Here is a 461,373-nt window from a genome sequence, read left to right as displayed (position 1 = left end):
TCACAGTCTCAAAAAGCCCATGGGTGATGTTCCGGCAGGCACTCGTCACAGAGCAGCTCGCCGTTCACCGTCGCTCCGTTCGACAATCCCCGGATCGGATCAGGCTTCTCCCGGTCCGTGGTCCAGCCATGACACTTCGCGCACTGGCCGCAGTTCATCGTCAGCGGATCCAGATAAATCGTGCTGGTTGACTGCCATTCCGCCTTATGCTGATCATCCAGCACAATCTCCTGCTCCGGCAGTTTGCCCCACGCCAGCTTCCAGAACTTCTCTTTTCCCTTGTGGTCGCTGACCTCTTCTTCATCCACTTCAACCAAATAACTGATCTTGTATAGTATCGCTTTTTTCATATAGGCACCTCATCATAAAGTGGTCTTCAGCCCGAACATATATTCTTTTTAAGATTATAACACATCCGGTATTCAAAGGGAAGCATAAAGAATGCGTATGCCACTCTTACTCCGCAAAAAAAGAAAAGCCGGAACTCCTTACTGATCAAGGACTTTCCAGCTTTTTCTTATCCGTTCACACTTTTTACTGAGCAGGGGAAGAGGGGCTCGAACCCCCATTTACGGTTTTGGAGACCGTTGCTCTACCATTGAACTATTCCCCTATGGCTTGTTTCTTTCATGTTTCATCTGAACACTATGAGAGTATAGCATACCTGTTTTTAAATTGCAACAGTTTTTTATAAAAAATACAAAAATTCGAAAGTTTATCCAGAAACGGAGGACTGCCGGCGGCAGTCCCCCGTGTTAAGGCTGAATCTCAAAGCTTATTTATCCAGCTGAAACCTGGAGACATAGTCCTTCAGCAGCTGCGCCTGACTCGACAATTCCTCGCTGGCCGCTGCGCTCTCCTCCGCTGTCGCCGAATTGGTCTGCACCACGGAGGCAATCTGAGTGATGTTCCTGGTAATCTCGGTAATGGAGCGGGACTGTTCCGCCGATGCCTTCGATATCCGGTCGACCGTATCGGTCATCTTCACGGATTCCTGGGCCACGGTTTCCAGTGCCTGGGCCGCCGTGTCCGCGATCCCTGCCCCGTGCTTCACGGATCTGACCGACTTTTCGATCAGCGCCGCAGTGCTCTTCGACGCCTCGGCGCTCTTTCCGGCCAGACTGCGGATCTCCTCCGCTACTACGGCAAAGCCTCTGCCCGCGTCACCGGCCCTTGCCGCTTCCACGGCCGCGTTCAGCGCCAGCAGATTCGTCTGAAACGCGATGTCTTCAATAACCCTGATGATCTCCCCGATCTCTCCGGAATTCTTCCTGATCTCGTCCATGGCCGCAATCAGCTTCTTCATCTGCTGGTTCTGCTCCAGAATCTCACCGCCCAGTTCCTTCGACTTATCGCTGGCCGCCTTCGCATTCCCCGCATTATGATCCACCTGGTTGGAGACCTCATGAATGGCCGCAGCCAGATTCTCGATGGCTCCCGCCTGCTCGGCCGCTCCCAGTGAGAGGGACTGGGCTCCGAAGGATAGCTGTGCTGCCCCTTCAGATACCTGATCGGCACTCTCGTAGATCCGCCCCAGCGTATCATTTAAGGAAGCAGCGATTTCCTCCAGCGCCTCCTTGATCTTCCCGAATTCTCCCTCATAGACACCGTCTACCGTAAGGCGCAGGTTTCCGTCAGAGAGTTCTGCGAGGACCGTTGTCGCATTGGAGATCATGTCCTTGAGAGACTGGATGGTCCCCCTCACACTGGCAGCCAGCAGGCCGATCTCATCGTCGCTGTCGTTCTTCAGATCCACGCTGAAATCTCCCCTGGAAAAGCCTTCCACCTTGACCGCAATGTCGTAAAGCGGAGAAAGAAGTTTCCTTACCAGCCTGATCACTATGACCATAACTGCGATCAGTATGAGAACCGAGATCACCACCATGACCGCGATCAGCTGATTTCTGGGGGCGTTGATCTCCTCCACCGGTATGCTTCCGACTGTGGCCCATCCCGTTGCTTCGCTCTTTGCAAAGATGGAGTAATACTTTTTACCTTCATATGTATAAGTCATGGCGCCGGTATACTGGTTCTGGATACCGTCTATATATTCCTGACTCAGATTATCCACCTCATCCACCGTCCTGTTAATAAGGCTGGCATCGAAGCTGTATACCAGGGACTCATCGCCGGTAACCAGTTCCAGCGTGCCGCCCTTTCCGATTCTGATATCCTGGAGCAGCTGTGAAAAATGGTCCTGGAACACGTCAAATCCAACGTATCCGGTGATACTGCTGTCATCCAGAGAGAGAACCGGGGCCACGACGGAGATAACCATCTTTCCGGTAACCGGATCGAGAAACGGATCCGTCACAACCGGCCCCATCGTCTCCAGAACCTGTTCGTCCCAGTCGATACCGGCCAGATCGGCGGTCCACGCCTCTCCGGTCTGCATCAGATACGTGTCGTTGCCGATTCCGGCCAGCCATACGGCCTGTACTCCGTCAGAAACCATGGTGTCGTAGGCCCGCTCCAGCAGCGTAACCGCCGCCTCTTTCCCCGGCGCCCCGGCAATCTGCTCCGCGGTCGGCGCCTCTTCCAGCAGCCGGCGAAGCTCTTCATTATAGCTTAAAATTCCCACGGCGCTCTTCTTGCCGTTAAAGAACTCATCTACCGTGTCCACCGCATTCTTCGTCTGGCCCTCGGTCACCTGATAGCTCAGGTTGGTAACCGCCAGTGCGGCGATATAGCAGGTAACAAAAATCAGAACTGCCAGCGCCGGGAACAGGATGCTGATCAGGCGCTTATTAATCTTTCCGGATATGGTCGCCCGTTTTTCCTTTCGCCCCGTCTTTTCCGGCGCGTGATTCTTTGCTTTTTCAACATTTTCGATCATTTTGCCCCTCCTTACTGACCATTATAATACTTAAAGGTATAACGGGCAAACGATTTGTAAAAAAGTTCCGGCAATATGCCAGATACGGCCCAGTCCGGTTATCCGATCGCATTTCCGGTATACAGCTGGTAGTACCGGCCCCTTTCCCCGATCAGTTCCTCATGGGTTCCCCGCTCGATAACTCTGCCCTGTTCCAGAACCATGATGCAGTCTGAATTGCGCACGGTAGACAGCCTGTGGGCGATCACAAATGTGGTTCTCCCCCTCATGAGCCGGTCCATGCCTTCCTGCACCAGCGTTTCGGTGCGCGTATCGATGGAGGAGGTGGCCTCGTCGAGAATCAGCACAGGCGGGTCTGCAACCGCGGCCCTGGCAATGGAGAGAAGCTGCCGCTGGCCCTGGCTTAAGTTCGCCCCATCTCCGGTCAGCATGGTATCATAGCCATCCGGAAGGCGTTTAATAAAGCCATGGGCATTGGCCAGCTTCGCGGCCGCGATACACTCCTCATCCGTCGCATCAAGACGTCCGTACCGGATGTTATCGATAACGGTTCCGGTAAATAAATGGGTATCCTGAAGGACCATTCCCATGGACCGCCTTAAATCCGGCTTCTTAATCTTATTGATATTGATGTTGTCATAGCGGATCTTTCCATCCTGAATGTCATAGAACCGGTTGATTAAGTTGGTGATGGTGGTTTTTCCGGCTCCCGTGCTTCCGACAAACGCGATCTTCTGTCCTGGCGTGGCGTAAAGCCTGATGCCATGCAGTACGATCTTGTTGTCGTCGTAGCCAAAATCCACATCGTTGAACGTCACATCGCCTTCCAGTTTTGTATAGGTAACGGTCCCATCCTCCTTGTGGGGGTGCTTCCACGCCCACATGCCGGTTCTCTCCTTTGTTTCCGTGATGCTGCCGTCAGGCGTCATATCCGAGTTGACCAGTTCCACATAGCCGTGATCTTCCTCCGGCTCTTCGTCCAGCATTCGGAAAATACGCTCCGCTCCGGCCATGGCCATGGCGATGCTGTTCATCTGCTGGCTGATCTGGGTCACAGGCTGCGTAAAGTTCTTATTGAGCGTTAAAAATGAAACCAGCGTTCCCAGCGTCAGCCCCCAATAGCCGCCCAGCGCCATGACCGCGCCGACGACCGCACAAAGCACATAGCTGATATTTCCAAGGTTCGCGTTGACAGGCATCATGATGTTCGAAAACTTGTTGGCCAGATTGGCGCTCTCCCGCAGTTCCTCATTGATCCGGCGGAACTGCTCCAGGCTCTTCTCCTCATGGCAGAACACCTTGACCACCTTCTGCCCATCCATCATCTCCTCGATGTAACCGTTGACGTTTCCCAGATCTTTCTGCTGCCGGATAAAATAAGCCGCTGATTTGCCGCCCAGCTTCGATGTGGCAAACAGCATGAGCCCCGTCATGATAAGCGTCACCGCGGTCAGCGGAATGTCCAGCACGATCATGCTGACCAGCGTTGTCACGATGGTGACGGTTGAATTTACCACCTGCGGAATGCTCTGGCTGATCAGCTGTCTTAAGGTATCCACATCATTGGTATAGACAGACATAATGTCGCCGTGTGCATGAGTGTCGAAGTATTTCACAGGCAGTGACTCCATGTGGGTAAACAGCTCCACCCTCAGCTTTTTCATGGTTCCCTGGCTCACATTGACCATAATCCGGTTGTAGGCATAGGCACACACAACGCCCAGCCCGTAGGTGACTGCCAGTGACCCCAGGGCGGCTGCCAGTGATGAAAAATCCGGTGTCCGGGCACTCGTAAGGGGCATAATGTAGTCATCGATCAGGCTCTGCATAAACAGCGTGCCGCGAAGTGTGGCCAGGGCCGCACCCAGAATACAGACTACCACCATAAAAAACGAAAATTTATAATTTTTCAGCATATAGCACAGGATCCGTTTCATGACATGGCACAGCATTTTTGTATCTCTCTTTTGGCCCTTCGTCCCCGTTCTCTCTTCTGTCATACTCTCACACCATCCTTTCCGGTCTCTGCCGCAGTCAAAGGCTGGTCAAAGTCCCCGCCGCCCTTCATCTGCGTCTCATAGATTTCACAGTAAATCTCATTTGTCTTCAACAGATTCTCATGGGTGTCGAATCCGCTGATCCGGCCGTCATCCAGCACCAGAATCCGGTCCGCATCCTGCACACTGGAGATTCTCTGGGCGATCACCAGCTTGGTGGTGCCGGGGATCTTCTGCACGAAGGACTTACGGATCTTCGCGTCCGTAGCGGTATCCACCGCGCTGGTAGAATCGTCCAGAATCAGGATCTTCGGTTTCTTTAACAGCGCCCGCGCTATACAGAGCCTCTGTTTCTGCCCTCCGGAGACGTTATTGCCTCCCTGTTCAATCCAGGTTTCATACTGATCCGGAAATTGTTCGATAAACTCGTCTGCACACGCCTGGCGGCACGCTTCCCTGCATTCATCCCAGGTGGCGTCCTCCCTGCCCCAGCGCAGGTTGTCGAGAATCGTTCCCGAAAACAGGACATTTTTCTGCAGTACGACAGCCACCTGGTCTCTCAGCACTTCCATATCGTAGCAGCGGACATCATTTCCGCCTACGCGGACGACGCCTTTGTCCACATCATAGAGACGGCTGATTAAGTTCACCAGACTGGTTTTTCCGCTTCCGGTACCGCCGATGATACCGATGGTCTCACCCGGCCTGATCTGTAAGTCGATGTCATGAAGTGTCTCTTCCCCGCTTCCGTGCTTATAGGAAAAGCTCACGTGGCTGAAGGAAATACTTCCGTCAGGAATGCTCATAAGGGGATTCTCCGGGTTCGTCAAATCCGCCTTCTCATCCAGCACCTGAGCGATACGCCTTCCGCTGGCCGCACTCATTGTCACCATGACGAAGATCATGGACAGCATCATCAGGGACATCAGAACGCTCATAACGTAGCTGAACATGGAGGTCAGCTCTCCTGTCGTCAGTCCGCCCACGACGATGAACTTCGCGCCGAACCAGGACAGGGAGATGATACAGCCGTAGACCACCAGCATCATCACCGGGTTGTTGAGAGCCAGAAGGCCCTCCGCCTTCACAAACAGGCGGTATAGATTTTCTGCGGCCCTTGTGAATTTGTTATTTTCATGTTCTTCCCTCACAAACGCCTTGACCACGCGGATGGCGGATACATTTTCCTGCACACTGGCGTTTAAGTCGTCGTATTTGCGGAACACTTCGTCAAAGATTTTTGTCGTCCTGGTCATGATCAGCCCCAGCGCAGCCGCCAGAACCACAATGGCCGCCAGGAAAATCAGGCTCAGTCTTACATTGATTAAGAAGCACATGGCCATGCTGCATACCAGCATTAACGGCGCCCTCACCGCAATCCTCAGTATCATCTGGTAAGAGTTCTGTACATTAGTGACGTCGGTCGTCATTCGGGTAACCAGGCCGGCTGTACTGTACTTGTCGATGTTTGAAAATGAAAATCTCTGGATGTTTTCATACATTCCGTCTCTCAAATTACAGGCAAATCCCGACGAGGCCGCTGCCGCATATTTCCCCGCCAGAACACCGGACAGAAGGCTTAAAAATGCCATAATGAGCATCAGCCCTCCGTAGAAATACACCTGGCCGATGTTCCCCTGTTCGATTCCCTTATCTATGATGGAAGCCGTTATAAACGGGATCAGCACCTCCATCAGCACCTCCAGCGCGGTAAACAGCGGAGTCAGCAGCGACTCCTTTTTATACTGTTTCACCTGCTTAAGCAGTGTTTTTATCATAGTTATTCCTCCTTTACACAATCTGTTTTTATGTTTGAAATCATTCTGTTCAAGGTGTATGTAAAGAGCTCCAGTTCTTCCCCGGAGAGCCCGCTGCATAGCCGCTCCATCTGCCGTTTCAGGACACTCTCGATCGTCTTTCTGGCCCTGTACGCCTTCGCAGTCAGGGTGATCCGTTTCTTCCGGTCGTCACCGGAGACCGCCCTCATCTCGATATAACCGCCCTTCTTCAGCCCCTTGAGCATGGAAGAGATCGCGGCTCTGGAAATCCCACATTCCGCGTGGATATCCGTGGCATACGTGGCTTGTTCCCCGCAGGAGAACAGATAATTCAGTACCCAGCCCTGTGACGGAGTAATATCCTCACTCTTCATCTCCTCCCTTCCATACTGGTCCAGGGAAATATTCAACTGTTTCAAAAGCCAGATGATATTACTCTCATACATGCCTTTTCTAACTCCTTTCTGATTATTCGGTCCCTAACTGTTTCATGGTTAACAGACCGGTTACGAATGATTCTACTCGATTTTCCCTTGTAAGTGAATTCAAAAAATGTTATCATTAATAAAATACTTTTATTAATCAGAGGAGGTAAATCCATGAATACCTTTCAACTTTCCTGCTTTCTGGCTGTCGCGGAGACGCTGAGCTTTGCCAGAGCCGCGGAACAGTTAAGCATCACCCAGCCGGCCGTCACGCATCAGATCCACTCCTTGGAGACAGAATTGAATGTGAAGCTCTTCGTGCGCACCACCCGCACGGTGAACCTGACACAGGAAGGCACGCTCTTTTTAAACGACGCCAGGAACATACTCGCCCTGACCATCCGGGCCACAAAACGGTTCGAGAATCCCCTGGAACAGGAAATACAGCTGTTCTCCATCGGCTGCCACAGCTACTCCCACATGTTCCTTCTGGCCGATGTTCTCCGCCTGCTGGCCGCCTCCTGTCCAACGGTGCATCCGGAGCTTCGCGTCGTACCGTTCCGGCAGCTCTACCGTCTTCTGGAGGAGGAAGAGGTGGATACGGTCATCGGATTTCAGGAGCCTGACTCCAGAAAAGTACCCGGATTCTACAAAGAGCTGCGGAAGGTCACCATCTCCTGTGTCTGCTCCCGGGACAATCCCCTGTCTGCCCTGGAAACCGTGACGGTGGCGGATTTAGAAAAGGAAAAACTGGTCTTAAACGATCCGGCCAAGACGCCGGCTGCTGTCGCCCAGTTCCAGGGGCAGCTGATGGGCGGCCGTTCACCTTCTGACTTCTACTTCTGCGAATCCAGTGAAGCCGAGACGGTCCTGGTAAAGGCCGGCTACGGCATCTCTGTACTCCCGGATCTGCTGATTCCCCCGGATCCCTCCCTCATCCGGATTCCCGTAGCCGGGCTGGAGCCGCTCTCCTTCGGGGCGTATTATAAGACGCTTCAGGGAAACGAGATGCTAAAGAGCTTTATCCGCATCATGAAGGAGCACTTTCCATATGCCAGGCGATAGATATCATTGTAAAACACCATTGGAAGTAAGGAATGAAGCGTTACAGTCTGAGATAATTTAAGAATATCCAATTCCTACCAATAAGAGAATTGAGAAATATATAGAGAAATGGAGTGCATAAAAAAACGACCACACAAATCTGTGTGATCGTTAATCTGTACTTTGCTTTAGATATTCAGCCTGTCTACTTGACAGGGGGGTGATGCCGGACAGGCCATACTTTCCCGAATCACGTATCGATCCTGACCATTTCTTTCACGGCTTTGTTCCGGTAAACCAGATCGTTTCTCACCGTAAATCCACGTTTTTCCCAGAATTTATTCCCGGTTTCATTCCGGTCAAATACCACCAGAGCTACCTTGCTGATCCCCTCGTTCTCCAGAGCGTCCATCGCTTTTTGCACCAGAGTGCTTCCTATTCCCCGGTTCCGCTCCTTAGCCGCCACCGCGGTATGATAGACATAGCCTCTGCGTCCGTCGTGTCCGCTTAGGATAACACCGGCTACCTCATCGCCGTTGACAGCGATAAAGCACGTATTGGGATTGCGCATCAGGAATCTGCCGATCCCCGCCTCGGAATCGTCCACATCATTCAGTCCCATCCCGGGAGTGCTCATCCACAGCCTGCGGACGTTTTCATAATCCTCGATTCTCATTTTCCTTATCTGCATGACTTCTCCTGTTCCTCATGAAAGTGCTGATAAATCTGATTTTTCATAACGGTTGTGTCCCTGAATCCCTTTTTTATAATTCCAGCACCGAATCGCCTCATCCAGGGTGCGTCCTTCATTGTCCGCGAAGAAATCCCGGATATACGTATTGTACTCGAACTGCCGGTCGATCGTTGTCTTTCCTTTCTTCTTCTCCTCCATAATCTGGCCGTAAGCATCTATGGCCTCTCCGTAGGTTTTACCGGTGTTGCTTTTCAGCCATTTCTGAAAGGACACGTTAAAGGAAAATCCACTGCCGATGGCTTTTCGAAAAAAGGCCCTGTGCTTTTCACTGCACACGAAATCAGGTTCGATCTTTTTATCCTCGCTGATCTCTCCCACCTCCGGCCTGCTCTTTGTCTTTGCAGAAACCGGGAGCACATCTCCCGTATCGAGGAAACAGGCGATTCTCTCCGTAATCTCGATCTTGCCGCCGGAGACAGGCAGCCCGTTTTCCCGGCAAAATGCCGTCAGCTCTTCCTTCAGATAATAGTAGCTTCTAAAGGTCTTCCCATCCAGGGTTCTGTCCAGCCTGGGCCGCTCACTCATATACCTGCTCCTCCCGCTTCCTCATGGGCAAATTCCAGCTTTTCCACCTGGTATGCTCTGCCTTCGATGGTCATTACCGCCATGGTGATGGGCTGGTGAAACCGTCTCGGACCGCAGCTTCCCGGATTCAGCCAGAGCGTGCCGTCGATGACCCGTTCGTCGTAGCGGTGGGAATGGCCATACACAACCACATCGGCGCCGGATACGCTTTCGTGGGAAGCCCCTTTTTTATTGTGGACCATATAAAATGACACACCCTCCAGAGAGAAGCTCAATTCCTCCGGCAGCCCCTCCGCCCACTCCTTATCGTTATTGCCGCGCACAACATAGAGAGGCGCAAAGGCTTCCAGTTCTTTTATAATAGTTTCTCTGTTTATATCGCCGCCATGTAAAATTACATCGCACGTCTTTAATACGTCTTTTACCTGAAGCCGCAAGAGGCCATGGGTATCTGACAGAATTCCGACTCTCATACCAGCTTTCCTTTCTTTCATTATTATGGTGATTACTGATGCACTCCATTACAGGTTTTACCGCAATGGCAGTACCCACTCTATTTATCACCCTTACAGAAGCGAAATCGCCTCCCGGATATTTTCCACTCCGACCATGCGAATTCCCTCCATCTTCCTCATCTTGTCCAGTGAGGTCTTCGGGAGTATACACGTCTCAAATCCCAGCTTCTTCGCCTCATTCACCCGCTGTTCCGCCATGGGAACAGCGCGCACCTCGCCGGCCAGGCCGACTTCACCGAAGATAATCGTTCTCGGGTTCACAGGCCTGTCCTTTAAGCTGGAGATCACGGCCATGACGATGGCCAGATCCAGGGCCGGCTCATTCATCCGCAGGCCGCCCGCAATATTCACATAGGCGTCATACCGGGAAAGCTCATAGTGGCACCGCTTCTCCAACACCGCCATCAGCACGTTTACCCGGTTATAGTCCGTGCCCGCAGCCGTTCTTCTGGGCATACCGAACAGAGTAGGCGTTATAAGCGCCTGCACCTCTAAAAGCACCGGCCTCGTCCCCTCTAAGGAACAGGCCACCACGGCGCCTGACGCGTCCTCCGGCCGGCCGCTCAGCATGTATTCCGACGGGTTCTTCACCTCTTCCAGCCCGCTTTCCCTCATTTCAAAGACGCCGATCTCGTTGGTGGAGCCGAAACGGTTCTTCACACCGCGGATAATCCGGTAGGAGGCGCTTCTGTCCCCCTCGAAATAAAGCACCGTGTCCACCATGTGTTCCAATACTCTCGGGCCGGCCACCACGCCTTCCTTCGTCACATGACCTACGATGAAAATGGCGATTCCCACACCCTTTGCGATCTGAAGCAGGAGATTCGTGGATTCCCGCACCTGCCCCACGCTGCCGGGAGCCGAGGTCACCTCTTCCCGAAACATGGTCTGAATGGAGTCAATGATCACCACATCCGGCTTCTCCCCGGAGATGGCGCCCTCAATCGTATCGAGATTCGTCTCACAGAGAAATTTCAGTTCCCCTGTCACAGTCCCGATCCGGTTGGCCCTCAGCTTGATCTGCTTTAACGATTCCTCGCCCGAAATATAGAGCACCTTCTGTCCCGACGCGGCCAGATTCCTGCACACCTGCAGGAGCAGAGTAGACTTGCCGATTCCCGGGTCTCCGCCCACCAGAACGAGGGAGCCCCTCACCACGCCGCCGCCCAGCACCCGGTCCAGTTCCTCGTATCCGGTCTGCATGCGGTCCTGTTCATCCAGCGATATCTCCGATAGATAGGAAGGCCTGATCTTTGACAAGCCGCCTTCCCCTGCGCCGCCCTGGCCGTTCCCATAGGAAGCTCCAAGACCTCTCTTCGCCGCCGGTTCCTTCTTCGCCGTCAGCTCTTCCACAAAGGTGTTCCACTGCCTGCATCCGGGACACTGTCCCAGCCATTTGGGCGATTCGTATCCGCATTCTTTGCAGAAAAATGATGTCGCTTTCGCTTTTGCCATGCTGCTCCTTTCCTACTAAAAAAGAGGCTGGTAAACCGCCAGCCTCTTTCTGCCATTCTGATTTTATCTTCTTACGACTTTAACAGACACAGGTTCTTCCTCGTTCAGTTCCACGCTGACAGACAGCTTACCGCTCATGTTGGTCATCATGCTTCCCACTGCCGCGTCGTCCACGAATACCTCATATTCGGTATCATCCTCCAGCTGAATGGTCAGCTGTGCGTCCTTGTCTCCTTCGACGGAAAACTCCACGCCGTTGTTCGAAACGGTAAAATGTTCCACAGCGGTTCCCGGCACGGACTCATAGACAAACATGCCGTTGCGCTCCAGTTTCGTAATCTCATAAAACGTCTTTACTTTATATAAATCACCATCGTGCTCAAAATCCTGTAATTTTGACTTTGTGCTTAACTTGTAATTACCAAAACTGATTGTTCCATCCTGCTCTGTGCGGATTAATTCTTCAATTACCGGCATCTGTACGCCCTCCTAGTATTCTTGTTTACTTATCCTTTTTGCGAAGCGCTCTTTAATGATTTCGCTTGTCATCATTATACACGAAATCAAATCAAATGGCTAGTTCTTTATGAGCTCGGGAACAGAAAATTTTAACTCCGATTCTCCCTGGCTCACCAGAACTTCATCCCCTTCTTTCACCGCTCCATCCAGAATTTCCTCTGCCAGCCTATCCTCAAGACTGCTCTGAATGGTACGTCTTAACGGCCTTGCACCGTATTTTTCATCATATCCCTTGTTAATCAGGAACTCTTTTGCAGCTTCATCCACGGAGAGTGTGATGTTCATCTGTTCCTTCGTCCGCTTCATGATTTCCTTCAGCATAATGGTGACAATGTCCTTCATATGGCCCTTGTTAAGCGGATGGAAGACAATTATCTCATCGATTCGGTTGATAAACTCCGGCTTGAATAAATGCTTTACTTCCTCCATCACACGGTCCTTCATCACCTTGTAGTCCGCCTTCTCATCGGCGACCGCTCCGAAGCCCAGACGTTTCGGGGAAATGATGCTCTCCGCGCCCGCATTCGACGTCATGATAATAACCGTGTTCTTAAAATCGATCTTACGTCCCTGCGCGTCCGTGATATGCCCGTCGTCGAGAACCTGCAGGAGGATGTTGAATACATCCGGATGCGCCTTCTCAATCTCATCGAAAAGAATGACGGAATACGGATTTCTCCGCACCTTTTCGCTGAGCTGGCCGCCCTCGTCGTAGCCCACATAGCCTGGCGGGGAACCGATCATCTTGGAGACGCTGTGCTTCTCCATGTACTCCGACATATCGACGCGGATCAGCGCGTTCTCGGTGCCGAACATGGCCTCCGCCAGTGCCTTGGACAGCTCTGTCTTTCCGACACCGGTAGGCCCTAAGAACAGGAATGAGCCGATGGGACGCTTCGGATCCTTCAGCCCTACCCTGCCGCGGCGGATCGCCTTTGCAACGGCTGTAACCGCCTCCTCCTGGCCGATCACACGCTCGTGGAGAATGGATTCTAAGTTTTTCAGTCTCTGGCTCTCCCCTTCCTCCAGCTTTCTTACGGGAATCTTGGTCCAGCTGGAGACGACATCGGCGATCTCTTCCTCATCGACCACCTGCTTCCTGGTGTCTTTATCCTTCTGCCATTTCTCACGAATTTTATCGATCTTCTCTTTCTTCTTTTCCTGTTTCTTTTTAATGGCGCCCGCCTTCTCATACGCTTCGTCCCGGATAGCGGCTTCCTTCTGATCCTCCAGCTTCTCGATCTCTTTCTCCAGCTCCTTGATCTCGGGCGGCTCCACAAACGCGGTCAGGCGTACCTTGGAAGCTGCCTCATCGATTACGTCGATGGCCTTATCCGGCATGAACCGGTCGTTGATATACCTGGCGGAAAGCTTCACTGCGGCCGTAAGCGCCGCATCGGTGATCGTCACATGGTGGTGCGCCTCATAGCGGCCTCTTAAGCCCTTTAAGATGGCTATGGCCTCCTCCTCCGACGGCTCCTCCACGGTAACCGGCTGGAAACGGCGTTCCAGGGCGGAGTCCTTTTCAATATATTTGCGGTACTCCTCGATAGTGGTGGCGCCTATAAGCTGAAGCTCGCCTCTGGCCAGGGATGGTTTTAAGATATTGGAGGCGTCAATGGCGCCCTCCGCGCCTCCCGCGCCGATGATCGTGTGGATCTCATCGATGAACAGAAGGACTTCTCCGTCCTCCATCACCTCCGCGATCACCTTCTTGATTCGCTCCTCGAACTCACCGCGGTATTTGGATCCGGCCACCATACCGGATAAGTCCAGCGTCAGAACGCGTTTCTCCGCAATGGTTTCCGGCACATTTCCCTCGATAATCATCTGGGCGAGGCCTTCCACCACCGCCGTCTTACCGACTCCCGGCTCACCGATCAGACACGGGTTGTTCTTCGTCCTACGGCTTAAGATCTGAATCAGACGCTTGATCTCCGTCTCGCGTCCGATCACCGGATCCAGCTTTCCCGCCCTGGCAAGCTCCGTCAGATCACGGCTGTAGCTGTCCAGTGTGGGCGTACTGCCCTTTGTCTTGGCTCCCTTTAACAGCTCCTCCTTGTTGGCCGGAGCGTCCTCTCCCATGGCCGCCAGAACGTCAATATAGAGCTTCTGGATGCTGATGCCGATGGTATTGAGCAGCCTGGAAGCCACGCAGTCGTTGTCCCGGATAATGGAAATCAGCAGATGCTCGGTACCGATCAGTCTGGCCTTAAAACGCACCGCCTCTTTGTAGCTGTTCTCCAGCACTCTTCTGGCGCTGGGTGTATAACCGCTCTCCTCCATACGGACCGTCTGGTCCGGAGAGATGAGCTGGCTCACAAGGCTGATCACCTTCTCTTTCTTAACACCGTTCTCGGAAAGCACCCTGGCGGCCACACCGCCGCCTTCCTCCAATAGTCCAATCAGCAGATGCTCGGTTCCCACGTAGCTGTGGCCCAGCTCCTCCGCCGCCTGGACGGCCAGATTAATTGACTCTCTGGCCTTTGCTGTAAATCTGTCTATCATGTCAGTCTGTCCTCCTATTCTAAATCCGGCAATTCCCCACGGATAAATTCCGCCCTCGCAATATCCAGTTCTTCCTTGCTTAACGGCCTGTCGGATATCTTCTGTAAATTCGCCGGCTGCAGGCCGAGCATGAGGCGGTAGATGGAGCACGGCTCCTTCATCACAAGCAGCCCGTCCGCCGCTCCGGCCATGACCTGAGACAAAAATATCATACCGTCTCTGGCCGTAAGCCTCCTGGCATATTTTAACACACCGTAAGATTTATATACCTCGTCCTCCCGTTCCAGGCGCCGCCGCTGGAGGGACATCTTCCTGACGGTCATCTCCTGGTTGGTCAGCTGGATGGCCGCCTTCGTCACCACATCGGCGATCTCCTTTTCACTCTGTCCCAGCGTCTTCTGGTTCGATATCTCATAGAGGGAGCCAAAATTCTCCTCCCCTTCGCCGTACACGCCGCGGACTGCCGTCCCAAACCGGCTCATGTCGGCTATCAAAGCCGGAAACTTCCGCCCCGAGGACAGCATTGGCAGATGCACCACCACCGAGGCCCTCATCCCGGTTCCCACATTCGTCGGAAAAGAAGTCAGGTAGCCGTACCGGTCGTCAAACGCATAAGGAAACCGTTCGTTGATGTAATCATCCAGGGCATCGGCCCGCTCCCATAATTCCTCCAGATGAAGCCCGGAAGAGAGAAGCTGAAGCCGGATGTGATCGTCGCCGTTTAGCAGGATGCTGGTGTCCTCGTCCTCAGACAGTATGATACCCGCCGGGGCTTTCTTCTCCACCGCGGCACGGTTTATGATTCTCCGCTCCCGCAGCGCCGCCCGGTCCAGTTCCTCCAGCTCCTCCAGCATGGCGTATTCGTATTTCCTGCCTTCCACCTCCGAGAGATCCTTCAGCCCGAATTCCAGCCTGCGGACCATCTCCTCGCTCTCCTGTGTCCCCAGCATGGCAGGGAACTTATACTCTTCCCAGTTTCGCACCAGACGAATGCGGCTGCTGATGACACCCGGCCGTTTTTCGTCCGTCTTTTCAAACCATCTAAGCATTCGTCTCATGTCCTTTCTTTAATTCCCTGATCTTGTCACGGCATACCGCCGCGGTCTCATAGTCTTCAAACTGCAGCGCTTCTTTTAACTTCGCATCCAGCTCCATAATCTCCTCTTCATGTTCATAAACGGCATCTCCCGCCGTCTCATCCCCGCTGCCCTTTAAATCCGGCGTTTTATAGGAAATCTTCTGATATTTCGGCCGCTTCCCCGTATGTGCGGTGCTCCCCTGCAGCTGCTTTAAACTCTCTTCCATCAGGGGGCCGAACACACTGTAGCAGTCAGCACATCCGAACTGGCTGTTCTTGATAAATTCATCGTAGCTGGTCTTGCAGGTCGGACAGACCACCTGGTGCAGCTTATCCGGCACCCGGCTGGTATCCTCGATTCCCAGGAGTCCCGACAGCAGCTTGCCCAGCGGAAATTCTCCGTCAAAAATAGCGGAATACGGTCCAAAATCCATTTCTTTTGCACATTGGGCACAGAAATGGTGTTCCTTTTTCACGCCATTTATTACCTCTGTATACTGGATATTCGCTTCGCGAATTCCGCATCTCTCACATAACATAAGTAACCTCCATTCTTCCGGCAATTCCTTGCTGTCTGCTCCCTGCCTGGGGCTGCCGCCGTCTGGTCCGGCTCTGCCGGTTGCCTCCCGGCTCCCTGTGACTTTGCAGGGTATTAGCAGTTCTTAACTCGCAGAATTTTTCGTTCAGGGGAAATGTCCACCTGTCTGAGCGCAGCGAGTTTGGGAATTTTCACTGGTTTTTAGAAAAATTCTGCACGTTTAGAACTGCTTATGCCCGAAACCGGAGCTGGGAGCCGAGAGGCAACCGGCAGAGCCGGACCAGACGGCGGCAGCCCCAGGCAGGGAGCAGACAGCAGCAGCTATTCCTCCTTCTGACCCCTGGAAAACAGCATGAAAATCTCATCCACAAGCTGGTGCACCTCGTCACAGGTAACATTCTTGCAGATCCCGCGGGCCAACACGACGCTTAAATCTCTCCTCATCTCATCGAGGACACGCATCTTATCCACGTCCAGGGCCACGACCGCCCCCTTGCGGCGGTCCAGCTTAACAAAGCCCTCCTGCTTTAAGACAGAGTACGCCTTATTCACCGTGTGCATATTAATTCCTATATTGTCAGCCATCTGGCGCACGGAGGGCAGGGGATCCCCTTCCTTTATCGTTTCCGTGGCAATTCCAATAATGATCTGATTCCGAAGCTGGATATAAATTGCCTCATCACTGTTAAAATCGATTTGCAATATCATATACTCACCATCTTTCGTTATATCTGTTATACACATAATAGCACACAAGAATTGTTTTTTCAATATGTAATATATTTACATCGGACATTCCTTAAAAAGAACCAATGAAAGCTCTACTATTTTAGTCTATCGCCAAATAATACTATATTTTTTAAAAGTGATAAACAGAATGCGTATTGAAACACATTGACATTATGCATTAATGTTGATATAATTCTATATAGTGGAGGTGATACAATGGATTTAACAAAAAGCGAACTGGAAATAATTGAGGTATTATGGAATGCAAAACGTCCATTAACCGGAACAGAAATAGTGCAGCTATCTCCAAAAGATAAATCTTGGAAAGACAGTTCTATTCACATTCTAATCAATAGCCTATTGAAAAAAAATGCTATTAAAGAATCGGGGTTTGTAAAAACCGGAAAAGGCTACGGTCGTACCTTCACAGCTACCGATCGATGTGAAGAATATTACGTAGAATATTTAGCCTCAATTATAAAGAGAACCAGTTTAAAAAAACTATTCGCCGCTCTTTTTGATAATTCAAAAATGTCGGAAGAAAATATTTTCGAATTAGAAGAGTTATTAAAAAAATATAAAGGAGAGGTTAAATAGTACATGGATAAAATTAGTATCAGTTATTATTCTATAGTTAGTGCTATAATTTTTTTTAATATTGGCCTGATTCTAATTTTAATTTTAAGACATAGTCTTTTCTTTCTGGTGAAATATGGTGAATGGTGTTTACTATTACTATTTATATTTTCAGTAATCAGGATATTGTTGCCGCTTGACTCAGTAAATGCAATTGTCATTCATTCAAATAAAATATATCCAGGTATATTAAAAATGTTACATATACCGTTACTAAACAATCAATATAGTTTAGGATATATACTTCTAATCATTTGGATAACAGGAATTATCTTTATGATATTAAAGGACTGTTACCTGTATTTTAATGAGTTTCGATACATAAAAAAAATTTTATTGGTTCATGATGAGCAAGTAGATAGGATATCTAAAGAGATTTATTTTAAAAATGTTGAAATATTTGTAACTCCGAATATTTCTGTGCCAAAAGCTACTGGTATCTTAAAACCATATATCTATCTTCCGCCGCTTTATGTGTCAGACGATGAAATGCGCCTAATAATAAAACACGAAATATGTCATATACGTGGCGGAGATATAGCGATTAAAATTCTTTTTTCTATATTTACAGACATATTTTGGTGGAATCCATTCATGTATATATATCAACATGAGGTGGACAATCTTCTCGAACTTAGATGTGATCATAATATCACTGAAAATATGGACCAAAAGGAGAAGGCAAATTATTTAAGCACCATTTTACATGTAATTAAGCAGTCAAAAAGTTATACGGATAATTATTTGACCCGAAGCGTTATGAATTTTATTAATTATAAGACCGAAGATATTACAAAACAACGATTTCAGGTTATTATGCGAAGAAAAAATTATTGGAGATCAGAAAAGCATTTAGTTATCAATAGTCTTGTATTTGTTTTATTCATAGCTTCCTTTTTTATTATAGTTCAGCCAGCTTATTATCCAGAGAGGAACGAGGCAGATCATATTCTTGAGATTAATACAATAAATTCATTTATTTTGCTATCGAATAATGATTATCTGTTATATATTAACAATGAACCCTATGGATATTTATCTGCTTCTGAATTAGACACATTACCATATTCTGAATTGGAAATTATTAAGGAGGAGTAATTATGAAAAAAGTAAAAGTAACCATGTTAAGCGCTGTAATATGTATGCTACTCATTTTCCCCAGTTGGGCATCAACGTCTAACGTTTTAAAGCAACCAGAGGTGGCGTTGCAAAAAGATGTAACAAAAGCAGAAGTTACAAAATGGTATTATAGAAATATTGATGGTGTGAAAGAAAAAAGATTATGGTCAATTACATATGGCTATTGGAAGACAGAGTGGATGCCTGTTTAAATGTAGTTCCCTCTACATTACTTTGTAGAGGGTATTATTAAAACTATAGATTGATATTATTATCATTCTATAATATTTACCAAACTGCATTTATTAAAATTATAGTGAGGTTGCAAGCGGTTATAATTATATCGAATACTGCAACCCGAAGAAAGGAGGATAAACTAAACTTCATTGTTATTCACTAAAAACTTTAAAGCAAAAGAAAAGGAGAAAAATGAGATTACAAAAATTATTATCAGTATCGCTTGCCGTATTAATGACTATGAGTGCAACACCTGTTATGACTTATGCAAATATAGGAACCACTGCAAATCCATCTATGATGGAAAATGGAATGGACATAACAGTCAGTACCACTTCTGATGGAAAAACAAAAGCATCCTGGGGAAAAGTAACCATGACCAGTTCAAAGAAGAAAGCATCAACAAAAGTGTCAACCTATTCTGGTACTGCATATTTTCTTGCTGCTCAGACAAAAATCCCCGATACAGGAGAAGCTGTAAATGATGATGCTTTTAATGCTGAAAGTGTCAATTCCGGCACTCTCTATAATCCTAATCCAAAAGAAGGAATTAGATGGGAAGGTCTTGGAATAATTCATGATACAGAAACTTCTGGTTCACAGTCAACAACGGTCAAAAAAAGTTATTAATATATAATATTATTAAATATCCATAAATTTAGACATGAGAGTTAGCGAGGATAATCAGCGTTAACTCTCATGCTCGTATAAAGGAGTATATTATAAAAATGAACTTTAAAAATTCAAAATGTCTTATTGTTATTGTTTTAGCGTTTTTTCTTCCTTTATTAGTAAGCTGTAAGCGAAATAATGAAAATAATAATGTTTATATTCATAAATGGGATAATCGTCGATATTCTGATTGGGAAACCAGTGTGGGGATTGATGCGTATAATTCCAATAGTTATAAAAAAATAAATGATAAGTTAAATAAAGCTAATTCATTATTATATATTACTGACCCGGATGAACCAATTACTATAAAATTTAATAATAATGGAAAGGAAAGAGATTTTGTATTAACTATATTTTATGATTATGTACAAATACCTTTTAAAATTACCGCTGATGGGAATTACGATAATATTTATACCTTTGCTTTAGATGACTCCTATGAAATAGAACTCACACTCTTTCTACCTAAAGAAATTGACAGAACAGGCTCTCACAAATTACTTATATCCTTTTCAATTGGCCATAACATTCATGCAGCAGATTTAGAAGAGCTTTCAGACTGGTACGGTATGGGTAGTGTATATGATATTTCATTTGATGGAGAGGCTGATTTCTCAAATAAAAAGATTGTCTATAATAAGCCTTCTCATATTGATGACAGAACCTTTAACATGCTTTTGGTACCTGATGCCGGCGCCGATATTATAAATATTAATATCAATTCATTACCAAAAATGATCGAAGTAAAAAAAGGCAAACCATTCCATTTGACTTATAGACTATCAACTGATAACTCGGAAAAAGTGTTATTTCTAGTAACTATAGGTTTTCAACAGACTCCTGTCGATGGTGTTGAATACAAATTATTTACATTTGATAAAAACAAAACCGCTTATGGTGATATACAATTAATTGCACCTGATGAAGTCGGCTTATATGAAGTAATTGCTTTAAAGATTCTTAATCCTTTTGAAAAAATACAAGTTGGAACTTGGTGCGATGTGAAAACCAGTGTCCGCTTTACTTTAAAAGTAATTGACTAAATTTTATAAATAATTCTTATGAGAAATACAGTCAACTGTCTCAATGCGCATAATTATTTCTCTATGCTGTCATTGCCCCCAAGTGATATATTTCTTTAAAATAGTGAAGAAGCTTTAAATCTGTCATATAACAGATTTAAAGCTCCTTCACTAATCTATACTAAAATTATCTTTACCCAAATTTCATAAAACATTGCCTGTCCATTAGTCATCAAGATCCATAAATTCAAAATCATCTTCGTCTTCTATCTCAGGATACCGCACTGCAGGGTCCGGCCTGGACTGCTGTGGCCTGTCTGGCTGATTGACTTTCGGCTGTGATGCTGCGTTTGATAGTGGTCTGACCGCCTGTCTTGCCGCTGGCTGTGGTCTTCCCGGCTGAGATACATTTGTCTGCGGTCTGCCTTCCTCTCCTGCATTCTGCTGCGGCCTTCCTGCCTGCGCTGCATTGGCCTGCGGCCTGCCTGCCTGTCCTGCATTCGCCTGCGGCCTTCCTGCCTGCCCCGCATTCGCCTGCGGCGTTCTTCCTGTCTGTCCTGCATTGGCCTGCGGCCTTCCTGCCTGCCCCGCATTCGCCTGCGGCGCTCTTCCCGCCTGTGCAGCGTTTGCCTGCGGTCTGCCAGCATGGCTCTCCTGCTGTGGTCTAACAGCCTGTCCTGGCTCCTGCGGCACACGCGGTGCTGCATTCGGCTGTGGCCGGCCCGGTGTCTGTTCTCTTGCGGTTCTCTGCGGTCCGGCTGTGTCCCGCTCTATTTCTTCCGCCAGATGGGCCGACAGCTTCTTCTCCATATCATCGAGGCTGTCTTCCATCTCGAAATCATCATCTTCCGGTTCTTCCTGTGCCTTCAGAGGCACTTCCCCGTCCCCTTCAAACTCATCACGGCTGTAGCGGCGCACACGGCCTGCCTGGCTCTCCGGTTCTGTGAAGAAGCCTTCCGGCTCCTCATCTCTGCCGCGCCGTTCTTCCCGGAAACCTCCGTCAGAACCATTGCCGCCCCGTTTTAAAAGGACGATAATCACGATCAGAAGGATAAATGCCAGCACACCCACACCAATTAAGATATACCGCTGCAGGTTATAATCGCGGACGAGGCTGTTGTAATCCTCTTTCATCTTGTTATAAGAATCCATGGAAACGCCGGAAGCGTAATACCGCTGGATTGTCTTTTCCGTTAAATCATACCGGTAGAAGTTCTTCTCTCCGTTCCAGTTCATCGCATAGAACAGACAGTACTGCGGATCGCCTTCAGACTTCGGTACCCAACCGGTTACACGGATTCCGTCGATATCGATCTGGCGTTCCTCGAAGCCTTCCGGAACCGTTATACCCGCATCAAGCGGCACGATAACAATCGCCTTGGAGCTTGTCTCCACAGAGACGAACTGTGACCAGGAATCTGCTTCTGCGTTATAGATGTAGAAGCCGCCGTTTCCGCCCGCATCCTGGAGATACAGGAGAGTCAGATCTTTTTCGAGACCCTTTCCGGCCATAACTTCCGTTCCCTTATAATCATAGGTGCTCGCTTCAAAGCCTTCCGGCAGTGCTGACTCGTCGAAGGAAGCCGCCACCTTATATTCCGTACCGTTCACCGTCACAGCGGCATCACCAAATTCTGCGGATACGTCCGCTCCGCTGCTTCCGCCCGGTGTCGTCTCACCGCCTTCCGCCTTCGTCACTACGATTGTGTAGTTCTTAACGGTCTGGCCATCCTCTGCCGTAACGTTGACCACGACCTGATTCTCTCCGGCCTTTAAGCCCTTGTCACCCTGAAGCGTCACACTGGCGCCTGCATTAGCCGCCACTGCGTTCACGACTAAATCTGCGGTGCTGCCATCCACGGAAGCCGTGTAGCTATCCACCTCCGGTGAAAATTCCGGAGTCAGCTCGCCTGGTGATATCTTCAGAGACTTGAGCGCGGCATCCTTGGAGGAGGAGGCCGGGGAAGTCACCTTGACAGTGGAACCGCCCTGCTTATCCACCGTTACGATCTGGGAATCCGCATCGTAAATCTCCTGGGACGTCACGGAAATCTGTGTGTTTCCCGCCTTCAGAGCCTTAAACTTCAAAGTAAAGCTAAAGGATTTCTGATCGGCAGCGTCCGTGGTGTCCTGAAGCTTCAACGCTCCGGCTCCCCCGTTCGCGCCGTTGCCGCTTATAAATTCCAGTGCGGCCGAATCGTAGGCCAGCATGACATCCGCCTTGCCCAACGCGGAATCGCTGGTAATCTTCATCGTTACCGTCACTTCGTTGCCCACCATGACCGATGGGTCGGAAAATGCAATTCTTGTATTGGCAGCCCAGGAGACCATCTGTCCGAATGGTCCCATAACTGCCAGCATGCAGACCAGCATAAGGCCGGCCATCAGTCGTTTCAGTTTTATTTTCATAGAAATCTCCTTACTTACGTTTAGTTAGAACCATCCGGAGCGATTGAGATATTGCTTCCGCCTGGTGTTCCCGCACTGCCGCCGGAAGACGGATCCGATACGCCCGGTCCGCTGCTTACGCCAGGGCCTACTTCTCCGCCGCCCGGGCCTGCCGATGAACCGCTGCTTCCGCCGGTGCTTCCTCCGACAGAGGAGGAATACGTCGGTCCGTTATCCTGACGAACCACATGAACCACGTACTCTCTGACACTGCCGTTCTGGGCCGTTACGGCGATCCGCACATCATTGGCGCCGCTCTGCAGCTGGATTGTTCCGGAACCATTCACGGTTGCCTTTCCATCGATGGCACTGGCATTGACAGTAATACTGGAAACGGAAGGATCGACAATTAAGTTGTACTCCAGAGTATCTCTGTTGTAGGTTGGCGTCATAACAAATCCATCCACGCTTAAATTCGACAGCTTGTTATTCGGATTGCCGTCTGTAGTCGGCTGGCTGCACGCGTTATCCGGCATGTTGTTATAGACCGGTATCTTAAACTCCAGCGCAGTCTGCTTCATCTCGTCGTTATATGCCTTCGCATAGACCGCCCCCTCCGAAGCCGCGCCCTGTATATTCGTCATATACTGGTGCTTATAGAGATTATTCCCCTGTACGTTGAATTTCTTCAGATAAAATGTATCCTGTCCAACTTTTACGTAATTATTACCATAATAAAGAGCTCCGCCCAAAATTGATTTTTCAGGGGAATTCCATGGTCTCTCATAGCTGCCTGACTGAGACGCCCACCAGAGCCCTCTCTGTACGGCAGACATACTGCCTGACTGATATGCCTCTATATTAAAGAAATTATAATAGCCTTCATAGCCTGCTTCTGTTCCGGTAATGCTGCCGCCGGTTCCGCTTGAACTCTGTTCCTGGATAATCATAGCTGCCAAAACGTAGGGATTGACTCCCGACTGGGTTCCGGCGTTCATAATAATATCCACATAGTTGGTGCTGCCGCTCGGTGTCACAGCCCCGCTGCTGTTATCTGCCGAAGGACCGGTCAGACTGACGCCCGGACCGTATTCCATGAGCACGCGCGGCGTGTTCGGTGTGATGGAAGCGTGAGGCGATTCCTGGCTGACACCCGGCGTACTGCCCTTGCTGGGAGCGGCGCTCTCGACTGTACCTGAACCGCTGGAACCAGATGAAGATCCTCCTGAACCAGAAGAAGACCCTCCGGTACTTGGAAGATTAACCCCCGGCCCTCCGCCGGAAACACCGGGACCATACGAGGAAGAATCACCGCCGCCCGAACTGCCGCTGCCGCCCGGACTGCTGCTGCCTCCCGGAGACGAGCTCCCGCCGCCTGCCGCGGTACCGGCCAGAAAGGATCCCTTTACCATGGTCTGAAGTCCTTCCACCGTGTGGCTGTTGCTGTCGTATGTATGGGTAAGGAACTGAAAAACATTCGTCTCATCCAGAAAATTTCTCGGATCCATGTAATACTTTACAATATCCTCGGATGCCGCCACCCAGGAGCTTCCGTCAAAGCCGGGCCATGTACTGCTGTCCCAGTTAAATGCGCCATCCGCGATGGATTTCCAGGAAGACATGCTGTTTGTGTGAACCAGGTTGCGTCCCACCTGACTCTCCTCTTTAACAGCCGTGTTCCAGTCCAGGTTCGTATGCTGAGCCCGGAATACCCACTTCGGGTACTGTGCATGAAGCTCACGCAGCCTCACCTTATAGCTCTCCGGGAATCTCTCCGAGTTTAAATACGCCTCAAAATCGGCGTCACTCGTGTAGGAAACCGGGAATTTTAAATAACTCTTTGAAACGTATCCGGTCGTCTCAGTTCCTCCTGAGCCCTTAACCCGGATCTGATACCATAACGCGCCGTCTGAGGCCGTCTTCTCATCTATAACCGTTACTGCCGCCCCGCTGGTCAGCTTCGTAACGATAGAATAGGTCGTACCAGGACCGCTCCTCACATTCAGCGAAGAAGCGTTAACCGTCGCCGACCTCTCCATGTATGCCATACTCTCTATGTGCGGTGAAACGTATCCCACAAGGGAATCAATCACCAGGACACTGGCCAGTAAAGCCGCCATTTTACGAGCTTTTTTATATCTCCTCATCTGTCTCTCCCAACATGTCCTCAGTATTTTTCCAATTATACTAATTTATGTAAATTTAGCATTCAATTTATTATAATGACAAATACTGCCATGTGTCAACCTCAACACGAAAAGTTCACACAATTGGCAGTATTTGTAAGAAAATCTTCAAACTTCCAGCAGACAGAAAATGGTCCCGGAAATATTTCCCGGAACCATCGTTCATTTTTATACTCTTATACCGGATAAGCCTTGCTCCCCTTATCCGCCACAGCAGAATCCACACCGGTCTGCTGAGCCGCTCTGTACTCGAAGAATTCCTTCGCTACAGCCGGGAACAGCGCATAGGACAGTACATCTTCATCCTGCTGCTTCCACTGCGCACACTCTTTCTCGAACTGAGGAAGCTGCGGAGCGATCAAGTCTGCCGGACGGCAGGTGATCGGTGTCTCGTCGCCGATGATCTTCTTCTGAACTTCCGCATTGAACGGTTTTACCGTCTGTCCGAACTCGCCCATAAGGATCTTCTTGGACTCTTTTGTTACCATCTTGTAACGCTCGCCGCTGATCACGTTTAATACGGCCTGCGTACCCACGATCTGAGAAGACGGGGTAACTAACGGCGGCTCGCCGAAGTCTTTTCTTACTCTCGGAACTTCTTCCAGAACCTGTCTGTACTTGTCCTCCTGGCCTGCTTCCTTCAGCTGGCTTACCAGGTTGGAAAGCATACCGCCAGGTACCTGGTACTGTAAGGTCTTGATATTGACGCCAAGAACCTTCGGATTTAAGCGGCCGCTCTTAAGAGCCTCCTCACGGATCGGCTGGAAGTGGTCAGCGATTTCAGCCAGCAGGTTCTGATCAAAGCCTGTGTCATACGGTGTTCCGCGGAAGGTCTCAACCATAACCTCGGTAGCCGGCTGGCTGGTTCCCAGTGCCAGAGGTGACATCGCGGTATCGATGATATCGCAGCCTGCTTCTACTGCCTTTAAGTAGGTCATGGAAGCAACACCTGAGGTGTAGTGGGTATGAAGATCGATCGGAAGCGCGGTGGATTCCTTTAACGCGCGTACCAACTCGTCTGCCTTATAAGGTGTCAGAAGGCCTGCCATATCCTTGATACAGATGGAATCGGCGCCCATGTCCTCGATTCTCTTGGCAATATCTTTCCAGTAATCCAGCGTATAAGCATCGCCCAGAGTGTAGCAAAGTGCAACCTGTGCGTGACCCTTTTCTTTGTTGCAGGCTTTTACAGCTGTCTGTAAGTTACGGATATCATTCAGACAGTCGAAAATACGGATAATATCAATACCGTTTGATAAAGACTTCTGAACGAAGTACTCTACCACGTCGTCAGCGTAATGATTGTAGCCTAAAATGTTCTGTCCACGGAACAGCATCTGCAGCTTCGTGTTCTTGAAGCCGTCTCTCAGCTTGCGAAGTCTGATCCACGGATCTTCCTTTAAGAAACGAAGGCATGAGTCAAATGTGGCGCCGCCCCAGCACTCCACAGCGTAATAGCCGACCTGGTCCATCTTATCGACAATCGGAAGCATCTGCTCGGTTGTCATTCTCGTAGCAAGCAAAGACTGATGAGCGTCACGAAGGACAGTCTCTACAATCTTAACCGGCTTTTTCTCTATTTCTGCCATTATTTTACCTCCTAATAATCTTTATTATTTCACTCCGAAGATAGCCATGAAGGTACCGGCCGCAACTGCTGTACCGATAACGCCTGCCACGTTCGGGCCCATCGCATGCATCAGCAGGAAGTTGGTAGGATCTGCCTCAGCACCGACCTTCTGGGATACACGTGCCGCCATTGGAACTGCGGATACACCGGCAGAACCGATCAGCGGATTTACTTTTCCGTGAGTCAGCGCGCACATCAGCTTTCCGAACAGCACTCCGGCTGCCGTACCAACGATAAATGCTACCAGACCAAGGAATACGATCTTTAATGTGTTCCAGTTCAAGAATGCTTCTGCACTCGTGGTTGCGCCTACGGAAGTTCCCAGCAGGATAACTACGATGTACATCAACGCGTTGCTTGCTGTCTCTGCCAGCTGCTTCACAACGCCGCTCTCTCTGAATAAGTTACCTAACATCAGCATACCAACGAGTGGCGCTGTGGTCGGGAGGATCATACAAACGACAACGGTTACGATGATCGGGAATAAGATTCTCTCAAGCTTGGATACAGGACGTAACTGCTCCATCTTGATCTTACGTTCCTTCTCGGTAGTAAGCAGTTTCATAACCGGTGGCTGGATGATCGGAACGAGGGCCATGTAGGAGTAAGCCGCCACGGCGATCGGTCCCATTAAAGCCGTCTGTCCCAGCTTGCTCGCAAGGAAGATGGAAGTAGGGCCGTCAGCACCACCAATAATGGAGATAGCAGCTGCCGCTTTTCCGTTGAATCCTAAGAGGATCGCCAGGAAATAGGCGCTGTAGATACCAAACTGTGCAGCCGCACCGAGTAAGAAGCTCTTCGGATTGGCAATTAACGGAGCGAAATCCGTCATCGCGCCGACGCCCATAAAGATAAGCGGAGGCAGGATGCTCCATTCGTCCAGTTTAAAGAAGTACTGCAGAAGTCCGCCGCCGGAACCATCTGCACCAATTTCCTTCATAATATCTGGATAGATATTAACAAGCAGCATACCGAATGAAATGGGAATCAACAGTAACGGTTCAAATCCATGTCTGATCGCAAGATATAAGAATACGAACGCGACCAGAATCATGAGCAGATTGCCGCCTGTCAGATTAAAGAATGCTGTTTGATGAAGAAGATTGTTCAATGTGCTAAATATATCCATGTTAATCCCTCCATATGGAATCCGCCTCTATCTGGCGGAAGCTCTGCCTTAGTTTAATGTAGCCAGTGCCTGGCCTGCTTCTACGGGATCGCCGGTTGCTACATTAATGCTTGCAATTGTTCCATCCTGAGGAGCTACGATTTCATTTTCCATCTTCATGGCTTCGAGAATAACGATTACGTCGCCCTTCTTTACCGCCTGTCCAGGATTTGCCTTCACGCCTAAAATCTTGCCTGGCATTGGAGCCGCTACCGTTACGGATCCTGCTGCTCCGGCCGGTGCTGCTGCCTTCGGTGCTGCAGGAGCTGCCTTCGGTGCTGCCGCCGGCGCTGCCTTTGGAGCCGCTGCTGGTGCTGCGCTTCCGGTTCCTTCTTCTACGGTTACGTCATAAACATTACCATTAACTGTAATTGTATAATTCTTCATGATGATAATCCTCCTGATTATTATGCTTTTTTCCATTTCCCTGCCGGTGCACGTCTGATGGAGCGTACGACAAGACCGCTTGGGCTCGTTCCTGTGGATGCTGCAATCGCAGCTGTAATAACTGCTACCAGTTCCAGATCATCGGCCAGGTTCTCTTCCGCTGCCTGGTAAACTGCTGCCGGTGCCGGTTCTGCTACCGCTAATGGTTCCGGATCTTCTTTCTTTCCCTTGTTCTTCATCTTCTCTTCAAAACGGTTAATATATTTGAAGCAGCCGATGAGGAAGCTGATGAAGATCAGGACAATAAATACGGTTCCCATACCCATAACCATATTCATGGCGGCCTGTTCCATGTTTTCGCCTAACGTATACTCCGGAACAAAGGAAACGCTGGTAATCGCACCTTCCCTGTCGGTCGTAATACCGAAGTCCATCTCTCTCTTCTCAAAAACCGCATGAACCGTTGCGCTGTAGCCGCTGTCAATCTCTTCTACCTCAGCCGTGTCCTCTACGGAAATCATGGCGCCAAGGTCATGCTTGACGTTCTTCCAGGAGTCCACACCCTCGGCAAGAGCTTCGCTCTGTTTTGCAGTCTGGCTTCTCACCTCATCCAGCTGATCATCCGGAATGTTCACGTAAGAGCTTAAATATCCGGAAGCCATCTGGCTTAACTGAGCCTGAATGTTGACATCGATCTCTGAGGAAGCGGTGTCAGCCTTACTGCAGGCAGATAATGAAAAGAGACAGGCTGCCATGCAAAGTCCTAATGCTACTCGTTTCATATTCAGTTTCATATACCTGTCACCTCATTCTAGACCGTGCCATGTTTTTTATCCGGACGATCCTCTCTCTTCGTGAATAACATCTCAAATGCAGCAATCACGCGGGCTCTTGTCTCGCTTGCATCGATGATATCATCAACATAGCCTCTCTTTGCAGCGGCCAGTGCACTGGACTGTAAAGTCTGATAGCCTTCCGCCTTCTCATTGATTAAGGACACGCTGTCGTCCGCCTTGCCGATCTCATCCGCATACATGATCTTCGCTGCTTCCTTCGCATCCATCATACCGATGGAAGCGTCCGGCCATGCGTAAACCATATCGGCGCCGATTGACTTGCTGTTCATCGTTAAATAAGCGGTTCCGAACGCCTGTCCGATGACAACCGTTACCTTCGGAACTGTTGCATTGGCAAATGCATACGTCAGCTTAGCCGCCGCTTTGGCGATCTTTCTCTCTGTGCATTTGCTGGCCTTATATCCCTTTACATTGACAAGCGTAAGCACCGGGATATTAAATGCATCGCAGAACTCCACGAATTCCGCAGCCTTGGTGCAGCCCTGAGAGGTTAAAACCGCATCGTACTCAGCAGTCTTTAAGCCGCTCTCATCATAGGATTCTGTGCGGTTGGCAACAGCGCCCACCGTCGTTCCGTTCATACGGATGAATCCGGTTACCATGGAAGGAGCGTAATCCTTCTTCACTTCCATGAAGAAATTATCATCAGAAATCTGTGTCAGCGCGATAGCCGTGTCTCCTACATAGTTTGCAAGGTCGGAGCACACACGGTTTAAATCGTCGTTACACTCGTCGTAGGACATGTCATCTTCGTTATTGGCCGGGAGGATGGTAACCAGGGTTCTGATACCGCTTAAAATCTCCGCCTCATCGCCTGTAAAATCTGCCAGTCCGGTTTCCTTACTCTGGAAATCAGCGGATGCCGTGTCGCATTTGCCGGTATAGTTGCCAGCCAGTGCGTTCGGGGAATTCACAAATAATTTACCGTTCTTGCTCTCCACAAATGTGAAATCAGCCATAGCTGTGGAAACCGCCATACCGCCGCCGCAGGTTCCAAACACTGCGCTGATCTGCGGAATCACACCGGAAGCCATGGTCTGGCTTAAATAAAGCTGGCCAAATCCGTCCAGGGCGTCGGTAGCTTCCTGAAGTCTTAAGCCTGCGCAGTCGATCAGGCCAATGACCGGAGCGCCCGTCTTCATGGCCGCCGCATAAAGATTAACGATTTTTTTTGCATGCATTTCGCCGATGGAACCACCCAATACGGATGCGTCCTGGCTGTACACATACACAAGGCATCCTTCGATGGTACCGTAACCGGTAACAACACCGTCAGCAGGGGTTTCCCTTGATGTCATGTTGAAGTCTGTGTTTCTGGCCGTGATATAGGCGCCGACTTCAACAAAACTGTTCTCATCAAGCAAAGCATTGATTCTGTTGCTTGCTGATGTCTGTGCTGAATTACTCATTTTGCAATCCTCCATTTTGTAATATTTGTACGGGCTCTGTTAAGTAATTAACAAAGATCCGTAGAATAACACCAATTTCTGCCGATTATAATTGTATAATTAATTATGACAAATTTCAAGGTTTTTTTGGAAAAAAAAGAACCGCATTCTATGGATTTTTCATAATCCACGTCATGCAGTCCTAATAACTTGTAAGCATTTTTTCACAATCTTTCTTAACTTCCAGCGAAATACACAAGTTTTCATTGTCTAATTTGTAACTATTGCACACGTCATTCCCGGATATCCATTATGCGAAATGTACCATCCTCTGTCTTTTTATAGCGGATATGGGGATTTTCCTCTCCCATGGTCACGCCATCCGCGTTCGCTTCCAGTGTCGCCGTGTCAACTCCTGCGATCGCCACCATCAAATCGTCCCCGAAAATCAGATCCGGATTCTGTTTTAAGAACTCATTTCTGTCTGCAAAAGTCATCTTCTCTCCATCAGCAGTCTCCAGATTTAAGGGGAACGCGGCCAGATCCGCCAGAGCTTCCATGTCCCTGTCAGCTACCGCTTCCTGGACCAGCTCCGCAAATGCCTCGATATCCTTATCTCCTGCCTCCGATTCTGCCGCGCCGCCGGCCTCTGCTCCCGGACCAGCTGCTGCCCGGACCTCTTTCTCCATATCTTCCGGAGTCGTCTCTTCCTCTTTTTCTATCTCTGCGCGAAACGGCGCAGCCTCATCCTTCGCAGCCTCTGTGGCTATCGCCGCTGTTGTCTCTGTGGCTTTCGCCGCTGTTGTCTCTGCGGTTCCCGCAGCCTGAGACGTGCTTTTCCCTGAACAGCCGCCAGCCGCCAGCACTGTGATGACAGCCAGCAGAACAGCCAGAATCTTTCCTCTTCTCACCATAAGTGCACACTTCCTTTCTGCGCTTCGGGCAAAGTATATACTACGCAGAAGCGGAAGTCAATAGAGTTTCCAAAACTGTAAATGTTAGTCAGTTTTCTGTAAGATTCTTCCCTTATTTATACTCCTTGTGAAGGGTAAATCCACGGCCGCGCACCTCGCTGACCTGGTTGATAATCATAAATGCATTGGAGTCCAGCCCCATGACGAGTTCGTTCAGCTTCGACAGTTCCCGGCCCGATATGACCGTGAGCACCGCATAGGATGCCTTTCTCAAATGGCCTCCCTCGATCAGGAGCAGCGTCGTTCCCCTGTCCATCCGGTTCTGGATCGCCTCGCTGATGATCTCGCACTGCTCGCTGATGATCTTGACCTGCATCTGGTTCTGTCCGATCATCAGCACCTTATCCAGCACCATGGTGTAGAGAAGAACCAGCAGAATTCCGTACAGGATCTTCTCCTTGCCTGCAAACACCATCTGGGTCAGCAGGATCAGGCAGTCGAACACCGACATCGTCATGGAGACCGGAAGGCGGAATTTCTTATTGAGAATCAGCGGCGGTATATCCATGCCTCCGGTCGATGCCCCCGCACGGATCACCATGCCGATTCCCGCGCCAATCAAGAGCCCGGCAAAGACGGTCGCCAGCATCGTATCCCCGGTGATGGGAGAGGAACCAAACAGTCCTTCAAAAACACCGAGTATGAACGGATAGTAAAAGGTACTGATAATTGTCGTAAATGCAAATGCTTTGCCAAGAACCGCCGCACCCGCCACAAACATCACCACATTAAAAACGCCGACGAACGCCGCGATGGGAATCCCGAACTTATACTGGGCCACCAATGCAAGCCCCGTCGTCCCGCCGGTGATGAGGCCGTTTGGAAGGATAAAGAGGGACACGGCCAGGGCGTAGAGCGTATTTCCCGCCAGCACGGTTATTATTTTTTTCATATTCATACAGATCTGTCTTCCTTTCATCGGTAAATAACACCGCCTCACAGTATAGCATAATCCCCGGTTTCTTGAAACCCCCGCCGTTAAGATTTCGTTTCAATTCCTCTCCGTTTTACTTTTTCCGCCGTCCTCCTGTTATACTTTATGATGAAAATTTATACTCAGAAAGGAGCGAACACATGGAGTTATATTTAATTATGGCTGCATTTATCTGCATCCTGTGCATCTTTGCAGGGAGCCTGTCAACCCGCATCGGCGTCCCCTCCCTTCTCCTCTTCATCATTCTGGGCATGATGTTCGGGACAGACGGAATCTTGCGGATTCCCTTTTCCAACTATGGGCTCGCGGAGAGCATCTGTTCCGTAGCCCTGATTTTCATCATGTTTTATGGAGGATTCTGCACCAACTGGGAGGCCGCCAGGCCTGTGGCAAAAAAAGCCGTGCTGCTTTCCAGCGCCGGCGTCATACTTACCGCACTCTTAACCGGTCTTTTCTGCCATTTTATTCTGAAGACTTCCCTGCTGGAAGGACTTTTAATCGGCTCCGTACTCGGATCCACGGATGCCGCCAGCGTATTTTCCATTCTCCGCATGAAAAAGCTTAACCTTGTAGACGGCATGGCGTCCATCCTCGAGGTGGAGAGCGGAAGCAACGATCCCGTCGCTTATATGTTGACTACAATCGTACTGGGCATGATGGCGGGCCACTCTTCCGCCGGCTCCGTCGCCCTCGTCTTCTCGGCGCAGGTACTGTACGGTATCCTGTTCGGTGTGGCGGCCGGCCTGGCCGGATCGAAGCTTTTAAACTCCGAACAGTTTTTTTCCGGGGAAATGCTTCCGATTCTCACCATGGCCCTTGCAGTCTTAACCTATGGTCTCTCGGCCTCAGTCTCCGGCAATGGCTTCTTAAGCGTCTATATCGCCGGCATTATCCTGGGCAACAGCCAGATAAAAGAAAAAGTGGAACTCGTCCACTTTTTTGACGGCATCACCGGAATGATGCAGATTATTCTGTTTTTCCTGCTGGGGCTCCTGTGTTTTCCTTCCAGGATTATTCCCGTACTGATCCCTTCCGTCTGCATTATGGCCTTCATGCTTCTGATCGCGCGGCCTGCTGCTGTCTATATCATACTGCGGCCCTTTAAAGTTCCCTTCCGCCAGCTGCTGCTGATCTCCTGGGCCGGCCTGCGGGGAGCCGCCTCCATCGTCTTTGCCATCACCACGGTCCTGAGTCCGGCCGCCATGGAATATGACATTTTTCATATCGTGTTCTGCGTCTGCCTCCTGTCTGTCGCCATTCAGGGCTCTCTGCTTCCATGGATGGCGAAGAAGCTGGAAGTAATCGGTTCCACCGACGATATCTTCAAGACCTTTAACGATTATCAGGAAGACCAGTCCATCCATCTGACCGAGGTCCGTCTCCCCGAGGGACATCCCTGGATCGGCCATACCTTCCAGGATATCTCCATCCCGGAGGATATGCTGGCCGTCATGGTGCTGCGGGATGGGAAGACGCTGATTCCCAACGGAAGCACGCTCATCACGGCGGATGACACCATCATCCTGAACAGTCCGGCCTATGCGGACAAAAGCGGCATGAAGCTCCGCGAAGTCCGGATCGGCCGGTACCATCCATGGGTGAACAAACCACTGTCTGAGCTTACGCTTCCCGCAGACACCCTGATCTTTCTCATACGCAGGGCCGGCCGCTCCCTCGTTCCGACGGGACAGACCCATGTCCGCGACGGAGATGTCCTGATTCTGAATGCGCAGCCGGTAACGCACACGGCGGCGGCTTCCGTTTTCTTATAAAATACGCTTTCTTATGAAATAAGAAACTTTCGTTTCAGTTCCGCCTGCTTCCGATCATTTATGCCGATCCGTTCATTCAGATAGGCTTCCACGGAACCGCAGGCGGTCTCCATGGCGGAAAACGCATGGCGGATATAATCCTCCGATACCGTCAAAAGCACCTTCACGCACTCTGCAAGCCTCACGTCCTTCGTCTTTTCCCGCACCATATCCGCGGTCTTCACCGCATTTTCCATCACGTAATCATTCGTCCGGATAAAATCCCGGATAATCGTATCCCGGTCTACGGAAAGGGCGGACAGCAGAAGGGCTGTTCCCACACCCACCCGGTCCTTTCCGGCGGTACAGTGCCAGAGCACCGCGCGGTCGTCTGCCTCCAGAAGGATATCGAAAAAGCGGCTGTAATACGCCGCCGCATGTTCATCCATGACGAGATTCTCATACAGCTTATCCACATAGAGCTCCGGATTCCCGCCCAGGGAAGAGGCGTGTTCCAGCATTCCGATTAAAGCATCCTGCTTCGGCTTTCCTTCCTCCTCGTCCTCAAAGGTGATCCCCACCGTCTCCTCATTCAGAATCGGATTGAATATGTTAATGACGCCGTCTATCTCCGGGTCCGGCTTCTGGCTTCTCTCCACGGAGGTTCTGAAATCCACCACCGTCCCCAGACGGCACTCCCCTGCCAGACGCGCTATGTCCGCCGGCGTAGCCTCATAGAGCGCTCCGCTCCGAATCAGCCGTGCCGGTACAATCTGCTTTCCATCCATGGTCCGGATGCCGCCAAGATCTCTCGTATTTGGCAGCCCCTCCAGAGGGATTCTGCCTGTGTAATGTTTTGCCGTTCCGTTTAAATTCTCTTCCATTCTGTACGCCTCTTTCTTTCGTTCATTCTTTCTCAATGCTCATAGTATATCACAATCGCCCCATTCCTAAAAGCCCCCAGCTTGAGTCACCAGGCCTACAGCAGTTTATTTGTAACTGTTCACTCCGCAATGTCATTTACAAATGAAAATGGTGACCGGAAGAGCTGGATCACACGGTCGATGCACCACCGGAAGGTGATTTTCTCCACATCCTCGGTGAGATAGACAGGAAATGTCTTTACGGTCTCTCCCTGCAGGCGGTACGTCACCGTTCCCACGGTCTGCCCCTTCCTAAGCGGCGCCTTTAAGCGGTCCGGAAGCTCCTCGGATACGGTCACTTCCTCGTCCTCTGCCATGAGAAGCTTTAAGCTCTTCTCCTCATCCTTCAGATTTAAATCGGCATGAACCACCACCGGATCGCCCAGGTTTCCGGAAAGGGGGACTCCGTTTTCCACCGGAATTTCAGGTAATGTCTTTTCCTGGTAGACCTCCCGGTACTGATAGTGTTCCTTTCCATACCCGAACAGCTTCCTGGCATCCGACCATTTATACGTCTTGTGAGGCGGCCATCCACAGCCCAGGAGCGCGATGGTAAACTCCCGCTCTCCGTCCTCTAATGCCCCAACATAGGAGTAACCCGCTCCGCCCGTAAATCCGGTCTTGCCGGAGAATACGCCGCTCATCATGGTCAGCAGTGCATTGTGGTTCTGGCAGCTGTAGGACCGTTTCCCCTCCTGATCCGTGAAATAATAGCTCTGTGTCCCCGTAATCTTCAGAAATTCATCCTTCTTCGGTGACGTGCCGATGCAGTAATTCATGATGCGGGCCAAATCTGCAGCGGTCGTGGAGTGCTCCTTCATCTGGCCGTTCTCCTCCTTGCTTGCGTCCAGCCCGTTGGGTGTGATAAAATACGTGTCGCCGCATCCTAAATCCCTGGCCTTCTGATTCATAAGAGCCGCAAACCCCTCCACACTTCCGCCCACATGCTCTGCGATCATCACGGCCGCGTCGTTATGGGATTCCAGCATCAGGCTGTAGAGTAAATCCTCCAGCCGGAAGGTCTGCCCCTTATACACGCCCAAATGAACCTTCGGCTGGGCCGCTGCATTTTGGGACGCCGTCACAGTGTCGGAGAGATTTCCATACTCCAGAGCTATGATGCAGGTCATGATCTTCGTCGTACTCGCCATGGGACGGGCCACCCTCTCATTTTTCCCATACAGGATTCTGCCTGTTTTCGCATCCATCAGAACAGCCGACTGCGCATACAGCCCCAGTTCATCCTTCTGATTTTGTTGTTCCTGCCCGTCCGTCTCCGCCTGTGCCGTAACCCTCCCGCATATTCCCGTGCACAGCACAAGGCACAGAATAAATAGTATGACCTGCTTCATCCTCATACCACCCTGTATGATTTTATTTTATCCTATTCCTTCTATTTTTCATTTATTCCGGTTAAGAGGTCTGTCCTTTAAGTTTCCTCTTTACTTACGAACATATATTCGATATAATAGAAGCAGATCATTTCTTCATTTACACAGGGAGGGAATCTTATGGCACAGAGTCCGCTTGTCTTTCATATTGATGTTAATTCCGCATTTTTAAGCTGGGAGTCTGTCTGCCGGCTGACGGAGGATCCGGAGGCGCTGGATCTCCGCACGATTCCCTCCGTGGTAGGCGGGGATGCCGCTTCCCGTCACGGCATTGTGCTGGCCAAGTCCACACCGGCGAAAAAATATGGCGTCACTACTGGGGAGCCGCTGGTTCAGGCTCTGCGAAAGTGTCCGGGACTGTGTGTCGTCCCCTCGCGGTTCGATGTCTACATTCATTACTCCACTCTCCTGATGAACCTCTTATCCGACTACACTCCTGATATTGAAAAATTCAGCATCGACGAGGCTTTTTTAGACATGAGCTCCACCATACATCTCTTCGGGGATCCGTGGACTACGGCCAATCAGATCCGTGAACGCATCTCCCGGGAGCTGGGTTTTACTGTGAATATCGGGATTGCCCCCAACAAGCTTCTGGCCAAGATGGCCTCCGATTTCAGGAAGCCCGACATGTGCCACACCCTCTTTCTCGATGAGATCCCGGAGAAGATGTGGCCGCTTCCCATCCGGGAGCTGTTTTTCGTGGGCCGCTCCGCCCAGAATAAGCTGGAGGGAATAGGAATCCGCACCATCGGCCAGCTGGCCGCCTGCAATGTGGAGCTGCTGAAACCCATTCTGGGTGAAAAGTATGCCATACAGATTCACGACTATGCCTGCGGCATCGATCCTTCTCCCGTGGCGGAACGCGAGCCCATCAACAAAGGCTACGGCAACAGCACCACGCTGTCCCGCGATGTGGATGATCTCGATACGGCGTTCACCGTGCTCCTGTCCCTCTGTGAGACTGTAGGAGCGCGGCTCCGCGCAGATCACGTGATCTGTGACTGTGTCTGTGTGGAAATCAAGGACTGGGACTTTCACGTCCAATCCCATCAGACGACGCTTAACAGCCCCACGGATTCCACCACGGTGCTTTACGAGAACGCCTGCCGTCTGCTGAAGGAGTTCTGGGACCGCACGCCGCTCCGCTTGATCGGAGTGCGCGCAACGAAGATATCTGACGACGAGTTCAGCCAGATCAGCCTGTTTGAATCGGAGCAGTCCAAGAAGATGAAGGAGATGGAAAAGGCGGTTGACCAGATCCGCAGCAAATTCGGCACTGACATCATCAAACGGGCCAGCTTCTTAAAGAAGGACTCCATCGTCGATCACGCTGCCAGCAAGCAAAAGCATCTCTCCCATTCCGCCTTAAAGGAAGACAATAAGGGTACAAAGATTTGAGCGGGAATACAAATACTTCCCGCTCTTACTGTCATATCATCTCGATTGGCTTAAAGCCCTCTCCAAACACTTCATTCGAATCTGTAATAATGATAAACGCACCCTTATCGATCTCATGGACCTCGCGTCTGATGGGGATTACCTGGCTGTTATTACATGCACACATGACGACCTTCTTCTCATCCAGGGAGTAGGATCCCTGTCCTTCCAGAAACGTACAGCCCCGCCCTGTGGCCTCCTCAATGGCGGCTGCCACCGCTGCCTCGCACGACGTAACGATAAGCATCAGCTTTCCGGCGCCGAGACCGTACATGATCTTGTCGATGACCATGGTGGTCACGATGGAGGAGATCATACCCAGGATCACCGCATCCAGATTGCGGAACACGAAGCCGCCGGCCATGATGACTACGGCATCCACCACCAGAGAGATCTGGCCGATCGTCAGGTGGGGAAACAGCTTCCTGATAGCCATGACCAGGAAGTCCGTGCCGCCTGTGGAACCGCCCCGCAGGTAAACAATCGTAAGTCCCAGTCCCGAAAAGATACCGGTACAGATCGATGCATAGAACGGGTTTCCGTCATAGACAGGAATGATGGGCATTACATAGTCCAGCACAAACGCGAATATCACCATACTCTTCATGGAGCGGAGCAGGAACCGTCTTCCCAGCAGCTTATAGCTGACAAGCAGGATCGGTATGTTGAGAAGGATGCTCACGATACCCATGGGAAGTCCGAATAAGTAGCGCAAAATAAGGGCGATACCGGAGACGCCGACAGGTGCGAACTCCGCGTTCACCGCGAAATTATAGATCCCGATATTGAAAAGGAACGCGCCCGCGATATCGCAGAGCAGGTCGATTCCCAGGTCTTTTACTGTATACTGCTGTCTGATTCCAGTCATTTGATTCTTTCCTCCATTTCATCTCCGTGCAGCTGATACGGCCTGTCTCTAGAGGAAATAATCGTCGATCTCAAACTCCTTTTTCCCTACACGGATCCATTTGATCAGCACGCTGGTCTCTCCGTCTTCCTCCGCGCAGACTCCGCAGCCGTGAACCTCCGTCCTTCCATAGGATTGCTTAAAGATGACTTCTTTATCCATAATTCCGCGTTCTGCTATATTTTCCGCCAGATCGAGGAGCACATCCTCCACATCTTCCTCTACATGATTCTTCTCTAATTCCTGTTCCAGTGCCTCATAAAGCTCTTCGTTCATCATAATCGTATGTCCTTTCTTCTTTTCCATAAGACAATTATACATTTTTAAAATTTCTTGTCAATCTCACCCAGCCATGATAAAATTTATGCCATGAAAACGACTATGACATACCTCATTCAACAACAGGACATACAAAAGACCGTAGAACAGTTTCTGCTGTCAAACGGCTATTCCGCAGCTCTGATCCGCCGGCTGCGCCACACGGAGCAATCCATTTTAAAGAATGGAATCCCTGTCTATACGACGTACCGACTGGACGAGGGCGACTCCCTCACCGTCACACTGCCCGAAGAACACGGTTCAGAAAATATTGTTCCCGTTCCCATGGACCTGGACATCCGGTACGAGGACCGTGACCTTCTCGTCGTCAATAAGGCCGCCGGTGTCCCCATTCATCCGTCCCAGGGAAATCACGATAATACACTGGCTAACGGAATCGCCTGGTATCTGGGGGAGAAGGGAGAGGCCGCTACCTACCGGGCCATTAACCGACTGGACCGAGATACCACCGGCCTGCTGATACTGGCGAGGCACGCACTCAGCGCCTGCATGCTGTCCGAGATGGTCCGTACCCATGCCATACGCAGATGTTATCTGGCTGCGGCCTCCGGTCTGGTTCCCCCGGAAGGCGTGATCGACGCCCCCATCGCCAGGGCCGGCGATTCCACCATCGAGCGCTGTGTGGACTTTGAACGCGGAGATTCTGCCAGAACCCATTACCGCACGCTGTATTACAATCGTGACACCGACTGTTCCTTAGTAGAGCTGCGCCTGGAGACGGGACGAACCCATCAGATCCGGGTTCATATGAAGCATATCGGCCATCCGCTGCCCGGCGATTTTCTCTACAATCCCGACTACCGCCTGATCGGCAGGCAGGCCCTCCATTCGTGGCAGCTGGATTTTATTCATCCCATCAAAAAGGAGCCCCTTCATTTCGAGGCCCCTCTTCCAGAGGATATGCGCCGGCTCTTCGGTCAGGAGACGAATACCGTCCCTCCCATCCAGCGCAGTCCCTTCGGATAATGATTTTTTAAGATTCCACCTGCCAGTTTGGAAAATCCCAGGGACCAGCCGTCCACGGTCATCAGGACCCAGCCCTTCTGTCCGTTTAGATCACAGTTTTTTGCTTCCTCGATCCTCAGCGTTTCCCCCTTCAGATAACGGACAGCCTCCATCCCATCCGCCTTCATGGAGAAACGGCGCACCGCCTCCTCTTCCTTCATGGAGAGCGCCAGGGCGTGGGATGGCTCAAAGCGGTTCTTCTTCATCGTTCCCATATGAAGGCCGGGACGCACCACCTTTAGGCCGGCCAGATCGATCATCTGAGGCGGAAGCAGATACAGCTGGTCCCCGAACAGGATATACTCTTCCCTGTCCAGGTATCGCTCCGGTTCCGTAAACAGCTCCCTGCAGAAGCCTTCATACTCCTTCCACACGGCCTTGTCTTTCAAATACTTCGGCCCCTTTCGTTTCCACGTCCCGTCGTCCTCCCCCGTCTTGCGAAGCACGGCCAGATAGTGGCCTTCCCCCTCCGATAAATGGGGCCATATCCGGTAGGTTCTCCTGAGTGTTTCCATGGACAGGGTTCCCCATTCCGGCCTCCCCGGTGAAAGGCCTTCCCGGGTTCCCATATCCTCGATCTCAAATTCCGGATGATCCGAAAGAAACGTCTCGATGGTCTGCTCGTCCTCCTCCGGGGAAAAGGTACAGGTGGAATAGACCATGCGTCCCCCGGCCTTCAGCATCTGCGCTGCATGATCCAGAATCTGGCGCTGCCTCGCCGCGCACATAACCACGTGATCCGGACTCCACTGGCTGCGGGCTTCCTCGTCCTTACGGAACATGCCTTCGCCTGAGCATGGAGCGTCCACCACGATTTTATCGAAAAACTGAGGGAAGCGCTCTGCCAGCCGTTCCGGCGTCTCATTGGCCACCACCGCGTTCCGGATTCCCATGCGTTCCACGTTCTGCGAGAGGATCTTCGCCCTGGCAGGATGGATCTCATTGCTCAGCAAAAAGCCTTCTCCCAGCAGGTATCCGGCGATCTGAGTCGTCTTGCCGCCCGGTGCCGCGCAGAGGTCCAGCACACAGTCTCCCGGCTTCGGCTCCAAAAGTTCCACCACTGCCATAGCGCTGGGCTCCTGAATGTAATACAGCCCCGCTTCATGGTACGGATGCTTTCCGGGCCGGTCATGCGAATCGTAGTAATAGCCTTCCCTCGCCCACGGAATCTTTGTCAGGTGAAACGGGGCCTTCGCTAAAAACTCCTTCGCCTCCGCCTTTCCGGGATTCAGCCGCAGTCCCTGCACCCGCTCCTTTTCGTAGCTTTCCAGAAACGCCTTATATTCCGTTTCAAGAAGGCCCATCATCTTTTTTTTAAATGCCTCCGGTAGCTCTATCATCACAACTCCTCATTTTTCTCAAGAATTCTTTTCACCAGATTACCAGATTCGGCCTTTTCCGTCAATGTTCCGGAATAATTTTCCTTTATTTTTCCAATTTTTTCGACAAATTACACACTTTGTTTATAAATATTTTCGAACTATATGATAAAAATATATAGGAGACGTTAAAACGATTCTTCAACTAATGAACCTGCGAGGTACGACATGATATTAAACATCACCGCTTACTTTATTATTCCCGTTTACACGTTTCTTTTTGCCTGGGGAACCGATTTATTCAGGCTGAACTTCTCCGTACTGGGCAGTCTGGCCAACCGCAAGAATGCCTTTCTCTTATGGGGAATCATCGTGGGCATCTATTTTTACTATGTGCTGAGAAAAATTATTCATCACCTCCCACGCAACCGGAAGGAGACGGTTACGAGCGTCAGCGCTCTGATCCTGCTGGCCTTCGCGGTCACCACGCCCTATCTTCCCGAAAACAGGCCCTTTCGGGCATTTCTCCACGTGATCTTCGCCTTCAGCGCCTCCGTGCTGCTGCTGGCCTGTCTCTACCTGATCGTGTGGAAGCTCTACTGCATGAACCGGGAAGTATACCGTCCCTACTTCATCTGTCTGAACATCATCACTGTGCTGTCGGCCATGCTCTTGTGTCTGGCCGGAATCGTCAGCAGCGCGCTGGAAATATTCTTTACCGTATCCTGTACTCTGATGCTCATCAGACTGTACCGTCGTGTTACATCATCCAGGGACGGTTACTACAGTCTGAAGCACAAAGTCTAAAAACGCCGCAGACCGCCCGCAGGTACGCCATTTGACTAGTACAGCGTTGCATAAATAACTGAGTAATAGTGCTTGATATCTGCGTCAGGTGTGCGTCTGCGAAGTGACGGCGTAGTGGACCCTACGGCTAGCTTCGCAGACGTGCTCCTGGCGTAGATAGCGAGTGCTATTACTTAGGAATTTATGCAACGCTGTACTAGCTGCCGGCAGAAAAATAGTGCTGTAAAAAGAACATTATCCGCAAAAAACGCGTCCATTCCTTTTACAGCACCGTATCGTGTTCCATGTATTCAATTATAACATAACCTTATACTGGTCAGAACCTTCGCCGTTTACAACGTAGTAAGCAGCATGCTCTTCCGGTTTCACATAAATCTCGATTGTCTCGATGACAGCGCCCTTGTTCATGGACTCATAAGCCTTCTTTGCCGCTTCCAGAACATCTTTTGCAGCGATCTGCTTTCCAGCAAACTCGATGACTACGGAAGACTTTACTTCCTTCCCGGCTGCAGGCTTCTTAGCAACAGCTTTCTTTGGCGCAGCTTCCTTTTTCTCAGGTGCAGCCTTCGGCGCAGCTTCCTTCTTAGCTGGAGCAGCCTTCTTTGGTGCAGCCGCTTTCTTCTCAGCCGCCGGTTTTGCTGCCGGTGCCTTCTTAGCCTCTGACGGAGTTGCTTTCGCCGGCTTCTTTTCTGCCGTCTTGACTTCCGCTGTTTTCGTCTCTACAGCTTTCGTCTCTGCCGTCTTCGTTGCTGCCTTAGTTTCACTCTTAGTATTCATCATAATTCTCCTCCTCAAACAGATTCATCTGTTTCTACTGTTGACGTGTATAAGTTCAGCCTGCCTTCTGATGTTTATATTTTAGCTGAGTGAATTATAAAACGAAAATACCGTTTTGTCAACAAAATGACTCGCATTAACCCTGCTTTTTTACTTATTTATGCAGGATTTTAGAGGAAAATTACATAAATTTTGCATTTTACAGGTATTTTAAAATCTGTGAATAGGCTGCCCTCAGTTCTTCGTAACTGGTCCGGCAGTTGGCTGGGCTGGTCGACGGAAGCCGGATGGAGGCAATCTCCGTCTGGGAAAAGCAGTATCTTTCATACAATTCGTCCGCTTTTGTCCCTGTCGTAAACACGGCCCTTATGTCTGCCCGGGAAAGGATCACGTTCATGTCGTTGGGTACCGGATTTTTAATGGAGCTGTCGTCCGCTCCGCAGATATCGCATCCTGCAAGGACGTCCCACACGGCGATCCGGCGGCGCAGTGCCAGGCTCTTCTTCTCCTCAATCGTCCCAGGCGCCGGCTCCCCTAAAATATCCGCCAGGACCGGCCAGAAACGATTGCGCGGATGACCGTAGTAGAAGCCCTGCTCCCTGGATTTCGGAGACGGCATGGTGCCCAGCATGAGAACTCTGGAGTTTTCGTCGTATACCGGCTGAAAGGTATGAACGACTGTCTCCTCTCTGTTTTTCTTCTGCATCATGGACGGATCACGGAGCTGGCCCCGGACAGCTTCTCGGCGATATCGTACATATTGGTGACATTTCCAACCGCCAGCTTCTCGGAAAGGCCGTAAAAGTTCAGGCATGTGCCGCAGGTAAGGATCTCGACTCCCTGCGCCTCCAGACTCCTTAAATCTTCTACAGACTGCGATCCCTCCGCCGACAGCTTTGCACCACCGTTATAGAGCAGGACCGTATCGGGCAGCACGTCCAGCTGGGTCTGTGCATAGAGAAAGCCCTTCATCAGCTGCCTTCCCAGCTCATCATCCCCGCTTCCCATACAGTCGGAGGAAATCACCACGACCTGGCCCTTCCTCCTGGCATCCGGACTACAGGCTTCCGCCTTCGTGTCTGCTTCTGCGTCCCCATTAGCGGTATTTCCCTCCTTCTGAGGAACTGCCGCTTTCCGTTCCGTAACATCGTAGCTCACCCGGAATTCTTCCTCTGAGAGCTTTTCCGATACTGGCTTCAGTCCAAAATAGCCGCCCAGCTTCATTAAATTCTGTACGGCGATCTCATTGTCCACCAAAACTTCGACGGTTCCCTCCGTCATCTCTTTCAGCACCTCTTTTGCCTTAATCACAGGCTGGGGGCAGGGAAGTCCCTTTGCATCAACGATTTTCTTCATCTTATCTCCTTCCGGGCGGCACTAATACAGCTTTACATTAATTCCGTTAAAAATGCCACATATAACGCCAAAAAAAAGAAGAGCTATTATCCGAAGACAATAGCCCAGCCTCTTTATTCGTTTTCTTCTGTCTCGTCTTCGCCTACCAGTTCATCGTACTCCGCGTCATCCAGCAATTCGTCAAATGCATCGGCTACGATCTCATATTCGTCATCATCTTCGATATTCTCCAGATTCGGCTGTCCATCCTCTGACTCGGAATAACGGTATAAGTAAACCTCCCCCTCTTCCGCCTCAGCACCTTCCATCGGAAGCAGAGCAATGTAATCGCGTTCGCCGGCCGTAAAAATGGTGAGAACCACACACTCGATTTCTGTACCATCGTCCAGAGTCAGTGTGACGGTCATTTCCTCCTGCTCTTCCATGTTCTCCTGGTCTAAATTCGGATCCTGTGCCATGTCGATACCTCTCTTTTTGTAATGTTCTTTTCTATTCTTTTGACGACTATTTCGTCTCTTTCCACTCTATCAGACTATGGTATAAAAATCAAGGGATTTCTACATAATTAATACTCAATTCCCTCTCGAGCCTGGAGCCCCTGATCGTAAGGATGCTTGATCTTTTGGATCTCTGACACGTAATCCGCCAGGGAAATCAGTTCCTCCGACGGCCCGCGCCCGGTCAGCACAACCTCCAGGCCGGAGGGACGTCCGGTTATAAAATCTCTCACCGTCTCTTCCCGCACCAGACCATAATTCATGACTGCCATGATCTCGTCGAGAACCAGCAGATCGTAGGCGCCATCCACCGCTTTCCTAAGCGTCATATCCAGCAGCTCCGTGTAATACACCGCCGCCTCCTTCTTCTGTTCGTCTGTCATACGGAAGAAAAATCCGAAGCTCTTCTCACACGGTGTGACCGAAATTCCAGGTATCATTCCCAGCGCCGCCACCTCACCGGAATGGTCGGTCTTTAAAAACCGGGTAAGCAGTACCTTTCTGCTGCATCCAGCCGCGCGGACGGCCAGTCCGACGGCGGCCGTCGTCTTTCCCTTTCCCTCGCCGCAATAGATGTGTACACACGAATCCATGTTATGCTCCTTTCTACTCCCGTCCCAGATACTCCTTGACAAACCGGGACACCTCCTGTTTCTTACTGTACCGCTCGCTCACGTAATTGACGTGGAGCCGCTCCTTCGCCCTCGTCATGGCGACGTAGAACATGCGGCGTTCCTCTTCCATATCCGCGTCCAGAACCGCCTTGTGGTGCGGTGTAACGCCTTCGTTGGCATCGAGAATGTAAACGATCCGGTACTCCAGCCCCTTGGAGCTGTGCATCGTCATGAGGGAAACGCCCTCCGTCCGCTTCTCCCTGGATCGGGCCTGAAGCTTCAGTTCTCTGGCATACTCCTCCATATGGGCGAACCACGCCTCCACCGTCTGAAATCCCGCGGCGCTCTCCGCCAGCTGGTCCAGAACCTCGAACAGCTCCTCCGGCTTCATACGGCGGTACTCGGCGTACTCTCTGATGTAATCGTCATACCCTACCGCTTTGCGTATGTAATTCACCGCGGCGGCAGGCGCCAGCTGCCTCAGGAATTTCAGATCGTATTCCAGCTGTTCGATCCGCTCCACCATCCAGCCCTTGTCCTGATAAAAGGACTTGACCGCCTCCCAGCTCACCACCGGCAGTTCCAGTGCGTCCCGGCTGATGTACCGGTTCGGGCGGTTGATCACCGAGAGAATGCAGGAGCGGCTTAAATCACCGGCAGCAGCATTTAAATAGGCGATGATATTTTTCGCAATCCAGTGGTCGTAAAGATTCGGCACGGCGTCCTTCATGCAGAAGGGGATATTGTATTCCATCAGCTTCTCGATCAGCAGACGCGGCCCCAGATTCGTCCGGTACAGAACTGCGATATCGGACCAGGCATATCCGGCTCCGGTGTAATCCGTGATCTCGTGGACGATCTCCAGCGTCTCCTCCTGCGGATCCTTCCAGACTCTCGTAACCACAGGTTTTCCCCTGCCCTGCTTCGTGACGATCTCCTTCGGAAAACGCGTTTTATTATGGGCAATCAGCTTACCCGCCGTGTCCACGATGTCCTTCGTACTGCGGAAATTGATATTTAAGAGGACCCGCTCGGCATCGGGATAGTCCTTCTCAAAGCCCAGCATAATCTCCGGCTTCGCGCCGCGGAACCGGTAGATGGACTGATCGTCGTCTCCCACAATAAACAGGTTGTTCTCAGGAGCCGCCAGCATCCGCACGATCTCATACTGAACCCGGTTGATGTCCTGAAACTCATCTACCAGTATGTACTGATACTTCCTCTGCCATGCGCCAAGGATGTCCTTCCTCTCCTTAAACAGATCGTAGCACATGACCAGCATATCATCAAAATCGATTAAATTCGCTCTCCTCAGCCGCTCCTCGTAGCCCGAATACAGCTTCTTGAATATCTCTTCCGAACAGTTCTTCGCATAGTAGTGGTTCAAGTGGATCATTTCCCCTTTTACGGAGCTGATCTCTGACAAAATGGAGCTCACAAACTCCGCCTCATCCTCCACCTCAACATGGTTTGTCTCGATCAGTTCCCTGATGTACTGCATCCGCTGTTCATCACGCACAATGTTGCGCGCGTCATATCTGTATGCAAATTTTAAGATTCGGAAAAATATGGCATGAAATGTGCCGAAACTGACAGATGACGGTCCCCCGCCGCACAGACTCTCATATCGCTCTTTCATCTCCGTGGCCGCCGCCTTCGTAAAGGTGATGACCAGGATACTGGACGGATTTACTCTGCATTCCTCCGTCAAATACTTAATCCGGTGGGTTATGGTAAATGTCTTTCCCGAACCCGGACCGGCCAGCACCAGCATGGGACCCTTATCGTGAGTCACCGCCGCCTTCTGTGCACCTTCAAATATTACTTCTGAACTCATCGGTTTTCCCTTCTCTCAGAGGGAATTAGAGCGCGTCTGAAACGTCTGATCAGACACGCTCAAAACCCTTATATCTTCTCTTTACTGACGGCTCAACAGCTCGATTCCCGTCTGAATCCTAGCAATGGATTCTTCCCTGCCAAGCACTTCCATAATCTCCGTAGCGCCTGCCGGTGTCATCTGCCTGCCGGAAACCGCCGTACGGATCGGCCACATAACAAAGCCGGTCTTATAGCCCTTTTCCGCCACATACGCTGACAGCGCCGCATATAAGGCGTCGTTGCTGAAGTCCTCCTGTGCTTCCAGGATCGGCAGAACTTCTGTGAGAACCGTCAATGCGGTCTCCTTATTCGTCTTCATCTTCTTATGAACGTACATCTCCGGATCGTACTCAGGAAGCGCCTCAAAGAAGTCGATATGGTCTGCAATATCCGGGAAAATCTCGATTCTCGTCTTCACCATGGCGGCGATCTTCTCTAAATCGAGATCCTTCGTGATGACCTTCCTGATATGAGGCTCCGCCATCTCAAAGAACCGGTCAAACTCCATGGCCTTCATATATTCGCCGTTCATCCATTTTAACTTCGTCATATCGAATACGGCCGGAGACTTGCTGATATTATGGTAATCGAATTCCTTTATTAACTCTGCCAGAGAGAAAATCTCACGGTTGTCCACCGGAGACCATCCCAGCAGTGCCACGTAGTTCACTACAGCCTCGGAGATGAAACCCTGCTCGATCAGATCCTCGTAGGACGCATGTCCGCTCCTCTTGCTCAGCTTCTTATGCTCTTCGTTCGTAATCAGCGGGCAGTGCACGTATACCGGAACGTCCCAGCCGAAAGCGGCGTAGAGACGGTTGTACTTCGGTGAGGAGGAAAGGTATTCATTGCCGCGGACCACATGGGTGATTCCCATCAAATGGTCATCGACTACATTGGCAAAATTATACGTTGGGTATCCATCCGACTTAATCAGTACCATATCGTCCAGCTCTGAGTTGTCCACGGTGATGTCACCGTAAATCTCATCGTGGAACGTGGTAGTTCCCTCGGTTGGATTGTTCTGACGGATGACGTAAGGCATGCCGGCTGCCAGATTGGCCTCCACTTCTTCCCTGGATAAGGAGAGGCAATGCTTGTCGTAGGTCATAATCTCCTGGCCTTCCACCGTCTGCTTTAAAGAATCCAGACGCTCCTGCGTACAGAAGCAGTAATACGCCTCGCCCTTTTCCACCAGCAGCTTCGCATACTCCAGATAAATACCGGAAGCCTGACGCTCGCTCTGAACGTAAGGACCCACGCCGCCATCCTTGTCCGGGCCTTCATCATGAACCAGTCCGGTCTCCTCAAGCGTTCTATAGATAATCTCGACAGCACCTTCCACATACCGTTCCTGGTCCGTATCTTCGATACGGAGAAGAAACTCTCCGTCTTCATGCTTTGCAATTAAAAATGCGTACAACGCGGTCCTTAAATTGCCGACATGCATGCGTCCCGTAGGGCTCGGTGCGTATCTCGTTCTTACTTTGCTCATTTTGGCACACTCCTAAATTATTATTTTACGCGTACCCTATTATATAACGAAGTACTGGAAAAAACAATCATTTCATCGAAATTTGGCAGGAAATCACCGGTTCCTCCGCCGTATATGGAACCGGCGGGAATCCGTAATAATCCTAAGAATAATTATGGCTGTGAATAAAAGGATCGCAGTTGTACACAGCTCCTGGTAAGCCGTCCCCAACTTTTTCTTCCCTTACGGAATCGTCGGGAACACAGAGATAATCCCCAGAATAACCGCTGCGATAATAATAATCGCCGCCAGACGCCTATCCTTTAAAATCAGAGGATTCCTCCAGCCGTTTTCACCCTCCTCATCTTCCGAGTCTCCGTCATCGTCCAAATCCCCCTCCGCTTCCGAATCCTCAGCAGCCACATAATCCTCATCGACCTCCGCGTCCTCCTTCATGCTCTCCCACTCCTTCAGATATCCCTGGGCAGCCAAAAGATCGGAGGCGCGCACATAGATCTTTTCCCCGAAAATCGAGTAGCCCATGTAGACCCTCATATATTCGCCGCTTTCCTCATCCATGGAGTACGATGGAATTCCATGATTCTCCAATATTCCCTGCAGCAGCTTCGCTTCTATGTGATCGCTGACCGTCGTCAGCAGCTCCACATCGACACCCTCAGACGCAAATTCCACATTACCTTTTTCCCCCTCCTCTTTTTTGACGAGCGGGGTCTGGCAGTCCGTGCATACCTCTCTTCCATCGAAAAACTCCGCGCCGCAATTGGGACACTTCATCGTCATAGCACATACCTCCCTTTCCGGGCCACTTTCGGCATACAGGCGGCCATTCTTTTCATCCATTATACCATAAAATCCCTGTGTGTAAAAACTGTTTACATTTGTCTCCGCATCGTGTAAAATACTTTATATCCTACTAAACAGATAAGAATAATAGGAAGGAGAACGACACCATGAAAATCTCTACAAAGGGACGGTATGCCCTTCGTATGATGCTGGAATTCGCTCTGCATCCGGGTGAATGTACGAAAATCAACCAGGTGGCCGAACGCCAGCAGATATCAGACAAATACTTGGAACAGATTGTGACGATTTTAAGCCGCGCAGGCTATGTCAAGAGCATGAGAGGCGCCCAGGGCGGCTATTATCTGACGAAGGAGCCTGCCGATTATACGGTTGGCATGATCCTGCGTCTCACCGAGGGCAGCCTTGCCCCTGTAGCGTGTATGGAGGACGAATTAAACCAGTGTGTGCGTTCCGGCCACTGCGCTACCCTAACCGTGTGGAAACAGCTGGATCAGGCGATTAACGGGGTTGTGGACAGCATTACGCTCGCCGATCTGGTGGAAGAACAGAAGAAACTGGATGGTGACAGTCATGATTCATGAATTCTCACGGAGTGAACTCCTTCTGGGAAAGGACTCCATGGAAAAGCTGGCAGGCTCCTGTGTCGCCGTCTTCGGCGTCGGCGGAGTGGGATCCCACTGCATCGAGGCCCTGGCCAGAGGAGGCGTCGGCCGTCTCGTCCTGATCGACAACGACACCGTCTCGATCACCAACATTAACCGGCAGAGCATCGCTTATCACAGCACCGTCGGCATGTACAAGACTCAGGTCATGAAGACGCGGATTCTGGACATGAATCCACAGGCGGAAGTCTTTGCATTTGAGACCTTTGTCCTGCCCGATAACATAGAAAATCTGTTTGAACAGATTCCCTGTAAAGTCAACTACATTATCGATGCCATCGACACCGTCACAGCCAAGCTGGCCCTGGCCCAATACGCCATTGACCACGAAATCCCTTTCATTGCCTCTATGGGAACCGGCAACAAGCTTCACCCGGAACTGTTTGAAATCACGGATTTATCGAAAACCTCGGTCTGTCCGCTCTGCAAAGTCATGCGCCGGGAACTGAAAAAACGGGGCATCACTTCTCTGAAAGTCCTGTACTCCAGGGAAGAACCGCTGAAGCCGCTGGAAACCAGCACAGAAGTCACTTCGAAACGCGCCGTGCCAGGCAGCGTCTCTTTCGTTCCCCCAGTCGCAGGTCTCCTCATCGCAGGGGAAGTGATACGCGGGCTGACAGGGAAGAATTAGATGCAGGACAGTAAATTCTGCTGCAAACAAATATGCAAAACCCAAAAACGGAAGCATTTAAGAGCCGCTCATTATATCCCGGCCTCTCAAACGCTTCCATTTCTTATACATCTTTTATCTACTTTATCTACCCGTGAAGCCTCTGCTCAGCGCCATATCGCCTCTCTAAAACTTTGCAATATACCCCTGAATAAAGATTACCAGTACGATCAGAGGCAGGACAAATGTCACATATCCTCTCACCCATCTCGGGAACTTAATTCCCTTTCCTTCGTTGGCTTCCTTCATAAAATTCTCAAATCCCCAGCCGTATCTTGTGGTACAGAAGGCCAGATAGATGAGACTTCCCAGCGGAAGCAGGTTGTTGCTGATAATGAAGTCCTCTAAATCCAGGACATTGCTGCCTTCGCCGAATGGCATGAAGCCGCTCCACAGATTGAATCCCAGCACACACGGCAGGGAAAGCAAAATCACTGCAGCCGCGTTGCACAGTACGGCCTTTTTGATGGTGCAGCCCGTCAAATCCGTGGCAAATGACACGATATTCTGGAACACGGCGATAACCGTGGATACAGCCGCAAATGACATAAACAGGAAGAACAGCGATCCCACCAGTCTTCCGCCCGCCATATTATTAAATACATTCGGCAGTGTCACAAAGATCAGCTTCGGTCCCTGGCCCGGTTCAATACTGAACGCAAAGCATGCAGGGAAAATGATCAGTCCGGCCATAAAGGCTACGAAGGTATCGAGAATCGTAACGGAAATCGCCTCGCCCATCAGGCTGCGCTCCTTGCCGATATAGCTTCCGAAAATCGCCAGGGCGCCGATTCCCAGACTCAGCGTAAAGAACGCCTGTCCCATGGCTGCGAAGATTACTTCTCCCAGTCCGGCTTCCTGAATCTTTCCGAAGTCAGGCTTTAAATAGAATTCCAGTCCCGGTCCGCTGTTGTCCATCATGACCGAGTGTACCGCCAGAATCACCATCAGAACCAGCAGGCAGACCATCATCACCTTGGTGATCTTTTCCACACCGCCCTGCAGCCCCTTCGCGCAGACCGCGAAGCATCCGATTACCACAAGTATCATAAATACAGCCATCAGAACCGGATTTGCCAGCATTCCCTCGAATTGCGCGCCGACACCGGCAGCATCCAGACCCGTAAAATCACCTTTTGCCATCTTGAAGAAATATAAGATCATCCAACCGGCGACCGTGGTGTAAAACATCATCAGGATGTAATTTCCTGCCATGCCCAGATATTTGGCGTAATGCCACTTCGTTCCTTTTGGCTCCAGCACATCATAGGACAGCGCCACACTTCTCTGGCTTGCCCGTCCCACTGCAAATTCCATGACTACGATCGGAAGACCCAGTATCACTAAGAATACCGCGTAAATTAATACGAATGCCGCGCCGCCGTACTGGCCTACGATGTATGGAAAACGCCATACATTGCCGAGTCCGATTGCGCATCCCGCTGAAATAAGAATAAAGCCCAGCCGGGATGAAAATTTTTCTCTCCCCATACTCTTTCTCTCCTGGTTGTTTAAATTCGATCCGCCGGATCAGCCAAAATAAGCTTCCTTCTGACCAAAACGGCAAAGATTCTGTACCATTATAGCACAGAATCTCTGTTGTGGCTACTTCATATTATACTGTATACGATACCGTTTCTAACGCCTGATGGAAGCCGCCATCCGGTGGTACGTATGGCGCACTCCGCGGATCACCTTTCCATATTCCAGGATATTTTCAGGCAGTGCCATGCCGCCGTATCCGGCGTCTCCCAGGTGATGCATATCCGTTCCCGTCATCTTGCACATCAGCGCAATCTCCCGGATGGTAGCCGGATCTGAGCCCTCCTGGGAGGTTCCTATCGCCGTCAGCGTCAGAGCCCCCAGCTCATGAGCACAGGAGACCAGCCCCCGGATATACTCCATGGTAATTCCCGGGACCGTCCCCGGAGCCGGCATAAGAATCACATCGGCTCCCGCTTCGCGAAACAGCTTCACATCCTCCCGCGTGATGATCTTCTCTCCCGCCTCAGAGAGAATTCCCGCCGCGTGCATCTTTCCGGCCACCAGGACAATGCTGTCACCGAATTCCTTCCGGTAAACCGCCAGCGTCTCCTCGATGGCCCGGTTGGTGACACCGACACCCGGATTCCCTGTCAGGACGATGAAATCGACCCCCATATCGACCGCCTTCCTCGCATTTTCCAGTGTTCCCAGACGGCCTCCCGTGATTCCCCACATGGAGTCCGCCTCCACCGAGCTCTCCACGCCCTGTTCCTTTGGCTCCAGGTTGATGCCCACAGGACGCCCGGTCAGCTCCTTCACCTTCCGGATCAGATCCCCTTTGTCAACAGGCGGAAGACCGTTGATTACAGGGTCATCCACATCAAAGATATTTAACAGAATCACATCGGCGCCCATGGCCGCAGCCAGCTCCGCATTGCTCACATCTCCCAGCATGGGCTGTAAATTTCCGATGGTCTCACAGACCAGCACCCGGCCCTCGCTGGAGGCAATGGATTCCACCAGTTCTTTTCCGTTCATTTTCTCAAAATCCGATGCATTGCAATTTAAAAAACGTTTCACTGCTTTTTCTCCTTTCCCGTTGGAAATGATTGGTTCCCGTGTTTCACCGTATATTTCCCGCTGCTGAAATTCCTTCCGTGAAACAGAAGCGCAACAAACACGATACCGAGGCAGACCATCTGATATCTCATCTCCAGTTGAAGCGCCCCCAGTGCCAGACAGGCGGCAGCGTCCACGAGAAACAGCGCCCCCTTTATATTTAACACTTGATACTATTATAAAGGAAGAATCCCCATAATACAATTATTTTGCATAGCCTGTTTCATATACTGCAACAGCCAGCAACTATTCCTAAAACGAAAAAGAGTCCGGCAAGCCGGACTCTCGCGCCGGAGCGCGGCCGCTTCAGCAGTCATACTTCATTCATGCACTTTATTCCATACGAACTGCCTGATCCAGCTCAATTCCCGCCAATAATACAATCCCAATACCATGGGTATCATTCAGTGTCCATCCAAGCGTATCCCGGTAGTAATCGCCGGAGAAGGAGTAGAAGGAGCCGCGGCAGATTCCATATACATTGCCAAAACGGTCTAGCGCTGTCTGTTTTAAGCCTTCCCACGCCTTCATGGCCGATGCCAGGAGTTTTTTGCCTAAAGCGTCTTTTACCCAGCCAAATCTGACCGCCCGGCTGAAGCCGTATATAAACATGGCGGTACAGGAAGCCTCCTCATAAGATTCCGGGAGCGTCAGCACCTGATGCCACAATCCTCTGCTTCCCTGCAAGGCCACGTATCCCTCGCAAAGGCTTGTAAAGAATTCCAGGATACTGCCTCTGTCTTTATGGTCCTGAGGCAGATATTCCAACAACTCTGATATGGAAAACAGCGCCCATCCATTGCCTCTTCCCCACGGTACCTGTGTGGCCGCTTCCACATGAAAATCGTATACATGGCTCATGATCTTATACTCCGGCATATACAGATATTTCTTAAACATCAGCACCTGATTCGCCGCGTCATCCAGGTACTTTGCGTCTCCGGTCATTTTTGCGTACCGGCATAAAAACGGAATACTCATATAGAGATCATCGACCCACATGGTCGTATGGCCCTCTCCCAGGCGGCAGAAGGCCCCATCTTCCCTGCGGGACTGTCCGCTATGGATATAGCTGCCGATCCGGTCGGCCGTCATTTTGACATTCCTGTCCATTTTGTCTTTGTAAAATTCCAGCATGGCAGAGCCGAAGGAACCACAGGTATCCAGCGAGTCCAGAACCACAAGCTGGTTATTGATCTCCGGGTAACCATACGTCTTTGCATCCCACAGACTGTATTCATGCATGGCAGCACACTCATGGATATGTTTTCTTACATATTCCGTAATGTCCGGCCTGTCTAAAACCCGGGCGGCCTGGGTCAGGCCGTAGAGCGTTACACCTAAAGGATAATTCCAGCGGCCAAAACAGGGATTCTCGAGATAGGGGCGAACCACCGTATGTTCAGCTGCTTTCCAGTAGCATTTCTCAGAATCGCCGAACAAGCCGTAAAAGCCCGGAAGCTTCCAGTCAGGCTTTGCATCAAACAGTCCCAGGTAAAGGCAGGGCCCCTTCACGCCATCTACCCCAGGATTCATGATCTTCAGCTTTGTACGATCTTCATACTCTGCTGAAAACCTGACAGTCCAGCTGCTCTCCTCCGGACAGCGGGAACAGGCCAGCAGATCGTGGTTTCCAGCAGTTACTGTAATGCCACCGGACTCGATCCTTCTTCCATCCAAATAAAATTCTGCGCCGGAACAGGTAAAGACAACCTTCTGTTTTCCCGGCAGATTCTGTCGGATTTTACTCCATATACAGGCCCACCTTCCTGGCCGGCGGCCAAAGACAGCCTCCAGATCACCGGGAGATTCCATTGTCTCATGCGTCTGAGCAGGATACCAGCAAAGCCCTGTATCCGCCTCGTTTCCATTTAGATCAATGTCCGGGACATTGACTTTTGGGCCGTCAAACGGCTGGCTGTATACCAATCCGCCCTGTCCTTCTCTTTCTGCAAAAGGCGTCAGAAACGGAATCCAGCTCCAGACGGACAGCTCCGGTTCTAAATGGCAGCCGAAACCGGAGGTTCGCTTACAGCAGCGAAGCATCAGCGAATTCCAGCCAGCTCCGCAGGGCAATACAACGCAGGTCACCTTCTGCTCATTATTTTCTTCATAAGGAGTGGATTCCCACAGCAGGCTGCCATTAAAATACACCTCTGCCTGACTGTAACACCGTATCAGGAGTGTTCTGTTTTCGGAACCACTGCAGTAAAACTTAGCGGCAATTAATGCATACTGACCCATCAAAGCCTCCGGCAGCTTAGCATTCAAATCCAGATTATAGCTTCCGTCTGCATCAGGAAGAAAGGAATCATCACGAAACGCCCGGAATCGGAAAGAGCCGGCCGGGTTCTGTCCTATGTACCTCCCCGCGACGGTACTCAAAATATCATGAAGCGGCGCATTGCCAGATTTCATACTGATATTGCTGTCAAAATACGTATTAAATGTCTCCATCGCTTTCCCTCTCTCCGAATACTAATAAATTCTCTTTGCAAAAACATCGTGAAGACGCTCTATGGATACCTTCGGTTTTCTGTCCTCCGTTAAAAGCCCGTTTACCTCCTGCATGACATCCGTCAGCTGGGTATAACAGAAGCCGTTGAAATGGCCGCTGCGGATTAAGAATTCCGTAATCGGCTCCAGGATTCCAAGAAACTGTTCCTCATCCTTTACTCTTCCGTAATATCCCCAGGAGCCTTCCGCTCCGTCTCCTTCAAAAGCAATGCCTCCGTACTCGGTTAAGATAACCGGCTGTCCCTGATAGCTGTTTCCTTCTGCAAACAAGCGGCGGGACTCGCAATACGTCTTTAATACGTTCTCCATATCATCATACTTTTTCTCCGTTTGCGGGAAAAGAGCGTAATCGTGAAGGGCACAGATATCCGTGTCACTTACCTGCTCCCAGCCATCATTGGCGCTTACGAGGCGGACCGGGTCCATGGCTTTTAACAGGTACGTCAGCATACGGCAGTAATTCTGCTGCTGTAAATTCCCTCTTATGGATCGGACTCCCCAGCTCTCATTGACCGGGACCCAGGTCACGATACAGGGATGGTTATAGTCACGTTTAACAAATTCCATCAATTCCCTGGAAGAGGCTTCCATCGCATTGTCATTGAATTCGTAGGCGCTCGGCAGCTCGCCCCATACCAGAAGCCCCATCTTATCCGCCCAGTAATAGTATCTGGGATCTTCGATCTTCTGATGTTTTCTGGCGCCGTTAAAGCCCATCGCCTTTGTCAGACGGATATCCTCCTGGATGGCCTCGTCACTTGGCGGCGTCAGTATGGATTCCGGCCAGTAGCCCTGGTCCAGTACCAGACGCTGGTAATAAGGGCTGCCGTTTAAGCTGATGATTCCATTTTCCCATTCAATACTTCTCATTCCGAAGTACGCCGCCACCTCGTCGGCACACCCGTCTTTACCGGTTATTTTCACAATTAAGGTAATCAGATTCGGCTCTTCCGGAGTCCAGAGCAGCTCTCCCCGCCTTATATCATAGTCCGGGAATGCCAGGCTTAACTTGCCGTAGCCATGAAGGCAGGGAATCGTCTGCCTGCATAGAAATACGTTGCCATTCTCCAGATAAGCCGTAACCTCTGCTTCCACCTCTTCATCACAGGAGACAAACACTTCACAGAGAGCCGTCAAATCGCTTAACTGCGGTGTTGCCTTCACTCTTTTTAAATAGCATGCTCCTGCGTACTCCAGCCAGACACTCTGCCAGATACCGGTAACAGGGGTATACCAGCAGCCGAATTTCTCGCCGGTCCATGTCTGTTTTCCTCTCGGTTTGTCACTGTTTGTATCGTCCACGGCCTTTACCGTTACTTCATTGATTCCTTCTTTTACAAGTTCTGTAATATCAAGTTCAAAAGAAGTATAACCGCCTGCATGGCCGCCTGCATAGACACCGTTAATCCATACGGAGGCCTCGGAATCCACTGCGCCAAATTTCAGCAGAAGACGTTTTCCTGTAAGCCTTTCAGCTTCCACAAGGAATTCACGGCGGTACCATACCACATCATGGTCCTCCGTCTCTCCAATGGTGCTCATGGTGGACTGATAGCAGAATGGAACTGTAATACTCCGGTCGAACACCGGCTGATCAAAGGAAAACTGCCAGGTCCCGTTTAAAGGACTCCACTCATTTCTCACAAAATCCGGACGCGGAAATTCCGGGCGCAAAACTGCATTCATCTCTGTACCCACGTTTTTATCTCCTCTTTGCATACATAATTTTTGCTGCTTTTCACTCCGCAGAGCATACGCGCTATCCCTTTAATCCCTCCGTGCTGATACCATTTACCAGATATTTCTGAAAGAATACAAATATAAGGAAAATCGGGATAATAGACAGCGTAGCCATGGCGAACATGGCGCCCCAGTCAGTAATTGAGGTCGGGTCTGCAAACATTTTAAGAGCCATCGTTACCGGATACATGCTCGGCTTGTTTAAATACAGAAGTGACCCCATGAAATCATCCCATTTCCACATGAAGGAGAAGATAGCGCAGGTCACAAGAGCCGGTACGATTAGCGGTATGATAATGCGGATAAAAATATCCAGGTAGCCGCATCCATCAATTTTAGCAGCCTCATCGAGATCCTTTGGAATTCCATATATAAACTGAATAATCAGAAATATAAAGAAAGATCCGCCAAAAAAGCTGGGTACGATCAGGGGCAGGAATGTGCCTACCCAGCCCAATTTGTTGAAAATAATATACTGCGGAATCATAATAACCTGGAATGGAAGCATCATGGTAACTAGCATGCAGATAAACCAGAAATTACGTCCCTTAAACTTCAGTCTTGCAAATCCAAATGCAATAAATGCCGAGGAAAAGACAGCGCCGATGGTTCCCACGGCAGCGATAAAGAAGGAATTTTTAAAGAATGTGGCAAAGCTGATCTTCGCAAATCCGCGCCAGCCGTTTGCATAATTTTCAAAATGGAATTCCTTTGGAATCAGGCTGCTTGCACTGCTGAATATCTCATTGTTTTCTTTCAAGGAGCTCATAACCATCCACAGCAGCGGATAAATCATCGTAAGTCCGCCTAAAATAACCAGAATTGTGGTTATCACCTGTCCGGCGCTGACTTTTTCCTGTGTCCTTACGGAACTGTTATGTTTCATGCGCATCACCCTTCCTTCGATTCATTATAAACCCACCTGGTTGACGACTGAAAGATCAGAGCCGTCAGAATACCAATTACCACGAGCATAAACCAGGCCATGGCGCTGGCGTATCCCATCTCATGAAACTCGAAGGCCCTCTGATACTGGTAAACACAGTAGAAACGGGTTGAATCCCTGGGGCCGCCGCCAGTAATCACGAAGCTCTGTGTAAAGGCCATAAACGCATTAATCGTCTGCTGCACCAGATTAAAGAAGAGAACCGGCGTCAGCATGGGAAGCGTAATGCTTATAAATTGTCTGAACCTGGAGCCGCCGTCTACGGTAGCCGCCTCATAAAGACTGGCCGGAATCTGCTTTAAGCCCGCAAGAAAGATCAGCATGGAAGAACCGAACTGCCATACGGCGAGGATAATCAGGGTCCAGATGGCTGTATCCTTTCTTCCCAGCCACGAGGTGTCGCCCGGCAGCCCCACCAGAGCCATAAGAGCATTTATGACACCGTCGCTGGCAAACAGTCTTCTCCATAAAACGGCTACGGCGATACTTCCGCCCATGATGGAAGGCAGGTAGTAGACCCCTCTCATAAAGCCTGTAAAACGAGTATTTTTTAAGAACAGCATGGCAACAGCCAGTGCCATAATAAGCTTTAGAGGAACCGATACTGCTGCGTAGAAGAATGTGACTCCGAAGGTTTTCCAAACCTTCGGGTCAGCCGTAAACATTCTTATGTAATTTTGGAGTCCAATAAATTTCGGACTTCCCAAAACATCGTATTCTGTAAAAGAAAGATATAAAGAAATCAGAATGGGAACCGCGGAGAATGCCAAAAAACCGATAATAAATGGCATAATAAACAGATATCCCGCTACTGCTTCCCTTCTCACTGCGGAGTTCATCCGCTTTTTATTTTTCATCACTGCGCCACCTCCTGGCCGCCATCACCTTTGCATGAGTCCGAATTATTCTGCCGCACCCTTTTGAAGCAGTTCAGTCGCCTGCTCATAGAAGCTATGAGCCGCTTCTTCCGGAGTAATCTCCTGGTAACGCACTGCATCTGCCAGATCGCTGATCATTTTGCCAATTTCCGCCGATGCAGGAGGGAACGGAGGATCGATTTCCGTAGCTACTTTTGCAACCTCTGCCACATAAGCATTGATTCTTCCAGTGCACTCATCTACTACTCCATTAACAGCTTCTGTCACAACACTGGAGATCGGCACGCCTCTCTCTCCCTTTAATGCTTCTGTGTTAGCCTCTACAGAGTTTGTCAGGAAGTTGATGACATCTGCCGCAATTTCCGGATTCTCAGAGTCTTTCGTCACACTATAAAACTGAGACGGCTTAACGAAGATCGGCTGTGAAACTGCATCTGCTTCTGTCGGGTACATATAAATATCGTACTGTACATCATCTTCGCACTGGGCAATGGTATTGACAATCATGTTGGAGTTAGTCAGCTGGCACCACTCTTTTCCTGCTGCAAAGTTGCTTAACTGATTGGTAGATGATTCTGCCATGACCTCCGGGGAAACATGGAAGCCCTCATCAAGCGTCTCCTTCAGTCTGGTGTAATAACGAAGGGCTACCGTATCATCCGGCATTCCGAGTGCTGTTCCGTCTTTCGTAAACATAGTCTGTCCAAGGGCTCTTGCCATAAACAGCATGGACTGTTCATCGTTGCTTGGAATCGCGATCTGCTGGCCGGTTATTTCATAAATCGTTTTTGCAGCTGCAAAGAACTCTTCATAGGTTGGCTGTTTGGGAAGTGTTACACCAGCTTCTTCCATTACTGCGGTATTAACTAACAGCGCTTTTGCATTGGTTCCTGCTACAATGGCGTAGGTACCTCCATCGATCTCACCACTCTTCATAATACTGTCTGGTACGTTAGTGGTATCAATCACACCGCTTTCAATATATTGATTCAAGTCTACTAACTGCCCTTTTTCCTGATACTGGCTTAAGAATGCATAATCCATTTGAATAATATCCGGAAGATTTCCTCCTGCCGCCTGTGTGGCCAGTTTATCCCAGTAACCATTCCAGTCAGAGAACTCCACTTCAAATTTTACTTCCGGATGCTCTGCTTCATACATCTCAAGAGCCTTAACGGTTCCGTCATTTCTGGTCTGATTTCCCCACCAGCATACACGGATTACGGTCTGTCCCTCCGCTGCTGCCCCTTTCGTTGTTTCAGCATTTCCTGCTGTCGTCCCTTTTGCGGATCCTTCTGCCGCTTTTTCTGAATCCTTAGAACCACACCCTGCCAACATGCCCGCTGCAAGGACACTCATCATAGCAAGTGCTGCTACACGCTTCCAAACTTTCATAATTGTCAACCTCTCTCCTTCATGATTTTGATTTTCATTGCTGGTAAAATCATATCACGCTTTTTCATACATTTTAATCAATTTTCTTTACCAGTTTTGTTCAATTTCATTACCTTTTACACAAACAGCCTGTACTTTCAGCCGAAATCATGCTATATTACAAACCTAACACAGGATATAATCCGGCATTTTATACAGGGGATACTGCTTATGAAGCTTCAACATTTTACATATTCGTTTAACGATCTAAAACTAAAACACAGACTGATACTTATTATTATCGTTGTGGCCGCTACCATTACCGGTTTTACTTTATTTGGGTTCAGTTATGTCATCAACCAGTATAACAAACTTCTGTATGGCCAGACCGCCAACTCGCTTTCCTTCGTCTCTGACGAATTCATGTATCAGCTGGAAAGTATTGAAACAGTCTCCTCCTATATCGCTTACGGTTCCGCCTTTCAGGAAAACCTGGATGTCTGCAGCACCTCCAAATCGTCGCCGCTTCCTGCGCAAAAGGCAAAAAATGAAATTATCGCTATCTTTAACCAGTATTATACGTCTGACATGGTTCATCTAACTACCCTTACACCTAATGGAAAGAATATCTGGTGGGGGAAAACAAGCTATTCTGAATCGGAGGAAGCCACTGGGCGTCTGATGGAGGCATGTGATAATGCCAACGGGCGCCTGGTCTGGCGTCCTTCCGAAAAAGGTGCCCGCCTTCTCTGCGCCCGCAAAATACTAAAGGTAAAAAATTTAAGTTTAAAACCCATGGGATACTTAATTATTGAAATTGACTTACAGGATACGGTACAGGACATCTTAAAGTCCCGCTATTCCAACGGTCAGCATTTTGATTTATTCATCAGCAGCGGTGAACAGCTGATCTATCCGGCCGACAATGAAAGCTATCTCCGTCATTACCAGAAGCTTTTCTCGGATACCCAGCCCTACGCCATTAAAAATATTAACGGCAGGCGCATGTTTATAACCTTTGCAAAACTGCCGGTTGAAAACGGAACGTGGCGAATCTCCCTGGCTGTTCCCTATGATAATATTTTTCATTCTATTAACCGGTTGATTCCTGTGTTCGTGTTTTCTCTGATTCTGTCGATTTCTATTGCTACATTTCTGGCCGGACGCATTGTAAAAAATATTTCCTATCAGTTCAACATGCTGGTGGAAAAAATGGAGCGGATTAAAAAAGAGGGAATTATGAAACCACAGACTGCACTGACGCCATCCACCAACAGTCAGGACGAGATGACCATTTTAAACGCATCCTTTGATCAGATGGTTGTAGAGTTAAAAAAGCTGATTGAGGACAGCTATGTAAACGAACTTCTCATCACCCAGGCAAAGCTTAAGGCACTGGAGCAGCAGGTAAATCCCCATTTTCTCTACAATACCTTAAACAGTATTAACTGGCTGGCTAAGAGAGCGGGGTCAAAAGATATATCCACCATTGCCCAGTCCCTGGGAAGCATGCTTCAGAGCACATTGAATAACCAGGAAAATATGATTTCCATTGAAAAAGAGCTGGAAATCGTATCCTGCTACGTCAAGATCCAGCAGATCCGGTTTGACGACCTGGTAGTAGAAATGAACATCGATCCGTCCGCACTGGAATCAGAGCTTCCAAAGATGACCATCCAGCCTTTGGTGGAGAATGCCATTCTCCATTCTCAGGAGGAACCGCAGGATGAATACGTGATCCGTCTTTCCGTTACGGAGGAAAACAACACGTTCATAAAGGTGCAGGTGGAAAACAGCGGTTCCTTCATCGATAACCGGATTCTGGAGCATCTAAAGGATCAGACGGTGAAACCGAAAGGAAATGGAATCGGCCTCCTGAATATCGATTCCCGCCTCCGCATCCTGTTCGGAGACGATTGCCACTTAAATTTTGATAACAGAAATAATATGGCCATTGTGTCATTTTCAATTCCCAGGAAGGCAGAAGCCTCCTCTTCTGACCTATCATGAAAGGAGTATTACTATGCATAAATTACTAATTGCAGACGACGAAAAACTTATCCGTGAAGCCATTGTGGAATTAATCGACTGGGAGGCCCTGGATATCCAGATTACCGCAAGCTGTAAAAATGGCATGGAAACCCTGGATGCAATCATGGATACGGCGCCGGACATTGTAATGACCGACATCCGCATGCCCGGCTTGGACGGACTGGACTTAATCGAGAAGCTCCAAAGCCTGGATTCTCATATTCAATTCATTATTCTCACCGGATACCCGGAATTCGACTACGCACGCCGCGCAATAAAATACGGTGTTCGTGAATACTTATTAAAGCCCATCAGTGAGGAGGCGATCATAGAGGCTGTAAACCACGTAAAAAAGTCTCTCCCGGTCTACAGTAACCCCGGTATTGCCGATCTTGTATCCCGTCTTTTAGTCTGCCGCCAGGAAGGGAATACAGAACAGGCCCGGCTGCTGTTAGACCACTTTTTTACTCATTTTGCCACACCGGCAGAGCTGCGCCCTGTCGGCCTCAATCTGCTAATGGAGCTTCATACCCAATTCCTGCCGCCTTCCGCCGAAGACCTGTCTCATTTTACGGAACAGATACTGAGCGAACAGAATGTGATGAATTTGAGAGACATTATCAGCAGACAGATTATAAGCCTTCTGTTTACCGACAACAAACAGAAATCAGCTTTTGCGAAAACGTCTCTTGCCGATACAGTGAAGGCTTATGTGTCCGCTCACTTAGACGATGAAAATCTTTCATTAAAATACATTGCTGAAAATCTGCTGTACATCAATGTCAGCTATCTGAGCCGAACCTTTACGAAGCAGTCCGGTGAGAAATTTTCCAATTACATAAACCGAAGCCGCATCGAGAAAGCCCAGAGACTTCTGCGCCAGAGCGGCGCTGATCACATTCACGTCATCGCGGAAGCTGTGGGATTCGGCAGCAATCCACAGTATTTCAGCCAGGTATTTAAAAAATATACAGGCTCTACGCCGTCACAATTTGCAGAAAATAAATAGGCTGCTCCCGCCGTACTTCACCCGACGCCGCGCAAAAGCCCCGAAACCTTTTTCGGTCCGGGGCTCTATCATATCATGTTCCTGTATTATGTTCTTGTATCGTACTCCTATTATATTATTCCACCGTCATATATGTCCCCAGCCCATCAAACTGGCTGCCATAGTTGACTGCCTCCTCATACTGGTTAGACTGCAGCGCCAGATTCACGGTATTGCAGATGCATCTCTGCAATGCTCCAGGCTCCAGAGTTCCCTCCTTCAGCTCCTGACGGATATTGTCATGGTCTGCTTTCACGCCCGGCATTACCATATCATTGCCTGCCCGCATACAGCCCGCAGCCGTGCATACGCCTGCGGTGGATGCTGTGGTGGTGGTCCAGTCTGTCATGATTGCGCCTGCAAAGCCCCACTCGTCTCTGGCGGCCTTTGTGCAGATATCGTAGGAATTTGCTGCATGGACACCGTTGATCTGGTTGTAGGACGTCATAATCGACATGGGCTGTGAATTCTTCACTGCAATTTCAAATCCCTTTAAATAAATCTCGCGCATCGCTCTCTCTGAAAGGACAGAATCAGACCCCATACGGTTATCCTCCTGATTGTTGCAGGCAAAATGCTTGATCGTAGTTCCGCATCCCGGAATTTTCTGAACGCCGAGAGTGATTGCGGACGCCATCATACCGGACAGAAGCGGATCCTCAGAATAGTATTCGAAGTTCCGGCCGCAGAGCGGATTCCGGTGAATATTCATGCCAGGCGCCAGCCACAGCGTCACGTTAAACAGTTCCATCTCACGGCCGATCATCTCCCCAACTTCCTTCAGAAGACTGACATCCCATGTCTGTGCCAGAAGCGTACCGACCGGGATTGCGGTACAGTACTGATAGTAGGTTGTGCCTTCCGCCTCTTCCGGATCGGCAAAGAAGCCGCCCTCAAAGGCCTGGAGGAACCCGCCTTTTTTGATCATACCGTCCACTACCTGATACGTCTTATGGAGCCTTAAACCGGCAGGTCCGTCTGCCAGTACCATGCTGGCCACGTTCCATGGGGAATCTATTGCAGCGGAGGATGTCTCAGCCGCAGCTCCCGGCACCGTAAGTCCTGCGGAGCCAAGGGCGCTTTCCTGGCCTTTTCCAGGATCGCCTGTGGCAAGTGCAATCAGCTGTTCCTCGGATAAGGTGCTCACGATCTCTCCGGCTTTTCCTTCCGTCACGCCTAAGTGTTCCGGATACACGGCCGTTTCTGTCACGATCTGGTCCGCACAGACCGATATGCCAGGAAGCTTTAAGGATTCCGCCAGACTCTTCCACGCTTCCTCTTTTGCCTTCATCTTGCCGGCATCCGGCACCAGTTCCGTTAAGTCTTCTTTTCTCTCACAGATCGTTTCGCACTGCACCATCACGGCGTCCGCGTCGAGACAGATCGTAGCGGATAAGCTGGAGGCTTCCAGGGAACTCCCCACCCAGACGCCATATGTACCCGCCTCCAGGATCCATGCCGCCTTATCTTCATGATAGGAGGCCAGCTGATACAGCGGGAAGGTAATCGTTAAATCCTGGGTCTCGTCAGGAGATAAAAGCGCGGTCTTTCCGAAGCCGGCCAGACGGCGGAACTCTTTTGGCATATCATTCTGCGGACAGGATACGTAGACTTCCACAACTTCCTTTCCGGCATACGTATGTCCGATATTCTTCACGGAAGCCGTAACCGAGATTTTCGGCTGGTCTGTATCCAGACCGGAAGCGCTGATTCCGGTTCCCACAACGGAAAATTCCGTATAGGACAATCCGAAGCCGAAACCGTAGCGAACCGGCACATCGAAGGTATCGAAATAACGGTATCCGACGAAAATTCCCTCTTCGTACTTCTCCGTCTCTATGTTGCCGTTCTTATGGCTGAAGGTCTGGGCATTGGGGTAATCTGCGTAGGTATAAGCCCAGGAATCCGTCATTTTTCCGCTTGGATTTACGGTGCCGGAAATAATATCTGCAAACGCCGAACCGCCTTCCTGACCGGCCTGCATGAACTGCACGATGGATTTTATATTTACAAACTCCTCAGTAAAGGCCAGGTCAATCAGACCTCCCGTATTGATAACGAGAACTACGTTGTCATAGGAAGCAGAAACCTGTGCCAGAAGCGCTTTTTCTTCTTCTGTGATGAAGTAATCCCCTCCCGTATCGTGACGATCAGCATTTTCCCCCGCAATACGGCTGAGCACAAATACCGCGGTATCGGCTCCATCGGCCTTTGCAGCCTCCTCGTCGATCGTATTGCCGCATGGAACGACAAACGGTGTGGTGGAGTACGCCTGGAAAAAGTTGCCGTTATACTGTTTCAGTTTATCCAGGACCGCCTCTTTCCAGGCCTGTCTTGCATCCGCGTAAATGGTCTCATAAGAGGAGAGCCATACATCGCTTGTCACTTCATAGCCTGCGGCCTTTAACCCCTGATAAATGGAAACACAGTCCCGCTCATTGACATCGCCGGAGCCGGTGCCCCCTTTTATGGTCTTGACTGCCCCTGCTCCGTAAAGCCCGATTTTTCCCTTTGCAGCGAGCGGCAGCAGATGGCCGTCATTTTTTAAAAGTACAAATCCTTCGGAAGCCGCTCTGCGGGCGATCTCCCTGTTTTCCTGCTCTCTTTTCGTTACTGCGTCTGATGTGGAACCGGTAAATGTCCTGTTTTTTAACTTCATATCTGACCTCCAAATGATATCTGTCTGTTTTTCTCTATTATGCACGATTGCCTCAACGGCCGCTAGATACTTTTTTAACCTTTTATAGGTTGATATTGATATAATTGCAAACTTTTAGTAGAATAAAAACAGATATTCCTGTCACTATTGATATACAGCAGAGAAAGGAACGCAGGATGGACCACATCATTCACGAAGAAGTTTCCGAGAACATCAATCTGCCGGCGAAACTGGAACTCGTCCATTGTATGCCCATGACCATACCGGCTCACTGGCACGAATACTTAGAGATCCTGTGCCTGATCGATGGGCGGCTGACGGCAGTCATTCAGGCCGAAACGTATCAGCCGGAGCCGGGAAGCCTGCTGGTCATCAATTCCAACGAACTTCATATGACACAGACAGCAGGCCTTACTACCTATGTGCTGCTTCAGATTTCGGCGGAGCAGATGAGGCGCTTTTTCCCCAATTTTGAGGCGCTCCATTTCCAGACACTGATCACGAAAGTGATCCAAAGCCCGGATCAAAAGGAGATGTTCATCCATTTGAACGCCATGGTGAGCGAATACGAAAGACAGACGGACGGCTATCAGCTTCTGGTAACCGCACATCTCTATGAGTTTCTCTATTATCTCTACCGCTGCTGTTCCCATTGGAACGAGTCCGGAAGCGATGACGATTCCAGCCGGGATATGAAGCGGATTGCCGGAATTATGGACTATGTCCGCCGGAATTTCCGCAGGCCGCTGACGCTTAACGATGCCGCCGCTTCCCAGGGCCTAAGCCGGGAGTATTTCTGCCGCCTGTTTAAGAAATATACGGGCCAGACATTTCTGGCATACGTAAATTCTGTGCGCACCATGAATTTTTACGAAGAGCTCCTGAAATCAGATGAAAGCATTACGCAGCTGATGGTACAGAACGGCCTTACGAATTACAAGGTCTTCATGCGGGTTTTTAAGGAAATGTATGGGACAACTCCGCAGAAGATACGGAAATCTGCTGCAAAATCCGCAGCAAAAAATGCCGCAGAATCACTTTTTACTCCGTGATTTGCGGCATTTTATATTTACTGATTTATGATGTATTATGCGATGGTCTCCGCATACTTCCTGATGTTGGAGGCATTGGCGATCTTCTTTACCTGGCCATCGCTCACGACTACCAGGGTAGGCGCCTGCATGATGCCAAGCTGCTCCGCCAGCTCTGCGTTCTCCTCTGCATCCACCACCTCATAATCCACATCCTTTAAGAACTGCTTTGCCATCTTGCAGTTTGGACACGTCTTGGTCGTGAAGAGGTAGGAACCAGCCGGAATCTCTGCGTTGTGAACGGCTTCCTTCACCGTCTCCGTACTCTTGTTTCCCTTCTTCAGTACTGATCCGGTGATGTCGTAGGTGGTACGGTTCTTGTATTCCTGAGTCTTGCCCTCGTTCCAGTTCTGTACCGGTCTGTAGTAGCCGGTGATACGGCTGTAGATCTCAGCGCGCTTTCCGCAGATCGGGCAGACGCTGTGTTCGCCGATGAGATAGCCATGCTCTGCACAGATGGAATACGTCGGTGACAGCGTGTAATACGGAAGCTTGTAGTTCTCCGCAATGGTGCGCACCAGTCTCGCCGCGGCCGCCCAGTCAGGAAGCTTCTCACCCAGGAAGGCATGGAATACGGTTCCCGAGGTGTATAAGGTCTGCAGCTCATCCTGAATATCCAGAGCATCGAATATATCTGCCGTATAATCGACAGGCAGATGAGAGCTGTTGGTATAGTAAGGCGTATCCCCTTCGGCTCCGGCCGTCTTAATATCCGGATATCTCTTCCTGTCATGCTTGGCCAGACGGTAGGTCGTGGACTCCGCCGGTGTGGCCTCCAGATTGTATAAGTCGCCATATTTCTCCTGATAATCAGAAAGGCGCTCTCTCATATGGTTTAATACGTTCTTTGTAAATTCCTGTGTCTGTATACTTGTCATGTCTTCGCCCAGCCATCTGGCATTGAGGCCAACCTCGTTCATGCCGATTAAGCCGATGGTGGAGAAATGGTTTTCAAAGGTTCCCAGATATCTCCTGGTATAAGGGTACAGTCCCTGGTTCAGCAGCTTGGTGATCACTTCCCGCTTCGTCTTTAAGGACCTTGCGGAAACGTCCATCATATGGTCCAAACGGCTGTAGAAATCGGCCTCGTCCTTTGCCAGGTAAGCGATTCTCGGCATATTGATGGTTACGACGCCCACCGATCCGGTACTCTCGCCTGATCCGAAGAACCCGCCCGTCTTCCTGCGCAGCTCCCGGAGATCGAGGCGCAGACGGCAGCACATACTTCTGACATCGCTGGGTTCCATATCGCTGTTTATGTAATTGGAGAAGTAAGGCGTACCGTACTTGGAGGTCATCTCAAACAGCAGTCTGTTGTTCTCAGTATCAGACCAGTCAAAGTCCTTGGTGATGGAATAGGTCGGAATCGGATACTGGAATCCGCGTCCGTTGGCGTCTCCCTCGATCATCGTCTCAATGAAGGCCTTGTTAATCATGTCCATCTCTGTCTTACAGTCTTTGTACTTGAAGTCCGCTTCCTTACCGCCTACAATAGCCGGAAGCTCTGCCATATCGCCCGGCACGGTCCAGTCCAGCGTGATGTTGGAGAACGGCGCCTGAGTACCCCAGCGGCTTGGCGTATTAACGCCGTAGATGAAGGACTCGATGCACTTCTTCACCTCCGGGTAGGTTAAGTTATCTATCTTTACAAAAGGAGCAAGGTAGGTATCGAAAGAGGAAAATGCCTGAGCGCCTGCCCATTCATTCTGCATTATGCCTAAAAAGTTAACCATCTGGTTGCAGAGCACGGATAAATGCTTTGCAGGGGAGGATGTGATCTTGCCCGGAATGCCGCCCAGACCTTCCATGAGAAGCTGCTTTAAGGACCAGCCCGCGCAGTAGCCTGTCAGCATGGACAAATCGTGGATATGGATATCCGCATTCCTGTGGGCATCCGCGATCTCCTGATCGTATATCTCGGACAGCCAGTAGTTTGCCGTAACCGCGCCGGAATTGCTTAAGATCAGGCCGCCTACGGAATAGGTAACGGTCGAGTTTTCCTTGACACGCCAGTCCTCCACCTTCACATAGCTGTTCACCACATCCTTATAATCCAGAATGGTATTCTTCATGTTACGGATTTTTTCTCTTTGTTTTCTGTATAAAATATAGGCCTTTGCCACATCCGTGTAACCGGTCTGCTCCAGGACGTGCTCAACGCTGTCCTGAATCTGCTCAACCGTTACCTGGCCGTCTCTCATCTTTTCCTGAAAGTCCGCCGTAACACGGAGGGACAACAGCTCCAGAATCTCATTGTTAAAATCCTTCTTTGTAGCCTTAAATGCCTTCTTTATCGCTTCCGTTATCTTATTCAGACTGAATTCAGCGACCTCCCCATCTCTTTTCAATACTGATATCATTTATACCTGACTCCTTTCCTTTTACAACCCTGACACCGCCTTAACCGGTGCATTGTTTATTATAGCAGAAGAGAAACAAAAACACAATATCTGGTTTCGCAAAAAAACATTAAAACCATATATTGTGTCTTATTATGTTTTCTTATAAGCTTCGAGTCACTTATTGCAAAACTGCGAACTGTCTGTCAGTATAGCACACCTTACACAGTTTCTCAACCACCAATTCGACCGGTGTGCTCCGCAGCCGTACATTTATGCTTTTTACCATTTTATATCAGGTTTGCATACATCTCTGCAGGCACATAGGCGCTGACAAAAATACCGTCGTCCCGGTACTCTTCCTTCAGAAGCTGGCCGTATTTCCGGATCAGCTGTATCTTTCCGGCATCCTGATAGGGGTATATCCGCTCCAGGAATACTTTCCGGCTCCTCAAAATACTCTCCAGCAGATTCAGGAGCTCGTCCAGTCCCTCCCCGGTCTTTGCCGAAATCTTCACCTGGTAATCGGAAGATAAGTCGCGGGGGATCCTCATCTCACCTGCCGCGTCTATCTTATTAAAGACTGTGATCACTTCCTTGTCGTGAACGCCCAACTCCTTCAGCGTCTCATAGACCACATACATCTGCATATCCATCTGGGGATTGGAACAGTCCACCACATGAAGAATGATGTCCGAGTACTTTGCCTCCTCCAGTGTGCTCTTAAACGCCTCGATCAGATTATGGGGCAGCTTCCGTATAAATCCGACCGTGTCAGTCAGAAGAATCTGCTCCCCGCCGGGAAGCTCTAAGTTTCTCGTCGTCGGATCCAGCGTGGCAAAGAGTTTGTCCTCCGCCAGAATTCCGGCGTCCGTAAGCGTGTTGAGCAGCGTGGACTTTCCCGCGTTGGTGTAACCCACAATGGCTGCCACCGGAGTATGGTTCCTTGTCCGCTGCTGCCTGGCCACGTCCCTGTGGCGCTTCACATCCTCCAGTTCCGCTTTCAGCTGGCCGATCCGGTCGTGAATCAGACGGCGGTCCACCTCCAGCTTCTTCTCGCCGGGACCTCTCGTTCCGATTCCGCCGCCCAGACGGGAGAGCGAATTTCTCAGTCCCACCAGTCTGGCTGCCCGGTACTTCAGCTGGGCCAGCTCCACCTGGATCTTACCTTCCCTGGTCGTCGCCCTGGAAGCGAAAATGTCGAGAATTACCATGGTACGGTCCATCACCTTCGTATCCAGTGCATCCTCCAGATTCCGAAGCTGTGCGGGCGACAGCTCGTCGTCGCAGACAATGCCAGTGGCATTCAGCTCCCAGACGCGCTCCTTCACCTCTTCGATCTTTCCCTTGCCCAGATACGTCCCCGGATGAATCCGTTCCCGGTTCTGGATGATCTTGTCCACCGTGACGGCTCCCGCCGTCTCCACAAGCTCCTCCAGCTCCTCTAAGGAGGCTGCTGCCAGGCTTTCCTCTTCCGTGCTCACGGCCACCAGAATGACCCGCTCTTCGATTTCCTTTAACTCCACTAAATCAGCCATTGATCTCCTAATCCATTACCTTGTCTTTAAAAACTCCAGTTCCCGCGCGGCTTCTTCGTCCGAGCTGTTTCCTGCCACATACTGCTCCATCAGCTCCCGCGCCTTGTCAAAGTCTCCCTTGTACTCGTATGCAACCGCCTGATTGTAGATCAGGTCCGGCACCGAGGCGGCATCCGGCTTTAATAATCCCTGGGCGAAATAGGTAATAGCCGTCTCATAATCCTTTTCCCCGAATTTGCAGAGACCCATCCGGTTGTACAGCTCGGCATTTTCGATTCCTTCCGCCTGGGCGCTCTCATAGAGCGTCATGGCCTCGACAGAGGCTCCCTGGTTCTCAAGCGCTGCTCCGGCCGCGAGAATCGCCTCCGCCCTGCCCGGAGCATTCTTCTCTGTATCCAGTTCGGCCGCACGCTTATAATCGTCCAGCGCCCCGCTTAAGTCTCCTGTCTGCGCTTTGGAGACGCAGCGCATGTTCAAATATTCCGGCCGCTCCTTATCCACCTGGATCAGGATACCGTAGGTATCCGAGGCAGCCTGGTAATCTGCGGCGCGGTATTCCGCCTCCGCACGGTACTTCAGTACGTCGATATCAAATGCGCCCACCAGCGCGTTGGAGGCATTAATCGCCTCGTCGAAAGAAGCGATCGCACTCTCATAATCCCCAGCATTCAGCGCTTCTATTCCCGCATCGCGGTACGTATATTTATTTTCACTCTTTCCGCATCCTACGGTTAAGCTCATGCATACGCCTGCCGTCAGGAGGAGAAGCTTTAATCTGGAGCCCATTTTTACTCTGGAACATGTTTTCATTTTAAATTCTCCATCCGGGGAGGTTACTGCTTTCCGGTACTTCCGTGGCCTCCGCGGTCCTCATGGTCAAGCCTGTCCGTTTCCTCAAATGACAGCTCCGGCTGGTGCTTCATGATGCGGAACTGGCAGATTCTGTCATTGACGTGAATCACCGTGTCACGAAGGGCATAAGCTGGGAAAAACCACTGGTCATTGTCCCCGCAGTACGTCTCATCGATGACTCCCATGCTGTTCGTCTGGATCACACCGTAATTCTTAAACGTGCTGCTTCTCGGCACCACATGGGCCTCATAGCCGGCCGGCAGCTCCATGGCGATTCCAAGCGGAATCAACTGAAACTCTCCCGCCTTCAGTTCAATCTCTTCCGCCGCGCGTAAATCGATCCAGTCGGATTTGCCTCCAATGTAGCATAAACGCTCGATTTTATCTGTAAAATATTTTATTCTGATCTTCTCTGTCACTGTATGTCCTCCTGATTGTGAGCACGGAACGGCTGTCTCTCAGCCGCCTGCGTGCGGTAATTATTCTGTGTTTCCACCGTCCTCACGGGTTACAGCCGCTTCCGCGATCCCATCTCCCAACTCGGTGAGCGGGATTTCCTCCAGAAGCGCCTCATCTTCGGGGAGCAGCTCTCCGCTTCCCTTTAATTCCTCCTCCACCTCCATGCGGATCTCGGCAGCGGTTTCGGGGTCCGGAGTGGGGAGGTTCTGAGTCGAGCCAATTCCGAACCTGCGAAGGAACTCTTCCGTCGTGGCAAACAGTGCTGGGCGGCCCGGAGCGTCGAGGCGGCCCACCTCGTATACCAGGTTGTATTCCACCAGCCTGTTCACCGCGTGATCGGACTTGACGCCGCGGATCTTCTCGATCTCCATCTTCGTGACCGGCTGCTTATAGGCGATGATCGACAGCGTCTCCAGCACCACATCCGTCAGCACCTGTTTTTTCGGGGTGGCAGCCACACGGATGAGATTCTCATAATACTCCGGCCTGGTGCACATCTGGTAGCTGCTCTCCAGTTCGATAATCTGCATCCCCTTCCGTCCGGCTTCATACTGCTTCATGAGCCGTTTTACGACGGATCTTGCCGTCTCCTCGTCCTGTCCGATCGCGGCTGCCAGCTGTCTCACCTCGACGGAATTACCCATGGTAAATAAGACCGCTTCGATCACGGCCTCATACTCCCGCTCTTCATTCGTAATCTCTCTCAGTTCCTCAATCGGCAGCGACTCCTGCGCTTCCCACTTCTTCTTCATCTTTTTTATACCCTTCGATATCTTCCTCTAACTCCGATAAGTCCAGATCCTATTCCTCGCCTTCCGGCTCCAGCGTCTCAATAAACATATCGTCGAATAAATGCTCCTGGGTCAGATGAATCTTACCGATCTTCATCAGCTCCAGAAGCGCAAGAAACGTCACCACGACCTCCGTCTTGTCCGCCTGCCTTTCGAGCATTCGCCGGAAAGAGAATTTGCGGTGCAGCCTGGCATAACCCAGAACCGAGGCGATCTTGTCCTCCAGACTCACCGGTTCTCTCGTAATATTACCGAACCGGCTCCTCACAGGGTCGATCCTGTCCTCTGTCCTTTTCATCACAGACTTGAAAATCTCCTGAAGCTTTGCCAGCGTCAGGCCGTCCAACAGGCCATCCAAGTCCACCGGCGGCTCATACTTTGCCACCTCCGGAGGCACCGTAGGCCCCTTAAAAAGCAGGCGATCCGCGCCGACCTCCTTCTCCTTCAGTTCAAACGCCATGTATTTGTAATACTTATATTCCAGAAGACGCGCCACCAGTTCAGCCCTCGGATCTTCCTCCTCGCCGTCCTCATTCACTTCTCTCGGCAGGAGCATGCGGGATTTGATGTCGATGAGCGTCGCCGCCATCACCAGGAATTCACTGACAATGTTTAAATCCTCGGTCTCCATGTGGCTCACGTAATCGAGATACTGCTCCGTAATCGTCACAATAGGAATGTCATAAATATTCAATTTATTCTTTTCAATCAGATGGAGCAGCAAGTCCAGAGGACCCTCAAAATTCTCCAGCTTATAGGATATTCCCATAGTTTCCTCCCGGCATCAGAAAGTAAGCGCTACCGATTAGTATAACAAATCCATCGGCTTCTGTAAATATTTAACCTGCTCGAGTTTCCGCAGTTCTGTCCACAGAAGCACCATTACTGTTTATACTTATACACAACTTTAAAAAAATGCCCAAAATATAAGGAATCCTATCCCTTTTTGATGTAAAATTAAGCTACCAAACAAAAATCTTACTAAACAAAAAGAAAGGGGATTCCTTATGGCTTATTTTACATCAAATACTTACCAAATGAAACGGGAAATTTTAACTTTTTCAAATAAATTTTCAAGAAAGCTTCCTAAACCGGAACGCAAATTTATTGCTGAAATGAATTATGGTATCCTCGCTTCCAAAAGCTGCCTGCTTACGGATATTGTTGACCAGCTCCATGAAACTTCCAAAAAAATCAACATTGTTGACCGCCTTTCACACCACCTTGCCAAGGGGACTCCCGGGGAAGCTCTGAAAGCTTACCTCACACAGGTTAAAAAATGGTGTCCTGCTCAGCCCGTTATCCATATCGACGACAGTGATGTTGTCAAGCCTGATGGTTACAAATTTGAATCGCTTGGATGGGTACGTGATGGTTCCGAAAGCACTGCCACAAAAAATCTCTATAAAAAGGGCTATCATGTTACCGAAGCCACGGTCCTCACCAACAACAATCATCCGCTTAGTCTCTTTTCCGAGATCCATTCTTCCAGTGAAAAAAACTTTACCTCCATTAACGATGTCACATTCTCCGCTATGGAGCGGGCCAATTCCCTGTTTGGAAAAGCGACTTTTGTCATGGACCGTGGCTATGATGATAACAAGATGTTTCTCAAGCTGGATTCCATGGGACAGGACTATGTCATACGCCTTACTGCCAAACGTAAGCTGCTCTACCATAATAAATGGACTTTTGCAACGGAGCTGCGTAACCGTAGGAAAGGAAAAGTAAAACTCCCTCTATTTTATAAAGGAAAAGAACACGAAGCTTATCTTTCCCATGTGAAGGTACAGATCACCGCCTCCAGAAAGGACATTTATCTGGTGCTGGTTTATGGTATCACAGAGCATCCTATGATGCTTGCCACAAATAAACCAATCCGTTCAAAAGAGGATGTGATCGCTGTAGCAAAGCAATACTTTTCCAGGTGGCGGATCGAAGAATATTTCCGGTGTAAAAAACAGATGTTCCAGTTTGAAAATTTCAGGGTAAGAAAACTCAAAGCCATAAACGCATTAAATTTTTATATTACCTTATGCATGGCATTCCTTGCACAGATCACCATGAAATCAGAGACGAATGCCCTTAAGGTTTCCATTATAAAGACAGCAGATCCGGTGAAAGAAAAAGTGCATTTCTGCTATTATCGGCTGGCAAAAGGGATCTCCGGCATACTGTCGTATGCAAAAGAGGGCGTCAGACTCTGGTTCAGGACAAAACGTCCTGCATACCGTCAACTCAGCCTTAAGCTGACCGCTTAAATAGATAAAAGAATAAATCTCCCAAAGTCCGGTTCCGGCGGGGCTTGTTAAAGTGCCTCTACTCATTATTCTGCCACTCGCCAGCATTTCAAAAAACGGCAGATTGGCACCTTTGATTACTATATTCATTTTTCAATTACAATTTGCGGAAACTCAAGTTAACCTGTTTTTCTCTTTAAATCCACCACCACAAGCTGCGGTTTGTTGTTCAGCCTGATATTTATGGAATGCGTTCCCAGGCCGCGGCTCACGATCATGTACTTCCCGCTCTCCTCAAATGTTCCGGCGCACCACGGCAGAAAGAACTGAAACTGAGGGGTCATGACCCCGCCCAGATACGGAAGGCGTATGGTTCCCCCATGAAAATGGCCGGCCAGAGTCAAATCGGCGCCCCATTTCCGGCAGGAATCGAAAAAGAGGGGCGAATGGCAGAGTAGGATTAAAAACCGCTCCCGTTCAGCCGGTCCCGCCAGCCGTCCAATCTCCTCCGGCCGCAGATGGTCGGGATGGAACTTCTTATAATACCGTTCCGCCAGATCGATTCCGGTGACGGCGATATCATCCCGGAACTCCATAGTCCTGTTGGAAAGGTAACGGACTCCCATTTTCTTTATCTCCCTCACATAGATGTCATACTGCATCCCGAAATTCTTCCGTTCCCGGTTCATCCTTGTCTCATGGTTTCCATTGCCGTAATAGACGGGGCAGCGTTTCGTCAGTTCCCCAATCAGTTCCAGGGATACCCGCAGATCCGCGCTTTCCCTGCTGACCATCATGTCGCCCCCGATCAGGATCACGTCGGGTTTTACCTCATCGACCGCATGGAGCAGGCGTTTATTATGATCTCCAAACTCATGATCATGTAAATCAGAGAGAAACACCATCCGGCAGTCTCTCGTTATCTTTTCAGTCAGAATCTCCGTCCTCTCTACGGACAGCTGCTCCCTCTCATACTGCGAGCGAAGCAAAAGTCCCGCTCCTGCAGCGGCAGACAGCACACCGGCGGCAAGCCACATATCATTCTTCCTCATCTTTCACCAGTCTTCCACTTCATTTTATTTAATATTATTTCATTTTATTTCTTTTGACAGCTTTTGATTTTGTATCATCATACACTGAAAAAGTATGCCGCGTCAAGGCAAAGCATACTTAAGCTTTCGCGTTTATCCGAACGGGCTTTCCTGAATGGGCTTTCCTGAATGGGCTTTCCGTGAAACGAAAAAAGCCGCTGTACCGTTTTGTGGTACAGCAGCCTATTGGGAACCGGATTATGCCAGATGATGCTTCAGTAGCCGAATGCAAAGACAATTGCATGCTTCGCAGTCTCTGTCTGGACCGCGGCCAGACCGTCGTAACCGCCCGCCGCTGGTCAGGCCCTTGATGATAAATCCGGCACTGATAACCGGCAGCACGTTTCCTCCAATCCCAATCAGGAAAAAGCCCAGGGTATTGCCGAATGCTCCGATGATCGCAGAGCTCTGCGGGTATACGAATATGAACTTCTTTTATCGGAAATTCAAAGAAATGTATGGTATGAGCCCGAAGCAGTACAGGGGCCGATAGCCCCCGCATCGTTACCAGATCAAAAAGTCTTTATTCAAAAGGCGGAGAATTCCTTCCACCAAAAAGTAATCTCCATAGATAACAGGCACCTCCCGGTCGGCGGCCCGGTCGTATCTGGCGGAGCCATGGGAGACAATCGAATCCTTTTTGGGGTCCCACTCACAGTACTCATCTGTAACCGCCTTTAAGCAGCGGATAGCCGACTTCACGTACAGATTTTTTTCCAGCGGCTTTACGTGTCCGGCCAGTTCCAAAAGTCCGCACGCGGCGCAGACTCCCGCCGTCGTATCCAGGTAGCGCGGCTCCTCCGGCGCCCGGAAATCGATCAGCGGCACATATCCGTTTATCGCCGCGTTGGCGCAGAAATAGTGAGCCACCCGCTTCGATGCGTCCAAATACGCTGTATTTCCGGTATACCGGTAGGCCAACGCCATGCCATAGACGGCCCATGCCTGCCCCCGGCTCCAGGAGGAACCGCTCTCATAGCCCTGACCGCCCGGATTTCCCAGATATTCTCCGGTCTCCGGGTCAAATTCCACCAGATGGTTGCAGGAGCCATCCGGCCGGATGATGTATTTCAGCGCCATGTCGGTATGGTTCACTGCGATCTGACGGAGTGCGCTGTCATGAAGCTCTCCCGCTGCCCAATAGAGAAGCGGCAGATTCATGAGGCAGTCCACAATTGCGATTCCGGACCGCTCCCCGTTCCACGCCCTTAAGTATCCGGCCTTTGGATTGTAGCGGCCTGCCAGAATTCCCGCCGCGTGAAGGCCTCTCGTTCTGGAAGCCTCGCTGCCGGTCAGCCGGTAGTCGGCCACAGCTGTATGCAGCCAGAGGAAGCCCACATCGTGATCCAGTTTTATATAGGAAGCGAGAGCCTCATCCAGCCGCACCTCGATTCCCTCCGCGGCCTTTCTGTAACATTCCTTTCCTGCCGCATGATACATCTGCCACAGAATTCCGCTGTAGAACCCATTTGTCCAGGCCGCAAGCTCCTTCTTTCCCATATCTTCGTAGACGCCGTTTACAGGAACATAGGGCATCATGGAGCCGAGACGGAGACACTGGGCCTCCAGCTTCCGTTCTAATTTCCACCAGATTTCCTCCGCCCAGATATGGGTCTCACCATCAATCTCCCAGAGCATAACAGTTTCCTCCTCCGATCACAATCTTCCGATCCGTAAATTCTGTTTCCACCAGTGTCCCGATCTCCATTTTTCCTGCCGTAACCGCGAAACGGACTGCCGGTATACAGACATTGGGGAAAATGAGATTCATATTGGGCAGAGCCGTAATGACAACGCCGTCTCCGTCTCCATGTTCGGCTTCGATCCGGCTTTTGCCATGATCATCGGATACCTCCGCAGCTCCTCTTCCCTCCGTCTTTTTCGTCTCTTCCATACAGTTGGGATAGGAAAAACCGCAGTCATAGGCCACGCAGGATATGGTGCTGGTTATCTTATGTCTGCGCTTATGACCGCCTTTCACTGGCAGAAGCCACGTCTCCACTTCGATGCCCTCCACCGGGCTCCATCTGGAATAAACACCGTTCTCCGAAACACGGTATTCCAGACACGCCCTCCGGACGTAGTACATGCCATGCGCGTAAAAAGCCAGCATGCTGTCGGTTCCCGCCTGCTCCAGCTGATGAAAGGAGCGGGATACGCAGAATCCAAATACGGACGAATAGGCAAACTTGGCGTATTTTTCCGCCGCAAACGGATGCTCCATCACCGGATACTGGCCTGCGGTCAGGGCCACAACCTCGTGTTTCCGGTGACACAGCACCATGTCGCATTCCTTCACCGCAAGAACCTCCGAAAGCTTCGGAAGCGGCTCGCTTTCTGCCTTCCAGAACGGATGGCTGTCAGGCAGGGCCAGGCATACGAAGGTCTTAAACGACCAGTAGGGCGAGCCAGGGGCATTGTAGCTCTCCGACATCAGCAGATTCGGATACGTATAACCGACGGTGAGGACACCTCCATTGTCAAAGACCGGCTGCGCCATCCAGTATTCCATGTGGCGTTCCAGAATCCCCTTCATCACCCCCCATGAAATGCACTCCACACCGGCCAGGGCGCAGGCGCTGAAGAACGCTGCCTGCGCGAAGCGGTAGGTTAAGGAACGGCCAAAGGGAAGCGCCTTCCCCTCATCATCAAACCAATAGAGAAAGGTCTCTGCAAATTTCGCCGCCCGGCACTTGAACCGTTCTGCAGTGCCCGGATCGTCCTGTCCCATGAAAGCCGCATAGAGAAGGCAGTAAAAATGAATTCCAAAGGATGTGTAGTAATCCTTTTGCGGCCGTTTTCCATCGGAATACCAGCCATTTCCAATATAAAAGGATTCGTACCGGTCCATGGCATCCTTTACCTGTTCCTCACTCCACTTCCTCCCCACGCTGCGCAGCGCCAGGTTGGTGATCACCTTAAAGTACTGCCAGTTGTTGTCTGCCTGGGAGTACCGGTTGATCTGATACAGCCAGTCCGCCAGACGGTTCTTTTCCTTCTCTTCCAGCGGATCCCACAATTTTTCCGGAACCATCAGGATCCCGTAGCTGATCGCAGCCATTTCAACCATCCGCTGATCCTTGTCGTGTAAATCCCCCCAGTATGCCTCCGACTCCGGGTCCGTGCCCGCAGAGAGGCCTTTCCGGTAAACCGGCAGAAGACTTTCATCCGTGCCTCCGCCGGCCCAGTACGAAACCAGCCCCCACAAAACCCTTGAAAATCCCTCCATGCCGGCGATCTGGCTGCCGTATCCAGCCGCGGCCGCCCCCAGCTCCAGATGGGCGCAGTCTTTGCTGTAGTGTGGTTTGAGCGGTTCTGCCATATTTAACAGCAGTCCCTGATAATACGCCTTGTCTCTCATTTTCTTTCTCCTCCTTCACTCTATAAAAATGGAGGCTGCTGCAAAACGCCGCCATCCGTACCAGCTGCAGAAATTTCTGTTTCTGCCTCCAGTATCGATTACATGCAGTTTTACAACATCCTCCTATAGTACCGTTACACGATCTCTTTAACAGACGTATCTGTTCTGTCTCTCCTGGTCTATTTTGCTTTCAGTTCTTCCAGGATTTCCTGATACTGCTCCACCAGTTCCTTTGCCGCCTCTTCTGGCGTAATGTCCTTGTAGACGACCTCCTGAATCAGATCTTTTCGGATCACTTCCAGCTCTGTATTACCGCTGATCATATTATTGGTATAGGAATCCGGCTCTGATATCTCGACGCCTTTCTTCTGAATTTCACTCACTACGCCCGCGGCAATCAAAATATCATCAGACTGCCTGGTTGGGCAGTAACCGACATCGGTCTTACAGAGAGCAATCGATTCCGGATCATTCATCAGGAAATCCAGGAATTTAGCCGCCTCTTCTTTGTTTGACGAGTTATCGTTGATTGCAAAGCCTCTGTCTCCGCTGTAGGCGACGCCGCTGCATTTTGCATCACTGGTAACAGGCATTGAAATTACATCCAGAGGACTCTCGATGGAAGCAATATACTTAGGCGCGCTTCCGGTATAGTCAACGATCATTCCGATCTTCCCGTTAATCCATTTGTTGTTCTGGTCGGCCTGTCCCGCAAAGGTTGCCGCTTCCCCAAACGGTTCCAGCGTATTGGTCTCATATAATTCCACTACATTTTGAAACGCTTCCGCAGCTTCCGCTTCCGTAAAATTCATGGTATAGGTTGCTTCGTCGATCAGCGGTTTCCCTGTTTTCTGTGCCAGATAAGGCTGTACAAACAACCGGTTCAGCATGTCAGCATCTGCGGTCATCAGATAGGCATCCTCATCCTGCTCATGAACCGATTTCCCTAATTCCTTTATTTCATCCCATGTGTAGTTCTTGCTTAAATCGATTCCATAGGTCTTAGCAAAATCTGTATTTACATAGGTAACGGAGCCTCCTACCGTATAGGGGAACATGTTAGGCTCTCCGTTGTAAGTACCCGCAATCTCCAGAAGGCGGTCCTTCAGCGTACTCAAATCCACCGGCAGCGTCGATAAATCCGCCAGATAGTGTTTCGCCCCCTGAATATCCGGCAGCCATTCCTTACTAAGCTGTATGATATCCGGCGCTGTATTGCTGGAGAGTGTCGTCATGATTTTTTCATAGTACCCATCGTATCCCTGATACTCCGCCTCCACGCTCACGTTGGGATTCATTTTTTCATAGGCCTCGATCACCGCCAGCAGCGCCTGATGCCTGCTGTCACTCCCCCACCAGGAAAAGCGAAGTGTCACGGGTTCTTTGCTGGCTTCTGTGGTTTCCGCTGCCGTACTGTCATTGGCGCCTGCTGCCGCGGTACTGCTTTCCGCCGCCGTCGTATCTGTCTTCTTATCTCCTGCTCCCGATCCGCATCCCATCAAGGACACCGCCGCCATGGAAGCGGCCATCACCAGTGCAGCGCGTTTCATTAACTGTTTCTTCATAAAAATATTTCCTCCTTTATCGTTTTCCCTTTATCTGTATTCTATCACAAATCTATTTTTCCAAGCCCCTTCTCAGATTGCAGATGCCTATCATAAGATTCTATCTTCATATTATAAGCCTATCATTTTATTACTTCACGGGAAAACTCGTCCTGTGAAATAATAGCGTTCTTATCCCTTGATACCTCCGGCTGTGATTCCTTCCACAAAGTATTTCTGTGCGAAGAAATACAGCAGCACCGGCGGAATCAGCGACAGAAAAGACATGGCCAGTATCTGGTTCCACGGTGTAGATGCGCCCTGGCTATCGATCGACATCTTTAAGGCCAGCGACAGCGTATAGTTCTTCACGCTGCTGATATATACCAGATTGTTGAAATAGTCGTTCCATCTCCAGAGCGTCTGAAAAATAATAACGGAGAAAATGGAGGGCTTCATCAGCGGCGCCAGAATTCTCACATATACCATCAGCGGATTGCAGCCGTCCATATAGGCCGATTCGTCCAGCTCTCTCGGGATTCCCCTCAAAAACTGTATCTGCATAAAAATCAGGAACGGATAGCATGCCAGGACCGCCGGAACCCAGAACGGCAGGTAGGTGTCAACCCAGCCAAACTTATTGAACACCACGTACCGCGGGATCATAATAACCGCGTCCGGCAGCATCAGTGTGGAGATCATCAGCATGAACAGCAGCTTCTTCATCGGAAACTTAAATCGCGCAAAGCCGTATGCAACAATCCCGGTAGAAATGGCGGTCAGTGCAACCGTCGGAATAACAAGCTTAAATGTATTTAAATAGAATGTCAAATAGGAAAATTGCCCGCTTCCCTTCCAGCCTTCTCTGTATGCCGAAAAAGAGAAGTGCTCCGGAAGCAGGGTCATCTTTCCAAACAGCTCCTTATTGTCCTTAAATGTGGCGAAAAACAGCCAGAACAGCGGATAAATCATAGCTGCGCCCACAACAATCAGGATCACGTAGGCGATCAGATTATTCTTATTACTTCTCATCAGTCCATTCCTCCATCGTTATAGAATACCCACGCGCTTGACGAGCGGAATACCAGGAGCGTAATCAAAAGGATTGCCACAAACATCACCCAGGAGGATGCGGAAGCATATCCCATTTTCAGATTCTGGAAGGCGTCCTCATATATCTTGACTCCCATCAGGTACGTTCCGTGGTTCGGTCCGCCGTTGGTGATAATGAAGGCGGAGGTGAATTCCTGCAGCGCATGTATGATCTGCATGATCAGGTTAAAGAACACGACGGGTGTCAGCATCGGAAATGTAATATTCCAGAACTGGACCCATTTGTCCGCCCCGTCCACCGAAGCCGCCTCATAAAGCTCTGTCGGAACGTTCTTAAGCCCTGCGAGAAACAGCACCATGGATGAGCCGAACTGCCAGATCACCAGTAGGCTGATGGTTACGAGCGCAATGTCCGGATCTCCCAGCCAGTCGACAGCCGGAATATGTACGGCGCCCAGCATCTTGTTTAACATGCCTTCCTTCATAAACATGAATCTCCAGAGTATGGAGATGGCCACGCTTCCCCCCATGATTGACGGCAGATAGTAAACCGTCCGGAACAGGTTGATCCCCTTCAGACGCATATTTAAGATCATCGCTACGATGAGCGCCATGACGAGCTTCATCGGCACCGACATCAGTGCGTACTTAAAGGTCAGAAAGAACGATTTCAGGAAGTACTTATCTTTCGTAAACAGCCTGATGTAATTGTCAAATCCGACCCATTTTCCTTCCGATAATATGGAGAAATTCGTAAACGAGTAATACAGTGACATGATTAACGGGTAAGCCTGTAAAATAAGGAATCCCAGAAGCCATGGCAGAATGAAGAGCAGCCCCCATCTCCAGTTCTTCGGATACTTTCTCACGGCAGTGCCCCCTGCGGTTTTTGGTTTCAGTGACGACATGATACTTTCCTCCTTTGCTGATTTCCGGTTGTTATTCGCAGCCTGCCGCAAGCCTTTGCTGCCGGGTCTGGCTCCTCTGGTTTACGCTCCGGTTCCTGTGACTTTGCAGGGCATTAGCAGTTCTTAACGCGCAGAATTTTTCGTTCAGGGGAAATGACCACTTGTCTGAGCGAAGCGAGTTTGGGCATTTTCCCTGGTTTTTAGAAAAATACTGCACGTTTAGAACTGCTTATGCCCGAAACCGGAACTGGAACCGGAGCGTAAACCGGAGGAGCCAGACCCGGCAGCGAAGGCTTGCGGCAGGCTGCGAATGGCAACAGTTTCCATTCCCTTCGGAACATAACTCATGGACTGTATTCTATCATGCCCGCTTATTTTTGTGCCCCTGTGCCGATTGTGAACGCCTATCATTTCAATCTATCATTATTTTATCCGCCTATCTCTATTTTAGGGAAAATTGATTTCATGGTTATACCTTTGACTGTGGCAACTTTCCCATGATATACTGGAATCACTTAATTCTGGGGGAGGAAATACCATGTATGAACTACTGATCGTAGATGACGAGGCCAGTTCCCGCGATATCCTCGCGTCCTGTTTTCCGTGGGACGAGCAGGGCTTTCACGTATGCGGGCAGAAAGACAGCGGCCAGGAAGCGCTGGACTATCTAAAGGATCATTCCGTCCACGTAATCCTGACCGACATCAGCATGCCCGGCATGGACGGGATCGAGCTGGCAAAGAGTGTTTCGGAGCTGGAAGGTGCCCGGCCTATGGTCGTCTTTTTAAGCGCCTACGATAACTTTAAATACGCACAGAACGCGATCCGGTACGGCGTCCGGTATTACGTTTTAAAACCGACTAATTTTTCAGAGCTGAAGGATATCTTCGGAACCATCCGACATGAGCTGGATGCCAAATATAATGTAAGCTCTGACGATACCCAGGACTACTCCACCGATGAAATCATCCAGAAGGTCTTAAGCTACTTAAGTCAGAATTACAGGGAGGGCTCCCTGTCCTCACTGGCCGAATCCCTGTATTTAAACCCCTCTTATTTAAGCCAGCTGATCAAACAGAAGACCTCCAAAACCTTTTCCGATCTGCTGGGCGAGGCGCGGATGAAGCAGGCCGCTTTGTTCCTCAAGGATCCTGACACCAAGATCTACAACATCAGCAACATGATCGGCTATGTGAATCCCAACAACTTCGCACGGGCCTTCAAGGCCTACTGGGGCGTCACCCCGACCGAGTACAGAAGCCATGAAAAATAAATCAATCCTTGAAGGTCTGGAACGGAAATACCATTCCACTACAATCCGTTTTTTCATCAGAAGCCTGCTGGTCAACAGTCTTCTGATGCTGATCCCTCTTCTGCTCATCGGCCTGTACAGCATATTCCGGACAACGAATGAGAGTACCAGCGAGGCTGAAAAAAAGGCCTCGGTAATCTTAAACCAGGCCGATGATATTCTGGAGACCTTTTATACCCATGTGGACAACGCATACCTGTTCTTTGCGTCCAATCCCAGGGTGACGCTGCAGTTAAAGAACGCGTTTGATGAGAAATCGCTGTCGCTGGATTCCATCAAGTCCGTCGAGAACATTTCGCTGAACTTTCAGAACCTGATTTACACCGACGGCTATTTGAGGAATATCTATGTCTATTATAAAAATGACTACAGCCGGATCTTCGTGCCCTTAAGCTCAAAGCTCATCTCCTTTCCTCCTGATAAGGAAAAGGACGTCTTAAACTCCTACGGTCACGCAGGCGAAGAGGACGTCTGGATGGAGTTTTCCGATGATCCGCTGCTGTATACAGAATACCGGACTCCCAGCCTGTTGGTCTACCGGAAACTGTACCGCCGAACCACCGATATCCAGAACGGACTGGTCATCTTCAGCTTCAGCGCGGACAAGCTGAAGAGCGAGCTGTCCGGCCTGCTGGAATTTCCGGATCAGAAGCTCTTTCTGATGGATGCCTCCAGCCGCCTGGTCTGGCCTTCAACAGAGGAATTTCCGGAAGACGACCTTCTGGATCTTGCGGCGCAGATGGCCTCCCTTCCGGCCACCTCCCCTGCGGACGCCGTCAACCTGGACTATAAATCGTATACTGCTACGTACCTGCCGTCACCGAGATCCTACGGATTTTCGTATCTTCTGCTGACCCCCAGGAATGAAATCTACCGGACGACCATCAGTCTGACCAGCATGTACATCATCATCACGCTGGCGGCGATCGCGGTAGCCTGCATGATCGCATTTTTCAAGACACGGCACGATTACAAATACCTCGATAAGATTATCAGCGTATTCAGCACACCGGATACCGCAGTCAATCAGATCCGTCAGCCAAAGAAAGGCAGCTCCAGCCCATTTGAATACATCTTGTTCAACGTAATCCGCCTCTTCATCGAGCAGGACTACTTAAAAATGCAGGATTCCGAAAAAGCAGCCAAGCTCCAGCTCTCCAAAATGCAGGCGCTTCAGCACCAGATCAATCCCCACTTCCTGCATAATACGTTAAACAATATTTACTGGGAATCCGTCAAACTGACCGGCTCGGAGAACCGGTGCAGCCAGATGATATCGTATCTTTCCGCGATCATGCGCTACTCGCTCAGTGATCCCCAGGATAACGTAAAGATCCAGGAGGAGATCAACTATTTAAAGAAATACCTTGAAATTATGAAGCTCCGCTACACCGACCGCTTCGATGTCAAGTTTTCCCTCGCGCCGGACTGCTCTATCTACCCGGTCAAAAAAATGATTCTGCAGCCCCTCGTCGAGAACGCGATCTACCATGGAATTAAAGAAAAGAAGGAAAAGGGTCTGATCTCCATCTCCATTCACAGAAAAAAGGACCGTATCTACTTCACCATTTATGACACAGGAAGGGGCATTCCGGCCGATCAGCTGGCTTCGATCAGAGCAGGCCTAAAAGAGACCAGCCGAAACTCCAATCAGCATATCGGACTGGCGAACACCAATTCCCGTCTGGTCTTATCCTACGGTGAAGGCTCCGTTCTGCATATGAACAGCCGCTGTGGAAAGTTTACCGTAATCTGGTTTTCCATACCGGTACCTGACGAAACATAAAAGAAGAAGGCATGCCGCGGTTACCCGCACATGCCTTCTCCTCTATTCCTGAACCTCTTATCCGGCCTCCATCCGCCTGCTACTGAATGGACACCCGTTTAATCTCACTCCTGGACTTAAAAAGCCCTGCCAGCCGTATCACATCGTAATTCACCGGAAGCTTCAGCTGCATGGTCATCACGCAGGAGGACGCCTCTTCTGCCAGCTGTATATTGTCAGATTTGCACGACTCGTTCCGCAGCGTCTGTTCGATGAACCGCAGGATGTCCTCTCCCGGATTCTCACGAAATTCGATCTCCAGCTCTTTGTCTTCCTCGTATCTTCCTGTGAAATACCCTTTTCTTCCGAGAAACAGCTCCACAATCATCACGATCATCGTCGAGACGGCTCCCAGCACATACATTCCTGCGCCCATGGCCATACCGACGCCCACCGTCGCCCAGATTCCGGCTGATGTTGTGATGCCGTTTACATTATTATTTCTAAAAATGATGATTCCCGAACCGATGAAGCCCACCGCCGTCACAATACCCGCGGCCACACGGGATGGGTCGAGCTTAACATAGTCTCCCAGCACGTCGTTAAAACCGTACTTGGAGATGATCATCATCGCGGCCGCAGCGACCGCGATAATCACATGGGTTCTCGTTCCCGCCGTCTTCTTCCTGCTCTGTCTTTCATAACCAATTAGTCCGCCGCATAACGCGGCGGACACCAGCCTCAGCACATAGATAAGCTGTTCCATGACAAATTCGTTCAAATTATCACCTCTGTCCGGATCGTCCTGTATGGCGGATTGTCTTCTACTTCACCCATACGCCGGCCGCGTCCAGCGTATATCCATCCGGAGTCACCGTATTCTTCATCATCGCCCCATCGGCGCCCAGGTAAAACCATTGGCCGTCGGACTCCACCCAGGTACTGGAAGCCATAGCGCCGCCGGACTTGAAGTAATACCACGCGTCGTTGGAATAATGGCGCCAGCCCGTAGCCATGGTCCCGTCGGAATCGAACCAGTAATCAGCACCGTCTATCGTCATCCACTCATTGGCGGCGCGGTTTCCGTCGTTCTTTACAAAGTACCACTTTGCCCCCTCCTGCTGCCACTTTGCAGTCTGGGAGCCTCCGCTCTTCAGCGCAAAACCGTAGTCCAGCAGAGCCGAGGTATCCGTATACTGTGTAGACTTGCTCTTCATGATAACCGCGATCAGACGCACACCGTCCCGCTCCGCACATGTCACCAGCGTGTTGCCCGCCAGTGAAGTATATCCGGTCTTTCCTCCGATAACGCCCTGGTAGTATCTGGCGTCATTGGGATACAGCATCTTGTGGCCCAGGGATATCGTGCGGGCCGCCGCCTTCTGCGTCGCCGGAATCTGGTAGCTTAAGGTCGATGCGATCTTGCTTACCGTACCATTCTGAAATGCCGCCCGTGCGATCAGCGCCATATCATGAGGCGTCGTATAGTGGTTGGAATTGTTGAGGCCGTTCGGATTGACAAAATTCGTGTTCGTACAGCCCAGCTCCTTCGCCCTGGCATTCATCATGTCCGCAAACTTGCTGATACTCCCCGCCGTATGCTCGGCCAGACCGTTGGCCACCTCGTTGGCAGATTTTAAAAGGAGACCGTAGAGACTCTGACGCACCGTCAGCTTGTCCCCTTCCACCAGTCCCAGTGTAACAGCGCCGGACTCCAGATTCGTAACCGCCGTCTTGGAAAATGTAACCGTATCGTCGAGACTGCACTTTTCCGCTACCAGAAGAGCTGTCATCAGCTTCGTGATGCTGGCCGGGTAAAACTTCGTCTCTGCCTCCTTCGAATAAAGCAGGTTTCCCGTGGCCGCATCCATGAGCACCGCGCCCTGAGCCTGGATCTCCGGCTGTTTTAATGTGTTCACCACACTGCCGCCGGTCCCGCTTCCCTGGGTGGCCCCTGGGCCTGCGGAAGTACCCGGCCCTGTCGAGGTTCCCGATCCAGTGGAAGTTCCCGTTCCTGTCGAGGTTCCTGTTCCCGTCGAATTCCCTGTTCCCGTCGAATTCCCTGTTCCCGTCGAAGCTCCCGGGCCGCTCTGGGTATTATTCCCGCCAGGTCCCGCTGTCTCCGGCCCTGAAATTCCGTTATCCGATCCGCCGCTTATGGGCGGGACGATCGGAATATCACCGAAGGCCGGTACCGAAGCCAAAAGGCTTAAGCTGATTGCAATGCTCCATATTCTGTTAAAGCGTTTTACCATGTCTGTTTCTCCCCGTGTCATCCTGTATTCTGTATTATGTACAATAACCTTTATCCTGCATCGGCACACAGTACGGTCCGCTGTTCCGCCTTAGGCCGGACAACTGCCAGGTAAAATCTTATATGCCGATTTTTATCTGTAGTATTTCCTTGTTTCAATCCACGCTCGATAATTTCACAGAGTGCGACTACATCTTATAGATGCGCGGCTTGACTTCATGTCAGCGAGGGATACCGATTTTTCTCTGCCCGCCACTGCCGTTAAGCTTGTTTTTGGCGTTTCATCCCTCCACCTGCAGAGGTGGGGGAATTCTCGCTTGTTTCCTTAAACAGTATAGCACAAAATTGCACGGATACGGATTAAAATTTTCTTACAATAAGAGCGCACGCCCGGCGGAGGCCGGAACCGGATAATCCGGTCCCTGTCTGCGCCAGGCGTGCTCATTTTATGCCTTATCTTTTTTTACTTTCTGCCTTATGGGCGTTTTTCCACATGGCCCAAATCACGCTGGCCACGCAAATAGAAGAAAAGCATCCGCTCACAAGTCCGAATAACAGAGGCAGGGAGAATTCAAAAATGGACTGGATCCCAAAATGCCACGATGCAATCACCAGGATCAGTACGCTGATACACGTCGTCAGCGAGGTGTGCAGCGACCGTCCAAGACTCTGTGATACGCTGGTATCCACCAGCTCGTCGATATTTTTACACTTATGAAGATTCATGTTCTCTCTGATCCGGTCATAGATGACGATCGTATCATTGATGGAGTAACCGATGATGGTCAGCACCACCGCCACAAACGCGTCATTCAGCGGAATCGCAAAGATCAGGAACGCACACAGCACGATCAGCACATCGTGGATCAGCGCGATCACCGCAGATACTCCCGCAGAAAGGCCCGAAAGGATGGAAAACCGGATCCAGACATACACCGTTATCAGTACCGCCGCCAGAACCATGGCGATCACGGCGTTGTGGAGCGTCTTCTGCCCCATATACGGCTGAACCGCATACGTCTCCGACAGGGTCGCCGTAAAGCCATCCTGATAGCCGTTTAAGATCTGCGTCACGTATTCCTGGCTCTCCGGGCTGATGCCTTCCTGCCCTGCAAAGGTCAGAACCATAAACTGTTTTCCAAGGCCATCCTCCTTTGTCAGGCGGACATTTACATTTCTTCCGGTCTCGCCGGATACCTTGGCAGCAACGGCGTCGGAATTCACATCGGCCGCGCCCTCGATCTCATACTTTAACGTCGTTCCGCCCGTAAACTGGGTGTCCAGGCTCACTCCGTTCTTCATAAATCCCAGCACGCCGGCCAGGAGCATACAGATGGAGATGGCAAACCATATGTATTTCCGTTTCATGATCGGATAAATCTTCTGGTTCTTCTTCACCTTATACCACTTCAAATCGTGGAATCTGCCTTCCCGTATGATGGAAAGAAGCACAGTCCTGGAGAACCAAACGCCCACCACCAGGTTGATGATCAGGCCCACAAGCAGCGTATAGCCGAAGCTCAGCATGGTGCCTGAACCGAAGAACATCAGGATTATCGCCACGATAGCGCTCGTCAAGTTTCCATCCAGCACGGAAGAGAATGCCCTCTTGTATCCCCGTTTGACCGCCTCGGTCAGCGAAACGCCGTTTCCAAGCTCCTCACCGATACGCTCGCTGATGATAATGTTGGCATCCACCGCCATACCTATGGTCAGTATGATACCGGCGATACCGGGCAGTGTCAGCGTATACTGCGGGATCGAGATCGCCAGCAGCTGTATGGAGGTCTGAAGAATCAGGCCAAAGCATGCCACCATTCCCGGCAGGCGGTACATGGCGATCATGAAAATACAGATACAGAAGAATGCTACCACACCTGAAAATACCATGATATTCAAGGCATTAGAGCCCAGGCTCGGGCTGATGGTGCTGAAGTTCTTCGTCTCCATGGCGTACGGCAGGGCACCCGCATTGATCTTGTCCGATAAGCTCTTTGCGGACGCATACGACTCCATGCCGTTAATCACGGCGTTGCCGCCCGTAATCTTGTCCTGAACCACCGGATTGGAGATCAGCTCCTCATCCATGTAGATTCCCATGGGTTGGCCTACCAGTTTACCGGTGGCATCGGCAAATTTGTCCGCGCCGTCCTTTGTAAACTGCAGCTCCACCTCATATTTTTTAATTCCGGTCTGGTCCGAATACTCTACGGGCCGGCTGGTGGAGATGTCCCTTCCCTCCAGCATTACAGTGCCGCTCTCATCCCGGAAGGTCAAATTGGCCATGTCGCCCAGTTCCGCGATGGCAGCCTCCGGCTTAAAATCCTTTTCGTCGGATTTCCACGGAAAACGGACGATTACATAACCCTTTTCATTATCCGTTGTCACCTCGCGGTCCGTGATATTCTTATCATCCAGTCTCGTCTCGATTATATTCCTGGCCGCTTCGATCTCATTCGGCGCGGGATTCCGGTCTAAGCCCACTGGCTCGAATACGGCCTCGACGCCGCCCCGGATATCGATTCCAAATCTCATGTTCCCCGCGCCCTTAATGTCTTTTCCAAGGCCGAAGCATGCGGTATAAACCGCAAGGATGACGATTACCGTCAGGATTCCAAGTGTTTTCTTTCCTGGTTTCATAGTGCTCTCCTTTTCGTCTCATCGTAGTCTTCTTATCGACATTCATTATAGACTGTTATGAGAGAAAATGGTGCTAAGAAACCATTAAGATTTTCCCCGGTCCCTCCACCAGCGCTCTTCTTCCAGTTCCTTCCGGATCTCCTGTATGAATAAAAGCAGCACAACGATGGATATGGACCCCATGATCCCCATCAGAATCTTCACTGACACATCACCTCTTTACAATTTCATAATATTTTTTAGAAGTAACCCCATAGATCACCCCGTAAAAGACAGCAAACAGCAGTACCGCCCCGGCCGTGGACACGGCAAACAGCCCGACATTCCGCAGATTCAGCAGTGCCAGCAGCCTTGCGATCATCGGAAATGCGAAACAGATATGGACAGCGGCCGTAACCAGAGGCAGAAAGAACATGGTGAGCACCTGGGAACGGATGGCGCTCTTGATCTCGCGGGCCGACAGCCCCACATTCTGCATAATTTCAAACCGCTTCTTATCCTCGTAGCCCTCGGAAATCTGCTTGTAATAGATAATCAGCACCGTCGCCATCACGAACAGCGTTCCCAGAAACAGTCCGACGAAGAACAGCCCTCCGTACAGAGAGAAAAAGGACCCTCGCTCCATGGCTGCGGATTCGAGGCGGAAGGTCATTCCCAGGCCATTTAACCGTTCCTCCAGATCTTTGTAGAGTCTGGCAGAACCCTCTTTGCCGTCTCCGGCGTCGAAGGCCACATAGTAAACGGGTCTGGATTTCGCCTCCCCGTAGGCCTCAGCCTGCTTTTTCTCCATCTCCTCCAGCTGGGGAAAATCCGGCAGGACGATATGAAGGCTTCCCACAGACCCCATGGCGTCCATACCGTCCTCTACGGTCTGGCCTTTTAAGCCGGCGACATCGTACCGTTTTCCGAAGATGGAAAATGTATCCCGGTCGTAACGCATCCCATCCGCAAGCACCATCACCTGGTCATCACGCAGGCTGACATTTTGCCCTGAAATCCGGTTATAGTCCTCCAGGGTCATGAAGAAGAGATAGTCCAGGCTGTTGTAGTCCGCCAGATTCTCCTCCCTTACCTCGTAGCCGTCTCCCGTATCCACCGCGGCAAAGCTGACATAGCGGTAGCTGACAAGCCCTTTTGCGGTCTCCCCCGCATCCTTTAAGGCACTCTCCACAATCCCGTCGGTCTTCGCGGCCGTGTCGTCGGAATAATCGTACACCGTCACCACGTAATCCCGTTTAAAACGGTTTCTCATCACATCGTCCAGTCCCACATAGAGGGAAACCGTGGAAGAAAGCATAACTAAAACCGCTGTGGACAGAAGGCAGATCACAGACAGACCGGCCGCATTCTGTTTCATCCGGTATATCATACCTGAGACGGAGATGAAGTGGCGCGTCTGATAATAATAGCCTTTATTCTTCTTCAGCAGCTTCAGCAGCGTAACGCTTCCCGCGGTAAACAAGAGGCCGGTACCGGCAATCACGAACAGTACCGCGATGAAGAAGGCAAAAATGATCATCGCTGTCCGCTCCGTCGAGACAGCAATCCAGTACCCCGCTGCCAGAGAAATGACACCCAACACAGTCAGAAGCCACGGCGCCTTCGGCTCCCGCTCCCCCGCCTGCTTTCCCGCCAGCATTTCCACCGGCCTCGCCTTTACGACCTGCCATATATTATAGAAGAGAATCACCAGAAATATGACGCCAAAGAGCTTCACACACGCAAAAGCCGCCTCCGGGACGAAACTGAAATCCCAGGAAATATCCAGTTTCATCAGGCGGTACAGCAGCAGCGCAAAGACCCGGTACAGCAGAAAACCGAGCAGAATCCCGGACACCAGGCTCACCGCCGCCGTAAGCAGCGTCTCGATCGCCATGATCCGGGCCAAATGCTTTTTCCCCATGCCCAGGACCTGAAACAGCCCGAATTCCTGCTTTCTCCGTTTCACCAGAAAGCTGTTGGTGTAAATGAGAAACATTACGGAGAACACGGCCATGACCACGCAGCCAAGCATCAGAATAAATGCCATGGAGCCGCCTCCCCGCATATGGGCAAAGCCCGGATTCACCGTCAGGGAAGAGATAATATAATACATCATCACGGAGCCGATGCAGGTCAGAAGATACGGAACCGTGACGGCTGAATTTTTCTTTAAATTCTGAATGGCCAGCCTTGTGTAAAACAGGTTATTCATCGCGGCCACCTCCCGCCTCTAAGACGGCCAGAGTATCGGAAATCCGCTGATACATCTTCTCCTCCGTCATTTCGCCGCGGTAGAGCTGATGGAACACCTCCCCATCCTTGATAAACAGCACCCGTTTTGCATGGCTGGCCGCCTTGACGCTGTGGGTTACCATCAGGATTGTCTGCCCCTCCCGGTTGATTCCTCCGAACAGATCGAGAAGCTGGTCGGAAGCCCGGGAATCCAGCGCGCCCGTAGGCTCATCCGCCAGAATGATCGCCGGGTCCATCACCAGGGCCCTGGCAACCGCCGCCCTCTGCTTCTGGCCGCCCGAGACCTCATACGGAAATTTCTTCATAAGCTCCTTAATACCCAGTTTTCCCACGATGGGGTCTGCCTTCTGTTTCATTTCCCCGTAGTTCTTCTTTGCCAGAACCATGGGCAGATAGATATTGTCCTCCAGAGAAAACGTATCCAGCAGATTAAAATCCTGAAACACGAAGCCTAAGTGGTCTCTGCGGAACGCGGCCAGCTCTCCCTCCGGAATCGTTTTCATATCTCTTCCGTTTAAGAGGACGGCGCCTCCGGTAGGTTTGTCAAGAGCGGCTAAAATGTTTAATAGTGTGGTTTTCCCCGATCCTGACTCTCCCATGATCGCGACGTATTCTTCCTTTTCCACCGTAAAACTGACTCCGTTCAGTGCATTTATCTGATTTCCTCCGAAACGGGTGGTATAGACCTTTTTTAATTGATTCACTTCAAGCAATGGCATAATGCTGCCTCCTTTCCTATGACAGCAGTATATCAGACGGGAAAGAGCGGCCGCCATCGATGAGGCTTACATTTTTCTGCGTATCCTTACAAAAATGTAAGGGAAGCTTAAAGACTGGGACCGCATTCCGGTGGTATACTGAAATCACAAACAGATCGTTATCCATGCAGCGGAAGGAGGAAAAAGCGTATTTGGAATCCATGGGAATCCATAAGAAATCCCTGTTTCAAAGGATTAAGGGGCTATTTATTTCATAGGCCAGTTTCAGAAGCCTCTCTATTCCGGTATAAATTTCGTCATATCCAGGAGCAGCTTCACTTTCGTCCCCACTCCTGGTTCCGATTCGATCACCATCTCGTGCGCCAGACGGGTCATGACCTTTTTGCACAGATAGAGGCCGATTCCCGTCGATCCCTGACCCGCTCGGCCGTTACAGCCCGTATACCCGTTCTCGAACACCCTGGGGATGTCCTCCGGGGTGATTCCTCTTCCCGTGTCTTCAATCACCAGCGTCCGTATGACTTCCCCCGCCTTACGTCTTGCCGAGCTCCGTTCGGAGGGACTTTCCGTCTCCTGATAGACCGAGATTCTGCCGCTCTCCGTGTACTTTAACGCATTGGACAGAAGCTGTTCTATGACGAACAGAAGCCATTTTTCATCGGTCCGCACCAGACAGGCTGCGGGTCTGTAATCGAGTGCGATCTTTTTCCGGATAAATACCGGAGCATACTTGTGAATGGCTTTTTTGACGATGGCGTCCAGCGAGCATTCCCGGATGACCAGATCGGCGGAAGGGCTGTCCGCCCGCAGGTACTGAAGCACCATTTCCACATACTGTTCGATCTTAAAAAGCTCATTGGACAGCTGGCTGTGGTCCGTTTCTCCGCCAGGGTGTGTTTGAAGAATCAGGTTCATGGCCGCGATGGGGGTCTTTACCTGGTGAACCCACATGGTATAATAGTCCTTCATCTCCGTCCGCTTCTCCTCTTCCTCCCGAGGCAGCCGGTCCCTCTCCTCATAGGAAGAGGCGAGAAGCCTCCGGTACAGAAGCTCCAGCTGATCGGAGGTCTCCTCAAAGGGTTCCGCATAGCCCGTCTTCTGGGCCGCCATTCGCTCTAAGTCCCCGCATTTTTTGCAGTAACGGGAAAAGCTTCGGACGGACAGAAGGAGCCCCGGCACCGCTCCCAGAATCCAGGCGTAGAGTACAGCCTCCACGGGAAGGCGGTACAGCCAGAATACGGCCGCACACAGGATTCCACCGCAGACGCCCGCCGTAATTACCGTACGGTTTCTTTTTAAATAGAGGCCTGTCAGAGACAGCAGCTTCCTTCCCTTCATTTTACCATGTACCCCATGCCTTTCTTCGTGACAATGAAATCCTCAAGGCCAACGCCGTCCAGTTTCTTCCGGAGCCGGTTCACATTGACGGTCAGCGTATTGTCGTCCACATAGCTGTCCGTCTCCCACAGCCTCGTCATCACCTCTTCCCTGGAGACGGTACGCCCCGCCTGTTCCATGAGAAGCTTTAGAATCCGGAATTCATTCTTGGTCAGTTCCACTTTCGTCTCCTGATGAGTCAGAGTGGCGTCATTGATGTTTAAGACTGCTCCGCCGTGTTCGATCAGGTGGTGATCCCCTGCAAAATCATACGTCCGCCTGAGCATAGCCTGGACCTTGGCCGTCATCACATTCAGATCGAAGGGCTTTGCTATAAAATCATCGCCTCCCATGGAAACTGCCATAATAATATTCATGTTGTCGGACGCCGAGGACAGAAAGATCACGGGCACATTGGAAAGCTTTCGAATCTCTCCGCACCAGTAACAGCCATTAAAGTATGGCAGCAGGATGTCCATCAGGACGAGATGCGGTTCGAAGGCCGCAAATTCGGCCAGCACATGCTTCAAATCCTTCACACAGGCCGCCTCATAGCCCCACTCCCGCAGGTGATTCTGCACGGTTCTGCCGATTACCTCATCATCCTCGACAATCAGTATCTTATACATTGGCCGCCTCCTCATTTACTTTCGTTCCCTATTCTACCAGCCAAATCTTAATTTTTTCTTTAAATATTTCAGAAGCTTTGCTAAGGAACTGTTCTGTTTTAAAACCGTATGGATTTTTAATGAAAATGTAAAGAAGTCCGGAACCGGAAGTGGTATACTGAAACTAAGAAGAAAGGGGGTTTTGACCATGATTACCATATTTAACCGCAAAGAGCTGTACTCCGGTTTTTCCATGGTGGAATGCTCCCGTATCGGACGGATTCTGAAAAAGAATAAGATTCCTTATATCATAAAGGAATGCGATTTGAATCCGATCAGACCGGGATTCATTTCCACATCCGCCCCCATGATACAGACAAAGCCCATAAGAGAATACTATTTATACGTAGATAAAAAAGATCACGGGGAAGCCAGCTTTCTGCTCACCTGTGAAGAGGGCTGCGTCTGACCTCCCCATCCCCGGAACGTACTGCATGAATCACGCAGTACCTGATAACGCCTTTCATACAAAAGGCCGGGAAACCAAAGTATGCTTCTTTGGTTTCCCGGCCCTCTCTCTGCCCCCCGGCAGCGGTCTTTTGCCTCGTCATTCCAGCTGTTCGCGGTACTCCTTCTGCATCTCTTCCAGACGGTCCAGCGCCGTATTTAAAATATAGGCGTGGTCGAAAGCCAGCGCTTCCGTGTCATTCACATCAATCGCAGGCAGCAGTTCCGCATGTGTATCCTTCTTCCACATGAGTCCCATGTGGGTATATCCTTCCGTAATCCGGTATCCGATGAAAATATGGCGTTCCTCGTTCTCCACAGTCAGGGCGTATGTCGCACCATCTGCCAGATCCGACAACTTCTTTTTCTTAACCTGAAACCACACGGCTTCCTTCGCATCGTCTCCTGCGACCGGATTCAGTTCGTCCTTCGGCACAACCGCCATACACGATACAGAGATAATCCGCGTCCGCGGGTCACGTTTTACACTGCCCCATGTATAGAGCTGTTCCATGCAGACACCGGTAATCCCGGTCTCCTCCTCCAGCTCTCTGGCCGCGGCTTCCTCCAGCGATTCGTCCATATTCACGAATCCGCCCGGCATAGCCCACTGGCCGATACACGGATGATTCCGTCTGCGGATCAGCAGAAGCTCCGGGTCCTCATCCTCTGCCTCCGGATCGACTGCAAAAATCAGCATATCCACAGTCACCGACGGCCGCTCATAATTTCCGGGCCTGTACTGTGCTAAGAATTCTTTCTCGGTCAGCCCATCTTCATTCTTCAGTTCCATAGGAATTCCTCCTCCCCGGTCCCAGCGGCCCGGCTTTAAAAAATAACAGAATTAAGCGCTCCCAAAACGCCCACACTGGCCAGTCCCATAATGACTCCGGCAAGAAGTACGCCTCCCATAACTGCGAGGATACTGGATTTGAAGTCGATGTCGAGAAGGCTGGCTGCCAGCGTACCGGTCCACGCGCCCGTACCTGGAAGCGGAATTCCTACGAACAGCAGCAGAGCGACAAACAGCCCTTTGCCTGCCTTCGCCTGCAGCTTCTCGCCGCCGTGCTTTCCTTTTTCCAGACACCATGTGAAAAATCCGCCGATCACGGGCTTGTCCGCTCCCCATTCTAAAACCTTTCTGGCAAATAAATAGATGATCGGAACCGGGAGCATGTTTCCGATAATGGCGATGATATACGACTCTAAAAGAGGCAGGCCCATCACCTGGGAATAAGGAATGGCGCCGCGAAGCTCAATGAGCGGTACCATGGAAATAAAAAAAACCATTATATAACTTTGTAACATCCTGATATTCCTTTCCTATAAAAAGTCTGCCATTATACTATACACAAAGATCGGGATCCTTACAACCTTTTTAGAAAAAGATAATAAATTTATGCGGAAAATTAATACGGGAAACCGCTGATTCAGCAGTTCCCCGTAGAGACGTATTTCAGATTTACCGCTTATTTGTAACCCAGTCCCGGCAGGATATTTTTCGGATAATCCAAGAACAGCATATCCGCCTTGTCGTCCAAATAGTGGCGGTTCGGATGGATAATCACCAGCCACCGCCCGGTAAAATATTTCACATAGTTTCCGAATACCTCGGAATCCAGCGTCGTTCCGAGAAGCAGAAGGACCTCTGCCTTCGATATCTCATTGGAGGTCTTCGTCATCAGGCGGCTGTCCACCATCTCACCGAACAGCGATACCTGCGGGCGGATCGGGATATCGCACTTGTCGCAGAGAAGTATCTTTTTCGCATCCCGTACCTGCTCCATGGTGTATTCCCTGCCGCAGTGCGGGCATTTATTCTCATAGATCGTCCCGTGAAGATTCACCACGTTTTTACAGCCGGCCCTCTGAGCCTTTGCATAAATGTTGCTGGTAATAAGACACTGCAGCTTCCCGGCCCGTTCCATCGCTGCCAGTGACGGACCGGAATCCGTGTCCTCCGGCGGATTCTCCAGCATCTCTTTCTTATAGAATTCAAAGAAAAACTCGGGCCGTGTATTATAGAAGGCGCTGGAAAAGATCTCTTCCGCAGAATATCCGTACTTCGTCTCGATATCATAGGCTTTATCGGGATTCTTTACCCCTTTAAAGCCGCCCTCCTCCATCATGCCGGAGCCGCAGATGGCCACCGTGTACCTGCTCTCATCAAGAATTTCCCTCAGTTTTGTAATCTTACCTTCCATAATAAAACCCTCCCTTCAAAGCTTCTTGTACTGCTCTGTTTTATGATAATATTATACTATGAAATAACAGTATTTTCCATGTTATATTCTATTTATTTTCTCTTTTTTCTTCTCACGCTTTATTCGTGCGGCAAATTCCTGTTTTCTATATAATTGCACAGTGTATTCGATCCCTGAAAATGCAAAATGCCGATTCCATGGACTAATTTGATCTTATCCTTGGAAATCGGCATTTTGCATTGGCACTTTTGACCTCTTACATCGGTTTTCTCTTCGTATTCGGTCCCATACCTTCCCGGCGTGAATTATGGGTCTGATTCTGGTTTTCCGTCTTTACCTTCTCGGTAATGCTGTTGAAGGTCTCGTTCGATTTCTTCTGCGCCAGTTTTTCCTGCTGGTCCTTGTCCATTTTTATCACCTCACGGATAGTATGAGCCGGACAGGAGCATTGTACTCATGACCGCAGAAATGGGAGCTTAAACTTTCATAATAAAAATCTTAACATTTCGTTAACCCCCTTGTACTCTCCAAACTGGTGTGATATAATCCACGGAAGTTGGTAATATATATCAATAGTATCAGAATCTGACAACTCACACCTAACAACAGAAGGGGTTGATCTTATATGAAAAATCTGCTTCACAAGTACAGGCACGCATGGGTTTTATGCTACGCTTTCATCTACATTCCCTGGTTCGTTTATTTAGAGAAGACGGTGACGAGCAATTATCACATCATGCACGTCGGGCTCGATGATTATATTCCGTTCAACGAATACTTCATAATTCCTTACATGCTCTGGTTCGCCTATGTGGCGGGCGCAGTCCTTTATCTGTTCTTTACAAATGTTAAAGATTATTACAAGCTTTGTACCATGCTGTTCACCGGAATGACCATCAGCCTTCTGGTATGCACCATATTTCCGAACGGTACGGACTTCCGGCCGGTCATTAACCCGGATAAGAATATCTGCTCCGCCATCGTAGCGTGGCTCTATTCCACTGACACGTGCACCAATGTATTTCCAAGCATTCACGTATATAATTCCGTCTGCGTCCATATCGCAGTCAGCCACAGTGAACGGCTTAAGAAGTATCGGTCCGTACAGATTGGTTCCTTTGTCTTAATGGTTTCCATCTGTCTGGCTACGGTTTTCTTAAAACAGCACTCCGCGTTCGACGGACTGGGAGCGGTCATGATGGCATACGTCATGTTCCAGTTTATCTACACGGACGGTTACGTCACCAGCAGAAAGAAAGTCACGCAGAAAGCTATCAGTTAATACGAAACGGTCACCCGGCGCCAGCCGTTCGGGCCGCCATAACAATCAAGAGCCTCCCGTCGATCCGATCGGCTGGAGGCTCTTTTTCACTTTATATTTCTGCAAATCAGTTGAAACCGAAGAATTTCTGTGTAATCTTGTATCCTGCAATGGAAAACTTACGGCCGCTCTTGCCCGGAAGGTTCGTTCCCTGTCCCAGGAATCCCCATCTCAGCCGGAGATACAGCGTGAGATTCAGCTTGCGCAGATACTGCCACAGCTCCTTCTTCTTCGCCATGTTCTCCTCTGTCCCGGACTTGATCGCCAGTATGGAAGAAACCGTCATCATAATCTCGAGATAGCGCACCATGTAGCGGCGGAGCTTGCGTTTCTTCAGCTTCGTCACGTCGCAGTAGCCAAGCATCAGCTTCGTCACGCGGATCTGCTGGTCGATTCGGCCGATCATGACCTCCTCGTTCACCGACTGGTCTTCTCTTCCGATAAAATACCGGTAAAAATTCACATTTAAGTAGTACATGGTCTTTACATGAGGAAGCGGCTGGTATACGAAAATATTATCCACATAGAATGTATGTTTTGGAAGCTCTAATCCGCATTCCCGCAGAAGTTCCGTGCGGTAAATGACGGAATGCATCAGAATATACTGGCCCAGCATGAAGACCTTCACATCCTCCCAGGTAAACAGCTCGTTCTGCGGAAGCGCCGTCCGGTAGTTCATAACCTTTTTTCGCTTCGCCCCCTGTTTCTCATAGACAAAGTTGCTGATCAGCATGTCCAGCGTCTCCTCACCGCATACAAACCGGCGGAGTGTCGAGAGTATCTCCTGATAGGCCGCCTCATCCACCCAGTCATCACTGTCCACAACTTTATAATAAATGCCCTCGGCATTGCGAAGCCCTGTATTAACTGCCTCACCGTGTCCGCCATTTTCCTGATGGATGGCCCGGCAGATACCCGGATACTTTCTTTCGTATTCATCTGCTATCTCCGCCGTACGGTCCTTCGTGGAGCCGTCGTCGACAATCAGAATCTCCACCTCGTCGCCTCCCGGCAGAAGCGATTCGATGCAGTGCCTCATATAGGCCTCTGAATTATAGCATGGAATTGCAATGGATAATAACTTCACACTTCTTCCTCCTTTATATTCGTCTTACGTTCTATTCTGATCAAACAAAAAACCGAGAGAACAACTGCCAGCGCAAGAGCGGTATAAAACGCATACGCTGACCTTTTCTCCGCCAGAATCCCAAGTCCTGTATTCACAATAACAATCGATGTAACATTTGCTGCAGCATGAAATACCCAGGGAGCGGCCAGCGTCTGAAAACGCTCATAAAGCCATGCCATGACCAGCCCCAAAAGAAATGCATAGACTCCCTGAAGCAGATTGCCATGGTAAAGCCCAAACAGTACGGCCGATATCAGGGCGGCCGGACAGAACGCCATCCGGTCTCTTAACGGAGCGAACATCAGCCCCCGGAATATCATCTCCTCTGCCGCAGGTATCACCAGCCCTGGCCCGAGTATCTGAATCAGAAACGGAGGGGAGTAAAGCGCTTCCCCGACCTCTTTGAAACCGGGAGACCACTCCGGCAGCGGTGTTAAACTAATCATATTATTGACAGATAAACATATTCCAATTCCCAAAAGGATAAGGATGGGAAGGCAGCTCCGAAACCGAAATGGTATGGGCGGCATCACGCCCCGTCTGGCCTGATCGAACTGGTAAGGCCAGTAATAGAGTACCGGAAACGTAACCGCGGCACCCAGCAGAGTGCACATCAGAGCCTGTAACGGCAGAGTCAGCGCGATGACACCCGTCACCAGACTATAAAACACAAGCGGAAGTATCAGGTACAGAACCACCATCAATCTCTAACCTCTCTTTACCTATATTAATATGAACATTATATCATTTCTTAGCAATATATCCAGCCCCAATTTTCTAAATTATTCCTTATCATTTCCTGATTTTTATGTCCGGTTCCCGCCGCAGCGCCGGTATGACAAGGGCCGGCGGGCGCTGTAAACAGTGACGGCAGCCCGGCACACAATCCTGTGAAAATAAGAACTGGTTGCTTTTTCTTTGTCCAGATAATATAATATCCTTATACTTTTTTGATTAAATTACATCGAACTGAGAGGTAACTGATATGGCAAAGAAACGTATTGTTATGGCATTGGGTCACAATGCCCTGGGAACAAATCTTCCGGAACAGAAAGAAGCGGTGACTGAAACGGCGAAAGTAATCGCGGATTTTATCCAGGCCGGATGGCAGGTTGCTTTAACGCACAGCAACGCTCCGCAGGTCGGAATGATTCACACGGCTATGAATGAATTCGGAAAACAGCATGACGGTTATACCTCTGCTCCCATGTCCGTCTGCTCAGCCATGAGCCAGGGATATATCGGATATGATTTACAGAATGGAATCCGCGCAGAACTGGTAAAACGCGGTATCTATAAACCAGTAGCCACCATCCTCACCCAGATGATGGTAGATCCATACGACGACTCCTTCTACACACCCATGAAGCCGGTCGGCCGCTTCATGACGGCCGGGGAGGCAAAGGAAGAGGAAGAAAAGGGAAATTACGTGGAAGAGATTCCCGGAAAGGGATTCCGCAGAGTGATCGCGTCACCAAAGCCGGTTTCTATCGTGGAGATCGACGTGATCAAGGCTGTCATGGATGCGGATCAGATCGTCATCGCCTGCGGCGGCGGCGGAATTCCGGTTATGGAACAGGGCTATAACTTAAAGGGCGCCAGCGCGGTCATTGAAAAAGACAGGGCGGCGGGACTTTTAGCCAAGGAGATCGACGCCGATGTCCTTATGATCTTGACCAGTGTCGACAACGTCACCATTAATTACGGCACGCCGGATGAGCGTCCGATCTCACACATGAGCATCGAAGAGGCTGAGAGCTATATCAATGAAGGACAGTTTGAATTTGCCTCCATGCTGCCGAAGATTGAAGCGTCCGTGGACTTCGTCACACACGGCAAGAGCCGCAGCGCCATCATCACCTCTCTTTCCAAGGCGAAGGCGAGTCTGGCAGGCAAGGCCGGTACGACAATCGAGTAAAAGAAAACCCGTTACATTTATGAAGAAATCCCTCCATCTTTACAGGTGGAGGGATTCATCGTCATAGACCAGAGAATGGAAACAATCGTTTTATTTCAGGAGGCTTTATGAAAGTTGATTATCATATGCATACGCTGTGTTCAGACGGAATCTGCGAAGTGGAAACTGTCGTTGACATGGCGGTAAACTGCGGAATTCTCGCCATGGCGGTCACGGATCATGACACGCTGTCGGGCATCGGCAGGGCCAGGCAGCGCTGCCTGGGCCGTATCCGCTACGTTACCGGCACGGAAATTACGTGTGCGGAACAGCTCTGGGGAAGTCTCCCCACTTCCCAGTCCATCCACCTGCTTGGTTACGGGTTCGATGAGACCGATCCGGTGCTGTGCGCGCTGCTCTCCGCCCGGAAAGAGCGGACGGAAGCCGTCTACCAGGAACTGGAAGAGGCTGTAACCGCGTCAGGATATCCGATTCGTATCCCGGATGTCCCCAGGAGCTGCGGAAATGTCCTTCAGCTTCGAGATGTCATGGCGCACGTCAGGGCAGCTTACCCTGCGGTCAGCGAGGAGGCCGCGGAACTGGTCGATTCCTATGCGAAAGCCCTGACAGAAGCCAATATCACCGTGGAAGACGGCATCGCGGCCATCCACCATGCGGGAGGAAAAGCCGTCTGGGCCCATCCTTATAACTGCTACCGCCATTTTCAGAAACAGTCCCTCCATGCACAGGAGGTGTCCATCATGCTGAAGGAGCTGGCGCTCCTGGGAATCGATGGCATAGAAACCGAATATCCCGCATTTTCCGACTCTGAAAAAAGCTTTTTAAACGGACTCGCCGCAGAATATGGACTGTTTACGACTGCCGGCAGTGATTTTCATGGTTCCGAAAACAGGAACCATATGGGGATGGAGACAGATCAAAACTCCTTTTTATTATAGACCGACACGCTGATGAAGTACGAGAGCACCATCATCACAACAGTTCCCAGAGCTCCCGCGATGATGACGGCAGTCACTGTGCTGTCACTTACAGCAATATCATCCCCATACGCAGACGCAAGCGCTACGATTAAAAAGACTGCCACTCCAATTAAAACGCTGGGAATCATTCTGGCCTTCTCCACACCCAGCCAGTACGTAAGCGGGATGGAGATCGAATTATAAAAGAATGCCAGGGCAACGCCGGTCAGCCAGTTAATCAGCAGCTCAAACAGAAATTCCGGTCCCATTCTCATGCCTTTTATGGCTGTCGCGGCGGCCACAGCCGCCACTGCTATAATCCCAAAGAAAGCAGCAATGCAGACCGAGTACAGATACTTCTCCAGTACCATCTTCCAGCGCGGGATCGGCATAGTCAGAGCATACGTCTCCCACTTTGTCTGCCTGTCGTAGGAAAACAGATTCAGTACATTCATTCCAGCTATCATGATAAACATGGGAATCAGGAACATTCCCGTCTTTTTACCTCCAAGAAAAACAACTGACCACACCACAAGGATAAACAGCATTGACTTTATACTCTGGCGCATGATATACATATCTTTGATTAGTAATCCTGTCATTTTCGATCCCTCCTAACGGAATACAGCATGATTTCCTCGATGTTCGTCCGGTCCACCACAAGCTCCGGATATCTTCTTTTCACAATATCTCTCCCATGAAACAGTGCTTCCACTCCATAAGGATTCCGCCTGACTCCCACGATACGGACACCGGACAGCCCGGCGAACGCTTCTTCCCCGCATCGCAGAATTCCCATATCCTCCAGAAGCTGATCTTTCTCCTCAGAGAACAGGATACTTCCATTGTGGATCATTGTAATATAATCCGCTACCTTGTCGAGGTCACTCGTTATGTGGGAGGCAATCAGTACAGAGTGTTCTCCATCCTCAATAAACTCAAAGAAGAGATCGAGAATCTCATCCCGCGCCACCGGGTCTAACCCGCTGGTCGCCTCATCCAGAATCAAAAGTTTCGGATGATGGCTCAGTGCGGCCGCGATCGCCAGCTTCATGGTCATTCCTCTTGAATATTCCTTAACCTTTTTCTTCTCCGGAAGAGCGAACCTGGAAAGATAGGAGGAAAACAGCTCCTCATCCCAATTTTTATAGATTCTTTTCATAATTCCCGATATCTGAACGGCGTTGAGAAAATCATGGAACTGGCTTTCACTGAAGACCGCGCCGATCTCCTCTTTAATGTCCTGCTCCCGCTCCCTGATATCCATGCCCAGAATCTCGACTTCACCTGCGTCACGTTTCACAATATCCAGCATGGCCTTGATTGTCGTGGATTTTCCGGATCCATTTTCCCCAATCAGCCCCATTATGCTTCCCTTGGGAATATTGAGGCTGATGTTATTTAATGAAAAATCCGGATACTGCTTGCTTAAATTTTGTATTCTGACTGCATATTCCATAGTTATTCCCTCACTCTCCGTCATAGAGCATCTTTAATACATCGCACAGTTCTTCACAGGTAATGCCGCTTCTCCTGGCAATGTCCACGGCCTTCGTCAAATACTCTTCCGCGATCCTTAAGTTTCCTTCCCGTATCACCTCCGTGTTTCTTGCCGCCACGAAGCTGCCTTTTCCGGTTATCGTCTCTATAAACCCTTCCTGCTCCAGATCGTTATACGCCCGCTTCGTCGTAATAACGCTGATCCGCAGATCCTTAGCCAGAGTTCTCATACTGGGCAGGGCGTCCCCCGCCTTCAGATGGCCGCTGATAATCAGATTCTTTATCTGAGATGTGATCTGCTCATATATTGGTTTACCGCTGGAATTGCTGATGATGATATTCACTGCACCGCCTCCAAATCTGTTATCCCTATCCCGCATTCATTGTAATTATTGTATATAGTTTATATATACACTATATCATCCCATCACACATCTGTCAACAGCCATTTCCCGCCGCAGAAATAAAACCTAAAAATGCGAATAGAGACAGACCATTCCCCAATATATTAAACCAAACGGACTCAGGTGATGCTATGGATAAGAAAAAACAACTCTTCCGTCTGGTAAAGGTGCTGCTTTTATTTGCCCTGGCCTTTATGGCCGGCCGATTCGGCGCCATGATGACGGATGGAAAACAGGCGGTAGAAACGGCGGCTGACGGGAACTGGGGCTTAAGCTTCCAGCAGGAGGGTCAGCCCCCAGTAGCCAATGCTACCGCCGATTACCTAAAGAAATTCAACGCATACTATGCAGAAAACACACCAGAAAAAGTGCTCTATTTAACGTTTGATGCAGGCTACGAGAACGGCAACACCCCTGCGATTCTGGACGCGTTAAAGAAGCACAATGCACCGGCCACCTTTTTTGTGGTTGGAAACTACATAGAGACCGCACCGGATCTCGTAAAGCGAATGGTGGCGGAAGGCCATATCGTAGGCAATCACACATACCACCACCCCGATATGTCAAAAATATCATCTAAGGAAGCGTTTGAGAAAGAGCTGGGAGATTTAGAGAAGCTGTTTACTGAGACCACCGGACAGACCATGAAAAAATACTATCGTCCGCCCCAGGGAAAGTATAGCGAAACCAATTTGCAGATGGCAAAAGACATGGGATACAGCACATTTTTCTGGAGCCTCGCCTATGTAGACTGGTACCAGGATAAACAGCCGTCCAAAGAGGAAGCCTTCAAAAAACTTCTGGGACGCATCCACCCCGGTGCCGTCGTCCTCCTTCACAGCACCTCCAGCACCAACGCCCAGATTCTTGATGAACTACTGACAAAATGGGAAGAGATGGGATATACATTTAAATCACTGGATCAGCTTGTGACAGAATAAGAGGCAGAAATCACACAGGCTTAGTGGATGGGGATACGCGGACTTTTGCGCGGGGTATCGAGGAAACGGAAGCGTGGCTCCAGTACACAGCGAAACCTTTCCCTCCCTGCCACCCGCTCTCCCTTTTCCTCAATCCTCCACGCATAAAGTCCGCGTATCTTTACCCACAAATTCCCCTGCTCACTTCCTTCTCCGGCAAATCACAGTAACCGGCTCCGCCGCTCCTAACTGTCTGCTCCTTGCATCCGGCTGGCTCGTTCCTATACTGAATTCATAAACTGACGCATTTTCCACATATTCGCCTTCGGCGTTTACGCACTCATACGTATGGGCTCCCAGATCCAGTTGCACCCGCTTTTCTTCTCCCGGTTCCAGATCTATCCGCCTAAAGCCGCACAGACTCCAGTGCTCTGCCCGGTCCGGCGAATCTACGGGATTGACATAGACTTCGATCACCTCACGCGCACGCCGGTCTCCGGTGTTCCGCGCTGTGACATACGCTTTCTTTCCGTCCACTGCTCCGTCAGACAGCTCCGTCTTCCCATAGGTTAATCCAAAACCAAACGGATACAGCGGCTCTTCCCGGATATAACGGTACGTTCTGCCCTCCATGGAATAATCCTCAAACGCCGGCAGCGCGGATAAATCCTTATAAAAAGTCACAGGAAGTTTTCCCCCCGGAGCGCTCTTGCCGAAGATCAGCCGTGCAAACGCCGTGCCGCCTTCCGCTCCCGGATACCAGGCCTGAATCACCGCTTTGGCCTTTTCCTGGGCCAGCGATAAGTCGATGGCGCTTCCCGTCATATTGCAGACGATCACTGGTTTGTCCTGGGCCAGAAGTTCTTCCATCAGCCTGCGCTGAGAGGCCGGAAGCTCCAATCCCTCTTTGTCCCCGGAGGAATAGCTGTTGCCGGTATCACCCTCCTCGCCCTCCAGCGTTTCGTCCAGCCCGACGCAGAGAATCACCACATCGCTGTGCCTCGCAGCGATTCTCGCCTCTGACAGCCGGTCTCCCGGAAGTCCTAAATGTTCCACCCGGTCCTCAAAGAGATGGCAGCCCTGGGCGTACAGCACCGTGGTTCCCTCCGCCGCTTCATTCTGAATCCCTTCAAGGATCGTCGTGTAGTGGGACGAGGTTCCGTGGTAATTTCCGATCAGCGCGATCCGGCTGTCCGCGTTGGGACCGATCACCGCAATCTTTTTTACAGTATCCGGATTCAGAGGCAGTATTCCGTCGTTCTTCAGTAAGACCATGCTCTTTTCAGCCGCTTCCACAGCCAGCCTTCGGTGCTCTTCACATTCCACTGTCTCATACGGAATTGCATCGTATTCTGTCGTCTCGCCCATGCCCAGCAGGTACCGGGTCGTAAACAGCCTCACAACGGCCTGTTTAATCTCCGCCTCCGTAATCATCCCTTTCTCATACGCTTTTAGTACGTATAAATACGTATTTCCACAATTTAAATCACAACCCTTTGAGACGGCCAGAGCAGCTGATTCCTCTGCATTGTCCGTCACCATGTGGCTCTGGTGGAAGTCACGAATGGCCCAGCAGTCCGATACGAAATGGCCCTCAAAGCCCCATTTCCCACGGAGAATCTCCTCAATCAGCAGTGTGCTGGCACAGCACGGCTCTCCCTCATAGCAGTTGTATGCTCCCATGACGGATTCCACGCCGCCTTCCTGCACACAGGCCTCAAATGCAGGCAGATACGTCTCCCATAAATCCCGTTTCGTTGTGGTGGCGTTAAATTCATGGCGAACCGCCTCCGGCCCGGAATGCACGGCAAAATGCTTTGCACAGGCGGCTGTCTTTAAGTGTTCGCCCTCTCCCTGAAGGCCCTTTACGAAAGCAACGCCAAGGCGGGAAGTCAGATACGGGTCCTCTCCGTAGGTCTCATGGCCTCTGCCCCATCTGGGATCCCGAAAGATATTCACATTCGGAGTCCAGTAGGTCAGTCCCTTATAGATGTCCGTGTCGCCTTCCTTCTGAAATTCATTGTATTTTGCCCTGCCTTCTGTCGATACGACCTCCGCCACACTGCGCATCGTCTCCTCGTCAAACATGGCCGCCAGCCCGATGGCCTGCGGAAACACGGTAGCAGTACCGCCTCTGGCCACGCCGTGCAGTCCCTCGTTCCACCAGTTGTAGGCCGATATCTGCAGCCTCGGTATCGCGGGCGCGTCGTAGCGCATCTGGGAGGCCATCTCCTCCACCGTCATCTGTTCCACCAGTTCCACTGCTTTCTGCCTTGCTTTCTGTCTGTCCATAGGTTCCTCCAAATTATCTTTATTCAAAATTCTTATCCTGGTAAAGCTATACCATATTTTTCTTTTCAAGCCTGCATGGCTGCGGTATAATTGCATCATGATTTCACCGTTTCCAGTGAAAGGAGGACGCAGTATGAGCCGTTTAAACTATACACTGCCGGATGAATACCACGGCAGGGAGTTGGAAGGATACGTGGAAAAAGTAGATTACTACTTAAATTCCAATATCCGCATCTGGCACAATGTCCAGAATGAGGGGTATGCCCTGCACCAGCACAGTGCCATCGAGATTCTTGTTCCGATCGAAAATGGAAACACCATTATCGTCAAGGACGTCACATACTATTTGGAGCCGGGCGACATTCTTTTTATCCCCGGACTCACACTTCATGAGATTATAAAGCCGGACTGGGGCGAGCGCTTCTTTTTTATGTTCAACATGGACCCTTTAACCAGCTTCCACGATTACAGCGCCCTGGAGCCGGTGCTGCTGGACCCCTGCCTTCTGACGAAACGGACGAACACAGGAATCTACGAACATATCTATTCCAGGCTTATGGAGATCAGCAATCTCTATTTTTCTCCCGGCGTCACCTTTCGGGAATACTCGATTTATGCTAATTTAATCGATATTCTGACCACGATCGGCCGGGAACATTACGACACCCTTTTCGCCGGCACAGATAATACCGCCGAGAAGAGTTACGATTATTACCAGAAATTCAACAGCCTGCTGGCCTATATCAACGATCACTATGCTGAACAGCTGACGCTGGAAAAGATGGCCGATTACACGGGATTTTCCAAATATCACTTCACCAGGCTGTTCAAACAGCACACGAACTCAACCTTTTACGATTATTTAAGCCGCAAACGGATCCAGGCGGCCCAGACGCTTCTGACGACCGGCGCCTCGATCACATCCATCGCATTTCAGACGGGATTTAACAACTCGACATCATTTACACGATGCTTTAAAAAGTATACGAATTACAGCCCCAGTGAATACCGCACGAAATTCATCGAGGACGTGCCGGAGAATATTCCGGTCTTCTAGACCGCACTTTTATCGGCCATCTAGTACAGCGCTGCGTAAGTTTCAGTGAATTCTGTGCTTGATATTTGCGTCAGGGGCGCGTCCGCGAAGCGACGCGTAGCGGCCCCTACGTCTAGCTTCGTGGGCGTGGTCCTGGCGTGAATAGCGAGTGCAGAATTCACCGGAACTTATGCAACGCTGTACTAATCACTGCCTTATCCCTTCACGCCGCCCAGGGCGACGCCGGCAATGATGTATTTTGACAGCAGTAAATACACAATGATCAGCGGAAGCACCGTCAGGGCCAGCCCCAGATAGACGGAACCGTATTCCGTCTTGTAGATATCGCCACGGAGAAGGCTTACCATAATCGGCATTGTGTATTTGTCTTTGTTCGTGAGGAGCACCAGCGGTGTGAACAAGTTGTTCCAGCTGGATACAAAGCTGAATATGGCCTGTGTGGCAATCGCCGGTTTCATGATCGGCATGGCGATCTTATTAAAGATATAGAACTCTCCCGCCCCGTCGATCCGGGCCGCCTGCACGATTTCCAGAGACAGCGACGGCAGCATATACTGCCTCATAAAGAACACCATGGCCGGGGAAGCGATCGCGGGCAGAATCAGCATCGACAGCTGATTTGTCATGTGGATCCGGTATACCATCTGGTAAAAACCGATCATCGTCACCTGGGCCGGAATCATCATAACCGCCATGATAAAGCTGAAAAATGGTCTGCGCAGCCGCCAGTCATACACCACCAGCCCGTAGGCAGTCATGGTGGAAAAATACACCGCGCATCCTGTGGAAAATGCCGAGATGATCAGCGAGTTCATAAATCCCACCATCGGGTTGAAGCTCTTGCCCAGCAGTATGGACAGGTTGCGCATCATATAGCCGGAGGGGATCATCGAGATGGCATGCTGCTGGATCTGTGTCGTAGAACGCGTGGCGTTGACGATCATGATCCAGAAAGGAAGGATGCTCAGTATGGCAAGGCAGATGCAGACAACGTAAATAACGATTTTTAACGCGGTCGAAGTACGCTTCTTATATTTCATCAGCTTTTCCTCCCTTCTTTTAACGCTTTTCTGTATTCCCGCTCCTGTCTGCGCATCTGTTTATTCAGAAGCACCTCGTCCTTATCCCGCATCAGGAAAAACAGGACAGCAGAAGCTGCGCAGATGATTACAAACATAATCATGCTTGCCGCGGCGGCGCGGTTGTACATGTAACTGCCGCTGAACGCCTGATTATAGATGAAGACACTGGTGGTAAGCGTGGCATTGTCCGGCCCGCCCATTAAAAACAGCTTAGGAATATCGAACATCTGCAGACCGCCAATTAAACTGGTAACCAGCGTGAACAGCAGAATGGTCTTCAAATTTGGAATGGTAATATAGAAAAATGTCTGAATCCGGTTTGCTCCATCCACCTCTGCGGATTCAAAAAGCTCCGGATTGATTCCCATAACGCCGGAAATCAGAATAATCATCGTATAGCCATACCACATCCAGAACTGGATAAATTCCACCGTTCCGCGGGCCACCGACTTGTCAACCAGAAAGTTGATGGGATCCTTTGAAATTCCCAGGCGCATAAAGATATCATTGACCGGTCCCATCGGATATCCCAGCAGGGCGTTAAACAGGATAGCGATAGTCGCAGCCGTGATGATATTCGGCATGTAGAACAGCACCTTAAACAGCCCTTCCCCCTTAATGTGATACCGCTTGTCGGTAAACCACGCAGTCAGCAGGAGCGCCAGACCAATCTGGGGAACGAAGTTGAACAGCCATATATGGATGGTGTTGCCGAACGCCTTCTTAAATGACGGATTGGAAAGCACTGTTTTAAAGTTCTGAAACGGGTCCTCCAGGAAATTAAAATCCACGGCGCCCATTCCCTTAAAATCCGTAAACCCGATCACCCCGGTAAAGATAATGGGATACAGGGAAAAGATCAGAAATCCAAGTACAAACGGAGCACAGAATATGTAACCCCATTTCGCATATCTCAATCGTTTGCGTTTCATAGTTATAACCTCCCGGTAAAATGGGGGGAGGACAGAAACTGCCGTCCTCCCCTTGCTGATGTTCTGTCTCTGGTACTTACTCCACAATGATATCCAGATTATCGGCTACCTGCTGTTTAAAGTCCGTGATCGCCTGTTCTCTGCTCTTATTACCGGCAGTGTATTCACGCACCTGACCACGCCAGTAGTTGTTGATGGTCTCATCGTACTGGGTTAAGTTTGTACCATTGGCGTACTTGTTGGCCGGAACGAAGACATCAAACATATTCTGACCGCCTAAGAAATCGACGGAGCCGTCCGATTTGCTCATAACCGCACCGGATGCAACCGCATCCTTTGTACCTGCGTCATTCATGGTTCCATTTGCCCACATATACTGCAGACTGTCTTCTGCGTCGTCCAGAGTGATCCAGTCAATGATATCCGCAACCGCGTCTTTCACTTTGGTGTCCTTATTAGCCAGTACCCAGGTGCCGCCCCAGAAGAAGCCGATGGGTGAATCACAGACAGCCCAGTCGCCAAATGTTCCTTCACCAACAGCAGTTCCGCCGCAGTTTGGCGCCATGGTATAGTTAATCAGCCACGCCGGTCCGAAGAAGCCGAGAATCGGTTTTGCGCCTTCTCCCTTCATATCGGCAAACCACGCATCCTGCCAGTCCTGTGTGTCATTGTGATAGCCGTTGTCCTTTAACTTCTTGGATAAATCCAGAAATGCCTCTCTCTTTGGATCGATGTTTAATTTTCCGTCCACAATCCAGCCTTTGTCCGAGCTGTTTTCCACTGCGTGCCAGATATCTCCGTCGCCGGATACAATGCCGTAGCCCTTGCCCTTCAGCTCTTCTGCCGCGTTAAAGAATTGTGTCCAGTCATTGGTGCCTGCGCCAAGCTTTGCACCAATTTCCTTCGGATCATCGGTTCCCCAGGTGTCCTTGGCGATGGAACGGCGATAGATAAACGCTCCGCCGGTTGCCTGGTAGCCCAGCGCCACCACTTTACCGTCAGGATTCGTTCCGATATCGACCGCATACTGTGCGATCTCAGAGGATTTAATCTTACCATCCGCGTCAATTCCCAGATCTTCGTATGGCGCGGCATAACGGCTGGCGTCACCCTGCGTATATTTCAGGACAAATGCGGCTTCCGCACAGTAGATATCCGGCGCATCACTGCCGCCGGATGCCAGTGCCTGATCCAGCGCCGGCTGGTACGCGCCATCAGTAGTCGCAATAATTGTTGTTTTAATCTCATAATCAAAATCCGGATGCATTTCTTTGTACTTTTCAATCATCTTTGGCACTTCGTCGGTAAACGACCAGACATTAATTACTTTGGAACCGGAATCGGAAGAAGCTTCGGTTTTATCCGCTGCTTTTTCTGCCTCCGCACCGGCAGCCTTTTCTGTCGCACCGCCATCGGAAGCAGGCGCTTTTCCACAGCCCGTTAAAGAAGCCGCGATCATACAGCCACACAATAACCCAGCGATCATTTTTTTCATTGTAAATCCTCCTTTGATCATGGTTCGCAGGCTCATTCGCTCTAAGCCTGCAACGTTTTTGATGGATTCATTTTACCATATGTAAAAGGGGATTTTCTCTACATATGTTGCTTTTTACGCAACACAAATTGCGATGTATCTTTGTGTGTTGTGATAAATATTTATTCATTCTATTATTTTTTTTATGTATTTTTACCCGTTTTGTAAAACAATCGTGAAATTAATCCGTGATTATTTTTGTTTTTGTTTATATTTATCTAATTAGCGGCATGCATACATCAGCAATATATGAATGGTTTGTTAGTCATATAATCCGTTTATTACCATAAACCAAAAATGCTGCAGGACCGATCCGCAATGATCTGTTCTGCAGCACTCCTCTTTCTTATTTCTTAAACAGTCTGATTCGATTTCCCCTCCATCGCATGAACCAGCTCCACGACCATTTCATGAGAAGGAACAGGGACTCCGTTTTTGTGACCGGAGCGTACTACCGAACCGCTGATGGCATCTACCTCCGTCTTTCTTCCATCACGAAGATCAGCGTATATGGAGGGATATCCCTGCCTGGCTCCTTCCAACAGACTGCGGAGACCTTCCAGCACCTTCTCCGGTTCGAAAACAATGCCCTCTGCCCGTGCTGTTTCTATCGCCTCTCTTACCAGCCGTTCTACCAGGCTCCATGCATGGGCATTGTCCAATAAATAGCCCTGGGACACCTGTAAAATTCCGGATACAACACTTACAGAAGTGTTCACAAACAGCTTGTCCCAGATCAAGCGTCGGATATCTTCAGATACACTGGTCTCTATACCGCACGCTGACATCTCTTCCCCCAGTGCATATATCGAAGTATTTCTGCCATGTACAAAGCCAATACAGGTAGCTCCTCCGCCTCCGTGGAGAACCGAAGTATTTCCTGTTAAAACGCTGTTATGGCGTGTCGTTCCGATGACCACATGAGATTCGTCCACAAATTCTTTCAGCAGTTCCTCATGCCCACATCCATTCTGAAGTGTAAGAAGAAGTGTATCCGGACCGAACAGTCCACGGTTCTGCTCCAGAACCTCTCTGGATACCAGTGATTTAGTAAAAAGCATAACCACATCGGGTGTCTCCCCCAAGTTTTCCCCCGACACAGCCGCCTGCGGAAAGAAATAATTTTCTACCCCGTCTTTTTCACGAATCAGGACTCCGTTCTTCTTCAAATCATCCGTTTTCTCCGCATGATGTCCATAAATACATACTTCGTTTCTCCTGCTGAGCAGTCCGCCGAACAACAGCCCCATGGCGCCTGCTCCTAACACAGCTATTTTCATACGGCATCTTCCTGCTGCTTTCCCATAGACTTTGATTTGCTCATACAGACCGTTACTGCATTCTGCACCGCGCTGCGCATCCCCCGCTCTTCCAGTTCCATAACCGCGTCAACCGTCGTTCCTCCCGGACTGCATACCATATCCTTCAGCTCTCCCGGATGTTTTCCCGTCTCCAGAACCATCCTGGCGCTGCCCGCCACAGCCTGGGCACAGAAGGTATAAGCCAGCCCTCGCGGCATACCCCCTGCAACCGCGGCATCCGCCATCGCCTCAATAAAAAGATAGACATAGGCGGGTGATGAGCCTGAAATCGCTGTGACAACATCAAACAGGCTCTCCGCCACCTCCTCCGCACGGCCAAAGCTTCGGAACACCGCCAGCACATCTTCCCTCTGGGCCTGGGACACCAGATTATTAGAACAGACAGCCGCCATACCCTCTCCCACCATGGCCGGTGTATTTGGCATAACACGAATAACTGGAATGTCACAATTTAAGCACTTCATCAGGACAGAGAGCGATAAACCGGCTGCAATAGATACGACCACACTTTCACGGCGGACCGTTTCCCTGATCTCTGCAATTACCGCTGGGCAGACATTCGGCTTTACTGCCAGAATCAGAATGTCTGCGAAGGCTGCTGTTTTACAGTTCTCATCGGTTATTCCAATCCCATATTCCGCCTTCAAAGCTTCCAGCCCCCTATGGTTTTTATCCGAAACCAGGATATCTCCTGGCTCTGCAATTCCCGCTTTCAGCATTCCTCCGATGATCGCCCTGCACATATTGCCGCCGCCAATGAATCCAAATTTCCGTTCCATTAGATCCCAACTCCCTTTCCTATGTAATTTACTTAATAGGTCATGTTCGGTGCCGTTACTGCAAAATAATTTTCATAGTTTTCATACAGGGTAACGCTCGCTCCCTCGCCCGCAAGATCGGTCAAAATAGTCTGTAGGGCATCGATATCGACTTTTCCATTGGTCTTTCCGTCCAGGTATTCCATGCAGTACTGAACACCGCCTCTTAAGGACATATTCGTAACAGACAGCGGCCAGCCGGTAAAGTGACCTGTCATGTTCTTCTCCGCCGCTTTTTCCACGATCTGCTTGTTCAGATAATCGTAATCACCCGCGTACTCTTCCGGGATCTCGATTCCCAGAGGATTGGCATAGAATGTAGGGGATGGATCCTTTATAATCAGATAATATCCTTCCTGGCGGTCTGCCAGTGTCTTGATAATTGGCTCTGTCTGAGAGAGGTTCGTTCCATAGAATGCAGTCATCTCACCGTACTCATCCAGCTTTTTCGGCACGTCCTCCAGAACAAACTGCTGTGTTCCTGTTGTACCTGCATCCGATGTCGGATCCGGTGTCGTTACGTCCACGAAGGCAATTCCCAGTTCTTCGCATTTCGCCTTTAAATTGTCATGATACGCCAGTTTCGTCGCAATCGCCAGATGGCGTGGGAAGGAATAGTGCAGAACGGTTTTCACGCCGAGTTCGTTAAGAATTTCCGCGTCCTGAACACCAGCAGTCGAAAAGTCTGTGTTAAATACAACGTCTGCCGCCTGTGCAATCACGTCATTATCGTCCATCGGAAGTCCAGCCCAGATAAATATATCATCGCGGACTTCACGGATCTTCTCAATCGCTGCCGCTGTTCCGCTTACAGACTGGGTAAAGATAATCGCCTTCATATCCGGATCAGATGCCAGGGATAATGCGGTGGAAATGGTTGTCTCCATCTCTGTTGCAAAGTTATCCGGGAACGTCACATGGACAACCGTGTCCGGATATTCTGCAACCAGGTCCTCTGCAACCCGGTACTCCTCTTCCGCCTGGGATACGGTGGTAGTCATAATTCCGATCTTATAACCGGCGTTTTCTGCCGCCTCCACCGTCTTTTCCAGAGTTTCATCCGTTGCCGCCTTCGCGGCCTCTGCCGTAGTTGTCGTCTCCGGTGTTCCGCTGCCTACTGTACTTCCGCATGCAGTCAGACCCAGGATCATTGTAAGTGCCAGTGCAGTTGAAATCACTTTTTTAAACATAATCTTCCTCCTTAATGTTGATTCCTTTTTTATTTTTGTTTTTTATTTATTTTCTTCTTTAGAATGTTTATCTGCAGCCTGTTTCAAACCATACAGCACCAAAGAGATCGTGATAATCGCATAACCTACAAACACTCGGAAATACTCTCCGATCTGTGCGTCGCCAAACAGCTGATTCCCCGCGAGCGGCGAGGTAAAGAACAGGATATGAAACAAAGCTGCTCCCAGAAACACATGGCCAATGCTGGCCTTTTTAATGGATGCACCACCTACCAAAAGAGCGGCAATCGCATACTGCCCAACCTGCTCATGGCTGCTGAATGTATTCATGTTGCCCATATTCTGTAAATAAATCACCTGACCGAGGGCTGCTATAATCGTAGAAAATGTAATAGAGAACAGACGGCAGCGTCCTACATTGATTCCGGAGACAATGGCAACATCCATGTTCTGCCCCGTCGTCCGGATATCCTGTCCGATCTTTGTCCTGGATATAAATGCGGTTAGAAGACAGAGCAGAGCAATGATCATCCCAACAACCATGGGAATCTGTGTTGCTGCACACGCCGATTGGAGAGGCGGAACCAGCCAAACCAGCGCGGCAGATATCGTAAGCACCACCGCAGCTGCCGCAGACTTACGGCTGCCTTTTACAGCTTCCAAAAGAGTCCCCCCGCATCTCTTTTTCTTTCGCAGTACCAAGACTGCAAGCACTGCCACTGCCGTAAGCGCTGCGTATATCAGAGACCAATCCAGCGTTATGCGCCAGATGTGATCCAAATAATTCTTAACATCATCATGAAATGCAATGGTATTTTTAAGGCCCACTCCGTTGGACAGCATCAGTTCCGCATCCTGAAACGGGATCACACGGCCCAGCAGGATCAAAAAAGTCAGATCAAACAAACCAATTGAAAAATAGCCCAGGATAATCCCCGTAATCATCTCCTGGCCAACAGCCCGGTTCATCAGTTTTCCGACTGCCAATCCAAACAGACCGCCCAGAATGCTGGCAATCACCGCTGCGAGGAGCATACCCGGCGCACCGCCGATATTCCAGTGGGTGATCATCACCAGAGCGATCTCCCCCGCCATCGCTCCCACTACAATACTGAAGTTCAGTCCCATTCCACAAAGGACAGGTAAAATCAGTGATAAAATTAAAACCGCATTCCTCGAAATACGGGCCACTGTCTCTTTCACAATATAGCCGAGAGGCTGGCCGGAGCAAAGAATGCTTCCAATACATAAAATGACGAATAGCAGCGTCACGGCATTCCTGCTCAATACATTTCGTACTCTTGCTTTCATCAGATTTTCCTCCCATCGATCTTTGTCAATGCGTAAAGGATAACTCCGTTACAGATAATGACCCTCGCAATTTCAGACAGGCTGCTTCCATCGTCGATGAGCTGCGCCGAGACAACCGGTGCTATCGTCAGAATCGCCTGATAAAGTACAACACCAATGATTACATGCCAGATATTGGCCTTCTTCAGGGTCGCACCTCCGACCAGGATCGCCGCAATAGCCGGAAATGCCATGTTACGAGGTGCAGTATACAGCTGATACATACCGATTCCCTGTGCGTAGATCACAATTCCTATGGCGCCGCAGATTGTGGATAATACGGTACCCATTACCCGCATCCTGTCATTATCGATTCCGATTGACTTTCCGAACATAGGATTCATACCGCTGACTTTCATCATAACTCCGGTTTTGCTCTTCTGAAATGCCCAGAATGCCAAACACCCCAGTCCAAATACAAGGAATAATCCCGTAGGAATCGTGACATTTCCGATCTTAAACGCCAGCAGATTGTTTAATACTTTATCGTAAAACCCATCCAGGGTAATCGTGCTGCGCACTCCATTTCCCATGGCCCATTTAATTCTCGGATCTGTAAAAAACGGAAACAGCATCCATCCCATACACATCAGTGAGACAATGGAAAAATTGATATACGTTCCCACCATCATCTCAGAACCACGCAGCCGGTTTAAGAGCAGACCATATAAGAACCCCACAACCGTTGCAAATACAGACCCCAGTACACATGCCGCGAGAATTCCCTTCATCCCCTGAATTCCCCATTCTACAGAAAGTACGCCGGCCAGCTGGCCGCAGAGAATTCCAAGCGGAAGTGCAAAATTCAAGCCGACACCACACTCTACCATAGGAAGCATGGCTAAAACAAAGAAGCTGTTAAGTCCGATACGGACCAACACATCTGAAACAATGGTTCCACTGTCCAGATGCAGTGTAAATGTAAGCAGAACGAGGACGGCCAGAAATACCATGATAATAAATCTGGAAAAGCCGATTGCCTGATACAGACGCTTAATCTGCTGCATGACTCCCCACCTCCTTCTGTTCCTTTCTGAATCCGTTTTCTTCCTTTTTGGCTCTGCCCTGTTCCTCCATTGCTTCGGCGGAACTGCTCATAAGCAGGCCAAATTTGTATTCTTCATCGTTGGGCTTTAAGATACCGGCCAGTTTTCCCTCGGTGACAATCGCAATGCGGTCGCAGACGGATCGCAGTTCGGCCAGTTCCGAGGAAGTCATAATGATTGTCATATGGCGTTCCCGGTTTAACTGCACCAGATAATTAAGAATCAGCTTCTTCGCCCCGATATCGATTCCTCTCGTCGGCTCTGAGATAAAGAGCACCTCCGGATTCATAGCCAGCGCCTTGGCAATCGATACCTTCTGCTGGTTTCCTCCGCTCAGCCGCTTGCAGGGCTGACTGCTGCTGGTACACCGGATATCGATCTCTTCGATCATCTTTTTTGCATATTCGGCCGCCGCCTTCTTGTTATAAAAGCGCATAAAACCAATGTGTTTCAAATACTCCTGATTCACCCGAAGGGCAGCGATTACTGTATTCATCTCTATGGAGGCGTCCAGATTCAAACCAACGCCTCTCCGGTCCTCCGACACAAACATAATCTTTTTCTTAAGGGTTGACAACGTATCCGCTACAGAAAGAGTCTCTCCACGGTACAGGACCTCGCCCGACGCAGGATACAGTCCCATGATACCATTGGCGATCCCCACCTTCCCATGGCCGGCCAGACCGCCGATTCCCAAGATTTCCCCTTCTCTCACCTCCAGGTCGATTCCTTTTACCAGCTCTCCCGGCATCTCCACATGAAAGTTTTTCATGGACAGAATAACCGGGCTATATAACTCGGACTCCGTTTTTGGCTCCTTCGTCACCAACTCCACCTTTCGTCCAATCATCATCTCTGACAGCTGAATCGCCGTCACGCCCTCCATATCGCACTGACTGACGAGCTCTCCGTTGCGCAGTACGACCGCGGTGTCCGCATATTGTATAGCCTCATCCAGACGGTGACTGATAAAGATAAAAGAGATTCCCTGATCCGCGACTGCGCGCACACAGTCCAGAAACTGTTTAGCCTCCCCTTCCGTCAGCACCGCTGTCGGCTCATCCAGAACGACCAGCTTTATATTTTTTTTATTCAGTTCTCTTGCGATCTCCACAAACTGCTTGTAACCGACGGACACATCCTCTACCGCTACTGTTTCACTCAGCCCCTCGAGTCCGAGAGAGTTAAGCGTCTTCCTTGCATCCGCTCTCATTGAGACCTTATCGACCGTCTCCAGCTTTCTGCTTATAATGTGACTGAACAGATTACCCTTCGTAATCTCCCGATTCAAGCGAATATTCTCCGCTATCTCATACCCATCGATCAGCATAAATTCCTGATGAACCATTCCAATTCCCAGTTCAGAAGCATCCGAGGGTTTCATGATCTTCACCGGCTTCCCTTCGAAGAGGACATCTCCTGAAAAACCGCCGGTAGAGTGGATCACGTCCATTCCGAAAAGTATATTCATAAGTGTCGATTTGCCTGCCCCGTTTTCACCGAGCAGTGCTAATATCTGCCCTTTTTTCAGACGGATACTGACATCCTTAAGTACCCGAACTCCGTAATATTCCTTTCCTATGTGATTCATTTCCAGAAGGTACTCATATCCCACTGCCTCGTCACCCCCATTCTCTCCTGATTATCATCGCAGACCGCTAAACGTATCCTTGTAATATTCCCCGCCCCTCATAACGACGAGAATCTTTTCCTGGTTCTGTAAAATTCTGATGTCCTCCAGAGGATCTCCGTCTACAATAAGAATATCTGCTTCCTTCCCCGTTTCTACAGAATCGGTTATAGAATCAATACCCAGCAGTTCTGCATTCGCACTGGTTGCCGCCCGGATACAGTCCATCGCGGTCATTCCCCAGCGGTTTAAGCACTCCAGTTCTCTCGCCGTCTCCCCGTGATTAATCAGCACACCTCCGCAGTCAGTTCCGATGCCAATCTTAATTCCCATCTCCAGAGCCTTGCGGAACATCTTTTCCTGGTTTACCAGAGCCTTTCTTGAATTCTCAATTGTGGAGCTGCCAAGACCGTACTTTGCGCCATCTGCCATCAGCTGGTAAACGATTGTGGTAGGTACCCAGAATGTTCCATGAGCTTTCATCAACTCCAGAGTCTCTTCATTAATCATCATTCCATGTTCGATGGAAGCCACGCCGTTCTCGATACAGTATTTGGCTGACTTCGCGGTATGGCAGTGAGCCGCTACCTTTTTACCTGAATTTGCGGCTTCCTCACACAGAGCCTCAATCTCCTTTTGGGAAAACTCGTCTCTGGGCTTACCAAGGAAAGGATCATACAAACCGGAGGTAACATAAATCTTAATTAGGTCTGCGCCTGCCGCTACTTCCGTGCGGATCGCTCTCCTGCATTCGGCTTCTCCATCTACACAGTGTCCGGAACCGCCTGCATCCGGTCTGGACCACTGATACTCTGTAGACATGGAAGCATGGCCGCCCGTCTGATTAATCGCCTTTCCTGAAGCGATGATCCTGGGTCCGGGAAGCAGTTTCTGATTGATTACATTCCTGACCGCAATCACGCAGTCACCAATGTCCGCCACATCGCGCACGGTTGTGATACCGGCACGGATCGTCTCCAGCGCATTCCAGTAAGAACGCATCGTGCGGGTTGGAAGATTATACTGAGCAACTTCGTTAATAACATTGTTGGAGGCGGTTGTCTCCAGATGTGTATGCGCATCCATCAGTCCCGGCATCAGCGTACGTCCGCCGCAGTCAACAATCTCTGTGCCCTCCAAAATCTCCACCCCGGACGCAGCCCCCACATTCACAATGGTACTGCCGTCCACCACAACTGTACCATCCGGAATATAACCGCCCCTGCCGTCAATTACTCTTGCATGTGTAAATGCTTTCATAGCCCCTTACCTCGTACTTTCCCGTCTATTTCACAGAGAATATGCAATCGATATCCTTATATTCGATATATATTCCGTCAAAATTATAGTGAATTAAACGAATTTATAGTTTGCAATCGATTTCAGTTTATGCTATGATTATAGTCGTAGCAATCCTACTTTGTCAAGTATTAAAAAAAATTTATATAATGCCTTTACATTTTTTCCTTATTTTGGATATAATCTACAATAGCGGGGGAGTTCTGTAAACTGACGGAGAAGGGATTGGAATTTCCAATGAGATACGATAACTATAAAAAGAGAGAGTGCATCGCCTATGACAATCTATGATATTGCAAAAGAAGCCGGCGTTTCCGCCAGCAGTGTGTCCCGTGTTATCAATAACAAAACAGGGGTTAATCCGGAAGTAAGAAAAAAAGTGCAGAAGCTTTTAAAGAAGTACCACTATACCCCCGACGCCGCAGCCCGAGGCCTGGTCAGCCAGTCTTCCCGCATTATCGGAATTCTGATCGCGGATATCCGTAACATCCATCATACTGATGGGGCTTACTATATTGAGCGCAAGCTGGCCGCCCTTAACTACTGCTGCGTTATCTTAAATACCGGTGACGATGATGAATCGCGCGCCCAGGCAATCTCTATTCTGGAGCAGCGCCGTGTGGAGGGAGCAGTGCTGATCGGCTCCTCCTTTCAGACAGAATCCGTTGCACAAGCCATCAAGCGCCATCTGAGCAAGGTGCCGATCGTCATGATCAATGCCTTCTTAGATGCGCCGAATATTTACGGAGTTCTGTCCGATGAATTGCATGGAGTGGAAGCCTGTGTAAACCTTCTGGCGGAAAAAGGGCGAAAACGCCTGGCATTTGTCCGCGACTGCCATACGCCAAGCTGCGAATTAAAGGTGGAAGGATTTCGCAGAGGCATACGTCTTCTCGACCAGACAGAGCCCTGGATTTACGATTCCCACGGCACCACGGCAGCGGACGGAAAGAGAGCCACTCTGGAAGTTTTAAAGGATCACCCGAATGTGGATGGAATCATTTATTCTGTCGATTTAATCGCTACCGGAGGCATACGGGCGCTGTATGACCTGGGTATTGCTATCCCGGATCAGGTATCCGTCATTGGTGTCGATAACTCCATCTATGGTGAAATCTGCATTCCCACGCTTACGTCACTGGATAACAAAACCTTTGACTCCAGCATTGCCGCCTGCCGGATCTTGATCGACTGCCTGGAAAACCGTACTACGACACGACAGATGATTCTTCCCTCCGCCATCGTCGTCAGGGAATCGACTCCCTGATTCTGCGTTTCAGAAAATTAATTTTAGGGATTGCCTTTCTTGAAAAAATCTGATATAGTGTGATTGCAATCGATTTCACTGTGTAACCCGAAGACTTGTTTTCTGAAAGAAGGTATTCACAATGATTTTTTCGAGTTTAAATTCCACAAATGATTTTTCTCTCTGTCCATCAGCGATCAGACGCGCTGTTGAATATTTAAAAACAACCGACTTTTTCCATATGGAACCGGGAGACTACCCGCTTGAGGGAAATCTCATGTATGTCAAAGTATTTGATCAGACCTCCATTCCGTTTGAAGATACCCGCCCTGAAATACATCACCACTATGCAGATGTACAGTACTGGCCGGAGGGTGAAGATCTTGCAGGCATCACCCCGAATCCGGGTACTTATGCGGTAGCGGAGGCTCACGAGAGCGACGACCTCTATTTCCTGGAGGATATTCAGAACGAAAGCTTTATCCACTGTCTCCCTGGCTGCATTGCCGTCTATTTCCCATGGGATGTTCACCGCCCCAGTGTGGCTTATGAAGGGAAACCCATTACATACCGCAAAGTAGTCGTCAAAGTGCATATGGATTTAATGAAAGACTCGATTTAAATAGTCCGTTGGTTGTTCCAGAAAAGAGGACCCACAGAGGCAAAAGCCTCTCTGCGGGTCCCCTTTAAGTATTTCACTGACAAACATGTATAAATAAACTCTCCCCGCTCGCACCGTCATATTCCGTTCTGCTCAAACCATTCACGGAATTCCAGTGCGTCCTCCAGCGCATGATGCCACCCAAACCGCTTCAAATCCACCCGGTTCTCGTCGTCAACGATTACGCCCTCCGCTTCCAGAAGCTTCTTCTGCGTATCCGGAGTTCGAAAGGAAGCCGCCCCGCTTAGATATCCGGAGGCATTCACCACGCGATGTGCAGGCAGATCCTTTCCCCCCAGGCGGCGGTTCAGTGCATACCCCACCTGCCTCGAATTCCTGGGTTTCCCGCATAACAGGGCGATCTGGCCATAGGTGGCCGCTTTTCCATATGGAATATGATTCATGACGAATCTGACACGCTCATAAAAATCCATAGTACCTCTTCCATCATAAGCCAATCATCTGCTCGATTGCGGCCTGGGGCTTCACGCCCACGGAGGTGGCAACCGCCTTTCCTTCCTTCATCAGAATCAGCGCCGGAATGCTCATAATATGAAACTTCTCAGCCAGCTCCCTCTGCTCTTCCACATTGACCTTTCCCACCTTGATATGGGGATTTTCCTCGGCAATTTTATCTACAACAGGGGAAAGCTTTTTACACGGCCCGCACCATGGCGCCCAAAAATCGAGAAGCACCGGCTTTCCTGAAGTAACGACTTCCTCATGATAATTATTATTTGTGATTGAAAATACAGACATTTTATTTGTACTCCTTTTATTCATTGATTGATGATATAAGAATACACGAAAACGAACTGCTTTACAGTGACTTTGTTACACACGTTATTTGTTCCGGGTGCATACCGATACATTTCCGGCCAGCTACCGCAGACTATCCGCCGCCAACTCCGTGAGCCTCTTCTCATTCAGAAGCTCGATTCCTCCGCGGGTCAGCTTAACCAGGCCATCCGCCTGAAATGCCCTCAGCATCCGGGTGATAACCTCCCTGGCCGTCCCCATGTGGCGGGCGATCTGGTCGTGGGTGATAGAAAGCTTCCGGCTCTCATCAAGCCCGCTCTCCTCCAGCAAAAATGCCGCAAGACGGCTGTCGATCTTCTTGTTCAGCACCTGGTCCATCAGCCACATCACATCGGAAAAACGCGCCGCCATCAGCTCATTGGTAAAATTGGCAACCGCCGCGCTTTTGTCCATCAGATCTCTGTAGACATCGACTGGGATATGAAGAATCTCCGTGACCTGCTCTGCTTCCACGATTACATCGAACAGGATACTCTTCACCATACAGGGCGCTGAAAATATACATAAATCCCGTTCCAGCAGCCGGTACAGTGTCAGTTCCCTGCCCTCATCCGATATGGTATAGACCCGCAGCTGTCCGTCCAGCGTCAGAATCAGCCCGGTGCACTCATCAGATCCGTGGTGAAGCACCTGCCCTTTTTCAAACCGGCGTCTCTGCACGCTTCCAGCCAGTGTCCTCTGCTCTGCTTCCGTCAATTTTTTCCAAAATGGAAGGTATTCTCCCAACTCCATGAACATTCCCTCTTTCTGCTTCCACTATCCATTATATTACCTTTTACCGAAAAATGACCTCGTCGTTGCAGTCGAACAGGCGGAAAAATTCGGAATACTCCATACGGCCCGCCTTTAATTCTTCTGCCAGAAGAAGAAGTGTCACGGAATCTATCGCGCCGCCGCAGAGTCCGGAGCGCATGTGGATATTTTCCAGACGATCTTTAAAGCCTCCGGTAAAGGATCCCGACACAAAAGCAAACCGGTAATCAGTCACGCCTTCATCAAATACTTTCCACCAGCGGTTCGGATTGATCTTCTCGTTCCGCTCCTTATTTTCCTCCAAATAGCGGTACATCTCGTCCGCCTGCTTGATCGGAAGGGAGTATCCTTTTCCATACGCCTTATTGTCGATAATCATGCCGTCTTTTCCATAGTAAATGCAGACATCCGGCTTCCTGGTATCTCCCAGTCTTCCTCCCAGGAAATCCAGTTCCCTGGTGAGAAGCTCCGCCGTCTGAATCTCATAGTCGCGGTCTGATGTGCCATCGAAGCCCAGATCGATTAAAAGCAGATACTCGTGGCTTACATGGGCCAGCCGCTCTCTGACGCTGTCCTTTACGACAGCCATATCGGATTTTACAGAAATCCGGCCCGCATCGTCCGCCGGAATCTCCAGGCCTGCGATATCGTCCATGATCTTATACGTCTTTCCGGTACGCTTCACATTTAAGCCGATGTTCTCAAAACCACGGATATCATCCTTAATGGTCTCCACCGTCTCTTCCAGTCCCATCGTCTCCAGATAGGCCTTCACCTGCTCCGGCGAACGATAATCCTTCAGAAGGTACTGGATAATACGGGTCCTCCGGTTCCTTAAGTAATCCCGGTCTGCCGCCTTCGTTGCCAGCATATCCCACATCACCCGCTTCGGTATCCGGGCAAACTTCGAGACACCTGTTGTATGCTTAAACACGGTTCTCCCCTTTAACGTAAGCCGGTAGGACTGGGGTATGGTTCCCTCATACCGCCTGGTTCCGGCATCCTCTGCCGCCGTCTTCGCCGCCTGTTCCACCCAGCCCATCTGTTTCAGCCAGCTGCAGATGGTTCGGACGTATTTATCACTGGTTCCCTCTGTATCCTGAAGAAGCTTTGCCCTGTCCTCCTCCGCCGTTTCGGAGAGTCCCTGCAGGATCATATGCTGCGGAATCGAGGTAAAACCGGCCTCACCGATAAAGCCCAGTTTGGCTCCTATTTCAAACTTTGTCAGATGGTCGCCCGCTGCCAGCAGCGAAAGCACCCGGCAGACAGGAGGATAGGAAAGAAATGCCGTTGTAAGCGCCTCCTCCTCTTCTTTGCTCCCTGCTTCCGCCTCCGCATAGGAACGTCCCAGATCGGACAATGAACAGGTATCGCCATTTCTGTCATAATTCAAAAAACCGATGCTGACCGCCCAGCGCAGAAATGAATCTGCCGGCCAGTCACTCTGATACTCTTTTCTCTGCCCGGGCAGCACCGCCTGTATGATGCCAGAACACGGAGCATTACTTCTCGTATATCCCTTCGGTGTCCCTTTCCCTTTCAGATGGGCGTACGGCACGATGACCGGATCAGCCTCCAGCTCCTCTATAAATTCCGCTTTGCCATCTTCATCTGAAATGAGCCGGACCAGTTTGTCCTCTATTAACCGTCTGTTGACGGGAGACCCCGGCACAAAGACCGATACCACATTTTTTAAATTCTCCAGCTTATAGGCCTCCTGTACCCAGCCAAATGTTCTGACAGCCACTCGGAACACCTCCTTTTCATCTTTCGTCTGCATTACCCACAACCGAGAGCTCCGCCGCCTTCTCCGCATGAATCAGGGCCGTATCAAACAGCGGCACCTCCGTGTCCCCGTCCTTTACCAGAAGGCCAATCTCTGTACAGCCAAGGATCACTCCCTGGGCGCCCCTCTCTTTTAAATGGGCGATGATCGTTAAATATGCCTCTTTTGATGTCTCAGACAGGATACCCCGGCACAGCTCCTCGTAGATCACCCGGTTCACGGTTTCGATCTCTGCCGCCTCCGGAATGAGCACCTCCACGCCGTACTCTGCCAGTTTTCCCTTATAGAAATCCTGAGTCATGGTATATTTCGTTCCCAACAGTCCCACACGCTCCATGTTCTCTGCCTTCAGCCTCAGAGCGGCCGCCTCCGCAATATGCAGGACGGGAATCTCGATCTTACTCTGAATCTGAGGCGCTACCTTGTGCATGGTATTCGTGCAGATTACGATAAAATCAGCCCCCGCCTTCTGCAGGCTTTTGGCCGCCTCTCCCAGTATTTCTCCGCTTCTCTCCCACTCTCCCGCGGCCTGGCACTCTTCGATCTCCTGAAAATCCACGCTGTAGAGAATGCATCTGGCGGAGTGGAGACCTCCCAGCCTCTCTTTCACCGCCTCATTGATAACCTGATAATAAGTAACCGTGCTTTCCCAACTCATTCCGCCGATCAGGCCGATTGTCTTCATCTCTTCTCTTCCTCCATTTTCTGGCACGACGGACAGTAATAGACCGCCCCGCCCAGATAAGTTTCCTTTACAATCTCTCCGCCGCATGCGGTACAGCCGGAAGCCAATGTATTCTTTGACATCAATGTCTGATAGCCCCCTGGATTTCCAAAGAAATCTTTTTCGGTGTCGCGCCCGCCCTGTTCCGTCATGGTTTGAAGCACCGTCTTTACCTGTTTCCACAGAACGTTCTTTTCACAGTCTGAAAGGCTGGAAACCTTGCGTTTCGGATGAATTCCCGCCTGAAACAGGATATCCTGGAGGCAGCCGTTGCCAAGCCCCGGCATCCGCTGCTCCGTAGCCAGAAACGCCTTGACGCTCATGGCCGGTTTCACAGAAGCCAGCAGTTCGTTAAAGTACCCTTCAACAAATTCCTCCGTCAGCGGCGAAATGCTCTCGATACTCTTTCTGTAGTACTCATTGTCATAATCTCCCGAATGGCACGAAATACTGCCATACATGGCTACTGTAAATGCAATCGCAGACCCATCCGTAAATTCCAGGAGAAGCTGGTATTTCTTCGGACGAACCTCTTCCTTCCGAATAAAACGGGGATTTACTCCGTCATTGAAACACAGCCTGACGCCGCTGTCGAATTCCAGTTCCGAAAAGATACCAAAACCAGCCGCGTCAGTCACCGTATGACCGGCCAGAAATGCCTGATACTCCTCCGGCTCATGGTTAAACCAGCAGAATTTGTGGGGTGAGGAAGGGGGATATACCGCGGATACCGTCTTTCCTCTCACTGTCTCTCTCATCTGTTTTGCCAGGTTTATGGCCTCCGGCAGTTCAATCATCGCGTGTCCTCCATTCTAACGGCCTTAAACCGTTCCTTCAGCAGTCCCTTTATATATTCGGTATCATAAGTCAAAATCTCCTGTTTCTCATCTCTGGTGTTATATGCTTTCAAAATTATGTTCCCATTCTGAAAATCAGAAAACTCGATATCGTCGTAAATATCATACTCCCGATCCATTAGTTCGTGACCATTTATTCCCTCCGGCTCTGTAAAAGGATTCTCAAAGTCGAGAATCATGACATCAAATGGGCAGGCCCAGAAACAGCCTGTCACTGCCAGAAGGCCGGATTTACTGTCATATACTGCATCTGTCCAGATAAAACTCTCCTGAAAATCTTCCTGTTTATCCGGATAGACACATGCCGGTATATAACGGAACACCTCGCCCGTCTCCACACAGAAAATACTGTATCCATATAAATCCTCCCGAAATACCAGATACCGCTTCCCATTCCGGTGGTGAATCAGCCGGCAGAAATCCCCGTCATCATCCAGGTTCCTCCAGCTTAGCAGAACAGTTCCGTCCTCTCCCACAAGATCATGGATCACCGCATGGATATTCCCCTTTAACGTTCCTGTATAATAGCGGGAGCACAAAGACAAACTATCGTCTAAAACCGCTGTTTCCGGTATCCCCTTCTGCTCTTCTCTGTGTTCCTCATTGAATATGGAAGAGAAAGATTCCCGATAGTGAAGATAGGCTTCGCTGTAAGCTACGTTCATCTGCCTCACCTCCTTTTCTGATTGGCTGTCTTGTATTTTTTTTATCTATTTGATTTCTATGTATTTTTATATTCTATCATAAACACGAAATTCGCGAAAGTCCTCATGAAAGGTTTCGATCTGTATCTGTTCCGGCATACATGTCCGCCAAAGCTGAAATGCGTGCTGCATCAAGGCCGCTCCAGATTGACAAGCTTCGTGTAATATTATACACTGTCCATAACATCATGCTTTCTTATCAGACAAATAAAGTCTTAGCAGAACGGATTCAGAAGGGAAGGACAATGGACAAAAACAATATTCCGGTTATTACGTGTATGTGTTCCGGTATGACAATCGGGCTTGCCATCGGTGGTGCGGTTGGCCTGTCACAGGGAAGAGCAGGCATAACAACGTGTTATGGCTTACTATTTGGAATGATTATTGGAGTGATAATAGGAACTGTCATTAAGAAAGTCAAAGAATAGAATAACGCTTGTAATGTCAGTTTGCTTTACTCTGCTTTGTGTCATTTATGGAATTAAATCCAACAATCCTTATGAGATAACTTTAATACCATAAGTATTATTGAATACTTATGGAAGAACCGGAAAAAGCAGCGGCTAATAAATGGATCATTATGCGAGCATGCAGTCAGATCTGTATCTGCTGCCAGCTCCCTTCCAGCGGATATTTTACAGTTGGAAAGATTTATACATTCAAATATATCATAGATGCACAGCAAGTCATGGATGAGGAAGAGAAATGGGTTACTCTGTGCGATCAAGCATTTGATTCTTGTTTTGAAGATATTACGGAAGTGACTACTTCTTTCTGCCCAATGTCTTTTGACAGAACGATATACCATATATATCTGATTTTGGGCGAAGATAGCAAAGCCCCCGTGCCCTCGCCCTCTTTCCTCACTCAAACAACGACATCTGAACCCCCGCCTGTTTATCCTCAAAGGTATGCATATACTCAAACAGCCGATTGCTGCTGCAGACCATTCCCGTATTACGGCATTCTTCTTTTACCAAAGCGAGCAGACGCCTGGTATCCGGCGACGGGATCTCGTAGCTATTTCCATAGGTACGAATATAGCGCTCCTTCATCCCCGGAAAATGCTGATCCAGCTGCGCATAGAAATACTGCCTGTCCCCATCCCGCAGCGTCACGCCGATGCCAAAGAGCATCAGCCCGTATACTGACGCGTCACGGCAGTATGACAGAATGCCGCGTATGTTCTCCTCTGTATCGTTTATAAATGGAAGAATCGGGGACAGCCAGACGATGGTTGGAATCCCCTCCTCCTTAAGAATCCGCAGCACCTCCGCTCTGCATCCGGTTGTGCAGACATTCGGCTCGATGATCCGGCAAAGCGCCTCATCATACGTCGTAAGCGTCATGGAAACCACACACTTCGTCTTCCGGTTGATGCTTTTTAATAAATCCAGATCGCGCAGGATTAAATCCGATTTCGTCTGGATGGACAGGCCAAATCCATAGTAATCGATCAGTTCCAGACTCCGCCTGGTAAGACAGAGCCGCTTTTCCAGATGTAAATAGGGGTCGCTCATAGCGCCTGTTCCGATCATACATTTCTTTCGTTTGCTCTTAAGCGCCTTCTCCAACAGTTCTACAGCGTTGGACTTTACTTCAATATCTTCAAACGCATGATCCATCTGATAACAGATGCTTCTAGCGTCGCAGTAAATGCATCCGTGCGTGCAGCCTCTGTAAAGATTCATGCCGTTCTGTGCAGACAGAATCGACTTTACCTGTTTTTCATGCATACAGGTTCCTCCTAATTTCCATTTCAAAATCAAATATAAACGAACTGTAACTACAATACCACACTATTCACGTCATCTGTATGTCATGTTTATTCATTTCTCCGCTGTCCGCCGGCAATTATTTTTATACAAAAAAACGGCATCAAAGCAGGAAGCTGCAAAGGATATTATATCTCTCTGCTGTGTGTCCTGCTCCGATGCCGTGAGGGTTAAACGCCCCGCAGGCAGAGCCTGCCCCGCTTGATCGGGTACAGTACCTGCCTCACCGCTCTCTGGAGTCAAATACCCCGCAGCAAGCTGCGGGGTATTTGACCCTCGCGGCAGTCGCCGGATGGACATGCCAGCATGTCCGTCCGGCTCGTTGCTCGCGGGAATAAACGGTCGCTGTTCATCCACTCCTCAGCCAATATGGTTTGCCACCTCAAACGCATCCCATATCGCATACATAATATTGGATACCTTCCTTGCGTCTCCCAGCAGATACAGCTCCGGTACGTCAAATTCCAGCTGGCGGTACAGAGAGTCCTCCTCCTGATACCCCACTGCAAGAATTACACTGTCACAGGCGATTTCCCGTTCTTCTCCGCCGCAGGAAGCATGCAGAATTCCGCCCCGATACCCAGTCACTCTGGCGGAGGTTATGGCCTTCACCCCGTGATAGGGAAGCAGGCGTTCCAGCATGTCCTTGTTGGCATGGCACAAGGGGCCGTTGACCGCCATCAGCCGGTCGAGAGCTTCCACGATCGTCACGTTTTTCCCCTGTTCTGCCAGCCAGAGCGCAGTTTCACAGCCGACCAGACCGCCGCCTACGACCACGGTGGTATCTCCGCAGTCCTTTTCCCCGGTCAGGACCTGAGCCGCAGGATATACCCGCTCGTCATCATCCAGGGAAAATACCTTAGGCCTGGAGCCGGTAGCAATGATAACCGCATCATAATTTCCCGCCATAACCATGTCCCGGTCCACACAGGTATGGAAATGTACCGGAACATTGAGGTTCTGAAGCTGAACCTCATACCAGTGCGCCAGTGCGAGATCGTCCTCCTTAAAGTCAGGAGCTCCTCCTGGAATCAGGTTGCCGCCCAGCCTGTCGCCCTTTTCGAACAGCTCCGGCTTATGGCCTCTCACCGCCAGCACTCTGGCGGCCTCACAGCCTGCCGCGCCGCCGCCCACGACCATCACCCGTCTGCTCTTTAGGATGGGTTCATAGGCGGTCACCCGCTCCCTGGCAGCCTGTGGATTCACCGCGCAGTTGATCATGGAAAATTCCTGTACACGGCCCATGCAGCCTTCCTGACAGGAGATACACGGGCGGATCTCTTCCCATTTTCCGGCCCTTAGCTTATTCACATAGTCGGGATCGGCCAGAAGCGGGCGGCCAAGGCTGACGATGTCGCACTCGCCGGCCTCCACAGCCTCGGAGGCCATCTCCGGATTGTCCATACGGCCTGCGCACAGCACCGGGACATCCACAGCCTCTTTCACCATCTTGCAGTACGGACGGAAAAGCCCCTTTTTCTGATACATCGGCGGATGGTTCCACCACCATGCGTCATACGTTCCCACATCGGTGTCCAGTGCATCATAGCCGTACTGCACCAACAGCTTCGCAGTCTCCAGGCCCTCCTCGATATCGCGGCCCTTCTCCTCAAATATTTCTCCCGGCAGAGCGCCTTCCCGCCAGTCCTTAATCATACTCTTTAAGCTGAAACGCAGCACCACGGGAAAATCCTGTCCGCACCGGGACTTGATCTCTTCCACCACTTCCCGGGCGAACCGCAGCCTGTTTTCCAGTGGTCCCCCATACTCGTCCGTCCTCTGGTTGAACATGGAAATGGCAAACTGGTCCAGCAGATAGCCCTCGTGAACCGCATGAATCTCCACGCCGTCAAAACCGCCCCTTTTCGCATGATACGCCCCGTCTCCGAATGACTTTACAATGCTGTGGATCTCCTCCCTCGTAAGCGGCCTGCAGATTTTATCCAGCCACCGGTGCGGAATCGCGGACGGAGCGACCGGCGGAAACTCTCCGAGATTCGTCGGTATTGTCACCCTTCCGAAGCCAGCCGACATCATGAGAAATATCTTGCTTCCGTAGGCATGAACCCGCTCCGTCATCTCCTTCGATGTCCGAATAAAATGAACCGGATTGTACGTGGAATTGGGGCAGTTTGGCATACTCTGGGTCTCAACCTCACAGTCCGAAAAGGTTACACCCGTGATGATCAGACCTGTGCCGCCCTTGGCGCGTTCCGTGTAATAGTCGATTCCCCTCTGATTAAAACCGCCCTCGGCGTCAGCCAGTCCCAGCGGACCCATGGGGGCCAGGGCAAAACGGTTTTTCAATGTGACCGATCCTATTTTGACCGGTGTAAACAGATTCTTGTACTTCATGGCACCCTCCTGTTATTTTTATAACGATATTATACCGTTCCATACAGGGCAGGCGCTATCAACAATTGCTTGATGGATGTCAATACTTTTTTTATTCCTCCGGGAAATCCGCAGACACGCTCCAGTACAGCATTGCGTAAGTTTCGGTGAATTCTGCACACGCTCTAGTTCTGCAGAAAATCCTCCAGCGCCCGGATCACCGAATACCAGCCGTTATTCTCCTTATAAACGCCGTACACTTCCCATCTCAGCCTCTCCCGGAAGGGAATGGCCCTCATATGGTCCATGCGGAAATGCTCCGCGGCAAAATCAGGCACCACCGCAAGCCCCGTCTTCTGCCTGCACAGCTGGTACTGAAAGTTTGCATCTGCGGTTTTGGCAGCAATATGCGGCTTAAATCCCCTGACCTCGCAGGCCTCCAGAAAATCGTGGTACATATGAAAGTACTCGTTCATCAGGATCAGCTTTTCACCACGGACCATATCAATGGTGACCTCTTCCAGATCATAGAAGGGGTGGCCCTCGTAAACCAGAAGACAGACTCTGCATCCGGCCAGACGCCTGTTTTTTACGCCGTCTTCCTTCCACGCTCCAACGACGAAACCGTATTCAATGGTGGAATACTTCAGCCGCTCCTTCACCTCCTGGTTCGAGTACTCACACCATTCCACGGAAATCTCAGGATTCTCATCGATAAATTTCTGAATCACCGGAAAAGAAAGTACGTTAAATACTCCGCAGGCACAGCCAATGCGGAGCAGTCGTTTTTCATTTTTCAGCTGTTGGATACCGTTGCGGATTTCCTCGAACTCCCGAATCAGGATACCTGCCCTCTCATGAAGCAGTTCTGCGCTCTCCGTCGGCCTCACACCCTGTTTCGTTCGTTCAAAGAGCACCGTATCCAGCTCGCTCTCCAGCATCTTAATATTACGGCTCAGGCCCTGAGGCGTGATAAACAGCTTCTGTGCCGCCTGGTTGATGCCGCGTTCCTCATAGACCGCCTCAAAGCTCTTTAAATCCTTGACATTCATACCATTCTCCCGGGAGCCGTAATCCCTATACCCCGTTTCGGGCGCAGATATCCTTCAGGCAGCATTTTTCACAGAATGGCTTTGTCCTGGCTGTACAGACATCTCTGCCATGGAATACGAGGCGGTGACAGAAATCACTGCCCTCCTCCGGCGGAATCAGCTTCCACAAAGCCATCTCCACCTTTTTCGGGTCCTTTAAATCCTCCACCAGTCCCATACGGTTCACCAGACGGATACAGTGGGTATCAGTGACGATGGCCGGTTTGCCGAACACATCGCCCATAATCAGGTTCGCGCTCTTTCTCCCCACTCCGGGAAGCTTTAAGAGTGCATCGAAATCGTCGGGAACTCTGCCGTCATACTGTTCCTTCAGGATCTTCATGCACGCGCTGATATCCTTTGCTTTGCTGTGCCCAAGGCCGCAGGGCTTCACGATCTTTTCGATGTCTTCCACTTCGGCCCCTGCCAGCGCCTCCACGTCCGGATACTCTGCATATAAATCCTGTACAACCACATTTACCCTGGCATCGGTACACTGGGCCGCCAGGCGCACGCTCACAAGGAGCTTCCAGGCCTCATCGTAATCCAGTGTACAACCAACGTCAGGGTATTCTTCTTTTAGGCGCCTGATGATTTCAAGCGCAAGCTTTTCTTTTGTCATAGCCGTCTCCTCCAATCCTGTAATCATATTATCATTGATTGGGGAAGACGGCAAGTGGCAGTGCATCGTTTACAGCATCTGGCTGAACTCAACCTTTTCCCGGTTCGGTCCCAGAATGGTGAAAAAGCGGACACCATTTGCCCAGAAGGGCAGAAACTGGATCTCCTCGTCAAGCATGGGGTATCCCGCTTCTTTGATCTCTGCAAATACTGCTTCAATATCCGTCACATCGAGAGCCACGTGATCCACCGCACCGTTCCTCTCCGCCGCCTGATGGTTCTCATACGTCTCGATCACAAGACTGCCGCATTTCAAAAAAGCAACTCTCTCCCCAGCCGCTTCATTTACCGTTTCAAATGCCGTCTCAAACCCCAGTTCATGGTAAAATGCCACCGTCTTCTCTATATCATTCGTCGGGATGCCAATATGCTGGAGTCCCGTTATGTACTGTGCTGCCATTTTATCTTCCTCTCCCCTGTATCATGATCCACAGCTCCGTCTATTCTTCCGCGTTACGATTCTGCCACATTGATAATCACCTTCATAGTACTCTCCCGGTTCTCATCGATATACCGGTATGCCTCCAGATAGTCCCTGAATGCGAAATGTTTGGAGATCAGCGGCGCCAGCACCACCTTTTTTTCCTTTACCAGACGGATCGCATCGAGATAGTCCTCATTTCGGTACATCATACTGGTATTCAAGTCCAGCTCATGGTCATTTAAGACAGCCAGATCAATCTGGGCGGTTCCCGCAAATACCGCCACCAGGATGATGGTGCTTCCCTTGCGCGCATATTGAATGGCCTGTCCCATCGTAATATTATTGCCCGCGCAGTCGTAGATGACGTCAGCCTTATCCGGCCCGAAATTCTCCACCATGGCCTCGCCGAAATTCTTCGTCTTCGTATTGATGCAGTAATCCGCGCCGCATTCCTTCGCCTTTTCCAGCCTCAAATCGCTGACATCCGTAATCATGACGCTCTCCGCCCCCAGCCCCTTCGCCGTCTGGGCCACCAGAATTCCGATCGGTCCCGCTCCCAGGACTGCGATCTTAGCGCCTTCCACATTTCCGGCACGCTTCACCGCGTGAACCGCCACCGCCAATGGTTCAATCATGGCGCCCTCGTCAAAGCTCATCTCCTCCGGAAGCGGCGTCACCTTGGCCGCGTCGACAGCGAAGTAATCGGATGCCACACCGGTCGTCTGAAATCCCATTACCTTCAGTTCTTCGCAGAGATTGTATTTGCCATGACGGCACGGATAACATTTTCCGCAGACCACCTGCGGCTGGATCGTCACCTTCTGCCCCGCCTTCCATCCTTTTACACCGCTTCCGAGCTTTTCGATCTCCCCCGATACTTCGTGTCCCTGGGTGACCGGATAGCTGGTAAACGGATGCTCGCCATGGTAGACATGGATGTCCGATCCGCACACGCCGATCTTTCTGATCTTAACCAGTACCTGATTCTCTTCCGGCTCCGGAACCGGCACCTCCCGAAACTCAATTTCCCCCGGAGCAGTCATTACCTGCTGCAGCATCATACATGTACCCTCTTTCTACATTTTGGTCTGTGCAATAACATAAATACTTTTATATATCTTTTTATTAAAGTATTTATATTATTGCACAAACCAGGGAAAATGTCAATCCTGTATGTCACCTTAAATCTGCTATTTGTTTATAAACATAATCCGGCTCACCGGACAGAAAGCAGTCCAGACTTACTTCTTCTTTTGCGAGGATACGGATATTCATAGTCTAAACGATTACTTACAGACGCATAAATCCCCTGTGCCATTACCATTTAGTAAAGTCACAGGGGATTTGATTTTCACTTATACAGGATTCGATACTCCGTCCTTTTTCAACAGCCTGTCCGTAAAATGTTTCAATCCACGCTCGATAATTTCACAGAGTGCGACTACATCTTGTAGATGCACGACCTGACTTCATGTCAGTGGGGGATACCGATTTCTCTCCGCCCACCACTGACGTTAAGCTTGTTTTTGGCGTTTCATCCCTCCACCTGTAGAGGTGAGGAAATTCTTGCTTGTTTTGTTAAAGAACTGCACAAAAGGCCCCAGTCCCAAAGCGGATACCAGCGTTCCCAGGCCGACAATTCCGCCTGCCGCGAAGCACACCACCGCACAGAACACGTCACAGGCCATACGGCACCAGAAGTAGGAGATCTTTTTCTGCTTTCTGCACATGATCAGCGCAAGGCTGTCATACGGCGCCACGCCTACATCGGAGGTCTGGTATAAAGAGAGCCCGAAGCTGCAGACCACCACTCCGATGAATACGGTCAATAGCTTCTGCCACAGCACGGAAGGCATTCCAAGGGTCACCTCCCATATTCCGAAAAAGAAGGTAACGATGTATCCCAGAAGCAGCGCGTTCACAGCCGTGCCCAGGCCGATCAGCTGCCGGCCCATGGTAATCTCAGCAATGAAAATCACAAGATTCACCAGGATAAGGAAAAACGCATACTGAATGCCGGTGCAGTCCGACAGGGCCATTACCATGCCGCTGAAGGGGTCGTTGCCCAGTCCTGAAAGTTTGAAAATGCTGATTCCCATTCCCGTAAAAATATTACCGATGATCATGATGACGGCCCGCCTGCGGTCCAGTTTCTTAAAGTAATCTCTTATCATTTTATGAAGGGGTCCTTTCTCCTCAGTTTGCGCGTTTCGCGGCTGTTTTTTCATGCCTGCACCGCCAGAAACTGCGCTCCTGCCCCATCATACCATCCTTTTCCAGAACATGCCATAGCAACCGTAAAAATATATGGCGTTCTCACTCAATTGCCTGGCCGCAGCCGCAGCTTCTTACACAGCCTGCGGAGTCTCATCCTCCAGAATCTTAGAAAGCGCCGTTCCGCTGCTGGTATGGCAGCGTACCACGCGGGTGGCGCCGTCATCGATGCCGTCCAGGGCACATTTTACCATCTTGTGGGAAACCGTATTAGTAAACAGGACCAGCAGGTCCGGACATCCGATCTTCTTATCCATGTTGGTGCTCATCTGGGTAAAGACCTTTGCCTTGCATTTGAATTCCTTGCATATCTTCTTGTACTGGCTCACCATACGGTCGTGGCCGCCGATAATCACTACGCTCATTTATAATACCTCCAGTTCTCTATCGTGCTGTCTGTAATTCACAGCCTGCCGGGTTTTACATCATTACTGTTTCCTCCGGCTCTTCAGTTTATGTAGTTAGTTATGACTAACTACATTTTACCAGCTATTACAACATTTGTCCATAGCCGTTCTTGAGAACATTTCTTAATAGATGGGAAATGGAAAAAAGAGTCACACCGCTTTTCGTGGTATGACTCTTTTAAACCGTTTTCTATTGTTTCTGTTCCAGTAAATTGGTCATGCTTTTCAGACTGACCATGAGCGTCGATGTATTATGAAGCAGCGCGGAAGTAGCCGGCGCCAGGATTCCGTTGACGCCCAGCAGGATCAGGCCCAAATTAAATCCGATCACAAACCGGTAATTTCTGTTTACACGGACCATCAGCGCGTTGCTGATTCGTTTCAGTGTCACCAGCTGATCCAGTGCGTCCTCCGATATGGTGATATCCGCGATTTCCCTGGCGATCTCCGCCCCCTCGCTGATGGCGATTCCCACATCGGCGGCTGATAAGGCGGGGGAATCGTTGATACCGTCACCGACCATGATGACTTTCCTCCCTGCGGCTCTCTCTGCCTCCACGAAACCGGCCTTGTCCTCCGGAAGTACTTCGGAATAATACTCGTCCACGCCCACCTTCTGCGCGATGGACTTTGCAGTCCGGTCACTGTCTCCCGTCATCATAACGATCTTGGAAAGTCCCAGCGCTCTCAGCTGACTGACCACTGAGGCGGCCTCCTCCCGCAGGGGATCGATAATGCAGATCACCGCGGCGAGGCGCCCTCCAACCGCCATGTAGAGATGGGAATACTCCGGCGGAAGGCTCTCGTACTGTTCTCTTCCGTCTTCCGGAATCACGCTCCCCTCATCCTCGAAGACAAAGTGGTGACTGCCGATAATCACCCGTTCCCCTCCGATATAGGAGGCGATTCCATGGGCTACAATATAGTCCACCTTCGAGTGCATTTCCTCGTGGATCAAACCTCTCCGGACGGACTCCTGAATGACCGCGTTCGCCATGGAATGGGGGAAATGTTCCTCCAGGCAGGCTGCAATCCGGAGCATCTCATCCTCGTCCCGCCCCTCGAAGGTCACGACGCCGGCCACCACCGGCCTGGCCTTCGTGAGAGTACCGGTCTTATCAAATACGATGGTATCTGCCTCCGCCACGGACTCCAGATAGACACCGCCTTTGACTGTAACCCGGTAGCTTCCCGCCTCCCGCATGGCGGAAAGCACGGACAGCGGCATGGCCAGCTTCAGCGCACAGGAGAAGTCTACCATCAGGATCGAGATCGCCTTCGTCACATTCCGTGTGAGCAGCCAGGTGAGCACCGTGCCGCCCAGACTCCAGGGAACCAGCGCATCGGCCATGGCGGCCGCCTTTCCTTCCACATTGGATTTCAGCTTCTCGGAGTCCTCAATCATTTTGACAATCCGCTCGAATCTGGTGGATCCGGCCGCCTTCTTCACACAGATGGTGATGCTCCCTTCCTCCACTGCGGATCCCGCGTATACGTATGTATCCGGTTCCTTCTTCACCGGTATGGATTCGCCGGTCATGGAGGCCTGATTTACCATGGCTTCGCCGGTCACGACAATTCCGTCCAGCGGAATCACGCTGCCCACATGTACTGTCACGAGGTCTCCCTCGCGGATTCGGGAGACCGGAACCAGAACCTCCGTACCGTCCACCTTCTGCCATACCTTCTCGATGTTCAGGGACATGCTTCTCGCCAGATCTCCCACCGATTTCTTGTGGGTCCATTCCTCCAAAAGCTCCCCGATCCCCAGCAGAAACATCACGGAACCGGCCGTATTGAAATCCAGTCTTGCGATCGACACCGTGATGGCGGCGGCATCCAGAAACTCAACCGTCAGCTTTCCCTTCAGGAGACAGCGAAGGCCCTTTACGATATAGCAAACGGACTTCACCGCCGTATACACAGCCCGAAACGGCACAGGCAGAAATACCTTTGTAAACGCCCTCACAACGACCCGCTGGATCAGTTTTTCCTTGTATTCCCGGTTCAGCGCCCGGCCGCTGTCCTTCGGAACCAGCTCACAGAGTGACTCGTCCTGAAAGGAAAAACGCCTGATCTCCCCGATGATGACCGACCGCAGGCCGTCCTCATAGAGAATCGCCGCATCCGCGGTCCTCTCATAGACCTTCACCTCCTTCACACCCGGAATGAGGCTCAGGGCACAGCAGAACAGATCCGCCTCTCTCAGAGTCAGCTGACGCCGGTCGAGATGGATCCGAAGCCGACCCTTTATCTCGTGTTTCACTATAAATCTCATGTCTTTGTCTCCTGTCCTGTGTCTCTACAGCTCTTCAAAAAGGAACGCCTGAGGAACATTCCATCAGGCGGTGTCTTCTTTTATTCTGCTGCTGTCTCTTCCGCGGTCTCAGAAACCATCTCTTCGCTCTCGTCTTCAAAGGCTTCATCCGCTCTCTGACGGTTGATCTCCTTCGCCTCAGCCAGAATATCGTCTGCGTTCTCCTGGATCGAAGTGGCAGTTGTCATCACGCAGTCCTTCGCGCGCAGTCCGGCGGCCAGACAGTTGACGTAAAACTTCTTCGCATCTTTACTCGCCAGAATTTTAACGCCTGCTGTACCGAATAAAACACCTCCTGCAAAGATTCCGATTTTTTTCATTTTGAAGCAGTCCAACATTTCTTTATCCTCCTGTTTTTCTTATTTATGCTTGTAACCCGTATAAAAAACCATCGCCAGGCAGAACAGCATTGCCCAGGCCCAAAACCTGTGTTTTTTCATCTTCAGTCACTCCTTATATAAACGTTTTACTAGAAATTTATCCGGTTAGTCAACGCCAACAGACTTTATTGAGAAATTGAGTCATTTACCGGTGTGATCCGGTAAACAGTGTATCCCGCGTCCTTGACAGTCTCCTTCAACACGGTGTCGCTAAGTTCCTGTTTCATGCGGACATCTGCCTCCGCCTCCATTAAATTCACGCGGGCATAGACGCCCTCCAGGGAATTTAATGCATTCTCCACCCGGATCGCGCAGTTGCCGCAGGACATCCCGTCCACCTTCAAAACCCGGCGGTGCGGATAGTGGGTGAGATCCTTATCACTTACCTTTATTTTCTTCACCGCAGCCTCGCCCGAACCTCCGCAGCAGCCGGTGGTCAGCTTCTTTCTGTAGCTTCTTATCGCCAGAACCCCTGCCATGATAAGGGCCAGGCATATAATCGCTGTCGCCATATGTGCTCCTTCCTTTCTTCCAATTTTTTCTATTAGTTATGACTAACTATAGATTAGTACCTGCTAACTGAATTGTCAATAATTTTTTTCATATTCTTATTTTGACCTTTTTCCCCGGCTATGATAAACTATTTGTATCACGCATTCTGATACTTTAACCGCAGGGAGGTAAACGAACATTGAAGATGAACGAATCATCCGAAAACTATCTTGAAACCATACTGATTCTTAGCAATAGAAAGCCGCACGTCCGTTCCATCGATATCGCCAATGAACTGGATTTCTCCAAGCCGAGTGTCAGCGTCGCCATGCGCAACCTCCGCGAAAATGGTTATATTCTGGTGGATCAGGATGGCTATATCACCCTGACAGATTCCGGGAAACAGGTTGCTGAGACCATGTATGAGCGCCATACGATGCTTTCCAACTGGCTGATGTATCTGGGAGTCGATGAAAAAACCGCGGCGGAAGACGCCTGCCGGATCGAGCATGTGGTGAGCGCAAAAAGCTTTCAGGCTATCAAGGATCACGTGACAAAAGGAAATGAATTGTTGGAAAAATAGGAAAACAGGCGGTCCGGGGAGAAACCTTTTCTCTGCAGACCGCCTGTTTTTCTGTTTTTGTTTTGCTTTGCTTTTGCTTTTTATATAGTTTGTATTCTGTTCCGTTTCCTGCTAAAGCCGGCTCATACCTGAATTCGTCTCGCCACATCTTCACCGATCGCAAGGCGCACGTTATCCCGTCCGATGATGATTCCGTCTTTTCCCTGCTGGAAAACACGGATATCGCTTCCCTCTCTGATCCCGTATCCGTTTAGAAATTCCAGAATCTGGGGAGCACCGAACATCCATTTGATCGTATAGTCGTCTCCCGCCTTTGCCTGTGCCAGTGACTGCATAGCTGCACCCCCATTTCCACATCATGCGCTGCGTGCTTTCGTTCTATGCGCTTTGAAACTATCCGCCTCTTCTTACTCCTAGTGTAACCATTTTGGCGTCGGTTAGTCAATGGCAATGCGGGTTAGGCACTTTTAATCTTTTTTATATTTCTTCTCTCCTAAGCCAGCGCCTTGCCCAGTTCCTCGCAGGCACTTTCCGCCTCCGCGTCCGGAGCGTCATTGCAGATCACGCAGTCGCAGGCCAGTACAGCGCCATCCTCCCGGCAGGTCTTCTCCCAGGTTCTCATCCACTCGCCGTCTCCCCATCCGTAGGAGCCGAAGAGCGCAATCTTCTTCCCTCTCAGCTTCGCCTCGCAGCTCAGGAACATCGGCTCAAATTCGTCCTCCTCCAGCTGCTCACTTCCCATGGACGGGCAGCCGAATGCAACTGAATCAAATTCATCCATTTTGTCCGCCCCGAATTCCGCAGCCGTAAACAGCGAGACCTCCGCTCCTGCCGCCTGCGCGCCTTCCACCACTTTTGCCGCCATAGCCTCCGTATTGCCAGTTCCGCTCCAATACACTACTGCTGTTTTACTCATGTCTTAATCCTCTCTTTCTTTTTTTACCAACCACAGTATTTCTGCTCCAGGGCCGGACCGAACACCGGCACAAGGACAGAAATGCCTTTATCTCGCATGGATTTTTTTAGGTTAGTTTCGACTAACTCAAAATAGTATAGCATTGGGATTCCGTAAATACAAGTACCGCTATTTAACAATGTTTCTCACTATCTGAAGGAAGAGAACGGGAGGCAGGGTCCGACAGAGGGCCTCTGCGGCGGCCGTCAGGCTTAAGAATCTCGATTGCCATGTACTTTTCTGTAATATTATGGTATTATTTTATATATTTTCACTGTTTTTTCCCTTACCAAAACACGGTAATAAAAAGCAAAAATACAATCAGGAAGGTTCCATCATATGTTAAACACTATCGAATCCATCAACAATGCCGTGAACAATTTTATCTGGGGCGTCCCAGCCATGGTCTGCATCATCGGCGTGGGCCTCTATCTGAGTATCCGCACCAATTTTCTGCAGATCCGCAAGTTCTCCTATTCGATCCGGGTTACCCTGGGCCGGATGTTCCGCAAGCGCGACGCGTCCGACGGTACCATGACGCCGTTTCAGGCGGTCTGCACCGCTCTGGCTGCTACGGTCGGCACCGGCAATATCGCCGGAGTAGCCGGAGCCATCGCCATCGGTGGCCCTGGCTCCGTATTCTGGATGTGGGTTTCTGCGATTCTGGGTATGTGTACAAAATTTTCCGAGGTAACTCTGGCCGTGCATTTCCGTGAAGTGAATGAGAAGGGCGACTTAGTAGGCGGCCCCATGTACTACATAAAGAACGGTCTCGGGAAAAACTGGCGCTGGCTGGCCACTCTGTTTTCGGCCTTCGGCGTCCTCACCGTGTTCGGAACAGGCAATGCCACTCAGGTAAACACCATCACAACAGCAATCAACTCTGCGCTGCTCAACTACCATTTGATCGATGAGGGCGCTGCGCACACCACCAGTCTTATCATCGGAATCATTCTGGCGGCTCTGGTGGCCCTGGTCCTTCTCGGCGGAATCAAAAGAATCGGAAGCGTGACGGAGAAACTGGTTCCCTTTATGGCGCTGTTCTATATCGTGCTCGCCTTCGGCGTGATTCTTCTTAATATTAACCGGGTTCCCGCCGTATTTTCGTCGATTGTTTACGGGGCATTTAACCCGGCGGCCGTCACAGGCGGCGTGGTCGGAACCTTCTTTATGAGCATGAAGAAAGGTGTCTCCCGCGGCATCTTCTCCAATGAAGCGGGCCTTGGAACGGGATCCATCGCCCACGCCTGCGCCGACACGAAAAAACCGGTAAAACAGGGCTTTTTCGGGATTTTTGAAGTGTTTGCCGACACCATTGTCATCTGTACTCTGACCGCATTTGTCATCCTCTGCAGCGGTGTTCCGGTTCCTTACGGGGAAGCGGCCGGCGCGGAATTAACCATTCTCGGGTTTACTTCCACCTATGGCAGCTGGGTATCCATTTTTACAGCCGTTGCCATGTGCTGTTTCGCATTTTCCACCATCATCGGCTGGGGATTATACGGCGCGAGATGTATCGAGTTCCTATTCTCCTCGCGCATTATCAAAGCGTTCATGATCGTCTACTCTCTGGTCGCAATCCTGGGCGCCACCATGGATTTAGGGATGCTCTGGAGTATCGCCGAAACCTTTAACGGCCTGATGGCAATTCCCAACCTGATCGCGGTGTTCCTGCTGTCCGGCACTGTAGTCAGGCTGGTCAAAGAATACTTTGACGGGGAAGGAAAAGAGTAATCCGCGAATTATAAGAATTTTTATTTGCTTCTTGACATACCTCGAGTTTCTATGTATGATAGGATTACGATACATAGAAACTCGAGGTATTATTTTAGGGAAATATTTCCGGGATGGAGGCAAATATGGACAAAAAATATATGGCCGTAGGCTCTTCCATGCTGATCCTGAAGCTATTGGAACAGCAGGACATGTACGGCTATCAGATCATCAAAGAGCTGGAAATAAGAAGTGAACGCGTTTTCACGCTGAAGGAGGGGACGCTTTATCCCCTGCTGCACGCGCTCGAACAGGATGGGGCGGTGATTTGCGAACAGAGAACCGCGGAAAATGGCCGTGAGCGTAAGTATTACATCATAACCGAAAGCGGCCGGAAGCTTTTACATGATAAGCTGAAGGAATGGGATTCGTTTCAAACGGCGGTGAATCAAGTGATCGGGGGTGTTTTGTTTGGATAAACCATTCCAGAAGAATCACAATCAGCATACGGATTATGAAGAAGCATTTTTAGAGGATGTGGCGGATCAGATCGCCTATAAACCTCTGCGTCCGGCAGTGGTAAGAGAATTAAAGGACCATATCGATGACAGGACGGAAGAATATCTCTCAGAAGGGATAAGTCCCGAAGATGCGGTTAAGAAAGCGGTGGATGCCATGGGGGACGGTGTTGCGATCGGCACCGGGATCAACGCGGTCCGTCACGTCCAGTCCAGACGCCTTCTGATGGTTCTGACCGTGATTCTCCTTCTCATCGGTCTCGCTGCGGAAACCTGTACGGCCGTGATTCCGGAACTGACGTTCCGCGGGCTTCATATCTATCTGACTGGCGCTGTCCTTCTGGTGGTCATGGCGCTGAAAGGATACCCTCTGCTGATCCGGTACCAGAAACGGCTTCTCATTCTGGCGGCAGCCATATTTGCCGCGGAAGCCATATTCCTTTTCATGATCGAATTCGATTGGATAGCGGATGTAATCTGGGACACGGCATACATTATTCCATGGCATATGATTGATTACTATGCGCTTCTGCTGACCGGACCGGTTGTTGTCATCCTTCTCTACCGTATGCGGAAGCAGACACCGAAAGCCATGGCAGCCGCTTTTCTTCTCACTGCCGGGGCAGTCCTTATCCATTACTTTACATACAAAAGCTTTACGCTGGCCGAGACCGTGACTTTCCTCTTCTCCATGATCGGAACCGTGTTGTATATGATCTGCCGGGAGATATTCACCGGAAATAAAAGAAGGCTCCTGATCCAGGCAGCCGCCGGGGGCGTGGTACTCCTTCTTGTTTATGGTATGCTTCCCGGCCAGTCCCGGTATTTTCAGGCATTTGTAAATCCGGAGGCGAGCGCATACGACACCTTAAGCGACTCCTATAACGGGGTTCTGATTCAGGAGCTGCTCTCCAAATCACCGCTGGCCGGCCAGATTTCGCTTACGCCGGAGGAGCTGATGGAGTATGGAACCGGCGAATGGTATTTCAGCTGCGGAGATGCCAGAGAGGCTGCCGCGGAAGGGAAAAAGCCGTTTTCTGAACATCACCGCTCCATCTTCCGCTCCGATCCGTCAGATGTCACTTTATGGAACATTCTGCCCCAGCATTACGCGAACAACTATCTTCTGGCCGTATTCATACTACAGTTCGGCTGGCTGGCCGGATTTCTGTTTCTTGCAGTTATGTCCGCCTTTTACGCGGTCCTCTTCTCCTGCATCCGAAGGATACACGGAGCGCTCGCGGGAGCGGTATCCTTTCACTGCGGCCTGTGCCTGCTGTTTCAGAGCGTGCTCTATATACTTGGGAACTTCGGTTTCCAGTATGGCAGCTTTACTAATCTTCCCATGGTTTCGGAGGGCAGTATCAGCATCCTCGTAAATATGCTGCTGCTGGGATTTATCTTCTCGGCCTACCGGTATGACCGGGTCATCGATGCGCCGGCCTGCGGGCAGCGAAGCAGTGCGGTCTGAATTGCAGTGCGGCCTTAACTGGCCGCCTGCAATTCCAGGCCATAGATAAACATATTCAGGCGGTAGTCTGTATGAGGGCTGAATTCCACCGTCTTCTCTCCCAGCCGCTGCATTCCCCGCTTCTCGTAAAACTGTTAAGTACAGCTGGAATCCGTGAAGAGGTACAGAGTCTTTGCCCCTTCCTGTTCCAGATAATCAAAAATAAACTATAGACTTTTTATTTGAAATGTAGTAGACTGAATCAGGAAGTGCAGATAGAATTATCTGCATTTTTTTCATTTAGCAGATCCACTCTCAGAAAGTGAACATAAAAATATATGATAAAAAAGGACAGCGCAGATTTTTCAGCCGTGAAAACCAATACGCGATTAATGGGTGATGAGAATTTTGCTTATTTTTCGCCCAGCGAGCAGTTGAAAACACTGATCTCTAACTATACCATAACCTTTCCAATCAAAGGTGTCATTTCCGATGACTATACTATCGTGCCGCATGGAAGTGCAACTCTTGTCATTACATATGACGGGGCTGATCTGCGCATCCTGATTTTCGGACCGTCCTCCAAACCATATTTTGTTGGAAAAAATGCGAATGCATGCAGCGTGATATTCATTATCGAATTTCAGCCGGCAGGGCTGTTTGTATTCACCGGAACAAAGCAGAATCAGCTGATGGATACGATCATTTCCTTTGAACAGATCGCGCCCCTACTGGATTCTTCCATAAAAGAAATCTTCTGTAACGCGGGAACCGCGGAAGAACTGCTGACCAGAATCGAGAGTCTGCTGCTTTGCAGCCAATGCAGCCAGTACCCGGCTGAATTCCGTCTGGCCGTGCAGCTGATCATTCAGAGCAACGGTAACATAAGTCTCAAAGAAATAACAGAAAAAACATTTTACAGTGAACGTCATTTAAACAGGCTTTCCAATCACTATTTAGGATTTAACCTGAAACATTTTTCCCGAATCGTGCGTATTAACAAAGCCATTTATCTGCTGCACCATACGAGCCACAGCCTCAATTATATATCTGCCGAATCCGGTTTTTATGATATTTCTCACTTTATCAGGGATTTTAGGGCCGTATGCGGCGTTACGCCTCAGGAATACCGAAGCAACTTGTCTGATTTTTACAGTGCGATCGCAAAGTTTTAGGCTATAATTGAGAAAAAAGAGGAGGTATCCATATGAAATACGGAGGCACATTGCTTATAGTTGATGATATGGAAAAATCAAAATATTTTTACGAAACAATCCTGGAGCAAAAAATCCTCATGGATTTAGGAGAACACGTCTCATTGGAAAATGGCCTCAGCCTGCAAACAAACTACGAAGCAATGATCGGTAAATCACTGAACAGAAAGACAGCAGCAAATAACTTTCAGCTCTATTTTGAAACAGACCGGATCGACGACTGGGAGAGAAAACTGGAGGCCATCGAAGGAGTGGAATTTATCCATCACCCGACGGAATATCCCTGGGGCCAGCGGAGTATGCGGTTTTATGATTTTGATAAATATATAATTGAGGCAGCAGAAAGCATGGAGTGCGTCATCAGGCGTTTTCTCAGCCAGGGATTAGCGGTTGAGGAAGTGTCCAAACGGACTATGTATCCGGTTGAGTTTGTTGAAATGCTGGTGTAATTGGATAAAACTTTACTGATCTGCAATGAAACGGAACGACATTCTGGCTATACCAGCAAAAAACAGCATAGCATGACCTGGCACAGGAAAATGTATTTTTCACACATCAAAACAGGTATCTGAGGAAGCAGTATTTCTTCATCAGATACCTGTTATTATTTACTCCAATACTATCACCGCTTATTAATACAACTTCGCCCCCGCCGGAATCCTATCATCCACCATCAGCAGATTCAGCCCCTCATGTCCGTCTTCCTCATGCACGGCTGAAATCAGCATACCGCAGGAGTCAATTCCCATCATCTTTCTTGGCGGCAGATTCACGATGGCGATGGCTGTCTTACCAATCAGATCCTCCGGCTCGTAGTACTCATGAATTCCGCTTAAAATCGTGCGGTCTGTGCCGCTTCCATCGTTCAGAGTAAACTGGAGAAGCTTCTTGCTCTTCGGCACTGCCACGCAGTCTTTGATCTTCACTGCACGGTAATCAGACTTTGAGAAAGTCTCAAAATCCACCATCTCTTCAAACAGCGGCTCAATCTTCACATTGGAAAAATCAATCTCTACCGCGGATTTCACGTTCTCAGCAGCCGGAGCAGAAGCAGCGGCCGGAGCGGCCTTCTCTGCCTTCCTGCTATTATCAGAACCGCCCAGCGTCTTCATCGTCGGGAACAGCAGAACGTCACGAATTGCATAGGAATCAGTCAGCAGCATAACAAAACGGTCGATGCCGATACCGATGCCGCCTGTAGGAGGCATACCGATCATCAGCGCATTTAAGAAGTCCTCATCCATGGAGTTAGCTTCCTCATCGCCTGCGGCCTTCAACACTTCCTGCGCCTCAAAACGGACTCTCTGGTCAATCGGATCGTTTAACTCAGAGTAAGCGTTAGCCATCTCACGCTTTGTAATAAACAGTTCAAAACGCTCCGTATAGTCAGGATCATCCGGTTTTCTCTTGGTCAGAGGAGAAATCTCCACCGGGTGGTCCATAATAAAGGTCGGCTGTACCAGATTCTCTTCCACAAACTCTTCAAACAGCATGCTTAAGATGTCGCCCTTCTTGTGGCGCGCCTCATACTGGATATGGTACTGGTCTGCCAGCGCCTTTGCTTCTTCATCTGTATGAATCTCCGTAAAGTCAATTCCCTTATATTTCTTCAGCGCGTCTACCATGGTAATGCGCTCAAATGGCTTCGATAAATCGATTTCCACGCCGTCGTACGACACGACTGCGGTTCCCAGAACCTTTAAGGCTACGGAACGGAACAGGTTCTCCACCAGGTCCATCATACCGTGGTAATCCGTATATGCCTGATACAGCTCCATTAAGGTAAATTCCGGATTGTGGCGGGTATCCACGCCCTCGTTGCGGAATACGCGGCCAATCTCATAAACTCTCTCCAGACCGCCTACGATCAGTCTCTTCAGATACAGCTCCAGAGAAATTCTAAGCTTTACATCCTCGTCCAGCGCGTTGTAATGGGTCTCGAACGGTCTCGCAGCAGCACCTCCTGCGTTGGGAACCAGCATCGGAGTCTCCACTTCCATGAAGCCCTGCTCATCTAAATGATCCCGGATTGCTTTGATAATCTGGGAGCGCTTCACAAAGGTGTCACGCACCTCCGGATTCATGACTAAATCCACGTAACGCTGTCTGTAGCGAAGGTCTGTATTGGTCAGGCCATGGAACTTCTCAGGAAGAATCTGAAGGCTCTTGGTCAGCAGAACGACGCTGGTGGCATGGATGGAAATCTCACCGGTCTTCGTGGTAAATGCGGTTCCCTTAATGCCGACAATATCGCCGATATCCATCTTCTTGAAATCCTTATAGGACTCCTCGCCGATGCTGTCTCTGGCTACGTAAGTCTGGATATTTCCCTTTAAATCCTGAACGTTACAGAAGGAAGCCTTTCCCATCACACGCTTGGACATCATACGTCCTGCTACGGAAACTTCCTTTCCTTCCCATTCCTCATAATTTTCCTTAATATCACTGCTGTGTACAGTTACATCATACTTTGTAATCTTAAACGGATCCTTTCCCGCTTCCTGCAGCTCCGCCAGCTTATCGCGGCGCACCTTCAGTAACTGGTTTAAATCCTCTTCCTTAACCTGGTTCTGGTTCTGCTGTTCTGCCACTTATATACACTCCTTTGTGAACTTGACTTTTGGACTTATGACACTCTCTGAATTTCCAGCACCTTGTACTGGATCACACCGGCCTGGGTTTCCACATCTACGACATCGCCGGCTTTTTTGCCCATCAATGCCTGGCCTACCGGTGACTCATTGGAAATCTTGTTCTGAAGGCTGTTCGCCTCTGTGGAACCCACAATCTTGAACTCCATCTCCTCGTCCTCATCCACGTCGTAAACCTTTACCTTACAGCCAATGTTAATCTTATCTAAATCAATCTCGTCTTCTACAACGACTTCAGCGTTCTTAAGCAGCTTCTCAAGCTCCTCGATACGTAGCTCGATATCTCTCTGCTCGTCTTTCGCAGCATCATACTCCGCGTTCTCTGATAAGTCACCCTGCTCCCTGGCTTCCTTAATCTTCTGGGCAACTTCTTTTCGTTTCACTACTTTTAAGTTCTGAAGCTCATCCTCATATCTCTTAAGACCTTCATATGTTAAAATATTTTTCTTATCTGCCATGGTTTTACTTCCTCCTGGTTTAATTCTCGCTCTTTCGCATTCAAAGTATTATATCTTAAACGTCCCGGATTGTCAAGAATTCCGCCTATTTTCCCTCGCAAATACAAGTTCCGGTTTTGGAATCCTGACCGGCCGTAAAATGGTCCTTCCCTTCCCGATCCGGGACATAAAAAATGTGTTTTCTATTCTTATCCATTTCCGATGTATTTTATTCTGCTTTTTTACAAACTCACACTTTATTTTCAATTCTCTTCCAGGATAAACCGCAGATACGTCCTGTCATCAAAGCTGTGAAAACCCGGGGCAATCCCTTTCGGTCCCTTAAAACGGAACATGCACATGGGATCTGTCTCCTTCACCTCCCGGATGACGGATTCGCTCTCCGCAAGATTTCCGAAAAGCTCCGGGTATCCGTCGCTCGCCAGCACCACTTCTTCTCCTGGCCGGACCGGATACACCTGGGTGTGTTCTTCATGGATGGGAAAACCATCCAGCACGTCGTAGGAATACTCCCCGTCACCATTGGCAAACTGGCACTCGCCCACCAGAAGCGGCATGATGTACTCGCGCCCCGTGTCATGCTCCGCCAGCTCCTCAAGCGTCTTTCCGGCTGCCAGCTCCAGCTGGTTGTAAGCCGATCTGGCACCCGCGGTCAGCTCATCCATCACCGTCGTCTTCCTGTAAAGCCTGCCGCCGATCATACACTGGCAATCCCCAAAGCACCAGACCTCCCGGCGCATACGGCTGTATACAATGAGAACAGCCTGAGGCCGCTCCTCCCTCACCCGTTCCAGTACCTCCGGGTTTTCCGCCGCCTGAAATGAGGCTTCCCGCAGCGCGTCATTTAAATAGGAAACAGCGCCTTTTGCATTCATATCCGCAGGAAGCGTTTCCAACGCCTCCAGAAGTACATCTTTGGCGAATCGGCCCCCCGTCTTTTCCCCTGGCCAGACGAGGCTTCCTTTGCTGGTCACCCCATCGATGACCGCATAATAGTTACTGCCTGTATACAGGCCATCCTCGCACAGTTCCTGGTTCGGATGCTTGGCCTGGATCCATGTTTCAATAATCCGCTCTCCCATTCGGAACACTCCTCCTCCCGTCTAATTCCGCGGACAATGAGCCAGCGGCCATGCGAGTATGTCCAGCCGGCGACTTCCGTTTTTTCTCTCCTGCTGCCTCTCTCCACAGCGAAACCGCCCCGCGAACCGCTGCACAGAGAATACGAAATGGCAGGTTTTATCCCTGCCATCGTTGTCGGAAGCATCTGCCTCCGCTAAAGCCATATAATATCAGTTGGTAGTATACCACATAACGGAAATAATGACAATATTGTCTTTTTTCGCTCTCAGCCACACAATTAAAGCGGTTACAATTCACGGCCCCACCGCGGGCCGTGAATTGTAACTTAAAGCGCTCCGTCCCCTTTCATGGCATCATACTGCAAAAGGCCGGCAAAAAATGTGAGCGCCATGCCCTGTCCCCAGCCCTGAATCCATTTACGGGAGATATTGCGGTAGCCTTCCCTGTCCTTCATGACAGCGGTGCCTCCGGAGACATTCATCACGCGGCCATCCTCTGTCACGTTGGCCAGAAGGCCCTGCACCGTTTTGTTGACATATTTTAGATAGAGAGGATTCTTTTTCGCCAGCATCGCCGCGGCAATCCCGGCGGAGGCCGACACTTCCTCGTAGGACTCGTTATCATCCAGCAGCGTGCGCCATAAACCGGAGTCCGTCTGGTACAGCTTCAGAGCCGATAGCTGTTCGTTTAAGCTTCCCGCGATCTCTAAATACTCCGGATATAAATAACACTCCGGGAGAATGTGTGCCACCTGGGACATGGTATACGCCGCCCAGCAATTGGCCCTTCCCCAGTAGAACCCGCTCATATGGTCCTTTGTGATATGATTATAGCCATGGTACCAAAGACCATTCTTCTCATCCTGTAAATACTGGATGTGCCAGTACCACTGTTTCAGCGCATCCGCTGTCAGCTCCGGCCTCTCAAGCATTACTCCGGCCCGCAGCAGAAAAAACGCGGCCATGAAAAGCGTATCCGCCCAGCACTGTTCCGGAAAATCATTGTCAGCCGACACCGTGTGCTGAAGGACATGGTCTCCGAACCGGAGCGCCTCATGTTCCAGATAATTCAGTTTGGCCTCTATGATATCCTTATAGACCTCCTGACCGGTGTGCTGATACAGGGTGAGCAGCACGTGCCCCATGGCGCAGGTGTTAACAGTAAAATCGGGAAGCCCCAGACTGATCAGTTCATCCACCCGCTCCTTCATAAGATCCAGATACTCCTGTTTTCCTGTTGCCTCATACGCCTCCGCGATTCCGTAATACGCGACGCCGCAGGGCCAGTCCCAGGTCATATCCATCCGCATCGTCCGTTCCACGATCCGGTCCATAGTCTGTTCCATACAATTTCTGTCAAATTCCAGTTTTCCCATCTGCCCGTTCCTCCATCTTCAACCGTCGTTTGTGCCTTCTTCTTTCTTCTTTATCCCTTCAGCCCACTGGTACTTATTCCCTCCACCAGATATTTCTGGAAGAAAATAAAGATAATCACTGACGGAAGAATGGATAAGGAAGCCATGGCAAACATCGCGCCGTAATCCGAGGAAGAGCCCGGATCGCAGAACAGCTTTAACGCAAGGCTGACCGGATACTTAATGGACTTATTGACGTAAAGCAGCGCGGAGAGGAAGTCATCCCATCTCCACATAAAGGAGAAGATACCTCCTGTAACGATGGCCGGTGTGATGAGCGGCAAAATGACTCTTCCGAATATCTGCGGGTAGGAGCAGCCGTCTATCTTGGCCGCCTCGTCCAGTTCCTTCGGAATCCCCTCGATGAAGTTCGTCATCAGGTAAACAAAAAATCCCTGAATCGCAAAAAAATACGGCACAATCAGCGGTAAATAGCTTCCCACCCAGCCCAGCTTCTGATACCAGAGGTACTGCGGGATCATTAAAACCTGCGCCGGAAGCATCATGGAGAGAAGCATTGCCGCAAACAGTATTTTCTTTCCCTTGAAATCAAAACGTGCGAACCCGTACGCCACCACCGCGGATGAAATCACGGTTCCTATCGTGGCGACTACGGAGATAAACAGTGAATTTTTGAAGAATACCAGAAATGGAACCTTTGCAAATCCCTTTAATCCATTTATGTAATTATCCAGTGTAAACGGATTGGGAATCAGACTTCCGGCCGTCTGGAAAATGGTTTTGGTCTCCTTAAAGGAACTCATGAACATCCAGATCAGCGGATAGATCATGAGAATGCCAATACCGAAAACGATGACATGGTATACGACATCGCGAATTCTTTTCTTTGCCTTCATAATTAAAGTCCTCCTTCGTATACCCAGAATTTCTTCGTTGCAAACAGGAACAGCGTGATCATTCCGATCATAGCCAGCATAACCCAGGCCAGAGCCGCGCCGTATCCGGTGTTATAGAACTCGAAGGACTGCTGGTACATATACACCGTGTAAAACAGTGTGGAATTCATCGGTTTTCCCTGGGTAATGATGTAGCTCTGCGTAAAAGCCAGGAAACCATTAATCATCTGCATAACCAGGTTAAAGAAGATCGTCGGTGTCAGAAGCGGCAGTGTAATCCGGAAGAATTTGGAGATGCCGTTCGCGCCATCCACATTGGCCGCCTCGTATAACGACTGTGGAATCTGCTTTAACGAGGACAAAAAGATCAGCATGGAAGAACCGAACTGCCACACCGCCAGGATAATCAGCACCCAGATCGCCGTATTCGTGTTGCCCAGCCAGGACATGGTACAGTTGATGCCGACTGCCTGAAGCAGCTTGTTGATCACGCCGTCCGTGGCAAACATACGCTTCCACAAGATAGCGACCGCAACGGAGCCGCCGATGATGGATGGCAGGTAGTAAGCCGCGCGGTAGAATCCGGTCATCTTCGTGCTCTTGAGCAGCAGCATCGCCACGATCAACGCAAATAAAAGACGCAGCGGCACGGACACAAATGCAAAGAAGAAGGTAACCTTAATGGATTTATAGAACGTTTCATCTGCAAACATGGTTTTGAAATTCTGCAGGCCCGTGAAGACAGGCGGAGACAAAATATCATAGCTGCAGAAGGAATAGTACAGTGAAATTCCCATCGGCACTATCATAAACAGCAGGAACCCGATGGTAAACGGCATGGTAAAGATAATTCCCGCCGTGCGCTCATTATTCATTGCTTTTTTCAGCATATTCATAGATCTGCTCCTTTTCCCAATCTTGATTATTTCCCAATCTTGATTATTTCTCAATCTCGATTATTTCCCATTCTCGAAAAAAGGGCGCCCCGTAAGTCAGATTATGCCGAAATAGGGACACCCTCAATATGTTTTCAGTTTACAGCCTGTTATTTGGCCTTTTCTGCCATGATCTTATTTCCCTCGGTATAAAGCTGTTCTGCCGCTTCCTCCGCAGTCAGTTCGCCGTAGCATACCTTTTCACCCAGCTTGTTGATTAAGTCGGATACCTCTGCGCTTCCGTTCGGATACGGAGGGTTGATCTGAGAAGAATTCGGTGTCACCACATCATTGATGAAGCTGATTACCTTCTGATCGCTCTCTGTCAGAGACGGAGCCAGTTCCTCGGCAACCTTGGAAGAGATCGGCACGCCTCTCTCGGCCAGAAGAATCTCGTTGCAGTCCATGGAATTGGTCCAGTAATCGATAATCTTAGCACCGGTAACCGGATCCTTGGAATCCACCGATACGGAGAAGAGCTGGGACGGTTTTAAGAAGTTGGACTTTTTCGGGTCTTTCGACGGCCATGTGGTCAAGTCTAAATTTATGTCCTCCGGAGCTGCGTTGGTAAACGCCGCATACTGGTTTGACCAGCAGAACGCTACCCAAGACATGGTTTCCGGGCTGGAACCGTAGATCAGAGGATCCTGCTCGATGGACCCCGGGGTCAGCTCTGCAAATACGCTCGGTTCAATGTACCAGCCTTCCTTCACGCCCTCCTCATATACTTTGTAAAATGGTACGAATTCGTCTGCGCTGTCCACGCCCAGCTTCCCTTCGTCAAAGAGCACGTGGCCGTCGTAGCCGCGGATCATAGCCTGTAAGATTTCCTGGGAGACGCCGTATGCCATGTTGGTCTTGCATCCGGTCTTTGCGTAGATTTCCTTGCTGACTGCTACGAACTCGTCCAGCGTCATGTTGTCTTTGATTTCCACTCCCGCCTGGTCGGTGATGGTCTTGTTGTAGACCATGGCCGGCGCGTTGATGCCGATTGCGATGGAATACACCTTTCCGTCAACCGATCCGGAATTAATGATGTCCTGGCTGCAATTGTCCACATTCAGGGTGCCATCCTCGATATAAGGCGTCAAATCCACCAGAAGATTGTTGGAAACATACTGATCCAGGTAAGCGTAATCCATCTGGATTACATCGGGAAGCGAATGGCCTGCTGCCGCGGTCGCCAGCTTGTTCCAGTAATCAGACCACTCGGAGAACTGTCCGTCGAATGTCACGCCAGGGTTCAGCTCCGAATACTTATCGAGCGCCGCCTGAGTCCTCTCGTTTCTCGTCTGGTTGCCCCACCAGGCCACCGTCAGGGACGCGTCGCCGGAAGCTGCTGCTGTCGTATTTTCAGCCGCCGCACCTGCGGTTGTCTGGGAATCCGCTCCCGTCGTGCTTCCGCTTTCCGCCGTGCCGCCGCCGCATGCCGCCAGAGATACCGCCGCCATGGAAGCGGCCAGGACTACTGCCAATTTCTTCTTCATTTTCATATCCTCCATCTTTTTCTGAAAACGGTGCTGCTCTTCCGTTTCGTTTGTAAGTTTATTATAAACTGGTTTCCTCTGATACCGGTATAAATAAAACCGACTTCCTTTTAGAAAAAACCGACTTTCCTTTCCGAAATCTTGAGTTTGCAATGCAGTTATTATATACTGTCCATGTACCTTTATAACCATGTTTTTCCACTTGAACCATAAATATCTCATATAGAAAGAAGCAGGATAATTTTCATGAAAAAAAGAACAGAAACAATTAAAATCAGGCTCCTGACCTTGTTTAAAAATCTGTCATTGAAATGGAAGATTTTCTTTATCGTGCTGTTAAATGTAGTCTCTCTCCTGCTGTTTTCCTTCATTGGCTTCAACATACTTTCGAAGACCTATAACGAACTGCTCTACCGTTCCATCGCGGGAAATTTGAGTTTTTCGGCAAATACCATATCGACTAATCTAAAAGATGTGGAACGCCTGTCCTCCATTATTTTATCGACGTCATCCATTCAGACTTCCCTGTCTGCAATCCATGAGTCAGAGGATGCCGTGGTCCGTTCCAATGCCAACCGGAACATCAACACAGCCCTGTCTTCTTATTATGAGACCTTCCGGCAGAATGGAGTCTCTTACATAGTCCTGTACAATGACTCATTTTCCAACACTACCAACTGGGCGGCTTACAATAAGACAGATCCCGGCTTTATTGAAAAAGCCCTGCAAAACGCGGAGGCCGGCGACGGTGCGGTCAGCTGGACTACCGGAGGCGGCAGTACCTCCGGCCTCTTTCTCGGAAGAAATATCAGGAAAATCGAGGCGCTGGATTTCTCCACCATTGGAAGGCTGCTGATCTACGTGGATACCGACAGGCTGATCAATACGATCAACCGTTCCTTCCAGACCTTCGATACCGGCTACTACATTCTGGCAGACGGACCGGACACCATCTACTCCTCGGCCGGCCTCTCCAAAGACCTGGTAACCCAGACGCTCCAACTGGAGGACGACACGTACCAGACCCTTCGGGTGGACAACCACACCTATTTCGCAGTAAGCAGCAATATTCCGTATTACGACTGGCGCTACATCAGCCTGATCCCGTTTGACTCCATCATTCACTCCATCGGACGCTCCGCGAAAATCATTCTGGGCATCATGGTGCTCGGCATTCTGATCGCCCTCGCCTTAACGCAGTGGCTGATTTACTCCATTCTTCGCCATTTCAACGCGCTGATCGTTAAGATGGATGGATTCAGTAAAAATGAGCTCACCCTGGAGCAGTCCGCCTATGATTACAGCGTCCGAAACGATGAGATCGGGCGGCTTCACCAGCGTTTCGACCGGATGGCCACCCGGATCCGGACCCTGGTGGACACGAATTATAAAAATGAACTGCTGCGCAAGGAAGCCCAGATCAAGGCGCTGGAATCCCAGATCAACCCGCATTTCCTCTATAATACGCTGGAATCCATCAACTGGAGGGCAAAGGCATCCAAAAACGCGGAAATATCCATGATGGCGGAGTCTCTCGGAACGCTGCTCCGCTCCACCCTCAGCAATCACGAGTCCCTGGTGGAACTGGACTACGAGCTGGAGCTGGTCCGCGCCTACATCACGATACAGAAAATACGGTTCGAGGACCGTCTGGACTTCGTCTCCCTGGTGGCCGACGATCTGCATCATATCCTGATGCCGCCGCTGACCATACAGCCGCTCATAGAAAATGCCATCCGCTACGGCATGGAAGAGATGACGGAGACCTGTCACGTGGAGCTCCTGGTACGCCACGAGGATGATAAGGTCCTGATCCGGGTAAAAAACAACGGTTCTGTTTTTGAAGAAGACCTTCTCGAAAAATTAAAGAGCCGGGAAAAGCAGCCGGGCGGCTTCGGCATCGGTCTCATGAACATTGACCAGCGCATCCGCCTGCTGTTTGGCGACGCGTACGGTCTTGAGTTAAAAAATGAGGACGACTGCGCAACCGCCGATATCCATATACCATTTCAAGTCAAGGAGAACCAATCATATGCTGAAACTGATCATTGCAGACGATGAACGCATCATCCGGGAGACCATCTCCACAATTATTGACTGGAGCCAGTATGGGATTGAACTGGCCGGTCTCTGTTCCAACGGAATTGAGGCCTACAATATGATTTTAGATGAATCTCCGGACCTGGTTATCACGGATATCCGCATGCCGGGCATGAACGGGCTGGAGCTGATCGGCCGGATATCCGAGACGGATCTGGACACCCAGTTCATCCTTCTCTCCGGCTACGGGGAATTTGAATACGCCAAACAGGCCATGAAATATGGGGTCCGCCACTATCTTTTAAAGCCCTGTAATGAGCAGCAGATCATTGACGCCGTAAAGGAAAGTGTCAGTGACTGCTACGCCAGGCGCCAGGCGCGCCGGATATTGGACTCCCAGTTCAGCCAGGCGGACAGCATCCGCCACAATGTCGTCTCCAGTATCATCAACGACGTCCTCTATCTGGAGAAATCGCTGGATGAGATTATTCCCACCTATGAGCCCTACATGGATTTTTACTTTACGCCCTACCGTCTGTTCTACATTTACTATCTGGAACAGGAGAATCTGGAGGAATTTCTGGGCCTTCTAAACGATTTTGCCCAGAACTGTCTGCCGCAGGTCAGCATCTACGGAATCTATGTGCGAAATACCTTCTTGATCTTCTGTCAGGACATCTCCTTTGACTTCGGCCAGCTGAAGGCGAAGCTGGACCGCGTCAGCTTAGAGGGCCAGCACACCAGCCTGGAGCTTCAAATGGAGACGTATACCGACTTAAAAGGCCTGTTCGGCGTCGTCCTCGAAAAGATCCGCAGATTCAGCACCTTTTACTACGTAAACAATTACCATGCCTTATGCACCTGCAATTATACCGCAATCACCCAGGAGACTGAAAATTACTGCCGCGCCATTGCCGAGGGCAGCGCCTCCGCCATGGAAAGCCTCATGGAACTGATCTCCGATATCATGGACATCCGTTTCCTCAAACAGCTGTCTGGCAGTATGTTCCTGAAAATCACGCTCGGCAACCCGAATATCTCCGGCTCCGGCCTCACGGAGTGGCTGATGCAGGCCGAGGGGGAGAGTGATCTTGACGCGCTGAAGGAATCCGTCTTTCAAAAGCTTACAGATCTTATGGAGGGATGCTCCAGAACGGAAACCGTCAGCAGCATGACCAGGCAGATCTTTACATATATCAGGGAAAATCTGGAGAATCCCAACCTGACGCTGAAATACATTGCTGAGCAGCATTTATATATGAATGTAGACTATGTATCCAGAAAATTTCAGAAGGAGACCGGCATACGCTTTTCCGATTACCTGACCAATGAGCGGATTCAAAAGGCAAAGGAATACATCGAAAACGAGGAGATGGACCGGATCTCGGATATTGCCGAGCGGGTCGGCTTCGGCAACAATCCACAGTATTTTTCCCAGCTCTTCAAGAAGAAAACCGGCATGGCCCCCAGCGCCTACATCACCGGCTTACGCGGACCGGCCGGCCCAGCGGAACCCAGTGCATCCCACTAGCGTATTTGAAAATTCATTTCAGGAGGAACTTTAAGATGCAGTATCATTTTCAGCCATTTTTTCACAATACAGCCGCAGACCATCTCACGGCTGATTCCGACCGGCTTGACATACCGGAGCTGTCAGACGGCTTTGACCCATCACTTCTTTCTTTAGCCAACGGCATTGCAGGGAGTATGATTCCCCACAGCTATATCACAGAACGGGTCCCCTGCGGGCTCTACGCGGTTCATATCGCACTGACCGCCGTTCAGGATGTGGAACAGCTCTTTCTCTTCACCGGAAGGAAACTTCTGCGTGATATCATCACCCTGAAGAAGGGGGACCGGTACGAACGCACCTTTTACCAGTCCATAGCCGGCATCATTCCACGCTACCACGAAGCGTACTATCCGGTTGAAAACCTCTTTGTTACGTTCTGTACCCCGGAGCCCGGCGCTGTCCGGATTGAGGCCTGTTATGCCGAAGCAGCCGATGCGGTTGAGGCAGCCGGTGCAGCTAATGTCTCCGACGGCGTAACGACAGTCTATCTCTGCGGGGATTCCACCGTCACAGACCAGTCCGCGGAAATCCCCTATCTTCCGGGTGCCTGCTACGCCTCCTGGGGCCAGGCACTTCCGGCGTTCTTAGACGGCAGAATAGCCGTAGAAAACCAGGCGCACTGTGGGCTGACGACGGAAACCTTCCGTCAGGAAGGCCACATGGACATCGTGAAGCATTTTCTCCGTCCGGGTGACTTCTGCCTGATCCAGTTCGGCCATAACGACCAGAAGCTTCCCCATCTGCGGGCCGACAGGGAGTATCCTGTCAATCTGCGAAGATACATCAAAGAAGTCCGGGACCTGGGCGGAATTCCCGTGCTGGTGACCTCTCCCGGACGCAACATCTGGAAAGAGGACGGCACCTACCATGAGCTGCTGGCGGAACACGTGCAGGCGGTAAAAGATGTGGCCGTTTCCACGAATACCCCGGTCATCGACCTGCATGAGTTCTCGGTACGCTTCTATGAAAAGACCAGCATGGAACGCTCCTGCGGGTACTTCCATCCGGGTGACTACACACACACCAATGAGTACGGGGCGTGCCTGTTTGCTTCCTGCATTGCAGCCGGACTCGGCCGGATATTTCCCGAAGTATTTCATGTAACCGCCGGTCCCTCCGACTTCACGCCACCGGAAAATCTCTGGGATCTGCTGGACAGCCAGAACAACCGTGCCGACGGTACGGAACAGAAGGAACAGTTTGATGCGATGGAAAAATCAACTGCTGCGCTGTTGAAAGCGTTGGAAGAGGCGGATCAGGCATCATCGGAGGTGTGACAGACGCCGAAGGTGGTTTGACTTTAGCAGTAATGGTAATAGATTTCATAGATTTTATACCTCATAATAGATTTATGGACTAAGTATATTTTACCATAATAAGAAGTAAAAAGTAAACAAATGTTTGAAAAACAAAAAGGAGAAGGAGCTCGCGAAAGAGTCAGGAGGGGCACAATTCCTCTCATGTCTAAAGACACGAGTCTCCATGTGCATTTTATGAATCATATTTCGTTCCATCATGTCCGAATAACTTTTCGTCTGTATACTTAAAACCCAACTGCTCTAACGCGCGTATTCGCTCTGCTGCTGCGGCTATGGCTTTTGCAGCAATTTTATCGCAATGAAAGAGTGTATACGCGGGTTCTATGATCATTTTCAATATTTTTGTAATTTCGTCTGCTCTTTCGTAATCGCTCCGGATATCCAATCTGAGCAGTCCATTGTCCGTAAAACAGTCCGTAGCGTGTATAATAAAAGTCGTCACTGCCGCAATTATCACTGTTAAAAAATGATACGGCAGCTTTGTCAGAATAAACCTTTAACAAATCGGATTTATCCTGCTGACTGGTCATTCTCAAAATATAACTGTCATTCTCAAATACAGGGCAATTTTCATAGACATCGGTCATGACGCGCCTCCCTCAAATTTTCATTATTTTACTTATTCTATCACATTTTAGAGTACGCGGATATGTCTGTAAAATTTTTTCCTTTAACGGAACATTTTTCCGGAAAGTAAAACAGGACATTTCATCATCTGAAATGTCCTGCAAACCGTTCCATCACGAGTGTTTCCAAATCCGCTAATGTTTCCACCGCGTTGATATCATTCCGCAGTTTTGCCGAATGAGGCAGTCCGGCCGTATACCAGGCCATGTGCTTGCGCATCTCCCGGATTCCCAGATACTCTCCTTTGTGTTCCACCGACATCTTCGCATGGCGCAGAACCATGTTCTGCAGTTCCTCCATGGTTGGGGACGGAAGAAGTTCCCCCGTCTCCAGGTAATGGAGCGTTCTCGAGAATATCCACGGGTTGCCCTTTGCCCCTCTCGCAATCATAATTCCATCGCAGCCCGTCTCGTCCAGCAGCGCCTTTGCATCCTCGGGGGCAAAGACGTCTCCATTTCCGATGACCGGTATCTTCACGGCCTCTTTTACCCTGCGAATAATATCCCAGTCTGCGGTCCCGGAATAATACTGTTCCCTCGTCCTGCCGTGAACCGCAACCGCAGCCACGCCGCAGCTCTCGGCCATCCTGGCAAATTCCACCGCGTTCACATCGCTGTCCGTAAAACCCTTGCGGAACTTCACTGTCACAGGCTTTTTTACAGCCTTCACCATGGCGCCAAGAACCGCCTCCGCCAGCTTGGGATTCTTCATCATCGCTGAGCCTTCGCCGTTATTAACGATCTTCGGCACGGGGCATCCCATGTTGACATCGATGATATCAAAAGGCCCCGGCTCGATGAGCTTCGCAATATCCGCCATAATTTCCGGATCGGAACCAAACAGCTGAACCGAAACCGGACGTTCTCTCTCTTCTACCTCCAGGAGCGCCTTCGTATTCCTGTTCTTATAAAGAATCGCCTTCGCGCTCACCATCTCTGTCACCACCATGCCGCAGCCCTGCTCCTTGCACAGAATGCGAAATGGCAGGTCGGTTACCCCTGCCATCGGCGCCAGAATCAGATTATTCTCAAGTGTTACATTACCAATCTTAAGCTTCACGATTCCTCTTCCTCATCAATCTCTTCTCCCAGATAAAAAACCCGGTAATACATCTCCAGGGCCTCCAAAAGATCTCTCTTTTCCGTCTGGTACTGTTTGATCTTCAGCACACTTCCTATTTCGTCAAATAAATAATCTGTCTCCTCAGCCGTCACTAAAAACTCCAGCGTACCATCCTCTTCAAATTCCAGCGTCAGAATTCCGCCCACATCCTCTGTATACAGCACACACATAATCTGAAGCTCCTGCCGTATGTTCTCAGGAAGGTTGGAAAACTGTTCATTAAAATAGTACTTCTGCTCATAGGAATTGGCTCCGCATAATACAATACGATCCTGTTTCTCCTCTATCATAAAAACACCGTTCCTTCTATGGTTATTTCATCCGAACGTAGTATATCACAAGACAGAACGAATGACAATAGCCCCTAAAAATCCGTAGTACACCGCTTCACCAGTCTGCAGGGGACCTGGCTCTTCTGCTCCACAGATTTCTCCTCGCCCCGCAGAACCGCCATCATCTGATCCGTGGTGATGGCGCAGAGCTCTTCTACCTTGTTGTCAATGGAAGAAAGCTCGGGATCACAGCAGATGGAAAGCGCAGAATTATTAAATCCGGTGATGCAGAGTTCCTCCGGAATCTTTAAAAGCTTGGCGTTGGCGTATTTGATCGCACCCACGGCCAGGCCGTCGTCCGTAGCCAGCACGCTGTCAAACTTCAAATCCCGCCGCTCTAAAAGAATGTCTCTCACCGAATGGATCCGGTTCTTTACATACAGCTTTAAGTCCCCCAGCACAGGCAGTCCATGGTCCTTTAAGGCCGCCTCATATCCCGCCAGCTTCTGATTCGCACTGTAAGAATGGGAATCACACAGAAACAGAATCCGTCTTCTTCCCGCCTCAATCATCTGCGAAGCCACGTCATAGGTAGCGCCGTAATCGTCGCTGAAAGCACAATACACATGATCGCCCTTAATGTAACCGTTAATCATAAATACAGGAACCGTCTTCGCCGCATTCCTTACGTAATCCGCCTTCCGGTCGTCTCCGCCCTCGCCGGCATACGTCGATCCCACCAGAATCAGCGCGTCGATCCGCTTATTTAACAGAAGACTCACATACTTTTCCTTATTCTCCTGCCGGGATCCGCTGCAGCAGAGAATACAGTCATACCCGTACTCGTGCAGACGGCCTTCCAGGTGAAATGCCGCCGATGCCATATAGGAATCCGATACATCCGGGCAGATAATCCCGATGGTCTTCATAGAGTCCAGTCCCAGGCCCCGCGCAAACACGTTTGGCGTATAACCGTTCTCCTCCATGATGGCGCGGACCCTCTGTTTTGTCTTCTCGCTGACACGCGGGCTGTCGTTCACCACACGCGATACGGTGGCGATGGACACCCCTGCAAGCTCTGCTATATCGTAAATATTCATTTTGAACCCTCTTTATCCTGACGCACCGACGCTCTGGAACACAGTGCGAAAGCGCTTACACTTTTTCTTACATTATATCTGATCCATTCATGAAAAGCAACCGTATTCTTTTTATTTTCCCTATTGACGAAGTGACAAAAATGGTGTATGGTTTATGTAAGTACTTACATTCTATATCAACTGGAATATTTAAATTGTAACCCTGAAGCCGTGCATCTTCTTATTTTCGTAAAGCACGAAAGTAAGAAGCTCGGGCGTTCCGCCCTATATCAGTTTGTACAGCTGAATCGTTACATGGAATTGCAGAAAGGAAAGAACGATTATGCAGGACTTTATTAAAATTCACTCCGGGGATAATGTAGCTGTAGCCTTAAAGCCGCTGGCCTCCGGCACCACCGTAACTGTGAATGATCAGACGGTCACGCTCGTCTCCGATATCCCTCAGGGACACAAGTTCGCTTTAACCGACATCGCAGAGGGCGCTTCCGTCATGAAATACGGCTGTGCCATCGGAATCGCAAAGGAACCGATTTTAAAAGGAAGCTGGATCCACACGCACAATTTAAAGACCGGGCTGGGCGATCTGCTCACCTACTCCTACGACAAACAGGAAACTGCTCCCACGCCAGCGGAAGAACGCTTCTTTCACGGTTACCGCCGGCCGGACGGAAAAGTCGGCGTCCGCAACGAGATCTGGATCATCCCCACTGTAGGCTGTGTCAATAACGTTGCCCAGGCCATTGAGCGTCAGGCTAAGAGCCTCATAAGCGGAACCGTAGAAGATGTGGCGGCTTTCCCACACCCCTATGGCTGTTCCCAGATGGGTGACGACCAGGAGCATACCAGAACCATTCTGGCCGATTTAATCAATCATCCCAACGCCGGCGGTGTCCTCGTTCTCGGCCTTGGATGCGAAAACAGCAACATCACGGAATTAAAACGCTATATCGGAGAATATGATGAACGCCGTATCAAGTTCCTGGCAGCACAGGAATCTGACGATGAGATCGCCGACTCTCTGGAACTGATCCGCGAACTGGCCGCTTATGCCGGCAGCTTCGAGCGTGAACCGGTCAGCTGCAGCGAACTCATCATTGGCATGAAATGCGGCGGATCCGACGGACTCTCCGGCATCACAGCCAACCCCACAGTCGGTGCATTCTCAGACATGCTGGTGGGCGCGGGCGGAACCACAATACTGACCGAGGTTCCCGAGATGTTCGGGGCGGAGACACTGCTCATGAACCGCTGTATCAATGAAGAGACCTTTGAAAAAACCGTTCATCTGATCAATGACTTCAAAAACTATTTTACCAGCCACAATCAGACCATCTACGAGAACCCGTCTCCCGGCAACAAAAAGGGGGGTATCTCTACCCTGGAGGACAAGTCGCTGGGATGCGTTCAGAAATCCGGCAGCGCTCCGGTCATGGACGTCTTAATGTATGGAGAACCCGTTCACACAAAAGGCTTAAACCTGTTAAGCGCCCCTGGTAATGACCTGGTCGCCTCCACCGCGCTGGCTGCCTCCGGCGCCCACATCGTACTCTTCACCACAGGACGCGGTACACCGTTTGCCTGTCCGGTTCCGACCATGAAGATATCGACCAACACTGCGCTCAGCACAAAGAAGAGCAACTGGATCGATTTTAACTGCGGCAGACTGGTAGAAGACACGGATATGGACACATTAAAGAATGACTTCTTCGATTTTGTCCTGGAGGTTGCTTCCGGAAAGAAAGTTAAGTCAGAAGAAGCAGGCTTCCATGATATGGCCATCTTTAAGCAGGGAGTTACACTATAGAAATCATATAAAGGAGAGTATTTCAAATGGAAAAGTTATGTTATGAGACACTGGAGAAACAGGGCTACGACGGATATTTGTTAAAGGACGCACCGGAACGTGTGCTGCAGTTCGGCGAAGGTAATTTCCTGCGCGCTTTCGTGGACTATTTTATTGATATGATGAACGAAAAGGCAGGATTTCATTCCAAAGTCGTTTTATGCCAGCCCATCGCTCCCGGACTCGCTGATATGATCAATGAGCAGGAAGGCTTATATACTCTGTTTTTACGCGGTTTTGAAAATGGAAAGAAGGTCAATGACAAGCGTGTGATCTCCTGTGTCAGCAGATGTTTAAATCCCTATCAGGATTACGACGCCGTTCTCGCCTGTGCAGAGAATCCGGATTTACGTTTCATCGCCTGCAACACAACGGAAGCCGGCATCACCTACGATCCGGCCTGCAGCTTTACCGATGTGCCGGCGGACAGCTATCCGGGAAAGCTGACTCAGTTCTTATATAAGAGATTCGAAACGTTTGGAAAAGAAGCCGGAAAGGGCTTTGTCATCCTCTCCTGCGAGCTGATCGACAACAACGGAAAAGAATTGGAGAAATGCGTCCTGCAGTATGCAGATCAGTGGAAATTAGGAGAAGAATTCGTCACCTGGATCAAACAGGAGAATATATTCTGCTCCACTTTGGTAGACCGGATCGTAACCGGATATCCGAGAAATGAAGCCGCTTTCATCTGTGAAGAGCTGGGCTACCAGGACAACATTATCGACACCGGAGAAGTCTTCGGATTCTGGGTCATTGAAGGACCTGAGAGTTTAAAAGAAGAGCTTCCATTTGAGAAGGCCGGTCTTCCGGTCCTCATCACCGACGATCACAAGCCATACAAGCAGAGAAAGGTCCGTATCTTAAACGGTGCTCACACCTCCTTCGTCTTAGGCGCATACTTAGCCGGCCAGGATATTGTCCGTGACTGTATGGAAGACGAAGTGATCTGCGGCTTTATGAACAAGACCATTTACGATGAGATCATCCCGACTCTGACGCTTCCAAAGGAAGAGCTTAAGAGCTTCGCCGCTTCTGTTACGGAGCGTTTTAAGAATCCATTTATCGATCACGCGCTGCTCTCCATCTCCTTAAACTCCACCTCCAAGTGGAAAGCACGCGTTATGCCTTCCTTAAAGGGCTATATTGCAAACACCGGCAAGCTTCCGGAATGTATCACCGCTTCCTTTGCATTCTATATCGCGTTCTACCACGGAAAGCAGCTTACCGAAGACGGACTGATTGCAGCGAGACCGGCCGGTAATGAATATACGGTAAAAGATGACCGCCCGATCCTTAAGTTTTTCTACGATCACAGGGAGGACGATGCAAAGACTCTGGTTTACGCAGTCTGCTCCAACGAAGAGTTCTGGGGTGAGGACTTAACCGCCATCGCCGGATTCGAGGACGCCGTCGCCGGTTATGTGGCAGATATCTGGGAAAAGGGTGCTTATGAAGTGATGAAGGGTTGTCTGGGTAAATAGTATTATAACGAAAAAGAAACAGGGCAAATGCACGAATCCCCACGCGATGCATCTGCCCTGCTTTATTATTCCGCTCCCTGGCTTCTATTCTCCTTATTCCGCTCACGTCTCCACACGGATCCAACACCTCCCGGCTTCTCCCTTCTCCATACAGAGAACCACTTCCCAGCCCTCGAAACCACCGTTCAGGAAGAAAATTGGATTTACTTCTTCCGGTTCCCTGTCCAGCTCCAGAACTACGTGTCCGCATTCTCCGCAGATCCGGAATCTATTTTTTCCATTCAGACATTCCAGTCCGCCCTCATGCTTTCCAACCAGAGGGATCACCCAGCGTACCTTTTCCGCACATTCTTCCACGACTGCGCGGATCATAACCCCGTACTCCTCCATGCGATAACAAAATCTGTATGCTCCGTCCCATTCGGAAGATACTACCATATGCGACCGGTCTGTCAGATGTCCCGAGGCCTCAAGACAGACTGCCATTCCGCTCATGGCAGCATCATGTTTAAAGACGGCTCGGTAATCATATGCACTCGATAAATATGGTCCCCCGCAAGTCTCCAGCCTCATCGTCATAGGTCTGTGACCGCTCTTTTTTAAGGAAAGCTGACCATTGGTGGGCTCGATCAGAGCGTACTCGACGGTAGATGAAGCCATAATCATTCCCACATTTCTGTGCCACAGCATGGTCATCGTTCCTCCCGAAGCATGGCCGCCCGGCTTATATTCAATATCGTATGCCGTCACCGTTGCTATAAAACCGCCCCATGCCATCCGGTATGTGTCAATTACCGGCCAATATTTTATTGGAACCAGATGCTCCGACGGAAGCTCCGACGGAGTTACATTCACGGCTCCGGAATCCAGGAGCAGCGCCAAGGCCTTTGCCTTGCAGAATGTATGGTGTACACAGGGCAGTTCCCCGTGTGCATAATAATCGGTGCCTCCATAGAGCATGCCGTCATGGGTACACTGTTTATATAATTGAATATTCCGGTATGAAGCCTCCGAAAATACCGGTTCCTCATCTCCCAGAAGTCCATATGCCAGCTGACAGCCATCGGAAGTCCTGCTGCCCCAATAGCTCCATTTGTAGTTTCTTGTCCCTACCGTATTATCCCAGCCTCCATCCGGGTTCATAAATTCCAGATGCGCCCATAGCATGCGCTTTACCTCAGCACGTACCAGCTCATTTTTCCTGATTGCTCCATAGGCCAGAAGAGAAGCCAGACTCTCTTCCACATTGTAGCCGATGTCCACGGGCCTGCAGCCTTTCGGCGACACAGCGTCCCTCGGTTTCCCCTCTCCAAAAAACAGACCTTCTTTCGCAATATACCGCATACAAAAATCTGCCATCTCATCCGAACGCCTCAGATATTTTTCCCGCTGAAAATACGTCCCGGTAAGCGCCATCGCCTCCGCGCAGGCGGCATGGTAATTGATATTGACATCAAACTGCGGCGTGATCGTCTGAAAGACCCATTCCGCCGTCGTATATAGCCGCGCTTCCCACAGTTCTTTCTCCTGTTCAGAAAGCAGGGAGGCATGAAACTCCAATGCATGGGTCAAAGCAATCACAGAAAAAACGGTGATTCCCGCCCAGTCATTCTGAGCGTCATTATAGTAACTTCCGTCATCACAGAGCAGATTCTCACTCCACTGAAACAGACGTTTAGCAGCGGTTAAATATTTCTCCTCGTTTAATCGGTCTGCCAGAACCATCATCGGATAGATCGCGTCGTGGCATCGCCCATGGATCATCATACAGGATGGGCAGAAAATGCCGCCATCAAGACGTGGATTATTCTCCTCTTTAAACTGAAGTCCGATCAGCCCGTCACACCAGCTTTTTAACAATTCCATGTACTCATTTTCTACATTCATGACTCTGTTCTCTCTCTTAAATCTATGTGATATGTCATCCCATCAAGCTCCATATGAAAACCGGACTTATCCGCGTACAGGCCGCGGACGTCCACGTCGCCTTCCGCCCCACCGGCAATAAAACCGTGGCAAAGTACCGTGTCTCTTCATCGCTGTTTCCCCCTCCGCCCTTCAAACCGTCCTCTTCCTCCCCGCATTTCTCCTCCTGGAAATCCAGAATAAGTGAGGGGCGTTTCTGATCCATCGCTTCTGAAATCCACCCATTGCGTAAAGATGGTTTCATTCTGCCGTCTCCTGCAATGATTAATGAAGGGGCTCCTGGCTCCCAGAAGATAGTTGTTTGACCGGCCGATCTTCCCCTGGAGCGTGTCTGAAAATTGCTTTCTGTCAGATGTGCGGCACATTTTGTGGGAGATTTGCCCCGAATGAGTGCGGTGCAGCGGGCTGCGTTAAGTGAATTCGGGGTAAACCTCCCGCGAAATGGGGCGTGCAGATGGCAGGAATGAATTTTCAGACACGCTCTGGTATAATTAACCTGAAAATGAAGCTCCACCCGGTCCTCTCTCCCGAGCCCATCGACCCGGTCAATCACAGCAAGGAACGGCTGCTCCTCTGAAAAGCCGGTAATCAGAACTCTTTGGTGACGGTATCCTTCAAAAACGTGTTCTGCCGCAATCCGGTACAGCCCGGGATTCCGCCTGTTTTCCAGTAAAAGTCCTGTAATCTTTCCTCTCCCCTGTTCCCCGTAGCTCCACGAAGATCGATATTCAAACGGCTCTTTTCCATTGACAGTCAATGTGGTATGGGAAAATGCCGACTTAAACAGTGCTCTCTCCGGGATTTCATTATAAGTAAAACGCCCCGGATCCGCGATCATATTTCTGCCATACGCCGTAAAGTCGAATCCACCCGGATCCATATGCGAGTGAGAGTTCTGCACCGGAAGGCGGCAGGCAAAAAACAGGCTGACAGCCTCCCTGTTCCAGGCAGTACGAATGCACACCTGTGACAGAGGCTTAAACCATGCCGTCAATGGAAGTCCTGCCTCCCAGCTCTCCTTTTTCCCCTTTCTCATTCTGTTTTCAAACTGCCTCATCAGCTCTTCAAACCGTTCTGGAGCCGGACAATCCCATATGGAAGATAAAAATACCCCGCGCACGGTATCCTGGCCTGCAAGGCGCACAGCCATCTCTACAAGCTCTGTATCGCCAAATACGAACCACCCGTACAGCACACTCTTTATCGGAGCAGCTGTCGCATCCGAATCTCCCCACGGCACTCCTACGCCTGTAGGTCTGCACGTATGAAGCGAATAGATAAGTGCCTGGCGAAGCCCTTCCTCAAATGCTCTGGTAAAGCAGGCGTTTCCATTCTTTTCTTTAACCGCCAGAAGGGAACGCAGCAGCAGCACAAGACACTCATTATGATAGTGAGGGCAGCCTTCCAGCTGCCCCCCGCCCTCTGTATACTGCTTCGCCAGACAGCGTTCCAGCTCTGCCGCGGCCAAAGCACGCCATTCTCCCGCCCCCGGCAGTTCCGGAAATTTACAGGATGCAAATAACAATCCGCACATCTCCATCAGATAGTGATTATGGTCCGCTCCCGGATAGAGACGCGGGCTTACAAACTCCAACACTTCTGCATGTTCCGTTACGGACTGCCGCAGTCCTTTTCTGATCTCTTCCGTCACATAAGGAGTATCTTCCAGACAGTCCCCGATCAGATACCAGGACAGGAACATGCGAAAGCCCGCTTCCAGACTTCGCCAGGGAGCATACTTCGGCTCCCCCGCGTCAAATTTATCAATCAAATCGGCTGTCCGCGATACTGAGGAATATCCCCCCGCACCTCTTACCGGTATAGCAGGCCTTTGGCAGACCTGCACCCAGTTTTTAAACTCTGTCGTCACCTTACTGGCATACCTTCCATCTCCCGTCAGCATAAATGCCTCGATAAGTGTCTTCCAGTGTCCCATCCGGTTTAGGACAAAGACAGCCTCCCTGTCTTTCTGCGGCGTCGGATTCTCCTTCCACATCGGTGGATTCCCGACAAACACGGGACTTCCGCCGCTTCCTGGAAGAATCAGCATCCCCTCCAGCGCCAAATCAGCTTCACGAATTATATTATTTTTCAAATCAGGAATGTGTCGATTAATAAAGGATGCGGTTTCAATCAGACGTTGATTCATGAAGCTTCCCTGCCTTCCTGTATGGCTTTACTCTGCAAGTATCTTTGGTATTTCCTCATTCAGCTGGGCAATTCCGTCGTTGACAGACACTGCCCCTGTCATGATACCGTCATGTACCTCATTTAAAGCAGTATCAATCTGAACGGTCTTTTCATGTACTGGCATCTCTAAGTAAGTGTTTACCGTATGAAGCGCTTCCCAGCTCTGCTCATCCTGCGGAAAGCCATCCATCGCCGCAAGTTTATCAATGACCGCTTCGGTTTTAACGGCCGGGATAGAACCGCTGTCCGCCACAATCTCCGCGCCTTCCGGTCCCGCCATAAATTTGATGAATTCCCATGCCTCTTCCTTATGATCGGACATGGCCGGAACCGCTATTCCTGTGATCGTTGCAATAGTAGATCCCGCTTCCACACCCTCGGAATGAGGCATTTTCGCGATTCTCCAGTTTGGGATCTCCGTAAACTCCCCGCTTTTGATTTTATTGATAAATCCGGAAATCTGCCACGTTCCCATGATATACATAGCCACATTGCCCTGGGCAAATGCAGACGAATGATGAAGTCCCGTCGTCTTGAGTTCCGCATAGTTATGGCATACTCCATCCTCCTGCTGTTTTAACACCATCTCATAATACGGTTTCAGGAAATCGTACGTTCCATCCACCATTGTCTGTTTTCCGTCCGTCAGTCCAAGGCATTCCACACAGGATCTCCATGTATGGTAATGAGTGCCGTAAACCTCTTTTCCTGGCGTGGTATCCGTCACTTTTCTGGCAAGAGCATCATATTCCGCCCAGGTCATATCGTTGGACGGACACTCCGCTCCGGCTTTCTCAAACAGGTCCGGATTATAGTAAAGCACCCAGAAATCACTTCGAAACGGCAGTTCATACAACTTTCCATCGAGTGTCACCTGATCGGTCAGTCCGCCATATCCGGATAAATCAAAGCCATCCCGCTCAATATATCCGGTAAGGGGCTCCAGCACGCCTTTTTTCACCAGTGTGGAATAGCCCGGAACATCCTGGATACACACCATATCGAATTCCGTGTCTTTTCCGGTCAGTTCAATGCTTAAGCTGGTCATGTAATCCGTTCCGCCTGCGCTTCCCAGATCTACCAGTTCAATTTCTATGTTCGGATGGGCGGCCTCATATGCCTCTGCCATCGTCTTATAATAGAAGACGGAGTTTAAATCCCATAAGGCCCATTTTAGAACCGTTTTCCCTTCTCCCTCTGCCTGACCGGATGTATCAGCAGCTGTATCCTCCGCCTGTTTTAAGGATCCTCCCTGATCGCTTTTACCACAGCCTCCAAGTGCCGATGCCGCGAGAATTCCGGCCAATACCAGACTCAATACTCTTTTCTTATACATGATCTCTTCCCCTCCGTATCTTTTTTTCATACCAGCCATTCGCTGTACCTGTATTATATAGCCTTGCCCCCTCCTGTTTGAATGGAAAAACATTCAAAATGTTTCACTTTTTTACTTTCTTGTACTTTCAATCCGGAAAAGATATACTTTTTTCTCAAATAAAGTAATTTTTTTGGATTGTATTCAAATCAGCCTCAAAATGATGTAGAATCAACTTATTATAATAGGAGGAAGGAACCATGCGAAAAAACAGCCTGCTGAAATCTATCCGCGGCAAAATCACATTCTTCACGGCAGCTCTCACCATCACGCTGACCGTACTGGCCGTCACCATCTGCTTTTATGCGTTTCATTCCTATCAGAAAAAGATGATGATCCGTTCCTCGGAATTCAATCTTCAATCCATTGCAGACAACACCTCGGCGGACTTAAACAACATCCTGTCATTCGTAAAATGGTGCTGCTCCAGCAGCGATGTCGCCAAATACATGGATACCATCCACGGCCAGGGAACACTGGGTCAGATATCATCAAAAAATCCCCGGGTGGCGCAGATGGCATTTGATACGTATGACCGGATCTGGGAAGAATATACCCTGCATAATCAATCCAACTACATCCGAAGACTTATCCTGTCCTCGGATAATCCTCTGGCCTATATGCAGATGTTCTACTCTTCTGTTCCCGACCGTGCAGATGCCGCTTCCCTGATTGCCTCTCAGGACTTCTTCATTCCGCTTTACGAAGCATCGTCATTTCAATGGGACGGAATGGTACAGAACCCCTTCAACAGGATCAGTGACGAATTCATCATACCAGTGGTTCGCCCCATTTACAGCGGCGAAAGCAGCCAGACTACCGGCTGGCTCTACGTAGAGATCTCTCCAGAGCTGATCACAAGCCGTCTAAAAGCCTATCCGCTGGAATCGGACAGCCTTCTCTACCTTACCATCGGCGAGAAGAATTACCTCTGTGATAAAGGTACACTGACGGAATCTCCCTTTGAATATCAGCAGGTGTCCGATTTAAAGGGCAGTACCATAAGCACCAGTTCCAAAGCCATGGAAGCCATACTGCCCGGGCTCGGAAAACGCACGATTCTCACCTGTTCTCTGGGAATTCCCGACTTTCAGCTTACAGAAGTCCTGTCTGTCAGGCGGGACCGGGCCCAGCAGACGCTCTATACCTGTATAATCGCTGGAATTCTGTTTGCCGCGCTTTCCTTCGGTGTCGTTCTCATGTACTTTTTAAACCGGACCATCGTAAAGCCGGTTCACCAGCTCCGCCAGAACATGGATTCCATCTCCCGCGGAATTTTTGATAAAAATCCCGATATAGAATGGGAAAACGAGCTGGGAGAAATCGGGAAAGGGATCAACGACTTGTCAGAGAATGTAGTGAACTTAATGAACACCAGGATCAAGCAGGAGCGGCAGAAAAAGGATCTGGAATATCAGATTCTGCAGAGCCAGATCAATCCGCATTTTCTCTATAACACCTTAAACTCCGTCAAATGGATGGCAACCATTCAGGGAGCCACGGGAATTGCAGACATGATGACCGTACTGGCCAGACTGCTGAAGAATGTGTCCAAACGAAGCGAATCCATGATTACGCTTAAGGAAGAACTGGAGCTGGCAGGCGATTACTTTCAGATTCAGCAGTACCGGTACGGCAGCAGCATCTCTATCCGGTACGAGATCGCTTCTGAAGATTTATTCGGCTGCATGGTACACCGTTTTTCTCTTCAGCCACTCATCGAGAACGCCCTCTTCCACGGTCTTGAGCCCAAACGGGCTCCCGGCACTATTACGGTATTCGCATCCTCCGAGGGCTCCGGTGAAACGAAAGTTCTCGTTTTATCCGTCACTGATGACGGCATCGGAATGTCACAGGAGACAATTGAAAAAGTAATGTCCGGTGAGTCTCTGGAAGGCTCAGATTTCTTTAAGCACATCGGAATCAGCAATGTAAATAATCGGATCAAATATGACTTCGGCGCCAGCTACGGAATCACAATCACCAGCGAGCCCGGCGTCTATACCACCATGACGATTCGGATACCCTATATCCATAAGAAGGAAGGAGTGGAAAAACAGGCATGATAAAACTATTAATTGCAGATGATGAGCCGCTCGTTCAGATCGGTATCAAATCCATGCTTGACTGGGAACGACTTGGCATCGAGATCTGCGGCATCGCGGCAAACGGGGAACATGCCCTGGAGCAGATCGAGGAGACTTCCCCCCAGGTTGTCATCACAGATATCCGGATGCCGGTCATGAACGGGCTGGAGCTCATCAAGTTGTGTTCAGAAAAATATGGCCGACTCCCACTTTTTATTGTTCTGACCAGCTATGAGGAATTCGGTCTCGTAAAGGAAGCGATTCATTATGAAGTGATTGAATACCTGGTAAAGCTGGAATTAAGTGCAGACAGCCTGAAAGCCGCCGTGGACAAGGCCGTCAAGCGCCTGGAGGATATCCGCAAAGCGGAAGACCCGCAGGCAGTACTCTTAAACCAGAGTATGTCGGAAAAATTTTTCATGCGGCTTTTATACAATTTATTTGACAGCCGGGAACAGTTCGAACTCCAGGCACGGGATTTGAAATTTCCATTTCAGGATTTTTCCTACCAGGCCGCCTGCTGTGAAATCTGTGAGTCTGACCGCTTCCCATTGACCCGTGAACAGCTGGCCCAGCTCTATTCCGGCTGTCTCCAGATGATCCGTGACGTCCTGACCCGATACTCCAGATGCCATCTCGTGTCTCTGGATCAGAAGCATTTTGCAGTCATCTTCTGCCTGCTTTCGGGCAAAGAGTCGGGCGATCTGACGGCCAGAGCTTTAGGAGATGCCAGTTCCATCGTCCATACTTATTTTAACGCGAACTTAAGAATCGGAGCGGGGACCGCCGTGAACACTCCCTTTGCCGTCAGTGAGTCATATCAGGAAGCGCGCGAAGCCGCTCGAAAAGCTTCCGACAACCAACCGGTCATCAGCTTCTCGTCCTCTTCCGCCAATTCGCTCCAGAGTTCCTTTAATCTGTCCATCTTTAAACGTGATATGATCCGTTCCTTTGAAGAATTTGACACTGATGTTCTCTCCAGGACGCTAAGTTCCATCATCGAACTGTTTGCCTCCCATCCCAACCGCTATCTGCAGGCCATTGACGGCGCCTGCAACATTATGTACCTGGCCATGTCTCTCCTGCCGGAGGGCGAGGTGAATCTCTCAGAGATCTTTGAAGGCTGGAACGGCTCCTACCGTTCCATTTACCGCTGCAGCAGCGTAGAACAGATCACGGTATGGATGGAGACTCTGCGGGATGGGCTCTGTGAAATATTGAAAACGCGCAAGAAGACGTATAAAGATCATATTGTCACCAATGTCAAGCACTACATCAACGACCACATCGAGGAGCGCCTGACCCTGAATGAGGTATCTGACGTGTTCGGAATCAGCCACAATTACTTAAGCGTTCTGTTCAAGAAAAACTGCGGCATTGGTTTTTCTGAATACATCACTCAGATGAAGGTGACCAGAAGCAAAGCCATGCTTCTGGAAGAGAATTTAAAGATCTATGAGGTGGCCGACCGTCTTGGCTTTGAGAGCTCCTGCTACTTCAGCAAGGTCTTTAAAAAGGTAGAAGGCGTGTCTCCACGGGAATTTCTTCAGGAAAAGACGCTGGCCCCGGAACCGGAGCTGTGAAACAGTGAATGCAGTACCAGGCCCGGTATGAATGAACCATCACTGAGTTCATTCATACCGGGCTTTTCTTTTAATCGTCCGTTCAGAGTCCGTCGGTCAATCAAACACCGTCTTCCAATTCTTATCCGCATACGCGTCAAAGCACATCTCAATCTGCTCCTTCGTATTCTTATCCTCGGCCAGCACCGGCAGCTCATCCGGGGAAAACCATCCGCTCCCTACCGTCTCGATGTTTTCCGAAAACTCACCATCCACGATCTCGCATAAGAAGAACACCTTGCAGATACCGTACGGATATGCCGGCGGGTTGTGGAGTCCCTTATCGTGAAGCGCCACCACGCGCACCGGAACTACCGTGAGTCCGGCCTCCTCCAGCGTCTCCTTGACGGCGTTCTCTCCCACCGTCTTATTCACATCCACCCAGCCTCCCGGCATGGAATAGCGTCCGTCCATCTCCTTCACCAGAAGGATCTTCCCATCCTCGATGATGGCGGCTCTCGTATCCAGCTTCGGAGTCTGAAATCCCGTCTCATTGCAGAATAAATCCGTCACCCGCTCCTTCGACAGGCCGGTGTAGGCGCTCATAATCTCTCCCGACAGCTCCCGGATCCGCTCAAACCGCTCCAAGTCAAACCGGTCCTTTGAATAAGTGACGCCCGCCTGAGCGATAAACTGAAGCTCCATGGCCCAGGAAATCCATTTTCTCCCTTCAACCTCTGCGTCCAGCCGCTCCAGAACCGACTGCACGGAGGCCGGATCAGGGAAATAATAATCCGCGTGGATATGCCTCACGCTGACGGCTCCCCACAGAGCCAGACCACAGGCGGTCTTCGCCGCCCTGGCGCATTCCATGTCGTAGATGCTGTCCCCAATGTAAAGCACCTCCTCCGGTCTCGCTCCGGCCTTTCTCATATAACACTCCAGGGGCTCCGCCTCCGGTTTGTGGCACACCGTGTCCTCCTCGCAGACGACCGTATCAAAGTATCCGTCGAGCCCCAGGCGCATAAAATCCCGTTCATACTCCGCCCTGCATCTGCTGGTCACAACGCCCAGTTGAACCCCCTCTGCCCGCAGCCGTTTTAAAAGCAGTTCGATTCCATCAAACACACGGACGAAATCTCTCAGAGCCGCCAGATTTTCCTTCCATTGAAGGAGTATCTCCTCCTCATGACCGGTTTCCAGCCGTTTGAGAGCCGCGGTACCCGTGATTCCAAGACAGAATGAGAGTTCCGAAAGCTCTTTTTCAATCCCTGCATATTCTCTCAGTGTCTTCTGAAATGACTGGAGGATTGCTTTCTCCGTATCCAGAAGCGTACCGTCGACGTCGAATACAATATGGTGATATCTCATTTTCTTATCCTCCTGTGTATAATACTATTTAACCATATTCTGTTCCCCGGGGCAAGAAGAAGTTACGGTACACAGGGGCCGGCGGAGGCTGTGTACCGTGACAGAAGAGACGAAAAATAATAAGGAAAAAAGTATAATTGCATTGTAATATCACACAATTTCCTGTATGATAACAGGATAATGAGCATTTCCAAAGATAAGGGGGAACTACTATGTTAGAGACATTGAAAAAGCGTGTAACAAAAAATCTGATGTGGCGTATCGTCATCTCAGTCATCATTGTCGGTGCCGTCTTCTTTTACAGCGGCAAATCGATTTTGATGTTTGTCAAAGGGCCGGAGCCGATTACGGCAGGCATGGACTATGACGCCGCCAAGGGCACTTATGTGAGCTTCGATGCGCAGTATATTGTTGACGAATATGTACGTCAGACCGAACGCAACACAGACACCAAGAAAGAAACCCTGAAAAATATCAGCTACTTCGTTTATTTTGAGGAGGATGGATACTTTTTCGGAATTGAGCTTCCTTCTTCCAAAGAGGACGAGATGAACCAGTATATCGATGACACGATCAGCTGGCTGAACGGCGAGGTCGATGAGCTCACCAATACCAAATCCGTCAAAGGAACCTGGACAGAGCTCACCGGCAAGCGTCTCCAGTATTATCAGGAACAGATTACCGATGATCTGGGCGAGGAATTCCTTGAAATAGCGCTTCCCTATTATATCGACACAAATAAGGTCGGAGACCGCTCCTTTGTCTCCATCTATATCTGCCTCGCAATCCTGGCTGTAACGATCCTTTGCCTCATCTACACGCTTATCCGGTATTTTACCGGCAGCACTCAGAAAAATATTAAGAAGTATATCGAGGCCAATCCATCCGTATCTATGGAGCACATAGAAGCAGATTTCGCATCAGCCTCCGCCATCTCCAGCAGCATTTGGGTCGGCAGGCGCTGGACCTACCACGTTTCCGGCATCTCCTCCCAGCTTCTGGAGAACAAGGATCTGGTCTGGGGCTATTACTACCACCGCACGGGACGCAACTCCGAAAGCTCCCTGCGCCTGTACGATATCAACAGACGCTTACATACCCTGGCTGCGTCGGAAAAAGAGGCCATGGCCGCATTAAATGTTTATGAACAGCAGCAGCCTCACATGATTCTCGGCTACAAAAAAGAACTTGAAAAGACATTCCAGAAGGATTTCCAGGGCTTCTTGAACCTGCGTTATAACCGTCCTGCGGAAGATTTCCAGACTGCGCCGGATGAACCGTGGAACTATACGAATCCAGAAGAATAATAACAAACCAATGATGACTCGTACGCGCTGCGCACGGGTCATCGTGACAAGAACAGGAGACTGCCATGCATTACGACTGCCTGATTGTAGACGACGAGACAGCAATCGCCAGTTCTACCTCGGAATACTTTAACTTATTTGAGCTGTCATCAGCCTATGTAACCAGCTACGAACAGTGCATTGACTTTTTAAAAGAGAATACGGTCTCCCTTCTTCTGCTGGATATCAATCTGGGAGACCGGTCCGGCTTCGGACTCTGCAAGAAGCTGCGGGAACAGACGGATGTTCCGATTCTGTTTATCAGCGCCCGCACCAGCGACGACGATATTCTGACTGCGTTAAACATCGGCGGTGATGATTACATCACCAAGCCATACACCTTAAGCGTTCTGCTGGCCAAGGTAAAGGCCGTCTTAAAACGGTGTGCACGGACCGTGGAAACCGGTCCCCTGCGGATCGCCGATGTCGAGATCGACCTCTCCGCCCACAAGGTAACCGTAGGCGGAAAACCGGTCAAACTGAAAGAAATGGAATTCCGGCTGCTTGTTTATCTGGCGCAGAATCTTGGACGCGTCGTCACGAAGGAAGAGCTTCTGGAGAACGTCTGGCCGGACCCCTATGTGGGCGAGGGCACCTTATCGGTCCACATCCGCCATCTGCGGGAGAAGATTGAGAAAGACCCCAATCACCCGCTGCTCATCTTAACGGTATGGGGTACGGGATACCGCATGGAGAATGGAGAATGCGATGATTAAGAAAAAATGGACATTACTGTTTCTGGTTTCCTGGCTCCTTTTGGGCGCCGTCTTTCTGTTCCGGCTTTTTTCCTCTCTGGAGATGCCGGCAATCGATATGGTTTCCATCAACCGCATCGAAAAAGAGACGGCCGCCCAGTGGGAACAGGGAACCTTTTTTAAACCGGATTCCTTTCCCTACGATTACACGGTCGCAGACCTCTCGGGAGACATTCTGCTAAAGACCTCTGCCGCCGCCCCTGAAACCATGACCGAGGCGATCCGCAGACACGATACCGTGCTGGATCTCACCATCGGCCAGGCCGTGAAGGGCCATGTGTTCATTGCCACCGGATACGATGCTGCTCTTCTGAAAGCAAAAAAAGAACTGGCCTTTTTCGCCGTTCTTCTTCTGCTGCTGCCGCTGATTCCTATTTTGATCTGTACTGCTTATTTGAACCATGCCGTTTTAAAGCCGTTTCGGCGTATGAAAGATTTCACCCGACACATCGCCATGGGCGATCTGGATTTCCCCCTTCCCATGGACAGAAAGCACGTGTTCGGCGCATTTACCGAAAGCTTTGACATCATGCGGGATCAGTTAAGGGAGGCGAGATTTAAGGAAGCGGAGGCAAACCGGAGCAAGAAAGAGCTGGTTGCTTCGCTGAGCCACGATATCAAGACTCCGGTCGCGTCCATCAAGCTGACCAGCGAGCTTCTGCTGGTCACGGAAAAAGAGGCGCCGGTCAGAGAACGCCTTCAGACCATTTACCAGAAATCCGACCAGATCGACCATCTGATCACCAACATGCTTCAGGCCTCTTTAGACGAGCTGGGGGAACTGACCGTAAACCTGTCGGAGGCGAGCAGCCGTTTAGTCGAAACCATGATCCGGGATGCCGATTACTGCGGCAGAATATCGCCATTTACGCTTCCCGGCTGCATTCTCCTCATCGATCCGTTCCGCTTGGAACAGGTCATCGGCAACATCTTAAATAACGCCTACAAATACGCGGGAAGCGATATAAACGTGGTGTCTGACTTAACAGAAGACGGCCTGCGCGTCGAGTTTATGGATTACGGAAAGGGAGTCCCCGATGAGGAACTCCCCAGCCTTTTTACCAAATTCTTCCGCGGCTCCAACTCGGACAAAAAGGCCGATGGCTCCGGACTCGGACTCTATATCTCCAAAAATCTGATGGAGCGTATGGGCGGCATCATCGAATGCAGGAACCGCAGTGACGGTTTTTCAGTCATTCTCTATCTTCCGCTTCGCCATCCCGGTACCTGACAGTGCGTCAGGACCGGGCCGGCCTCCGTGTTCCGGGAACGCTGTGCAGGGAACTTTGAGACACGCTCTAATCCGCATAACGGATCGTAAACGCGGCTCCCGCTTCGCCCACCAGTACCACTCGGCCGTCCTCCGGGAGATAGAACGGATGGTCCTCACTCAATGTCCACGAACTCGATACACATTTCATGTCGCGGCCGGTATGGTCATACACGTACCATGCGCCGTTCTCCGGTTTTTCGATGATAACCGGACGTTTCTGATTCCTGTCTCCGGTAATGAACCAGACCGCCTCCCCGTCTGCTCCGATGGTCCGCTCACTGTCTGCGTCAGGAAACGCTTCTGCGTCCGCTGCTGCAATATAGCGGTAGCTTCCCGATTCCAGATACTGTTTTCCATTCTCCTCCGTCCGCGTATAATCATTTAAATCGCGGCCCGCCTGCCCCGGAACCTCTGTAAAAAATCTCGCATGCGCCTCATCCGTGACCTCTGCCATACGCAGCTCCAGATTCTCAAAGGAAAGAATTCCCCTCGGTTCGTCAAGCAGCAGAGGCTTCACCATGAACCGTTTCAGCCACGCACTGGAAGTATACTTTTCGCTTAAGAGATAATACTCCTGGCCATCCAGCGCCTTCCAGGCTGATACCGCAGTCTCCGCCGGCGCATTGCCGGTATACCGAGTGCCGACAGGAAGATACGTGGCCACACGGCCAAGGCCAGGGTAGACCTCCATGCTTTCCGCCATCAAATACTCTCTTCCCTTTTTTCCTTCCTGGAAACTCAGTCTGGTTCGCCCGATCCGTCCGCCGCTTCCCTTCGACAGTTCTCCCGAGGCACTGATATAGCTGCCGTCCATAGAGTAGAATCCACCGTCTTCTCCAAGTCGATAGACCTGCTCTCTCCGCCTTCCGCTTCCTTCGGAGGCAACTGTCATCTCCCCTTCGCCGGAGACAGAGAGCTTTAACAGATCGCTGCCGGCGTACCAGCCGGAGCGCTCTGCCATTTCCACAGGCAGCATGGCGTCCGCCTTCTCTCCACGGCTTACACTCTCTTCATCTCCCCGCTCAATTCTTTTGACCTCGTCCAGATACGTCATCACAATCTCCTGAACAGCCAGCTGGTTCAGCGTGCTGGAACCGCCGCTGGTAAGCACGGCACAGGAAATATTCTCTTCCGGAAGCACCGTTAAGCTGCCGTGATAGAAGTTCGTATCGCCGCCCTTAACGAGGGCTTTTATCCCATAGCGGCTGAATGGATACGTTTCCACGCTGTCCCATCCAAGCCCATAGGATAAGGTCGTATCATAGCCGTTCGGGTTGATCTCCTCGTTGTAACGGCTGGTTTCCATGGCAAGCAGCGCTCCGTCGGACAGCAGTCCGGCATTACCTGCTCTGTTTTTCATAAATATTTCCGAGAAGCGGCATAAGTCCATGGCCGTCGCGTAAATACCGCCGCTGCCGATCACGTTGGCATGTTCCGGAGGAAGTTCCTCCCCGGTGCCCTCATCGTATATCTTCGCCAGGCGGCCCGACAGATTGCCGCTCTGAGGCGTCTTGAACTGTGTCAGGCCAAGATTTTCCGAAAATTCCCGGTCGATGTACTCCGTAAAGCTAAGTCCGGTCACCCGCTCCACCAATATTTCCGCCAGTGTAAAGCCATCGTTGCAGTACACCTGGATATCTCCCGGATCGGATTTCAGGCGCTGTTTCTTAAGCCGCGCCAGCAGCATATCATGATTTTCCGTATCGTTGTCTCCCAACAGCATGGCATTATTTAACGTGCTGCCAGGAAGCCCGGAACTGTGATCCAGGAGCATTTCCGGCGTTATCCTGCGATACCGCTCATCCGCCATCTCAAACTCCGGAATGTATGTGATGAGCGGTTTCTTAAGATCAAGCTTCCCCTCATCGGCCAGCCTCATGACCGCAGCCGCGGTCACCACTTTGCTGGTGGAGCCGATCCCGTACATGAGGGGCTCAGCCGCAGCCTGGACTCCCACGCCCTCCGTCCCCGCCGGTACCGTCTCTTTCGCCAGGCAGGCCTCCCGGCCAAAACCGTTCATTCCGGAAAATATTGCCGCAGCCGCCAGAACGGCGGTTACATGGTACCATCTCTTCTTCATCCTCATCATTCCTCCGTCAACAATCCATATACCGTGATGCCTCTGATTTTTCCCGCCAGCACCATAGAAACCGCAAATGCGAATACCACCAGAGCGAAAGCCATAAGAAGAATCAGCCACGGCTCCACTACAAAATTCATCTCCGAAATTCCCAGCTGTTCAAACAAGAGACTGGCCATGCGGTTCACCGACAGGCAGGCCGCAAGGGAACCGGCAAGCGTTCCTCCCACCGATGCAGGCAGAAAACTTATGGCGATCTGTTCCATCAGCTGTCTGTCCGTATAGCCCAGAGCCTTGTAGATGCCGAATTCTCCTCTCCGCCTTGTGAGCATCGACTTGATCACCATATAAAGCACCAGCACCACCAGAAGCACGGTTCCCGTGATGATGAGGGCTGCCATCATGCGTGTGGAATCGGCAATGCTGTCCACATTGGACACAAAGAGCCGTCTGTTGTTTTCAATCCTGTCTATCTCATAATCGTTCGTATCACCGCTTAAGACGACTTCGCCGTCTACCATCAGGGCATACTGGGCGCTGTCCACGCCGTACATGGATATCAGGGCAGCGAGCTTCTCTTCCGCCTTTCTCTTCGCCGCGGCCAGAGCTTCCTGTTTTTTCGTGCCGGTATCCATACTTGTGCCGCTGTCCGTACCGGCATTTGTACCGGCATTTGTACCGGAATCTGTGCTGTTATCTGTATTGCTGTTCATATCCGCTCCCGTATTACCAGGTGACACAGATGGTGAAAGCACTCGGAAGCTCTGCTCCATGGCCCCGATAAACGTATCGATATCCAGCCCCGGCTCTAAGTACACCTGAATGGAATTCTTTTCGTAGTACGGCTCCACTCTTAAAAGTCCTGTCTCATGCATAAAGCAGATGCGGCCGAAGTTATTCATGGTCTGTGTCAGCCCGCAGATCACATATTCAGCGGAAGCTCCGTTTGAAGATACCGTAATGGTATCCCCAATCTTCTTTCCCCAGCTCCTGGCGAGAAGTCCCGTCACCACGATCTCATTATCGTATTCCGGGAAATTCCCTTCATAGACCTCCACCATTTCCAGTTTACCAAAGTCGTCCGACACGTAGCAGCTTAACAGCTCGCCCTCCACGCTCAGGGACTCCATCTCATAGAGGCTCACTTTTCTGACGCCCTCCATGGCGCCGATCTTTTCCGTCAGTTCCTCGTAATTTTCGTGAGGGGCCTTATAGACCATGATATCGCTGATCTCATATCCTGTCATCTTAAGCACCAGCTCGTCGTTAATCCCCATATTCCACCAGGTGATGATGGAAAACGCGCTGGCAAATGCAATGCCGGCGAAAATGATGCCAACCATAAAATACATTTTCCGGCTAAACGCCATGCTCTTTAATCCCAGCACCATGGAGAGAGAGCCCCGCGTCCGTTCCAGCGGAAAATGCTCCTTCTTGAAGCTGTGGGATTTGATGCCGCCCCGCAGCGCCTCCACCGGAACAATTCTGGCTGCTGCCGCGGCGGAACGCCATGCGACCAACACCACTACAGCCATGATAAAGGCCGCGCTCAGGATATCGAAGCCGATATGTCCACCGCTCCTCCAGGTAACGCCCACCGAGCTTGTAATCAGCCCGCCCAGGGCTGCGATGATCCCATAGGAAAGGGCGATTCCCAACACTGTTCCGATCATTCCGATGATGATAAACTCCAGGACCACCGACCACCGGATCTGCCTTCCCGTATACCCCACGGCTCCCAGCGCTCCAATACCTCGCATCTGAGAATCAATATGATTGGAAATCCTGAATTTCATCACTATCACAGCGACAATCACCATCAAAAACGAGAATACAAACAGTACCACGGAAATAATGGTAACCACCATGGTGGTTCCGTTTCTCATGTCGTCGATGGTTATTTCCATAGCCTTCGCATCCATGGAAATCGCTTCAATATTTACATCCGTATTTTTCTTAAAATCCGCGATTAATCCTTTTAAATCAGCCTGATCCTTCACCCGCACCAGGAGCATATATCCGCCGCCCTGCTGTTCGTACAGTTTTTCATACGCCTTCTCCGGCATATAGAAATTCACCATGCTGCTGACCGAAGAGTGAAGCCAGGTGGACTGCGTGAAGCCCGCTATGCGGAAATGGTAATCTTTTTTATTATAATTCAGGATCAGCTCATCCCCCAGTCCATATCCCATGTCCTTCATAAACACCGGAATGCAGACTGCCTCATCCTCCTCCGGCACCTCGGTCTGCTCCGCCACGAAGTAGCCGCCGATCTTCCTGCTGCGGTCCATATTCAGGAAGTTGGCGGAGATAACGCCGCCTTCCGGGAAGGAGGCCATATCCATCATTACAAATTCGTCCGTCTCTGCGGTTTCCACCCTCGGATCCTGCAAGAAGAAGTCGAGATACTCTTCACGGTACTCATTTCCCGTAAACCGGACCATGTAATGCGCTCCGCCCAGCCTGTCATTTTCCGTGTCGTAAAAATGGTTAATTCCCGCCAGCAAAGTGAGTCCCACATTAAAAATAGCCACTGACAGCAGTATGAGAACACCCATGGAAACGGCCACGCCCTTTTTCTTTCTGATATTTGCCATGGCAATCATAAAAACCGGCATCTTACCACCCCATTTCCGTCAAAAACGCATTCAGCTTCTCATGACGCGCCATATCATTGCTGGTATACGTACCCATCCGGCACTCGCCGCAGATCATGCCGTCCTTCAAATAGACCACCCGGTCTGCCCGCCTCGCAGTCTTCACATCGTGAGTGACGACAACAATGCTCTGGCCCTTCTTGTTCACCTCGCTCAGGGTATTTAACACCTGCTCTCCAAACGCCGAATTTAAGGCTCCTGTGGGTTCATCTGCAAATATCACGGCCGGCTCATTGATCAGTGCCCTCACAATGCCTACCCGCTGAGCCTCGCCGCCGGAAAGCTGGGACGGAAACTTTCCCCAGTCCTCTTTCATAATTCCGACTTCGCCCAGCAGCTCCTTTGCCCTGGCTGCAACGGCCTTTTTATCCCTGGACACCAGAAGACCGCAGGCCAGCACATTGTCCAAAACGCTCATATTGTCCAAAAGATGAATCTGCTGAAATACAAACCCGCAGTTTTTCCTGCGGAACACAGCCATATCGCTGATTCCCAGATGGTTAATCTTCACATCTCCGTACATCACCTCTCCCAGCGTCGGCTTATCCATTCCCGACAGCGCATAAAGCAATGTGGACTTACCCGAGCCGGAAGCCCCCATAATCACGGTAAAGTCTCCTTTATAGATACTCAAATCCAGATTTTTAAGCACATGCTGCAGCCTCCCGCCGCTGGAAAAGCTCTTACACAATTTATCTGTCTGAATAACGATTTCTTTCATCGTCTTTCTCCCTTCTTAACCGGTCTCTTTCCTCCGATACCACCATTATAAATGGCCGATGAAAAAAAGTCCTTAGAAAACTGCTGTCAAATTCTTATCAGTTTCTTAACTGAATACCATTTCTGTGGTAAACTGGAGGAAGGCAGGAAAACCCTCCACTATAACACCAGGCTTTTTGGTTATGATATGATTATGATATTAAACCGGAGGCAATTGACATGATAAATACTTACTCAACTTCCGATGTGGCAAAGCTTATCGGAATCCATCCCAACACAGTGCGGCTTTACGAGGACTTGGGGCTGATTACGAGGCCGGAGCGAAAAACCAACGGTTACCGGGTATTCACGGATTACCACCTGATCCAGTTTCGGATCGCGCGTCTGGCCTTTCAGGTTGAAGTCCTTCAGAACGGCCTGCGGAAACAGGCTGCTGCAATCGTAAAGTCGTGTGCATCCGGTGACATTGATAAGGCGCTGCTCCTCTCTGATATCTATCTGACCCAGATCAACGAAGAAAAACAGAATGGGGAGACAGCCATACAGATTGCCGGACAAATCCTTTCCGGGCGTACGCGTATTTCCGACGACCTGCTTCTCACGAGAACACAGGCCGCCCTTTCCCTGCACATCACCGTGGACACGCTGCGCAACTGGGAGCGCAACGGACTGCTGGAGGAAGCGAAATCCCAGAATGGCCGCCGCGTTTACACTTCCCGCGATCTGGAACGGCTGATTATCATCAAATCCCTTCGCTGCGCCAACTACTCTCTTTCCGCCATCCTACGTATGCTGTCTGCGCTGTCCCTCAATCCGGAGGCCAGTATCCGTGATGCCATCGATACGCCGAGGCCGGATGACGACATTCTGACTGCCTGTGACCACCTTCTTACTTCTCTGGAGCAGGCAAGAGAAAACGCGGAACAGATCATTATACTTTTATCAGAACTGAAAAAATCAGAATCAGTCAATCCACACGCAGGAACATACAGGAGCACCGGCGATTTTCCGGCTCCATGTCAGCCGGACAAATAAAGCCACGGAATGACAGGATTTTATTCCGTTTATGCGTTACCATCATTATAGTCACTGCACGTAAGCGTCCAAAAGACAGACGTGAAGTGCTCATAACCAGGAGGCAGGAACAATGGAATGGACAGAAAGTTTAAAACGTTCAATTAATTTTATGGAAAACCATCTTTTGGAGGATATCAGCCCCGACGATGTGGCCGCAGAGGTACATATCTCGTCGTTTTATCTCCAGAAAGGCTTCAGCATCATGACCGGTTACTCCATCGGAGAATATATCCGATACCGCAGGCTGTATCTGGCCGCACTGGATGTCATTGCCGGAGGCACTAAGGTAATTGACCTGGCTTACCGGTACGGATACGACACACCTGAGAGCTTCACAAAGGCATTCAGCCGTTTTCACGGAGTTTCGCCAGCGCAGATGAAGAAAACTTCCAATAAAATCCACACATTTTTGCCTTTAAAAATAACCGTTTCAGTACAAGGAGGAAATGACATGGATTATGCAGTAGAAAAGATGAATGTATTTTCGGTAATCGGCTATGAATACGAGGTTCGTTTTGACGATTCCTATCAGACAATTCCGAAACTTTGGAATCAGTTCTGTGAGCACTTCGACCGCGGAGATAATCCTCCCGAAGTGCAGCAGGCAATTGACATCTGTAAAATCGGAGAATTCGGTATCTGCATAGACGATAATCCCGGCGGAGACACCTTTCACTATCTGATTGTTGGCCATTACAACGGAGGCCCTGTTCCCGAGGGCATGAAGGTATTCGAGATTCCCGCCGCGGAGTGGGCAAAATTCCACTGCACCGGACCGCTTCCCGGCTCCCTGCAGGCAGTCAACACAAAGATTTTCAAGGAATGGCTTCCCGGCAACCCGGACTATGAGTTTTCCATGAATATGAATATCGAATGGTATTCCATGAGCGACTGCAGTCAGCTGGATTATGAAAGTGAAATCTGGATTCCGGTGAAACGTAAATAAGTGCAGCAGAGAAAGGGACGGTCCTGTTAAGGTCCGTCCCTTTCTCTGTTCCATTCGACTCAGTCCGCTGATATCAGTCCCCATCATTCTTGTAAACTATAAGAATATTCTCGTTATTCCTGCGACCTTCATCCCTCAAAGCTCTCTAAGAATTCCCTTGATTCCACTGCATTTTCCGGTGTGCTGTCCTCGATCGTCATCTGAATATACGGTTTTTCCTTCCGCACAAAATCCATGATCGTATCGTATTTCATGATTCCGGTACCCGGAGCACCGGAAACGATTCTATCCTCTTTCACGACGAAATCTTTCATGTGCAGAACCGCGGTATACTCTCCCAAATCCCGAATCGCCTGAGTAAAGACAGACTCATAATCCCTGCTATTTTCCACTGAAAGAAGATTGACCGGATCCAGAATGATCTGGAGATTAGGAGAATTGATCTCCTTCAAAACCCGAAGTGCCTGTTTCGAATCGTAAACAATGTGACTCCAAACCGGTTCGATAGCAAGAATAACGCCAAACTTTTCCGCACACGCCACTATCGGGCGCACATTCGTTATAAATGTCTGAAGCGCCTCTTCCGTATGGCACGCCGGTTCAAAATGGTAATCCGCATTGGGAGCCCCTGTCTCTGTTCCCACCACACTGCATCCTAAAATAGAAGCAAACCGAATATGTGCAAAGTACCGTTCCTGTATCTTCCTTAATTCTTCCGGATCCGGGTGGGCGAGATTCAAATAGCAGCCCAGGACTGCAATGTCCACATCGTACTTTGCAAACATCTTTCTTAAATATGCAGCATACCCGGGTGTCAGCGCTGAATTGGCAACAGAGTGTTCCGTCACCGTCTTTGCAAGCGCCAGATGGCCACAGGTAAATCCCTGTTCATGTGCTCTCATAACTCTCTGTTCCAGTGTTCCTGGTTCAATATCGTGTAATCGAATTCCTATCTGCAACTTCGTTTCCTCCTTATATTCAAAATAATCAATATTGCTCATAATAAACGCATCGCCCCTCTGTCCGGTAATGGTTACATTTTTACAGATCAGCGTATCCACATTCATCACGGTAAATCCCTGTCTGGAGCAGGCCTCCACCCCTTCCATCATAGCTGGAACGCCTTCCCTGGCCTGTTCAGCAAAGGATATCTCCACATTTTCCAGCTCAATCTTACGGATCTTCTGCTCCGGCAGACCGCAGAGGAAAGAAGCCGCCACATGGCAGTCCCATGCTTTAATATCTTTAAAGGACAGGTTTTTAATCTCCGGTGTCCGCTCGTCTACCGGCAAAGCTTCCCTGCACTGCACGTAATCCGTCTTTCCATCCGGATCACAGAAATAGAAGCTGTTGACCACAAATGGAGTCATGACATTCTCCATGATTATATGTTGAAAGGAAATATCAGACAGCACCGAATCCCTTCCCCTTCCGCGCCTGGTTTTCACCCGGAGACCTCTGTCAGTGCACCGGAACAGACAGTCCTTCACCTGCACCGCCTTTACACCGGCTCCGACCTCGCTTCCCACCGTAACCGCACCATGGCCATTTTCCATCAGGCACTGGCGAATCTCAATATTCTCCGAAGGAGTCTTATAGCGGCGCCCCATATAAATTTTCCCTGACTTTATGGCAATGCAGTCATCACCGAGGGAAAAATGCAGCCCCGCAATCTCCACATCTCTGCACGATTCCGGATCCAATCCGTCTGTATTGGGCGAGTCCGCAGGATTCCTAATATCCAGATCCAAAAAACGCAGTCCCTGGCTGAAATACGGATGAAGTACCCAGGTGGGGCTGTTCTTCAGATGAAATCCCTGAAGCGTGATGCTCTTACACCTCTCCAGAAATACCATACGCGGCCGGAAAGCTCCCCGCATTGTTCCCACATCGTTCCACCAGTTCTCAAAGGAAGCCTGGCCGTCCACCAGTCCCTCTCCATAGATTACCACATCTTCCACTTCAATTCCATTGATAATTCCAGCAAACATGGGAAGAGGATTTCCCTCCCACGTCCCTAAGTTATAATCCTCTGTCTCATCGTAGCTTTCAATCATACCTGGAAATCTTGGATATCTGAAGCGGTCGGTATCCGCCGCCAAAACAGCTCCGGCTGCCAGCTCCAGCCTGATATGACTTTTTAAAAACAGACTGGTAATCCGGTATACTCCCTTTGGTATCAGCACGCGTCCATTCTTAGGACATGCCAGAATCGCCGCCTGTATAAATCCGGTATCATCCTGTATCCCGTCTCCCTTTGCTCCGACCTCTTTGACATTGAGAGTCACGAATTCATAATCCGTACGAAAAACGGTTCTCGCCTCTTCCCCATCCCGCTTTAAGCATACCTCATACTCCGTATCCGGCTTTAATCCAAACAGACTGAAAATCACCCGGTTTGTCCTCTTATAAAGGCTCCCGTTTATGTAAACCTCTCCCTCAGTATCAAATTCAAAAATCCGGCCCGCCTCTGTCTCCAATGTCGCTGACCGGGCGGTCATACAAATCACCTTTAGCTCCATGTTCTTCATCCTCGCATATCAACAGACCATTTTTCCCTGTCTTTTTCAAAGACCAGGTACTGTGCCTTCAGCATATTCCCAAGTCCATCTTCCTGTTCCTGCTGCTCTTCGAAGCGTCTCCAGATCCGGAGTCCAGACTCTCCATATTTTTCACGGTTTAATATCCCCATGTTGCACGCCTTTAAAACTGCGTAGCCAGCCCAGGCCCTTCCGTTATTCAGATGCGCTTCCGCACTTTGTACTTCCATGCTTTGTACTTCCACGTTTTGTACTTCCGTGTTTTGAACTACTGCCAACATTCCCTGGCGGATTACCTGCTTAAACAAATCACACAACGCCCTGTAGTATTCATAGATTTCCATCGACATCCGATCAATTGTATCAATCAGTGCGGCAGCCTCCTGACCTGACCACGCCTCTTTTCTCTCAAAATACGCCGCGATCTCTCCATAGTGGGCTTTTTTATTAAATAAAGTATCATACTCCGCATAAAAAGGCATGGCCGTCTCACTTATCACTTCTTCCCCACTCACCAGTCGGTTAAAAACAAGATCTGCCGCATTCCGGTATTCCTGCTTCCCAGTCTGCCTCAGAGCAAACAGATATGCTCCGGCTTCCCTCCCGGAGAGAAGGTTTCCGCCTGCCGGCAGACCGGTCCTGTTGATTCGTTCCAGAACACGATCCCCATATCCGGCTGCGCCCGTTGCCTGGTACATCTGCATCAAACCGGACAACTCATAGATATCTTCCATGATTTTACATCTCCTCATCGTTCATTCCCGCGGTGCATAACAGGGCTCAGCTCATATTCTACGCCCAATTATGTAATCGCTTACATCTCTGTTTCTTTATTTTAATCAGTAAAATAACTACATTTTTAGTTTATCATTATTACCAAATGCTGTCAATGTGTAAGCGCTTACTCACAGGATGAACTTGTAAACTTACAGAATTATGAAAAGCTGCTTTCGTCATTAACTTAAGCTGGGATTTCGGGGTTTTCGTTCCGCCTGGGAGCCGGGGCCGGAGCACTTCCCCCGGTTTCGGCGATTTTTGCAGGACGTCGGCAGCTCTTAGGCCGGAAGGGTGCAAAAACGAGGGGAAAAATCTGACCTCAAAGTCAGATTTTTAGAGGACCTGAATCGGGAAGTCCTTCAGGAGTTCCCGATGAATGTCATCGGTACCCTTGTTTTTGTATCCTTCCGGCCTTAGAGATGCCCCGGCCGAAACCATGAGCCGAAACCGGGGGAAGTGCTCCGGCCCCGGCTCCCAGGCGGAACGAAACCCCCGAAATCTCTCTCAGCCTCATGAAGAACCACACCTCTTAATAATTCTGTAAGTTTACAAGTTTATCCTGGCTTACGCACGAAAATAAATTACAAATACCTTTTGCTGCAAAGATACCCACTGCCGTGCCAGTCTCTTCTATAGTTCAAAAGCAGTCCACAGACAGTGCGTCGTCCCCCATCGCTCCACGCCTGATATTTACGATCTATATGGTCCTCAAACTGCGGATTTGAAAATTGAATCAAGATTCCCTGACAATGTCACATTCATTTTCCTTTTCCCATAGCCGGATCGTCTCGACAGCGGTCCTTGTATACCGGGAAACTTTTTCATATGGCTCTCCGTTTTTCCGCATTTCGATAGCAAGTTCTCTCAGCGTTTCACTTCTGCCTTTTTCAATTCCTCTTTCGATTCCTCTTTCGATTTCTCTTTCGATTCCATCATTTACAAGCATCTGCCCCAATAATGTCATGGAAAATTCCTCCTTTACTTCTTCTAAATCTTTCGAGTCCAAAAACTTCACAGCCAGTGCATAGAGAACTGCCTGCATCTTCACCCCTTCATCCGCCGTAATTTCTGCGGAGGTCTGAAGCAGACGATTTCCTTCTATAAATCGCTCTTTTTCCGGCATATTCCCGGACATCAGCGGCGCCAGCAGTACCGGAATCACATCCTTCCGATCAATGCTCTCTCCCGCCTGCTGCTTATGCTTCAACTGATCATACAACTGATCGGCGTCCCAGTCTTTTAACCGCACAGGAACAACCCGATATGTATAGCCGGTTACCGCCTCATATGCCCGAAAGCGGCGCAGGTCCTTTTCCGTGACCTTGTCACTTTCAAATTCCAGATGGATCCAGGAACGGTCGGAAACAATATAGGTAAAATCCTCGATCATTCCCTTAACTTCCAGATACACCAGTTCCGTGGGCGCAATCCCCTTAACCTCATAGTCGATCCCAAGATATGGAAGCAGCACCTCCCCAAAATACGTGACAGCGGACTTTAGAATCATGTCCTCCAGCGGAAGATTTTCCGGCGGAACAGGTGCATTGCCAACGCCTGATACGCCAGCCATTGAACCACCAGCGCCAGATACTCCAACCATTGAATCATTCTTCCTCTTTTCTTGCATATAGCCTCCAAACCAAGCTATATAAGAACCTATCTCCATTATAACAGCATTAAAACCGACAGACAATAACCCTGCTTTCCATATTATTTTCTATTGAAACTCTATAACACTCTATAACAAATCAGGAAACATCGTCAGAATCGACGCAGGAAAACCAGATGCCGGACGGCACTATGACCCGTGAATACGGAACAGAATTCTGGATATGGTGATAGCTTCTTATGGAAGGCTATTATCTGTTTTCGCAGTACTAATTACTTGTATTTATAGTATATCATGCATTCAATCATCCCGCAAGCCCATTTTCAATCAAAAAGGAGAATCCCCGCCTCCATACACCAAACACCGTGTATCGTCTGCGGGAATTCTCCCAAACCCTTTTACCCGATTCTACTAATCCTACAGTCCGCCGACCGGCAAACCTATGCTCCTCAGATTACCGAACCAGCATTCTGCTGATCTGATACTGATCCTCCGGAATATCCTTGTGCATATTCAGTGCTTCCTGAATATCGAAATCTACGTATTCGCCGTGCTTGTAAGCCACGATGCGGTTGCTTTCGCCCTTGCAGAGAAGCTCAACCGCCTTCGCACCCATAATGGAAGCATAAACTCTGTCCTTGCAGGTAGGCGCGCCGCCACGCTGCATGTGGCCCAGAATCGTTGCTCTCGTCTCAATGCCGGTTGCCGCCTCGATTCTCTTCGCCATGGAAGAAGAATGGCCGATACCCTCCGCGTTGATGATGATATGATGCTTCTTGCCGCGTTTTCTGTTCTCAATAATGCGGTTAATCAGCGCCTGCTCGTCACCGTCGTAACGCTCCGGAAGAAGAATATCCTCCGCTCCGTTGGCGAAGCCGCACCACAGGGCAATGTAACCGGCGTTGCGTCCCATAACCTCAATGATACTGCAGCGCTCATGGGAAGTAGATGTATCACGCACCTTGTCGATGGCCTCCATCGCCGTGTTCACAGCAGTATCAAAACCGATGGTGTAATCGGTACATGCGATATCCAGATCGATGGTTCCCGGAAGTCCTATGGTATTAATTCCAAGTGCGGAAAGCTTTCCCGCTCCGCGGAAGGAACCGTCACCGCCGATTACCACCAGGCCGTCAATCCCATGCTTCTTACAGATATCGGCGCCCTTTTTCTGGCCCTCAGCCGTTGTGAACTCCTGGCATCTGGCTGTATAGAGAATCGTACCGCCACGGTGAATAATGTCCGACACGCTGGTACTCGTCATATCAACAATTTCTTCCTGCAGAAGGCCCGCGTATCCTCTCATGATGCCCTTTACTTCTAATCCTTTATGGATAGCCGTCCTGACAACCGCACGGATTGCCGCATTCATACCCGGTGCGTCACCGCCGCTGGTTAATACGCCGATAGTCTTTACTTGTTTTGCCATAGTAACTTCCTCCTGTTTCTGAACATCTTTTATTGTAAACTGTCTTCGTTCTTACCAAATCATACAAATTGTATTCTAATTCATTTTCCTTATCTTTTCAACTGTTTTTTCTACAACCTTGACATTTTTTTCACCAAGTTTTTCAGCCAAAACAGAGACAAGTTCATTGGAAGCACTTACATTTCTATTGGCCGGTAAAACCTTTTTCGCCCGCTCCTTTTCCAGATAAATGATCACGGTGTCATTTCCTTCCGACTCTTTCAGTTCTGAAAGGATTTCGGCCTCTCTGGCCATGTAAACGTCTTTGTCGGGGAACTTCAGCCACAGCTCCTTTGGAAGGCTCTGGAAGGGGATTACGCGCTCACAGATGACCTTTCCCACCGGATCGTCACCGATGGAAGCGCGGCCCTGGATAAAGACCTTGGCGTCCTCCACAAACAGCTCCCTTTTGCTCTCATAATCCTTTGGAAATACGATTACCTCCACAGATCCGACTAAATCCTCCAGCGTGAGAAACGCCATCAGCTTGTTGTTTCTTGTCGTCTTCACCGTCTTCCCTGTGATCATGCCGCCGATGGTCACATACGTGCCATCCTGGACGCGGGCCGCTTCCGTCTCCTCATCCACTATGAAATCTATGGTAACCGCGGTGATATTATTCCTCCAGGTGGCCTCATAGGCCTCCAGCGGGTGGCCGCTTACGTAGATTCCCAGCGCCTCCTTCTCAAAGGCCAGAAGCTCCTCCTTCGGAAATTCTCCCACATTGGGGAAGGTAATCTGGTACCGTGTCTTCTCTTCCTCGCTGGCAATGTCGAACAGCGTCAGCTGCCCCTCCATGGAGTTCTTCTTCTGCTTGCTCCTCTGATCCAGAAGCTCCGGCGCCACCAGGACCTTCTGCTTCCTGGTTCCGGGAAGGGTATCCAGCGCACCCGACTTGATGAAGTTCTCCAGCGTCCTCTTGTTGACCTCCTTATTGCTCATGCGGTCCACAAAGTCTTCGATGGAGGTGAAAAGCCCGTTGCTCTCCCGCTCTGAGACGATCAGCTCCACGACGGATTTGCCGACGCTCTTGATCGCCGAGAGGCCGTAGCGGATCGCACCTCCGGAAACCGAGAAGCCGCTCTCCCCTTCATTGATATCCGGCGGAAGGATGGATATCCCCATCTGCCGGCAGCTTAAAATGTATTCCGATACCTTGGTCACATTATCCATGACCGAGGTCAGCAGGGCCGCCATATATTCCTGCGGATAGTAGTATTTTAAGAAAGCGGTCTGATAAGAAACCACGGCATAAGCCGCCGCGTGGGACTTATTAAATGCGTACTTTGCAAAATCAATCATCTCATCGTAGATATGATTGGCAATCTTCTCATCGATCCCGTTGGCTATACAGCCCATAACACCCTCTTCCGGATTTCCGTAAACGAAATTCTGGCGTTCCTTTTCCATGACCGACGTCTTCTTTTTCGACATGGCTCTTCGAACCAGGTCACTCCGGCCCATGGTATATCCGGCCAGATCCCGCACGATCTGCATAACCTGTTCCTGGTAGACGATACAGCCATAGGTCGGGCTTAAGATCGGTTCCATCTGAGGGCAGTCATACGTCGCGGACGAGGGATCATTCTTTCCTTTTAAATATTTGGGAATGAAATCCATAGGGCCCGGGCGATAGAGGGAAATACCGGCAATGATGTCCTCAAGGCTCTGAGGCTTTAACTCCTTCATGAAGCTCTTCATCCCCGAACTCTCCAGCTGGAACACGCCGTCATCCTTTCCTGTTCCGATGGATTCCAGCACCGCCTTGTCGTCGTAATCGATATAATCCATATCGAGCGCCACGCCGCGGTTCTTCTCCACAGCCTTCACCGCATTCTGAATAACGGTCAGCGTCCGGAGTCCCAGGAAATCCATCTTTAAAAGCCCCAGTTCCTCCAGCGTGGTCATGGTGAACTGTGTCGTGATCGTACCGTCAGCCGCCTTTGAAAGCGGAACATACTCGTCTACCGAGGTACGGCTGATAACGACTCCTGCCGCATGCATGGAGGTATGCCTTGGCAGGCCTTCAAGACGCATGGACATGTCGATTAAATATTTGACCTCCGGGTCCTCATTATAGGCACTTCTTAAATCCGGGCTCTGTTTTAACGCCTTCTCCAGAGTCATACCCAGATCACCCGGTATCATCTTCGCAATAGCGTCGCATCTGGCATAAGGCATGTCCAGAACACGTCCGACATCGCGCACCACGCCCTTTGCCGCCAGCGTACCGAAGGTGACGATCTGTACAACCTGTTCCTTGCCGTACTTTCTCACCACATAATCGATAACTTCCTGTCGCCGTTCGAAGCAGAAGTCAATATCAATATCGGGCATGGATACTCGCTCAGGATTTAAGAACCGCTCGAACAGCAGGTTATACCGGATGGGATCGATATTGGTGATCCCCAGACAGTATGATACGATGCTGCCAGCCGCAGAACCACGCCCCGGACCCACGATGATGTCCTGGGATCTGGCATAATGGATGAAATCCCATACGATCAGGAAGTAATCCACGTATCCCATGGTATGGATTACGTCCAGCTCATACTCCAGTCTGGCCTTCAGCGTACCGTCGTCGTCAGGGTAATGCTTCGTAAATCCTTCGAAACAGAGCTTGTTTAAATATCCCCAGGAGTCGTAGCCCTCCGGCACATCGTACCGGGGCAGCTTCGTCACGCCGAACTCGATCTCCACGTTGCAGCGCTCGGCGATATCGTGTGTGTTGTCGATCGCTTCGGCAGCATAGGAGAAGAGTTTTCTCATCTCCTCCTCGGTCTTGCAGTAGTACTGGCCGCCCTCATACCTCATGCGGTTTTCATCGGTTACCTTCTTACCGGTCTGAATACACAGAAGGATATCGTGCGGTGTGGCATCCTCCGCAAATGTATAATGAATATCATTGGTCGCAACCAGCTTGATGCCGGTCTCCCTGCTCATGCGCAGCAATCCCTGGTTCACCGTGTGCTGCGCCGGAATTCCATGATCCTGCAGTTCCAGGAAGAAATTCCCTTCCCCAAAAATCTGCTGGTAGCGGAGCGCCGCATTCTTTCCCTGCTCGTACATACCGCGCTCGATATAGCGCTGTACCTCGCCGGCCAGACAGGCGCTGAGAGCGATGATACCCTCATGGTACGTCTCCAGCACTTCATAATCAACACGGGGTTTATAATAAAATCCATCGACGAAGCCCTTGGACACGATCTTCATCAGGTTCTGATAACCCTGGTTGTTCTCGGCCAACAGCACCAGATGATAGTAGCGGTCCTCCCCGTTCGTGGTTTCTCTGTCAAATCTGGAACCGGCCGTCACATATACCTCGCATCCGATGATGGGTTTGATTCCCACCTCTCTGGCCGCCCGGTAGAAATCGATCACGCCGTACATGACGCCATGGTCCGTGATAGCCATGCTGTCCATGCCCAGCTCTTTTGCCCTCGCCGTCAGCTCCTTAATCTTACAGGAGCCGTCTAAAAGGCTGTATTCCGTATGGACGTGTAAATGTGTAAATGCCACGTTTCTAGTCTCCTTTGTTTTATCTCTTATATCTCGTCAAAATTATTTTAACATATCCTATTCGTTTATTATAGCATATTTTTTATTTACGCGCGGGATTTTTCGTTCAGGGGATATATAACCAAAAACAGACATGAATCTCCGCGGCCTTCGCGGAATCATTCATGCCTGTTTCCCTTTTCCAATTTGGAGTGTATAAACACTCTCTAGTTGTTGCTCAAATATTTTTCAATATCGGTAACGGCCTGGTTTTCATCTGCACCATCAGCAGAAATTGTAACCTGCTCTCCGGCTGCAAGACCCAGGGTCATCATACCCATAATGCTCTTTGCATTTACTTTCTTGGACTCGATCTCCACGTAAATACTGCTTTCATACTGGCTGGCTACCTGTACAAGCATGGCTACCGGCCTGGCCTCTAATCCTGATGCAAGTTCGACGGTGACTGTTTTTTTTACCATAATTATCCTCCTCATTCCTGTGAACGGACCCTATTCCATTCTGCTGCGTTCGCTCCTGTCCCGCAGTTGCTCTGCTATATCGCAGAGTTTCCTAAGTCGGTGGTTTACTCCTGATTTTCCAACAGGAGGGTCCAGAGCTTCCCCAAGCTCTTTTAATGTTGCTTCCGGTCTTTCTACCCGCTCGCGAGCAATTTCTTCCAAATTCTCCGGCAGATTTTCCAGGCCTATTGTATCTCTGATATATTCTATATCCTCTATCTGCTTCACAGCAGCTGATACCGTTTTGTTGATGTTGGCGGTTTCACAGTTTACCTGACGGTTTACGCTGTTGCGCATGTCCTTCAGAATTCTGATATTCTCCAGCTCCATCAGTGCTACCGGCGCCTCCATCACGTTTAAAATATCGACGATCTGACTGCCTTCCTTGATGTATACGATATAGTAACGTTTTCTCTTAACAATCTTCGCCTCTAAGTCAAAGGTGGCAATGATTCCCTGAAGCTGCTTCGCCTTCTCCTCTGTTGCACATACGATCTCAAAATGATAGAATTTCTCGGGATCACTTAAGGACCCCGATGCCAGAAACGCCCCGCGGATAAATGCGCGCCTGCAGCATGACTGCTGGATCACCACATTCTGAACCACATTTAAATTTTCCCCCACCTCTCCATGCTCGTCAAGGAGCTTTGCGGCATGAAGCACCCGGAGGGCATCCTCATGCTCCCGGATTGTCACCGTGTATGTACGGTTTTTATTTAAATAGGCGTTCCTTCTAATAGAGACATCAGTAACTATATTAAATGTTTTTTTCAATAATGTAAAGTACTTTCTTGCAACTGCCACATTTTCCGTGTGGATTTTAATGGCATAATGGTCCTCTTCCGAGATTATGATCTTTCCACAAAGGCTGATGATCGCTGCAATTTCGGCAATCTGGCAGTGCCTCGCCGGGCTTAACTGCCTGGAAAGTTCGTCTTTTACTTTGGAGGAAAATGACATGGCAGCTCATTCCTTTTTTCTTTTATTATCCTTATCAATGTCACGGTGCTCGATCTTTAAGCCAAATTCGCCGTGGGCTTTCAGCTTCCCGTAGACCGCCTTCGCGATGGTCACCGAGCGGTGCTTCCCTCCGGTACAGCCAATCGCAATGACCAGCTGGTTCTTTCCCTCCAATACGTAGCCCGGAATCAGAAATTCCAGCATATCGTAAAGTTTATCCAGGAAAATAGCCGCTGTCCCGTTCTGCATCACGTAGTCCCGCACTTCCCTGTCCTCGCCCGTCTTCGGACGCAGTTCGTCCACATAATACGGATTCGGAAGGAATCTGACGTCAAAGACGAGATCTGCATCAGAAGGAATTCCGTATTTGAAGCCAAAGGACAGAATTGTGATGTACAGATTCTTATAGCTCTCATTTGCCATAAAGATCTTTTCCAGCTCTGCCTTCAGTTCCTTTGTCAGCAGCTTGCTGGTATCTATGATATAATCCGCCTCTTCCTTTAAAAATGCCAGTTTGAGGCGTTCTTTCTCGATACCGCTGTCAATCCGGCCCTCTCCCGCAAGGGGATGGATCCGTCTCGACTCCTTATACCGCTTAATCAGTGTCTCACTGCCTGCATCCAGGAACAGGATCTCATACGGGACCCTGCTCCTGGACCATTCATCAAAGATCCGGTTAAGTGCAGACAGTTCATCCCCGCTGCGGATATCAATCCCCAGCGCGGCATCCTTAATACCGCCCTGATTGCTCAAGGTCAGCTCGGCAAATTTTTCCACCAGAGGAATAGGAAGGTTATCTACACAGTAGAACCCCATGTCCTCCAGCATCTTCAGCGCACTTGTCTTACCGGCGCCTGACATGCCTGTCACAATTACCAGTCTCACAAAAAGTCTCCTCTACGCCATTTTAAAATCGTCCCAGCGTCTTTACTTCCATCTCCAGTTCCACTCCGGAATGTTCTTTTACTCTTCTCTTCACATCCTGACAGAGCGTCATAATATCCGAAGCCGTGGCATGGTCTCTGTTAATCACAAAACCACAGTGTTTCCCGGAAACCTCCGCGCCGCCCACACGGTATCCTGCAAGGCCCGCCTCTTCGATCAGTTTCCCGGCAAAATTGCCGGCTGGCCGCTTAAATGTGCTCCCGGCACTGGGAAATTCCAAGGGCTGCCTGCTCTTTCGCCTGCCCGCCAGATCATCCATATACGCCTTGATCTCATCCCTGTCGCCTGGCTTTAAGCGATACCGCGCTTCCAGCACAATATAATGGTTTGCAGGAATGCAGCTGGTCCGATAGCCCAGCTCCAACTCCGGCAGGGAGAGTACCTTTTCCTCGCCTTCCATGGTCATAACCCGGACTGATTCTAAGATATCCTTCGTCTCGGAACCGTAGGCGCCCGCATTCATCACGACGGCTCCGCCCACCGTACCAGGGATTCCGGCTGCAAATTCAAAGCCTGTGAGCCCGGCCTCCAATGCTGCCTTCCCCACTCGGGAAAGGGATGCTCCCGCACCAGCCGCGATCTCACACCGGTCACTGTCCACACGGCATCCGGAAAATCCGGCTGTCATGGATATGACCACACCATCGAAACCGCCGTCTCCCACAAGCAGATTGCTTCCATTTCCGAGAATGCAGTACGGTACCTCTTCTCTCCGGCACAGCCGGATCACTTCTCCCAGTTCGCGCGCGTCCGCCGGACTTACATAGTAGGCCGCGGGACCGCCGGCGCGAAAGGTCGTGTGTCTGCTCATTTTCTCTTCCGTCTTCACATGGCTGCTATCTGACACTTCCAGCAGTTTCTCATAAAACATCGTCATGAAACACCTCAATCATCCTGTTTTCTTGACAGGTTTGCCTGGACGCGGTTGTATAATTCCTGTGCCGCGTTGTACCCCATCTTCTTCTGTCTGTAGTTGACAGCCGCCGACTCCACGATGATGGCGAGATTCCGTCCCGGACGGACAGGGATGGAATGACAGACCACACGGTTTCCCAGGAACTCCGTATACTGGTCTTCCAATCCCAGTCTGTCGTACTCTTTATCCTTATCCCAGTCCTCCAGCTTGATCACCATGTCGATGGCCTGGGTGTCCTTTACGCTCTCCACACCGAACAGCGTCTTCACATCGATAATACCGATACCTCTCAGCTCGATAAAATGTCTTGTAATTTCCGGAGCGCTTCCGATCAGAGTCTCATCGCTGACCTTTCTGATCTCCACCACGTCATCCGTTACGAGACGATGGCCTCTCTTTATGAGCTCCAGAGCCGCCTCACTCTTACCGATTCCGCTCTCACCCATAATCAGGACGCCTTCGCCGAATACGTCCACTAAAACGCCATGGATACTGATGCATGGAGCCAGTTTTACCTTCAGCCACCGGATGATCTCCGCCATCAGATCGGAGGTCGTCTGCTCCGAAACAAGGCAGGGCACGCCGTAATGGTCGCACAGTGCGATCATATCCTCATCAGGATCCTGGTTTCTCGAATAAACCAGACACGGAATCTGACTGGACAGAAGCTTGTCATACATCTCCACCTTGCGGTCATGTTCCATCTGTCGGATGTACTCCTGCTCCACATAGCCGATAATCTGGACCCTCTCATTGTCGAAATGGTCAAAAAAACCTGCCAGCTGCAGCGCCGGACGATTGACATCCGGATGGCTCAGCACGATTTTCTCCGCATCGATCTCCGGTGTCATGTTCCGGAAGTTCATTTTTTCAATTAACTCTGTAATCGCAACTCCATGCATGGTCTCATGCTCCTTTTCCATCTGTTTTTCTCATACTAACACAGATTTTGTGTTTTGAAAAGAGATAAGGGGAGGAAATTCCTCAATCCTCATCTAATGAAAGAAGTCATAGACGCTCTTCGCCGATTTACCATTCATGCCCGGTGTGGCCGTCAGGGACTCTATGGACGCTTCTTTTATGGCTTCGATATCCTTGAAATGACGCATCAGCGCCTTGCGGCGGGTGGGGCCAATGTCGGGGATATCGTCCAGGATGGAATGGACCTGGCCTTTGCTGCGGAGGCTGCGGTGGTATTCGATGGCAAAGCGGTGGGCCTCATCCTGAACACGGGTGATCAGCTTGAAGCCTTCGGAACGCTTGTCGATGGGAATCTCCACATTGTTGTAGTATAAACCGCGCGTTCTGTGGTTGTCGTCCTTTACCATACCGCAGACAGGGATGGAAAGCTTCAGCTCACCCAGTACCTCCAGGGCGATATTGACCTGGCCGCGGCCGCCGTCCATCATGAGTAAGTCCGGGAATTTTGTGAAGCTGCCGAACTCCTCGTCCACGCCCTTTTCCTTTAAAGAAGCGGCTTCATCAAGACCGTGGGAAAAGCGGCGCGTCAGGACCTCACGCATGGAGGCGTAGTCGTTGGCGCCTTTGACCCATTTGATCTTGAATTTGCGGTAATCGTTCCGCTTGGGCTTGCCATCCTCATAAACAATCATGGAGCCTACCGATTCGAAACCGCTGATATTAGAGATATCGAAGGCCTCGATCCTGTGGACTCCGGTTATGCCGAGCCAGCCGCAGACCTCATTCATGGCGCCGATGGTCCGCAGCTCCTCGCGTTTGATCTTCTCTTTGTCCTGGGAAAGGACCAGGGCCGCGTTGCGTTCCGCAAGCTCTACCAGGCGCTCCTTCTCCCCCTTCTGAGGGACGACAAGCTTCACCTTCTGGCCGCGTTTGGCGCTGAGCCACTCTCTGATGATCTCGCTGTCCTCAAGCTCTGTCTGAACCCAGAGCTCCCTTGGGACGAACGGCGTGCCGGCATAAAACTGCTTGACGAAGCTGGTCAGGATCTGCCTGTCATCCTCTGCCGTGGCAATGGTAACGTGGTAATGCTCCCGGCCGATCAGACGGCCTTCCCTTACGAAGAAGACCTGGACAACCGCGTCCTTTTCATCCTTCGCCATAGCGATGATATCGCGGTCCTCCATACTGCTGCTGGTAATCTTCTGTTTCTGGGCCACCGCCCTGACGCTGGTCAGCAAATCCCGGTATTCGATGGCTTTTTCGAAATCCATCTCGTCCGACGCCGTCTGCATCTTTTCCTCCAGCATGGAGATGACCGGATCGTATTTGCCGCCCAGAAAATCAAGGGCCTGACTGATGGCCCTTCCGTACTCTTCTTTATTAATGTATCCCTGGCAGGGCGCCGAGCACTGCTTAATGTGGTAATTTAAGCAGGGGCGGTCCTTGCCGATATCCTTCGGCAGATTGCGGTTGCAGGTACGGATCTTGTACAGCTTATGGATCAGATCAATCGTATCCTTAACCGCTCCTGCGCTGGTGTATGGCCCAAAATACTTACTTTTGTCCTTTTTCATGTCCCTGGAAAATAATACCCGGGGGAAATCCTCGTAGACCGTCACCTTGATATACGGATACGTCTTATCGTCCTTTAACATCGTGTTGTATCTGGGACGATGTTCCTTGATTAAGTTGCACTCCAGAACCAGGGCTTCCAGCTCCGAATCCGTTATGATATACTCGAACCTGGCGATCCGGGAAACCATCTGCTCAATCTTTGACGTCTTATTCCTGCTGCTCTGGAAATACTGCCGGACCCTGTTCTTTAAGCTGATGGCCTTTCCCACATAGATGATCTCATCCCTTTTATCGTGCATGATGTAGACCCCAGGCTGGGCGGGCAGTTTCTTTAGTTCTTCTTCTATATTAAATCCATTGTATCCGGATTGCTCCACGTATTTGTCACCTCAGTCTCGCTCCATCGTATTTCGTCTGCATCTCAAGATAATTGACGGCGGCGCGGTACATGCCTTCCCGCGTACCCGTTCCGCTTCCGATGTCCAGAGATTCACAGACAGCCGCAAGCTCCTCCTCGGAAAATATCTCACGGCGTTCTTTTAAAACTTCCAGCTTTTCATAATACGTCTCCGCGTCTAAAAAAGCAAGAAGAATTTTACTGGAAACAGTTGTTTCTTCTTCGGCTTCCTCAGTCTTCGTCCATGCCGCATCTTCCACGCTCGTTTCTCCTGCCGCCTCTTCTTTAAGTTCGACCCGCTCAAACCGGTATTTCTGCTTCACCTCCGGATATTTCTCATGGTCCACTTCGCTGATGAACATGGACAGCGGCCGCACATATGTCCCAAATGTGCCGTACAGCGCCTGGTAAACCACCATCTTCTCTTCTGTCTCAGAATGTTTGGCTACGGTGATGATCTGATACAACTTATTCTTAAAATGCCTGTAACATTCTCCTGGTTTTGGTATTCTGTCCATATGCGTTTCCTTTCCTGATTTTCTGTCATATCTGCGCAGTACCGCGCTATTCTCCTGCCCCGCCTGTCGTGACGATCACAACATTGGGCTTGCTTCTCTTCTCTCCCTGCGCCGTTGTCTCCGGCTGAGCGGAAGCGGCCCGATCCGTGGCCTCTGTTTCCGGGTCTTCGCTGGTCTGCAGTTCTTCGCTGGCGGATGTTTCATCCACCGGCGCCTCTGTCTCCTCCATCGAGGTTTCTTCAGAAGGCTGTCCCTCCTGCGGAAGCGTCTCCTCCGGTGCCGGCGCAGTTTCCGGCTTCGCTGCTTCTGTCGGCGGCGCTGCCGTCGTTTCAGGAGGCAGAGCCGCTCTCGATTCGGCAATCTTCCGATCCTCCTGGCTGGCTTCTTCCGGCGAAAGAAGGCCATCCCACGTATATTTGTTGGATGCGCTCCAAAGGATCCATTCATCGTATCCGGCGTCATAGACGGCCTGAATCTGGGCTCGCACCTCGGCGGGGCCGTATTTGATGTAATGCTGTAAATAGGAAGCGGTGAAATCCTGAAGCCATGGGCGCACGATGGCATGCCCCTCCCCTGCCGCCGTCACTATGGCCAGATCCTGCTTCGATTTCATCAATGCCGCATAGATCGTATCGTAGGGCTGGGTATCCGGATGCTCGATTCCGAAATTACCATCGCCGTAATGGGACGGATAAATCATCGGGCAGATATAGTCTAAATGCCTGGCCATATCATTATACACCTGGCCCACCGCATCCGCGTCAATCTTACTTCCTATAATGGTGCCGAAAACATCGGCCGAAACGAAGATGCCCTCCGCCGACAGCTTGTCATAGGCATACGTAATAAACTCCGTGATGATGTCCGTCTTGGAGCGTCCTTTCGTATCCGCCTCGTCAAATGCGACCTGCTTCATGGTGCTGTCCGTGGCAAACCGGATATAATCAAACTGTATCTCGTCAAACCCGACCTTCGCCGCCTGTGTGCCCACTTCCACCAGATAGTCCCAGACCTCCTGGCGGTAGGGATTGACCCAGGCCAGCCCCTTATTGTCGCGGTGAAGGCTGCCATCCGCGTTCTTTAAACTCCACTCCGGCTTCTTCTCAGCCAGATAAGGATCGCGGAAAGCCACGACCCGGGCGATGGTATAGATACCCCGGGCTTTTAAATCCGCCATGAGCGCTCCGATATCCCGGATATACCGCTCCGAAGCGCCGATCTCATTGACAGTAGGCGCATCATCCATGGAAAATGTAATTCTTCCGTCGTCGTTCTTCACATCGATGACCACCGCGTTAATCTCCGTCTGGTCGATCTTGTCAAGAATCGCCTGAAAGCCTTCTGATCCAGCCATATATCCGGAAATGTAGACGCCCTTCACACGAACCCGTTTCTTCTGCGGTTCTGCCGGCTCTGTCTCCTGCTGGACTTCCAGCGTCTCCTCCGTGGTTTCTCCGCTCATACTCTCTGTTTCTGTTGTCTCATCCGTTTCCGGCAAATCGGATACCTGCTTATATTTGCTGCATCCCGTCACCGCCAGCGTACAGACAAGTACTGCCAAAAGCCATTTTTTCATATTATTCCCGTTCACTTTCCTGATGGTTTTATGGTATTCTCCTGTAACATTTATTTAATATTTTACCACATTTTGTAAAATTTACAAACGTGTTTTCGTTTTGACGCTTTAATCATTCAATTTGTAAATTATATTTGACATATAGTCTTTTTTAGTGTACTATGTAGGTATGAAACGAGTATAACGCAGGAACTGGAGGTGGATTTTTATTGAAGAACAAACGGATGAAAATTGCCCGTGTGGAACACGATTTATCGCAGGAGCAGTTAGGGGAACGGGTTGGCGTCACGCGGCAGACCATCAGCATGATCGAATCCGGGAACTATAACCCGACACTGAATCTCTGTATCGCAATCTGTAAAGAACTGAACAGGACACTGGACGAATTATTTTGGGAGGTATCAGAATGAAATCACTGTTTAAGAAACGAATCGTAGATGAACGAATGGAACTTCAAAGTCTTAGGAATGCCAGAAAGAGCTGGAATTTTCTTCTCCTTGCAACCGGCTTCTGCCTTTTGACGGAGCTTCACTTACTCCGATGGGAGCTGAAATACATAGTACCGCAGGCTGTCGTCGTCCTTGCCGCGTCTGTTTATAATTTATTTCTGGATGCCAGAGACGGCAACATTTATACTGCGGAAACTGCGAATCGCAAAAAGCTGTTTCTGCTCTACGCCATCAGCTCCCTGGCAGCGTCACTGATTATCGCCTACAGCTTTTACGTCCGCTATTCCCTTACGACAGCAGTCATCTCTTTCCTACTATTGTTCTTTTTCATGTTTGGGCTTATGTATATGGTGGATTCTCTTTGCTTCCGTATCGGGAAAAAAAGAGCGTTGAAAGATACCGAAGAGGAAGAAGAGTAACCCGGCAGACAAAAGGAGAAGGCAGACGCCTTCTCCTTCTATTTCATAACCGTTCCTCCACCGCCCTTCTAAAAGCTAAAGCAGATGCACCGCCACAATCAATCCTGCAAATACAATGGAGACCATGGAGGTAAGTTTAATCAGAATATTAATGGATGGCCCCGACGTATCCTTAAACGGGTCGCCAACCGTATCTCCCACGACCGCGGCCTTATGCTGGTCGCTTCCTTTTCCGCCGTGGGCTCCGCTCTCGATATATTTCTTTGCATTATCCCATGCTCCGCCGGAGTTGGCCATCATGACCGCCAGGACGAAGCCGGTCACGGTATTGCCGGCCAGCAGGCCTGCGACACCATTCACCCCCAGCAAAAGCCCGACAACGATGGGAATGATCACTGCGATCAGAGCCGGCGCCAGCATCAGCTTCTGCGCCGATTTCGTGCACATATCCACACAGGCGGCGTAATCCGGTTCCGCCTTTCCCTCCATCAGCCCTTTGATCTCCTTAAACTGACGGCGCACCTCGACCACGATAGACTGAGCGGCCTTTCCCACCGCATCCATGGTCAGAGCCGCGAATAAAAATGGAAGCATGCCGCCGATGAACAGGCCGATTAAGACCGTTGGATTTGTGATGGTCAGATTCAGCGCAATATCCGGATTCAGCCGTTTGACTTTGTCAATATAAGATGCAATCAGCGCCAGTGCCGTCAGCGCGGCTGAGCCGATGGCAAATCCCTTTCCGGTGGCCGCCGTCGTATTTCCCAGAGAATCCAGAGCATCCGTCCGGTTTCTGACCTCAGGAGGCATATGGGTCATCTCCGCGATTCCTCCCGCATTATCGGCGATTGGTCCATACGCGTCGGTTGCCAGCGTGATTCCCAGCGTCGATAGCATGCCGACCGCAGAGACTCCGACACCGTAAAGTCCCATGTTAAAATCAGCGTTTCCGCCCGAACAGTAATAGCTGATCAGCACCGACACGCCGACGATGATCACAGGAGCTACCGTAGAAAGCATGCCGAGAGACAGTCCGCTGATAATCACCGTAGCCGCTCCCGTCTCACTGGACGAGGCCAGATCCCTCGTCGGCCGGTACGAATCCGACGTAAAATATTCCGTGATTGCACCGATCAGAACACCGGCGACAAGACCGGACAGCACCGCCGCATAGATCCCGATATGTTCCGGAAGCAGGAGGCGGATAATCACATAGGCCCCCGCCACCACCAGAACAGCGCTGATATACGTTCCCAGCCGCAGCGCCTTTAAAAGGTTTTTCTGTGAGGCATCTTCCTTTGTCTTTACGAAGAAGGTACCGATAATCGATGCGATGACACCGAATGCCGCCAGCATCATGGGAACGGCCACGCCCTTCACTCCAAAGCCGGCTGCAACCGCCAGCGCTGCGGTAGACACGATCGAGCCTACATACGATTCATACAAATCTGCGCCCATACCAGCCACATCACCTACGTTGTCGCCTACGTTATCCGCGATAACAGCAGGATTACGGGGATCATCCTCCGGAATCCCCGCCTCTACCTTACCAACCAGATCGGCTCCCACATCGGCCGCTTTCGTAAAAATACCGCCGCCCACACGGGCAAACAGCGCCATACTGGAGGCGCCCATGCCGAAGGTCAGCATATTGGCTGTAATCTGGGCGATCCGTTCCGTCTCCGGAAGCGAATGGAACACGGTATTCAGGATAAAATACCAGATCGTCAGATCGAGAAGTCCCAGCCCCACCACGGTAAAGCCCATGACAGAGCCTGCCGAGAAAGCCACTTTGAGGCCCTTGTTCAGGCTGCGGGAAGCCCCCTCCGCCGTCCTGCAGTTTGCCATCGTCGCGGTCCGCATTCCGATAAACCCCGACAAACCGGAGAAAAAGCCGCCCGTTAAAAATGCAAACGGTGTAAAATAACTCAAAAAACCGCCAAACGCCATACACAGCAATATGATGAAAACGACAGCAAAGAAAATGCCGACGCCCAGATACTGCCGTCTTAAATAGGCGCCGGCACCTTTCCTGACCGCAGTAGAGATTTTAATCATCCCAGCGCTGCCCTCCGGCTGTCCCTTCACCCGGACAAACATACAGGCAGCATAAATCAGAGCGGCTATGGAACCAATTGCTACGACATACATAACATTCATGGTACCCCTCCTTGTAATAACATTTTATTGAAATTGTTTAGTTTCAATTTCATTATAGTTCTTTATATGGGCGTATTCAACAAATATGCATGAATTTTTTCAACACCTTAACGGACAGAAGCCCGGCGGGAAACCGGAGTGGAACTACATCTTCCACATCCTGCTTCCCGCCGGGCTTCTCCCTGCATATGCCGGCTCAAAAAAACTCCTAATAAGTGAGCACCTCCGGCCCCTCTTCCGTGATCAGCACCGTGTACTCCCACTGTGCCGACAGGCTTCCGTCTTCCGTATAGATGGTCCAGCCGTCTTCCTCATCCTGAACCACATCGGGCCGTCCCGCATTTACCATCGGTTCTATGGTAAAGATCATGCCGGGAACCAGAAGCATATCCGTTCCCCGCTCTCCGATATGGCTGACCCACGGTTCCTCATGGAAATCATTCCCCACGCCGTGGCCGCCGATCTCACGCACTACCGTAAAACCATTTGCATAAATGTACTCGGATATGGCAGCTCCTATGTCGCCCAAGTGGCCCCAGGCCCGGGCTTCCTTAAGCGCTAAGTCCACACTCTCTTTCGTCACGCGTACCAGCTTCTCCGCCTCCGGCGACACGTTTCCGATGCAGTACATTCTGGAGGCGTCTCCGTAATAACCGTCTAAGATCGTCGTCACATCCACATTGATGATGTCGCCCTCCTTCAGGATCCGGTTCGGATCGGGAATGCCGTGGCAGACCACCTCATTGACGGAAGTGCAGACGCTCTTCGGGTAGCCTTCAAAATTAAGGGGAGCCGGGATGCCGCCCATCTTTATCGTATTTTCATGGACCAGGGTATTGATATCCTCTGTGCTGATGCCCGGACGTATGAAGGAATCCACCAGATCGAGGATCTTCGTATTCACCTCGCCGGCCTTCCTGATTCCATCGATCTGCGCCGGGGTCTTGATCATGTAATGCTCCGGCACCAGATCACCCATGATACCGTAATTTTCAATTTTTCTGTCGAACGCCAGATGGCAGTTCTTATACTTCTTTCCGCTGCCGCACCAGCAGGCGTCATTTCTTCCTAACTTTAACATCGCTAATTCCTCCATCTTCTCTACAACGTTTTATCACGTTTTCTCTCCGTTGTAAAGAGCGCTCCCGATTATTCTTTTAAGACGGCTTTTACCCGGCCGTTCTTCTCTACATTATCATTATATGGGTCGGAGGCCACGATATCCCCATCTTCCAGTCCGTAAATAATTTCTACCCGGCCGCCCTCTCTTCTTCCGGTTTCCACAGGTTTTAATACCGCTTTCCCATTCTGTATGAGATAGACAGCGCTTCCATCCTCCGCCGGTATTACGGCCGCGGCAGGTACGGAAAAGACCTCCGGGGCGATCACGACATGAAAGGATACCTCCGCCGTCTGGCCTGCTCCCGCGTGCTCCGGAAGTGCTGCGGGCTTTAACTCTACGGTACACCGGTTCTCTTCCAGGCCGATGGAAGACATCTGTTTCTCGGCAGTCTTCGCGATGAAGCTCACCTCGGCTTCCCCCTCGCTCCCGTCGGCGTAAATGACTTTCGCCTTAAGCCCGGGTGTCAATGCGGCCGCATCCTCCGACAGAACGGAGGCGGAAAGCTTCATGCTGTCCGGGCGGTAGATTTTCACCACCGGCTGGTTGGGCGACAGATAGGCGCCTTCCTCCGTGTACACCTCCCACAGGACGCCGTCGTATGGCATCTTTACTGCACCGGGATTCACGGTATCATCGAGAAGGGCCAGCTGCCTTTCGAAGGAAGCAATCTGCTCCTGGGAATGCGCCTTCTGCTCCTCGGAATTATCTTCCTTCGCCTGCGTGTATTTCTGGTAAGTCAGATCCAGCTGGGTCTTTAAGGAATCCAGGTCCGACTGGGCGATGAAGCCGCCCTGCTGCGCCAGCACCACCCCGTTGTCGTAATTCTTCTTCGCAAGGCGGTATTCGCTTTCCGCCGCCTTAAGGGCCGCCGCTGCCGAACCATTGGAACCGTAGAGACGGTCGTACTCCTGACGGGCCGCGCTTAACTGCTGCTTAAACTGCTCTCTCTGAATGTCCAGCGTCGTCTGGGAGGCAGTATCCGTCTTTAAAAGGAACTCCCCCTCCTTGACCTCCATTCCCGGCAAATACGGGATTTCCGAGACATTGCCCGCGGTAACGGAATTAAGCACCATGCCTGATACGGGTAGAATGGAGGCCGAAACGGTAAACTGACTCTCCAGGTTTCCTTTTACCGCCTGCTCTGCGGTAGCTTCCACGGGTTTTAAGAGCACCGCCGCATACGCGCCGATACTGATCACGGCAATGGCCGCAAGAAATATCCATTTCACTTTTCTTTTCATCCTGCACCTCTATTCCCGTTCCCGCAGAAGGTCTGCCGGAACTATTTTTTTCAGTTTTCGAAGCATCATCATGGAGCTGAACCCGACAGAGACGGCGGTCAGCCCAATGGCCTGCAGCAGCGCCTTTCCGTCGATAAAGCTGGGAATTGTATACATATCCGAAGCCATAGAGACCGAGATCAGCTGGCTGGCCCCCATGGACATGGGAATTCCGATGAGCACCGCGCCCGCGGCCAGCAGCCACTGTCCCGTGGAGATCACATCGAGACACTCCTTACTCTTTAATCCCAGCATCATCAGGGTGGACAGCTCCCGCTTCAGTTCCTCGAAGCTGATCAGGGAACTGATATAGATGACCGCAAAGCTGATGATAACGCCCAGCATGGACATGGAGGCCATGATGGCGCTCATGCTCCCCATCATGGACCGGTACTGGGAAAGTCTGTCCTGGCGGCTCTGGATTCCGGACACAGCGGCCGCATCCTCGAGACGCTCCCGCAGTTCCTCTAAAACCGTGAGCGGGGCCTTCAGGAGAACGGTCGTGCACACATTGCGGTAATCGCTGATCCTGCTGGCGCTGTCAAAGGACATATAGGCGGAGCTCCCCATATACTGGGCGATTGTGTCCGTCACTGTGACGCGGCTGACCCGCTCCTTGGGATAGGGAACCTTTACCTCTATGGTGCTCCCCTTCTTCACGCCCATGACGTTCGCCATGTGCTCCGATATCACGATGCCCTCTTCCTCCGGATACGCGCGGCTTCCGTCCTCTTTGTACAGCCTTGTGAGGGAAGCCTCCGGCGAAATGGCCTGGATGGTGCAGTCCGTCTTCCCTCCCGGCCCCGACAGGGTGACCGCAAATTCCATCATCCCCTCCGTGATTTCCACCTGCGGATGTTTTACCGCCTCCAGGGCCTCCTCTAAAAGGACCGGCTGCTCAAACTGAACCATGATGTCCTGTCTCTGGGTCTTCTCCCAGTAATCGAAGATAAAGACGTCAAACAGGGAGTTCATGGACACCAGAGTAGCCGTAATCATATAGGCAAAGGCGATGCCGGCCACCGACATGGCCGTCCGCCGTCTGTTTCTGGAAAGGCTTCGAAGCGCCATAACGCCCGGAACCGTAAAGAGATTTAAAAACCCCGGAATCCGCTCCAAAAATGACTGTCTGGCTGACTTGGGTGACGGGGGACGCAGCGCCTGGGCGGGCTTCATCTTTCCGATCACACCGGCGATAATCCAGGAGGTGCCGGAGCAGAAGATCCCCGCCAGCAGGATGCCTTCCAGCAGATAAGACACCGAAAGCGGAGCCGTCACGTCCGGCAGGTTAAAGTATACCCGGTAAAAGCCCGCCATGGGATCCGCCAGGGCATATCCCAGAAGCCCGCCGAACAGTCCGCCGAGCAAACCGGTCACCGCTCCGAAGCCCATGTAATGGAGTCTTATTTTCCTCAATGGGATTCCAATAGCCATCAGGGTTCCGATCTGGGTCCGCTGCTGCTCCACCATACGGCTCTGCGTGATATAGAGAATCACTCCCGCCACGGTCAGAAAGAGGAACGGCACCACGCCGGACATTTTCTCCAACTGCTTGATTTCTTCCCCTACCACGGAGACTGCCAACTGGTCCTCACTGGCATAATGGGAAATGAGGCCGTAGGGCGTAAGCGTCTGTTCGATCTGGTCCTTCACTGCCTCCCAGTCGCTGCTGGGCTCCAGCTTAAACAAAAAGCTGTTACCATGGCCTTCCTGGCCAAACAGCTGGGCCATGGTCCGATATGAGGTAAACGCCGCGTCGTACACGGCCGGGCTGGGATACAGCTCGTTCATATTGCGGATCATGTAGATGTTTTCCGGCGTCAGGCCGATTCCCGTGATCTCCATGGGGACCCGCTTACCTTCCACGACAATCTCCACCGTGTCCCCCGGATTTAAATTTCTGGCCTTCGCGATGCCGTCGCCGATAACGATCTCCTTTTTTCCCTCTTCCGGCAGCGTGCCGCGGGATAAGACCGGACGGTTCATCTCGCCCTCCGACCAGGATACGAGATGGAGCTCCACATCCTCTTCGTATCCGTATACCCTCGTGTCCTTCACGAGCCGGGCCTGCACCGTGTCGATTCCGGGAATCCTCTTTAAGATTCCCGCCTCGGAGACGGGGGAATCGGTTACCTCGGCAAAGCCGTCGCAGAATTCGGACTGAGAAAAGAACATATCACGGGATTCGGCCAGATTGTCGTAGCACAGCTCCAGCACGGTAAAACCGCAGAAACCGATGGCAACGATCAGGATGCACAGTATGTAAGCCGTCATGGATCGCTTCATGTCGCGAATCATTTTTTTCAATAAAAGTTTCGTCATATCCGTCCCTTTCCGCCGCTACCAGTCCAGTTCTTCCGCCTGGCATGGATGCTCATTGACAGTGATACGCTCCAGCCTTCCGTCCTTCATGTGGAAGACGCGGTCCGCCACACGGGCCATCTCCGCGTTGTGAGTGATGGTCATGACGGGGCATTTTAAGCTTTTGCCCACCTCCATAAGAAGTCTTACGATGGCCACGCTGTTTTTGCTGTCCAGCGCCCCCGTCGGCTCATCGCACAAAAGAAGATCTGGCTTTTTAACAATGGCCCTGGCGATGGAGACCCGCTGCTGTTCTCCTCCTGACAGCTGAGCCGGAAAGTGTCTCTCTCTGCCGCCCAGCCCCACCATGGCGAGCACCTCCTTCGGGTCCATGTGCTCCTTCACAATGCTGGCCGCCAGCTCCACATTTTCTATGGCATTTAAGGAGGGGATGAGATTGAAAAACTGAAATACGAAGCCTACGACATCCTTCCGGTAGTCGGAGAGCTGGTCCGCCGTATATCCCGTCAATTCTCTGTCCTTGTACCATATCTCACCGCCTGTGGGCTTATCCATCCCGCCTACTATATTTAGAAGGGTACTCTTCCCGGAGCCGGAGGGCCCCAGTACCACGATAAATTCTCCCTGTTCCACCTCGAAGGTGACATCCTTTAAGGCATCCACCGCCACGCCCTCCCCTTCATACCGGACGGAGAGATGATCCGCTTTGATTACCGTTTTTCCTGCTGCCATTCTATGCCTCCATTTTCTGATATTCTTCTTTATAAGCGATCTGCTTCAGCCATTTTTCCCAGACATAGAACTTTTCCATGATTTCCTTTATGGAAATGGACGCGTTGGATTTCCGCTTGTCATGCAGGTATCCCTCTGTCAGCCAGACCAGCATCTCGTAGATTTCCATCGGTGGGACATCCGGCTTAAACCTGCTGTAGTCCACATTTCTGAAATACTTCTTAAAGGCAGACGAAACCGCCTCCATCGTCGCCCGGTTTAAGTCTTCCTTTACGATTCCGTCTTCAGAGTAATACCCCCGCACCATGAAATCAGCCAGATAAGGCGTCTTCTCCAGCACTTTGATCTTGGCCTCCGCCGCCATCTCCAGAAGCTCGAAAAAATCGGTGACTGTCTCCCATCTGGCCGCCTTGCCGCCGGACTCATTTCCGCCGCTGGCGGGTTCATCTCCGCTGCCGCCTGGCCCATCTCCCATAACCTGGTTCATGATAAGACTGGCGCAGTAATCGAACAGATACAGGTACAGTGACTTTTTATTGTGAAAATAATAGAATAACAGCCCCTTGGATATCCCTGCTTTTCTCGCGATCTCGTCCGTCACCGCATGTCTGTAATCATTTTTTGAAAATACCTCCAGCCCGGCATTGATGATCCGCAGCTGTTTTTCCTGAGGAAGCTCATAAAACTGTTCATTCATCTTCCTGACCCCCTTAACCTGTTTGGTTTAACCGATCTGGTCAGCTTTATTGTATCGCATTGACTGTATTTTACAACCCCCTGCAAGACCTTTAAACAATCATTTTTTCTCAGAAACGGAAAAATTTATGAAAAGCTGCTTTCGTCAATAACTTTAGCCGGGATTTCGGCCTCATGAGGAACCACGATTCTTCATAACTTTGTAAGTTTACCCTATGGAGAACGAAATAACCGTGGTAATTTCATTCGTTTTATGATACAATCGGTAAGTATTATGAGCAGGAACCCGTCGTTTTTAACGATATGGGGGCTTTTTGCGTGCTTTTTTGCGGGTAAACAGCCTCTGAGGACATAGATTCTAAAGAATAAAAAGGGGTACGAACATGAAAATCGGATTTGATAACAACAAGTACTTGCAGCTGCAGTCTGAGCACATCAGGGAGCGGATTAACCAGTTCGGCGATAAGCTGTATCTGGAATTCGGCGGAAAATTATTTGATGATTATCACGCCTCCAGAGTCCTTCCAGGATTCGCACCTGACAGCAAGTTAAGCATGCTGATGCAGCTCGCCGACCAGGCCGAGATCATCATCGCCATCAATGCCGCAGACATCGAGAAGAACAAGATACGTCACGATCTCGGCATCACCTACGATGTGGATGTGCTCCGCCTGATTCAGTCCTTCACGGACCGGGGGCTCTATGTCGGCAGTGTCGTCATCACCCAGTACTCCGGACAGAAGGCAGCCGATCTCTTCAAGAGCAAGCTGGAGAAAATCGGCATCCGTGTCTACCGCCACTACATCATAGACGGATATCCCAGCAACGTATCTCTGATTGTGAGCGACGAGGGATACGGCAGAAATGATTATATCGAAACAGCGAAGCCGCTCGTCATCATCACGGCACCGGGACCGGGAAGCGGAAAGATGGCCACCTGCCTTTCCCAGCTCTACCATGAGAACAAGCGCGGCATCAAGGCCGGATACGCCAAGTTTGAGACCTTCCCAATCTGGAATATCCCCTTAAAGCATCCGGTAAACTTAGCCTATGAAGCGGCTACCGCCGATTTAAATGACGTCAACATGATCGACCCCTTCCATCTCGACGCCTACGGTGTTACCACGGTAAACTACAACCGCGACGTGGAGATTTTCCCGGTGTTAAGCGCCATTTTCGAGGGAATCTACGGCGAATGCCCCTACAAGTCTCCTACCGACATGGGTGTCAATATGGTCGGATGCTGTATTATGGATGACGAGGTTTGTACCGAGGCTTCCCGTCAGGAAATTATTCGGCGCTACTATCAGGCGCTGGCCCGCCTGGCCAAGGATATGGGCAGCAAGGATGAGGTATATAAGATCGAGCTTCTGATGAAGCAGGCCAAGATTACCACCGACTTAAGACGCGTGGTCGGAGCAGCCAACGAGCGGGCGGAAAAGACCGGCTCCCCGGCGGCAGCCATGGAGCTGGATGACGGAACCATCATCACCGGCAAGACCACTAATCTTCTCGGTGCCTCCGCGGCCCTCCTGTTAAATGTGGTCAAGGTGCTGGGTAACATTTCTCATGACATTCATCTGATCGCACCTTCTGCCATCGAACCGATCCAGAAGTTAAAGGTCAATTACCTGGGCAGCAAGAACCCGCGTCTCCACACCGACGAGGTGCTGATCGCCCTGTCAGCCAGCGCGGCCACCGATCACAACGCACAGGTCGCCTTAGAGCAGCTTCCAAAGCTAAAGGGCCGCGAAGTTCACACTTCCGTCCTGCTCTCCGACGTGGATACGAAGATATTCAAGAAGCTGGGCGTCAATCTGACATGCGAACCGATCTATGAGGAGAAAAAGATTTACCATTAATATTGAAGCCGCCGCCCGGATGATTTCTCAATCATCCGGGCGGCGGCTTCTTTCAATAAGACTATGATCTGGTTACGGTAAAAAACGGTGCTCTGCTTTTATCCGGCATTGCTTCCTGTAGAAAGCAATTCCATAGTTCCATACTTCCGTATAACATTCTTCCGGCAGCCAGGAATCATACGCTTTATCTCTGATCTGAGCCAAAGCCCTGTCACTGGCCTGATCCAGTCCCTTGTAGGTTTCTGACACCTTCAGTCCCAATACAATTGGCGGACAGCTTACATTCAGGCTTCGCAAAAAAGCCATGATAGAAAGCTTCCTTCGAATCCATATAACTAATACTGATCTGGAGCAGCCTGGACAATTCCGTTTGATATATACCGATATCTCCAGTCTGCATAGCCTGATACATAACAGAAAGATCCCTTTCCTTCATTTCCTCATGAAACCATGAGGTAATCGTATTTCTATATATATACTCCACCTCCAGATTCGGGACAGCCAGAGTTACATACCAGGTCACCTTATCCAGTCTGCGGGACACTTTCGTCAGATAACCGGTAAAGAAAAGAAAATTCCTTTCTTCGTCGAAAGACCAGCCTTCTTTATCAAATTTTTTACGATGCTGTCCGCACTGGTATTAGCCCAATAAGGAACTGGCATCTCATCGACCTCTTCCTGGACAAAGATATTATAACAGAATACTTAGCATTACACACCATTTTCTGTCAAGCAATCAGGATAAACTTACAACCACTTATTCATTTTCCTGCAATGCGGATTTCCATTTTACCCGAAGCAGCAGGACAATGGAGATCGCCGCCGCCATATAGTTGGAGAATAAATTCCCCCAGAATACGGAATAATAGGCGAGGAAGCTTTCCGTTGCCAGTATAAACAGGTAACGGAGCAGCCATATTCGCAGCAGCCCCACCACCATTGGAACCTTTGTCTTTCCGAGGCCGATAAATGCTCCCTGAACTACCATGCAGATTCCGAAACCGACTACGGAATACGTGTAAATATGTAACGCGTGATTTGCGATCTCCAGCACATCCTGCTGGCGCGTAAACAGGGTCGTTAAATGGGAGGAGGCCGGTACTATAATGGAAATAATAAGGACAGCCGTGATCATACTTGCCACGCATCCGGTCACTGTACATTTCTTCGCCCGCGCGCCCTGTCCCGCGCCCACGTTCATACTCACCATGGTTGTGATGGCAGCGCCGAAGGAGCTGGGCAGGTTAAAGCATACTGACGTGATGTTGTTGGCAATTCCCTGACCGTTTAAGACGACGGGTCCGTATTTCTGGGTCTCGTTGTTGATGAGGAAGAAGCCAAAATTCAGCATCAGACTGGTCACCATGGCCGGGATGCCGACGCGGATCAGCTGATGGATCAGGACTCCGTCAAACCGAAAGCCCTTCAGGGTCAGCTGGTTCTCTCCCTTCTGGATAAACAGCTCATAGAACATCCAGATACAGATGAGCATATTGGCGCAGAGCGAAGCCATGACACAGCCCACAATCCCCAGGCGGAGCCACACGATAAAGACTACATTGAAAGTTATTTTTAATACCAGCATTAAAACCATCCGGATAAATGTCGCTTCCGGCCGCCCGGTTGCATTCATAATAGCATTATAAATGCTTTCCAGGAAGGAAAATGGAAGAACCATGGCATATAAGGCGATATAAAGCCAGACATTATGAGAGATTTCCTGATCCACATGGCCCGATATTGGAAACGCGATGAGCACCAGAAGCGGCGCGATGCACAGGCCGAGGCAGAATGCAAACACCACGGTCTGAGTGCTGATATGCTTAACCCGCTTAAAATTCCCCTGGCCGAAGGTCTGCCCGATGATGGCCATGGCGGCCACGCTTAAGCCCTGGGCCAGCGCGGTCATCATGTTTATGATCGGCTCGCTGTATGTAACGGCGCTGGCCACCAGCGTACCCGCTACATTATTGATGAAGAGACCGTCGGACAGCGGCATCAGGGACTGCACCACGCTCATCATCAGGGTCGGAAACGACAGCATCATCAAGGTTCTTACGATGCTGCCGTTCAGGATCAGTTCACGGCGTTCGGCCGCGCCCGTTTTCAATATTCCAGTTTTCATGTTCCACACATCTCTTTCTTTTCTGTATCAATTAAAATGTCACAATTTCTTACTATAGCACAGTTTATCCGGTCCTGCATCCTGATTTTTCCAATTTTAGCAGTTTGTTAATATTCCTTCTTCCCTTTCGCCGCCTCGTCTTAACATTTTTTTATCCTTTGTAAAATCGGCGTTAAGCTTTTCATTTTCTATAGATTTTTCACGTCAGTCCGTTATAATCGAAGTAAAGAAACATTAAAATCCACGTAAAGTGAGGTAAGACATGAATGGTATGACAATCCCCATATCTGATTTTTTAACAGGACTCTCGTCCAGCCCGGCGTTTGCCGTTACCACGGTTCTGACGCTGGGCGTTATTTTGGTCAACGGCTGGACCGACGCCCCTAACGCCATCGCTACCTGCGTCTCTACCCGGGCCATCACCGCAAAGTATGCGATTCTGATGGCGGCCCTTTTCAATTTTCTTGGAGTTTTTCTCATGACTATGCTCAATCAGAGTGTGGCCTCCACCATTTACAATATGGTCGATTTCGGAGGCGACAGCCACCAGGCGCTGATTGCGCTCTGCGCCGGACTGACCGCCATCGTCGCATGGGCCGTGGCCGCATGGTGGTTCGGAATCCCGACCAGCGAAAGCCACGCCCTGATCGCCGGCCTGTCGGGAGCCGCGATCGCCCTGCATAACGGCGTAGACGGAATCAATGCGTCCGAGTGGGTCAAGGTTCTCTATGGCCTCCTGCTCTCAACCGTTCTCGGCTTCGTCTCCGGCTGGATCTCTGTCCGGCTGGTGGAACTGCTCTTCCGGGACCGCGACCGCAGAAAGACAAACCACTTCTTCGGCGGCGCCCAGATTGCCGGCGGAGCCGCCATGGCCTTCATGCACGGCGCTCAGGACGGCCAGAAATTCATGGGTGTCTTCATGCTTGGAATCTTCCTGGCCCAGGGAAATGTGGGTGAAGGCCATTTCTCCATTCCGGTCTGGCTGATGGTACTGTGCAGTATTGTCATGGCGCTCGGCACCTCCATCGGTGGTTACCGCATCATCAAGGCGGTAGGCATGGACATGGTGAAGCTGGAGAAATATCAGGGATTTGCCGCCGACTTAGCCGGGGCCTTTTGCCTCTTCTTATCCTCCATCGCAGGGATTCCGGTCTCCACCACGCACACGAAGACCACCGCCATCATGGGCGTGGGAGCCGCAAAGCGGATCTCCTGTGTGGACTGGGGCGTCGTGAAGGAGATGGTCCTTACCTGGGTCTTAACTTTTCCCGGCTGCGGTATCATCGGCTTTTTCATGGCAAAACTGTTTCTCTGGATCTTTTAGGCAAAATGGAAGATATCAAGAGATAAATAACGATCAAACTATAAACAGCAAATAGAAAAGGAGTCAGAATCATGACAGGAAAACGAGATCATTTATATTTTGAACTGCTTCAGGAAGGCGTCCGGTATGCAGTTGAAGCGGCGGCGCAGCTGCAGAACGATTTGGAGCACTTTGATGCCTCCGTGTTAAATCAGCAGATTGATACCATGCACGAACTGGAGCACCAGGCCGATTTGACCAAACACCAGGCGATGGAAAAGCTGATCCGGGAATTCATCACTCCCCTGGAGCGCGAAGACATTCTGGGTCTCACCAGCGCGATCGATGATGTGACAGACAGCATCGAGGATGTGCTGCTGCGCCTCTACATGTTTAACATTCATGAGTTGAGGCCGGATGCCCTGGAATTTTCCCGTATTGTGGCACAGTGCTGTGCTGCGCTTCAGGATTTGATGGACGAGTTCCCTCATTTCCGGAAATCGAAAACCATAAGGGAAAAGATCATTGAGATCAACCATCTGGAAGAAATCGGAGACCGCCTCTATACAGAAGCCATGCACCGCCTTCACACGGAGCGTCCGGATGCCGTGGAAATCCTGTCCTGGACCACAATCTATGACCGGTTTGAAAAATGCTGCGACATGTGTGAACACGTGGCCGATTCGGTGGAACTGGTAATATTGAAAAACAGCTGATGGTACAGGGCGCCGGAGAATGACTCTTCAGCGTCCCTGTGTCCTTCCTGCAAAAATCCGAAAGGGGGCGGTATTTCACATTCCCTTTCCTGCAAAGTAAGCTTCATTGAACAGAACGGCCGGGTGATCCGGCTTTTTCTTTTTGGACTTCTCATGGTACTCCAACGCTTTTTCCCTTTCTCCCAGCCTGTCATAGCAGACGCAGAGCTGAATATCCGGTATGAAATCACTGCAGTCCGGATTCACGAAGGCGCCGCTTTCCTCATTGGTCTTATGATCCTTCGCCCGCAGATACCAGTAAACAGCCTGTTTTAAGTTACCCTTGTCGCTTCCCCCCTGTTCCATAAACCATTTTCCCGCCTCACAGCAGAGTTCCGGGCGGGGCAGGTCGTAACGAAAGCTTCGGAACAATGCCTGAAGGGCTTCTTCCCGTTTTCCCATTCTGGCGTAGCAATGGGAGAGATCCAGACAGGCACTGATATTATTTTCAATCCATCCTCTCCCCTCTTCCAGAAATGTTAGAAACATGGCCGCAGCCTCTTCATAACGCCCATGATAGAACAGCTCCCTGGCATAGTAAAACTGATGTCTGGGATCCGTGATCCCTCCATGTTCTTTCATGGTCTCATAGATCTTCAAATTGCGGTCGGGATCCGAAGGGTGCAGCTTTCTGTGGCAGACGGCCGCCTTGCCATAAAGGATGGCCCCGGCCGGTGTGATTACCTCGTGAACCGCTCCCTGCCAGAGAAATCTCCTGCTTCGTTTCAGAAGGCGCTCCCGGTAATACGTCATGGTGGGGTTCCCCTTCTGGTCGAAGGCCACCTGATACGGCATCATGACGACATCCGTGCTCCCATCCAGCTCCTCTTTCATCTGCTGAAATTTCTTCCTGTCCTCTTCTTCGATCACGTCATCCGCATCCAGCCACATCTGATAATCCATAGTCGCTTTTGAAAAGGAAAAATTGCGCGCTGCCGAGAAATCATCAATCCACGGAAAGTCGTATACCGTGTTCGTAAACCGGCCGGCAATTTCCTTTGTCCTGTCCGTGGACCCCGTGTCCACAATGATGATTTCATCCACGATATCTTTTACACTCTCCAGGCACCGCCCCAGAACATCCTCCTCATTCCGTACAATCATACACAGGCTCACCGTCGCCATTTTATCTCATCCTTTCTGATTTTTGTCCGCAAAATACGTATAGGCTCTTACGGTTATCATATGCAAAACACAGCCGGAACGAACCTTTCGGTTCAGTCCGGCTGTGTTCATACTTCCTTCTGCTATTGATAGATGCTGGCTTTTATTTCCTGAATGATCTTATCGAGGCCAAGCTCATTACACTCACTGATCAGCCCCATTGTAACAAATTTCTTATAAGCCGCTGTCAGACCGCTCCGGTCACCGGATTCAGTCAAGCCGATCATCTCATCAATAAAAGCTAAAATCTCACTGTCCGCATCTTCCTTCTTCGAATAGTTCTCATATAACACCTGCAGTTCCTGGGCCAGCGGCCCGCTTACCGCATTTCTGTTGACGGCTTTTACTTTAGCTGGTGTCGTATCCTTAGTGGTGTCTTCCTCTGAGCTTTTTACTGCCTTTCCATTTTCATCAAACAGAATCTCTGAGGCACTGCCATCCTCTGTCAAACGTTTAACAGCCTCGTAAAATCCGACTATGGAATCCTCATCATGAGCTGAAAAAGAAATAATATCTCCGTTCAGAAGCTTCATATGAACCATTTTCTCTGCGCTGCCGGTACGATGGTACAGCAGCCACACAGCGACAGAGGCAGCCAGGGCGATCAACATGCACACAACATGCGTACCCGCTAATGCTATAAATAAAAGGATAAGAAACAGTTCCGCCGGAAACGGTTTCACCGTCAGCTCCCCCAGCCATACCTGGGAAATCCCTGATGACCGCACCGTATGATTTTCCCAGCTTATGAGACCATCTTTTATCTGTATGTTAGAAATCTTATACTGAGTTTCCTGGTTTTTTCCTGACATAATGTATCCTTCCAAAAACGAAATCACACTTCTCCTACAACTGTTGCAATTAATGTAGGATTTGCTATTATTGCGCTTCCCCCCGTATCGAATTCTTCAATATCCACTAAGACGCTATAGACGCAACGTCTTTCTGCCGCTGCACTGTGGTCATACACAGACAGCGTAAAACTATTCGCCTCCGAACATACTTTATCCCGATCGTATAAGATCCCTGCACTGACTGGAACAGTTACCCCCTGACCGCTTTCCTGCCTCAAAATTTGAAATCTCAGCCGCAGTTTTAGTTTCTCAGCAATGATATTACAGGAAAAAGCCAAATGGATCAGTATATTTTTATAACCAGAGGTATCCAAACTAAGAGAAGCCACATGAAATGTGGCTCTCTTATCTGTTCCTTCAGGCAGGACAACTCCCCCAAAATCAGCGTTTTTAATGAACATATTTTCTTTACGGCATACATCTTCAGAAGAATGCGGGCGCTGTTTCATTTGGGGGAAAGGGTATTGCCCCACATTATATCTTGGCTGATTGAATTTCGGGGGAATGCAGTTACATGTTCTGGAACCTGTTTGACAACCATGTCCAAATAGCCTGTAATACATTGCTGCTCCTTTTAGCTAATTAGCAACCGGTAGCGTTATCGACAACAATAGCTCCAAGAGTCGCATTGTTAATAGAAGTAACACCAACCGTTGCAACACCTGCAACAGTTGCAACTACACTGTAAGTGCAGCATTCTGCCTCGCAGATATCGCAGTCACATACGAAAAATGAGAATGAATCACTCGCAGTAACAGCAACGAGGCGGGAGAACGTCCAGACAGGACCAACCGGAATCGGAACCAGCTGATTTTTACACTGTTTGAAAATCTGGAAATTCAGGGAAAGAACTGCCGCCGTAGTAACAATATTGCTGGCAAATTCAAACTTAATGCAAGGTTTACGGAATCCTTTTGTATCTACAGTTGTTGTAGCAACTGTAAAATTAGTTCCTGCAATCGTTGCCAGAGGAAGAGTCACCGCACCAGGACAGCCGCATTTTAATGTTGTTCTGTTCGGAGCGAGAGCTCTGCATCTTTCACATTCACAGTAACATTTGCAGTCACAATCGCAGGATTCTCTCTGATCACACTCACAGTTATTATAGTTCATATCACTCATAATGGAACCTCCATATTATTTCTTTTATTAATACCCTGATGGTATACTACAGTATATTTAAAAAATGGAAAAAGGTGACATATCGGGATTTGGGCATCTTGCCTGTCCTTTGGATGGTGGGGACAAGGGGCGGCATTGAGGTGATGGGGACTCGGAGACAACTTGATTGGGCGGCCAGGATATGGGAGAGGAGGGGATTTTGGGGGGATTGAGAGGCAGAATTTTTTTGGATTGGCGGCAGGTTGGGGAGGGGGATCTGGGGACAGATTTTTTTGGGGGCGTGGTGGCAGGTTTAGGGGGGATCTGGGAACAGATTTTTTGGGGGAGTGGAGGCAGATTTTTTCAGGGGTGAAGCAGATTTAAGGGTGGGGTGGAGACAGTTTTTGAGGAATTATGACGTTTTCCGAAAAGCAAATTAAGGTATGAATTGAAAGGCTAATAAGGGAGAATCAGCAAATGGGGTGAGGCGTGGATCCAGATACGAATGGAAGGTATCGTAAACAGAGTTTAAGGTATTCTTAACAGGCGGATTCTTAAGAATCCGCCGGGTTTGTCAAGTAAAATGTGTAAATTTTAAATTTTTAAAATACCGGTGGCGTCTCACCGGTATTTTCTTGGTCTTAAGACCTGTTTTGTGACTATTTAAATAGTCCTTCCAATTTTGGGTATCAAAATCAAGCCATCTATATTTCATGGATGGATTTTGGACCCTTACAACTTATGCATTTTCGTATTTTCTGATTCTTGCCTGAATCTTAGGATCTATATCCAGTTGGTTTCTTACCAGTGCCCAGTTTTGCACATGGCCTCCTTCCCATTTTTTGTATAACTCTGTAATTCGTAGATACAGCAGCTTCAGTATTGCATTCTCATTCGGAAAGGCTCCCTGTTTTGTCACCTTTCGAAAGCTTGAATGGATACTTTCCACAGCATTGGTGGTATACATTATTTTTCTGACCGCACTTCCGTAATCATACAATTGCTCTACATGGGCAAAGTTTCTTTCCCATACGTCAATGGCTCCTGGATATGCGCTCCATACTTGCTTTAACTTCTCAAATTCAGCTCGGGCTGCTTTTACACTGGGGGCTCCATAAACTTTTTTCAACTGGCTGGTAAATGCCTTGTAGTCCTTGCTGGGTATGTATTTCACGGAATTACGGATTAGATGTACCATGCAGCGCTGGACCGTCACATCTTTAAAGATTGCCTTTGCTCCGCTCTCTAAACCGCTTACACCATCCATGGAAAGGAAAAATATATCCTCCACTCCACGACTCTTTATTTCATCAAAGATCTGCATCCAGCTGTGCTTGCTTTCTGTCTCATTTAGCCACAATCCCAGGATGTCCTTTTTCCCGTCAATATCATAACCTAACATAGTGTAAACAGCATATTTTTTTGTTTCATAGTCTTTCCTGAGTGTGACATACATACAATCTACGAAAACAAAAGGATAGCACGCTTTCAGTGGACGGTTCTGCCATTCTTGCTGCCGTTCCAGCACGCAGTCAGTGATATCAGATATGGTTTCATGAGATATCTCAAAACCATAGATATCTTCAATGGTAGCCGCGATATCGCGCTGACTCATCCCCTTTGCATACATAGACAATACTTTGTCTTCTATACCGGAAACATTGGTCGAGCGCTTAGGAATTACCTTCGGATCGAAACTTGCCTCCCGGTCGCGTGGAACCGCGATGGGAACATCTCCATATGAAGTTTTTAATGTTTTGGAAGAATAGCCGTTTCTTCGGTTTGTTCCCCCCTTCTCTTCACGGGCATTACTTTCATAACCCAGGTGCTCATTCATTTCCCCCTGCAGCATTGCTTCAAACATGGGGCCAAAGATATCTTTAAGGGCATTCTGCATTTCCCCTACACTCTCTGGTTGATACTGGTCTAAAATCTCCTTAACTAATGCCTCTTTCTTTGGATCTCTTTTTCTTCTTGCCATTGTACTATATCACCTTTCTTTGATTAGTTTATCACATCTTGACAAGAAAACAGAGTGTGAAGTTCATTTTGAACTTACACACTCTATTTTACACTCCCAATCCGCCTGACTTATGTGGTCTGTTTTAATCCAGATCATTTGCTTTTCCTTTGTTTATTGCTGCTAATTAATCTGATTTACGGACCATACAATACCACTTCCGGAACCACCTAAATTCAGCCCGATCGTAAGTCCGTTTGCTACATAGTAAAGTCCGATGATATCACCAGCATTTAGCTGTACCTCGCCAGCCAATGTTACAGTTCCGCTGCCCAATATCGTTCTTAATGACAGTATCAGCGCAATATTAACATTTAAGATTGGAAATAAACCTGTAATTAAACTGGTCACTGTCGGTGAACTTCTCTGTACAACAAATGCAGGGTTAATTCCCGCCCCCAGTGCGATTGTAATTACCGCTGTCGTTGCATAGTTAATTGTCGCTTCTATAATATATCTGCCTGTGGCCGGCACAGTATAATTTCCAGTCGCCGGATTAAAATTTCCACTGTTGAAGTATGGGGCGGCCACCGACCAGCCAGTTAGCTGACTGCTGGCAGATACACTAGCTGTTGACAGAAATGCTGAAAAACCTTCGCTGGTGACAGTCGGACCTGTGGCACCTGTTGGGCCGGTGGGACCGGTGATGCCTTGCGGTCCTGTCGCTCCGGTGGGACCTATGACACCTTGCGGTCCCGTTGCTCCGGTCGGGCCGGTGGGGCCGGTGACGCCTTGCGCTCCTGTCGCTCCTGTAGGGCCGGTGGGACCTATGACACCTTGCGCTCCTGTCGCTCCTGTCGGGCCGATAGGGCCGGTGACGCCTTGCGCTCCTGTCGCTCCTGTCGGGCCGGTGGGACCTATGACACCTTGCGTTCCTGACGCTCCTGTCGGGCCGATAGGGCCTATGACACCTTGCGCTCCTGTCGGGCCGGTAGGACCTGTGACGCCTTGCGCTCCTGTCGCTCCTGTCGGGCCGGCGGGACCTATGACGCCTTGCGCTCCTGTCGGACCTATGGCTCCTTGTGGACCCGTCACTCCGGTCGCTCCTTGCGGACCGGTGGCTCCTGTTGATCCCGTCGGGCCTGTCGCTCCTATGAGGCCTATCGTCCCTGTAGGACCTGTCGCTCCCGTAGGACCAGTCGGACCTGCTGAGCCAGCATTTAATACACTGATACCAGCATTAACCGGAACCACATCTGATAGACTGACCTCCGCAGCTAATTCATTTCTTAATGAAATACTAAAACCTGCTGTAACTGTCAAAACTGCCGAGCCAAATATCTCTCCATTTTTTATTCCACTGCCAGCACTATAACTACTGGATGGCGTTTCGTTAGTCACAACCGAAAAACTTGGACCGAATACGCCAAGTGCTGTTTTGACAGTCACAAACCATGATACATAGTATTGCCCCGCATTTATAAACGTTATCATACCATCTGCCGGATTATACGTTACATTGGTATCAGAATTAACCAATATTTCGTTAAACATTACTGCAGCATTTGCAGATACAATAAGGGGCGTCGTATTTTGTAACTGTAATCCTAAACCAGCCATTATAACACCTCTTTTAAAACCTTTTATTCCTAGCCATATTCAAATATGGCTTACACTTTGGCCTCTACTATACGCATACTCGCCTGAACAGTTATATCTGATAACGTCAGTGCCGCACCTGATTGGTTTACCAATTGCATTGTAAATGGTAATTGACCAGCCGTTACTTGAAGAATCGCATTCCCATAAAATTGTCCCGGTATGGATGGCGGTGCATAACTTTCGCCAATTATAGCGGATGTCGCAGCATTAACTAAGTTCACTACTACAAAGTCGAGATCTCCTGATCCGTCTAAATTCAACCACCAATCAACAAAATATAAACCTTCTGCCGTAATTTCTATAGTCCCAGCCGTATTTGTGATATCCGGAGCTAAATTTGCAAAGATTGTATCAAAAGTAAATACTCCTCCATCCACAACATTGTTTCCCGAACTATTCTTAACTTCAAGCTGAATACCACCAACCACTCCTGATGGGCCTGTTGCCCCCGTCGGGCCTATATCTCCCTGTGGGCCTGTTGCTCCTGTCGCTCCCGTTGACCCGGTATCTCCCTGCGGTCCTGTTGCTCCTGTTGAACCAGTTGCCCCCATCGGGCCTATATCTCCCTGTGGGCCTGTTGCTCCTGTCGCTCCCGTTGACCCGGTATTTCCCTGCACCCCCGTTGCGCCAGTTACTCCCGTTGGACCTATATCCCCTTGCGGGCCCGTAGCTCCTGTCGCCCCAGTCGGGCCTATAACTCCTTGAGGACCGGTCACTCCCGTTGCACCAGTCGCTCCGGTTGCACCAGTGGCACCAGTCGGGCCAGTTGGCCCCCCCTTACCGATATTGACTACTGCAATTCCAGCCATAATTTCTACATTATCATTAAGCCGAACACCACCATTGGTCACATTTCGAAGTGTAAAACTAAATCCGGCACTTACATTGAGAAGTGCAAAGCCGGATATTTCTCCTGTTTTTATACCGCTTCCAGCCGTATAATACGTAGGCGTGGCTTCATTGGTCACAATAGAAAAGCTTGGCCCAGATGTGCCAAGCCCCGTTTTCGTCACCACAAACCAAGATACATAATATTCGCCTTCCTGCACAAAGGATATTGTTCCATCAGCAGGATTATAAACTACGTTTGGATCATCGTTGACGAGCGTCTCATTGAACAGGACCGCACCGCCCACAGCGATATAATCAGCAATAGTATTTTGAAGTTGTAATCCTATATCAGCCATAATATCACCATCCCTAAATTCTATATAAATCGCAATGTTTCATTGCGTAAACTTCTGATTTGATCAATTGTTTTTGTAAATACCCGCCTAGCAAGTAATTCCTGCAATCACAATATTAGCCTGTACCGAAGCCTCCGTGTACCTCACGGTATCTCCGCTTATATTTACAAGTGAGAGTCTTCCCGGTGTTTTTCCCGTCGTAATAAGAGCCGTCCCTGACAGCTGACAGGTTACCTGTGAAGACGAACTGACTGAGATCATGACATTGTTAACTACCACACAAAAATCAATACTCTGCACAGTCTCTGACCCGTCAATAGCCACCTCCCAGGAAACATAGTAGCTTCTATTGGAAGGTAATGTGAACTCTCCCGTCATTTCATTATATTGGATTCTTGGATTTGACTGGTTTACCATTTTATCAAACACGACATTGGTGTTGTTCTCTAAAAGCGCTCTGGCCGCCCCGCGCAGCTGTACCTGTACACCACTTAAGTTACAGGACCTCTGTTCCGGAGGACAGACGGGACAACAGCGCTTGCAGCAGCATCTGTTACAAGAGGTGTTCTCAAAATTCCTCACATCACCGTGTCCGCGGTTATCATTATCATTGTCCCTAAGCATCACGCATGTTCCTTTCCTGATTAAGCTGCAAATCAATATGCTGCATGAATGGAGCTGCCAGGTATATTGTGCCATGCAGCCGAAACCGATATTTTAAATTTACTCCATTCCCAGGCGCCAGCTGTTTCGTCCTGTAATCAGACGCACAGATGGATCTAATACACCTAGGCTATTATATGCGGAGGCTTGTATTATGTCACAAAGGCATATTACCACATTGAAGTCATTTGCAATCTGCTGAAATATATCTGAATAATTCATTGCTCTGCGGCACGTCATTCTAAATATAAAATGAAATGCCTGAAAAAACCGCCACCTATGCCCTTTTGATTTGATGCTGTCATACTGAAAAATGGAATTGTACATGCAGCAGAAATGATTTTCAGCATACTCCTGTTTTTCATCACACCTATACAAAAAACACCGGCAGTTCAACAAAATATGAACTGCCAGTGTTTTCTTCACCCATTAATACAAGGAGACATTTATTCCTTTGCTTCTATTTTTCTTTATGATATAGCCACACCAGCACTTGCATAACCTACAACACTGTTTACAAGATTAAGGCCCGTAGCCGTAGTTGAAAATACAAGTAAGAGACGTGTATTCATTGTCACCGGGATTGAAAGCCCTGTCGTCGACCCACTGGAGATATCACCAATGGAAATGAGACCGCTGAGAGCTGGAGCCAACGTAACAACTGCCCCTGCAATCGGTGAGAAAATGTTATTCGGTGTCGTAGATTGATAAAGCTGTGCCCGGATTGTAATTGTCGAACCTACTAAAGACAATGCCACAGTACTGCTGAAAAATGCGGACATAGAAGTGATCACACCATCACGCGGTACTGAAAATGCAAAGTTTGTAAGTGTTCCGGACGCATTTGTTAAATCGATTGTTGTTCCCAACACACCAACACTTGGTGCGCTGTCTCCAAAACCAATTAATGATGGAATACCAGCTAATCCGCCGAGAATTGTTGTCATTGTAATTGGTAATCCAGATGAATACGGAATAATTGCACTGCTTCCGGCTATACCCGCTGCACCGGTTGCTCCTGTTGCTCCCGTAGCGCCTGTGGCCCCTGTTGCTCCCGTTGCACCCGTGGCTCCCGTGGCTCCTGTTGCTCCGGCTGCTCCGGCTGCTCCTGTCGCTCCAGTGGCTCCTGTTGCTCCGGCTGCTCCTGTCGCTCCAGTGGCTCCTGTTGCTCCGGCCGCTCCGGCTGCTCCTGTCGCTCCTGTTGGACCTGTTGCTCCTGTTGCTCCGGCCGCTCCGGCTGCTCCTGTTGCTCCCGTGGCTCCTGTTGGGCCTGTGGCTCCATTCGCTCCCGTTGCTCCGTTAGCGCCTGTCGGACCTGTTGGACCTGTTGGACCTGTAGCTCCCGTGGCTCCTGCCGCTCCTGCTGCGCCAGTCGCTCCCGTTGCTCCGGTTGCGCCTGCGGCTCCGGCCGCTCCTGTAGCTCCGGTGGCACCTGTGGCTCCTGCCACTCCGTTGGCTCCGGTTGGACCTGTGGCTCCGGTTGGACCTGTCGGACCTGTTGGGCCTGTCGGGCCTGTGGCTCCCATCGGACCTGCGCTTCCGGTTGCACCTGTGGCGCCAGTGGCTCCGGCTGCTCCAGCCGCTCCAGTGGCACCTGTCGGGCCCGTGGCACCTGCCACACCATTTGCTCCGGTAGCACCAGTGGCACCTGTAGCTCCGGTGGCTCCAGCCGCTCCTGCTGCTCCAGTAGCGCCTGTTGCTCCAGTTGCTCCCGTTGCTCCAGCGGCTCCGGCGGCTCCTGTTGGGCCTGTCGGACCTGCGGCTCCATTCGCTCCCGTTGCTCCGGTAGCTCCTGTCGCACCTGCAACACCATTAGCTCCCGTTGGTCCGGTCGGGCCAATCGGGCCTGCAGCTCCGGTAGCGCCAGTGGCACCCGTCGCACCTGCGGCTCCATTCGCTCCCGTTGCTCCAGTTGCACCCGTCGCACCTGCGGCTCCGTTTGCTCCCGTTGCTCCAGTCGCTCCTGTAGCACCTGCCGGGCCATTCGCTCCCGTTGCGCCAGTCGGGCCGATTGGGCCTGCGACTCCAGTCGCGCCAGTCGCGCCGGTCGCACCTGTTGCTCCTGTTCTGCCTGCTGCCCCTGTCGCTCCTGTCGGACCCATTGGGCCGGTTGCTCCTGTTGGACCTGTCGGACCTGTAGCTCCTCTCGGACCTGCAGCTCCTGCTGCACCGGTAGCACCTGTTGCTCCAGGAAGTCCCTGAAGTCCGGTTACACCTTGCGGTCCCTGAGGACCTGTCACACCGGCAGGCCCCTGCGGACCTGTAACGCCCTGAAAACCTCTTGGTCCCTGCGGCCCCTGCGGCCCTGTTGCCCCACGAGGCCCCTGCGGACCTGTCGCGCCCTGAGGCCCTCTCGGCCCAGGACAGCCCTGCGGCCCCTGCGGACCCGGAAGACCTGGAAGTCCCTGCGGTCCTCTCGGTCCCTGAGGCCCTGGACAGCAGTGGCACATGTTATTACTGCAGTTATTACCGCAATTACTACCACAAGTACCTCCACAGCTACGATTTGATACATTCGGACAGCCTGGACGGTCTGCATACGGCGACTGCTGTGAAACAGACTGGTACTCCTGTTGTCCATCAGATATATGGTTATCGAAATTGGGGATTCCAAACGGGCCCCCCGCCTTCGGATAATATTTACAACTCATAAAAAACCTCCTGAATTCTCTTTCCATTATTATTCTATGTCCAACAGGAAAAAAGAGTTCTAGGGGTTCTGTTCACTTCCATTTATAAAGGCAAAAATAAAAGGGATCACAGCTTCCTGCAATCCCTCTTTCCGCTTAAATCTTTTCGAACCGTTCCACGTCCGTTACAAATATCGTTGCTCCGCCAAGCTCAACTGTCATTGGCATCATCATATATCCTGCTGAAATAGATGCAATATTCGGTGCCGGAACATTACAGGTTATCTTCTGTCTCTTTCCACAGGTATCCTTAATTAAATTAATTACTTCCTCAACCTTGTCATCATTCGTACCAATCATCAGAGTAGAGTTGCCTTTCTTCAAGAACCCACCGGTAGTAGCCAATTTCGTTACGCTGAAGCTGTTTTCATTCAGTACATCTGTCACACGGTTTCCATCATCGGAACTGACAATTGCATAAACTATCTTCATATCAATCACCTCGTTGTCTTTCTTGGCAAATATATAAGCTGGTTCTATTATAAAGCATAATCAGGAAAAATAAAACAGCAAATCACAAAATAGTTATCAATTTTCTGTTAATATTCATAACTCTTCATCTTTTCTGCAAGTTTTCGATAAACCCAGGTCTGCATCCACGGCTCCTTTGATGCGTTGATTCCATCCTTCGTCAAAAACCAGCGCACATCACTGTTTTCATCCTCTTTTTCATGCAGATTTGCTTCTTCATCCGCCTCCAGCAGATAGGTGATGTTCAAATGAAGGTGAGACGATACATAGCTTCCATTTTTTATATGGCCGGACACAGTCAGTATCTCAATGGAAAAGATATCTTCGGTGACAGGGCTCACAGAGCGAAGCCCGCTCTCCTCCATCGCCTCTTTTTGAGCCACCAGAAGCAGGTTCTTCTCTCCATCCGCATGACCGCCCAGCCATGCCCACGAATCGTAAATATTATGATACGCCATCAAAATTTTACTGCGCTCACGGTTTGTCACCCATGCCGAGGCCGTCATATGGACGTCTTTGCTCTCTCTCGTATATACCAGATCCCCTCGCTCCAAAAACTTCAGAATCTGTTCCCGGTCTTTTTCTTCCTGTTCATTATATGGTATATAGTCCATTAACACTTCCTTCAAATTCATCTCTTTTTCCCTCCTGCCGCCACTTTTTTAACTTTCCAGTCATAACTCGTCTTTTTTTGCTTATATATTGAATAAGAACCTTATTTAACGAGGATATTTCATGGATATAGCAACATTTCATTACTCAGATCATACTCCGTATCCACCCGTAAAGGTGGACGGCAAAAATCCCCAGTATGCGGCCGCGATTCTTTCCAATATCGGTGCCTGTAACTCCGAGATGACCGCGGTCAGCCTTTACTTTTATAACAGCCTGGTCACCAGGGAGTACTATCACGACGTAGCCGAATGTTTCCACCGGATCAGCATTGTGGAAATGCGGCACCTCGATATCTTCGGTGAACTGGCTTTAAAGCTGGGAACTGACCCGCGGTTATGGAGCTATAACAAAGGGCGCATGTATTATTGGTGTCCCGGATGCAACCAGTATCCGACGCAGATTCATGCACTGCTCAATAACGCACTCGAAGGAGAGATCGAAGCTATCCGCAAATACCATGCTCAATCTGAATGGATTGAAGATGGACATATTCGATCAATTTTAAACCGCATCATCGCGGATGAAGAGCTTCACGTCAAGATATTCCGTTCTCTCTTATCCGAGCTTTCCATGCCGGAACCGGAACCGCAATCGGAGCCGGCCGAATCACCGGAGCCCACTACGCAGGTTCCTACATAATGTGTTTCTTCGTCTCCTGATCCAATCTGTCACGCAGTACGGCCATCAGCCCGTCTTCACGAAAATAGGCTGCGCCGTACTGCAGATTAAATTCATAATCAAAATCGGAGGGATTCATTCCCTGATTATGCTGCAAAATAGTTTCCGCCTTATCCAGAGCCTTCACCAGATGGGCCTCAGGAGACCTGTTCTCGTTATATTCCTTCCAGATCGCCATAAAATTCTCACGATCCTTATCCGGAAGAAATGAAAACAGCCGTTCCACAGACCGCTGCTCCTCCGCATGCTTTTGCTGTTCATCTGGCAGCAGAGCGGCCGATATATCACCGTCATACAGCTCCCCCAGATCATGGATCAGGCACATGATAAGTACCCTCTTTCCATCCAGTTCCGGATATTCGCCCAGCATCAGAGCGGCAAAGAGAGCCAGCCTCCAGCTGTGTTCAGCCGTGCTCTCCTGTCTCCCTGCAGATCCCCACGCCGTGCGCAGTACATTCTTTAAAAGCTCTGTCTCCTTTATAAAAGCCAGATACCGGTCAAGCCGTTCTTCCTCCATCATTCATTCATCCTCCCTCCTGATTTCTACACCCTCCTGGTGTTTCCTCTCCATCTGATGCCGATTCTTCCGATTTTCCACTGTGTCAAATATAATCGAGAAATCGTAATCTTCCGGATAGAGCTCTTCTGCTGCGACTAAAAGCTTTATCCGTTTGTGATTGATCCATATCTTCCTGTCCTGCAGCTGCACCTGGAGGACCCCCTTCTCATTCACCGTTCTGCATACAATTCCCGTCTTTTTATCCGGCAGAACTAAAACACTGTCGCCAACTGTAAACTTCACAGCCAGTTCCTTCTGAATTCCCTTTTCTTCCTTCTGTTTTCGAATACGGGGGCCTTCCGGAAGAATGACATGCTTTTTCTTTTTGCCTCCGCTCTCCGCCTGAAGCCACTCTGGTTTCAAGTTGCCGTATGCAGCCTGTTCCGCTCTTAAAAGCATGGCGTCCGGCATACCTAATTTTTTAGCAATAAACAGGGCGCAGCTCTCTCCCGCTTCTCCCTGTACAAGCCGGTAAAGCGGCTGCAGGGTCTCCCGGTCAAAGGCCATTCTCGCATTCTCAACACCATCGGCCGCTTCCGCATACCCCTTCACCTCCGGATAGTGGGTAGTAACCAGGAACAGACATCCGCACTGCCTCAGACTCTCCAATATGGCAATGGCAATCCCCATTCCCTCCGCCGGATCCGTACCGGACCCAAGTTCGTCCAGAAGTACCAGACTCTCCGGTCCTGCTTTTTTCAAAATATCCAGCACATTTGTAATGTGAGCGGAAAATGTGGACAGATTCTCAGATATATTCTGTCCGTCTCCAATATCGCACAGCACCTGATTATTCATACAGAGACTGGCTTCTTCACATGGCACGTGAAGTCCGCACTGCGCCATGATACAGAACAGTCCCACCGTCTTCATCGTCACAGTCTTCCCGCCTGTATTGGGCCCTGTAATGACGACACCATTTCCCCTGTCTCCGAGTTCGAAGCTCAAGGGCACTGCGTGTTCCCGGCTCATCAGCGGATGTCTGCCGTTCCTGATTCGAATGTACCGTTCCATGTTGATCTGCGGTTCTTTCGCCTCCATGGCAGCGCTTAACTTTCCTTTGGCGAATATATAGTCCAGCTTCTCAATCAGTCTCTTGTCGGCTTCGAAAACCTCCCGGTTTTCCGCCACCATTACCGTCAATTCATAGAGAATTCGTCTCGTTTCATTCTCTTCTTCCATCTTCAGCAGCTCCAGCTCTGAATTCATAGAGGCAACCGCTTCCGGTTCGATAAAAAGAGTGGCCCCTGTAGCGGACTTATCAATCACGCTTCCCGGCACCGATGACCGGTATTCCTTCTTTACAGGCAGACACATCTTGCCATTACGGTTCGTCACGTAATGATCAGCAAAACAGCTCTTCCTGCTCTTTAAGATAGAATCCGCTTTGGCCCGGACCTTTTCCTCCATACGGATCATGTCCTGCCGCAGACTTCTGAGAAGGCGGCTGGCTCCGTCCTCAACCCGTCCCCCTCTGACAGCTTCCGCGAGCTGCTCCCTCAAGTGCTCCAGGGGATCCAGTTCCTCATCATAGCAGGCCAGACTCGTGTTTAAATATCTGCACCGGTTCAAAAAGTCCTTCAGGCGTTTTACCGCCGTCAGCGTCATACCGACCGATTCCAGCTGTTCGGCTGACAGACAGCCGTCCTGTCCGACTATAATCAGGATGTCATCCACATCACCCATGGATGCAATCGGCGGCATTCCTGCACTTTCAATAATCAGTCTCGCCTCTGTCGTATCTTTCTGACTCTTCCTTACATCGCCCTCGTACAGATACGGTTCCAGGCTGCGTATTCTCTCTTTTGCTGACTTTGTACATGCCAGTTCTTCCAGTTGTCTTAATATATGGTCAAATTCTAATGTATGAAATGTGTTGTTCATTGTTCTTTCTCCTGTTTTATTGTTCCTTTACCAGTAGCAGCCAGGCGTCATCAGAAGAGGAATAGACAGCAGCTTTTCTTATTACGAATAAAGAGTCCGGCTCGCCGGACTCTCGCGCCGGAGCGCGGTTGCCTCAGCAACCATACTTCCTTAGCGCGGAGTGCGCATCCTGCCCGGAGGGCTTTTTGTGTAACAGGAGCACTTTCCTGTTACACAAAAAACTGCAGGATCATAGGGCTGGCTATGTTCCTGCAGATAACGATTCATCCTTTTCGTGTATATCACTGCCATTCACATCCCTATGGTCCAAACAGGTACACAAAATAGAAAGAAGATTCTGCCTTACAAAATCAATCTTCTCTTAAGCTGTTCCTGTTCCCGCTATTCTCTTTCTATGCGCCATATTCAGATGCAATTAACAAACACACACTTCCAATCATTTTTATTTATCGCTACTATATCATGTCAATCTTCAAATGTCAACGGAATTTCCTTCCACCTTCTGTCCACCACGTTTTCAGCATCTGGAGTTCTTTCACATTCAGGCAATTTTTCAGGGTATGATTCTCGATTCGGGAAAGGCACTCGTCATAGTCTATCCACATGACAGATTCTACCTCTTCCTTCTGAAGCTTCAGCCGATCTGCTTCTATCGGCCTTGTGTATACATAGACTCTGCATATTTCATGGTTATGAAATGGTTTCCCGTAAAATTCTGCAATATCCGTCTCATCATGAAGCCCTACAAAGGTTAGTTCCTCTGGCCGGACAGTGATTCCCAGTTCCTCCTCCAGTTCTCTGACAGCTGACTCCAGATAATCGTCCCCGGCCGGAATATGTCCTGCCGATGAAATATCGTAACACCCCGGAAACGCATCCTTCTCCTCGCTCCGCTTCTGAAGCAGCAGATCGAATCCACTCTTGTCATTAGACCTCACGATCCACACATAGGACGTTCCATGGAGATCTCCATAGCGGTGCATCAGAAATCTGGCCCTGGCACGTCCGGTTACACTCCCATCCGCATCCCGTTCATCCAATAGTTCCAGAGAACTGCCATCCAGTACTGCTTGAGTCAGCCGCTCCCCTTTATAACAAAGCTTCAACGAAAAGAAAGGCTGGTTATTCTGCAGCAATTCAAAGAAGATCAGGTCGCCTTCCCACAGACTCAGTTCCCGAATCTGATCCTTTTTTACCCATTCGAGCTGTCCTTCCCGGCAATCACCGATCGTCCCCTCATAGCGGTCAGCTGTATACAGGCACATATACTCTTCCGGCCAACGGTCAGAAACGAACGTGACAAGGCCGCGGAAACACCACCTTAAGAGTGTGAGTCCGGTCTCTTCCTTCACCTCCCGAAGCAGACACTCCTCCGGACTCTCTCCCTTCTCAAAGTGGCCGCCTACGCCCAGCCACTTATCTCGGTTCATATCCCCTTCTTTTTTCACCCGGTGCAGCATCAGATAGCTGTCTTCCGTTTCGATATAACAAAGTGTTGTAAAATTTGTATGCGGCATGAATTTACTTCCTCTTCCCCAAAATTGATAAACGTACATCATCCACCATGACAGAAGTATAGTCTATGGTATTCAAATAATCCAGTATCTCCTGCTTCTTTCCGGAAATACAGTAGTTCTTCGTGGTCAGTACCGCCTGCTCCCTGGTCTGATCCAGCAATACCTTCACTGGTTCCACCGTCGTAGGATATACGTAATACCGTCCTTTGCTTCCCATACGGAGGCCCAAAGCATTCAACAGCTGCGGCTGTGAAAGCAGATATTCCAGATTCCCCAGATACTCCTGCTTTAACTCTTCATCTGTCATTCCCACCCGGTCGCGTTCATCCTCTCCCATAATGCTCTTTCTGATCGTAAGACCACCGCGTACCTTTCCTTCTTCATTATATATTTCCACCCAGTTTACCTGGATCGGGGCGTCAATCACTTCAGATACCGGTTTCGCGGTCCTGGTACTGAGTGATAAATGAATCACACTGGAATCCGGAAGTTCTTCCATCTCTTCCTTAAGCGCAGCTTTATCCTCTTCGCTCATCAGTCCGTAGCCATAACGGTTCGCGGTAACCGCCGTAAGATTCTGAGGATCTTCAACTGCAATTCTGCCCCAGTTTACATTCATCTTAACATTGGGAGGAAGTCCCACATATATGGGACTGCTGGTGTCCAAAACACTCATTTCAATTACGTAACGGCCAAATCCACGATCCTTCAGGCTGGAATCGTATACCGTTACATATGGCTGGGCAGTTTCATAATAAACCCTCATATATTTCGTAAATTCATTCTCGTAGGCCGCCTCAGCCGATGTAAACAGGGGGCGTGGATTAAAACTGCAGAGTTTCATCACAGGATTAATGATCAGAAGCAGCACCGCCGCCGCAATCGCCACTGCGAAGAGCGTGCGAAGGCTGATCTTTGTAATCCTTCTGTTAATCTGACGCTCAATCTGCCTCTCCAGGCCTGTGTCCTCCATAATATTCCATTCCGGCAGATCACTCAAGCCTTCTGCCAGTTCATCAAAATCCTTCATGATCTTTCACCTCCAACAACCTCATGACCTGTTTCTTTGCACGGGACCGGATCTGCCGTACATTCTCTTTTGTGATTCCCATGGATCTTCCGATCTCCTCATCGCTTAAATGAAAATAGACCGAATCCAGCAGCACTTCCTTATAGTGAACCGGGAGCGTGGTTATCGCTTCCAGTAAAAGACGCTTCTCCTCATCCTGAATCAGCTCCTCCAGAATGTGATCCTCCTGCCTGATAAGCGATAAATCAAAGCTTCCTTCATCCACCAAACGGTTACGCCTCTTCCACAGGTTGAAATACTCATTCTTCAGTACCTTGGTAAGCCAGTAACGCAGACTTCCGCCTCCCTCATAAGACAACAGCGCTTTTAAAAATGTGGACTGCACCAGGTCTTCCGCATCAGACCGGTTACCGGAAAGAGACAGCGCATAGACGTAAAGCGGCCTGTAAAACTGCCTGTATACAGTTGTAAACTCGTCCTGTTCCATGCCCATCCCCTCCTTCTGACTATAAAACAATCCAGCCAGAGATTTGTGACACTTTGGGTGAAAAAAATAAATATTAATTGGTGATTGCCGTATCCTCGTTCATTCCTTCTTTTGTCTCCGGTATTCTGCCCGCAGCCCCCATGACTTCCAGAGAAACCACGCAGTTTGTTTCCTTTCCGTTATACAGTACCGGAATCTGGCAGATTCCTTCCTGCTCCCAGCTACAGCTGCTCAAATCAAAGGTAAATTTCGATAAATCATATTCCTCTTCGGAAAAATAATTCTCAGCCCTGATATCCGGCTCCTTTCCAACCTCTGTTTCTGCATAAAACGTGGTTTTCGTCCCCTGGTCAAACAGCGGATCATTCTTTCCGGTCAGATTTCCGTACAATGCTGCCAGAATAATTACCAGCACAATCGCGCTGAACAGTGATATATGAATTTTCTTCATAGATTTCCTCCTTGCCTCTCAAGCAGTCCGAATCGGCATATTTCTCCGCCGGCCGGAAGGTCAATGTTTTCATTATAAACATTTGCTTTACTGATGTAAAGTTTCGTGGTATATTTTGTAGGAACTATTTTGATAACAAAAGAATATAAGAATTGAAGGTTTTAAAAATGAATACGAATGCGATTCAATGGAGAAATGGGTTAAAAGACGGAATCCCTATCTGTCTCGGATACTTTGCAGTATCCTTTACCTTTGGCATTATGGCTTCCGGCGCCGGTCTTTCACCCTGGCAGGCAGTCATCATGTCCTTTACAAATCTGACATCGGCGGGGCAATTTGCGGCGCTGGGAATCATTGCGGCGAAGGCGCCATTTATGGAAATGGCAGTGGCGCAATTTATCATAAATCTGCGATACTGCCTTATGTCCTGCTCTCTTTCCCAGAAGCTGGACGAAAAGACGCCATTTTTTCACCGCTTCCTGATCGGATATGGTGTTACCGATGAAATTTTCGGAGTTTCTGTGTGCAGGCCTGGAAGGCTGAGCCCATTTTTCAGCTACGGCCTGATTGCCGTCGCAGTACCGGGCTGGACTCTGGGTACTCTTCTCGGTGCGGTTTCCGGAGATTTCCTGCCTCCTCGTATTTTGAGTGCACTAAATGTAGCCCTGTATGGCATGTTTCTTGCAGTTATTATCCCTCCCGCTAAGGGTAACCGGACTTTATCAGGGGTTATCGTGGTATCCATGGTCTGCAGCCTGATCTTTGCGGCAACACCGATATTAAATACCATTTCATCGGGATTTAAAATTATTATTCTGACACTGCTGATTGCAGGGGCGGCCGCATATTTATTCCCGGTAAAAGAGACAGGGGAGGAACAGCATGAATAACCGTATTTATTTATACATACTCGTCATGGCGGGAGTCACTTATCTGATCCGGGTTCTCCCCCTGACCTTGATAAGAAAAGAAATTAAAAACACTTATATCCGTTCATTTTTATATTACGTGCCGTATGTGACGCTGTCTGTCATGACGTTTCCGGCAATCTTAACCGCCACGGCAAGTGTCTGGTCGGCTGTGATTGCCCTCATGATTGCTATTTTCCTGGCTTACAGAGGAAAAAGCCTTTTTGTCGTCTCACTGGCTGCATGTGCGGCTGTATTTCTGACTGAATTATTCCTGTAGGGATCGTTGGGGCAGAGATCGTTTTCATATCAAACAGTCTCATGATTTCAAACAGAAAAGCAAGTTGGTTTCTTATTGAAACCATGAGGCTGTTTTTATCATTCTGCTATTTTATTATGAATAGTCTTTAAGATCAACCATTCCATTTAATATAATTTCTTTCATAAATTCCTGCAACTGATATTCATGATCAAAAGTGACTTTCCTCTCTTCCGCCATTCTTTCCCTGTCCTCTGAACAGCCATTAAATTTCCAGGAACCTTCCGGAAAAAGTATCAGATACGGCTTCCCGGACACTGGATCAATCCCTTTTTGTATTTTGTGTATGGAGAAAACATACTCTCCTCTTTTCTCCAAAGAGACCTTCATATAACTGATTTCACTCATATTCAAACACCAGGCGGGCTCTTTTAAATAAGCGTATTCTTCTTCCAGGAAAACAGGATGGCTCCTGTCTTCTGAGGCCAAAAATTCAAATATCAGTTCCATCGTCCCGCTGGGTATCCGCGCTTTCGAAGACAGTAGAAATAACTGGCGAAACGTAACCGATGCGCTGGTCAGAAATGTGTCATCCACACATTGATTCTGACAAATAGAATGAATTTCCTTCCGTATGGATGGGTTTCTCAAAAGGGAGGCGATGGGGATATTCTTTCGTTCCAGAATTGGACGTTCCTGCATAATAGTGCTCCTCTCCTCGTTTACACGAAAGTTATCTTGGTTCGTAAATAAGATCCGTTATGCCGTTATATAATTGGGTTTTGATGCATTTTAATTTAATTTCCCTGTCTGCAGGCGCCCCCACCGGACTCGCTGTCCGCGGAAATAAAGGAAGGCCGGAGCCTAAAATAGTTGGTATGACGGAGATATGGTATCGGTCAATCCTGTTTCCCCTTATCAGGGGCTGAATTATGTTCGCCCCGCCGCAAATCCAGATACCTTTTCCATCTTCCTGTTTCAGTGCGGTTACCAGACTGCAGACATCTTCCTTCGTAAACTTTATTTCTTCCGTTGAAACCATGGCCCGGTGGGTCACAACATGAGTTGTCAGCCCACGGTATATCCATTCATCGGGTGACAGCTCAGTTGCCACCTGGTGATACGTGTTCCAGCCCATGACGACTGTATCAATGTCTTTGATGAACTCATGATAGCTTTCCATATCATCGTAATCCGATTCCTGACCGGCCAGCCAGTCTACGCTGCCGTTTTTATCCGCAATATAGCCGTCTAAGCTCATGGCGATAAATAGGGTTACTTTTCGCATAGGGTACCTCCGTGGGTGGATGCTTTTGATGTCTTGTTTAATAATATAGTATACTAAATTATATATTTTATCAAATACTTTACTCAATACAATTGTTAATACATCGAAAAGCGGAGACCCTTCGGCCTCCGCTCTCCCAAACATTATTCTTTACATGCAACAATAAGATAATCATGATTATAACGCAATTGTCCGAAAGAGGTGATTCCGTCCTGCACAGAGAATGCAGGAGTTAATGCCCAGCGTTTTTCCAGATCCACTCCGCAGACACGATAACCACTTAAATCGGCATTGACACTCATTGGCCATGAAAACGGCATATAGATAACAAGTTTGCTTTGATCATCATTTGCTGCACATACAATCTCCTCACAGGGATTGTTGTGTATCAGATCAGAAGCTGGCTTCAAATCGTAAAATCCGATCGTATCTGCGGCCAGTTTTGCAAACCCCATATCGTAGGCTCCCGGCAGGCGTAAGTCATCCCGCCAGTCATTTACCAACCCCAAATCTCCTCTTTCACTGCAAAAATTCTGATTCTGTCTCCATAGCCACACACCGCCAGCACCATAGGTAAATCCTGCGTTTGCCCCGCTCAACACTCCCTGCCAGAAAGCTCTCCGTATCCATCTCTCATCAAACCGGCCCTGTGACCGGTCGAAGTATATATTTGCTTCATAACTGGTCTCACTGTTGTATACGGGACGTGAGACCGGATAGGAACGGATATCCTGTGCCAGTGTACGATTTAGCTGTGGCTCCGAGTATACATGACCCGGCTGATACATATAAAAATCCAGTTCCGGAGCCTCTATCAGCTGCGCAGGCAGTACTACTTTAGGAGCAATATGCAGCGTTGTAAGACAGTCCGGCGCCAGACTCTTTGTGATCTGCAACGCTTTGTGATAAAACGCCACAGTCTCAGGGTTGGCCCCCCTCTGATCCTGAACAGTATCATAATGAACCACGTCCTCGGATAGATTTACATCACCGCTTACCAGAAATACAGGATTGTATTCCCGCAGTTTCGGGATCACGTACTGTAAGAAATGCTCCATCTCAGCTATCGTCATAGGCTGATAATATGGTTTTTCCTCCACGTTTGTGCGACCTGCGTCCCTTATCCCCTGCCAGGTACCCGGAACAAAATTCCCCCATAGAAGTACAATCATGGGCTGCATCTCTCGTGCTGCCATCTCATCTAGATACTGGCATACATGGTCAAAATACTCTGTCCGGATGCAGGAATAGTCAAAACGGCCTTCACCCGTAACTGTAAATGGATGAATCCATTGACGTGGTGTGCAGGAATGGCGCTGCGGCAGCAGATTCATCTGTACCGCATTAAAATTCTGCTCCCTGCGAAAATCAAGATATTCACGCCATTCTTCCAAATCCGGATGGGTAAACGCACTCCAGTTTGTATCTGCCATCAGAAACAGCGGCTTACCCTCCTTCATAAAATAATGTTTATCCGGTGATATTGTAAGTTTCATATTAATCCTCTCCCCAATTATTCTCTTCGCTCCAGCCTTCCTTTTTCACGTAATTATCTTTTGCTTTTACAAGATCCTCCTGAAGAACCTGAGTATACTCCTCCAGACTCATCTCGTCCTGTAAATACAACTGGCCATACATAACAGAATCATCAAAGAACTGCTTATCAAAATAAGTCTCATACAATTTTAAAGGCGATACGTCATTTTTAAACTGCAGGGCCTGCAGCATAGGATTATCACTGTTGACTTCTACATTTTTTATCGGAGTAACGCCCCACAGCTCATTTACGTAAAGGCTGGAATCCTCCTGGCCTGTCTTGAATTTCAGGAAATCCATGGCCGCCAGCAGCTGATCCCCTGTGGTTGTGGTCGGTATACAGATATTTCCCTGGGGTGCCCCTCCAATTTCATATGCAATCCCGGAAGAATCCGGATGGCTCTCTGTCCCAAGGGTCGGAAATTCAGTTATTCCAATCTCAAAAGACAAATCAGGATTACTGGCCATGATTTTTGCATAAGATCCGACTGAAAAGGTCATGGCAATCTCTCCCCGCATGAACTGTTCCAAAGCCTCATTATTATCCATAGCGGTGTAGCCTGGATACCAATACTGCGAAAATTCTTTAATAAGCGGATAAATATCCTTCCACGGCTTCTTTGTAATATCAATGACTCCCTGGTCTACACCGCGGGCAATTTCATTGACTTCGATCAGTCCGGTTCCGTTAATATCCAGATCCTCGATAAACCGGGTGGCCAGCGGATCCATCATGAGACGTTCGAACCAGTGATAACCACCACCTTCTGAAACCTTCATACCGACTACCATTGGAGTGATGCCTGCTCCCTGCAGCACCTTACACGTTTCCAATAACTCAGCAAATGTGGACGGCATCGTATCAATTCCTGCTTTCGCCATCAGATCCTTATTGTAAAACAGCTTGCAAAGAACCCCATTGGTTGGTACACTGGCGTATTTCCCGTTGGTAGGATCCATCACCTGTGCCATTACCGACTCCTGAAATGTGCTCATCCAGTTTAAATTGCTGTTGTAAGGGTTGGTTTCCTGATTCAGATAATCGGTCAGATCAATCACAGAACCATCGCGCAGATACTGCTGCCCCCAGGTATGGCGAACCAGGAACAGATCCGGAGCGGTGCCTCCCATCAACTGTGTCTGCAGCCACGTCTGATACTGGTCGCTGGCAATGTATTCGTATTCAACCGTGATATTGGGCTGGTATTTTTTATATAGCTCCAGCGATTTTTTTAAGTATTCCTGTCCTTCCGCACTGTTATGTTCCCAGGTTGCCCACTTAAGTGTAATGGGCTTATCCGGATGCCAGTTTCCATCCGCCTGGCCTGTATTTACCGCCTCCTGTGTCGATTCTGGTGACGCCTGGCTGCTTTCCGTCTTTTCTCCGCATCCGGTTAAGGCGGTCAGTGTAAGTGCTGCCAATGTCATTGCTAAAAGTTTCTTCCCCATTTTCATTATAATTTATCCTCCTTAAAATAATAAACGTTTTATCATGCTTTCACTGCCCCTGCGGTCAGCCCTTCCACAAACGGTTTTGTTGCAACTGTAAAGATGAGAAGCAGCGGGATCGATGCAATTACGTATGCTGCAAAACTGACACCCGGCATCTGATAGGTACTGGCTATCACCTTTGATACCTGCAAAATTACCGGACGTACATTCTCGGCATTGGCTGATACCAGCGGCCATATGTAGTTATTCCAGCTGGAAATCAACGTTGTAATACATACAGTAGCCATAATTGGTTTGCTGAGCGGCAATGCTATGTAATAGAAAATTTTAAAATCACTTGCACCCTCAATCGTAGCCATTTCAAACAGGCTCTGCGGCAGGGATTCCATATGAGTAGTGATCAGAAATGTAGATAATATTGCAAAGGCCGACGATGGCGGCAGTATCTGCACTGCATAAGTGTTTAATAAATGCATTTTCTGTGAAATAATAAACTGAGGGATCAATATAAGGAAATATGGCACCATCATCATCATCATCATAACCATGAATAATAAGTTTTTCCCCTTAAACTGGAATCGCGCAAAGGCATAGCCAGCTAACGCAGAAATAATCAGGGTAAGAATTACGTTACCTGCTGTTACAATCAATGAGTTTATAATGCTTTTGTATATTTGTCCAAAAGCAATGGTATAATGTTCAAAATGCAGCGGCAGACTGAAAAAATAGAGATTCTGATAAATCTGTATATTCGTTTTCAGGGAAGATACCACCATCACAAATAAAGGATAAATAGTAAGAAAAAGTATAAAAATCAGTGTACCATGCACAAGCAAGCGATTTATGTGTCTTTTTTTCATGTAACTTTCTCCCCCCTATTGACTGTCAACGCCCTTAATATACTTCATATTAAAGGCGGTAACACCTAATGTAAACAAAAACAGTACCGTTCCCATGGCACACGCATATCCCATGTTATAATATGAAAATGTCTCATTATACATATGTAATGCCGGCACCATGGTGGAATCCCCCGGTCCTCCATTTGTCATGATAAGGACGTGTTCAAATGCCTGGAATGTCGATATGATTGTAGTTATTATCAGATAGCGGAACTGTCCTGTCAGCAGTGGAATATCAATGTAAAAGAGCCTGCTTACCGGACCAATGCCATCAATTCTGGTCGCCTCATAAATGCTCGTATCAATACTTTGCAGCCCTGCCAGAAAGATCAGGAACTGAATTCCTGTGACCCATGGAAACTGGTAGAAGATCAGAGCCCCCAAAGCTGTCGCCTGCTCCCCCAGCCAGGAGTGCATAAGATTTTCAAGCCCCAGTGTCGATAGTATACCGTTAAGAAGCCCATTGTAATCGTAAATCCAGCGCCATAACAGAATCATCACCACGCCAGGTACCACCATGGGAATGATGAGCAGATATTTATATAAGTAGCTGGAAAACTGACGTTTCACACTCATTACCAGTTCTGCTACCAGAAGCGGAACAGTTACTACTTTAAGTACAGACGTTACCAATAATATAAAAAGATTCACCAGCGATTTTCCAAACGTTGCATCGGTAAGCAGCGCTATATAGTTCTGAATTCCGATAAACACCGATATCCGTCCGCCGTCCCATTCAAAAAATGACCGATAGATCGCATAAACCGAGGAATACAGTTTGAAAACTCCAAGAAGAATAAAGAGTGGCAAAATATACAGGTATGGTTGCATCTTTCGTATAACTCCAGTCGTTCCCATCCTTCTCCGCCCTGTTTTTTTTGTATCCATATCCGTCTCCTCCCTGTCAGTTTTTAGAGCCGTCGTGTCCGCCTGTGCCTGACAAAGCAGGATCATCTGGTTTTTCTGCAATTATTTCTTTTACATATGCGGTCAGGCTTCCCGGCTTTGCATATTTTTGAAAACAACTGCAAAACCACGCCCCTTCCAGTGCAGTTCTCACCATTTCCGGATCCAATGCCTTCAAAATATCCACAGGTTCCTTACACAATACATCTTTTACCTGATTAAAAACTGTACCGTTTTTACGCTGAATGTCCCGCATTTCCACGGGGTAGCCGCCCCCGCCCTCACAAGAAAACAGCTTATCAAAAATATCCTCCAATTTTAGTTCCGCAGCCCATCCAAAGTCCTTGGCAAAAGGCAGTGCAACCGCGTTTCCATTATTAATCTGTGTAAACAGATATGCATCTGAAGTGTCTGTAATATAACCACAGTTTACACCTGGATAACTGTTTAAAGACATACAGGCTCCCTGACCAGAACCGCATCCTGTTATTACAAAATCGACCGTCCCTGTATTAAGAAGTACGAATGCCTGGATGCCCAGGTGGATATAGTTTAGCACCGGCTGATCATTATCTGTCCTCATCCCCGTATTGAACCACTCCACATGATATTTTGCAGCACTCTTTTCCAGTGCTCGTAAAATCAATGCATTTTTACTTGCCTGGCTGAATTCATTCATCAATGCCACTCTCATAACTGTCCTCCCTGTCCCGACCGCCTGTTACTCCATATAATTTTTCTACGGCCTCTTTTATTGATTTTTTATCTAAACCATACATAGCTCTGTTGCAGCCGATTGGATTTCCCTGAGGATAACAGTCCGGTATCCCAATACATTTTAACCGGATTCCCAGCCCCAACTCTGCCGCAGCCTGTCCGACCGCGCTTCCCAGGCCACCATAAACATTGTGCTCCTCCGCGGTTATAAAAACAGAATGCTTTTCCGATAACCGCTTTAATAGCTCATAGTCCATCGGTTTAATGGTCGCCATATCCACCACCGTAATAACAGGACCTCCCTGCTGCAGAAGTTCTTTTCCTGCTGCCAGCGCCTCTGACACTGCCTCACCAATAGCGATAACTGCAATATCCCTTCCTTCCGTCAATACCTTACCTTTTCCAATCACAGCCTCATAGCTTTCATCATATAAATTCGGAAGCGGATTCCTGTCCAGCCGGACATAAGCCGGTCCCTTGATACCAGAAAGCAATTCTATAAATTTGGCGGCAGAAACTGCATCTGCCGGAGCAATCATGACACTTTCCGGCATGGCCCGAATCACCCCGATATCTTCCAGGGAAAAATGCGTTGATCCTGCCTGCCCTCCGCTCATGCCGCAATGCGTCCCTATAATCTTTACATTTGCCTGGTTATAGAATACATCCGTACGGATTTGTTCACAGGCCCTCAGACTGGAAAAGACAGAAAACGTATGAACAAATGGCTTAAATCCTTCATGCGCCAGCCCTGCTGCAATGGATACCATGTTTTGCTCAGCAATACCGACATTTATAAATCTATCCGGAAAGCGTTTCTCGATTCTTTTAAGTTTACAGGATTCTGCCAGATCCGCAGTTATTACAACAATCTGTTCATCTGTCTCCATTAACTGTTCCAACTTTCCTGCCGATGCTCCCAACTGCGAAAGCGCGGATACTTTTTCTTTCACCTGCATGGTCTGCTTCACCTCCTAAAATGCAAACATTTCATTGAGAGCCTCACTGGTTCCTGATATGTAATGACTGGCTCCCGTTCCCTCAATTTCCCTTTTCAGCCCATGGCCTTTTATCGTATGAGCGATAACCGCATAAGGCCCATTCCTTTCTTCCCGGAGGCGTAAAAACAACTGATTCATCTCATCTGCATCATGTCCGTTAGTTTCCTCTACCTTGAATCCAAAACTGCTCCATTTGCTGTCAAACGGTTCCATCTGAACCATCTTCTCCAACGGACCATCACATCCGATTCCATTTTGGTCAATAATAACAACCAATCGTTTTAATTTCTTCTGGAAGGCATACATGGCGGCCTCCCACACACTGCCCTCACAGCATTCACTGTCACCCAGAATACAGTATGTGAAATATTCCTGCCCCTTCATCTGTCCAGCTAAAGCCATACCCACTGCAAGGGAAAGGCCATGCCCCAGTGAACCGGTACACATTTCCACTCCTGGAACCAGATGTGCGTCCGGATGGTTCATGAGACGGCTTCCCGCCGCTCCGAAGCTGGCAAGCTCTTCAAATGGAATAAATCCGCTGGCCGCCAAAGCCGCGTAGAGAGCAATTCCAGAATGCCCCTTTGATAAAATCAGCCGGTCCCTCCCCTCCCACTCCGGATTTGAAGAATCATACTTCATAACTGTACCATACAGGCTTGCAAGAATATCTGAGACAGAAAGACTTCCCCCCGCGTGCCCACCTCCTGAAGAACACACGGCCAATTTTATTCCGTTCTTTATTTGCTGTATTACTTCCATAATCACTCCTCCGTTTTTTGTTCCATGATCCTATTCAATTCGCCTCGGCAAATTGGTGCGAGCGCCCGTCATGCCTGCATGACATAATACCTTTGGGCGCTCTGCACATCCGCCGGAGACTTCAACATTTCCGCTTCTGAATGTTGACATTTCGTCGAACATATTGGCATTTGTTCTCTCGCCCTAACTGAATTAAACCATACTTGACCATTTAAAGTCAACCACTTTTGTTCTATTTTTGTTCCTATTTTGTTATTTTTGTCATATTATACAATCTTTTTGTTCCTATTTTGTTTATATTTTTGTTCCTGTTCCGGAATAATTGTATTGACTTTTCCCCCTTATTCATCTAAGATAATTACATGAATAAGAATGATTTAATAACCCAGGAAAAATTAATTTTACAGCAGATTTATATGGATGAGCTTGAAGTAGGCGATACAATTCCCTCTGTACGTGAACTCCAATCCCGTCTCTGTTTGTCGCGCAATTCTGTTCTGACAGCAATCCAGTCTCTGAATGAAAAGGGGATCATAAAAAAAGGGACATCTCCCCGTCAGGGATACCGGCTCTGCGAAAAGCCAATCGGAGTAAACAGCAAATACAATCGGGGCCAGGAACTGTCGGTCCAGTACTTGCTTCCTTTTACTACCTGGAATTACACGATCAACAAATATCTGTCTAATTTCGAAAGCATATTTTCGAGACACGGAATCAATTTAATCTTCAGTAATACCCATAATTCCGTGGAAGAGGAAGGCCGTCTGATGGAAACAATCTACTCCAAGCCGGCTTCTTTGCGTCCGGATTTTTTATTTTTAACTACCTGTGACAGTACCGATAACCCGAACCTGGCACTGCTCCAGAAAATGAATGAAGAACTGCCCTGTATTCTGATCGACCGGTATTTTCATGGCCGGAATTTTCATTACATTGGTGTAAGCAACAACTATATTGGAAGCCGGACTGCTGAATATTTACTGCAAAATGGCCATGAGCACATCGCTTACATCAAAGCCTATGGAAAGATTTCTACTATTCACGACAGATTTTCATCCTTCCAGACTGCTTTGGACCTTTCTTCCATACCATTGGAAAAGCAGAATATCTTTTCCCTGACTAACGCCAACGTTGGATCAATCGCAGATATTCAGGGGGAAATCGACCGTATAGGCGCCAGAATTCTATCGCTTAGCCCGCGTCCAACAGCTGTTGTATGCAGTTTTGACCGTATTGCAGTTGCTCTGATTAATTTTTTCACCAAAAACAGCGTGCGTGTGCCAAAGGACATTTGTGTGATCGGCTGTGACAATGACGTTGATGTAGGAGCCATGTCCCCGCTCTCCCTGACCACGTTCCGGCATCCTTACCGTGAATGCGCACGCGAGGCAATCGCACGTATGGAAGCTGTAAAAAACAATCAAAAGGCTCCACCGCATGCGGCGGAATTTTTTTCAGATTTCATCATTGGAGAATCCACGTAAAACAAAAAGTAGGATATGGCTGCCGAATTACATACGCCATATCCTACTTTTATTTGCTTACACTATAACACCGTTCAAATAAAGAGCCCGCCATTACCTATAAAATGAAAAAATAATCAATCTGCGCTTCCCCTTCCGTATATAAATAAGAGCCATACATCGGAATCGTACAGCACATGACCCGTCTGCCCCCTGGAACCAGGATCTGATAGCCGCTGTTCGACTTGACACAGGCAGGCCTCTTTGATTTTGCACCGAAAGAGATATACTTTGCTGTAGTCTTCAAATCAAGCCATTGCTGGTCGACCGCCCCTCTCGCCTTCAATACCTCTTTTTTGCTCCAGTCGAAATAGGTCCACGTCTTATTTTGGGGAGCGCCTGCTATCTGTCTTGGCAGTGATGGATTTTCGCTGAGAAGAAGCATCTCTTTCTCAGTATAGAAAGAGATTCCGCCGTTTTTCTTGTCGATCCGCAAGAGCAGCTTTCCAAATTTCACCTCCACACGGCCCTTGTCTTCCCTGTAATTCCATTTCAGCCTTGGTGTGAGTTCAATCTCTGCCGGTATCTCCGGAAGCCTGCCTAATGACTCCCCTGCAAAAGTGATTCGTACTGCATTTTCACATATCGGCGTGACCCGAAGAACTCCGCAGGCATTCGTCACCTCAACATAGCTTTTATTGCCGGTCACCCATCGTACTGCCAGATTTAATTTGGAATGGCCCAGCGGCCTTAAGCTGTTCGTACCCGGAATTACTCCAAATTCCGATTTTTCTGACGGGCTATTTGCAGCGCGTACTTTTTCTGACCGCTTCTCTTCGATGGAATTCTGAACAACAATTCGCTTCGGTCCGATGCGGTTGCGCAGTTCCATCTCGAATTTTCCATGGGATACGCGTTCCAGTTCTATTTCCCTGTTGGTTTTGGGCTTCTCCTCACGCACCCGCCTGGCAGGCTGCTCCTGCCGCACGACTACGTACTTTCGTTTCTTCTCCTCTGATACGGTGGTACCAATCAAATCTGTCAATTTTCCGGAATAAAGCACCACCAGTTCATGGAGCGCTCTCGTAGCCGCCACATACAGCAGTCTCGCAAAGCCATCCTCTGACGGATAATTCTCCTCACTGGCATTAAAAAGGAGAACTGCATCAAATTCCAGACCTTTTGCATATTCGATCGGCAGAACCATAACACCGCTTCCAAACTCTTCCGTTTCCGCATCAAACTCCCGAAGTTCTACTTTTTTCCGCAGCTCTTTCGTTAATTTGCTCACTTCCTCTTCGTCTCTGCAAATGACTGCAATCGTTTCATAGCCCTTCTTCTGCCATTCCAAAATGGTGCCCGCGGTCTCTGCAATCAGCCGTCCCTCATCCTCGCACCCCGTCGTTCGAACTTCTTTTCCGTGGCGGATAATCGGCTCAACCGGATAAATAGGAAAATTCCCATGCTGCAGAATATTCGTTGCGAAATTAGAGATTTCCACCGTGTTTCGATAACTTTTTCTCAGCAGCCCGAAATAATCAAATTCCCCTGGCAGCATGAGGCTCCTGAGTTCCTCCCAGTCTGTCAGTCCGTAATCAAAATAGATGTTCTGGGACACATCGCCCATAATGGTATACGTACATTTACTGAGGCAGTATTTTAATGCCCCATAGGCCATCATGCCAAAATCCTGCGCCTCATCGATAACCACATGGCTTGCTTCCTGGATGACCTCCGTCTCCTTGATTCGTTTATACAGATAAGCCAATGCGGCCAGATCATAGAGATCGAAGTAATTTCCAGGTGAAGGAATCCGGGTTCCTTTTTCCCTTTGCTCTGCCAGAAAACTGTCATACAACTCAAAAATGGAACCCTTCCACTCCCGTTTTCCGAAATAGGTCTGGTAATACTTCAGAAGCGCCTTCTGCTCTTCCGGCGGATACGTATAGTATCTTCCATATATCTCATTCTCCACCTTCGCCATGAGGTGCTCCGTCAGCTTGTCCAGCTTGTCAGGAAGCGACAGGTAATCAAACTTCTTAAGCAGCCCCTCAATGGAGCTCCGGGTCATCAGCAGGCGGTGTGTTTTCTCCGTATAGACATCCTCCAACGGAATATAGCTCCACTCGTAGCGCCGGCAAAACGCTTCCAGATCATGAAACCAGGAAAAGCTGCCTTTTACGCAGGCTGTTTTATCTTCCCGCTCCAGTTTTTTAATCGTATATTTCCTATCATCCCAGTCCTCATACAGAAGACGCGTAAACAACTGCTCCATCGTCATCTGTGATACGCCGTACACGTCCAGATCCGGTAAAATACCCGTGATATAGTTGAGGAGAATCCGGTTGCTTCCAATAATGTAGAAATCCTTTGGCTGAAATTCCAGATCGTAGTTGTACAAAATATAGGAAATGCGGTGCATGGCCACAGTCGTCTTACCGGAACCGGCCCCGCCCTGTACAATGACATTATGCTGCGGCCTCTTACGAATGATCTCATTCTGCTCCTGTTGAATCGTTGCAATGATATCATTTAATACGGATCGTTTATTCCTGGCAAGGTATTTTGTCAGCAGATCATCATTGGCCACTACGTCCGAATCGTAAAAATCCTTCAGTTCATCGTTTTCGATTTCGTAGGTGCGCTTTCTGGAGAGATCGATCTCAAACGCCCCTTCTCCCTTTACCGAATACGTACACGCTCCAAGGGAACTTTCATAATAAACCGATGCGATCGGCGCCCTCCAGTCGATGACTACCAGCTCTGCGGAATTCTTTGTAATTGCTGCCTTTCCAATGTAGTAACACTCTTTCTTTAACAGACTGGCATCAGTAAAATCAATTCTTCCAAAATACGGCTTTTTTCTGCTTCGCTCCATGCGGAGCAGTTCCTGCCGGACCTGCTGGAATCTGGCGTCGGTATTGAACCACAGCGCCAGACCTTCTTTGTCCTCTACATCATAAATTTCCTTCAGTTCATGCAGTTCATCTGCTAAATTCTCAACAGAGGACCTGGCCTGATTTAAATTCCTGTCCGCTATGGCAAGAATTTCTGAAAGTGTATTTCTCTCATCCTCCAGGGTGACTCCCGGTATACTCTTTGTCTCTGTCTGATTTTTCTGCTTCATGCCCGTCTCCCTTCTTTGTTCTGCGCATATGTTGCAGTTCAGACGGCGGGAAAATTGGTGCATAAAGCCGCTTACAAGCAAGCTTGACGCTGCTTCCTGCGCCAATTTTCCCGCCGTCTGAACTGTTACGTGCATATTACTATCTTAGCAAAAAAAAGAAAAAATGGTAGACTTGTAATAAAAAATTATGTATAATGGATAATGAAGTGTGCCCGGATATCTGTCAGGGCATTTTTTTATTTCCAATCACACTCTCGAGTTTTTACCTTCTTTCAGCATTTTCGTTTAATCCATTATTTCGCTTCCACATATTCCACGCATCACGGCTGCATGAAATCAAACAGGCTCATCTGTTTCCCCATACCCGGATCACGCTGTTTTCCCGCATTTTCCCGCGTTATCACTTCCTCTGGAATCGCTTTCAAAAACGGTGACGGTTCCTGCGATGTAATCAGAAGCAGTTCATCCTTTGCACGGGTCATACCAACATAGAACAGACGTCGCTCTTCGGCTTCATCGATATCCTGCTTACCGCTCTCCAGTGGAATCAGCCCTTTTCTGACTCCGCACATCAGAACCACTGGAAATTCCAGCCCCTTTGAGCCGTGCAGCGTCATGAGTGTCACGGAATCCGATGTATACGTTTTGCCTCCGCACCGTTTTATATCACTTTCCTGCCCAAAGGTCAGGTTATCGAGGAATTCGGCCATATTTTTATAAAAAACAGACATGGAGGCCAGCTTTGCCACGCCCTCTTCTTCCTGCAGATTCATATCCGAGACCCAGGCCTCCAGAAGCTTCTGCGGCTTTTCCTTTTTTATCTTTTTCCGGTACTTTAAAGCCGCCGCATCGAAAATACTCCCGGACATTTCATCCTCCGGCAGCTTCCATAACAGCTTCAGGCTCAGCCGGCGCGCCGTCCGGTCCTCCGGGTTAAGAAGCGCTTTGAAAAAGCAGAGCGTTCCCCGTACAGCCGGTTCCATCAGGAAATCTTCCCTGCCGGCAACCACATAAGGAATTCCCTCTTTTTTCAGACAGGTCTCCAGAAGCTCCGCCTGTCTGTTGGTACGGTACAGCACGGCGATGTCCGAAAAACTTCTGGCTCTTAAGTCATCCCCCGTTTCCAAATGCCCCTGCGCGTCCAGCATATCGATTCCGCCGATCAGGCGGTTAATCTCTTTTGCCACAAAAATATCCTCTGACATCTCCCCGGATGCCGTCACCAGGCGCACCGGAGTACCAGCCTGCCTCTGCGGAATCAGTCTTCGCTCCGGTCCATCGTTTTGTGAAATCACGCCGGAGGCCGCCTCCAGGATCTGCGGAGTGGAACGGTAATTCTGCTCCAGACAGATTGTGGTTATCTGAGGATAGTCCTCTCTCAGTTTTTCAAAGCATCTGGCATCCGATCCCCGGAAAGAGTAGATCGCCTGATCTGGGTCTCCAATGACAAATAATTCTCTCCCACCCTTATTCCATTCCTGAATCAGCTGGTACTGAACAGGGCTGATATCCTGGAACTCGTCTACCAGCAGATAAGAGAATCCCTGGCGGAGCGTTTTATTCTTCCCCTCCTCTTCGAAAAGGTGAAGCGTTTCCAGAAGCAGATCATCGAAATCCAGGATCCCCTGCTCCTTCAGCTTTCTCTGATATGCCTCGTAAGCCTCTGCCGGAACCGATTCCGTCTCTTTTTCCAGACCGCATTTTCTCGCGGAAACCTGCCGCAGGAACTGTCTGACCGGCAGGTTCAGCTCCCGGTCTGCAATGATCTCTTCTGCGGTATCCTTCATCTCCAATTCATCGGCCAGAGTAAACTCCAGGCCTGATTTTTTCAGGATATCATGGCAAATGGAATGAAAGGTTCCGATTCTCATACGGCTTACGAATCGTTTTCCGCCTAACTGGCTTTCCAGGCGCTCCCGCATCTCCCTGGCCGCCTGATTGGTAAATGTAACGGCAGTCATTTCCGTCGGTTTTACCCCTCTTTCCTCCAGAAGATGGAAGGCATGGGACACCAGTGTCTTCGTCTTTCCCGTTCCAGGGCCTGCAGCCACATTGATGGTGCGAGAGATTGCTGTCACAGCGGCCTCCTGCTGCGGATTTAAGACGGACGTAAGCTGGTGGGACGCTGTTTCGTCTCCGCCTGCGTCAACCGTTCCCTCTATCCTCTGTTTCGCCTCTTGCTCTGATGAATGATCCGGAACCTCCATCGCAGCCGCAGCCGTCTCCATGCGTGACAATTCGGCCATCTCGACTCCCGTAAACAGGTTGAGCTGTCCGTCCATTCCGTCCAGTTCCATCTGATTGAATAAGCGTATGGTCCCGTATTCTCCGTCATAGCCCGGCCGGCGTTCCACTTTTCCTTCGCGCAGTCTGCGGATTCCCTCTGCCGTCAGGCGGCCGGAGACCTTTTGGATATCTTCAATCGGAAGCTCCCTGAGAATTGAAAATTCTGAGCCGAGTGCGGAAAGCATTTCATAATACTGATTTTCCACCTTCCGGCTGGCCGCTGAATGTCCGGTGGATGCGGCAATCACCTCCGGCAGCGGAACCAGACTCTCAAATGCCTTCGCTCCCGGCAGCACGAACCCTTCTTCCCGGTCCGCCAGCTGCTCCACGCGGTGGGAAACGCCTATGGTCAGTTTTCTGCCGCAGACAGGGCATTTACCGGAGTATTTTTGAGTGTCCAGAGGGCTCAGGCAGAGATGGCATTTCCGGTGGCCGTCATAATGGTATTTTCCTTCTTCCGGGAAGAATTCGATGGTTCCCATCAGCCCCTCTCCCGTCTGTATCGCCGTCTGCAGCCCTTTATAGGACAATTCCATATCGAGTAAGTTCGCTTCCCGCCCCAGCTTTGCAGGGGAATGAGCGTCTGAATTGGACACCAGCTGATAGTCGTCCAGCGCCGAAAGCCGCCAGTTCATGGGCGGATCGGAGGAGAGTCCCGTTTCCATGGCGTGAATGTACGGCGTCAAATCCTCATAGCATTCTTCCACCGTGTCAAACCCTGAAAATGCTCCGAACAGGGAAAAATGCGGCGTCCAGATATGCGCCGGAATATAGATCGATTCAGAATTGAGTTCCAGCATAATTTCCAAAAGATCATGGCAGTCCAGCCCCAGGATGGGACGCCCATCGGAGTGAATGTTGCCGATCGTTTCCAGTTTTCCTGACAGGCACTCGGCCGCCTCCAGCCCCGGAAGCAGAATCACACTGTGCACTTTCCGCACCCGGTCGTGTTTCTTGTAAATGGAACTGATCTCTCCTGTAATCACAAAGCGCGGCACAGCTGAAGCACCTGCCGTTTCATCTTTGATCCGGTACTCCTCCTTCAGCACATAGAGCCCATCCTCCGCCGGCTCCAGCTTCTCCTTCAGCTCCTGGCGCCATGCCGGATGGGTAAAGTCCCCGGTACCAACAATGGAAATCCCTTTTCTCCTGGCCCATAAATCCAGATATTCCGGTGTACAGTCTTTGCTCGTCGCCCGCGAGTATCTGGAATGAATATGTAAATCCGCTATATACATAATTTTTCACCTGCTTTTTGTCAATATATGGTATATTATAGACTTCTTTGGCAGACGGTGCAAGAAGGTTTCCGAACAGAAGCCTATAAATCCTCTTCATCACATTTTTTTCACATTTTCATCAAATAATCTTCACATTCATTGGGTATATTAATACTCGTAAACAAGGTAAACACCTTTTCAACATAAAACTTTTTTTCATACTCAAAGCCGGCAGGATCCCCCTCTTGCCGGCTTCCTCCCTTTTTGGGGGAACTTTTAAAGAGATGCCAGGCCACCTGCATCTTCTGCAAATGACCTGGCATCTCTTTATTTTTCAAACTCCAGATTCCACAAGGAATCCCGGCATTCATTCTTTATTCCAGATACTTCTTCACATACTGCCCCGTATAAGACACCGGATTTGCAGCTACTTCCTCCGGGGTTCCCTGGGCAATCACCATACCGCCCTTGTCTCCCCCTTCCGGACCGATATCAATGATGTAATCCGCAGTCTTTATGACATCTAAATTATGCTCAATAACGACCACGGTGTTGCCGCCTTCCGACAGCTTCCGCAGAATCTCGATCAGCTTATGGACGTCAGCGAAATGGAGTCCCGTCGTCGGCTCGTCCAGCAGATAGATGGTCTTGCCTGTCCCACGCTTGCTTAACTCTGTCGCCAGCTTGATACGCTGTGCCTCACCGCCGGAAAGTTCCGTGGAAGGCTGTCCCAGCCTGATATAGGAAAGTCCCACATCGTACAGGGTCGCTATCTTTCTCGAAATGGAAGGAACGTTCTCAAAGAACTTCAGCGCCTCTTCCACCGTCATATTCAGCACGTCATAAATACTCTTGCCTTTATACTTCACATCCAGCGTCTCGCGATTGTACCGCTTACCTCCGCAGACTTCACAGGGAACGTAAACGTCCGGAAGGAAATGCATCTCAATCTTAATAATACCGTCGCCGCTGCACGCCTCACACCGGCCGCCCTTCACGTTAAAGCTGAAACGGCCTTTGGAATAGCCCTTTGCCTTCGCATCCGATGTCGATGCAAACAGATCGCGGATCAGATCGAATACGCCGGTATATGTGGCCGGATTCGAACGCGGGGTTCTTCCGATCGGGGACTGGTCGATGGCGATGATCTTATCCAGCTGTTCCACACCTTCAATGCACTTGTGCTTGCCCGGAATGGTCCTTGCCCGGTTTAACTTCTTGGCCAGTGATTTATACAGGATCTCGTTCACCAGAGAACTCTTTCCTGATCCGGAGACACCGGTCACACACGTCATCACGCCCAGAGGGAATGTGACATCGATATTCTTTAAGTTATTCTCCTTCGCTCCGCGGACGGTCAGGCAGCCGGTCGGCTTTCTGCGCTCCTCCGGAACCGGAATCTTGATTCTGCCGCTCAAGTAGGCGCCTGTAATGGAATCCTTGCATTTCATGATCTGGTTTGCCGTTCCGACGGCTACCACATTGCCGCCGTGCTCGCCTGCGCCCGGACCGATATCGATGATGCAGTCTGCCGCGCGCATGGTATCCTCATCATGCTCGACCACCAGCACACTGTTTCCCAAATCCTTCAAATGAAGTAGCGTTTTCAGCAGCTTGTCGTTGTCTCTCTGATGAAGGCCGATACTCGGCTCATCCAGAATATAAGCCACGCCCACCAGGCCGGAGCCGATCTGGGTCGCCAGACGGATACGCTGTGCTTCGCCTCCCGATAAGCTGCCAGTGGCGCGGGTAAGGGTCAGATAATCGAGGCCGACGTCGATCAGGAACGTCACTCTGGCCCGGATCTCCTTTAAAATCAGGTCGCCGATGGAATGCTGCATCGGTGTCAGCACCAGCTGGTCTAAGAACTCCCGGAACTTGACGATCGACATATTGGTCGCTTCATAGATATTCTTATCTCCCACCGTAACCGCCAGAGACTCTTTTTTCAGTCTCATGCCGCGGCATGTCGGACACGGGGTAATCCGCATGAAGGTTTCATACTCCGCCTTGGATGCCTCGGAATACGTCTCGCGGTATCTGCGGGCCACGTTCTGAACCAGGCCTTCAAAGGCAACATCGTATACGCCTTCTCCACGCTGGCCCTTGTAGTGCACCTTGATCTCCTTTCCATTCGTTCCATTAATCAGAACGTCATGGATCTCCTTCGGGTACTCTTCAAACGGGGTATCCAGGTCAAACTTGTATTCCCTGCTCAGCGCCTCTAAAATGGCGCGGGTAAAGCTTCCCTTATCGGTACAGGACTGCCATCCCAGCACGGTGATCGCCCCCTGATTGATGCTCAGGCTCTTGTCCGGAATCATCAGGTCTTCATCAAATTCCATCTTATATCCCAGTCCGAAACAGTCCGGGCAGGCCCCGAAGGGATTATTGAAGGAAAAGCTTCTCGGCTCCACCTCGTCAATGCTGATTCCGCAGTCCGGGCAGGAAAAGCTCTGACTGAAGGTAATCGGCTCGCCGTCAATCACATCCACGGTCATCAGCCCGTCGGAAAGCTCCATCACGGTCTCAATGGAATCGGCAAGACGCTTCTCAATCCCTTCCTTCACCACCAGACGGTCCACCACGATATCAATGTTGTGCTTGATGTTCTTCTCCAGCTTGATTTCCTCTGACAGCTCGTACATGCTGCCGTCGATACGGATTCTGACGTAACCGCTTCTCCTGGCATGATCCAGAACCTTCGCATGTTCGCCCTTCCGGCCTCTTACCACAGGAGCGAGAAGCTGAATCTTCGTCTTCTCCGGCAGTCCCATGATCTGGTCCACCATCTGGTCCACCGTCTGCTTCTTAATCTCCCGTCCGCACTTCGGGCAATGGGGAATACCGATTCTCGCATAGAGAAGTCTCATGTAATCATAGATCTCTGTCACCGTTCCCACCGTAGAACGCGGGTTGCGGTTCGTGGACTTCTGATCGATGGAAATGGCGGGGGACAGCCCCTCGATGCTCTCCACATCCGGCTTCTCCATCTGACCCAGGAACTGGCGGGCATAGGAAGACAGCGACTCCATATAACGCCTCTGCCCTTCCGCGTAAATCGTGTCGAACGCCAGGGAAGATTTGCCGGAACCACTGAGACCCGTTAATACCACCAGTTCGTTTCTTGGAATATCCAGAGAGATGTTTTTAAGATTGTGCTCATTGGCACCTCTGATTTTAATATACTGCTTTGCCATACATATGACTCCTGTCTGAAAGTATGAAATAAATAATCATTACTATATGATCTGTGCTGTTTCCAGCACTCATTCTAATGGTCTGCCATCTCATAATATCACAGCTTTTTCATTTTTGCAAACATTTGTTCGTGTTTTCCATGATTTTCTGTTTTCCCATTTTCGGGAAGGACAGGCCCCTGTTTTCAGCAGGAAAATAAAGGGATTCCGCTCACATAAACCACACCCTCTGATTCGTCACCGATATCGCAACCGCCCCCGCATTCAGCGCATTCATCACATCCTCCTTATCGGAGATCAGACCGCCTGCGATGATGGGCACGTTCACGGTACTGCACAGCTTCTTGATGATCTTCGGCATCAGCCCCGGCAGAATCTCCACCGCGTCGGGCACCAGGGAGGCGCACTGTTTTTCGATATTTCCAAAGGCCATGGAATCTATCACGAAGATCCTCAGGATTCCAAACAGCCCCAGCTCCTTGGCCCGCTTGACCAGCTGGGGCTTCGTGGAAATGATCCCGTCCACTCCGGTATGCTCCCGGATAAAATCGACGGCCACCTCTTTATTTCCCAGTCCGTTGATCAGATCCATGTGTACAAACACCATTTTCCCGGCGCTTTTTGCGATCTCCACATACCGGCCTACACTGCAGATATCGCCAAACAGCAGAAATATAATCTGGCTCTCAGAGTATAAGCATTCTTTCAGTCCCGTCTCATCCTTCACCGCGGCGATTACCGGACAGTCCTCCAGTATCACTCTGAACTTCCTCTTTTTATCATCAATCATCTTCTTCCCCCTCATCCAGTTCCTTCATCAGCTGCGGAAAGCTTTCCCGCTCAAATTCCTGAATCGAGATTGACTTCTTATTCGGATTGGCGAATACGAATGTCTTATCCACATTCTCCACGTAATTCTGAATCTTATCATTGGTAGCGCTTATGATCGCCTGGAAGCCAAGGCCGCGAATCAGTTCAATACAGCTGGCCACCTTCTCCGCATCCATCTTGGAAAACGCCTCGTCCAGCACCACCAGACGGATCGTCGGATTTCTCCGGACGCTCTCCGGCATGCTGATGCGGTACGCCTGCGCGAAGCTGGCCAGAAGCGCCACATAGAGCGGGTTCTGCCCCTCGCCGCCGGAATTCTTCTTGATCATCTTGCTCAGGCGGATCCGGATTACCTCATCCTCATTCTGGATCAGCTGCTGCATATCGAAGGATAAGTATGTCCGGTAATCGGCATACTTGTCCATATTGCGTTTGGCCTCCTCCATCTGCTCCGGCGTTGCATTATCCGGCGGGATAAAGACGTTAATCAGTTCCTCAATCAGCTCCCCGTACTGACTCTCATGCTCCATCGTGAACAAATTCATCTGGTTGTCCACAGCTTCACTGAGCTCGTTGGGATTGACCTCCAGGGAATCGTCCATGAACATATCGTAAAAACGGCCGTCTGCCCCTTTATTTTTGCCGATAACAAACTGGTATTTGTCCTTGCCGAAATCGAGGCGGCTGATGATGCGGTTCAGCTCGTCCTTTCGCTGAAGCGCCTCCCGGATAGCGCTCCTGATCTTAAACATAAAGTCGTCCTTAAAATGCTCCACTGCCGACCGCGCCTGCTCGGCTGCGATCTGGCGGTACTCCTCCAGATGACCGCACTCCAGAATCTCCATCAGCTTCTCATATTCCCGGTTATCCCTGGATGTAATGGAGAAATTCCGGTTCGGATACTTTCTCGCATACTCTCCCCTGGCGTCCATCAGCGTCTGAAACGCCTGGTCCCTGGCCTCCGCCGCAGCATTCAGTCTTCCGGTAAAGTAATCCTTAAGTTTCTCATACCGCGGATTTTCTTTTCCAGCCATGTACTCTGCAAACTCCGCCTCCAGCAAATCGTCCTGCATAAATTCCCGGTCCTTTGCCAGCAGCTCCTGCTCCACTGCGGTGACTGCCTGGGCCATCTGGGTGATCCTTGTGTTGATCTCGTAGATCCGGCGGCTCACTGCGTCCCGTTCTCTCCTCTTGCCGTCGGCAAGGGCTGAAACCGCGCTCCGCTCTTTCTCCCACTGGTCCACATTTTCTTCTTTCAGTTTTAACAGCTTCTGCTCCAGCCTCTTCTTTTCCTTCTGCCGCTCCTTCAAATCTCCCATATCCTTCTGCCACTCCAGATAGACGGAGATCTCCTCGCTTAACTGCTCCAGGCTTAATACTGCCTCGCATTCCCTGACCGTCGTCTCTTCCGGAGCCCGCTTTTTCTCCATTTCCGACAGGGATTTCTCCAGAAGGCGGATTCTCTGTCTCACACTGTCCTTGCCGATATAGGCGGATTTCGTGTACTGCTCCGGATTCATCTGCTGCAGCCGGAACGTGTGGTAGACCATGCAGTCCGGCGTCACGCCGATGCGGCAGCCGCGAAGCTCATCGATGCTCCTGCACTTGACCACCTGACCCAGAAGCCGCTCCAGATACGGCTTTAAATACGCCTCCCGCACCTCAACTTCCTCGCAAAGCGCATCTTCCAGAACGGTCGGCGTATCCTTTCCGGCTTTTTCCGTATCGAGAACGGCCACGCGGAAGTATTCATTTTTGTCCAGCTCACTGTATATTCTTAGGGCATCCTCCGCGTATGCCGGCGGCACCACAAGGGAAAGCTTATTGCCTCCTAAATATCCTTCGACCGCATTTCTCCATTCCTCGTTTCGGATATCTAAGAGATCGGCCATGACGTGAACCTCCACAGCCTTTCCCGTCTCCTCCAGCAGCCTTCGCTGAATATAGGTCCGGGCATGCTCCAGATACTTGGGATACGCCTTGCTTCCGGCCTTTAACTGAGCCAGCTCCTCTTTCAGCTGGCGCTCCTGACGCTTCAAATCGCGAAGGACGGCGGCGGCCTCACTCTTTAAATCCTCCGCCTCCTTCCGCATCTCTGCAATGGACTTTTTTAAACGTTCCAGCTTCTCCCCGTCGATGGTGTTTTTCTCAAACTCCTCAATGTCCCAGATCGTCTGGTTCGACGTAGTCTCCTGGTCGATCCATACATTTAGGCGTTCCGCGGTCTGGCGCCATTTGACCTCATTCTTATTCAAATGCTCCATCAGCTCGTTTAAGGATTCCAGACGCGTCTTTAAATCCTCGTATCCGGTGGAGGATATCCGTTTCAGCAGTTCCTCTCCCTGGGCGGTCAGTTCTGCGATCTGTTCGTCGAGGCCGTCCTTTAAGCTCTCCTGCTTCTGAAGATCGTCTCTGGAAAGCGCCGCCTTATCCGTCAGTTCTCCAGCCCTTTCTTTCAGCTCCAGAATCTCAAGTCTGCCCGTAAAGTAACCGTTTTTCCGGATATTCTCTTCCTTCTCCAGGACGAGGCCGTACTTCTCCTGCATCTCCTTCAGGATCGAAATCTCTATGTAAGTGTCTTCAATCTTCTTTCTCATGCGCCCGTACTGCATGACGCTCTCCTGCATGTCATCGATATGGATATCCTGCTCCATGCAGATGTATTCCTTCACGAAATCTTCCAGGCGGATGTTCATGCGGAACGGGATCGCCCGCTTAAACAGCAGCGGAAATTTCTCAGAGTCCAGGCCGCCTAAATACACATCGTAAAGCTGCCTGCGGAACCGTTCGTTGTGAGAAGTGGCGAAATACTCTTCTTTGCCGTAATGGCTCTGTAAATAGCCTTCCACCTCCGCAATGGACATCGTCCGTCTGGCCGTCCGGTAACCGCTGTCCCACAGAGGCCCGCGGTGCCAGAAGAAACGTCTCGATATCTCATTAGTCGATGTGTCCACATCGAATACAATGCCCACGCACTGGCATTCTTCTGTATCCGTGCGCTGCAGCTCCAGAACAATGGTGCTGGAGAAATTCTGATTCCGCAGGTAAGCGAACTCGTTGTTCTCTCCAATGTTCACCATCCCCCGCAGATACTCAATCAAGTTCCGGTCGGAGTCATCCGCGGCCGCCTTATTGAAAAATCCGCGGCCATCCGTGTTGGCATAGAGCACAATCTGCATGGCGTCGATCACCGTGGACTTTCCGCTCCCTGAATGCCCGGTAAAAAAATTGATTTCCCGGTTAAAGGACAGCGTTTTGCGGTTGATATAATGCCAGTTATTTAAACAGATCCGGGACAGGGCCTCAAATCTCTGATTCGTCATCGTTCTCTTCTCCTTCGCCAAATGATTCCAGCAGCACCCGCACATCGTCGCCGAACAGCACCACATTGATGCACGGATAGATAATCAGTCTGCTGTCGCCATTTAAATCTTCCAGCAGGTCCAGCGGCTCCACCACCTGGTATTTTTTCAGCAGGGTGACCGCCCTTCTGATGTCGGTGGGCGACGGCTGCTTTTTGAACAGCCGGTAATTTCCCAGCTTCTCATGCATTTCTCCCAGCGACGTGTAGATATTGACGCTGGTGGAGACCGTGGCCATCTGCTCGTCGTAAATCAGCTTTAATATCAGTAAGTAAAGAGTGGCCAGCTTTGGAAGCTTGTCGCCCACCAGGGTCTCCCCCTGGATGTAAATGACTCCCATCTGGCTGTTCTCCACCACCGACACGCCGCTGACGGCAAAATACTTCCGCAGAAATTCCAGATGCTTGTTGCAGATCCGAAACTCCCGGTTATTGGTAAAACGTCCGGAACGCTTCTCGTATTTCCGTTCCAGCACAAACGTCTGACGAAGCAGAAGCTTAACGGCTTCCGTTACCTCCTGCTGCTCTTCCGGCAAAAGGCTGTCATAATAGGGGAGCCCCAAATTTACTGTCGTCTCTTCCTCGTACCCCATTAAGATTTCCTCCTTATAAATGTCAGCTTTGGATAACGGTATCCTCCGCTCTCTATCATCTCCGGCTCTCCATCCGCTTCTTCCACCCGGTAGAGGCTCTTTCGCCTGGTGGAATAGTCGTAGGCCAGAATCAGTTTCTCAAAGTCTTCACCAGAGCGAACGGAACCATCTGTTACCTCCATACGCCCCTCTTCCATGTTCTCCTCGATGAAGTTCTCGATCTCTTTTTTGCTGTAGCGGTTTTTCAGCTTATTTAAGTTCAGGATCTCTTCCCTGGAAAGCTCCTCCGCCTCTTCCTCCGCCTCCAGATTCCCGGTGAAGTCGGCCTTTGGCCGTCTCCTCTTGTATAAGGATTTCTCGGACAAGATGGTCATCTGCGACAGGTTCATGTGCTCTCCCACCTCCCGGATCCGTTCCTCCTGCTCCTCGCCTTCGGATAGATGGTTCAGCAGCTGTATGACCAGCCCTTTCATATTATCATCCTGGTTGAGTAAGTAGTTAAGCCTTGTCACCGTGGCGCGGATATATCTGGAATGTTCCCGGTCCATGTTGGATATCCGGTGTTCGATGCTGTCGAAGCCCCTCTCGATCTGGTCCAGCTTCTCTGCGATATCGGCGGCAGATACCTTTCCTCCGCTCCGTCTGCTCATCTGCTCCATCCATTCCGTGTCCTCCCGCATGGCCGCGATCCATCTCTTGATATCGGTCTTATAGAGGTAAAAATTGTCGGAGGTCTTTAAAATGTGGTATTTCTTCTTCACAATCTCCTCCACATACCCCTCTAAATGATCCCGGAGAAGGTCTTCATACGACTTCTGTTCCAACAGGCTTGCAAAGAATTTGTCCATATTATGCAGCATATCCTGCAGCGTCTTGTTCAGCCGTTTCGTATTGACAAACGCCGTATTCAGCAGGCTGATGCTGGCCCTCGGATCATTCTTTAAGGAAAACAATATGGCGTATACATTCTGAATGTATATCTGCGTCTCATCCTCATCCTCGCTGTCAAGCCGCAAAAAAGCCTCTGTCATGACGGCGGCGTAGTCCGGAATCACAATATACACCGTCATAGAGGCATAATCGTCCACTTTTCTGAGCCATCCGGTCTTTAAAAGCCAGTTGAGCACCCTCGTGGCCGGCGGTTCCAGCGTATCCAGTTCATCCTCCAGCTCATCCTGCCAGATCACGTACCGCTTCTTTGCAAAATACTCACTTAATACCTGGATGCAGACCTCACGGCTCAAAAAGTAGTTGCTGTATTCATATTCCTCATTGATTCTCAATAGTGCTTCTATGTAGGTGGACCGGTTCACAGAGCGGAACAGCCCCCAGAACCGGTCCGGTATTTCTTCCATCAGTTTCTTATTCTGTTTCATTCTTTATGCCTCCGCAGCCACATTCCGGCGGTTCTAAACGCGTTTCATCCTGGTGCCGCTTCATCTGCTGCTTTTTCTCATACATGGTAAAATCGGCGCGGCGAAAGGCCAGATCGATTCCGCACTCGTCCTCCCTGGACCAGCCGACCGCCACCGAGACAGGAAATCCAAGCTTCGTCTCCCCCTCCTCCAGCTTCTTCTGAAGGCTGGCTGCAAAATCCTCCAGCTCTTTCCCGGTAATCCGGCCGGACAGGGCACAGAACTCGTCGCCTCCAATGCGGTAGAGCTCTTCCTTATCCTGAAAGGTAGCTTTCAGGGCATCTGCCACAAAGATCAGGGCCGCATCCCCCTTCTGATGCCCGCGCTGGTCATTGATCCGTTTTAAATCATTTAAATCGGCCACCACCACCATAGTACCGGAAATTCCGCTTCCGCGAAGCGCCTCCATCCTCTTTTCAAAGGCATTTCGGTTGGGCAGGCCGGTCAGCAGGTCTGTGTAAGCCATACGCTCCAAAAGTTCCCGTTTCACGCCTTCTTCCCGCTCCTCCACGATCTGGCGTACTGCGTAATAGACCAGAATGCAGAAAAATATCACCACTCCGATCTGGCTGAAATAGGCCGAGCTGATCTCCGGGCTGCACACGTAAAACCGCAAAATATCAAGGCAGGCAAACACGGCAAAGGACAGACAGGCCGCCATCAGCTGAATATCCCGCACCTTACCCCCGTGCAGTATACGCCAGACAAACTGGAATAAAAGCTCCGCCATAATCAGGACCAGAAGCACATGGGCTCCAATCAGACTCTCGATAAAATCGCGGATTCCGGCAATCTGAAGGACCGATACCACCACAACGTTGATACAGGACAGCCAGTAGAGCAGATTCAGCCATTTGTCCTTCGAAAAGCTTTCATAGGTTAGAATAAACCGGATACAGGTCGGCGGAATCAGATAAAAAAGAAGAAAGAGCATATTGGACACAAGCGGCGCCCGCCCCCACAGGATCTGGTATCCCCCGGACTCCAGCACGAGCCACATGCAGGTCACCAGCGAAAAAAGGCAGAGACAGCGCAGCTGATACGTCACATATTGTTTCTTAAAGCTGAAACTGTACGCCAGCAGCAGAAGTGCCGCCAGGATAATTGCAAAGTTAAAGATCATCGTCGGCATGCATTCATGGATAATCTGAAATACCAGCGCATTCTTAGTACCGATATAGACCTGGTTCAATTGGCCGGAAAGGCCGCTGTAATAGTTCTCAATTTCGATGGAAAGAGTCTTTCCCTGGCAGTCATCCGGAAGTCTGGCAATCACCCATGCGTTATAAGGCGCCTCTCCAAATGGAGTCTTCTGGCCGTATCCGAACTCCTCTATCATCTCCCCGTCCAGGAAAATCCTCACATACTGGTGAACAGCACGAACCATGACCGAATTGCCTCTGATCCCGTATTCACCAAGCGTTATGGAATAGCGGACCGGAATCCCCTTTTGCGGGGAAAATGGCCCCGGCAGCTGCGACACTGCCGTTTCTCCCTGATATTCCATACTCCAGTCACCCGTAATCACCACCGGCTTCTCACTGTCAAAGCGGACATCGGGAGCCTTCACAGTCCCGAGAAGCCATATAAAAATACAGAAAGAAAACGCCATCACAAGATACATGACGGCGGACTGGCTCCTTCTGTCACTTCCCGCTCGCTTCTTTTCCATGCCCGCACACCTCATTTCGTTCAAAGGTTACAGGAATATTATAACAAGAACACGGACTTGTGACAATCGAATTCTTTTTTCAATCCGTGACTGAACCCATATCTGGTTTTATAAGTGGCTGCAGACCGGGAAGCTGAGGCCGGCGGGCCGGGGCGGTAACCACAGGTCAGAGATTATCTCTCATCACCCTGCACGGATTCCCATAGGCAATCTTATCCGAGGGAATATCCCTTGTCACGACACTTCCCGCCCCGATCACGACATTATCGCCGATCGTCACTCCCGGCATGATAATCGCACCGCCGCCGATCCACACGTTGCTGCCGATCCTGACAGGCGCCGTCTGCGTCTTGCAGAACGCAAAGGAACCATCCTCCTTCATCTCGCCGAACCGCTCTCCGGCGTTCGTGGGATGAAAGGCTGTATAGATCTGCACATTGGGTGCAATGAGGGCATTGTCACCAATGATAATCAGATTATCATCCAAAAAAGTACAGTTCATATTCACTTCGCAGTTATTGCCGAAATAGATGTTATTTCCGTAATCCACATAAAATGGCGCCGTTATCCAGAGGTTGGCCCCGCGTCCTCCCAGCATCCGTTCTAAGATCCGGTCCTTTTCGACGAAGTCTTCCGAATCTGTCCGGTTGTAATCGCGGACCAGATTCTTAGCCTCGTGCCATCGGTTCAGCAGCTCGCTGTCACCGCAGTCATACATCTGTCCCGCCAGCATTTTTTCCCGTTCTGTCACACTAATCTCCTTTCTTCGCGTCAGCGGTACATCCGCGCCACTTCCGCCGCCTCTCTGGCGATCTCCAGTTCCTCATTGGTCTTAATGACCAGCACATTTACCCGTGACGTCCCGTCTGAGATCAGGAACGCCTCCGCCTCATCCCTGTTCTTTACCTCGTCTATGGTAATCCCCAGATATTCCAGATAACTGCATATCTCCATGCGGATATCGGAATCATTTTCCCCGACGCCCGCGGTAAATACTATATTATCTACGCCGTTCATCGCAGCCGCATAGCTGCCCACGTATTTAGCCACCCGGTAGGCAAAGATCTCCCTCGCCAGAGCCGCCTGACCGTTATACTTGATCTCCGCGTCCTTCAGTTCCCGGAAATCACTGGAAAAATTCCTTGAAATGCCCAGGACGCCTGATTCCTGATTGAGAATATCCAGTACCTGTGCAAAATCCAAATTTTCCTTCTTCGCCAGAAATTCCAGCGCTCCCGGATCGACATCTCCGCATCTCGTTCCCATGACCAGCCCCTCTAACGGTGTAAATCCCATGGAATTGTCCACTACCTGCCCGTATTTCACCGCACAAATGCTCGCTCCGTTTCCGAGGTGGCAGACGATGGTCTTCACCCGGCCCGGGTCCTGTCCCATAAATTCCGCAGCCCTCCGTGAGACATACTTATGACTGATCCCATGAAAACCGTAGCGGCGGATCCTGTGCCTCTCATAATACCGGTACGGAAGCCCATAGAGAAATGCCTTCGGCTCCATCGTCTGGTTGAACGCCGTATCAAATACCCCCACCATCAGCGTGTCCGGCATCAGTTTCCGGCAGGCCTCCACGCCCACCAGATTCGCAGGATTATGAAGCGGCGCAAGGTCGTTGCACTCCGTCATGGCCTGGGTCACCTCGTCCGTGATCACCACGGAACCCGTAAACTTTTCTCCGCCATGCACGAGCCTGTGTCCTATCACATCGATTTCCCGAAAATCCTTTATCACGCCTTTTTCCGGGTCCGCCAGCGTGTCAAGCAGCGTATGAACCGCCTGCGTATGGTTTTTCATCGGCACCGCCTCTTTTAAGGAAATACCGGTGCGGGTCCGGTATGTAAACCGTCCGTCTATTCCGATCCGCTCACATACCCCCTTCGCCAGTACCTCCTCGTTCTCCGAATCTATCACCTGGAATTTCAGCGAGGAACTGCCGCTGTTAATTACCAAAATTGTCATATCCGCTGTGCGCCCCCTTTCAGCCGTATCTGTCACTGTTTATTATACTTGACTTGCTCCCTGTTGGCAACGAAAAATAGGACGCTGTACAAAACGGCACCTTCGGAGCCGCAGCTTATCTGCCTGCCCGAAGGTGCCGTCATTTCTCCCTTTTAAACCGTGTCCGCTTATGCGTCCCAGTCGGTAAAAGCAACGCTGACCATACCCATGCTGCATGAAACCTTATAGAAATTGGAATCCCCGGCGTTCATGGTCTGACTTCCGCCGATTCCGCTCAGTCTGTTGTCCCCGATTCTGACCTCGCCCATTCCCACGGAGGTACGGTAGCCGTAGTGCTCAGGTTCTTTGATGTATAAGCGGACCGATCCCATTCCGCAGTCCACGTAGCACTTTCCATACAGCTCGCCCCGTACTACAATCTCTCCCATTCCACATGTAATCTTTGACGCGTAGCTGATAAAGTCCTTCATGGTCACCTGGCCCGCTCCCACGCTCAAGGTACTCTCACCGGCGGTAATTCCCGCCCCGGTCAGCGTTCCCGCTCCAATATTCAGCTTCACCTTATCAAAATGATACCCCTGGGGAATCGTAATGATCATCTTTCTCTTCGAAAATGTATTTCTTCCGATGCGCAGAATATTCTTGTCAGCGATGTCACGAACCGTCCAGGTCCCGCCCGACACCTCGCTGATAATATCGCCCTCCTGATATCCCTCTGTTTCCAGGCTGAAGTCGCTGCCGGTCCTAATAACCGCAGCACACGCTCCAGCTCCGACAATCAGCTCACTGATACTGTGCATGCCATCATTCCTGGACGGTATCATAAGCAGGCTCTGGAATCTGGTCCGCTCGGCTTCCCGCCCCCGCTCCGATTCCCGTTTCTCAGAATCATCCGGTCCCATCGTAAAATTCACCTCCGGTTCTGCATCACGCAAACCGTCCGTGTCATATACACTGCCACTCTGTATGCCCAAAAGTTCGTCCGTACTCACTCCTAATATCTGTGATAATGGAACCAGTGTCATAATATCCGGACAGGAAATCCCCGATTCCCATTTACTCACAGCCTGTGCCGATATTCCCAGCTGTTCCGCAAGCTGTGCCTGGGTCATTTTTTTCCGTTTTCTTAAATAAGCAATTCTTTCTCCCATAGTACCCGGGACAAATTCTCTTCGATCCTGCATCACACGATTCTCCTTCCGTCTCAGCGTCTGATTTTCACCGCGGTCTGTTGCGCTGTACAATTTTAAGATATCCTTAATCCACCTCAAAAATCAAGCAACCAGCGGTTGTTATCTGCAAAAATCAGCAAAAACAACCGCTGGTTGAGTATCTAAAACCAGTATATCACACTTTTATCTGTAGAGCTTAATTTATTTTCCGTTTCAAAACAAACACATAAGTCCCTTCCTTTAAAGAAATCTCGAACGTTTCAGCCAAAACAAATCCGTTGGCCGGCGCCATTTGCCTTACATAACCCGCGTTATGGGAATACAGAATCATGACACCATCGTCTTTTAAAACACGCTTTACGGAAGAAAAAAATTCCGCATACAGGTTCCCGATCTCCTCCTCCGTTTTCCGTCCAATCTTAAAAGGCATATTTGTTATGATCTCATCAAACAGATACTCATGTTTAAAATCGAAAAAATCCCGGTTAATATAATGGATAATCTGGCCTGCTGCCTCCGTATTCTTCCTGGCCTTTTCTACGGCCTCCTCTAAAATATCCAGGCCATACATGGTATTGCTCTTCACTGCCTTGTGGCGTTCGATCAGCATCGTTCCCACACCGCAGAACGGGTCCAGCACCTGTGCGCCCTCTTTCATATAGCGTTCTGCCAGCTTAACCGTCAGCGCCGCATTGACCGCCTTTAAGCTGGTTGGAATCACTTCCTTCCGGTATGAAAAGCGCTCATCCTTCAGGGTAAAAAGTTTAAGCAGGACATTGCAGTTTCCTTCTTTATTTTCAATAAGCCGTAACTCAAACTCATAATTGGAGGTTGTATTGATAAGCTTACGGCCGGACAACTTTTCTATTTTCGAAGAAAGTCTCCGTGTAAACGCGCTCTTTTTGCTGTGATCCATCCTGCACTTAAGCTCAACCCTGAAATAGTACGGCGGATTTCCCTCATGGCTCCTTGCCAAAAGCTTCAGAAGGTCAGATTTTACAATCATTTCCGCCGCTTTTTCCGCATCCATGGGGCAGGTTGGAAGCCCCTTTATGCTGAATAAAAGCTCCTGATACGTCCTGATCTCAGCCAGCCAGTTCAAATTCGGGACTCTGGCCATTACCCCGGCTCCAAATACCTTTGTTTTCGCATGGGGTTCCAGCCGCCGCAGTTCTTCTCTGGTAATCTCCTGAAAATTGCGGTTGGTCAAAAGTACAATGTCGAATGTCTCATCCTGTCCGCAAAACGGGTGCAGCAACACGCCTTCCCTGCTGATTATCATGGAAGATAACTCGCGGATTTCTTCCGTTATATGTTTTTCGTTCTCCGGAGTCAGCTTCATTTCCGCCAGCTCGTCCAACCGTTCCTTAAAAAATGCAAGGTACTGCCCATAATCGAAATTCTTAACTGCATTCAGATAGGAACTCTTGACAAACAACTGCTCCTCTATCCTGTATGCATGCAAAATGGGAACCAAATACTCCTGACTGCCCAAATCACCCATGAGCAGTGCAGCGTTCTTTCTTATTTTGGCATCCCCGTCCTGCAGCAGCAGAATAAGACGCTCTTCCTCCCCTGATATGCAGGTAATTGCCGCCTCCCTGCCTCTTCCTTCTTTCATATCCTGTCTCAATTTACTTAAATTCTGCCGAACGTCCTGACCCTCTGTGATCTGATTCCAAGTCTCTTTTATCATATTTCTCCTTCTGTAAGCGCTTGCTTTCCTATCAGTATACTATAATTTTCCTCTCTTGTCATGAATCAGCCGGAAATATCAGCGCCGAATGGCGCTTTTTTTTAATCAGGTCATTTGATACCTATTCTTTAAAATTTATTTTTCCACATCGTGCTGCCCTTTCCTTATTTTTTTCTATACATCATAGGCAGGTGGGGCCCTCTTCTTTTTCTTACCACTTCTGGCGCATTCAATAGCCTGTCATTTCTTTTTCTCTTGTATTCAGTCAGATAATGTTGTATAATTTTGGTATGTTTTGGATACTATTTAATTCTTATAATGATAATTATGAGAATATATTGTATATTTTTCAAATATTTTTTACTATTTTTTATATTATACTTCTGAGAGCTTGTACCCTGCGCCTCCTTTTCCCTATAGTTTTGAAAAAACAGCTGCAGCCACACCTGTTTTTTGTACTCATAATTATCATTATCTGCTTAAGTCGTTATATCCAAAGCACATATAAATGATTTATAAGATGACAAGGAGGTATCGGATATGGAAAAAAAAGAAAAAATAAAGACAACTCACAGGCGATTGCTTGTCACACTGGTTTTAATGATGAGCCTGGCGTGGAGTATGATTGCCATGGCAGGCGAACCAGGATGGCAGCAGGAGGATGGCCTTTGGCATTTTTATGACAAGGACGGGGTTATGGTTTGCGATGAATTTAAGAAATCAGGTAATTCATGGTTCTATCTCAATGAAGATGGTGTGATGGTCACAGGAGAGCTGATCGAAGATGGTGACGATCTCTATTATGCCAGCGAAGCGCCGGACCCGGATGATTCAAATGACAAGCGGATAGCGGGCGCTCTGGTGTCGAAGCAATGGATAGAAATTGGCAGCGGCAACTGGTACTTTTTCGGAAGTGACATGAAGGCTGTCAAAGGCCTTAAAACGATTAATCAAAAACTCTACTTTTTCGGAGAAGATGCGAAAGCTTTCCAGGGACTGCTGCAGTTTGACAGCGATACCTATTATTTTGGAGAAGATTATACTGCCTGGAAAGGCTGGTTAACGATTGGCAGTGACTGTTATTATTTTGGAGAAGACTTCAGGGCCTATAAAAACAAAAATGGAGTGACTATCGGCGGAGTTAAGTATTCATTTGACAGCGAAGGAAAACTTATGGAATTTGCAACTCCCAGTGTCGCGACAGCCAGACAGGCGCTGGAAAGCCTGACGTACAATGTTGATCAGGAAGATGCCAACAGTGAGGACGAATGCATCGATTATGTACAGAGCTACGCCCAGGAATATCTGGATCAGATACCCGGCAGCGACAGTATCTATATCAAAGCCAGCCCGAGCAACTGTACGCCGGCAGTGGCAGGTACAAGCTCCAAAAAAACAGGCACTGACGGCAAATTCAGATTTAAGTTTCTTATTACTCTCGATACCGATGAAGGGGAGATCGAAGGGATGACCAAACTCCTGACACTTACGATCAAAGCCACCCCTTACCATTCCAGCAGTTCGGGAGGCAGTTCTTCCTCAGGAAGCGGTTCTTCCTCGGGAGGCAGTTCTTCCTCAGGAAGCCGTTCCGTAAGCCAGGCGCAGCAATACTTAGACGCAGTGGCCAGGCATTATACTGTATCCGGTACCTGGGAGGAGGATGGCGGCAAATGGAGACTTAAGAAACCAGACGGCTCCTATCTGACGGAGGCCTGGGCCTATCTCAGCGGCAAATGGTACTATATGGGTAAGGATACCTATATGATAACTGGTCTTACTGCCATTGGCGATCAGGTCTTTTACTTAAACCCCATAACCGGCGAGATGATGACCGGTTGGCAGCAACTAAATGGAACCTGGTATTATTTCTGTACAGACAAAGAGGGCAATCAGGGCGCTATGTTAAAGGACATCACCACACCTGACGGCTACCATGTTAATGAAGATGGCGTCTGGATTCCATAAAATCCGTATTAATACACTTCCGGTTCTATAAGATTATATAACCAAAAGGGCGCCGCAAAATCATGATTTTGCGGCACCCTCTGTACTCCTGCTTATATCGAAAGAGCTGTGCTCATCGGCCCAGCAGTTCGATCAGCCTGCCATGCGCCTTCTTATAAGCTGACACGCCATCCTGCTCCCTGCGCTCCCTTGCCCCCTGCTCCAGTTTATCCAGGCCGTCGAATGACACGAGATGCGGTTCCAGACTTAAAAATCCTTTATAGCCTGAAGAATCCAGCATGGACAGAATCTCCTTCACATTGCCGTCACCATCCCCAGGAAGCACGACCTCGCCGTCTTCCTGAAGGGCATCCTTAATATGTATATAGAAGATATAGGGTTTCAGCATCTCATATGCCTCCAGCGTATCCTGGCCGCACTGGACAAAATTCGCAAAGTCAAAGACACCTTTAAAATGATCTCCATAAAATGTCTCCATAAGCTCCAGGCACCGGCTGGCTATGTCGCCGTAAATCTCCTTTTCATTTTCATGGAGAAGAACGACATCCTGTTCCACAGCATAATCCACCATACGCTTCATTCTGGAAAATACCTCTTCCTTATACTGCGCAGGATCTTCCCCTTCCGGTATGTAAAAGCTGAACATGCGGATATACCGTACTCCCCACAGCTTTGCCAATTCCACAACATGCCGGTATGTCTCGAAATGCGGTTCAAAGTCATCGGTAATCTTAATCTTTCCGATCGGTGATCCCACAGAAGAAACACTGATACCAGCCGCTTTCATCCGCTCTCCCAGTTCGGAAGCCATCTCAAGACTTAAGTCTGCCACGCCGGTTCCATCGGCGCTTCGAAGTTCTACATACTCCTGTCCCAGTTCCTTTAAAACACTTAGCTGCATATCAAAATCCTTATTGATTTCATCTGCAAATCCTGAAATTCTGCAGTCACTTAACATTTTTTCACCTCTTCAATTTTTCCTGCTGTCTCATAAGCCTTCAGCATGAGCCAGACGGTGTCCTTAATCTGTTCCAGGCCAACGGAAAATGGTTTTCCCTGCTCCACGCTTTCATAAAAGCTGTGAATACAGTCCATATGTCCAGCCCCCCAGTAGCTCTTGCCGAGATGTTCCCGGCCCGAGTAATCGATCGTTTTCGTCTCCCCATCGCTGCCCGCAATGGTGACCTTCAACTCCTCGATCCGAACCCTGGCCTTCTCGCATTCCAGCTCGATCATGGGCGGAACATCCGCCACATAGCTGGTAGTAGCATAGAAGCATGCCTTTTCTTCCCCGTAAGAGATGTAGGCCTCCATCGTGTCCTCCACCTCAATAATGCCCTTTAAATGGTGATTGGAGGTGGATGCTTCCATGGTCAGAGGCGTCTTTCCGATCAGATACTGGATCAGGTCAAGCGTATGGATGGACTGATTGATCAGAGCGCCGCCGCCTTCCTTTTCAACCGTTCCGCGCCAGCCGCTCTCCGTATAGTAGCGTTCCTTTCTGCACCAGGTGACCAGGCCCCTGGCTCCCAGGATCCTGCCGAACTCACCGTTCTCAAGCCGTTCCTTCACCGCCGCAACGCTGGGATTAAACCGGTTCTGAAAGCAGACGCCCAGGGCTGCCCCGTTGTTCGCCTCTTTTTCCGCACGCTGAAGCGTCTCCCACTGCTCCTGGCTGATGACCGAGGGCTTCTCCATAAATGTATGAATTCCCCGCCTTAACGCCTCCGCTGCCATGGGCGTGTGAAGATAATGAGGCGTACAGATATGGAGGACGTCGATCTCCTCCTTCTCCAGCATCTGTTTCCAGTCGGTATAGGGGACTGCGCCGTACTCCCGGGCCATAGACTCCGCGCGTTCCGGAATTATATCTGCCGCGGCAGCCAGTTTGCAGCCTTCCATTTTCATGATCGATTTCGCGTGTACTGCGGCAATGCTGCCGCATCCGATGATCGCACTCTTCATTTATACTTTCCTCTTTATTTTCCCTCTTTTAAGCCTTTCCACTCCCATAGGACCCCTTTGTATTGAAGGTTATCTCATTCACATGTTCCTTTTTCCGGGAAGCGGCTCTCTTCTTATTCAGTTCCTCCAGGAACAGCTCTTCGTTGAAGGGAATCTCCACCGGGCGTTTCAGCCAGCTGGATAAATGCATGGCATTGGAGAGTGTTAATCCGTTAATTCCTTCCTCTCCGCCCGCAATCAGCGGTTCTCCTCTTAAAATGGCTCCTGCAAATGCCCTCAGGACTCCCACATGCTGAAGATTTTCTCCGTCTGTCTCCACGTCGATCCATCTTCCCTCAGGCTTCTTAAAGCCTTCCGTGGCGGTATAGCAGTACTCTCTCTCATTGACATCCAGCTCGTAAACCTTAATCTCCTCATTTTCGCAGACGATCTTTGCCTTTTCTAAATCCACCTCAAACCGGTTGGTTCCGGGCGCATCTCCCGTTGTCGTCACAAATACGCCGGTTGCTCCGTTCGGATACTCCAGATACGCCGTCACATCGTCTTCCACCTCGATATCATGCCATTTGCCCTCGTGGCAGAAGGCCTGAACCGAATTCGGCATGCCGCAGATCCACTGAATCAAATCAAGATTGTGAGGACACTGGTTTAAAAGGACACCGCCGCCCTCGCCGTCCCAGGTAGCGCGCCATCCGCCGGAATTGTAGTACGCCTGGGTTCTGTACCAGTCTGTGATGATCCAGTTGACACGCTTGATAGCCCCGTACTGGCCGCCGTTCACCAGCTCATGCATCTTCCGGTAGATGTGGTTCGTCCTCTGATTGAACATCATTCCAAATACCAGATCGTGCTTTGCTGCTTCCTCGTTCATCTCCCGCACCTGCTTCGTATACACGCCCGCCGGTTTTTCACACATGGCATGAAATCCCCGTTTTAAAGCTTCCATCACATACTTCGGATGGTCGTAGTGTGGAATCGCCACCAGAACGGCGTCCATGTCCGGATAATCCAACAGCTCCTCCGCCGTTACAAAAATCTTCACATTCTCCGGAAGAGTCTCCTCTGCCCATTGACGTCTTGATTCCCGCAGGTCAGCAACCGCCGCCAGCTCTATCTCCGGCACTTTCCCATCTAAAATACTCTCCACATGGCCGCTTCCCATGTTACCAATCCCGATTATTCCCAGCCTTACTTTATTCATGATCCTATCCTCCTTCTACCTGTATCCCAATTCCGCAAGATTCCGATAACTCTTTTCGAGGCAGACAAATGGATTCTCCAGACACGTATCCTGTTCCACCAATGCGTATTCACAGTCAGTCTTCTTAAGCGCCTCTAAAATAGCGGGGAAATTCATGTTTCCTTCCATCACCGGAGCCATGACCTCCTGCCCGTTCACGATACCTCTGTCCTTTAAGTGAACGCAGGGAATCCGGTCGGCCAGACGCCCGATCCACTGGCACACATCACCGCCCGCCGTCTGTACCCAGTACGTATCCAGCGTAATTCCAAGCTCATCAGGGGCAAATGCGTCCAGCAGATAATCCATCAGATACGTTCCCCCTGTCTTCTCAAACTCAAACGCATGATTGTGGTACATGAGGCGCATTCCCGCCTCCTTAATCATACGGGCCGGTTCCTTAAAATCAACTGCAAAACGTCTGATCCAGTCCGGGTTCCGGTATTTCTCCGGCATCGATCCGATACCGATATACTTACATCCCATCACCTCGTGGTCGCGGATCAGCTGCTCCGTATCCTTCTGTATCCTGTTTATATCGCTGTGGGTCAGCACGATCTTCAGTCCCATCTCGTCGGCAATTTCCCTTGCAATCTGCGGGGTGATCTCGCTGCCTGTGGCCGACAGCTGTACCGTCTCATATCCGATCTCCGCAACCCGTCTCATGGTCTCCCGAAAATCCGGCGCCGTCTGTGTAAACAGCCTGACCGTATAAAGCTGTGCTCCTGTCTTCATAAATCATTACCTCCTGCATTCATTTCTGTTACCTCTATCATAGCGCTCTTCCCGTAAAAAATGGATTGGTAATGATGAAATAAAGTTTGCAAATATAGCCCTCCCTGATATACAATAGAAGCAGCCTGCATCGTTTTTGCTTATGCGCACATTTAGGAGGAACTGCTTCATGATCTACGAATCCGCCCCTGCCCCCGTGTCGGGAAAAGTAAATTTTACCACCAGCCGTATGAAAAGCGATACCTTTGAAGTCCATTACCACTCCTGCTATGAGATCTACTATTTTCTAAAGGGAGACGCCGATTATGTGGTGGAGGGCCGTGAGTACCATCTGACTCCCCACAGTCTGATTCTGCTGTCCCCCTACGTTTTTCACGGAGTGAGGGTGAATTCCACGACGGATTACGTCCGCTGTTCGGTCCATTTTTCGCCGGAATCGGTCATTGCAGAGCGGCGTGTCCTTCTGCTGTCCTCATTTCCGGGAAATAAAAAAAGCGGACCAGGAGAAGTGTTCTACGAGCATACGGAAGAATATGGTCTTCACGCCTATTTTGAACACTTAATCTGGTCCCAGAAACAGCCTGCTGCCTTAAGCGGCGCCTATTATGCCATGTTCTTAGAAGCGCTCCTGGCTGAGATTTCCTTGATGTGCCAGACCCTGCGCCCCTCTACGCCTGACAGCAGCGCCTCCGGCACCATAACAGATATCATACGCTATTTAAATGAGCACTTAACCGAGCCCGTCACGCTCGACGAACTGTCCGGCCGCTTTTTCATCAGCAAATACTATATGAATCGCGCATTTAAAAAGGCTACCGGCACCACAGTCATGGATTACTTAATCTACAAGCGCGTCGTCATGGCAAGACAGCTTATGCTCAACGGCTTCACGGCGGCTGACGCGGCCAATGAGACGGGCTTTGGAGACTATTCAACCTTTTACCGTGCCTATAAAAAGGTGATGGGATGCCGCCCCGGAGCGGACAGGACCGGAAAACGTCCCCGAATCCCCATGAAACAGTGAAAAAAGTGCAGGGAACCGATATTTAACCGGTCCTCTGCACTTTCTTCTATTCGTTCCCGCACAGCTTCCATCTTATCCGCATCCACTTTTTTGATGTCAAAATAGTCGGCCGGGTAGAGTATGGTTATTTTCATGGTTGTATGGTTCCCTCCCTCCGCTTCACAGACACCGCACAGATGGTATCCGCATTTCCCGTGTATGGTCTGCCTGCTGCATCATCAAAAAATACAATATCTTCAAAGCCAGCATCCCGCAGTTCTTTCTCCATGGACTCCACGGTATATATCTGATTCCAGTTATTATAGCACTGACACGCGTCTTCCGTTACGATCACATACTGTTCAACATAGTTATTCGTCTCCGGATACTGATAATTCCGCTGGATACAGACATGGGGCTTTCCGGACCAGAATCCCTGCTCCAGATACTCTATGGATTCCATTTCCCTCAGTTTTTCCCTGTACTTCTCTGAATCCCCATCCAGAATGAAAATTCCGTCTTTCTTCAGGGCTCCATATACGTTCTTTAAAAGTACTTTCCTGTTATCCGGGGGAAGCACGCCATAATCGCAGTATATCAGAACAGCTGCATCGAATTCCTCCCGGTAATCCATTTCCAGATAATTTTTATAATGATATTCGATCGGAAGCCTCTCCGCCTCCGCGTGTTCCCTGGCATATTCGATGGACCGCCTGGAATAGTCCAGCGCTGTGACCCGGAAGCCCTCTTTACAGAATCTCTCCGCATAGAGGCCGGGGCCGCAGCCTAAGTCCAGCAGCCTCATATCCGGCCTGGCCTTACAATATTGTGCGATCCATTTCGCTGACTGTTCTATAAAATCATGGTGCCTGGAAGCTGCGTCGATCTCCGGATCGAGATGCGCCTTCAGCATATACTCCGAAATATGTTCGTCATCCCAGAACGGAGCGGAGCTGGGCGCATAGAGAGATGGTTTTTCCTTTAAATAGTTGATGAATTTGCTGTACATAGGAACCTCCGTGTAGGTTGTCATTTTCTGTTATGATAGATACTTTTTTAGTATACCTTTTTTCCTGTGGAGGAAGCAACCCTATGTTGAAGGCAGAACCATTCTTTCGCTGCGGTTTTAGTGACTGATCAGGTTCTTCTGGCCGCCTCCTCACAGTATTTTCTAATCTCGAACAGGGTCCCTTCCCGGTTCTCTATCATCCGTTCCACTTCCGCCTTATACTCCGGCGGACAGATATTCTTAACCGCCTGCCTGATCATTTCTTTGGAATGGCGGTCGTCCTTTTCGAATGGAACCACATCGCAGGTCTTCTGGTACCAGTCCAGCAGCAGTTCTTTCATTTCCATGATTATTTCTGCATACTCCTTCACATGAATCCGGTTCATCCTCTCCTGCGGATCCAGCCGCAGATCATAGAATTCGTCATCCTCGTAAATACGGCGTATATATTTATACTGCTCAGTCCGTATCATCGCGGCTTTTCCATGAATGACAGAATCCGTCTGCAGCTTTTGCCTTGGATAGTATTCCCCCATCACGGTCGGCAGATTTATATCATCATGAAATTCGTCACAGTGTATCTCGTCCTCATTTCTGCCTCCCTCGCTGCACACGTAGTCCCGGACCTTCACGCTGCGGTCCGCCAGATTACTCTGAAGCTTTCTTCCGAACTGGCTGTGATCCGGAGCTACATCGGCAAACGCCATGGCGGTCCGGTAGAAATCCACCAATTCCACCATCTGGTCACTGATTCCTGCATCCACGCCGAAGTCCTTTGGAGGCTTGATTAACAGCGGCACCCTGACGAGACAGTCTTCCATCATATTCTGAGCCTTTTCCACGATCCCGTAATCTCCTGTGTAATCCCCGTGGTCACTCAGGAAAAAAATGGCCGTGTCCTCATAGATTCCCGCCTCCTTCAGCCCATCACACAGCCGCTTAAACTGTGCATCTATCTTACTGCACATGCCGTAATACACGCCTCGCAGTTCCTTATAGTCTTCTTCCGTAAAATCCTGCATTCCCAGTTCCTCACGGATTCTCCTGTGAAATAACGGCTTTTTATCCCCGGGAACCACCTCTGCAATTCTTGGCATAACCTTCTCTCTGTCGATCCGTGAATAATAGGGTTCCTCCACCCGGTAGGGCGGATGGGGATAGATAAGTCCCAGAAATATGCAGAGCGGCCGGTCATCTGCCGGTGATTTCAAACGGTCGATGGCCGCATCTACCGCCTCGTCATCAGGGGTATAGTTAAGCCCACGCTCATCGGTCGCCAGTTCCCCCTTATAATGGGAATAAAAATACTTACTTCCCGGTTTTCCCCGAAGTCCCGGGTTTACCGGCCCTGGTGCGGGAGGAACATTACCTCCATAAAAGATTTCGGTGGCGTGCCTGGAAAAGATATCATCATCCTGCCCAGGAAGCAGATCGTTTCTGGTGTTCATCCAGACGTAATAGCCGGCCTCCTTCAACTCGCTGAGCAGAGAACTCTCGTGGCGGTGCAGCATATGACGCATGGTCCTGTGTCCGTGTACATGGGGATACAATCCGGTAAAAAAACTGCATCTGCTCGGCGTGCACACCGGATTCTGACAAAAGGCATAGCGATAGCTCACAGCGTCTTCTCTGATCATTTCATCCAGAAAGGGCGTTTCCGCACCAGGATTTACCCCCATATGGCCCAATGCATCATAACGCATCTGGTCGGGATTAAAGATGACTATGTTCGGCCGCTTTTTCACGTTCCTTTCCTCCTTCTTCTGCATTTTTCATTTCCCAATACCGTCTGAATTTCTCCGGCATGGGCTGATTCGTGGAAAGATACTGCTTTGGAAGCTGCGTAACGGAGCGCGGCGGTATCCATGTTTCGCTGGAAACCCACGATTCTTGTCCCTGAAACTGCGCTACAATCTGATATCCGTCCTCACGAATATTCTTCTCTTCCACGATCCTGACGGCGCAGACGTTATGGAAGGCAGCTTCGCGAAGTTCGTCAGCAGCCTCCGGGAACTCTGTAATCCGGTTATAAAGTTCCCACGGATCACTGTCCGGGCAGATAAGCAGTTCCTCCTCCGGATGGCTGACATAGGAGATCAGTTTCCACTTTCCCTGACGAATCATACGCCCATAATCCGTTCCCCTGCCATAAGGGAGATTAATCCATTCGGCAGTCACCGCGCGATCCTCACGTTCTTCCCCTCTTTCCAGTTCCGGAATCAGGCTGACCCCATCCTGAAACGGAAGCTCCCGTGCACCGGCCAGCTGACACACGGTCGGTGCTGCGTCCAGGAGACTGACCGGAGACCGCAACCGATTTCCAGCTAAGATCCCGTCTCCTGACACGATCATAGGGATCCGTACCGCCGCCTCATACAGAGACTGTTTCCCATAAAATCCCCGGTCACCGGCATGATCGCCATGATCTGACAGATAAAAGAAGATTCCCCGTTTCCCATGCCGGGAGAGATAAGTGTCCCATGCCGATTTAACCTGTCCCAGGCAGTGATCTTCGAATTCTATCAGGCCCCAGTAAGCAGCACGGACGCCCTTAACCAGCTCCGGCGTTGTATCGCGAAGACGCCCGGCATCCTGCGCAGAGGCCATAATATCCAGTGTTGGCGGCAAATCCGTACGCATTCTGTACTTATCGTACAGCTCTGTAGGTGCAATATAGGGAAAATGAGGGGCATACGTTCCCACAACAACACACTGCGGTTTTTTGTGAGGCTGGGATAAGTAGGTTTCCGCTTCCCTTATCACATAACGGTCGTATTCCTGCACCGGAGAATTGCCCCCTCCGACGGCGTGAATACAGCCGCCCTCCGTCATGACTGGAGCCATCGGCCCCATTCGTTCCCAATACGGAGCCATTGGCCCTATCGAGACAGGTGTGATGTCCCCTGCAATCCGCTTCGTGAATCCGTGGCGCTGGTCCTCCCCTTCAAAATGCATTCTCCCGCACAGAACGGTTTCATAGCCGGCCAGAGCCAGGAGGTGAAGAAACGTAGGCATTTCCGAAGGGATCGAACCGCGGTTCGTATAAACGCCGGTGTGAACGGGAAGCCGCCCTGTCAGAAAAGACATGCGCGCAGGAACACAGAGCGGACACGACGTATAGGCATTTTCAAACATCGTTCCCTCAGATGCCAGTGCATCCAGATTGGGAGTCTCCACCACCGGATGTCCCGCACATCCCATGACTCTGCCGTCGTGCTGATCGCTTAAATAAATCAGAATATCCGGTTGTGTTGATTGGTTCATAGTCCGGTCTCCTTTCACAGCTCTGTGCGACTTCACTGGAAAAATGTAAAAGAGAGCATCTCCATGAGCCCCGCCCCCTGATATACGAAGTACAGTTCACGTTCCTCTGTAAACCGGACCTCTGTTTCCGCATCCGTCCAGTCCTCCGCAGGAAGGATCGAAATGCTGAATTTCTGTTCTCTTTCCGTGCCAATCAGAAGCGTTCCCGTCGCATGGCCGCGATATGTGACACGGATACCCGCTGCAGTTCTTAACTCGATATACTTATATCCGATCCGTGTCCCGTCCTTTATGCCTGTAAGAAAGTGCTCGCCACCCATGTCCGTAATATTGGGAAAATCCGCTGCCTCATTTCCCCTTCCCCTAGACGGCATCATCGGCATATGGCCGTCCGTCAGATTGCAGCAGATCACTGCCGGATACGTCCCCTGTCCTGCCAGAGGACCGTTGTTTAATCCGCTGCTTGTGATGGTAACCTGCTCAATCCGCCCATTTTCATCTAAGAATACCGGCTCCGCACAGCCCTGCCGGTTATAGGCATTGGTATGGGTGTGGCGGTGATAGAAGATATACCATTGATCCTTTACACAGACCAGTCCTCCGTGGTTATTTCCTATCGCCATCAGCCGGTCTTCCGTTTTTCGTCCCTCATAGCCGATATCCCCATTGCTGACGATGACTCCGCCGAACAGAAAGCCTCCCATGGGATCTCTGCTTACCGCATAACAGAGTTCATGTGCGTGGACCGAGGAATAGACCAGATAGTAGAGCTCTCCGATTTTCCGAATGGAGGGCGCTTCAAAATACTCGTGTCCCTCGAATGAGGTTCCGATTCCATATTCGGAACTGGGAAGTACTACATACGGTCCCCGCTTCACGGTCCGCATGTCGGCCTCCAGCTCGACGACGCTCCCTCCCGGCATCTCTGCTCCCCTGTATTTTGGAATATGCAGGGTTGTCGGCGCAAAGCCATAATAAAGATACACCTTACCGTCCTCAACCAGAACGGCGGGATCGTAAGGAAGATTCTCACTTAACTGCCTGCCATCGGGGTATGCTACCTTCCCGTAGTATTCATACCGCCCCGCCGGTGTATCGCAGACTGCTACGGAGATGAAGTCACAGAATTTCAGGCAGTAATAGAGATAATACCTTCCATCCGGTCCCATACAGACATCCGGCGCATAAAGGCATAAACTGCCATCCGGATTATCCGGATCCTGGTCCTTTTTGTAAATAACGCCCTCATACCGCCACTCCGTAAGGTCACAGGCATCGGCGGAGTAGCAGACATAGTCCAGTTCGCAGAATTCATCGCCATTTTCCCGGTCATGAGAGCCATATAGGTACAGCCGGCCGCCGAATACGTGAGGTTCTCCATCTGGTATATACTCACATAGAGGCAAATACGGATTACAAATCTGTTTCATAGACTGCTTCCTCCTTCTTCCCCGGAATATAATCCAGTCCGAACCGTTTGTATAAATACTTCGGCGCGTCGTTGTCCTTTAACAGACCGATCAGCGCCCTTTCCATTCTTCCTTCTGTCTCTGCGTCCCGAAACGGCTTCTGCTGGCCGGGATCTGACTGCAGATCGAACAGAATATCGTGTTCCAGCTTCCCCGGATTGCGGGTTGGCATAACCGGTATCTCCATGACCCTGCAGCCTCTGGTAAAGGAAAAGCCTTCGTGCAGGCGCATTTCCCGCAGCTCGTCGTGGCTGAACATGCCCACCATATGGGTCGGCATCAGGGTATATTCCAGAGCTTTCTCCTCCGGATTTCTCACAGCCCGCATATAAACGGTCTTTCCATCTGTTACACAGACCGGACCTCCATGTACCCCGTACATTCCGTATTGGCGAACCGCTGCATCCAATTCTATCACCGGGCCCAGCGCCTTCCCCTTCATCCGCTCCGGAACAGGCAGTCCGAAAAATTCCAGGATTGTCGGCGCCAGATCAATGGTCTGCACCAATGACGTTCTGTGCTTCCCCGCCGTTTTATACCGCGGATCCCAGATAAACAGCGGAGTATGCACCACTTCGTTGTATTCCAGCGTGTTGTTTTTCGCCCACCAGCCATGCTCTCCCAGAAGAAAACCGTGGTCAGTATTCACGATGAGCATGGTATCCTTCCACATATCGTATCGATCCATCCGATCTAAAATCCGGCCCAGACTCCTGTCACAGAACTGAGCAAGTGCGTAATACTTTTTCTGCATCTGTTTTATGGTTTCCGGGTCTTCATGCGCCTCAGCATAGGGAGGCCAGTCCGGAACAAACGGACGGTCCGGATCGAACAAGTCGGCCTGATACGGTTCCGGGGAGTCGAACGGTTCATGGGGATCAAAGGTTTCAATCTGGACATACCAGTTGTCACAATTGATGTTATCCTCAATGAAACGGATTCCTCCGTCAAACGTCAGCGTCTGGGGATACTCCTCCTCATTTCTCATCCGGGTCCGGTTGGCCATATTCTGCCAGCCGCTTATCTTTCTGATATTCTGAAGCCGTTCCGGCTGAGACTCCGGGCTTAAAAGAACCGGTGCAAATTCCGGTTCTTGCTTCGAACAATCTCCCACCCATGCATCGGATTCCTGTCCTCTGTAGCATTCCCATGTAGAAAAACGCGGGTGATAGGTAGCGCCCCCATCCTCCATATAATGGTAATGGTCTGTGGAAAGATGGGAGTGAATCCCCGCCTTTTTAAGCATCTCCGGCATGGAATCATCAAACGGCTCCATTGGTCCCCAGCTTCTGTGCAGGAAATTGTCCCTTCCAGTGTGCAGCTCTCTTCTGGCCGGCATACAGGGCAGACTGCACACGTAGCTGTTGTCAAACATGACCGTATGCCGGGCCAGCCTTTCAAAATTCGGCATCGAAACCTTTTTCTCTCCAAAACAGGGAATTATGTCCCGCCTCAGAGAATCATACATAACCATAATCGCTCTCATGATAAAGTCTCCTATTAAACCGCCTGTCTGGTCTGCTGCGCCATCCTGATCCGTTCCCGCTTCTTCTTCGCATAGGAGAACTTATCCACGTTCATCCGGTAAATCATGAAGATCAGAAAAAGGGAATAGACAATGATATTCTGCACGCTTCCTTCCATGGAAAGCTTCGACAGTCCCAGAATCAGCAGCCTTACACTGACTGCCCCCGACAGCACGCCGAGAATTGGGGTGCCGACGTAAGTTCCGATGAACACGCCGAGGAACAGCGGGAACATATTGCTGAATACACTACCATTGCTGCTCATACCCAGTACCGGTGTCAGAGACCCCTTGTACGCCGTATCAAAAACTCCGGCGCAGGCTACCAGCGCGCCTGCCAGCGTATAGCAGATGACGCAGTTCACAAAGATATTGATTCCCGCATCCGACGCCAGCTTCTGGTCGCCCTGAATTGCCCGTCTCTTATAGCCAAAGCTGCTGTACTGAAACAGAAATGTCATAATGATCAGCAGTGCCGCAGCAACCGTCAGAATAAAGGTTACATTTGACAGTATGGATACCCCCGATTTTCCGTATATCATCAGACCCTGCTGATTGTAAGCGCCAAAGGAAAAGCATTCGAAAATCAGAGTCATGCCGATTCCCAGTACCATGGGAAGAATTCTTAAATTTACAAATAACAGTCCCACCAGAAGTCCGCACAGAGCGCCCACCGCCATACTGAGCACGAGGATCCCGACTCCGCCCAAATGAAGCTGCAGCGCCAGATTACCGCCGAATACGCACCCCATATACATCTGTGCTCCCGCTGATAAATCCATGCGGCCGGACAGAAGATTGCAGTTTAAGGCCAGGGCGAAGCAATAGCATGTGAGTCCCGTCCGAAGCAGTGTCTTTAAATCCGTGATTGTACTGACCGTCCTGGTACCGGCGATGCTTAAGTCCAGCACATTCATAACAACAAACACAATAAGTGGAAGACTGATCAGCTGTATTATATTTTTTATCCGATATTCCAGAGTCTTCTGTTTCATCCTACTCTCCTTCAATCCCCATTATTTACCCAGGCGCTCCAGCGTACTCTCATACGTCATGCCATTATAAACCGCCTGTACATCGTCCGCAGTCAGGTCCGGATTCATGATGCCCAGACACTGATTAATCATGCTCTCATCCATGATCCATTTATCTCCGCCCTTTACGTCCCAATTGGCGCAAGTATTGATCTGATCGAGCGTGTCAAGGGACCACATGCGGAAGCTTAAAGTCCTCTTTTCATTTTCACTGCTGTCATTTAAAGCGGCATAGCCGGTCAATGCATTATAGACGGATATAAATCCCATGCTGCTTGTGAGACTGGTGGATTTCAAAGCAGCCATATTCAGAGAAGAATTCCCGAACTTATCCTGTGTGTTAAACGCATTGATCAGCGATTCAGACATCGACGCGATCGAAGCCACCTTAATATCCTTGTCAAAGTTCTTTTCCACCTCGTCCACTACAACCGCGGTCTGCGCATAGCTTTGTCCGGAATGGATCAATACGCCGTATTTGCCGGTCTGAAGCGCCGCGCTGACTCCTTCCAGCCAGCCTTCCATGCCGCTGGGGCTTCCCGGATAGATGTAAATGTTGATTCCCTTGTCGTTGGCAACCTCGATCGGAGCAGACGTCTTTGCCAGGTTTTCCACCGTATCTTCAAAGGTCAGATTATATTTGCTCTGCAGAGCCGACAATGCAGCAATCGCCGTCTCGAGATGCTGAATATTCCCGGAAAATGCCAGTGAAGAGGTAATCATAAAGCCCTCGCTCCCATCGTCAGAAGCATTGCTTGAGAGCCAGTCCCGGAAGAGTTGTCCGACATGCTCATTGTCGGCGCCGAAGCTTCCCTGGAAGGTCTCATAGCCGCCTTCAAACGCACCGTCAACCTCTGGTATTCTCGCCGTGTTAATCACATACTGCATTCCGTACTCCTCACAGACCTGCGCCATCTGATTGGCGTCCACCGAACGGTAGGAAATGATGGCGTCGCAGCCCGCGTCTGCACAGCCCTCGATAAAGGTCAGCTCATCATCCGTGTCCTTACACTGCTCTGAAAATACGAATTCCACGTTATAGCGCGACGCCAGATAATTTTCATAATAATCGCGGCGGATCACGACCTCATCGATGGCCTGCGGTTCACATACACCGATCTTAAACTTCTTGAAGTCCTGAGGAGTCTTTGCTCCGCCTTCTGCCAAAGAGGCTCCTGTCGCAGGCGCCGTTGTCTGTGCTGCCGTCTCCACGGAGCTTTCCTTCCCGGAACATGCGGTAAGCCCTAACACCATCGCCGCACAAAGTAATACTGCTGTTAATCTCTTTTTCATCTTTCTTCTCCTTCTCCATTTCGCGAATCCTGGACTCGCGTTTTTTTATCGTTACGAGCACTTGGCGCCTGTCTTTTTAGGCGCTTACGTGCGATACATGTAAAACAGTTGGCGCGGTCCTTTCGAGCCTTACTGTTTTTTATACCTGCTGTCTGGTCGGCAGTGTGGACGGCCGTTCAGAGTTTAAAAATACAAGAAGCAAAAATACGATCCCCCGGACTCCCTGTATGGCTGTCGAAGATACGCCTGTCATGAGAAGTCCCTTATTTAAAGCCGATACCGTGAGCGCCCCCATCAGCCCCGCGTAGGCGTTGGACCTTGCTCCGCCAAAGATAGACATGCCTCCAAGGACTGTAGCCAGCATCACATCCATGCCCATACCGCTTCCCACCTCCGTACTGACTGATCCGGTCCGGATGATCGTAAAGATCGAGGCCACACCGACTCCGATGCCCGCCATGAAGAAGCTGACATAGGTCGATCTCTTCGCGCTGATTCCCGTCTGATCCGCACAGTTTGGATTTCCGCCTACGAAACGCAGCCGCCTTCCAACCGGAGTGAAATGGTATACGATAATACAGAGTATAAAATATCCCAGAAACATTGCATACCGGAATCCGGCATTTTCCAGCATTTTACAGACACTGTAATCTACTTTCAGGGAATCCGGTCCCAGTATTTCGCTGACAATCGCACTGTACAGCTGGATCATCACAATGGCTACTGTAACCGTTTTTATCTGAAACACCACGCTGAGCGTACAATTAAATACCATCAGAATAATGCCGACGGCAACAGCGGTTACCACCATAAGGGCGATATTTCCCGTCCTGTTATAAATCAGCGCGCCGATGGTAGCCGCCAGCGCCATGGAGTTCCCCACGGAAATATCCAGGTTCCCCGTCGTATAGATAAAGGACACCGCGGTGGCCATCGTACCGATGATGAGTGCCTGATTAAAAATTCCTATCAACACGTTTCTGCCAAAAAAGGCCCCCTTCGTGACGCCCCCGAATAAGGCGACGATCAGCACCAGGATGATAACAGAAAACACCAGAGAAAAGGAAGGTTTGTTTTTAATTATTGAAATCCTGTCCCCCGCCTTCAGCTTCGGAACATCCTTTTGAACAGCAAGTTCAGCCATCTCTTCCACCTCCCTAAATCATGCACCCGATCAGTTTGTGCTGATCGTAGCCGTCTTTTCGATAAAATTCTCCGTTGACCTTTCCATCTCTGATAACCAGCAGCCGGTCTGACATGCCGATCAGCTCCGGCATCTCCTCGCTGATCATGATAATGGATTTTCCTTTCTGCTTCATCTGGTAAATCAACTGATACATGGCCGCCTTCACTCCAATATCTACGCCTCTGGTGGGGCAGTCCAGAATCAGGATATCCGCTTCATCCGCTATCCATTTTCCGAATACCACCTTCTGCTTGTTTCCTCCGGAAAGCGCCTTCACCGGCTGCAGCATATTGACACACTTGATTGCCAGCGAATCAACCTGGAGCTTCGCATACCGTCTTTCCTTCCGGAAGGAAAGAAACGGTCCGAACAGCCGGTTCTTATCGAGACCCGTGCTTTGTATATTGGCTGCTATGGATGCGTTAAGTTCCAGGGACTCCGTATCTCTGTTCTTTGACACGTATCCCATCTTGTTCTTAAAGGCCGTCTGCGCGTTTTTCACCACAGTCCCTGTCTTCGTGAGAACTACCTGTCCATCTACCACCTCTTCCAGTCCGTAAAGCGCCTTTCCAAGTTCGTGCATACCACATTCCGACAGACCTCCAATGCCCAGAATCTCTCCCTGATGAAGCTCTAAGTCGAAACAGAGCAGCGCATTCATGGTGGTGATACAGTCTGCCTTCAGCACCACTTCGCTGCTGTATTCATCCTTGTCTACCCGGTAGTAGTTTCCTTTGATTTCCCGTCCCACCATCTTGTGTTTGATGTCATTGCTGTCAAAATCCTTCTTCTCCATGTTGTCAATGATCACGCCATCCCGCAGAATTGTCAGCGTATCGCAGTGTTCCATAAGCTCTTCCAGATCATGGCTGATGAAGACGACCGCCCGGTTCTCGTTTGCCGCCCGGTGCATCAGATTATAAAGAATGGTTCTTCCGCTCTGCGACAGCGCCGTGGTCGTCTCGTCTACCACAAACAGGTCCGGATTATTGTACATGGTCCCGGCAATCTCGATCAGCTTCCTGTCCTGCATGTCATACACTCTGGTCGGCAGCGCCGGATTTATGGTCGTCACCCCTATTTTCTCCAGTGCTTTGGCCGCCTCCGCGTTCATTTTCGCCTTGTTCATGAAGATGCCGTTCTTAAACGCCTCATAATTTCCCAGAAAGATATTCTCTGCCACGGTAATGTTCTCAATCGTCCCTGCTTCCTGCACTATCATGCCGATTCCCTGTTTCACCGCTTCCAGGCTGGTAGACGGTTTCCACGGCTTTCCTTTATAAAACATTTCCCCGCTGGTAGCCGGCTGAATGCCTGCGATAATGGAAGAAACTGTAGATTTTCCCGAGCCGTTTTCCCCAATCAGCCCCCGAATCTCACCGCGTCTGATGGTGATATCCACATGATTTAAAGCCACGGTTACTCCGAAGTTTTTGCACATGTCCTTTACTTCCACCAGCACTTCGCCTTTCTCGTGCATATTTCCTTCTCCTTCCCCCCCCCCGCTATGAGCACTCCTGCCCGGAGCACCCCACCGGATCTTTGATAGTCCTCATTATATCGGAATTTATTCCCTTCTGCCGCACAATTAACGGCCGTTTATAGTCAAAAAACGACTTCTGCGTAAAAAAAGAACAGCCGGTTTTGCAAAAAACTTCGGCTGTTGTTCTTTTTCAGACTTTTTCACCTGTCGCGCTCTTCCTGCGGCGTGTGTCCCATCACTTTCTTATATGCTTTGGAAAAATGGCTGAAGTTGGAATATCCCACCTTGGCCGCCACGAAGCTGACCGGAAGGCTGGTGGTACGCAGAAGCGACTGGGCCGCCTTAATCTTCTGTTCAATTATGTACTCCTTCAGCGTCATTCCCGTTTCCTTCTTGAATGTCCGGGTTAAATAGTCCGGATTTAAATGCACCAGTTCCGCGATGGTTCCCCGCCTTAGCTCCTGCTCCAGATTTTCTGCCACGTAGGCCATCACCGTCTGCACCAGCGCCTGGGCGTCATCCACCTCCTGCTCCGGATGACAGCAGGAGGTGACAAAGGAAAGCAGGCGTTTCATGGCATCTACGGATTTCATCCCATTGCGGTAGAGCTCCAGTTCTTCTGCTGTTTGAAAAAGCTCGCATACGTTTACGCCCTGTTTCCCAAATACGGTATACATCAGCTGCATATAATCCTGGTAAAAATAGAGCAGCGTCTTCTTATCCAGAATCCCCCGGTCCGCCAGGTCATCCAAAAGCTGAAACGCCTGCTCTTCGACTGCCTGCGGATATCCCTCCTCATACAGGGTCTCCCACTGTTTGACTGATACCAGACGGAATACATACTCCTTTTTCTCCTCCTTACCGGATTCAGGAAATACCCCCTGCTTCAGTGATACATTGTTCTCTTTCCGTTCTTTTAACTGCCGCCAGACTTCGCTCAAATCCGAGAGCGGCTTAAGCTCCGATAGATAGCAGGCGATCTGACACCGGAAAAACTGTCTGCATACACTGCTTAAAAACATAAACTGCCGGCTTAGGCTGTCCTGGGTAATTTCTTCATCCGAGGTGGACTGAATCACCAGCAGAAATACATTTTCCTCGATACAGGATAACGCCACCTTCTGGTCATTTGGCAGAAATATCTCATTGAGAATGTTATGAAGGCTCTGTTCCAGCAGGTAATTGTCCCAGTCCTCTTTCTTTCCCACCCACTTCACGATCTGAATCAGCACCGCATGCCCCTGTCCCGTAAAGTCAGGCAGAATACCCAGGCCGGACAGATTTTCAATGTCCAGGTAGTTGCTGTCTCCGTACAGGTAATTGCGGAGTGCATTGGACGTAATATTTTTCTGCTGGCGCGTGAACGCCTTTCCCTTATAGATGGCGTTCTCGTTCATCTGCTTCTGTTTTACCGCTTCCACCGCCTTCTTCACAGTGGCCGCAATGGTAGGATACAGAGCCGGCTGCACTACATAATCAAACGCTCCCAGGCGGATCCCCTCCCTTGCGTAATCAAATTCCGCGTGGCTCGTCAACAGGATACACAGGGTTTTCATCTTCTTTTCCTTAACCCAGGCCAGGAGCTGTAAGCCGTTTTCCACCGGCATCTCGATATCGCACAGCATAATATCAATGGGCCGGCTGTTTAAGATTTCTCTCGCCTCCAGGGCATTATAGGCTGCAAATACTTCGTCAATCTGCAGTTCCTCCCATGTGATCCCTTTTTTAAGGCCCTCGCTGACCGAAGGCTGGTCATCGACAATCAGCAGTTTCATCATTCGTTCCCCTCTCCTCATATCTGTATCATCAGGTTAATTTTCGCTCCGCCCTGGTTGGAGAACTGAACAGCGAAATCTTCTCCGTAAATCAGGCGGAATCTCTGGATGACATTGCGAATCCCCACCCCCGTCAGGGCAGCAGTCTCATCTAGATGGTGGTTCAGTTCGCTGAGCAGTTCCTCTGGAAAACCGGGTCCATTGTCGCGTATCACAATATCCGCCAGGTGCCGGCCATCCATCTCCAGGGACCGTGCATCGATCCTGATCTGCAGTGTTCCGTCCTGTGCCATACCGTGTTTCATACAATTTTCAATCAGAGTCAGACAGCTGACCGGCGGTACCATCATCATCCTGACGCCCTCATCCATGCTGATATGAATCTCCGCCCGGCCGCTTTCTATGCTCCGATGCAGTTCAATATAGTTCTCGCACATCTGCATCTCTTTTTCCAACGGGATCAGATCGCTCTGCTGATCGAACACATACCGCAAATGAGTGCCTAAATACACCACGGCTTTCTGAATCTGCCCGATCTTTTCCGACTGCGCCAGTCCAAAAATGCTCTTGAGACAGTTCAGGAAAAAATGAGGCCGGATCTGCATCTTCAACGCGTACAGCTGCGCCTTTTCCCTGGCAATCTGCTGCTCGTAGCTCTTAATCTTCAGTGTGGTGATCTCCGAGATCATATGGTTAAACGCCTGCTGTACCTTCTGGAATTCGCGGCCGCCCTGTTCTTCCACCCGCACATTTAAATCGCCCTCTTCTATCTTCTGCATGGCCTGTACCAGAGAATCCATCGGACGAAACAGAATACTCTTTAAATACCCGATCAGAATCCAGACCATCACAAATCCCAGGGCAATATACAGATACGGGCTCATATACAGAAATTTTAACACCACACTGCTGTTATAGAATTCTGATATGAGCGCGACCTTAAAATGGATCAGCTGCTTCTGCACCACCATATAGTTCTTACTGTTGGAGAAATAGTAGTCCGAATCGTCCAGATAATTCAGATAAATACCATTCTTCTGAATGAAGTCTTCGTTAGAAAAGACCTCCTGGTTATTAAAAAATACGATTTCGCCCTCATAGGAATAAAAGAGTTTTGCATTCTTGGAGGCCTGAGGCAGATCGTATATTCCCACTACAAAAGCGTTGTCCCGCTCCATGACTCTACACAGAAATGTCCGGCTTCCGATCCTTTTTATAAACCAGCCCAGAGGCACTTCCTCCTCTTCCAGAAACGTTCCCAAGGAATCTGTTATTTCTTCCTTCACAGAGCCATAACCGACAATCGAGTTAAATACGCTGCCTCTGACGTCTGTATCGGTATCGTACAGCAGATACGCCGCAACGTCCTGGTTGTCCTTCAGTTCCTCCGAAAAGCGGTCCATAATCTCCCCCACAAACGGGCTGCAGCCCGGATCCCCCCGCAGAGCGAGAAACTGATCAAATGCATCGTTATGATACACCGTATTTGTGATAAATACCTCTGAACGCTCGATTTCGCTCTGGAGCGTATTATAATAAACCTGCAGGCTGGCATTGTTCGATTTGGCAATCTGCTGCTCTATCTGCTTTATTGCCATCCTCATTCCGGTTCCGAATACCAGCGAAAAGAGAATAATGACGCCGAATATAGAAATCAAAATCTTGTGTTTCAGTAGAATTTTATCTTTCATACTTCCCCCCGTGTTAAATAGAAAGCAACTGTAATCTGGTATCTTACATTATAGCCAAACATCCGGTCTTCTTCAATGAGAAAAGTAAACGGATTCTGATTCCGCGCTGCCAGGCAGACTTGCCCCCGATAAAATCTATCTCCAATCAAAAAAATCCCCTATAAAAGGGAGGAAGCCGGTAAGAGGGGGATCCTACCGGCTTTGAGTATGAAAAAAAGTTTTATATTATTAAAAACGTTTACGAGTATTACTATAACCAATAAATGTGAAAAATATTTGCCCTAAATGTGAAAGAAATGTGAATCTTAAACATTCCTCTGATAAAGAAGTCCCCTGACTTCATACGAAATCAGGGGACATGTCTCACTTCTTATCTCTTCAATTCTTATCTCTTTACTCCCATATGGAACATCTCATCAGATTCGGATTTCTCTTCCGTATCCGTTGTCTCCTGGGACGGTTCCTTTGGCGCATTCTCTTCCGCTGCGGGACTGCTCAGGACTGCTTCTTCCTTCTTATCGTCGAACGTGTCCTTATGGCTTACCACGTCGTCCATCTTATCGGCTTCGGTCTTATCCTTCTCCTCCGGCTCCGGTATTCCCTTCATCTCTCTGAATATCTTCATGAATTCCTTGCCGGTGATGGTCTCCTTCTCGATTAAGAACTCTGCGATCTTATCCATCACATCGCGGTTCTCAGACAACAGAGCCTTGGCTTCCTCGTAAGCTTCCTTCAGCATCTTCATGACCTCGTTGTCGACTTCGGCAGCCGTGGCATCGCCGCAGTTCATGACCATACGGCCGGTTAAGTACTGGTCTTCCTGAGTCGCTAAGCCCATCAGACCAAACTTATCAGACATACCGTACTGAGTAATCATGGCCCGGGCCATTCTGGTCGCCTGCTCAATATCGTTGGCTGCTCCCGTGGTCACAGTATCAAACACAAGCTCCTCCGCTGCTCGTCCGGCCAGGGCCCCGACCAGCATGGCGTGAAGTTCTTTCTTCGTATTTAAATATTTTTCTTCCTCCGGCACGTGCATAACATAGCCAAGGGCACCCATGGTTCTCGGAACGATGGTTATCTTCTGAACCGGCTCCGCGTCCTTCTGGAGGGCGCTTACGAGAGCATGGCCAACCTCGTGGTAAGACACGATGCGGCGCTCTTCCTTATTCATGATTCTGTCTTTCTTCTCTTTACCCACAAGCACGACTTCAACCGCTTCAAATAAGTCTTTCTGGGCGACGGCCTGTCTGCCGCTCTTAACCGCCAGAATGGCTGCCTCGTTAATCATATTGGCAAGATCCGATCCAACCGCGCCGGAAGTCGCCAGCGCAATCGCGTCGAGATCGACGCTCTCATCCATCAATACGTCTCTGGAATGAACCTTTAAGATATCCACACGGCCCTTTAAATCAGGCTTATCCACGATGATCCGGCGGTCGAAACGGCCTGGACGCAGCAGCGCCGGGTCTAATATCTCCGGACGGTTTGTCGCAGCCAGAACCAGAAGTCCCTTGGAGGAATCGAATCCGTCCATCTCGGACAACAGCTGGTTTAATGTCTGTTCACGCTCGTCATTGCCGCCGCCAAATCTGGAATCACGGCTCTTACCGATGGCATCCACCTCATCGATGAAAATGATACAGGGAGCAGACTCCTGGGCCTGCTTGAATAAGTCACGTACACGGGAGGCGCCGACACCCACGAACATCTCTACGAAATCAGAACCGGACAGCGAATAGAATGGGACATGCGCTTCTCCGGCTACCGCCTTGGCAAGCAGGGTCTTACCTGTACCAGGAGGACCCACTAGCAGGGCTCCTTTCGGCAGCTTGGCGCCGATCTTCGTGTATTTACCCGGATTGTGAAGGAAATCTACGATCTCCGTCAGCGACTCCTTCGCCTCGTCTTCACCGGCTACATCGCGGAATGTAACTCCGGTCTCTTTCTGTACGTATACCTTGGCGTTGCTCTTGCCCACGCCCATGATACCGCCGCCTCCGCCGACACGGCGCATCATAAAGTTAAGTAGAATTCCCATCAGACCAAACAGCAGCAGATAGCTGACAATGGTCTGGATAATGAAGTTGCCATCCTTACGGATCCTGTGCGTATCCACGCCGGCTGTCCGAAGTCTCTCCGCGAGTGTTAAATCATTATCCATTCGCACGGTATAATATGTTTTCCCGGGCATGTATCCTTCCCAGGTGCTCTTCGGCTCGATTGTAATTCTGGAGTCCTCGACGCTTACGGCCTCTACCTGCTTCTCATCCACCATGTTCATAAATGTATCATAGCTGAGCTCTTCTGTGGTCCTCGCTGAGAGTGCGTTGTGCAGATAGGACAGCCCTGCCACCGCAATTAAAAAGGTAACTACCCATGCAATAATTACCTGTGCGTTCTTTGGCATCTTACTGTTATTATTCTGATTGTTGTTGTTATCCATATGTGTAAATTCTCCAATCCGGATATTCTATACCCATTCTATATCATTATAGTGTCAGTCTCTCCATAAATCAAGAAAAGAATTATAAAATCCTTATAAAGAGATTTTCATTCCATGGTATTTTAAGACAAATTTTACACTTAATAATCGAAAGTTTTTTCATGAAAATGTGGATTTCTGAAATAATTAGTTGTATAATATCGTTTTTATTGAATGACACATCCCCAAAAAACCTTAAGGAGGTACCATTTTTATGCCAGTGAAATACGTATTTGTCACCGGTGGCGTCGTGTCCGGTCTTGGCAAAGGCATCACCGCAGCATCCCTTGGCCGTCTGTTAAAGGCGCGCGGCTATCACGTCACCATGCAGAAATTCGATCCCTACATCAACATCGACCCCGGCACCATGAATCCGGTCCAGCACGGTGAGGTATTTGTCACCGAGGATGGCGTGGAGACGGATCTGGATTTAGGCCACTATGAGCGATTTATCGACGAAAATCTGACGAAAAATTCCAATGTCACCACCGGCAAGGTCTACTGGACCGTTCTGACAAAGGAACGCCGCGGAGACTTCGGCGGAGGCACGGTTCAGGTGATCCCCCACATCACCGATGAAATCAAAAGCCGTTTTCACCGCAGCGGAGAACAGACCGCGTCCGGCATCTCTGACTCCCTGCAATCCGATGACATGGAGATTGCCATCATCGAGGTCGGCGGCACCGTCGGAGACATCGAGAGCCAGCCGTTTTTGGAAGCAATCCGCCAGTTCCAGCACGATGTCGGCCGTGAAAATGCGATTCTGATCCACGTAACCTTAGTTCCCTATCTAAAAGTGTCCGAGGAATTAAAGACAAAGCCCACCCAGGCCAGTGTCAAGGATTTGCAGGGTATGGGAATCCAGCCGGACATCATCGTCTGCCGCTCCGAACTTCCCCTCGACGACGGAATCCGCGGCAAGATCGCCCAGTTCTGCAACGTCCCGAAAAATCACGTGCTCCAGAATCTCGATGTGGAGGTACTCTACGAACTCCCGCTGGTAATGGAACAGGAGCATCTGGCCGAGGTGGCCTGTGAGAGTCTGCGTATCCCTTGTCCCGAACCGGATTTATCCGAGTGGAGTTCCATGATCGAGAGCTGGAAACACCCGCAGAAGCAGGTGACGGTGGCTCTGGTCGGCAAATACATCTCCTTACATGACGCCTATATCTCCGTTGTGGAAGCATTAAAACACGGCGGTGTGGCCAACCACGCCAGCGTATCCATCCGCTGGGTCGACTCCGAGGAGGTAAACGATGGTAATGCCGCCGAGATCTTTGACGGTGTGAACGGCCTCCTCGTGCCTGGAGGCTTTGGAAGCAGGGGAATCGAAGGGAAAATCTCTGCCATCCGCTGGGCGCGCACCCATGGGATCCCGTTCCTCGGTCTCTGTCTCGGAATGCAGATGGCCATCGTGGAATTCGCCCGCGACGTCGTCGGCTACAGCGACGCCCACACGGCTGAGTTAGACCCTGACACCGGCCATCCGGTCATCCATCTGATGCCGGACCAGAACGGCGTTGAAGACATCGGAGGAACCCTGCGTCTCGGCTCCTATCCCTGTGTGCTTGACAAAACCTCCAGAGCCTACGCCCTATACGGCCAGGAAACGATTCACGAGCGCCACCGCCACCGGTATGAGGTCAACAACGACTACCGCCAGGCCCTGACCGAAAACGGCATGAAACTGTCCGGCATTTCCCCGGATGGACGGATTGTCGAGATGATTGAGCTTCCGGAGCATCCCTGGTTCGTCGCCACACAGGCCCATCCGGAATTTAAATCGCGGCCAAACCGTCCGCATCCGCTGTTTGCCGGCTTTATCGAGGCTGCGCTTAAAAATCAGGATAAATAATTCCCCAGTTATCCTGTCGCCCACATAAAATAAGAATATTGGTTATACTATCAATATCATTGAAAATGGGGGCAGACACGATCGTGACTACGGAAAAAGCAGTTATACTTTTAAGGGCATACGCCGCCTGCATGCTGAGTGAAAATTGCTCCGACTGTCCATTTCAGGGGAAGTGTTCCGGCTGGACAGAGGAGCTTGTACTTCAGGCATTACATCATTTAAATACGGAGTCCGAAGGAGAGCAGCGCGTTTAACCGCGTTCCTCTGAACTAAAAGAACGGACAGAAAAAAGCTGGCAAACAGCTTTCTCCTGTCCGTATTCTGCCGCATTCATGGAGGCGTTCTCCTTATCGGCCCGATCTCATCCATGGGGTACTAAAGCCTATGGAATCACTCTCCGTATTGTCACCGGCTTCCGGTAATTCCAGGTTGAAATCTTGATGCCGCTTCTCCGGTTGGCCGCATGGACGATCTTTCCGCCTCCGATATACATGGCGACATGATCGATCGTGCTTCCGCTGGCATAAAACAGTAAATCTCCCGGCTGCATGGCCGTGGAAGAAACCGCCAGTCCCTCCGCGGACTGTTCCCTGGAGGTTCTGTCCAGATGAATGCCGGCGGCGTGTTCCATGACATACTGCACGAAACCGGAGCAGTCGGCTCCCGTATTCGGGTTTGTTCCGCCCCACCGGTATGGATTGCCGACGAAACGCACGGCGTAGTTCACTACCTGCTGGCGAAGGGAATTCTCCACTTTTTCCGCCTCCGGAATGGTATAAGCCACCACCGCGTTGCCCGGCACGTAGGCGTAGCCGTCTTTTTCACCGTATCGGATCTTAATCCAGCCGCCTCCCGCTCTGGAGAGAAAATCATACGTCTCTCCCTCGTGGATCCGGCCCAGAATCTCCGAATCCGTATCCGGAGCGCTGCGGACCCTGAGGGTATCCGTGTTTACGCGGAGCATGAGTTTCATATCGTAATAGGCCGATGCCCTGGCAGCCTGTCCCACGGCGAGATACTTACCCGAGACGTAGCCGGTCACCTGACCCGACTTTATCTTATACCAGCCATGTTCCATACCCAGCACGCTGCATCCGGCATGGCTGTCCATTTTTCCTACTATATCCGCGTCATTCTTTGGTTCTTTTCTGATGTTCAGGGAATCCTCCACCATGGCTACGCCTAGGTTTTTGAAAATATCACGAAAGGTTCCGAACACCACTTTTTCTTGCGTAAGACCGGCGGATACCGCCTGGCTCTCCGTTTCCTCCACAGACTCCAAATGCTTGTCCATGGCCGTCCCGAATCCCGCTATGGAGTTTCCGGACGTGAAGGAAGGTTCCGGCTTCGCCGCCTGTACATCTGCTGTGCCCAGGACCACGGCGCTGCCGCAGGCCAGGCAAAATCCCAGCATTTTCCATGCTTTGTCAGTCATTATGCACATTCCTTCGCAAGTTATTATTCAGATTTGTTGTAGCTGTTATGATAAATGAGTTATCTGCTGATCTGACAGGTTCTTTAAATACGCCAGAGCGTAATCCCTGTCTCTTCCTATCTGCGCCTTCAGCTGCTCAAGTCCGTCAAATTTCTTCTCCGGGCGAATAAAGATAAGCAGCTGTACTTCTATATTCTTCCCATAAATATCCTCATCTATACCAAACAGAAATGTCTCCGCTCCCACAGGGGATTCCCCGCTTACGGTCGGCTTCCTTCCGATGTTCGTCACTCCCCCGTAATAAGTACCTTCTACATAGACCTTTGACACGTAAACGCCAAATGTCGGCAGATGTTTTTCAGGCGGCGGCAGAATGTTGGCCGTTGGAAATCCCAGGACGCTTCCCCCGATATGATTTCCGTGCACCACGGTTCCGTGGATGGCATACGGCTCGCCGAGAAGCTCGTTCGCCTTCTCGATATTTCCGGCATCCAGCTCTTCCCTCACATACGTACTGCTGATATCCCGGTTGTCATCCTGTTCCTTGTGGATGACGATGAGCTCGTACCCGTATTTCGCCTTCCATTCTTCGAGGCGGTCCGCATTGCCGGCCCCCTTATAGCCAAAGGAGCAGTCCGTTCCGACGACGATCACCCTGGCGTGCATGCGCGAAACCAGGATATCCCGCACGAAGTCCTCCGGCGCCATACGTGCCGTCTCCTTCGTAAACGGATACTCCACTAAATAGTCTATGCCGATTCTTTCCAGATTATTCCTTCTCTCCAGATTGGTAGTGATAACCGTCTGTTTCTTTCCCTCTACCAGGCTTCCCGGCGTCATATCAAAGGTAAATACAGCCGTCTTAAGGCCGCGCTCCGCCTTCACCTCCAGCATCTGCTTCAGCAGCTTCTGATGGCCCCTGTGGCGTCCGTCAAACTTGCCGATGGTCACGACCGCAGGCTCCTCAATCTGAAAATCTGTTGTTTCGGTTATATATTCCATCATTTGTTTCCTCCCAGAAAAACCTTCTGAGGCTTCAGTACGTTCTTCTCCCGGTCCAGGGCGTATATCCCGATAAACCGTCCCTGGCTGTCGTAGACCCTGACCGGGCTGTCCTGCGCTGGGGAGTCTCCCTCCGCCTGATTGCGGTAGAACGGATTGCCGTTATGGACCAGCTTATCAAACTCTTCCTTCATCGTAAGAGCCGGATACTCTAAAAATACGGCGTCAACGGCAAGAATATGATCCGCAAGTCCGCCGTCATCCCTCTGCTTTTCAATCTCGGAGAGCGTCAGGCTGTCCTTCAGTTCAAACTGGCCGACTCTTGTCCTCAAAAGCGATTCCATACAGCCGCCGCATCCCAGCTTTCGTCCGATATCGTAGCAGAGCGTCCGGATATAAGTCCCCTTTGTGCATGACACCGTCATGGTCACTCGGGGCAGGGCGATCTCCTCCACACAGATATCCAGGATCATCACCGGTCTTGCCTTCCGTTCCACTTCCCTGCCGGCACGGGCCAGCTCATAGAGCTTCTTCCCATCCACCTTCAGCGCAGAATACATGGGCGGCACCTGGTCGTAATCGCCCAGAAAGCTTATGACCGCCGCTCTCACCTCTTCCTCCGTCACCGCCACCGGATATTCGGCGAGCGTCACACCAGTCGTATCCTGCGTATCAGTCTCGAGGCCCAGCAAAAGCACGGCGCGGTAAGTCTTCGTCCGGTCTGCCAGCAGATCGCAGAGCTTCGTGCCGTTTCCGAGACACACGGGAAGCACGCCCTCCGCCATGGGGTCCAGCGTGCCGGTATGTCCAATTTTTTTCTGTTTTAAAATACCTCTCATTTTCGCAACAACGTCATGAGAGGTATAGCCTTTTTCTTTGTATACATTGATGATACCGTCTGCCATCTTTAAGTATCTCCATTAATTTGTACTGAGATCCGTGCGGATAAGTTGTTGACGACGTCGTGAACACTGCCGGCCATGGTACATCCCGCCGCCTTCACGTGGCCGCCGCCGCCGAAATACACGGCGATCTTACTCACATCCAGATCATTGGTGGAACGCAGGCTCACTTTATACTCGCGGCAGGCCGTCTCGTACATGAAAATGGCACACTCCACGCCCTCCGTAATCCTCAGCTGGTCGATGATTCCATCCATATCGGCGCTGGTCACGCCGTAGAAATCCATGTCCCTCTTATGAATCACGCTGAAAATACAGCGCCCATCCAGGAAGGTAATGCTCTCCAGAAGCGCACGTCCCAGAATCTGGTTCTGAATATACGTTTTCCGGTAAAAGCTGTTGTCGATGATGTGGGGGAAATCGATTCCCTTTGCCATCATCTTTCCCGCGATCTCCATGGTCTTCGCAGAGGTGCAGTCGTATTTAAACACCCCTGTGTCGTGGATAATACCGGTGTAAATGCATTCCGCCACCGCTTTGCTTATCTTCTCTTCCTCCAGAAGGCCGAAGAGGACCTCGCAGGTGGAGCTGGCTTTCGCTTCTACGATATTCTGTCCCGCAAACCCGGTATTGGTCACGTGGTGGTCCACGCAGATACTCTTTTTGGCGCTGTTTAAGTACCGCACCGCCTCACCGAAGCGGAGCATGTCGCTGCAGTCCAGGCAGAGGCAGAGATCAAACTCCGCCTCCACTGAAAAATCGCTGCAGATACGCCCAATATTCTTTAAATAACCGAATTTTATGGATGGTTCCTCTAAAAAGACGGTCACTCGGACATCAGGATAATGTTCTTCCAGGTAGTTGTACGCTGCCAGACAGGATCCGATACAGTCTCCGTCCGGGCGGATATGGCCGATGATCGCCATCGTCTCTACATCCTCAAGCATAGTATCAAAAAAGCTCATGGAAACACCTCCTACTCTTTGATATCTTTCGTTACCTCGTCAATCAGTTTCGACATATTTACCCCATATTCGATGGACTGGTCCAGAATAAATTTGATCTCCGGAGTATTCCGTAAATTCACTCTTCTGGCCAGCTCGCGGCGGATATAGCCCTCCGCACTCTTCAGTCCTTCGATGGTTGCATTGCCGGCTTCCTCGTCACCTAAAACACTGATATATGCCTTGCAGAATTTTAAGTCCGGAGTCACAGAGACTGCAACCACCGTCGTCATGGGATGGATTCTCGGGTCCTTGATCTCCAGGCGGATAATCTCGCTCAGTTCTCTCTGAACCTCCATATTGATTCTTGTATTCTTTATACTGTTTTTACGCATGTTCTTCCTTTCGTTTTGCCGCTCCGCCTTCCGGCAGGATTCCCCGGCTTTCACTTAAGTCCTGGTAATGCAGTACCAGTGCAATGTAGTACTAGCGGGGAACCTCTACCATAGCGTAAGCTTCAATCATGTCATCTTCCTGGATGTCATTGAACTTCTCAAATACAAGACCACATTCGTAACCTGTCGCAACTTCCTTCACATCATCCTTAAATCTCTTTAAGGATGCCAGCGGGCCATCGTAAAGCTGCTCTCCTGCACGTGTAATACGTACGCTGCAGCCTCTCTGGAACTTACCGTCCATGACATAGGAACCTGCGATCGTACCGACGCCGGAAGCCTTGAATGTCTGACGCACAATGGCGTGGCCGATAACCTGCTCTTCAAAGATCGGATCCAGCATGCCCTTCATGGCCGCTTCCACATCCTCGATTGCCTGATAGATTACCTTGTACAGTCTCATATCCACTTTCTCGCGCTCTGCTATGGACTTCGCCGTCACATCCGGTCTTACGTTAAAGCCGATGATGATGGCGTTGGAAGCAGATGCCAGAGATACGTCGGATTCGTTGATGGCGCCAACGCCGCCGTGGATTACCTTTACCATAACTTCTTCATTGGACAGCTTCACAAGACTCTGCTTCACTGCTTCCACAGAACCCTGTACGTCAGCCTTGACGATGATCGGCAGTTCCTTGATATTGCCGGCCTTGATCTGGCTGAACAAGTCATCCAGTGATAACTTAGCTTTTGTATCTTCCAGTAATTTATTCTTGCCTTCAGAGATAAATGTCTCTGCGAAGTTTCTCGCTTCCTTCTCGTTTACAGTTCCTACCAGTACCTCGCCTGCGTTTGGAACGTCGTTCAGTCCCAGGATTTCCACAGGAGTGGATGGACCGGCCTCTTTGACTCTGCGGCCCTTGTCATCCATCATGGCGCGGACTTTTCCGTAGCAGGAACCTGCGGCAACGGTATCTCCTACATGGAGAACACCCTTCTGTACCAGAACGGTGGCAACCGGGCCTTTTCCCTTGTCGAGCTCTGCCTCGATGATTAAACCTCTGGCAGTTCTGTTCGGATTGGCCTTCAGCTCCTTCACCTCCGCAGTTAAAAGGATCATCTCCAGAAGCTCCGGAATCCCTTCCTTGGAGTGAGCAGATACCGGTACGAAAACCGTGCTGCCGCCCCAGTCTTCCGGAATCAGTTCGTATTCGGATAATTCCTGTTTTACTTTGTCAACATTGGCACTCGGCTTATCGATCTTATTGATTGCCACAATAATCTCTACGCCTGCCGCCTTCGCATGGTTGATCGCCTCCACGGTCTGCGGCATCACGCCGTCGTCCGCTGCGACTACCAGAATTGCGATATCTGTGGACTGAGCGCCTCTCATACGCATGGCCGTAAATGCCTCGTGGCCTGGTGTGTCTAAGAAGGTGATCTTCTGTCCGTTAATTTCCACCATGTAGGCGCCGATATGCTGTGTGATACCACCGGCCTCTCTGGAGGTAACATTTGTCTGACGAATCGCATCAAGAAGAGAGGTTTTACCGTGGTCTACGTGGCCCATAACGCATACGACCGGCGGTCTGGCAACCATATCCGCCTCGTTCTCCTCATCCTCTTTTAAGAGCTCTTCGATGACATCCACTTTTACTTCTTTTTCGCAGAGAACTTCGTATTCCATAGCGATCTCTTCCGCCTGATCGAAGTCGATCTCCTGGTTCAGGGTTACAATCTTGCCCTGCAGGAACAGCTTTTTAACGATTGCTGACGGCTGAAGCTTCATCTTCTCCGCTAATTCCTTTATTGTCAGGATCTCAGGAAGAATGATCGTCTTAACGACCTCTACCTTAGGCTCTTCATGTGCCGGCGGCTGGATCGGCGCTTTAAACTTGCCGCCTTTGCCCAGATTCTTCTTTGCGTCGTCGTCCTTGTCTCTCTTGTCGAATCTATCGTTCTTATAGGCGTTTTTATTGCCTCTGTTGCTCGTTGGTTTTGCCTGGATCGGTGTATCAAAGGATTTTGCTCCGCCGTCTCTGCCCGTTCCCGGACGTCCGCCCGGTCCCTGCGGTCTGCCTCCGCGATTATCGCGGTTGCCCTGATAGCCTCCCTGGCCCTGCGGTCTTCCATCACGGTTGCCCTGATAGCCTCCCTGGCCCTGCGGTCTTCCGTCTCGGTTGCCCTGATAGCCTCCCTGGCCCTGCGGTCTTCCGTCTCGGTTGCCCTGATAGCCTCCCGGGCCCTGCGGTCTTCCGTCTCGGTTGCCCTGATAGCCTCCCTGGCCCTGCGGTCTTCCGTCGCGGTTGCCCTGGTAACCTCCCTGGCCCTGCGGTCTTCCGTCTCGGTTGCCCTGATAGCCTCCCGGGCCCTGCGGTCTTCCGTCTCGGTTGCCCTGGTAACCTCCCTGGCCCTGCGGTCTTCCGTCTCGATTGCCCTGGTAGCCTCCCTGGCCCTGCGGTCTTCCGTCTCGGTTGCCCTGGTAACCTCCCTGGCCCTGCGGTCTTCCGTCTCGGTTGCCCTGATAGCCCTGGCCCTGCGGTCTTCCGTCTCGGTTGCCCTGGTAACCTCCCTGGCCCTGCGGTCTTCCGTCTCGGTTGCCCTGGTAACCTCCCTGGCCCTGCGGTCTTCCGTCTCGATTGCCCTGGTAGCCTCCCTGGCCCTGCGGCCTTCCGTCACGATTGCCCTGGTAGCCCTGGCCCTGCGGTCTTCCGTCACGGTTTCCCTGGTAGCCCTGGCCCTGCGGTCTTCCGTCACGGTTTCCCTGGTAGCCCTGGCCCTGCGGTCTTCCGTCGCGGTTTCCCTGGTAGCCCTGACCCTGCGGTCTTGCAGATGAATTCTGGTCGGAACGCGCGTCGGTCTGCTGCGGCTGTGCCTGCGGTGACTGGCCTGCGGGTGCCTGTGTCGGCGGAGCCTGAGTCGGCTGAACCGGCGCTGTCTGGCTCTGCGGTGCCTGCTGCGTATTTGCTGTGTTATCTGCAGCTTCACGCGGCTGGACACTCTGACCGGATACCGTGGTGTTTCCAGCGGTTCTCTGCTCATAGCTGCCGCCCTGATTCTGCGGTCTTCCATCACGGCTTCCCTGATAGCCCTGGCCCTGCGGTCTTCCGTCGCGGTTTCCCTGATAGCCCTGGCCCTGTGGTCTTCCGTCGCGGTTTCCCTGGCCCTGCGGACGCTGCGGCTTCATCTGCGCGTTCTGTGGACGGAAAACTGCTGCTATTTTCTTCTTGTGCGGCTCACCCGCGCCTGCTTCAGTTCTGGCTGAGTCATCACCCGCCGGCTTCTCGGACGCCGGTGTGTTCTGCCTTCCTTCGCTGCTTTTTCCAGCTCCGCCCATCGCTTTTCTCACGATAGACGCCTGGTCATCCGATATATTGGATGAACTCTTTAAATTTATATCGTGCTTTTCCAGGATATCCAGTATCTCTTTACTGCTGTCTTTTCCCAGTTCTTTTGCCAGATCATATACTCTCATACTTACTACCTCCATTTGTATTCAATAGTTTCACGACTGCTTTTGCGAACCCCGCGTCCAGAATGACAAGGGAAGCTCTCATTTCCTTTCCCATTGCATGACCGATCTCGCTCTTTTTACCGAAAAAGTAGATTGGAACTTCATAGTAAGTACACATATTGGTGAACATTTTTCTGGTGTTGTCAGATGCTTCCTCCGACACGATCACCAGGAATGCCTTTCCACTCTTCACGGATTTCTCCGTCATAAATTCTCCGCTTGCAGTCTTCCCGGCCTTTGTAGCCAGACCAATCAGATTAAGAACTTTCTGTCTGTCATCCAAGCTGCTCCATCTCCTTTTCCAACGTTTCGTATACTTCCTTTGGAATCGCCGTCTTAAAGGAGCGTTCCAGACCCTTGTTCTTAACTGCTTTCTTAAAACAGTCCATGGAGGGACACAGATATGCGCCGCGCCCGTTCTTCCGTCCGGTCGCATCCAGCACAATCTCGTCCTCCGCCGTCTTAAGCACACGAATCATCTCTTTTTTACTTTTCATCTCACCACAGCCGATACACTGTCTGAGCGGTATCTTCTTTGTACTCACGTTTCAATCACTTCCCGTTTTATTTTTCCTGGCTGTCTTCCTCTAAGCTGTCTTCCTCTAAGCCGCCGTCCTGGTAATCTTCCTGATCGTCTTCCTGGTAATCCTCCTGGTATTCTGTGTCTCCATCTTCCTGATAATCGCTTTCGTAATCCTCGTAACCTCCGTCTTCCTGATAATCCAGACCCAGCTCTTCGAATAATCCCATCTCTCTGGCCTGCGTCTCACTCTTGATATCAATCTTATATCCTGTCAGCCTTGCTGCCAGTCTCGCGTTCTGGCCTTCTTTACCGATTGCCAGGGAAAGCTGGTAATCCGGTACGATAACCTGAGCTTCCTTTGAATCCTCGTCAGCCACCACGCAGATAACCTTTGCCGGGCTTAATGCATTCTCAATTAAGTATGCCGGGTTGTCGTCCCAGTTGATGATGTCGATCTTTTCGCCGCGAAGTTCATTCACGATGGCATTCACCCTCGCGCCGTTCAAGCCGACACATGCGCCTACCGGATCCACATTCTGGTCGTTGGATTTAACGGCAATCTTCGTTCTGGAGCCTGCCTCTCTGGCAATGGCTTTCATCTCAACCGTTCCGTCTTTTACCTCTGCCACTTCTGATTCAAATAAGCGTTTTACCAAATCCGGATGGGTTCTCGATACGGAAATCCTCGGTCCCTTCGGAGTATCCTTTACCTCCAGAACGTACACCTTGATTCTCTCCGTGGCCTTGAATACCTCGCCCTTCACCATCTCCGCCTCATTTAAAATGGCATCGACCTTACCTAAGTTAATGCTGACATTCTTCCCTAAATATCTCTGTACAATACCGGTAACCACTTCCTTCTCCTGGCAGTACCAGTCGTTATACAGGGCTTTTCTTCCTTCCTCACGGATCTTCTGGAGGATCACATTCTTCGCATTCTGTGTGGCAATACGTCCAAACTTCTTGGAATCGATCGGACACTGTACGATATCTCCCACGTCATATTTCGGATCCGTCATCTTGGCTTCCGCGAGGCTGATCTGAAGCAGCGGGTCTTCCACTTCCTCCACAACTTCCTTCTCCGCGTAAACGGAAAAGTCGCATGTATCGCGGTTCATGCTCACCTTGACATTGTCTGCCTTGCCAAAGTGGTTCTTGCACGCCGTAAGAAGAGAATTCTCGATCGCCTCCAGCAGGGTATCTTTGCTGATATTATTCTCTTTTTCCAGAATATTCAGTGCTTCTAACAGTTCCTTATTCATTTTTTTATCCTCCTACTCTCATCCATCATACTGTTTAGAAATCAAATGCCAGCCGGATTAATGCGATCTCCGGGCGGTTAAATACAAGCTCGGTCCCGTCTTCCACCGTGACAGTCACGGTATTTTTATCATATGCTTTTAAAGTACCCGTATAATCCTTCTGTTTATTCATCGGTTTGTACAATTTAATATCCACATCTTCTCCGATGCTTCTGTCGAAGTCCTTATCTTTCTTAAGCGGCCTTCCCAGCCCCGGTGAACTCACTTCCAGAATATAGCTGTCCTCGATAAAATCCTTCTCGTCCAGCCATTCTCCCAGCCTTCTGCTGACGACCTCACAGTCATCAACCGTAATTCCGCCTTCTTTATCTATATAAGCACGCAGATACCAGTTTCCCGCCTCTTTTACATATTCCACATCAACCAGTTCAAAATGATATTCTTCCATCAATGGAAGCAGATAGTCTTCCGTTTTCTTTTCATAGGTCTCTTTTTTTGTCATGTTCTTCCCACCTTTCTGCACAAAATTGAAAGAGTGGACTCTCGCCCACTCTTTATCAGTCATCTATCATGTTATCGGTACGATTATAGCACTGTTTTCCAGCCATTGCAAGGTCTTTTTTAACTTTCCCCGTAAAACCGGCGTATTTATGCCATTTCCGCCTCATTTTGCGTCCGCTGTGTGCAATTTTTTCTTCCTATATTAATATTAATCACTCCGCAGCGCATCGATAGGATTTAAACCTGCTGCCCGCCTCGCCGGCATATACCCAAAGACCAGGCCGATCGCCGCGGAAACTCCAAAGGAAACGAGAACAGCCGGGAGTGTGGCGGACGCCTTCATATGCATCAGACTCCCCGCGGCCGGAGTGATCACGCACCCCAGTGCGATGCCCACCAGACCTCCGATGGAGCTGGTGACCGCCGCCTCAATGACAAACTGCTGAAGAATGACGGATTTTTTCGCTCCCAGGGATTTTCTGATTCCGATTTCCCGCGTCCGCTCCGTCACCGATACCAGCATGATGTTCATCACGCCGACGCCTGCCACCAGAAGGGAAATCCCCGCGATTCCTCCAAGTGCGGCGGACATCATGGACATGGTGGACTCCATGGATTTTAACATCTCGCTCATGGAACCGATATAGAAATAGTCCGGCGATTTATACTGCCCCTGAAGAAATACGGTCAGAAGGATTCTGGCCGCTGCAATCTCTTCCACCTTATCCACCGTTACGATATACTCGGAGACATCGGCATTCTGATTCATTAAGAGCGCCGTGGTATATGGAAGAAGAGCACGGTCATCCGGACCGCCCTGCTTTAGCTCGTCTTTGTCCCGGCGCTGCAGCACGCCCACCACCTTGACCACATTTCCGTCAAACCGCACGCTCTCCCCTACCGCCGCCTCAGCGCTTCCAAACAGGCGCGTGGCGGTGAAGTACCCCAGCACACAGACCGGCTGTCTCGACGCGATATCCGAATACTGGATATACCGGCCCGCCTCCAGTTTTTTCGCGTCAATGCCGTAAAACTGCTCGCTGACGCCGGAAATCCTGGTTTTCGTCAGCTTATCAGTCTTATGCTTGATCGTCGCCTTCACAGGGACCTGCGGAGATATCTCCTTATAATATGCCCTGTTTTTATTGTAAAACGCATATAAGTCCTGGGGGGAGACTGACCTGGTAGGTGTATTGGTCAGTTGTACCTGAAGCTGATTGGTCCCCATGTCTGAGAAGCTGGCTCTGATGTAGTTCATCTGTCCTTCCACCAGCCCCACCAGAATGATGACCGAAGCAACCCCAATGATGATTCCCAGCATGGTCAGGAAGGAACGCATCTTGTTGCTCAGAATATTTTTGATTGCCATCTTAAATGACTGCCGCATAGTCGTTCACATCCCCATCAAAATTAATCCTGCCGTCGTGAATCCGGATCACCCGCTTTGCCTCCAGGGCAATGGAGTTGTCGTGGGTAATCATCACGATGGTATTTCCTTCTTCGTTCAGCTGCTTTAAAAAGTCAAGAACTTCCCGGCTCGTTCTGGAATCCAGGGCTCCGGTCGGCTCATCGGCCAGGATCAGGGAGGGACTGCCCGCCAGCGCCCTGGCGATAGAGACACGCTGCTGCTGGCCTCCGGACAGCTGGCCCGGCAGATTCTTATACTTATCCGCCAGCCCCACCCGTTTCAGTGACGCCATGGCCCGCTCCCTCCGCTCTTCTCCGTCAATTCCGGCGTAGATGAGCGGCAGCTCCACATTTTCCAGAAGCGTGCTGCGCGTCAGCAGATTGTACTGCTGAAAGATGAAGCCGATCAGGCGGTTGCGGATATCTGCCAGCTGGTTGTCTGTCATCTCCCCAACGTTCTCGCCTTCCAGATGGTACGTCCCGCTGGTGGGCACATCCAGCGCTCCGATAATGTTCATCAGCGTGGATTTTCCGCTTCCCGACTTTCCCACAATGGCTGTCATCTCTCCCTTTTCGATCGAGAGGGAAATGCCGTCGTTGGCCCGCACCTCCTCATCCCCCATTTCGTATATTTTATAGATATCCTGTAAATCAATCAAAGGGCCCATAGCCGTTCCTCCTTTCCTGTTATGGCTCTAACGCCATTTCTTCTCCCATATATTCGCTGCCTGGAGCACTGTCGAAGCCCTGAACCAGGTAGACCTCATCCCCCTCTGAAAGACCCGATGTGACCTCCACCTGCTCGTCGTTCATGATTCCCGTTTCCACCTTCACCTCTCTGAATCCGGCGGGCACCTCCCCCTTCGCCTCCTTCACCGAGGGATCCTTTACATAGACCACATTTCCCCTCATCAGGCTGGCGGCCGGGATGACCAGCGCATTCTTCGATTCCTCCAGAAGGATCTTTCCGTTGACGTTCATTCCCGGCAGAAGTCCCTTCGGGTCCTTCACCGTTACGGAGACGGGGTACGTGGTAATTCCGTTGTTATTGGTGCTTTCCAGGCTCACATTTTCCACAATCCCCTGGAAGGCCGCATCGCCGGCCGCCTCCGCCGTGATTTCCACCGTCTGTCCCGCCTTCACCTTCGATACATCCAGCTCGTCGATGGACATGGAAAATGTGATGGAGGAGAGGTCGTAAATCACCGCCATCGCCCCGTCGCCGCTTGTCTTGCTGGTGATCTTGTCACCGGCCTTCATGTTCTTGCGGATGACGGTTCCCGATATGGGCGCCGTGATGGTGTAGTTATTCATGCTGTTCTTCGTGCTCTCGATCTTATTATTGGCGGAATCCATGGCATCCTTCGCGCTGTCCAGCTTCTCCCGGAAGCTTCTCATCAGCTTATCCGCCGATTCCCGGTCGAAACGGAAGATGGGAGTCCCCTTTGCCGCGTAATCGCCCTCTAAGACGAGGAGCTGTTCCACAGTCACGCTGTCCGGCAAATCCGCACTCAGTATCGTCTCGACTACCGGGCTGAAGGTTCCTTCCAGGCTGCTGCTGTAATCGCCCACCGTCGCGGCCGCCGACTGTTCCGTGGTTAAACCGCCCGGATTGGCCGCCTCAATAGTCACATAGCGCACAATCCGGCCGCCTGTCAGCGTCTCATCCTTTGCGCTGACTGCGGTCACGGTTCCCGGTATCTGTTCTCCCGTGGAAGACAGAGTGGCAAGGGCCGCACTTCCCGCTCCGATGGCCGCCGCTTCCGCGGAAAGGAAGGGAACCTTCAGCCGCATGACGGAATCGTCCGCAATATCCGCAATCTTCGTTCCGCTGGTCACCGTCTCGCCTGCTTTTATGTAGATCTTTTTGATATATCCGCTGTCTCCGGAGCGGAAAACACCGTCGTTAAACCGGCCCTGGGCTCTGGAATAGTCCTTCTGGGCGTCTTCCAGATTCCTCGCCGCTCTTTCCACGGAGTTCTGCGCGGACTTCATCTCCTCTTCCATGTTGCTCACATCGATCCGGTAAAGCACCTGTCCCTTTTCCACCTGATCCCCCACCTCGAAATCGGCGCTGGTGATCTCGCCCTCCACCAGCGAGGATACCTGATAGGAATTCCTCGGCTTCAGCACTCCCGAGGAGGAGAGTCTGGAGCTGATGTCCTGCCGCGTCACCGGCGCGGTCATCGCCTCAGTCCCCTTTCCCGCCCCGGCGCTCCGCCCATGATTCCTTAAGGCCGCGGTTCCCGCCGCTGCCAAAAGCGCAAACGCCGCTGCCACAATGATTACCGTTTTCTTCTTTTTCCTGTTTTTCATGGCCGTTCTCCTGTCAGTCTTCTAAATAATCCAATACCGTGTACGTTTCTGTTCCGTCCTCTTTCACAGTCTTTTCATAGACCAGCGTGACCGTATCCCCGACCCGGACGTTCCCGTACATGGAGAACGCAAACTGCATCTCCGAACTGGTAAGCAGATACTGCTCCCCGCTTTCCTCCAGCATCACGGCGCTGGGTGACATCACGTCCACGGAGGTATAATAGATGTTGGAGACCGTTCCACGGACGATTCCGCGCCTGCTGTCCGACGAATCCTCCGTGTAGGCCCAGATGCTCTTTGATCCCGGGTGATAGTAAAGCAGCACCGCGCCGCCGCTCTCCACTGCGTCTTTCAGTGCCGAGACCGTGGAGGACTCGCCGTTGATAAACACATTGGCCTTATCCAGCTTAAATGGAATATAGCTGGATAAGCTTCTCTTACTGCGAACCAGTTTGGGGCCCTTCAAACCGTTGTCCGCCATCTTTAAAGGATTGATCTCTCCATCGGAGGTCAGTTCGCATCCGAACAGTTTGCCGTAAATATCGCCGCCGTCTTTCGGCTTTGTCTTTAACAGATTATAAAACAGGTTGATACAGTCCCCTCTCGCCAGCAGCTCTGCCGCTTCCCGGTTCACGTTCTCGTCAAGCTTCAAAAAGCGGTACTGGGAGATCCTTCCTCCCGCTTGGCTGCCAGCAAAATCTTCATCCTTATACCCCAGCAGTGCCAGAATGCCTCTGACCGCGTCCTGAAGTGTGACGTTCTGGTCCGGTTTAAACATGCCTCCCAGATAGCCCGTCATATAGCCTTTTTCCACCGCCTTTTTGATGTAGGAGGCGTAGGCGTGATCCTTTCCGACATCCGCGAAGACGGAGCTGCTGCCTTCCGGCGGCACCGAGCTGCCGTAAGGGGAGGCCAGCACCACCATCTTTGCATATTCTGCCCTGGTAACATTTTTTTCCGTGTTAGTCACGTTCATGATCCCGGCCATGCCGACTACTTTCTTTTTCAAATCCATATTAACGGCAGCCAGGGAGGTCATCGGATATACCGCTGTAACCACGATACAGGCTGCCGTCGAAGCTGCAAATAATCGTCTGTTCATCAATTGTAATCCCTCATTTCTCAGAATAAATTCATCTGCATTATAACGTGTAAGGCAGCGTTTTTCCATAATCTGAGCCTCTTATTCAGTTTTCTTCAGAATTAAAAAAGCACCGGCCGAAATGACTTTTCAGCCATTTCAGCCGGCGTTTTTTCTTTCCTCGGCGCTAAGCTTTTGGTAAAAACAGCGTCGCGGTAAACCCGTCTTCGTCTTCTGTTGTATCGAAGGAGCCTTCGTGTTCCTTCATAATCTTTCTGCACGTCTTAAGGCCGATTCCTGAACTCTCCACCAGGGCGCCATCCGTCCTTTTCCGGTTGTGGATCGTAAGCCAGGCACCTCCCTTTGTCTGCACACAGGCAATCGTAACAGGGTATTCCCTGGCAGCGTACTTCGTCAAGTTGGAAAAGAGGTTGTCCACTACCCTGCGGAATAAATCCACGGAAACGTAGTAGATCCCATCCATCTCCTCCATTTGAAAATCCACCGTAAATCCCCGGCCCTCCAGTGCAAATGCGCTCTCTCCCACCGTCTGCTGGAACAGTGCCGACCCGTCCACCGGCTCCATGGCCGGTTTTTCCTCCCTGCCGTACACAAGAAAATATTCAAACAGACGGTCTGACATCTCCTTGATCTGCATGGCCTTCTTCCGGCTGGTAGCAATGAAATGCTTCTGCTGGGCGGCGTCCTCCGTCTCCTCCTCATCCAGCAGCTCCAGATATCCCAGCAGAGACGTGAGAGGGGAGCGCAGGTCGTGAGACATGGCAGTCACCAGTTCCTGATTGGCCTGTCTGGCCTCCGCCTCCTTCTGCTCCCGCTCCAGGATTGAAATCCGCATCCGGTTGATCCCTTCAGCCAGTTCCCCCAGCTCGTCGCTTCCCCTGACGGAGACAGCGTACTCCATCTGGCCGCCCTCCAGAATCTGAAGCTCCTTCTTCAGGAGTTCGATGTAGGAAGTCTTTTTCTGTATCAGATGCAGAAATACGGTAATAAAGAGCAGGAATCCACAGATCACAGAGATCCGGTCCGCCCACTGGTAATACCGGTATTCATAGAACGGCATCAAAAGCACAGACGCCGTTCCGTCTGCAAAGGTAAAGGTATACGCGCTGTCGTCCGACACCGGCATGACCTCCGTCTCAGCCGCATCCTCTTCTGAAACGATCACATCTTCCACATCGAAGGGATACGAGGAATAGATTACACGCCCGAAACGGTAAATGACCATCGCCACATACGCCTCCCTTTCGACCCACTCGTCCAAAGGACTCAAATCGGAGAGAGCGATGTTCTTATCCTTAATATACTGCTGCAGCACTTCCTCTGTCCGCATCTTCTGCTGCACATAGGCTTCCTGAGTATTCTGCGTCCTGTCAATCCAGTCATAGGCGGTCGTATGTATTCCCATATAGAGAAGAAATGATGCCGCCATGGCGATGGCCACCGAGGCCATTAGCTCCGCCCAAAGTCTGTTTTTCCATGATATTTTCTGTTTTCTGCCGGGCCGTTTAATCAATGCGGTACCCCTTTCCCCACACATTCCGGATGCAGCGCGGATTCTGGGGATCATCCTCCAGCTTTTTTCTCAGATTCCGGATATGGACCATCACGGTGTTGTTCGACGAAAATAGAAACGGCTCATTCCAGACCGCCTCATAAATGTCCTGTGTGGTATACGTCTTCTTTCGATTCTCTGCCAGAAGGAGCAGGATTCGGTACTCGATATCGGTCAGCAGAACCCGTTCCCCGTTCTTGTTGACCTCCTCCGTATCTGCGAAGATTTCCAGCCCCGGCAGGCTGATAACCTCTCTCTCCGTTCCTTTCTTTCCTTTATATACACAGTAGCGGCGCAGCATGGCATTGACTCTGGCCTTTAACTCCACACTGGAAAATGGCTTCACCAGATAGTCGTCTCCTCCTGCCGCAAATCCCTCTTCCTTGTCCCGGTCCTTGGATTTGGCCGTCAGAAACAGGATGGGGGCCGATGATTTCTTTCTGATCTCCCCGCACGCCTCCACACCGGAGCATCCCGGCATCATCACGTCCAGAATGATTAAATCAATCGTGTGATCCGCCTTTTCAACCGCCTCGATTCCATTGACGGCCTCCACCACCTCATAGCCCTCTCTCGTCAGTAATATTCTTACAACCTCTCTTATCTCAGGATCGTCGTCTGCAAATAGTATTTTCTTCATCACGGCACCTCCGAGGTAATTATAACCCGGCTGTCTTTTATTTTCCATTACCCGGACGTATCCTTAAGCATTCTTAAGAAAGCAGTATAAAATCTGTCAGGAATCCCCGCGGGACGGGTAACGTTACGCGGGGATTGGGGGATTGATTTTGCTATTTTGGTTTTGCTATTCTGGTTTTGCTATTCTGTTACCTGCTTTCTGTGATCCAGGCTCCTGTATTGTCCAAACGGTATCCATCCGGTGTTACCGTGTCTGCCAGCATGCGGCCGTCTTCATCCAGATAGTACCATTGCTCTCCAGCCTTGATCCAGCCGGTTGCCAGGGCCCCGGACTGGGGCATGAAATAGTACCACGAGCCGCCGATATACTTCCAGTCTTCCGCCATCATTCCGTTTTCACCGACCCAGTACCACTGCTTTCCTTTGTAAATCCACTCCGACTGGTAAGGCGTTCCATCCGGGTGACAGAAGCTCCATCCGCGCTCCGATTTTGTCCAGCTTCCTGTCGATTCCGGAATGGAATTTGATGAATTTTTCCCGGTCTCTGAGGTGGTGGTGGAATCGTTGTCAGAGGAGGGAGGGGCTGGGGGGCTGGGGTTGTCCGGATTATCTGGGTTGCTTGGATTATCCGGGTTGCTTGGATTGTCCGGGTTACCTGGACTGTCCGGGTTGCTTGGATTATCCGGGTTGCCTGGGTTATCTGGTTTATCCGGGTTGCTTGGATTATCCGGGTTGTCTGGATTATCCGGGTTATCTGGACTGTCCGGGTTGCTTGGATTATCCGGGTTATCTGGGTTATCTGGATTGTCCGGGTTGTCTGGATTATCCGGGTTGTCTGGATTATCCGGGTTGTCCGGGTTATCTGGATTGTCCGGGTTGTCCGGATAACCCGGCGTCTTTCCGCCGAACTCCATCGCTCCGATATCCGGCCGCTGCCCGGCAAGGTTCTCATTTTCAAAGAAATCCCTGTTATATTCCACGCCGTCTATCTTCGGAAAATTCGTCCCCACCACATAGTCAATACTTCTGCCGCTCTTGGCTTCCTCGTATAGTTCCCTCGGAGAATACTCTCTTCCATCTACCGGTTCTCCGCCTCCGAAATACATCAGCGCTTCTTCCATCGTCACACCGGCGTCAATCAGCATGGAACCTTCGGTCAGCTGATAGCCGTCCAGTTTGCCTGAACTTCCAGTCACAGGCTGCTGCGTTTGATTGATTTCCGGCGCAGTGCCCGGGGCCTTCATCCCGGCCGCATCGGCTTTTATTGCCTTGGAATCTCCGGACGGTGCCTCCATTCCTCCGATATAAGCGTTGTTATACAGTTTTAAATGGTCTTTCAGTTTCGCCGTATCTCCGCTTTCTCCATAGAATACCTGTCCCTCCGGATATTGGAAGACATTGTTGAACGCATAGATTTCATTCACGCCCAAACCGGCGCCTGTGTTGGACAGATAGAAAACGCCTTTAGGTATGGTGCGGTCCGAGTAAATGGTGTTCTGGTAGATCATCGTTCCATTCGGACATCCCTGGGCAAACTCGAAGGCCTTGTCCCTGTCATTCTGGCTGATATTGTAACGGATTGTAGCCCCCGTGTGGGGATAACCTCCCATGATCAGCATAAAACCGCCTTCATTATTATGGCTGTAATTGTACTGCATGATAGAATTGGAGGAGGCGTGATCGCAGTCCAGCCCCTGGCCGTCCTGTACACTGTGCGTATCATAGGCTTCATTATACTGAATCACCGTATTAGCCGCCTCAAATGGCCAGATTCCTACATTATAGCCCGTGTTCTGGTAACGGCAGTCGCGCACCAGATTGTGTTCAATCAGGGCCCCATCGGTATCCCGCACTGTAATTCCGTCGCCGCCGATCTTTTCCATATAATTGTTTCTCACCACCACATTGGTGGAAGGATACCAGTTCACCGGAACTCCCGGAGAATTCTTCTCCCACTGGTTACACCAGGAAGAGCTGACAAGCTTGATTCCCGATCTGTCCACACGTTCAAAGGTACAGCCGGCGATCAGCACATCGTCGTATCTGCTCGGAACTCCGGTCAGCTTTCCGCCCCGGATATCCGCCTGTACATCGAAGAAAATACCTCCGTTCCATTTAAGGTTAATATTGCCGTTGATATCGTGAATGTAGCAGTCCGTAATCGATATACCGGACGCCGTTCCGAAATCCTTGATGGACACGTTTACAGCCCTCAGAGCCTTTGACCGGTTATTGCTGTTGTTTAGCCCGAAATCAGTCTGATATCCGGCAGAGAGGTTGGTAATTTCCAAATCAGATATGGTTATGTACTCCTGATTAAACAGAGAGATTACATTTTCCACCACTCCTCCTCCGTCAAGGCGTGGCAGCTCTCCCTCACCATAAGCGCCAATTATAATCGGCGCCGCTTCGCTGCCCATGCCGTTAAATACCAGCTGCTGCTCCCGGAACACGCTGCCGCGTTTTAAAAGGATCTGGTCACCGGGAACAAAGGTGCCGTACTGTTTCATTTTTCCGAGGGTTTTCCATGCTTCCGCTTCAGAAATTCCTGCAGCGGTATCATCTCCCGTTTCCGAATCAATATAGAAGGTCTGCGGATTCCTTAACGTATCTTCTTCAAACACCGCCATAATTCTCAGAGTCTGGTAATCCCCGGCCGGCACGGTAAGCGTATCACCAATCACCCCGACCTCCGGGGCCCCCTCTACCTGATACTCCTTCAGACGATACCCCGCCTTGGCCACAGAAGACAGCGTAATCTGCTCTCCCTCCGAGGCTTCACTCACATTTGCAGATGCCGCTCCTGTTTTATATGCAGAATCCACCTCACCCTGGTAAACGGAAACCACTTCCACATCTTTTTTCTGAAGAATCCGTTCAATCATCAGGTTGTCAAAAATCACCGGTGCTCCGGCGCTCATATTAAACAGTCCCGCTCCGGGAGCCATGCCTGACCATTCGCCACTGTTATCTTCCAACACCATTTTTTCTGTTCCGTCAATTAGAAGTACGGCTTTCCCGTCATTTACCTCGATCTCCACATGGGAAAATGCACTGGTCAGCTGAAATGCACATTTCTTCAATTCATCGTTCTTACCGTCCTGAAACCTTCGGAACATGGCGCTTCCCTGGGAATTTACCGCCAATACATAACGTTCATCAAACGCTTTTCCATTTCCTGCAAAGGCGATCTGGAGAGTTCCGTTGTTGGCTCCGGCCCTGCGTACATCCACGGAAATCCGGTAGCCGTCGCCTTTCGCCAGCTGATCGAACACGCCTGGATCCACCAGAACACAGTTGGCTTCTCCAGCCTGAGCATCCAGAATCAGTTCCTCATCTGTGATTTTTGCGCGATCTGCGTCTTTGATGAAACCATACTGCCCGTCTTCATTCAGCGCCGCTCCGAAGTCATCGAAGAAAATCTCGTCTTTTCCCGGCTCCCGTGTCTTAAAATAGGCAGCAACCGTCACATTTCCAAACTTTTCATTTAACTGGAACTTGTGGTTAATAATGGGCATCAGCCCGTCCGTCGGTGTCCCATCCTGTCCCCAGGATGCGTAATGATCAAATACATACCCGTGTTTCGCTTTTGCCTGCAGTGTGATCGTATCCCCTGAGTAGCCGGTCTGCCGGTCCGCTGTCAGCGTTCCGCCGCGGGTTGTTCCAGCCGGGTCATCCACTCCGTCGGTCACTGTTTTTAGAGTGACGGTATACTCTTCTCCCTGCGGCGCTTCATCTGTGGAAACCACGAGATTGTCCACAGCGAAATCCTGGGCCGGATACTGGCCCGCGATTACGATATAGCCCTGCTCCATTTCCGCAATTTCATCATTCTCCGCTGTAATGATTTCCTCACCGTCCAGGTATGCGGTAATCTTTCCTCCGCTTACTTTTATGGCAAGCTGGTACTTTCCCTGACTTAAGGCCGGAAAATGAACAGAATTATATACGGTTCCTCCATTTTTCTCCAGGTACACCAGGTTCCTCGGGAAATCAAAACGCAGCTGCAGCCGGTCCCCGTCATAGCCTTCCGCCGCCTTAAATCCGAATTTCGCATTGCAGTTCGTATTTCCGCCTCCGATCATCAAATCCGCTTCCAACAGAAAATCGTTCGCCGGGATCTTCATCTTCGACCCCATACGGTTATTGGGCCCGCCACCCTTTATCACACCCTGCCCTCCGGTGAAAGTTACCACGGCCGTGTTATTGACGTTCCAGCCATCACCGTTGTCAAACGTCTCTTCCATCAGAATTCGGGAAAGCGTCATGGCCTCCGCCCTCATGGCTGTTGACGGGGTGGCCTTCTCTGCCTCTGACGGAGTGGCTTCTCCCGCTTCTGACGGAGTGGCTTTTCCCGCTTCTGACGGAGTGGCTTTTCCGTCCTTAAGACGCTCTGTTACAACTGCCGCCCTGGCCGTCATGCGCCCTGGAAATCCAGCGGCGCCTGTACCGCCCGGCAGTCCCCCGGTGATCAGCACTGCACTGAGCAGTGCGCAGCAAACTCTTCTCCCTGTATACCTCATATCCATCCTCCTGCTATTCATTTTTGCCTCCGGTCACTGACTTTGCAGTCCGCAATCCGCTTTGTCAATTCCTGTTCAAACCGTTCCGCGGCGTACTGATCCGCAACCGCTCCTGCCACTTCCTCAAATGGAATGACTCTTCCCTTTTCTCTCCTGACACAATGTAACAGCTTGTCTTCCCCATTTTTTCCAGTCCAGCGATACCGTCCTCCTTCCTCCAACTGCAGCAGATGTTCTGCCAGTTTTTCATCCGATTCCGATAGCCCACGCATACTTTCTGCCTCCAGAACCACATTTCCTTCGTATATGGTGCGTCCCTCCTGCCGAATGGTATATTCTGCTTCGATCGTGTCCACGTCCATATAATTTTCCTGATGAGTTTCGTAATAGCGGATCAGCTCAGATGAATCCGTTTCCTCCAGAATGCGGGTGCGCAGCATCCGTTCCCACTCCCCCGTAAGTCTGCGGTAATACTGAAGCGGCGTATATTCAACCGGGCCATACAGGACCCCGCCTTCAGACTGAAGCTTCTTTCTCTCTCTATTTTCATTTTCCAATGACTGTATCAAATCATCATAGGAAAACTCATCAGCCATACCTCCTTCTGCCGCCCAGCTCCATATTTCCCTGGACCGCACGGTGCGCTCCAGACTGCCGTCATGGAAAGCCAGCTCCTCTTCGGATACCGGATCGCCATTTACGGTAAGCGGTGCCTTTTCTTCGTTTAACTGCTTTGCTAAAATAAATATCATAACCACTGCGGCAAAGACTGCCAGGCATGTTCTTCTTTTAAACAAGGCATCCCCCCCTTTTTCTTTTTCATTTTAATTAATTATTTTTTATAATTATTATAAAGAAGAGGATATAAAATTGATATTGCCTATTTTCCTAATATTTCAAGTGTATTTTTGTATATTTTGAACAATTATTTTGTTATTTCAGTAGTACCTATAATTATATTTTAAAACCAATATAGGCGTTTTCATTTTATTTATTTTGATGTTTCTCACTTTTTTTAAGTTTTTTATATCTTTTTTAGTGTTATTTGCTTATTATTTCAAATTATCTATTTCATCTTTTTTGCTCTGATCCTTTTTGGCCCCGCTTCCAAACTTCTGTTCCGTACTTGCAACTTCCCGGACTTTGTACATATCATAACACTATATCAGATAAATCTGTTATACAAGGAGGACCCATGAAGCCAAAACTGGAAGTTTGTGGGGTCAGCTACTCCTATCATTCCCTCGAGGGTGAGACTCTGGCCCTTTCCAATATATCATTTACGGTAGATAACGGGGAATTCATTGCCATCGTCGGGCCATCCGGCTGTGGTAAATCCACCCTGCTGTCCATGTTATCCGGTCTTATCGAACCGGATGAAGGAGAAATTATCATTGACGGAGTCCCGCGTACAAATTCCGGTGCGGGCATCGGATATATGCTGCAGCGGGACCATTTATTCGAATGGCGTACCATCTTAAGCAACGCCGAATTAGGGCTGGAAATTCAGAAGAAACTGAACGACAGTTCCAAAAAGAAATTACATGAGATGTTAAATACTTACGGACTTGAGGCCTTTAAAAACGCCCGTCCGTCTGAGCTGTCCGGAGGTATGAGGCAGCGTGCGGCTCTCGTCCGTACACTGGCCCTGGAACCGGACCTTCTTTTATTAGACGAACCATTTTCCGCTCTGGATTACCAGACGAGACTGGCCGTCTGCGATGATATCAGTTCGATCATAAAAAGTACCCATAAGACAGCCATTCTGATCACTCATGACTTATCGGAGGCCATCAGTGTCGCCGACAGGGTCATCATTCTGACAAGCAGGCCGGGAAGAATGAAGGGCATCGTCCCTGTTTCCTTTGGAGAGGGCTATGTAAGGCCGTTGGAACGCCGGAATACTCCGGAATTCTCCACTTATTTTAATCAGGTATGGAAGGAGCTGCAGACCCATGATTGAGACACATCCAACTCTGGCACAACAGGAATTCATCGCCAAAGAAATGCTACACCGCCGGAATGTCCGGATTCTGCGCATCATGCTGCTGGTGCTCCTTCTCGCTCTGTGGGAACTGTGCGCAAGACTCGGCATTATCAATGACTTCATCTTCAGTTCTCCCTCCAGAATGACCATTTGTTTTATAGGCATGGTGAAGGATGGCACAATCTTTCTCCATACCGGCGTCACAGTTATGGAAACACTGGTAAGCTTTGCTCTCGTCGTCGTGGTCGGTCTTGCGACCGCGATTCTGTTATGGTCCAGCCGCAGTGTATCCGAGGTTTTAGAGCCTTATCTCGTCATGCTCAACAGCCTTCCGAAATCGGCTCTGGCCCCAATCCTGATCGTATGGCTGGGCAACAACATAAAGACTATTATCGTGGCCGCTATCTCTGTGGCCGTCTTTGGCTGTATCATGACGCTTCACACCGGTTTCATGCAGACAGACCCGGATAAGATCAAGCTCATCTATTCCCTCGGCGGAACCAAAAAAGATGTACTCACTAAGGTCCTGCTGCCCGGCTCCGTGCCTCTGATTATCAGCAATATGAAGGTAAACATCGGACTCTGCCTCGTCGGCGTTATAATCGGCGAATTTTTGGCGGCAAATAAGGGACTTGGATATTTGATCATTTATGGCAGCCAGGTCTTCAAGATGGATTTGGTAGTCATGTCGATCGTTATTCTTTGTATTGTTTCGGCAATTTTGTATCAGGGGATTACGGTGTTGGAGAAGCGAATGAAATAAAAGATAAAAATCAGGACTCAGAATCCTCTCTGTCAAAAGATGATTCTGAGTCCCTCTTCTATCGTTCTCTACACGACTGTCGTCATCGTCCCTGCTCTCGCAAAGTCGATTTCGCAGTCCAGCGGCTCCCCGTTCAGGAAACGCCCAATGTCATCAAGCACATGGCTGGTGACTACATACCGTCTGTCTGCCGTAGGCCCCGCCGCATGAGGCATTAAAAGGACTCTCTCACACTCCCGAAGCGGAGAGTCCATGGGAAGCGGCTCTGTTTCAAATACGTCAAGCGCCGCCCATACCGGTCTCTTCTGCAGTACTAAGACCAGCGCCTCCTCATCGATCAGCGCGCCGCGTGCCGTATTGACCAGCAGCGCGCCGTCTTTCATGCTGTTTAAAAGGTCTGCCCCTATGCTGTGCTTCGTCCTCGCTGTCAGACTGCTGTGAAGCGAAACGATATCACAGGTTCGGAAGATTACTTCCGCTGCCGCCGCCTCGATGCCTGCCTCAGCAAGTTCTTCCGCAGAAATATGACGGGATGAGACCATGATCCTGCATCCGAACGGCTTTAGAAATTTCACGAGATACTCCGCGATCATCCCGTATCCCACCAGCCCTACGCTGCGGCCCAAAAGGCCCCGCGTTCCGATAAGAGAAGGCCATTCACCGGCAGCCATGCGGGCCTCATACTCACCGATTCTTCTTAGGGAGCAGAGCATATAAGCGAGGACGCCTTCCGCCACACTCTCCGCGAAGACCCGGTTGCCGCTGCAGACCCGGATCCCCCTCTCAAATGCCGTGTCTCCCACCATAGGACGCACGGATCCGCCAATATGGGCGATCAGCTTCAGTTTGTCCGCATATTTCAATGTCTTCTCATGAAAAGGCGTATTCCCCCAGCCGCTGATACAGATATCGACTCCTCTCAGTTTCTCCGCCAGTTCTTCTTCACCGTACTGCTCTGCGTTTGCGTTCCATTCCACACAGCCCAGCCGCTCCAGACGTGCTCTCAGCTCTTCAGAAAAAAAGCTGTCCCGCACCTCTCCGTCTGGTATGGAGACCAGAATTTTTATTTGCTCCGATTTGTTTGCCATGGTGTCTCTCTCCTGCATATTTTTACTTTTATAATAAGGCTTGTGACCAGTACAGCTCTGCACTAGGAAGCCAGATGCTCATCCAGCTGCTTCCACAATGCATCAATAATGTTCTGAAGGCCTGCCTGGTAGCACTCTTCCGTATTGACCTTCAGCATCTCCCGCATGGAATCATAATTTCTCGTTCCATCGCTTAAAATTCCATGATACTTCGTCTTTGACACCTTTTCTGACACAGCAGTCACCTGTGCGACATAGGAGGCCAGATCCACGTCCGTCACATCAAAGGCAAAACCGCACACCGGCTGGCTGACATAGCTCTCCTCTTTCAGCTCATACCGGCGGTATTCCAGATTTTTTCCAGTCGTCAGTTCTGAGAAGGTAACATAGGATGGCGTCCATGTAAATGCATAGCCGGGAAAAGAATCCGGATAAGCACTCAGCGATCTGTAGGTGCCGTCTTCCGTCAGTTCATAATCCTTTCCCTCGATTCCCATTTCGAAAAGATCATGGTTCTCCTTTGATAAGAACAGCCAGTTTAAAAACCTCATCGTATCGTCCTTTTTTGTAGATGACTCCGGCACACAAAGGCCGTTATTGCTCATGTAATTTGTCACGATCGCGTGTTCTTCCATCTCTCTGATTCTGTCATCCCACACAAATTCTCCTTCTACCGCCTCAGGGCTGTACTTTGCCATCTGTGTAAAATTATTTTCGGCCTCATCGATTGTGCCAATATAGGATGCCGCCTCACCAGCCCAGTACGGCATCTTCTCGTCGGAGACCGTCATGGAATCCGGACTGATATATCCCTCTTTCGCCCAATCGGCGAATTTTTCGTACCGCTCCACTGTAAAATCGTAATTCCACCCCTCTGGGAAATCTTTAAATGCCTCATCCCCTGCCCCCGACGGCGCGATGGCCTGAACCGCGCCATCCTTTACATAGAAAAACAAGTCGATTCCCGCGCTGGCCACCTGCATGATTCCCGCTTCCGCGGCTCCCGGATAATAGGCGCCAGAGGTAAATAACTGCCAGAATCCACGGTTGCTGCGGACGGACACGGGGAGAATGTTCTCAGATTTGGCCTTCTCCCAGTACTGTTCCAGCTTTTCGTAGCTGTCAATCTGTCCGATTCCCCACTGATCAGCCCAGTCCTGACGGTAATGGACGACCTGAACACCGTTTCCATAGCCACGAATCAATGGGATGTAACACATTTTTCCATAGTATTTATTATTCTCCATGACCTCCGGAGCAAATGCCTTCTGTAATCCCGGATATTCCGGATTGTTAAAATATTCCGACAAATCCGCATAATAGTCATCGGCTGCCAGTACCCGCAGATTCAGCCATAAAGCGTCATAAACAAGATCGTAATCGGCTCCGCTGATAATCTCCAGATTCAGTTTTTCTTTATAGTCGGCATTTTCCACCCAGGTGAAATTGAGTTTGATATTCAAATCGTCCTTTGTCCGTCTCAGGAACTCCTCGTAGACATCATCGAAACCCTCCGGTCTGGAACCGCGAAACATGATGTTCAGAGTCACTTCGTCCGGAGTTTTTTCGTCCAATCCCCCTTTTTCCGCCCCTGATTTTTCTGAAACTGCCGATGTCTTCTCTTCTTTTTGGCTCTCCCCGTTCCCATTCTTTCCTGCGCAGCCGCCAAGCGACGCCAGCATCGCAAACGCCAGCACACAGGCCAGCAATTTTTTTCCTCTCATAAAACCTCTCCTATCCGGCAGCAAATGCTCCCTTGCACTATTTTTTCATTGCACGTAATATCTTCCGGCATAAATATTTTTGTTCTGTAAATGCAGGGTCCCCAATTAGTATAAAGCTTTGGATCCTTTAGCTCAATCGTTTCTGTTTCTATTTTATATAATTCTTTCATCTCCAGCCTTCCAAGCCCGCCGATTTCTATGAAATGCCCCTTCATCACCGGTTTTTCCCTGGTCATAAAGCTGGAGTAAGCGTCACGAGGAACGGCTTTGCAGGTATCAGTAACCGTAATTCCCCGATTTTTATCAAACTCCACCCTGCGCCGATAGCTCCCCACACTTCCACGGGGATAGCAGCCAGACAGTTCCATCTCGATTACAGCCCGTTCTTTCGTAAACTCTGTTCGTTCCGTCTTTGCCGCATACTCCGGTCCCGCCATCTGCATGACCTCCCCAAAAGTCATCACATTGTGGTATGCAGACTGCAGATACCACAGCTCATACCGCCGGTCGGAAAATGTCTGGCCAAAATAAACGGCGGGGCCCACATCGATGAGCAGCGGCTGACCATTCCGGTACACAGTTATGCTCCCCGTGTCGTTGTGATTATGGCTGTCGTCATTTCCGCCCGCTTTCACAGCCAGAAAGTATTCCTCGTCTCTGGCCAGAAAGAGCCCTATGCTTTTATAATAAATATCCCGTGTCTGAACCGGTCCCGCGGACTCGAAAGCCGAGATTTCCGCTTCCGTAAAAGCGGCCTGAAGCTTATAAAACAGATTGGTCTCCCGCTTCATCAAAAAGTCCGGATCCCGCCTGTGATCCTCCGCCGCATACTGCATCATATCAAGATTTTTTGTACGCTTTCCAAACAGATACTCCCTTACACCGGACCAGTTCAGCCGCGGCGCACAGTCCGCAAAGTTTGCATAGTAACAGTCCGCAATATGAACATCCAGTATAAAGGCCGCAATATTTTTTATTTTGGAATTTTCATAAATACTTTCCAGGTATCCGTTTGTTGCCTGATTCAGCACTTCTGCCGCACCGAAAAAACATAATCCGGCGGTGCGGTAATAGGCCGGACCTTCATCGCAGCCACCATCCTCTCCATAGCCGTCCAGAAAACAGTCAAGCCCCATAGCAGCCTTGACTGCCGCCTTTTTCCTTACTTCCGCCTCCGCTTTGGTACCTGCAAGAATCGCAATCAGCGTATTCTGAGTGCACCATGGAGTCCAGTTATTTACCCGAATCCCATTTCCGCCTGTCCATTCAAACGAATCATGAAGGTAGGGAATCGTTATTCTTCTCTGTATCTCCATGTCAATTCTCCGGCGAATCAGCACGCTTACTGCATCCAGCTCCTCCTCCAGCAAATAGGAGGTCATGGCCAGGAGCGCCCCCGTCTCACAGGCAAATAAGTCCATAACAGGCCTGGCCGGATCCGGGAGGCATTCAAAGGCCTGGCCCATTTTCCGGTTATGTGCAGGTACCTGCCAGCCGCTCTCCTCACAAACCGCCATAATTCCATTGATGATATCATCGAGAAAACGCCCCTCATACTCCGCACATTCCGCCATCACAAGATCTGCGAGAGCGCGGCGCCTGGAAAAATACAGCGCGTCAAACTCTGTCTGATTGCCGCTGCGGCAGAAGTTCATATACTTAACGGCGGGAAGGAGCGGATAAGCAAATCCAAGATACCCCTCTCCTGCTTCAATCAATGCCCTGCGGTATGCTTTCGGAACTGTTTCCCACGCCCTGCGGTCAGCTGCGGGACTGTATGGCCGGAAACAGGAAGCCTCATCGATCTCGTTTACAAGTTCTGCTATCATCGTTTTCTCATCCTTTTATGCCTGTTTCATGATAACCCACCCATCTTCCGCTTAAGGAAGACTCATAGACAGACAGAACTGCCCAGATCGAGGGATAGGCTTCCCGGGCATTCAGCCAGAATGGTTGTTGCGCTCTCATACAGCCGTAGAAATCTGCTATCAGCGCCTCATGGCTGTTGCCGTAGACCGCCTTTGCTCCATTGGTTACAGGTGCCGCTTTTATGAGAATCTCCACATCGTCTCCGGTTGTTCTCCAGAGAGAGTTTCCTCTCAGTTCCAGCCTTCCTTTTTCCATGGTTATGACGATGGTCGGCGGATAATCCTCCACATAGTTATTGCTCGTATGAAGCAGTCCGGTACAGCCATTTTTAAACTGAAACACCGCATGGGAATTGTCTTCAACTTCGATAAAATCTGCATTAAGCTCCCGTGAAATACATCCTTTTACCCGCGAAAATGGTCCGCACAGGCAATACATCAAATCAATTGTATGGACCGCCTGATTGATCAGGGATCCGCCGCCTTCCATCTCCCAGGTTCCTCTCCAGTCACCATCTGAATAATAGTTTTTATCCCGCTTCCAGCAGACGTCTGCTTTCAGCCCCAGAATCTTTCCCATTTCTCCCGACCGTACCATTCTTACACACTCCCGCGTCGCAGGATTATAGCGGTTCTGAAAGACAAACCCCAGTCTGGCATCGGCCTCAGTCTCCGCCAGAATCCGCGCATCCGCTTTCGTCACAGCCATGGGTTTTTCGCAAAGGACATATTTTCCCGCAGCCAAAGCCTCTCTGATCATCTGCGGATGAAGGAAATGGGGCGTCAGTATATGCACCGCGTCGATGTCCGGTCTCTCCAGCACCTTCCTGTAATCGGTCATAATGTCAGGAATACCGACTCCGTATTCCTGTGAACGCCTCCTGGCCCGTTCCTCATCTACATCGCAAAAAACGGCCACGCGCTCTTCCTGCCTTTTTTTCATGGCCCTCAGATGCGGTCCGCATATCCCCCCGCATCCGATCAAGGCAACTCTTACTTCCTCTTCCATCATTCCTCTTTCCTTCCTGTTTGTTCTTCTGCATGGTTTTTGCTCCACACTCCTGTTGTATCGTTTCTGTATCCCTCCCATGTGTCTTTCACAAGGGCCTCAAACCGGTCTTCTGCCTCCTGAAACAGCAGGATACGGTAACGAAGGCAAAACTCCTGATCTTTCGCCATAAAAACTTCTTTGTCACAGGCTAAAGCCGGTCCGAAAAAACCGTCGTCCCGCGCCTGCCATGCCACGGGATATCCCGGATTCCCCGGATGATCAAAAATGGCGAAGCCATGTTTACAGCCTGATACAAGGTTTCCGGCAAGACAGCACCAGGGACTGTGTTTCCACAGTATCTCTTCCTCGCTGATCCCCCCATTTCCATTGATTAAGCAGCCGCCCCCCGATAACGGCTCGAGAGCCGGATTGCCCCGCATGGCCATGAAGCCGAAGAGATTCCGGCCGATTACCGTGTCCTTTGTGGGAACCAGCCGCATTTCCACATCAACCAGTCTGCTGCTTTCATCCCCCCGATAGAAGGTAAGGCTGCGCCGTTCCTGAAGCAGCACCTCTTTCTCCTGAATCCATTCCAGTTCCTCCCGTATCTCCGCTGTCAGGGGGCCTCCTTTAAGAAGCGGAAAGTTCTTGTGCCGGATGACCCCTCTGCCATCCTCCTCCCAGAAATTCACTCCGTTTACATCACGGCATCCAAACCAAAGCCCTTTATGATGGCGGTGGCTGTCAGTGGGGTCGGCGGATCGTCCGATCGAGACTACGTTTCTTCCGTCAACGGTACACAACGGATAGAGATACCCCTGTTTTCCGTCCCCAAAATGGTATGTGGCAACCAGCTTTCCCTCCTGCCAGACGTGAAGCTCTCCATCTCTGGAAGACAGCGGACTCACTTCCATATGCCAGACCGGCGCGGGCAGCGGCCTGCTGCTCTCATCCAGCACGAGATAGTGGTAATTGAAATAGGGGGACTGCATCGCCTGCCCCGAACAAATCACGTCAAAGGTGAGGAGGTAGACTGAACGAGCCGCTAAAGGGAAAAACACGAGTTCGCCTCTGCTGTCAAACGGGACGCCAGCCCTGCAGCAAATCCTTGCTGCGGGTCCAATTGATATTCCCTGTACCTTTCTGCGCGCTCCCAATTCCTGCTGATCCGGAAAAAACTGATACGGCACGCTCTTCCCGCTTTTCTTTTCGCACAGTGCGATACTTCCTAAATCGATGACTCCTGTACCGGTCAGTTCATCCGGTAAAAAAGATGATAGATTTACCGTCAGCCGAATCGGTACCACCCACTTATCTGTCTTCACAGGCCTTTCTAATTCCAGCTGCACGGATATCTGCCGCTTATCCATGATTCTCATCCCTCTCATTTTTTTGACCCGGATATCTGTCACAACCGGGGTTATTCCAAACATATACCGTCATCTCATAAATTTCAATTTTCAAACTTACCAGTTTCGTTTTTTGTACTTTTTATACCTGGCTAAAAGGGGCATACAATGGGTATAAAATGCCTCAATCGGGTATGAAATGTGCCTTTTCCATTGAAACGGACCGCACTTTTTTGTAGAATAAGGGAAACACCTATTACAGTAGAAGGAAGGCGGCAAAATGTTCACAACATTTCGGGAAGCAACAGCAGGGTTTAAAAAAAGCAGATTTTTCAGGAAGACCTTCTTCACCTGCATTTTCGTGTCCTGTGCTCTGTTTTTTCTGTTTTTATTCTTTATCATAACGATGATCAACACCAAGTATAAAGAGAATATGACGGCTGTAAACGACAGCCAGGTTTTGAGCACTGAACGGACCATCTCCGAGATTCTGGAAGATGTCTATCTCCATACCGGAACACTGGTATCCAACAATGCCCAGGTTCTCCGGCTGCTTTACGGCCCGCCTTACGATATGAATACCAAGATCAATTCCATTGATACACTCTCGTCCGTAAAAAGCAGCAGCCGTTATATCCACTCCGTTTACTTTATCAACTTTAATGCGGACTATATTTTGACCAACCACGGCGCTTATACGACGGACACCTTTTTCGATCAGGAACTTTTGGGAATTTTGGCGGCCAGAACGCCTTCCCTCTCCCCTGTGCTCTTCAGTCCGCGGCTGGTCAACAGCTACAGCCGGTACTCGAAGGAAATCAGTGCCGGAAAAGAAGAACCGATCTGGTCTCTGATCTATTACTCCAATCAGGCGGGGGCCATGGTGATTAATATCGATGCGGAGGCACTTCCTACCGGCGGTCTCACCCTTCTGAACCGTTCCGGCCAGGTGCTGGCTTCCGGCGGCAGTCTCCCGTTTGCCTCCGAATACTCAGACCCAGAACTGCTCTCCATGATTCAGGAGAATCCGAGAAGCTCGGGCCATTTAATTCATCGGAGGGACGGCAGCCGGTATACGGTAAGTTTCTCCAGGGAATCCAGCCTCGGGCTTATAACCATCAAAGAGGTTCCCTACTCGCTGATTGATACCACCAATGGCCTTCTGACCGTGACCTTCTTTGTGTCGCTTGCGTATCTGGCTGCATGCCTCGTAATCTCCTGCATGGCCAGCATCATTTTATACCGCCCAATCGACACCCTGACGCATTCGGTTATCAGTGCGCTCCCTGAACCGGACGCCCAAGAGCATTCCACCGGATCACCGGATGAATTTACCATGCTGAATTCGATTTATTCCAATATGCTCCAGAAAAATGTCACGCTGGAACAGCGCATGAAAACGTATAAGAATGACCGGAAGCTTAAAAATCTGCTTCATTTTATCCAGGGCAGCTCCAATGCCGTCACTCCGGCCGCCTATACGGAGATTTCCATGATGTTTGACCGGAAAGACTATATGATTCTGATCATGAGCCTGGATCAGGTCGGGCATTCCACGGAAACGCCTTACGAAACGGAACTCCTCATGTACGCCATAAGCAATGTGGCCGATGAGCTCTTCACCGGCCACTACACCTTCTGTCATATGGAATCATCCTTCAGCAAACTGATTTACGTACTGAACTTTGACGAATACAATGAAATCCTTCTTAAGGACTGCTTAGAGCAGCTCCAGGATTTCATTACACATCATTTTAAAATCAGCTTCTCCGTCGGCGCAAGTTCTGTCCTCCATGATATGGATGACCTGCCTTCCGCCCGGTCTGAAGCAGAAAGCGCCTTAAACCGCCGTTTCATCGACGGCCCCGGGTCCCTTCACTTTTATAGCAGTCTGGTTCTGGCATCAGAAGGAGGACAGAGGTATCCGGAGGACTCAGAAAAGGAAATCATCAACGGAATGAAGCATATTGCACCTGATAAGACAGCGGCTGCTCTGGACGGGTTTTTCGCCAGAATCCGGGACTACGACTATCCCAGAGTCGTTCTTTATCTCATGATGCTTCACTGTGCCATTCAGGAATTTGAATATGCAAATGGGCTGGAGCCCCTCCCGCTGGAGCCGGATGATATCACCATGTTTTCCAGAACCCTGGTGGAATTTTCTGCCATGTTCCAGGATCGCTGCCTCAACGCCATCGCAGCCGTAAAGGCTTCCATGAGCAGTACGGATGAAAAGGCGCGTCTGATTGCCAAAGTAGAGGCACTGGTCGATTCCCACATTTACGATCCCAATCTGTCCGTTATCTACCTGGCCAATGAGGTGGGGTTATCTGTCAATTATCTAAGGGGAATCTATAAGGAAAGAACGGGTATCTCCCTGTCCTCTTATATCAACCAAAAGAAACTGGATTTAATCTGCGGCCTGCTGACAACCACGGATTTATCAACACAGGATATCAGCGACCGCATGGGATTTACCACGAAGAATTACTTCTTTACTTTCTTTAAAAAGAACATGGATTTAACACCGACACAGTATCGAAAGCTTCACTCTTAACCTTTGACGGAACCAACCGTCAGCCCCTGAACAAAATACTTCTGTAAAAACGGATACAGGAAAATGATCGGACCGATCGTCACAACGACTGCCGCCATTCGGAACCCGTATGTCGGCAGTGTTTCCTGCGCATTCAGTGCGGTTGCCGGAAGCGTGCTCGCATAATTTACTTTTCTCAGGATCGACATGATCAGATACTGCAGGGTATACAGCTTCTCCTGGGATATGTATAGAAGCACCTTATACCACTCATTCCAATAGCTTAATGCGTAAAAAAGGCCGATGGTGGCAATTCCCGGCGTAGATACCGGAAGAATAATGCGAAAAAGAATCATAATGTCGTTTGCTCCGTCAATTTTGGCAGACTCTGCCAGAGAGGCCGGCACACCGTTAAAAAAATTACGCATCAAAAGACAGTTGTATGCATTGACCATGCTGGGAAGTATCAGGACCCAGATGCTGTTTTTCAAATGCAGAATCTTCGTAATCATCAGATAATTGGCTACCAGACCGCCGTTAAACAACATGGTAAAGTAGATAAACATAGCCAAACCGCCCCGGATCGCCAACTTCTTCACACTCATGGCATATGACACGCCACAGGTTAGGAGCATGGAGAGAATGGTACCCACCGTTGTCGTAAAGACGGTCACCTTATAGGCAGAGAGAATGTCCGATGCCTGCGCCACCATCTTGTAGGATGCCACGGAAAATCTGGCTGGAATTATGTTGTATCCTTCTTTCACCAGAGTGACCTCGTCCGTAAAAGACGAGCCCAGCACCACCAGAAACGGAATCAGACAGAACACGGAAAACAGCGTGATAAACAGGTAAAAAGCCGTATTAAGAGCTCTGTCTCCCTTAGATTCTCTAACTTTTCTCATATCTCATTTCTCCTCTCTCAAAACAGCGCCGATTCCGGATCTGCTTTTTTCGTTATAAAGTTTGTAATCATTACCATAACAAAGCCCATTATGGACTGATAGAGCCCCACCGCCGAGGACATCCCCATATTATTGGCCTCCACCAGCTGGCGATACACGTATGTATCGATGACATCCGTGGTCGGATACAGCACCGAATTGTTGCCTACCAGGGTATAGATCATACCAAAATCTCCGTTAAAAATCTTCCCCACGTTCATGATAAAAAGAAGAACCGCCGTGCTCTTAAGAAGCGGCAGGGTCAGATATCGGATGCGCTGGAGACGGGACGCCCCATCGACTCTTGCCGCCTCATACATCTCCTGGTCGAGACCTGTGATGGCAGCCAGATAGACGATTGAACCGTACCCGGCCCCCTGCCATACACGCAGAAACGTGAGCAGTGCAGGCCATACCCTGGGACTCTGGTAAAAAGGAATGACATCGAACCCCAGAAACGTAATGAACCGGTTAATGATGCCGCCGTCTGTTTTGAGAAATGCCTCCATGAGCAGGGCAACAACCGTCCAGGAAATAAAGTGGGGCAGCAGAATGACGGACTGCGATATTTTCTTAAACCACCTGTTAGACACCTCAGAGACCGCCAGCGCGATCAGTATGGAGCATACCATTGTAGAGAGTATGAATAACGCATTCAGAAACAGGGTATTAAATGTAATCCGAAAAAAAGACTGGGATCCAAAGAAGAACTCAAAATTCTTAAGTCCGACGAATTCACTGCCAAAGATTCCCTTCGCCGGACTGTATTTCTGGAAGGCGACCACCAGACCACAGAGGGGAGCATAGGAAAAGATGCAAAACCACAGGATCGCAGGGGCACAGAGAATAAGAAGGAACTTGTTACGCTTTACGTCAAAACGCAAATTTTTGAACATCGTGTCATCTCCATTTCTTTCAATTGTTTTTTATGTGTTTTGTCCTCACAAATATCTGACCCTCACAGCCTAACAGATCTGTCACCGAAAGGTAATCCGAAAAGTTAATGAAGTTCTGCTTCAGTATATTTTATAATCTGGCGCTGCACTGTACACTTTTTAACAATATGATTTCGAATGTTAACGAACCGCTTGTTTCATATTTCTTCTTATCCTATAATTATGGCAGCAATTACAGGGAGGGCTGAAACATGAATTTCAATTCCATCTTTTCTTACGACAATCCTATGACCCGTTTTCTCGCAAAACTGGGAAAGCTTTTATGGCTCAATATTCTGTGGCTGATTACAAGCCTGCCGCTCTTTACGCTCGGCGCCTCCACCTGCGCGCTCTATTACACCACCTTGCGCCTGGTCAGGGACGAAGAAGGCTATCTGACCAGGGAATATTTTCATGCCTTCCGGAACGGATTCCCCAAAGCCTCTTTTTTCTTTTTTTTCATTGCCGCTGTATCCGCGGTCTGCTGTACGGACTTTTTCTATTTTGGAAAAAGTGAGCTGCTGGCACTTAGATTTCTGGCATTCCTCATCGCCGGTTTTCTGCTTTTCTTCCTGTTCGCTGCCGTCTACCTTCTGCCGCTGACAGCGCAGTTCAACAATACCATAGGCGGTACCTTTCGGGCCGCCCTGGGAATCGCCTCCCAAAATCTGCACTGGTCGTTCTGTCTGCTGATCTTAAATGTGGCACTGCCTCTCGTCATCCTTTTCCGCTTTTTGCCGCTCATTGTATTCGGACCGGCACTTCCGGTCTTTCTTCAGTCTTATCTTCTAAACCGAATTTTTAAAAACTGCTCAGTCAATGAAATATAAAACAGCCTTCTGTGCTGCATATTCCGCACAGAAGGCCCTTTTACTAATATCTATCCAATGAACTCTGTCTTGCCCTTAAACCGGTACCGCAGGCTATTCTCCCCACCCGCAATTTCTATCTTACCATCTCCGCCTCGCCATATCTCCACTTCTCTCATTCCCTCACTTTCATACTGGAAGGAAGTGAAGTCGTCTTCATACAGGGTATACGCCCCCTCTTTCCGTCCATAGGAACGAATTGTCATCTCAAACACCGTATCTTCTCTGACGCAGAGAACCGGTTCTGCCATGGGAACTATGGCGCCGTCTCTCACAAACACAGGAATCTCCTCCTCTTTCGCCTGTACGGAAAATCTCCGTCCGCCCTCATAGGGCTGACCGTCGAAAAAGCCATACCACAGCCCAGCCGGCAGGTATACCTCCCTCGAATCGCCATCTTCCAGGGTCAGCGGACACACCAGAAGGTCCCTTCCGAAGAAATACTGATCATCGATACCTCGTGCCTCATAATCCTCCGGGTCCTCAATCGCCATGGCCCTGACAGGCGGTATTCCGAGCTCATGATACTCCACAAAAGCGCTGTACAGGTATGGAAGCAATGACATCCGCAGTTCGAACAGCTTCCGGCAGGCATCCATGTAAAACGTCCGTTCTTCCATCGCCTCGTTTTGCAGATTCTTCTCTATACACACCTGTTCCCACGGCGGATTCGGGATTCTCCAACAGTTTAGCAGTGCCTGCGGCGAAAATACGATCGTCTCCACTCTTCTTAACAGATCTTCCCCACTCGCGCAGTCCCTCACCTCGGGCGCCCACAGCATGCCCGAAAAGGAGGCGGTAACCATTCCTCTGATAAATTCCCGGTGTCCGTATAAATCGGAATACAGGACAAACGGAAGCGGTGCCGCGAGAGCCCCGGAAGAGCGGACTGAAGACAGCGTCCGGATCCCCCTGTTCTTAAATGCATTGAAAATCAACTCCTGATACAGCACACCCACCGCATTATGCATCTGTTCCCCGTCCATACCGGAAGGAAATTTTGTGGAATCTGGAAAGGACCAGTTAGAGGGATTGAAATCCGAATTATCACACTCGTCCAGCTTAAATCCGGCTATTCCATTTTGAATAAACTGCTCTTCGTGCCAGCCTGCAAATATATTGCGGGCCTCTTCCGTCGCAAAATCCGGCACCAGACCGTTCCACACCTCATAATCCCCGCTGTAATCCAGTAGCTTCTCATAAAACGGTGCAGCCGGATAGACAAAAATATGTTCCCAAAGATTCACGTGATACCCATCCTGGTTCAGGGTATCCACCATTTCCTGATGATTGGGAAACAGATATCCCCACTCATACGTACAGGAATACGAGTGTGAATGCCATCCCGGTTCGATCCCAATCACGTCCACCGGCATTTTATCCTCTCTGAAGCCTTTTGCCAGCTTCTTCACATGGTTCTCATCACTGCCTCCGTAGACGCGGTACCACATACCGAGGCCCCACATGGGCGGCAGACAGCCGCCTCCCGAAAACAGGTTGTACCGCATCACGGCTTCCTTCACGTCTCCGGCAAAGAAATACAGATCGATACCGCCCGCCGCCGGAATCTCAATAATGACCTTCCGTTCTTCCTTCGCCCGCTTGAATGCGTACAGCGCAGATTCACTGAATTCCCGATGCGGTATGTTCACCTCCCGTTTGCCCGCAGATGTCCCTTTTTCCGTATTCGTCCCCATATAAAAAGTGGCGTACCGGTACGTATCCACCAACAGCCCGTATCCCGCCGTCGAGACGTAAAACGGAGCCGGTGCATGGCTCTCTCCCGTATCCATCCTGGGATCAGAATTCACCTTAACGTATCGTTTTCTGCCTGCTGCATTGAGACTCAGCAGCTGAAGACCAAACCCGTAGATGTCCTCGTCCGTCTTCATGGGCAGCGTCACCGTAATCCCGCGCGCTGTCTGTTCAAACCGAATTTCCGTCTCTTCAAACGGCAGGACTGCGGCTCCGTCTTTCCTCCCCTTTCCGATCCGCTCAAGCGATCTGTCCGCCATCTCACTTTTCCTCATGGAAACGGGCGTAAATGGTTCTGGTTTCTGATACGTTATCTTATAAATGCCTTCCGCAATTTTTTCCATCTGCTTTTCCTCTCCTGCTACCACAGAAATACGTCCTGCCCCTTCAGCTTAAGCATTGCCTCTATAAAGAAATAGTCCCCGTAAATAATCGGCATTTCATGATCCTTTTCATTATGATAGGAACCGGTGCATTTTGTCAGGAAGCAGTCGCTGTCCATGCTGAAATCACAGTGTTCCCGGCATAATGCATGCAGAAGCTTAAGGGCGGCCCTCTCGTACAGCTCTTTTTCTAAGTCTCCCACTTCTTTTGCAATCTCCAGCAGGCCGCAGGCGGCGATCGCAGCGGCCGTATCGTCATACCACAAAGGCGCTGCAGGCTGCCTGAAATCCACCGGAATCAGGCCGTCTTCGGGGATATTGGCGATAAAATAATGGGCAATCCGTTTCGCGGTATCTAAGTATTCCTGCTTTCCGGTATGGCGATAGCTCATGAGGAAGCCGTACAGTCCCCACGTCTGTCCCCTCGTCCAGGAAGAGCCCTGACCATATCCCTGGCCGCCGTAATCCCGCACCATTTCCCCTGTAAACGGATCGAATTCCACAATGTGGCGTACCGAGCCATCCTGTCTCACAAATGTTTCCATAACCGTATCTGCGTGCATTTTGGCTATCTGCCCAAACCTTGGATCCTTCGTTTCTTCACTGGCCCAATACAGCAGCGGAATATTAAATAAGCAGTCAATAATCGCCCAGCCTCTCGTATCATCCTGGCTGCCCGGAATGTCATTCCAGGCGCGGATAAATTTCCCCACCGGATTGAACCGGCCTGCCAGAAGATTGGCAGCGTGCAGCCCCCGTTTCCTCGAATCCGGGTTCCCTGTCAGACGGTAATCCGCCACTGCACTCGGCAGGAACATGAAGCCGACGTCATGATGAAGCCCGTAATAATCACTGAAACACCGGTCCAGCTTCTCCTCCGAAATCCGGGCGATTTCCGCATACTTCTCATTTCCCGCCGCATGGTACATCTGCCAGAGCATGCCCGCCCAGAATCCGTTGCACCACCAGTTCAGCCCATCATCCGCCGAAAATGTCTGATCTTCCCTGCTTCTGTCATCATGAACACCGTTTTTGGCCGTGTAGGGAATCTTATTCCTTGACCGCTCACTGACCAGATCCATTTTTTTCACAATTTTTTCTGCCGCCTCATCGATCCAGGCGTTATCCTGCAGACTTATCATACTATTCTCTCCTGTTCTCATTCTGTTTTGCGGCTCCGGCCCAAGTCTCTGCCGGGAGTTCACCGCTTTTGTGTAACATTGGGTTCATCATTAAAATAGCAGAAGGAGAAGGGAAAAGAAACTGCATTTTTTAACTATTGAGTACACTTTTTATACATCCTTTTCCTTATTCTTCACTCACAGGTTCTGATTTTGACTTTTTGTCCTCATCTTGCTTTTTTCCTCCCTCTAACGTATTATAAGGATAAAGAAAGGAAAGGAAAAAAGCCATGACAGAACCGAGTATTGAACAGATCAGAATTTTCAGGCTTCGCTCCCATCACCTGGATTCCGTGTACTCGAAATCGGAAACAGACAGGCTGGCCGGTGCGTGCGGTATGCAGAACACGCCGCCCGGAGCATGGGAAACCGCACTCTTTAACCGGGCGCCGGACTGTACCTTATCGGATATGGAACACCTGCTGTATGAACAGAAAACGCTCCTGCAGGCATGGAGCTACCGGGGCACGCCGGTCGTGTTTCCAGTTTCGGAGAGCAGTACTTTTCTGTCTGCGCTCATACCGGATGAACCGGAGCCATGGATTTACACGCAGGGAATCGCTCTGGCCCTCGACTTCCTGCCGATGGATTTTGACAGCCTGCTCGAAATACTGAAACAGGTAATTCCACAGCTGGACGATCACGTCATCGTCAGCAAGAGCGCCCTCGATCAGACTCTGGCCGGGTGGATGACGCCTCTGATTCCCATCCAAAAACAGGAGCTATGGAATCAGCCCTCCATGTACGGCAGCCCCGATGTCCAGACTGTCGGCGGAGCCGTTGTCTCCTTTCTGCTTCGGCCGTGTGCGTTTCACGGGCTCGTCGTATTCGGAAAACGGGATGGGATCAGCCCGACGTTTACCTCATTTAAAAACTGGACAGGCAGCCCTCTCCCCCCGGATCGTGATGCGGAAAAGAAGCTGGTTCGAAAATACCTGCATTGCTATGGACCGGCGACCGCCGATATGTTTGCAAGCTGGCTGGGCTGCTCCGGCAAACAGGCGCGGCGTATGTGGAACACCATTTCAGAAGAAATGGAGCCTGTCACAGTCTTCGGAAAAAAGGCATTTATCCTGTCAGAGGACAGGGAACGCCTCTTTGCTCCGGCCTCTTTTACCGGGAATCACCCGGAAGATTTGCAGAGGGACCTCCTGCTGCTCGGAGGGCACGATCCTTACCTGGACCAGCGTGACCGCGCGATCCTTCAACCCGATAAAACACTTCAGAAACAGATCTGGAAGCTTGTGACCAACCCGGGAGCGGTTGTCTACCGCGGGGAGGTGATCGGTATCTGGACAACGAAAAAGAAGGCCAAAGGAATGGATATCAAAATGACCCTGTGGACCGATGCCGCCGGGAAAATACCACTTCAGAATCTCGCAGAGGAATACGCGGCGTTCCGGCAGCAGGCGCTGATGAATCTGGAAATCGCTCAACTTTAGACTATGCCATAGAAATAACAACAGCCAACACAATTTTTTCAACATAAAACTCCGGGACTGAACAGCCGCTCAGTCCCGGAGTTTTCATAACCATCATTTATATCTCTCTTCCAATCCCAAACTTTCTAAAATGCCATTGCGGTACCTTTGTACATACCGGTGGCTCTTCCGAATCTGCAAAATTCTTCACGCCCTCATACTGCGCCGGGCTGATCACATGCCGGTCCCCCTCCATATGGTGATGCGGGCCGTAGCTGTTGAATGTGCTTGGGACGAGTTCCGCCGTAATCCTGTGTATTCCTTCTGTAAGGCCGGTAATCACCCATGCCGGCCCCCAAATCACGCCATACTCCCTGTTATCCACCCATATTCTGGCGCAGTCCCCATGGATATGCCCCAGCTTTATCCTGCCGTCTTCACCGGCAGCCGCCATACATTCCACGGTTACCGCTGAACCACAGAACGGGAACCCCGCCGTCAGTAAATCATGGCAGGAGATATCACCCCCGATTTCCTCCAGATAAAATCCGCCTTCTGTTACCATTTGACGGTAGTCTTTTTCTGTATACGGGCTACTGCATTTCACCAGGAAACTGCCCTCCAGAAAGACAAACGGTTCTTTTTCATCGTCCGATCTGATGGAAATACATAGTTCCTTCCGCTCAAATGCCTTCCTCGCCACATCATCCGGAATTCGGTAATACCAGCCGTTCTCGTCCCGGCGGGATACAGGTAAATCTCTTCCCATGACCCGGACGTTTTTAGCATTATCGAGCATCCTCACCTGCATTCCGCAGATCGGCTTCTGCTGCCAAAGCGGAATTCTGCTGTCTTTATTTTCCAAAAGCAGTTGGTTGATCCCCGCGCGTACAAACTTCCAGGAAAAGTCATCCTGCCGGTACAGAATAGCACTGTCGTACAAATCTCGAATCATCTGCTCCTTCTCCCAGAAGCACCCCCGCCCCTCGATTACAATATCATATCCCACATTTCCAATTTGAAGAACGCCGTCTTCCACACTTCCGTACGTTTCCACAATCCGCTCTTCCGTCACATCATACTGCATTCCCATCTCAAAGCATTGTTCTACAAATTCACCAAACACGGTGCTAATTCTCCCGCTCTCTGCAGACGGAGTTCCGGCTCCGTTGTGTTCGTTGATCACCATGGCATCAGCCGGATTGAATGAGGCCATAACTCCCCGGGCCGGTGCCACGATCAGTATATGGTTGTGTCTGCCGACAATTCCGTTCCAGCGCTGCTTTAACCGTTCAAAGACCTTCGGAGCCGTCTCCCTCCAGGTGAGTCCCATCGGAATGTTTGGAGGCCAGTCCCTCACGGAGGCGCTGCTCCGGTTATACTGCCAGAGATGAAACACCATGTTATTGATTCCGCTTCCTGCCAGCCAGTCCACATAATTTTCCAGATTTTCGGGACTTAAGCCCCAGCCGCTTCCTCCAAGGGCTTCCGCGAGTGATTCTCCATCGTAAAACTGCTTTGCCAGGGTGGAAGCAATTACCGGATAGTAGTGGTTGCCCGGATACCGTTCCAGCGCATCGACTGCCGGAACATTCACATTCTTTAAATTCCAGCAGACAGAACCACTGCACGAGGTTTGAAAGAACAGATTTTCTTCTGCCTTCAAATGAGCCGTATACCGTTTCCCGTACCGGACACACCAGTCGTTACAATTCTGGTAAAATGATTCTGCCAGAAGATCAGTAAGAATCTGCCAGTAACGATACCGGAACTGATGGTATCCCTCCTTCTCCACAAAAAGGAGTTCCAGTTTTTCCATAACGTCCTCGTGATAGAGCTTTTCATATCGCTCCCCCGCCTCCTCGCACCATGGAACGCCTCCATTTTTTATGGAAACGCCGTGCCCGTAGAGAAATCCCACCTCATCACTGAAAAATCCGGTCACGTAATCGAATGCTTCCGGATGCAGCCCCAGCCTGTACCCGTCATAAACAGTCCCGACAAAATACTTCATCTCCTCTCTGTCAAAGGTATTAAACTGATGGACCTCATGCCACTCCACACGCCCGTTTTCATACTGCATCCACCGGCACCGGCTGTCTGGAAAATGTTCCAGCACTCTGCCGTCGGCCGATCCGGACGGCCATCCGTTTTCATCGTATATCCAGAACTGCAGGCCGATCTCCTTCGCGTGTAAGATCAGCCGGGACAGAAGATCCAGATACGCCTCACTCATATACGCCGGAATCCCCGGATAATATCTGGGATGAAAGACCGTCCCGTGAAATCCCATTTCTTTCATGGCGGACAACTGTCCCATCATTCGCTCCGGCTCCAGACGATCATTAACCGCCCAGAATGCCAGAAAATTCAGCTCATTTCTCATAACCGATTCCATCCAAATCATAAATCTCTGCCTTCAGACATCTGCATCCTTCCACCAGATACTTCGGCCGTTCATCCTCATGCACCGTTGAAAGAATGACCTGCGCCAGAATAAGATTTTTCACATTCCGGATATCCAGATGGGTGGTCCGGCTCCAGTCCGGATAATAGTTTTCACTCACTGCGGCTTCCGTTTTGCCCGTATCCAGCCCGATACCGGACTTATCACCTGTCTTGTTATACTTTGCCGTATCTCCCTCCTTATAGTCCGGTACTTCCGGATATCCCTCCGGAATCTCATCCAGCCGGACTCCTCCGATCGCCGTATAGTCGATGTTCTGGAACACCAGATTTTCAATCGGATGATCCTTATTCGCATCCACCCGGATTCCACCGAATTCCGGTCTCCCCATGACATCGTCCTGGAAACGGTAGTGAATCTTTTCCATTTCTTCATCGTCTCTTGCAGTCAGCCCGGAAATGGTTACCCTCCTAAGCGTTCCGATTTCCGGCATTTCCTTCAGTTCCACAGAGGAACCGATCTCCTCCATGCGGTTGTTCAACAGAATGAAGACGGGCCTGCTCACATTGTGCATGATGTTTCCCTGAATGCAGATATCCGAGATATTTCCGCCCTCGGTGCACTCGATCTTAATTCCCTCCCGCCATACATTCTGGAAGGTACAGCCGGAGACCGTCACATTTCGGATATCCCCGATGGATTTGAGGCCGATCCGGATTCCCGCACAGATGGAGGTAAAATGGCAGTCCGATATGTGGACATTTTCCACGGGGTACTCCCTGCTGCCCGCCTGAAGGCAGAGATTGTCATCCGTACCGGATATCCTGCACCGTGCCACAAAGACATTTCTGCATCCGTCGAAATCGAGGCCGTCTCCATTGTATCTCCTATCGTTGCAGATCTCCAAATCTTCCACCCAGATGTTTTCACTATCCAGAAATGCGGTTGTCCATGCGGCGGACTGATAGAGCTTTATCCCCTTCAGCTTCACATCGCGGCATCTCAGGAAACGAATCATCATGGGCCGGTAAATGCTTCCTTCATTCGGAAAGCTTTCCGCATTTCCGTCGATGATCCCCTCCCCCATGATTCCGAAATTCTCCGCCTCCTCCGCGTAGATGAAACAGCGGTCCATGTCATGCTCGTTGACATAGCGGTTGTAATGAGTGTCCGTCCCGTACGCGGCAATGGAACCGCTTGCTGTCAGCTTTGCCGACGCCGTCACGATCAAATAGACGCCCGACTTCATATACAATGTTCCGGAGATGAATTCGCCCTTTTCCAGCAGAACGTACCCGCCGCCCTCCTGGCTGCACCGATTGATTGCCGCCTGAATCGCTTCCGTGTCCAGACTTTTTCCGTCCCCCGCCGCGCCAAAATCTTTTACTGAATAAAATGTTTCCATATCATCTCTCCTTTGACTGTCTTCTCTCTTTTTACTGTCAGTATAAGCCATATCCTGAAAATTTGAGTGCCGCTTTTTTTAGGTTTCCATGCACATTTTTCAGGAGTCTTCCTGTTTCTTTCTGTTACAAAAACTAATCCCGGCCGCAATCCCCTGTTTTTATACTTTCAGGCTCCCGAATCTTCTTTTATAATGAAAATGGCAGCACGAATACCATTATTATGAAAGCGGGGTATCATTATGACTTACTCTTATAAACAATTTTTTCGGCAGATCTATGAATCCGCCCCTCCCAAATACGCCTGCACCGCAGCGGATGCCGCTTCCTTTCTAATCTGGAAGGACAAATCCAGAGACCGTCTCCGGGAATTACTCGGCCTTTCACGTCTGGAGCAGTTTATTGCCGATTCTGCTCCGTACAGCAGGGAAGCAGAGCTCATAAGTACCTTTCAGGAGGACGGATATACCCGGTATAAACTGAAAATACAGACTCTGCCGGATGTTTTCATGCCTTTTTACATGCTGGTTCCAAACGGGCTTTCGGATTCCCGGCCCCATAAGGCCATGATCGCTATTCCGGCCCACGGCGCCAGCAAGGAAAGTGTGGCTGGCGTTCTCACCGCTCCCGGAGTCAGGGAAAAGCTGGCGGCCGATCCCAAGGAGAGTTACGGCCTTCAGCTGGTCAAAATGGGCTATACCGTATTCTGCCCCGATCCCCCGGGATATGGAGAACGCTTAGAGCCGGTATCCATGGAGGATCGTACCTTCCTGGGCGATGTCTTACCGAATCCTCTTGGCTCTTCCTGTAAAAATCTGACCATGACCGCGGAAGCCCTGGGACTTACCTTTGCCGGTCTCGCCCTGTGGGATCTGATGCGGCTCGTCGATTATACAGAGACACTTCCCACGATCGATTCAGAGAGACTCGGCTGCTGCGGCTTTTCCGGGGGCGGTCTCTATACCATGTGGCTTGCCGCCATGGACGACCGAATCCGCCTTGCAGTGATCAGCGGGTACTTACACAGTGCAAAAGAAAGTATCCTGGAAACCCATTTATGCCCCTGCAATTTCGTTCCCGGACTGTGGCGTGATTTCGATCTGTGTGACATCGCCTCTCTCATTGCTCCCCGGCCCGCGTTCTTTGAAAATGGACTCCAGGATGTGCTGAACGGGCCAAAAGGCATTGATGATCCCATTAGCCAGTTCCACAAAATCCAGAGAATCTACTCCCTGTTCGGCAAAGCCGGCCATGTGCGCCACCGCACCTTCGACGGTCCACATATGTGGTATGGGCTGGGATACGATTTCATAGACGAATCCATTGCATCTTCATTGTAGTAAAATAGTGGGAGCGTTAAACCGGACCATGATTGATTGTCCACTTTTCGCTCCCGCCTTTTATTTGCTTTTCCGGCTTGTTCGCCGGTCATATCATCTGCCCTTCCGGCTTACTTCCCAGTCATTTTATCTGCTTCCGTCTGCATGAATTCCAGGATCTTATCGAGTCCTGCCGCCTTCTGACTCTCTATATACTTATTGACGGCTGCATCCACATCATTATTTTCCACAATGCCTGCCAGGAGCAGCTTGCCCTGCTCGTCGTATAACTGGTCTCTCTGCGCCAGCTCTGTCTTGATGCTGCTTGTGTCAGGGTTAAAGCCTGTCAGTGGAGATACGACAAGGCTGTCCTTTTCAAGCCATTCATTTTCCATCTCCAGCGCCTTTGGTGTGATCATTCCCGATGGCTTATCAAACTGGCCTCTGACAAACGGCCAGCAGAACCAGCCCAGGAATGTGGAATTTGCTGCATCCTGGCCTTCCGGATACTGGATGGAGCCGTCTTCGCCCTTTACGTATGTTTCCCCCTCAATTCCATACATGAATAAATCATATGCATCCTCATCCGTGTTTAACAGTTCCAGGAGCATCAGAAGCCGTTCCGGGTTGGCCGCATTCTTGTTGACTGCAAATGCATTGTTTAACGGGGAATCATAGCGGTACTTTCCGTCCGGATAAATTTCTGCATATCCCAGTTCTGCATTTGGAATGTTGAATACAACGCCCTGCATGGCATTCTCGTGAAGTCCCACCTTTGCAAATGTCTTGCCGTTCTCAAACATCTTAGTATCGGTCTCGGAAAGCTCATTTTTCGATACGATGCCCTCGTTATACCACTTGTTCATCCAGGTGACTGCCTCTTTAAACATGGTCGTCTCTTCCACAGCCTTAAGTACCGGCTTTTCTTCGTTAAAATCAAAAGTCAGGGTGTGATAATTCATGTTATCCATTTCATATTTTGCATGAAGTACAGCCAGAACATCGCTGTATGTATTACCTCTCGGGAAACCTGATTCGAATATCGTAATATCCGGTACCTTTGCCTTGGCCTCTGTCAGCATGGCATCCAGATCCTCGATCGTCTCAAGCCTGGAGGTATCGACTCCGTACTGATCCGCCAGATCCTTCCGGTAAAGAAGAATCGCTTTGGAGCTCTTCTTTTTCGTCCACGGCATGGCCACCAGCTGGCCGTCGATGCTGCATGCGGTCATAGAGCCATTTTCCTGATACGTCGCATAGAGTGACGGCGCATACTGCTGCATGAAATCATTTAACGGCATCAGACCGCCCTTGTTGGACATCTTATTATAGAGCATCCAGTCAGAAACATACATTCCATCAAAATCATCTCCGCCTGCGACAAGGGAGGTCATCTTATCCTCGTAATCGCCAAACGGCACGTAATTGAACTCTATCTTATCAATATTCAGTTTGTCTCTATACGTTTCGCAAAATTTGTCCAGTACCTCCTCCTGCGCCTGATACTTATCGCTGCAGGACCAAAGCTTCAGCGTCACTGGTTTTAACTCCGCGGGAGTCTCTCCCGCCTCTGTCTTTGCCGCGGTGCTTCCCTGTGTCTCCTGCGTTTGTGACCCGCATCCTGCAAGTCCTGTCATGCACAGCACAGCGGCCAGTGCAATCGATAATGCCTTTGTACCTGTTCTTTTTTTCATTGTAACCTCTCTCCTTTTGATTATTATATATTTTTTTGTTGCGCATTGCAAAAACATCTGTATCATTTTGCGGTGATGCCTCTGTCAGGTATTCTCACCCTTTTACAGCCCCTACCATAATGCCTTTTACAAAATACTTCTGTACAAACGGATAGACCAGAATAATCGGACCGATGGTGGCGATACAGGTCGCCATCTTGATTCCCTCCGATGGTATGCTCCCCGCCGCCTGTGTGATCGCGTTGACATTGGAGGAGGAGCTTAAGAACTGAATATTGGAGGTGATCGTTCGCAGGAGCAGCTGCAGCGGCTGTAAATCCGTGTTGTCGATCAGCATGATCCCCAGCCACCAGTCATTCCAGTAGTTTAAGCTGATAAACAGGCTGATGGTGGCGATAACCGGTTTCGCCAAAGGCAGAATAATCTGGAAAAAGATTCGGTATTCCGACGCTCCGTCGATTTTCGCAGACTCCACCAGTTCCGCCGGAATGCTCCGGTAATAGTTTCTCGTCAGGAAAATATACCAGGCATTAGCCAGATACGGCAGAATCAGGGCCCATACGGAATCCTTCAGATGAAGCATATTCCGGCAGACGATAAACCACGGCACCATTCCTCCATTGAACAGCATGGTAAACAAGACGAAGAAATTGAGAGCCCTGTGATACTTCACGCGGTCCTGGGAAATGGGGTATGCAGCCAGCGTAATCACCGCAACACTCAGAATCGTTCCCACCACAGTTACAAAAATAGAAATCTTATATCCATTTAAGATTCTTCCCGCGTCCGCCAGAAGGATCTTATACGCCGTAAAATCGATCCGCCTTGGAAACAGCGAGTATCCGTATGATATAATATCAGCTTCCGGCGTCAGTGAGCTGACCAGAACCAGCCAGAACGGCACGATACAGATGAGTGCGCTGACCGCCAGCAGAATGCTGATGGGGAAATTTTTCCATGACAGTTTTTTTCCTTGTTTCATCATTTTCTCCTCCCTTGCTATGAGCACTTAGCGCCTGTCTTTTAGGCGCTTACGTGCGATGCATGTCATCTCCACTCAGCGTGCCCCGCTTCATCGGGCATGGCGAGGTTTTCCACGAACCTAGTGGAGTGACTTAAAACAGTGCTCCGTCAGGATTGTGCTTTCTTGCCAGACGGTTCATAAAAAGCAGGATTGCCGTGGACAGCACCGACTGGTAAAGCCCTGCGGCCGACGACATCCCCACGTCTCCGTTGAGCCTTAAGTTACGGTAAATGAACGTATCCAGCACATCCGTGGTGGAATAGAGCTGCGCGTTATTTCCAATCATGGAGTAGAACATTCCGAAATCCGCGTTCATGATTTTGCCGCAGTTCAGCAGAAGAAGCGTAATTGCTGTCGGCGCCAGCAGCGGCAGGCTGATGCTCTTAATCTGCTGCCATCTCGATGCGCCGTCAATCTTCGCCGCCTCATAGTATGTCGTATCAATACCGCCCAATGCCGCTATGTACATGATCATGCCGTACCCTGTCATCTTCCAGACACGGAACACCACCAGGATCACGACCCACATCTTCGGATTCTCGTACCAGTTAATGGCCTCCATTCCAAACAACTTGAGCAGTGTATTAAGACTTCCGTGTTCATAGTTAAATAAGTTATAGGAAAACAGTCCTACCACAATCCAGGAAATGAAATAGGGGAGAAAGATACCAAACTGCACGGCAGATTTAAATTTCTTCATCCTCAGTTCATTAAACATCAATGCAAATCCCAGTTCGAATACCAGTCCGAATACGATAAATAACAGATTTAGCAAGATCGTATTCCATGTGGCCCTTGTCGCCGATCCCGACGAAAACAGATATTCAAAGTTTTTCGTCAGCGGTGAAATCCAGGGGCTTCCGAATATTCCGTCCGCAAAGTTAAAATCCTTAAACGCCGTTACCATACCAAACATGGGCAGATAATTAAACAGAATTAAAACCGCGGCGGCCGGAAGAAACATGCTGTACAGAGCCCTGTTCTTATAAAGTTCCTTAAAAAATCCCTTTCCTTTCATATCACTTTTCTACTCCTTTCCTGCTCCCTGCATGATTTCACTATACGCTCCCAGGCATGCCTCCGTAAACTGCGGATACTCCGTAATGGCTTTAAAAAGCGGGGTTTTCAGACTTTAAAATCTAATACTTTACTCTCATTTCCAAAGATCAGCCCTCCTGATGATTGATTCCAGGGCCGCTTTTCGCTATACTGATTGAATAGAGAACAATTACGATTGGGGTAAAAAGAGATATGATAAAGAAATTGATTGGTGGCAAGAATTATTTCAGAAAGATGCTCAGCACATGCCTGCTGGTCATCTCCGTCACAATTTTCATCCTGACGGTATTTTTTTATCAGAGATACGCAGATTCTCTCTCTAAAAATCTGTATGACGGCCAGGAAAAGAATCTGGAAAAGAGCGCCCGCACCATGAACGATCTGGTCAGTGAGATCTCACAGCTCTACAATACGGTCATCCTGGATTCCAGAGTTGTCGGCTTCAGCTCACTAAAGGAATTCGATCCGGCAGAGAACTACGCTACGTATCTGATTGTAAAGAAATTCTACAACATCAATCCATACGTAAGCTCCCTTTATATTTACAATGCCACAGCAGACGACGCCATAACCTGCGGCTCTTACCGTTTCAACCTCGATTACTGCTGGGAGTATTTAAAGGAGGCAAAAAAGGCTTCCGTCTTCCCTTCCCCTCTGACAGGAACGTCGGAAGAGGCCCTTACCTTCGCCTATCCGGTCTATGCGGATAATTTTGATGAGCTGAGCGGAGGCATATTCATCAATCTGGATATGAAGAAGCTCTCGGAGCACGTGCTGGGAACCGGCTCCCAGGCAGGTATGGTTCTGGGGGATAATGGTATGGTTCTGCTCTCCGACTTGACGGAAGATTTTACCTCAGATCCGGAAGCCTGCGAGGCGTTTCTCGCCTGGCCCGGTCTGACAGAGGGCGAATCCGCCAGCAGCTTAAGAACCTTTCACGGAGACGATTATTTATGCGCCTTTTACAAGGATCCCGCCCAGAATTTCACCTTTTTAAGCGGTGTCCCGTACAGTGAAATTGTCGGCCCCATGAAGGTTCAGAGAAACTTGTCTCTGGCTGTGGCAGCGGCGATCTTCCTGACTGCCATTCTGCTGCAGTATATCATTACGAAACGGCTCTACCGGCCTTTGGAGGCGATTACCGAAGAGCTCCGGGATTCCAAGTACGCCGGCGGCTCGGACATGGATGAATTCTCCCTGATCCGCCACGTCTATGAAAATGCCATCGATGAAATCAGGGAGCTGGAGGAGGAGAATGCCTTCTATCAGCCCCGTATGAAATCAGACCTGATCCGTGGTCTGGTTCTTGGGAACCGCGATATCGCCCAAACGAAGGAGCTTCTGGAAAAGAATGGATGGGATATCCCCTTTGAAGGGATGTTTTTAGCCTGTTTTTTCATAGAGAACAGTGACAGCAGCGATGTCCTTGCCCCCATTGTGCAGACCAGGATCAGCCAGCATCTTCATGAAACTTTAAGCCCCCTCTTCTACACGGAATGCGTTCCCGTCGCCTCTGACCAGGTCATCTGTCTGATTAATACCATAGAGGGCATTCCCATCACCTTCGATGAACTGGTACGGCTTCTGGAGGCGGCTAAGGACGAACTTCTTACAGACAACCATCTGGTTTTAACCATCAGTCTCGACGGCGTGACCAGTGGAATTGAGGATTTGAACCGGGTGTACCGGCGCGTATTGGAGCTTAAGAACTACCGTTTCGTGCTGGGTACCAATCAGATTATCTATCCAGGGCGTGTGATGGAACTGATGCCGGAATACATGACGTATCCCGATAAGCTGGCTGATGAGATTCTCGCCTGCATGCTGCACGGAAAACAAAAGGAATTCACGGAAAATGTTCAGGAGTTTCTTTCTATTTTAAAGCAGTATTCATATCAGCCCGCCTCCCTGCTGTTTAACCGGCTGTACTTAGATCTCCTGTTCCAGATGCAGAAATTAAACGCTCCCGACAAGGACTCCTATTTATCTGCCGAGACGCTCCACACTCCTGCCACTCTGACGGAAGGGGCCGGCGTCCTCCTGACCATCTTTGAATGGTACCAGGAACGGAAGGCCGCAGCCGAACAGTTAAAGGACAACAAGCATTTTGAACGGATTGAGGAAAGCAGAAAGTACATTGAAGAGCACTATAATGATTACAACTTAAGCGCCGGAATGGTGGCCGAGTACTTAGGCTATTCTACCAATTATTTTTCCAGAATCTTTAAGTCCATCACCGGCTTTTATATCAATGACTACATACGCCAGATCCGCATCGTTAAGGCTCAGGAGCTTCTGATGAACAGCGATATGACCATCACCACCATCGCCGAGGCAACCGGATTCTCCAATCCGAACTACTTTTATTCCATATTCAAAAAAGAGACAGGACTGACGCCGGCCGCATACAGGAATGCGGGGCAGAGGAATGGGTAAGGATGGGGAATGTGGAGGATGGGGGATCATCGAATATTTCACTCTGTTTTTATGTTGTATTCACTCCTATTTAATGTTATAATATTTTTGTATAATTGATTATAGAAGTCAGAGGATAGTCTGATGGTTTCCTTCGGAAATAACCGCAGGAGGACATGTAATATGAATACACTTGAAGTGTTGACATTAGTGCTGGTGATCTTTGCCGCGCTGACTTACATAGAAAATCATCAGAAAAGAAAATAGCTATCCTCTACTCGCAATAGAGGATAGCTGGTAACTATAAATTACTACAGAATCCGAAGCGTAATCATCAGACCAGAATTGTCTTTTGATTACTTCTAAGTAAATTATACACTGGGTACTTGTTTTTTTCAAGTACCCTTTTATATTTTTCTAAATCATATTAAAAAATTAATACTCATCACAGCCAAAATCCATAATAGTAGTCTCCCTCAAAGTATGGTACAATCTGTTACATAGAAAATATATAAATAAAAGGGGATACAGACATGGATCAGAGTCCTCTATGTTGCACTGGATATTGCAGAACAGGAACGTCATGTTGACTGCGACGTTCTTATAGCCGCCTGCCTGCTGCACGATATCGGACGCCAGGAGCAGTTTGAGAATCCGTCGTTATGCCATGCCGTCGCAGGCGCCGAAAAGGCCCGTAAATTTCTTCTGGAAAAGGGATTCCCTGAAAAGATTCCCTGTTGGTATCTTAACTCCCCTTCACCCGTTTCCTGTAATTGGAAGGCGTCTCTCCGTAGATTCTGGAAAACAGCTCCGAAAAGGCTCTGCTGTCCCGAAAGCCAACTTCCGACGCTATATCCGCAGTTTTTTTATCGGTGGATACCAGCAGGTTGATCGCATGTTTCATCCGCACCTTGTTTAAGTAATCCTTAAAATTCTCTCCGGAATTCTTCTTAAAAAAGCTGCTGAAATAGTAGGGATTCATATGTATTTCCCCGGCCAGCACCTCCAGGGTCAGGTTCTCGCTGTAATGCCTCTCAATATACTCTCTGGCATGGATAATATCCTTTTTCTCACTGCTCACGACCGCCTTTTTTATCCGGTCCTTATACTCCTTAAAGTATCCTTCAAACAGACCCGTAAGGCATTCATAGGACTCGCTCTGCCTTGCCTGCTCCAGAATATCCTTAAACTCCACGGGCATTCCATTAATGCCCATGGTTTCAAACCGTTCCTCTATGATACGAATCGTGCTTCCGTAGTGGAAGCAGGCGTCGTCCCTTCTTCCCTCCGAAATCAGGCACACCAGACGCCGGAAACGGGCGGCTGCATCCGTAAACACTTTTTCATCCTGGGCCACCATCCCTTCGATCATCTGATTTCTCACTTCCCGTATCTCATCGAGTGTGGCGGGCTTCTTAAAGACCGGCTCCCCGACATGCAGAACCGGAATTTTGATCTGGCTGCTGAAATAGAAATATCCAGTCATGGACAGACACGCTTCATACGCCTTCGGTATCTCTCCCATGGAGTCTACCGGATTACCCACGATAAAACCAAGCCGGCAGCGCGGAATGTGAAGCTGCACCTCTGCTTCCTCCAGGATGGAACCGAGTGTCCTTCCCGTTTCCTCCTTCTCGGGATTCTTGAGCACCATGACAATGTGCCCATTTTTTAAGAAAACAATCCCCAGATGCCGCTTTTCCAGATATTGCTCCAGAAAGCTCAATACCGAAAACTGGACCAGCCTTCGCTCCTGTTTCCCCGTCTGTCTGCTGTAGAGAATTTCCGTCAGGATCGGTAAATATCTGCACTCTTCCATTTCCACCAGCTTATCGTACGCCGCCGCTGGCCCCTCTTCCTCCGGGTAATCCGGGTGCTCCGGGCCGCCGCCTTCGCCATCCGCATCATTTTTCAGCATGGTGATGCATTTCTCCAGCGTCTCCACCAGTTCCTCGCGGATAACGGGCTTCAGCAGATAGTTCACGGCGCCGTACGTCAGAGCATCCTTGGCATACTGGAAATCCTGGAACCCGCTTACGAAGATCACCTTCGTCTCAATCCCCAGCGCCTTCAGCTCTTTTAAAATATCGATTCCCGTCTTCTTCGGCATATAGATATCGAGAAGCGCAATATCCGGTTTCTCTGTGAGAATCCCATCGAACGCGGCTTTCCCGTCTTCGTATTCCCCCACGATCTCGATACCCAGACGGTTAAAATCCACAAGCTTCTGTAATCCTCTTATGATCACGGGCTCATCGTCCGCCAGAATCATTTTTATCATTCCTCTTCTCCCCCTTCTTTCCACGGCATGATAATCCGAACCATGGTTCCGACCCCGGGCGTGCTGGTGATTTCAATTCCGTACGCCTCTCCGTATAAATACCGCACGCGGTCATGTACATTTTTCAGGCCAATGCTCTGCCAGTTATGTTCATTTTTAATCCCTGGCTCATTTCCATCCAGAAGCAGCTTCAGCTGTTCCAGTTCCCCGCTGCTCATACCAGCGCCATTGTCCATGACCGAGATTTCCATACGGTTCTCCACATGCTCCGCCTCGATCATCACGTGTCCTGACCCGTCCTTCGGTTTGATTCCATGGACATAGGCATTCTCCACGATCGGCTGCAGAATCAGCTTGGGGACGTGAACCTCACTGAGTCCGTTTAAATCCGCGGTAAAATGGACCTTTCCCTTGATCCGGCAGTTTAACAGATAGACATACTGCCTTATGATCTCCACCTCTTTTTCCAACGGCACCATGTCCTGCATGGGGCCAATCATATAGTGGATCTGGCTGGACAGCGCCTCGATCATCTCAGATACGACCGTATCATCCTTGTCCAGCGCCGTCATCCGGATAATTTCCAGTGTATTATAGAGGAAATGCGGATAAATCTGGGATTTCAGCGCCGTCATCTCCGCCTCCGCCTGCTTCATATGCGCCACATAGGACTGATTGATATAACTCTCCAGCTCCTTCGACATCTGATTGAACCGCTTCGACAGCACCCCAATCTCATCCCCCGAGGTTACAGGGAGGCGAACCTGAAAGTTACCGGTTTCAATCTCCGACATCTGTTCCATCATATTCCGAATCGGCTTTGTCAGACGCCTGGAAAACCACACCGAACCGCCCAGAAGCGCCGCCAGAGACGCACCGATGAACACATACATCATCGTCTGCATACGTCTGATCTTCTCATAGGCGGTCGCCGTCTTCATCGTAATAATCACCTTCAGCCCGCTGGCATTATACGGTGTATCCACGACGAACTCTTCCTTCGTCTCCTCAAACCGGACTCCCTCCGACGTCAGATTCTTCCCGATCAGTGACTCATCACTGCTGTAATAGCAATTATTTTCCCGATCGCACACATAGACCTGGTCCCTTGCATTTAGATTCAGGTTCTTAAACGCCGCCTCCATCCGCTCTAAATCCACATCGATAAACAGCGTACCGACATACTTATAATTTCCTACTGTCCCCGTTAAATCAAAGTAATTCCTGGCCAGTGTAAAGACCCAGGAATCCTGCATACGAAAATAGTCGTTCTTATGAGTAAGAATCAGCATCAGATTCTTACTGTTCCGATCCAGTCCGTCAAGCCCCATCCTGGCTTCAAACACAGTCTCTTCCTCCGAAGGAATATTCCGCCGCGACCGGTGAAATGCCAGCTTCTCCCCCTGAATTCCCTCTCCCGCAAAATGAGCTCCGGAAATATAACTGTCCACCGCCTGGACATTTCCCAGAAACACCATCATGCTTTTATACCGGTTGGCCTCCATGTACTCCGGATCCTCGCCTATCCCATAGATAATCCGTCTCAGATTATCATACGACATATAATTAAACTGAAACTCCCCCTCGCTGGAATAATTATAATAATAAGGCATCTTCGATACCCCATTATAGCTCTCCATCATATCAGCCAGCGACTCACTCACATAAGACGCCGCCTGAACGTAATTACTCCTCAAAGAATTACCATACTCCTTAAACATCCGGTTTACGATCACCGTCGAGAGAAAAAGCATGGGAATTAACCCCAGCGTAATAATAACGAGACAGAATTTCTGATACAGGCTCAAATTCCTTTTCCAGCGCTTCTTCATATTATTTTCTCCCCCTTACTCCCCAAAACTCTTACCCACCATTATACCATACATCCCACTTAACCTCAATTTCCACCCCATCTTCAGCCCTTCCCTCCTCACGCAGCCAGTACAACAGCCCTTCTCACCTCGCGCAGCCAGTACAACAGCCCTTCTCACCTCGCGCAGCCAGTACACAGCCCCAGCGCTTGCGGAACGCCCGGGGGCGGCAGGAGCAGAAGATTCAGCAGCTTCCTTTTCCGAGGTACGCAGGAACTTAAACAGGAAGGCAGGAAAAAAGGGTGGTGAAAGCAGGCCTCAAAGCCTGCTTTCAAGCGCACACGGAGGAAAAATCCTTCAGGATTTCTTCCGTAGTTTGCGCGATCCGCCCTTTTTTCCTGTCTTCCTGCTTAAGTTCCTGCCACCGAGGAAACAAGAAGCAGCTGAATCTTCTGCCGCCCCCGGGCGCTCCGCAAGTGTTGGGGCGTACCCCCCCGGCACATTACCCTTTTGCAGCCCCCGCCGTAATCCCCTTCACAAAATACTTCTGCAGCAGCACAAAGATAATGAGTGCCGGAATGATGGAACAAACCGTACCCGCAAACACAATATCCCACCGCGCCGTATACTGACCGACAAAGGAGTACACCTCAACCGTAATCGTTTTCGCCCGGTCTGAAGGAAGAACTAGATACGGCATTAAAAAGTCATTCCAGATACCGAGTCCGTTTAACACCACCATGGAAGCAGTACACGGTCCAAGAAGGGGAAATGTCACCTTCCAGAATGTCTGGAACGGATTGCAGCCATCGATCTGGGCCGCCTCCTCGATCTCTAACGGCACTCCCTTTAAAAAGCTGCAGTACAGCAGGGAGCCGAAAGCCACTGAGCCTGAGATATAACAGGCGATGGGGCCTGCCAGATTGCCAAACAGTCCAAACATCTTCATCTCTTTAAACAGCGGGAACATATAGAGATGAAATGGAATCATCATGCCCGCCAGAAAGTATGTATAGATAAATATAGTTGCCCTCGTCCTGCGCCGCTCCATCGCATAGGCCGCCATGGGAACGATAAAGACAATCAGCACTTCGGATACCAGCGTTAAAACCACACTGTGGAAAATGGCAGTCACAAAATCCGACTGGGCAAATAAATCCTGAAAGTTCTTTAAGTACAGCGTAGTTGGCAGAGACATGGGATTCTTCAGGATTTCGCCGTTGCTCTTAAATGCGGATATAATCGCAAAGAATACGGGAGCCAGGAACAGAACGGCCAGTATAATCGTTGCGGCAAAGAGAATACCGTTTCCCGGGCGTACTTTCCGTCTGCTGGCTTTAATTCCTACTTCTTTCATTATAACTGCACCTCCCTGCGTTTTAGAATGCTCTGCTGGATCGCGTTGAGAATCAGAATAATAAACAGGAGCACGATGCCGACCGCCGTTCCGAAGCCCTGCCGGCCTTCATTGAAGCCCACCTTATACAGCAGGTACACGATGGTCTCTGTCGTAAATCCGGGACCGCCGTCCGTCATGACGGAGATCTGATCGAACACCTTCAGACCGTTAATCAGGGAAAGTGTCAGATTGATGGTAAATGCACCGGAGATCAGAGGCAGTGTGATTGCCTTGAAACGCTGAAGCGGTGAGGCGCCGTCGATAGCCGCCGCCTCCACCACATCGGTAGGTACACTCTGCAGTGAAGCCAGGTAGATAATCATGTAGTAACCGGCGCCTTTCCATACCAGCACGACACCGACCATGATCAGAGCCAGCTTCGGATTTCCCAGCCAGTCCTGGCAATACTCGCCCATTCCCAGCGAACGGAATATCGTATTGACCGCACCGAAATTGTAGTTGTACATGATCTTCCAGATAAAGCCGGACACGATGCCGCTGATCAGTACGGGAACGTAGAAAGCGCTCCGGAAAAAATTCTTTCCCCATCTCACATTATCCACGATCAGCGCCAGAATTAAAGCCATGCTGTTTTCCAGAATCGATATGAACGCGGTAAGAATTACCGTATTTTTCAGTGCATTTCCAAAACGGGCGCTGGTAAAAATCTCTTTGTAGTTTGCCAGCCCGACAAACTTGACGACCGGATTCAGTCCGTCCCATGAGGTAAAGCTGTAATAAACGCTGGCAATCGTCGGCACGATAATAAACAGCGTAAAAAACAGGAAAGCCGGTGCGATAAATCCTATTGATACGAAATCAAACTTTGCTTTTTTCTTTCCCATCTGTCCCCCATCTCCTTTCCTTTTCTTATCTAAGGGGCTGTTAGAGAACCATTCCGGCTCTGTAACACCCCCCTTTTCATCACTCTATTCCGCGTTCTTTAACGGGTTAAAGCTCTGCATGGCAACCTGCCACGTCTTGTTTAATTCCTCACATGCGGACGGTATATCCCTCTGTCCCTGAATTATTTCAATCGTTGTCTTATACATGAAATTTCTGAAATCCGGAGGAAGCTCATTTTCACCTACTCGTCCGTTCCACATAACGCTTAAATCATCAGCCGTATTGGTAGCCTCGATGACTTCCATCATGACCGGAGCGGCAGCCAGATCAGGTGTCGCAACGGTAGACGGAATGGCATTTAACTTGTCACAGTAAACCTTATAATTATCCGGTGCGTAGAAGAAACGGATGAACTCCTCAGCCGCAGCCTTCTTATTCGCATCCTTTGCGGATTCTGCGGAGATTGCCAGGCCGCCTGCTCCGCCGCCACCTACGAGACGGGTCTTTCCATCAGGGCTTGGCACCGCAAACCATCCTATCTCAAAGTTCGGATCTGCATCTGTAATCTGGGAGAACATATGAGTACCGGAATACATCATGGCCGCCATATCACTGACCAGGAATGTTGTAATCTGCGCATCCGGGGTCGATACCCAGCCATCCTGCGCATACTGGAAGATGTTCTTCATTTCTTCAAAGGTGGCAGTGATTGCCGGATCCGTAAAATCCTTTGTTCCCTCATAGCAATGTTTGATAAAATCAGTGTCCTGGCTCATAACCTGATCATTGTAAGCCTTGTAGAACCAGAATCCTACATGCCAGATATCCTGTCCGCCGATCACGAGAGGGGCCATATCCCCCTTATCCCTGATCTTCTGACAGAGTTCCATAAATTCATCGTATGTCTTCGGCTCCGTGAACCCGTTCTCATCAAAATACTTCTTATTATAAATAATTCCCTGCGTATTCTCACCGCCCAGAGGAGCCGTATACGTCTTTCCGTCAAATGCAACTGTCGTTTTAAATAAAGAAACGATATCTTCCGGCAGCGGTTCCAGCATATCGGCACGCACATAGACCGGAGTATCTCTCATTTCCATCACATCCGGGAATTCCCCGACACTTTCCTTTGTCTTTAAGAACTCGCTGTAAGCTCCGCCGTTGCCTGGCTGGATCTTCACGGTAATATCCGGATACGCCTCATTAAAGCGGTTTACAATTTCGTTCATAGAAGCTTTTGCCCCCTCGTCGCCGTCAGCAAATATAAAAGTCAACTCTGTCGGCTCCGTCACGATGGAAGCGTCTGTCCCCGCTGCCGTCGTATCTGATTCGGTCTTTGCCGCCTCCGTTTTTGCCGTCTCGTTCTTTGCCTCCGTTCCCGCCGCTGGGGCCTGTGACGCGCCGCCTGAAGAATCCTTGGAACCGCAGCCGGCCAGAAGTGTTCCCGCCATGGCTGCACATAATACAGAAGCCAGTAATCTCTTTTTCATGTTGTATCCTCCTTGCTATGAGCACTTAGCAGACGCCTTTGGGCTGCTCACGTGCAATACTTGTTTTTTCTTTCTGTCATAACTATATCAGGAAATACATTCCGAAAAAACTCTGTTTTTTAAGATATTCATGCAATTTTTAAAGATCGTTGGCCAAATTCGATAGACAACGTAACCCAATAACGATACAATAAAGACTGATATGACACACAATACCAGGGCTGGAGCTAAAGCCCATTTCCGGACAGCACATCAACTCACAATACGCTTACAGAAAGGAAACCTTCTTCCATGAACATAGAAACACTCATAAACGCCGATTTCAGGGGCTGCATCCAGGCAGTCCGACACGGCGGGACGATATTGGAAAAGGCATACGGATTCGCCGACCTGGCCAACCGGGTGCCAAATGAACCCGACACAAAATTTGCAACCGCTTCGGCCGGAAAGGTGTTTGTGGCGGCGGGAATATTACAGCTGATCGAACGGGGACGGCTGAATTTCAGCGACCGGATCGGTGATTTACTTGACTTTGACTTAAGAGCCATCGACCGGAATATCACCGTGGAGGAGCTGCTGACCCATACCTCCGGCATACCGGACTACTTTGACGAGAGTATCATGGAGGAGTACGGGGACTTATGGAGAGATTACCCCAATTATAAGATACGCTCCAACAGGGACTTACTGCCGCTGTTCCTTGATAAACCCATGACGTATCCCCGCGGAAGCCGTTTTCAATACAACAATACCGGTTTTGTCGTGCTGGCCATAATCATGGAATCCGTGACAGGCGCCGCGTTTGATGAATACTTGAGAGACTGCCTGTTTATCCCCTGCGGCATGACCTCAACGGGATACTATGAGTTGGACCGGCTCCCGGCCAAATGCGCGTCAAACTATATCTATGATGCAGAAACGCAGACGTACCGAACCAACATATTCAGCGTTGACGCAAAAGGCACGGGTGCGGGCGGCGCATTTACGACGGTCGGCGATATCGGACGGTTCTGGGAACACCTCATGTCCGGCAAAGTGATTTCCCCGGACATGGCTGCGAATATGACTGAAAATCACAGCGGGAATGCGCGGTGCTACGGATACGGGATCTGGCTGCGGGAACAAAATGGAACTTATACCCCCTATTTTCAGGGCAGTGATCCCGGAGTCAGTTTTATCTCTTCTTATAAGAGAGAAACAGGGACTGTGGTAACTCTGGTCAGCAACTATGGAGATGATGTCTGGCAGCTTCACAGAAAGTTGACAGCAGAATTGTATTAACCATACAGATATATTGACATCACCATAACAAAAGAGGAGGCGCTCCATGATACAGGAAACTATACATTTACAACAGCATAACAAGCTGATAAGCAAATTATTTGAGGATATTTTTGGGAATAAAACAGAGATTTATTTTAAAATAGAACATTTTCCCGAAGAATTTTATGAAGAGAACATATCGTCAGAAAACCGTGATAATGAGATAATCAGTTTCAGCATTCTGTCAAAAGACTTGCTTTCTTACGATCAGGCTGTCTTTCAGTACCTTGAAGAGCATGGCAGACAGGCCCCCTTCGTAATACCGTTTAGACAGCTTCCGCCTGAATTTGCGGATTATGTTTCGTCCGATGAAGATATTGAATATCATCCCTATTTTATAGAATTTCAGGTAAACGCGGCTTGTTTATCTAAGTATCAGAAGCTGTTCAGTCTGATGGACGGAATGTGGCATGGAGGATATTTACTTCCCGACAGCAGCAATGTCGCTCCTGATCTTCAGAAGTTAAAGGAGGCTCAAAGCATTATGGGAGTCTACGATGATACCATTCCCGGAATCCTTATGACCAGTGCAAGCCCTGTTCGTTTCCGCCGCTCGTCGCTCATGATAACTGATCATTTACTTTCTGAAGAAGAACAGACTATGATAGAGAACTTATATCAGACGGAGGACTCCGTCCGTGAGGATTCTGACATTGAATCATTACTGTCAGAGCTGTTTACAGATATCACTGACTTTAAAATAGAAAGCTTTAACGTTGGCGATGGAAATTGCATTTACATAACTGCCACAGGAAAAAGCAAAAAAAAATTCTATTTTGATATTGGATACCGGTATATATGCAGCTTAACCACCGAAGAAGGCGAAGTCATATCACATTATCCATATGCCGAGAATCATCTGAATACCAGAAAACCTGATATGGTAATCCTCTCACACTGGGATTTGGATCATATTTTAGGGGTTGTTTATGCAGGAGAACATATATTTATGATTCCCTGGATTGCTCCGGATTTAAATGATGACGCGCATCCTGCCAAAGCTTCAGCGAAACGTCTTGCAAAGTATCTGGAATTAAGAGGACAGTTAAACCTTATTCCGCTTACCACTAAAAAATTTACAAAGAAAGGAAGGCAGATATTCAAAAATGATAAAGTGACGATCGGCATGGCGAAAGGCGGTGGAATGTTAACCAAAATAAATAATACCGGTATTGTCATAAGAATGGAAGGAGAGGAGGGTTACACGCTTCTGGCCGGAGACGCAGAATACTCCACCTGGCCGTCCTGCATCTCTACCATTAAAGTTCCGCCAAAATGCAGTTATCTGCTCGTTCCTCATCATGCATCTAATATGATATATAAAGGGGTTCCGGTTACAGACTCCCTTCAGGGCCGGGCCATCATTTGCGCTTCGGGAGATAATGAAAAACATCCTCTTTTTACGCATCTCCTGGAACTGACAAAAAAAGGTTATCTCTATGAAATAACCGGACTCTGCAGTAGTTCCATAATTATTACAACGATAAATAAAGCAAGACAGATAAAAGCTACCTGACAGAATTTTCCATTAAAATATATCCCTTTTCTCTCATATATCAGAATCCTGTTACGGCAGGATTCTGATTTTAACTCCATCATAATCAATCTCACAGCTTCCGCCCTTCTTCAGCCGCCCGAACAGCATCTCATCCACCAGGAGCGGCTTAATCTCCTGACCGATGATCCGCTTAATCTCCCTGGCTCCGTATTCGCGGCTCACGCCTTTCGCCGCCAGGTATTTCCTGCACGCTCTTGACAGGGTCAGCTCCACATTTTTCTCCGCCGCCTTCCGGGCCAGATTACCGAATTCTTTTCCCACAATCCGGTCCGCCATGGCCGCATCCAGCGGACGGAATATAATGATCCGGTCGAGGCGGTTTCTGAACTCCGGCCGGAACACGCGCTTCACCTCATCGGTGATTCCTTCCTCATTCAACTGCCGTCCCCCGAATCCGATGGAGGCGCGGTCGGCCTTTTCCGCCCCCGCGTTGGAGGTCATGATTAAAATAACGCTGCGAAAATCCGCCTTCCTGCCCTGGTTGTCGGTCAGCGTCGCATAATCCATAATCTGAAGCAGAATGTTATAGATGTCCGAATGCGCTTTCTCGATCTCATCGAGCAGGAGGACACAGTGCGGGTTCTTCCTGATCGCTTCCGTCAGAAGGCCGCCTTCCTCATATCCCACGTAGCCGGCCGGCGATCCGATCAGCTTCGCCACCGTATGTTTTTCCGCGTACTCGCTCATATCAAACCGCACAAGGCGGATTCCAAGCACCTCAGCCACCGACTTTGCAAGCTCTGTCTTTCCCACTCCGGTCGGTCCGACGAACAAGAGACTCCCCACCGGTTTATTCTCCTCGCTCAGGCCCGCCTTCGACAGCTTGATGGCATTGGTCAGCTGATCCACCGCCGCCTCCTGACCGAAGACTCTTCCCTTCAGCTCCCGCTCCAGGCGTGCCAGCTTCTGCCGTTCCTCCATCTCCACCGTCTGCTTCGGAATCCTGCAGATCTTCGCCAGCACCTCTTCCACCAGTTTCTTATCCACCACCTGGATCTTCTTATTTTTCGGATGCAGCTCCAGATAGGCCCCCGCCTCGTCAATTAAGTCAATGGCCTTGTCAGGCAGATACCGCTCATTGATATACTGTTCCGAGAGACTGGCCGCGTGCTCCATGGTCCCCTTCTGATAGCGGACATGGTGGAATTTTTCATAGTACGGCTTTAGGCCATTTAATATCTCCACCGTCTCTTCCACCGTCGGTTCCTTGATATCGATATTCTGAAAACGCCTTACCAGGCTCTTATCCTTTGAAAAATACTTTTTATATTCCTCATAAGTGGTAGCCCCGATAAATTTAAGCTTTCCGTCGGTTAAATACGGCTTCAGCAGATTGGAGGCATCCATGGATCCGCCGTTTACCGCGCCGGCCCCTACCAAATTATGAATCTCGTCGATATAGAGAATGGGATTTTCTTCCTCCTTCAACTCTTCCATCACCGCCTTGAGCCGCTTCTCGAAATCGCCCCGAAACTGGGTGCCCGCCAACATGGATCCCAAATCAATCCCGTAGATTCTGGCATTTTTCAGCTTCTCCGGTACGCGGCCCTCGTTGATTCTGGCTGCCAGCCCATACGTGATGGCCGTCTTTCCCACACCGGGTTCCCCCACATGGAGCGGATTATTCTTCTGACGCCGGCACAATACCTGCATGGTGCGTTCCAGCTCCGCCTCCCTTCCTATTAAAGGGCAGCTGTTTTTCACCTCATCATTGATACAGACCGCGTATTGAAGCAGAACGCTCTCCCGCTCCTCTTTTGCATCTTCCTCATTATCTATATTAGAGGAGCCCAGTTCCACCAGGAGGTCCACGCATTCCACGCCCTGCATCTGAACAAAATACGCGCCGTAGCTCTCCTCCAGTTCCATCATGCTGTACAGCAGATGCGGCAGTTCAATCGTATCGCGGTCCGAGGAAATCGCCTTCTTTGCCGCCTCCTCTATGGTCTGGCTCAAGCCGTAGCTGACCTCGATACCGCCTTCATCCTTCTCCATAGTGTCCATCTGCCCCAGGTAGTCCTCCAGCCGTGACTTTAACTTTTTCACGTCGCCTCCACAGCTTTTAAATGCAGCCTGGAAGGCTGGCCGGTCTGCAAGCACAAACCACACGTGCTCCGGGGTCACATACTCATTTCCCCGCCTCCCCGCATTTAAAACTGCGTCGTTCAGCAGCTCTTCCACTTCTTTTGCTATCTTCAAATTTCTTCTTCCTCCAGTCATAATCGGCAGCCTTTATCCGCGTCCTGTCTTCACCGTGATCTGCACAGCGTCGTCCTAAGACTCCACTTCCACCCGGAACGGATATCCCTGCTCCCGGGCAATTTTTACCGCCCTGGCCGCCTTCGTCTTTGCAATATCGTAGGAATAAACGCCCACCACGGCTTTCTGTCCCTTATGGACCGTCATCATGATGGCTACCGCTTCCTCATAATTTTTGCGGAACACGTCAATGAGAATCTCCACCACCACATCCATGGGCGTAAAATCATCGTTGTACATGACCACTTTATACTGTTTTGGCTGTTTCAGCCTGATTTCTGTTTTTTCTGACAATCCTGTATTTGCCGGCATACTGTATCATTACCTCCTGATCCGGATCATTTAAACACCATTTTAATCCATCATGCATGGAAATGCAAGCGGTAACGGAAGGCTGAAAATCTCCTGATCAGCTCAATTTCTGCTGCATTTTATATTTTTTATTTTCTCTCTTGAACCCAAAAAATCTTTGTGGTACGATAACCTCATTCCCATGAACAGTGAGGCTTACCAATGACAAAAGAAAATATACTTCCACTGGCCCGCAAAGCGGCCCACATACTTTTTACCGTATTTCTTATGACGGTTCCATGTATTTCCTATTTTTTATTTGAGTATGTAACCGGCAATCTGGCGACGATCCCTTCCTATATGGCCGCCCTGAACATCGGCTGGATTTATGTCCTCTATCTCCTGGTCTTTGCGGCGAGCGGGCGGACCAGAATCGCCATCCCCATCGTGTCCATTCTCCTGTTCATCCTCTCCCTGGCCGAGGCCTTCGTGGTGTCTTTCCGGAGCCGCCCCATCATGTTCTGGGACATCCTGGCCTTTGGAACAGCCATGACGGTTTCCCAGAACTACGTATTTACCATAACGAAGGCCATGAAAGAAGCCGGAGTGATTCTTCTCGTCATCAATATAGCCGCAGCCGCATTTCCAAGACGGATCTCCGGCCGCAAATACAGGCTCGCTTTCGCAGGCACGGCGGCCGGTGTCACCGCCGCCTACGGCGTATGGTTTTTTACATTTCTCATGCCTTCCTGGGGCCTGGGAATCAACATGTGGGAGGTCAACGAGACCTATAAGGAATACGGTTACGTCCTCTCCACGGCGGTGTCCTTCCGCTATGCGGTGAAGCAGAAGCCTGCGGGGTACGGCACATCACAGATAAAACGGATCTATAACGATTACAAGGCGGAAGATGTCCTTCTGGCCTCTGCCGAGGAGGTGGCCCTGGGTGAAGATATCATCACCCCGGTCAATATTATCTGCATCATGAATGAGAGCCTGTCCGACTTACGCACAGGAGGTTCCTTTCAGACGAATCAGGCGTATTTCCCATTCCTGTACAGCCTGAAAGAGAACACGATAAGCGGAAGCCTGTGTGTTCCCGTCTTCGGCTCCATGACGTGCAATTCGGAATTCGAATTTCTGACAGGTGATTCCATCGCCTTCCTGCCTTCCAACTGCAGCGCCTACCAGTTCTACATAAAGCCCGGAACGTACAGCCTTGTCAGCACCTTAAAGGACCAGGGCTACCGGACCGTCGCCATGCATCCTTATCCGGGTGAAAACTGGAACCGCGATACGTGTTACAAGAATATGGGATTCGACGATTTCATTGATGAAACCCGCTATGAAGAACGGGATTTTCTTAGAAATTACGTGAGCGACCAGTCCAATTACGAGAACCTGATCAAACAGGTGGAGAATAAGGAGAATCCTGCCGACCGCCTTTTTCTGTTCAATGTGACCATGCAGAACCACGGCGGCTATGAGGGAATCTACGACAACTTTCCGCAGGAGGTGTGGCTGACCGGCTCCCTAAAGGACAAGTGTCCGAAGACCGATCAGTATTTATCACTGATGAAGCGTTCCGATGAGGCCCTGGAATACCTGATCCGATACTTTGAGGCCAGCGACGAGCCCACCATGATCGTGATGTTCGGAGACCATCAGCCCAGCGTGGAGGATGAATTTTTCGATGAGATTGCAGGCATGCCCAGCGCCGACGTTCCCGCCGGAGACCACTTAATGTGGTATGAGACACCGTTTCTTATCTGGACAAACTATGAATCCGGATCGGAGCAGAAAGGGAAGATGAGCGCCATCTATCTCGCTTCCGAGCTGCTGGATCAGGCCGGCCTGGATATGACGCCGTACCAGCGTTTTCTGCTTTCCATGGAGGAAACACTGCCCGTCATACATCCGCTTGGCTGCTATGATGCCTCGGGAACCTACTACTCCTGGGAGGAGACTGGTCTTGACAGTTTTCCATACCGGGATACCATAAGGGATTACGAGTATCTCGTTTACAACCACAGCTTCGATCCGAAGAAATATAAGGACATGTATATAGCCGAACCATAAAGAACAGGACACCGTTCACAGATAAAGGAACTTCCGTCATTCTTCCGGAAGTTCCTTTATCTGTTTCATCATCTCCTCAGACACCGAATCCAGCAGATAATTTTTATGCTTTTCCCCTGTCTTTCTCTCCTGATACTCCTGATGAACCGTCTCGCTCAAACGGCGGATCTCTTCCTTCAGCTCCCTGGCCGATATCAGCCGGCAGCCCTGGCCGTGTATGATAATCTGTTCCAAATGGTCCGAAGTGGCCACTGTCACATCGTATTTTCTGCCATTTTCGTGGGCGAACTTCTCAATATACTGGTCTGCCGTCTCCGCCTCCTTTGTAAAGACCACCTGGATGTTGTGGTAGTCCAGGCACTCGGTCACATGGCCCTGGACCCGGTAGGCGTCGAACACGGCAATCAGCCGGCATTTCTTCATGCCCTGGTAATTGCAGAGAATATCGAGGAGTTTTCCTCGGGCGCCGTCGATGGTTTGCTCCGCCAGCTCCTTCAGTTCATCCCATGCAAAAATGATGTTATACCCGTCAACCAAAAGATACTCTTCCCTGGGGGCCTCCTTCTTATAGTTCCTCACCGCAGGAACACTGTGAGAGTTCTCCCTGTATTTCTCCCTGTTCTTCCACCCGGATTTAACCCCGGCTGAATTCCCCCGCCGGTTGGCGTAAAAGGTGCGTTCCAGAATGGCATCCACTTCCTCCGTGCCGATCCATTCCCTGTCACTCTCCGGCTCATCGTTCCGGCCGTTCGGCGCCTGACCTTTTCTGGCGGCAGCACCGGCAAGGCCGGCTAGTCCATCCACCCCCATGTCTTTCTGTGGTTCCAGACAGCTTTCCAGATGCATATACTCCGGGACCTGGTCCCAGTCCACTAAGAATCCCGCCCCGTGGGCACAGAATACGGACCCAGCCGGGTTCGCCATGTCTCCGTCCGGGTCATAGCCGATTGCGGCCACCACTTCCTCCGTATTGTGGCACGGCCCGTAGCCGGAAAATGTAAATGACAGCCGTCCCGCGCCGCCCGTATAGGCGGTTACCTCTTTCTGATATCCCCCCATACAGGCCGCCGGGGCGCTTCCGGTGAGAACCGCCCTGTCTCCCTCCATGACAGGAGACATCACTTTCCCTGCCATACGTTCCACATCGCTCATCGCCCGTCCCACGTAACGGTCCGGAAGTTCAAGGCGAAAATCGTAAAATGGTTCCAGCAGCATGGATTCCGCCTGCATCAGCCCCTGGCGGACTGCCCGGTAGACAGCCTGGCGGAAATCGCCGCCCTCCGTATGCTTTAAATGGGCCCGCCCCGACATCAGCGTGATCTTCATATCCGTGACCGAAGAACCCGTCAGCACACCCTTGTGCTCCTTCTCCGCCAGATGGGTCAGAACCAGCCGCTGCCAGTTTCTTCCCAGAATATCCTCGCTGCAGGCGGAAGCAAACTGCATACCGCTCCCCGGCTCCCCGGGTTCCAAAAGAAGATGGACCTCCGCGTAATGACGGAGCGGTTCGAAATGCCCCACGCCCTCCACCGTGTTCGTGATCGTCTCCCGGTAGACGATGCTCCGGTCTCCAAATTCCACAGAGAGACCGAAACGTTCCTCAATTACGCTTTTTAAAATCTCCATCTGAATCTCGCCCATAATCTGGACATGGATCTCCTTCTTGCTCTCCTCCCATGTCAGATGCAGCTCCGGATCTTCCTCCTCCAGCTCCCGGAACTTCGGAAGTATAGCCGCCGCATCGACGCCCTCCGGCAGACCAATCCGGTATGTCATCACCGGCTCTAAGAGCGGCATGGCCGAGGCCGCTTCGATCCCCAGCCCCTGTCCCGGAACCGTTTTGGCAAGCCCCAGCACGGCGCAGACGGTGCCGGCCGACGCCTCCCGCACCGTCTCGAATTTCTCCCCGGAATAGAGGCGTATCTGGTTTACCTTCTCCTCGTCGATAAGCTCCCTCGTCGATAATCTGCCGCCCGTAATCTTCATATGGCTCATACGGTTTCCCTGGGCATCTCTCGATATCTTGAAAATCTTCGCTCCGAATTCCTGCGGATATTCAGGCGTTTCCGTGTACTCCTCAATCCCCTTCATGAATTCCTCCACGCCCGTAAACTTAAGCGCAGAACCGAAAAAGCATGGAAAAAGGCGCCTGTTTATAATCTGCTCCCGTACTCCGGCCATCTCCACATGGCTGGTCTCCAGATATTCATCCAGCAACTCCTCACTGGTCATGGCGATCTGCTCATAAAAATGATCCGTTCCGGCCTCTCCGAAGTCCACAAAGTTTTCCTTTAAGACTTTTCTTAGGTCATCCAGGATAGCCCCTTTCCCCAGCCCCGCCAGGTCCATCTTATTGATAAAGAGAAATGTGGGAACCCGGTATCTGGCAAGAAGACGCCACAGCGTCCTCGTATGCTCCTGTACTCCGTCCGTTCCGCTGATCACCAGAATGGCGTAATCCAGCACCTGCAGGGTCCGTTCCATCTCCGCCGAGAAATCCACGTGCCCCGGAGTGTCGAGAAGGGTCATCTCCATATCCTTCCACTTCAAAATGGCCTGTTTCGAGAAGATCGTAATCCCCCGCTTCTTCTCCAGTTCATACGTATCGAGAAACGCGTCCCCCCGGTCCACCCGTCCCATTTTCCGGATGCTTCCGCCCATATAGAGCATCGCCTCCGACAATGTCGTTTTTCCCGCGTCTACGTGGGCCAAAATACCGACTGCCAGCTTCTTCATCTTTGTATCGTTCTCCTTCTATGTGCAGCAGAAACTCTCATGGTTTTGTCGTTTTCCGCCTCAATACCGAAAGCAAGCTGCCTGCAAAAAACACAGACAGCCTGCTGTTTATGAGTATTATAACATTCACAGTGAAAAAGCGAAAGATGTTTTTCCAATCCACTTCCGGTAAATCAAACCGTTGAAAGCGGTTTTTCTCTTTTACAGCTCATAAAAACACTCCTTGTCCCCCCAGGAGCAGTGTCTGCACGCCGGATTTCTCCCATTTTCCACCAGCTTCCGGAACTTTTCGGCTTGTTCTCCCCGAAACAGTGCCTCAAGCGGCTGTTCCCGCACATTCCCCACGGAAAAGTCGGTAAAATCAGTACAAAACGATGTCTCCCCGTTCCACATAATATGGAGATGACGCCATGGGGAAAGACAGGGCCTCACGATTTCTCCGGAACGAACATGCGGCAGATACCGGACTTTAAAAGCATGCGTCCCAGGCTCCTCCAGGCGGAATCCGGCCTTCTCCATCTCCGAATCCCCCTCGCCACTCTGCCTCCACGATTCAACCGCCTCCGCTTCGATGGAAAATTCCCGTTCCATCACGGCTTTATATTCTCCAATCTCCCGGCCGTTTAAAACGATCATATCCTGAAGCAGCACCTCATCCACGGGAAAATCCGACAATTCAGCAAAAAACTCCTTCAGCTGCCCTTTCAGCTCCTCCGTCATAACGGCCATACAGACCACCGGCAGTAAAGGCGCCGCCCTCTTTACTGCAAGCAGATTGTCCCGGATCTTCCGGAATGTTCCCGCGCCGCGGATGCTGTCATGGAGCTGCTCCGGTCCGTCAACAGACACGTAAATCTTGTCCAGACAGTACGGGACAGTCTCCGCATGCCGGTCCAGCAGAGTCCCGTTTGTAACGATTCCGACCCGGTACCCCCGTTCATGAAGTGTGGAGGCGATCTCATCAAAGCACGGGCTCATGAGCGGTTCCCCGCCCCAGAGCATGACCGATGGCTTCTTTCCGGCGGCCGCGTCCAGCTCATTTACGATCCCAAGCCACTCTTCCGTTTTCAGGGCCATGCTCTCCTTGCCGTCACGCAGCGCGCTGTTTTTCCTCTGTCCGCAAAACCAGCAGTTTAAATTACACTGCCTGGTCAGCTGTAAATGAATCATCTCCAGTCGTCGTTCCATCTCACTCTTCCTCAAAATATCGCATCTCCATCAGCCTCTCCTCGATCAAACCAAGCTGGGAGCTCATAATATCGGGTGAATACAGGGAACGGAGCCCGGCGATTCCCAGTTCCTCCATCGCCCCCGCCACCCGGTCATTTGCCCGGTACAATGCCTCCAGCGCCTCTCTCACATTAAATCTGCCGGGAGAAGTCGGAGCAGGCGGCCATCTCGCATCCGACACCCACCCTTCGGTAACCGCCCGAAAGGCCGCAGCCAGCGCTTCATTCTCATGCCAGTCGATCTGCTTATAGGCGGCGATCCCCTCGATCCCCTCCAGAATCATGCGGCAGACCGGATCCAGCTGCAGCGCCTGATCCGTATTCAGCCATGCCTTTGCGGTTCCCCCGTGCCACGCAGCCCCATTTTCAATTTTCAAAATGGACAGGTTCTCCAGAAGCTCTGCGGATTCCACCACCTCCGAAGGTGTCGCCGGAACAAATCCGCTTTCTATGGATAGGTCCATGATTTCCTTAAACCGTTTCAAGCTGTCGCCTTCTTCCTCAAAGAACCTGGCCTGATTAAACTGTTTAACATAGAAGTATGCCGAACTTCCTATGTATTCCGCATCCTCGGCATACGGCATGATAAAGGAGCCTGTCTCCTGTGCACGCGCGTTCCAGCGGCAGAACATGGACTGAATCTCCTCATAGCGGACCGCCTCGTTTCTCACGCCCTCCGTCGCCCCCATCAGATACCAGAGCAGCAGATTTGCCATACAATCGGAACGGAAGATCAGCTTCAGCCCGTTATCACAGATAGAGGGATTCGTCAGATACTTTAAATACTCCGGCTTATCCTTTATATATTCCTCAATAAGAAACAGCTGGTTTTTATTGCTGTGCCCCTGCACGTCATAGCACAGTCCGGTGGCCTTTCTTATCTCAGGAAATGAGAGGAAGAAGGAATCGGCGTCCATAATGAGTGTCTCGATTCCCACCTCCTTATAGATGCCCGGAATCTGTGCGTTCCAGCTGCATTCCGGATTCCATCCAACCTTCGGGCGGATTCCCGTATAACGCTCCCATGTATCCAGGCTCCTTAGCAAGGTATGTACCGCCACCTCACGCGGTACATTTCCCATCATCAGATGTGTATACGGGGATGCCACCGGCTCCACCTGACCGTCCAGAATCAGCGCCTTCAGCTTTTCCATGACCTCGGGAGCCAGCCTCTCTATTTCATCCAGCGTCTTGCCGCTGGCCTCAAATCCTATTTTATACTGATTGTCTCGAACCAGATCAAACAGCTTTTCATAGCAGTTTTTCACGACCCATTCCCGCCGTTCCATTTTCAGCTGGGAATACTGGATGTTCGCATGTGGAAGAAAAATAACTTTAGGCCTCATATTATTTGCTCCAATCAAAGATTATTTTAAATACATCCTCGCCCTTTGCCATCTTATATTCAAATGCCTCCGCACACTTCGACACCGGCCAGATCTCCACCGGAAGGCCGTTCGTATCGAATTTCCCCTCGCTGATCCAGGTAAGAATCTGCTCCTTACAGCCGGGCGCCAGTGCACAGGACATGGAAATTGTGCAGTTCTTTGTAAACCAGCGGTGATAGCTGTCCATGATGATTTTCTCCGGATAATCCCCCTGCCAGTGAATATGGCCCGGCGCATCGTCGGTTCCCCAGCCGCCGTCTTTCAAATATTTATGGAGAATACCTGGCACCTCCGCATTGCCGGAGCACTCGATGATCTGATCCGCCATGGCGCCTCCGGTGGCCTTCCTGATCACCAGTTCCGCTTCAAACGGATCGGCCACAAGGTCCGCATACTTCTTCGCAATGTCACGCCTGAATTTATTCGGCTCAATGGCAATGACTCTCAAATTCGGATTTACGATCTTTAAAATCTGCATGGCGCTGATTCCCACCATGCCTGCGCCGCTCACCACGATTGTCTGTCTGCCCTCCAGATTCAGCATCCGGATTCCCTTTAGGGCCACACATGGAAGATAAGCCAGCACACCGTCAATATAGGAGAGGTTTTCTGGAATCTTGACCATATAGTCAAACGTGTCATTCGTGGTATCGGAATCCTTTACCGTATATTCGGAGCCGCCGCCCCATGCGGCACAGACATCACCGTATTTCCGGCATTCGTTAATCATAACCCGGTCTCCCGGTTTCAGGCTTCCATCGCTCTCCTCCCCTGCCGCGACTACCTCACCGGCGGTTTCATAACCAGGCACCAGCGGATAGTAGCACTGTTCCGGATGCTGAAGTCCCTTATAGGTCTTCATATCCGTTCCGCTGGAAATACTGCTGTAATACGTCCGCGCGATATAGGCATCCTTTTTTGGCTCCGTCAGAGTGATCTCCCTTAAGCGGACTTCATATGGTCTCTCGATCACGACGGCCTTTGTCTTTTTATAATCGTAAATAGTACTCATAGCCAGACCTCCTTCAAAATAGTCTCCAGGTACTGTTTGCTGCGTCTGGTCCCTTCTTCTATGTCCTGTGGTTCCTCATATTCGATCATCAGGGTATCCGTCCATCTCAAGATCGTTTCTATGGTGCGCTTCCAGTCTCTCTTCTCATCTCCGATGGCTCCAGGTTTTAAGTGACCGCCCGGCAGCTTCACAAAATCCTTGATATGGGCATAGGCGATGCGGCTGCCGACAAGCTCCGCCGTCTCTTCCACGTCGCATCCCGCAATGGCATAGAGATTGGCCGGATCGAAGACGAATTTCAAGCTGTCATCCGTTTGCCGTAGAATTCTCTTTAGACACCCGGTCTCCGTGGCTGCCGATTGGAAATGAACCACTCCGTCCGGATACGCTGTCACTCCCCCATGGGTCTCCATGGCTGTCACCACTCCATGCTCCTTTCCATACCGGGCTACCGTGTTCAGCGCATCTATCATACGTGAAAAACGCGTCTCATCCACTTCCCTGTAAGGCGTAAAACCAGCAAATATCCGCAGCGTTTCCACTCCTAAAAAGGAGCAGATATCGATTACCCTCTTAATCTTCCCGATATCCTCCGCTGCTGCGTTCCTGTCTTCAAGCGTAAAGTCATTGCCCGTCGCCGCGGTATCCAGAGAAATCCCAAATGCTTCATACTCCTTCTTTACCTGCTCAAGAAGACGTACATCTGCGTCTGTCTGCACATCCGCAGGCGTATTGGCGATTCCCAGTTCCAGGGAAACGAGCCCCAGGCGCCTTACCAAGTCAAGCTGCTGCTGCAGTGTAAGCTCCCGAAAGCCCCACGCAGCTGCTCCGATTCTAATCTCCTTCATGCCTCACTCATCCTTTCACCGCTCCCGCGATCAGTCCCTGAATCAAATATTTCTGGAAAATCAGATAAATAATAATGATTGGAATACACACGATCATGGCTCCGGCAAACGCCGTCACATAATCCGTATTTAAATATCCGTTTACCACCGAGTAGAGCCCTGCGATAATTGTCCTCTTTTCCGGCCTGCTCACAATGGTAAATGCCAGCACAAACTCATTCCACACCCACATAAACTGATAGAGAAGCACGGTGGCCAGAGCCGGTTTCGCCAGAGGAATGGCAATGTTGGCGAAAATTTTAAATTCCCCTGCTCCGTCTATCTCCCCCGCCTCGTAAAGTTCATACGGGATTCCCGCAAAAAAACCCTGAAGGACAAAGACTGCGAAGGGCAGGCCGCCCGCCGCATAGGTCAAAATCAGTCCCGCGTGGGAGCTGCCGAATCCCAGCTTTCTTAAGACAATAACGATGGGAAATATGATCATTCCAGCCGAAATCGTTTGTCCTGCCAGAAGATAAATCAAGGTCACCTGACTTAAATTTCCCTTATACCGGGAAATGGCAAAAGCCAGCATCGTCGCAAAAACCAGCATCAATAACAGAGAGAAAGCGGTAATCGTCACGCTGTTTTTCGTGAGAACGGCAAAATCCGCTTTCTGCCACGCATCACTGTAATTGGAAAACAGGAACTTTTCCGGAAGGCTCCAGGGCTTAGTCATCAATTCCTTTTTAGATTTAAAGGAAGAAAAGAAAACCCAGATAATCGGGATCATCGTGACGCTGAATACCATCGCAAGTACGAAACCTAAAAATAACTTTTTTACTGTCTTCATGCTGTCCGTCTCCCTTCTCAATCCGCAGTCCTGTTCTGTATTTTCATCTGGATAAAGGAACAGATGATCACAAACAGGGTCAGTGCTGAGATGATTGCCATCCCGTATCCGGCGTTGGAATTCGTAAATACAGTTTTATACGAATACGTAAGAATCATCTCCGTGGTATAATACCCCGGTCCTCCTTTTGTCATTGTGTATATCAGGTCAAAAACTCTGAATATATCTATAAATACTAAAACATAGACAATTGTGATAATTCGTTTCATACACGGGATGGTGACATTTCTGATCACCTGCCACCTGCCTGCTCCGTCCAGCACCGCGGCTTCGATCAGATCGCTGGACACGGACTGGAGACCCGCAAGAAACAGAACGAAATAGACCGGAACCATCTTCCAGAGAGAGGTAAAGGTCACCGCATACAGGGCCGTCTTCGTATTGGTAATCCAGCCTGTGGCCAGCCCTCCCAGTCCCACCGCCTTTAATATCTCGTTTAAAATACCGTACTGCGGATTATAGATCCACTTCCAGAGAAACACGGTTACAATCGTCGGTATCATAGCCGGCAGGTATGTTACAGTCCTCCAGAAGGACTTTTTCCTCGTGAAATTCTCAACCAGATAGGCGACGGCAAATGCGGCCACCGGAACGACGATCAGGGTGATGATTCCATATTTAATGTTGTTGAGAACCGATACTCTTAAGATGCTGTCATACAACAGATTCACATAATTCTTAAATCCCGTAAACTGCGCGTCCGCCAGATTCACAATGCCGTTCCAGTTGGTAAAGCTGATATAGAATCCCAAAAATACGGGAAATATCCAGAACACAGTGTACACGGCCAGCGCAGGAAGGGAAAACATCAGAAAATATTTTCGGTTCCTTCTCTCTTTCATAAAGTGTACTTGAAGACTCAGCTTTAGACATGAGAGGAATTATGCCTCTCTTGACTCCTTGGTGAGCTCCTTCTCCTTTTTAATAATTTTCAATTGCTATATATGTTGTACTGGTTTTAAGAGAGGAGCCGGATGTATTAATCCGGCCCCTCAATTTAACTAGGAAAGTGAAGATTCCCCCACATCTATAGGCGGAAGGGTAAATCGCCAAAACAAGTTTAACGGTAGTGGCGGGAGGAGAGAAATCGGTATCCCCCCACTGACATGAAGTCAAACTACACATCTCTATAAGATGTGGCCGCACTCTGTGAAATTACCGAACGTGGATTGAAACAAACGCTATTTCTGAGCCTGCTCCTCTTCCCAGATCTTCTGGACATGATCCAGCACACCGGCCGGAGTCTGATTTCCCTGAATCATCTCCTGGATGCCCTTGATCATATTATCCAGTACCTTGGAGGACACCATGTCCAGAAGGTAGAAGGAATCTGCGGTTCCCGCGCCCTTTAACTGCTCTGCCGCTGTAAGGAGAGCCGGATGGGTAAGACCTGCGTTCCATTCATCCACATTGACTATCTTTCCTAATTCTGTTACATCACTCTTCTGAACCTTTTCACCAAATAAAAATGCCAGTGCGTCCTCGGCTGCCTCCTGATTCTTCACGTTTGCCGGAATACACCACATGCTGCCCCAGGTAACCGACACACTCGTCTTTGGATTCTCAACAAAATCCATCTTTTCAATGATATTGTACTCGAAATCGTCTTCCTTCGAAGAATCGATAGCCGATGCCATGCCCGTGTGAGCCGTGTACATGCCGGCCTTCCCCATAACGAACTCGGCAATCGCGTCATCGTCGGAAATATAGTCGGCGCTGGACTTATCAATTACGCCGCTCTTAACCATCTCATCGACAATCGTCATTGCTTCCACCATGGAAGGATCGTTGTATTTCGCCTCGTTATTATAGGCTTTGATCAGCAGGTCCGTACCCACAAGCTGAGCCTGTACCTTAGCCAGAAGATCTGGTGCACACCAGTTCCCGCCGCCGGTCACAATCGCTTTGTACCCATTGTCATTTAAAGTCTTCGCGGCATTTGTAAGTTCCTCGAGATTTGCAGGTTCTTCAATTCCCAGCTCCGCAAACAGCTTCGTGTTATAGAAGATACAGCTTGTATTTGCAAAATCCGGGATTCCGTACACGCCATTTTCCGGATTATTGAGCGGGCCTGCCCATGCAAGCGCGCCTTTGTTGTAATTCCAGCCCTCTTTTCCAAGGAAACCGGTCAGTTCCATGAGCTGTCCATTGGCGGAATATTCGTTGAAGGTCGTCTTCATCAGCTGTACAATCTCCGGCGGATTATCCCCCATCAGCTCCGCCTTCACCTTGTCGTCATAGCCCTCTGAGCCGTAAAACTCCAGATTAATCTTTACCGGATTACCGTCATCTGCGTTGTACTCGTCCACAAGAACGGGCCAGTTGGAAATCTGGCTCTCCGACCATTTAATGAGGACTCTTACCTCCGGCCTTTCCGCCGGCTTCTCACGCTCTGAAGCCGCCTCCGTCACAGCCTCTGTCTCCTTTTTCTCCGCAGTCGTAGTCGTCTCTTCCTTCGTGGCAGGCGCTGATCCGGTCGATCCGCATCCGGTCAGGGCAGAAAATGCCATTGCTGCTGTCATTACGAGTGCCAGTGTCTTTTTCTTCATTTCCTTCTCCTCCTGTAATCAACATTTTTAATATGGTTCATGAATAGTTTCAACCTCATCTGTAGCCTTTTAAAACAAAGAAACCGCGGTTTATAGTGCACTCTGTTTATTTTTTATTGATTTGCAAACTTATTTTTGTTAATATTATAATATAATAAAGATTCATCAAAAACAATATGTTTTGTTGTATTTTATATAAAAAATGTTGTCTTTCAGGAGGGACTTATGCAGAGAAATATGATAGAAATCTTTCGAAAGAATATTTCCGGGGAATCTTCATCCCTTTCCTTTGGTTTTGCCGGCCGGGAACAATGTATGGGCAGCCACTCCTTTGGTCCCGCCAAGAGGGCCCATTATCTGATTCATTTCATTATAAAAGGAAAGGGGGTCTTCTTTGCTGATGAGAAAAAATACGTATTAAAACAGAGGGACATGTTTTTAATCCGGCCCGGAGAGACAACATTTTACTATGCGGACGAGGAGGATCCCTGGGAATATGCGTGGGTCGCATTTGTTGGAAGCGATGCGGCGCAGATTACGGAAAGCTGCGGCTTTGCCTACAGTCCCGTGGCGACCTATCCCGATTCCCCGGAACTGATCGAATCCATCGACGACATCATCCGCCACATGCAGTCCGGTGATGAAAACGATTACTACCTTCTCTCCCGGCTGTACAACATTTTTTACCATCTCTCCAGACCGGTCATCAACACGCAGAACGCCTATAAGAATGAGATTGTCCGCCGCACGATAGGCGTGATCCGGAGCAACTATTTTGAGAAGCTCACCATCCAGTGGCTGGCCGACCAGGTCCGGGTTGACCGGACTTATCTTTACCGCCTGTTTAAGAAAGAAGTGGGTATATGCCCCAAAGAATACTTAACCCAGTACAGGATCCGTATGGCCACGGTCATGCTGTCCACGACAAACCAGTCTATAAAGGAGATCAGCTACGCCTGCGGTTTTACCGACACCTCCCTCTTCTCCATCTGTTTCAAAAAATACTTAGGCTTCACTCCCCAGCAGTTCCGGAAGATCGATGGAATTCAGCAGCTTTCTTTCCAGATGATTGAGGTTGAACAAAAGCAGTAGAAGACAGCGGGAGCGGTTGAACTGTAATCAGGACAAATATAAAGAGTCCGACTCGCTGGACTCTCGCGCCGGAGCGCGGTCGCTTTAGCGGCCATATTTCCTAAGCGCGGAGTGCGCATCCCCCGAAGTTTTTTTGTTTCATAGAACGAACTTTCCTGTGAAACAAAAAAAGGAGCCCGGCAGGTTCATCCCCTGCTCCGGGCTCCTTCTCCGGCAGCATTCCGCTCCCACAGAAATCTTCTTCGATACTTAAGTTCCGCATAATCCGTAATTTTCTTTAGATAAATGCAGTCCGACAAACCTCCCGCGACTCCCACAACAGGCAGTCCCTGTACAAACTTCATATACAGAAGTTCCTCCGAGAGCCGGTCCGCCGTCTTGCGCATCAGAACCTTCTTCTCTTCCAGCCCGCCGGTTCCTTCGATCCAGCGGTTAATCCGCTCGTTATCCTCAGCCAGTTCTCCGCCCCGTTCCAAAGCAGTCTTGATAATCTCCAGCAAAAACTCCTGCTCCCGCTCGGACTCGTAGGCGTACCCGTAACTGACGGCAATTTCATAAAGGCTCTTTAAGATCACGCCTGTAAACAGGGGGATATCCGGTATCCCGATTCCGAAAACCCCTGTGCCGATTCCCTCCACTCCGGAAATCAGCAGATTCTTTGTCTTAGACACCGCCGCCTGCTTCGAAAATGCCTTCAAATTCTTCCTGTTTTCCTTCAGACTGGCGGCGTAAGCGTTCAGCTTCTGCCTGTACTCCCCGTCTTCCTTCCGGTACGTCTTATTGATCACCATTCCGCCTTTTTCGAAAACCAGCTGAAACGCCTTGTAAAATGCGGCATCCAGCGTTCCCTTTAACTTCTCCGGGACTACCCGGTCCAGCTTCTGATTGATAATCGACGGCCCCTTTTCCTTCTGCCGTTCCACGAAACGCGCCTCGCTCTTCTTAAGCGCGGCCCACTCCTTTTCCAGCGCCGTACTCTTTTTCCCCGGCCGCTTTCCCGGAAACTCCATGATTAATACACCTCACTTCCAAACGGCATCAGAGCCAACTTCGCCAGTTTAAACTGCTGAAGCCCAAAAGGAATTCCAATCACCGTGATGCACAGCACCACTCCGATCAGGGCCGACTCGATCGCTAAGGGCAGCCCCGACACAATGAGCCAGATTAAATTTAAAAGAAAGGATCCCGCGCCGCCGCCATACCGGACCTCTTTTCCAAACGGAAAGAAGCTGAGCGCGGCAAATTTAAAGCACTGCATCCCCACCGGAATGCCGATAATCGTAATACACCAGAGGCAGCCCGTAAGCGTCCAGCTCAGTCCGCTGATGAAACCGCCGAATATAAACCAAAGTAAATTACCAAGACAACCCATATTATCCCTCATTTCTATTCATTCCACTACACTGTACCATGCCGCCGCACGCGGTGCAATCCCTGGACAACAGCTTTTAGAAAAAAATAAGGGTTCGCTAAGAATTCTCTCCGTTTTCCTCTCCGGACCAGACGGCGTACCACTCCAGACAGAGCTCATGCCAGACAGCAACCGTTTCCTCATACCGGCGGCAGAGCTCCGTATATTCCGTTTCCTTCTCCCACCTCTTTCCGGACCAGAAGTCTTCCGACGCCATCCACTCCTGTTTCATCGCGTCCATCACCGCGTACAGTTCTCCTGCCTGCGCTCCGGCCGGAATCATTTTTTCGGATACCAGACGAAGCCGCCAGTCGATATACGCATCCTCCGCGGATATTTCCTTAAGTCTGTGACGCTCCGCCTTCGGAACCGCCCTCATACCGGCGATCAATGCCTGTTCCTCTGCCTTCATCTGGGCTGCCAGACCGCCTTCTCCCTCCGATTTTCGCTTTCTTTCCAGGTAATGCGCATAACCAAACGGGTAATACATCACCGACTGATTTTCAAAAATCAGGAGTGAATCGGCTACCTCACTCAAAAAGTACCGGTCATGGGAGACGAACAGCAGCGTTCCGGTATAGGCGCGGAACGCGGATTCCAGTGTTTCCTTCGCCTGAATATCCATGTGGTTCGTCGGCTCGTCCAGAACGAGGAAATTAGGTCTGCTCTGCAAAAGCTCTGCAAGCACCAGCCTCGCCTTCTCCCCTCCCGAGAGAGAGGATACAGATCTCTGCGCCACGCGCCCTCCAAACAGATAGGCCCCCAGGATGGTGCGTGCCTCCTTTTCCGTCAGCGCAGGAAATAAGTCGTGAAAATGATCTGCCACTGTTTTTTCAGACATCACCTGGGCCGAAAGCTGGTCAAAATATCCCATGGTAATATTGACTCCGACGGACATTTCCCCGTCCAACGGCGGAAGGAAACCTGCAACCGTCTTTAAAAAGGTCGTCTTTCCGGAGCCATTTGGCCCCAAAATGCCGATCTTCTGTCCCCGCCGGATTCTCATGGTGATCTCCAGCAGGGCGCGGTCATAACCGATCTTTAAATGTTCCGATTCAAAGACCCATTTGCTGCCGATTATGAGCGGCGTCAGTTCCCCGGTAAAGATATGGATATCATCTTCCTCCGGCTTCTCCACCCGGTTCATCCGTTCCATGGCCTTCTTCTTCGCTCTGGCAAACGACGCCTTGGTCGGTTTGTGTTTAAACCGTTCCACCACGGAATTCAACCGCTTCAGTTCCTCCTGCTGGCTCTCATACGCCTTTTTCTGCAAGCTAAGCTGCTTTCGTTTCTGCTCCCTGTACGCGGAGTAATTCCCCACATAGCGGGTAAGCTTCCCTCCCGCCACTTCATAGACCACATCAGCCGTCCGGTCTAAAAAAAAGCGGTCATGGGATACCATCACCACTGCCTTGTCATACTGCCTTAAATACTCCTCCAGCCACTGCACCGTCTCTAAGTCCAGATGATTCGTCGGCTCATCGAGCAGCAGAATATCCGGTTTTTCCAGCAAAAGCCGGATCAGTGCGATCTTCGTCTGCTCTCCTCCGGAAAATTCCGACAGTTTCTTTTTCTTATCCTCTTTTGAGAATCCGAAACCGGTAAACAGGATGTCATACTCCCGCTCATAGTCGAACCGTTCCCGGTCCCATTCTGAAAAAATTGCGGAGCTGCTTAGGCCTGTTCCATTTTTACCTGCGACCTCTCTTCCAGGGCAGCCCTTAAGGAGTTCCTCCTCCACCGTGCATGACGTATCACCGAAAGGCTGCTGCCTCATCATGCCCACGGTAAGTCTTCTGGAAGCCATGATTCCCGGCCCATTCCGTTTATCGTCCCGGTCCAGAGAAATCTCGCCCGCTAAGAGTCTTAAAAGAGTCGTCTTTCCCGCCCCGTTCTTCCCGGCAACTGCAATCTTTTCCGTTCCCCTTATTTCAAAATCAATATGGGACAGTATCGGCACTCCGCCGGCGCTCACCGTCCCATCCATTATCTGGTATAACATAACAATCCCTTTTTTTCTGTTTTATTTTATTTCTGCCTCTTAATCTTATCACACCATTTCCGCCGGCGCTATCCCTATTTTACACCGATGACGCGAGATTTTATACCCATACCTCCGTAACGTGCTGTCCAAAGTTTTTTTGTTTCTTAGAAAGCACTTTCCTGTAATAAAAAAGAAACCCGGAAGAATCAATGATTCCGCCTGAGTTCCTTTTCCAGCCTGATACCTTTCACTTACTTCTCCCATTGTCAATGGCAGCTGTGACTTCCATGGTTCCCATGGCTTCTGTGGTGCCCCCGCTGGCTTCCGCTTCCCGGTCCGCAGTTCTCACTGTGATACGAGCAGGTTCCATCCTGGCACGTTCCACGATAGGTCACTCCATCATGCTCATGGCAGGTCTCTGTCTCACAGCCTTCCACGGCGCACGACTCATACCGGTCGCAGACACGTGTCGATGCCAGCGCCGGAAACGCCATACTCAATACAACTGCAGATGCAAGAATGCCGGTTATTATTTTCTTCATAAATTCATATCCTCATTTCATTTTTATTCTCGTTTAAAGAATACGACGGCTCTCTTCCAAAATGTAGGGTCTGAAAAAAATTTTATTGATTTACATAACCTGGAAAAAGCTGTACAATGGCATGGAACAGGAGGTGGAACCGTGAACGACATTGAAAACCGCATAAAAATAGCTCAGTCCGATTCCGCAGAGCTTGAGAAGCTTTTAGGCGACTATCTGCCTCTCCTAAAAAAGCAGGCCGGCGCGGCCGCATCTCCGCTTCTGGATTATGAAGACCGGCTCAGTCTCGCCATGCTGACTTTTGTCAGCTGCGTCCGCCAGTACACGGAGAACAGGGGCAGCTTTATTTCATTTTTCTCCGTCTGCTTTCATAACCGGATCAATGATGAAATCCGCAGGCAGAACCGGTATTTGAAGAGTATCCAGCCGTCTGGTTTCGATGCGGCCGAGCTGGAAGCCGCAGCGTGGAAAGCCTCCTTAGAGGCCTACGACAGGGAACAGGAACGTCTCTCCCTCTGCGAGGAGATTGACCGCCTTTCTGAGGCAATCGGCGTATACGGCGTCGTCTGGAAAGATCTGCCCCGTATTTGCCCCAAACAGGAGCGTGCAAAAGCCACGTGCCGCCAGTTAGCTGCGGCCGTACTTTTAAATCCGGAATTTCACGCCATGTTTTTTGAACAGAAAAAACTCCCGCAGGCACAGCTTGCCTCGGCTCTCTTTATTTCTCCGAAAACCATAGAAAAGCACCGGAAATACATTGTAACTCTGATCATCCTCTTATCCGGAGATTATCCCGGAATCAGAGCATTTCTTCCACAATACAGGGAGGTGATACCGATTGAAGATGGGAATTATCATTGAAATAACAGGAAAAGAAGCTGTCATAATGAAAAATGGCGGAGATTTCGTCTCAATCCCGGCAAAAAAAGGCTGGAAAAAGGGGGATATCGTCCCTGTAAAGACGAAACAGCGATCCCGCCATTTTCTCACAGCCGCCGCTGCCATTGCAGCCTGCCTGTGCTTCGTAGTAACCGGAGGCGGTTACCACTATTATTATGCACAGGCGGCATTAATCAGTGTGGACGTCAATCCTTCCATTGAACTGTCTGTCAACCGCCTGGACCGCGTAACCTCTTCCTCGGCTCTCAATGAAGAAGGGGAAGTTCTGCTCTCGGGCGTCCGGCTGACCGGCATGGAGTGCGGGGAAGCGGTAAAAAAATTGCTGCAATCCGAGAGCGGAGAACCGTATCTGTCCGGAAATAAGAACGTGGTAGTCACCGTCTACTCAGCCAATGAGGCCAGACAATCCCGGCTCCTGAAGGAAATCCGAGAGACGGCAGATACTACCGTAACCACGCTGCGCCCAGACGGGAATACGGAATACCGGGCTGTGACCTCTGAGGAGGTGGAAGCCGCTCATTCCTGCGGAGTGACCGCAGGCAAATATATTTACCTGCAGAAACTGGAGGCGGCGGCACCTGAAACGGATATTACCCAGTATAGCCATTGCTCTATCGATGAAATCAAGGAACATATCTCCAGCTGTGAAAGCCGGCACCAGCCAGATTACGAGGGATCCGGAAAGGCGGGATCCGGATCGAAATATTCCGGATCCGAACACGCAGATTTGAGGCACTCGGATTCCGAACACTCAGATTCGGAACGCTCGGATTCGGAACAATCAGATTCGGAACGCTCAAATTCGGAACGTTCAAATTTGGAACATTCCGGGTCAGGACATTCCGGGTCAGGGCACTCCGGGTCGGAACGCTCGGATTGGAAACATTCAAGATCGGGATACTCTAATTAGAAATACTCGCATTCAGGCATTTCCAGCTAAGATACCTCCGATTCCATCCTGAAAAAATCCTTTGCCGAATGCAGTCTAAAATCTCTACATGCGTATCATTATAAAAGAACGAAAACTGAATCTAAGGGGGGATCAATCATGTTAGGCATATATATTTATCCGCCGCCCAAAGGAACTGAATACACAGCGGCCGATCTCGAAGAGCCGGATAAAGTTATTGAGTTATTCGGCTACTGCGGTATTTTAGAAGGCCTGATCACCAAAGAAGGCTGGGACTTTCTAATTCATTTATATGGGTATGAAAAGCTTTTCGAGATGGATAAGGCCGGAATGTGGTTCGATGTTGAAACGCTCGAAGAGTATATGGAAAATGTTCAGTATGAAAGAGCGATCTCACCCGATTCCTAATGCGGCACATTCCCCTCCCAGGATCGCAGCATAATTCCAGTCTTCCCCTCAAAAAACAATCAAAAAATCAAACCATAAGGAGAAAACGATATGCAGACTATCATTATAGTATTAAACCCGGGTAAACTAACAAATCCCGATCTGGACTTACGCTATCTCATACCAGACCGCGTCAGCGAGATCACAGAAGGCGCCATACGTGATAACGGTTACGATTATATTGACTGCGAAGGCGCCGGCCCGCTGCTGGGAATATGGCTTGAGACAGAGAACGCCGCCCAGAGCTGGCCTGTCATCGACAAGCTGTTCCACGAAGAGAAATTTTTAGACAACGACTTATCCCTGTCAGCAGAACTATATATTTCAGAAAATGAAACAGAAGACCTGGAAAACTGTACGCAGGTTTTCCCCGCATAAATACCAGTTTTTCCTCACAATAATACCCACATAAAAAGTCGAAAACTGCCGAAATAATTCTCAGCAGTTTTCGACTTTTTTACAGGGAATCATGCGTGCGCGCTCTCGCTCTTCTGTCCCGGACCGACTGAATCACCGGTACCAGGAACATGGCGATAATACCACCGGCAAATCCATTGTTATAAAGATTCATTCCTCCGTAGACGATTCCCACGTTCAGCGCCACAGATGCATGCAGGAATCCGGCCAGCACCCCCGCTACCACGCCGAACTCACCGGCGATCGGCGCCAGTGTCGTGGAGAGTAAAAGTGCCAGCATGGCGCTGGGATCGGTGATATTCCACGTCTTCACAAAACTTCCCAGAATCACTCCGGCCATAACCGGAAGTATGTTCCTCAGATGCTTTCCCGTGGCACTGAATCCGACGATGGTAAAGATACCTCCGATGGTGGGACCGTTCAAATCTCCTCCAACCAGCAGCACAATCAGCGTGGAAGCGATTCCATTAATACCCATGTTAAACAGCGTCGGCGCAAAGCCCTCGCTTTTCACGTAATCTGTGCCGCTTAAGCCATACGTCTTCCAGATTTCCATATAACGTTTCCAGACCGACTCCGCGATGAGGCAGGAAAACAGGATCATACCGCCGAACAGCCCGAGAAGCAGTCTGGTAAAAAGCAAATCATTTCCCGTGGACCAGATCAGACGAGCCTCCGTCTGAAGCCCAAAGGATCTCATCAGAGAGACGATAACCGTCGCTATAATTCCAGATGCAAAGCCCACATTATAAAGGGAGTAGCCCTTATGGGAGTAATGAGTATGTGTGGAAAGCGGCGGCAGTACGAACCCGATAATAATACCCACAAGTATACTAAGCGGCAGCCTTACGGCCAGCGGCAGATGTCCCACCGTCATAAGCTGGGTGATAATCGGTGACAGGCTGGTTCCATAGAAACCAACATAGATGTACCGCGTAACTGAGGTCTTATGATAAAAGGCATAAAGACAGACGCCCATCATGATCGACCAGATATTTAAAATATTCTTTCCGAACAGAGAAAAACCAAACATTAGAAAGCAGGAGGTAATCGTGTGACCGCTCATCTCCATCCCCAGATAATAGACAATGGCAATGGAAATCAGAGCCATCACACCGGCGTTGACAAACGCGGCCCCAATTCCTCCGATCGCAATATAATCCGTGATCAGGAAATCCGGTTCCCTGATAATCGTAATAATTCCCTTTAATACTTCATTTAACGGCTGGAGAAACAGCCCCGCAGCCATAAAATAAACCGGCACCAGGGCAAGAATCAGAAACTTCGTCCGTCTTGACAAAGGTCCGTGATTTCTGAACTTGTGTAATAATTGTCCTGTCATGTCGTTTCCTTCCCATATTACGTAATATCGGTACCGGATTATTTTATCATACTATTTTATTGGTGAAAAGCGTTATTTAGTCTCTGTTCTCTGACTATCTTCGTAAGCTGTATCACCACAGTCGGTATTACCGCCAGCAGATAGACCAGTCCGATCTGGCTGCCTGTCAGAGGTGCGACAGAAAACAGTCTTTCCAGGAACGGTACAAACATCACCAGGCTCAGGAGTGCGACACCCGCCAGAAATGCACCCAGACTGTACCAGTTTCCGGAAAATCCAATTCGGAAAATCGAATGGCTGCTTCGACAGTTAAATCCATGGAACAGACGCGCCAGTGTCAGCGTACAGAACGCCATGGTGCTGGCGACCGCGGCACCGCCCTGGTTCAGTCCCAGATGGAAGGCTGTCATGGTACAGACAGCGATCAGGCCGCCCTGCAGGAACAGCTTCATCATGAATTCCTTTGTCAATATTCCTTCTTTCGGATTTCTCGGTTTCTGTGACAGCAAATCCTTTTCCGCCGGCTCCATACCGATTGCGATGGCCGGAAGCGAGTCCGTCAGAAGGTTGATAAACAGCAGATGTACCGGTGCAAACGGAACGGGAAGAGCCATGATGGACGTGTACAGTACCGACAGGATCCCCGCCATGTTGCCTGATAATAGAAACTGTATTGCATTTTTGATGTTCCGGTATACGTTACGGCCGTTGGCCACAGCCTTGATGATGGTTGCGAAATTATCGTCCGCCAGAATCATGGAAGCCGCATCCTTGGACACCTCGGTTCCCGTAATTCCCATGGCTACACCGATGTCTGCTTTCTTAAGGGCCGGCGCGTCATTGACACCGTCTCCCGTCATGGATACAATGTTGCCCCGTCTCTGCCATGCATCGACAATCCGGATCTTATTTTCCGGAGACACCCTGGCGTAAACGGATATCTTCGTAATCTTCCCATCCAGCTCCTGATCGCTCATGGCGTCCAGTTCCGTTCCTGTCACCGCCAGATCGCCTTCTTCAAAGATACCGATCTGCTTCGCAATGGCCGTCGCCGTGATCTTATGGTCACCAGTGATCATAACCGGTCGAATTCCGGCCCGTTTAGCGTCGGACACGGCCTCTTTCGATTCCTCCCTCGGCGGATCCACCATGGCTACCAGTCCGAGGAATGTAAAGCCGTTCTCCGTTTTTAAGGAGAGGACGTGGTCATCTTCCACCTCTTTATAGGCAAATGCCAGCACACGCAGACCGTTCTGGGAGAATTCCATATTCTGCCGGTTGATCTCCTCCCGGTCTGCCTCCGTAAAGTCCCGGATTCCTTCCGCAGTGCGGATATGGGTTGTCCGGTCTAAAAGGACATCGACAGCACCCTTCGTCAAAATAGTAGGCACACCGTGCAGTTCATATTTGGTACTCATCAGCTTTCGGTCTGAATCAAAGGGAATCTCTTCCAGACGGAGCATCATCGTCCGCAGGACATCGTCATTGACACTTACTTTTCTGGCCATTTCCAGAAGGGCGTACTCGGTGGGATCTCCGATTCCCTTACCGTCAACGAGGGTGGAATCATTGGTAAGAATCGAGTCGTATAAGATATAACGGTGAAGCTGCTCGTGCAGATCCAGTTCTTCCGGACGGAATGTATTTCCGTCAATGTAAATCTCCTGGACCGTCATCTTATTCTGGGTCAGGGTTCCTGTCTTATCGGAGCAGATAACAGAGACGCACCCCAGACTCTCTACCGCCTTCAGCTCCTTGATGATGGCGTTTTCCTTTGCCATCTTCTGTGTTCCCATGGCCTGCACGATGGTTACGATGGAACTGAGTGCCTCCGGAATCGCCGCCACGGCCAGCGCCACGGCAAACATCAGAGAGTCGAGAACCGGCATTTTCCGGTATAAGCTTAAGGCGAATACAATGGCACAGATGACCATGATCACCGCTGCCAAACGTCCGGAGAACTGGTCCAGACTCACCTGAAGAGGTGTCTTCTTTTCCTTTGTCGCGTTCATCAGACTGGCGATCTTACCGATCTCCGTATCCATTCCCGTTCCGGTCACCACCACCATGGCCCTTCCGTAAGTGACCAGGCTTCCGGAATATACCATATTGGTCCGGTCCGCCAGAGGCATCTCGCCGTCGATCGTCCCTTCCTCCTTATCCACGTTGGTCGACTCTCCTGTCAGGGAGCTCTCATTGACCTGAAGCGAATAGTTGTTTAAGATTCTTCCATCAGCCACCACCATGTCTCCCGCTTCCAATAGGAGAATGTCGCCGGGAACCACCTTGGCAGACGGGACCTCGATCTTCTGGCCGCCGCGGATCACTTTTGCATTGGGTGATGAAAGGCTCTTTAAGCTCTCCAGGGACTTCTTCGCTTTTTCATGCTGTACGGTTCCTAAGATCGCATTCAAAATAATAACCGCCACGATGACGATGGTGCTCTCTACATTTCCCGAAAACATGGAAATGACGGCCGCCGCAATCAGGATCACCACCAGAAGATCACAGAACTGCTCAGCAAACACCGCAAGCACACTCTTTTTCTTTCCTTCCATTAACACATTTTCGCCCTTTTCGAGGAGAAGCGTTTCCGCCTGACCGGCCGTAAGTCCCTCCTTCGTCACATGCAGTTCCTTTAATATTTCCTGTTCGTCTTTCTGATACCAATCCTTCAAATTTTCCTCCATTCTGCCGTTTTCAAAAAACGGCTCTGCATCAGACTTAAGCAGAATCCACAAAACGTCCGGTTCACCAGCCTCTCGCGCCGGAGCGCGGTCGCTTCAGCGGCCATACTTCCTCAGCGCGGAGTGCGCATCCTGCCCGGAGGGTTTTTATTTCATAGAACCAACTTTCCTATGAAACAAAAAAGACTCTTAATGTACCTATTATTAAGAAATAACCCATTTCTCAAAATAAATACATTAAAAGTCTGGTAACCAACTGTTGGTATGCATCACCAGACTGTTTTCACAGCCAGGATGTTGATGATGCACTAAAACTACTCCCTCTTAATGAATCTGATTCAGCAGATGTTTCGTATTCGATTTGTGATTAGTAGTATATCCGTTTTCCTAAGGGGTGTCAAGGCATATTTGACATTTTTTCTCATCTGAGGCAATCTTCACAGATTCTTAATCCCGCCCCTTTGCCCTCTCTTCCCATGGAACCGTGCTGTTCACCAGCTCTGCAAAACGCTCCTGGGACGGTGCTTTCCCCTTGATTTTGGAAGGAAATGTCTCCTCAAATTCCAGGAACGCCGGATCTGTCACCGGCGGAAGCTCGTAGGCCGGTCCTTCCGAATATCGGCCTTTTATCGATGCCGCGGCCTCCGGTTTCAGCAAACAGGCCAGAAGCGCCGCCGCACACTGATTCTCCCCGTTTCTGACGCCGTACGTTTCCGCAGGCACAAAACCGGTCTTTGAATAGTAATCCGGATCTCCGTAGATAATAATAACGTCTGCTCCCATGTCTGCCGCCAGCTCCTTCGAGGTTTCAATGAGCCGTTTTCCGATCCCCTGCCCCTGATATGCCGGCAGGACGCTGATCGGCCCAAAGGTCACTGCCGCATGAGTCGTTCCATCGTCACACTGAATCTCCGTGCGGGCATACATGATATTTCCGACAATCCGACTGTCCCGCACTGCCACGAAATCCAACTCCCTGATAAATTCCGGCCTCTCCCTCATAAGATGTGCCAGATAATGCTCACAGCATCCCGGCTCGTGGACGTTCCAGAACGCCTCTCTCGTCACTTCCTCTGTCTCACGGTAATCCCCGGGTCTCTCGTTTCTGATCATTACATCCATTTGCCGTCTCAGTCTCCGTTTCCATTTCCCTTCCAAAGGAAATTATATCATTCCAATCTCATTATATATGGAGCCGCCCTTCCAGTCCCTCATAATCGACCGTAACCGTCCTTCCATCCTTCATCTCCAGAACAACAGGACCGTAAGCCCCGCATTTCTCTTTATCGGTATAGGTGATGCTGCGGATCGGGAAGAGGTCTTCATCCTGCCATTCCTCCTGGCTCTTCTTTGTCAGAATTACGCTGATCATCACATACGGAAGGTATTCATAGTATCTCTTCCTGCGGCTGACGCCATACATGATGCAGCTCTGTTTCGTCACGGCGCTTACGCCCTGTCTCGACATGATTTCAATGTCATCGAATCCGCCATAGATGACCATCGCCATCTGCCCTTCCGAGGACTTCAAAAGAATGGCCTTGGCCCCTGTCTTCTGATCCGTGCGGATTCTCACATCGACTCCCGAACGGTCCACATCCGGCATTCCATAGGAGCCCAGTGTCAGGGTATACGGCTTATCCGGGATCCTGGTCCTGTCCACGCGCACGATGCCGTCCGCCACCGGAAAATCGGCCAGATCGATCGACGCCTTGTTCTGGAAGGTAAATTCGAATTCAAAATATTCTTTCCGGTAGAGCACTCCATCCTTCACACCGCCGTACATCAGGATATTCGGGATCAGGCTCTTCACCCTGCCGTCGTAGGTCACGCTGTACTGCATGGCCTCGATTCCCTTGAAATCAAAGTCTTCCCATAAAAACTGGCTGTTAAAGGACAGTCGGGAATACGTATTGAGGGACGGATTCTCTTTCTTCATCAGGACCTTCGCCGTCCTGAATTCCGTAATTCCGGTGTCCTTGTGGTTGTCCACCACGATTCCCGGACCGTCCAGCACCGTGGTCCTCACTTCTCTGTCCTTCATCTCCTCCCATACTCCGTTTGTCTCCGTATCGGTCCAGAACGGATGGTCCTCCGGAAGCGCCAGGCAGACGAACGCATTGGCGATCCAGAAGGGGCTGGCTGCGCAGCTGTAAGTCTGAATCAATGGCTGGAACGGCCCGTAGAAGCCGAGGCATGGAACACCCTCATAGAAACACTCCTCCCTGGAAGCAAACTGCAGCACGGCGCCTGAGGCGATCCTTCTGGCCAGCCCCGGCTCCGCAGCCGGATTCTTCAGGAGGAAATTGGCCGCCAGCGGGGCCGATGCCGCACTTCTGTAGATGCCGCTTCTCCCCCACATGGTCACATGCCCCTCCTCATCGAACATGCGATGGAAGGTCTCCACCAGGCGGTTGGAATATTCCTCAATCTTCGCCGCTATGTACGGCTCCTTTTCATAACCGTACCACTGGTTCCACAGCGGTCCGTACACATGAAAGGCCCACGGACAGTAATAATCAAATAAATGGCCGTCGCGGTACCAGCCGTCCCCCGCGTAATAAGAGAGAATGGCGGCCGCGTGATCCCGCATCATCCCATGATCGATCGGATATCCCTCCCTGTCCAGAAATGCCAGAATCAGCATGTTGAACAGACGCCAGTTGTGGTGGCCCGTATACGAGTGGCCGAAATTCGACAGGTAATCCGCAATGCGGTCCTTCTCTGCCTTCGTATAATTCTCCCAGATTATTTCCCGGCATATGGACAGGCCGATCACCAGGGAGGCGCACTCACACGTGTGCTGGAACGCCATCTCCCCCTCCTGCGCCTCCGGAAATATCTCCTCCACCCGAAGCAGATAATTGGGCGTTCCGGGCGTGACGGAGAGAAGAATCTGTTTCGAGTAATACTCCTTCAGAGAGTAGCCTCCCGCCGCTGCCTCCGGCTCGTTATGAAGCAGCGGAGCAGCGATCAAAAAGCTCCTGGCAAGTCCCTCGAACCGTTCCGCCGCAATTCTCCATTTCGGCCCGTCCGGCTGCGGATAGCTGACCTTTGTCTCATGGCGCAAAACCACGATCGGATCCTCCAGCTTCTCCACATGCTCAAAAATCCCTTCCAGGAAAAAATGGCTGATACCAATCCAGTGTTCTCTTGTCATTCCCGTATAGGGACTCCGTTTCTCATCCGGATTTTCTACTGTAAATTTCATCGTTCTTCCCCTCTCCGCCTCTCAGCTGTTCTCTTTTTTGTATACACAGACACCGCCCACATACGTTTCCAGCACGGCCGTGTCCTTTATTCTGTCGGGTGCGCACGCCCTGATGTCCCGTTCCAGCACGGCAAAGTCCGCCAGCTTTCCCACTGACAGCGTCCCCTTTTCCTGTTCCTCAAAACTGGCCTCCGCACCCATGGCAGTATAAGTGGATATTGCCTCTTCCACCGTAAGCGCCTGCTCCTTCAGAAATGTCTTCGACCCATCCAATGTGGTGCGGGTCACCGCGCACTGCATTCCCGCCATGACATCCGGCCTCTCCACCGGGCAGTCTGACCCGTTAGAGACTGAGACTCCCATGGATAGCAGCGTCTTAAACTGATATGTCTCTCCAGCCCGCTCTGCTCCGATCCGGGCCTCCACGATATGATTGTCGTAATCGAGAAAAATGGACTGAATGTAGGCGTGCAGCTTTAACCTTCGAAATGCCTCCAGAAGCCTGCCCGTCGTAATCTGGCAGTGGACAATTCCATGCCGTCTGTCCGTGCGGTCCGGATTGGCTTCCACAGCCCGTTCATACGCCCTCACTGCCATCTCCATGGCGCCGTCTCCGATAGCGTGTACAGCGATCTGCATCCCCGCCCCATCGGCCAGGGTGATCAGCTTCTCCAGCTCTTCCTGGCTGTAGATGGCGATCCCTCTCTCAGCGGGGGGCTCCCCATCCTCGTAAGGCTGACTGAGGAAAGCAGTTCTGGCCCCCAAGGATCCGTCCAACAGAAGCTTCAGCGGCCCGATTTTTAAATATGCGCTTCCCTGGCCCGTGCGGTAGCCGCGGGCCAGAAAATCCTCCAGCTGCTTCATGGTCGGAAGCAGGCACTGTTCGTAGACCCGTACCGTCATCGCCCCCTCCCGTTCCAGTTCCCGATACGCCTCCAGCACCGTCTCAAAGGGTACGCCGGGAAATGCCGCCAGATCATCGGTCTGGCTCGATGTGACGCCGCGGCTGTTCAAATCCCTCATGGCCAGACGGAGATACTGTTTCAGCTCCTTCTTCGCCGGCTTCGGGATGTTCCCATGGATCAGATCCACGCCGAATTCCCGGAAAATCCCGACAGGTTCTCCGTCCTCATCCATGTCGAAACAGCCGCCTTCCGGCTGCGGTGTCAGCCTCGTAATGCCGGCCGCCTCCATGGCTTTCGTATTGGCACAGGCAATGTGGCCGCAGGCGCGGATCACCAGAATGGGATGCTCCGTGGACACCCGGTCCAAATCGTACCGGTTGGGAAAACGTTTCTCATCCTGAAAGTAATCGTGATTCCAGCCCCGCCCTACTACCCATGTACCCGGTGCAGGCTTTTCCTTTGAAATAAAATGGGAAAGGGCGGAGCACATCGCTTCCAGGGACGAGGTTGCCGCCGTTAAATCCACAAGCTTCAGCGTGTGGCCGTAATTCAGCAGATGCATATGGGAATCGTTAAATCCCGGAACGACAAAATGGCCGTCCAGATTATGGTACACCGCTTCGGAACAAGTCTCCAGATCAGTAAAGTTCCCCACGGCGGCAATCCGTCCGTCCTCGACGGCCATCGCCTCTGCATCCCTCCCGGTTCCCGTATAGATAACTCCATTATAATAGATTTCCCTCATTTTTTATATACCTCTCTGAAAAAACAGGCAGCAAAACCGGATATTCTCCGTTTCTGCCGCCTGTCAGATTTTTTAGGAATTTCTTCTGTCGGAATCTCTTCTGTCAGAATCTCTACGATCAGAATCACGTCTGTCAGAATCTCTTCTGCCGCCGTCGCGTCTGCCGGAATCTCTTCTTCCGGAGTCTCTTCTGTCAGAATCTCTTCTGCCGCTGTCCAGAGTCGATACGTCCACGTTGGGATCCATATCGCCCGGCTTCATGCTTAAGTTGATTCTTCCCATCTTATCGACTTCCATAACCCTTACAGTCACTTCATCGCCGATATTTACCGCGTCTTCCACTTTCTCTACGCGCTTGTCGGATAATTTGGAGATGTGAACCATACCATCCTTGTTCGGTGCCAGCTCCACAAATGCGCCGAAGTTCATAATTCTGACAACCTTGCCCTTCATGATGGCGCCCGCTTCGATGTCTGTCACGATGCTCTTGATAATCTCAATCGCGCGTGCAATCATCTCCTTATCGGTTCCGCATACGGATACGCTTCCGTCGTCGGAAATGTCGATCTTAACGCCGGTCTCCTCGATAATCTTATTGATTACCTTACCCTGCTTGCCGACAACATCGCCGATCTTCTGAGGATCGATGGATATCTGCTCGATCTTCGGAGCGTACTTGCCAACCTCTGTGCGCGGCTCTGCGATTGCCTTTGCCATAACCTCGTCAAGGATGTAGATTCTTGCTTCTCTCGTTCTTCTGATGGCCTCTTCGATGATCGGTCTTGTCAGGCCGTGAATCTTGATATCCATCTGAATCGCGGTGATACCCTTGTGAGTACCGCCAACCTTGAAATCCATGTCGCCGAAGAAATCTTCCAGACCCTGGATATCGGTTAATACGATATAGTCATCATCAGTATCGCCGGTCACCAGGCCGCAGGAAATACCTGCTACCGCGGATTTGATCGGAACACCAGCCGCCATTAAGGACATGGAGGAGGAACAGATGCTCGCCTGAGAGGTGGAACCATTGGATTCCATGGTCTCGGATACGGTACGGATTGCATATGGGAACTCTTCTTCTGATGGAAGCACCGGAACAAGGGCTCTCTCTGCCAGCGCGCCATGGCCGATCTCACGGCGTCCCGGTCCTCTGGATGGCTTTGTCTCGCCTACGGAAAATGACGGGAAATTGTAATGGTGCATATATCTCTTGGATGTCTCCATATCGTCGATGCCGTCTAATCTCTGGCTCTCGGATAACGGAGCGAGTGTACAGATGTTTAAAATCTGAGTCTGTCCACGTGTAAACATGGCGGAACCGTGTACTCTCGGGAGCATATCGATCTCAGCCGCCAGAGGACGGATCTGATCGACAGCACGGCCATCCGGACGCTTGTGGTCTTTTAAGATCATCTTACGAACAGTCTTCTTCTGATACTGATAGATGGCCTCTCCCAATACTGCCAGCCATTCTTCCTTATCAGCAAATGCTTCTTCCAATTTAGCGGTAATGTTTCTGATATTCTCTTCTCTTGTCTGCTTGTCATCTGTAAAGACCGCTACTTCCATCTCTTCCTGCGGAACGATCTCCCGGATGGCTGCGAATAACTCTTCCGGAACCGCACAGCTGATGTAGGTATGCTTCGGTTTTCCGCACTCCGCCACGATGGTATCGATAAATTTGATCACTTCCTGGTTTACGGAATGAGCCTTAAATATAGCTTCGATCATGATATCTTCCGGAACCTCATTGGCTCCTGCTTCGATCATGATTACTTTTTCTCTGGTAGAAGCGACTGTGAGCGCCATATCGGACGCCTGTTTCTGCGCCTGAGTCGGGTTCACAACCAGTTCACCGTCAACCATACCGATCTGGGTCGTCGCACATGGACCGTCAAACGGGATATCGGATATACAGGTTGCAATCGCAGAGCCTAACATAGCGGTAAGCTCAGGGCTGCAGTCCTGGTCTACGGACATAACGATGTTGTCCAGAGTCACGTCGTTGCGGTAATCCTTCGGGAATAACGGTCTCATCGGACGATCGATAACACGGGAAGTCAGAACGGAATTCTCAGAAGCCTTTCCCTCTCTCTTATTGAAACCGCCAGGAATCTTACCTACTGCGTATAATTTCTCTTCGTACTCTACACTTAACGGGAAGAAATCGATACCCTCTCTTGGCTTGTCAGATGCTGTCGCAGTCGATAATACAACAGTATCTCCGTAATGCATAAATGCAGCGCCGCTGGCCTGCTTCGCTACTCTTCCAACCTCTACCGTTAAGGTACGGCCGGCAAGTTCCATGCTGTAACTCTTGAACATGTTTGAATCTCCTTTTGATTATAATTAATATATATTATAAGCAGAGGAGGGCCGAAACTACTGATCTGCGCGCAATAAGAAACGATGCTGCTTATTACGCGTACATCAGCGGTCTCGGATTTTCCCTCCGCTTTTAATACGCACGTTTCAATTCTCTGATAATAGACAGATAGGGTGGAGAAGTTTCTCCACCCTAAATGGTTTTATTTTCTGATTCCTAACTTCTCGATTAATGCACGGTAGCCGTCTAAGTCGGTCTTCTTTAAGTAGTCAAGAAGTCCTCTTCTCTGTCCAACCATCATTAAAAGTCCTCTTCTGGAGTGATGGTCTTTCGGGTTCTTCTGAAGGTGATCGGTTAATTCTGTGATTCTCTCTGTTAAGATTGCGATCTGTACTTCCGGTGAACCTGTGTCGCCAGCCTTTCTGCCATACTGTTCGATAATTGCTGCTTTCTTTTCCTTTGAAATCATGATGATTTCCTCCTTAATTTTCAGTCTCACCAAATACCAGGCGCTGGTTGGAGTTTCCAAAGCGCTGAGCATTGGCGCGTTTTCATACCGATCTATTTTATCATAAGCTGTCCTCTGTTGTCAATGATTTTTTCCTCATATTTCCGCCTTCTTTTCTATTTTTTATAACCGTTCAGACGGCGGTACCGGGCCGGCGCGGTTTTCGTTTCCTTTTGAAAATGTCTGCAAAAGGAGGAGGAATCGTGGTACCCGCAGGAATAGGCGATCTCGGTGATCCGGTATTCCGTCTGCACAAGCATCACCTTCGCTTCCTCTAAACGGTGCCGGCTCAAATACTTCTTCGGAGACACGCCCGCCTGATGCATAAAGATACGGTAGAGATACGTCCTGTCGATCCCTACGTAATCGGCAATCTCGCTTACCTGGATCGGATAACTGTAATTATGGCGGATAAACGCGACGGCCCTCTTAAAATAGCCTTCCTCATCCACCGGGACACCACCCTTTCCCGTCCTTAAAAGGCAGGCCATAATTAAATAGAAGTATCCCAGAACCCTCTCCCGGTTTTCCTCTGCGCTTCCAAAGGAGCCAAGCAGCCCCTCAAACCAGCCGGAGACAGCGGCGATTTCCCCCATGGCACATACGGGCAGGCGGCGGTCCGGATAGTACCGTTCCAGCAGAGCTTCCGCCTCGTCACCGTCAAATGCAATCCACGCGTAACTCCACGGTTCCTCTAGATCCGCCCGGTAATACGTCACCTCTCCCGGCCTGATTAAAAATGCTTCCCCTTCCTTTAACTCATACTCTCCATATTCTGTCCGATAAATCCCCTTTCCCTTCAGGACGAAATGAATCAGCTGATGGGACCTCACCGCCGGTCCGAAGAAATGCCCCTTCTCACAGTCCTCCCTGCCGCAATAGTATACCTTCACTCTTCTCTCCCTCTCCCCTTCCGGATGCAACAAAATGACAATAAATCGGAAACAATTTTTCTATCTTGTTTTCCCGTCTCATTATATACTTTCTTCATAAGCAGCACAACAGAAAAATGAAGAAAAAGAGGAGAATCATCATGGTAAAAATTACATTTATGGGTGCCGGCAGCACCGTATTTGCAAGAAACGTCCTGGGTGACTGCATGTGCACCCCGGCTCTGTGCGACGCAGAGATCGCGCTGTACGACATTGACGGGGATCGTTTGAATGACTCTTACGTCATCCTGTCCGCAATCAACAAAAATGTCAACGAAGGCCGCGCCTCCATCCACACCTATTTAGGCGAGCCGAATCGGAAAGACGCGCTTCGTGACGCCGACTTCGTCGTAAATGCCATCCAGGTCGGCGGCTACGATCCCTGTACCATCACAGATTTCGAGGTTCCGAAAAAATACGGATTGAACCAGACCATCGCCGACACACTGGGCATCGGCGGAATCATGCGGGCGCTGCGCACCATCCCTGTGCTGGAAGATTTCGCACGCGATATGGAGGAAGTCTGCCCTGATGCTTATTTCCTGAATTATACCAATCCCATGGCCATGCTGACCGGATATATGCAGCGCTATACGAAGGTGAAGACCGTAGGATTATGCCACAGCGTTCAGACGTGCTCAAAGGCGCTTTTAACGGAGCTGGGTATGGAAGATAAGCTGGAGGGCCGCACCGAGCTGATCGCGGGAATCAACCACATGGCATGGCTCTTAAAGCTTCACGACAAAGACGGCCATGACCTCTATCCCGAGATCCGCCGCCTCGCTGATCAGAAAAACAGGGAGGAGAAGCATAAAGACATGGTGCGCTTCGAATATATCCGCCATCTCGGTTACTACTGCACCGAATCCAGCGAACACAACGCCGAATACAATCCCCTGTTCATCAAAAGTAAGTATCCGGACATGATAGAGGACTATCAGATTCCGTTAGACGAGTATCCGCGCCGCTGCATCAAACAGATCGAAGGCTGGAATCAGGAAAAGGAAAGCATCCTGAAGGATGGCGCTATCACGCACACCCGTTCCCTGGAATACGCTTCCTATATTATGGAAGCAATCGTCACCAATAAACCGTATAAGATCGGAGGAAATGTGCTCAACCACGGCCTGATCGACAACCTCCCGGCCGACGCCTGTGTGGAGGTTCCCTGTCTCGTGGACGGCAGCGGAATCACGCCATGCCACGTAGGCGCTCTCCCCACGCAGCTGGCCGCCATGAACTCCAGCAATATTTCCGTCCAGCTTCTCACTATCGAAGCGGCCAGAAACAGAGACCGACGCACCATTTACCAGGCGGCCATGATGGATCCTCATACCGCCGCCGAGTTGAATATCCCGGACATTATCGCCATGTGCGATGAGCTGATAGCAGCGCATGGGGAGTATATGAAGGAATATTAGAAACACCGCTGTAATACAGGAAGCAGCCGCGGCAGATGATTCACGCCGCGGCTGCTCTGTTTTGCCCTAAAAGCCATTCTTTTCCTTGTGCATTATGACGAAAAATAAAAATTTTTGTAAGCCCGTCTCCTAATTTTCTCTTCAAATACCAAATGGGGAAGCTAAATAAGTAAATTTCTATCGGTTCATTAAGTAATTAATTACCTTCCCCGGTTTCCAGACTCTGAACAGAATCCCTCATCACCATCTCTCCCCGGACCAGCACCATATCCGGAAGGCTTTCCGACCCCCACATCAGGCGGAGGCCGGCATTCACCGCGCTCTCCGCGATTCGGTGGGCATCCACGCGGATCGTGGTTATGGCCGGAGTTCCTGCTGTGGCAAATTTGTTGTCGTAAAAACCTGTCACAGAGACATCCTCGGGGACACGAAATCCCTGGGACTCCAGGTAATGGATAAAATAGTATGCGGTCTCATCATTGTTGCAGACAAAGGCCGTGGGCATATTCTCCGGGAGTTGGAAGACTCGTTTCGGCACGGTACCGGAGACCTCGTCCCGATCCTCAAGCACCCAGTCCTCCTGATAGGGAAGACGCCTCCGAATCACGGATTTATAATATCCCAGATACCGGTCCTCAATATCGCTGGTTGCATGGATGCTTCCCACAAATCCAATCCTGCGGTGTCCGATGCTGTATAAATACTCGGTCATCTGGTACGTGTCGTACAGCATGTCCGCAATCACCGCCGTGGCTCTGTTGGCCTTACTGTAAAAATCCACATACAAAAGAGGCAGCCCCGCAGCGTCAAGGGCGCGCAGATACGTACGCCCCAGCCATCCCAGGACAAAGATAATGTCTACCTTCTCCTCTCTTACAAAGGCCGGAATATTGCCCTCCTGCTCGTCCTTCACGGAAATCATCTCCAGCATGGCATAGTAGCCCCTCTGCCGCAGAGATTTGACAATGCTCTGATAGATATCCCAGTAAAAGGACTGCCCCGAAGCCACGAAATGGTCGGCCACCAGGATACCAACCGTGTTCGTCGCGCTTCCGCTGCGCATGCTGTCCCTGTTTCGGTATCCCAGTTCCCTGGCCGTCTCCTTGATCTTCTTTTTCAGTTCCTCGCTGACACCGTCTTTATCGGCCAGCGCCTTAGACACCGTCACCGTGCTGACCCCAAGCATATTGGCGATATCCTTCATCTTAATTCCTTTTTTACTCACATCCGTATCCCCTTCTCCTTAAATTAGCTTAATTATAGGATATTTTTAAGTAATTTACAATACAGTATTTTAGTTAATTATTAGCCTCCCTGTTTTCGCAGACTAGTCTGTTTTATGTGTAAAATTCGATCCCCCCTTAACTTTGTTAATTTATTGACACAGTCTTGTGCCACTGCTATACTCCAGGCATCAACAGCATTTACGGAGGTAAATCATGGACGAATTGATCGGTACAGAAGGGCGCCTTCCTTTTAAAAGATGGGTGTCCCTCAGTTTTCAACATTTATTTTCCATGCTCGGCGGCCTTGTGGTAGCGCCGCTGATCATCGGTATTAATCCTTCCGCCACGATGTTCTGCAGCGGTGCCGGAACACTTTTCTATCTCTTTATCACCAAAAAGAAAATGCCCATATTTCTGTGCACGTCCTTTGCATATACCGCTCCGCTTCTGATTGTACGGGAAAAATACGGAGTTGAGGGCATGATGTTCGGAGTCCTGACGGCAGGCCTCATGTACGTGCTCCTCTCCCTCCTCGTGAGGCTCTGCGGAACCGGATGGATCCGCAGGCTGATGCCTCCGGTGGTCACGGCCTCTGTCATGATTGTCATCGGCCTCTCGTCCGCACTTACTGCGGTCGGTTGGTCGGGATACAATGCCTCGTCCGGGGCTGCCGCGGCACTGGAACCGTCCATGCGTCTGAAATGGATTGCCGTATCCACGATCACACTGCTGGTCGGAATTCTGGGAACCACCTGTTTCCGCGGCATTTTTTCGGTAATCCCCGTGATGCTGGCCCTGATCGCCGGCTATGCGGCCTCTCTCGTACTGGGCGTCGTCTCCCCTTCCGCCATCGCGGAAGCCATCTCCGGTCCGGTATTGGCGCTTCCTAAGCTCTGCCTGCCCCGGGCCAATATGGAAGCGGCCTTCATGACAGCTCCGCTGGCGCTGGTTACCGTTGGGGAGCACATAGCCGATGTGACGGCGGCCGGAAACGTATGCCGCCGGGATTTCATTCATGATCCGGGCCTCCACCGCTCCCTGTTTGGAGATGGGGTGGCCTCTGTGATCGCCGCCTTCTTTGGCGGTGCTCCCGTTACCACCTACAGTGAGAACATCGGGATCATGGCTCTGACCAAGGTCTGCTCCGTATCCGTGGTCTTTCTGGCTGCCTGCATAGCCATCGTGATTTCCTTTTTCGCCCCGGTGAACGCCGTTATCACAGGGATACCCACTCCCGTGCTGGGAGGAATCAGCATTCTGCTGTTTGGAATCATCGCCATAACCGGAATCCGCATTTATATGGATGCCCATATTGATTTCAGCAGCAACCGGAACGCCGTTATCGCTTTGTGTGTCATCGTTCTGGGACTGGGAGGGGCTTCCATCAGTTTCCATACAGGCGGCCTGTATTTTGAAATGCCTTCCATCGCCGTCGCCACCTTTACCGGTATTTTTCTGAACCTGCTGCTTCCCGGAGACAGGAACCAGCTGAAACCCGTGTGAGTTTTACAGGCCAAGCCTGTATCAAATATATTTATAAGGAGGATTTACCATGTACCAGTTAACAAAGGATTTATTCCGCATTCCAATGAAGGCGGAGGAAGTATTGTGCAGCACGGTCTATGAATCGGAGGCCCTTAAGGAATTTACGGAGGAACCGGTGAAATCGCCGAAAATCGAAGAAGTTTACGGCCACTTGAAATTTCCGAAGGCGCCGGCAGACCGTCCTTACGTCTACGCGTCCTTTATCACCACCATAGACGGAAAGATCGCGTTTCAGGATGCCAGAGACAGCGCCCTTCTTCAGACGAACAACTTTCTCGACAAGACCGGCGGCAACGCCCCGTTTTTCGTCTTCATGCTCCAGCGGGCCGCTGCCGACGCGGTCATCTGCGGCGCCGGAACCATGAGGGAGGAGCCAAATATGACGGTTCACTTATACGATGTGGATTTAGAGCAGGCGAGAATTGACAACGGTCTGCCGCCGGTTCCGCTCAACATCATTTCCACGCTGGATGGCACCGATCTTCTGTTTGACCACACCATTTTCAAAAAGGACGAAGTTCCGAAGATGATCAACACCTCCCCTGTCGGCTGGGAAGTCGTCCGTGAAAAATGCCAGAACCCGATCTTCCTGGTTGGCCCCTACCACACCATGGAGGATGTGGACTTTGTTAAGCTTGACCGGCTGCTGGAAGAAAACAAAGGAAAGATTCCCGTCGTTGTCACCGGAGAGGATGCCCAGACCGATTCCAACATCCTGTTTCGAATCCTGCGCCATATGGGAATCGAGCGTCTCTTGATTGAGACACCGGTATATACCCACCATCTGATGATGAACGGCCTGATGGATGAATTGTTCTTAAACTATGCCTGCATTTACGTGGGGGGCGGCGCCATGTCTATCGGTCTTCACTCAAAATCATGCACCTCAACGGACCATCCGCATACAAAGATGCTGAGCATTGTCAACGCAAAGGCTTCGCCTGATCACTGGTTCTGCTTCCGCGAAGCGGTCATCCACGGTGTAAAGGGAAGGGAATAGAGCGAACTGCAAAAAAGGAGAAAAGGAAACCATGAAAAATCAGTCAACCGTTAAAAACCTTCTGGGCGGACTCCAGTGGGCCCTTTATATGATTTCCACGGGTATCGTCATGCCCGTGGTCATCGGGCAGAGCTATCACTTAAGCCCGTCGGATGCCAGCATGTACATCCAGGTTACACTGCTGTGCATCGGCCTCGCCACGATCACGCAGGCGGTCTTCGGCCACCGCCTCCCCATCAACGAAACGCCCTGCGGCCTCTGGTTCGGCATCTTCACCATGTATGCCACCATCGGAGTCACGTTATTCGGCTCAGAATCGGAAACGCTTCGCGTTCTGGAATTCTCTCTGATCCTGTGCGGTGTATTCGGATTTATTCTGAATATGCTGGGCGTCATTGAGAAGCTGGAAAAGTATTTTACACCCACCGTCGTCGGAACAAACCTGCTTCTTTTAGTGGCCCTGTGTTCGAAATTCTTCTTCCAGGCCATGACATCCGTCTACGGCGACGGTTACGGAATGAATTTGAAGGTGGTGCTCTGCTCCGTTGTCATCATCGTACTGACCTTTTTCCTGATGAACACCCGGTTAAAGGCCTATTCCGTCCTGATCAGTATCGTGGTGGGCTGGGGCCTCTACACGCTGCTGGGACTGTCCACCCCCTATGAGATGCCGTCACAGCTGGTGCGCATGCCGAGAATTTTCCCCTTCGGACCACCGCGGATTGAGCTGTCCATGATTATCACCTCGTTCTTATGCACCCTGCTGCTGGTCACTAATTTACTCAGCAGCATGAAGATCGCCCAGCAGATGGTCTCCCAGTATGATGAGGTGGCCACCGGGCGCACGAAACAGGCAGGCAACTGTTTTTCCTTTATCTATATCCTGCTGGGCTGTTTCGGTGTCACCGGACTGATCCCCACGTCGGAGGGCGGCGGCTTCGTCGTAAGCACCGGCATGACAAGGACGAAGCCCCTGATCATCGGCGGAATCATCATCGCGGCGATCAGCTTCTTCCCGCCGGTCACCAGCCTGCTCTCCATGATACCGGAGTCGGTTGGCTATGCGGCCCTCTTCGTTCCATTCGTAAGCCTGTGCGGCTTTTCCATTGAATGCCTGGAGGGCGCAGAGGACAAGAAGAGCATGTATCAGACCGTAGGACTTTCGGTGCTGATCGGCATCGGAATCATGAACGTCCCTGGAACCGGATTTACCATGGCGCTTCCGGCGTTCCTGTCCACATTTTTAAGCAATGGCCTTATTGTTGGTACCATTATCGCATTGATTATGGAAGTAATCAGAATTCATAAAAAAGAAAGGGAGAATTAAAATTATGAGTCGTTTAGAAGGAAGAGTCGCAGTCATTACAGGAGCAGCATCAGGAATCGGAGCCGGCATGGTGAGACGCTGGCTGGAAGAAGGAGCCTGTGTAGTTGGCTGTGATATCAAAGACTCCATGCCTATAGAACACGAGCGCGCCGTCTACGTGAAGGGAGATTTAAGCAGGTATGAGGATGCAAAAAACGTGATCGACACTGCCGTAAAAACGTTTGGAAAGATTGATTCCATGGTGAACTGTGCGGGGATCGCCCTCCTCGGCGGTCTGGAGGACTTATCCGTGGAAGATATGCAGAAAGAATTTGCTGTCAACGTCTTCGGCATGTTCCACATCTGCAAGGCCGCTATCCCGTATTTAAAGGAGCAGAAGGGCGCTACCATCGTCAACATCGCCTCGGACTGCGCATTTAAGACCATGAAGGGCTGGATCGGCTACGGCCCCTCAAAAGCCGCTGTGATCCAGTTAAGCCGCTGCATCGCCATGGAATATGCGCCCGATGTCCGCTGCAATATCATCTGCCCTGGCATTACAGAGACTCCTATGATCACCTGCCGTTTTGAGACCGCAGAAGATCCGGCCGCCTTACGCGCCAGCTACGAGAACCAGTATCCGATGAAACGAATCGCCCAGGTTTCCGACATGGAAAACGCCGCCCTCTTCCTCTCCACAGAAGAAAGCTCGTTCATTACAGGGGAAACGATCTGCGTCAGCGGCGGCAGCCAGATGGAATAGGCAGAATGTGAAATATCATTCATAGCTAAATGTGTCAAGTGGTCAGCCGTATTAAATTTTAATATACGGCTGATCCCTATTTAATCAAATGAATCGTCCCCTCATCATTCATTTTCTTCACAATGGTAGCGATAACCGGAAATGTAAAGATCCCCAGCACCCCGATCAGCTGCGCCCCCGCAAAAATACACAGCAGGGTGACAATCGGATGAAGCCCCACCTGCTGTCCGATCACCTTCGGTTCCAGAGTCTGCCTGACTATAGTGATAATCACATACAGAACAAAAATCCCCACTCCTAGTCCGGTCTTCCCGATAATGCAGAGAATAAGCGCCCACGGAATCAGGACCGTTCCGGTTCCCAGTACTGGGAGAATATCAACCACAGCCACCAGAAATGCCAGCAGCAGCGGCATCGGAATCTTCAGCAGCACAAATCCCAGATACAGCTCAGCAAAGGTAATCGTCATCATAAGGGCATAGACCCGGAGAATCTTCCAGATCGTCGTTCTCGCCCCCGCCGCAGTCTCCGCAATCATCTTCCTCTGCTCCTCTTTAAACTGCCGCAAAACAAAGTCCCAGATCCGGTCATAATCGATTGTGAAGAAAAAGGACGAAATAATCGTAAATATCGTCTGTACCAGAATCGCAGGAAATCCCACGATCCAGGAGGCACCCCAGCCGATCAGAGTACCTGACACGGTCATAATCCCGCTCTGCAGGGCATTTTCCAGGCTGGCGGACATCTGACTCACCCAATCCTGATATTCCGGGAAGCTGACCACGATCCGTTCAAACAGAATTCCCAGTTCCGGCTCTATCACCTCCACATAAAACTGAGGCAGCTTCCCGGCCAGGTTCTGAATAAAGGTAACGACATGGCTTGCGGAAAACAGGGCCGCCAGCACCAGAAGCCCATAAAATACCAGAAGTACCACGATCGACACCAGCGCACGCTTTCCTCCTGTCTTCTCACACAGCTTTCCGATCAGCGGCGACAGCACGGCCGCCACCGCAAGTCCTAAAATAAACGGGAAAAACATGGGAACAAACCGCTTCATCACAAAGAGAAAAATCCCTCCTAAAATGATAAAGTAGATAAAATTCGTTATAAACCGTTTCCTGCCTTCCATCCTGCGTTTCTGTACTGCACTTTCCTTACTCTCTTCCATATTTGGATATCCTTCCCTTCCTCATGCATCTTATTATGATTTTGTCCAATTCATGCACAAAAAGGCACAACCTGCCATAAAAAATGCAGGCCATGCCTTTTCTTATCATTTTTATCTCTGCGTCGCTGTCGGCGTGGTTCATTGTTTCCTCTTATCGTCATAATTTGAGCAGGCGTCTGCATGTCCACCGCTTGATGGGATATGCCGGACCGAAGCCTGCATCTGACGCCATTATAGAAACAGAAAGCCCTTTCGTCAAGCGAACTTGAGGAAGCTTAACGACATCTTTACAGAGAAAACAGTACTTCCTCCGCAAACGCAGTCTTCGCCATCTTTCCTGCCAGTTCTCCTCGTAAAACCTCCACGCTCTTTTCAGCCAGCTTCCCATCCTTTACAACGCACGTCCCTTCCACAAACACCATGTCCACATTGGAGGGGCCGGCGCTGTAGACCAGAGCCGAATAAGGATCGTAGATGGGGAACATATTGGCGGAGCGGGTCTCCACCAGAACCAGATCCGCCCGCTTTCCCACTTCAATGGAGCCGATCTTCTGTTCCATATGAAGGGCCTTCGCGCCCCCGGCCGTAACCATCTCCACCACCTGCCATGCCGGAAATGCGCTCCGGTTCCTCGTCTCATTCTTATGGAAGTTGGCAAACAGCTTCATCTGCGTAAAAAGGTCCAGCGTATTGCCGCTGGCCGGCCCATCGGTGCCGAGCCCCACACAAATCCCCAGTTCCCGCATACGGCTGACCGGAGCGACCCCCTTGGCCGCCTTCGTGTTGGAACCGATACAGTGAGCTACCGAGGCCCCCCTCTTTGCAAACAGCCGCAAATCCGCTTCCGTCATCTGGATGCAGTGTGCAGCCAGCGTATGTTTTCCCAGGACTCCCAGGGAATCCAGATATCCCGCCGGAGTCTGTTCAGAAGTCTCCCGGAAATAATCCATCTCATAATCCATTTCCGCCGTATGAAGGCTGAAGGGAGCCCCAAACGCATCGTCCAGCTTCCACGCCGCCTTAAGGAGGTCGGCAGAGCAGGTAGTCGTCCCATGCGGCGCCACACAGGCGGAAATCCTGGGATGGCCCTTGTACTTCTTCATGAGGCTCTCCCCATAGGAAAGCGCCTCATACGGGTCTTTAAAATCACAAGCTTCCTCTTCCATTATGGTTTCTCCCGCAATACCACGAATCCCCATCTCATCCATGGCACGTGCAGCCTCCGCCTCGAAATAATACATATCAAAAACTGTGGTGACCCCGGCCAGCAGCATTTCCGCCGCAGCATATTTCGTGGAAAGATAGACCAGCTCCGCATCCATGGCCCTCTGTTCCATAGGCAGCAGAAATACTCTCAGACGGTCCTTGCAGTCGTCGCCCAGACCCCGAAACGGTATCATCCCCATATGCGCATGAAGGTTTACCATACCCGGCATGAGGATTCCGCCCTTCCCGTCGATCAGACGGAGACTTTCCCCTGTTTCATCGTCCGTTTCCTCCGCAATCAACATATCCAGCATATCCATCGTTCCAACCGCGGTGATCTCCCCGCCTTTCCATGCGGCAAACCCGTGTTGTATCACTTCACGCGTTTCATTCATCGTCACCACGGTTACATTCTTAATAATTGTACTCACTGTTCCACTACCTTTTCTTCCTGTATCTGAAATGCTTCTACCAGAGGAATTTTTCTCTGGCTCTTTACATCGAACATACCCTGATCGCTTAGCTTGAGTTCCGGAGACACCAGAAGAGACAGTGTGGAAATGGACATAATGACATTATTGTTCACATAACCCATTCGCTCGATCTCTCCCCTCACAGCCCTGATCTCTTCCGCCAGCTCCGGAAGGCTCTTATCGGATATAATTCCGCCCACCGGCAGTTCTGCCGCCGCTGTCACTCTGCCGCCACTCGCCGTCACATAGCCGCCCTGCATATGCACCACCTCATTCTGTGCCAGAACCATATCTTCCACAGAATTCCCCAGCACCAGCAGATTATGGCTGTCATGGGACCACGTAGTCGCCACGGCCCCTTTCTGCTCCAGCGCGTGTTCCACGAATCCCCACGAGACATTTCCATTTTTTCCATATCTCTCAAAAACAGCAGCCAGGCACAGCCCCGCCTCCTGCCAGCAAAGGTTTCCGTCCTGTACAGGAATCTCTCTCTGAACATGCTTCGCCCTGGTTCCAAAGGTCTGGATCTGCATCACATTCACCACAGCGGTTCCAGACAGTTTTTGTGCCTCACTCCCGCTTGGCTTCCCGAACAAAGCCTCTTCCCCGCAATCATTCCGACACTCTTCCTTTCGGCACTCTTCCTTCTGGTACTCTTCCTTCCAGAAATCATCAACTGGCAATATAAAATCCGATGCCAGAGCCAGCCTGCACTTCACCGAACTGTAAAAATGGTCAGGAAACCTTTTTTTCAGACTGTTTTCCAGGCCCTCCGCCGCCGCGTCCACACAGCGCTTTCCGTCTTTAAAAACCGCTTCCGGCACAAAGCTTTCCAGGTCGGGAAGAACGACGAAATCCGCCTTCTTCCCCGGCGCGATGATTCCCCTGTCGTCGAGATGCATTCTCCTGGCCGGGGTAAATGTAGCCAGATAAATTGCTTTCTCTGCCGGCATCCCCTTCGCCACCGCCAGCCTGACAATCCGGTTCAAGTGTCCTTCCATCAACCGGTCAGGCATCGTGTCATCGGTTACCAGTGCAATATTTTCATAGAGCTGCTTCCGTTTTACCACTTCCACGACTTCCTCTTTTAAAGATTTCTCCTGCAATTCCAGAAACATCCCCATATCTGTCTTCTCCAGGACCGATTCCGCCGTCTGTTCCGTATGATCCGCATCCACGCCCGCTCTGATAAACGCCGCTAAATCTCCGCCTGACAGCCCCGGACAATGCCCTTCAATTCTGACTTTTCTGCCGCATTCCCCGCAGACTTCCAGAAATCTTTTACTCTTTGTATCCCCTTCCGACACCAGATCTTTAAAGTTCATCACTTCCCCGAGACAAACCACCCGCTCATCCCGCAGAAGCTCCCGAAGTTCCTTTTCTCCAAACTCCGCCCCTGATGTCTCCATCTCTGTTCTGGTAGCCGGAACACTGGACGGAATACCATAAAAAATATCCAGCTCCGTCTCCTGTTCCATAAAACTTAATATCCCTTCGAGTCCAAACACATTGGCAATCTCATGGGGATCCGCCACCACAGTTGTGACTCCAAACGGCACCACGGCCCGCGAAAATTCCTCCGGATACGTCATCGAGCTTTCCACATGCATATGAATGTCCACCAACCCGGGAATCACGAACTTTCCGGTCCCATCAAAGACCGACTCCGCTTCCCATTCCCCGCGCCGTGCTCCTACCCGCTGCTCCGAATCTCCCACAAAATCAGAAACAGGAGAAACGTCAAAAAACTTTCCTCCTGTCACTGCAATATCCATCCGTTCAAAGCACTGCCTGAAAGTCCGATAAACCCAGGCATTTTCTATCACCAGATCCACTTTCACAACCACAACACCTCCGTCATTCCCGTTAGCCAAAGTTCTCCAATTATCCCGTTTTTACTCCTCAGCCCACTTTTTACTTTCCTTCTCTCTGTTTATCCGGCTTTCTTACAGCCTCATCATCTTTCCAATCCTTTTTCTCATCAGTATCTCCGCCGCCCGCCATCTCCCACAGCTCCCCTTCGTTCACAAATTTCTATTGCCGCCTGCCCCAGCGGACTTTTCACAACCTCGCCGGAAAGCGGGCGTGGGAGAAGCGGTACCCCTGCGGAGGTACTTCTCCAGACTTAGACACATCCCCCGCAGGAGCTTAGCCCGTGCCCTGCCCGCGTCTCCCGCGCCCGCTTTCCTCAATCCACTTTGCAAAGTCCGCGTCCCTTCGCCATCATCCCAAAATTTCTGAACTAAGAATTAATAATCCGATTCCACTGATCAATCCACTCTCCCAGTATGGGATTCACAAACGAATAATCAATCACCTTCGCGTTCTCCGCCGCATCGCCATACGTCATATTTGCGGACTCTTCCTCTGTAAATGCCACCTGGTTATTTGTAGGCGCCTCATTCAGTGCTTTTCCTGTCTTGGTCTGAAGCTCCTGGCTCAGTCTGTAATTGATGTACTCATAAGCCAGTTCCTTATTTTTCGAGTTCTTCGTTATACTGATCGTATTAAAGTTCGCGTATGTCACATCAGGAGTCACGTAGACGAGGCTCTGATCCGCCGCCTGAATCGTCGGCACGCCGAAATCACCAACAATGGCCGCAGAGATTTCTCCGGAGGTAAACATATTAATCAGGTCCGAAGACTTCGCATACGTCTTGACGATATTCGGTTTCAGTTCCTTAAGCGCTTCAAAGGCCGCGGCTCCCTGATCTGCTGTCACGTCCGCCCCTTTGTAATCACTCGCCATATACACCATGGCCGGTCCAAAGGTTGTAGTGATATCCGGAATGGCAATCCGTCCCTCGAGTCTCGCATCCCAAAGGTCATCAAAACTCTTAATCTCAAATCCCACATCCTCCGGATTGTACATGATACCGATGCTGTTGATGGTATAAGCGACGCCCTGTCCCGCTTCCGCCATCTTCTTCGCAGCACTGATCAAATACTTGCTGTTTTCAATTTTACTTAAGTCGATCGGCTCGAATAAGCCTTCCTCGATTCCCTTCGCTGTCATGGCCTGAGACAGCTCGATCACATCAATGACTGTTTCCGAGTCTGCCGACAATTTTGTATAACGTTCATTGGTGCTTCCTGTCTCCGTTACAATTTTGCAGCCAAATTCGTCCTCGAACGGCTTATAGACTTCCTCCTCGGATATATCCTCGCTGAGTCCATAAGTGGAAAGAATCAGTTTCTTCGTACCCTCGTCATTTTTTCCGCCCTCTGCAGAATTCGAGCTTCCACAACCGGTCAGCGCCAGCGCTGCGCAAAGAGACAATGCAATGATTTTCTTCATAATAATAGTACCTCACTTTTCTCAATTATTTATTTACTGTAACAGTTCAGACGGCGGGAAAATTGGCGCAGGAAGCAGCGTCAAGCTCGCTTGTAAGCAGCTTTATGCCCCAATTTTCACATCGGATAAATATCCGATGCTTCTTGACCGGATTTTTCGATCAAGAAGATGAGCCGTCTGAATTGTTACCGTTTACTAAAATCAGTTTTTCTTCCGGCAGGTACAGGCGAACCACCTGGCCCTCTTCATACGATTCATCCGCTGTTCTGTTCACCAGAAATTTTCCGGCTGCGGTATTAACCTCATACTGATAGCTCTTCCCCAAAAAGGTGCGCACTCCCACAGTTCCTGCCAGCACATTTACGGTCCTGTCTTCTGTATCCACCAGAATATCTTCCGGTCTGATCGTTCCGATAACCGTTTCTTCGGACGGAACCGTACCATGAGCCGTCTTCACGGAAAATGCCTCCCCGCCGTCTGTCCGGTAAATATCCCCGCCCTTATGAAGCGTAAGGAAATTCTCAAAACCGATAAACCTGGCCACAAACTCCGTCTCCGGCCTGCTGTAAATGTGCTCCGGTGTGTCATACTGTTCGATCACACCGCGGTTCATAACAGCCACCTTATCTGAGATGGAGAAGCACTCCTCCTGGTCATGGGTGACGAACAGAGTGGTGATTCCCAACTGCTTCTGAATCCGTTTGATCTCCATTCTCATATTGATGCGCAGCTTGGCATCTAAGTTGCTGAGCGGCTCATCGAGCAGCAAAAGCTTTGGCTCGATCACCAGCGCCCTGGCAAGAGCGACTCTCTGCCGCTGTCCGCCGGACATCTGCTGCGGAAAACGGTTCGCGAATTCCGTAAGTCCGCACACTTCAAGGATGTTCTTCACCTTTTTGTCCATTTCCGCCTTGTCCAGCTTCCTGATTTTCAAACCAAACGCAACATTATCATAGACTGACAAATGAGGAAACAGCGCATAACTCTGAAATACGATACCGAAATTTCTCTTATGCACCGGCACCTTTGTTAAATCCGCTCCATCCAGAGAGAAGATTCCGCCCTGCGGTTCAATAAATCCAGCCACCACCCGGAGCGTCGTCGTCTTGCCGCAGCCACTGGGGCCTAAGAGAGATACCAGCTCACCCTCCTCTACCTCCAGATTCAGTCCCTTTAAAACCTGTTTTTTCTTATCATAACAGACATCAATATCCTTAAGTGTCATAAATGCCATCGTTTTTTCCTCCTCATTATAAGCACTCCGCGTGCCCCGCTTTCCTGCTATTTTGTCAGCGCAGCGATTCCCAGCGTCTTATCTACAATTACCATAATGATGACCGTGGCCGCCATTAAAAGCACAGATACCGCCGATACGGTCGGGTCATAATTATATTCGATATAATTCATCAGGGTTGCCGGGAACGTGGATACCCCCGGACCGGAAAGAAACATGGATACCGGAATATTATTGAAGGAATTGATAAACGCAAGCATAAAGGCCGCAGAAATTCCCGACGTGATATTCGGAAGCACCACCTTGAAAAATGCGGAAATCTTGCCGCAGCCCAGGCTCCACGCTGCTTCCTCCACCGAGAAATCAAACTGGTCCAGACTCGATCCTACCACCCGGATCACATATGGAAGCGTCACCATGAAATGGCCTGCCAGAAGTCCCGCATACACCGGAATTCTCAACGACAGCACAAGAAACTGGTAAAGCACAAAACCGATGACAATACCCGGAACAATGGTAGGCGACAGGAACACCGATTTTAAGATCCCTTTTCCCTTCATCCCGGATCTGGCCAGCGCGTAGGCCGCCGGAATTCCCACCAGAAGAGCGATAAAGGTAGCCAGAAACGCAATCTCCAGGCTCGTTAAAAACGATTTCCGGAAGGATTTCAGAGAGAAGACATTGAGAAACCATTTCGTGGAAAATGACTCAATCGGAAAGGTTATGGCATTTCCCCCGCCAAACGCCGTCACGGTGATGATGATGAGCGGTATAATCAGAAATGCAAATACCAGCACCGCAAAAATCGTGAGCAGTTTATTCTTACGCATGGCTTCCTCCTCTTCTGTCCAGCCTGTTTGCCAGAGCGTTAAATCCTTTGATGACAATCAACGTCACAATAATCATAATCAGGGATATGACCGCCGCTCCATTCCAGTCACCCACAGTCATGGCGCGCTGGTAAATAAAGGTCGACAGCACCATATTTTTATTGCCGCCCAGCAGCTGCGGTGTAGTATAGGCTGTCAGCGTTCCGGTAAACACGAGGATACCGCCCACAATAATTCCCGGAAGGCTCATGGGGAAAACAACCTTCAGAAACGCGGTAAACCGGTTGGCACCCAGGCTCTGAGCGGCTTCCATCATATCGTCCCCAATGTTCTCCATGACACCAGCCACCGTAACGATCATCAATGGAAGGAATAAGTAAACAGAACCGATGATAATGGCGAAATCGGTATATAATAATTTCACCGGTTTATCCGCAAATCCCGCGGCCATCAGAAATCGGTTCATAATCCCATTGCTTCCCAGGATATTGATCCATGCGAAGCTTCGGATGACAGAATTTGTCATCATCGGGAAAATGGAAACTGCAAGAAGGATTCCCCGCCATTTTCTGCCGCACCGGCTGATAAAATACGCGGTCGGAACACCTGCCGCCATACATGCCGCCGTCGTAATAACCGCCACCTTCACGGTCCTTGCGAATATCTTTAGATAATACTCGTCCAGGAAAAAGTCCACGTAAGAGCTTAACGGATACTCACCGGCAAAGAGCGTGGGGACCAGAACCTTCAAAAGCGGAAGAAACAGACACACCACCAGGATGACAAGTCCGGGCACCACCATAACAAATGCACTACTTTTCTTCATCTCGACCTCTCCAAATTCATTTTTATTTATTAGTTTAGTTAATCCAACGATGTACATTTATTATAAAATGTGATATACTGTACGTCAAATACATATAATCTATAATTTTTATGCAGTAAAGCTATAATCCCCCGTTGATCCATTTTCTTTCACCCAGGAGGAGTCCGCCATGGAATTAAAAGAAGCCCGCTACATTCTCGCCATCGCCCGCCACAAGAGCATCAGCAAGGCGGCCGAGGCCCTGTTCATCTCCCAGCCTTCCTTAAGTAAATATTTAAAAAATTTAGAGCAGCAGCTTGGAACCCGCCTGTTCGACCGGATTGGAAACGGCTACTTCCCTACCTATGTGGGCGAGCGCTATCTCCATTACGCGGAAAAAATCGTGGAATACGGCCTGGAATGGGATACAGAGCTTGATGATATTATGCACCAAAACCACGGCCGTTTAAACATTGCGATTCCGATCATGCTTGGCAACAGCATAATCGGCCCCACTCTGCCGCGTTTTCACAAACAATTTCCCCACGTAACGGTAAATATGATGGAAGAAGTCAATTTCGTCGCGGAGCACACCCTTAACGACCATACCGTGGATTTAACCTTCTATAATGTTCACGAATATCCCAGGGATTTAGATTATCAGATTCTTGGAAAGGAAGAGATGGTCCTGGTACTCTCCGCTTCCAGCCCCGCGGCCTCAAAGGCTGTGGAGAGAGAAGGCTTCAAATACCCATGGCTGGATTTACGGCTGCTTGCGGAAGAAGACTTCATCCTCCTCTATCCCGACCAGAATACCGGAGGCATTGCCCTGAAACTGTTTTCCGAATATGGAATGGAACCTCATATCCTGATGCACACCCGCAACAGCGAGATGTCCATCCGCCTGGCCATGGAAGGCATGGGCGCGGCCTTCGCACCAGAGAGCTATTACCATTATTTAAAGAAACAGTCCAGTTCTCCCTGTGCATGCTTTTCTATAGGAAATGAAAAAATCGAAAACACCCTGATCGCTGCTTATCAGAAAAACCGGTATCTGCCCCAGTATGCGAGGGTTTACCTGGATATGATACTGGAGTATTGTAAGGGAAATATTGTAAGATAAAAAGAGAGAGTGATTTGTCGAAAATCAAAAGGGGCTGCAATAAAAACTGCCATTGATTTTACCTTGTTTTTATATTAAAATAACTTTGTATAATTGTGCAACGGTCAGAGGATAGTCTGATGGTTTCCTTCGGAAATATGCGAAGGAGGATATGTGGTATGAATACACTTGAAGTGTTGACACTGGCGCTGGTTATCTTCACAGCACTGGCCTACATAGATAATCGTCAGAATAGAAAATAGCTATCCTCTATAGCCAGTAGAGGATAGCTTGTAACTATAAATTACTCAGTTATCCGAAGTTTTGATCATCAGACAACTCAAATCTTTTGATCACTTCTAAGTACATTATACCCGAGGTACTTGTATTTTACAAGTACCTTTTTGGATTTTATCCATATTTTTACCGTTTCTGTTTTACTTATGATACCTCCAGTGGTATGATAAATAAAATCGCTGTAAGGGAGGCAAATCATGAAAGAAATACAGACCACCGCCATCGTCGGCATGGGCGCGCTAGGCTTATTATACGGTAATCAGATAGCAGCAGAGCTCGGGACATCTGCCGTCCGTTTCATTGCAGACAAAGACCGGATTAAAAAATACAGAGAAATGAATTTTACTGTCAACGGGGAGCGCCGTTCCTTTCCGGTTGAGGACTGTGAAACGGCTGCCCCTGCTGATTTTATAATCGTTGCAGTCAAATACAACGCGCTTCCCGCTGCTTTGGATACCATGAAACACTGTGTAGGGCCGGATACCACCATCATCTCTGTCATGAATGGGATCAGCAGCGAGCAGATAATCGGAGAACGATACGGTCACGAAAAAGTACTCTACTCCATCGCCCAGGGCATGGATGCCATGAAATTCGGAGCCGCCCTGACCTACACAAAATTCGGTGAACTGAGAATTGGTGTCCGGACACCGGACCAGGCTGACCGCTTAAAAGCCATGACTGACTTCCTGGACAGGGCAAAGATCGCCTATGTGGCTGAAGACGATATCCTGCACCGCCTGTGGGGGAAATTCATGCTGAATGTCGGTGTAAACCAGACATGCATGGCGTACGAAACCACCTACTCCGGCACCCTGACGCCAGGCGAAGCACACGATACCATGGTAGGCGCCATGCGTGAGGTCATTGCCCTTGCTAAAGCGGAGCATGTCAATCTGACAGAACAGGATTTAGAGGATTACATCAGACTGCTGGAGACACTTTCCCCCGACGGCATGCCGTCCATGCGGCAGGATGGGATTTCGCACCGCCCATCGGAGGTGGAAATGTTTGCCGGAACCGTAGGCCGTATGGCTAAAAAACATGGCCTCTCTACACCTGTCAACGACCGGCTGTATGAAAGAATTAAAGAAATGGAAGCGCAGTACTCCTGATGTTTGTAAAAAATGAAGCAATAAGACCGTGTATCCCGGCTGGTATTGATTGGCCAGCAGATACACGGTCTTTTGACTTACATTACTTTTCGATTTTTAAATCCATACTTCCAGACCGAAAGCCCTCCAGATCCAGAGTGATATATACAAATCCCAGTTCCTTTAGGCCTCTGATTATCTCATCCTTTATTTCCAGTACCCTTAAGAAGGCATTGCCGTCTACCTCAATCCGCACAATGTCACCGTGAAGACGCAGACGTACATTGCCGTCAATCTGTGCTCTCAAGCGTGCCTCACCTTGCGCAATTCTTTCCAGCACCCCATAATCAATATCCGTATCATAAGGTAATCTGGTTGCCATACACGGTGTAGACGGCCGGGAAGCCACAGAGATTCCATATTCTGCCGCCAGCTCCTTTACCTCCGCCTTCGTCATATGCAGTTCGGCCAGCGGGCTGATAATCTCCAGTTCCTTTAAGGCCTGGATTCCTGGGCGGTAAACGTGCAGATCGTCTTCATTCGTCCCGTCAAGGATAATCCGGACACCCCTCTGTACTGCAAAATCCCTGAGTCCCTGAAACAAATGGCGTTTACACAGATAACAGCGGTTTACCGGATTATGGCGGATTTCCTCCTGTTCCAGTTCATCTACCGTAATAACCTCATGAATTCCGCCCAGCTCCTTCGCCACACGGCTCGCAATCTCTAAATCACAGGAAGGATGAAGCCTGCTGTCGAAGGTCACCGCGTAGACTTTTGTCCCATTTTCCCTGGCCGCATCCGACGCCGCCTTTAAAAGGAGGCTTGAATCCACACCACCGGAAAATGCAAGGCAGATGTCTTCTTTTCCATACTGCGCCATTGCGCTTTCCAGCTGTCTTTTCTTTTCTTCTGTCCGTGTCATTGTAATCTCCCGTCTTTCCTGTCAATTTGCTTACTGTCGGCAGAACAAATCTTCTGCAGCTTTTCTGATCTCGCAGTATACACTTTGGAAATCCGCGCCTGTCTCTCTGCAGATGGCACGCACACTCTCATATTCCGGATAACAGAACGTTTTCTCGTTTCTGGTACAGATTTTGACCAAGGCATTACCAAACCGGGTCTCGACTTCCGCCTTCCTTCTCTCCAAAATAGTTCTGGAAACCGGGTAGCGGCGTACACCGATTGTCGTCGTATGTACAAAGATCAGATCTTCCATCTTTTCGATGTCATTTTCCATGCAGAGTGTGGAGAGCAGATAGGCCGGCCGGTTTTTCTTCATGTAAATGGGCGTATCCCACACATCCAGCGCTCCTGCGGCGAACAGTTCTTCCATCACAAATCCCAGCATCTCACCGCTGCAGTCGTCTACATTGGTCTCCAGCACCCAGGCCTGGTCATTCTCCTCTTCATTCGTCTCAAGAAGCATGGCGCGCAGTACATTGGCATGATCGAAATCCTTTTTACCAGCCCCCATGCCAGTCTTTACGATTCTGCAGGAAGCAGGCAGTTTTTCTCTCGTCCGGACCGCCGCCGCGATGGCTGCTCCCGTAGGCGTCACCATCTCCCCCTCCTGATCCGTCAGCCGCAGTGCAAGGCCGTGAGCCGCTGCTATATTAGCCGTAGCAGGCACCGGTACCGGTATCACTCCGTGCTGACACCGGATCTGGCCATGTCCCTCCGCCAGCGGAGATACCACTACGTCCTTCACCCCCAGGTTGTCGAGGCAGACTGCCACACTGATGATATCGACGATAGAATCAATTGCCCCCACCTCATGGAAATGGACTTCATCGATGGGAAGGCCATGCGCTTTCGCTTCCGCCTCCGCCACAATAAGAAACATGTTCCTGGCCAGTTCCTTTACTTCTTCCTTGGAATCCAGGCGCTCAATAATCCTGTAAATATCCGAAAGATTCCGGTGGATGTGTGAATGGGAATGTCCATGGCTGTGAGAGTGCGTATGCTCATGATCATGGGAATGGCCTTCCCCGTGCTCGTGCTCATGATCATGCCCATGGCTCTCTCCACACTCATGGTCATGCCCATGTTCATGCCCCTCTTCCTCCAAATGCACATCAAAATCATACGCATCCAGCCCGCATTTCACCGCCCTGCCAAAATGGAGGTGGTATCCCTCCACTCCCAGGCTGCCGAGTGCCCGCTCCAGAACTTCTCTGTCGGCGCCAAGATCCAGAAGCGCTCCGACCGTCATATCTCCGCTAATTCCCGAATTACATTCCAAATACAGTATTTTCCCCATTTATTTCACCGCCAGTCTGTTTATTTGTGTTGCCAGATAACCTGCGCCGTATCCATTATCGATATTTACCACGGAAATCCCGTTCGCGCAGGAATTCAGCATGGTCAGGAGGGCTGAAACTCCGTGGAAGCTGGCACCGTAACCGACTGATGTCGGAACCGCAATCACAGGGCAGTCCACCAGACCGGCCACTACCGTTCCCAGAGCCCCCTCCATTCCGGCCACCGCAATGATGCAGTTTGCCTTCATGAGTCGATCCCTCTGTGACAACAGGCGGTGGATTCCCGCCACGCCCACATCATAGATCCGGTCCACCGCGCAGCCAAAATATTCCGCCGTCTGGGCTGCTTCCTCCGCCACTGGAATATCCGCGGTCCCACCGGTACACACCGCCACACAGCCCGTTCTTTCCTTATCCTTTTTCTCCACCTTCAGAATTCTGGACACCGCATCGTACTCGATCTCCGGTACCACCTCTTTCACCAGAAGAAACTGTTCCGCAGACGCCCGCGTTCCCAGGACCTCACCGTCCCGCTCATAAAACCGCTTCATAATCTCCACCAGATACGGATCCGGCTTTCCCTGACAGAACACGGTCTCTCCAAACCCGGAACGCAGCTTCCTGTGATGATCCAGTTTGGCATATCCCAGATCCTCATAGGGAAGATCCTTTAAAAGTGCCTCTGCCTCTGCCACATCCATCACTCCACTGCTCACACGTTCCAACACCTTTTTTACATCCATCGCAATTGTATCCTTTCTCCTTTTATCGTTTCCGCTGTGCAGCATTATTCTAGTGCCGCCGCCCCAGTGCCGCCCGGCACTACAGTCTCAGTATTTTCGTACAGATCCGTTCCAGCAGCGCATCCGAATGACTCACCGCCAGAAGGCCGATTTCTCTGTTTTTCACTTCCTCCAGAAGGAAATTCCACAGCTGGCTCTGGGTAATCAAATCCAGCATCGTGCTGATCTCATCCGCCAGAAGGAACCGCGTTCTCTGTCCCAGCGCCCTGGCAATGCAGAAACGCTGGAGCTCACCGCCTGACAACTCCGAAGGGTACCGGTTAAGCCAGTCCGGCTCAATTCCCAGACCGTCCATGATCCTCTGTTCCACCTGGTCCCCCTCTTTTAAAACCTCTCCCATCTTCCACCTGGGATTGACCGACAGCTCCGGATGCTGCCATATCATCTGCACCGGGCAGTATCCCTTCCAGTCTGAAAGCGGCTTTCCATCCAAAAGCACTTCACCGCTGTCCGGCTTCTCATATCCCGCCAAAATCTTGCAGAATGTCGTTTTTCCGAACCCGCTGGGTGCAATGAGCCCCAGGCGATCCGTGCTTATAAGCGTCATACTCAAATTGTTTAAAATCTGTCTGTTTCCGTTGTCATATCGAAAAGAGAGCGCTCTCGCCTCCAGCTTCATATCTTCCGTTCCCTCCTTCCGCGGCTTTCCGGCATCTCACCATGCCTCCGCGAAGACTCGTATATTCCACCTCTTTGCCGCAGCTTCCATCTGCCAGTTCACACCGGGACGCATACGGACATCCGGACAAAAATTCCTTTCCGTAAGGCTGACTGCCCGAAACCGGGACGAAGCCGTGCTGCGGCATAGCGCGGAACAATGCCTTCGTATAGGGATGGCGAAGTCTTTCTTCCTCCTCAAAATCAGAAACATAAGCCTCCTCCACATTGGTTCCCGCATAGAAGACAACAATCCGGTCAGCCGCCTCTAAAGCCAGTTCCAGATCGTGGGTGATCAGGAGGACTCCCGCCCCCTCATCTGCAATCTCCCGAAAATGAGAAAGCACCCGTTTGGCCGCTTCCATATGAAGTCCCGGCGTAGGCTCGTCTGCAATGACCAGTCTCGGTTTTTCCATCACCGCCGTGGAAATCAGCACACGCCTCGTCATGCCCCCGGATAGTTCAAACGGATACAGTTCCTCCGTCTCCTTTCCAAGTCCATAGCGTGCCAGAACCTCTCTGCATTTCCTTCTGGTTTCCGAATCCTTTTTGCCTTTCCTCACAGATGCCCCCGCCTTCATGAGCGGATCCAGATAGGAAACACTCTGAGGGACAAGAACGATCTCCCTGCCGCGCAGGGCTCTTATTCTCTTCCCCGTCAGCTCCATCCCATCATAATCAATGCGGCCTCCGGTCACGGCGTTATACGGAAGGATTCCCAGCACGGCGTGGGCCAGGAGGCTCTTGCCCGAACCGCTGGAGCCCACCACCGCCACCATTTCCCCTTCCTTCACCGTAAGACTCAGATCATGAATCGCGGGAAATTCTATCTGGCGAAAGCCTTTCTCATACTGGGTGAATTTCACCGATAAATGTTCCACGGACAGAACTGTTTTTCTCTCTTCCATCGAACCTCTTCCATCCTTTCAATTTATTCCCGCGGGAATCAGGTGGGCGCGCTTACGGGTCCATCTGACTCTCGCGGGATATCTCACTGATGTGCGTGTGCCGGATCCAAAAGCTGGCTGATGGTGCTTCCCATAAAATGAAACAGCAGCACCACAAAGACCAGAAACAATCCCGGGAAAAGGGCGAGCCACCATTTTCCCATGGCGAGATATTTCATGCTTTCCGACAAAATGACACCGATGGCCGGCTGTTCCGGCGACAGTCCAAAGCCCAGAAATGTGATGCTGGCTTCGTGCAGGATCGCATGGGGAAACATCAGAACCAGCCCAACGAACAGCTGCGGAATCAGATGAGGCGTCATATGTTTAAGCGCAATGGTAAGCTTTCCCTGTCCCAGTTTTTCCGCTATCTTTATGTACTGGCTCTGCTTCAGCTGCAGAACCTCTCCGCGGATCAGGCGTGCAAGGGAAGTCCAGTGCGTCAGCGCAATTCCGGTCACAACACCCCAAAATCCCTTTCCCAGTGCAAAGGAGATGAGCACCAGCAAAAGGATATGAGGAATTCCCATGACCAGATCGATTAGCCCAATGATCAGGCCATCCGCGATTTTCCCCATGGTCGCGGCCAGAATTCCCATGAGAAATGCAATCACCGCGCTGATAGCCGCCGTCAAAAGCCCGATCCGGATGCTCATGGAAAGTCCCGTTATGGTACGGACAAACATGTCTCTCCCCATCCAGTCCGTTCCAAATGGATAAGAGAGACAGGGCGCCAGATTCTTTCTGGAAAAATCCGTCACCATGGCAGCCTCCGAAAGGAGCTGTCCTGCCACCGTAATAGCCGCCAGCATCAGAATCGACAGGCCCGCGAGAAGAATCATCATCTTCCTTCTGTTCATGCCTTTGCCCTCCTTCTGATTCTTGGGTCCACGACGCCGTAAAGCACATTGGCGGTGAAATTCCCTGCAAATACAATCGCCGCGCTGATCACGGTAATTCCCAGAAGCAGCGGAACATCTCCGCCCAGTCCGGCCGTCACAGCCGCCTGTCCGATTCCCGGATAAGAGAATACCTGCTCTACCAGAACAGAGCCTCCGAAAATTTCACTGATCGAGGCAAACTGCAAAGTCATGGCAGGCAGTATGATATTGCGGAGACCGTGACGCAGAATAATCTGCCCTTCGGACTCGCCTCTTGCCTTTGCAAACAGCACGTAATCGCTTTCCATGGCCTCGGCCATCTTCTCCCTTGTATGCAGTATGATGTTAGACAGCCCGGTAATGGAAAGCGTCAAAGCCGGCAGAATACCATGAGCGATTCTGTCGGAAACAGTAACTCCGGCGGCCTCCACTCCGATCGGTACACTTAAGCCGATCGGAAGCACCTTCAGCCATACAGCGAAGATCATGAGCAGAACCAGCGCCAGCCAGAATGCCGGCGTGCTGGCGGTCACCAGCGCGTACCCGGTTATAACCTTATCCGCCGTCTTTCCGCGGTTCGCTCCCGCCACCACTCCGAGCAGCAATCCTGCCGCACCGGATATCAGCCAGGCAGTTCCCATGAGCCATAAGGAATCCTTCAGCTTCACTGAGATCACATGGGACACCGGCTGGCGGTAAAGCAGTGAAGTCCCCATGTCGCCCCGGAAGAAATCCTTGGCCCAGGAGACAAACCGCTCCACCGGCGGGGTATTCATCCCCCAGTATTCCTCCAGCTTCGCAATCTGTTCCTGGCTCATGGATCCCAGCGCAGTCTGCCCTACATTCGTCTTAAGCGGATCAAGAGGAGACGCCGACACCAGGAAAAAGGCCGCTGCACTCACCAACAGCAGAAGTACTGCCATCCGTATTAAATTTTTAAGAATAAACCATGGCATGCTTTTTTCCAATGCCGTACGCCTCCTGAATTTCCTTTTACTTTTATTTTCTTTTACTCTTATTTTCTTTTACTCTTACTGCTTACTTCCAGCTCCACTGATCCACGTTATTTACAATAGACCATCCGTGACCGTGAGGATGCAGTTTCTGCTGTGCCACAGCCAGATCAGATTTCGCCCAGTAAAGGTGGTCAATATTGACGAGCCAGATCCACGGAATATCGCCCTGTTCCGTAATACCGGTCTCTCCGTCCCACTGCGCTTTCTTCCACAGCTCATAAGACTCCTCGAGGCTGCTGCTTGCCAGTGCTTCATCCATATAGCGGTCCACGGATTCATTGCTGTATGGAGAGTATTCCGCCAGCCCTGTGTCCTTCATGGTGTGGTAAATATTATAAAGCTCCATCGGCGTATGTGCTCCCCAGCCCCACATCAGCGGTTCTGCCTGCGCACGGTCATAGGCGGTATCCCAGCCCACGCCTTCAGTCTTCACGTCGATGCCGATCTCCTTCAGCTGGTTTGCCGTATCTGCGGCAAGAGCCTGTCTCACAGAATCCCCGGCCGGATACATCAGTGTAAAGCCAGCCTTTTTGCCGTCCTTTTCCCTGATTCCGTCATTTCCTTCTGTCCATCCGGCTTCCTCTAAGAGCGCCTTCGCGCCTTCCGCGTCATACTTTGTTTCTGCCGCGTTATTGTACCACGGCATCTTGTCGCAGACACTGTAGGCCGGGCTTCCGTAACCGCTCAACACATTTTCAATCATTTCGTCTCTGTTGATGGCGATATTGATGGCCCGTCTCACACGCACATCTGCGGTAAAATCGTTACCAATGGGATTTCCGTTACCATCGCTGCCTCCCGCTGCTATGGCCGGAAGATTGAAGCCGCGGTTGTCCACTGTCTCGAAGGAAAGCAGATCATAGCCGGAAATGGTCTGATCTGAATAAGAAGCTGCCGTATAGGCAAGATCCACCTGTCCGGACTGCACCGCCGCAAATGCCGCGTCCTCTTCCATAAACAGCACAGTCACCTTTTTCATCTTCGGCGCTTCCCCGTAATAGTCGGGATTTGCCTCAAATATCACCTGCTGTCCTCTGTCCCACTGCTTCATAATGTAGCGGCCGGAACCGATCGGGTGCTCTCCGTAATCAGCGCCATACGCGTGCTCCGGAACGATTCCCACGATTGCCATGGTATACGGCCAGATCGAATAGGCCCGTTTCATATGAAAAACCACGGTCATGTCGTCCACCGCCTGGACGGAGTCCAGCATGGTAAAATCATTGACTGAGCTCGTACTCTTCAGCGTATTATATGTAAATGCCACATCCTTCGCAGTCAGCTTCTCTCCGTCGGTAAAGGAGACGCCATCCCGAATCTTCACGGTCCAGGTTAATCCGTCATCGCTGACGCTCATATCTGTAGCAAGGTCGTAACCAATCTTTAAATCCGCTGTCGTCACGGTCAGCGTGCTTTGAATCAGCGGCTCATGCACGTGTTCTCCCGCGCCCCATCCATAGGCCGGGTCAAATCCCGCCTCCGGCTCCGAGCTGGGCCCCATCACCACGATTACGCTGTCTTTACCCGCGCCTGTTCCTTCAGTCGTACTCTCTGTACCGCCCGCCGCACTCTGCTCCGTGCGCTCTTCCTTTCCTTCCGTCCCCGTTGCTTCCTGACTCTTACCGGCACTGCATCCAGTGATCACAATCGCTGCCGCAGCCAATAAAACCGCCGTTTTCAGTTTCCATCCTCTTTTTTTCATCTATCTTTCCCTTCCTGTTTTCTGCCGGCAAAGGTTCATAAATATAACAGACTAAGTATAACAGGAGATGCAGCAGCGGTTTTAGATACGGCGTAAGGCCTTTTGTGCAGACGTTTTCGCGTACTATCCTAAAGGAATGATCTGCAAAATAAAAATACCAGGTTCAGGCGTACTCCTTGGGAATACTCATACCTTCCTGGTATCTGATCATCATTCTATTCACTTCTGCTCTGCTGACCGATACTCCGGTTACTGCGATTCCTATATCGGTTGTATTGTTATAAACTTCCGCTATTGTACCGTTACGCAATCATACTATTATTTCAATCCACATTCTGAGTCCTGAATGCAAAAAACAGAAATTGTCATATTTCATCCGTAACGTAGTATTGTCATATTTTATCTATATTTGCTTTCATCCAATGCCATGCATTTCTTATGCCTGCAACCATTCTGTTTCAGGGTGGTGACTTCAGTCAGCCGTTATAGAAAGTATACGAAAAAAGAGGGAAAACGTCAATCATATTTCACGCAAACGTTTGATGAAAATTTGTGTTCTTCCTCCGCGTATAAAAGTTCCTCATTCAGCCCACAGGCCGCAGCCCCCATACGTCCTCTCCAATCTCCAGGACTGTGACGCCGTCTTCCCTGGCCTGAACAAACGCCGCCTCAATGAGGAAACGCCGCCCTTCCCCGCTTTCAAAATACTTTCCAATATACTCCTGATTCCAGCGGTCCATCTCCTGCATCGATTCCAGAATGCCTTCCAGCGCAGGAATCACGAGCCCCTTTCTTTCACGAATAAAGGCCCTGCTGCCTCCCAGCACAAAATGATTATGTAAGTCCGCTTTCGGAATCCGCTTCACCTGTTCTGTATCCCCATCCTTTAACGCCTTTATAAAGGCTTCCGACCATTTATCACCCATACCCGATCTTCCATTTCTATTTCTATTTTTATTATTAACATCCGTCAAATGATCATCCATCAAATAATGATCCGTCAATCCAGACCTTCGCTCCTGTCGCGTAAAAATATCTCCCTCCGATAACCTCCATACTTCAGCGCAGTTTTTACCGGTTTAAAGCCCTGCTTGATGATATTCTGCCTGCTGTACCGGTTTTCCGGGTGCACCGTGCACATAAAATAACGGTATCCCCGTTCTGCCAGTTCCTGCTCCGCGTGCTGCATCAGCCTTTTCTGGAGGCCTGCACCACGGTACTCCGGAAGAATTGCCACGGAATCCATATGAGCCACCAGCAAAAGCTCCGATTCCGGAAGGCCAATATCGCGCCCCAGATTTTCCTCGGAATCCCCGGGAAATGTCGTAAGTAAAATTCCAGCCACCGCGCCCGAGGGCTGATGAATCGCCTTATAACCGACTCCGTTGCTGTATTTCAGCATTTCGTATGTGTACTCCGCATTATCGGCCGCAAACCACTCCTTCTGCTCCATCGCCTCATATACTTTCTGAATAATGGAAGCAAAAAGCTCATAATCCTTCTCCTCCGCCTTCACAATCTCAAATGTCATTTCGTCTCTCCTTTAACCTGCATACCAGATGTCTCTCTGACCCGAAATCCCGGGATCCACAGCGGTCTGTATCTTTTTATCAACCAAAATACACCATAGCCCAGAACAGCGCCCAGCGTGTTGAGCCACAAATCATCGATATCCGTCCCCCTCGCCTGGGGCAGCTGACATATCTCCACCGTAAGCGAAAAAAAGAAGCCCGCAAAGGCCGCTTTCTTTAAGGACTCCCCTTTCCAGAGAAGCGCTGTGAAAAAGCCCGCCGGCATGAACATCACGATATTTCCTGCTATATTAATCATGGGATAAATCCAGTTTCCGTCTGACAGGGCTTTCCACGAATCCATAATAATGCGGAACGGAATCAGATTGATCCTCGAAAATCCCTTCAGCCCCACAAAACCGGTAAGCCCGCCCTCCGCGCTGCGCGGAATGATAGTAATGGAGGCCAGCCCCGCCATAAAGAGCAGAAAGCACCACAGTCCTGCCTCATGACATACTGTGGTGCTCCTGTGACTCTTACGCAGCCTCCGCACAGCGATTAAACGGACGATCCATATGACCGGTACCGCATACGCCATGTAAGGCGCCATATTCCTTATGTATGTCAAAACAGCGTTCATACAGCAGTACGCTCTGTTTCCAATTGTACTTCCTGGACGTTTCCTCTGGGAACGTAATTCTCTGAGGCCCGCTGTGCGGCTGTGCTGCGGCTGTACATTCCCGCTCCCAGCAGTACAAGAATAATACAAAATGCAATCAGCATGACTTTGTTATACAGATTCTTATCCTCCATCTCCCTGTCCTTTCCTGCCTTCCGGCACGCTTCACTCTTTTCTTTCAGTGTATCACAAAACAGGCGCCATGTCTCTTTCCGTTTTCTTACATCTTATACAACAATATTTTTCGTATACCTGCAGACCGGGTAGTTGGAGCAGCCATAGAATGGGCCGAAATTGCCATTTCGTTTTGTAAGCTCTCCCCCGCATCTGGGGCAGACCGGAATGTCCGCGTCCTTCAATAGTTTTCCCATATGCTCATAGCAGATCTGGTTCATCACGCAGTCGTTAAGCGCCCGGTGAGCCCCCTCCGAACTGATCTTAAAATACTCCGCCAGATCCGTAAGCCGGTAATGGGAAAGCCCCGGAAGGCATGCTCTGGCCATATATAACGTATCAATAAAATCGTTGAGCACTGCCGTCCCACACACCTCGCCGGCCACGCGGTTCAGAAACAGAAGATCAAAAGACTGAATATTATGGCCGATCAAAATCTCTCCGCCGATAAAGTTTAAAAACTCCGGCAGGATATGGGCGAGCCCAGGCTCATTCTGAACCATCTCATCGGTAATCCCGTTCACCTTCGTGGCCCCTGCCGGAATGGGACGCCCCGGATTCACCAGCCTTGAAAAGGTCTCCACCCGTTCATGATTCTTCACCTTCAGGGCAGATATCTCGATGATATCATCCTTTACCGAGCTGATTCCTGTAGTTTCCAAATCAAACACCACATAATTGTCCACATATTTGCTGAGCCTTTTTCCTTTGTTTTCCGCTGCTGCCATAATCGTTTCTTCCTTTCCGTAAATCAGATATCATGTTTTCTGTCCCGTACCTGTTTTCTGCAATTATACCGGATTTCCCGCAGGATTTCCACCAGAAACTTTACTTCTGGTGTTTCAATCTGGAGAAATCAAACACCAGTCCCCTGCACACCCTGGACCCCAGCGCACCGGAAAAAGAGGCCAGATCCATATCACCGTCATCGAAGTAATAGACGTAACCGTGATCCCAGTCCCGATCCACGATCCAGTACTCTTTTACACCTGCATTCCGGTATCTGGTCAGTTTGATCCGGTAATCCATATACTGGGACTCCGGCGCTACCACCTCGATTACAATCTCCGGCGCCCCGTTGCAGCCATGGTCCGTCAGCTTTCCCCGGTCAAGAATCACGCAGAGATCAGGGATCAGATAAGTCGTCCCCCCTCCGGCCAGAGTAAGGCCAAATGGAGCCGTACGCACTTCACAGAGTCCCGGATTCGTTTTCCGGTACTCCTCAATCATTTCCTTTAAAATTCTGACAATCCGCTGATGCCACCGTTTTGGTTTCCTCATAATATAAATCCGGCCATCAATCCGCTCGGCAAGCGGTTCCTCTACAGCGTTTGCACTTCTTTCTCTTGCATTACACTCTCTTGCATTACTTTCTTCTGGCAAATCCTTCACACTTCAGGCCTCGCTTTCTTAAGACTCCACGCCCCATACGAATCCATTTCCAGCCTCATGTCCGATTATAGCATTTTATAGTAAAGTTTACAATTTTATCATGTTTTTATTTTCGTACAAGAGAAGACTGTTCCTGATCCGCTTGTCGCCCCCTTGCTTAACGCTCCTACAATTATACTTGTTTTCCAAGAGTACTTCCAGTTATTTTTCCTCTTCCCCATTTTCAATGCTTGTCACTGCACATAAAAAATCACCGGGGCCGCTCCGCTCAAACTCTTTCTCAGTCTGGAGTAACACCGGTGATTTCAATATTTAGTTAATCAGATTAATTGATTGCAACCATCTGTGCCGCCACTGTTTCCGCTTCTTCCGTAGAGAAGTAACCACAGTCTTCCATGCGTCTTAACACCTGCATCTGGCGTTTTTCTGCCAGAACGGGATTTTTAGTCGGCGCATATCTGGAAGGTGCATTCGGGATTCCCGCCAGAAGCGTGCTCTCATACTTACTCATCTCTTCCGGCGCCTTGCCAAAATAGCCTTCGCTGGCATCGGCCACGGTGTAATATCCGTCTCCGTAATAGATCGTATTTACATACAGCTCCAGGATCTCTTCCTTGCTGTAATTACGTTCCAGGTCAAAAGCCATGAAGACCTCCGCGGCTTTCCTCGTCATCTCCTTTTCCTGGCTGAAGTAAAGATTCTTTGCCAGCTGCTGGGTGATGGTGCTTCCGCCCTCCACGAACCTGCCTGCACGCAAGTCATTAAACACGGCTCTTCCGATGGCGATGAGATCGATTCCCGAATGATTGTAAAATCTGTGGTCTTCCACAGAAACCACCGCGTTCACATACACCTCCGGCAGATCTTCAAATGTCGTATAATGTTCCTTATCCTGAATGGACTCTACTTTATCTGCCAGACTCATCTGATCCAGCGCGTTCCAGTACATGGAGTATCCCTTACCGGCAACAACGAAACCGGAACAGATACAGAGTACCATTGTCAGAACGATAAACCATTTAATTAGTTTCGTAACCTTTATTTTTTTCATTGCATCTGCTCCTTTCTTTTCGGTTTCAGACTTTTTTTGTTTTACTGGTTCTATTGTAACAGATTTTCAAACGGAAGACTTTAATAAACCCTTATAATAATCTGACAGATTCTGGCAAATACTGACGAGAATCTGAACAATTATTACGAAAAACAACTATAATATTAAATTTACCCGCGAATTTTAAAACTCCTGGCAATCCCATAATCATATATATCGATAAAACTCTGGAAACATTCCGGATAAACAACTTCGGAGGGGGCTGCAATTCCCGCGGCAGCTGGGGGATTGGATTATGGCTAAGTCCGCCATGCACCTCATGACCTTCGGTCATTCGGTCGCGGGCTTCGCCCTATGAAAAACGGCAGACAGAAAATTGCTTTTGTGCAAGCACAACGCAATTTTCTGTCTGCCGTTTTTCGCATGGCTCATTGCCTACGCGGATATCACAATCGCCTGGGATAAATGCCTCGGGGAATCTGCATCAATACCCTTCTTTTCTGCAATATAATAGCCTATAAACTGACCGATGAATCCTATAATTGCCGCATTCTGCGTATCGTTATAGCCATATGGCAGGTCGAGGCAGTAGTCCGCGTCTTTCAGATCTGCGGAAGCTGTGTTTCCGATTGCCACTGTCACTGCTCCGTATTCCTTCATCTGCGCGAGGAGCTTCGCATCCTCTTTTACGGTTTCAGAATGGCTTAAAAAGATAATCAGGGTGTTCTCATCCACCAGGCTCATCGGGCCGTGGCGGTATTCCAGTGAGAAGTAAGCCTCCGAATTGGAGAGTCCCATCTCCTTCATCTTGTTCATGCACTCGTTGGCGACGCCGTAGTTGATGCCCTGGCCAAGCGTGATAAACAGATTCAGTCCCTCATGCTCTGTGATAATACTCTTTGCCAGATCATCCATCTTCTTTAACGCGTCCCGGGCGCTGTCGCCGTAACCGGCCATGGCTGCGATCTCGTCCTTCTTACCGCCTGCATACATTGCCATAACAGCTGCCAAATACACCATGCTGGTGAAAGAACGGGTCATAATTACACTGTCCTCCGCCGTATCCGGGGAAAGGATCATAAAATCATTGTAGAGCGCGCTGTCCTGATCACAGGTAATCGCCAGCGATTTTACTCCTGGATAGCTTCTCACTTTATCGATGGCCATGCGCACTTCTGTCGTATAGCTCTTTCTCGTAATCGGAAGAACAAGCACCTTCCGGTTCTTCACAAAGGTCTCCGGGAAATAATAGAGCTCCGAACAGCACACCGCTTTTGATGGTATCGCGTTGTAGCTTGAAAACGCGTGGGCCGCTGCCTGGGCCAGATAGAGGCTGGTGCCGCAGCCGGTAAAGATCAGCTCATCGTAATCTTCTGCGAATACCTTGTCAAGAACACCATAGATGTCCCCAAGCGTGTTGTTGATTGCCTCGAATGACTCCGGCTGTAAGTAAATTTCTTTGTATGTAACTTCACTGTTTCTCTTTTCCATTTTAATAAGTCCTCTCTTTATTTTGTAACAGTTCAGATAGCTCATCTTCTTGACCGAAAAAGCCGGTCAAGAAGCATCGGATATTCATCCGATGTGACAATTGGTGCAGAAAACCGCTTACAAGCAAGCTTTACGCTGCTTTCTGAGCCAATTGTCCCGCCGTCTGAACTGTCACGTTATTTTAAGCTTTTCCTTCAGAACCGGCCAGGCGGATAATATCCTTGATGTCTTCTGTCAGCCTGTCATTGGCAAACTGGGACAATTTCCAGGAATGTCCCTGATGATCCAGAGCCTTAAGTCCTTCTTCATAGTGTTCCACGTATTTATACCGGATCTCGGTACCAAAATTAATCTTTGCCACACCCAGCTTGATCGCTTCCTTCACAATCTCTTCCTTCATTCCAGTACAGCCATGAAGCACCAGTGGGATATCCGTAAATTTTCTCACTGCCTCCAGTACTTCTAAATGGATATCCGGCTCTCCTTTGTAATAGCCATGGGCATTACCAATGCCAATCGCCAGGGAATCGGGCTGGCACATTTCCAGGAATTCCTTCACCTCACAGGGATCTACAATATTCTTATTTTCCATCACTGTCCCCATATTGTCAAGACGAAGGAGTTCTCCGATTTCCGCCTCTACCGGCACACCAAAGCATTTTGCCACCTTTATTACCTCATTGGTCATAGCAGCATTCTCTTTGATCGGACTTGTGGAACCGTCGATCATCACGGAGGTAAAGCCTAACTTCAGAGCCTCCATACAAATGTCGAAATCAGCACCATGGTCCAGATGAATAGATACAGGGACTGACACCTTGTCGGCACACCACTTGCAGACCTGTACAAACCAGTCATGACCAGAATAAGCGCCAGTAGACACATAGTGCGCCAGAATGATGGGAGATTTCATCTCCTCAGCCGCACGGCATGCAGCCCATATGATATCGTAGTTTCCGCCCTGCGTGTTGAGTGCTGGAATGGCATATCCGTTTTTGGATGCCTCAATTAGATTTTCTTTGTTAGTTACAAGCATAATTTTCTCCTTTTTCTTAACCTTTTACAGCTCCAGCTACCAGGCCCTTAATCATATATTTCTGGAAGAAGAAGAATACAATTACCATAGGTATTGTGCCCACAATGGATATCGTATTGATCAGAGACCAGTCATAGGAAAGCTCGCCCAGATAGCGAAGCGCCACGCCTGCGGATAATGTCCGAAGCGAGTCTGTCTGTATGAGTGTGGATGCGTGTAAATAATCATCCCAGGACAGCAAGAATGCGTAAATACCAACTGCCAGCATGCCGGGTTTCACTAATGGAACAACGACTCGAAACAGTGTTCCAAACCTGCCTGCTCCGTCTACACGAGCCGCCTCTTCCAGTTCTCTCGGAATCCCGTCATAGAAACTGGACATCAGCATGATAGTGAACGGCAGCTGTCCGGCAGCAATGGCCAGGATCAGTCCCGCATGGGTATTAATCAGGTTAACATCTCCAAGTATTTTATACAGGGAAATCAAACGGCTGACAACCGGGAACATCTGAGCGGAGGTAAATGCAGCTATAATCCATTTATTCCACTTAAAGTGGAAACGGGACAGTGCATAACCGGAAATAATTGCCATAAAGGTTGTCAGCAGCGCGGTGGAACCGGCTACAATAAAGTTGTTCTTATAATAGGTAAAGAAATCATTATCCACAGTAAACAGATTGATATAACTCTGGAAAGTAGGATTCCTCACAATAAAGGTCGGAGGGAATTTGTACGCCTCCATATTGGTCTTAAAGGACGTCAGCAATACCCACAAAAGGGGGAACAGCAAAAAGACGAGAATTATAATTAACACCACGTATTTTATTACGCCATTAAGGATACGTTTTCGTTTCATAAGCTTTCCACCCCCTCTACATGTCTTCGCTCTTGAAGATGCGGTTATAAATATAGACTACGATAATCATCATCAGCATCCAGACGGTTGTAACCGCAGCTCCTGATCCAAAGTTGTTGGAGACGAACGCCTCCCGGTAGCTTAAGATCGCCATGGTGGTCGTCGAGTTATTAGGGCCACCGCCTGTCATAGTCCAGAACAGCGGGAACTGTTTGAAGTTCTCAATGATGGACATGGATACCGTAACCTTGATTACACTCTTCATGTATGGAAGGACGATGCGGAAAAATCGCTGAACACCGTTCGCTCCATCAATCTTTGCCGCTTCCTGCATATCCTCCGGGACATTGGCAAGTCCGGCCAGCAGAAGCAGTGTGGCAAGTGGAATCTGCTTCCACAATGCCGCTACCGATACACCAAACATGGCCGTAGCCGGATTATTTAAAATCGCAAAATCCGTAATTCTGCCTTTTGTTAAGATTCCTACGAAATACTTAACCAGACCGTACTGAGGCTGGAACATCCACAACCATACAAGACCAGAAATCAGTGTCGGAACCACCCAGGGAACCATCATAATACTTCGGATAAACCTTGAAAATTTTACATTGCTGTTAAGAATCAGTGCCAAAGCCATACCGAGCACGAACTGAGCAATAACCACTCCAAAGACAAACGCCAGGGTGTTAGTCATGGACGGAATCAGCTTTCCGTTGGAAAACAACTTTGTATAATTGGCGAAGTTATTCCATACCCCCGGCTGACCCGAGATAATATTTCTCACCTTATAATCGAAAAAACTTCGGTAAATTGAATCCACAACAGGAACCAGAATAAATGAAACTGTTGTGATAATGGCCGGAATCATCAGCGCGATCGCAAATATTTTATCACCCGTCTGGCTCTTCCAGAGGGATTTCTTAATACCTTTCTCCATTGTTACAACTCCCTTTATATATTTTCCCCATATACATTGATACCAGGTCCCAAAAGTCCTGCTAAGTCTCTCTGTCCGCCGCCCATAACCGGCTCCTTAGCACCATCAATTCTTGGATCCACGTACTGTAAAAACCACAGTTCCATCTGCTTCTTCATATCCTGTATCATCTCCTGATACTGTTCATCTTCGATTCCGTTATGCGTCTCCCCCGGATCCGCTTCCAAATCATAGAATTCATCAGGACCATATGGATATCTGTGTACCAGCTTATACTTCCTGCTCCTAATCATACGGACTGGCCCATACTCATCAAATACAACAACTCTGCCATCTTCATTCTTATGCTCCTGTCCCATCAGTGCCGGCAGAAAACTCTTTCCCGGTAGTTCATCCGCTTCGTCATTCTCAAATCCCAGATATTCCAAAAGAGTCGGCATAAAATCATATCCGCTGTGCATCTCATCACATACCTGGTTCTCCGGAATATGGCCCTTATGACACATAATGAAAGGAACCTTTACAGAAGAATCATACATATTGAGCGGGAACGTACCATTTCCCTTCCCCCATATTCCATGATGACCGCAGTTAAAGCCGTTATCACTGGAGAAAATGATCAAAGTATCTTCCATCAGATTCTCCTCTTCCAGCTTCTTTAAAATACGCCCTACATTATCATCCATAGCCGTAACCGCTGCAAAGTAACCGATCAGGGATTCTCTGGGCCTTTGATATCCTGCGAGTACTTCTGTCTTTGCCCACGGATGTATCTCTCCCTGTGGACATGTTTCAAACGGACAATCCTCATAGATATCCGTATATTTCTTCGGATGGCAGTTAATCCACGGAGAATGGGGAGCAGTATAATGCACGCTTAAATAAAATGGCTGCTTTTTATTCTTTTCTCTGTCTATGAAAGATATCGCTTCATCAGTAATAATATCTGTTATGTACCCTTCTTCCTCCACCTTTTTTCCGTCCCGGAACATTGGTGCATTATAGTAGGGGCCGCCCCCCTTCTGGTGTGCGTACCAGAAGGAGAAGCCCTTCTGCGGATGGCCGCCGTCGCCTAAATGCCATTTTCCGCTCAGTCCACAGGTGTAGCCTTCTTCGGCCAGGATATCCGTATACCCGCGGTGATCCTTTAAAAACTCAATTGCTGCCTGGGAAGCGCCTCCGTTCCCTCCGCTTAGATAATCAAGAATTCCGTGTTGTGACGGAATCTTTCCTGTTAACAGAGAAGCTCTGGCAGGAGAACAAACCGGTGACGTACAGAAAAAGTTATCAAATCTCACTCCCTGTCTCGCCAACTTATCAAGGTTTGGCGTCCGGATCTCGCAATTGCCATAACAGCCCATGGACCAGATTCCCTGATCATCCGTCAGAATAAATACAACGTTCGGTTTCTTTCCTGCCATATCCTTTTACCTCATTTCTCTTTCTTTGATTCTTATACTATCTTTCATTCCCTATGGAAGCAGTGGCTGTACGGCCGTCTTAAATCCTTCGATCGCCGTATCCACGTCCTCTCCTCCTACCGTTACTGCCTGTGACAGTGCACAAAGTTCCAGGTTAAATTCAGATAATGTTGGGAACATATAAACCGGTTCTGCCTTCTCAACAGAATCCCCGGCACCATTTAAAATCGGGCTGTTTTTTACAGCTTCCATATCCTTCATAGAATTTTTCGCCGGAAGAGCTGGCGCAATGTTGGCAATATAGTCATTTAATACTTCAGGTGTAATTACATACTGGATAAAATTTTTAACTGCTTCTACATGTTCCGGTCCATTGTCCACTGCTACAAAGCAGTGAGACTGAAGTGTTGATGCACCATCACCGTTTCCGCCCTTTAGCGGCTCTGCCGCTGCAGCAAAGTTCACTACATCAGGGTTAATGGACTTTGCACCGTTAAAGCCCCATGAATTATCGTAATACATAGCCAACTGGCCGAGTGCAAATAAGTTTCTTAAATCCTTCGGTTTCGCGTTCTGCGGATTGTATCCCTTCTGATCCAGAAGTTTTAACATCTCCAGGGATTCTTTAAATGCAGGATCGTCAGCAGTAAGCTTGCCGTTATCGTCAATAACCTTTCCACCAAAGTTAGCTGCAAACGCCTGAATAGAAGAACCAATTACGATAACAGACGCTGTCGGCTGCCCAAACGCATATACTTTATTTCCATCATCCGTTGTCAGAGTTGATAGCTTCTCAGCCATTGTAAGCATCTCATCATAGGTTTTTGGCGGCTGCTCCGGATCCAGGCCGGCTTTCTTAAACAACTCCTTGTTGTAGAATAGAAGGGACGGAGATACATAAAGCGGCGCTCCGTAAACCTCTCCATCGACAGAGTGTGCCTCAAGAATATTCGCATAGTAGTCATTTAAGAAGGATTCATCCAGGACGTCCTTCATCGGCATTGCAAGACCAGAATCTACCAGTGCTGGCAGCCAGATCATCTCACTGAAAATACAGTCCACACGGTCTCCGCCGCCTGCCATGTTGATAACCTGATTTAATATCTCTCCATAAGGTGCTGTTACCCATTCGATCGTTACATTCGGATATTTCTCTTCATATCCGGCCTTTACGCTGCTCCAGAACTCATCATATCCCTTTTCCAGAACGGCATAGTTGGCAATTTTTAATGTAACCTTTTCTCCGCTTCCAGCTTCGCTCGTCTTCGCTTCCTCTTTTGCCCCTGCCTCTGTCTTCGCTTCCGTGTCTGCTGCACTCCCCGCCGTACTGCCGCCTCCACCGGAACATCCTGTGGTTAATGCCATAACACATGCAAGTGCCAGTGCTGCCAGTCTTCTTTTTTTCATTGTAATACCCTCTCTTTCCTCATTAAAATATAGTTTTTAGAGTTTCTATATTATTAGCTTGGGAAATATACACACGAGTGTATATTCCCCAATATAAAATGGTTTCCCATTTTATAATTTCATAATGCTGCTATGCCTTCTTAAGTGCTTTCACGAACGATCAGTTTCGTCTCAAATGTCGCATTTTCCGGCATCTTCCCCCCGATCATCTGAACCATCATATCAATAACCGTTCTGCTTATCTCTTCCCGCTGCATCTCCAGTGTAGTAAGCTTAGGAGAACAAAACTGGCTGATGCTGGAATTATCAAATCCCACAACACCGATATCCTCAGGTACGCGTTTTCCAATTCCAATCGCCGCCTGCATGGCTATACAGGCTACCATATCGTTACGTCCCATCATTCCATCCACATACTCGTGACTCCGTAAGTAATTCGCCACAGTCTCTGTCAGTTCCTCTTCCGTATGGCATCCGGCTATTACAGTACCATCACCAGCCTCCAGGCCGTGATCGTGAAGCTCATCTAAGTAACCGCTGAGGCGCAGATCTGATGGACCGCTGACATTCCCCCGCCTGCTGATACGATCAATGTAGATTATGTTCTTTTTTCCTCTGCTGATTAGATGGTTTACTCCTCTTCTCGCGCCGGAATACAATCCGGAAGCCAGCGTCGCCACATTCTCAGGCAGAGTATCGTGTTTCTTATGTTCAAACAGCAGTACCGGAATTCCGGCCTTACTGAAGTGTCTTACATATTCTTCCGGAAAGCTGATAGAACTGATAATAATTCCATCATACTGGCGGCTTATAACCTGTGAAACAAACTCCGGTGTATTTCGGTTGGCGCAAAGAGAAATCAGAAATCCCGCTTCATACGCATACTTATCCATCTCGCTGACAATTCTGCTGAAATATTCATTCGTGATCTGATCTGCAATGAAAAGCAGCTGATTACTTCGTTTTCCCTTTAAAGCTCTCGCCACATTGTTGGGCCGGTAGTGCAGGGCCGCAATAGCCTCTTCCACTCTCTGCCTTTTATCTTTCGCTACATAACGATTATTATTCACGACATACGATACAATGGTTTCGCTCACCCCTGCAGCCTTTGCCACATCAGCTCTTGTGACCCGCTCACTGTTTCTCTCCATACGTTTTTTTCTCCTTGCCGCATACTCTAAAACTCCAGTGCTGTACTTTTATTCAGTATACCTCTGCATGAGAAAAAGTGTCAATGACCACAGTCAGCTTTTACATCTCAATAACCGGAATATTAAGCAATGCACAGATTCCCTTCATGGCTTCCGCCACATCTTCCCAGACAATACTGTAATGGTGAGGCACTCCCTCTGCTATAATTCCTTCTATGATCTCTCTAACCGGCCGCTCCACTTTTACACTGGCTGTAACGCCTTTTGTACAGCGATCCATTGCGACTGCTTCTCCGCTGAGAAGAAAGAGTTTATATGCTCCGTCAATATTACAGAACCTGGCAACCGTCACCTTTCCAGGCTTCAGTGCCCCATAAAAAGCGGTTCCCTGTCCAGCCAGCGGATGGTTTCTGATTTCCACCTCATACTCCTTATTAAATAAAGATGGAGCTGCATTTCCACAGTGCCAGAAGGTGATTACATTCTTCTCCTCATCAATATTAATCAAATCTGTAATAAAACTTGGCTCTCCCGTGAGATAATACTCTGTCATCTGAGCCAGTTCTGCATCGACATCGCCTTCACACCCAATGATAATCCCATCATCAGCCAGCCTTCCCAACACTGCACACGGTGTCGTATGTAAATTTCCCATCTCCGGCCAGCACTTAATCGCTGCAAAATCGTAATGCTGTTCTGCCATTACATCTTTTAATGCCAGGTACAATCTGGAATGATTCTCCATATGACCCTTTGGCAGGTTCTCTATATCATAAATTTCCGCCATCTTCGCCATATCTGCCTCATATACTTCCGCCGGCAAACGATCCATCTTATCAAAAACTACCTTCAAATCGGTCTCTTCAATCTTAACTCCAAAGGTTCTTCGAATCAGCCCTTCATCGAATGCGCAGTTATAAAATGCTGTCGGACGGTATCCTAACAGACCTAATGTCGTATGCTTTAAGGACTTAACCGCTCCATAGGCACGAAGAAGATTTATGACTTTCTCTGCTGCCCTCTCCTCTTCCCTGCTTCCGTAAACTGTATGACAGGAGACTCCCAGCCGTCTTAATGCGGCCGCATTCATTGTCATGGAACAGAGTGCATTAGAATACAGTCTGTCCTCCCTTTCAAAGGGGACTTCATACGGTGCCCAGAGGATAATCGGTTTCTGAAGCATTTCTGCAAGATAAGAAGCTACATCATCACCAGTAAACGCCCCGTATACAAGAACGATGACATCAGCTTCCTGCCGCTTAAATTCTCTGACCGCCGCTTCTACAGACTCACTTCCGCTGCCAAGTTCTGGCGCACGGACTACTTTTGCTTCCGGCATCTGAGCTACGAGCCAGTCTCCGTACTCTTTGTTTCTTTGCTCAGGAATCTCTCTCGGCCATCGTCCTGAACAGGTTGTTATAAAACCAATCGTTAACTGCATCATATTACCTTCCCCATTTCTTAGTAATTTGCACAATTATAATTTATATCAACTCGTGTGTATATACCATTTTTACCATAACTTAATGTTGTTGTCAATACCTTTTTTTAATTATTTTTGTTTTAAGAAATAGAGCAGGCCAGGCTCTAAAGCCTTCGTACATAGTCCACATACAAAGTCCCCCTTCCAGCAAACGAAAGGGAATCTGACCCTCATGGAAGTCATCTAATGATCAAACTTTCCTATAAACAAAGCGGCAGCACGTTTCTTATTTTAGTCACGTGCTGCCGCTTACAAAACCGTTGATACCACTGGCCTATTTTATGGCAGCAATGGCTGAACAGATTTCTCAAAATCTGCTGCCGCCGTCTGGACCTCCTCATCCCCCATCGTCACAGCCTGGGCGAGAGCGCAGAGTTCCAAATTAAAATCTGCCACTGACGGAAACATCAAACTGGGAGAGAGATGGTTTACTGTATCCCTGGCGCCTGCTAAAAATGCACTGTTATTCACTCCCTCCATATGATCCATGGCTTTTTTAGCCGGATACGCAGGTGCGATATTTGTCATGTAGTCTTCCATTACTTCAGGAGTAATCACATACTGAATAAAATTCTTAACCGCTTCTTTTTTCTCCTGGCCGTTGTCAATTGCAATAAAACAGTGGGACTGTGAAACTGTCTCACCGCTTCCCCCTCCTCCAGCCAGTGGACATGCAGTAGCTGTAAAATCTGCTGCTGCCGGATTAATAGAAGTGACACCGTTGATTCCGCCAGTCTTATCATAATACATAGCCAGCTGCCCCAGTGCAAAAAGATTTCTTAAATCCTTTGCCTTTGCATTCTGGGGATTATAGCCCTTTTCATCTAACTCCTGTAAAAATTTAAAGGCATCAACGAATCCAGTATTTTTCACATCCAGCTTTCCATCCGCATCCAAAATCTCGCCGCCAAAATTCTTTATCAGCCCCTGCAGATAAGATCCCACTACAATCACCGATCCAGTCGGGAATCCGAACGCATATACCTTGTTTCCGTCAGATGATTTTAACTGTGACAACTTCTCTGCCATCACCATCATTTCGTCATAAGACTTCGGCGGCTTCTCCGGATCCAGGCCAGCCTCCTTAAAAAGTTCCTTGTTGTAAAATAATACCGGCGGAGTCAAATACAGCGGAGCAGCATACACAGTGCCATCCATAGAATGTGCCGTTAATGCCTCCGGATAATAGTCATTTAAAAAGTCCGAATCCAGTACCTGATCCATAGGGGCCGCCAGTCCGGCTTCAACCAACGACGGAATCCAGATATCCTCGCCGAAGACACAATCTACTTTGTCTCCGCCTCCTGCCATATTAATAACCTGGTTTAAAATCTCGCCGTAAGGTGCTGTCACCCATTCCACTGTTATATTGGGATATTTCGCCTCATATCCCTCTTTTACATTCTGCCAGAATTCCTCATACCCCTTTTCCAGAACTGCATAATTTGCAATCTTTATGGTTACCGGACTTCCGGAATTCGATCCTGAAGTATTGGCAGTTGAAGCGTTTTCCTCTATCTTTTCGCTGGATTCCCCGCTGTTTTCCTTGTCTTTACCCGTCTTTTTCTCTGCGTTGGTATTTGCCTTTGTATCTGACTCTATTTCTGCACCACTCTCCTGTGCAGTATTATGATTTGCACACCCCGTCATCAATACCAGCAGACAAGCCAGTACAAGCGCTGACCTCCTCCTTCTTGTCATAAGCTTCCTTCTCCTTTCTAAACACAGATCAACTTACAGTTTCAAATAATACGCTGAGATTCATCAGCGCACGCGGTACATGAAACGCCACCCTGTGCTTTCCCCCTTTATTTTTGCGAAGCGGCGTCCCTTCCCGATCCAGGACGGGATACCAGTCTCCTCCTTCCTCAGGTTTAAAATGCGTCTGGCAGAATTGATGAAGCTGACGAAACTGCTCGATCGAAGTCTCGTTTCCTGTCAGTACCGCCGCAAGAGCTATCGCATAAAGACTCTCACAGTTCACCCAGTCCACCTTGTCATCCGGCTTAAGTTCTCCTGTATCCGTTTTTAGTGTATCCTCTCCCTCCTTCCCATAGCAGTCAAACCGATGAATCACACCCCCATGTGTCCGGTCAACTGCCACTTCAGCAGTATCTTGGATAATGCTGAGCGCACTTGAAATCACATCATCATCATCATCCGTTCCTCTTGCATAATCGATACAAAACCACATTCCTTCAAAAATATGACCAGGATTGACAATACGCCCCTCCGGAGTATCCCATACAGTCCCATCTTCTTTAAGACTTTCCAACAGATATCCGCTTTTATTTTTCCCAAAGAAATACAACAGTTTATGAATACAGAAATCAATAAACGGTCCAGTGACATCTTTTCCAAGAACTTTTTCCGCTATCATGGATGAATGAACAGCAATCATGTATGGAGAATGTCTCTCTATTCCTTTCCGCCACACATGCGGTTTTATATCCCGGAACTCAGGATCCATAATATGATTTCTCGCACAATCAAACGTCTCCCTAATCAGTTCATAATCCGTCCGGTCTCCCGATGCAGATGCATACTGTGCCAGCGCAATCAGGGCAAATAGATCCGTAAATATGGTTGTTGTTCCTTCTATCACCCGTTCTCCATCTTCCGACACCTCATAATACCATCGGCCCTCTCCGGCGTATGCATGGTGAACCAGAAAATCACGTCCCAGCTTAGCCAGTGAAAGCCACTTATCCTCATGGCCAGAATATTCATAATAGGCAGCAAACATATACGTTTGGCGTGCTTGAGCCCATATATTCTTACGCCTGGAAACCAGTTCCCAATCCTCGCCGAAATCGGTTATATAACCGCCGGTCGGGTCCACAGTATGCTTCGCCCACTCTTCCATAATATCTGAGAGCTGACTTCTATACATGGCCGCCAGTTCCCTGGCTTCTTCGCTTTTTATTCCCGTTTCCATACTAATCCTCTCTGAACGTACTTAATCAAGAATCATTTCTGCAGCCTTCTTAAAGTCTGCGATTGCCTTGTCCACATCCGTTTTTCCAACGGTTACTGCCTGAGCCAATGCACAGAGTTCAAGATTTAAATCACTGTTCTGCGGAATAAAAACCTGTGTCTTTGTATTTGCCTCAGAACCGGCAGCTCCCTTTAAAATCAAACTACCCTCCACTGCGTGTTCCATAGATTTCTTAGCCGGGTATGCAAGCGTCTCATTAGACATACGGTAACTTAGATTATCATTCGTTATGATATATTCAACAAGCTTTTCTACAGCTTTCTTTCGTGCTTCTCCATTATCCACCATCATCAGGCAGTGGGACTGCAAGATACTCTGTCCCGTACCGCTGCCGCCTTTTAAAGGCTTTGCTGTAACCGTAAACGCTTCCGATTCCGGATTAATCGGTTTTATACCTGCAAATCCCCATGATTGATCATAATACATGGCAAGTCTGCCCAGAGCAAATAAATTTCTCAAATCCTTCAGCTTTGCATTCTGCGGGTTATAGCCTTTCTCATCCAGAAGCTTCAGCATTTCAAAGGCCTGCTTAAATCCTTCATTGTCACAGCTTAACTTTCCATTTTCATCAAGCACCTGGCCTCCAAAATTGAATACCATGCTCGTCAGGGAAGCCCCCGATACCGGTACCGATGCAGTAGTCTGACCAAATGCATATACCTGATTTCCATCTGCGTCCTTTAATTCAGAAAGTTTCTCTGCGCACTTAAGCATCTCGTCATAGGTAGTCGGAGGATTCGATGCATCCAACCCGGCCTGCTCAAACAAATCCTTATTGATGTACAAAATATACGGTCCCACATATAATGGAAGAGAATAAAGCACATGATCAATCGAGTGTGCTTCCAAAACATTAGGATAAAAATCCGCCAGATACTCCGCCGACATAATGTCTGATACCGGACATGCTATTCCCGAATCCGCCAAAGTTGGTGTCCAGTCCAATTCGCCAAAAATCAGGTCAACATACTCGCCGCCTCCTGCCATATTAATAACCTGCTGCACCATTTCCCCAAACGGCGCCGTAATCCATTCAATCGTTATATTGGGATTCTCCGCTTCAAAATCTGTTTTAATCTTTTCCCAGAAGGCGCTGTTTCCTTCCTCCAACACCGCGTAATTAGCAAACTTAATTGTAACCGACTCCTCCTGGCTCTTCGTATTTTCTGTGTTTGGAACCTCCGTATTAGCCGTCTCTGCCTGGCTTTCTTTTGTTTCCTTGTTAACCGGCACCTCAGCTGTTTCTTTTCCCCCTTTTTGACAGCCCGCTGTAAAAATCATTGTACAGGCAAGTGCAAGTGCCATCCATCTTCTTTTCTTCATGTAGATCCCCTCTCTTTCTTAGTACATAACACCAATTTTGTGCTCCTTGTATACACACGTGTGTATACAAGTTATATAAAATGGCCGACCATCTTATTTCTTATGTTTAAATTTAATACACGTTTTTTAATTATGTAATTGAGTATTTGTATATATGGCATTTCGCATAATTATTTTATTATAAATACGTGTGTATAATACATATTTACCACACATCAAATGACTTGTCAATATCTTTTTTTATAGTTTAAGTAATAGTGCTCATATTAATATGATATTTTTCTCTTTTATGCCACATTTTTTCCAAAATCAACAAAAAGGGGGGGGGGTGATGAATACCCTCTCTTTCACTTAAACTTTGACATTCCTATCGCAACATTTTTCCCTTGATATAAAATGTCCCATACAGGATTCATTACATTTCAACTCCTGTGCGGGGCATATCCGGAAACTCACCTTCTCTTAATTCATCATAATTTGATCAGACGATGTATCTATAACAGGGGCAGATACATAACCTGGCTGGCCGTAAGATACAATGTAACCAAAAACGCCAGTACTGCATTGATATCTGCCTCACAGACGACCACCTCGCCTCGTCTGCTCATTTCCCGAATGGAACAGACAGGGATACATATGAGTACTCATACCAGCCACAGTTGATCACAGTACAGTACTCCTTTTTTATCCTCCTAAAAACCGGATGCCTTACTTATACCCCCATATGCAGCAAGATGATTATTTTGAATAAGATACTGTCCGTTATGCTAGAGTGTGTTTGAAAATTGCTTTCTGCCAGATGTGCGTCACAGTTTGTGGGAGATTTGCCCCGAATGGGGGAAGCGTAGGGGGCTACTTTGATCGAGTGAGGGGTAAATATACCGCAAAATGGGGCGTGCAGATGGCAGAAATGAATTTTCAAACACGCCCTAGTACGTAATGGTCTCCCGGGCATTCAGCCAGTTCCATGAGACGCTGGAATACAAAGCCGCATTGCCGCAGTCAGAAGTCCTTGCGGCAGCCCCAAAATGCACCAGTCAGAGCTGTCCGGTCTATGGGAATACAACAAAAACTAACCGTTACAGAAAGAGACATGAATCACATGTCGTATTACGTGTAATTGAGTTACAAGCCCGTGCCTGGGCCTGCCCCGCTTCATCGGGCATTAGACATGAATTATTGACGCTGTTCGCAATATTTTAATATGTATCACCGAAGCCCGCCCTGCACCACAATCACCACTCCCGCAAATGCCATAAACCCATACACACACTTTCTCATAACATCAATATTGATCTTCTTAACAATCCTGCTTCCAAGGACACATCCGGTTAAGATGGCAGCAATCCCGACCCCCATCAGAGGGATCAGCGATACAGTCAGAAAGCCATTGCAGATCCTGGATATCAGGTTAAAAATTACCGTGAAGGAAAAAAATGCATTCAGGGTTCCTAAATACTCTTCTTTTGTATCCGTCGCCGCCAGATAAAACAGACTGGCCGGCGGCCCGCTGATTCCAAATAAACCGCCGCAGATACCAGCCAGGGCGCCGCATGCAAAATTCATAAAGAATGTCGGTTTCACCGAAAGTTTGCCTGAAAAGCCAAAGAAGTATAGCGACAGTAAAATCAGAAATACACCAAAAAATCCTTTCAGTTTTCCCGCGTCCACATAGGCGGAACCATGGATCGCCAGTGTGCTGGTAATTAGATAAACGGCGGCAGGTATTAGAATGCTTTTATAATGCACCGCCTTACGGTATCTCCAAAACATGGAAAATGACAGTGTCATGGTTATGACATCGCTGAGTGCCGGGGCCGCCGTCATATTTAGTATAAGCGGAAGAAAAATCATGATGATTACTGCACCGCCAAATCCTGTAACTGCCTGCACAAGTCCTCCGCAGAAGGAGGAGAAAATTACTATTAGTATCTGTTCCATCGCATCTCCTTTGCTGGTTGCTGGGTCGCTGCCCGCCGCCCGCTGGGCCATTGGGCACCTCGGTTCCGCTGCCCGCTGGGCCGCAGTGCACCTCGGTTCCGCTCCGCTACACCTCGGTCACGGGCTTCGCCCTATGAAAAAAACCAAAGGAAAATTTGTTTATGTGCGAGCACAACACAAATTTTCCTTTGGCTTTTTTCGCACTGCTCATTGCTAACGTGCAAATTGATAAATATTGTAAATATTGATAAATATAATCACAATCATTAAAATGATGAATAACTTGTCGACCACTTTGGAATCTATTTTTTTATTGATAATCCGGCCGCTCATTCCACCGAGAATACCGCCGATTACCATGAGCACCAATAGCCAGATCGTGAACTCTGGTACGGTTCTGGTGACCAGGGAATTTATCAGGCTGGTAATCTGTGAAAACAGAATAATGTACAGGGAATTCTGGGCCGCTGTTTTTGTCTCCATCGAGAAGAAATAGAACAGAACAACCAGATTGATCGGGCCTCCTCCGATTCCCAGGAAGGAGGAGAAAATACCCAGTACGATACCAATGACGATACATAATACCGCATTCATCACATGGAGCGTTTTTATCTTATCCTTTTTTAGCGTATAAATCAGAGTTCCCAGTGTGATAATGAGCAGACATCCTGCCTGAACTGCTCCCACCATATCTTTATTCACAAACATGTCGGAAAGCGCCTGGAACATGGATTTTCCAACTACGCCTCCGATCGCGGCACCAATCGCTAAAGGTGTCCCTGTCTTCATGTCAATCAATGATTCCCCGCTCATCTTTCCCTTGATTACGGAATAGCAGGTCATGGCCAACACCGTACAGCCTGACAGGAAACTGATGGTTGAAACGCTTAAGACTCCAAATGCGTCAAGCGTAGGCTTTATGATAACACCTCCGCCAATTCCACAGATCGCTCCTGCTATGGATGCCCCGAAGCTGACAATCCAGAATAAAATATAAAGATATCCACTCATTATCTAACCGTCTCTTTCTCACTCATTTTTATATACTTAGTAACACTCTTTCCCCTTAACAAAGGTACGCACAACATTACATCCTTCATCCAAAAATACGAGATCCGCATCCTTGCCTGGCTCGATGGAGCCTACCCGGTCATAGACACCAATCAGTCTGGCCGGATTCTCTGTCAGCATCGGAATGATATCCGTCAGAGAACGTCCCGTAAATTCCAGAAGATTCTTAAGCGCCTTTCCGGTTGTCAGCGTGCTGCCTGCGCGGGTTCCGTCGGTAGCCAGCTTCGCATCGCCGTCCACTACCACTACGTCATTAACTCCCAGCTTATAATTGCCATCCGGAAGTCCGGCGGCCATGATGGAATCCGTAATCGCAACCACACGGTCCAGCCCCTTAATCTTAATGATAAACCGGACTGTGCCCGGATGAAGGTGTCTGCCGTCACAAATCATTTCACAGTACACATCGTCATCTTCCAGTACAGCTCCCCAGATCGCCGGGAAATGCTGATGCAGCAGCTTCATGGCGTTGCCGGTATGAGTTGCCCCTAACGCACCGTTTTGTATGGCTTTTCGCGCCGTATCATAATCCGCGCCTGAATGGCCGATGGCAACCTGGATACCCAGGCTCTTGATGTAGGGGATAAAATCTACGATGCCTTCCACCTCAGGCGAAACCGTAATATAGCGGACCTCTCCTTCCGCCTCTTCCTGGTATGCCTTTAAAAGCTCCATGTCAGGCTTCTTTAAGAGGTGCTCCGGCATGGCTCCTTTGTAATCCGGGCATAAGAATGGTCCCTCCAGATGGATTCCCATCAGATTCGCACCATGATGCTCCGTCTTCTTCCATTCTTTATACATATCGATGGCCTGCATCGTCTGCTCCTTCGTATCTGTAAGGACGGAACAGAGCCAGCTGGTCGTTCCCTGCGAAGCGAAGAAACGGCAGATTTTCTCAAAGCCTTCCGCGTCCGCCCCATTGACATCCACGCCGACCGCTCCGTGGGTGTGAATATCAAGGAAACCAGGAACCACACGGCTTCCGCCGGCATCAATCACCTTGTCACAGGACTCGCCCCCACAGCCGCCCATACGGGCAATCCGGCCGTCCTCCAACAGAATATCCAGCGTCTCAAAACGGTGGTTGTGATAGACAGATGCATTTTTAATCAATGTTTTCACTGAAAAACCCCCTTCCATAAATTAGTACCGTCTGGCGTAAATATACCAGTCAGCACTGGGTTAACTGTATAAAGCAATACCCCGGGCATTGCTTAGAACGGCCCGTCAGCCACAAGGTTCTGCCGCTGTAAGGCCGTTCCGTCATTGTTTTAATCAGAAATCATCCAAACACACTCTAGTACTGTGTTATTAATGCAATGCTGTACTAGCGGTGCATATGAGCTGCACAGGCACAGTCTTCCGCGCCCTTTCCCTCATATACGTCATCCTTCATCATCAGATGAACGGCTCCCAGCTTAAATGTCTGTGGAAGAGCAAGAATGTTCGGATTCGGTCCTACAAATTTCTTCTTTGCATCCTCCAGCGCCTCTTCGATGGTTGCTCTCGTCTTAAGTCCCATTCCTCTTGCATATCCCGGATCCTGAGCGCCGCAGAGATAGATTGCGGAAGTGTTCATCTCCGCGATATGGCCGCAGCTGATCATGGAGAAGCCGTGGAATGGATGGAACGCGTTGCAGTAACGATACTTTCTGATATACTCCTCATTGGTTGCAAAGTACTCGCCATAGCGGTTCATATCCGGAAGTGTATTCATATAGTCGTGCTGGAACATATCGTACATCTCTCTAAGATACGGCCACAGTTCATCATGGAAATATCCGTTGCAGAGAGAAGCGCAGATAATTACACAGTTATCACTCATGATTCTCTTATGTCTGATGACCTGGGCGGAAATAGCCTGAAGCAGCATAATCGGATTGGTTCCCATGCCTTCTCCGTAGTGGAAGAACTGAGGCATACCAAATACCATGACATCGTACTTCTTCTCTGCCCACGGCACATACGTTCTCTTATCTGCCATGATCCAGGAGTGAGGCTGCATTACCTTTGCGTATCCGCTGTTGATCTCAATCTGTCTGGATTTCGTATCGAGAACCGCGTCACAGCAGAAGAACTTCTTGCCCATGCATTTCTCCATGTGCTGTCCGATCTCGTCAAACTTTGTTCTCATCAGTGACGTACCGCTGACCGGAGTGAAGTCCTTCCGGTGCATAACCTCCGGCACATGGTGGGAGGCGATGGAACGCCAGTGCGTAATTCCTGTCGCGCAGTGCTTGTAGCCGCCTGAATATCCGCCATAAGGATTGCCCTGTGTATGGCCGATCAGAATAGCGACATCACTGTCGTAAACGTACTTATTCATCAGAACAGGGTCGCCTCTGTCCGTGGTTCCCAAATCTACCAGATGATCGTAATCCTCGCTGTCGTGATTGATGATCTGATGGGTATGCCAGAACTCATGGAACAGCTCGTCACCCAGGATATTATGAATCTCCTGCTCTGTATTCTTCCGGTGAAGGCCGTTGGAACAGATCAGTAAAATATCTTTTTTCTCCACACCAGCCGCATACAGTTCATCCAGAATCAGTTTAATGGAAATCTTGCGGTGGGATGTCGGCTGCTCTCCGCCTTTTACACGGTCCGGGAAAATAATGGTAACCTTGGAGCCCTTATGCGCCAGTTCAGAGAGAGGTTCCATACCCATAGGGTTTCTGATGGATTTTAAAGTCTCCTCTACCAGACGGTCCTCCGGAATGCATGCCGGATCCGGTACGGTCTCACCCGGAATAAAGATGTCAGTTGTATCGGGAAGTTCTGCGGCCATAAGGCCGGCGCCGTATTCAAATGATAATTTCATATAAAATCTCCTCCTATTTCATCAATGGGCATTCTACGGTATTAATATCCCATATAAGTTTTGATTATTTCTAAATACTCTTCCGGGTAAAATCCAATCTCTCCCTGGAATCTGGTCAGTGCGATAAGCCCGCCGTCCATTACCGGAACGGAAGCCAGCATCTCTGCATTATCCACCTTTAATCCACCGCCGTACACAACATCGCATCCATCGGTAATTTCCTTAATATAAGTGCCGATCATGGTGATATAGTCCTTATCCGGCGGAATCTTTCCAGGTCCGATGGCCCAGATCGGTTCATACGCAATGGTGACCAGGCTCTTATCCACGCCTTCCAGACCGACAGCAATCTGCTCCTTTAATACCTCTTTCCATCTCTCCTGCTCTTCAGAGGTCTCTCCGATACAGTATAACACAGACAGACCGGAAGAAACAGCCTTTTTTATCTCCTGATTCAGCAGGCGGTTCACCGCTTTTGTATCCGTCACACCGGCTTCCGCAAGGATTCCCGCCTTGTCTTTTCTCTCTTCACAGTGGCCGATAATTGTCGTGGTGCAGCCGATGGCTTTCGCCGCGTTAGCCGTCCTGTTGGTGGTAAATGCGCCGAAATTGCCGCCAACCGCCGTATCGTCGCGGTATACGCTCTGGCATCCAACCTTAACCGGGCTGTCCTCACACAGTGCGCCTGCGGCCGAAATCAAGTGGGCCTCCGGAAAATACATGGCAAATTCCACGTCCTCACCGTCATATTTTTTTAACTGCTCCTGGGTATTGGATACAATAAAGCTTCCCCACTCTCCAATGGGAGCAATGCTGTTTACTCCGCCGTATTCCTTCGGAATATCAAATCGTTTTAAATTCAAAAAAATGTGTTTCATCGAATCCCCTCCTTTTAATCACTGAGCATGCTGCTCATATAATTCTCTAAAATCAATAAAGTCTCTCAGTTCCGGTCCGATCAGAGGTCTGCACCAGCGGATAAATTCCTCTGTCACATCATTGCCTCGTTCGTTCATGCAGGACTCCGGAATGGTCCGTTCGTACATCATGACTTCCTTAATCGGTATCATCTCTGTGTGCATACGGTATACACCGTCAGTCTTCTCCGCCTCTTCATCACGGATAAATCCGACCATGACGCCGCTCTGGCCCGCTACTGCCGCCTTTAACGCCTCGCTTCCTGCAAGAACCGCTTCATTCCGGTCCACGGGAGACTGCCATGCAATCGACGCCCTTCCACAGATACCCGGCTTTTCGCTTCTCGCCTTAATTCCCAGCTTCTTGATGACCAGTTCGGCTAAATAGGCGCTGACATCTCCATAATACGTGGCCCTTTCCGTCTTGAAGATCGGAGGAACAATGGGCTCTCCCGCTTCATTTTTCAAGCCCTCGCTGACTACTACTACAACTCCGCCCTTTTCTTCATGGATGCGTTTTACATCCTCTAAAAATTCCGCCTCATGAAAAGGCCGTTCCGGCAAATAGATCAGATGCGGGGCATCCCCAGGCTTTTTCCTGGCCAGTGCCGATGCCGCAGTGATCCAGCCGGCATTCCGTCCCATGGCCTCAATGATGCATACGTGAATCGGAAGGGATTTCACATCTACGCCTACCTCGGCGGTCGTGGCCGCTATGTATCTTGCTGCACTTCCATAGCCCGGCGTGTGATCCGTAATTGCAATATCATTGTCAATGGTTTTGGGAATTCCAACGACGCGGATATCCTCATTCTTACAAACCTCGTAAACACGTCCGCATGTATCCATGGTTCCATTTCCGCCATTTAACAGCACATACTTAATCTCATACTTCTTAAAAATGGCGACCATGGCCTCGTAATCTTCCTGCTCCAGCGCATACCGGGACGATCCGATCGCCGTGGCTGGAGTTTCCAGAAGCAGCTTCAGTTTCTCCTCCGGGAATTCCAGAAGATCTAAAAAACGCTCCTTCAAGATCCCTTCGCTTCCCCCGATCGCTGCATAAACCTTATCAATTATTCCGATTTTCTTTGCTTCCTCTATTACTCCGTAAAGGGAAGAATTGATAACCGCTGTTGGCCCGCCTCCATGGACAATCAAAACATTTTCCGCCATGCTTTTCCACCTTTCTTCTTTTTGTTTCTTTTTATGTTTTTGCGTACTTCAATGACTTTATATTAACACATTTCAGAGGGGATTTGCGAAGTTTTTACTCAAACGTTTGCGTGCATAAATGAAGTTTGTATGATGAAGTAAAAATAAGTTTCAGGGGATTTATTTGTGAGCAGATGGTCTATGATATGAGTTATAAGTACTTTTAATTTATGTTTTATATACTTACCATTGTTGTTTTTCTATGGATATGCTATACTACAAAAAGGAAGAACCGTGTTACAGGGTGGCGTTGACCCTTATTCTTTAGAATGGAGGTGATGTCTATAGAGCATTTCGATTTTAACAAAATAAGCGATTCATCTCCCAGCCCCTACAGGTGGGAGATGAATCGAAAAAACAAACTTAGCGTCAGTGGCGGACAGATATCCCCCACTGACATGAGGTCAAAACAATCCGGTAACCGGATAAAATGGTAGCATAACTACTATGTCATTCTGAGTTTTGTATTCTGGACTTCAGAATGTGGATTGAAATTATATTTTTACTCTTCTGCGGAGTATTCTCTCTCAATCTCCCGATTTTCTTTTGAAGAACGGTAAATATCCAGTACAAGCCCCAGTGTACGTTTCGCATCCTCAGGGTCTGTCTGTACCGGGGTTCCTTCCCTTAGACAGCGGTAAAAATCCCGGATCTGAACCTCGTGATAATTTCCCCAGTACGCCTCACCTTTTACCTCCGGCCCGACGGATGGAGACACGGTTCTTGGCTCCCGGCCCTTCAACCGAATGACTACTTCATTCTCTGTTAAGAGTGCCGTTCCATGTTCCCCGCTTATCTCTACCCGGATGGGGCTGTTGCTGGTGTAGTAATTGCATGCAAAAAACGAATAAACCGCACCGTTTTCAAATGTAATGACTGCGTCTGCCACGTCCTCCACCTCAATATTAGTCAGGATTCTCCGGTCAATATGACCTTTCACCTTTACCGGTTCGCAGCCCATCAGATAACGAACCAGGTCCAGACTGTGGATGGCCTGGTCGATGACCACACCGCCGCCCTCCTTCTCCCAGCTTCCCTTCCAGTCACATTCATAATAAGAAGGCGGCCGCCACCAGTTCAGCGTGGAGAACGCACCTGTGATCCGTCCAAATTCCCCAGCTTCTATCATTCGCTTCACTTCCTGAACGCCTTCAATATAACGGTTCTGGAATATGACGCCCAGCTGCCTTTTATTTTTCTTCGCTGCCGCGATCATCAAGTCAGCATCTTCCAGTGACAGCGCGACAGGCTTCTCTGTCAGCACGTGAAATCCCGCTTCCAGACATGCAATTACATGCTCCTTATGTAAAAAATGGGGAGTCAGGACGTGAACCACAGACAGCGGCTGCCTCAGCAGATCCTCCAGCCTGTCGGAATAACCACAACCGGGAAACGCCGCGGCCAGCTGCTCCGCCCGGCTTAATTCCTTATCCACTGCAAAGACAAGCTCTGCTTCTTCCTTCATATTCTCAAACACGGCCCTGTAAACTGATGAAATCCTGCCACATCCAATGATACCTGCTTTTATCTTTTCCACTTGATTACGAATCCTCACTTATTTTATTCAATACTTACTCCTTGATAAAGAACTGTTTGATTGCCAGAGCAGCCCCGCCCCTGGCACCTGTGAAGGGATTGAAATCGATAAATTCAATCTCGATCTCCTGGTCATTCAGACCAAAGATGTGTTTCTTCGTCTCTTCCAGAAGCCGCCTTCGGTTTCTCTTCACCTTCATGATATAGCCGTCCACAATGACCAGCGGCGGGCTGATCAGGTTGATGATATTCGCCAGCGCCACGCCGAGGTACATGACAGCCTCCTCCATGATTTTCACTACCATCGTATCATTGCATTCCTCTGCCATAATGACGTCCTTCATGGTCATTTCCGCCGGGTCGGGGCACAGCTCTGTCAGCATCGTGGAGGCGCCTGCGGATACAGCCGCTTTACACCGCTTGAGAATCGCCCGTTCACTGGCCATCTCCTCCAGACAGCCGTTGTGACCGCAGGTCTCGCATTTCGGACCGTTGATTTCCACTACCATATGGCCGGCCTCGCCGGTGCTGGCATTTTCCCCTGTAATCATCCGGTTCTTTACCAGCAGCGGGCATGCAATACCATAGGAAATCAGATAGTAAGCAAAGGAATCCGGCCTCAGCGTCTTTCCAAACATCTCTTCTCCGGCCGCCCTTATTCTGGCGTTATTTTCGATGAGTACCGGAACCTCCAGCCTTCTCGTCAAGTCTCTGGCTATATTTTTATTATTCCAGTTTGTCTTGAAGCTTTCTCTCAGAACCCCCGCCTTCGCTTCCACAAAGCCCGGCAGCCCCACGCCTACGCCCAGGATCTTTTCCATATCCACTCCGCTCCCGGCGATCAGCTTATCAATACTCTGTGCAAGCGCGTCCATTTCCTCCACATACTCCCCATTCATGGGAGGATATTTCACACTGATTTTCTCATTTCCATGGAGATCCAGCATGCAGATTGCCGTCTGATAGGGATTTAACTCCACTCCGATGGCATATCTGGCATCTTGAACAAAATCAATTTTTACCGGTCTGCGTCCCAGGGAACGCTCTTCCACATCGGAAGCGTCCGCCGGGAACTCATACACCAGCCCTCTCTCGATCAGGGATGTCACGTTCGTCGTAATCGTAGGCGGAGTCAGCGACAGCATCTCTGCAATCTTCCCTCGCGATATAGGGCCGTACTTATAGATAATTTCTTTAATCAGAGCCTCATTCTGCTTCTTGACTCTTGGCAGATTTGTGCCACGTGCAGTCATCTTTTCCTCCTCCCTGTCTCAGCCTTTGATCCCAGAGAAAGTAATTCCTTCGATAAACCGCTTCTGGACAATAAAGTAAATGATAATAACCGGCAGGGTAATCATCAGCGCCGTAGCCATAAGAAGCGACCACTCTGTCTTATACTGCGTGGTAAACATCTGCAGCCCGATGCTGAGCGTATACCGCTTCTCATCGCTTAAGTAAAGCAGCGGTCCTAAAAAGTCGTTCCAGGAGTTCATAAACCGGAACAGAGCTACCGTCAACACGCCCGGCACGACCAGGGGCAGCATAATTTTCGCGTAGATATAGAATTCCGAGGCTCCGTCCACCCGCGCCGCATCTTCCAGATCATGGGGAAGATTCATAAAAAACTGGCGCAGTAAAAAGATCATGAATGGCCTTCCGAAGAAGGACTGGATAAACAGAGGCACATACGTTCCGGTCAGACCAATTTTATTAAACAGGATAAAGGTCGGAACCATCGTGACCTCCTGGGGAATCATCATAACCGCTATGGTGATAAAAAACAGCAGTTCACGCCCCTTCCACTCCAGCCGGGACAGCCCATAGGCCACTAAGGGGCAGGCGACCACCGTTCCCAGCACATCTAAAACCGCGATCACGGCTGTATTGCCCATATAGCGGAAAAACGGAATATAGTTTATTGCCCTGGCAAAATTCTCCCACATGACCGGATTCGGAATCCAGATCGGTGGATTTACAAGTACCTGCTGATCCGATTTGAGTGCAGTGGAAAGCATCCAGATAAAAGGTAGCAGGAAGAAAAAACCCAGCCCAATCAGAATCAGATGGATTGGAAGCTTTTTTAACCGTTTCATCATAAAATTCCTCCTATTCGTAACGATTCAGCCGT

The 461,373-nt window shown here is 49.9% G+C and carries 382 protein-coding genes, 1 tRNA gene and 5 pseudogenes; 84 read left to right on the top strand and 304 right to left on the bottom strand.

Going from position 1 to position 461,373, the window contains the following annotated elements:
• Positions 1 to 8 precede the first annotated feature (8 nt).
• The 6 genes from M1L66_RS10805 to M1L66_RS10780 form a co-directional block, all read right to left on the bottom strand.
• Complete coding sequence (locus tag M1L66_RS10805; protein WP_002600454.1) at positions 9 to 350, bottom strand: hypothetical protein; 342 nt, start codon at positions 348 to 350, stop codon at positions 9 to 11.
• Positions 351 to 542: 192 nt separating this feature from the next.
• Positions 543 to 613: transfer RNA gene (locus M1L66_RS10800), tRNA-Trp, on the bottom strand.
• A gap of 162 nt (positions 614 to 775) precedes the next feature.
• Positions 776 to 2,836, bottom strand: coding sequence for a methyl-accepting chemotaxis protein (locus M1L66_RS10795; RefSeq protein WP_187021470.1), 2,061 nt, complete (start codon positions 2,834 to 2,836; stop codon positions 776 to 778).
• 98 nt (positions 2,837 to 2,934) lie between these two features.
• Positions 2,935 to 4,836 (bottom strand): ABC transporter ATP-binding protein, encoded by a 1,902-nt coding sequence (locus M1L66_RS10790; protein WP_434692856.1) that lies wholly within the window; start codon positions 4,834 to 4,836, stop codon positions 2,935 to 2,937.
• On the bottom strand, positions 4,833 to 6,611 hold the full coding sequence (locus M1L66_RS10785) for an ABC transporter ATP-binding protein (protein WP_434692853.1): 1,779 nt from the start codon (positions 6,609 to 6,611) through the stop codon (positions 4,833 to 4,835). The genes M1L66_RS10790 and M1L66_RS10785 overlap by 4 nt, the downstream gene beginning before the upstream one ends.
• Positions 6,612 to 6,613: 2 nt before the next feature.
• Positions 6,614 to 7,057, bottom strand: coding sequence for a MarR family winged helix-turn-helix transcriptional regulator (locus M1L66_RS10780; RefSeq protein WP_187021477.1), 444 nt, complete (start codon positions 7,055 to 7,057; stop codon positions 6,614 to 6,616).
• Between the two features lie 153 nt (positions 7,058 to 7,210).
• Between M1L66_RS10780 and M1L66_RS10775 the strand changes: the two genes are divergently transcribed.
• Positions 7,211 to 8,101, top strand: coding sequence for a LysR family transcriptional regulator (locus M1L66_RS10775; RefSeq protein ID WP_187021479.1), 891 nt, complete (start codon positions 7,211 to 7,213; stop codon positions 8,099 to 8,101).
• A gap of 229 nt (positions 8,102 to 8,330) precedes the next feature.
• On the opposite strand, the gene M1L66_RS10770 is transcribed toward M1L66_RS10775, so the two are convergent.
• From M1L66_RS10770 to M1L66_RS10730, 9 genes are all read right to left on the bottom strand, one after another.
• Entirely contained in the window at positions 8,331 to 8,771 is a 441-nt protein-coding gene (locus M1L66_RS10770; RefSeq protein ID WP_187021481.1) for a GNAT family N-acetyltransferase, read from the bottom strand.
• 15 nt (positions 8,772 to 8,786) lie between these two features.
• Positions 8,787 to 9,359, bottom strand: a complete 573-nt coding sequence (locus M1L66_RS10765; RefSeq protein WP_187021483.1) for a DUF6434 domain-containing protein — start codon at positions 9,357 to 9,359, stop codon at positions 8,787 to 8,789.
• Positions 9,356 to 9,832, bottom strand: a complete 477-nt coding sequence (locus M1L66_RS10760; RefSeq protein WP_434692848.1) for a metallophosphoesterase family protein — start codon at positions 9,830 to 9,832, stop codon at positions 9,356 to 9,358. The genes M1L66_RS10765 and M1L66_RS10760 overlap by 4 nt, the downstream gene beginning before the upstream one ends.
• Before the next feature lie 93 nt (positions 9,833 to 9,925).
• The gene (gene radA / locus M1L66_RS10755; protein WP_434692845.1) at positions 9,926 to 11,329 is read right to left on the bottom strand and encodes a DNA repair protein RadA; all 1,404 of its coding nucleotides are present in this window, start codon (positions 11,327 to 11,329) and stop codon (positions 9,926 to 9,928) included.
• Between the two features lie 63 nt (positions 11,330 to 11,392).
• Positions 11,393 to 11,806 carry a hypothetical protein gene (locus tag M1L66_RS10750; RefSeq protein ID WP_002600463.1) on the bottom strand — a complete coding sequence of 138 codons (414 nt, stop codon included), beginning with the start codon at positions 11,804 to 11,806 and terminating at the stop codon, positions 11,393 to 11,395.
• Between the two features lie 99 nt (positions 11,807 to 11,905).
• The gene (locus M1L66_RS10745) at positions 11,906 to 14,356 is read right to left on the bottom strand and encodes an ATP-dependent Clp protease ATP-binding subunit (protein WP_434692842.1); all 2,451 of its coding nucleotides are present in this window, start codon (positions 14,354 to 14,356) and stop codon (positions 11,906 to 11,908) included.
• A gap of 14 nt (positions 14,357 to 14,370) precedes the next feature.
• Complete coding sequence (locus M1L66_RS10740) at positions 14,371 to 15,405, bottom strand: ATP--guanido phosphotransferase (RefSeq protein WP_110325831.1); 1,035 nt, start codon at positions 15,403 to 15,405, stop codon at positions 14,371 to 14,373.
• Positions 15,398 to 15,973 (bottom strand): UvrB/UvrC motif-containing protein, encoded by a 576-nt coding sequence (locus M1L66_RS10735; protein ID WP_002600466.1) that lies wholly within the window; start codon positions 15,971 to 15,973, stop codon positions 15,398 to 15,400. Before M1L66_RS10735 ends, M1L66_RS10740 begins: the two co-directional genes overlap by 8 nt.
• 320 nt (positions 15,974 to 16,293) lie before the next feature.
• A complete protein-coding gene (locus tag M1L66_RS10730; RefSeq protein WP_038256689.1) occupies positions 16,294 to 16,680 on the bottom strand; it encodes a GntR family transcriptional regulator in 387 nt (128 codons plus the stop codon).
• A 237-nt stretch (positions 16,681 to 16,917) separates the two neighbouring features.
• Here M1L66_RS10730 and M1L66_RS10725 point away from each other — a divergent pair, with 237 nt between their 5' ends.
• The 5 genes from M1L66_RS10725 (at position 16,918) to M1L66_RS10705 (ending at position 20,411) form a co-directional block, all read left to right on the top strand.
• Complete coding sequence (locus M1L66_RS10725; protein WP_187021494.1) at positions 16,918 to 17,298, top strand: BlaI/MecI/CopY family transcriptional regulator; 381 nt, start codon at positions 16,918 to 16,920, stop codon at positions 17,296 to 17,298.
• Positions 17,299 to 17,301: 3 nt separating this feature from the next.
• Positions 17,302 to 18,435, top strand: coding sequence for a M56 family metallopeptidase (locus M1L66_RS10720; protein WP_434692836.1), 1,134 nt, complete (start codon positions 17,302 to 17,304; stop codon positions 18,433 to 18,435).
• A gap of 2 nt (positions 18,436 to 18,437) precedes the next feature.
• Positions 18,438 to 18,668, top strand: coding sequence for a hypothetical protein (locus tag M1L66_RS10715; RefSeq protein ID WP_187021498.1), 231 nt, complete (start codon positions 18,438 to 18,440; stop codon positions 18,666 to 18,668).
• A 217-nt stretch (positions 18,669 to 18,885) separates the two neighbouring features.
• Positions 18,886 to 19,323, top strand: coding sequence for a hypothetical protein (locus M1L66_RS10710; RefSeq protein ID WP_187021500.1), 438 nt, complete (start codon positions 18,886 to 18,888; stop codon positions 19,321 to 19,323).
• A 98-nt stretch (positions 19,324 to 19,421) separates the two neighbouring features.
• Positions 19,422 to 20,411, top strand: coding sequence for a hypothetical protein (locus tag M1L66_RS10705; RefSeq protein ID WP_434692832.1), 990 nt, complete (start codon positions 19,422 to 19,424; stop codon positions 20,409 to 20,411).
• A 204-nt stretch (positions 20,412 to 20,615) separates the two neighbouring features.
• Here M1L66_RS10705 and M1L66_RS10700 read toward each other — a convergent pair whose 3' ends face one another.
• The 9 genes from M1L66_RS10700 to M1L66_RS10660 form a co-directional block, all read right to left on the bottom strand.
• Complete coding sequence (locus M1L66_RS10700) at positions 20,616 to 22,799, bottom strand: cadherin-like beta sandwich domain-containing protein (protein ID WP_434692829.1); 2,184 nt, start codon at positions 22,797 to 22,799, stop codon at positions 20,616 to 20,618.
• A 20-nt stretch (positions 22,800 to 22,819) separates the two neighbouring features.
• The gene (locus M1L66_RS10695) at positions 22,820 to 24,925 is read right to left on the bottom strand and encodes an SH3 domain-containing protein (RefSeq protein ID WP_434692826.1); all 2,106 of its coding nucleotides are present in this window, start codon (positions 24,923 to 24,925) and stop codon (positions 22,820 to 22,822) included.
• A gap of 215 nt (positions 24,926 to 25,140) precedes the next feature.
• A complete protein-coding gene (locus tag M1L66_RS10690) occupies positions 25,141 to 26,553 on the bottom strand; it encodes an oxaloacetate decarboxylase subunit alpha (RefSeq protein WP_187021551.1) in 1,413 nt (470 codons plus the stop codon).
• A 24-nt stretch (positions 26,554 to 26,577) separates the two neighbouring features.
• Positions 26,578 to 27,723: a sodium ion-translocating decarboxylase subunit beta gene (locus M1L66_RS10685; protein ID WP_002600474.1), complete on the bottom strand. Its 1,146-nt coding sequence runs from the start codon at positions 27,721 to 27,723 to the stop codon at positions 26,578 to 26,580.
• Positions 27,724 to 27,771: 48 nt separating this feature from the next.
• Positions 27,772 to 28,149, bottom strand: coding sequence for a biotin/lipoyl-containing protein (locus tag M1L66_RS10680; protein WP_187021555.1), 378 nt, complete (start codon positions 28,147 to 28,149; stop codon positions 27,772 to 27,774).
• 20 nt (positions 28,150 to 28,169) lie between these two features.
• Positions 28,170 to 28,943: an OadG family protein gene (locus M1L66_RS10675; RefSeq protein WP_434692822.1), complete on the bottom strand. Its 774-nt coding sequence runs from the start codon at positions 28,941 to 28,943 to the stop codon at positions 28,170 to 28,172.
• 17 nt (positions 28,944 to 28,960) lie between these two features.
• Positions 28,961 to 30,415, bottom strand: a complete 1,455-nt coding sequence (locus M1L66_RS10670; RefSeq protein WP_002600477.1) for an acyl-CoA carboxylase subunit beta — start codon at positions 30,413 to 30,415, stop codon at positions 28,961 to 28,963.
• A gap of 272 nt (positions 30,416 to 30,687) precedes the next feature.
• Positions 30,688 to 31,308, bottom strand: coding sequence for a hypothetical protein (locus tag M1L66_RS10665; protein WP_187021561.1), 621 nt, complete (start codon positions 31,306 to 31,308; stop codon positions 30,688 to 30,690).
• 112 nt (positions 31,309 to 31,420) lie between these two features.
• Complete coding sequence (locus tag M1L66_RS10660; RefSeq protein ID WP_434692820.1) at positions 31,421 to 32,266, bottom strand: YitT family protein; 846 nt, start codon at positions 32,264 to 32,266, stop codon at positions 31,421 to 31,423.
• A gap of 176 nt (positions 32,267 to 32,442) precedes the next feature.
• Here M1L66_RS10660 and M1L66_RS10655 point away from each other — a divergent pair, with 176 nt between their 5' ends.
• Entirely contained in the window at positions 32,443 to 34,074 is a 1,632-nt protein-coding gene (locus M1L66_RS10655; RefSeq protein WP_187021563.1) for a potassium/proton antiporter, read from the top strand.
• A gap of 11 nt (positions 34,075 to 34,085) precedes the next feature.
• Here the strand turns inward: M1L66_RS10655 and M1L66_RS10650 are convergent, their stop codons facing one another.
• A complete protein-coding gene (locus M1L66_RS10650) occupies positions 34,086 to 34,937 on the bottom strand; it encodes a tyrosine-protein phosphatase (protein ID WP_187021565.1) in 852 nt (283 codons plus the stop codon).
• 119 nt (positions 34,938 to 35,056) lie between these two features.
• Positions 35,057 to 36,328, bottom strand: a complete 1,272-nt coding sequence (locus tag M1L66_RS10645) for a D-alanyl-D-alanine carboxypeptidase family protein (protein WP_187021567.1) — start codon at positions 36,326 to 36,328, stop codon at positions 35,057 to 35,059.
• Positions 36,329 to 36,487: 159 nt separating this feature from the next.
• Here M1L66_RS10645 and M1L66_RS10640 point away from each other — a divergent pair, with 159 nt between their 5' ends.
• Positions 36,488 to 37,768, top strand: coding sequence for a DNA polymerase Y family protein (locus M1L66_RS10640; RefSeq protein ID WP_187021569.1), 1,281 nt, complete (start codon positions 36,488 to 36,490; stop codon positions 37,766 to 37,768).
• 31 nt (positions 37,769 to 37,799) lie between these two features.
• Here the strand turns inward: M1L66_RS10640 and M1L66_RS10635 are convergent, their stop codons facing one another.
• Together M1L66_RS10635 and M1L66_RS10630 are read right to left on the bottom strand one after the other, a co-directional pair.
• A complete protein-coding gene (locus tag M1L66_RS10635; RefSeq protein WP_187021571.1) occupies positions 37,800 to 38,675 on the bottom strand; it encodes a YitT family protein in 876 nt (291 codons plus the stop codon).
• Positions 38,676 to 38,723: 48 nt separating this feature from the next.
• Positions 38,724 to 38,993 (bottom strand): hypothetical protein, encoded by a 270-nt coding sequence (locus tag M1L66_RS10630; protein WP_002600485.1) that lies wholly within the window; start codon positions 38,991 to 38,993, stop codon positions 38,724 to 38,726.
• Positions 38,994 to 39,083: 90 nt separating this feature from the next.
• Between M1L66_RS10630 and M1L66_RS10625 the strand changes: the two genes are divergently transcribed.
• Positions 39,084 to 40,019: an RluA family pseudouridine synthase gene (locus M1L66_RS10625; protein WP_434692814.1), complete on the top strand. Its 936-nt coding sequence runs from the start codon at positions 39,084 to 39,086 to the stop codon at positions 40,017 to 40,019.
• Here the strand turns inward: M1L66_RS10625 and M1L66_RS10620 are convergent.
• A complete protein-coding gene (locus tag M1L66_RS10620) occupies positions 39,971 to 41,398 on the bottom strand; it encodes an RsmF rRNA methyltransferase first C-terminal domain-containing protein (protein ID WP_434692811.1) in 1,428 nt (475 codons plus the stop codon). The genes M1L66_RS10625 and M1L66_RS10620 overlap by 49 nt on opposite strands.
• Positions 41,399 to 41,605: 207 nt before the next feature.
• On the opposite strand from M1L66_RS10620, the gene M1L66_RS10615 reads away from it, so the two are divergent.
• Positions 41,606 to 42,184 (top strand): hypothetical protein, encoded by a 579-nt coding sequence (locus M1L66_RS10615; RefSeq protein WP_002600488.1) that lies wholly within the window; start codon positions 41,606 to 41,608, stop codon positions 42,182 to 42,184.
• Between the two features lie 294 nt (positions 42,185 to 42,478).
• Here the strand turns inward: M1L66_RS10615 and M1L66_RS10610 are convergent, their stop codons facing one another.
• The 8 genes from M1L66_RS10610 to M1L66_RS10575 form a co-directional block, all read right to left on the bottom strand.
• Positions 42,479 to 42,964, bottom strand: coding sequence for a DUF6465 family protein (locus M1L66_RS10610; protein WP_434692807.1), 486 nt, complete (start codon positions 42,962 to 42,964; stop codon positions 42,479 to 42,481).
• Between the two features lie 196 nt (positions 42,965 to 43,160).
• Positions 43,161 to 43,670 carry a DNA-deoxyinosine glycosylase gene (locus tag M1L66_RS10605; RefSeq protein WP_117621784.1) on the bottom strand — a complete coding sequence of 170 codons (510 nt, stop codon included), beginning with the start codon at positions 43,668 to 43,670 and terminating at the stop codon, positions 43,161 to 43,163.
• Positions 43,667 to 44,317: a sulfurtransferase-like selenium metabolism protein YedF gene (gene yedF / locus M1L66_RS10600; RefSeq protein WP_187021579.1), complete on the bottom strand. Its 651-nt coding sequence runs from the start codon at positions 44,315 to 44,317 to the stop codon at positions 43,667 to 43,669. Before yedF ends, M1L66_RS10605 begins: the two co-directional genes overlap by 4 nt.
• Before the next feature lie 113 nt (positions 44,318 to 44,430).
• Positions 44,431 to 44,775 carry a DUF1292 domain-containing protein gene (locus tag M1L66_RS10595; RefSeq protein WP_002600492.1) on the bottom strand — a complete coding sequence of 115 codons (345 nt, stop codon included), beginning with the start codon at positions 44,773 to 44,775 and terminating at the stop codon, positions 44,431 to 44,433.
• A 107-nt stretch (positions 44,776 to 44,882) separates the two neighbouring features.
• A complete protein-coding gene (locus tag M1L66_RS10590) occupies positions 44,883 to 45,407 on the bottom strand; it encodes a cob(I)yrinic acid a,c-diamide adenosyltransferase (protein WP_434692805.1) in 525 nt (174 codons plus the stop codon).
• A 13-nt stretch (positions 45,408 to 45,420) separates the two neighbouring features.
• Positions 45,421 to 47,265, bottom strand: a complete 1,845-nt coding sequence (locus M1L66_RS10585) for an ATP-dependent helicase (protein WP_156832867.1) — start codon at positions 47,263 to 47,265, stop codon at positions 45,421 to 45,423.
• 81 nt (positions 47,266 to 47,346) lie between these two features.
• Positions 47,347 to 48,801, bottom strand: coding sequence for a glutamate--tRNA ligase (gltX, locus tag M1L66_RS10580; RefSeq protein WP_187021582.1), 1,455 nt, complete (start codon positions 48,799 to 48,801; stop codon positions 47,347 to 47,349).
• Between the two features lie 222 nt (positions 48,802 to 49,023).
• Positions 49,024 to 49,581, bottom strand: coding sequence for a DUF2007 domain-containing protein (locus tag M1L66_RS10575; protein ID WP_434692803.1), 558 nt, complete (start codon positions 49,579 to 49,581; stop codon positions 49,024 to 49,026).
• 170 nt (positions 49,582 to 49,751) lie between these two features.
• On the opposite strand from M1L66_RS10575, the gene M1L66_RS10570 reads away from it, so the two are divergent.
• Entirely contained in the window at positions 49,752 to 50,186 is a 435-nt protein-coding gene (locus M1L66_RS10570) for an RrF2 family transcriptional regulator (protein WP_002600497.1), read from the top strand.
• Positions 50,176 to 50,898, top strand: coding sequence for a tRNA threonylcarbamoyladenosine dehydratase (locus M1L66_RS10565; protein WP_002600498.1), 723 nt, complete (start codon positions 50,176 to 50,178; stop codon positions 50,896 to 50,898). The genes M1L66_RS10570 and M1L66_RS10565 overlap by 11 nt, the downstream gene beginning before the upstream one ends.
• A gap of 165 nt (positions 50,899 to 51,063) precedes the next feature.
• Here M1L66_RS10565 and M1L66_RS10560 read toward each other — a convergent pair whose 3' ends face one another.
• From M1L66_RS10560 to M1L66_RS10525, 8 genes are all read right to left on the bottom strand, one after another.
• Complete coding sequence (locus M1L66_RS10560; RefSeq protein WP_117630132.1) at positions 51,064 to 52,428, bottom strand: sodium-dependent transporter; 1,365 nt, start codon at positions 52,426 to 52,428, stop codon at positions 51,064 to 51,066.
• Between the two features lie 147 nt (positions 52,429 to 52,575).
• Positions 52,576 to 53,502 carry a haloacid dehalogenase-like hydrolase gene (locus tag M1L66_RS10555; RefSeq protein WP_434692801.1) on the bottom strand — a complete coding sequence of 309 codons (927 nt, stop codon included), beginning with the start codon at positions 53,500 to 53,502 and terminating at the stop codon, positions 52,576 to 52,578.
• Positions 53,499 to 53,708, bottom strand: a complete 210-nt coding sequence (locus tag M1L66_RS10550; protein WP_187021587.1) for a hypothetical protein — start codon at positions 53,706 to 53,708, stop codon at positions 53,499 to 53,501. The genes M1L66_RS10555 and M1L66_RS10550 overlap by 4 nt, the downstream gene beginning before the upstream one ends.
• A 166-nt stretch (positions 53,709 to 53,874) precedes the next feature.
• Complete coding sequence (locus M1L66_RS10545) at positions 53,875 to 55,998, bottom strand: glycoside hydrolase family 88/105 protein (protein ID WP_434692798.1); 2,124 nt, start codon at positions 55,996 to 55,998, stop codon at positions 53,875 to 53,877.
• Positions 55,999 to 56,019: 21 nt separating this feature from the next.
• Positions 56,020 to 57,756: a glycoside hydrolase family 2 protein gene (locus M1L66_RS10540; RefSeq protein ID WP_434692796.1), complete on the bottom strand. Its 1,737-nt coding sequence runs from the start codon at positions 57,754 to 57,756 to the stop codon at positions 56,020 to 56,022.
• Between the two features lie 61 nt (positions 57,757 to 57,817).
• A complete protein-coding gene (locus M1L66_RS10535; RefSeq protein WP_002600504.1) occupies positions 57,818 to 58,690 on the bottom strand; it encodes a carbohydrate ABC transporter permease in 873 nt (290 codons plus the stop codon).
• The gene (locus M1L66_RS10530) at positions 58,690 to 59,601 is read right to left on the bottom strand and encodes a carbohydrate ABC transporter permease (RefSeq protein ID WP_187021592.1); all 912 of its coding nucleotides are present in this window, start codon (positions 59,599 to 59,601) and stop codon (positions 58,690 to 58,692) included. Before M1L66_RS10530 ends, M1L66_RS10535 begins: the two co-directional genes overlap by 1 nt.
• 45 nt (positions 59,602 to 59,646) lie before the next feature.
• Positions 59,647 to 61,017 carry an ABC transporter substrate-binding protein gene (locus tag M1L66_RS10525; protein WP_187021594.1) on the bottom strand — a complete coding sequence of 457 codons (1,371 nt, stop codon included), beginning with the start codon at positions 61,015 to 61,017 and terminating at the stop codon, positions 59,647 to 59,649.
• A 210-nt stretch (positions 61,018 to 61,227) separates the two neighbouring features.
• Between M1L66_RS10525 and M1L66_RS10520 the strand changes: the two genes are divergently transcribed.
• Positions 61,228 to 63,006, top strand: coding sequence for a sensor histidine kinase (locus tag M1L66_RS10520; protein ID WP_434692793.1), 1,779 nt, complete (start codon positions 61,228 to 61,230; stop codon positions 63,004 to 63,006).
• Positions 63,007 to 63,019: 13 nt separating this feature from the next.
• Positions 63,020 to 64,036, top strand: coding sequence for a response regulator (locus M1L66_RS10515; RefSeq protein WP_187021597.1), 1,017 nt, complete (start codon positions 63,020 to 63,022; stop codon positions 64,034 to 64,036).
• Between the two features lie 115 nt (positions 64,037 to 64,151).
• On the opposite strand, the gene M1L66_RS10510 is transcribed toward M1L66_RS10515, so the two are convergent.
• The gene (locus tag M1L66_RS10510) at positions 64,152 to 66,734 is read right to left on the bottom strand and encodes a glycoside hydrolase family 3 protein (RefSeq protein WP_434692789.1); all 2,583 of its coding nucleotides are present in this window, start codon (positions 66,732 to 66,734) and stop codon (positions 64,152 to 64,154) included.
• 176 nt (positions 66,735 to 66,910) lie between these two features.
• On the opposite strand from M1L66_RS10510, the gene M1L66_RS10505 reads away from it, so the two are divergent.
• Positions 66,911 to 67,786: a helix-turn-helix transcriptional regulator gene (locus M1L66_RS10505; protein WP_187021601.1), complete on the top strand. Its 876-nt coding sequence runs from the start codon at positions 66,911 to 66,913 to the stop codon at positions 67,784 to 67,786.
• A 35-nt stretch (positions 67,787 to 67,821) separates the two neighbouring features.
• Here M1L66_RS10505 and M1L66_RS10500 read toward each other — a convergent pair whose 3' ends face one another.
• The 6 genes from M1L66_RS10500 to M1L66_RS10475 all read right to left on the bottom strand — a co-directional run bounded on the left by M1L66_RS10500 (position 67,822) and on the right by M1L66_RS10475 (position 74,573).
• Complete coding sequence (locus tag M1L66_RS10500) at positions 67,822 to 70,185, bottom strand: ribonucleoside triphosphate reductase (RefSeq protein ID WP_187021602.1); 2,364 nt, start codon at positions 70,183 to 70,185, stop codon at positions 67,822 to 67,824.
• 269 nt (positions 70,186 to 70,454) lie between these two features.
• On the bottom strand, positions 70,455 to 71,702 hold the full coding sequence (gene hflX, locus M1L66_RS10495; RefSeq protein WP_434692785.1) for a GTPase HflX: 1,248 nt from the start codon (positions 71,700 to 71,702) through the stop codon (positions 70,455 to 70,457).
• A gap of 15 nt (positions 71,703 to 71,717) precedes the next feature.
• Positions 71,718 to 72,512 carry a tetratricopeptide repeat protein gene (locus tag M1L66_RS10490; protein ID WP_434692782.1) on the bottom strand — a complete coding sequence of 265 codons (795 nt, stop codon included), beginning with the start codon at positions 72,510 to 72,512 and terminating at the stop codon, positions 71,718 to 71,720.
• Positions 72,513 to 72,535: 23 nt separating this feature from the next.
• Entirely contained in the window at positions 72,536 to 72,973 is a 438-nt protein-coding gene (locus M1L66_RS10485) for a dUTP diphosphatase (protein WP_187021606.1), read from the bottom strand.
• A gap of 60 nt (positions 72,974 to 73,033) precedes the next feature.
• Complete coding sequence (gene scpB, locus M1L66_RS10480; protein ID WP_187021607.1) at positions 73,034 to 73,765, bottom strand: SMC-Scp complex subunit ScpB; 732 nt, start codon at positions 73,763 to 73,765, stop codon at positions 73,034 to 73,036.
• 49 nt (positions 73,766 to 73,814) lie between these two features.
• A complete protein-coding gene (locus M1L66_RS10475) occupies positions 73,815 to 74,573 on the bottom strand; it encodes a segregation and condensation protein A (protein ID WP_434692779.1) in 759 nt (252 codons plus the stop codon).
• Positions 74,574 to 74,811: 238 nt separating this feature from the next.
• Here M1L66_RS10475 and M1L66_RS10470 point away from each other — a divergent pair, with 238 nt between their 5' ends.
• Positions 74,812 to 76,065, top strand: a complete 1,254-nt coding sequence (locus M1L66_RS10470; protein ID WP_434689041.1) for a transposase — start codon at positions 74,812 to 74,814, stop codon at positions 76,063 to 76,065.
• 158 nt (positions 76,066 to 76,223) lie between these two features.
• On the opposite strand, the gene M1L66_RS10465 is transcribed toward M1L66_RS10470, so the two are convergent.
• A complete protein-coding gene (locus M1L66_RS10465; protein ID WP_434694233.1) occupies positions 76,224 to 77,081 on the bottom strand; it encodes a metallophosphoesterase in 858 nt (285 codons plus the stop codon).
• Positions 77,082 to 77,275: 194 nt separating this feature from the next.
• On the opposite strand from M1L66_RS10465, the gene M1L66_RS10460 reads away from it, so the two are divergent.
• Together M1L66_RS10460 and M1L66_RS10455 are read left to right on the top strand one after the other, a co-directional pair.
• Positions 77,276 to 77,446 carry a hypothetical protein gene (locus tag M1L66_RS10460; protein WP_187021926.1) on the top strand — a complete coding sequence of 57 codons (171 nt, stop codon included), beginning with the start codon at positions 77,276 to 77,278 and terminating at the stop codon, positions 77,444 to 77,446.
• Positions 77,446 to 77,628, top strand: coding sequence for an AraC family transcriptional regulator (locus tag M1L66_RS10455; protein ID WP_434692776.1), 183 nt, complete (start codon positions 77,446 to 77,448; stop codon positions 77,626 to 77,628). Before M1L66_RS10460 ends, M1L66_RS10455 begins: the two co-directional genes overlap by 1 nt.
• Before the next feature lie 11 nt (positions 77,629 to 77,639).
• Here M1L66_RS10455 and M1L66_RS10450 read toward each other — a convergent pair whose 3' ends face one another.
• The 5 genes from M1L66_RS10450 to M1L66_RS10430 form a co-directional block, all read right to left on the bottom strand.
• Positions 77,640 to 78,773 carry a glycoside hydrolase family 88 protein gene (locus tag M1L66_RS10450; RefSeq protein WP_434692773.1) on the bottom strand — a complete coding sequence of 378 codons (1,134 nt, stop codon included), beginning with the start codon at positions 78,771 to 78,773 and terminating at the stop codon, positions 77,640 to 77,642.
• On the bottom strand, positions 78,757 to 80,496 hold the full coding sequence (locus M1L66_RS10445; protein ID WP_434692771.1) for a DUF2264 domain-containing protein: 1,740 nt from the start codon (positions 80,494 to 80,496) through the stop codon (positions 78,757 to 78,759). The genes M1L66_RS10450 and M1L66_RS10445 overlap by 17 nt, the downstream gene beginning before the upstream one ends.
• 179 nt (positions 80,497 to 80,675) lie before the next feature.
• A complete protein-coding gene (locus tag M1L66_RS10440) occupies positions 80,676 to 82,061 on the bottom strand; it encodes an ABC transporter substrate-binding protein (protein WP_434692769.1) in 1,386 nt (461 codons plus the stop codon).
• A gap of 171 nt (positions 82,062 to 82,232) precedes the next feature.
• Positions 82,233 to 83,072 carry a carbohydrate ABC transporter permease gene (locus M1L66_RS10435; RefSeq protein WP_434692767.1) on the bottom strand — a complete coding sequence of 280 codons (840 nt, stop codon included), beginning with the start codon at positions 83,070 to 83,072 and terminating at the stop codon, positions 82,233 to 82,235.
• Positions 83,072 to 84,001 (bottom strand): carbohydrate ABC transporter permease, encoded by a 930-nt coding sequence (locus tag M1L66_RS10430; RefSeq protein ID WP_434692765.1) that lies wholly within the window; start codon positions 83,999 to 84,001, stop codon positions 83,072 to 83,074. Before M1L66_RS10430 ends, M1L66_RS10435 begins: the two co-directional genes overlap by 1 nt.
• A gap of 538 nt (positions 84,002 to 84,539) precedes the next feature.
• Here M1L66_RS10430 and M1L66_RS10425 point away from each other — a divergent pair.
• A complete protein-coding gene (locus M1L66_RS10425; protein ID WP_434692763.1) occupies positions 84,540 to 85,274 on the top strand; it encodes a response regulator transcription factor in 735 nt (244 codons plus the stop codon).
• Positions 85,264 to 87,099, top strand: a complete 1,836-nt coding sequence (locus M1L66_RS10420) for a sensor histidine kinase (protein WP_434692761.1) — start codon at positions 85,264 to 85,266, stop codon at positions 87,097 to 87,099. The genes M1L66_RS10425 and M1L66_RS10420 overlap by 11 nt, the downstream gene beginning before the upstream one ends.
• A gap of 79 nt (positions 87,100 to 87,178) precedes the next feature.
• Here the strand turns inward: M1L66_RS10420 and M1L66_RS10415 are convergent, their stop codons facing one another.
• The 8 genes from M1L66_RS10415 to M1L66_RS10380 all read right to left on the bottom strand — a co-directional run bounded on the left by M1L66_RS10415 (position 87,179) and on the right by M1L66_RS10380 (position 96,932).
• Positions 87,179 to 87,859: an MgtC/SapB family protein gene (locus M1L66_RS10415; protein ID WP_187021619.1), complete on the bottom strand. Its 681-nt coding sequence runs from the start codon at positions 87,857 to 87,859 to the stop codon at positions 87,179 to 87,181.
• 43 nt (positions 87,860 to 87,902) lie between these two features.
• Positions 87,903 to 89,333: a serine hydrolase gene (locus tag M1L66_RS10410; protein ID WP_434692758.1), complete on the bottom strand. Its 1,431-nt coding sequence runs from the start codon at positions 89,331 to 89,333 to the stop codon at positions 87,903 to 87,905.
• A 452-nt stretch (positions 89,334 to 89,785) separates the two neighbouring features.
• Positions 89,786 to 91,972, bottom strand: coding sequence for a protein translocase subunit SecF (gene secF, locus M1L66_RS10405; RefSeq protein WP_434692757.1), 2,187 nt, complete (start codon positions 91,970 to 91,972; stop codon positions 89,786 to 89,788).
• Positions 91,973 to 92,056: 84 nt separating this feature from the next.
• A complete protein-coding gene (locus M1L66_RS10400) occupies positions 92,057 to 92,182 on the bottom strand; it encodes a hypothetical protein (RefSeq protein WP_270467472.1) in 126 nt (41 codons plus the stop codon).
• Between the two features lies 1 nt (position 92,183).
• On the bottom strand, positions 92,184 to 94,166 hold the full coding sequence (locus tag M1L66_RS10395) for an FtsX-like permease family protein (RefSeq protein WP_434692754.1): 1,983 nt from the start codon (positions 94,164 to 94,166) through the stop codon (positions 92,184 to 92,186).
• Positions 94,159 to 94,926, bottom strand: a complete 768-nt coding sequence (locus M1L66_RS10390; RefSeq protein ID WP_025530799.1) for an ABC transporter ATP-binding protein — start codon at positions 94,924 to 94,926, stop codon at positions 94,159 to 94,161. Before M1L66_RS10390 ends, M1L66_RS10395 begins: the two co-directional genes overlap by 8 nt.
• A 276-nt stretch (positions 94,927 to 95,202) precedes the next feature.
• Positions 95,203 to 96,264, bottom strand: a complete 1,062-nt coding sequence (locus M1L66_RS10385) for a sensor histidine kinase (protein WP_434692749.1) — start codon at positions 96,262 to 96,264, stop codon at positions 95,203 to 95,205.
• Positions 96,261 to 96,932 (bottom strand): response regulator transcription factor, encoded by a 672-nt coding sequence (locus tag M1L66_RS10380; RefSeq protein ID WP_117630108.1) that lies wholly within the window; start codon positions 96,930 to 96,932, stop codon positions 96,261 to 96,263. Before M1L66_RS10380 ends, M1L66_RS10385 begins: the two co-directional genes overlap by 4 nt.
• Before the next feature lie 187 nt (positions 96,933 to 97,119).
• On the opposite strand from M1L66_RS10380, the gene M1L66_RS10375 reads away from it, so the two are divergent.
• A complete protein-coding gene (locus M1L66_RS10375; protein ID WP_434692747.1) occupies positions 97,120 to 97,380 on the top strand; it encodes a hypothetical protein in 261 nt (86 codons plus the stop codon).
• A gap of 138 nt (positions 97,381 to 97,518) precedes the next feature.
• Here M1L66_RS10375 and M1L66_RS10370 read toward each other — a convergent pair whose 3' ends face one another.
• From M1L66_RS10370 to M1L66_RS10355, 4 genes are all read right to left on the bottom strand, one after another.
• Positions 97,519 to 98,211 (bottom strand): NUDIX domain-containing protein, encoded by a 693-nt coding sequence (locus tag M1L66_RS10370; protein WP_434692745.1) that lies wholly within the window; start codon positions 98,209 to 98,211, stop codon positions 97,519 to 97,521.
• A gap of 35 nt (positions 98,212 to 98,246) precedes the next feature.
• Entirely contained in the window at positions 98,247 to 98,726 is a 480-nt protein-coding gene (locus M1L66_RS10365) for a COG2426 family protein (protein WP_110326895.1), read from the bottom strand.
• Positions 98,727 to 98,887: 161 nt separating this feature from the next.
• Complete coding sequence (locus M1L66_RS10360; RefSeq protein ID WP_187021631.1) at positions 98,888 to 99,622, bottom strand: SIR2 family NAD-dependent protein deacylase; 735 nt, start codon at positions 99,620 to 99,622, stop codon at positions 98,888 to 98,890.
• 256 nt (positions 99,623 to 99,878) lie between these two features.
• Positions 99,879 to 100,031 carry a hypothetical protein gene (locus M1L66_RS10355; protein ID WP_002600538.1) on the bottom strand — a complete coding sequence of 51 codons (153 nt, stop codon included), beginning with the start codon at positions 100,029 to 100,031 and terminating at the stop codon, positions 99,879 to 99,881.
• A 216-nt stretch (positions 100,032 to 100,247) separates the two neighbouring features.
• Here M1L66_RS10355 and M1L66_RS10350 point away from each other — a divergent pair, with 216 nt between their 5' ends.
• Complete coding sequence (locus M1L66_RS10350) at positions 100,248 to 100,904, top strand: phosphatase PAP2 family protein (protein ID WP_002600539.1); 657 nt, start codon at positions 100,248 to 100,250, stop codon at positions 100,902 to 100,904.
• 106 nt (positions 100,905 to 101,010) lie between these two features.
• On the opposite strand, the gene M1L66_RS10345 is transcribed toward M1L66_RS10350, so the two are convergent.
• Together M1L66_RS10345 and M1L66_RS10340 are read right to left on the bottom strand one after the other, a co-directional pair.
• Positions 101,011 to 102,030 (bottom strand): glycosyltransferase family 2 protein, encoded by a 1,020-nt coding sequence (locus M1L66_RS10345; RefSeq protein ID WP_434692739.1) that lies wholly within the window; start codon positions 102,028 to 102,030, stop codon positions 101,011 to 101,013.
• A complete protein-coding gene (locus M1L66_RS10340; protein ID WP_434694232.1) occupies positions 102,027 to 102,773 on the bottom strand; it encodes a lysostaphin resistance A-like protein in 747 nt (248 codons plus the stop codon). The genes M1L66_RS10345 and M1L66_RS10340 overlap by 4 nt, the downstream gene beginning before the upstream one ends.
• A 284-nt stretch (positions 102,774 to 103,057) precedes the next feature.
• On the opposite strand from M1L66_RS10340, the gene arcC reads away from it, so the two are divergent.
• Together arcC and M1L66_RS10330 are read left to right on the top strand one after the other, a co-directional pair.
• Positions 103,058 to 103,990, top strand: a complete 933-nt coding sequence (arcC, locus tag M1L66_RS10335; protein ID WP_434692737.1) for a carbamate kinase — start codon at positions 103,058 to 103,060, stop codon at positions 103,988 to 103,990.
• A 107-nt stretch (positions 103,991 to 104,097) separates the two neighbouring features.
• Entirely contained in the window at positions 104,098 to 104,928 is an 831-nt protein-coding gene (locus tag M1L66_RS10330; RefSeq protein WP_434692734.1) for a PHP domain-containing protein, read from the top strand.
• Here M1L66_RS10330 and M1L66_RS10325 read toward each other — a convergent pair.
• The 3 genes from M1L66_RS10325 to M1L66_RS10315 are packed head-to-tail and all read right to left on the bottom strand — an operon-like array spanning position 104,907 to position 106,793.
• On the bottom strand, positions 104,907 to 105,551 hold the full coding sequence (locus tag M1L66_RS10325) for an ABC-2 transporter permease (protein ID WP_187021634.1): 645 nt from the start codon (positions 105,549 to 105,551) through the stop codon (positions 104,907 to 104,909). The genes M1L66_RS10330 and M1L66_RS10325 overlap by 22 nt on opposite strands.
• Positions 105,548 to 106,408 carry an ABC transporter ATP-binding protein gene (locus M1L66_RS10320; RefSeq protein WP_434692732.1) on the bottom strand — a complete coding sequence of 287 codons (861 nt, stop codon included), beginning with the start codon at positions 106,406 to 106,408 and terminating at the stop codon, positions 105,548 to 105,550. The genes M1L66_RS10325 and M1L66_RS10320 overlap by 4 nt, the downstream gene beginning before the upstream one ends.
• Before the next feature lie 10 nt (positions 106,409 to 106,418).
• Positions 106,419 to 106,793 carry a GntR family transcriptional regulator gene (locus M1L66_RS10315; protein WP_187021637.1) on the bottom strand — a complete coding sequence of 125 codons (375 nt, stop codon included), beginning with the start codon at positions 106,791 to 106,793 and terminating at the stop codon, positions 106,419 to 106,421.
• A 191-nt stretch (positions 106,794 to 106,984) separates the two neighbouring features.
• Between M1L66_RS10315 and pdaA the strand changes: the two genes are divergently transcribed.
• A complete protein-coding gene (gene pdaA, locus M1L66_RS10310) occupies positions 106,985 to 107,794 on the top strand; it encodes a delta-lactam-biosynthetic de-N-acetylase (RefSeq protein WP_110326427.1) in 810 nt (269 codons plus the stop codon).
• Positions 107,795 to 107,974: 180 nt separating this feature from the next.
• Here pdaA and M1L66_RS10305 read toward each other — a convergent pair whose 3' ends face one another.
• Positions 107,975 to 110,065, bottom strand: a complete 2,091-nt coding sequence (locus M1L66_RS10305; RefSeq protein ID WP_434692727.1) for a glycoside hydrolase family 3 C-terminal domain-containing protein — start codon at positions 110,063 to 110,065, stop codon at positions 107,975 to 107,977.
• Positions 110,066 to 110,198: 133 nt separating this feature from the next.
• On the opposite strand from M1L66_RS10305, the gene M1L66_RS10300 reads away from it, so the two are divergent.
• Positions 110,199 to 111,122 (top strand): AraC family transcriptional regulator, encoded by a 924-nt coding sequence (locus M1L66_RS10300; RefSeq protein WP_187021641.1) that lies wholly within the window; start codon positions 110,199 to 110,201, stop codon positions 111,120 to 111,122.
• A gap of 194 nt (positions 111,123 to 111,316) precedes the next feature.
• Here M1L66_RS10300 and M1L66_RS10295 read toward each other — a convergent pair whose 3' ends face one another.
• The 10 genes from M1L66_RS10295 to M1L66_RS10250 all read right to left on the bottom strand — a co-directional run bounded on the left by M1L66_RS10295 (position 111,317) and on the right by M1L66_RS10250 (position 123,286).
• Positions 111,317 to 112,162: a carbohydrate ABC transporter permease gene (locus tag M1L66_RS10295; protein WP_002600550.1), complete on the bottom strand. Its 846-nt coding sequence runs from the start codon at positions 112,160 to 112,162 to the stop codon at positions 111,317 to 111,319.
• On the bottom strand, positions 112,162 to 113,136 hold the full coding sequence (locus M1L66_RS10290) for a carbohydrate ABC transporter permease (RefSeq protein WP_187021642.1): 975 nt from the start codon (positions 113,134 to 113,136) through the stop codon (positions 112,162 to 112,164). The genes M1L66_RS10295 and M1L66_RS10290 overlap by 1 nt, the downstream gene beginning before the upstream one ends.
• Positions 113,137 to 113,212: 76 nt before the next feature.
• Positions 113,213 to 114,631, bottom strand: a complete 1,419-nt coding sequence (locus tag M1L66_RS10285; RefSeq protein ID WP_187021644.1) for an ABC transporter substrate-binding protein — start codon at positions 114,629 to 114,631, stop codon at positions 113,213 to 113,215.
• 392 nt (positions 114,632 to 115,023) lie between these two features.
• The gene (locus M1L66_RS10280; RefSeq protein ID WP_187021646.1) at positions 115,024 to 115,950 is read right to left on the bottom strand and encodes a ketopantoate reductase family protein; all 927 of its coding nucleotides are present in this window, start codon (positions 115,948 to 115,950) and stop codon (positions 115,024 to 115,026) included.
• Positions 115,947 to 116,771, bottom strand: coding sequence for a pyrroline-5-carboxylate reductase (gene proC, locus M1L66_RS10275; RefSeq protein WP_187021647.1), 825 nt, complete (start codon positions 116,769 to 116,771; stop codon positions 115,947 to 115,949). The genes M1L66_RS10280 and proC overlap by 4 nt, the downstream gene beginning before the upstream one ends.
• Positions 116,772 to 116,803: 32 nt before the next feature.
• Complete coding sequence (locus tag M1L66_RS10270) at positions 116,804 to 118,000, bottom strand: DUF3798 domain-containing protein (protein WP_187021649.1); 1,197 nt, start codon at positions 117,998 to 118,000, stop codon at positions 116,804 to 116,806.
• A 42-nt stretch (positions 118,001 to 118,042) separates the two neighbouring features.
• Positions 118,043 to 119,311, bottom strand: coding sequence for an ABC transporter permease subunit (locus M1L66_RS10265; RefSeq protein WP_434692720.1), 1,269 nt, complete (start codon positions 119,309 to 119,311; stop codon positions 118,043 to 118,045).
• Entirely contained in the window at positions 119,311 to 120,357 is a 1,047-nt protein-coding gene (locus M1L66_RS10260; RefSeq protein WP_110326445.1) for an ABC transporter permease subunit, read from the bottom strand. The genes M1L66_RS10265 and M1L66_RS10260 overlap by 1 nt, the downstream gene beginning before the upstream one ends.
• Positions 120,344 to 122,011 (bottom strand): sugar ABC transporter ATP-binding protein, encoded by a 1,668-nt coding sequence (locus M1L66_RS10255; RefSeq protein ID WP_434692718.1) that lies wholly within the window; start codon positions 122,009 to 122,011, stop codon positions 120,344 to 120,346. The genes M1L66_RS10260 and M1L66_RS10255 overlap by 14 nt, the downstream gene beginning before the upstream one ends.
• Positions 122,012 to 122,041: 30 nt before the next feature.
• On the bottom strand, positions 122,042 to 123,286 hold the full coding sequence (locus M1L66_RS10250) for an amidohydrolase family protein (RefSeq protein WP_434692716.1): 1,245 nt from the start codon (positions 123,284 to 123,286) through the stop codon (positions 122,042 to 122,044).
• Positions 123,287 to 123,602: 316 nt separating this feature from the next.
• On the opposite strand from M1L66_RS10250, the gene M1L66_RS10245 reads away from it, so the two are divergent.
• Both M1L66_RS10245 and M1L66_RS10240 read left to right on the top strand, forming a co-directional pair.
• Entirely contained in the window at positions 123,603 to 124,592 is a 990-nt protein-coding gene (locus M1L66_RS10245) for a LacI family DNA-binding transcriptional regulator (RefSeq protein ID WP_434692713.1), read from the top strand.
• Positions 124,593 to 124,713: 121 nt separating this feature from the next.
• Complete coding sequence (locus M1L66_RS10240) at positions 124,714 to 125,193, top strand: YhcH/YjgK/YiaL family protein (protein WP_187021655.1); 480 nt, start codon at positions 124,714 to 124,716, stop codon at positions 125,191 to 125,193.
• A 116-nt stretch (positions 125,194 to 125,309) separates the two neighbouring features.
• On the opposite strand, the gene M1L66_RS10235 is transcribed toward M1L66_RS10240, so the two are convergent.
• The 7 genes from M1L66_RS10235 to M1L66_RS10205 all read right to left on the bottom strand — a co-directional run bounded on the left by M1L66_RS10235 (position 125,310) and on the right by M1L66_RS10205 (position 130,836).
• A complete protein-coding gene (locus M1L66_RS10235) occupies positions 125,310 to 125,666 on the bottom strand; it encodes an MGMT family protein (RefSeq protein WP_187021657.1) in 357 nt (118 codons plus the stop codon).
• A gap of 13 nt (positions 125,667 to 125,679) precedes the next feature.
• Positions 125,680 to 125,991, bottom strand: coding sequence for a thioredoxin (gene trxA / locus M1L66_RS10230; protein ID WP_117624267.1), 312 nt, complete (start codon positions 125,989 to 125,991; stop codon positions 125,680 to 125,682).
• Positions 125,992 to 126,114: 123 nt separating this feature from the next.
• Complete coding sequence (locus M1L66_RS10225) at positions 126,115 to 126,783, bottom strand: Crp/Fnr family transcriptional regulator (protein WP_187021659.1); 669 nt, start codon at positions 126,781 to 126,783, stop codon at positions 126,115 to 126,117.
• A 43-nt stretch (positions 126,784 to 126,826) separates the two neighbouring features.
• On the bottom strand, positions 126,827 to 128,551 hold the full coding sequence (locus M1L66_RS10220) for a restriction endonuclease FokI C-terminal domain-containing protein (RefSeq protein ID WP_187021660.1): 1,725 nt from the start codon (positions 128,549 to 128,551) through the stop codon (positions 126,827 to 126,829).
• Positions 128,552 to 128,567: 16 nt separating this feature from the next.
• Positions 128,568 to 129,275: an aspartate/glutamate racemase family protein gene (locus M1L66_RS10215; RefSeq protein ID WP_187021662.1), complete on the bottom strand. Its 708-nt coding sequence runs from the start codon at positions 129,273 to 129,275 to the stop codon at positions 128,568 to 128,570.
• Positions 129,272 to 130,111 (bottom strand): endonuclease VIII, encoded by an 840-nt coding sequence (locus tag M1L66_RS10210; protein ID WP_434692709.1) that lies wholly within the window; start codon positions 130,109 to 130,111, stop codon positions 129,272 to 129,274. The genes M1L66_RS10215 and M1L66_RS10210 overlap by 4 nt, the downstream gene beginning before the upstream one ends.
• On the bottom strand, positions 130,108 to 130,836 hold the full coding sequence (locus tag M1L66_RS10205) for a hypothetical protein (protein WP_187021665.1): 729 nt from the start codon (positions 130,834 to 130,836) through the stop codon (positions 130,108 to 130,110). Before M1L66_RS10205 ends, M1L66_RS10210 begins: the two co-directional genes overlap by 4 nt.
• Before the next feature lie 284 nt (positions 130,837 to 131,120).
• Here M1L66_RS10205 and M1L66_RS10200 point away from each other — a divergent pair, with 284 nt between their 5' ends.
• A complete protein-coding gene (locus tag M1L66_RS10200; RefSeq protein ID WP_434692708.1) occupies positions 131,121 to 131,303 on the top strand; it encodes a hypothetical protein in 183 nt (60 codons plus the stop codon).
• A 435-nt stretch (positions 131,304 to 131,738) separates the two neighbouring features.
• Here the strand turns inward: M1L66_RS10200 and M1L66_RS10195 are convergent, their stop codons facing one another.
• From M1L66_RS10195 to M1L66_RS10145, 11 genes are all read right to left on the bottom strand, one after another.
• On the bottom strand, positions 131,739 to 132,611 hold the full coding sequence (locus tag M1L66_RS10195; protein WP_434692705.1) for a radical SAM protein: 873 nt from the start codon (positions 132,609 to 132,611) through the stop codon (positions 131,739 to 131,741).
• Positions 132,612 to 133,010: 399 nt separating this feature from the next.
• Positions 133,011 to 135,005 carry an FAD-dependent oxidoreductase gene (locus tag M1L66_RS10190; RefSeq protein WP_434692703.1) on the bottom strand — a complete coding sequence of 665 codons (1,995 nt, stop codon included), beginning with the start codon at positions 135,003 to 135,005 and terminating at the stop codon, positions 133,011 to 133,013.
• A gap of 164 nt (positions 135,006 to 135,169) precedes the next feature.
• Positions 135,170 to 136,036 carry a LysR family transcriptional regulator gene (locus M1L66_RS10185; RefSeq protein WP_434692700.1) on the bottom strand — a complete coding sequence of 289 codons (867 nt, stop codon included), beginning with the start codon at positions 136,034 to 136,036 and terminating at the stop codon, positions 135,170 to 135,172.
• 25 nt (positions 136,037 to 136,061) lie between these two features.
• Complete coding sequence (locus M1L66_RS10180; protein WP_002600565.1) at positions 136,062 to 136,697, bottom strand: endonuclease III domain-containing protein; 636 nt, start codon at positions 136,695 to 136,697, stop codon at positions 136,062 to 136,064.
• A 69-nt stretch (positions 136,698 to 136,766) separates the two neighbouring features.
• Positions 136,767 to 137,156 carry a VOC family protein gene (locus M1L66_RS10175; protein ID WP_187021673.1) on the bottom strand — a complete coding sequence of 130 codons (390 nt, stop codon included), beginning with the start codon at positions 137,154 to 137,156 and terminating at the stop codon, positions 136,767 to 136,769.
• A 53-nt stretch (positions 137,157 to 137,209) separates the two neighbouring features.
• A complete protein-coding gene (locus tag M1L66_RS10170; protein ID WP_187021919.1) occupies positions 137,210 to 138,238 on the bottom strand; it encodes a zinc-dependent alcohol dehydrogenase in 1,029 nt (342 codons plus the stop codon).
• A 456-nt stretch (positions 138,239 to 138,694) separates the two neighbouring features.
• Entirely contained in the window at positions 138,695 to 139,354 is a 660-nt protein-coding gene (locus M1L66_RS10165) for a YczE/YyaS/YitT family protein (protein ID WP_434692699.1), read from the bottom strand.
• A gap of 174 nt (positions 139,355 to 139,528) precedes the next feature.
• Entirely contained in the window at positions 139,529 to 139,819 is a 291-nt protein-coding gene (locus tag M1L66_RS10160; protein ID WP_002600569.1) for a DUF2325 domain-containing protein, read from the bottom strand.
• Positions 139,820 to 140,051: 232 nt separating this feature from the next.
• A complete protein-coding gene (locus M1L66_RS10155; RefSeq protein ID WP_434692695.1) occupies positions 140,052 to 142,139 on the bottom strand; it encodes a heavy metal translocating P-type ATPase in 2,088 nt (695 codons plus the stop codon).
• A gap of 80 nt (positions 142,140 to 142,219) precedes the next feature.
• Positions 142,220 to 142,516, bottom strand: a complete 297-nt coding sequence (locus tag M1L66_RS10150) for a DUF6110 family protein (protein WP_434692694.1) — start codon at positions 142,514 to 142,516, stop codon at positions 142,220 to 142,222.
• Between the two features lie 167 nt (positions 142,517 to 142,683).
• Complete coding sequence (locus M1L66_RS10145) at positions 142,684 to 143,070, bottom strand: heavy-metal-associated domain-containing protein (protein WP_434692692.1); 387 nt, start codon at positions 143,068 to 143,070, stop codon at positions 142,684 to 142,686.
• Positions 143,071 to 143,249: 179 nt separating this feature from the next.
• Here M1L66_RS10145 and M1L66_RS10140 point away from each other — a divergent pair, with 179 nt between their 5' ends.
• Entirely contained in the window at positions 143,250 to 143,633 is a 384-nt protein-coding gene (locus M1L66_RS10140; protein WP_025529833.1) for a metal-dependent transcriptional regulator, read from the top strand.
• Positions 143,634 to 143,755: 122 nt separating this feature from the next.
• On the opposite strand, the gene M1L66_RS10135 is transcribed toward M1L66_RS10140, so the two are convergent.
• Entirely contained in the window at positions 143,756 to 143,968 is a 213-nt protein-coding gene (locus M1L66_RS10135; RefSeq protein ID WP_025529832.1) for a FeoA family protein, read from the bottom strand.
• Between the two features lie 158 nt (positions 143,969 to 144,126).
• On the bottom strand, positions 144,127 to 144,549 hold the full coding sequence (locus M1L66_RS10130; protein WP_187021681.1) for a flavodoxin: 423 nt from the start codon (positions 144,547 to 144,549) through the stop codon (positions 144,127 to 144,129).
• A 378-nt stretch (positions 144,550 to 144,927) separates the two neighbouring features.
• On the opposite strand from M1L66_RS10130, the gene M1L66_RS10125 reads away from it, so the two are divergent.
• From M1L66_RS10125 to M1L66_RS10105, 5 genes are all read left to right on the top strand, one after another.
• Entirely contained in the window at positions 144,928 to 146,322 is a 1,395-nt protein-coding gene (locus tag M1L66_RS10125) for an alanine/glycine:cation symporter family protein (protein ID WP_320923404.1), read from the top strand.
• Between the two features lie 125 nt (positions 146,323 to 146,447).
• The gene (locus M1L66_RS10120; protein ID WP_110326491.1) at positions 146,448 to 146,780 is read left to right on the top strand and encodes a PadR family transcriptional regulator; all 333 of its coding nucleotides are present in this window, start codon (positions 146,448 to 146,450) and stop codon (positions 146,778 to 146,780) included.
• A complete protein-coding gene (locus M1L66_RS10115) occupies positions 146,773 to 148,290 on the top strand; it encodes a permease prefix domain 1-containing protein (protein WP_434692686.1) in 1,518 nt (505 codons plus the stop codon). The genes M1L66_RS10120 and M1L66_RS10115 overlap by 8 nt, the downstream gene beginning before the upstream one ends.
• A gap of 350 nt (positions 148,291 to 148,640) precedes the next feature.
• The gene (locus tag M1L66_RS10110) at positions 148,641 to 149,444 is read left to right on the top strand and encodes a helix-turn-helix domain-containing protein (RefSeq protein ID WP_434692683.1); all 804 of its coding nucleotides are present in this window, start codon (positions 148,641 to 148,643) and stop codon (positions 149,442 to 149,444) included.
• A gap of 32 nt (positions 149,445 to 149,476) precedes the next feature.
• Positions 149,477 to 149,932 carry a VOC family protein gene (locus tag M1L66_RS10105; protein ID WP_187021688.1) on the top strand — a complete coding sequence of 152 codons (456 nt, stop codon included), beginning with the start codon at positions 149,477 to 149,479 and terminating at the stop codon, positions 149,930 to 149,932.
• Between the two features lie 183 nt (positions 149,933 to 150,115).
• On the opposite strand, the gene lysS is transcribed toward M1L66_RS10105, so the two are convergent.
• The 7 genes from lysS to M1L66_RS10070 all read right to left on the bottom strand — a co-directional run bounded on the left by lysS (position 150,116) and on the right by M1L66_RS10070 (position 158,368).
• A complete protein-coding gene (gene lysS, locus M1L66_RS10100) occupies positions 150,116 to 152,074 on the bottom strand; it encodes a lysine--tRNA ligase (RefSeq protein ID WP_187021693.1) in 1,959 nt (652 codons plus the stop codon).
• A gap of 35 nt (positions 152,075 to 152,109) precedes the next feature.
• Positions 152,110 to 152,592, bottom strand: coding sequence for a transcription elongation factor GreA (greA, locus tag M1L66_RS10095; RefSeq protein ID WP_002600589.1), 483 nt, complete (start codon positions 152,590 to 152,592; stop codon positions 152,110 to 152,112).
• A 242-nt stretch (positions 152,593 to 152,834) separates the two neighbouring features.
• On the bottom strand, positions 152,835 to 153,674 hold the full coding sequence (locus M1L66_RS10090; protein WP_434692679.1) for a hypothetical protein: 840 nt from the start codon (positions 153,672 to 153,674) through the stop codon (positions 152,835 to 152,837).
• A gap of 326 nt (positions 153,675 to 154,000) precedes the next feature.
• Positions 154,001 to 155,050 (bottom strand): glycoside hydrolase family 88/105 protein, encoded by a 1,050-nt coding sequence (locus M1L66_RS10085; protein WP_434692676.1) that lies wholly within the window; start codon positions 155,048 to 155,050, stop codon positions 154,001 to 154,003.
• Between the two features lie 50 nt (positions 155,051 to 155,100).
• Positions 155,101 to 155,946, bottom strand: coding sequence for a carbohydrate ABC transporter permease (locus M1L66_RS10080; protein WP_187021698.1), 846 nt, complete (start codon positions 155,944 to 155,946; stop codon positions 155,101 to 155,103).
• 2 nt (positions 155,947 to 155,948) lie between these two features.
• Positions 155,949 to 156,842: a carbohydrate ABC transporter permease gene (locus tag M1L66_RS10075; RefSeq protein ID WP_187021700.1), complete on the bottom strand. Its 894-nt coding sequence runs from the start codon at positions 156,840 to 156,842 to the stop codon at positions 155,949 to 155,951.
• Positions 156,843 to 156,991: 149 nt separating this feature from the next.
• A complete protein-coding gene (locus M1L66_RS10070; RefSeq protein WP_434692674.1) occupies positions 156,992 to 158,368 on the bottom strand; it encodes an ABC transporter substrate-binding protein in 1,377 nt (458 codons plus the stop codon).
• A 246-nt stretch (positions 158,369 to 158,614) separates the two neighbouring features.
• Here M1L66_RS10070 and M1L66_RS10065 point away from each other — a divergent pair, with 246 nt between their 5' ends.
• The 3 genes from M1L66_RS10065 to M1L66_RS10055 are packed head-to-tail and all read left to right on the top strand — an operon-like array spanning position 158,615 to position 163,258.
• Complete coding sequence (locus M1L66_RS10065; protein ID WP_434692673.1) at positions 158,615 to 160,429, top strand: sensor histidine kinase; 1,815 nt, start codon at positions 158,615 to 158,617, stop codon at positions 160,427 to 160,429.
• The gene (locus tag M1L66_RS10060; protein WP_434692671.1) at positions 160,401 to 161,939 is read left to right on the top strand and encodes a response regulator transcription factor; all 1,539 of its coding nucleotides are present in this window, start codon (positions 160,401 to 160,403) and stop codon (positions 161,937 to 161,939) included. The genes M1L66_RS10065 and M1L66_RS10060 overlap by 29 nt, the downstream gene beginning before the upstream one ends.
• A gap of 35 nt (positions 161,940 to 161,974) precedes the next feature.
• Entirely contained in the window at positions 161,975 to 163,258 is a 1,284-nt protein-coding gene (locus tag M1L66_RS10055) for a rhamnogalacturonan acetylesterase (protein ID WP_434692670.1), read from the top strand.
• A 332-nt stretch (positions 163,259 to 163,590) separates the two neighbouring features.
• Here M1L66_RS10055 and M1L66_RS10050 read toward each other — a convergent pair whose 3' ends face one another.
• The 4 genes from M1L66_RS10050 to M1L66_RS10035 all read right to left on the bottom strand — a co-directional run bounded on the left by M1L66_RS10050 (position 163,591) and on the right by M1L66_RS10035 (position 166,421).
• Positions 163,591 to 163,887 (bottom strand): hypothetical protein, encoded by a 297-nt coding sequence (locus tag M1L66_RS10050; RefSeq protein WP_434692667.1) that lies wholly within the window; start codon positions 163,885 to 163,887, stop codon positions 163,591 to 163,593.
• A 124-nt stretch (positions 163,888 to 164,011) separates the two neighbouring features.
• On the bottom strand, positions 164,012 to 164,986 hold the full coding sequence (dusB, locus tag M1L66_RS10045; protein ID WP_434692665.1) for a tRNA dihydrouridine synthase DusB: 975 nt from the start codon (positions 164,984 to 164,986) through the stop codon (positions 164,012 to 164,014).
• Positions 164,983 to 165,339, bottom strand: coding sequence for a DUF6145 family protein (locus M1L66_RS10040; RefSeq protein ID WP_187021710.1), 357 nt, complete (start codon positions 165,337 to 165,339; stop codon positions 164,983 to 164,985). Before M1L66_RS10040 ends, dusB begins: the two co-directional genes overlap by 4 nt.
• 74 nt (positions 165,340 to 165,413) lie before the next feature.
• The gene (locus M1L66_RS10035; protein ID WP_187021712.1) at positions 165,414 to 166,421 is read right to left on the bottom strand and encodes a LacI family DNA-binding transcriptional regulator; all 1,008 of its coding nucleotides are present in this window, start codon (positions 166,419 to 166,421) and stop codon (positions 165,414 to 165,416) included.
• A 322-nt stretch (positions 166,422 to 166,743) separates the two neighbouring features.
• Here M1L66_RS10035 and M1L66_RS10030 point away from each other — a divergent pair, with 322 nt between their 5' ends.
• Entirely contained in the window at positions 166,744 to 168,225 is a 1,482-nt protein-coding gene (locus tag M1L66_RS10030; RefSeq protein ID WP_187021713.1) for a UxaA family hydrolase, read from the top strand.
• A 26-nt stretch (positions 168,226 to 168,251) separates the two neighbouring features.
• Positions 168,252 to 169,745 (top strand): tagaturonate reductase, encoded by a 1,494-nt coding sequence (locus M1L66_RS10025; RefSeq protein ID WP_187021715.1) that lies wholly within the window; start codon positions 168,252 to 168,254, stop codon positions 169,743 to 169,745.
• A 102-nt stretch (positions 169,746 to 169,847) separates the two neighbouring features.
• On the opposite strand, the gene M1L66_RS10020 is transcribed toward M1L66_RS10025, so the two are convergent.
• From M1L66_RS10020 to M1L66_RS10010, 3 genes are read right to left on the bottom strand one after another with little or no spacing between them, the layout of a single operon-like run.
• Positions 169,848 to 171,632 (bottom strand): hypothetical protein, encoded by a 1,785-nt coding sequence (locus M1L66_RS10020; RefSeq protein ID WP_434692663.1) that lies wholly within the window; start codon positions 171,630 to 171,632, stop codon positions 169,848 to 169,850.
• A 34-nt stretch (positions 171,633 to 171,666) separates the two neighbouring features.
• Positions 171,667 to 173,820: a heparinase II/III family protein gene (locus M1L66_RS10015; protein WP_434692661.1), complete on the bottom strand. Its 2,154-nt coding sequence runs from the start codon at positions 173,818 to 173,820 to the stop codon at positions 171,667 to 171,669.
• Positions 173,821 to 173,847: 27 nt separating this feature from the next.
• Positions 173,848 to 175,197, bottom strand: a complete 1,350-nt coding sequence (locus M1L66_RS10010; RefSeq protein WP_434692660.1) for an ABC transporter substrate-binding protein — start codon at positions 175,195 to 175,197, stop codon at positions 173,848 to 173,850.
• A 239-nt stretch (positions 175,198 to 175,436) separates the two neighbouring features.
• Between M1L66_RS10010 and M1L66_RS10005 the strand changes: the two genes are divergently transcribed.
• Both M1L66_RS10005 and M1L66_RS10000 read left to right on the top strand, forming a co-directional pair.
• Positions 175,437 to 177,302: a sensor histidine kinase gene (locus M1L66_RS10005; protein ID WP_434692658.1), complete on the top strand. Its 1,866-nt coding sequence runs from the start codon at positions 175,437 to 175,439 to the stop codon at positions 177,300 to 177,302.
• Positions 177,299 to 178,906: a helix-turn-helix domain-containing protein gene (locus M1L66_RS10000; protein ID WP_187021723.1), complete on the top strand. Its 1,608-nt coding sequence runs from the start codon at positions 177,299 to 177,301 to the stop codon at positions 178,904 to 178,906. The genes M1L66_RS10005 and M1L66_RS10000 overlap by 4 nt, the downstream gene beginning before the upstream one ends.
• Positions 178,907 to 179,002: 96 nt before the next feature.
• Here the strand turns inward: M1L66_RS10000 and M1L66_RS09995 are convergent, their stop codons facing one another.
• Positions 179,003 to 180,256, bottom strand: coding sequence for an NUDIX hydrolase (locus M1L66_RS09995; protein WP_187021725.1), 1,254 nt, complete (start codon positions 180,254 to 180,256; stop codon positions 179,003 to 179,005).
• Positions 180,257 to 180,468: 212 nt separating this feature from the next.
• On the opposite strand from M1L66_RS09995, the gene M1L66_RS09990 reads away from it, so the two are divergent.
• The 3 genes from M1L66_RS09990 to M1L66_RS09980 all read left to right on the top strand — a co-directional run bounded on the left by M1L66_RS09990 (position 180,469) and on the right by M1L66_RS09980 (position 183,588).
• Positions 180,469 to 181,563 (top strand): DUF6709 family protein, encoded by a 1,095-nt coding sequence (locus M1L66_RS09990; protein WP_434692656.1) that lies wholly within the window; start codon positions 180,469 to 180,471, stop codon positions 181,561 to 181,563.
• Positions 181,564 to 181,628: 65 nt separating this feature from the next.
• Positions 181,629 to 182,318, top strand: coding sequence for a response regulator transcription factor (locus M1L66_RS09985; protein WP_434692654.1), 690 nt, complete (start codon positions 181,629 to 181,631; stop codon positions 182,316 to 182,318).
• Positions 182,311 to 183,588: a HAMP domain-containing sensor histidine kinase gene (locus M1L66_RS09980; protein ID WP_434692652.1), complete on the top strand. Its 1,278-nt coding sequence runs from the start codon at positions 182,311 to 182,313 to the stop codon at positions 183,586 to 183,588. Before M1L66_RS09985 ends, M1L66_RS09980 begins: the two co-directional genes overlap by 8 nt.
• Before the next feature lie 67 nt (positions 183,589 to 183,655).
• Here M1L66_RS09980 and M1L66_RS09975 read toward each other — a convergent pair whose 3' ends face one another.
• From M1L66_RS09975 to M1L66_RS09965, 3 genes are read right to left on the bottom strand one after another with little or no spacing between them, the layout of a single operon-like run.
• Positions 183,656 to 185,710: a serine hydrolase domain-containing protein gene (locus M1L66_RS09975; protein ID WP_434692650.1), complete on the bottom strand. Its 2,055-nt coding sequence runs from the start codon at positions 185,708 to 185,710 to the stop codon at positions 183,656 to 183,658.
• A 5-nt stretch (positions 185,711 to 185,715) separates the two neighbouring features.
• Positions 185,716 to 188,328 (bottom strand): ABC transporter permease, encoded by a 2,613-nt coding sequence (locus M1L66_RS09970; RefSeq protein ID WP_434692648.1) that lies wholly within the window; start codon positions 188,326 to 188,328, stop codon positions 185,716 to 185,718.
• A gap of 1 nt (position 188,329) precedes the next feature.
• A complete protein-coding gene (locus M1L66_RS09965; protein WP_434692646.1) occupies positions 188,330 to 189,088 on the bottom strand; it encodes an ABC transporter ATP-binding protein in 759 nt (252 codons plus the stop codon).
• A gap of 218 nt (positions 189,089 to 189,306) precedes the next feature.
• Between M1L66_RS09965 and M1L66_RS09960 the strand changes: the two genes are divergently transcribed.
• Both M1L66_RS09960 and M1L66_RS09955 read left to right on the top strand, forming a co-directional pair.
• On the top strand, positions 189,307 to 190,122 hold the full coding sequence (locus tag M1L66_RS09960; RefSeq protein WP_434692644.1) for a MerR family transcriptional regulator: 816 nt from the start codon (positions 189,307 to 189,309) through the stop codon (positions 190,120 to 190,122).
• Between the two features lie 112 nt (positions 190,123 to 190,234).
• Positions 190,235 to 191,110, top strand: a complete 876-nt coding sequence (locus M1L66_RS09955; RefSeq protein WP_187021736.1) for an AraC family transcriptional regulator — start codon at positions 190,235 to 190,237, stop codon at positions 191,108 to 191,110.
• Between the two features lie 128 nt (positions 191,111 to 191,238).
• On the opposite strand, the pseudogene M1L66_RS09950 reads toward M1L66_RS09955, so the two are convergent.
• The 14 genes and pseudogenes from M1L66_RS09950 to M1L66_RS09885 all read right to left on the bottom strand — a co-directional run.
• Positions 191,239 to 191,895 (bottom strand): annotated as a pseudogene (locus M1L66_RS09950) (sugar phosphate isomerase/epimerase family protein); the annotation flags it as partial.
• A 201-nt stretch (positions 191,896 to 192,096) separates the two neighbouring features.
• Positions 192,097 to 193,632, bottom strand: a pseudogene (locus M1L66_RS09945) (glycoside hydrolase family 28 protein); the annotation flags it as partial.
• Between the two features lie 5 nt (positions 193,633 to 193,637).
• Complete coding sequence (locus M1L66_RS09940; protein ID WP_434692640.1) at positions 193,638 to 194,384, bottom strand: transcriptional regulator; 747 nt, start codon at positions 194,382 to 194,384, stop codon at positions 193,638 to 193,640.
• Between the two features lie 776 nt (positions 194,385 to 195,160).
• A complete protein-coding gene (locus tag M1L66_RS09935; protein WP_434692637.1) occupies positions 195,161 to 196,027 on the bottom strand; it encodes a hypothetical protein in 867 nt (288 codons plus the stop codon).
• Between the two features lie 463 nt (positions 196,028 to 196,490).
• Entirely contained in the window at positions 196,491 to 197,465 is a 975-nt protein-coding gene (gene pfkA / locus M1L66_RS09930) for a 6-phosphofructokinase (protein ID WP_002600619.1), read from the bottom strand.
• Between the two features lie 75 nt (positions 197,466 to 197,540).
• Positions 197,541 to 201,023 carry a DNA polymerase III subunit alpha gene (locus tag M1L66_RS09925; protein WP_434692634.1) on the bottom strand — a complete coding sequence of 1,161 codons (3,483 nt, stop codon included), beginning with the start codon at positions 201,021 to 201,023 and terminating at the stop codon, positions 197,541 to 197,543.
• 206 nt (positions 201,024 to 201,229) lie between these two features.
• Positions 201,230 to 201,484: an HPr family phosphocarrier protein gene (locus M1L66_RS09920; RefSeq protein WP_002600621.1), complete on the bottom strand. Its 255-nt coding sequence runs from the start codon at positions 201,482 to 201,484 to the stop codon at positions 201,230 to 201,232.
• Positions 201,485 to 201,514: 30 nt separating this feature from the next.
• On the bottom strand, positions 201,515 to 202,483 hold the full coding sequence (gene whiA, locus M1L66_RS09915; protein WP_025529696.1) for a DNA-binding protein WhiA: 969 nt from the start codon (positions 202,481 to 202,483) through the stop codon (positions 201,515 to 201,517).
• A 6-nt stretch (positions 202,484 to 202,489) separates the two neighbouring features.
• Positions 202,490 to 203,368, bottom strand: coding sequence for an RNase adapter RapZ (rapZ, locus tag M1L66_RS09910; RefSeq protein WP_110321081.1), 879 nt, complete (start codon positions 203,366 to 203,368; stop codon positions 202,490 to 202,492).
• 22 nt (positions 203,369 to 203,390) lie between these two features.
• A complete protein-coding gene (gene murB, locus M1L66_RS09905; protein ID WP_055657473.1) occupies positions 203,391 to 204,305 on the bottom strand; it encodes a UDP-N-acetylmuramate dehydrogenase in 915 nt (304 codons plus the stop codon).
• Positions 204,306 to 204,313: 8 nt separating this feature from the next.
• The gene (gene hprK / locus M1L66_RS09900; RefSeq protein WP_187021921.1) at positions 204,314 to 205,246 is read right to left on the bottom strand and encodes an HPr(Ser) kinase/phosphatase; all 933 of its coding nucleotides are present in this window, start codon (positions 205,244 to 205,246) and stop codon (positions 204,314 to 204,316) included.
• 93 nt (positions 205,247 to 205,339) lie between these two features.
• Entirely contained in the window at positions 205,340 to 207,139 is a 1,800-nt protein-coding gene (gene uvrC / locus M1L66_RS09895) for an excinuclease ABC subunit UvrC (RefSeq protein WP_243270255.1), read from the bottom strand.
• Positions 207,140 to 207,224: 85 nt separating this feature from the next.
• On the bottom strand, positions 207,225 to 207,755 hold the full coding sequence (locus M1L66_RS09890) for a DUF1653 domain-containing protein (RefSeq protein ID WP_187021752.1): 531 nt from the start codon (positions 207,753 to 207,755) through the stop codon (positions 207,225 to 207,227).
• A gap of 46 nt (positions 207,756 to 207,801) precedes the next feature.
• Positions 207,802 to 209,331 carry a putative glycoside hydrolase gene (locus M1L66_RS09885; RefSeq protein ID WP_434692629.1) on the bottom strand — a complete coding sequence of 510 codons (1,530 nt, stop codon included), beginning with the start codon at positions 209,329 to 209,331 and terminating at the stop codon, positions 207,802 to 207,804.
• A 209-nt stretch (positions 209,332 to 209,540) separates the two neighbouring features.
• Between M1L66_RS09885 and M1L66_RS09880 the strand changes: the two genes are divergently transcribed.
• Both M1L66_RS09880 and M1L66_RS09875 read left to right on the top strand, forming a co-directional pair.
• Positions 209,541 to 209,741: a helix-turn-helix transcriptional regulator gene (locus M1L66_RS09880; RefSeq protein ID WP_025529691.1), complete on the top strand. Its 201-nt coding sequence runs from the start codon at positions 209,541 to 209,543 to the stop codon at positions 209,739 to 209,741.
• Positions 209,738 to 210,199, top strand: coding sequence for a DUF6773 family protein (locus tag M1L66_RS09875; protein WP_434692627.1), 462 nt, complete (start codon positions 209,738 to 209,740; stop codon positions 210,197 to 210,199). The genes M1L66_RS09880 and M1L66_RS09875 overlap by 4 nt, the downstream gene beginning before the upstream one ends.
• Before the next feature lie 75 nt (positions 210,200 to 210,274).
• On the opposite strand, the gene M1L66_RS09870 is transcribed toward M1L66_RS09875, so the two are convergent.
• The 6 genes from M1L66_RS09870 to M1L66_RS09845 all read right to left on the bottom strand — a co-directional run bounded on the left by M1L66_RS09870 (position 210,275) and on the right by M1L66_RS09845 (position 218,513).
• Positions 210,275 to 212,359: a sodium-translocating pyrophosphatase gene (locus M1L66_RS09870; RefSeq protein ID WP_434692625.1), complete on the bottom strand. Its 2,085-nt coding sequence runs from the start codon at positions 212,357 to 212,359 to the stop codon at positions 210,275 to 210,277.
• Between the two features lie 208 nt (positions 212,360 to 212,567).
• Positions 212,568 to 213,440, bottom strand: coding sequence for a type I methionyl aminopeptidase (gene map, locus M1L66_RS09865; RefSeq protein WP_187021758.1), 873 nt, complete (start codon positions 213,438 to 213,440; stop codon positions 212,568 to 212,570).
• Positions 213,441 to 213,508: 68 nt separating this feature from the next.
• Positions 213,509 to 214,723, bottom strand: a complete 1,215-nt coding sequence (locus M1L66_RS09860; RefSeq protein WP_434692622.1) for an efflux RND transporter periplasmic adaptor subunit — start codon at positions 214,721 to 214,723, stop codon at positions 213,509 to 213,511.
• A gap of 9 nt (positions 214,724 to 214,732) precedes the next feature.
• Positions 214,733 to 217,084 carry an ABC transporter permease gene (locus tag M1L66_RS09855; RefSeq protein WP_434692619.1) on the bottom strand — a complete coding sequence of 784 codons (2,352 nt, stop codon included), beginning with the start codon at positions 217,082 to 217,084 and terminating at the stop codon, positions 214,733 to 214,735.
• 18 nt (positions 217,085 to 217,102) lie between these two features.
• Positions 217,103 to 217,816, bottom strand: a complete 714-nt coding sequence (locus M1L66_RS09850; protein ID WP_434692616.1) for an ABC transporter ATP-binding protein — start codon at positions 217,814 to 217,816, stop codon at positions 217,103 to 217,105.
• 1 nt (position 217,817) lies between these two features.
• Positions 217,818 to 218,513 carry a TetR/AcrR family transcriptional regulator gene (locus M1L66_RS09845; RefSeq protein ID WP_434692613.1) on the bottom strand — a complete coding sequence of 232 codons (696 nt, stop codon included), beginning with the start codon at positions 218,511 to 218,513 and terminating at the stop codon, positions 217,818 to 217,820.
• 382 nt (positions 218,514 to 218,895) lie between these two features.
• Here M1L66_RS09845 and M1L66_RS09840 point away from each other — a divergent pair, with 382 nt between their 5' ends.
• Positions 218,896 to 220,374, top strand: a complete 1,479-nt coding sequence (locus tag M1L66_RS09840; RefSeq protein ID WP_434692610.1) for a DUF1846 domain-containing protein — start codon at positions 218,896 to 218,898, stop codon at positions 220,372 to 220,374.
• A 72-nt stretch (positions 220,375 to 220,446) separates the two neighbouring features.
• Here the strand turns inward: M1L66_RS09840 and M1L66_RS09835 are convergent, their stop codons facing one another.
• Both M1L66_RS09835 and M1L66_RS09830 read right to left on the bottom strand, forming a co-directional pair.
• A complete protein-coding gene (locus M1L66_RS09835; RefSeq protein ID WP_434692607.1) occupies positions 220,447 to 220,680 on the bottom strand; it encodes a hypothetical protein in 234 nt (77 codons plus the stop codon).
• A gap of 451 nt (positions 220,681 to 221,131) precedes the next feature.
• Complete coding sequence (locus tag M1L66_RS09830) at positions 221,132 to 222,499, bottom strand: MATE family efflux transporter (RefSeq protein WP_187021770.1); 1,368 nt, start codon at positions 222,497 to 222,499, stop codon at positions 221,132 to 221,134.
• Positions 222,500 to 222,770: 271 nt separating this feature from the next.
• On the opposite strand from M1L66_RS09830, the gene M1L66_RS09825 reads away from it, so the two are divergent.
• Together M1L66_RS09825 and M1L66_RS09820 are read left to right on the top strand one after the other, a co-directional pair.
• Positions 222,771 to 223,823: an inorganic phosphate transporter gene (locus M1L66_RS09825; RefSeq protein ID WP_187021922.1), complete on the top strand. Its 1,053-nt coding sequence runs from the start codon at positions 222,771 to 222,773 to the stop codon at positions 223,821 to 223,823.
• 71 nt (positions 223,824 to 223,894) lie between these two features.
• Complete coding sequence (locus M1L66_RS09820; RefSeq protein WP_002600640.1) at positions 223,895 to 224,518, top strand: DUF47 domain-containing protein; 624 nt, start codon at positions 223,895 to 223,897, stop codon at positions 224,516 to 224,518.
• Positions 224,519 to 224,593: 75 nt separating this feature from the next.
• Here M1L66_RS09820 and M1L66_RS09815 read toward each other — a convergent pair whose 3' ends face one another.
• From M1L66_RS09815 to M1L66_RS09765, 11 genes and pseudogenes are all read right to left on the bottom strand, one after another.
• A complete protein-coding gene (locus M1L66_RS09815) occupies positions 224,594 to 225,682 on the bottom strand; it encodes a glycosyltransferase (protein ID WP_434692604.1) in 1,089 nt (362 codons plus the stop codon).
• Between the two features lie 122 nt (positions 225,683 to 225,804).
• Positions 225,805 to 226,533 (bottom strand): hypothetical protein, encoded by a 729-nt coding sequence (locus M1L66_RS09810; protein WP_187021774.1) that lies wholly within the window; start codon positions 226,531 to 226,533, stop codon positions 225,805 to 225,807.
• A 23-nt stretch (positions 226,534 to 226,556) separates the two neighbouring features.
• Complete coding sequence (locus tag M1L66_RS09805; protein ID WP_187021775.1) at positions 226,557 to 227,138, bottom strand: DUF4489 domain-containing protein; 582 nt, start codon at positions 227,136 to 227,138, stop codon at positions 226,557 to 226,559.
• Positions 227,139 to 227,157: 19 nt separating this feature from the next.
• Positions 227,158 to 227,697, bottom strand: a complete 540-nt coding sequence (locus tag M1L66_RS09800) for a DUF4489 domain-containing protein (protein ID WP_110321096.1) — start codon at positions 227,695 to 227,697, stop codon at positions 227,158 to 227,160.
• 718 nt (positions 227,698 to 228,415) lie between these two features.
• Positions 228,416 to 229,657: an IS256 family transposase gene (locus M1L66_RS09795; RefSeq protein ID WP_434690811.1), complete on the bottom strand. Its 1,242-nt coding sequence runs from the start codon at positions 229,655 to 229,657 to the stop codon at positions 228,416 to 228,418.
• Positions 229,658 to 230,302: 645 nt separating this feature from the next.
• Positions 230,303 to 230,851 (bottom strand): annotated as a pseudogene (locus M1L66_RS09790) (collagen-like protein); the annotation flags it as partial.
• A gap of 455 nt (positions 230,852 to 231,306) precedes the next feature.
• A complete protein-coding gene (locus M1L66_RS09785; protein WP_434692600.1) occupies positions 231,307 to 232,485 on the bottom strand; it encodes a hypothetical protein in 1,179 nt (392 codons plus the stop codon).
• An 87-nt stretch (positions 232,486 to 232,572) separates the two neighbouring features.
• Positions 232,573 to 233,109 (bottom strand): hypothetical protein, encoded by a 537-nt coding sequence (locus M1L66_RS09780; protein ID WP_434692598.1) that lies wholly within the window; start codon positions 233,107 to 233,109, stop codon positions 232,573 to 232,575.
• A gap of 509 nt (positions 233,110 to 233,618) precedes the next feature.
• On the bottom strand, positions 233,619 to 235,799 hold the full coding sequence (locus tag M1L66_RS09775) for an exosporium glycoprotein BclB-related protein (RefSeq protein WP_434692595.1): 2,181 nt from the start codon (positions 235,797 to 235,799) through the stop codon (positions 233,619 to 233,621).
• Between the two features lie 135 nt (positions 235,800 to 235,934).
• Complete coding sequence (locus M1L66_RS09770; protein ID WP_002600650.1) at positions 235,935 to 236,270, bottom strand: cyclic-di-AMP receptor; 336 nt, start codon at positions 236,268 to 236,270, stop codon at positions 235,935 to 235,937.
• Positions 236,271 to 236,377: 107 nt separating this feature from the next.
• Complete coding sequence (locus M1L66_RS09765; protein WP_187021782.1) at positions 236,378 to 236,944, bottom strand: NUDIX hydrolase; 567 nt, start codon at positions 236,942 to 236,944, stop codon at positions 236,378 to 236,380.
• A gap of 100 nt (positions 236,945 to 237,044) precedes the next feature.
• Here M1L66_RS09765 and M1L66_RS09760 point away from each other — a divergent pair, with 100 nt between their 5' ends.
• Positions 237,045 to 237,623 carry a ferritin-like domain-containing protein gene (locus tag M1L66_RS09760; protein ID WP_187021784.1) on the top strand — a complete coding sequence of 193 codons (579 nt, stop codon included), beginning with the start codon at positions 237,045 to 237,047 and terminating at the stop codon, positions 237,621 to 237,623.
• Here M1L66_RS09760 and M1L66_RS09755 read toward each other — a convergent pair.
• The 6 genes from M1L66_RS09755 to M1L66_RS09730 form a co-directional block, all read right to left on the bottom strand.
• A complete protein-coding gene (locus M1L66_RS09755) occupies positions 237,616 to 238,179 on the bottom strand; it encodes an HD domain-containing protein (protein ID WP_055657437.1) in 564 nt (187 codons plus the stop codon). The two genes, M1L66_RS09760 and M1L66_RS09755, sit on opposite strands and share 8 nt — an antisense overlap.
• A 3-nt stretch (positions 238,180 to 238,182) precedes the next feature.
• Positions 238,183 to 240,105 carry an endonuclease MutS2 gene (locus M1L66_RS09750; protein ID WP_434692590.1) on the bottom strand — a complete coding sequence of 641 codons (1,923 nt, stop codon included), beginning with the start codon at positions 240,103 to 240,105 and terminating at the stop codon, positions 238,183 to 238,185.
• A 479-nt stretch (positions 240,106 to 240,584) separates the two neighbouring features.
• Entirely contained in the window at positions 240,585 to 241,622 is a 1,038-nt protein-coding gene (locus M1L66_RS09745) for an NUDIX domain-containing protein (RefSeq protein WP_434692587.1), read from the bottom strand.
• A 4-nt stretch (positions 241,623 to 241,626) separates the two neighbouring features.
• The gene (locus M1L66_RS09740; RefSeq protein WP_187021805.1) at positions 241,627 to 242,652 is read right to left on the bottom strand and encodes a hypothetical protein; all 1,026 of its coding nucleotides are present in this window, start codon (positions 242,650 to 242,652) and stop codon (positions 241,627 to 241,629) included.
• Positions 242,639 to 243,139 carry an RNA polymerase sigma factor gene (locus tag M1L66_RS09735; RefSeq protein WP_434692584.1) on the bottom strand — a complete coding sequence of 167 codons (501 nt, stop codon included), beginning with the start codon at positions 243,137 to 243,139 and terminating at the stop codon, positions 242,639 to 242,641. The genes M1L66_RS09740 and M1L66_RS09735 overlap by 14 nt, the downstream gene beginning before the upstream one ends.
• 73 nt (positions 243,140 to 243,212) lie before the next feature.
• Complete coding sequence (locus tag M1L66_RS09730; RefSeq protein WP_434692582.1) at positions 243,213 to 243,590, bottom strand: ty transcription activator TEC1; 378 nt, start codon at positions 243,588 to 243,590, stop codon at positions 243,213 to 243,215.
• Between the two features lie 167 nt (positions 243,591 to 243,757).
• Here M1L66_RS09730 and M1L66_RS09725 point away from each other — a divergent pair, with 167 nt between their 5' ends.
• Entirely contained in the window at positions 243,758 to 244,480 is a 723-nt protein-coding gene (locus M1L66_RS09725) for an AzlC family ABC transporter permease (protein WP_434692579.1), read from the top strand.
• Complete coding sequence (locus M1L66_RS09720; protein WP_187021811.1) at positions 244,473 to 244,778, top strand: AzlD domain-containing protein; 306 nt, start codon at positions 244,473 to 244,475, stop codon at positions 244,776 to 244,778. Before M1L66_RS09725 ends, M1L66_RS09720 begins: the two co-directional genes overlap by 8 nt.
• Before the next feature lie 114 nt (positions 244,779 to 244,892).
• On the opposite strand, the gene M1L66_RS09715 is transcribed toward M1L66_RS09720, so the two are convergent.
• From M1L66_RS09715 to M1L66_RS09675, 9 genes are all read right to left on the bottom strand, one after another.
• On the bottom strand, positions 244,893 to 245,267 hold the full coding sequence (locus M1L66_RS09715; RefSeq protein WP_243270246.1) for a hypothetical protein: 375 nt from the start codon (positions 245,265 to 245,267) through the stop codon (positions 244,893 to 244,895).
• 223 nt (positions 245,268 to 245,490) lie between these two features.
• Positions 245,491 to 246,045, bottom strand: a complete 555-nt coding sequence (locus M1L66_RS09710) for a dihydrofolate reductase family protein (protein ID WP_434692575.1) — start codon at positions 246,043 to 246,045, stop codon at positions 245,491 to 245,493.
• Positions 246,046 to 246,188: 143 nt separating this feature from the next.
• The gene (locus M1L66_RS09705) at positions 246,189 to 247,541 is read right to left on the bottom strand and encodes a DUF4038 domain-containing protein (RefSeq protein WP_434692572.1); all 1,353 of its coding nucleotides are present in this window, start codon (positions 247,539 to 247,541) and stop codon (positions 246,189 to 246,191) included.
• Between the two features lies 1 nt (position 247,542).
• Positions 247,543 to 249,036, bottom strand: coding sequence for an ABC transporter substrate-binding protein (locus M1L66_RS09700; RefSeq protein ID WP_434692569.1), 1,494 nt, complete (start codon positions 249,034 to 249,036; stop codon positions 247,543 to 247,545).
• A 35-nt stretch (positions 249,037 to 249,071) separates the two neighbouring features.
• On the bottom strand, positions 249,072 to 249,893 hold the full coding sequence (locus M1L66_RS09695) for a carbohydrate ABC transporter permease (RefSeq protein ID WP_187021829.1): 822 nt from the start codon (positions 249,891 to 249,893) through the stop codon (positions 249,072 to 249,074).
• A 15-nt stretch (positions 249,894 to 249,908) separates the two neighbouring features.
• Entirely contained in the window at positions 249,909 to 250,823 is a 915-nt protein-coding gene (locus tag M1L66_RS09690) for a carbohydrate ABC transporter permease (RefSeq protein WP_434692566.1), read from the bottom strand.
• 16 nt (positions 250,824 to 250,839) lie between these two features.
• Positions 250,840 to 251,535 carry an RpiB/LacA/LacB family sugar-phosphate isomerase gene (locus M1L66_RS09685; protein ID WP_187021833.1) on the bottom strand — a complete coding sequence of 232 codons (696 nt, stop codon included), beginning with the start codon at positions 251,533 to 251,535 and terminating at the stop codon, positions 250,840 to 250,842.
• Positions 251,513 to 252,517, bottom strand: coding sequence for a transketolase family protein (locus M1L66_RS09680; RefSeq protein WP_187021835.1), 1,005 nt, complete (start codon positions 252,515 to 252,517; stop codon positions 251,513 to 251,515). The genes M1L66_RS09685 and M1L66_RS09680 overlap by 23 nt, the downstream gene beginning before the upstream one ends.
• 15 nt (positions 252,518 to 252,532) lie before the next feature.
• Positions 252,533 to 253,321 (bottom strand): transketolase, encoded by a 789-nt coding sequence (locus M1L66_RS09675; RefSeq protein WP_434692563.1) that lies wholly within the window; start codon positions 253,319 to 253,321, stop codon positions 252,533 to 252,535.
• Between the two features lie 416 nt (positions 253,322 to 253,737).
• Here M1L66_RS09675 and M1L66_RS09670 point away from each other — a divergent pair, with 416 nt between their 5' ends.
• Positions 253,738 to 254,805: a substrate-binding domain-containing protein gene (locus M1L66_RS09670; protein ID WP_187021923.1), complete on the top strand. Its 1,068-nt coding sequence runs from the start codon at positions 253,738 to 253,740 to the stop codon at positions 254,803 to 254,805.
• Positions 254,806 to 254,902: 97 nt separating this feature from the next.
• Here the strand turns inward: M1L66_RS09670 and M1L66_RS09665 are convergent, their stop codons facing one another.
• From M1L66_RS09665 to M1L66_RS09605, 13 genes and pseudogenes are all read right to left on the bottom strand, one after another.
• The gene (locus tag M1L66_RS09665; RefSeq protein ID WP_434692560.1) at positions 254,903 to 257,911 is read right to left on the bottom strand and encodes a 3'-5' exonuclease; all 3,009 of its coding nucleotides are present in this window, start codon (positions 257,909 to 257,911) and stop codon (positions 254,903 to 254,905) included.
• Between the two features lie 320 nt (positions 257,912 to 258,231).
• Positions 258,232 to 261,435 carry a UvrD-helicase domain-containing protein gene (locus M1L66_RS09660; RefSeq protein WP_434692558.1) on the bottom strand — a complete coding sequence of 1,068 codons (3,204 nt, stop codon included), beginning with the start codon at positions 261,433 to 261,435 and terminating at the stop codon, positions 258,232 to 258,234.
• 110 nt (positions 261,436 to 261,545) lie between these two features.
• The gene (locus M1L66_RS09655) at positions 261,546 to 261,755 is read right to left on the bottom strand and encodes a hypothetical protein (protein ID WP_187021842.1); all 210 of its coding nucleotides are present in this window, start codon (positions 261,753 to 261,755) and stop codon (positions 261,546 to 261,548) included.
• A 36-nt stretch (positions 261,756 to 261,791) separates the two neighbouring features.
• A complete protein-coding gene (uvrA, locus tag M1L66_RS09650; protein WP_187021844.1) occupies positions 261,792 to 264,617 on the bottom strand; it encodes an excinuclease ABC subunit UvrA in 2,826 nt (941 codons plus the stop codon).
• Positions 264,618 to 264,828: 211 nt separating this feature from the next.
• Positions 264,829 to 265,407, bottom strand: coding sequence for a glycerol-3-phosphate responsive antiterminator (locus M1L66_RS09645; protein ID WP_055657413.1), 579 nt, complete (start codon positions 265,405 to 265,407; stop codon positions 264,829 to 264,831).
• The gene (locus tag M1L66_RS09640) at positions 265,400 to 268,771 is read right to left on the bottom strand and encodes an ATP-binding protein (protein WP_434692555.1); all 3,372 of its coding nucleotides are present in this window, start codon (positions 268,769 to 268,771) and stop codon (positions 265,400 to 265,402) included. The genes M1L66_RS09645 and M1L66_RS09640 overlap by 8 nt, the downstream gene beginning before the upstream one ends.
• Positions 268,755 to 269,402: pseudogene (locus M1L66_RS09635) on the bottom strand (DUF4194 domain-containing protein); the annotation flags it as partial. The pseudogene M1L66_RS09635 and the gene M1L66_RS09640, both read right to left, overlap by 17 nt.
• Entirely contained in the window at positions 269,402 to 270,778 is a 1,377-nt protein-coding gene (locus M1L66_RS09630) for a Wadjet anti-phage system protein JetA family protein (RefSeq protein WP_187021846.1), read from the bottom strand. The pseudogene M1L66_RS09635 and the gene M1L66_RS09630, both read right to left, overlap by 1 nt.
• Positions 270,765 to 272,489 carry a GGDEF domain-containing protein gene (locus tag M1L66_RS09625; RefSeq protein ID WP_187021847.1) on the bottom strand — a complete coding sequence of 575 codons (1,725 nt, stop codon included), beginning with the start codon at positions 272,487 to 272,489 and terminating at the stop codon, positions 270,765 to 270,767. Before M1L66_RS09625 ends, M1L66_RS09630 begins: the two co-directional genes overlap by 14 nt.
• A gap of 166 nt (positions 272,490 to 272,655) precedes the next feature.
• Positions 272,656 to 273,240, bottom strand: coding sequence for a sugar O-acetyltransferase (locus M1L66_RS09620; RefSeq protein ID WP_434692552.1), 585 nt, complete (start codon positions 273,238 to 273,240; stop codon positions 272,656 to 272,658).
• A 20-nt stretch (positions 273,241 to 273,260) separates the two neighbouring features.
• The gene (locus M1L66_RS09615; RefSeq protein ID WP_187021848.1) at positions 273,261 to 274,463 is read right to left on the bottom strand and encodes an acetate/propionate family kinase; all 1,203 of its coding nucleotides are present in this window, start codon (positions 274,461 to 274,463) and stop codon (positions 273,261 to 273,263) included.
• 167 nt (positions 274,464 to 274,630) lie between these two features.
• On the bottom strand, positions 274,631 to 275,647 hold the full coding sequence (locus tag M1L66_RS09610; protein WP_434692550.1) for a helix-turn-helix domain-containing protein: 1,017 nt from the start codon (positions 275,645 to 275,647) through the stop codon (positions 274,631 to 274,633).
• Positions 275,648 to 275,831: 184 nt separating this feature from the next.
• Positions 275,832 to 277,331, bottom strand: coding sequence for a TRM11 family SAM-dependent methyltransferase (locus tag M1L66_RS09605; protein WP_270815578.1), 1,500 nt, complete (start codon positions 277,329 to 277,331; stop codon positions 275,832 to 275,834).
• Between the two features lie 540 nt (positions 277,332 to 277,871).
• On the opposite strand from M1L66_RS09605, the gene M1L66_RS09600 reads away from it, so the two are divergent.
• Complete coding sequence (locus tag M1L66_RS09600) at positions 277,872 to 279,296, top strand: N-acetylmuramoyl-L-alanine amidase family protein (protein WP_434692547.1); 1,425 nt, start codon at positions 277,872 to 277,874, stop codon at positions 279,294 to 279,296.
• Positions 279,297 to 279,408: 112 nt separating this feature from the next.
• Here the strand turns inward: M1L66_RS09600 and M1L66_RS09595 are convergent, their stop codons facing one another.
• Genes M1L66_RS09595 through M1L66_RS09580 form a run of 4 tightly spaced genes read right to left on the bottom strand, consistent with a single transcriptional unit; the run spans position 279,409 to position 283,236 of the window.
• Positions 279,409 to 280,254 carry a sugar phosphate isomerase/epimerase family protein gene (locus M1L66_RS09595; RefSeq protein WP_434692544.1) on the bottom strand — a complete coding sequence of 282 codons (846 nt, stop codon included), beginning with the start codon at positions 280,252 to 280,254 and terminating at the stop codon, positions 279,409 to 279,411.
• A complete protein-coding gene (locus tag M1L66_RS09590) occupies positions 280,248 to 281,261 on the bottom strand; it encodes a Gfo/Idh/MocA family protein (RefSeq protein WP_434692541.1) in 1,014 nt (337 codons plus the stop codon). Before M1L66_RS09590 ends, M1L66_RS09595 begins: the two co-directional genes overlap by 7 nt.
• 28 nt (positions 281,262 to 281,289) lie before the next feature.
• Positions 281,290 to 282,462, bottom strand: a complete 1,173-nt coding sequence (locus tag M1L66_RS09585; protein ID WP_434692539.1) for a Gfo/Idh/MocA family protein — start codon at positions 282,460 to 282,462, stop codon at positions 281,290 to 281,292.
• 15 nt (positions 282,463 to 282,477) lie between these two features.
• A complete protein-coding gene (locus tag M1L66_RS09580; RefSeq protein WP_434692538.1) occupies positions 282,478 to 283,236 on the bottom strand; it encodes a sugar phosphate isomerase/epimerase family protein in 759 nt (252 codons plus the stop codon).
• Positions 283,237 to 283,405: 169 nt separating this feature from the next.
• Between M1L66_RS09580 and M1L66_RS09575 the strand changes: the two genes are divergently transcribed.
• Positions 283,406 to 284,260, top strand: coding sequence for a helix-turn-helix domain-containing protein (locus tag M1L66_RS09575; RefSeq protein WP_434692537.1), 855 nt, complete (start codon positions 283,406 to 283,408; stop codon positions 284,258 to 284,260).
• Positions 284,261 to 284,390: 130 nt separating this feature from the next.
• On the opposite strand, the gene M1L66_RS09570 is transcribed toward M1L66_RS09575, so the two are convergent.
• The 12 genes from M1L66_RS09570 to ftsH all read right to left on the bottom strand — a co-directional run bounded on the left by M1L66_RS09570 (position 284,391) and on the right by ftsH (position 302,414).
• Positions 284,391 to 285,248: a class I SAM-dependent methyltransferase gene (locus M1L66_RS09570; protein ID WP_434692534.1), complete on the bottom strand. Its 858-nt coding sequence runs from the start codon at positions 285,246 to 285,248 to the stop codon at positions 284,391 to 284,393.
• 128 nt (positions 285,249 to 285,376) lie between these two features.
• On the bottom strand, positions 285,377 to 286,993 hold the full coding sequence (locus M1L66_RS09565) for a sulfatase-like hydrolase/transferase (RefSeq protein ID WP_434692532.1): 1,617 nt from the start codon (positions 286,991 to 286,993) through the stop codon (positions 285,377 to 285,379).
• Complete coding sequence (locus M1L66_RS09560) at positions 286,962 to 288,512, bottom strand: sulfatase-like hydrolase/transferase (protein ID WP_434692529.1); 1,551 nt, start codon at positions 288,510 to 288,512, stop codon at positions 286,962 to 286,964. Before M1L66_RS09560 ends, M1L66_RS09565 begins: the two co-directional genes overlap by 32 nt.
• 32 nt (positions 288,513 to 288,544) lie before the next feature.
• Positions 288,545 to 289,942 carry a family 43 glycosylhydrolase gene (locus tag M1L66_RS09555; protein WP_434692526.1) on the bottom strand — a complete coding sequence of 466 codons (1,398 nt, stop codon included), beginning with the start codon at positions 289,940 to 289,942 and terminating at the stop codon, positions 288,545 to 288,547.
• Complete coding sequence (locus M1L66_RS09550; protein ID WP_434692524.1) at positions 289,926 to 291,467, bottom strand: sulfatase; 1,542 nt, start codon at positions 291,465 to 291,467, stop codon at positions 289,926 to 289,928. Before M1L66_RS09550 ends, M1L66_RS09555 begins: the two co-directional genes overlap by 17 nt.
• A gap of 14 nt (positions 291,468 to 291,481) precedes the next feature.
• Positions 291,482 to 292,501, bottom strand: a complete 1,020-nt coding sequence (locus tag M1L66_RS09545; protein ID WP_434692522.1) for an ABC transporter permease subunit — start codon at positions 292,499 to 292,501, stop codon at positions 291,482 to 291,484.
• A gap of 21 nt (positions 292,502 to 292,522) precedes the next feature.
• On the bottom strand, positions 292,523 to 293,833 hold the full coding sequence (locus M1L66_RS09540; RefSeq protein WP_187021862.1) for an S-layer protein: 1,311 nt from the start codon (positions 293,831 to 293,833) through the stop codon (positions 292,523 to 292,525).
• 139 nt (positions 293,834 to 293,972) lie between these two features.
• The gene (locus M1L66_RS09535) at positions 293,973 to 294,977 is read right to left on the bottom strand and encodes an ABC transporter permease (RefSeq protein WP_187021863.1); all 1,005 of its coding nucleotides are present in this window, start codon (positions 294,975 to 294,977) and stop codon (positions 293,973 to 293,975) included.
• Positions 294,978 to 294,990: 13 nt separating this feature from the next.
• Positions 294,991 to 296,499 carry a sugar ABC transporter ATP-binding protein gene (locus tag M1L66_RS09530; protein WP_187021864.1) on the bottom strand — a complete coding sequence of 503 codons (1,509 nt, stop codon included), beginning with the start codon at positions 296,497 to 296,499 and terminating at the stop codon, positions 294,991 to 294,993.
• A 203-nt stretch (positions 296,500 to 296,702) separates the two neighbouring features.
• Complete coding sequence (locus M1L66_RS09525; protein WP_434692517.1) at positions 296,703 to 298,280, bottom strand: helix-turn-helix domain-containing protein; 1,578 nt, start codon at positions 298,278 to 298,280, stop codon at positions 296,703 to 296,705.
• 14 nt (positions 298,281 to 298,294) lie between these two features.
• Positions 298,295 to 299,968 (bottom strand): sensor histidine kinase, encoded by a 1,674-nt coding sequence (locus M1L66_RS09520; protein ID WP_434692515.1) that lies wholly within the window; start codon positions 299,966 to 299,968, stop codon positions 298,295 to 298,297.
• Positions 299,969 to 300,353: 385 nt separating this feature from the next.
• Positions 300,354 to 302,414, bottom strand: coding sequence for an ATP-dependent zinc metalloprotease FtsH (ftsH, locus tag M1L66_RS09515; RefSeq protein ID WP_434692513.1), 2,061 nt, complete (start codon positions 302,412 to 302,414; stop codon positions 300,354 to 300,356).
• Between the two features lie 253 nt (positions 302,415 to 302,667).
• On the opposite strand from ftsH, the gene M1L66_RS09510 reads away from it, so the two are divergent.
• Entirely contained in the window at positions 302,668 to 304,308 is a 1,641-nt protein-coding gene (locus tag M1L66_RS09510; protein WP_434692511.1) for a CTP synthase, read from the top strand.
• A 382-nt stretch (positions 304,309 to 304,690) separates the two neighbouring features.
• Here M1L66_RS09510 and M1L66_RS09505 read toward each other — a convergent pair whose 3' ends face one another.
• From M1L66_RS09505 to M1L66_RS09420, 18 genes are all read right to left on the bottom strand, one after another.
• On the bottom strand, positions 304,691 to 305,743 hold the full coding sequence (locus M1L66_RS09505; RefSeq protein WP_002600701.1) for a C40 family peptidase: 1,053 nt from the start codon (positions 305,741 to 305,743) through the stop codon (positions 304,691 to 304,693).
• A gap of 45 nt (positions 305,744 to 305,788) precedes the next feature.
• Entirely contained in the window at positions 305,789 to 306,745 is a 957-nt protein-coding gene (locus M1L66_RS09500) for a bifunctional riboflavin kinase/FAD synthetase (RefSeq protein ID WP_187021924.1), read from the bottom strand.
• The gene (truB, locus tag M1L66_RS09495) at positions 306,745 to 307,650 is read right to left on the bottom strand and encodes a tRNA pseudouridine(55) synthase TruB (RefSeq protein ID WP_434692509.1); all 906 of its coding nucleotides are present in this window, start codon (positions 307,648 to 307,650) and stop codon (positions 306,745 to 306,747) included. Before truB ends, M1L66_RS09500 begins: the two co-directional genes overlap by 1 nt.
• Before the next feature lie 2 nt (positions 307,651 to 307,652).
• Positions 307,653 to 308,612, bottom strand: a complete 960-nt coding sequence (locus M1L66_RS09490; protein ID WP_002600704.1) for a DHH family phosphoesterase — start codon at positions 308,610 to 308,612, stop codon at positions 307,653 to 307,655.
• A gap of 11 nt (positions 308,613 to 308,623) precedes the next feature.
• The gene (rbfA, locus tag M1L66_RS09485; protein WP_055657491.1) at positions 308,624 to 308,986 is read right to left on the bottom strand and encodes a 30S ribosome-binding factor RbfA; all 363 of its coding nucleotides are present in this window, start codon (positions 308,984 to 308,986) and stop codon (positions 308,624 to 308,626) included.
• Positions 308,987 to 309,077: 91 nt separating this feature from the next.
• A complete protein-coding gene (gene infB / locus M1L66_RS09480; RefSeq protein ID WP_434692506.1) occupies positions 309,078 to 312,461 on the bottom strand; it encodes a translation initiation factor IF-2 in 3,384 nt (1,127 codons plus the stop codon).
• The gene (locus M1L66_RS09475) at positions 312,448 to 312,783 is read right to left on the bottom strand and encodes a L7Ae/L30e/S12e/Gadd45 family ribosomal protein (RefSeq protein ID WP_002600708.1); all 336 of its coding nucleotides are present in this window, start codon (positions 312,781 to 312,783) and stop codon (positions 312,448 to 312,450) included. The genes infB and M1L66_RS09475 overlap by 14 nt, the downstream gene beginning before the upstream one ends.
• Positions 312,776 to 313,045, bottom strand: coding sequence for an RNase P modulator RnpM (gene rnpM, locus M1L66_RS09470; RefSeq protein ID WP_002600709.1), 270 nt, complete (start codon positions 313,043 to 313,045; stop codon positions 312,776 to 312,778). The genes M1L66_RS09475 and rnpM overlap by 8 nt, the downstream gene beginning before the upstream one ends.
• 19 nt (positions 313,046 to 313,064) lie before the next feature.
• A complete protein-coding gene (gene nusA, locus M1L66_RS09465; RefSeq protein WP_002600710.1) occupies positions 313,065 to 314,285 on the bottom strand; it encodes a transcription termination factor NusA in 1,221 nt (406 codons plus the stop codon).
• A gap of 34 nt (positions 314,286 to 314,319) precedes the next feature.
• Positions 314,320 to 314,787: a ribosome maturation factor RimP gene (rimP, locus tag M1L66_RS09460; RefSeq protein ID WP_002600711.1), complete on the bottom strand. Its 468-nt coding sequence runs from the start codon at positions 314,785 to 314,787 to the stop codon at positions 314,320 to 314,322.
• A gap of 207 nt (positions 314,788 to 314,994) precedes the next feature.
• Positions 314,995 to 316,173, bottom strand: coding sequence for an ABC transporter permease (locus M1L66_RS09455; RefSeq protein WP_434692501.1), 1,179 nt, complete (start codon positions 316,171 to 316,173; stop codon positions 314,995 to 314,997).
• Complete coding sequence (locus M1L66_RS09450) at positions 316,157 to 316,861, bottom strand: ABC transporter ATP-binding protein (RefSeq protein WP_243270248.1); 705 nt, start codon at positions 316,859 to 316,861, stop codon at positions 316,157 to 316,159. Before M1L66_RS09450 ends, M1L66_RS09455 begins: the two co-directional genes overlap by 17 nt.
• A 19-nt stretch (positions 316,862 to 316,880) precedes the next feature.
• Complete coding sequence (locus tag M1L66_RS09445) at positions 316,881 to 318,509, bottom strand: efflux RND transporter periplasmic adaptor subunit (protein ID WP_434692498.1); 1,629 nt, start codon at positions 318,507 to 318,509, stop codon at positions 316,881 to 316,883.
• Between the two features lie 13 nt (positions 318,510 to 318,522).
• On the bottom strand, positions 318,523 to 319,611 hold the full coding sequence (locus M1L66_RS09440) for an S-layer homology domain-containing protein (RefSeq protein WP_434692495.1): 1,089 nt from the start codon (positions 319,609 to 319,611) through the stop codon (positions 318,523 to 318,525).
• A gap of 166 nt (positions 319,612 to 319,777) precedes the next feature.
• The gene (locus M1L66_RS09435; protein ID WP_434692493.1) at positions 319,778 to 321,124 is read right to left on the bottom strand and encodes a HAMP domain-containing sensor histidine kinase; all 1,347 of its coding nucleotides are present in this window, start codon (positions 321,122 to 321,124) and stop codon (positions 319,778 to 319,780) included.
• The gene (locus M1L66_RS09430; protein ID WP_002600717.1) at positions 321,117 to 321,803 is read right to left on the bottom strand and encodes a response regulator transcription factor; all 687 of its coding nucleotides are present in this window, start codon (positions 321,801 to 321,803) and stop codon (positions 321,117 to 321,119) included. Before M1L66_RS09430 ends, M1L66_RS09435 begins: the two co-directional genes overlap by 8 nt.
• Before the next feature lie 187 nt (positions 321,804 to 321,990).
• Positions 321,991 to 326,325 (bottom strand): right-handed parallel beta-helix repeat-containing protein, encoded by a 4,335-nt coding sequence (locus M1L66_RS09425; RefSeq protein WP_434692490.1) that lies wholly within the window; start codon positions 326,323 to 326,325, stop codon positions 321,991 to 321,993.
• Between the two features lie 17 nt (positions 326,326 to 326,342).
• Positions 326,343 to 327,122 (bottom strand): hypothetical protein, encoded by a 780-nt coding sequence (locus tag M1L66_RS09420; protein ID WP_434692489.1) that lies wholly within the window; start codon positions 327,120 to 327,122, stop codon positions 326,343 to 326,345.
• Positions 327,123 to 327,520: 398 nt separating this feature from the next.
• Between M1L66_RS09420 and M1L66_RS09415 the strand changes: the two genes are divergently transcribed.
• A complete protein-coding gene (locus M1L66_RS09415; RefSeq protein WP_002600721.1) occupies positions 327,521 to 328,288 on the top strand; it encodes an ABC transporter ATP-binding protein in 768 nt (255 codons plus the stop codon).
• A complete protein-coding gene (locus tag M1L66_RS09410; RefSeq protein ID WP_002600722.1) occupies positions 328,281 to 329,075 on the top strand; it encodes an ABC transporter permease in 795 nt (264 codons plus the stop codon). The genes M1L66_RS09415 and M1L66_RS09410 overlap by 8 nt, the downstream gene beginning before the upstream one ends.
• A 68-nt stretch (positions 329,076 to 329,143) precedes the next feature.
• Here M1L66_RS09410 and M1L66_RS09405 read toward each other — a convergent pair whose 3' ends face one another.
• The 5 genes from M1L66_RS09405 to M1L66_RS09385 all read right to left on the bottom strand — a co-directional run bounded on the left by M1L66_RS09405 (position 329,144) and on the right by M1L66_RS09385 (position 336,179).
• Entirely contained in the window at positions 329,144 to 330,163 is a 1,020-nt protein-coding gene (locus M1L66_RS09405; RefSeq protein ID WP_434692484.1) for a hydroxyacid dehydrogenase, read from the bottom strand.
• A gap of 62 nt (positions 330,164 to 330,225) precedes the next feature.
• The gene (locus tag M1L66_RS09400) at positions 330,226 to 331,887 is read right to left on the bottom strand and encodes an extracellular solute-binding protein (protein ID WP_434692481.1); all 1,662 of its coding nucleotides are present in this window, start codon (positions 331,885 to 331,887) and stop codon (positions 330,226 to 330,228) included.
• On the bottom strand, positions 331,884 to 333,716 hold the full coding sequence (locus M1L66_RS09395; RefSeq protein ID WP_434692478.1) for a heparinase II/III domain-containing protein: 1,833 nt from the start codon (positions 333,714 to 333,716) through the stop codon (positions 331,884 to 331,886). Before M1L66_RS09395 ends, M1L66_RS09400 begins: the two co-directional genes overlap by 4 nt.
• Positions 333,717 to 333,723: 7 nt before the next feature.
• On the bottom strand, positions 333,724 to 334,767 hold the full coding sequence (locus tag M1L66_RS09390) for a Gfo/Idh/MocA family protein (protein WP_434692475.1): 1,044 nt from the start codon (positions 334,765 to 334,767) through the stop codon (positions 333,724 to 333,726).
• A complete protein-coding gene (locus M1L66_RS09385; protein WP_434692473.1) occupies positions 334,764 to 336,179 on the bottom strand; it encodes a PmoA family protein in 1,416 nt (471 codons plus the stop codon). Before M1L66_RS09385 ends, M1L66_RS09390 begins: the two co-directional genes overlap by 4 nt.
• Before the next feature lie 196 nt (positions 336,180 to 336,375).
• Between M1L66_RS09385 and M1L66_RS09380 the strand changes: the two genes are divergently transcribed.
• Positions 336,376 to 338,652, top strand: coding sequence for an AraC family transcriptional regulator (locus M1L66_RS09380; RefSeq protein WP_434692470.1), 2,277 nt, complete (start codon positions 336,376 to 336,378; stop codon positions 338,650 to 338,652).
• Here the strand turns inward: M1L66_RS09380 and M1L66_RS09375 are convergent.
• Both M1L66_RS09375 and M1L66_RS09370 read right to left on the bottom strand, forming a co-directional pair.
• Positions 338,649 to 339,536, bottom strand: coding sequence for a carbohydrate ABC transporter permease (locus tag M1L66_RS09375; RefSeq protein WP_110321166.1), 888 nt, complete (start codon positions 339,534 to 339,536; stop codon positions 338,649 to 338,651). The two genes, M1L66_RS09380 and M1L66_RS09375, sit on opposite strands and share 4 nt — an antisense overlap.
• Positions 339,537 to 339,553: 17 nt before the next feature.
• Complete coding sequence (locus M1L66_RS09370) at positions 339,554 to 340,471, bottom strand: ABC transporter permease (protein WP_434692467.1); 918 nt, start codon at positions 340,469 to 340,471, stop codon at positions 339,554 to 339,556.
• 251 nt (positions 340,472 to 340,722) lie between these two features.
• On the opposite strand from M1L66_RS09370, the gene M1L66_RS09365 reads away from it, so the two are divergent.
• The gene (locus tag M1L66_RS09365; protein WP_434692465.1) at positions 340,723 to 341,340 is read left to right on the top strand and encodes a YesL family protein; all 618 of its coding nucleotides are present in this window, start codon (positions 340,723 to 340,725) and stop codon (positions 341,338 to 341,340) included.
• A gap of 50 nt (positions 341,341 to 341,390) precedes the next feature.
• On the opposite strand, the gene M1L66_RS09360 is transcribed toward M1L66_RS09365, so the two are convergent.
• Positions 341,391 to 343,478, bottom strand: coding sequence for a TIM-barrel domain-containing protein (locus M1L66_RS09360; protein ID WP_434692463.1), 2,088 nt, complete (start codon positions 343,476 to 343,478; stop codon positions 341,391 to 341,393).
• A 17-nt stretch (positions 343,479 to 343,495) separates the two neighbouring features.
• Entirely contained in the window at positions 343,496 to 344,659 is a 1,164-nt protein-coding gene (locus tag M1L66_RS09355) for a glycoside hydrolase family 88 protein (protein ID WP_434692461.1), read from the bottom strand.
• Positions 344,660 to 344,928: 269 nt separating this feature from the next.
• Here M1L66_RS09355 and M1L66_RS09350 point away from each other — a divergent pair, with 269 nt between their 5' ends.
• Positions 344,929 to 346,140, top strand: a complete 1,212-nt coding sequence (locus tag M1L66_RS09350) for a winged helix DNA-binding domain-containing protein (protein ID WP_434692460.1) — start codon at positions 344,929 to 344,931, stop codon at positions 346,138 to 346,140.
• A gap of 97 nt (positions 346,141 to 346,237) precedes the next feature.
• Here M1L66_RS09350 and M1L66_RS09345 read toward each other — a convergent pair whose 3' ends face one another.
• Both M1L66_RS09345 and M1L66_RS09340 read right to left on the bottom strand, forming a co-directional pair.
• The gene (locus M1L66_RS09345; protein ID WP_434692458.1) at positions 346,238 to 348,526 is read right to left on the bottom strand and encodes a hypothetical protein; all 2,289 of its coding nucleotides are present in this window, start codon (positions 348,524 to 348,526) and stop codon (positions 346,238 to 346,240) included.
• On the bottom strand, positions 348,495 to 349,931 hold the full coding sequence (locus tag M1L66_RS09340) for a glycoside hydrolase family 28 protein (RefSeq protein ID WP_434692456.1): 1,437 nt from the start codon (positions 349,929 to 349,931) through the stop codon (positions 348,495 to 348,497). The genes M1L66_RS09345 and M1L66_RS09340 overlap by 32 nt, the downstream gene beginning before the upstream one ends.
• A gap of 240 nt (positions 349,932 to 350,171) precedes the next feature.
• On the opposite strand from M1L66_RS09340, the gene M1L66_RS09335 reads away from it, so the two are divergent.
• Entirely contained in the window at positions 350,172 to 351,269 is a 1,098-nt protein-coding gene (locus M1L66_RS09335) for an alpha/beta hydrolase family protein (RefSeq protein ID WP_187021883.1), read from the top strand.
• 110 nt (positions 351,270 to 351,379) lie between these two features.
• Here M1L66_RS09335 and M1L66_RS09330 read toward each other — a convergent pair whose 3' ends face one another.
• From M1L66_RS09330 to M1L66_RS09320, 3 genes are all read right to left on the bottom strand, one after another.
• On the bottom strand, positions 351,380 to 352,942 hold the full coding sequence (locus M1L66_RS09330; protein WP_434692453.1) for an extracellular solute-binding protein: 1,563 nt from the start codon (positions 352,940 to 352,942) through the stop codon (positions 351,380 to 351,382).
• 94 nt (positions 352,943 to 353,036) lie between these two features.
• Positions 353,037 to 353,927 (bottom strand): carbohydrate ABC transporter permease, encoded by an 891-nt coding sequence (locus tag M1L66_RS09325; RefSeq protein WP_002600741.1) that lies wholly within the window; start codon positions 353,925 to 353,927, stop codon positions 353,037 to 353,039.
• Positions 353,928 to 354,057: 130 nt separating this feature from the next.
• On the bottom strand, positions 354,058 to 354,984 hold the full coding sequence (locus tag M1L66_RS09320; protein WP_055657343.1) for an ABC transporter permease: 927 nt from the start codon (positions 354,982 to 354,984) through the stop codon (positions 354,058 to 354,060).
• A 233-nt stretch (positions 354,985 to 355,217) separates the two neighbouring features.
• Here M1L66_RS09320 and M1L66_RS09315 point away from each other — a divergent pair, with 233 nt between their 5' ends.
• Complete coding sequence (locus M1L66_RS09315) at positions 355,218 to 357,461, top strand: helix-turn-helix transcriptional regulator (RefSeq protein WP_434692451.1); 2,244 nt, start codon at positions 355,218 to 355,220, stop codon at positions 357,459 to 357,461.
• A 504-nt stretch (positions 357,462 to 357,965) separates the two neighbouring features.
• Positions 357,966 to 358,181, top strand: a pseudogene (locus M1L66_RS09310) (HDIG domain-containing metalloprotein); the annotation flags it as partial.
• 4 nt (positions 358,182 to 358,185) lie between these two features.
• Here the strand turns inward: M1L66_RS09310 and M1L66_RS09305 are convergent.
• The 5 genes from M1L66_RS09305 to M1L66_RS09285 form a co-directional block, all read right to left on the bottom strand.
• Positions 358,186 to 359,721 (bottom strand): response regulator, encoded by a 1,536-nt coding sequence (locus M1L66_RS09305; RefSeq protein WP_434692448.1) that lies wholly within the window; start codon positions 359,719 to 359,721, stop codon positions 358,186 to 358,188.
• Positions 359,718 to 361,553 carry a sensor histidine kinase gene (locus M1L66_RS09300; RefSeq protein WP_434692445.1) on the bottom strand — a complete coding sequence of 612 codons (1,836 nt, stop codon included), beginning with the start codon at positions 361,551 to 361,553 and terminating at the stop codon, positions 359,718 to 359,720. Before M1L66_RS09300 ends, M1L66_RS09305 begins: the two co-directional genes overlap by 4 nt.
• Before the next feature lie 481 nt (positions 361,554 to 362,034).
• Positions 362,035 to 362,889 (bottom strand): carbohydrate ABC transporter permease, encoded by an 855-nt coding sequence (locus tag M1L66_RS09295; protein ID WP_002600756.1) that lies wholly within the window; start codon positions 362,887 to 362,889, stop codon positions 362,035 to 362,037.
• Entirely contained in the window at positions 362,889 to 363,776 is an 888-nt protein-coding gene (locus M1L66_RS09290; protein WP_187021888.1) for a carbohydrate ABC transporter permease, read from the bottom strand. The genes M1L66_RS09295 and M1L66_RS09290 overlap by 1 nt, the downstream gene beginning before the upstream one ends.
• Before the next feature lie 84 nt (positions 363,777 to 363,860).
• A complete protein-coding gene (locus M1L66_RS09285) occupies positions 363,861 to 365,267 on the bottom strand; it encodes an ABC transporter substrate-binding protein (protein ID WP_434692442.1) in 1,407 nt (468 codons plus the stop codon).
• Positions 365,268 to 365,558: 291 nt separating this feature from the next.
• On the opposite strand from M1L66_RS09285, the gene M1L66_RS09280 reads away from it, so the two are divergent.
• Positions 365,559 to 366,548: a serine hydrolase domain-containing protein gene (locus M1L66_RS09280; RefSeq protein ID WP_187021890.1), complete on the top strand. Its 990-nt coding sequence runs from the start codon at positions 365,559 to 365,561 to the stop codon at positions 366,546 to 366,548.
• A 604-nt stretch (positions 366,549 to 367,152) separates the two neighbouring features.
• Positions 367,153 to 368,106 carry an MBL fold metallo-hydrolase gene (locus tag M1L66_RS09275; protein ID WP_187021891.1) on the top strand — a complete coding sequence of 318 codons (954 nt, stop codon included), beginning with the start codon at positions 367,153 to 367,155 and terminating at the stop codon, positions 368,104 to 368,106.
• A 51-nt stretch (positions 368,107 to 368,157) separates the two neighbouring features.
• Here M1L66_RS09275 and clpA read toward each other — a convergent pair whose 3' ends face one another.
• Together clpA and M1L66_RS09265 are read right to left on the bottom strand one after the other, a co-directional pair.
• Positions 368,158 to 370,347, bottom strand: a complete 2,190-nt coding sequence (gene clpA / locus M1L66_RS09270) for an ATP-dependent Clp protease ATP-binding subunit ClpA (protein ID WP_434692438.1) — start codon at positions 370,345 to 370,347, stop codon at positions 368,158 to 368,160.
• 75 nt (positions 370,348 to 370,422) lie between these two features.
• Positions 370,423 to 370,719, bottom strand: a complete 297-nt coding sequence (locus tag M1L66_RS09265; RefSeq protein ID WP_002600764.1) for an ATP-dependent Clp protease adaptor ClpS — start codon at positions 370,717 to 370,719, stop codon at positions 370,423 to 370,425.
• Positions 370,720 to 370,920: 201 nt separating this feature from the next.
• On the opposite strand from M1L66_RS09265, the gene M1L66_RS09260 reads away from it, so the two are divergent.
• Positions 370,921 to 372,777, top strand: coding sequence for an LTA synthase family protein (locus M1L66_RS09260; RefSeq protein WP_434692436.1), 1,857 nt, complete (start codon positions 370,921 to 370,923; stop codon positions 372,775 to 372,777).
• A gap of 36 nt (positions 372,778 to 372,813) precedes the next feature.
• Here M1L66_RS09260 and M1L66_RS09255 read toward each other — a convergent pair whose 3' ends face one another.
• The 8 genes from M1L66_RS09255 to M1L66_RS09220 form a co-directional block, all read right to left on the bottom strand.
• Positions 372,814 to 375,513: an NYN domain-containing protein gene (locus M1L66_RS09255; RefSeq protein ID WP_434692434.1), complete on the bottom strand. Its 2,700-nt coding sequence runs from the start codon at positions 375,511 to 375,513 to the stop codon at positions 372,814 to 372,816.
• Between the two features lie 201 nt (positions 375,514 to 375,714).
• A complete protein-coding gene (locus M1L66_RS09250; RefSeq protein WP_434692432.1) occupies positions 375,715 to 376,701 on the bottom strand; it encodes a radical SAM protein in 987 nt (328 codons plus the stop codon).
• 1 nt (position 376,702) lies between these two features.
• Positions 376,703 to 378,088, bottom strand: a complete 1,386-nt coding sequence (locus tag M1L66_RS09245) for a glycoside hydrolase family 57 (RefSeq protein WP_187021896.1) — start codon at positions 378,086 to 378,088, stop codon at positions 376,703 to 376,705.
• 1 nt (position 378,089) lies between these two features.
• Complete coding sequence (locus M1L66_RS09240) at positions 378,090 to 379,142, bottom strand: zinc-dependent alcohol dehydrogenase (protein ID WP_187021897.1); 1,053 nt, start codon at positions 379,140 to 379,142, stop codon at positions 378,090 to 378,092.
• Positions 379,139 to 379,990 (bottom strand): sugar phosphate isomerase/epimerase family protein, encoded by an 852-nt coding sequence (locus tag M1L66_RS09235; RefSeq protein ID WP_187021898.1) that lies wholly within the window; start codon positions 379,988 to 379,990, stop codon positions 379,139 to 379,141. The genes M1L66_RS09240 and M1L66_RS09235 overlap by 4 nt, the downstream gene beginning before the upstream one ends.
• A 7-nt stretch (positions 379,991 to 379,997) precedes the next feature.
• On the bottom strand, positions 379,998 to 380,822 hold the full coding sequence (locus M1L66_RS09230) for a carbohydrate ABC transporter permease (RefSeq protein WP_025531151.1): 825 nt from the start codon (positions 380,820 to 380,822) through the stop codon (positions 379,998 to 380,000).
• Positions 380,823 to 380,839: 17 nt separating this feature from the next.
• Complete coding sequence (locus tag M1L66_RS09225; RefSeq protein ID WP_434692426.1) at positions 380,840 to 381,724, bottom strand: carbohydrate ABC transporter permease; 885 nt, start codon at positions 381,722 to 381,724, stop codon at positions 380,840 to 380,842.
• Positions 381,725 to 382,063: 339 nt separating this feature from the next.
• Positions 382,064 to 383,431 carry an ABC transporter substrate-binding protein gene (locus M1L66_RS09220; protein WP_434692423.1) on the bottom strand — a complete coding sequence of 456 codons (1,368 nt, stop codon included), beginning with the start codon at positions 383,429 to 383,431 and terminating at the stop codon, positions 382,064 to 382,066.
• Between the two features lie 225 nt (positions 383,432 to 383,656).
• On the opposite strand from M1L66_RS09220, the gene M1L66_RS09215 reads away from it, so the two are divergent.
• Positions 383,657 to 384,523 (top strand): AraC family transcriptional regulator, encoded by an 867-nt coding sequence (locus M1L66_RS09215; RefSeq protein WP_187021901.1) that lies wholly within the window; start codon positions 383,657 to 383,659, stop codon positions 384,521 to 384,523.
• A gap of 185 nt (positions 384,524 to 384,708) precedes the next feature.
• On the opposite strand, the gene M1L66_RS09210 is transcribed toward M1L66_RS09215, so the two are convergent.
• From M1L66_RS09210 to M1L66_RS09195, 4 genes are all read right to left on the bottom strand, one after another.
• Complete coding sequence (locus M1L66_RS09210) at positions 384,709 to 385,533, bottom strand: EcsC family protein (protein WP_434692420.1); 825 nt, start codon at positions 385,531 to 385,533, stop codon at positions 384,709 to 384,711.
• A 2-nt stretch (positions 385,534 to 385,535) separates the two neighbouring features.
• Positions 385,536 to 385,895: a YccF domain-containing protein gene (locus tag M1L66_RS09205; protein ID WP_002600776.1), complete on the bottom strand. Its 360-nt coding sequence runs from the start codon at positions 385,893 to 385,895 to the stop codon at positions 385,536 to 385,538.
• A gap of 97 nt (positions 385,896 to 385,992) precedes the next feature.
• Positions 385,993 to 387,936, bottom strand: a complete 1,944-nt coding sequence (locus tag M1L66_RS09200) for an ABC-F family ATP-binding cassette domain-containing protein (RefSeq protein WP_434692416.1) — start codon at positions 387,934 to 387,936, stop codon at positions 385,993 to 385,995.
• Positions 387,937 to 388,184: 248 nt separating this feature from the next.
• Entirely contained in the window at positions 388,185 to 388,460 is a 276-nt protein-coding gene (locus tag M1L66_RS09195; protein WP_434692413.1) for a hypothetical protein, read from the bottom strand.
• Positions 388,461 to 388,601: 141 nt separating this feature from the next.
• Between M1L66_RS09195 and M1L66_RS09190 the strand changes: the two genes are divergently transcribed.
• The 4 genes from M1L66_RS09190 to M1L66_RS09175 all read left to right on the top strand — a co-directional run bounded on the left by M1L66_RS09190 (position 388,602) and on the right by M1L66_RS09175 (position 391,095).
• Complete coding sequence (locus tag M1L66_RS09190; protein WP_187021905.1) at positions 388,602 to 389,321, top strand: sigma factor; 720 nt, start codon at positions 388,602 to 388,604, stop codon at positions 389,319 to 389,321.
• The gene (locus M1L66_RS09185; protein ID WP_434694229.1) at positions 389,305 to 390,270 is read left to right on the top strand and encodes an anti-sigma-I factor RsgI family protein; all 966 of its coding nucleotides are present in this window, start codon (positions 389,305 to 389,307) and stop codon (positions 390,268 to 390,270) included. The genes M1L66_RS09190 and M1L66_RS09185 overlap by 17 nt, the downstream gene beginning before the upstream one ends.
• Before the next feature lie 138 nt (positions 390,271 to 390,408).
• Complete coding sequence (locus M1L66_RS09180) at positions 390,409 to 390,678, top strand: hypothetical protein (protein WP_187021907.1); 270 nt, start codon at positions 390,409 to 390,411, stop codon at positions 390,676 to 390,678.
• 90 nt (positions 390,679 to 390,768) lie between these two features.
• Positions 390,769 to 391,095, top strand: coding sequence for a hypothetical protein (locus M1L66_RS09175; protein WP_187021908.1), 327 nt, complete (start codon positions 390,769 to 390,771; stop codon positions 391,093 to 391,095).
• 79 nt (positions 391,096 to 391,174) lie between these two features.
• On the opposite strand, the gene M1L66_RS09170 is transcribed toward M1L66_RS09175, so the two are convergent.
• The 8 genes from M1L66_RS09170 to M1L66_RS09135 form a co-directional block, all read right to left on the bottom strand.
• Positions 391,175 to 392,476 carry a DUF1576 domain-containing protein gene (locus M1L66_RS09170; protein WP_187021909.1) on the bottom strand — a complete coding sequence of 434 codons (1,302 nt, stop codon included), beginning with the start codon at positions 392,474 to 392,476 and terminating at the stop codon, positions 391,175 to 391,177.
• Between the two features lie 56 nt (positions 392,477 to 392,532).
• On the bottom strand, positions 392,533 to 395,154 hold the full coding sequence (locus tag M1L66_RS09165; protein WP_434692408.1) for a cation-translocating P-type ATPase: 2,622 nt from the start codon (positions 395,152 to 395,154) through the stop codon (positions 392,533 to 392,535).
• Positions 395,155 to 395,610: 456 nt separating this feature from the next.
• Positions 395,611 to 396,285 (bottom strand): GNAT family N-acetyltransferase, encoded by a 675-nt coding sequence (locus M1L66_RS09160; RefSeq protein WP_434692406.1) that lies wholly within the window; start codon positions 396,283 to 396,285, stop codon positions 395,611 to 395,613.
• Between the two features lie 61 nt (positions 396,286 to 396,346).
• Positions 396,347 to 398,374 (bottom strand): DUF2264 domain-containing protein, encoded by a 2,028-nt coding sequence (locus M1L66_RS09155; RefSeq protein WP_434692403.1) that lies wholly within the window; start codon positions 398,372 to 398,374, stop codon positions 396,347 to 396,349.
• A 21-nt stretch (positions 398,375 to 398,395) separates the two neighbouring features.
• The gene (locus M1L66_RS09150) at positions 398,396 to 400,024 is read right to left on the bottom strand and encodes an amidohydrolase (RefSeq protein ID WP_434692400.1); all 1,629 of its coding nucleotides are present in this window, start codon (positions 400,022 to 400,024) and stop codon (positions 398,396 to 398,398) included.
• Positions 400,025 to 400,096: 72 nt separating this feature from the next.
• Positions 400,097 to 402,352, bottom strand: coding sequence for a polyribonucleotide nucleotidyltransferase (locus tag M1L66_RS09145; RefSeq protein ID WP_187021914.1), 2,256 nt, complete (start codon positions 402,350 to 402,352; stop codon positions 400,097 to 400,099).
• A 203-nt stretch (positions 402,353 to 402,555) separates the two neighbouring features.
• On the bottom strand, positions 402,556 to 402,822 hold the full coding sequence (gene rpsO, locus M1L66_RS09140) for a 30S ribosomal protein S15 (RefSeq protein ID WP_055657257.1): 267 nt from the start codon (positions 402,820 to 402,822) through the stop codon (positions 402,556 to 402,558).
• A 155-nt stretch (positions 402,823 to 402,977) separates the two neighbouring features.
• On the bottom strand, positions 402,978 to 403,754 hold the full coding sequence (locus M1L66_RS09135) for a helix-turn-helix domain-containing protein (protein ID WP_434692396.1): 777 nt from the start codon (positions 403,752 to 403,754) through the stop codon (positions 402,978 to 402,980).
• 140 nt (positions 403,755 to 403,894) lie between these two features.
• Here M1L66_RS09135 and M1L66_RS09130 point away from each other — a divergent pair, with 140 nt between their 5' ends.
• Complete coding sequence (locus M1L66_RS09130) at positions 403,895 to 405,214, top strand: alpha-glucosidase/alpha-galactosidase (RefSeq protein ID WP_187022728.1); 1,320 nt, start codon at positions 403,895 to 403,897, stop codon at positions 405,212 to 405,214.
• A 196-nt stretch (positions 405,215 to 405,410) separates the two neighbouring features.
• Here M1L66_RS09130 and M1L66_RS09125 read toward each other — a convergent pair whose 3' ends face one another.
• Positions 405,411 to 406,439 (bottom strand): substrate-binding domain-containing protein, encoded by a 1,029-nt coding sequence (locus M1L66_RS09125; protein ID WP_025530104.1) that lies wholly within the window; start codon positions 406,437 to 406,439, stop codon positions 405,411 to 405,413.
• Positions 406,440 to 406,653: 214 nt separating this feature from the next.
• On the opposite strand from M1L66_RS09125, the gene M1L66_RS09120 reads away from it, so the two are divergent.
• Genes M1L66_RS09120 through M1L66_RS09105 form a run of 4 tightly spaced genes read left to right on the top strand, consistent with a single transcriptional unit; the run spans position 406,654 to position 411,054 of the window.
• Complete coding sequence (locus M1L66_RS09120) at positions 406,654 to 407,943, top strand: uracil-xanthine permease family protein (protein ID WP_434692393.1); 1,290 nt, start codon at positions 406,654 to 406,656, stop codon at positions 407,941 to 407,943.
• Between the two features lie 49 nt (positions 407,944 to 407,992).
• A complete protein-coding gene (locus M1L66_RS09115) occupies positions 407,993 to 408,985 on the top strand; it encodes a RibD family protein (protein WP_434692391.1) in 993 nt (330 codons plus the stop codon).
• 31 nt (positions 408,986 to 409,016) lie between these two features.
• Positions 409,017 to 410,312, top strand: a complete 1,296-nt coding sequence (locus M1L66_RS09110) for a purine/pyrimidine permease (protein ID WP_187022732.1) — start codon at positions 409,017 to 409,019, stop codon at positions 410,310 to 410,312.
• Between the two features lie 4 nt (positions 410,313 to 410,316).
• Positions 410,317 to 411,054, top strand: coding sequence for an SDR family NAD(P)-dependent oxidoreductase (locus M1L66_RS09105; RefSeq protein WP_025530099.1), 738 nt, complete (start codon positions 410,317 to 410,319; stop codon positions 411,052 to 411,054).
• A 76-nt stretch (positions 411,055 to 411,130) separates the two neighbouring features.
• On the opposite strand, the gene ytvI is transcribed toward M1L66_RS09105, so the two are convergent.
• The 7 genes from ytvI to M1L66_RS09070 all read right to left on the bottom strand — a co-directional run bounded on the left by ytvI (position 411,131) and on the right by M1L66_RS09070 (position 420,092).
• Positions 411,131 to 412,225 carry a sporulation integral membrane protein YtvI gene (ytvI, locus tag M1L66_RS09100; RefSeq protein ID WP_117631470.1) on the bottom strand — a complete coding sequence of 365 codons (1,095 nt, stop codon included), beginning with the start codon at positions 412,223 to 412,225 and terminating at the stop codon, positions 411,131 to 411,133.
• Between the two features lie 287 nt (positions 412,226 to 412,512).
• Positions 412,513 to 413,862, bottom strand: a complete 1,350-nt coding sequence (locus tag M1L66_RS09095; protein WP_434692386.1) for an amidohydrolase — start codon at positions 413,860 to 413,862, stop codon at positions 412,513 to 412,515.
• A complete protein-coding gene (locus M1L66_RS09090) occupies positions 413,859 to 415,778 on the bottom strand; it encodes an adenine deaminase C-terminal domain-containing protein (RefSeq protein ID WP_434692383.1) in 1,920 nt (639 codons plus the stop codon). Before M1L66_RS09090 ends, M1L66_RS09095 begins: the two co-directional genes overlap by 4 nt.
• Before the next feature lie 368 nt (positions 415,779 to 416,146).
• Positions 416,147 to 417,202, bottom strand: a complete 1,056-nt coding sequence (locus tag M1L66_RS09085; RefSeq protein WP_434692381.1) for an ABC transporter substrate-binding protein — start codon at positions 417,200 to 417,202, stop codon at positions 416,147 to 416,149.
• A 160-nt stretch (positions 417,203 to 417,362) separates the two neighbouring features.
• A complete protein-coding gene (locus tag M1L66_RS09080; RefSeq protein WP_187022735.1) occupies positions 417,363 to 418,436 on the bottom strand; it encodes an ABC transporter ATP-binding protein in 1,074 nt (357 codons plus the stop codon).
• 47 nt (positions 418,437 to 418,483) lie between these two features.
• Positions 418,484 to 419,266, bottom strand: coding sequence for an ABC transporter permease (locus tag M1L66_RS09075; protein ID WP_434692378.1), 783 nt, complete (start codon positions 419,264 to 419,266; stop codon positions 418,484 to 418,486).
• Positions 419,259 to 420,092 (bottom strand): ABC transporter permease, encoded by an 834-nt coding sequence (locus M1L66_RS09070; protein ID WP_002600806.1) that lies wholly within the window; start codon positions 420,090 to 420,092, stop codon positions 419,259 to 419,261. The genes M1L66_RS09075 and M1L66_RS09070 overlap by 8 nt, the downstream gene beginning before the upstream one ends.
• Positions 420,093 to 420,261: 169 nt before the next feature.
• On the opposite strand from M1L66_RS09070, the gene M1L66_RS09065 reads away from it, so the two are divergent.
• Both M1L66_RS09065 and M1L66_RS09060 read left to right on the top strand, forming a co-directional pair.
• Positions 420,262 to 421,194, top strand: coding sequence for a LysR family transcriptional regulator (locus M1L66_RS09065; protein ID WP_156834920.1), 933 nt, complete (start codon positions 420,262 to 420,264; stop codon positions 421,192 to 421,194).
• Positions 421,195 to 421,667: 473 nt separating this feature from the next.
• On the top strand, positions 421,668 to 422,585 hold the full coding sequence (locus M1L66_RS09060) for a ketopantoate reductase family protein (protein ID WP_025530092.1): 918 nt from the start codon (positions 421,668 to 421,670) through the stop codon (positions 422,583 to 422,585).
• A gap of 82 nt (positions 422,586 to 422,667) precedes the next feature.
• Here the strand turns inward: M1L66_RS09060 and larE are convergent, their stop codons facing one another.
• From larE to M1L66_RS08925, 27 genes are all read right to left on the bottom strand, one after another.
• Entirely contained in the window at positions 422,668 to 423,489 is an 822-nt protein-coding gene (gene larE / locus M1L66_RS09055) for an ATP-dependent sacrificial sulfur transferase LarE (RefSeq protein WP_434692373.1), read from the bottom strand.
• Positions 423,490 to 423,519: 30 nt separating this feature from the next.
• Complete coding sequence (larC, locus tag M1L66_RS09050; protein WP_434692370.1) at positions 423,520 to 424,827, bottom strand: nickel pincer cofactor biosynthesis protein LarC; 1,308 nt, start codon at positions 424,825 to 424,827, stop codon at positions 423,520 to 423,522.
• Positions 424,828 to 425,571, bottom strand: a complete 744-nt coding sequence (larB, locus tag M1L66_RS09045) for a nickel pincer cofactor biosynthesis protein LarB (protein WP_117631558.1) — start codon at positions 425,569 to 425,571, stop codon at positions 424,828 to 424,830.
• A gap of 79 nt (positions 425,572 to 425,650) precedes the next feature.
• Positions 425,651 to 426,250, bottom strand: a complete 600-nt coding sequence (locus M1L66_RS09040; protein WP_187022740.1) for an ABC transporter ATP-binding protein — start codon at positions 426,248 to 426,250, stop codon at positions 425,651 to 425,653.
• Positions 426,213 to 427,196: an ATP-binding cassette domain-containing protein gene (locus M1L66_RS09035; RefSeq protein ID WP_434692365.1), complete on the bottom strand. Its 984-nt coding sequence runs from the start codon at positions 427,194 to 427,196 to the stop codon at positions 426,213 to 426,215. Before M1L66_RS09035 ends, M1L66_RS09040 begins: the two co-directional genes overlap by 38 nt.
• A gap of 83 nt (positions 427,197 to 427,279) precedes the next feature.
• Positions 427,280 to 428,095, bottom strand: a complete 816-nt coding sequence (locus tag M1L66_RS09030; RefSeq protein ID WP_025530090.1) for an ABC transporter permease — start codon at positions 428,093 to 428,095, stop codon at positions 427,280 to 427,282.
• Entirely contained in the window at positions 428,092 to 429,072 is a 981-nt protein-coding gene (locus M1L66_RS09025; protein WP_187022912.1) for an ABC transporter permease, read from the bottom strand. The genes M1L66_RS09030 and M1L66_RS09025 overlap by 4 nt, the downstream gene beginning before the upstream one ends.
• Before the next feature lie 82 nt (positions 429,073 to 429,154).
• Positions 429,155 to 430,834, bottom strand: coding sequence for an ABC transporter substrate-binding protein (locus tag M1L66_RS09020; RefSeq protein ID WP_434692363.1), 1,680 nt, complete (start codon positions 430,832 to 430,834; stop codon positions 429,155 to 429,157).
• Positions 430,835 to 431,418: 584 nt separating this feature from the next.
• Positions 431,419 to 431,760, bottom strand: coding sequence for a hypothetical protein (locus M1L66_RS09015; RefSeq protein WP_434692360.1), 342 nt, complete (start codon positions 431,758 to 431,760; stop codon positions 431,419 to 431,421).
• A gap of 74 nt (positions 431,761 to 431,834) precedes the next feature.
• Positions 431,835 to 432,365: a GNAT family N-acetyltransferase gene (locus tag M1L66_RS09010; RefSeq protein WP_187022745.1), complete on the bottom strand. Its 531-nt coding sequence runs from the start codon at positions 432,363 to 432,365 to the stop codon at positions 431,835 to 431,837.
• Positions 432,362 to 432,943 (bottom strand): VanZ family protein, encoded by a 582-nt coding sequence (locus tag M1L66_RS09005; protein ID WP_434692356.1) that lies wholly within the window; start codon positions 432,941 to 432,943, stop codon positions 432,362 to 432,364. Before M1L66_RS09005 ends, M1L66_RS09010 begins: the two co-directional genes overlap by 4 nt.
• 38 nt (positions 432,944 to 432,981) lie before the next feature.
• Positions 432,982 to 433,158, bottom strand: coding sequence for a hypothetical protein (locus M1L66_RS09000; protein WP_002600821.1), 177 nt, complete (start codon positions 433,156 to 433,158; stop codon positions 432,982 to 432,984).
• 93 nt (positions 433,159 to 433,251) lie between these two features.
• A complete protein-coding gene (locus M1L66_RS08995) occupies positions 433,252 to 433,926 on the bottom strand; it encodes an exonuclease domain-containing protein (protein ID WP_434692354.1) in 675 nt (224 codons plus the stop codon).
• 100 nt (positions 433,927 to 434,026) lie between these two features.
• Positions 434,027 to 434,590 (bottom strand): Uma2 family endonuclease, encoded by a 564-nt coding sequence (locus M1L66_RS08990; RefSeq protein WP_434692352.1) that lies wholly within the window; start codon positions 434,588 to 434,590, stop codon positions 434,027 to 434,029.
• A 325-nt stretch (positions 434,591 to 434,915) separates the two neighbouring features.
• The gene (locus tag M1L66_RS08985) at positions 434,916 to 435,641 is read right to left on the bottom strand and encodes a transglycosylase domain-containing protein (protein WP_434692349.1); all 726 of its coding nucleotides are present in this window, start codon (positions 435,639 to 435,641) and stop codon (positions 434,916 to 434,918) included.
• 435 nt (positions 435,642 to 436,076) lie between these two features.
• A complete protein-coding gene (locus M1L66_RS08980) occupies positions 436,077 to 437,132 on the bottom strand; it encodes an SIS domain-containing protein (RefSeq protein WP_110321244.1) in 1,056 nt (351 codons plus the stop codon).
• A 181-nt stretch (positions 437,133 to 437,313) separates the two neighbouring features.
• Positions 437,314 to 438,168 carry a class II fructose-bisphosphate aldolase gene (locus M1L66_RS08975; protein ID WP_434692346.1) on the bottom strand — a complete coding sequence of 285 codons (855 nt, stop codon included), beginning with the start codon at positions 438,166 to 438,168 and terminating at the stop codon, positions 437,314 to 437,316.
• A 16-nt stretch (positions 438,169 to 438,184) separates the two neighbouring features.
• Entirely contained in the window at positions 438,185 to 439,024 is an 840-nt protein-coding gene (locus M1L66_RS08970; protein WP_055656134.1) for a carbohydrate ABC transporter permease, read from the bottom strand.
• A gap of 16 nt (positions 439,025 to 439,040) precedes the next feature.
• Positions 439,041 to 439,961, bottom strand: coding sequence for a carbohydrate ABC transporter permease (locus M1L66_RS08965; RefSeq protein WP_055656136.1), 921 nt, complete (start codon positions 439,959 to 439,961; stop codon positions 439,041 to 439,043).
• A 14-nt stretch (positions 439,962 to 439,975) separates the two neighbouring features.
• Positions 439,976 to 441,382: a sulfatase-like hydrolase/transferase gene (locus M1L66_RS08960; protein WP_434692342.1), complete on the bottom strand. Its 1,407-nt coding sequence runs from the start codon at positions 441,380 to 441,382 to the stop codon at positions 439,976 to 439,978.
• Positions 441,383 to 441,433: 51 nt separating this feature from the next.
• Positions 441,434 to 442,789, bottom strand: coding sequence for an ABC transporter substrate-binding protein (locus M1L66_RS08955; RefSeq protein ID WP_187022756.1), 1,356 nt, complete (start codon positions 442,787 to 442,789; stop codon positions 441,434 to 441,436).
• Positions 442,790 to 442,929: 140 nt separating this feature from the next.
• Positions 442,930 to 443,940 carry a LacI family DNA-binding transcriptional regulator gene (locus M1L66_RS08950; protein ID WP_187022757.1) on the bottom strand — a complete coding sequence of 337 codons (1,011 nt, stop codon included), beginning with the start codon at positions 443,938 to 443,940 and terminating at the stop codon, positions 442,930 to 442,932.
• Between the two features lie 100 nt (positions 443,941 to 444,040).
• On the bottom strand, positions 444,041 to 445,384 hold the full coding sequence (locus M1L66_RS08945) for an L-fucose/L-arabinose isomerase family protein (RefSeq protein WP_187022758.1): 1,344 nt from the start codon (positions 445,382 to 445,384) through the stop codon (positions 444,041 to 444,043).
• Positions 445,385 to 445,702: 318 nt separating this feature from the next.
• A complete protein-coding gene (locus tag M1L66_RS08940) occupies positions 445,703 to 447,124 on the bottom strand; it encodes an ABC transporter substrate-binding protein (protein WP_434692339.1) in 1,422 nt (473 codons plus the stop codon).
• A gap of 28 nt (positions 447,125 to 447,152) precedes the next feature.
• Positions 447,153 to 448,361 carry an AGE family epimerase/isomerase gene (locus M1L66_RS08935; RefSeq protein ID WP_434692336.1) on the bottom strand — a complete coding sequence of 403 codons (1,209 nt, stop codon included), beginning with the start codon at positions 448,359 to 448,361 and terminating at the stop codon, positions 447,153 to 447,155.
• A 21-nt stretch (positions 448,362 to 448,382) separates the two neighbouring features.
• Entirely contained in the window at positions 448,383 to 449,744 is a 1,362-nt protein-coding gene (locus tag M1L66_RS08930) for an ABC transporter substrate-binding protein (RefSeq protein ID WP_434692333.1), read from the bottom strand.
• 712 nt (positions 449,745 to 450,456) lie between these two features.
• On the bottom strand, positions 450,457 to 450,606 hold the full coding sequence (locus M1L66_RS08925; RefSeq protein WP_349768942.1) for a DUF6783 domain-containing protein: 150 nt from the start codon (positions 450,604 to 450,606) through the stop codon (positions 450,457 to 450,459).
• On the opposite strand from M1L66_RS08925, the gene M1L66_RS08920 reads away from it, so the two are divergent.
• Together M1L66_RS08920 and M1L66_RS08915 are read left to right on the top strand one after the other, a co-directional pair.
• Entirely contained in the window at positions 450,544 to 450,684 is a 141-nt protein-coding gene (locus M1L66_RS08920) for a DUF6783 domain-containing protein (protein WP_349768943.1), read from the top strand. The two genes, M1L66_RS08925 and M1L66_RS08920, sit on opposite strands and share 63 nt — an antisense overlap.
• Entirely contained in the window at positions 450,684 to 450,947 is a 264-nt protein-coding gene (locus M1L66_RS08915) for a transposase (protein ID WP_243270309.1), read from the top strand. Before M1L66_RS08920 ends, M1L66_RS08915 begins: the two co-directional genes overlap by 1 nt.
• Positions 450,948 to 450,953: 6 nt before the next feature.
• Here M1L66_RS08915 and M1L66_RS08910 read toward each other — a convergent pair whose 3' ends face one another.
• From M1L66_RS08910 to M1L66_RS08870, 9 genes are all read right to left on the bottom strand, one after another.
• Positions 450,954 to 451,685 (bottom strand): sulfite exporter TauE/SafE family protein, encoded by a 732-nt coding sequence (locus tag M1L66_RS08910; protein WP_187022762.1) that lies wholly within the window; start codon positions 451,683 to 451,685, stop codon positions 450,954 to 450,956.
• Between the two features lie 213 nt (positions 451,686 to 451,898).
• The gene (locus tag M1L66_RS08905) at positions 451,899 to 452,696 is read right to left on the bottom strand and encodes a sulfite exporter TauE/SafE family protein (protein ID WP_187022763.1); all 798 of its coding nucleotides are present in this window, start codon (positions 452,694 to 452,696) and stop codon (positions 451,899 to 451,901) included.
• A gap of 36 nt (positions 452,697 to 452,732) precedes the next feature.
• Complete coding sequence (nagA, locus tag M1L66_RS08900; RefSeq protein WP_349768941.1) at positions 452,733 to 453,878, bottom strand: N-acetylglucosamine-6-phosphate deacetylase; 1,146 nt, start codon at positions 453,876 to 453,878, stop codon at positions 452,733 to 452,735.
• A gap of 205 nt (positions 453,879 to 454,083) precedes the next feature.
• A complete protein-coding gene (locus M1L66_RS08895) occupies positions 454,084 to 455,577 on the bottom strand; it encodes a lactate racemase domain-containing protein (RefSeq protein WP_187022765.1) in 1,494 nt (497 codons plus the stop codon).
• Between the two features lie 41 nt (positions 455,578 to 455,618).
• Positions 455,619 to 456,455, bottom strand: a complete 837-nt coding sequence (locus M1L66_RS08890; RefSeq protein WP_187022766.1) for a triose-phosphate isomerase — start codon at positions 456,453 to 456,455, stop codon at positions 455,619 to 455,621.
• 18 nt (positions 456,456 to 456,473) lie between these two features.
• Positions 456,474 to 457,670, bottom strand: coding sequence for a diphosphate--fructose-6-phosphate 1-phosphotransferase (locus M1L66_RS08885; protein WP_434692325.1), 1,197 nt, complete (start codon positions 457,668 to 457,670; stop codon positions 456,474 to 456,476).
• 541 nt (positions 457,671 to 458,211) lie between these two features.
• On the bottom strand, positions 458,212 to 459,246 hold the full coding sequence (locus tag M1L66_RS08880) for a Gfo/Idh/MocA family protein (RefSeq protein WP_187022768.1): 1,035 nt from the start codon (positions 459,244 to 459,246) through the stop codon (positions 458,212 to 458,214).
• Positions 459,247 to 459,280: 34 nt separating this feature from the next.
• On the bottom strand, positions 459,281 to 460,498 hold the full coding sequence (locus M1L66_RS08875) for an ROK family transcriptional regulator (protein ID WP_187022769.1): 1,218 nt from the start codon (positions 460,496 to 460,498) through the stop codon (positions 459,281 to 459,283).
• An 18-nt stretch (positions 460,499 to 460,516) separates the two neighbouring features.
• A complete protein-coding gene (locus M1L66_RS08870) occupies positions 460,517 to 461,341 on the bottom strand; it encodes a carbohydrate ABC transporter permease (RefSeq protein WP_002600843.1) in 825 nt (274 codons plus the stop codon).
• Positions 461,342 to 461,373 lie beyond the last annotated feature (32 nt).

The organism is Hungatella sp. SB206, assembly GCF_051132295.1.
In the GTDB taxonomy this organism is placed as follows: Bacteria; Bacillota; Clostridia; order Lachnospirales; family Lachnospiraceae; genus Hungatella; species Hungatella effluvii.
The sequence above is the reverse complement of the archived record's forward strand: the minus strand, read 5'-3'. Positions and strand labels throughout refer to the sequence as shown.

Excerpts from the sequence above, each read along its gene's own strand:
- M1L66_RS10805 (WP_002600454.1), bottom strand. The coding sequence starts at position 350 with ATGAAAAAAGCGATACTATACAAGATCAGTTATTTGGTTGAAGTGGAT.
- M1L66_RS10795 (WP_187021470.1), bottom strand. The coding sequence starts at position 2,836 with ATGATCGAAAATGTTGAAAAAGCAAAGAATCACGCGCCGGAAAAGACG.
- M1L66_RS10790 (WP_434692856.1), bottom strand. The coding sequence starts at position 4,836 with ATGACAGAAGAGAGAACGGGGACGAAGGGCCAAAAGAGAGATACAAAA.
- M1L66_RS10785 (WP_434692853.1), bottom strand. The coding sequence starts at position 6,611 with ATGATAAAAACACTGCTTAAGCAGGTGAAACAGTATAAAAAGGAGTCG.
- M1L66_RS10780 (WP_187021477.1), bottom strand. The coding sequence starts at position 7,057 with ATGTATGAGAGTAATATCATCTGGCTTTTGAAACAGTTGAATATTTCC.
- M1L66_RS10775 (WP_187021479.1), top strand. The coding sequence starts at position 7,211 with ATGAATACCTTTCAACTTTCCTGCTTTCTGGCTGTCGCGGAGACGCTG.
- M1L66_RS10770 (WP_187021481.1), bottom strand. The coding sequence starts at position 8,771 with ATGCAGATAAGGAAAATGAGAATCGAGGATTATGAAAACGTCCGCAGG.
- M1L66_RS10765 (WP_187021483.1), bottom strand. The coding sequence starts at position 9,359 with ATGAGTGAGCGGCCCAGGCTGGACAGAACCCTGGATGGGAAGACCTTT.
- M1L66_RS10760 (WP_434692848.1), bottom strand. The coding sequence starts at position 9,832 with ATGAGAGTCGGAATTCTGTCAGATACCCATGGCCTCTTGCGGCTTCAG.
- radA (WP_434692845.1), bottom strand. The coding sequence starts at position 11,329 with ATGGCAAAAGCGAAAGCGACATCATTTTTCTGCAAAGAATGCGGATAC.
- M1L66_RS10750 (WP_002600463.1), bottom strand. The coding sequence starts at position 11,806 with ATGCCGGTAATTGAAGAATTAATCCGCACAGAGCAGGATGGAACAATC.
- M1L66_RS10745 (WP_434692842.1), bottom strand. The coding sequence starts at position 14,356 with ATGATAGACAGATTTACAGCAAAGGCCAGAGAGTCAATTAATCTGGCC.
- M1L66_RS10740 (WP_110325831.1), bottom strand. The coding sequence starts at position 15,405 with ATGCTTAGATGGTTTGAAAAGACGGACGAAAAACGGCCGGGTGTCATC.
- M1L66_RS10735 (WP_002600466.1), bottom strand. The coding sequence starts at position 15,973 with ATGTTATGTGAGAGATGCGGAATTCGCGAAGCGAATATCCAGTATACA.
- M1L66_RS10730 (WP_038256689.1), bottom strand. The coding sequence starts at position 16,680 with ATGATATTGCAAATCGATTTTAACAGTGATGAGGCAATTTATATCCAG.
- M1L66_RS10725 (WP_187021494.1), top strand. The coding sequence starts at position 16,918 with ATGGATTTAACAAAAAGCGAACTGGAAATAATTGAGGTATTATGGAAT.
- M1L66_RS10720 (WP_434692836.1), top strand. The coding sequence starts at position 17,302 with ATGGATAAAATTAGTATCAGTTATTATTCTATAGTTAGTGCTATAATT.
- M1L66_RS10715 (WP_187021498.1), top strand. The coding sequence starts at position 18,438 with ATGAAAAAAGTAAAAGTAACCATGTTAAGCGCTGTAATATGTATGCTA.
- M1L66_RS10710 (WP_187021500.1), top strand. The coding sequence starts at position 18,886 with ATGAGATTACAAAAATTATTATCAGTATCGCTTGCCGTATTAATGACT.
- M1L66_RS10705 (WP_434692832.1), top strand. The coding sequence starts at position 19,422 with ATGAACTTTAAAAATTCAAAATGTCTTATTGTTATTGTTTTAGCGTTT.
- M1L66_RS10700 (WP_434692829.1), bottom strand. The coding sequence starts at position 22,799 with ATGAAAATAAAACTGAAACGACTGATGGCCGGCCTTATGCTGGTCTGC.
- M1L66_RS10695 (WP_434692826.1), bottom strand. The coding sequence starts at position 24,925 with ATGAGGAGATATAAAAAAGCTCGTAAAATGGCGGCTTTACTGGCCAGT.
- M1L66_RS10690 (WP_187021551.1), bottom strand. The coding sequence starts at position 26,553 with ATGGCAGAAATAGAGAAAAAGCCGGTTAAGATTGTAGAGACTGTCCTT.
- M1L66_RS10685 (WP_002600474.1), bottom strand. The coding sequence starts at position 27,723 with ATGGATATATTTAGCACATTGAACAATCTTCTTCATCAAACAGCATTC.
- M1L66_RS10680 (WP_187021555.1), bottom strand. The coding sequence starts at position 28,149 with ATGAAGAATTATACAATTACAGTTAATGGTAATGTTTATGACGTAACC.
- M1L66_RS10675 (WP_434692822.1), bottom strand. The coding sequence starts at position 28,943 with ATGAAACTGAATATGAAACGAGTAGCATTAGGACTTTGCATGGCAGCC.
- M1L66_RS10670 (WP_002600477.1), bottom strand. The coding sequence starts at position 30,415 with ATGAGTAATTCAGCACAGACATCAGCAAGCAACAGAATCAATGCTTTG.
- M1L66_RS10665 (WP_187021561.1), bottom strand. The coding sequence starts at position 31,308 with ATGGTGAGAAGAGGAAAGATTCTGGCTGTTCTGCTGGCTGTCATCACA.
- M1L66_RS10660 (WP_434692820.1), bottom strand. The coding sequence starts at position 32,266 with ATGAATATGAAAAAAATAATAACCGTGCTGGCGGGAAATACGCTCTAC.
- M1L66_RS10655 (WP_187021563.1), top strand. The coding sequence starts at position 32,443 with ATGGAGTTATATTTAATTATGGCTGCATTTATCTGCATCCTGTGCATC.
- M1L66_RS10650 (WP_187021565.1), bottom strand. The coding sequence starts at position 34,937 with ATGGAAGAGAATTTAAACGGAACGGCAAAACATTACACAGGCAGAATC.
- M1L66_RS10645 (WP_187021567.1), bottom strand. The coding sequence starts at position 36,328 with ATGAAGCAGGTCATACTATTTATTCTGTGCCTTGTGCTGTGCACGGGA.
- M1L66_RS10640 (WP_187021569.1), top strand. The coding sequence starts at position 36,488 with ATGGCACAGAGTCCGCTTGTCTTTCATATTGATGTTAATTCCGCATTT.
- M1L66_RS10635 (WP_187021571.1), bottom strand. The coding sequence starts at position 38,675 with ATGACTGGAATCAGACAGCAGTATACAGTAAAAGACCTGGGAATCGAC.
- M1L66_RS10630 (WP_002600485.1), bottom strand. The coding sequence starts at position 38,993 with ATGATGAACGAAGAGCTTTATGAGGCACTGGAACAGGAATTAGAGAAG.
- M1L66_RS10625 (WP_434692814.1), top strand. The coding sequence starts at position 39,084 with ATGAAAACGACTATGACATACCTCATTCAACAACAGGACATACAAAAG.
- M1L66_RS10620 (WP_434692811.1), bottom strand. The coding sequence starts at position 41,398 with ATGATAGAGCTACCGGAGGCATTTAAAAAAAAGATGATGGGCCTTCTT.
- M1L66_RS10615 (WP_002600488.1), top strand. The coding sequence starts at position 41,606 with ATGATATTAAACATCACCGCTTACTTTATTATTCCCGTTTACACGTTT.
- M1L66_RS10610 (WP_434692807.1), bottom strand. The coding sequence starts at position 42,964 with ATGATGAATACTAAGAGTGAAACTAAGGCAGCAACGAAGACGGCAGAG.
- M1L66_RS10605 (WP_117621784.1), bottom strand. The coding sequence starts at position 43,670 with ATGATGCAGAAGAAAAACAGAGAGGAGACAGTCGTTCATACCTTTCAG.
- yedF (WP_187021579.1), bottom strand. The coding sequence starts at position 44,317 with ATGAAGAAAATCGTTGATGCAAAGGGACTTCCCTGCCCCCAGCCTGTG.
- M1L66_RS10595 (WP_002600492.1), bottom strand. The coding sequence starts at position 44,775 with ATGGCACAGGATCCGAATTTAGACCAGGAGAACATGGAAGAGCAGGAG.
- M1L66_RS10590 (WP_434692805.1), bottom strand. The coding sequence starts at position 45,407 with ATGGATTCGTGTGTACACATCTATTGCGGCGAGGGAAAGGGAAAGACG.
- M1L66_RS10585 (WP_156832867.1), bottom strand. The coding sequence starts at position 47,265 with ATGAGTTCAGAAGTAATATTTGAAGGTGCACAGAAGGCGGCGGTGACT.
- gltX (WP_187021582.1), bottom strand. The coding sequence starts at position 48,801 with ATGAGCAAAGTAAGAACGAGATACGCACCGAGCCCTACGGGACGCATG.
- M1L66_RS10575 (WP_434692803.1), bottom strand. The coding sequence starts at position 49,581 with ATGACGATGAAGTGTCCCAATTGCGGCGCGGAGTTTTTCGATGGAAGA.
- M1L66_RS10570 (WP_002600497.1), top strand. The coding sequence starts at position 49,752 with ATGAAAATCTCTACAAAGGGACGGTATGCCCTTCGTATGATGCTGGAA.
- M1L66_RS10565 (WP_002600498.1), top strand. The coding sequence starts at position 50,176 with ATGATTCATGAATTCTCACGGAGTGAACTCCTTCTGGGAAAGGACTCC.
- M1L66_RS10560 (WP_117630132.1), bottom strand. The coding sequence starts at position 52,428 with ATGGGGAGAGAAAAATTTTCATCCCGGCTGGGCTTTATTCTTATTTCA.
- M1L66_RS10545 (WP_434692798.1), bottom strand. The coding sequence starts at position 55,998 with ATGGAGACATTTAATACGTATTTTGACAGCAATATCAGTATGAAATCT.
- M1L66_RS10535 (WP_002600504.1), bottom strand. The coding sequence starts at position 58,690 with ATGCGCATGAAACATAACAGTTCCGTAAGGACACAGGAAAAAGTCAGC.
- M1L66_RS10530 (WP_187021592.1), bottom strand. The coding sequence starts at position 59,601 with ATGAAAAATAAAAAGCGGATGAACTCCGCAGTGAGAAGGGAAGCAGTA.
- M1L66_RS10525 (WP_187021594.1), bottom strand. The coding sequence starts at position 61,017 with ATGAAAGTTTGGAAGCGTGTAGCAGCACTTGCTATGATGAGTGTCCTT.
- M1L66_RS10520 (WP_434692793.1), top strand. The coding sequence starts at position 61,228 with ATGAAGCTTCAACATTTTACATATTCGTTTAACGATCTAAAACTAAAA.
- M1L66_RS10515 (WP_187021597.1), top strand. The coding sequence starts at position 63,020 with ATGCATAAATTACTAATTGCAGACGACGAAAAACTTATCCGTGAAGCC.
- M1L66_RS10510 (WP_434692789.1), bottom strand. The coding sequence starts at position 66,734 with ATGAAGTTAAAAAACAGGACATTTACCGGTTCCACATCAGACGCAGTA.
- M1L66_RS10505 (WP_187021601.1), top strand. The coding sequence starts at position 66,911 with ATGGACCACATCATTCACGAAGAAGTTTCCGAGAACATCAATCTGCCG.
- M1L66_RS10500 (WP_187021602.1), bottom strand. The coding sequence starts at position 70,185 with ATGATATCAGTATTGAAAAGAGATGGGGAGGTCGCTGAATTCAGTCTG.
- hflX (WP_434692785.1), bottom strand. The coding sequence starts at position 71,702 with ATGGCTGATTTAGTGGAGTTAAAGGAAATCGAAGAGCGGGTCATTCTG.
- M1L66_RS10490 (WP_434692782.1), bottom strand. The coding sequence starts at position 72,512 with ATGAAAACATGTTCCAGAGTAAAAATGGGCTCCAGATTAAAGCTTCTC.
- scpB (WP_187021607.1), bottom strand. The coding sequence starts at position 73,765 with ATGAAGAAGAAGTGGGAAGCGCAGGAGTCGCTGCCGATTGAGGAACTG.
- M1L66_RS10475 (WP_434692779.1), bottom strand. The coding sequence starts at position 74,573 with ATGGGAATATCCTATAAGCTGGAGAATTTTGAGGGTCCTCTGGACTTG.
- M1L66_RS10470 (WP_434689041.1), top strand. The coding sequence starts at position 74,812 with ATGGCTTATTTTACATCAAATACTTACCAAATGAAACGGGAAATTTTA.
- M1L66_RS10465 (WP_434694233.1), bottom strand. The coding sequence starts at position 77,081 with ATGTGGCTTGCCGCCGGTGTGCTGTCTGCCGCTGCAGGAGCGGGACTT.
- M1L66_RS10455 (WP_434692776.1), top strand. The coding sequence starts at position 77,446 with ATGATAAATCCGGCACTGATAACCGGCAGCACGTTTCCTCCAATCCCA.
- M1L66_RS10450 (WP_434692773.1), bottom strand. The coding sequence starts at position 78,773 with ATGCTCTGGGAGATTGATGGTGAGACCCATATCTGGGCGGAGGAAATC.
- M1L66_RS10445 (WP_434692771.1), bottom strand. The coding sequence starts at position 80,496 with ATGAGAGACAAGGCGTATTATCAGGGACTGCTGTTAAATATGGCAGAA.
- M1L66_RS10440 (WP_434692769.1), bottom strand. The coding sequence starts at position 82,061 with ATGAAGAAACAGTTAATGAAACGCGCTGCACTGGTGATGGCCGCTTCC.
- M1L66_RS10435 (WP_434692767.1), bottom strand. The coding sequence starts at position 83,072 with ATGAGAAGTAATAAGAATAATCTGATCGCCTACGTGATCCTGATTGTT.
- M1L66_RS10430 (WP_434692765.1), bottom strand. The coding sequence starts at position 84,001 with ATGTCGTCACTGAAACCAAAAACCGCAGGGGGCACTGCCGTGAGAAAG.
- M1L66_RS10425 (WP_434692763.1), top strand. The coding sequence starts at position 84,540 with ATGTATGAACTACTGATCGTAGATGACGAGGCCAGTTCCCGCGATATC.
- M1L66_RS10420 (WP_434692761.1), top strand. The coding sequence starts at position 85,264 with ATGAAAAATAAATCAATCCTTGAAGGTCTGGAACGGAAATACCATTCC.
- M1L66_RS10410 (WP_434692758.1), bottom strand. The coding sequence starts at position 89,333 with ATGGTAAAACGCTTTAACAGAATATGGAGCATTGCAATCAGCTTAAGC.
- secF (WP_434692757.1), bottom strand. The coding sequence starts at position 91,972 with ATGAAACCAGGAAAGAAAACACTTGGAATCCTGACGGTAATCGTCATC.
- M1L66_RS10395 (WP_434692754.1), bottom strand. The coding sequence starts at position 94,166 with ATGAATAACCTGTTTTACACAAGGCTGGCCATTCAGAATTTAAAGAAA.
- M1L66_RS10390 (WP_025530799.1), bottom strand. The coding sequence starts at position 94,926 with ATGCCATTGCTTGAAGTGAATCAATTAAAAAAGGTCTATACCACCCGT.
- M1L66_RS10385 (WP_434692749.1), bottom strand. The coding sequence starts at position 96,264 with ATGAAGGGAAGGAAGCTGCTGTCTCTGACAGGCCTCTATTTAAAAAGA.
- M1L66_RS10380 (WP_117630108.1), bottom strand. The coding sequence starts at position 96,932 with ATGTATAAGATACTGATTGTCGAGGATGATGAGGTAATCGGCAGAACC.
- M1L66_RS10375 (WP_434692747.1), top strand. The coding sequence starts at position 97,120 with ATGATTACCATATTTAACCGCAAAGAGCTGTACTCCGGTTTTTCCATG.
- M1L66_RS10370 (WP_434692745.1), bottom strand. The coding sequence starts at position 98,211 with ATGGAACTGAAGAATGAAGATGGGCTGACCGAGAAAGAATTCTTAGCA.
- M1L66_RS10365 (WP_110326895.1), bottom strand. The coding sequence starts at position 98,726 with ATGTTACAAAGTTATATAATGGTTTTTTTTATTTCCATGGTACCGCTC.
- M1L66_RS10360 (WP_187021631.1), bottom strand. The coding sequence starts at position 99,622 with ATGGAAGGTAAGATTACAAAACTGAGGGAAATTCTTGATGAGAGCAGG.
- M1L66_RS10355 (WP_002600538.1), bottom strand. The coding sequence starts at position 100,031 with ATGGACAAGGACCAGCAGGAAAAACTGGCGCAGAAGAAATCGAACGAG.
- M1L66_RS10350 (WP_002600539.1), top strand. The coding sequence starts at position 100,248 with ATGAAAAATCTGCTTCACAAGTACAGGCACGCATGGGTTTTATGCTAC.
- M1L66_RS10340 (WP_434694232.1), bottom strand. The coding sequence starts at position 102,773 with ATGGTGGTTCTGTACCTGATACTTCCGCTTGTGTTTTATAGTCTGGTG.
- arcC (WP_434692737.1), top strand. The coding sequence starts at position 103,058 with ATGGCAAAGAAACGTATTGTTATGGCATTGGGTCACAATGCCCTGGGA.
- M1L66_RS10330 (WP_434692734.1), top strand. The coding sequence starts at position 104,098 with ATGAAAGTTGATTATCATATGCATACGCTGTGTTCAGACGGAATCTGC.
- M1L66_RS10325 (WP_187021634.1), bottom strand. The coding sequence starts at position 105,551 with ATGACAGGATTACTAATCAAAGATATGTATATCATGCGCCAGAGTATA.
- M1L66_RS10320 (WP_434692732.1), bottom strand. The coding sequence starts at position 106,408 with ATGGAATATGCAGTCAGAATACAAAATTTAAGCAAGCAGTATCCGGAT.
- pdaA (WP_110326427.1), top strand. The coding sequence starts at position 106,985 with ATGGATAAGAAAAAACAACTCTTCCGTCTGGTAAAGGTGCTGCTTTTA.
- M1L66_RS10305 (WP_434692727.1), bottom strand. The coding sequence starts at position 110,065 with ATGGACAGACAGAAAGCAAGGCAGAAAGCAGTGGAACTGGTGGAACAG.
- M1L66_RS10300 (WP_187021641.1), top strand. The coding sequence starts at position 110,199 with ATGAGCCGTTTAAACTATACACTGCCGGATGAATACCACGGCAGGGAG.
- M1L66_RS10295 (WP_002600550.1), bottom strand. The coding sequence starts at position 112,162 with ATGAAATATAAGAAGCGTACTTCGACCGCGTTAAAAATCGTTATTTAC.
- M1L66_RS10290 (WP_187021642.1), bottom strand. The coding sequence starts at position 113,136 with ATGAAACGCAAACGATTGAGATATGCGAAATGGGGTTACATATTCTGT.
- M1L66_RS10285 (WP_187021644.1), bottom strand. The coding sequence starts at position 114,631 with ATGAAAAAAATGATCGCTGGGTTATTGTGTGGCTGTATGATCGCGGCT.
- M1L66_RS10280 (WP_187021646.1), bottom strand. The coding sequence starts at position 115,950 with ATGAAAATAGCTGTGTTAGGAGCAGGCGCCATGGGGCTGTTGTTCGGC.
- proC (WP_187021647.1), bottom strand. The coding sequence starts at position 116,771 with ATGGAACGGAAATTTGGATTCATTGGCGGCGGCAATATGTGCAGGGCG.
- M1L66_RS10270 (WP_187021649.1), bottom strand. The coding sequence starts at position 118,000 with ATGTTTAAAAAAGTGATTTCAACTGCACTGGCACTTACAATGATCCTG.
- M1L66_RS10265 (WP_434692720.1), bottom strand. The coding sequence starts at position 119,311 with ATGAAAGCAAGAGTACGAAATGTATTGAGCAGGAATGCCGTGACGCTG.
- M1L66_RS10260 (WP_110326445.1), bottom strand. The coding sequence starts at position 120,357 with ATGCAGCAGATTAAGCGTCTGTATCAGGCAATCGGCTTTTCCAGATTT.
- M1L66_RS10250 (WP_434692716.1), bottom strand. The coding sequence starts at position 123,286 with ATGAAAGCATTTACACATGCAAGAGTAATTGACGGCAGGGGCGGTTAT.
- M1L66_RS10245 (WP_434692713.1), top strand. The coding sequence starts at position 123,603 with ATGACAATCTATGATATTGCAAAAGAAGCCGGCGTTTCCGCCAGCAGT.
- M1L66_RS10240 (WP_187021655.1), top strand. The coding sequence starts at position 124,714 with ATGATTTTTTCGAGTTTAAATTCCACAAATGATTTTTCTCTCTGTCCA.
- M1L66_RS10235 (WP_187021657.1), bottom strand. The coding sequence starts at position 125,666 with ATGGATTTTTATGAGCGTGTCAGATTCGTCATGAATCATATTCCATAT.
- trxA (WP_117624267.1), bottom strand. The coding sequence starts at position 125,991 with ATGTCTGTATTTTCAATCACAAATAATAATTATCATGAGGAAGTCGTT.
- M1L66_RS10225 (WP_187021659.1), bottom strand. The coding sequence starts at position 126,783 with ATGGAGTTGGGAGAATACCTTCCATTTTGGAAAAAATTGACGGAAGCA.
- M1L66_RS10215 (WP_187021662.1), bottom strand. The coding sequence starts at position 129,275 with ATGAAGACAATCGGCCTGATCGGCGGAATGAGTTGGGAAAGCACGGTT.
- M1L66_RS10210 (WP_434692709.1), bottom strand. The coding sequence starts at position 130,111 with ATGATTGAACTGCCGGAGGCCATAAACCTGGCAAAACAGATGAGAGAG.
- M1L66_RS10205 (WP_187021665.1), bottom strand. The coding sequence starts at position 130,836 with ATGAACGTAGCTTACAGCGAAGCCTATCTTCACTATCGGGAATCTTTC.
- M1L66_RS10200 (WP_434692708.1), top strand. The coding sequence starts at position 131,121 with ATGGACAAAAACAATATTCCGGTTATTACGTGTATGTGTTCCGGTATG.
- M1L66_RS10195 (WP_434692705.1), bottom strand. The coding sequence starts at position 132,611 with ATGCATGAAAAACAGGTAAAGTCGATTCTGTCTGCACAGAACGGCATG.
- M1L66_RS10190 (WP_434692703.1), bottom strand. The coding sequence starts at position 135,005 with ATGAAGTACAAGAATCTGTTTACACCGGTCAAAATAGGATCGGTCACA.
- M1L66_RS10185 (WP_434692700.1), bottom strand. The coding sequence starts at position 136,036 with ATGAATGTCAAGGATTTAAAGAGCTTTGAGGCGGTCTATGAGGAACGC.
- M1L66_RS10180 (WP_002600565.1), bottom strand. The coding sequence starts at position 136,697 with ATGACAAAAGAAAAGCTTGCGCTTGAAATCATCAGGCGCCTAAAAGAA.
- M1L66_RS10175 (WP_187021673.1), bottom strand. The coding sequence starts at position 137,156 with ATGGCAGCACAGTACATAACGGGACTCCAGCATATTGGCATCCCGACG.
- M1L66_RS10170 (WP_187021919.1), bottom strand. The coding sequence starts at position 138,238 with ATGCTGCAGCAGGTAATGACTGCTCCGGGGGAAATTGAGTTTCGGGAG.
- M1L66_RS10165 (WP_434692699.1), bottom strand. The coding sequence starts at position 139,354 with ATGATAAGAGATTACTTTAAGAAACTGGACCGCAGGCGGGCCGTCATC.
- M1L66_RS10160 (WP_002600569.1), bottom strand. The coding sequence starts at position 139,819 with ATGAGCGTAGTGATTATCGGCGGCCACGACCGTATGGTGAGCCAGTAC.
- M1L66_RS10155 (WP_434692695.1), bottom strand. The coding sequence starts at position 142,139 with ATGAGATTTATAGTGAAACACGAGATAAAGGGTCGGCTTCGGATCCAT.
- M1L66_RS10150 (WP_434692694.1), bottom strand. The coding sequence starts at position 142,516 with ATGTTGGACTGCTTCAAAATGAAAAAAATCGGAATCTTTGCAGGAGGT.
- M1L66_RS10145 (WP_434692692.1), bottom strand. The coding sequence starts at position 143,070 with ATGGCGACAGCGATTATATGCCTGGCCCTTATCATGGCAGGGGTTCTG.
- M1L66_RS10135 (WP_025529832.1), bottom strand. The coding sequence starts at position 143,968 with ATGCAGTCACTGGCACAGGCAAAGGCGGGAGACGACTATACGATCAAA.
- M1L66_RS10130 (WP_187021681.1), bottom strand. The coding sequence starts at position 144,549 with ATGAGTAAAACAGCAGTAGTGTATTGGAGCGGAACTGGCAATACGGAG.
- M1L66_RS10125 (WP_320923404.1), top strand. The coding sequence starts at position 144,928 with ATGTTAAACACTATCGAATCCATCAACAATGCCGTGAACAATTTTATC.
- M1L66_RS10120 (WP_110326491.1), top strand. The coding sequence starts at position 146,448 with ATGGACAAAAAATATATGGCCGTAGGCTCTTCCATGCTGATCCTGAAG.
- M1L66_RS10105 (WP_187021688.1), top strand. The coding sequence starts at position 149,477 with ATGAAATACGGAGGCACATTGCTTATAGTTGATGATATGGAAAAATCA.
- greA (WP_002600589.1), bottom strand. The coding sequence starts at position 152,592 with ATGGCAGATAAGAAAAATATTTTAACATATGAAGGTCTTAAGAGATAT.
- M1L66_RS10090 (WP_434692679.1), bottom strand. The coding sequence starts at position 153,674 with ATGGGAGAGCGGATTATTGAAACATGGATCCAGGCCAAGCATCCGAAC.
- M1L66_RS10085 (WP_434692676.1), bottom strand. The coding sequence starts at position 155,050 with ATGGGAAAACTGGAATTTGACAGAAATTGTATGGAACAGACTATGGAC.
- M1L66_RS10080 (WP_187021698.1), bottom strand. The coding sequence starts at position 155,946 with ATGAAGGCAAAGAAAAGAATTCGCGATGTCGTATACCATGTCATCGTT.
- M1L66_RS10075 (WP_187021700.1), bottom strand. The coding sequence starts at position 156,842 with ATGAATATGCTGAAAAAAGCAATGAATAATGAGCGCACGGCGGGAATT.
- M1L66_RS10070 (WP_434692674.1), bottom strand. The coding sequence starts at position 158,368 with ATGAAGAAGAAATTGGCAGTAGTCCTGGCCGCTTCCATGGCGGCGGTA.
- M1L66_RS10065 (WP_434692673.1), top strand. The coding sequence starts at position 158,615 with ATGAAAAAAAGAACAGAAACAATTAAAATCAGGCTCCTGACCTTGTTT.
- M1L66_RS10060 (WP_434692671.1), top strand. The coding sequence starts at position 160,401 with ATGCTGAAACTGATCATTGCAGACGATGAACGCATCATCCGGGAGACC.
- M1L66_RS10055 (WP_434692670.1), top strand. The coding sequence starts at position 161,975 with ATGCAGTATCATTTTCAGCCATTTTTTCACAATACAGCCGCAGACCAT.
- M1L66_RS10050 (WP_434692667.1), bottom strand. The coding sequence starts at position 163,887 with ATGACCGATGTCTATGAAAATTGCCCTGTATTTGAGAATGACAGTTAT.
- M1L66_RS10040 (WP_187021710.1), bottom strand. The coding sequence starts at position 165,339 with ATGATAGAGGAGAAACAGGATCGTATTGTATTATGCGGAGCCAATTCC.
- M1L66_RS10035 (WP_187021712.1), bottom strand. The coding sequence starts at position 166,421 with ATGAATATTTACGATATAGCAGAGCTTGCAGGGGTGTCCATCGCCACC.
- M1L66_RS10030 (WP_187021713.1), top strand. The coding sequence starts at position 166,744 with ATGCAGGACTTTATTAAAATTCACTCCGGGGATAATGTAGCTGTAGCC.
- M1L66_RS10025 (WP_187021715.1), top strand. The coding sequence starts at position 168,252 with ATGGAAAAGTTATGTTATGAGACACTGGAGAAACAGGGCTACGACGGA.
- M1L66_RS10020 (WP_434692663.1), bottom strand. The coding sequence starts at position 171,632 with ATGAATGTAGAAAATGAGTACATGGAATTGTTAAAAAGCTGGTGTGAC.
- M1L66_RS10015 (WP_434692661.1), bottom strand. The coding sequence starts at position 173,820 with ATGAATCAACGTCTGATTGAAACCGCATCCTTTATTAATCGACACATT.
- M1L66_RS10010 (WP_434692660.1), bottom strand. The coding sequence starts at position 175,197 with ATGTATAAGAAAAGAGTATTGAGTCTGGTATTGGCCGGAATTCTCGCG.
- M1L66_RS10005 (WP_434692658.1), top strand. The coding sequence starts at position 175,437 with ATGCGAAAAAACAGCCTGCTGAAATCTATCCGCGGCAAAATCACATTC.
- M1L66_RS10000 (WP_187021723.1), top strand. The coding sequence starts at position 177,299 with ATGATAAAACTATTAATTGCAGATGATGAGCCGCTCGTTCAGATCGGT.
- M1L66_RS09995 (WP_187021725.1), bottom strand. The coding sequence starts at position 180,256 with ATGAGATATCACCATATTGTATTCGACGTCGACGGTACGCTTCTGGAT.
- M1L66_RS09990 (WP_434692656.1), top strand. The coding sequence starts at position 180,469 with ATGTTAGAGACATTGAAAAAGCGTGTAACAAAAAATCTGATGTGGCGT.
- M1L66_RS09985 (WP_434692654.1), top strand. The coding sequence starts at position 181,629 with ATGCATTACGACTGCCTGATTGTAGACGACGAGACAGCAATCGCCAGT.
- M1L66_RS09980 (WP_434692652.1), top strand. The coding sequence starts at position 182,311 with ATGATTAAGAAAAAATGGACATTACTGTTTCTGGTTTCCTGGCTCCTT.
- M1L66_RS09975 (WP_434692650.1), bottom strand. The coding sequence starts at position 185,710 with ATGAAGAAGAGATGGTACCATGTAACCGCCGTTCTGGCGGCTGCGGCA.
- M1L66_RS09970 (WP_434692648.1), bottom strand. The coding sequence starts at position 188,328 with ATGCCGGTTTTTATGATTGCCATGGCAAATATCAGAAAGAAAAAGGGC.
- M1L66_RS09965 (WP_434692646.1), bottom strand. The coding sequence starts at position 189,088 with ATGAAAGAAATCGTTATTCAGACAGATAAATTGTGTAAGAGCTTTTCC.
- M1L66_RS09960 (WP_434692644.1), top strand. The coding sequence starts at position 189,307 with ATGATAAATACTTACTCAACTTCCGATGTGGCAAAGCTTATCGGAATC.
- M1L66_RS09955 (WP_187021736.1), top strand. The coding sequence starts at position 190,235 with ATGGAATGGACAGAAAGTTTAAAACGTTCAATTAATTTTATGGAAAAC.
- M1L66_RS09940 (WP_434692640.1), bottom strand. The coding sequence starts at position 194,384 with ATGGAAGATATCTATGAGTTGTCCGGTTTGATGCAGATGTACCAGGCA.
- M1L66_RS09935 (WP_434692637.1), bottom strand. The coding sequence starts at position 196,027 with ATGGTTGGAGTATCTGGCGCTGGTGGTTCAATGGCTGGCGTATCAGGC.
- pfkA (WP_002600619.1), bottom strand. The coding sequence starts at position 197,465 with ATGGCAAAACAAGTAAAGACTATCGGCGTATTAACCAGCGGCGGTGAC.
- M1L66_RS09920 (WP_002600621.1), bottom strand. The coding sequence starts at position 201,484 with ATGGTAAAAAAAACAGTCACCGTCGAACTTGCATCAGGATTAGAGGCC.
- whiA (WP_025529696.1), bottom strand. The coding sequence starts at position 202,483 with ATGTCATTTTCCTCCAAAGTAAAAGACGAACTTTCCAGGCAGTTAAGC.
- murB (WP_055657473.1), bottom strand. The coding sequence starts at position 204,305 with ATGACGATGTTTTATGAGAAACTGCTGGAAGTGTCAGATAGCAGCCAT.
- hprK (WP_187021921.1), bottom strand. The coding sequence starts at position 205,246 with ATGCATGGAGTTGCGATTACAGAGTTAATTGAAAAAATGAACTTCCGG.
- uvrC (WP_243270255.1), bottom strand. The coding sequence starts at position 207,139 with ATGCACGATAAAAGGGATGAGATCATCTATGTGGGAAAGGCCATCAGC.
- M1L66_RS09890 (WP_187021752.1), bottom strand. The coding sequence starts at position 207,755 with ATGGACAGAATACCAAAACCAGGAGAATGTTACAGGCATTTTAAGAAT.
- M1L66_RS09885 (WP_434692629.1), bottom strand. The coding sequence starts at position 209,331 with ATGAAAAAATGGCTTTTGGCAGTACTTGTCTGTACGCTGGCGGTGACG.
- M1L66_RS09875 (WP_434692627.1), top strand. The coding sequence starts at position 209,738 with ATGAAATCACTGTTTAAGAAACGAATCGTAGATGAACGAATGGAACTT.
- M1L66_RS09870 (WP_434692625.1), bottom strand. The coding sequence starts at position 212,359 with ATGAATGTTATGTATGTCGTAGCAATTGGTTCCATAGCCGCTCTGATT.
- map (WP_187021758.1), bottom strand. The coding sequence starts at position 213,440 with ATGTTAAAGTTAGGAAGAAATGACGCCTGCTGGTGCGGCAGCGGAAAG.
- M1L66_RS09860 (WP_434692622.1), bottom strand. The coding sequence starts at position 214,723 with ATGAAAAGAAAAGTGAAATGGATATTTCTTGCGGCCATTGCCGTGATC.
- M1L66_RS09855 (WP_434692619.1), bottom strand. The coding sequence starts at position 217,084 with ATGACGAAACTTTTATTGAAAAAAATGATTCGCGACATGAAGCGATCC.
- M1L66_RS09850 (WP_434692616.1), bottom strand. The coding sequence starts at position 217,816 with ATGGCAGCAGGAAAAACGGTAATCAAAGCGGATCATCTCTCCGTCCGG.
- M1L66_RS09845 (WP_434692613.1), bottom strand. The coding sequence starts at position 218,513 with ATGAATGAACAGTTTTATGAGCTTCCTCAGGAAAAACAGCTGCGGATC.
- M1L66_RS09840 (WP_434692610.1), top strand. The coding sequence starts at position 218,896 with ATGAAAATCGGATTTGATAACAACAAGTACTTGCAGCTGCAGTCTGAG.
- M1L66_RS09835 (WP_434692607.1), bottom strand. The coding sequence starts at position 220,680 with ATGGCTTTTTTGCGAAGCCTGAATGTAAGCTGTCCGCCAATTGTATTG.
- M1L66_RS09830 (WP_187021770.1), bottom strand. The coding sequence starts at position 222,499 with ATGAAAACTGGAATATTGAAAACGGGCGCGGCCGAACGCCGTGAACTG.
- M1L66_RS09825 (WP_187021922.1), top strand. The coding sequence starts at position 222,771 with ATGACAATCCCCATATCTGATTTTTTAACAGGACTCTCGTCCAGCCCG.
- M1L66_RS09820 (WP_002600640.1), top strand. The coding sequence starts at position 223,895 with ATGACAGGAAAACGAGATCATTTATATTTTGAACTGCTTCAGGAAGGC.
- M1L66_RS09815 (WP_434692604.1), bottom strand. The coding sequence starts at position 225,682 with ATGGCGACGGTGAGCCTGTGTATGATTGTACGGAATGAGGAGGATGTT.
- M1L66_RS09810 (WP_187021774.1), bottom strand. The coding sequence starts at position 226,533 with ATGTCAGGAAAAAACCAGGAAACTCAGTATAAGATTTCTAACATACAG.
- M1L66_RS09805 (WP_187021775.1), bottom strand. The coding sequence starts at position 227,138 with ATGTATTACAGGCTATTTGGACATGGTTGTCAAACAGGTTCCAGAACA.
- M1L66_RS09800 (WP_110321096.1), bottom strand. The coding sequence starts at position 227,697 with ATGAGTGATATGAACTATAATAACTGTGAGTGTGATCAGAGAGAATCC.
- M1L66_RS09795 (WP_434690811.1), bottom strand. The coding sequence starts at position 229,657 with ATGGCAAGAAGAAAAAGAGATCCAAAGAAAGAGGCATTAGTTAAGGAG.
- M1L66_RS09785 (WP_434692600.1), bottom strand. The coding sequence starts at position 232,485 with ATGGCTGATATAGGATTACAACTTCAAAATACTATTGCTGATTATATC.
- M1L66_RS09780 (WP_434692598.1), bottom strand. The coding sequence starts at position 233,109 with ATGCTTAGGGACAATGATAATGATAACCGCGGACACGGTGATGTGAGG.
- M1L66_RS09775 (WP_434692595.1), bottom strand. The coding sequence starts at position 235,799 with ATGAGTTGTAAATATTATCCGAAGGCGGGGGGCCCGTTTGGAATCCCC.
- M1L66_RS09770 (WP_002600650.1), bottom strand. The coding sequence starts at position 236,270 with ATGAAGATAGTTTATGCAATTGTCAGTTCCGATGATGGAAACCGTGTG.
- M1L66_RS09765 (WP_187021782.1), bottom strand. The coding sequence starts at position 236,944 with ATGAATTTGAAGGAAGTGTTAATGGACTATATACCATATAATGAACAG.
- M1L66_RS09760 (WP_187021784.1), top strand. The coding sequence starts at position 237,045 with ATGGATATAGCAACATTTCATTACTCAGATCATACTCCGTATCCACCC.
- M1L66_RS09755 (WP_055657437.1), bottom strand. The coding sequence starts at position 238,179 with ATGGAGGAAGAACGGCTTGACCGGTATCTGGCTTTTATAAAGGAGACA.
- M1L66_RS09750 (WP_434692590.1), bottom strand. The coding sequence starts at position 240,105 with ATGAACAACACATTTCATACATTAGAATTTGACCATATATTAAGACAA.
- M1L66_RS09745 (WP_434692587.1), bottom strand. The coding sequence starts at position 241,622 with ATGCCGCATACAAATTTTACAACACTTTGTTATATCGAAACGGAAGAC.
- M1L66_RS09740 (WP_187021805.1), bottom strand. The coding sequence starts at position 242,652 with ATGAAGGATTTTGATGAACTGGCAGAAGGCTTGAGTGATCTGCCGGAA.
- M1L66_RS09735 (WP_434692584.1), bottom strand. The coding sequence starts at position 243,139 with ATGGAACAGGACGAGTTTACAACTGTATACAGGCAGTTTTACAGGCCG.
- M1L66_RS09730 (WP_434692582.1), bottom strand. The coding sequence starts at position 243,590 with ATGAAGAAAATTCATATATCACTGTTCAGCGCGATTGTGCTGGTAATT.
- M1L66_RS09725 (WP_434692579.1), top strand. The coding sequence starts at position 243,758 with ATGAATACGAATGCGATTCAATGGAGAAATGGGTTAAAAGACGGAATC.
- M1L66_RS09720 (WP_187021811.1), top strand. The coding sequence starts at position 244,473 with ATGAATAACCGTATTTATTTATACATACTCGTCATGGCGGGAGTCACT.
- M1L66_RS09715 (WP_243270246.1), bottom strand. The coding sequence starts at position 245,267 with ATGGAACTGATATTTGAATTTTTGGCCTCAGAAGACAGGAGCCATCCT.
- M1L66_RS09710 (WP_434692575.1), bottom strand. The coding sequence starts at position 246,045 with ATGCGAAAAGTAACCCTATTTATCGCCATGAGCTTAGACGGCTATATT.
- M1L66_RS09705 (WP_434692572.1), bottom strand. The coding sequence starts at position 247,541 with ATGAAACTTACAATATCACCGGATAAACATTATTTTATGAAGGAGGGT.
- M1L66_RS09700 (WP_434692569.1), bottom strand. The coding sequence starts at position 249,036 with ATGAAAATGGGGAAGAAACTTTTAGCAATGACATTGGCAGCACTTACA.
- M1L66_RS09695 (WP_187021829.1), bottom strand. The coding sequence starts at position 249,893 with ATGAAAAAAAGACACATAAATCGCTTGCTTGTGCATGGTACACTGATT.
- M1L66_RS09690 (WP_434692566.1), bottom strand. The coding sequence starts at position 250,823 with ATGGATACAAAAAAAACAGGGCGGAGAAGGATGGGAACGACTGGAGTT.
- M1L66_RS09685 (WP_187021833.1), bottom strand. The coding sequence starts at position 251,535 with ATGAGAGTGGCATTGATGAATGAATTCAGCCAGGCAAGTAAAAATGCA.
- M1L66_RS09680 (WP_187021835.1), bottom strand. The coding sequence starts at position 252,517 with ATGCAGGTGAAAGAAAAAGTATCCGCGCTTTCGCAGTTGGGAGCATCG.
- M1L66_RS09675 (WP_434692563.1), bottom strand. The coding sequence starts at position 253,321 with ATGGAAGTAATACAGCAAATAAAGAACGGAATAAAATTGGCCGTGTGT.
- M1L66_RS09670 (WP_187021923.1), top strand. The coding sequence starts at position 253,738 with ATGGATGAGCTTGAAGTAGGCGATACAATTCCCTCTGTACGTGAACTC.
- M1L66_RS09665 (WP_434692560.1), bottom strand. The coding sequence starts at position 257,911 with ATGAAGCAGAAAAATCAGACAGAGACAAAGAGTATACCGGGAGTCACC.
- M1L66_RS09660 (WP_434692558.1), bottom strand. The coding sequence starts at position 261,435 with ATGTATATAGCGGATTTACATATTCATTCCAGATACTCGCGGGCGACG.
- uvrA (WP_187021844.1), bottom strand. The coding sequence starts at position 264,617 with ATGGCAAAGCAGTATATTAAAATCAGAGGTGCCAATGAGCACAATCTT.
- M1L66_RS09645 (WP_055657413.1), bottom strand. The coding sequence starts at position 265,407 with ATGATTGATGATAAAAAGAGGAAGTTCAGAGTGATACTGGAGGACTGT.
- M1L66_RS09640 (WP_434692555.1), bottom strand. The coding sequence starts at position 268,771 with ATGACGAATCAGAGATTTGAGGCCCTGTCCCGGATCTGTTTAAATAAC.
- M1L66_RS09630 (WP_187021846.1), bottom strand. The coding sequence starts at position 270,778 with ATGAAACAGAATAAGAAACTGATGGAAGAAATACCGGACCGGTTCTGG.
- M1L66_RS09625 (WP_187021847.1), bottom strand. The coding sequence starts at position 272,489 with ATGGAAAAGAAGCGAGCGGGAAGTGACAGAAGGAGCCAGTCCGCCGTC.
- M1L66_RS09615 (WP_187021848.1), bottom strand. The coding sequence starts at position 274,463 with ATGACAATTTTGGTAATTAACAGCGGCAGTTCCTCGCTGAAATTCCAG.
- M1L66_RS09610 (WP_434692550.1), bottom strand. The coding sequence starts at position 275,647 with ATGCAGGATCGAAGAGAATTTGTCCCGGGTACTATGGGAGAAAGAATT.
- M1L66_RS09605 (WP_270815578.1), bottom strand. The coding sequence starts at position 277,331 with ATGATAAAAGAGACTTGGAATCAGATCACAGAGGGTCAGGACGTTCGG.
- M1L66_RS09600 (WP_434692547.1), top strand. The coding sequence starts at position 277,872 with ATGGAAAAAAAAGAAAAAATAAAGACAACTCACAGGCGATTGCTTGTC.
- M1L66_RS09595 (WP_434692544.1), bottom strand. The coding sequence starts at position 280,254 with ATGTTAAGTGACTGCAGAATTTCAGGATTTGCAGATGAAATCAATAAG.
- M1L66_RS09590 (WP_434692541.1), bottom strand. The coding sequence starts at position 281,261 with ATGAAGAGTGCGATCATCGGATGCGGCAGCATTGCCGCAGTACACGCG.
- M1L66_RS09585 (WP_434692539.1), bottom strand. The coding sequence starts at position 282,462 with ATGAATAAAGTAAGGCTGGGAATAATCGGGATTGGTAACATGGGAAGC.
- M1L66_RS09580 (WP_434692538.1), bottom strand. The coding sequence starts at position 283,236 with ATGAAGACAGGAGCACAGCTTTATACGGTCAGGCTGTTTACACAGACG.
- M1L66_RS09575 (WP_434692537.1), top strand. The coding sequence starts at position 283,406 with ATGATCTACGAATCCGCCCCTGCCCCCGTGTCGGGAAAAGTAAATTTT.
- M1L66_RS09570 (WP_434692534.1), bottom strand. The coding sequence starts at position 285,248 with ATGTACAGCAAATTCATCAACTATTTAAAGGAAAAACCATCTCTCTAT.
- M1L66_RS09560 (WP_434692529.1), bottom strand. The coding sequence starts at position 288,512 with ATGAACCAATCAACACAACCGGATATTCTGATTTATTTAAGCGATCAG.
- M1L66_RS09555 (WP_434692526.1), bottom strand. The coding sequence starts at position 289,942 with ATGAAACAGATTTGTAATCCGTATTTGCCTCTATGTGAGTATATACCA.
- M1L66_RS09550 (WP_434692524.1), bottom strand. The coding sequence starts at position 291,467 with ATGAGAGCGATTATGGTTATGTATGATTCTCTGAGGCGGGACATAATT.
- M1L66_RS09545 (WP_434692522.1), bottom strand. The coding sequence starts at position 292,501 with ATGAAACAGAAGACTCTGGAATATCGGATAAAAAATATAATACAGCTG.
- M1L66_RS09540 (WP_187021862.1), bottom strand. The coding sequence starts at position 293,833 with ATGAAAAAGAGATTAACAGCAGTATTACTTTGTGCGGCGATGGTGTTA.
- M1L66_RS09535 (WP_187021863.1), bottom strand. The coding sequence starts at position 294,977 with ATGGCTGAACTTGCTGTTCAAAAGGATGTTCCGAAGCTGAAGGCGGGG.
- M1L66_RS09530 (WP_187021864.1), bottom strand. The coding sequence starts at position 296,499 with ATGCACGAGAAAGGCGAAGTGCTGGTGGAAGTAAAGGACATGTGCAAA.
- M1L66_RS09525 (WP_434692517.1), bottom strand. The coding sequence starts at position 298,280 with ATGATGAAACTGCTGATTGTCGATGACCAGCCTTCGGTCAGCGAGGGC.
- M1L66_RS09520 (WP_434692515.1), bottom strand. The coding sequence starts at position 299,968 with ATGAAAGATAAAATTCTACTGAAACACAAGATTTTGATTTCTATATTC.
- ftsH (WP_434692513.1), bottom strand. The coding sequence starts at position 302,414 with ATGGATAACAACAACAATCAGAATAATAACAGTAAGATGCCAAAGAAC.
- M1L66_RS09510 (WP_434692511.1), top strand. The coding sequence starts at position 302,668 with ATGCCAGTGAAATACGTATTTGTCACCGGTGGCGTCGTGTCCGGTCTT.
- M1L66_RS09505 (WP_002600701.1), bottom strand. The coding sequence starts at position 305,743 with ATGACTGACAAAGCATGGAAAATGCTGGGATTTTGCCTGGCCTGCGGC.
- M1L66_RS09500 (WP_187021924.1), bottom strand. The coding sequence starts at position 306,745 with ATGGAATATATAACCGAAACAACAGATTTTCAGATTGAGGAGCCTGCG.
- truB (WP_434692509.1), bottom strand. The coding sequence starts at position 307,650 with ATGGCAGACGGTATCATCAATGTATACAAAGAAAAAGGCTATACCTCT.
- M1L66_RS09490 (WP_002600704.1), bottom strand. The coding sequence starts at position 308,612 with ATGAGCTTTTTTGATACTATGCTTGAGGATGTAGAGACGATGGCGATC.
- rbfA (WP_055657491.1), bottom strand. The coding sequence starts at position 308,986 with ATGCGTAAAAACAGTATAAAGAATACAAGAATCAATATGGAGGTTCAG.
- infB (WP_434692506.1), bottom strand. The coding sequence starts at position 312,461 with ATGAGAGTATATGATCTGGCAAAAGAACTGGGAAAAGACAGCAGTAAA.
- nusA (WP_002600710.1), bottom strand. The coding sequence starts at position 314,285 with ATGAATAAGGAACTGTTAGAAGCACTGAATATTCTGGAAAAAGAGAAT.
- rimP (WP_002600711.1), bottom strand. The coding sequence starts at position 314,787 with ATGACAAAAAAAGAGACCTATGAAAAGAAAACGGAAGACTATCTGCTT.
- M1L66_RS09455 (WP_434692501.1), bottom strand. The coding sequence starts at position 316,173 with ATGCGGCAGTCATTTAAGATGGCAATCAAAAATATTCTGAGCAACAAG.
- M1L66_RS09450 (WP_243270248.1), bottom strand. The coding sequence starts at position 316,861 with ATGGGCCCTTTGATTGATTTACAGGATATCTATAAAATATACGAAATG.
- M1L66_RS09445 (WP_434692498.1), bottom strand. The coding sequence starts at position 318,509 with ATGAAAAACAGGAAAAAGAAGAAAACGGTAATCATTGTGGCAGCGGCG.
- M1L66_RS09440 (WP_434692495.1), bottom strand. The coding sequence starts at position 319,611 with ATGAACAGACGATTATTTGCAGCTTCGACGGCAGCCTGTATCGTGGTT.
- M1L66_RS09430 (WP_002600717.1), bottom strand. The coding sequence starts at position 321,803 with ATGAAGAAAATACTATTTGCAGACGACGATCCTGAGATAAGAGAGGTT.
- M1L66_RS09425 (WP_434692490.1), bottom strand. The coding sequence starts at position 326,325 with ATGAGGTATACAGGGAGAAGAGTTTGCTGCGCACTGCTCAGTGCAGTG.
- M1L66_RS09415 (WP_002600721.1), top strand. The coding sequence starts at position 327,521 with ATGAAGCCAAAACTGGAAGTTTGTGGGGTCAGCTACTCCTATCATTCC.
- M1L66_RS09410 (WP_002600722.1), top strand. The coding sequence starts at position 328,281 with ATGATTGAGACACATCCAACTCTGGCACAACAGGAATTCATCGCCAAA.
- M1L66_RS09405 (WP_434692484.1), bottom strand. The coding sequence starts at position 330,163 with ATGGCAAACAAATCGGAGCAAATAAAAATTCTGGTCTCCATACCAGAC.
- M1L66_RS09400 (WP_434692481.1), bottom strand. The coding sequence starts at position 331,887 with ATGAGAGGAAAAAAATTGCTGGCCTGTGTGCTGGCGTTTGCGATGCTG.
- M1L66_RS09395 (WP_434692478.1), bottom strand. The coding sequence starts at position 333,716 with ATGATAGCAGAACTTGTAAACGAGATCGATGAGGCTTCCTGTTTCCGG.
- M1L66_RS09390 (WP_434692475.1), bottom strand. The coding sequence starts at position 334,767 with ATGATGGAAGAGGAAGTAAGAGTTGCCTTGATCGGATGCGGGGGGATA.
- M1L66_RS09385 (WP_434692473.1), bottom strand. The coding sequence starts at position 336,179 with ATGTTTGGAATAACCCCGGTTGTGACAGATATCCGGGTCAAAAAAATG.
- M1L66_RS09380 (WP_434692470.1), top strand. The coding sequence starts at position 336,376 with ATGTTCACAACATTTCGGGAAGCAACAGCAGGGTTTAAAAAAAGCAGA.
- M1L66_RS09375 (WP_110321166.1), bottom strand. The coding sequence starts at position 339,536 with ATGAGAAAAGTTAGAGAATCTAAGGGAGACAGAGCTCTTAATACGGCT.
- M1L66_RS09370 (WP_434692467.1), bottom strand. The coding sequence starts at position 340,471 with ATGTTCAAAAATTTGCGTTTTGACGTAAAGCGTAACAAGTTCCTTCTT.
- M1L66_RS09365 (WP_434692465.1), top strand. The coding sequence starts at position 340,723 with ATGAATTTCAATTCCATCTTTTCTTACGACAATCCTATGACCCGTTTT.
- M1L66_RS09360 (WP_434692463.1), bottom strand. The coding sequence starts at position 343,478 with ATGGAAAAAATTGCGGAAGGCATTTATAAGATAACGTATCAGAAACCA.
- M1L66_RS09355 (WP_434692461.1), bottom strand. The coding sequence starts at position 344,659 with ATGATAAGTCTGCAGGATAACGCCTGGATCGATGAGGCGGCAGAAAAA.
- M1L66_RS09350 (WP_434692460.1), top strand. The coding sequence starts at position 344,929 with ATGACAGAACCGAGTATTGAACAGATCAGAATTTTCAGGCTTCGCTCC.
- M1L66_RS09345 (WP_434692458.1), bottom strand. The coding sequence starts at position 348,526 with ATGATTTGGATGGAATCGGTTATGAGAAATGAGCTGAATTTTCTGGCA.
- M1L66_RS09340 (WP_434692456.1), bottom strand. The coding sequence starts at position 349,931 with ATGGAAACATTTTATTCAGTAAAAGATTTTGGCGCGGCGGGGGACGGA.
- M1L66_RS09335 (WP_187021883.1), top strand. The coding sequence starts at position 350,172 with ATGACTTACTCTTATAAACAATTTTTTCGGCAGATCTATGAATCCGCC.
- M1L66_RS09330 (WP_434692453.1), bottom strand. The coding sequence starts at position 352,942 with ATGAAAAAAAGAACAGGTACAAAGGCATTATCGATTGCACTGGCCGCT.
- M1L66_RS09325 (WP_002600741.1), bottom strand. The coding sequence starts at position 353,927 with ATGATGAAACAAGGAAAAAAACTGTCATGGAAAAATTTCCCCATCAGC.
- M1L66_RS09320 (WP_055657343.1), bottom strand. The coding sequence starts at position 354,984 with ATGAAAGGAAAGGGATTTTTTAAGGAACTTTATAAGAACAGGGCTCTG.
- M1L66_RS09315 (WP_434692451.1), top strand. The coding sequence starts at position 355,218 with ATGATAAAGAAATTGATTGGTGGCAAGAATTATTTCAGAAAGATGCTC.
- M1L66_RS09305 (WP_434692448.1), bottom strand. The coding sequence starts at position 359,721 with ATGATAAAAATGATTCTGGCGGACGATGAGCCCGTGATCATAAGAGGA.
- M1L66_RS09300 (WP_434692445.1), bottom strand. The coding sequence starts at position 361,553 with ATGAAGAAGCGCTGGAAAAGGAATTTGAGCCTGTATCAGAAATTCTGT.
- M1L66_RS09295 (WP_002600756.1), bottom strand. The coding sequence starts at position 362,889 with ATGAAAGAAGTAGGAATTAAAGCCAGCAGACGGAAAGTACGCCCGGGA.
- M1L66_RS09290 (WP_187021888.1), bottom strand. The coding sequence starts at position 363,776 with ATGGGAAAGAAAAAAGCAAAGTTTGATTTCGTATCAATAGGATTTATC.
- M1L66_RS09285 (WP_434692442.1), bottom strand. The coding sequence starts at position 365,267 with ATGAAAAAGAGATTACTGGCTTCTGTATTATGTGCAGCCATGGCGGGA.
- M1L66_RS09280 (WP_187021890.1), top strand. The coding sequence starts at position 365,559 with ATGAACATAGAAACACTCATAAACGCCGATTTCAGGGGCTGCATCCAG.
- M1L66_RS09275 (WP_187021891.1), top strand. The coding sequence starts at position 367,153 with ATGATAACTGATCATTTACTTTCTGAAGAAGAACAGACTATGATAGAG.
- M1L66_RS09265 (WP_002600764.1), bottom strand. The coding sequence starts at position 370,719 with ATGCCGGCAAATACAGGATTGTCAGAAAAAACAGAAATCAGGCTGAAA.
- M1L66_RS09260 (WP_434692436.1), top strand. The coding sequence starts at position 370,921 with ATGACAAAAGAAAATATACTTCCACTGGCCCGCAAAGCGGCCCACATA.
- M1L66_RS09255 (WP_434692434.1), bottom strand. The coding sequence starts at position 375,513 with ATGAAGAAGCTGGCAGTCGGTATTTTGGCCCACGTAGACGCGGGAAAA.
- M1L66_RS09250 (WP_434692432.1), bottom strand. The coding sequence starts at position 376,701 with ATGGAACGACGACTGGAGATGATTCATTTACAGCTGACCAGGCAGTGT.
- M1L66_RS09245 (WP_187021896.1), bottom strand. The coding sequence starts at position 378,088 with ATGAGGCCTAAAGTTATTTTTCTTCCACATGCGAACATCCAGTATTCC.
- M1L66_RS09240 (WP_187021897.1), bottom strand. The coding sequence starts at position 379,142 with ATGAGTACTATTTACGATTATAAAAAGACAAAGGCCGTCGTGATCGAG.
- M1L66_RS09235 (WP_187021898.1), bottom strand. The coding sequence starts at position 379,990 with ATGAAGGAGATTAGAATCGGAGCAGCTGCGTGGGGCTTTCGGGAGCTT.
- M1L66_RS09230 (WP_025531151.1), bottom strand. The coding sequence starts at position 380,822 with ATGAAGACAGTAAAAAAGTTATTTTTAGGTTTCGTACTTGCGATGGTA.
- M1L66_RS09225 (WP_434692426.1), bottom strand. The coding sequence starts at position 381,724 with ATGAAAGAGAGAAGGAACCGAAAATATTTTCTGATGTTTTCCCTTCCT.
- M1L66_RS09220 (WP_434692423.1), bottom strand. The coding sequence starts at position 383,431 with ATGAAGAAAAAGACACTGGCACTCGTAATGACAGCAGCAATGGCATTT.
- M1L66_RS09215 (WP_187021901.1), top strand. The coding sequence starts at position 383,657 with ATGCAGAGAAATATGATAGAAATCTTTCGAAAGAATATTTCCGGGGAA.
- M1L66_RS09210 (WP_434692420.1), bottom strand. The coding sequence starts at position 385,533 with ATGGAGTTTCCGGGAAAGCGGCCGGGGAAAAAGAGTACGGCGCTGGAA.
- M1L66_RS09205 (WP_002600776.1), bottom strand. The coding sequence starts at position 385,895 with ATGGGTTGTCTTGGTAATTTACTTTGGTTTATATTCGGCGGTTTCATC.
- M1L66_RS09200 (WP_434692416.1), bottom strand. The coding sequence starts at position 387,936 with ATGTTATACCAGATAATGGATGGGACGGTGAGCGCCGGCGGAGTGCCG.
- M1L66_RS09195 (WP_434692413.1), bottom strand. The coding sequence starts at position 388,460 with ATGAAGAAAATAATAACCGGCATTCTTGCATCTGCAGTTGTATTGAGT.
- M1L66_RS09185 (WP_434694229.1), top strand. The coding sequence starts at position 389,305 with ATGGGAATTATCATTGAAATAACAGGAAAAGAAGCTGTCATAATGAAA.
- M1L66_RS09180 (WP_187021907.1), top strand. The coding sequence starts at position 390,409 with ATGTTAGGCATATATATTTATCCGCCGCCCAAAGGAACTGAATACACA.
- M1L66_RS09175 (WP_187021908.1), top strand. The coding sequence starts at position 390,769 with ATGCAGACTATCATTATAGTATTAAACCCGGGTAAACTAACAAATCCC.
- M1L66_RS09170 (WP_187021909.1), bottom strand. The coding sequence starts at position 392,476 with ATGACAGGACAATTATTACACAAGTTCAGAAATCACGGACCTTTGTCA.
- M1L66_RS09160 (WP_434692406.1), bottom strand. The coding sequence starts at position 396,285 with ATGGATGTAATGATCAGAAACGAGAGACCCGGGGATTACCGTGAGACA.
- M1L66_RS09155 (WP_434692403.1), bottom strand. The coding sequence starts at position 398,374 with ATGAAATTTACAGTAGAAAATCCGGATGAGAAACGGAGTCCCTATACG.
- M1L66_RS09150 (WP_434692400.1), bottom strand. The coding sequence starts at position 400,024 with ATGAGGGAAATCTATTATAATGGAGTTATCTATACGGGAACCGGGAGG.
- M1L66_RS09145 (WP_187021914.1), bottom strand. The coding sequence starts at position 402,352 with ATGTTCAAGAGTTACAGCATGGAACTTGCCGGCCGTACCTTAACGGTA.
- rpsO (WP_055657257.1), bottom strand. The coding sequence starts at position 402,822 with ATGATTTCAAAGGAAAAGAAAGCAGCAATTATCGAACAGTATGGCAGA.
- M1L66_RS09130 (WP_187022728.1), top strand. The coding sequence starts at position 403,895 with ATGGTAAAAATTACATTTATGGGTGCCGGCAGCACCGTATTTGCAAGA.
- M1L66_RS09120 (WP_434692393.1), top strand. The coding sequence starts at position 406,654 with ATGGACGAATTGATCGGTACAGAAGGGCGCCTTCCTTTTAAAAGATGG.
- M1L66_RS09115 (WP_434692391.1), top strand. The coding sequence starts at position 407,993 with ATGTACCAGTTAACAAAGGATTTATTCCGCATTCCAATGAAGGCGGAG.
- M1L66_RS09110 (WP_187022732.1), top strand. The coding sequence starts at position 409,017 with ATGAAAAATCAGTCAACCGTTAAAAACCTTCTGGGCGGACTCCAGTGG.
- M1L66_RS09105 (WP_025530099.1), top strand. The coding sequence starts at position 410,317 with ATGAGTCGTTTAGAAGGAAGAGTCGCAGTCATTACAGGAGCAGCATCA.
- ytvI (WP_117631470.1), bottom strand. The coding sequence starts at position 412,225 with ATGGAAGAGAGTAAGGAAAGTGCAGTACAGAAACGCAGGATGGAAGGC.
- M1L66_RS09085 (WP_434692381.1), bottom strand. The coding sequence starts at position 417,202 with ATGAAGAAAATCATTGCATTGTCTCTTTGCGCAGCGCTGGCGCTGACC.
- M1L66_RS09080 (WP_187022735.1), bottom strand. The coding sequence starts at position 418,436 with ATGGCATTTATGACACTTAAGGATATTGATGTCTGTTATGATAAGAAA.
- M1L66_RS09075 (WP_434692378.1), bottom strand. The coding sequence starts at position 419,266 with ATGCGTAAGAATAAACTGCTCACGATTTTTGCGGTGCTGGTATTTGCA.
- M1L66_RS09070 (WP_002600806.1), bottom strand. The coding sequence starts at position 420,092 with ATGAAGAAAAGTAGTGCATTTGTTATGGTGGTGCCCGGACTTGTCATC.
- M1L66_RS09065 (WP_156834920.1), top strand. The coding sequence starts at position 420,262 with ATGGAATTAAAAGAAGCCCGCTACATTCTCGCCATCGCCCGCCACAAG.
- M1L66_RS09060 (WP_025530092.1), top strand. The coding sequence starts at position 421,668 with ATGAAAGAAATACAGACCACCGCCATCGTCGGCATGGGCGCGCTAGGC.
- larE (WP_434692373.1), bottom strand. The coding sequence starts at position 423,489 with ATGACACGGACAGAAGAAAAGAAAAGACAGCTGGAAAGCGCAATGGCG.
- larC (WP_434692370.1), bottom strand. The coding sequence starts at position 424,827 with ATGGGGAAAATACTGTATTTGGAATGTAATTCGGGAATTAGCGGAGAT.
- larB (WP_117631558.1), bottom strand. The coding sequence starts at position 425,571 with ATGGATGTAAAAAAGGTGTTGGAACGTGTGAGCAGTGGAGTGATGGAT.
- M1L66_RS09040 (WP_187022740.1), bottom strand. The coding sequence starts at position 426,250 with ATGAAGCTGGAGGCGAGAGCGCTCTCTTTTCGATATGACAACGGAAAC.
- M1L66_RS09035 (WP_434692365.1), bottom strand. The coding sequence starts at position 427,196 with ATGGAAGAGAGAAAAACAGTTCTGTCCGTGGAACATTTATCGGTGAAA.
- M1L66_RS09030 (WP_025530090.1), bottom strand. The coding sequence starts at position 428,095 with ATGAACAGAAGGAAGATGATGATTCTTCTCGCGGGCCTGTCGATTCTG.
- M1L66_RS09025 (WP_187022912.1), bottom strand. The coding sequence starts at position 429,072 with ATGCCATGGTTTATTCTTAAAAATTTAATACGGATGGCAGTACTTCTG.
- M1L66_RS09020 (WP_434692363.1), bottom strand. The coding sequence starts at position 430,834 with ATGAAAAAAAGAGGATGGAAACTGAAAACGGCGGTTTTATTGGCTGCG.
- M1L66_RS09015 (WP_434692360.1), bottom strand. The coding sequence starts at position 431,760 with ATGGGTGATAAATGGTCGGAAGCCTTTATAAAGGCGTTAAAGGATGGG.
- M1L66_RS09010 (WP_187022745.1), bottom strand. The coding sequence starts at position 432,365 with ATGACATTTGAGATTGTGAAGGCGGAGGAGAAGGATTATGAGCTTTTT.
- M1L66_RS09005 (WP_434692356.1), bottom strand. The coding sequence starts at position 432,943 with ATGGCGTATGCGGTACCGGTCATATGGATCGTCCGTTTAATCGCTGTG.
- M1L66_RS09000 (WP_002600821.1), bottom strand. The coding sequence starts at position 433,158 with ATGGAGGATAAGAATCTGTATAACAAAGTCATGCTGATTGCATTTTGT.
- M1L66_RS08995 (WP_434692354.1), bottom strand. The coding sequence starts at position 433,926 with ATGGCAGCAGCGGAAAACAAAGGAAAAAGGCTCAGCAAATATGTGGAC.
- M1L66_RS08985 (WP_434692349.1), bottom strand. The coding sequence starts at position 435,641 with ATGAAAAAAATAAAGGTTACGAAACTAATTAAATGGTTTATCGTTCTG.
- M1L66_RS08980 (WP_110321244.1), bottom strand. The coding sequence starts at position 437,132 with ATGGAAAAGAGAAACAGTGAAGTTACATACAAAGAAATTTACTTACAG.
- M1L66_RS08975 (WP_434692346.1), bottom strand. The coding sequence starts at position 438,168 with ATGCTTGTAACTAACAAAGAAAATCTAATTGAGGCATCCAAAAACGGA.
- M1L66_RS08970 (WP_055656134.1), bottom strand. The coding sequence starts at position 439,024 with ATGAAACGAAAACGTATCCTTAATGGCGTAATAAAATACGTGGTGTTA.
- M1L66_RS08965 (WP_055656136.1), bottom strand. The coding sequence starts at position 439,961 with ATGGAGAAAGGTATTAAGAAATCCCTCTGGAAGAGCCAGACGGGTGAT.
- M1L66_RS08960 (WP_434692342.1), bottom strand. The coding sequence starts at position 441,382 with ATGGCAGGAAAGAAACCGAACGTTGTATTTATTCTGACGGATGATCAG.
- M1L66_RS08955 (WP_187022756.1), bottom strand. The coding sequence starts at position 442,789 with ATGAAAAAAAGAAGACTGGCAGCACTGGCACTTGCATGTGTTATGGCA.
- M1L66_RS08950 (WP_187022757.1), bottom strand. The coding sequence starts at position 443,940 with ATGGAGAGAAACAGTGAGCGGGTCACAAGAGCTGATGTGGCAAAGGCT.
- M1L66_RS08945 (WP_187022758.1), bottom strand. The coding sequence starts at position 445,384 with ATGATGCAGTTAACGATTGGTTTTATAACAACCTGTTCAGGACGATGG.
- M1L66_RS08940 (WP_434692339.1), bottom strand. The coding sequence starts at position 447,124 with ATGACAAGAAGGAGGAGGTCAGCGCTTGTACTGGCTTGTCTGCTGGTA.
- M1L66_RS08935 (WP_434692336.1), bottom strand. The coding sequence starts at position 448,361 with ATGGAAACGGGAATAAAAAGCGAAGAAGCCAGGGAACTGGCGGCCATG.
- M1L66_RS08930 (WP_434692333.1), bottom strand. The coding sequence starts at position 449,744 with ATGAAGAAAAGAAGATGGATGGCACTTGCACTTGCCTGTACAATGATT.
- M1L66_RS08920 (WP_349768943.1), top strand. The coding sequence starts at position 450,544 with ATGTGCGTCACAGTTTGTGGGAGATTTGCCCCGAATGGGGGAAGCGTA.
- M1L66_RS08915 (WP_243270309.1), top strand. The coding sequence starts at position 450,684 with ATGGTCTCCCGGGCATTCAGCCAGTTCCATGAGACGCTGGAATACAAA.
- M1L66_RS08910 (WP_187022762.1), bottom strand. The coding sequence starts at position 451,685 with ATGGAACAGATACTAATAGTAATTTTCTCCTCCTTCTGCGGAGGACTT.
- M1L66_RS08905 (WP_187022763.1), bottom strand. The coding sequence starts at position 452,696 with ATGAGTGGATATCTTTATATTTTATTCTGGATTGTCAGCTTCGGGGCA.
- M1L66_RS08895 (WP_187022765.1), bottom strand. The coding sequence starts at position 455,577 with ATGAAATTATCATTTGAATACGGCGCCGGCCTTATGGCCGCAGAACTT.
- M1L66_RS08890 (WP_187022766.1), bottom strand. The coding sequence starts at position 456,455 with ATGAAACACATTTTTTTGAATTTAAAACGATTTGATATTCCGAAGGAA.
- M1L66_RS08885 (WP_434692325.1), bottom strand. The coding sequence starts at position 457,670 with ATGGCGGAAAATGTTTTGATTGTCCATGGAGGCGGGCCAACAGCGGTT.
- M1L66_RS08875 (WP_187022769.1), bottom strand. The coding sequence starts at position 460,498 with ATGACTGCACGTGGCACAAATCTGCCAAGAGTCAAGAAGCAGAATGAG.
- M1L66_RS08870 (WP_002600843.1), bottom strand. The coding sequence starts at position 461,341 with ATGATGAAACGGTTAAAAAAGCTTCCAATCCATCTGATTCTGATTGGG.